At 67.8% G+C, this 455,651-nt stretch carries 408 protein-coding genes, 7 tRNA genes, 1 other RNA gene, 5 pseudogenes and 3 riboswitches (2 of these 424 cut by a window edge); of the genes and pseudogenes, 247 read left to right on the top strand and 174 right to left on the bottom strand.

Annotated elements, in window-relative coordinates:
* Positions 1 to 851, bottom strand: partial view of an energy transducer TonB gene (locus tag GDIA_RS07425; RefSeq protein WP_012222974.1) — the 5' portion only. It extends 310 nt beyond the left edge of the window; only the first 851 of its 1,161 coding nucleotides appear in the window; its start codon is at positions 849 to 851; its stop codon lies off the left edge, out of view.
* 149 nt (positions 852 to 1,000) lie between these two features.
* Between GDIA_RS07425 and GDIA_RS07420 the strand changes: the two genes are divergently transcribed.
* On the top strand, positions 1,001 to 1,693 hold the full coding sequence (locus GDIA_RS07420) for a DNA-3-methyladenine glycosylase family protein (RefSeq protein ID WP_012222976.1): 693 nt from the start codon (positions 1,001 to 1,003) through the stop codon (positions 1,691 to 1,693).
* Between the two features lie 2 nt (positions 1,694 to 1,695).
* Here GDIA_RS07420 and GDIA_RS07415 read toward each other — a convergent pair whose 3' ends face one another.
* Both GDIA_RS07415 and GDIA_RS07410 read right to left on the bottom strand, forming a co-directional pair.
* On the bottom strand, positions 1,696 to 2,487 hold the full coding sequence (locus GDIA_RS07415) for an alpha/beta fold hydrolase (RefSeq protein ID WP_012222978.1): 792 nt from the start codon (positions 2,485 to 2,487) through the stop codon (positions 1,696 to 1,698).
* A 20-nt stretch (positions 2,488 to 2,507) separates the two neighbouring features.
* Entirely contained in the window at positions 2,508 to 3,497 is a 990-nt protein-coding gene (locus GDIA_RS07410) for an NAD(P)H-quinone oxidoreductase (protein WP_043458789.1), read from the bottom strand.
* 161 nt (positions 3,498 to 3,658) lie between these two features.
* On the opposite strand from GDIA_RS07410, the gene GDIA_RS07405 reads away from it, so the two are divergent.
* Positions 3,659 to 5,545 (top strand): chloride channel protein, encoded by a 1,887-nt coding sequence (locus GDIA_RS07405; RefSeq protein WP_012553805.1) that lies wholly within the window; start codon positions 3,659 to 3,661, stop codon positions 5,543 to 5,545.
* 74 nt (positions 5,546 to 5,619) lie between these two features.
* On the opposite strand, the gene glnA is transcribed toward GDIA_RS07405, so the two are convergent.
* Both glnA and GDIA_RS07395 read right to left on the bottom strand, forming a co-directional pair.
* Positions 5,620 to 7,080, bottom strand: coding sequence for a type I glutamate--ammonia ligase (gene glnA / locus GDIA_RS07400; protein ID WP_012222986.1), 1,461 nt, complete (start codon positions 7,078 to 7,080; stop codon positions 5,620 to 5,622).
* A 176-nt stretch (positions 7,081 to 7,256) separates the two neighbouring features.
* Complete coding sequence (locus GDIA_RS07395) at positions 7,257 to 7,595, bottom strand: P-II family nitrogen regulator (RefSeq protein WP_012553804.1); 339 nt, start codon at positions 7,593 to 7,595, stop codon at positions 7,257 to 7,259.
* Between the two features lie 253 nt (positions 7,596 to 7,848).
* Between GDIA_RS07395 and GDIA_RS07390 the strand changes: the two genes are divergently transcribed.
* Together GDIA_RS07390 and GDIA_RS07385 are read left to right on the top strand one after the other, a co-directional pair.
* Positions 7,849 to 9,015 carry an aminotransferase gene (locus GDIA_RS07390; protein WP_012553803.1) on the top strand — a complete coding sequence of 389 codons (1,167 nt, stop codon included), beginning with the start codon at positions 7,849 to 7,851 and terminating at the stop codon, positions 9,013 to 9,015.
* Positions 9,016 to 9,099: 84 nt separating this feature from the next.
* Positions 9,100 to 9,175 (top strand) — tRNA-His (locus GDIA_RS07385).
* A gap of 25 nt (positions 9,176 to 9,200) precedes the next feature.
* Here GDIA_RS07385 and GDIA_RS07380 read toward each other — a convergent pair.
* Together GDIA_RS07380 and GDIA_RS07375 are read right to left on the bottom strand one after the other, a co-directional pair.
* The gene (locus GDIA_RS07380; RefSeq protein ID WP_012553802.1) at positions 9,201 to 10,067 is read right to left on the bottom strand and encodes an SDR family oxidoreductase; all 867 of its coding nucleotides are present in this window, start codon (positions 10,065 to 10,067) and stop codon (positions 9,201 to 9,203) included.
* Positions 10,064 to 11,419, bottom strand: coding sequence for an aq_1923 C-terminal domain (locus GDIA_RS07375; RefSeq protein ID WP_012553801.1), 1,356 nt, complete (start codon positions 11,417 to 11,419; stop codon positions 10,064 to 10,066). The genes GDIA_RS07380 and GDIA_RS07375 overlap by 4 nt, the downstream gene beginning before the upstream one ends.
* A gap of 211 nt (positions 11,420 to 11,630) precedes the next feature.
* On the opposite strand from GDIA_RS07375, the gene rplM reads away from it, so the two are divergent.
* The 3 genes from rplM to GDIA_RS07360 all read left to right on the top strand — a co-directional run bounded on the left by rplM (position 11,631) and on the right by GDIA_RS07360 (position 14,017).
* Positions 11,631 to 12,113 carry a 50S ribosomal protein L13 gene (rplM, locus tag GDIA_RS07370; RefSeq protein ID WP_012222999.1) on the top strand — a complete coding sequence of 161 codons (483 nt, stop codon included), beginning with the start codon at positions 11,631 to 11,633 and terminating at the stop codon, positions 12,111 to 12,113.
* 5 nt (positions 12,114 to 12,118) lie between these two features.
* Complete coding sequence (gene rpsI, locus GDIA_RS07365) at positions 12,119 to 12,619, top strand: 30S ribosomal protein S9 (RefSeq protein WP_012223001.1); 501 nt, start codon at positions 12,119 to 12,121, stop codon at positions 12,617 to 12,619.
* A 246-nt stretch (positions 12,620 to 12,865) separates the two neighbouring features.
* Positions 12,866 to 14,017 carry a multidrug effflux MFS transporter gene (locus GDIA_RS07360; protein WP_157864161.1) on the top strand — a complete coding sequence of 384 codons (1,152 nt, stop codon included), beginning with the start codon at positions 12,866 to 12,868 and terminating at the stop codon, positions 14,015 to 14,017.
* Positions 14,018 to 14,044: 27 nt separating this feature from the next.
* Here the strand turns inward: GDIA_RS07360 and GDIA_RS18470 are convergent, their stop codons facing one another.
* The 5 genes from GDIA_RS18470 to GDIA_RS07340 form a co-directional block, all read right to left on the bottom strand.
* A complete protein-coding gene (locus GDIA_RS18470) occupies positions 14,045 to 14,167 on the bottom strand; it encodes a DUF2474 domain-containing protein (RefSeq protein WP_012223004.1) in 123 nt (40 codons plus the stop codon).
* Complete coding sequence (gene cydB, locus GDIA_RS07355; protein ID WP_012223005.1) at positions 14,167 to 15,174, bottom strand: cytochrome d ubiquinol oxidase subunit II; 1,008 nt, start codon at positions 15,172 to 15,174, stop codon at positions 14,167 to 14,169. Before cydB ends, GDIA_RS18470 begins: the two co-directional genes overlap by 1 nt.
* A gap of 13 nt (positions 15,175 to 15,187) precedes the next feature.
* A complete protein-coding gene (locus GDIA_RS07350; protein ID WP_012553799.1) occupies positions 15,188 to 16,588 on the bottom strand; it encodes a cytochrome ubiquinol oxidase subunit I in 1,401 nt (466 codons plus the stop codon).
* A gap of 137 nt (positions 16,589 to 16,725) precedes the next feature.
* Positions 16,726 to 17,877: a heparan-alpha-glucosaminide N-acetyltransferase domain-containing protein gene (locus GDIA_RS07345; protein WP_012553798.1), complete on the bottom strand. Its 1,152-nt coding sequence runs from the start codon at positions 17,875 to 17,877 to the stop codon at positions 16,726 to 16,728.
* Entirely contained in the window at positions 17,874 to 18,452 is a 579-nt protein-coding gene (locus GDIA_RS07340) for a TetR family transcriptional regulator (protein WP_012553797.1), read from the bottom strand. The genes GDIA_RS07345 and GDIA_RS07340 overlap by 4 nt, the downstream gene beginning before the upstream one ends.
* A 276-nt stretch (positions 18,453 to 18,728) precedes the next feature.
* Between GDIA_RS07340 and GDIA_RS07335 the strand changes: the two genes are divergently transcribed.
* The 10 genes from GDIA_RS07335 (at position 18,729) to treY (ending at position 36,754) form a co-directional block, all read left to right on the top strand.
* Positions 18,729 to 21,185, top strand: a complete 2,457-nt coding sequence (locus tag GDIA_RS07335; RefSeq protein ID WP_012553796.1) for a membrane-bound PQQ-dependent dehydrogenase, glucose/quinate/shikimate family — start codon at positions 18,729 to 18,731, stop codon at positions 21,183 to 21,185.
* A gap of 107 nt (positions 21,186 to 21,292) precedes the next feature.
* Entirely contained in the window at positions 21,293 to 22,147 is an 855-nt protein-coding gene (locus tag GDIA_RS07330; RefSeq protein WP_231854196.1) for a transporter, read from the top strand.
* A gap of 140 nt (positions 22,148 to 22,287) precedes the next feature.
* Entirely contained in the window at positions 22,288 to 23,238 is a 951-nt protein-coding gene (locus GDIA_RS07325) for a helix-turn-helix domain-containing protein (RefSeq protein WP_012223018.1), read from the top strand.
* Positions 23,239 to 23,323: 85 nt separating this feature from the next.
* Positions 23,324 to 23,686, top strand: coding sequence for a DUF4112 domain-containing protein (locus tag GDIA_RS07320; RefSeq protein WP_390614178.1), 363 nt, complete (start codon positions 23,324 to 23,326; stop codon positions 23,684 to 23,686).
* 350 nt (positions 23,687 to 24,036) lie between these two features.
* A complete protein-coding gene (gene glgA, locus GDIA_RS07315) occupies positions 24,037 to 25,626 on the top strand; it encodes a glycogen synthase GlgA (protein ID WP_244455120.1) in 1,590 nt (529 codons plus the stop codon).
* A gap of 110 nt (positions 25,627 to 25,736) precedes the next feature.
* The gene (gene glgB, locus GDIA_RS07310; protein WP_012223025.1) at positions 25,737 to 27,965 is read left to right on the top strand and encodes a 1,4-alpha-glucan branching protein GlgB; all 2,229 of its coding nucleotides are present in this window, start codon (positions 25,737 to 25,739) and stop codon (positions 27,963 to 27,965) included.
* Positions 27,962 to 30,088, top strand: a complete 2,127-nt coding sequence (gene glgX, locus GDIA_RS07305; protein ID WP_012553794.1) for a glycogen debranching protein GlgX — start codon at positions 27,962 to 27,964, stop codon at positions 30,086 to 30,088. Before glgB ends, glgX begins: the two co-directional genes overlap by 4 nt.
* Positions 30,089 to 30,100: 12 nt before the next feature.
* Positions 30,101 to 31,897 carry a malto-oligosyltrehalose trehalohydrolase gene (gene treZ, locus GDIA_RS07300; protein ID WP_012223029.1) on the top strand — a complete coding sequence of 599 codons (1,797 nt, stop codon included), beginning with the start codon at positions 30,101 to 30,103 and terminating at the stop codon, positions 31,895 to 31,897.
* The gene (gene malQ, locus GDIA_RS07295; RefSeq protein WP_012223031.1) at positions 31,890 to 33,983 is read left to right on the top strand and encodes a 4-alpha-glucanotransferase; all 2,094 of its coding nucleotides are present in this window, start codon (positions 31,890 to 31,892) and stop codon (positions 33,981 to 33,983) included. The genes treZ and malQ overlap by 8 nt, the downstream gene beginning before the upstream one ends.
* 14 nt (positions 33,984 to 33,997) lie before the next feature.
* Positions 33,998 to 36,754 (top strand): malto-oligosyltrehalose synthase, encoded by a 2,757-nt coding sequence (treY, locus tag GDIA_RS07290; protein ID WP_012553793.1) that lies wholly within the window; start codon positions 33,998 to 34,000, stop codon positions 36,752 to 36,754.
* Between the two features lie 43 nt (positions 36,755 to 36,797).
* On the opposite strand, the gene GDIA_RS07285 is transcribed toward treY, so the two are convergent.
* Entirely contained in the window at positions 36,798 to 37,871 is a 1,074-nt protein-coding gene (locus GDIA_RS07285; protein WP_012553792.1) for a Rieske 2Fe-2S domain-containing protein, read from the bottom strand.
* Between the two features lie 210 nt (positions 37,872 to 38,081).
* Between GDIA_RS07285 and hutH the strand changes: the two genes are divergently transcribed.
* A complete protein-coding gene (gene hutH / locus GDIA_RS07280; RefSeq protein ID WP_012223038.1) occupies positions 38,082 to 39,629 on the top strand; it encodes a histidine ammonia-lyase in 1,548 nt (515 codons plus the stop codon).
* Positions 39,630 to 39,643: 14 nt separating this feature from the next.
* Here hutH and GDIA_RS07275 read toward each other — a convergent pair whose 3' ends face one another.
* The 3 genes from GDIA_RS07275 to GDIA_RS07265 form a co-directional block, all read right to left on the bottom strand.
* A complete protein-coding gene (locus tag GDIA_RS07275; protein ID WP_012223040.1) occupies positions 39,644 to 40,108 on the bottom strand; it encodes a YaiI/YqxD family protein in 465 nt (154 codons plus the stop codon).
* Positions 40,109 to 40,179: 71 nt separating this feature from the next.
* Complete coding sequence (locus tag GDIA_RS07270; RefSeq protein WP_012223043.1) at positions 40,180 to 42,480, bottom strand: TonB-dependent receptor; 2,301 nt, start codon at positions 42,478 to 42,480, stop codon at positions 40,180 to 40,182.
* Between the two features lie 223 nt (positions 42,481 to 42,703).
* The gene (locus tag GDIA_RS07265; RefSeq protein ID WP_012223044.1) at positions 42,704 to 45,211 is read right to left on the bottom strand and encodes a TonB-dependent receptor; all 2,508 of its coding nucleotides are present in this window, start codon (positions 45,209 to 45,211) and stop codon (positions 42,704 to 42,706) included.
* A gap of 241 nt (positions 45,212 to 45,452) precedes the next feature.
* Between GDIA_RS07265 and GDIA_RS07260 the strand changes: the two genes are divergently transcribed.
* The gene (locus GDIA_RS07260) at positions 45,453 to 46,532 is read left to right on the top strand and encodes a hypothetical protein (protein ID WP_012223045.1); all 1,080 of its coding nucleotides are present in this window, start codon (positions 45,453 to 45,455) and stop codon (positions 46,530 to 46,532) included.
* Between the two features lie 3 nt (positions 46,533 to 46,535).
* On the opposite strand, the gene GDIA_RS07255 is transcribed toward GDIA_RS07260, so the two are convergent.
* Positions 46,536 to 47,507 carry an SDR family NAD(P)-dependent oxidoreductase gene (locus GDIA_RS07255; protein WP_012223046.1) on the bottom strand — a complete coding sequence of 324 codons (972 nt, stop codon included), beginning with the start codon at positions 47,505 to 47,507 and terminating at the stop codon, positions 46,536 to 46,538.
* 135 nt (positions 47,508 to 47,642) lie between these two features.
* Between GDIA_RS07255 and GDIA_RS07250 the strand changes: the two genes are divergently transcribed.
* The 6 genes from GDIA_RS07250 (at position 47,643) to GDIA_RS07225 (ending at position 53,956) form a co-directional block, all read left to right on the top strand.
* Positions 47,643 to 48,242: a TetR/AcrR family transcriptional regulator gene (locus GDIA_RS07250; RefSeq protein ID WP_012553790.1), complete on the top strand. Its 600-nt coding sequence runs from the start codon at positions 47,643 to 47,645 to the stop codon at positions 48,240 to 48,242.
* Between the two features lie 285 nt (positions 48,243 to 48,527).
* Positions 48,528 to 50,177, top strand: coding sequence for an OprO/OprP family phosphate-selective porin (locus GDIA_RS07245; protein ID WP_244455119.1), 1,650 nt, complete (start codon positions 48,528 to 48,530; stop codon positions 50,175 to 50,177).
* A 38-nt stretch (positions 50,178 to 50,215) separates the two neighbouring features.
* Entirely contained in the window at positions 50,216 to 51,247 is a 1,032-nt protein-coding gene (locus tag GDIA_RS07240; protein WP_012223049.1) for a sulfate ABC transporter substrate-binding protein, read from the top strand.
* An 11-nt stretch (positions 51,248 to 51,258) separates the two neighbouring features.
* Positions 51,259 to 52,104 carry a sulfate ABC transporter permease subunit CysT gene (gene cysT, locus GDIA_RS07235; protein ID WP_012553788.1) on the top strand — a complete coding sequence of 282 codons (846 nt, stop codon included), beginning with the start codon at positions 51,259 to 51,261 and terminating at the stop codon, positions 52,102 to 52,104.
* Positions 52,104 to 52,919, top strand: a complete 816-nt coding sequence (locus GDIA_RS07230) for a sulfate ABC transporter permease (protein ID WP_012553787.1) — start codon at positions 52,104 to 52,106, stop codon at positions 52,917 to 52,919. The genes cysT and GDIA_RS07230 overlap by 1 nt, the downstream gene beginning before the upstream one ends.
* A complete protein-coding gene (locus GDIA_RS07225) occupies positions 52,916 to 53,956 on the top strand; it encodes a sulfate/molybdate ABC transporter ATP-binding protein (protein WP_012553786.1) in 1,041 nt (346 codons plus the stop codon). Before GDIA_RS07230 ends, GDIA_RS07225 begins: the two co-directional genes overlap by 4 nt.
* A gap of 130 nt (positions 53,957 to 54,086) precedes the next feature.
* On the opposite strand, the gene GDIA_RS07220 is transcribed toward GDIA_RS07225, so the two are convergent.
* From GDIA_RS07220 to GDIA_RS19110, 3 genes are all read right to left on the bottom strand, one after another.
* Positions 54,087 to 54,515 carry a hypothetical protein gene (locus tag GDIA_RS07220; RefSeq protein ID WP_157864159.1) on the bottom strand — a complete coding sequence of 143 codons (429 nt, stop codon included), beginning with the start codon at positions 54,513 to 54,515 and terminating at the stop codon, positions 54,087 to 54,089.
* Positions 54,516 to 54,740: 225 nt separating this feature from the next.
* Positions 54,741 to 56,183, bottom strand: coding sequence for a TolC family outer membrane protein (locus tag GDIA_RS07215; RefSeq protein WP_457851912.1), 1,443 nt, complete (start codon positions 56,181 to 56,183; stop codon positions 54,741 to 54,743).
* Positions 56,184 to 56,693: 510 nt separating this feature from the next.
* Complete coding sequence (locus tag GDIA_RS19110) at positions 56,694 to 57,407, bottom strand: hypothetical protein (RefSeq protein WP_012553783.1); 714 nt, start codon at positions 57,405 to 57,407, stop codon at positions 56,694 to 56,696.
* A 216-nt stretch (positions 57,408 to 57,623) separates the two neighbouring features.
* Here GDIA_RS19110 and GDIA_RS07210 point away from each other — a divergent pair, with 216 nt between their 5' ends.
* The 8 genes from GDIA_RS07210 to GDIA_RS07170 all read left to right on the top strand — a co-directional run bounded on the left by GDIA_RS07210 (position 57,624) and on the right by GDIA_RS07170 (position 71,500).
* Positions 57,624 to 58,697: a calcium-binding protein gene (locus GDIA_RS07210; RefSeq protein ID WP_012553782.1), complete on the top strand. Its 1,074-nt coding sequence runs from the start codon at positions 57,624 to 57,626 to the stop codon at positions 58,695 to 58,697.
* A gap of 429 nt (positions 58,698 to 59,126) precedes the next feature.
* Positions 59,127 to 60,196 (top strand): IS630 family transposase gene (locus GDIA_RS18465; RefSeq protein WP_012553781.1). Its coding sequence is split into 2 segments (ribosomal slippage): positions 59,127 to 59,613 and positions 59,613 to 60,196, totalling 1,071 coding nucleotides; the frame shifts between segments, so codons are not numbered across the junction.
* A gap of 35 nt (positions 60,197 to 60,231) precedes the next feature.
* Entirely contained in the window at positions 60,232 to 62,544 is a 2,313-nt protein-coding gene (locus GDIA_RS07195; protein WP_012553780.1) for a peptidase domain-containing ABC transporter, read from the top strand.
* Positions 62,545 to 62,552: 8 nt separating this feature from the next.
* Complete coding sequence (locus GDIA_RS07190; RefSeq protein ID WP_049763004.1) at positions 62,553 to 64,013, top strand: HlyD family type I secretion periplasmic adaptor subunit; 1,461 nt, start codon at positions 62,553 to 62,555, stop codon at positions 64,011 to 64,013.
* Between the two features lie 36 nt (positions 64,014 to 64,049).
* Complete coding sequence (locus GDIA_RS07185; RefSeq protein ID WP_157864157.1) at positions 64,050 to 65,612, top strand: tetratricopeptide repeat protein; 1,563 nt, start codon at positions 64,050 to 64,052, stop codon at positions 65,610 to 65,612.
* 163 nt (positions 65,613 to 65,775) lie between these two features.
* Positions 65,776 to 68,913, top strand: a complete 3,138-nt coding sequence (locus tag GDIA_RS07180) for an efflux RND transporter permease subunit (RefSeq protein WP_043458780.1) — start codon at positions 65,776 to 65,778, stop codon at positions 68,911 to 68,913.
* The gene (locus GDIA_RS07175; protein ID WP_012223067.1) at positions 68,910 to 70,091 is read left to right on the top strand and encodes an efflux RND transporter periplasmic adaptor subunit; all 1,182 of its coding nucleotides are present in this window, start codon (positions 68,910 to 68,912) and stop codon (positions 70,089 to 70,091) included. Before GDIA_RS07180 ends, GDIA_RS07175 begins: the two co-directional genes overlap by 4 nt.
* Positions 70,091 to 71,500, top strand: coding sequence for an efflux transporter outer membrane subunit (locus GDIA_RS07170; RefSeq protein WP_012553776.1), 1,410 nt, complete (start codon positions 70,091 to 70,093; stop codon positions 71,498 to 71,500). The genes GDIA_RS07175 and GDIA_RS07170 overlap by 1 nt, the downstream gene beginning before the upstream one ends.
* A gap of 39 nt (positions 71,501 to 71,539) precedes the next feature.
* On the opposite strand, the gene GDIA_RS07165 is transcribed toward GDIA_RS07170, so the two are convergent.
* Together GDIA_RS07165 and GDIA_RS07160 are read right to left on the bottom strand one after the other, a co-directional pair.
* Positions 71,540 to 72,328, bottom strand: coding sequence for a VOC family protein (locus GDIA_RS07165; protein ID WP_012553775.1), 789 nt, complete (start codon positions 72,326 to 72,328; stop codon positions 71,540 to 71,542).
* A 48-nt stretch (positions 72,329 to 72,376) separates the two neighbouring features.
* Positions 72,377 to 72,958: an NnrU family protein gene (locus GDIA_RS07160; RefSeq protein WP_012223073.1), complete on the bottom strand. Its 582-nt coding sequence runs from the start codon at positions 72,956 to 72,958 to the stop codon at positions 72,377 to 72,379.
* Positions 72,959 to 73,136: 178 nt separating this feature from the next.
* Here GDIA_RS07160 and GDIA_RS07155 point away from each other — a divergent pair, with 178 nt between their 5' ends.
* From GDIA_RS07155 to GDIA_RS07120, 8 genes are all read left to right on the top strand, one after another.
* Positions 73,137 to 74,399: an outer membrane beta-barrel protein gene (locus tag GDIA_RS07155; RefSeq protein ID WP_012223075.1), complete on the top strand. Its 1,263-nt coding sequence runs from the start codon at positions 73,137 to 73,139 to the stop codon at positions 74,397 to 74,399.
* 102 nt (positions 74,400 to 74,501) lie between these two features.
* Positions 74,502 to 74,972 (top strand): phosphate-starvation-inducible PsiE family protein, encoded by a 471-nt coding sequence (locus tag GDIA_RS07150; protein WP_012223077.1) that lies wholly within the window; start codon positions 74,502 to 74,504, stop codon positions 74,970 to 74,972.
* A 161-nt stretch (positions 74,973 to 75,133) separates the two neighbouring features.
* Positions 75,134 to 76,036, top strand: coding sequence for an NUDIX hydrolase (locus GDIA_RS07145; RefSeq protein ID WP_012223079.1), 903 nt, complete (start codon positions 75,134 to 75,136; stop codon positions 76,034 to 76,036).
* A 192-nt stretch (positions 76,037 to 76,228) separates the two neighbouring features.
* Entirely contained in the window at positions 76,229 to 77,215 is a 987-nt protein-coding gene (gene nadA, locus GDIA_RS07140; RefSeq protein WP_012223080.1) for a quinolinate synthase NadA, read from the top strand.
* Entirely contained in the window at positions 77,212 to 78,768 is a 1,557-nt protein-coding gene (locus tag GDIA_RS07135) for an L-aspartate oxidase (RefSeq protein ID WP_012553774.1), read from the top strand. Before nadA ends, GDIA_RS07135 begins: the two co-directional genes overlap by 4 nt.
* Positions 78,765 to 79,619, top strand: coding sequence for a carboxylating nicotinate-nucleotide diphosphorylase (gene nadC, locus GDIA_RS07130; RefSeq protein ID WP_012223084.1), 855 nt, complete (start codon positions 78,765 to 78,767; stop codon positions 79,617 to 79,619). Before GDIA_RS07135 ends, nadC begins: the two co-directional genes overlap by 4 nt.
* Positions 79,620 to 79,674: 55 nt before the next feature.
* Positions 79,675 to 80,148, top strand: coding sequence for a low molecular weight protein-tyrosine-phosphatase (locus tag GDIA_RS07125; RefSeq protein ID WP_012223087.1), 474 nt, complete (start codon positions 79,675 to 79,677; stop codon positions 80,146 to 80,148).
* Positions 80,149 to 80,163: 15 nt separating this feature from the next.
* Positions 80,164 to 81,294 (top strand): PQQ-dependent sugar dehydrogenase, encoded by a 1,131-nt coding sequence (locus GDIA_RS07120; protein ID WP_012553773.1) that lies wholly within the window; start codon positions 80,164 to 80,166, stop codon positions 81,292 to 81,294.
* 35 nt (positions 81,295 to 81,329) lie between these two features.
* On the opposite strand, the gene GDIA_RS07115 is transcribed toward GDIA_RS07120, so the two are convergent.
* From GDIA_RS07115 to GDIA_RS07105, 3 genes are all read right to left on the bottom strand, one after another.
* Positions 81,330 to 81,406 (bottom strand) — tRNA-Asp (locus tag GDIA_RS07115).
* A 170-nt stretch (positions 81,407 to 81,576) separates the two neighbouring features.
* Entirely contained in the window at positions 81,577 to 82,122 is a 546-nt protein-coding gene (locus tag GDIA_RS07110; protein WP_012223091.1) for an alkylhydroperoxidase, AhpD family, read from the bottom strand.
* Between the two features lie 202 nt (positions 82,123 to 82,324).
* Entirely contained in the window at positions 82,325 to 82,867 is a 543-nt protein-coding gene (locus GDIA_RS07105; protein WP_012223093.1) for a peroxiredoxin, read from the bottom strand.
* 144 nt (positions 82,868 to 83,011) lie between these two features.
* On the opposite strand from GDIA_RS07105, the gene GDIA_RS07100 reads away from it, so the two are divergent.
* From GDIA_RS07100 to GDIA_RS07090, 3 genes are all read left to right on the top strand, one after another.
* Positions 83,012 to 83,944 (top strand): hydrogen peroxide-inducible genes activator, encoded by a 933-nt coding sequence (locus tag GDIA_RS07100; RefSeq protein ID WP_012223097.1) that lies wholly within the window; start codon positions 83,012 to 83,014, stop codon positions 83,942 to 83,944.
* A gap of 119 nt (positions 83,945 to 84,063) precedes the next feature.
* The gene (ykgO, locus tag GDIA_RS07095; RefSeq protein WP_012223099.1) at positions 84,064 to 84,189 is read left to right on the top strand and encodes a type B 50S ribosomal protein L36; all 126 of its coding nucleotides are present in this window, start codon (positions 84,064 to 84,066) and stop codon (positions 84,187 to 84,189) included.
* 95 nt (positions 84,190 to 84,284) lie between these two features.
* Positions 84,285 to 84,893 carry a tetratricopeptide repeat protein gene (locus GDIA_RS07090; protein ID WP_012553772.1) on the top strand — a complete coding sequence of 203 codons (609 nt, stop codon included), beginning with the start codon at positions 84,285 to 84,287 and terminating at the stop codon, positions 84,891 to 84,893.
* Positions 84,894 to 84,907: 14 nt separating this feature from the next.
* Here the strand turns inward: GDIA_RS07090 and GDIA_RS07085 are convergent, their stop codons facing one another.
* Positions 84,908 to 85,678 (bottom strand): class I SAM-dependent methyltransferase, encoded by a 771-nt coding sequence (locus GDIA_RS07085; protein WP_012553771.1) that lies wholly within the window; start codon positions 85,676 to 85,678, stop codon positions 84,908 to 84,910.
* A gap of 177 nt (positions 85,679 to 85,855) precedes the next feature.
* On the opposite strand from GDIA_RS07085, the gene GDIA_RS07080 reads away from it, so the two are divergent.
* The 13 genes from GDIA_RS07080 to GDIA_RS07020 all read left to right on the top strand — a co-directional run bounded on the left by GDIA_RS07080 (position 85,856) and on the right by GDIA_RS07020 (position 99,206).
* Positions 85,856 to 86,536 (top strand): RecX family transcriptional regulator, encoded by a 681-nt coding sequence (locus GDIA_RS07080; protein ID WP_012553770.1) that lies wholly within the window; start codon positions 85,856 to 85,858, stop codon positions 86,534 to 86,536.
* Positions 86,533 to 87,042, top strand: coding sequence for a CHAP domain-containing protein (locus tag GDIA_RS07075; protein ID WP_012553769.1), 510 nt, complete (start codon positions 86,533 to 86,535; stop codon positions 87,040 to 87,042). Before GDIA_RS07080 ends, GDIA_RS07075 begins: the two co-directional genes overlap by 4 nt.
* Before the next feature lie 136 nt (positions 87,043 to 87,178).
* Positions 87,179 to 87,445 (top strand): twin-arginine translocase TatA/TatE family subunit, encoded by a 267-nt coding sequence (locus GDIA_RS07070; RefSeq protein ID WP_012553768.1) that lies wholly within the window; start codon positions 87,179 to 87,181, stop codon positions 87,443 to 87,445.
* 47 nt (positions 87,446 to 87,492) lie between these two features.
* A complete protein-coding gene (locus GDIA_RS07065) occupies positions 87,493 to 88,119 on the top strand; it encodes a methylthioribulose 1-phosphate dehydratase (protein ID WP_012553767.1) in 627 nt (208 codons plus the stop codon).
* Positions 88,116 to 88,655 (top strand): 1,2-dihydroxy-3-keto-5-methylthiopentene dioxygenase, encoded by a 540-nt coding sequence (locus GDIA_RS07060; protein ID WP_012223108.1) that lies wholly within the window; start codon positions 88,116 to 88,118, stop codon positions 88,653 to 88,655. Before GDIA_RS07065 ends, GDIA_RS07060 begins: the two co-directional genes overlap by 4 nt.
* A 13-nt stretch (positions 88,656 to 88,668) precedes the next feature.
* Positions 88,669 to 89,382, top strand: coding sequence for an acireductone synthase (mtnC, locus tag GDIA_RS07055; protein ID WP_012223109.1), 714 nt, complete (start codon positions 88,669 to 88,671; stop codon positions 89,380 to 89,382).
* Complete coding sequence (locus GDIA_RS07050) at positions 89,379 to 90,326, top strand: bifunctional riboflavin kinase/FAD synthetase (protein ID WP_012223110.1); 948 nt, start codon at positions 89,379 to 89,381, stop codon at positions 90,324 to 90,326. Before mtnC ends, GDIA_RS07050 begins: the two co-directional genes overlap by 4 nt.
* A gap of 105 nt (positions 90,327 to 90,431) precedes the next feature.
* Positions 90,432 to 93,350: an isoleucine--tRNA ligase gene (gene ileS / locus GDIA_RS07045; protein ID WP_012553766.1), complete on the top strand. Its 2,919-nt coding sequence runs from the start codon at positions 90,432 to 90,434 to the stop codon at positions 93,348 to 93,350.
* Entirely contained in the window at positions 93,347 to 93,871 is a 525-nt protein-coding gene (lspA, locus tag GDIA_RS07040) for a signal peptidase II (protein WP_012553765.1), read from the top strand. Before ileS ends, lspA begins: the two co-directional genes overlap by 4 nt.
* A 44-nt stretch (positions 93,872 to 93,915) precedes the next feature.
* The gene (locus GDIA_RS07035; RefSeq protein WP_012553764.1) at positions 93,916 to 94,434 is read left to right on the top strand and encodes a DUF3035 domain-containing protein; all 519 of its coding nucleotides are present in this window, start codon (positions 93,916 to 93,918) and stop codon (positions 94,432 to 94,434) included.
* 53 nt (positions 94,435 to 94,487) lie between these two features.
* A complete protein-coding gene (mutL, locus tag GDIA_RS07030; protein WP_012553763.1) occupies positions 94,488 to 96,407 on the top strand; it encodes a DNA mismatch repair endonuclease MutL in 1,920 nt (639 codons plus the stop codon).
* A 122-nt stretch (positions 96,408 to 96,529) separates the two neighbouring features.
* A complete protein-coding gene (locus tag GDIA_RS07025) occupies positions 96,530 to 98,038 on the top strand; it encodes a complex I subunit 4 family protein (protein ID WP_012553762.1) in 1,509 nt (502 codons plus the stop codon).
* 145 nt (positions 98,039 to 98,183) lie between these two features.
* On the top strand, positions 98,184 to 99,206 hold the full coding sequence (locus GDIA_RS07020) for an MYG1 family protein (RefSeq protein WP_043459233.1): 1,023 nt from the start codon (positions 98,184 to 98,186) through the stop codon (positions 99,204 to 99,206).
* A gap of 13 nt (positions 99,207 to 99,219) precedes the next feature.
* On the opposite strand, the gene GDIA_RS07015 is transcribed toward GDIA_RS07020, so the two are convergent.
* From GDIA_RS07015 to GDIA_RS06980, 8 genes are read right to left on the bottom strand one after another with little or no spacing between them, the layout of a single operon-like run.
* Positions 99,220 to 99,834 (bottom strand): nitroreductase family protein, encoded by a 615-nt coding sequence (locus tag GDIA_RS07015; RefSeq protein WP_012553760.1) that lies wholly within the window; start codon positions 99,832 to 99,834, stop codon positions 99,220 to 99,222.
* A gap of 22 nt (positions 99,835 to 99,856) precedes the next feature.
* Positions 99,857 to 100,981: an L-dopachrome tautomerase-related protein gene (locus tag GDIA_RS07010; protein WP_012553759.1), complete on the bottom strand. Its 1,125-nt coding sequence runs from the start codon at positions 100,979 to 100,981 to the stop codon at positions 99,857 to 99,859.
* 14 nt (positions 100,982 to 100,995) lie between these two features.
* Positions 100,996 to 101,826 (bottom strand): phosphoenolpyruvate hydrolase family protein, encoded by an 831-nt coding sequence (locus GDIA_RS07005; RefSeq protein ID WP_012553758.1) that lies wholly within the window; start codon positions 101,824 to 101,826, stop codon positions 100,996 to 100,998.
* The gene (locus GDIA_RS07000; RefSeq protein ID WP_012553757.1) at positions 101,813 to 103,033 is read right to left on the bottom strand and encodes a Tm-1-like ATP-binding domain-containing protein; all 1,221 of its coding nucleotides are present in this window, start codon (positions 103,031 to 103,033) and stop codon (positions 101,813 to 101,815) included. Before GDIA_RS07000 ends, GDIA_RS07005 begins: the two co-directional genes overlap by 14 nt.
* 14 nt (positions 103,034 to 103,047) lie before the next feature.
* The gene (locus GDIA_RS06995) at positions 103,048 to 103,365 is read right to left on the bottom strand and encodes a putative quinol monooxygenase (RefSeq protein WP_012223131.1); all 318 of its coding nucleotides are present in this window, start codon (positions 103,363 to 103,365) and stop codon (positions 103,048 to 103,050) included.
* 55 nt (positions 103,366 to 103,420) lie between these two features.
* Complete coding sequence (locus GDIA_RS06990) at positions 103,421 to 104,815, bottom strand: aminotransferase-like domain-containing protein (protein WP_012223133.1); 1,395 nt, start codon at positions 104,813 to 104,815, stop codon at positions 103,421 to 103,423.
* A gap of 3 nt (positions 104,816 to 104,818) precedes the next feature.
* On the bottom strand, positions 104,819 to 105,721 hold the full coding sequence (locus tag GDIA_RS06985) for a LysR family transcriptional regulator ArgP (protein ID WP_012223135.1): 903 nt from the start codon (positions 105,719 to 105,721) through the stop codon (positions 104,819 to 104,821).
* Positions 105,722 to 105,725: 4 nt separating this feature from the next.
* Positions 105,726 to 107,180, bottom strand: a complete 1,455-nt coding sequence (locus tag GDIA_RS06980) for a tetratricopeptide repeat protein (protein ID WP_012223142.1) — start codon at positions 107,178 to 107,180, stop codon at positions 105,726 to 105,728.
* A 153-nt stretch (positions 107,181 to 107,333) separates the two neighbouring features.
* Between GDIA_RS06980 and GDIA_RS06975 the strand changes: the two genes are divergently transcribed.
* Positions 107,334 to 107,969: a LysE/ArgO family amino acid transporter gene (locus GDIA_RS06975; protein ID WP_012553756.1), complete on the top strand. Its 636-nt coding sequence runs from the start codon at positions 107,334 to 107,336 to the stop codon at positions 107,967 to 107,969.
* Positions 107,970 to 108,105: 136 nt separating this feature from the next.
* Entirely contained in the window at positions 108,106 to 111,528 is a 3,423-nt protein-coding gene (gluP, locus tag GDIA_RS19650) for a glucose/galactose MFS transporter (protein WP_012553755.1), read from the top strand.
* Positions 111,529 to 111,547: 19 nt separating this feature from the next.
* Here the strand turns inward: gluP and GDIA_RS06960 are convergent, their stop codons facing one another.
* Together GDIA_RS06960 and GDIA_RS06955 are read right to left on the bottom strand one after the other, a co-directional pair.
* Positions 111,548 to 112,693 carry a pyridoxal phosphate-dependent aminotransferase gene (locus tag GDIA_RS06960; RefSeq protein ID WP_012223151.1) on the bottom strand — a complete coding sequence of 382 codons (1,146 nt, stop codon included), beginning with the start codon at positions 112,691 to 112,693 and terminating at the stop codon, positions 111,548 to 111,550.
* Between the two features lie 85 nt (positions 112,694 to 112,778).
* On the bottom strand, positions 112,779 to 114,137 hold the full coding sequence (locus GDIA_RS06955; RefSeq protein WP_012223153.1) for a sugar porter family MFS transporter: 1,359 nt from the start codon (positions 114,135 to 114,137) through the stop codon (positions 112,779 to 112,781).
* Positions 114,138 to 114,432: 295 nt separating this feature from the next.
* Between GDIA_RS06955 and pckA the strand changes: the two genes are divergently transcribed.
* The 4 genes from pckA to thiC all read left to right on the top strand — a co-directional run bounded on the left by pckA (position 114,433) and on the right by thiC (position 119,956).
* Entirely contained in the window at positions 114,433 to 116,052 is a 1,620-nt protein-coding gene (gene pckA, locus GDIA_RS06950) for a phosphoenolpyruvate carboxykinase (ATP) (protein WP_012553754.1), read from the top strand.
* A gap of 95 nt (positions 116,053 to 116,147) precedes the next feature.
* Positions 116,148 to 116,948, top strand: a complete 801-nt coding sequence (locus GDIA_RS06945; RefSeq protein WP_012223159.1) for a sugar phosphate isomerase/epimerase family protein — start codon at positions 116,148 to 116,150, stop codon at positions 116,946 to 116,948.
* Positions 116,941 to 117,816, top strand: a complete 876-nt coding sequence (aroD, locus tag GDIA_RS06940) for a type I 3-dehydroquinate dehydratase (RefSeq protein WP_244455117.1) — start codon at positions 116,941 to 116,943, stop codon at positions 117,814 to 117,816. The genes GDIA_RS06945 and aroD overlap by 8 nt, the downstream gene beginning before the upstream one ends.
* 83 nt (positions 117,817 to 117,899) lie before the next feature.
* A riboswitch (TPP riboswitch) is annotated at positions 117,900 to 118,008 on the top strand.
* Between the two features lie 67 nt (positions 118,009 to 118,075).
* Positions 118,076 to 119,956, top strand: a complete 1,881-nt coding sequence (gene thiC / locus GDIA_RS06935; RefSeq protein ID WP_012223163.1) for a phosphomethylpyrimidine synthase ThiC — start codon at positions 118,076 to 118,078, stop codon at positions 119,954 to 119,956.
* Between the two features lie 97 nt (positions 119,957 to 120,053).
* On the opposite strand, the gene GDIA_RS06930 is transcribed toward thiC, so the two are convergent.
* Positions 120,054 to 121,529 carry an aminotransferase class V-fold PLP-dependent enzyme gene (locus GDIA_RS06930; protein ID WP_012553752.1) on the bottom strand — a complete coding sequence of 492 codons (1,476 nt, stop codon included), beginning with the start codon at positions 121,527 to 121,529 and terminating at the stop codon, positions 120,054 to 120,056.
* A 108-nt stretch (positions 121,530 to 121,637) separates the two neighbouring features.
* On the opposite strand from GDIA_RS06930, the gene GDIA_RS06925 reads away from it, so the two are divergent.
* Positions 121,638 to 122,099, top strand: coding sequence for an Lrp/AsnC family transcriptional regulator (locus GDIA_RS06925; RefSeq protein ID WP_012223167.1), 462 nt, complete (start codon positions 121,638 to 121,640; stop codon positions 122,097 to 122,099).
* A gap of 292 nt (positions 122,100 to 122,391) precedes the next feature.
* Entirely contained in the window at positions 122,392 to 123,222 is an 831-nt protein-coding gene (locus GDIA_RS06920; RefSeq protein WP_012553751.1) for an IS5-like element ISGdi3 family transposase, read from the top strand.
* On the opposite strand, the gene GDIA_RS06915 is transcribed toward GDIA_RS06920, so the two are convergent.
* Positions 123,207 to 125,417 (bottom strand): TonB-dependent receptor, encoded by a 2,211-nt coding sequence (locus tag GDIA_RS06915; protein ID WP_162013725.1) that lies wholly within the window; start codon positions 125,415 to 125,417, stop codon positions 123,207 to 123,209. The genes GDIA_RS06920 and GDIA_RS06915 overlap by 16 nt on opposite strands.
* Positions 125,418 to 125,564: 147 nt before the next feature.
* On the opposite strand from GDIA_RS06915, the gene GDIA_RS06910 reads away from it, so the two are divergent.
* Positions 125,565 to 126,041 (top strand): Lrp/AsnC family transcriptional regulator, encoded by a 477-nt coding sequence (locus tag GDIA_RS06910; protein ID WP_012223174.1) that lies wholly within the window; start codon positions 125,565 to 125,567, stop codon positions 126,039 to 126,041.
* Positions 126,042 to 126,229: 188 nt separating this feature from the next.
* Here the strand turns inward: GDIA_RS06910 and GDIA_RS06905 are convergent, their stop codons facing one another.
* The 3 genes from GDIA_RS06905 to GDIA_RS06895 form a co-directional block, all read right to left on the bottom strand.
* Complete coding sequence (locus GDIA_RS06905; RefSeq protein ID WP_012223176.1) at positions 126,230 to 126,409, bottom strand: CsbD family protein; 180 nt, start codon at positions 126,407 to 126,409, stop codon at positions 126,230 to 126,232.
* Between the two features lie 287 nt (positions 126,410 to 126,696).
* Entirely contained in the window at positions 126,697 to 127,083 is a 387-nt protein-coding gene (locus GDIA_RS19435) for a hypothetical protein (protein ID WP_012553750.1), read from the bottom strand.
* 89 nt (positions 127,084 to 127,172) lie between these two features.
* On the bottom strand, positions 127,173 to 128,375 hold the full coding sequence (locus GDIA_RS06895; RefSeq protein WP_012553749.1) for a sugar diacid recognition domain-containing protein: 1,203 nt from the start codon (positions 128,373 to 128,375) through the stop codon (positions 127,173 to 127,175).
* A 181-nt stretch (positions 128,376 to 128,556) separates the two neighbouring features.
* On the opposite strand from GDIA_RS06895, the gene GDIA_RS06890 reads away from it, so the two are divergent.
* The 5 genes from GDIA_RS06890 to GDIA_RS06865 all read left to right on the top strand — a co-directional run bounded on the left by GDIA_RS06890 (position 128,557) and on the right by GDIA_RS06865 (position 134,568).
* Positions 128,557 to 129,873 (top strand): MFS transporter, encoded by a 1,317-nt coding sequence (locus tag GDIA_RS06890; protein WP_012223182.1) that lies wholly within the window; start codon positions 128,557 to 128,559, stop codon positions 129,871 to 129,873.
* 50 nt (positions 129,874 to 129,923) lie between these two features.
* Entirely contained in the window at positions 129,924 to 131,063 is a 1,140-nt protein-coding gene (locus GDIA_RS06885; protein ID WP_012553748.1) for a glycerate kinase, read from the top strand.
* A gap of 684 nt (positions 131,064 to 131,747) precedes the next feature.
* Positions 131,748 to 132,875 carry an inositol-3-phosphate synthase gene (locus GDIA_RS06875; protein WP_012223195.1) on the top strand — a complete coding sequence of 376 codons (1,128 nt, stop codon included), beginning with the start codon at positions 131,748 to 131,750 and terminating at the stop codon, positions 132,873 to 132,875.
* Positions 132,875 to 133,591: a phosphocholine cytidylyltransferase family protein gene (locus tag GDIA_RS06870; protein WP_012223196.1), complete on the top strand. Its 717-nt coding sequence runs from the start codon at positions 132,875 to 132,877 to the stop codon at positions 133,589 to 133,591. Before GDIA_RS06875 ends, GDIA_RS06870 begins: the two co-directional genes overlap by 1 nt.
* Positions 133,592 to 133,641: 50 nt before the next feature.
* A complete protein-coding gene (locus tag GDIA_RS06865; RefSeq protein WP_244455116.1) occupies positions 133,642 to 134,568 on the top strand; it encodes a CDP-alcohol phosphatidyltransferase family protein in 927 nt (308 codons plus the stop codon).
* Positions 134,569 to 134,576: 8 nt separating this feature from the next.
* Here GDIA_RS06865 and lptG read toward each other — a convergent pair whose 3' ends face one another.
* The 3 genes from lptG to GDIA_RS06850 form a co-directional block, all read right to left on the bottom strand.
* A complete protein-coding gene (gene lptG / locus GDIA_RS06860) occupies positions 134,577 to 135,650 on the bottom strand; it encodes an LPS export ABC transporter permease LptG (RefSeq protein ID WP_012223198.1) in 1,074 nt (357 codons plus the stop codon).
* On the bottom strand, positions 135,647 to 136,738 hold the full coding sequence (gene lptF, locus GDIA_RS06855; RefSeq protein ID WP_012223199.1) for an LPS export ABC transporter permease LptF: 1,092 nt from the start codon (positions 136,736 to 136,738) through the stop codon (positions 135,647 to 135,649). The genes lptG and lptF overlap by 4 nt, the downstream gene beginning before the upstream one ends.
* 175 nt (positions 136,739 to 136,913) lie before the next feature.
* Complete coding sequence (locus GDIA_RS06850) at positions 136,914 to 138,257, bottom strand: glycosyltransferase (RefSeq protein ID WP_012553745.1); 1,344 nt, start codon at positions 138,255 to 138,257, stop codon at positions 136,914 to 136,916.
* Between the two features lie 242 nt (positions 138,258 to 138,499).
* Between GDIA_RS06850 and GDIA_RS06845 the strand changes: the two genes are divergently transcribed.
* Positions 138,500 to 140,413: a potassium transporter Kup gene (locus GDIA_RS06845; protein WP_144880159.1), complete on the top strand. Its 1,914-nt coding sequence runs from the start codon at positions 138,500 to 138,502 to the stop codon at positions 140,411 to 140,413.
* Positions 140,414 to 140,487: 74 nt separating this feature from the next.
* Here the strand turns inward: GDIA_RS06845 and GDIA_RS19645 are convergent.
* Positions 140,488 to 140,625, bottom strand: a pseudogene (locus tag GDIA_RS19645) (cupin domain-containing protein); the annotation flags it as partial.
* Between the two features lie 55 nt (positions 140,626 to 140,680).
* Positions 140,681 to 141,043, bottom strand: a complete 363-nt coding sequence (locus GDIA_RS06840; protein ID WP_012553743.1) for a host attachment protein — start codon at positions 141,041 to 141,043, stop codon at positions 140,681 to 140,683.
* Positions 141,044 to 141,246: 203 nt separating this feature from the next.
* Between GDIA_RS06840 and GDIA_RS06835 the strand changes: the two genes are divergently transcribed.
* Positions 141,247 to 141,753 (top strand): YciE/YciF ferroxidase family protein, encoded by a 507-nt coding sequence (locus tag GDIA_RS06835; protein WP_012553742.1) that lies wholly within the window; start codon positions 141,247 to 141,249, stop codon positions 141,751 to 141,753.
* A gap of 26 nt (positions 141,754 to 141,779) precedes the next feature.
* Here GDIA_RS06835 and GDIA_RS06830 read toward each other — a convergent pair whose 3' ends face one another.
* Entirely contained in the window at positions 141,780 to 142,520 is a 741-nt protein-coding gene (locus GDIA_RS06830) for a prephenate dehydrogenase/arogenate dehydrogenase family protein (RefSeq protein WP_231854203.1), read from the bottom strand.
* A gap of 196 nt (positions 142,521 to 142,716) precedes the next feature.
* Positions 142,717 to 143,157 (bottom strand): GNAT family N-acetyltransferase, encoded by a 441-nt coding sequence (locus GDIA_RS06825; RefSeq protein ID WP_012553741.1) that lies wholly within the window; start codon positions 143,155 to 143,157, stop codon positions 142,717 to 142,719.
* 217 nt (positions 143,158 to 143,374) lie between these two features.
* Here GDIA_RS06825 and GDIA_RS06820 point away from each other — a divergent pair, with 217 nt between their 5' ends.
* The gene (locus GDIA_RS06820; RefSeq protein WP_012223206.1) at positions 143,375 to 144,985 is read left to right on the top strand and encodes a porin family protein; all 1,611 of its coding nucleotides are present in this window, start codon (positions 143,375 to 143,377) and stop codon (positions 144,983 to 144,985) included.
* Positions 144,986 to 145,026: 41 nt separating this feature from the next.
* Here the strand turns inward: GDIA_RS06820 and exaC are convergent, their stop codons facing one another.
* Together exaC and GDIA_RS06810 are read right to left on the bottom strand one after the other, a co-directional pair.
* Positions 145,027 to 146,562 (bottom strand): acetaldehyde dehydrogenase ExaC, encoded by a 1,536-nt coding sequence (gene exaC, locus GDIA_RS06815; RefSeq protein WP_012223207.1) that lies wholly within the window; start codon positions 146,560 to 146,562, stop codon positions 145,027 to 145,029.
* 77 nt (positions 146,563 to 146,639) lie between these two features.
* Complete coding sequence (locus GDIA_RS06810) at positions 146,640 to 147,656, bottom strand: helix-turn-helix domain-containing protein (RefSeq protein ID WP_012223208.1); 1,017 nt, start codon at positions 147,654 to 147,656, stop codon at positions 146,640 to 146,642.
* Positions 147,657 to 147,833: 177 nt separating this feature from the next.
* On the opposite strand from GDIA_RS06810, the gene GDIA_RS19100 reads away from it, so the two are divergent.
* The 3 genes from GDIA_RS19100 to GDIA_RS06800 all read left to right on the top strand — a co-directional run bounded on the left by GDIA_RS19100 (position 147,834) and on the right by GDIA_RS06800 (position 149,698).
* Positions 147,834 to 147,986 (top strand): hypothetical protein, encoded by a 153-nt coding sequence (locus tag GDIA_RS19100; RefSeq protein ID WP_012553740.1) that lies wholly within the window; start codon positions 147,834 to 147,836, stop codon positions 147,984 to 147,986.
* A complete protein-coding gene (locus GDIA_RS06805; protein ID WP_012553739.1) occupies positions 147,983 to 148,189 on the top strand; it encodes a hypothetical protein in 207 nt (68 codons plus the stop codon). Before GDIA_RS19100 ends, GDIA_RS06805 begins: the two co-directional genes overlap by 4 nt.
* A 105-nt stretch (positions 148,190 to 148,294) precedes the next feature.
* The gene (locus GDIA_RS06800) at positions 148,295 to 149,698 is read left to right on the top strand and encodes a sugar porter family MFS transporter (RefSeq protein ID WP_012553738.1); all 1,404 of its coding nucleotides are present in this window, start codon (positions 148,295 to 148,297) and stop codon (positions 149,696 to 149,698) included.
* Positions 149,699 to 149,859: 161 nt separating this feature from the next.
* On the opposite strand, the gene GDIA_RS06795 is transcribed toward GDIA_RS06800, so the two are convergent.
* The 4 genes and pseudogenes from GDIA_RS06795 to GDIA_RS06780 all read right to left on the bottom strand — a co-directional run bounded on the left by GDIA_RS06795 (position 149,860) and on the right by GDIA_RS06780 (position 154,461).
* Positions 149,860 to 150,645, bottom strand: coding sequence for a sulfite exporter TauE/SafE family protein (locus tag GDIA_RS06795; RefSeq protein ID WP_012553737.1), 786 nt, complete (start codon positions 150,643 to 150,645; stop codon positions 149,860 to 149,862).
* Positions 150,646 to 150,925: 280 nt separating this feature from the next.
* Entirely contained in the window at positions 150,926 to 151,135 is a 210-nt protein-coding gene (locus GDIA_RS06790; RefSeq protein WP_012223213.1) for a hypothetical protein, read from the bottom strand.
* 216 nt (positions 151,136 to 151,351) lie between these two features.
* A pseudogene (locus GDIA_RS06785) lies at positions 151,352 to 153,671 on the bottom strand (efflux RND transporter permease subunit); the annotation flags it as partial.
* 274 nt (positions 153,672 to 153,945) lie between these two features.
* On the bottom strand, positions 153,946 to 154,461 hold the full coding sequence (locus tag GDIA_RS06780) for a hypothetical protein (RefSeq protein WP_012553736.1): 516 nt from the start codon (positions 154,459 to 154,461) through the stop codon (positions 153,946 to 153,948).
* Positions 154,462 to 154,564: 103 nt separating this feature from the next.
* On the opposite strand from GDIA_RS06780, the gene GDIA_RS06775 reads away from it, so the two are divergent.
* The 3 genes from GDIA_RS06775 to GDIA_RS06765 are packed head-to-tail and all read left to right on the top strand — an operon-like array spanning position 154,565 to position 156,264.
* On the top strand, positions 154,565 to 154,906 hold the full coding sequence (locus tag GDIA_RS06775; protein WP_012553735.1) for a cupredoxin domain-containing protein: 342 nt from the start codon (positions 154,565 to 154,567) through the stop codon (positions 154,904 to 154,906).
* Between the two features lies 1 nt (position 154,907).
* Complete coding sequence (locus GDIA_RS06770; RefSeq protein WP_012553734.1) at positions 154,908 to 155,723, top strand: FTR1 family iron permease; 816 nt, start codon at positions 154,908 to 154,910, stop codon at positions 155,721 to 155,723.
* 19 nt (positions 155,724 to 155,742) lie between these two features.
* The gene (locus tag GDIA_RS06765; protein ID WP_012553733.1) at positions 155,743 to 156,264 is read left to right on the top strand and encodes an iron transporter; all 522 of its coding nucleotides are present in this window, start codon (positions 155,743 to 155,745) and stop codon (positions 156,262 to 156,264) included.
* 12 nt (positions 156,265 to 156,276) lie between these two features.
* Here GDIA_RS06765 and GDIA_RS06760 read toward each other — a convergent pair whose 3' ends face one another.
* Positions 156,277 to 156,849, bottom strand: coding sequence for a hypothetical protein (locus tag GDIA_RS06760; RefSeq protein ID WP_012223219.1), 573 nt, complete (start codon positions 156,847 to 156,849; stop codon positions 156,277 to 156,279).
* 64 nt (positions 156,850 to 156,913) lie between these two features.
* Positions 156,914 to 157,387: a manganese-binding transcriptional regulator MntR gene (gene mntR, locus GDIA_RS06755; RefSeq protein WP_220792329.1), complete on the bottom strand. Its 474-nt coding sequence runs from the start codon at positions 157,385 to 157,387 to the stop codon at positions 156,914 to 156,916.
* 272 nt (positions 157,388 to 157,659) lie between these two features.
* On the opposite strand from mntR, the gene GDIA_RS06750 reads away from it, so the two are divergent.
* The 3 genes from GDIA_RS06750 to bluB are packed head-to-tail and all read left to right on the top strand — an operon-like array spanning position 157,660 to position 160,602.
* The gene (locus GDIA_RS06750) at positions 157,660 to 158,961 is read left to right on the top strand and encodes an Nramp family divalent metal transporter (RefSeq protein WP_012223221.1); all 1,302 of its coding nucleotides are present in this window, start codon (positions 157,660 to 157,662) and stop codon (positions 158,959 to 158,961) included.
* 4 nt (positions 158,962 to 158,965) lie between these two features.
* A complete protein-coding gene (gene cbiB, locus GDIA_RS06745) occupies positions 158,966 to 159,952 on the top strand; it encodes an adenosylcobinamide-phosphate synthase CbiB (protein ID WP_012553730.1) in 987 nt (328 codons plus the stop codon).
* Complete coding sequence (gene bluB, locus GDIA_RS06740) at positions 159,952 to 160,602, top strand: 5,6-dimethylbenzimidazole synthase (protein WP_012553729.1); 651 nt, start codon at positions 159,952 to 159,954, stop codon at positions 160,600 to 160,602. The genes cbiB and bluB overlap by 1 nt, the downstream gene beginning before the upstream one ends.
* A gap of 1 nt (position 160,603) precedes the next feature.
* Here the strand turns inward: bluB and GDIA_RS06735 are convergent, their stop codons facing one another.
* On the bottom strand, positions 160,604 to 160,834 hold the full coding sequence (locus GDIA_RS06735) for a tautomerase family protein (RefSeq protein WP_012553728.1): 231 nt from the start codon (positions 160,832 to 160,834) through the stop codon (positions 160,604 to 160,606).
* Positions 160,835 to 161,067: 233 nt separating this feature from the next.
* Between GDIA_RS06735 and GDIA_RS06730 the strand changes: the two genes are divergently transcribed.
* Positions 161,068 to 162,957 (top strand): N-acyl-D-amino-acid deacylase family protein, encoded by a 1,890-nt coding sequence (locus tag GDIA_RS06730; protein WP_012553727.1) that lies wholly within the window; start codon positions 161,068 to 161,070, stop codon positions 162,955 to 162,957.
* Positions 162,958 to 162,963: 6 nt separating this feature from the next.
* Here the strand turns inward: GDIA_RS06730 and GDIA_RS06725 are convergent, their stop codons facing one another.
* Positions 162,964 to 163,857 carry a LysR family transcriptional regulator gene (locus tag GDIA_RS06725; protein WP_012553726.1) on the bottom strand — a complete coding sequence of 298 codons (894 nt, stop codon included), beginning with the start codon at positions 163,855 to 163,857 and terminating at the stop codon, positions 162,964 to 162,966.
* 113 nt (positions 163,858 to 163,970) lie between these two features.
* Between GDIA_RS06725 and GDIA_RS06720 the strand changes: the two genes are divergently transcribed.
* The 3 genes from GDIA_RS06720 to GDIA_RS06710 all read left to right on the top strand — a co-directional run bounded on the left by GDIA_RS06720 (position 163,971) and on the right by GDIA_RS06710 (position 166,325).
* The gene (locus GDIA_RS06720; RefSeq protein WP_012553725.1) at positions 163,971 to 165,011 is read left to right on the top strand and encodes a YeiH family protein; all 1,041 of its coding nucleotides are present in this window, start codon (positions 163,971 to 163,973) and stop codon (positions 165,009 to 165,011) included.
* Between the two features lie 68 nt (positions 165,012 to 165,079).
* Positions 165,080 to 165,949 carry a peptidylprolyl isomerase gene (locus tag GDIA_RS06715; protein ID WP_244455115.1) on the top strand — a complete coding sequence of 290 codons (870 nt, stop codon included), beginning with the start codon at positions 165,080 to 165,082 and terminating at the stop codon, positions 165,947 to 165,949.
* 49 nt (positions 165,950 to 165,998) lie between these two features.
* Complete coding sequence (locus tag GDIA_RS06710) at positions 165,999 to 166,325, top strand: zinc ribbon domain-containing protein YjdM (RefSeq protein ID WP_012223229.1); 327 nt, start codon at positions 165,999 to 166,001, stop codon at positions 166,323 to 166,325.
* Here the strand turns inward: GDIA_RS06710 and GDIA_RS06705 are convergent.
* From GDIA_RS06705 to GDIA_RS06685, 5 genes are all read right to left on the bottom strand, one after another.
* Positions 166,297 to 166,905: a histidine phosphatase family protein gene (locus tag GDIA_RS06705; protein WP_012553723.1), complete on the bottom strand. Its 609-nt coding sequence runs from the start codon at positions 166,903 to 166,905 to the stop codon at positions 166,297 to 166,299. The genes GDIA_RS06710 and GDIA_RS06705 overlap by 29 nt on opposite strands.
* A complete protein-coding gene (locus tag GDIA_RS06700) occupies positions 166,905 to 167,663 on the bottom strand; it encodes an ABC transporter ATP-binding protein (protein ID WP_012553722.1) in 759 nt (252 codons plus the stop codon). The genes GDIA_RS06705 and GDIA_RS06700 overlap by 1 nt, the downstream gene beginning before the upstream one ends.
* Positions 167,660 to 168,589, bottom strand: a complete 930-nt coding sequence (locus tag GDIA_RS06695) for a FecCD family ABC transporter permease (RefSeq protein WP_407635501.1) — start codon at positions 168,587 to 168,589, stop codon at positions 167,660 to 167,662. The genes GDIA_RS06700 and GDIA_RS06695 overlap by 4 nt, the downstream gene beginning before the upstream one ends.
* Before the next feature lie 74 nt (positions 168,590 to 168,663).
* Positions 168,664 to 169,500 (bottom strand): ABC transporter substrate-binding protein, encoded by an 837-nt coding sequence (locus GDIA_RS06690; RefSeq protein WP_012553721.1) that lies wholly within the window; start codon positions 169,498 to 169,500, stop codon positions 168,664 to 168,666.
* Between the two features lies 1 nt (position 169,501).
* Positions 169,502 to 171,646, bottom strand: a complete 2,145-nt coding sequence (locus tag GDIA_RS06685; RefSeq protein WP_012553720.1) for a TonB-dependent receptor plug domain-containing protein — start codon at positions 171,644 to 171,646, stop codon at positions 169,502 to 169,504.
* A 120-nt stretch (positions 171,647 to 171,766) separates the two neighbouring features.
* Positions 171,767 to 171,984, bottom strand: a riboswitch (cobalamin riboswitch).
* 168 nt (positions 171,985 to 172,152) lie between these two features.
* Here GDIA_RS06685 and GDIA_RS06680 point away from each other — a divergent pair.
* The 8 genes from GDIA_RS06680 (at position 172,153) to GDIA_RS06645 (ending at position 182,717) form a co-directional block, all read left to right on the top strand.
* Positions 172,153 to 172,980, top strand: coding sequence for a UDP-2,3-diacylglucosamine diphosphatase (locus tag GDIA_RS06680; RefSeq protein WP_012223236.1), 828 nt, complete (start codon positions 172,153 to 172,155; stop codon positions 172,978 to 172,980).
* Positions 172,981 to 173,040: 60 nt separating this feature from the next.
* A complete protein-coding gene (locus tag GDIA_RS06675; RefSeq protein ID WP_012223238.1) occupies positions 173,041 to 174,072 on the top strand; it encodes a glycosyltransferase family 4 protein in 1,032 nt (343 codons plus the stop codon).
* 104 nt (positions 174,073 to 174,176) lie between these two features.
* A complete protein-coding gene (locus GDIA_RS06670) occupies positions 174,177 to 174,881 on the top strand; it encodes a response regulator transcription factor (protein ID WP_012553719.1) in 705 nt (234 codons plus the stop codon).
* Positions 174,881 to 176,323, top strand: a complete 1,443-nt coding sequence (locus GDIA_RS06665) for a sensor histidine kinase (protein WP_012553718.1) — start codon at positions 174,881 to 174,883, stop codon at positions 176,321 to 176,323. Before GDIA_RS06670 ends, GDIA_RS06665 begins: the two co-directional genes overlap by 1 nt.
* Positions 176,323 to 177,189 carry an SDR family NAD(P)-dependent oxidoreductase gene (locus tag GDIA_RS06660; RefSeq protein WP_012223248.1) on the top strand — a complete coding sequence of 289 codons (867 nt, stop codon included), beginning with the start codon at positions 176,323 to 176,325 and terminating at the stop codon, positions 177,187 to 177,189. Before GDIA_RS06665 ends, GDIA_RS06660 begins: the two co-directional genes overlap by 1 nt.
* 69 nt (positions 177,190 to 177,258) lie before the next feature.
* Positions 177,259 to 178,056, top strand: a complete 798-nt coding sequence (locus GDIA_RS06655) for an ImuA family protein (protein WP_012553717.1) — start codon at positions 177,259 to 177,261, stop codon at positions 178,054 to 178,056.
* Positions 177,953 to 179,437, top strand: a complete 1,485-nt coding sequence (locus tag GDIA_RS06650; protein WP_012223252.1) for a DUF6504 family protein — start codon at positions 177,953 to 177,955, stop codon at positions 179,435 to 179,437. The genes GDIA_RS06655 and GDIA_RS06650 overlap by 104 nt, the downstream gene beginning before the upstream one ends.
* A 70-nt stretch (positions 179,438 to 179,507) precedes the next feature.
* Positions 179,508 to 182,717, top strand: coding sequence for an error-prone DNA polymerase (locus GDIA_RS06645; RefSeq protein WP_012223254.1), 3,210 nt, complete (start codon positions 179,508 to 179,510; stop codon positions 182,715 to 182,717).
* 8 nt (positions 182,718 to 182,725) lie between these two features.
* Here GDIA_RS06645 and GDIA_RS06640 read toward each other — a convergent pair whose 3' ends face one another.
* Together GDIA_RS06640 and GDIA_RS06635 are read right to left on the bottom strand one after the other, a co-directional pair.
* Entirely contained in the window at positions 182,726 to 183,553 is an 828-nt protein-coding gene (locus tag GDIA_RS06640; protein ID WP_012223256.1) for an enoyl-CoA hydratase, read from the bottom strand.
* Complete coding sequence (locus GDIA_RS06635; protein ID WP_012553714.1) at positions 183,550 to 184,821, bottom strand: CaiB/BaiF CoA transferase family protein; 1,272 nt, start codon at positions 184,819 to 184,821, stop codon at positions 183,550 to 183,552. The genes GDIA_RS06640 and GDIA_RS06635 overlap by 4 nt, the downstream gene beginning before the upstream one ends.
* Positions 184,822 to 185,054: 233 nt before the next feature.
* Here GDIA_RS06635 and GDIA_RS06630 point away from each other — a divergent pair, with 233 nt between their 5' ends.
* From GDIA_RS06630 to GDIA_RS06620, 3 genes are read left to right on the top strand one after another with little or no spacing between them, the layout of a single operon-like run.
* Positions 185,055 to 186,398, top strand: a complete 1,344-nt coding sequence (locus GDIA_RS06630; RefSeq protein WP_144880163.1) for an MFS transporter — start codon at positions 185,055 to 185,057, stop codon at positions 186,396 to 186,398.
* A 54-nt stretch (positions 186,399 to 186,452) separates the two neighbouring features.
* Positions 186,453 to 187,136 (top strand): GntR family transcriptional regulator, encoded by a 684-nt coding sequence (locus tag GDIA_RS06625; RefSeq protein ID WP_012223262.1) that lies wholly within the window; start codon positions 186,453 to 186,455, stop codon positions 187,134 to 187,136.
* Complete coding sequence (locus GDIA_RS06620) at positions 187,126 to 187,659, top strand: gamma carbonic anhydrase family protein (RefSeq protein WP_012553712.1); 534 nt, start codon at positions 187,126 to 187,128, stop codon at positions 187,657 to 187,659. The genes GDIA_RS06625 and GDIA_RS06620 overlap by 11 nt, the downstream gene beginning before the upstream one ends.
* 6 nt (positions 187,660 to 187,665) lie before the next feature.
* Here GDIA_RS06620 and GDIA_RS06615 read toward each other — a convergent pair whose 3' ends face one another.
* On the bottom strand, positions 187,666 to 188,925 hold the full coding sequence (locus GDIA_RS06615) for an MFS transporter (RefSeq protein ID WP_012223266.1): 1,260 nt from the start codon (positions 188,923 to 188,925) through the stop codon (positions 187,666 to 187,668).
* 154 nt (positions 188,926 to 189,079) lie between these two features.
* Positions 189,080 to 189,154: transfer RNA gene (locus tag GDIA_RS06610), tRNA-Thr, on the bottom strand.
* A gap of 124 nt (positions 189,155 to 189,278) precedes the next feature.
* On the opposite strand from GDIA_RS06610, the gene GDIA_RS06605 reads away from it, so the two are divergent.
* Genes GDIA_RS06605 through GDIA_RS06595 form a run of 3 tightly spaced genes read left to right on the top strand, consistent with a single transcriptional unit; the run spans position 189,279 to position 193,054 of the window.
* On the top strand, positions 189,279 to 190,715 hold the full coding sequence (locus tag GDIA_RS06605) for a paraquat-inducible protein A (RefSeq protein ID WP_173363365.1): 1,437 nt from the start codon (positions 189,279 to 189,281) through the stop codon (positions 190,713 to 190,715).
* The gene (locus GDIA_RS06600) at positions 190,712 to 192,397 is read left to right on the top strand and encodes a PqiB family protein (RefSeq protein WP_012223268.1); all 1,686 of its coding nucleotides are present in this window, start codon (positions 190,712 to 190,714) and stop codon (positions 192,395 to 192,397) included. Before GDIA_RS06605 ends, GDIA_RS06600 begins: the two co-directional genes overlap by 4 nt.
* Before the next feature lie 3 nt (positions 192,398 to 192,400).
* Positions 192,401 to 193,054 (top strand): PqiC family protein, encoded by a 654-nt coding sequence (locus GDIA_RS06595; protein ID WP_012553711.1) that lies wholly within the window; start codon positions 192,401 to 192,403, stop codon positions 193,052 to 193,054.
* A 99-nt stretch (positions 193,055 to 193,153) separates the two neighbouring features.
* Here the strand turns inward: GDIA_RS06595 and nusG are convergent, their stop codons facing one another.
* The 3 genes from nusG to GDIA_RS06580 form a co-directional block, all read right to left on the bottom strand.
* Complete coding sequence (nusG, locus tag GDIA_RS06590) at positions 193,154 to 193,684, bottom strand: transcription termination/antitermination protein NusG (RefSeq protein ID WP_012223275.1); 531 nt, start codon at positions 193,682 to 193,684, stop codon at positions 193,154 to 193,156.
* A 10-nt stretch (positions 193,685 to 193,694) separates the two neighbouring features.
* Positions 193,695 to 193,889: a preprotein translocase subunit SecE gene (gene secE, locus GDIA_RS06585; RefSeq protein ID WP_041249264.1), complete on the bottom strand. Its 195-nt coding sequence runs from the start codon at positions 193,887 to 193,889 to the stop codon at positions 193,695 to 193,697.
* A 126-nt stretch (positions 193,890 to 194,015) separates the two neighbouring features.
* Positions 194,016 to 194,092: transfer RNA gene (locus GDIA_RS06580), tRNA-Trp, on the bottom strand.
* A gap of 225 nt (positions 194,093 to 194,317) precedes the next feature.
* On the opposite strand from GDIA_RS06580, the gene GDIA_RS06575 reads away from it, so the two are divergent.
* Positions 194,318 to 194,391 (top strand) — tRNA-Gly (locus GDIA_RS06575).
* 138 nt (positions 194,392 to 194,529) lie between these two features.
* Positions 194,530 to 196,056, top strand: coding sequence for an MFS transporter (locus GDIA_RS06570; protein WP_012553709.1), 1,527 nt, complete (start codon positions 194,530 to 194,532; stop codon positions 196,054 to 196,056).
* On the opposite strand, the gene GDIA_RS06565 is transcribed toward GDIA_RS06570, so the two are convergent.
* Positions 196,023 to 196,808, bottom strand: coding sequence for an SDR family oxidoreductase (locus GDIA_RS06565; protein WP_012223281.1), 786 nt, complete (start codon positions 196,806 to 196,808; stop codon positions 196,023 to 196,025). The two genes, GDIA_RS06570 and GDIA_RS06565, sit on opposite strands and share 34 nt — an antisense overlap.
* A gap of 235 nt (positions 196,809 to 197,043) precedes the next feature.
* On the opposite strand from GDIA_RS06565, the gene GDIA_RS06560 reads away from it, so the two are divergent.
* The 6 genes from GDIA_RS06560 (at position 197,044) to atpC (ending at position 203,351) form a co-directional block, all read left to right on the top strand.
* Complete coding sequence (locus tag GDIA_RS06560) at positions 197,044 to 198,123, top strand: LacI family DNA-binding transcriptional regulator (protein ID WP_012553708.1); 1,080 nt, start codon at positions 197,044 to 197,046, stop codon at positions 198,121 to 198,123.
* Between the two features lie 224 nt (positions 198,124 to 198,347).
* On the top strand, positions 198,348 to 198,944 hold the full coding sequence (atpH, locus tag GDIA_RS06555) for an ATP synthase F1 subunit delta (RefSeq protein ID WP_012223285.1): 597 nt from the start codon (positions 198,348 to 198,350) through the stop codon (positions 198,942 to 198,944).
* Positions 198,944 to 200,482: a F0F1 ATP synthase subunit alpha gene (gene atpA, locus GDIA_RS06550; RefSeq protein ID WP_012553707.1), complete on the top strand. Its 1,539-nt coding sequence runs from the start codon at positions 198,944 to 198,946 to the stop codon at positions 200,480 to 200,482. Before atpH ends, atpA begins: the two co-directional genes overlap by 1 nt.
* A gap of 16 nt (positions 200,483 to 200,498) precedes the next feature.
* Positions 200,499 to 201,380: a F0F1 ATP synthase subunit gamma gene (locus GDIA_RS06545; RefSeq protein WP_012223289.1), complete on the top strand. Its 882-nt coding sequence runs from the start codon at positions 200,499 to 200,501 to the stop codon at positions 201,378 to 201,380.
* A gap of 35 nt (positions 201,381 to 201,415) precedes the next feature.
* Positions 201,416 to 202,897, top strand: coding sequence for a F0F1 ATP synthase subunit beta (atpD, locus tag GDIA_RS06540; RefSeq protein WP_012223291.1), 1,482 nt, complete (start codon positions 201,416 to 201,418; stop codon positions 202,895 to 202,897).
* A 31-nt stretch (positions 202,898 to 202,928) separates the two neighbouring features.
* Entirely contained in the window at positions 202,929 to 203,351 is a 423-nt protein-coding gene (gene atpC, locus GDIA_RS06535; RefSeq protein WP_012553706.1) for an ATP synthase F1 subunit epsilon, read from the top strand.
* Between the two features lie 86 nt (positions 203,352 to 203,437).
* Here the strand turns inward: atpC and queF are convergent, their stop codons facing one another.
* Entirely contained in the window at positions 203,438 to 203,917 is a 480-nt protein-coding gene (gene queF / locus GDIA_RS06530) for a preQ(1) synthase (RefSeq protein ID WP_012223295.1), read from the bottom strand.
* A gap of 106 nt (positions 203,918 to 204,023) precedes the next feature.
* On the opposite strand from queF, the gene rnd reads away from it, so the two are divergent.
* Both rnd and GDIA_RS06520 read left to right on the top strand, forming a co-directional pair.
* Positions 204,024 to 205,205, top strand: coding sequence for a ribonuclease D (gene rnd / locus GDIA_RS06525; RefSeq protein WP_012223297.1), 1,182 nt, complete (start codon positions 204,024 to 204,026; stop codon positions 205,203 to 205,205).
* 136 nt (positions 205,206 to 205,341) lie between these two features.
* Positions 205,342 to 206,040 (top strand): GcrA family cell cycle regulator, encoded by a 699-nt coding sequence (locus tag GDIA_RS06520; protein ID WP_012223302.1) that lies wholly within the window; start codon positions 205,342 to 205,344, stop codon positions 206,038 to 206,040.
* Positions 206,041 to 206,175: 135 nt separating this feature from the next.
* On the opposite strand, the gene GDIA_RS06515 is transcribed toward GDIA_RS06520, so the two are convergent.
* On the bottom strand, positions 206,176 to 206,835 hold the full coding sequence (locus GDIA_RS06515) for a bactofilin family protein (RefSeq protein WP_244455113.1): 660 nt from the start codon (positions 206,833 to 206,835) through the stop codon (positions 206,176 to 206,178).
* A gap of 258 nt (positions 206,836 to 207,093) precedes the next feature.
* Here GDIA_RS06515 and GDIA_RS06510 point away from each other — a divergent pair, with 258 nt between their 5' ends.
* From GDIA_RS06510 to GDIA_RS06500, 3 genes are all read left to right on the top strand, one after another.
* Complete coding sequence (locus GDIA_RS06510) at positions 207,094 to 208,110, top strand: adenosine kinase (RefSeq protein WP_012223305.1); 1,017 nt, start codon at positions 207,094 to 207,096, stop codon at positions 208,108 to 208,110.
* Between the two features lie 207 nt (positions 208,111 to 208,317).
* A complete protein-coding gene (typA, locus tag GDIA_RS06505) occupies positions 208,318 to 210,141 on the top strand; it encodes a translational GTPase TypA (protein ID WP_012223307.1) in 1,824 nt (607 codons plus the stop codon).
* 325 nt (positions 210,142 to 210,466) lie between these two features.
* The gene (locus GDIA_RS06500; protein WP_012553704.1) at positions 210,467 to 210,709 is read left to right on the top strand and encodes a hypothetical protein; all 243 of its coding nucleotides are present in this window, start codon (positions 210,467 to 210,469) and stop codon (positions 210,707 to 210,709) included.
* Between the two features lie 102 nt (positions 210,710 to 210,811).
* On the opposite strand, the gene GDIA_RS06495 is transcribed toward GDIA_RS06500, so the two are convergent.
* From GDIA_RS06495 to GDIA_RS06470, 6 genes are all read right to left on the bottom strand, one after another.
* Positions 210,812 to 212,077, bottom strand: coding sequence for an outer membrane beta-barrel protein (locus GDIA_RS06495; RefSeq protein WP_012553703.1), 1,266 nt, complete (start codon positions 212,075 to 212,077; stop codon positions 210,812 to 210,814).
* A gap of 219 nt (positions 212,078 to 212,296) precedes the next feature.
* On the bottom strand, positions 212,297 to 213,619 hold the full coding sequence (locus GDIA_RS06490) for an ammonium transporter (protein WP_173363395.1): 1,323 nt from the start codon (positions 213,617 to 213,619) through the stop codon (positions 212,297 to 212,299).
* Between the two features lie 53 nt (positions 213,620 to 213,672).
* Positions 213,673 to 214,011: a P-II family nitrogen regulator gene (locus GDIA_RS06485; RefSeq protein ID WP_012223313.1), complete on the bottom strand. Its 339-nt coding sequence runs from the start codon at positions 214,009 to 214,011 to the stop codon at positions 213,673 to 213,675.
* A 401-nt stretch (positions 214,012 to 214,412) separates the two neighbouring features.
* Positions 214,413 to 215,669, bottom strand: coding sequence for a D-amino acid dehydrogenase (locus GDIA_RS06480; RefSeq protein WP_012223324.1), 1,257 nt, complete (start codon positions 215,667 to 215,669; stop codon positions 214,413 to 214,415).
* The gene (gene alr, locus GDIA_RS06475) at positions 215,666 to 216,829 is read right to left on the bottom strand and encodes an alanine racemase (protein WP_012553702.1); all 1,164 of its coding nucleotides are present in this window, start codon (positions 216,827 to 216,829) and stop codon (positions 215,666 to 215,668) included. Before alr ends, GDIA_RS06480 begins: the two co-directional genes overlap by 4 nt.
* 133 nt (positions 216,830 to 216,962) lie before the next feature.
* A complete protein-coding gene (locus GDIA_RS06470) occupies positions 216,963 to 217,988 on the bottom strand; it encodes an NAD(P)/FAD-dependent oxidoreductase (RefSeq protein ID WP_012553701.1) in 1,026 nt (341 codons plus the stop codon).
* A gap of 134 nt (positions 217,989 to 218,122) precedes the next feature.
* Here GDIA_RS06470 and tsaE point away from each other — a divergent pair, with 134 nt between their 5' ends.
* The 5 genes from tsaE (at position 218,123) to trxA (ending at position 226,331) form a co-directional block, all read left to right on the top strand.
* Complete coding sequence (gene tsaE, locus GDIA_RS06465) at positions 218,123 to 218,572, top strand: tRNA (adenosine(37)-N6)-threonylcarbamoyltransferase complex ATPase subunit type 1 TsaE (protein WP_183115996.1); 450 nt, start codon at positions 218,123 to 218,125, stop codon at positions 218,570 to 218,572.
* Positions 218,569 to 219,339, top strand: a complete 771-nt coding sequence (locus tag GDIA_RS06460; RefSeq protein ID WP_043458764.1) for a nucleotidyltransferase family protein — start codon at positions 218,569 to 218,571, stop codon at positions 219,337 to 219,339. The genes tsaE and GDIA_RS06460 overlap by 4 nt, the downstream gene beginning before the upstream one ends.
* The gene (gene addB / locus GDIA_RS06455) at positions 219,336 to 222,380 is read left to right on the top strand and encodes a double-strand break repair protein AddB (RefSeq protein WP_012553698.1); all 3,045 of its coding nucleotides are present in this window, start codon (positions 219,336 to 219,338) and stop codon (positions 222,378 to 222,380) included. Before GDIA_RS06460 ends, addB begins: the two co-directional genes overlap by 4 nt.
* Complete coding sequence (gene addA, locus GDIA_RS06450; RefSeq protein WP_012553697.1) at positions 222,377 to 225,934, top strand: double-strand break repair helicase AddA; 3,558 nt, start codon at positions 222,377 to 222,379, stop codon at positions 225,932 to 225,934. The genes addB and addA overlap by 4 nt, the downstream gene beginning before the upstream one ends.
* Before the next feature lie 70 nt (positions 225,935 to 226,004).
* Positions 226,005 to 226,331: a thioredoxin TrxA gene (trxA, locus tag GDIA_RS06445; protein WP_012223335.1), complete on the top strand. Its 327-nt coding sequence runs from the start codon at positions 226,005 to 226,007 to the stop codon at positions 226,329 to 226,331.
* Between the two features lie 123 nt (positions 226,332 to 226,454).
* On the opposite strand, the gene hpnK is transcribed toward trxA, so the two are convergent.
* The 5 genes from hpnK to dxs all read right to left on the bottom strand — a co-directional run bounded on the left by hpnK (position 226,455) and on the right by dxs (position 232,929).
* Entirely contained in the window at positions 226,455 to 227,294 is an 840-nt protein-coding gene (gene hpnK / locus GDIA_RS06440; RefSeq protein WP_012553696.1) for a hopanoid biosynthesis-associated protein HpnK, read from the bottom strand.
* Positions 227,295 to 227,348: 54 nt separating this feature from the next.
* On the bottom strand, positions 227,349 to 228,773 hold the full coding sequence (gene hpnJ, locus GDIA_RS06435; protein ID WP_012553695.1) for a hopanoid biosynthesis associated radical SAM protein HpnJ: 1,425 nt from the start codon (positions 228,771 to 228,773) through the stop codon (positions 227,349 to 227,351).
* Positions 228,774 to 228,850: 77 nt separating this feature from the next.
* Positions 228,851 to 230,029, bottom strand: a complete 1,179-nt coding sequence (hpnI, locus tag GDIA_RS06430; protein ID WP_012553694.1) for a bacteriohopanetetrol glucosamine biosynthesis glycosyltransferase HpnI — start codon at positions 230,027 to 230,029, stop codon at positions 228,851 to 228,853.
* Between the two features lie 111 nt (positions 230,030 to 230,140).
* Positions 230,141 to 230,818 (bottom strand): ABC transporter substrate-binding protein, encoded by a 678-nt coding sequence (locus GDIA_RS06425; RefSeq protein ID WP_012223344.1) that lies wholly within the window; start codon positions 230,816 to 230,818, stop codon positions 230,141 to 230,143.
* On the bottom strand, positions 230,815 to 232,929 hold the full coding sequence (gene dxs, locus GDIA_RS06420) for a 1-deoxy-D-xylulose-5-phosphate synthase (protein ID WP_012553693.1): 2,115 nt from the start codon (positions 232,927 to 232,929) through the stop codon (positions 230,815 to 230,817). The genes GDIA_RS06425 and dxs overlap by 4 nt, the downstream gene beginning before the upstream one ends.
* A 407-nt stretch (positions 232,930 to 233,336) precedes the next feature.
* On the opposite strand from dxs, the gene hpnH reads away from it, so the two are divergent.
* Positions 233,337 to 234,515, top strand: a complete 1,179-nt coding sequence (gene hpnH / locus GDIA_RS06410; protein WP_012223346.1) for an adenosyl-hopene transferase HpnH — start codon at positions 233,337 to 233,339, stop codon at positions 234,513 to 234,515.
* Positions 234,516 to 234,636: 121 nt separating this feature from the next.
* A complete protein-coding gene (locus tag GDIA_RS06405) occupies positions 234,637 to 235,923 on the top strand; it encodes a hemolysin family protein (RefSeq protein ID WP_012223349.1) in 1,287 nt (428 codons plus the stop codon).
* 36 nt (positions 235,924 to 235,959) lie between these two features.
* Here the strand turns inward: GDIA_RS06405 and GDIA_RS06400 are convergent, their stop codons facing one another.
* Positions 235,960 to 237,966 carry a lytic transglycosylase domain-containing protein gene (locus GDIA_RS06400; protein WP_012553692.1) on the bottom strand — a complete coding sequence of 669 codons (2,007 nt, stop codon included), beginning with the start codon at positions 237,964 to 237,966 and terminating at the stop codon, positions 235,960 to 235,962.
* Positions 237,967 to 238,179: 213 nt separating this feature from the next.
* Positions 238,180 to 239,004, bottom strand: a complete 825-nt coding sequence (locus GDIA_RS06395) for a uracil-DNA glycosylase (protein ID WP_012553691.1) — start codon at positions 239,002 to 239,004, stop codon at positions 238,180 to 238,182.
* Between the two features lie 103 nt (positions 239,005 to 239,107).
* Between GDIA_RS06395 and GDIA_RS06390 the strand changes: the two genes are divergently transcribed.
* From GDIA_RS06390 to GDIA_RS06380, 3 genes are read left to right on the top strand one after another with little or no spacing between them, the layout of a single operon-like run.
* The gene (locus GDIA_RS06390) at positions 239,108 to 240,946 is read left to right on the top strand and encodes a tetratricopeptide repeat protein (RefSeq protein ID WP_012553690.1); all 1,839 of its coding nucleotides are present in this window, start codon (positions 239,108 to 239,110) and stop codon (positions 240,944 to 240,946) included.
* Entirely contained in the window at positions 240,939 to 241,856 is a 918-nt protein-coding gene (locus tag GDIA_RS06385; protein WP_012553689.1) for a 4-(cytidine 5'-diphospho)-2-C-methyl-D-erythritol kinase, read from the top strand. The genes GDIA_RS06390 and GDIA_RS06385 overlap by 8 nt, the downstream gene beginning before the upstream one ends.
* A gap of 33 nt (positions 241,857 to 241,889) precedes the next feature.
* The gene (locus GDIA_RS06380) at positions 241,890 to 242,276 is read left to right on the top strand and encodes a hypothetical protein (protein ID WP_012553688.1); all 387 of its coding nucleotides are present in this window, start codon (positions 241,890 to 241,892) and stop codon (positions 242,274 to 242,276) included.
* A 6-nt stretch (positions 242,277 to 242,282) separates the two neighbouring features.
* Here the strand turns inward: GDIA_RS06380 and GDIA_RS06375 are convergent, their stop codons facing one another.
* From GDIA_RS06375 to GDIA_RS06360, 4 genes are all read right to left on the bottom strand, one after another.
* Complete coding sequence (locus tag GDIA_RS06375) at positions 242,283 to 243,269, bottom strand: SDR family oxidoreductase (RefSeq protein WP_012553687.1); 987 nt, start codon at positions 243,267 to 243,269, stop codon at positions 242,283 to 242,285.
* 82 nt (positions 243,270 to 243,351) lie between these two features.
* Positions 243,352 to 243,930 (bottom strand): YqaA family protein, encoded by a 579-nt coding sequence (locus GDIA_RS06370; RefSeq protein WP_012223361.1) that lies wholly within the window; start codon positions 243,928 to 243,930, stop codon positions 243,352 to 243,354.
* Between the two features lie 132 nt (positions 243,931 to 244,062).
* Entirely contained in the window at positions 244,063 to 245,457 is a 1,395-nt protein-coding gene (locus GDIA_RS06365; RefSeq protein WP_012223362.1) for an ATP-binding protein, read from the bottom strand.
* A gap of 97 nt (positions 245,458 to 245,554) precedes the next feature.
* Entirely contained in the window at positions 245,555 to 246,274 is a 720-nt protein-coding gene (locus GDIA_RS06360) for a response regulator (protein WP_012223363.1), read from the bottom strand.
* Between the two features lie 147 nt (positions 246,275 to 246,421).
* On the opposite strand from GDIA_RS06360, the gene GDIA_RS06355 reads away from it, so the two are divergent.
* Together GDIA_RS06355 and GDIA_RS06350 are read left to right on the top strand one after the other, a co-directional pair.
* Positions 246,422 to 247,204, top strand: a complete 783-nt coding sequence (locus tag GDIA_RS06355) for a PRC-barrel domain-containing protein (RefSeq protein WP_012553686.1) — start codon at positions 246,422 to 246,424, stop codon at positions 247,202 to 247,204.
* Positions 247,205 to 247,274: 70 nt separating this feature from the next.
* Positions 247,275 to 248,600, top strand: coding sequence for an MFS transporter (locus GDIA_RS06350; RefSeq protein WP_144880403.1), 1,326 nt, complete (start codon positions 247,275 to 247,277; stop codon positions 248,598 to 248,600).
* On the opposite strand, the gene GDIA_RS06345 is transcribed toward GDIA_RS06350, so the two are convergent.
* Positions 248,542 to 249,579 (bottom strand): cysteine synthase A, encoded by a 1,038-nt coding sequence (locus GDIA_RS06345; protein WP_012223369.1) that lies wholly within the window; start codon positions 249,577 to 249,579, stop codon positions 248,542 to 248,544. The genes GDIA_RS06350 and GDIA_RS06345 overlap by 59 nt on opposite strands.
* 85 nt (positions 249,580 to 249,664) lie before the next feature.
* Here GDIA_RS06345 and GDIA_RS06340 point away from each other — a divergent pair, with 85 nt between their 5' ends.
* Complete coding sequence (locus tag GDIA_RS06340; RefSeq protein ID WP_012553684.1) at positions 249,665 to 250,072, top strand: rhodanese-like domain-containing protein; 408 nt, start codon at positions 249,665 to 249,667, stop codon at positions 250,070 to 250,072.
* Between the two features lie 187 nt (positions 250,073 to 250,259).
* Here the strand turns inward: GDIA_RS06340 and GDIA_RS06335 are convergent, their stop codons facing one another.
* On the bottom strand, positions 250,260 to 251,153 hold the full coding sequence (locus GDIA_RS06335; RefSeq protein ID WP_012553683.1) for a DUF2272 domain-containing protein: 894 nt from the start codon (positions 251,151 to 251,153) through the stop codon (positions 250,260 to 250,262).
* Positions 251,154 to 251,545: 392 nt separating this feature from the next.
* Between GDIA_RS06335 and GDIA_RS06330 the strand changes: the two genes are divergently transcribed.
* Positions 251,546 to 252,529 (top strand): aldo/keto reductase, encoded by a 984-nt coding sequence (locus tag GDIA_RS06330; RefSeq protein WP_012553682.1) that lies wholly within the window; start codon positions 251,546 to 251,548, stop codon positions 252,527 to 252,529.
* A gap of 45 nt (positions 252,530 to 252,574) precedes the next feature.
* On the opposite strand, the gene GDIA_RS06325 is transcribed toward GDIA_RS06330, so the two are convergent.
* The 3 genes from GDIA_RS06325 to GDIA_RS06315 are packed head-to-tail and all read right to left on the bottom strand — an operon-like array spanning position 252,575 to position 255,332.
* Positions 252,575 to 253,162: a LutC/YkgG family protein gene (locus GDIA_RS06325; RefSeq protein WP_012223394.1), complete on the bottom strand. Its 588-nt coding sequence runs from the start codon at positions 253,160 to 253,162 to the stop codon at positions 252,575 to 252,577.
* Positions 253,159 to 254,574 carry a lactate utilization protein B gene (locus GDIA_RS06320; RefSeq protein WP_043458759.1) on the bottom strand — a complete coding sequence of 472 codons (1,416 nt, stop codon included), beginning with the start codon at positions 254,572 to 254,574 and terminating at the stop codon, positions 253,159 to 253,161. The genes GDIA_RS06325 and GDIA_RS06320 overlap by 4 nt, the downstream gene beginning before the upstream one ends.
* A gap of 14 nt (positions 254,575 to 254,588) precedes the next feature.
* Positions 254,589 to 255,332 (bottom strand): (Fe-S)-binding protein, encoded by a 744-nt coding sequence (locus GDIA_RS06315; protein ID WP_012223404.1) that lies wholly within the window; start codon positions 255,330 to 255,332, stop codon positions 254,589 to 254,591.
* Between the two features lie 197 nt (positions 255,333 to 255,529).
* On the opposite strand from GDIA_RS06315, the gene GDIA_RS06310 reads away from it, so the two are divergent.
* From GDIA_RS06310 to glcF, 3 genes are read left to right on the top strand one after another with little or no spacing between them, the layout of a single operon-like run.
* Positions 255,530 to 257,023 carry an FAD-linked oxidase C-terminal domain-containing protein gene (locus tag GDIA_RS06310; protein ID WP_012553680.1) on the top strand — a complete coding sequence of 498 codons (1,494 nt, stop codon included), beginning with the start codon at positions 255,530 to 255,532 and terminating at the stop codon, positions 257,021 to 257,023.
* Positions 257,023 to 258,243: an FAD-binding protein gene (locus GDIA_RS06305; RefSeq protein WP_012223406.1), complete on the top strand. Its 1,221-nt coding sequence runs from the start codon at positions 257,023 to 257,025 to the stop codon at positions 258,241 to 258,243. The genes GDIA_RS06310 and GDIA_RS06305 overlap by 1 nt, the downstream gene beginning before the upstream one ends.
* Positions 258,237 to 259,550 carry a glycolate oxidase subunit GlcF gene (gene glcF, locus GDIA_RS06300; protein ID WP_012223407.1) on the top strand — a complete coding sequence of 438 codons (1,314 nt, stop codon included), beginning with the start codon at positions 258,237 to 258,239 and terminating at the stop codon, positions 259,548 to 259,550. The genes GDIA_RS06305 and glcF overlap by 7 nt, the downstream gene beginning before the upstream one ends.
* A 14-nt stretch (positions 259,551 to 259,564) precedes the next feature.
* Here glcF and GDIA_RS06295 read toward each other — a convergent pair whose 3' ends face one another.
* Positions 259,565 to 259,951: a hypothetical protein gene (locus GDIA_RS06295; protein ID WP_012553679.1), complete on the bottom strand. Its 387-nt coding sequence runs from the start codon at positions 259,949 to 259,951 to the stop codon at positions 259,565 to 259,567.
* Between the two features lie 281 nt (positions 259,952 to 260,232).
* Here GDIA_RS06295 and GDIA_RS06290 point away from each other — a divergent pair, with 281 nt between their 5' ends.
* From GDIA_RS06290 to GDIA_RS06280, 3 genes are read left to right on the top strand one after another with little or no spacing between them, the layout of a single operon-like run.
* On the top strand, positions 260,233 to 261,156 hold the full coding sequence (locus GDIA_RS06290; protein ID WP_012223410.1) for a DnaJ C-terminal domain-containing protein: 924 nt from the start codon (positions 260,233 to 260,235) through the stop codon (positions 261,154 to 261,156).
* Complete coding sequence (locus tag GDIA_RS06285) at positions 261,153 to 261,482, top strand: chaperone modulator CbpM (protein ID WP_012223412.1); 330 nt, start codon at positions 261,153 to 261,155, stop codon at positions 261,480 to 261,482. Before GDIA_RS06290 ends, GDIA_RS06285 begins: the two co-directional genes overlap by 4 nt.
* Positions 261,483 to 261,494: 12 nt before the next feature.
* Positions 261,495 to 262,886 (top strand): cryptochrome/photolyase family protein, encoded by a 1,392-nt coding sequence (locus GDIA_RS06280; protein ID WP_012553678.1) that lies wholly within the window; start codon positions 261,495 to 261,497, stop codon positions 262,884 to 262,886.
* A gap of 9 nt (positions 262,887 to 262,895) precedes the next feature.
* Here GDIA_RS06280 and GDIA_RS18450 read toward each other — a convergent pair.
* The 6 genes and pseudogenes from GDIA_RS18450 to GDIA_RS06235 form a co-directional block, all read right to left on the bottom strand.
* A protein-coding gene (locus GDIA_RS18450; protein WP_012553677.1) for an IS630-like element ISGdi5 family transposase occupies positions 262,896 to 263,965 on the bottom strand; the annotation gives its coding sequence in 2 pieces (ribosomal slippage) (positions 262,896 to 263,479 and positions 263,479 to 263,965; 1,071 coding nt in all).
* A 287-nt stretch (positions 263,966 to 264,252) separates the two neighbouring features.
* Positions 264,253 to 264,774, bottom strand: a complete 522-nt coding sequence (locus tag GDIA_RS06265) for a hypothetical protein (protein WP_244455112.1) — start codon at positions 264,772 to 264,774, stop codon at positions 264,253 to 264,255.
* A 742-nt stretch (positions 264,775 to 265,516) separates the two neighbouring features.
* A pseudogene (locus GDIA_RS06255) lies at positions 265,517 to 266,527 on the bottom strand (IS701-like element ISGdi12 family transposase); the annotation flags it as partial.
* 24 nt (positions 266,528 to 266,551) lie between these two features.
* Positions 266,552 to 267,669 (bottom strand): IS3-like element ISGdi11 family transposase gene (locus GDIA_RS06250; protein ID WP_157864127.1). Its coding sequence is split into 2 segments (ribosomal slippage): positions 266,552 to 267,417 and positions 267,417 to 267,669, totalling 1,119 coding nucleotides; the frame shifts between segments, so codons are not numbered across the junction.
* A 59-nt stretch (positions 267,670 to 267,728) separates the two neighbouring features.
* Positions 267,729 to 267,971 (bottom strand): annotated as a pseudogene (locus tag GDIA_RS06240) (IS701 family transposase); the annotation flags it as partial.
* A 23-nt stretch (positions 267,972 to 267,994) separates the two neighbouring features.
* The gene (locus GDIA_RS06235; RefSeq protein ID WP_457851914.1) at positions 267,995 to 270,772 is read right to left on the bottom strand and encodes a hypothetical protein; all 2,778 of its coding nucleotides are present in this window, start codon (positions 270,770 to 270,772) and stop codon (positions 267,995 to 267,997) included.
* Between the two features lie 500 nt (positions 270,773 to 271,272).
* On the opposite strand from GDIA_RS06235, the gene GDIA_RS06230 reads away from it, so the two are divergent.
* Entirely contained in the window at positions 271,273 to 272,124 is an 852-nt protein-coding gene (locus GDIA_RS06230) for a phosphotransferase (RefSeq protein ID WP_012223424.1), read from the top strand.
* Positions 272,125 to 272,337: 213 nt separating this feature from the next.
* A complete protein-coding gene (locus GDIA_RS19815; protein ID WP_012553675.1) occupies positions 272,338 to 272,508 on the top strand; it encodes a NepR family anti-sigma factor in 171 nt (56 codons plus the stop codon).
* Positions 272,509 to 272,543: 35 nt separating this feature from the next.
* Here the strand turns inward: GDIA_RS19815 and GDIA_RS06225 are convergent, their stop codons facing one another.
* From GDIA_RS06225 to GDIA_RS19090, 5 genes are all read right to left on the bottom strand, one after another.
* Positions 272,544 to 272,924 carry a hypothetical protein gene (locus GDIA_RS06225; RefSeq protein ID WP_012553674.1) on the bottom strand — a complete coding sequence of 127 codons (381 nt, stop codon included), beginning with the start codon at positions 272,922 to 272,924 and terminating at the stop codon, positions 272,544 to 272,546.
* A 40-nt stretch (positions 272,925 to 272,964) separates the two neighbouring features.
* On the bottom strand, positions 272,965 to 273,996 hold the full coding sequence (locus GDIA_RS06220; RefSeq protein ID WP_043459219.1) for an HlyD family secretion protein: 1,032 nt from the start codon (positions 273,994 to 273,996) through the stop codon (positions 272,965 to 272,967).
* Positions 273,997 to 274,007: 11 nt separating this feature from the next.
* Positions 274,008 to 274,202, bottom strand: a complete 195-nt coding sequence (locus GDIA_RS06215; protein ID WP_012553672.1) for a DUF1656 domain-containing protein — start codon at positions 274,200 to 274,202, stop codon at positions 274,008 to 274,010.
* 1 nt (position 274,203) lies between these two features.
* Positions 274,204 to 276,276 (bottom strand): FUSC family protein, encoded by a 2,073-nt coding sequence (locus GDIA_RS06210; RefSeq protein ID WP_012223464.1) that lies wholly within the window; start codon positions 276,274 to 276,276, stop codon positions 274,204 to 274,206.
* A 244-nt stretch (positions 276,277 to 276,520) separates the two neighbouring features.
* The gene (locus GDIA_RS19090) at positions 276,521 to 276,709 is read right to left on the bottom strand and encodes a hypothetical protein (protein WP_157864153.1); all 189 of its coding nucleotides are present in this window, start codon (positions 276,707 to 276,709) and stop codon (positions 276,521 to 276,523) included.
* A 151-nt stretch (positions 276,710 to 276,860) separates the two neighbouring features.
* On the opposite strand from GDIA_RS19090, the gene GDIA_RS06205 reads away from it, so the two are divergent.
* The 5 genes from GDIA_RS06205 to GDIA_RS06185 all read left to right on the top strand — a co-directional run bounded on the left by GDIA_RS06205 (position 276,861) and on the right by GDIA_RS06185 (position 283,673).
* Entirely contained in the window at positions 276,861 to 278,012 is a 1,152-nt protein-coding gene (locus GDIA_RS06205) for a metallophosphoesterase family protein (RefSeq protein ID WP_012553671.1), read from the top strand.
* A complete protein-coding gene (locus GDIA_RS06200) occupies positions 278,009 to 280,675 on the top strand; it encodes an AAA family ATPase (protein ID WP_012553670.1) in 2,667 nt (888 codons plus the stop codon). Before GDIA_RS06205 ends, GDIA_RS06200 begins: the two co-directional genes overlap by 4 nt.
* A gap of 274 nt (positions 280,676 to 280,949) precedes the next feature.
* Positions 280,950 to 282,488, top strand: a complete 1,539-nt coding sequence (locus GDIA_RS06195) for a carbohydrate porin (protein WP_012553669.1) — start codon at positions 280,950 to 280,952, stop codon at positions 282,486 to 282,488.
* A 43-nt stretch (positions 282,489 to 282,531) separates the two neighbouring features.
* The gene (gene moaB, locus GDIA_RS06190; RefSeq protein WP_043459215.1) at positions 282,532 to 283,080 is read left to right on the top strand and encodes a molybdenum cofactor biosynthesis protein B; all 549 of its coding nucleotides are present in this window, start codon (positions 282,532 to 282,534) and stop codon (positions 283,078 to 283,080) included.
* Between the two features lie 11 nt (positions 283,081 to 283,091).
* Positions 283,092 to 283,673 carry a DJ-1/PfpI family protein gene (locus tag GDIA_RS06185; RefSeq protein ID WP_012553667.1) on the top strand — a complete coding sequence of 194 codons (582 nt, stop codon included), beginning with the start codon at positions 283,092 to 283,094 and terminating at the stop codon, positions 283,671 to 283,673.
* Between the two features lie 69 nt (positions 283,674 to 283,742).
* Here GDIA_RS06185 and GDIA_RS06180 read toward each other — a convergent pair whose 3' ends face one another.
* The 3 genes from GDIA_RS06180 to ahpC all read right to left on the bottom strand — a co-directional run bounded on the left by GDIA_RS06180 (position 283,743) and on the right by ahpC (position 287,506).
* Positions 283,743 to 285,206: a catalase gene (locus tag GDIA_RS06180; RefSeq protein WP_012553666.1), complete on the bottom strand. Its 1,464-nt coding sequence runs from the start codon at positions 285,204 to 285,206 to the stop codon at positions 283,743 to 283,745.
* Positions 285,207 to 285,319: 113 nt separating this feature from the next.
* On the bottom strand, positions 285,320 to 286,873 hold the full coding sequence (gene ahpF, locus GDIA_RS06175; RefSeq protein ID WP_012553665.1) for an alkyl hydroperoxide reductase subunit F: 1,554 nt from the start codon (positions 286,871 to 286,873) through the stop codon (positions 285,320 to 285,322).
* A 69-nt stretch (positions 286,874 to 286,942) separates the two neighbouring features.
* A complete protein-coding gene (gene ahpC, locus GDIA_RS06170; protein ID WP_012553664.1) occupies positions 286,943 to 287,506 on the bottom strand; it encodes an alkyl hydroperoxide reductase subunit C in 564 nt (187 codons plus the stop codon).
* A 129-nt stretch (positions 287,507 to 287,635) separates the two neighbouring features.
* Here ahpC and GDIA_RS06165 point away from each other — a divergent pair, with 129 nt between their 5' ends.
* The 3 genes from GDIA_RS06165 to GDIA_RS06160 all read left to right on the top strand — a co-directional run bounded on the left by GDIA_RS06165 (position 287,636) and on the right by GDIA_RS06160 (position 289,655).
* Positions 287,636 to 288,583 (top strand): hydrogen peroxide-inducible genes activator, encoded by a 948-nt coding sequence (locus tag GDIA_RS06165; RefSeq protein ID WP_012223482.1) that lies wholly within the window; start codon positions 287,636 to 287,638, stop codon positions 288,581 to 288,583.
* Between the two features lie 163 nt (positions 288,584 to 288,746).
* A complete protein-coding gene (locus tag GDIA_RS19085) occupies positions 288,747 to 288,923 on the top strand; it encodes a hypothetical protein (RefSeq protein ID WP_012553663.1) in 177 nt (58 codons plus the stop codon).
* A 102-nt stretch (positions 288,924 to 289,025) separates the two neighbouring features.
* On the top strand, positions 289,026 to 289,655 hold the full coding sequence (locus tag GDIA_RS06160) for a POTRA domain-containing protein (protein WP_012553662.1): 630 nt from the start codon (positions 289,026 to 289,028) through the stop codon (positions 289,653 to 289,655).
* 51 nt (positions 289,656 to 289,706) lie between these two features.
* Here GDIA_RS06160 and folE read toward each other — a convergent pair whose 3' ends face one another.
* From folE to metZ, 3 genes are read right to left on the bottom strand one after another with little or no spacing between them, the layout of a single operon-like run.
* On the bottom strand, positions 289,707 to 290,324 hold the full coding sequence (folE, locus tag GDIA_RS06155) for a GTP cyclohydrolase I FolE (RefSeq protein WP_012223489.1): 618 nt from the start codon (positions 290,322 to 290,324) through the stop codon (positions 289,707 to 289,709).
* A 37-nt stretch (positions 290,325 to 290,361) separates the two neighbouring features.
* A complete protein-coding gene (gene apaG / locus GDIA_RS06150; RefSeq protein WP_012553661.1) occupies positions 290,362 to 290,838 on the bottom strand; it encodes a Co2+/Mg2+ efflux facilitator ApaG/CorD in 477 nt (158 codons plus the stop codon).
* 18 nt (positions 290,839 to 290,856) lie between these two features.
* Positions 290,857 to 292,059 (bottom strand): O-succinylhomoserine sulfhydrylase, encoded by a 1,203-nt coding sequence (gene metZ / locus GDIA_RS06145; RefSeq protein WP_012553660.1) that lies wholly within the window; start codon positions 292,057 to 292,059, stop codon positions 290,857 to 290,859.
* A gap of 123 nt (positions 292,060 to 292,182) precedes the next feature.
* Positions 292,183 to 292,263: riboswitch (SAM riboswitch) on the bottom strand.
* Between the two features lie 133 nt (positions 292,264 to 292,396).
* On the opposite strand from metZ, the gene GDIA_RS06140 reads away from it, so the two are divergent.
* Positions 292,397 to 292,470 (top strand) — tRNA-Gly (locus tag GDIA_RS06140).
* A 32-nt stretch (positions 292,471 to 292,502) separates the two neighbouring features.
* On the opposite strand, the gene GDIA_RS06135 is transcribed toward GDIA_RS06140, so the two are convergent.
* The gene (locus tag GDIA_RS06135; RefSeq protein ID WP_012553659.1) at positions 292,503 to 293,075 is read right to left on the bottom strand and encodes a hypothetical protein; all 573 of its coding nucleotides are present in this window, start codon (positions 293,073 to 293,075) and stop codon (positions 292,503 to 292,505) included.
* 80 nt (positions 293,076 to 293,155) lie between these two features.
* Here GDIA_RS06135 and GDIA_RS06130 point away from each other — a divergent pair, with 80 nt between their 5' ends.
* From GDIA_RS06130 to GDIA_RS06120, 3 genes are read left to right on the top strand one after another with little or no spacing between them, the layout of a single operon-like run.
* Positions 293,156 to 293,362, top strand: coding sequence for a DUF1653 domain-containing protein (locus GDIA_RS06130; RefSeq protein WP_012223498.1), 207 nt, complete (start codon positions 293,156 to 293,158; stop codon positions 293,360 to 293,362).
* Positions 293,363 to 293,410: 48 nt separating this feature from the next.
* Complete coding sequence (locus GDIA_RS06125; RefSeq protein ID WP_012553658.1) at positions 293,411 to 295,006, top strand: adenosine deaminase family protein; 1,596 nt, start codon at positions 293,411 to 293,413, stop codon at positions 295,004 to 295,006.
* Entirely contained in the window at positions 295,003 to 296,067 is a 1,065-nt protein-coding gene (locus GDIA_RS06120) for a purine nucleoside permease (RefSeq protein ID WP_012553657.1), read from the top strand. Before GDIA_RS06125 ends, GDIA_RS06120 begins: the two co-directional genes overlap by 4 nt.
* Positions 296,068 to 296,086: 19 nt before the next feature.
* Here GDIA_RS06120 and GDIA_RS06115 read toward each other — a convergent pair whose 3' ends face one another.
* From GDIA_RS06115 to GDIA_RS06065, 11 genes are all read right to left on the bottom strand, one after another.
* Positions 296,087 to 296,695 (bottom strand): PqiC family protein, encoded by a 609-nt coding sequence (locus GDIA_RS06115; protein ID WP_012223504.1) that lies wholly within the window; start codon positions 296,693 to 296,695, stop codon positions 296,087 to 296,089.
* Positions 296,692 to 297,660 carry an MlaD family protein gene (locus GDIA_RS06110; protein ID WP_012223514.1) on the bottom strand — a complete coding sequence of 323 codons (969 nt, stop codon included), beginning with the start codon at positions 297,658 to 297,660 and terminating at the stop codon, positions 296,692 to 296,694. Before GDIA_RS06110 ends, GDIA_RS06115 begins: the two co-directional genes overlap by 4 nt.
* A 3-nt stretch (positions 297,661 to 297,663) precedes the next feature.
* The gene (locus GDIA_RS06105; RefSeq protein ID WP_012553656.1) at positions 297,664 to 298,458 is read right to left on the bottom strand and encodes an ABC transporter ATP-binding protein; all 795 of its coding nucleotides are present in this window, start codon (positions 298,456 to 298,458) and stop codon (positions 297,664 to 297,666) included.
* Between the two features lie 3 nt (positions 298,459 to 298,461).
* The gene (locus GDIA_RS06100) at positions 298,462 to 299,613 is read right to left on the bottom strand and encodes an MlaE family ABC transporter permease (RefSeq protein ID WP_012553655.1); all 1,152 of its coding nucleotides are present in this window, start codon (positions 299,611 to 299,613) and stop codon (positions 298,462 to 298,464) included.
* 91 nt (positions 299,614 to 299,704) lie between these two features.
* The gene (locus GDIA_RS06095; protein WP_012553654.1) at positions 299,705 to 300,769 is read right to left on the bottom strand and encodes a hypothetical protein; all 1,065 of its coding nucleotides are present in this window, start codon (positions 300,767 to 300,769) and stop codon (positions 299,705 to 299,707) included.
* On the bottom strand, positions 300,744 to 302,120 hold the full coding sequence (locus GDIA_RS06090) for an MBOAT family O-acyltransferase (protein ID WP_012223522.1): 1,377 nt from the start codon (positions 302,118 to 302,120) through the stop codon (positions 300,744 to 300,746). The genes GDIA_RS06095 and GDIA_RS06090 overlap by 26 nt, the downstream gene beginning before the upstream one ends.
* A complete protein-coding gene (locus GDIA_RS06085; protein WP_012553653.1) occupies positions 302,120 to 302,857 on the bottom strand; it encodes a 2OG-Fe dioxygenase family protein in 738 nt (245 codons plus the stop codon). The genes GDIA_RS06090 and GDIA_RS06085 overlap by 1 nt, the downstream gene beginning before the upstream one ends.
* Positions 302,854 to 305,370, bottom strand: a complete 2,517-nt coding sequence (locus GDIA_RS06080) for a mechanosensitive ion channel domain-containing protein (RefSeq protein WP_012553652.1) — start codon at positions 305,368 to 305,370, stop codon at positions 302,854 to 302,856. The genes GDIA_RS06085 and GDIA_RS06080 overlap by 4 nt, the downstream gene beginning before the upstream one ends.
* Before the next feature lie 116 nt (positions 305,371 to 305,486).
* Positions 305,487 to 306,095, bottom strand: a complete 609-nt coding sequence (locus tag GDIA_RS06075; protein ID WP_012223539.1) for an RDD family protein — start codon at positions 306,093 to 306,095, stop codon at positions 305,487 to 305,489.
* Between the two features lie 34 nt (positions 306,096 to 306,129).
* Positions 306,130 to 307,362: a bifunctional glutamate N-acetyltransferase/amino-acid acetyltransferase ArgJ gene (argJ, locus tag GDIA_RS06070; protein WP_012553651.1), complete on the bottom strand. Its 1,233-nt coding sequence runs from the start codon at positions 307,360 to 307,362 to the stop codon at positions 306,130 to 306,132.
* A gap of 95 nt (positions 307,363 to 307,457) precedes the next feature.
* Entirely contained in the window at positions 307,458 to 308,384 is a 927-nt protein-coding gene (locus GDIA_RS06065; protein ID WP_012553650.1) for a peptidylprolyl isomerase, read from the bottom strand.
* A gap of 203 nt (positions 308,385 to 308,587) precedes the next feature.
* On the opposite strand from GDIA_RS06065, the gene secA reads away from it, so the two are divergent.
* The 17 genes from secA to thiD all read left to right on the top strand — a co-directional run bounded on the left by secA (position 308,588) and on the right by thiD (position 326,952).
* Entirely contained in the window at positions 308,588 to 311,338 is a 2,751-nt protein-coding gene (gene secA / locus GDIA_RS06060) for a preprotein translocase subunit SecA (protein WP_012553649.1), read from the top strand.
* 62 nt (positions 311,339 to 311,400) lie between these two features.
* Positions 311,401 to 312,150, top strand: a complete 750-nt coding sequence (locus tag GDIA_RS06055) for a YebC/PmpR family DNA-binding transcriptional regulator (RefSeq protein WP_012553648.1) — start codon at positions 311,401 to 311,403, stop codon at positions 312,148 to 312,150.
* A 26-nt stretch (positions 312,151 to 312,176) separates the two neighbouring features.
* Positions 312,177 to 312,683: a crossover junction endodeoxyribonuclease RuvC gene (ruvC, locus tag GDIA_RS06050; RefSeq protein ID WP_012223549.1), complete on the top strand. Its 507-nt coding sequence runs from the start codon at positions 312,177 to 312,179 to the stop codon at positions 312,681 to 312,683.
* The gene (gene ruvA, locus GDIA_RS06045; RefSeq protein ID WP_012223551.1) at positions 312,680 to 313,282 is read left to right on the top strand and encodes a Holliday junction branch migration protein RuvA; all 603 of its coding nucleotides are present in this window, start codon (positions 312,680 to 312,682) and stop codon (positions 313,280 to 313,282) included. Before ruvC ends, ruvA begins: the two co-directional genes overlap by 4 nt.
* Positions 313,279 to 314,325, top strand: a complete 1,047-nt coding sequence (gene ruvB, locus GDIA_RS06040; RefSeq protein WP_012553647.1) for a Holliday junction branch migration DNA helicase RuvB — start codon at positions 313,279 to 313,281, stop codon at positions 314,323 to 314,325. Before ruvA ends, ruvB begins: the two co-directional genes overlap by 4 nt.
* On the top strand, positions 314,322 to 314,726 hold the full coding sequence (locus GDIA_RS06035) for a YbgC/FadM family acyl-CoA thioesterase (RefSeq protein ID WP_012223555.1): 405 nt from the start codon (positions 314,322 to 314,324) through the stop codon (positions 314,724 to 314,726). The genes ruvB and GDIA_RS06035 overlap by 4 nt, the downstream gene beginning before the upstream one ends.
* 170 nt (positions 314,727 to 314,896) lie before the next feature.
* Positions 314,897 to 315,613, top strand: coding sequence for a protein TolQ (gene tolQ, locus GDIA_RS06030; RefSeq protein WP_012223557.1), 717 nt, complete (start codon positions 314,897 to 314,899; stop codon positions 315,611 to 315,613).
* 3 nt (positions 315,614 to 315,616) lie between these two features.
* Positions 315,617 to 316,060: a protein TolR gene (tolR, locus tag GDIA_RS06025; RefSeq protein ID WP_012223559.1), complete on the top strand. Its 444-nt coding sequence runs from the start codon at positions 315,617 to 315,619 to the stop codon at positions 316,058 to 316,060.
* Positions 316,061 to 316,102: 42 nt separating this feature from the next.
* Positions 316,103 to 317,095, top strand: coding sequence for a cell envelope integrity protein TolA (locus GDIA_RS06020; RefSeq protein WP_012223561.1), 993 nt, complete (start codon positions 316,103 to 316,105; stop codon positions 317,093 to 317,095).
* A gap of 54 nt (positions 317,096 to 317,149) precedes the next feature.
* On the top strand, positions 317,150 to 318,538 hold the full coding sequence (tolB, locus tag GDIA_RS06015) for a Tol-Pal system beta propeller repeat protein TolB (RefSeq protein ID WP_012553646.1): 1,389 nt from the start codon (positions 317,150 to 317,152) through the stop codon (positions 318,536 to 318,538).
* A 245-nt stretch (positions 318,539 to 318,783) separates the two neighbouring features.
* Positions 318,784 to 319,260 carry a peptidoglycan-associated lipoprotein Pal gene (gene pal / locus GDIA_RS06010; protein ID WP_012223565.1) on the top strand — a complete coding sequence of 159 codons (477 nt, stop codon included), beginning with the start codon at positions 318,784 to 318,786 and terminating at the stop codon, positions 319,258 to 319,260.
* A gap of 138 nt (positions 319,261 to 319,398) precedes the next feature.
* Positions 319,399 to 320,259 carry a tetratricopeptide repeat protein gene (locus GDIA_RS06005; RefSeq protein ID WP_012223566.1) on the top strand — a complete coding sequence of 287 codons (861 nt, stop codon included), beginning with the start codon at positions 319,399 to 319,401 and terminating at the stop codon, positions 320,257 to 320,259.
* On the top strand, positions 320,243 to 321,559 hold the full coding sequence (tilS, locus tag GDIA_RS06000) for a tRNA lysidine(34) synthetase TilS (protein WP_012553645.1): 1,317 nt from the start codon (positions 320,243 to 320,245) through the stop codon (positions 321,557 to 321,559). Before GDIA_RS06005 ends, tilS begins: the two co-directional genes overlap by 17 nt.
* 118 nt (positions 321,560 to 321,677) lie before the next feature.
* On the top strand, positions 321,678 to 323,609 hold the full coding sequence (gene ftsH / locus GDIA_RS05995; RefSeq protein WP_012553644.1) for an ATP-dependent zinc metalloprotease FtsH: 1,932 nt from the start codon (positions 321,678 to 321,680) through the stop codon (positions 323,607 to 323,609).
* An 83-nt stretch (positions 323,610 to 323,692) separates the two neighbouring features.
* Positions 323,693 to 324,766 carry a dihydropteroate synthase gene (gene folP / locus GDIA_RS05990; RefSeq protein ID WP_012553643.1) on the top strand — a complete coding sequence of 358 codons (1,074 nt, stop codon included), beginning with the start codon at positions 323,693 to 323,695 and terminating at the stop codon, positions 324,764 to 324,766.
* 6 nt (positions 324,767 to 324,772) lie between these two features.
* Positions 324,773 to 326,131, top strand: a complete 1,359-nt coding sequence (gene glmM, locus GDIA_RS05985; RefSeq protein ID WP_012223570.1) for a phosphoglucosamine mutase — start codon at positions 324,773 to 324,775, stop codon at positions 326,129 to 326,131.
* Positions 326,132 to 326,142: 11 nt separating this feature from the next.
* A complete protein-coding gene (gene thiD / locus GDIA_RS05980; protein WP_012223572.1) occupies positions 326,143 to 326,952 on the top strand; it encodes a bifunctional hydroxymethylpyrimidine kinase/phosphomethylpyrimidine kinase in 810 nt (269 codons plus the stop codon).
* Here the strand turns inward: thiD and GDIA_RS05975 are convergent, their stop codons facing one another.
* Positions 326,953 to 327,291 carry a hypothetical protein gene (locus GDIA_RS05975; RefSeq protein WP_012553642.1) on the bottom strand — a complete coding sequence of 113 codons (339 nt, stop codon included), beginning with the start codon at positions 327,289 to 327,291 and terminating at the stop codon, positions 326,953 to 326,955.
* Between the two features lie 535 nt (positions 327,292 to 327,826).
* Here GDIA_RS05975 and GDIA_RS05970 point away from each other — a divergent pair.
* Positions 327,827 to 328,561 carry a response regulator transcription factor gene (locus tag GDIA_RS05970; protein WP_012553641.1) on the top strand — a complete coding sequence of 245 codons (735 nt, stop codon included), beginning with the start codon at positions 327,827 to 327,829 and terminating at the stop codon, positions 328,559 to 328,561.
* Positions 328,562 to 328,897: 336 nt separating this feature from the next.
* Complete coding sequence (amaB, locus tag GDIA_RS05965; protein ID WP_012223578.1) at positions 328,898 to 330,424, top strand: L-piperidine-6-carboxylate dehydrogenase; 1,527 nt, start codon at positions 328,898 to 328,900, stop codon at positions 330,422 to 330,424.
* On the opposite strand, the gene GDIA_RS05960 is transcribed toward amaB, so the two are convergent.
* Genes GDIA_RS05960 through GDIA_RS05945 form a run of 4 tightly spaced genes read right to left on the bottom strand, consistent with a single transcriptional unit; the run spans position 330,421 to position 333,316 of the window.
* Positions 330,421 to 330,672, bottom strand: a complete 252-nt coding sequence (locus tag GDIA_RS05960; protein WP_012223580.1) for a hypothetical protein — start codon at positions 330,670 to 330,672, stop codon at positions 330,421 to 330,423. The genes amaB and GDIA_RS05960 overlap by 4 nt on opposite strands.
* 40 nt (positions 330,673 to 330,712) lie before the next feature.
* Positions 330,713 to 332,035, bottom strand: a complete 1,323-nt coding sequence (locus GDIA_RS05955; protein ID WP_012223582.1) for an Hsp70 family protein — start codon at positions 332,033 to 332,035, stop codon at positions 330,713 to 330,715.
* Positions 332,036 to 332,056: 21 nt separating this feature from the next.
* Entirely contained in the window at positions 332,057 to 332,734 is a 678-nt protein-coding gene (alkB, locus tag GDIA_RS05950; protein WP_012223584.1) for a DNA oxidative demethylase AlkB, read from the bottom strand.
* Between the two features lie 27 nt (positions 332,735 to 332,761).
* Positions 332,762 to 333,316 carry a GNAT family N-acetyltransferase gene (locus tag GDIA_RS05945; protein ID WP_012553640.1) on the bottom strand — a complete coding sequence of 185 codons (555 nt, stop codon included), beginning with the start codon at positions 333,314 to 333,316 and terminating at the stop codon, positions 332,762 to 332,764.
* A gap of 165 nt (positions 333,317 to 333,481) precedes the next feature.
* Between GDIA_RS05945 and GDIA_RS05940 the strand changes: the two genes are divergently transcribed.
* Both GDIA_RS05940 and GDIA_RS05935 read left to right on the top strand, forming a co-directional pair.
* On the top strand, positions 333,482 to 334,303 hold the full coding sequence (locus tag GDIA_RS05940) for a hypothetical protein (protein WP_012553639.1): 822 nt from the start codon (positions 333,482 to 333,484) through the stop codon (positions 334,301 to 334,303).
* Positions 334,300 to 334,806, top strand: coding sequence for a GNAT family N-acetyltransferase (locus GDIA_RS05935; protein ID WP_012223591.1), 507 nt, complete (start codon positions 334,300 to 334,302; stop codon positions 334,804 to 334,806). The genes GDIA_RS05940 and GDIA_RS05935 overlap by 4 nt, the downstream gene beginning before the upstream one ends.
* 75 nt (positions 334,807 to 334,881) lie before the next feature.
* Here GDIA_RS05935 and GDIA_RS05930 read toward each other — a convergent pair whose 3' ends face one another.
* A complete protein-coding gene (locus GDIA_RS05930) occupies positions 334,882 to 337,155 on the bottom strand; it encodes a S9 family peptidase (protein ID WP_012553638.1) in 2,274 nt (757 codons plus the stop codon).
* A gap of 169 nt (positions 337,156 to 337,324) precedes the next feature.
* On the opposite strand from GDIA_RS05930, the gene GDIA_RS05925 reads away from it, so the two are divergent.
* Positions 337,325 to 338,212, top strand: a complete 888-nt coding sequence (locus GDIA_RS05925; protein ID WP_012223599.1) for a DMT family transporter — start codon at positions 337,325 to 337,327, stop codon at positions 338,210 to 338,212.
* On the opposite strand, the gene GDIA_RS05920 is transcribed toward GDIA_RS05925, so the two are convergent.
* Complete coding sequence (locus GDIA_RS05920) at positions 338,188 to 339,138, bottom strand: alpha/beta hydrolase family protein (RefSeq protein WP_012553637.1); 951 nt, start codon at positions 339,136 to 339,138, stop codon at positions 338,188 to 338,190. The two genes, GDIA_RS05925 and GDIA_RS05920, sit on opposite strands and share 25 nt — an antisense overlap.
* Positions 339,139 to 339,235: 97 nt before the next feature.
* On the bottom strand, positions 339,236 to 339,781 hold the full coding sequence (locus tag GDIA_RS05915) for a Dps family protein (RefSeq protein ID WP_012223601.1): 546 nt from the start codon (positions 339,779 to 339,781) through the stop codon (positions 339,236 to 339,238).
* A 232-nt stretch (positions 339,782 to 340,013) separates the two neighbouring features.
* Here GDIA_RS05915 and GDIA_RS05910 point away from each other — a divergent pair, with 232 nt between their 5' ends.
* Entirely contained in the window at positions 340,014 to 340,493 is a 480-nt protein-coding gene (locus tag GDIA_RS05910) for a GNAT family N-acetyltransferase (RefSeq protein WP_012223602.1), read from the top strand.
* A 136-nt stretch (positions 340,494 to 340,629) separates the two neighbouring features.
* Entirely contained in the window at positions 340,630 to 342,135 is a 1,506-nt protein-coding gene (locus tag GDIA_RS05905; protein ID WP_012223603.1) for a peptide MFS transporter, read from the top strand.
* On the opposite strand, the gene GDIA_RS05900 is transcribed toward GDIA_RS05905, so the two are convergent.
* Positions 342,132 to 342,887 (bottom strand): hypothetical protein, encoded by a 756-nt coding sequence (locus GDIA_RS05900; protein ID WP_012223604.1) that lies wholly within the window; start codon positions 342,885 to 342,887, stop codon positions 342,132 to 342,134. The genes GDIA_RS05905 and GDIA_RS05900 overlap by 4 nt on opposite strands.
* A gap of 168 nt (positions 342,888 to 343,055) precedes the next feature.
* On the opposite strand from GDIA_RS05900, the gene GDIA_RS05895 reads away from it, so the two are divergent.
* From GDIA_RS05895 to GDIA_RS05885, 3 genes are all read left to right on the top strand, one after another.
* On the top strand, positions 343,056 to 344,099 hold the full coding sequence (locus tag GDIA_RS05895) for an alpha/beta hydrolase (RefSeq protein WP_012553636.1): 1,044 nt from the start codon (positions 343,056 to 343,058) through the stop codon (positions 344,097 to 344,099).
* A gap of 287 nt (positions 344,100 to 344,386) precedes the next feature.
* A complete protein-coding gene (gene dinB / locus GDIA_RS05890; protein WP_049762873.1) occupies positions 344,387 to 345,514 on the top strand; it encodes a DNA polymerase IV in 1,128 nt (375 codons plus the stop codon).
* Positions 345,515 to 345,646: 132 nt separating this feature from the next.
* Complete coding sequence (locus GDIA_RS05885; protein ID WP_012553635.1) at positions 345,647 to 347,743, top strand: putative bifunctional diguanylate cyclase/phosphodiesterase; 2,097 nt, start codon at positions 345,647 to 345,649, stop codon at positions 347,741 to 347,743.
* Between the two features lie 69 nt (positions 347,744 to 347,812).
* Here GDIA_RS05885 and galE read toward each other — a convergent pair whose 3' ends face one another.
* The 4 genes from galE to GDIA_RS05865 form a co-directional block, all read right to left on the bottom strand.
* Complete coding sequence (gene galE / locus GDIA_RS05880) at positions 347,813 to 348,868, bottom strand: UDP-glucose 4-epimerase GalE (protein ID WP_012223612.1); 1,056 nt, start codon at positions 348,866 to 348,868, stop codon at positions 347,813 to 347,815.
* Between the two features lie 61 nt (positions 348,869 to 348,929).
* Positions 348,930 to 350,393 carry a mannose-1-phosphate guanylyltransferase/mannose-6-phosphate isomerase gene (locus tag GDIA_RS05875; RefSeq protein ID WP_012553634.1) on the bottom strand — a complete coding sequence of 488 codons (1,464 nt, stop codon included), beginning with the start codon at positions 350,391 to 350,393 and terminating at the stop codon, positions 348,930 to 348,932.
* 733 nt (positions 350,394 to 351,126) lie between these two features.
* Positions 351,127 to 351,540: a hypothetical protein gene (locus GDIA_RS05870; RefSeq protein WP_012553633.1), complete on the bottom strand. Its 414-nt coding sequence runs from the start codon at positions 351,538 to 351,540 to the stop codon at positions 351,127 to 351,129.
* A gap of 199 nt (positions 351,541 to 351,739) precedes the next feature.
* Positions 351,740 to 352,030, bottom strand: a complete 291-nt coding sequence (locus GDIA_RS05865) for a hypothetical protein (protein WP_012553632.1) — start codon at positions 352,028 to 352,030, stop codon at positions 351,740 to 351,742.
* A 330-nt stretch (positions 352,031 to 352,360) separates the two neighbouring features.
* Between GDIA_RS05865 and GDIA_RS05860 the strand changes: the two genes are divergently transcribed.
* Positions 352,361 to 353,299 carry a lysophospholipid acyltransferase family protein gene (locus tag GDIA_RS05860; protein WP_012553631.1) on the top strand — a complete coding sequence of 313 codons (939 nt, stop codon included), beginning with the start codon at positions 352,361 to 352,363 and terminating at the stop codon, positions 353,297 to 353,299.
* Here GDIA_RS05860 and GDIA_RS05855 read toward each other — a convergent pair.
* Positions 353,292 to 353,525, bottom strand: a complete 234-nt coding sequence (locus GDIA_RS05855; RefSeq protein WP_012223621.1) for a hypothetical protein — start codon at positions 353,523 to 353,525, stop codon at positions 353,292 to 353,294. The two genes, GDIA_RS05860 and GDIA_RS05855, sit on opposite strands and share 8 nt — an antisense overlap.
* A gap of 160 nt (positions 353,526 to 353,685) precedes the next feature.
* Here GDIA_RS05855 and GDIA_RS05850 point away from each other — a divergent pair, with 160 nt between their 5' ends.
* The 4 genes from GDIA_RS05850 to GDIA_RS05840 all read left to right on the top strand — a co-directional run bounded on the left by GDIA_RS05850 (position 353,686) and on the right by GDIA_RS05840 (position 355,200).
* Positions 353,686 to 354,024 carry a hypothetical protein gene (locus GDIA_RS05850; RefSeq protein ID WP_012553630.1) on the top strand — a complete coding sequence of 113 codons (339 nt, stop codon included), beginning with the start codon at positions 353,686 to 353,688 and terminating at the stop codon, positions 354,022 to 354,024.
* A 220-nt stretch (positions 354,025 to 354,244) separates the two neighbouring features.
* Positions 354,245 to 354,418: a hypothetical protein gene (locus GDIA_RS19080; protein WP_012553629.1), complete on the top strand. Its 174-nt coding sequence runs from the start codon at positions 354,245 to 354,247 to the stop codon at positions 354,416 to 354,418.
* 119 nt (positions 354,419 to 354,537) lie between these two features.
* On the top strand, positions 354,538 to 354,672 hold the full coding sequence (locus tag GDIA_RS19780; RefSeq protein ID WP_012223624.1) for a hypothetical protein: 135 nt from the start codon (positions 354,538 to 354,540) through the stop codon (positions 354,670 to 354,672).
* Between the two features lie 105 nt (positions 354,673 to 354,777).
* On the top strand, positions 354,778 to 355,200 hold the full coding sequence (locus tag GDIA_RS05840; RefSeq protein WP_012553628.1) for a CHRD domain-containing protein: 423 nt from the start codon (positions 354,778 to 354,780) through the stop codon (positions 355,198 to 355,200).
* Positions 355,201 to 355,238: 38 nt separating this feature from the next.
* Here GDIA_RS05840 and GDIA_RS19075 read toward each other — a convergent pair whose 3' ends face one another.
* From GDIA_RS19075 to cobT, 3 genes are all read right to left on the bottom strand, one after another.
* On the bottom strand, positions 355,239 to 355,406 hold the full coding sequence (locus GDIA_RS19075) for a hypothetical protein (protein WP_157864149.1): 168 nt from the start codon (positions 355,404 to 355,406) through the stop codon (positions 355,239 to 355,241).
* Positions 355,407 to 355,526: 120 nt separating this feature from the next.
* Entirely contained in the window at positions 355,527 to 356,279 is a 753-nt protein-coding gene (locus GDIA_RS05835) for an adenosylcobinamide-GDP ribazoletransferase (protein WP_012223626.1), read from the bottom strand.
* Positions 356,276 to 357,328, bottom strand: coding sequence for a nicotinate-nucleotide--dimethylbenzimidazole phosphoribosyltransferase (cobT, locus tag GDIA_RS05830; RefSeq protein ID WP_012553626.1), 1,053 nt, complete (start codon positions 357,326 to 357,328; stop codon positions 356,276 to 356,278). Before cobT ends, GDIA_RS05835 begins: the two co-directional genes overlap by 4 nt.
* A 69-nt stretch (positions 357,329 to 357,397) precedes the next feature.
* Here cobT and cobU point away from each other — a divergent pair, with 69 nt between their 5' ends.
* Entirely contained in the window at positions 357,398 to 357,943 is a 546-nt protein-coding gene (cobU, locus tag GDIA_RS05825; RefSeq protein WP_049762872.1) for a bifunctional adenosylcobinamide kinase/adenosylcobinamide-phosphate guanylyltransferase, read from the top strand.
* Between the two features lie 30 nt (positions 357,944 to 357,973).
* Here the strand turns inward: cobU and GDIA_RS05820 are convergent, their stop codons facing one another.
* Positions 357,974 to 358,900, bottom strand: coding sequence for a LysR family transcriptional regulator (locus tag GDIA_RS05820; RefSeq protein WP_012223629.1), 927 nt, complete (start codon positions 358,898 to 358,900; stop codon positions 357,974 to 357,976).
* A gap of 104 nt (positions 358,901 to 359,004) precedes the next feature.
* On the opposite strand from GDIA_RS05820, the gene GDIA_RS05815 reads away from it, so the two are divergent.
* The 13 genes from GDIA_RS05815 (at position 359,005) to GDIA_RS05755 (ending at position 374,748) form a co-directional block, all read left to right on the top strand.
* Positions 359,005 to 359,706, top strand: a complete 702-nt coding sequence (locus GDIA_RS05815) for a pirin family protein (protein ID WP_012223630.1) — start codon at positions 359,005 to 359,007, stop codon at positions 359,704 to 359,706.
* 501 nt (positions 359,707 to 360,207) lie between these two features.
* Positions 360,208 to 361,188 (top strand): hypothetical protein, encoded by a 981-nt coding sequence (locus GDIA_RS05810; protein WP_012223633.1) that lies wholly within the window; start codon positions 360,208 to 360,210, stop codon positions 361,186 to 361,188.
* Positions 361,189 to 361,387: 199 nt separating this feature from the next.
* On the top strand, positions 361,388 to 362,836 hold the full coding sequence (gene fumC / locus GDIA_RS05805) for a class II fumarate hydratase (RefSeq protein WP_012223634.1): 1,449 nt from the start codon (positions 361,388 to 361,390) through the stop codon (positions 362,834 to 362,836).
* 563 nt (positions 362,837 to 363,399) lie between these two features.
* The gene (locus tag GDIA_RS05800) at positions 363,400 to 364,053 is read left to right on the top strand and encodes a gluconate 2-dehydrogenase subunit 3 family protein (RefSeq protein ID WP_012223636.1); all 654 of its coding nucleotides are present in this window, start codon (positions 363,400 to 363,402) and stop codon (positions 364,051 to 364,053) included.
* 1 nt (position 364,054) lies between these two features.
* Positions 364,055 to 365,839 carry a GMC family oxidoreductase gene (locus GDIA_RS05795; RefSeq protein WP_012223637.1) on the top strand — a complete coding sequence of 595 codons (1,785 nt, stop codon included), beginning with the start codon at positions 364,055 to 364,057 and terminating at the stop codon, positions 365,837 to 365,839.
* Positions 365,839 to 367,185, top strand: coding sequence for a cytochrome c (locus GDIA_RS05790; protein ID WP_012553624.1), 1,347 nt, complete (start codon positions 365,839 to 365,841; stop codon positions 367,183 to 367,185). The genes GDIA_RS05795 and GDIA_RS05790 overlap by 1 nt, the downstream gene beginning before the upstream one ends.
* 71 nt (positions 367,186 to 367,256) lie before the next feature.
* Positions 367,257 to 367,757 carry a GlcG/HbpS family heme-binding protein gene (locus tag GDIA_RS05785; RefSeq protein ID WP_012223639.1) on the top strand — a complete coding sequence of 167 codons (501 nt, stop codon included), beginning with the start codon at positions 367,257 to 367,259 and terminating at the stop codon, positions 367,755 to 367,757.
* A gap of 88 nt (positions 367,758 to 367,845) precedes the next feature.
* Complete coding sequence (locus GDIA_RS05780; protein WP_012553623.1) at positions 367,846 to 368,502, top strand: sugar dehydrogenase complex small subunit; 657 nt, start codon at positions 367,846 to 367,848, stop codon at positions 368,500 to 368,502.
* A gap of 3 nt (positions 368,503 to 368,505) precedes the next feature.
* Complete coding sequence (locus GDIA_RS05775; RefSeq protein WP_012223641.1) at positions 368,506 to 370,164, top strand: GMC family oxidoreductase; 1,659 nt, start codon at positions 368,506 to 368,508, stop codon at positions 370,162 to 370,164.
* On the top strand, positions 370,161 to 371,561 hold the full coding sequence (locus tag GDIA_RS05770) for a c-type cytochrome (RefSeq protein WP_012223642.1): 1,401 nt from the start codon (positions 370,161 to 370,163) through the stop codon (positions 371,559 to 371,561). Before GDIA_RS05775 ends, GDIA_RS05770 begins: the two co-directional genes overlap by 4 nt.
* A 36-nt stretch (positions 371,562 to 371,597) precedes the next feature.
* The gene (locus GDIA_RS05765; RefSeq protein WP_012223643.1) at positions 371,598 to 372,827 is read left to right on the top strand and encodes an L-dopachrome tautomerase-related protein; all 1,230 of its coding nucleotides are present in this window, start codon (positions 371,598 to 371,600) and stop codon (positions 372,825 to 372,827) included.
* Positions 372,827 to 373,897, top strand: a complete 1,071-nt coding sequence (locus GDIA_RS05760) for a quinone-dependent dihydroorotate dehydrogenase (protein ID WP_173363396.1) — start codon at positions 372,827 to 372,829, stop codon at positions 373,895 to 373,897. The genes GDIA_RS05765 and GDIA_RS05760 overlap by 1 nt, the downstream gene beginning before the upstream one ends.
* On the top strand, positions 373,894 to 374,748 hold the full coding sequence (locus tag GDIA_RS05755) for a TIGR01459 family HAD-type hydrolase (RefSeq protein WP_012553622.1): 855 nt from the start codon (positions 373,894 to 373,896) through the stop codon (positions 374,746 to 374,748). Before GDIA_RS05760 ends, GDIA_RS05755 begins: the two co-directional genes overlap by 4 nt.
* A gap of 42 nt (positions 374,749 to 374,790) precedes the next feature.
* Here the strand turns inward: GDIA_RS05755 and GDIA_RS05750 are convergent, their stop codons facing one another.
* A complete protein-coding gene (locus GDIA_RS05750; RefSeq protein WP_012553621.1) occupies positions 374,791 to 375,426 on the bottom strand; it encodes an MlaC/ttg2D family ABC transporter substrate-binding protein in 636 nt (211 codons plus the stop codon).
* A 15-nt stretch (positions 375,427 to 375,441) separates the two neighbouring features.
* On the bottom strand, positions 375,442 to 376,263 hold the full coding sequence (locus GDIA_RS05745; protein WP_012553620.1) for an MlaA family lipoprotein: 822 nt from the start codon (positions 376,261 to 376,263) through the stop codon (positions 375,442 to 375,444).
* A gap of 275 nt (positions 376,264 to 376,538) precedes the next feature.
* On the opposite strand from GDIA_RS05745, the gene GDIA_RS05740 reads away from it, so the two are divergent.
* Entirely contained in the window at positions 376,539 to 377,747 is a 1,209-nt protein-coding gene (locus GDIA_RS05740; protein ID WP_012223648.1) for an aldose epimerase family protein, read from the top strand.
* Between the two features lie 16 nt (positions 377,748 to 377,763).
* Positions 377,764 to 378,639, top strand: a complete 876-nt coding sequence (locus GDIA_RS05735) for an MOSC domain-containing protein (RefSeq protein ID WP_012223649.1) — start codon at positions 377,764 to 377,766, stop codon at positions 378,637 to 378,639.
* A 4-nt stretch (positions 378,640 to 378,643) separates the two neighbouring features.
* Here the strand turns inward: GDIA_RS05735 and thyX are convergent, their stop codons facing one another.
* The gene (gene thyX / locus GDIA_RS05730) at positions 378,644 to 379,594 is read right to left on the bottom strand and encodes an FAD-dependent thymidylate synthase (RefSeq protein WP_012223650.1); all 951 of its coding nucleotides are present in this window, start codon (positions 379,592 to 379,594) and stop codon (positions 378,644 to 378,646) included.
* A gap of 110 nt (positions 379,595 to 379,704) precedes the next feature.
* On the opposite strand from thyX, the gene ssrA reads away from it, so the two are divergent.
* From ssrA to GDIA_RS05710, 5 genes are all read left to right on the top strand, one after another.
* Positions 379,705 to 380,043: a transfer-messenger RNA gene (gene ssrA, locus GDIA_RS18445) on the top strand.
* A gap of 358 nt (positions 380,044 to 380,401) precedes the next feature.
* Complete coding sequence (locus GDIA_RS05725) at positions 380,402 to 380,947, top strand: SspB family protein (RefSeq protein ID WP_012553619.1); 546 nt, start codon at positions 380,402 to 380,404, stop codon at positions 380,945 to 380,947.
* 100 nt (positions 380,948 to 381,047) lie between these two features.
* A complete protein-coding gene (locus GDIA_RS05720) occupies positions 381,048 to 382,712 on the top strand; it encodes a fumarate hydratase (protein ID WP_012553618.1) in 1,665 nt (554 codons plus the stop codon).
* Between the two features lie 50 nt (positions 382,713 to 382,762).
* Positions 382,763 to 383,155, top strand: a complete 393-nt coding sequence (locus GDIA_RS05715; protein ID WP_012223653.1) for a VOC family protein — start codon at positions 382,763 to 382,765, stop codon at positions 383,153 to 383,155.
* Positions 383,156 to 383,158: 3 nt separating this feature from the next.
* Positions 383,159 to 384,061 carry an MIP/aquaporin family protein gene (locus tag GDIA_RS05710; protein WP_012223654.1) on the top strand — a complete coding sequence of 301 codons (903 nt, stop codon included), beginning with the start codon at positions 383,159 to 383,161 and terminating at the stop codon, positions 384,059 to 384,061.
* A gap of 28 nt (positions 384,062 to 384,089) precedes the next feature.
* On the opposite strand, the gene GDIA_RS05705 is transcribed toward GDIA_RS05710, so the two are convergent.
* From GDIA_RS05705 to GDIA_RS05695, 3 genes are all read right to left on the bottom strand, one after another.
* Positions 384,090 to 385,142, bottom strand: coding sequence for a GGDEF domain-containing protein (locus GDIA_RS05705; RefSeq protein WP_012223655.1), 1,053 nt, complete (start codon positions 385,140 to 385,142; stop codon positions 384,090 to 384,092).
* A 109-nt stretch (positions 385,143 to 385,251) separates the two neighbouring features.
* Positions 385,252 to 385,743: a kinase inhibitor gene (locus GDIA_RS05700; RefSeq protein WP_012223656.1), complete on the bottom strand. Its 492-nt coding sequence runs from the start codon at positions 385,741 to 385,743 to the stop codon at positions 385,252 to 385,254.
* A gap of 30 nt (positions 385,744 to 385,773) precedes the next feature.
* On the bottom strand, positions 385,774 to 385,995 hold the full coding sequence (locus GDIA_RS05695; RefSeq protein WP_012223661.1) for a hypothetical protein: 222 nt from the start codon (positions 385,993 to 385,995) through the stop codon (positions 385,774 to 385,776).
* A 154-nt stretch (positions 385,996 to 386,149) separates the two neighbouring features.
* Between GDIA_RS05695 and queA the strand changes: the two genes are divergently transcribed.
* From queA to GDIA_RS05670, 5 genes are all read left to right on the top strand, one after another.
* Positions 386,150 to 387,217 (top strand): tRNA preQ1(34) S-adenosylmethionine ribosyltransferase-isomerase QueA, encoded by a 1,068-nt coding sequence (gene queA / locus GDIA_RS05690; RefSeq protein WP_012553617.1) that lies wholly within the window; start codon positions 386,150 to 386,152, stop codon positions 387,215 to 387,217.
* Entirely contained in the window at positions 387,214 to 388,377 is a 1,164-nt protein-coding gene (gene tgt / locus GDIA_RS05685) for a tRNA guanosine(34) transglycosylase Tgt (protein WP_012553616.1), read from the top strand. Before queA ends, tgt begins: the two co-directional genes overlap by 4 nt.
* A complete protein-coding gene (gene queG / locus GDIA_RS05680; protein ID WP_012553615.1) occupies positions 388,377 to 389,450 on the top strand; it encodes a tRNA epoxyqueuosine(34) reductase QueG in 1,074 nt (357 codons plus the stop codon). The genes tgt and queG overlap by 1 nt, the downstream gene beginning before the upstream one ends.
* Positions 389,447 to 389,695 (top strand): ribbon-helix-helix domain-containing protein, encoded by a 249-nt coding sequence (locus tag GDIA_RS05675; RefSeq protein WP_012223668.1) that lies wholly within the window; start codon positions 389,447 to 389,449, stop codon positions 389,693 to 389,695. The genes queG and GDIA_RS05675 overlap by 4 nt, the downstream gene beginning before the upstream one ends.
* Before the next feature lie 84 nt (positions 389,696 to 389,779).
* Entirely contained in the window at positions 389,780 to 390,607 is an 828-nt protein-coding gene (locus GDIA_RS05670; RefSeq protein WP_012553614.1) for a TerB family tellurite resistance protein, read from the top strand.
* 21 nt (positions 390,608 to 390,628) lie between these two features.
* Here GDIA_RS05670 and GDIA_RS05665 read toward each other — a convergent pair whose 3' ends face one another.
* Positions 390,629 to 391,735 (bottom strand): Mrp/NBP35 family ATP-binding protein, encoded by a 1,107-nt coding sequence (locus GDIA_RS05665; RefSeq protein WP_012553613.1) that lies wholly within the window; start codon positions 391,733 to 391,735, stop codon positions 390,629 to 390,631.
* Positions 391,736 to 392,002: 267 nt separating this feature from the next.
* On the opposite strand from GDIA_RS05665, the gene GDIA_RS05660 reads away from it, so the two are divergent.
* The 5 genes from GDIA_RS05660 to GDIA_RS05640 all read left to right on the top strand — a co-directional run bounded on the left by GDIA_RS05660 (position 392,003) and on the right by GDIA_RS05640 (position 398,187).
* A complete protein-coding gene (locus GDIA_RS05660) occupies positions 392,003 to 393,208 on the top strand; it encodes an OpgC family protein (protein ID WP_012553612.1) in 1,206 nt (401 codons plus the stop codon).
* Positions 393,208 to 393,873 carry an SGNH/GDSL hydrolase family protein gene (locus GDIA_RS05655; protein ID WP_012553611.1) on the top strand — a complete coding sequence of 222 codons (666 nt, stop codon included), beginning with the start codon at positions 393,208 to 393,210 and terminating at the stop codon, positions 393,871 to 393,873. The genes GDIA_RS05660 and GDIA_RS05655 overlap by 1 nt, the downstream gene beginning before the upstream one ends.
* 114 nt (positions 393,874 to 393,987) lie before the next feature.
* Positions 393,988 to 395,595 carry a DegQ family serine endoprotease gene (locus GDIA_RS05650; RefSeq protein WP_012223674.1) on the top strand — a complete coding sequence of 536 codons (1,608 nt, stop codon included), beginning with the start codon at positions 393,988 to 393,990 and terminating at the stop codon, positions 395,593 to 395,595.
* 1 nt (position 395,596) lies between these two features.
* On the top strand, positions 395,597 to 396,727 hold the full coding sequence (locus GDIA_RS05645) for an FUSC family protein (RefSeq protein WP_012223677.1): 1,131 nt from the start codon (positions 395,597 to 395,599) through the stop codon (positions 396,725 to 396,727).
* A complete protein-coding gene (locus tag GDIA_RS05640; protein ID WP_043458740.1) occupies positions 396,724 to 398,187 on the top strand; it encodes a mannitol dehydrogenase family protein in 1,464 nt (487 codons plus the stop codon). Before GDIA_RS05645 ends, GDIA_RS05640 begins: the two co-directional genes overlap by 4 nt.
* A gap of 65 nt (positions 398,188 to 398,252) precedes the next feature.
* Here GDIA_RS05640 and GDIA_RS05635 read toward each other — a convergent pair whose 3' ends face one another.
* Complete coding sequence (locus GDIA_RS05635; protein ID WP_244455111.1) at positions 398,253 to 398,726, bottom strand: GNAT family N-acetyltransferase; 474 nt, start codon at positions 398,724 to 398,726, stop codon at positions 398,253 to 398,255.
* 117 nt (positions 398,727 to 398,843) lie between these two features.
* Here GDIA_RS05635 and GDIA_RS05630 point away from each other — a divergent pair, with 117 nt between their 5' ends.
* The 3 genes from GDIA_RS05630 (at position 398,844) to mdoH (ending at position 403,119) form a co-directional block, all read left to right on the top strand.
* Positions 398,844 to 399,221, top strand: coding sequence for a winged helix-turn-helix domain-containing protein (locus GDIA_RS05630; protein ID WP_012553608.1), 378 nt, complete (start codon positions 398,844 to 398,846; stop codon positions 399,219 to 399,221).
* Positions 399,222 to 399,406: 185 nt separating this feature from the next.
* The gene (locus tag GDIA_RS05625; RefSeq protein ID WP_012553607.1) at positions 399,407 to 400,966 is read left to right on the top strand and encodes an OpgD/OpgG family glucan biosynthesis protein; all 1,560 of its coding nucleotides are present in this window, start codon (positions 399,407 to 399,409) and stop codon (positions 400,964 to 400,966) included.
* Positions 400,954 to 403,119, top strand: a complete 2,166-nt coding sequence (gene mdoH, locus GDIA_RS05620; protein ID WP_012553606.1) for a glucans biosynthesis glucosyltransferase MdoH — start codon at positions 400,954 to 400,956, stop codon at positions 403,117 to 403,119. The genes GDIA_RS05625 and mdoH overlap by 13 nt, the downstream gene beginning before the upstream one ends.
* Before the next feature lie 59 nt (positions 403,120 to 403,178).
* On the opposite strand, the gene GDIA_RS05615 is transcribed toward mdoH, so the two are convergent.
* A complete protein-coding gene (locus GDIA_RS05615) occupies positions 403,179 to 403,592 on the bottom strand; it encodes a hypothetical protein (protein WP_049762871.1) in 414 nt (137 codons plus the stop codon).
* Between the two features lie 226 nt (positions 403,593 to 403,818).
* Here GDIA_RS05615 and GDIA_RS05610 point away from each other — a divergent pair, with 226 nt between their 5' ends.
* Positions 403,819 to 404,448 carry a PadR family transcriptional regulator gene (locus GDIA_RS05610; protein ID WP_012553604.1) on the top strand — a complete coding sequence of 210 codons (630 nt, stop codon included), beginning with the start codon at positions 403,819 to 403,821 and terminating at the stop codon, positions 404,446 to 404,448.
* 28 nt (positions 404,449 to 404,476) lie between these two features.
* Positions 404,477 to 405,292, top strand: a complete 816-nt coding sequence (locus GDIA_RS05605; RefSeq protein WP_012553603.1) for a siderophore-interacting protein — start codon at positions 404,477 to 404,479, stop codon at positions 405,290 to 405,292.
* Here GDIA_RS05605 and GDIA_RS05600 read toward each other — a convergent pair.
* Positions 405,289 to 405,735: an Ivy family c-type lysozyme inhibitor gene (locus GDIA_RS05600; RefSeq protein WP_012553602.1), complete on the bottom strand. Its 447-nt coding sequence runs from the start codon at positions 405,733 to 405,735 to the stop codon at positions 405,289 to 405,291. The two genes, GDIA_RS05605 and GDIA_RS05600, sit on opposite strands and share 4 nt — an antisense overlap.
* A gap of 186 nt (positions 405,736 to 405,921) precedes the next feature.
* Between GDIA_RS05600 and GDIA_RS05595 the strand changes: the two genes are divergently transcribed.
* Entirely contained in the window at positions 405,922 to 406,200 is a 279-nt protein-coding gene (locus tag GDIA_RS05595; protein ID WP_012553601.1) for a hypothetical protein, read from the top strand.
* A 30-nt stretch (positions 406,201 to 406,230) separates the two neighbouring features.
* On the opposite strand, the gene GDIA_RS05590 is transcribed toward GDIA_RS05595, so the two are convergent.
* Together GDIA_RS05590 and GDIA_RS05585 are read right to left on the bottom strand one after the other, a co-directional pair.
* Positions 406,231 to 406,698 carry a YbaK/EbsC family protein gene (locus GDIA_RS05590; protein ID WP_012223701.1) on the bottom strand — a complete coding sequence of 156 codons (468 nt, stop codon included), beginning with the start codon at positions 406,696 to 406,698 and terminating at the stop codon, positions 406,231 to 406,233.
* A gap of 112 nt (positions 406,699 to 406,810) precedes the next feature.
* On the bottom strand, positions 406,811 to 408,019 hold the full coding sequence (locus GDIA_RS05585) for a cation:proton antiporter (protein ID WP_012223703.1): 1,209 nt from the start codon (positions 408,017 to 408,019) through the stop codon (positions 406,811 to 406,813).
* Between the two features lie 138 nt (positions 408,020 to 408,157).
* On the opposite strand from GDIA_RS05585, the gene GDIA_RS05580 reads away from it, so the two are divergent.
* Positions 408,158 to 408,877: an SDR family NAD(P)-dependent oxidoreductase gene (locus GDIA_RS05580; RefSeq protein WP_012553600.1), complete on the top strand. Its 720-nt coding sequence runs from the start codon at positions 408,158 to 408,160 to the stop codon at positions 408,875 to 408,877.
* 121 nt (positions 408,878 to 408,998) lie between these two features.
* Positions 408,999 to 409,379, top strand: coding sequence for a hypothetical protein (locus GDIA_RS05575; RefSeq protein ID WP_012223707.1), 381 nt, complete (start codon positions 408,999 to 409,001; stop codon positions 409,377 to 409,379).
* A 63-nt stretch (positions 409,380 to 409,442) separates the two neighbouring features.
* Here the strand turns inward: GDIA_RS05575 and GDIA_RS05570 are convergent, their stop codons facing one another.
* A complete protein-coding gene (locus GDIA_RS05570; RefSeq protein WP_012553599.1) occupies positions 409,443 to 411,233 on the bottom strand; it encodes a DEAD/DEAH box helicase in 1,791 nt (596 codons plus the stop codon).
* 170 nt (positions 411,234 to 411,403) lie between these two features.
* Complete coding sequence (locus tag GDIA_RS05565; RefSeq protein WP_041249670.1) at positions 411,404 to 412,390, bottom strand: zinc-dependent alcohol dehydrogenase family protein; 987 nt, start codon at positions 412,388 to 412,390, stop codon at positions 411,404 to 411,406.
* A gap of 303 nt (positions 412,391 to 412,693) precedes the next feature.
* Between GDIA_RS05565 and GDIA_RS05560 the strand changes: the two genes are divergently transcribed.
* A complete protein-coding gene (locus GDIA_RS05560; RefSeq protein ID WP_012553597.1) occupies positions 412,694 to 413,908 on the top strand; it encodes an NADP-dependent isocitrate dehydrogenase in 1,215 nt (404 codons plus the stop codon).
* Positions 413,909 to 414,005: 97 nt separating this feature from the next.
* Here the strand turns inward: GDIA_RS05560 and GDIA_RS05555 are convergent, their stop codons facing one another.
* The 5 genes from GDIA_RS05555 to GDIA_RS05535 form a co-directional block, all read right to left on the bottom strand.
* Positions 414,006 to 414,470 (bottom strand): nuclear transport factor 2 family protein, encoded by a 465-nt coding sequence (locus GDIA_RS05555; protein WP_012553596.1) that lies wholly within the window; start codon positions 414,468 to 414,470, stop codon positions 414,006 to 414,008.
* 52 nt (positions 414,471 to 414,522) lie between these two features.
* Entirely contained in the window at positions 414,523 to 415,953 is a 1,431-nt protein-coding gene (locus tag GDIA_RS05550; RefSeq protein ID WP_012553595.1) for a carbohydrate porin, read from the bottom strand.
* Positions 415,954 to 416,384: 431 nt separating this feature from the next.
* Entirely contained in the window at positions 416,385 to 417,563 is a 1,179-nt protein-coding gene (locus GDIA_RS05545) for a GNAT family N-acetyltransferase (protein ID WP_012553594.1), read from the bottom strand.
* Between the two features lie 16 nt (positions 417,564 to 417,579).
* Complete coding sequence (locus GDIA_RS05540) at positions 417,580 to 418,047, bottom strand: RidA family protein (protein WP_012223727.1); 468 nt, start codon at positions 418,045 to 418,047, stop codon at positions 417,580 to 417,582.
* A 54-nt stretch (positions 418,048 to 418,101) separates the two neighbouring features.
* The gene (locus GDIA_RS05535) at positions 418,102 to 419,733 is read right to left on the bottom strand and encodes a TSCPD domain-containing protein (RefSeq protein ID WP_012553593.1); all 1,632 of its coding nucleotides are present in this window, start codon (positions 419,731 to 419,733) and stop codon (positions 418,102 to 418,104) included.
* A gap of 180 nt (positions 419,734 to 419,913) precedes the next feature.
* Between GDIA_RS05535 and GDIA_RS05530 the strand changes: the two genes are divergently transcribed.
* The 7 genes from GDIA_RS05530 (at position 419,914) to GDIA_RS05500 (ending at position 424,827) form a co-directional block, all read left to right on the top strand.
* Entirely contained in the window at positions 419,914 to 420,282 is a 369-nt protein-coding gene (locus tag GDIA_RS05530) for an NADH-ubiquinone oxidoreductase subunit NDUFA12 family protein (RefSeq protein ID WP_012223738.1), read from the top strand.
* 58 nt (positions 420,283 to 420,340) lie between these two features.
* Positions 420,341 to 420,931, top strand: a complete 591-nt coding sequence (mlaD, locus tag GDIA_RS05525) for an outer membrane lipid asymmetry maintenance protein MlaD (protein ID WP_012223745.1) — start codon at positions 420,341 to 420,343, stop codon at positions 420,929 to 420,931.
* The gene (locus tag GDIA_RS05520; RefSeq protein ID WP_012223747.1) at positions 420,928 to 421,182 is read left to right on the top strand and encodes a hypothetical protein; all 255 of its coding nucleotides are present in this window, start codon (positions 420,928 to 420,930) and stop codon (positions 421,180 to 421,182) included. The genes mlaD and GDIA_RS05520 overlap by 4 nt, the downstream gene beginning before the upstream one ends.
* The gene (locus GDIA_RS05515) at positions 421,179 to 422,102 is read left to right on the top strand and encodes a DUF2155 domain-containing protein (protein WP_012553592.1); all 924 of its coding nucleotides are present in this window, start codon (positions 421,179 to 421,181) and stop codon (positions 422,100 to 422,102) included. The genes GDIA_RS05520 and GDIA_RS05515 overlap by 4 nt, the downstream gene beginning before the upstream one ends.
* A 78-nt stretch (positions 422,103 to 422,180) precedes the next feature.
* Positions 422,181 to 422,939 (top strand): trehalose-phosphatase, encoded by a 759-nt coding sequence (gene otsB / locus GDIA_RS05510; RefSeq protein WP_012553591.1) that lies wholly within the window; start codon positions 422,181 to 422,183, stop codon positions 422,937 to 422,939.
* The gene (locus GDIA_RS05505; RefSeq protein ID WP_012223754.1) at positions 422,927 to 424,276 is read left to right on the top strand and encodes an alpha,alpha-trehalose-phosphate synthase (UDP-forming); all 1,350 of its coding nucleotides are present in this window, start codon (positions 422,927 to 422,929) and stop codon (positions 424,274 to 424,276) included. Before otsB ends, GDIA_RS05505 begins: the two co-directional genes overlap by 13 nt.
* Before the next feature lie 65 nt (positions 424,277 to 424,341).
* Entirely contained in the window at positions 424,342 to 424,827 is a 486-nt protein-coding gene (locus GDIA_RS05500; RefSeq protein WP_012553590.1) for a disulfide bond formation protein B, read from the top strand.
* Here the strand turns inward: GDIA_RS05500 and GDIA_RS05495 are convergent.
* Positions 424,781 to 424,957, bottom strand: a complete 177-nt coding sequence (locus GDIA_RS05495; RefSeq protein WP_012223756.1) for a DUF1328 domain-containing protein — start codon at positions 424,955 to 424,957, stop codon at positions 424,781 to 424,783. The genes GDIA_RS05500 and GDIA_RS05495 overlap by 47 nt on opposite strands.
* A gap of 118 nt (positions 424,958 to 425,075) precedes the next feature.
* Here GDIA_RS05495 and GDIA_RS05490 point away from each other — a divergent pair, with 118 nt between their 5' ends.
* Positions 425,076 to 427,184, top strand: a complete 2,109-nt coding sequence (locus tag GDIA_RS05490) for an NAD(+) synthase (RefSeq protein WP_144880102.1) — start codon at positions 425,076 to 425,078, stop codon at positions 427,182 to 427,184.
* Positions 427,185 to 427,202: 18 nt separating this feature from the next.
* Here the strand turns inward: GDIA_RS05490 and GDIA_RS05485 are convergent, their stop codons facing one another.
* Positions 427,203 to 430,064, bottom strand: a complete 2,862-nt coding sequence (locus tag GDIA_RS05485; RefSeq protein ID WP_012553588.1) for a glycosyltransferase — start codon at positions 430,062 to 430,064, stop codon at positions 427,203 to 427,205.
* Positions 430,065 to 430,175: 111 nt separating this feature from the next.
* Between GDIA_RS05485 and GDIA_RS05480 the strand changes: the two genes are divergently transcribed.
* The 3 genes from GDIA_RS05480 to GDIA_RS05470 all read left to right on the top strand — a co-directional run bounded on the left by GDIA_RS05480 (position 430,176) and on the right by GDIA_RS05470 (position 434,888).
* The gene (locus tag GDIA_RS05480; RefSeq protein WP_012553587.1) at positions 430,176 to 431,525 is read left to right on the top strand and encodes a beta strand repeat-containing protein; all 1,350 of its coding nucleotides are present in this window, start codon (positions 430,176 to 430,178) and stop codon (positions 431,523 to 431,525) included.
* An 8-nt stretch (positions 431,526 to 431,533) separates the two neighbouring features.
* Positions 431,534 to 434,308, top strand: a complete 2,775-nt coding sequence (locus GDIA_RS05475; protein ID WP_012553586.1) for a glycosyltransferase — start codon at positions 431,534 to 431,536, stop codon at positions 434,306 to 434,308.
* 310 nt (positions 434,309 to 434,618) lie between these two features.
* Positions 434,619 to 434,888, top strand: a complete 270-nt coding sequence (locus GDIA_RS05470; RefSeq protein WP_012223764.1) for an HU family DNA-binding protein — start codon at positions 434,619 to 434,621, stop codon at positions 434,886 to 434,888.
* Positions 434,889 to 435,121: 233 nt separating this feature from the next.
* On the opposite strand, the gene GDIA_RS05465 is transcribed toward GDIA_RS05470, so the two are convergent.
* The 5 genes from GDIA_RS05465 to GDIA_RS05445 all read right to left on the bottom strand — a co-directional run bounded on the left by GDIA_RS05465 (position 435,122) and on the right by GDIA_RS05445 (position 437,881).
* Positions 435,122 to 435,196 (bottom strand) — tRNA-Gln (locus GDIA_RS05465).
* A gap of 84 nt (positions 435,197 to 435,280) precedes the next feature.
* On the bottom strand, positions 435,281 to 435,931 hold the full coding sequence (locus GDIA_RS05460) for a TetR family transcriptional regulator (protein ID WP_012553585.1): 651 nt from the start codon (positions 435,929 to 435,931) through the stop codon (positions 435,281 to 435,283).
* Between the two features lie 102 nt (positions 435,932 to 436,033).
* Entirely contained in the window at positions 436,034 to 436,855 is an 822-nt protein-coding gene (gene proC / locus GDIA_RS05455; protein WP_012553584.1) for a pyrroline-5-carboxylate reductase, read from the bottom strand.
* Complete coding sequence (locus tag GDIA_RS05450; protein ID WP_012553583.1) at positions 436,852 to 437,355, bottom strand: type III secretion system chaperone family protein; 504 nt, start codon at positions 437,353 to 437,355, stop codon at positions 436,852 to 436,854. Before GDIA_RS05450 ends, proC begins: the two co-directional genes overlap by 4 nt.
* Before the next feature lie 202 nt (positions 437,356 to 437,557).
* A complete protein-coding gene (locus GDIA_RS05445) occupies positions 437,558 to 437,881 on the bottom strand; it encodes an accessory factor UbiK family protein (protein ID WP_012223772.1) in 324 nt (107 codons plus the stop codon).
* Between the two features lie 166 nt (positions 437,882 to 438,047).
* On the opposite strand from GDIA_RS05445, the gene rfaD reads away from it, so the two are divergent.
* The 14 genes and pseudogenes from rfaD to GDIA_RS05375 all read left to right on the top strand — a co-directional run bounded on the left by rfaD (position 438,048) and on the right by GDIA_RS05375 (position 450,183).
* A complete protein-coding gene (gene rfaD, locus GDIA_RS05440) occupies positions 438,048 to 439,025 on the top strand; it encodes an ADP-glyceromanno-heptose 6-epimerase (protein WP_012553582.1) in 978 nt (325 codons plus the stop codon).
* Between the two features lie 54 nt (positions 439,026 to 439,079).
* Positions 439,080 to 439,922 (top strand): prolipoprotein diacylglyceryl transferase, encoded by an 843-nt coding sequence (lgt, locus tag GDIA_RS05435; RefSeq protein ID WP_012553581.1) that lies wholly within the window; start codon positions 439,080 to 439,082, stop codon positions 439,920 to 439,922.
* 32 nt (positions 439,923 to 439,954) lie between these two features.
* A complete protein-coding gene (locus tag GDIA_RS05430) occupies positions 439,955 to 440,938 on the top strand; it encodes a class I SAM-dependent methyltransferase (protein WP_186440559.1) in 984 nt (327 codons plus the stop codon).
* 74 nt (positions 440,939 to 441,012) lie between these two features.
* On the top strand, positions 441,013 to 441,771 hold the full coding sequence (gene pgeF, locus GDIA_RS05425) for a peptidoglycan editing factor PgeF (protein WP_390614190.1): 759 nt from the start codon (positions 441,013 to 441,015) through the stop codon (positions 441,769 to 441,771).
* Positions 441,768 to 442,724 (top strand): hypothetical protein, encoded by a 957-nt coding sequence (locus GDIA_RS05420; protein WP_012223783.1) that lies wholly within the window; start codon positions 441,768 to 441,770, stop codon positions 442,722 to 442,724. Before pgeF ends, GDIA_RS05420 begins: the two co-directional genes overlap by 4 nt.
* Positions 442,725 to 442,851: 127 nt before the next feature.
* Positions 442,852 to 443,832, top strand: a complete 981-nt coding sequence (locus GDIA_RS05415; protein WP_012223784.1) for a ribose-phosphate pyrophosphokinase — start codon at positions 442,852 to 442,854, stop codon at positions 443,830 to 443,832.
* Positions 443,833 to 443,915: 83 nt separating this feature from the next.
* Positions 443,916 to 444,515 carry a histidine phosphatase family protein gene (locus GDIA_RS05410; protein WP_012223785.1) on the top strand — a complete coding sequence of 200 codons (600 nt, stop codon included), beginning with the start codon at positions 443,916 to 443,918 and terminating at the stop codon, positions 444,513 to 444,515.
* 132 nt (positions 444,516 to 444,647) lie between these two features.
* Positions 444,648 to 445,268 carry a 50S ribosomal protein L25/general stress protein Ctc gene (locus GDIA_RS05405; protein WP_012223786.1) on the top strand — a complete coding sequence of 207 codons (621 nt, stop codon included), beginning with the start codon at positions 444,648 to 444,650 and terminating at the stop codon, positions 445,266 to 445,268.
* Between the two features lie 15 nt (positions 445,269 to 445,283).
* Positions 445,284 to 445,862, top strand: a complete 579-nt coding sequence (gene pth, locus GDIA_RS05400) for an aminoacyl-tRNA hydrolase (RefSeq protein WP_012553578.1) — start codon at positions 445,284 to 445,286, stop codon at positions 445,860 to 445,862.
* Entirely contained in the window at positions 445,862 to 446,956 is a 1,095-nt protein-coding gene (ychF, locus tag GDIA_RS05395; protein WP_012223788.1) for a redox-regulated ATPase YchF, read from the top strand. Before pth ends, ychF begins: the two co-directional genes overlap by 1 nt.
* Positions 446,957 to 447,254: 298 nt before the next feature.
* Positions 447,255 to 448,484, top strand: a complete 1,230-nt coding sequence (locus GDIA_RS05390) for a glutamate-5-semialdehyde dehydrogenase (RefSeq protein WP_390614191.1) — start codon at positions 447,255 to 447,257, stop codon at positions 448,482 to 448,484.
* Positions 448,485 to 448,486: 2 nt separating this feature from the next.
* Positions 448,487 to 449,077, top strand: a pseudogene (locus GDIA_RS05385) (nicotinate-nucleotide adenylyltransferase); the annotation flags it as partial.
* Positions 449,078 to 449,242: 165 nt separating this feature from the next.
* Positions 449,243 to 449,689, top strand: a complete 447-nt coding sequence (rsfS, locus tag GDIA_RS05380) for a ribosome silencing factor (protein ID WP_012223803.1) — start codon at positions 449,243 to 449,245, stop codon at positions 449,687 to 449,689.
* Between the two features lie 35 nt (positions 449,690 to 449,724).
* Positions 449,725 to 450,183, top strand: a complete 459-nt coding sequence (locus GDIA_RS05375; protein ID WP_012553575.1) for a 23S rRNA (pseudouridine(1915)-N(3))-methyltransferase RlmH — start codon at positions 449,725 to 449,727, stop codon at positions 450,181 to 450,183.
* Between the two features lie 64 nt (positions 450,184 to 450,247).
* Here GDIA_RS05375 and GDIA_RS05370 read toward each other — a convergent pair whose 3' ends face one another.
* The 4 genes from GDIA_RS05370 to GDIA_RS05355 all read right to left on the bottom strand — a co-directional run bounded on the left by GDIA_RS05370 (position 450,248) and on the right by GDIA_RS05355 (position 453,431).
* Positions 450,248 to 450,964 carry a CHAP domain-containing protein gene (locus tag GDIA_RS05370; RefSeq protein WP_012223805.1) on the bottom strand — a complete coding sequence of 239 codons (717 nt, stop codon included), beginning with the start codon at positions 450,962 to 450,964 and terminating at the stop codon, positions 450,248 to 450,250.
* A 319-nt stretch (positions 450,965 to 451,283) separates the two neighbouring features.
* The gene (locus GDIA_RS05365) at positions 451,284 to 451,634 is read right to left on the bottom strand and encodes a RidA family protein (protein ID WP_012223807.1); all 351 of its coding nucleotides are present in this window, start codon (positions 451,632 to 451,634) and stop codon (positions 451,284 to 451,286) included.
* A gap of 70 nt (positions 451,635 to 451,704) precedes the next feature.
* On the bottom strand, positions 451,705 to 452,361 hold the full coding sequence (locus GDIA_RS05360; RefSeq protein ID WP_012553574.1) for a nucleotidyltransferase family protein: 657 nt from the start codon (positions 452,359 to 452,361) through the stop codon (positions 451,705 to 451,707).
* The gene (locus GDIA_RS05355) at positions 452,358 to 453,431 is read right to left on the bottom strand and encodes an XdhC family protein (RefSeq protein WP_012223808.1); all 1,074 of its coding nucleotides are present in this window, start codon (positions 453,429 to 453,431) and stop codon (positions 452,358 to 452,360) included. The genes GDIA_RS05360 and GDIA_RS05355 overlap by 4 nt, the downstream gene beginning before the upstream one ends.
* A gap of 145 nt (positions 453,432 to 453,576) precedes the next feature.
* Between GDIA_RS05355 and GDIA_RS05350 the strand changes: the two genes are divergently transcribed.
* Both GDIA_RS05350 and GDIA_RS05345 read left to right on the top strand, forming a co-directional pair.
* The gene (locus GDIA_RS05350; protein WP_012553572.1) at positions 453,577 to 454,257 is read left to right on the top strand and encodes an MBL fold metallo-hydrolase; all 681 of its coding nucleotides are present in this window, start codon (positions 453,577 to 453,579) and stop codon (positions 454,255 to 454,257) included.
* A 35-nt stretch (positions 454,258 to 454,292) separates the two neighbouring features.
* Entirely contained in the window at positions 454,293 to 454,808 is a 516-nt protein-coding gene (locus GDIA_RS05345) for a DUF192 domain-containing protein (RefSeq protein ID WP_012553571.1), read from the top strand.
* A 4-nt stretch (positions 454,809 to 454,812) separates the two neighbouring features.
* Here the strand turns inward: GDIA_RS05345 and GDIA_RS05340 are convergent, their stop codons facing one another.
* Positions 454,813 to 455,651, bottom strand: partial view of a patatin-like phospholipase family protein gene (locus GDIA_RS05340; protein WP_012223811.1) — the 3' portion only. 298 nt of this gene lie beyond the right edge of the window; only the last 839 of its 1,137 coding nucleotides appear in the window; the start codon falls outside the window, past its right edge; its stop codon occupies positions 454,813 to 454,815.

Genomic DNA, 455,651 nt, shown 5'->3' with positions numbered 1-455,651 from the left:
GTCGAATAGGGGGTGTTGAGCTGCCCGTTGCGGACCAGCGGGCCGACCGACAGGTCGATCGGGCTGCCGGACCCGCCGGCCCGCCCGCGCCGCTGGCGCGTCGGACCGGGTGAGGGGGCAAAGGACAGGTCCATCGGCGTATCGAAGGGGGACGGCGCATGGGTGGGCGCGCGCGGGCGCGCGGGCCGGGTGTGATGCGGCGTCGGGTGCGGCGCGGGCTGGGCAGCCTGGCCGGGACTCTGCTGCGCCGGATTGGGGGGCGAGGTCGATGGCTGGTCGGGCAGCGTCTGGTCCGACGGCGTGCGCGGCAGCGGCGGCGCGGCGGGCGTCTGCGGCGACGGCACGGTCGGCGACGGCGACGAATCGCTGGTCTGCGGCTGCTCGGGCTGCGGGGTGTCGGGCGTGGGCTTGTTGGGCTGCGCCCCGGACCCGCCGGCCTGGTCGGGTGAATTGCGCCCCTGCAGCCCGCTGGACGCGGGGGGGGCGAACATCATTTCGACCGACGGATTTTCGGGCGCCGACTGGGTGCCGGCATGATGCCGCGCCGCCTGCAGGATGATGGCCAGCAGGATCAGGTGCAGCGCCGCCGACAGGCCCAGGACGGTGGTGACGCCCGGTTCTTCCAACGTGTCGGGGCGAATCATCGGCGCGCCGGCACGGCGCAGGGGGCGATAGTCGTGGGGGCGGGCTACCGGAACGGGGCGCAGGCCCTCGCGCCCGTCAGGGCGGCCCGCGGACGCCTCGGGGGCGGCCGGACGCCCCGGGCCACGCCCTGCTCCCTTGCCGCGCGGGATCAGGACGGGCTCCTCGGCCTGGCGGTGGCGGGAGGAAGGACTGAGTGTCACCGTCATGAAAAGCCGGGATTCTCCGCGTGGTCGCCTGCGGCGCGTTCCATTGCGATCGGGACCCTACCCTGTGGCGATCCCGTTGTCATGTTGCCACCCTGTCATGTTGCCACCGACAGGATTGTGTTGCCACAAGAACTCTGTTGCCATGGGGCATGTCATCCGTCGTTCCGGTCTCCGAACCGATCTCCGCCGTGTCCCCCGAACTGGACCGCGCCATTCGTGCCCACCTGTCCGCCGCCGATCCCGATCTGGCGGCCCTGGTGGCCCGGATCGGGCCGTGCGGCCTGCGCATGCATGCGGCGCGCGAGCCGTACGAGGCGCTGGTGGACGCCATCGCGCATCAGCAGCTTCATGGGCGGGCGGCGCAGGCCATTCTGGGGCGGATGGTGGCGCTGGCCGGCGGCGTGTTCCCCGATCCGGCGGCGTTGCTGGCGTTGCCGGTCGAAGCCCTGCGCGGCTGCGGGTTCTCGGGGTCCAAGATCGTGGCGATGCATGGCGTCGCCAAGGCGCGGCTGGACGGGCTGGTGCCCTCGCGCCGCCAGGCGGAATCGCTGTCAGACGCCGAACTGATCGCCCGCCTGGTCAGCCTGCGCGGCATCGGGCGCTGGACGGTCGAAATGCTGTTGATCTTCTCGCTGGGCCGGCTGGACATCATGCCGGTGGACGATTTCGGCGTGCGCGAGGGGTGGCGATTGCTGAAGGGGCTGGACGCCCAGCCCCGACCGAAGCAACTGGCTGCTATTGCGGCGGACTGGAGCCCCTATCGGTCGGCGGCGGCGTGGTATCTGTGGCGCGCGGCGGATGCGGTGAAGCCGCCGGACCGCGCCAACCCCATGACCGCGTAGCGTCAATATTGTTCGGTGAAGGCTTCCAGCAGCGCGGCGAAGCGGGTCGGGTTTTCGACATGCAGCCAGTGGCCGGCCTCTTCGATCCGTTCCAGCCAGTAATTGGGAAACAGCCGGCGCATCACCCCGAAATGTTCCCGACGGATATAGGGTGAATTGCCGCCGGCCAGGAACAGGGTCGGTCCGGGATAGGTATAGCCCTCGGGGATGTAGGGCCAGCTTTCGATGTTGGTCATCGACGACACGATGTCGCGCAGCCCGATGATCCAGCCCGGATTCTCGCCCAGCCGGATATTCTGCAGCATCAGCGCCCGCACGTCGGCATTGGGGATTTCGGGGCGCAGCAGGGCGTCGGCCTCGGCCAGGTTCAGGTAGGGCGGGAACTTCACCCGCAGCATCTGCTCGCCCAGCGAGAACTGGCCGTGCCCGGTACGGGCCGGCGGAATATCGGCCACCAGCAGGCTGTGGACCATGCCCGGCCGGGTCAGGGCCAGCGTCATCGCGACCTTGCCCCCCATCGAATGGCCCACCAGGGTCGCGGGCAGCGCCGCGTGGTGGGCCAGCGTATCCAGCAGGTCGTCGGCCATGGTGTTGTAGTCCATCGGGCCGTGCGGGCTGTCGCCGTGGTTGCGCAGGTCGATGGCCAGCGTCCGCCGCGTCCGGGCCAGCCGCCGCTGGAAGAAGCCCAGGTTGCGCGCGCGCCCGAACAGGCCGTGCAGCAGGACGATGGGCGGCCGCGCGGACTCGCCCCCCGACTGGTCCTCGGGCCCGCGCGCGATGACGTTCAGCAGCACGATGGCATGGTCCTTCCCTTTTATGCCGGCACCAGGCTCAGGACGATCTTGCCCGAATGGGCACCCGATTCCATGAGCTTATGGGCTTCGGCGACGCGCGCAAAGGGGAAGGTGGCGTGAATCACCGGCGCGATCGTCCCGTCCGCCAGCCCGGGCCAGATCGTCCGGCGCAGCCCGTCCGCGACCTGCGCCTTGTATGCCGTGTCACGGGGGCGCAGCGTCGTGCCCGTCACCGTCAGGCGGCGGGTCATGATGCGGGCCACGCCCACATCCTGCGCCTTCGCCCCACCCTGCAGCGCGATGATGACCAGGCGCCCGTCCGGGGCCAGGCAGCGCAGGTTGCGGTCCAGATACGGGCCGCCGATCACGTCCAGTACCACGTCCACGCCCCGCCCGCCGGTCAGGGTGCCGATTCGCGCGACGAAATCCTCGCTGCGGTAGTCGATCGCGGCCTCGGCGCCCAGCCGCACGCACAGCGCGGCCTTTTCGGCAGACCCCACCGTGACGTACGGAATCGCCCCCAGCGCCCGGGTGGTCTGGATCGCGGCGGTGCCGATGCCGCCGCTGCCGCCATGGATCAGCACGGACTCGCCGGCGGCCAGGTGCGCGGTCATGGCCAGGTTCGACCAGGCGGTAAAGAACGTCTCCGGCAGGGCGGCGGCGCGAATGGCGTCATACCCTTCGGGCCAGGGCAGGCATTGTCCGGCCGGCACTGCGCAATATTCGGCATACCCGCCGCCATTGGTCAGGGCGCAGACGCGCGTGCCGGTCGCGGGCCAGGACCCGTCGGGGCGGCCCGCGACGACCTCGCCCGCGATTTCCAGCCCCAGGATCGGGCTGGCGCCGGGGGGCGGCGGATACAGGCCCTGGCGCTGCATGATGTCGGGCCGGTTCACGCCGGCGGCCATGACCCGGACCAGGACCTCGCCCGGGCCGGGCAGGGGCAGGGGCAGGTCCGCCAGTTCCATGGCATCGGGCGGCCCGGGATCACGGACGACGACCGCGCGCATGTGGTGGGGCAGGCCAGGGCATAGCGAGGGAGCGGACACGAGACGACTCTCCGGCAGCAGGAATGGTCAGCAGGAATGGTGCTGCGACGGTTATGGCGTAATTTGAGTTGATCGGACCGGTGCATGACTTCAAATAGTCGGCACGGGTGTCCCGCCGCCGCATGGGCGCCGCGCGAAAGTGGCTTGTCGTGTCGTCTTCCACCCTCGGCCTGTTGACTCATCTGTTCCGTCATCGCGGGGCATCCCTGTCGGAAGGGGGGCCGGCGAAGGGGCTTGCGCGGGACGACCGGGTCTCGCAGGTGCCGCGCGTCCTGCGTGCGCTGGTGCGGGCGGACGAGATCTGGCTGGTCGTGCTGGCGGCCTGCGTGGGCACCGGGGCCGGCCTGCTGGTCAGCGCCATGACCCATGCCACGCTGCTGGCGCATCGGGTGCTGTTCGCCGTCGGCGGGGATGGCCGCATTTCGGGCCTGCCGTCCATCGCGCCCCTCCGCGCCATCCTGGTGCCCAGCCTGGGCGGGCTGGTGCTGGGGCTGCTGGGTGTGCTGATCGCGCGCTATGCCCCCGGCCGTCCGGTCGACCCGATCGAGGCGAACGCGCTGCATGGCGGCCGCATGTCCACGCTGGACAGCGCCATCGTCGCCCTTCAGACGGTCCTGTCGAATTCGGTCGGCGCCTCGGTGGGGCTGGAGGCCGGGTTTACGCAGATCGGTGCCGCTACCGGCTCGCGACTGGGGCGCATGTTCCGGGTCCGGCGCGAGGATCTGCGCCTGCTGGTCGGATGTGGTGCCGCCGGCGCCATCGGCGCGGCGTTCAACGCGCCGCTGGCCGGGGCGTTCTATGCCTTCGAACTGGTGATCGGCACCTATTCGCTGGCCAACCTTGCGCCGGTCGCGGCGGCGTCGATCTGCGCCATCGGGGTGACGCACCTGCTGCACAGCGCGGCCCCCGGCGTGACCGTGGACCTGCCGGCGGGGCTGCGGATGGACGATTACCTGCCGATCGCGACCCTGGGAATCGTGGCCGCCCTGCTGGGGGTGGCGCTGATGTATTGCGTGACCCTGGCCGAAACCCTGTTTCGCCGCTCCGGCCTGCCGGCCTGGATGTGTCCGGCCGTGGGCGGGACGATCGTCGGCACGATGGCGCTGGTTTCGCCCTCGGTGCTGTCGTCGGGCCACTGGGCGATGCGCGTCGCGCTGGAACAGGGCCACCCGACCGGATGGATCCTGGTCCTGCTGGCGCTGAAGGCGGTGGCCTCGTCGGTCTCGATCGGGTCGGGGTTCCGGGGCGGCCTGTTCTTCGCATCGCTGTATCTGGGCGTCCTGACCGGGGCGGCGTTCGGTGGTGGTCTGGCGCTGGTCTCGGCCAATCCGCTTTCAGCGGAACTCTGCGCCCTGGTGGGCATGAGCGCCATGGCCGTGGCGGTGGTCGGCGGGCCCATGACGATGGTGTTCCTGGCGCTGGAAATGACGGGCAGCCTGCCGCTGACCGTCGCGGTGCTGGTGGCGTCGGTGATTTCCGGCCTGACCGTGCGCCGGACCTTCGGCTACTCCTTCGCCACCTGGCGGTTCCACCTGCGCGGGGAATCCATCCGTTCGGCGGTCGATGTCGGCTGGATTCGCACGCTGACGGTCGGGCGGATGATGCGCCGTGACGTGAAGGCGATGTGCCAGACGACGACGGTCCAGGAGGCCCGGCATGCCTATCCGCTGGGCGCGGCGCAACGCTTCGTCCTGGTCGACGGCGCGGGCCGCTATGTCGGATTGGTGCAGGTGCCCGACCTGTATGCCGAAACGGCGCGTGCGACCGAGGACCTGACCCGCTTCGCCCAGTATCGCGACGTGATGCTGATGCCGCAGATGAACCTGCGCGACGCGATCGCCCGTTTCGAACAGGCGGAAAGCGACGCGCTGGTGGTGGTCGATGGCATGGAATCCCGCATGGTGCTGGGACTGCTGACCGAACAGCACGCCCTGCGCCGCTATAGCGAGGAACTGGACCGTACTCGCCGCGAACTGGCGGGTGAGGGTCGTCTCCACGCCCGCGTCTGAGGGCGTGCCGAACGAAAAAGGGGCGCCGGACCCAATCGGTCCGGCGCCCCCTTTTTTCGTCAATCCCGCCGGGATCAGACGGAGTAGTACATCTCGAACTCGGCCGGGTGCGGGGTGTGTTCGAACTTGAACACTTCCTGCCACTTGATGTCGATATAGCTCTCGATCTGGTCCTTGGTGAACACGCCGCCGGCCAGCAGGAACTCATGATCGGCCGTCAGGGCCTCCAGCGCCTCGCGCAGCGATCCGCAGACGGTCGGGATCTGCTTCAGCTCGTCGGGCGGCAGGTCGTACAGATCCTTGTCCATGGCATCGCCCGGATGGATCTTGTTCTTGATGCCGTCCAGGCCGGCCATCAGCATGGCCGCGAACGCCAGGTAGGGGTTGGCGGTCGGGTCGGGGAAGCGGACCTCGACGCGCTTGGCCTTCGGGCTGGTCGCATACGGGATGCGGCAGGACGCCGAGCGGTTGCGCGCCGAATAGGCCAGCAGCACCGGCGCCTCGAAGCCCGGGATCAGGCGCTTGTAGGAATTGGTCGACGGGTTGGTGAAGGCGTTCAGCGCCTTGGCGTGCTTGATGATGCCGCCGATGTAATACAGCGCCTGGTCCGACAGGTCGGCATAGCCGTTGCCGGCGAAGACCGGCTTGCCGCTCTTCCAGATCGACTGGTGGACGTGCATGCCCGATCCGTTGTCGCCATAGATCGGCTTCGGCATGAACGTCGCGGACTTGCCGTAGGAATGGGCGACGTTGTGCACGCAGTATTTGTAGATCTGCATGAAGTCGGCGGACTTCACCAGCGTCGCGAACTTGGTGCCCAGCTCGTGCTGCGACTGCGCGACCTCGTGGTGATGCTTTTCGATCGGCAGGCCCATCTCGCCCATCGTGGACAGCATCTCGGCGCGCAGGTCGTTTTCGCTGTCGACCGGCGGGACGGGGAAATAGCCGCCCTTCACCGTCGGGCGATGGCCCATGTTGCCCTCGGGATAGTCCTTCAGCGAGGCGCCGGGCCCCTCGATGCTGTCAAGCTGGTAGATGCCGAAATTCGGGCCCGTGCCGAACTTGACGCTGTCGAAGACGAAGAATTCGGCTTCCGGACCGAAAAACGCCGTGTCGCCCAGGCCGGTGGACTTCAGGTAGGCCTCGGCCAGCTTGGCGGTGGCGCGGGGGTCGCGATTGTAGAACTGCCCGGTCGAGGGCTCGATGATGTCGCAGATCAGGATCAACTGCGGCTTGGCCGAGAACGGGTCCATGACCGCCGTCGTCGGGTCGGGCAGCAGCACCATGTCGCTCTCGTTGATGGCCTTCCAGCCGACGATGGACGATCCGTCGAACATGAAGCCGTCGCGGAACGTGTCCTGCTCGATCGTCGAGATATGCTGCGTGGTGTGGTGCCACTTGCCGCGCGGGTCCGTGAAGCGCAGGTCCACCAGTTCCACGGAATGTTCCTGGATCAGGCTGAATACCTTGGCAACAGCCTCCGCCGATGGGGACGGAGTCGTGGTCGGAGCTGAACTCGGGGCTTTTTTCGCCATTGCTGATTACCTGCCTTAACTTGGGATGCCGAACGACACGGCGGTGAAACGGTTACGAGACTGGGGCGCCGTTGTCGATAGGACATACGGCCCCCGGGACCAGCCATCGGGAGCATGCCGGTGTCCACGGGGGCACCGGTCTCCGTCGGCCGGGAAGGGGATGGTGGCGCGGCGGGTCAGATGGCCTCCTCGCCGTGCTCTCCGGTGCGGATGCGGATGACGTCTTCCACCGGCAGGATGAAGATCTTGCCGTCACCGATGCGCCCGGTGCGCGCGGCGGCCATGATCGTCTCGACGGCGCGGTCCACCAGGTTGTCGGCGCAGACGATCTCCAGCTTCACCTTCGGCAGGAAATCGACGATGTATTCGGCGCCACGATACAGTTCGGTGTGGCCTTTCTGGCGGCCGAATCCCTTGGCCTCGGTCACCGAGATGCCCATCAGGCCGATCTCGTGAAGGGCGTCCTTCACCTCGTCCAGCTTGAAGGGCTTGATGATGGCCTCGATCTTTTTCATGCCGCGTCGTCATGTCCCCGGGCAGCCCCGAAATCCCGGGGCAGCGATGTGCACACGCCCGGGCCGCCCGCCCGATCCCGTGGGCGCCGCGGGCCGCCCGTACCTGACACCGTTGCACGGGTTGCGCTTTCGGGCAATCGGATCGGATTGCAAAAGGCCGGCATTTTACGCACATCTGCGCATGGCCGGCGGATTGCAGCACGGATCGCAGCAGGGAAGGGCCCACAGGACGGGGTCCGAAGGAAGGATGTTCATGAAATCGCTGAACAGCATGCTGTCCGGCCTGCCGACGACGATCTTCACCGTCATGTCGGCGCTGGCGGCGCGGCATGACGCCATCAATCTGGGCCAGGGCTTCCCGGACACCGAAGGACCGGCCGATCTGATCGAAGCCGCGGCGGCGGCCCTGCGCGACGGCCGCAACCAGTATCCGCCCCTGACCGGGGTCCCGGAACTGCGGACGGCGGTCGCGCGGTCGAACGCGCGATTCTATGGCCTGTCGGTCGATCCGGCGACCGAGGTGATCGTGACCTCCGGCGCGACCGAGGCCCTGGCGGCCTCGCTGATGGCGATGGTCGATCCGGGGGATGAGGTCGTGGTGCTGGAACCGCTCTATGACACCTACCTGCCGGTGATCCGCGCGCTGGGTGCCGTGGCGCGGCCGGTGCGCCTGACACCGCCGGACTGGTCCCTGCCGCGTGCCGAACTGGCGGCGGCTTTCGGGCCCAGGACCAAGGCAATCATGCTCAATTCCCCGATGAACCCGACGGGCAAGGTCTTCGGCCCGGACGAACTGGCCTTCATCGCCGACCTGGTGGCGCGCCACCAGGTCTATGCGATCTGTGACGAGGTGTACGAGCACCTGACATTCGGCGGTGCGCGCCATATCCCGCTGATGACCCTGCCGGGCATGCGCCCGCGTTGCGTGCGCATCGGCAGCGCGGGCAAGAGCTTCTCGCTGACCGGATGGAAGGTCGGCTATGTCACCGCGCCGGCCGCCATCGCCGCGACCGTCGCCAAGGCGCACCAGCTTCTGACCTTCACCACGCCGCCGAACCTGCAGCGCGCGGTCGCGGTGGGGCTGGACAAGGATACGGATTATTTCACCACCCTTGCCGCCGACATGCAGGCCAAGCGCGACTTGTTGTCCGACGGGCTGCGCGCCGCCGGCTTCGACGTGCTGCCGTGCGACGGCAGCTATTTCATCGTGGCGGATATCCGCTCGACCGGTTTCGCGGGGGACGACGTGGCGTTCTGCCGTGCCCTGACCGAACGGTGCCGGGTCACGGCGATTCCGGTCTCGGCCTTCTATGGTACCGACAACGCACCGGACCATCTGGTGCGATTCGCCTTCTGCAAGAAGGACCCGATCCTGGCCGAAGCCGTGGCCCGGATTCGGGCCGGCGTGCGCGATTTGTAGGAACGCCGGGCAAGGCCGGGCTCTTTTTCACCCTGTGGGTGATTGACGTGCCGGACGAGCTTCTCTAAATCACAGCCCGCTGTGGCGGACGTAGCTCAGCTGGTAGAGCGCCGGTTTGTGGTACCGGTGGTCGCGGGTTCGAGCCCCGTCGTTCGCCCCAGCGGATTTCCCGACAAGGTGGAAATTCACTTCGGGAAGAGGCGCGACAGGCCCTCTTCCAGAGGGATCGGCACGATCCCCAGTTCCCGTTCCATATCCCCGATATCGAAGGCCTTGTCTTCCAGCAGGCGCCGGATTTCGGCCGGCCCGACCGACGGCAGGCCGGGAATCCATCGTGCGATCGCGGCCGCCGCCATCATTGCCCCCGCCGGCACCGCCAGCACCGGGCGTGGGCGCAGTCTTGCGTGCCGCGCGACGGTCGCCGCGAAATCCCGATAGGTCAGCCGCGTCGCGCCCGCGATCACCAGGGCATGGGGGCCGTGCCACGGGCGGCGAAGCGCCGCGACCAGGCTGCTGGTGACGTCGTCCTGATGGACCGGCTGTACCAGCGTCCGTCCGCCGCCCGGCAAGGGCGTGACCGGCAGGCGGCGCAGCAGCGCCGCCAGGCGCTGGACGTTGTTTTCGCCCTGCGCGCCATAGATCATGGTGGGATGCAGGATCACCCCATCGCGGCCTGACCGCAGCAGCGCGGCCTCGCCCGCCAGCACCCCGTTGCCGTGATCGTCGGGCCAGCGGGTGAATTTGCGCGTGCTGCCCAGGCAGACCAGCGTGGCACCTGGGGGCATGGCCGCCAGCAGGGCCGGCACATGCCGCGCATGGGCGGTGCTGACCACCCGCGTGGCATCGGCCAGCGCCGCGCGCAACGTACCGGCCGGGCCGGTCAGGTCCGCGACCCGGGATGATCCGTCCAGCCCGGTGGCCTGCCAGCGCGCCGCGTCGCGCACCACCGGCACGACCGGAATATCCAACCGCGACAGGGCGCGGCACAACGCCGCCCCCGACCGCCCGGATGCCCCCACGACATGCACGGCATCCGTGGGGCGGGACGTCATGGCGTGCTGATGGACAGGCCCAGCAGGCCGGCGGTGGACGGGTCGCCGGCCATCGACAGGGCCACGCCCAGCATCAACAGGTTCAGCGGTTGCGGCGGCCGCAGCGTCAGCCGCAGCGGACGGTCCGGCGCGTCCAGGAACCGCCCCAGCGCCTGCATCGATATATCGGGCGACGCCGCCAGGGCGGAAATGACCTGCTGGCGATAGGCATCGGGCGGGACCTGCCGCGCGTGGGCCAGGCCATCCAGCACATGGCCGGCCAGGGACCGGTCGTGCCAGTCGATCGTGGCCGACACGATGCGCGCCGTCTCCGCCAGGCTCATGGGATCGTCGACCGGGATCTGGTCCAGGTCGGCCAGGACGGTCATGCGGCCCATCGCAGGGGCGTCGATGTCCAGCGGATGCAGGCTCATCAATCCGTTCTGCCGCTGGACGGTGGCGACGGCATGGATCGTGCCGCTGAAATGGTCATAGCCGATCAGGCGCAGCGGCGACTGGTCCTGCGGCGGGGGTGGCCAGGCCTCCAGGTCCGTCAGCGTGGTGTCCAGATCGTCCTGCGCCGTGCGGGATTCGTGCTCGACGACCAGGTGCCCGATCCGCATCAGCGGGGTCGACGCGTCGATCTGGATGGCCGAGACGTCGAAATGACGGTGGCCGGATTCATGGATCATGTGCCCGGACTGCAGCAGGCTGGCGATCTGCCCGGCAAAATCCGGCCCGTCGATGCGCAGGTGGCCGATGGTGATATGCCGCCCCGGTGTCAGGTTGATTTGCATGGCCAGGGAGTCGAGGTCGAGATGCGATGTCCGGCCCAGGCCGTACTGGCGCACCGCCGCCCGCGCCACCGTCAGGTCGGTCTGGCTGCCCGGCACCGCGACATGCAGGCCTTCCAGCCGCCCGGAATCCAGCACCAGGGAATCCAGCCGCGGCGGCGCCGGCGCCGCGGATTCAGGATCGGCCAGGGTGGGCCCGGTATTGGGCAGCACCAGCCCTTCCAGCACCAGCAGCCCGATCGACGCCGTGGCGCCCGGTTCCATGACCTGCACGTCATGCAGGGTGACGCGCCCGATGCGTTGGCCGCCGACCGCGTTGCCGGTGACGCCCCCCACCAGCGCGTCGGACGCGGTGACGGTCAGGAACGCGTTGCGATAGCTGACGGCGGTCAGGCGCGCCCCCCGCGCCAGGACCCGCGGCGTGGCGGTGGCATAGGTGAAGCTGGCCCCCGGGCCGATCGCGGCGCGCAGGTCGGCGATGGCCGATTCCATCCGGCTCTGGGCGAAATGCCGCAGGCCCAGTCCCCCCACGATCACGATGATCAGCAGCAGCAGAAGGGCGGAGAGAAGTTTTTTCACGTGCGGGTCATCCGTCAATGGCCTGTGCGACAGCTACATCATTCGGGTCCCGTCCGGCAACGTCCCGCCCCGGACGCTGTGGTATCAGGATACCGTCTCCTAGTTTCCCGAAAAATCGGCGCAAAAACCCGATTTGATCTTGACGGGCGGGCCGGGGACGATGATAACGCGCCACCCGTTACCGCTCCTATTACAGACGGAACACAGACAGATGAAGACCACCCTTTCGCTGAAGCCCGCGGAGGTGACACGGGACTGGATCCTGATCGATGCCGAAGGGCTCGTTCTCGGCCGTCTCGCCGCCATCGTCGCCCAGCGCCTGCGCGGCAAGCACAAGCCGCAATTCACCCCGCATGTCGATTGCGGCGACAACATCGTCGTGATCAATGCCGAGAAGGTGCGCCTGACCGGCAACAAGGTCGGGCAGAAGCTGTTCCATTATCATACCGGCTATCCGGGCGGTATCAAGGAACGCACGATCACCCAGCGGCTGGAGGGCAAGAACCCCGGCCACGTGGTGACCAAGGCGGTCGAGAGGATGATCACCCGCGGCCCGCTGCAGCGCGCGCAGATGAAGCACCTGTATGTCTATGCCGGCGCCGAGCATCCGCATGCCGGCCAGCAGCCCAAGACGCTGGACGTCGCGGCGCTGAACCGCAAGAACACCGTCAACTCCCAGAAGATCGGGGCCTGAGCATCATGTCGGAAACCCAAGAGCGCACAGGCACGCTGGCCGATCTGAAGGACGTGGTCGCGTCCGGCCAGATCGCCGCTGGACAGGAAGCTCCGGTCTACGAGCCCAAGCGCGACGCGCAGGGCCGTTCCTACGCCACCGGCCGCCGCAAGGACGCCGTGGCCCGCGTCTGGATCAAGCCGGGCAAGGGCGACATCACCGTGAACGGCCGTTCGGTCGGGACCTATTTCGCGCGTCCCGTCCTGCGCATGCTGATCACCCAGCCCTTCCTGGTGGCTGACCGCTACAACCAGTTCGACGTGTATTGCACGGTGACGGGTGGTGGTCTGTCGGGCCAGGCCGGTGCGGTCCGTCACGGCATCAGCCGTGCCCTGACGCATTACGAGCCCACGCTGCGCGGCATCCTGAAGGCCGCCGGCTTCCTGACCCGCGATCCCCGCGTTGTCGAACGCAAGAAGTACGGCCGCGCCAAGGCCCGCCGTTCCTTCCAGTTCAGCAAGCGCTGATCGCACCACGCGGCCGGAAAAACGGGCCGGGACGATCGTCCCCCGCATTGCGGGGGGATGGTCGCCCGGCCCTTTTTCTTGGGCGGTCCGGTCCTGCCCGCGGGGCGGCACCTCGCCGGAAAATGAAAATCCCACAGGGATTTATGGGCGGATAGCCCCTGTGTTATCCGCGATGATCGTCCTACCATGGCCCGGCCCGCAGATGGCCGGGGCCGGGGAATGATGATCAAGACTTCGCCTTTTGCGATGACGGCCGTCCTTGCCATCCTGACGGCGGTCGGCCCGATTTCGACCGATATGTATCTTCCCGCCTTCGGGGCCATGACTCACGCCCTGGGCGGCGCGCATGGCGATGCCGAAATGACGCTGGCGGCCTGGTTCCTCGGCCTGTCGGTGGGGCAGGTCACCCATGGCGCGATCGCCGACCATTACGGGCGGCGCGGGCCGCTGCTGGGCGGCACCCTGCTTTATACCATCGCCTCGGTCGGCTGCGCGGTGGCGGGTTCGATGTGGGCATTTTCGCTCTGGCGGTTCGTCGCGGCGTTCGGGGCGGCCGCCAGCCTCGTGATCCCGCGCGCCGTCATCCGCGATGTGGTGGGGGGCGACGGCGACGCGGCGCGGATGCTGGGCCGGATGGTGCTGGTGATGAGCATCGTGCCGATGCTGGCACCGACCCTGGGCGGCGTGATTGCCGAGGACTGGCAGTGGCGCGGTATCTTCTGGATAGCGGCGGCATACGGCGCCTGCTGCGTGGCCATGGTCTACTGGCTGCTGCCCGATACGCTGACCACCGAACTGCATATGCGCTTTCGGCTGGAACAAGCGGTCACGGGCTATGTCCTGATCCTGCATGACCGCGTGTTCCGCCTGCACGCGCTGGAGGGCGGGTGCGCCACCTTCACCCTGTTCGCATTCCTGGGCGGTGCGCCACGGGTTTTCGTGGCGGGGTACGGGCTTTCGCCCGTGCAGTTCGGCGGCATCTTCATCCTGAACGCGGCGGGCTATGCCGTCGGCACCAACATCAACGGGCGGCTGGTGCCGCGGCTGGGCGCCCCCCGCGTGCTCAGCGGCGCGGCCGTGGCGCTGGCGGTGGCGTGCGGCGGCATGTTCGCGGCGGCCCTGCTGCATGTCGGGGGCGGGATCCTGCAGGTCGGCGGGATCACCCTGTGCATGGCCATCCTGGGCTTCCTGCTGCCGGGCGCGGCCCTGGGGTCGGTCCTGCCGAACGGGGCCAGGGCGGCGACGGCCTCGGCGCTGTATGGAACCGTGGTGTTCTTCATCGGCTCGTTCAGCACGATGCTGGTGGGCTGGCTGGGCACGCGCGGGCCCGCGTCGATGACGGGGCTGATGCTGCTGGGCGCCCTGATGGCCCTGGCCTGCGACTGGCGGCGGCGATAGGCGAGCGGCGATAGGGGACCCGGTGCCCTATCCCGCCATGCCGGCCGCCGCCATCAGCAGGTGCATCAGCATGGCGAACACGCCCAGGGCCAGCACGCTGGCGGTCCAGATAACGGCCATCCAGCCCAGGCGGCGCGTCCAGGGCGGCATCAATGGTACCCTTCGCTGGATGTGACCTTGCCGCGAAACACGTGATAGGCCCACGCGGTATAGGTCAGGATGACCGGGATGATGAACAGCGTGCCGACCAGGGCGAAGCCCATGCTTTCCGGCGGACTGGCGACGGCGCGGAAGGAAATGCCGGGCGGGATGATGTTCGGCCACAGGCTGATCGCCAGCCCGCTATACCCCAGGAACAGCATGATCAGCGTCAGGAAGAACGGCGCGGCATGCGGTGCGCCGCGCAACTGGTGCAGCAGCAGCGCGCTCGCCCCCAGGATCAGGACCGGCACCGGGGCGAAATAATACAGGTTGGGCCGCGAAAACCAGCGGGTGGCGATCGCGGGGTGCGTCAGCGGCGTCCACAGGCTGACGATGGCGATCGCCACCAGCAGCAGCGGCGTCACCCACCGGGCGCAGACGATCATCCGCGCCTGCAGGCTCCCCGCCGTCTTCATCGTCAGCCAGGTCGCGCCCAGCAGGGCATAGGCCACAACCAACCCCAGCCCGGTGAACACGCTGAACGGCGACAGCCAGTCCAGCGCCCCGCCCAGATAGGACGGTCCGCTGACCTGGAACCCGTCGATGAACGCCCCCAGCGACACCCCCTGGAAAAAGGTCGCGACGTACGACCCGCCGGCGAAGACGTAGTCCCAGAACGGCCGGTGCGCCTCGTCCGCCTTGAAGCGGAACTCGAACGCCACGCCCCGGCAGATCAGCCCCGCCAGCATCAGGACCAGCGGCAGGTACAGCGCGCTCAGCAGCAGCGAATAGGCCAGCGGGAAGGCCCCGTACATCGCGGCGGCGCCCAGGACCAGCCAGGTCTCGTTCCCGTCCCAGACCGGGGCCACGGTATTGACCATCAGGTCGCGCTCGGCCCGGTCCGGCACGAAGGGAGAGAGGATGCCGATCCCCAGGTCGAACCCGTCCATGATGACGTACATCATCAGCCCGAACCCGATGATGACGACCCAGATCAGCGGAAGATCGATACCCATGTCTGGTATTCCTTCAGGACAGCATGTCTGGGGCGGCGGAGAGCGGGCGGGCCGGCCGCTTGTCGGGCCGGTCGCCATCGGCGGGGGATACGCCTTGCGTGTCGGGGCCGTGGGCCGCCAGCTTCAGCAGGTAGCCGATGCCGGTACCGAATACCCCGCAATACAGGACGACGAAGATCAGCAGGCTGACGCTCAACGTCGCCGCCGAATGGTTCGACACCGCGTCGCGCGTGCGCATCACGCCATAGACCACCCAGGGCTGGCGCCCGATCTCGGTCGTCATCCACCCCGCCAGGATCGCGGCCAGCCCGGTCGGCCCCATCGCGACCGTGGCCGTCAGGAACGGCCGGTTGGCGAACAGGCGCCCGCGCGCGCGCAGGGCCAGCCCGACCAGCGCCAGCAGCAGCATCAGCGTGCCCAGCCCCACCATGACCCGGAAGGTCCAGAAGATGATGGTGGAATTCGGACGGTCCTCGGCCGGGAATTCCTTCAGGCCCGGAATCTGCCCGTTCCAGCTATGGGTCAGGATCAGGCTGCCCGCATGCGGGATTTCGACGGCGTAGCGCGTGGTCTCGGCGGCCATGTCCGGCACCCCGAACAGGATCAGCGGCACGTCCGCCCCCGGCGCGTTCTGCCAGTGGCCCTCGATCGCCGCGATCTTGGCCGGCTGGTGTTCCAGCGTGTTGCGGCCGTGCAGGTCGCCGACCAGGATCTGGATCGGGGTGACGACCAGCAGCATCCACATCGCCATCGACATCATGGTGCGGATGGCGGGCGAGTCGCGCCCCTTCAGCAGGTGCCACGCCGCCACCGCGCCGACGAACAGCGCCGTCGCCAGGAAGGCCGCGATGCCCATATGGACCAGCCGGTAGGGAAAGGACGGGTTGAAGATGATCTGCAGCCAGTCGACGGGCACGACGCGCCCGTCCGCGATCCGGTAGCCCTGCGGCGTCTGCATCCAGCTGTTCGACGCCAGGATCCATGTCGCGGACACCAGCGTGCCGAGCGCCACCATCACCGTGGCGAAGAAATGCAGCCCGCGTCCGACCTTGTCCCAGCCGAACAGCATGACCCCCAGGAATCCGGCTTCCAGGAAGAAGGCGGTCAGGACCTCGTAGGTCAGAAGCGGCCCGGTCACGCCCCCGGCGAAGGTGGAGAAATAGCTCCAGTTCGTGCCGAATTCGTAGGACATCACCAGGCCCGAGACGACGCCCATGGCGAAATTCACGGCAAACAGCTTGGACCAGAAATGATACAGGTCCTTGAACACCGGCGCCCCGCGCGCCAGCCACAGTCCCTCCAGCACCGCCAGGTAGCTGGCCAGCCCGATGGTGATGGCCGGGAAGAGGATGTGGAAGGATACGGTAAAGCCGAACTGGAGACGCGCAAGCAGCAAGGGGTCGAGGGCGTGCATGAATCCGCTCCTGTGATGGGGGGCCATCAGCAGCCCTGGCGGGGGCGGGCCTGCAACCAGAACAGCCGGACCCTTTCATGGGTTCCATCGCCCCTGCCATGCGCGCACGGGACCCTCCGATTCCCTTGCCCGTGGGGTCACACCAGATGCATCCAGGACGAAGGCGGCCGGCCTCGCCGCATCCGCGCGAACCCCGTGCATAACCGGTGGAGCGGCCAGAGGCCGGCAAGCCAGACCAGCACCCCGACGGCGTAATGCGTGCCCATCGGAAAAAACACCGAACCGATCACGGCGAACAGCCACAGGTGGGCCAGGTAGAAGACCAGCGGCGCGCGGCCGAACCCGACGCACAGCCGCCCGAACCATCCGTCCGCGTGGCGCCACAGGGCCCGGAACAGGCACAGGTTTCCCCCCAGCATCGCCAGGATGAACACGGGAGACGGCGGATATTTCACAAGGTTGAAGAATTCCCGCCATGATCCGTCGCGCGGCGGGCGCAGATTGCCGGCCGTCCCGTGCCAGCGCAGCACCAGCGCCGCGACGAGGCATCCGATCCCGATCCACAGCGCCGCGCGTAGCGTCCCGGCCCGCCACTGCGTCAGGCATTGTGCGAAGACATGCCCGAACAGCGCCACGCCCAGCCAGGGCAGCAGCGGATATTCGACGTACAGGCCGCCCGTCTGCCCCGCGACCAGCCCCAGCCGCGCCAGTCTTCCCACCGACTGCATGCCATCGTCCGGCAGGAACAGGGACGGCGACAGCACGCACAGCGCCGCGACCCCCAGCGTCGCCACCCGCCATCGCAGCAGCGGCTGCGCCACCGCCAGCACCATCATGGACAATCCCAGCGTGGTCAGCACCGTGACCGGCAGGTGGATCGCCGGTCCCGCCCCGGGCCAGCCGCCGAGATGCGTGCCGGTATGATCGCCATGGATGCCGACCAGCCAGGCCGGAACCTCCACAAGCGCGCTCAGCAGCATCAGGATCGCGCCGCGCAGCGCGACCTGCGCGCCCAGCCGCGTCCGGGACCATTCGGTCCTGCGGCTGGCCAGCAGGGCCACCCCGCCGCCCATCCAGAAGAAGAAGCCCGGCGCGCACAGATCCGACAGGACGCGGAATCCCAACTGGACCAGGTCGGCCGGGCCGGTGCCGTACCGTGTCCACAACCCGGCCCAGAACTCGGTCGAATGACGACGAACGACCAGCGCATTCACATGGTCGGACGCCATGATCATCATGATCGCGCCCCGCGCCGCGTCGATCCCGGCAATGCGTCCCGACCGGGTCATGGCGCATCCCCCGCCAGCGGCAGGAGATCGAGAAACGCATCGACCACGCCCGTCAGGCGCTCGACGTCGTCCGTCGCGGCCAGTTCCAGCGTCGCGCCGCGAAACATGGCGACCGTCATGCCGGCCAGCAGCCGCGCCCGCTCGGGCGCTTCGCCCGCGTTGCGGAAGCGTGCCTGTATCGTATCCAGCCAGAATTGCGCCGTGCGCCGCGTATAATCGCCGAACCGTTCGGGATCGCGCGTCGCGATCGCATACATTTCGTAGAACAGCCGCAATGTCGCGCGCCGCTGCGGCGCGGCGAGGTGCCGCCAGAGCGCCCGGAAGATCAGGCGCGGGTCCCCCTGCGCCGGCAGCCGTGCCGTGATTTCGGCGGTGGCGGCCTCGCGCATCGTGTCGAAGACGGTGCAGAGCACCTGCTCGCGCGATCCGAAATGATACAGGATCGTCCGATGGCTGGTCCCGATGGCCGCCGCCAGCGGGCGCAGCGAGAACGTCGTCACGCCGTGGTCCTGGACATAGGTGATGATGTTTTCAAGCAGGCGCGGACGCAGGTCCGGGTCGACAGGGCGGGCCATCGCGATTCCTGGAGTATTAATGATCCGATCGGTTCATTAATGCGGCGGGTCCGGCGTCGCTGTCCAGACGTTTCGTCCGGGTACCAATCGGCCGCCACCTGTCTCATTTCCGAGACAGGTGGCTCGTCCCGAAACACAGCTTTGTGAGGTCGTTTCGATGGCGTATGGCGCGCGGCGCGGGGGTCATGCTGATCACGCATGCTGGCCGCAGGAAGCCGTGAAGTGCCGAGACTCACACGCTGCGCGGTCCATGGAACATGTGGAGAAACACGCGGCATGCGAGACAGTCTGACGAGGGCGGGGTCGATCATAACCTCCGTCCTGCTGGCCTTGACCGGGCTCTTTCTATTCTTGGGCGGAGCGGAACTTCTGTTCCTGGGCGGCTCCTGGTTCTATGCCCTGGCGGGTGCCGTCATGCTGGGCATCGCGGCCGGCGCTATCCGGGCCCCGAAACTGGCCATCCGCCTCTATGCGGGGCTGCTGCTGGTCGCGACGGCCTGGTCGCTGTTCGAGGTCGGGTTCAATATCTGGGGGCTGGAAGTGCGCCTGATGACCCTGGTCGGCATCGGGGCATGGATGCTGCTGCCGTGGGTGTGGCGCACCAGCCCAAGCTGGCTGGCCGACAAGCGCGATATGCTCGGCGCGCTCGCCGTCGCCTGCCTGGCGCTGGTGATCAGTTGCTTCACCTCCTATTCCATCGACGGCACGCTTCCCGCCGACCGCATGGCCGCTCAGGGCCAGCCGGACCCGGCGTCGGACGGCGTGGCCGACGCGGACTGGACGGCCTATGGCCGCACCGTCGGCGGTGACCGCTATTCACCCCTGGGGCAGATCACCCGGACCAATATCAGCCACCTGCAGCGCGCCTGGATGACGCGCACGGGCGACGTCCAGCAGGACGGCGAGGGCACGGTCGCGGGCCCGGACCAGGGGCACGAATTCAACCTGGAACTGACGCCGATCAAGGTTGGAAACACGCTGTACCTGTGCACCCCGCATAGCTGGGTGATGGCGCTGGACGCCGCGACCGGCAAGGTCAAGTGGAAGTTCGACCCGCACCCGGCCACCGCCGACCTGGCGAAGAACGTCTATCTGGCCTGCCGTGGCGTCAGCTATTATCGGATTCCCGATGACATCCAGACCAGTTGCCGCACGCGCATCTATTCGCCGGTCGCCGACGTGCGCATGGTCGCGCTGGATGCCGAAACGGGCAAGCCGTGCGAGGATTTCGGCGATCATGGCTTCATTTCCATGCGCGATTACCTGGGCCATGTGCCGCATGGCTTCCATTTCATCACCTCGCCCCCGATGGTCGCCAAGAACCGCCTGATCACCGGCGGCTGGATCTTCGACAACCAGGCCAATTTCGAGCCCTCGGGCGCCATCCGCGCCTTTGACGCCACCACCGGTGCCATCGCCTGGGCCTGGGACGCCGGCCACACGCCGGAAACCTGGACGCCCGGCCCGAACGACGTGCTGACGCGCGACACCCCGAATGCCTGGGGCGTCTATACGGCCGACCTCAACCTGGGGCTGGTCTACATCCCCACGGGCAACTCGCCGCCCGACAACTGGGGCGGTTCGCGCCGTCCGTTCGACGACGCCACGTCGTCGGCGACCATCGCGCTGGACATCGTGACGGGTGAACGCCGCTGGACCTACCAGACCGTGCATCACGACCTGTGGGACATGGACATTCCCTCCGGCCCGTCCATGGTCGACCTGCCCGGGCAGAACGGCGAGAGCGTCCCGGCACTGGTGCAGAGCACGAAGCGCGGTGAATTCTTCGTCCTCGACCGCCGCACCGGCCAGCCGGTTCCGGGCTATCCGGTGGACGAGCGCCCCGTTCCCACGGCCGGCCACGCACCGGACGACCGTGTCTCTCCGACACAGCCGTACCCCGCCGCCATGCCCAGCCTGACGCCCGCCAACCTGAAGGAGAGCGACATGTGGGGCGCGACGCTGCTGGACCAGATGCTCTGCCGGATCGAGTATCGCCAGTCGGCCTATGAAGGCCAGTTCACGCCGCCCCATGTGGGCAAGACGACCATCGTCTATCCGGCGTTCTACGGCGTCGTCGACTGGCAGGGCATCACGATCGACCCCCAGCGGAAGATCCTGCTGGCCAATGCCAGCTACCTGCCGTTCCGCATCAGGCTGGAAAAGCGCCAGACGCTGGAAGCCCCGGGGACCCTGCCGAAATGGAATGGCCAGGGCGAGGAACCCGCGGCCAAGGGCGACGCCCTGTCCGTGTCGCCGGATTACGGCACGCCCTATATCGCCTATACCAACCCGTGGCTGAACCCGCTGCAGATTCCCTGCAAGGGCCCGGTCTGGGGCACGCTGACCGCGATCGACCTGGTGACGAAGAAGATCGTCTGGCAGCACCCGGTCGGCACGACGCGCGATACGGGCCCGTTCCGGACCCACAACAACCTGCCCCTGCCGACCGGCATGTATAATATCGGCGGCAATATCGTGACCAAGGGCGGCGTGGTGTTCATGGGCGCCACGGCGGACGACTACCTGCGCGCCTTCGACCTGGCGACCGGCCAGGTCATCTGGCGCGACCGCCTGCCGGCGGGGGGCCAGGCCACCCCCATGTCCTACGAGGTCGGCGGCAAGCAGTACGTCCTGATGGCCGCCGGCGGCCATGGCGGGCTGGGAACGCGCAGCGGCGACTACATCATCGCCTACACGCTCGACGGCACGCAGGGCGCGACGGTCCAGTAAACGCAAGACCATCCTTGCGCGGGCATCCGGTCCAGGCCGGATGCCCATTTCCTTCACGAAAGCGCCCCCCTATGTATCTGACAGAAAGGTCGGGATGGCCGCGCACCATGCGTCGCCTCGCGACGGCCGGCATCATGCTGCTCGGCACGACGAAGGCCCATGCCTCGGACATCACCCTTGGCATCATCGGACCGCACGAATACGACCTGCCCGTCGATTTCCAGCCGTTCAACGTGCTGGTGCAGTACGGTGACGGCAACGCCGCGGGAAGCACCTATAACAGCCTCGGCCAGCGCCGGGCCGAGGGGGGCAGCCATACCTGGTCCGGCCTGACGAAATACGTCCATTTCCGCAGTTTCGAGGCGATCCCGCATGTCGGCTTCGCGTTCGAACTGATCCAGGGCGAAAGCTACACGCTGGCGAACGGCACCAGTTCCGGCGGGCTCGGCCCCACCATCGTCGGCCCCGCCGCCTGGTTCAAGCCGAACGCCCACAGCACGTTCGGCTTCCAGACCTTCATGCAGACGCCCCTGGGCACCAGGACCGCGACATCGCCCGAATACTGGTCGAATATCTCAAGCTTCATATTCGATTATGAATGGAAGCATTTCAGCTTCGACGGCGACGCCGGGACGGTCACCGGATCGACCAGGCATGTAAAGGGCCAGCACAGCTACGACCCCGGTGTCGTCTTCTACACCAACCTGCGCTTCAGTTGGAAAGCCACGAAGCTGATCGAACCGTTCTTCGCGTTCGACTGGCAGAACGTGACGGGGACCTACGACCACACCGCCGGCAGGGACCTCGATGATTCGAACAGCCGCGAAGTGGCCATGGGCCCGGGGCTGATGTTCAACATCTCGCAGCACCTGTCCTTCACGACGCGCTACCAGCACTCGGTCGAGGGCCGCAATACCCCGGAAAGCAACGCCTATTACGTCAAGTTCGTTTATCTCTGGTAAGCGCGTTAGAAAATATGACAAAAGACGGACCCCGCGCACGGCGGCAGGATTGATGCTGTATGGGTGACAGGCCTCTCCGGGCCGGCAGGGGGGCGGGGAAGCGGAACGCCGGTGAAACGACGCGCGAACGGTGATGGGACATGAGGTCGGCTTGCGGCAAGGATTCCGGTGCCCATCTGTCCTGCCGTCCCCCCGCGGGGGCCGGCACCGGCGAGGTCGCGAAATCCTGGCAACGGTGCGCGGGATCGTATCAGCTTGACCCGGCCCAGGGATGGCGGGCGGAAATCCTCTCCGGCGCGGAGTTCCGCCATATCAGCGGCCGTTCCGCGACCCTGCTGAAGATGGCGGTCCCCGAGATGCGCCGGCTGTTCACCCTGGTGCAGGGGCTGAACCTGATGGTGCTCCTGGCCGATTCCGATGCCACGATCCTGGCGCGCAGCGTCGATGAAACGCACCTGCTCACCTGCCGGCGGCTGCAGTTGCGCGAGGGCGCGATGTGGGACGAGCGCGTGGCGGGAACCAACGGCATCGGCACGTCCGTCCGGGACGGCTGCCCCATCTTCCTGGGCGAGGGCGAGCACTGGCGTTTCTGCTTCTCGCTCCTGGCCAGCTATGCCGCGCCGATTTTCGATTCACAGGGGCGCGTCGCGGGGGCGATCAACCTCGCGGCCCTCAGCGGAGATTCGACACGCCCTGTGGCGTCCCTGGTGCTGGAAACGCTGCTGCAATCGGCACGCCGGATCGAGGAACGGCTGTTCCGGGAACGCTATGTGGGCCAGCGGGTGCTGACCCTCGGTCCTGACGAAGGGTGTTCGGCGCCGCTGGTCTCCATCAATGATGACGGGCAGATCACCGGTGCGACCCATGCCGCGCGCAGTCTTGCGGGCTGGACCGACGACATGATCCAGAAACATCCCAACCTTCTGACCAAGCTGGAATCCAGCAGCGAGATCAGCTTCCAGAAGGCCGAGGAGCATGTCCTCCGCTCCGCCCTGGCAATGTCGCTGGGCAATGCCAGCGCGGCGGCGCGCAGCCTGGGAATCAGCCGCGCCACGCTGTATCGCAAATTGAAATCCCTCGGCCTGACATAGGGGCCGCCCCGTTGAACCGGGCACCGTCCGGACCATATGCATTGCCATGTATGCAGGACCTTTCCTCGGAGATATCCTTCCGCCCGTGACCGACGAGGTCATGCGTCGCCTGCGGCGCATCCGGCGTCTGGCGTGGCTGCTCGATGCCGCCGTGCGCGTGCCGGGCACGCGCTTTCGCCTTGGCGCGGCCTCGCTGGTCGGACTGTTCCCCGCTGCGGGCAGCCTGGTGCTGGGGATGGTTTCGCTGTCCATCGTCTGGCAGGCGTGGCGGATGGGCGTGCCGCGGGTGCTGCTGATGCGCATGATTGTGAACGTGGCGCTGGAAACCCTGGTGGATACCGTGCCGCTGGCCGGGGATGCGTTCGATACGGTGTTCAAGGCCAACATGCGCAACGTGGCGCTGGTCGAACGCTATCTGAACGTCGGTCCCGGACCGTGGCGGGAATAAGCCGCACGATCTGCGTCCTGGCGCGATAGCCCGCATGCCGCACTGGCGCATCGGGGCGGGCGCGGTGCGGAATTCTTGTTCCGAAGTGGAAACCAATGGCGCTGCCGCGCAACACGGCGCCAAAGGCGGGAATTCGAAATATTGATGGAACGAACGGGGTTGTTTCGTTGCCATCACTTTCATGTGAGTCCTGTGCCGCCGGCCGGTCCGCGTCGTTAGAGCCCTACAGTGGCTGAATCCGGCAAAGGTTCGCGCCCCGTTGCTCTCCCCGATCATGAAGGCCAGGAAGAATGGATCGTCACCATCAGGCGCCTCCCGGTTTGATCCGGGTGCTTTCCGTCGCTTCGGAAATGTTTCCGTTCGTCAAGACGGGGGGGCTTGGTGATGTGGTCGGATCGTTGCCTGTCGCGCTGCGCGCCGAGGGCATCGCCGTGACGACGCTGCTGCCCGGCTACCCTGCGGTGCTGGACGCGCTGGAAGGCCCGGTCCGGGTGGCGGAACTCACGCCCCTGCCGGGGGTCACGGTGTCGGTGCTGGAGGGCCATGCCGCCGGGCATCATCTGCTGGTCATCGACTGTCCGACCCTGTTCCGGCGCAAGGGCAATCCATACCTTGCCCCCGAGGGGGTGGACTGGCCCGACAACGGCGTGCGGTTTGCAACCTTGTCGCGCGTGGCGGCCACGATCGCGCAGGGCCAGGTCGCGGCCTTCTGTCCGGACCTGGTGCTGGCCCATGACTGGCAGTCGGGGCTGACGGCGGCCTATCTGCATTATGACGGCCTGCCCGCCGCGCCGGTGGTGCATACCATCCACAACCTCGCCTTCCAGGGACGCTTTCCCGCCAGGGACCTGGAACAGTTCGGCCTGCCGCCGCATGCGTTTGCGATGGAGGGCGTGGAATATCATGGCGATATCGGCTTCCTGAAGGCCGGCCTGTATTTCGCGACCTGGATCACCACCGTCTCGCCGACCTATGCCCGGGAAATCCAGAGCCCCGAATGGGGCATGGGGCTGGAGGGACTGCTGCGGACGCGGTCGGACCGGCTGATCGGAATCCTGAACGGGATCGACACGACCGACTGGAACCCGGCGACCGATCCCGCCGTGCTGTTTCCCTACCAGGTGGGCGACATACGCGGCCGCCACCCCAACAAGCGCGCCTTCCAGGCCGAATTCGGCCTGCGCCAGGACCCGGACGTGTTCCTGCTGGGCCTGGTCAGCCGCATGACGGGGCAGAAGGGGGTGGATATCCTGGCCGAGGTGGTGCCGCGCGTCCTTGACGACCGGACGCAGATCGTCGTCGTCGGCAGCGGCGACGCGGCCATGGAACAGGCTTTCGCCCGGCTGTCGCGCCGTTTCCCGGACCGTATGGCGTGCCATATCGGGTATAGCGAGCCGCTGGGCCACCGCATCCAGGCCTCGGCCGACAGCCTGCTGATCCCGTCGCGCTTCGAACCGTGCGGCCTGACGCAGCTCTGCGCGGTCCGCTATGGCTGCGTCCCCATCGCGGCGCGGGTCGGCGGCCTGGCCGACACCATCATCGACGCCAACACGGCGGCCATGACCAGCGACGTCGCGACCGGCCTGCTGTTCGGGCCGACCGATGCCGACACCCTGGTGGGTGCGATCCGGCGCGGCGCCATGCTGTTCCGCCATCCGCCCTACTGGGCCAGCCTGCAGCGCAACGGTGCGCGGTACGATGTCTCCTGGGGGCACAAGGCGCATGAATACGCGCAATTGTTCCGCCGCGTGCTGGGCCGCAATGACGCCACGCTGGCCGATCCGGACCAGGATTTCGTCAGTCCGCGGCGGCGCACGCTGGGTCACCGACCCCGCATGCAGGGTCCCACGGGCGCGCCCGGACGGGCAGGGCGGCTGCCCGCCCCCATCGCCCGCCGCGCGCGCGTCCGTGCCAACGATCTGCTTGCCCGCCCGCACTGACGGCGCGGGGCGGCGGGTCCTGTCCGTCCCGCCCGCCTGACTGACGCCGTGTCGTTCCCGCCTGCCGTCTCCCTGTGCCGTCCCATGCCTGCCCGCCGGAATCCCGTCATATGAATGCTGCCCGGAACGACTGTACCTACACCCTTCCATCGGGGACCGAAGACCTGCTTGCCGGAACCTGTCCCGATCCGTTCTCCATCCTGGGGCGGCACCCGCATGGCCGCGTGGACATCGTCCGCGCCTTCTGCCCCGACGCGCGGGGGGTGCGGCTGGTGGTGCAGCGCCCGCGCTCGGGCCCGGCCGAACGCCCCATGCGCCTGGTCGACGACCGGGGCCTGTATGTCGGCACCGTCCCCGCCGGGGCGCGCTACCGGCTGAAGATCGGCTGGGCCGACGGGTGGGAGGAGATCGACGATCCGTATTCCTTCGGGCTGCTGCTGGGCGACCTGGACCTGCATCTGTTCACCCAGGGCCTGCATCGCGACCTGGATCGCGTGATGGGCGCGCAGGCCATGACCGTGGACGGCGTGGCCGGGGTGCGTTTCGCGGTCTGGGCGCCCAATGCCTTCCGCGTCTCGGTGATCGGCGACTTCAATGTATGGGACGGCCGCCGCCATCCGATGCGCCTGCGCCATGCCGCCGGGATCTGGGAACTGTTCATTCCCGGCATCGGCCCCGGCGAGCGCTACAAGTATGAAATCCTGGATGCCGAACGCCGCCTGCTGCCGCCCAAGGCCGACCCGATGGCGCTGGCGGCGGAACAGCCGCCCGCCACGGCCTCGGTCGTGGCCGATCCCACGCCGTTCGAATGGACCGACGCCGCCTGGATGGAAAACCGCCAGGACCGCCAGGGCATCACCGCCCCGCTGTCGATCTACGAAGTCCATGCCGCGTCATGGCGCCGTCCGGAGGGCGACCCGCAGGGCATCATGCACTGGGACCGGCTGGAGCGGGAACTGATCCCCTACGTGGTGGAAATGGGGTTCAGCCATATCGAGCTGATGCCCATCATGGAACATCCCTTCGACGGGTCCTGGGGGTACCAGACGCTGGGGCTGTACGCGCCCTCGGCGCGCTTCGGCTCGCCCCGGCAGTTCGCCTCGTTCGTGAATGCCTGCCACAATGCGGGGCTGGGGGTGATCCTGGACTGGGTGCCGGCGCATTTTCCCTCCGACGCGCATGGCCTGGCCCTGTTCGATGGGTCTTTCCTGTACGAGCACCAGGATCGGCGTGAAGGATTCCATCCCGACTGGAACACGCTGATCTACAATTTCGGCCGGCACGAAATCCGCGGTTTCCTGATCGGCAGCGCCCTGATGTGGCTGCGGCGCTATCATATCGACGGGCTGCGGGTCGATGCCGTGGCCTCGATGCTCTATCGCGACTACAGCCGGCGCGAGGGGGAATGGATCTCGAACATCCATGGCGGGCGCGAAAACCTGGAAGCGATCGCGTTCCTTCGCGGCCTGAACACCACGATCGCGGAACTCTGCCCCTCGGCGGTCATGATGGCGGAGGAATCGACGGCCTGGCCCGGCGTCAGCCAGCCGGTCGTCGATGGCGGGCTGGGCTTTTCCTACAAATGGAACATGGGCTGGATGCACGACACGCTGGCCTACATGTCGCGCGACCCGATCTGGCGGCGCTATCACCATTCCGAAATCATGTTCGGCCTGCACTACGCTTTTTCGGAACGATTCGTGCTGCCCCTGTCGCATGACGAGGTCGTGCACGGCAAGGGCTCGCTGATCGCGCGCATGCCCGGTGACGAATGGCGCAAGCATGCCGGTCTGCGCGCCTATTTCGCCTTCATGTGGGCCCATCCGGGCAAGAAGCTGCTGTTCATGGGCGGCGAACTGGCCCAGCCGCACGAATGGCATGCCGATGGCGAACTGGCCTGGTACGGTCTGGCGCAGCCGCTGGTCCAGGGGGTGCAGACCCTGGTCCGCGACGTCAACCGGCTGTATGCCGCCTATCCCGCCCTGCATCGTGCCGACTGCACGCCCGACGGCTTCGCCTGGGTGATCGGCGACGACAGCGACAACGCCGTCTTCGCCTGGCTGCGCATGGCACCGGGCGTCGCCCCGGTGCTGGTGGTGTGCAACATGACGCCGATACCCCGCCCGCTATATCGCGTCGGCGTGCCGTGCGGCGGATACTGGCGCGAACTGCTGAATACCGATGCCGGAGAGTACGCGGGTTCGGGCATGGGCAACGGCGGCGGCGCGCAGGCCCTGCCCGAGCCGTCGCATGGCTACGACCAGTCCTGCGTGCTGGTCCTGCCGCCCCTGGCGGTGCTGTACCTCTCGCCCGAATCCTTTGGCGGGGGCTGGGCATGATGCGCTTCCCCACCCGGCTGATGCCGGGGGCGGACACGCCGCTGGGTGCGAGCTGGGACGGGCTGGGCGTCAATTTCGCGGTCTTCTCCGCCAACGCGCTGCGGATCGACCTGTGCATCTTCGATCCCTCGGGCCGGCGGGAAATCGCGCGGTTCGAACTGCCCGAACGCACCGATGAAGTCTGGCACGGCTACCTGCCCGACGCGCGGCCCGGACTGTTGTACGGCTATCGCGCCTATGGTCCGTACGAACCGCTGCGCGGTCATCGCTTCAATCCGCACAAGCTGCTGGTCGATCCCTATGCCCGCGCGCTGCACGGGCAACTGAGCTGGTCGGATTCGCTGTTCGGCTACCGCATCAGCTCGCCGCGCGGCGACCTGTCGATCGACCGGCGCGACAGTGCCCCCGCCATGCCGAAAAGCGTCGTGACCAACGACGCCTTCAACTGGGGCGACGACCGGCTGCCGCGCGTGCCGTGGGACCGCACCGTGATCATGGAAGCCCACCTGCGCGGGCTGTCGATGCGCCGCAGCGAACTGACCCCGGTCGAACGCGGTACCTTCCGCGCCCTGGCCGACCCGCAACTGATCGACCATCTGCTGCGCCTGGGCATCACCACGCTGGAACTGATGCCCGTCCACGCCTTCGTCAAGGACCGGTTCCTGCTGGAGAGGGGCCTGACGAACTACTGGGGCTACAATACGCTGGCCTTCTTCGCGCCCCATGCCGGCTACCTGGCCGAAGGCTCGCCGCACGAGGTCCGCACCGCCATCCGCCGCCTGCACGCGGCGGGGATCGAAGTGGTGCTGGACGTCGTCTACAATCATACGTGCGAAGGCAACGAACTGGGTCCCACCCTGTGCTATCGCGGCCTGGACAACGCCGTCTATTACCGTCTGGTGCCCGAGGACGAGCGGCACCTGATCAACGATACCGGCTGCGGCAACACGCTGAACCTGTCCCATCCCAGGGTCTTGCAGATGGTCATGGATTCGCTGCGGCACTGGGCGGTCGATTTCCATGTCGACGGCTTCCGCTTCGACCTGTGTTCCACCCTGGGGCGCGAAAGCTATGGCTTCGACCAGGCCTGCGGCTTCTTCGACGTGCTGCGCCAGGACCCGGTCCTGTCGAAGCTGAAACTGATCGCCGAACCCTGGGACCCGGGGCCGGGCGGCTATCAGCTGGGCAACCATCCGCCGGGTTTCGCCGAATGGAACGACCGGTTCCGCGACACGGTGCGGCGGTTCTGGCGCGGTGATTCGCTGCAGCGCGGCGACATGGCGGCGCGACTCAGCGGCTCGGGCGATATCTTCGACCGGCGCGGGCGGCGGCCCTGGGCCTCGCTGAATTTCGTGACGTCGCATGACGGCTTCACCCTGACGGACGTCGTCAGCTATGCCGAACGCCATAACGAGGCGAACGGCGAAGGCGGACAGGACGGCCATTCCGATAATTACAGCTCCGGCTGGGGGGTCGAGGGCCCGACCGACGATGCCGGCATCCTCGCCGTGCGCGACCGGGTGCGGCGCGCCATGCTGGCCACGCTGTTCCTGTCGCAGGGCACGCCGATGCTGCTGGCCGGCGACGAATTCGGCCAGACGCAGGACGGCAACAACAATGCCTACTGCCAGGACAACGCGACCGCCTGGCTGGACTGGTCCCTGGCCGACAGCCAGGCCGGACGCTCGCTGGTCGCGTACGTGGCGCGGCTGGCCGCCCTGCGCCGGGCCTATCCCTCGGTGCGCTGGCGCACCTACCTGTATGGCCGTCGCGAAAGCCAGCCCGGCCTGACCGACCTCGCCTGGTACGGCCCCGACGGCGTGCCGATGACGCAGGACGCCTGGAACGACGACCATGGCCGCGTCCTGGGCGTGCTGCGGTCCTGCGCCGATACCTGGAACGGCACCGACACCACCTATCTGCTGATGAACCCGGGGGGCGAGGACGCGGACTGCACCCTGCCGCCGGTCGCGGGCAGCTGGGCCCTGCTGCTGGACAGTGCCAATCCCTCGGCCACGACCGGCCCGGGACAGCCCGGCGGGGGGGCGGAAGCCGCGATGCACTGGACGGTTCCCGCCCATAGCGTCGTCCTGCTGGCCTTCACCCCGCGATCGGACAGATGAAGGGACCCGCCCATGCGCACGACCCACGCCTTTGCCTGCACGTTCGGCGCCACGATGATCACGCCGCACCAGACGCGTTTCCGCCTGTGGGCGCCATCGTGCGACACGGTCGACCTGGAAATCGAGGGTGCGGCGCCGATCGCCATGACTCGCCAGCCCGATGGCGCGTTTGAAATCGTCGCTCCGTGCGGCGCGGGCGCGCGCTACCGCTATCGCGTGCGGCCCGACCTCGCGGTGGCCGATCCCGCCTCGCGCGCGCAGCCGGATGACGTGTTCGGCCCCAGCATGGTAGTCGATCCCCGCGCCTATGCCTGGACGGTCAACGACTGGTGCGGCATGCCGTGGGAACGGACGGTCATCTACGAAATCCATGTCGGCATCGCCGGCGGGTTCCAGGGCGTGCGCGCCCGGCTGTCGCAACTGGCGGCGCTCGGCATCACCGCCGTCCAGTTGATGCCGCTGTCGGAATTTCCCGGCGGGCGGAACTGGGGGTATGACGGCGTGCTGCCCTACGCCCCGGAATCGTCCTACGGCACGCCGGAGGACCTGAAGGCGCTGATCGACCACGCCCATGGGCTGGGGATGATGGTCTTCCTCGATGTGGTCTATAATCATTTCGGACCGGACGGTAATTTCCTGTCGGCCTACGCGGCCCCGTTCTTCCGGTCCGACCGGCCCACGCCCTGGGGCGAGGCCATCGATTTCCGCCAGCCGGCGGTGCGCACCTACTTCACCGAAAATGCCTTGTACTGGCTGATGGAATACCGGTTCGACGGTCTGCGTCTGGACGCGGTGCACGCCATTGCCGACCGTGACTGGCTGGTCGAGCTGGCGGCGCGGGTCCGTGCCCGCACCGAAGCCGGGCGGCACGTCCATCTGATCCTGGAAAACGAAAACAACGATGCCGGCCTGCTGCAGTCGGGCTTCGACGCGCAATGGAACGATGACGGCCATAACGCGCTGCATGTTCTGCTGACCGGTGAGGATGAAGGATATTACAGGAATTTTTCCGACGACCCGACCGCCCATCTGGCACGGGTTCTCGGCCAGGGCTTCGCGTTCCAGGGCGAGGTGTTTCCCACGCTCAAGCGGCCGCGCGGCATGCCGTCGGGCAGCCTGCCGCCCAGCGCCTTCATCCTGTTCCTGCAGAATCACGACCAGATCGGCAATCGCGCGCTGGGCGACCGGCTGACGGTCCTGGCCGATCCGCGTGCCCTGCGCGCGGCCTATGGCCTGCTGCTGCTGTCGCCGCAGATTCCGCTGCTGTTCATGGGCGAGGAATGGGGGTCGCGCCGGCCGTTCCTGTTCTTCACCAGCCATTCGCCCCATCTGGGGCAGATCGTGCGCGATGGCCGCCGCCGCGAATTCGCCGCCTTCGCCCATTTCAGCGATCCCGCGCGGCGGGAACAGATTCCCGATCCCAACCAGCCCGAAACCTTCGCCGCCTCGGTCCCGAACGCGCGCGAGGCCGCCGGACCCGCCGGACGCGGCTGGCAGGACCTGTTCGCGACCCTGCTGCGGCTGCGGCGGCACCATGTCGTACCGCGCCTGCGCGGCGCGCGGGGGCTGGGCGCGCAGCCGATCGGCCCCGCCGCCGTGGCGGCGCGCTGGCGCATGGGCGACGGCGCGGTGCTGGCGATCGCGCTCAATCTGGGCGAGGGCGTGGTGCCCCTGCCGGACTGGGTCGCCGGCACCGTGCTGTTCGACGGTTCGCCCGCCGATGGTTCGCCCGCCACGCCGGCGCCGCCCCAGCGCGATCTCGACCCGTACAGCGTGACCGTCCGCCTTCTTGAGGTCGCCCATGGATGACCGATCGCTTCGTACCCGGGCGCGCCGGGCGGGGCTGGCGACATCGTGGCGGGATACCGGCGGCACGCTGCACCGCGTCGGCGTCGACAGCCTGCGCAGCCTGCTGCGCGTGCTGGAGGGCGGTCCCGCCATCCGGGCCGGCCTGCCGCCGATGGTGGTGGGCCAGGCCGGCATCCGGACGCCCCTGACGCTGGCGTCCCGGGCGGACCATCCGTCCTTCCACCTGGAGTGCGAGGACGGGACGATCGTCACCGGCCGCGCCACCCGCGCGCGGGACGGCCACCTGACGCTGCCGCCTGTCCACCAGGTCGGCTACCATGTGCTGGATATCGGGGGCGTGCGCGCCGTGCTCGCCATCGCGCCGTCCTGCTGCCACACGGTGGCCGAGGCGATGCAGGACGGGCGGGCATGGGGCCTGGCGGCGCAGATCTACGGCCTGCACGCGCCGCATGACGGCGGGATCGGCCATTTCGGCGCATTGGCCGACCTGGCGACGCAGGCGGCCGCGGTCGGTGCCGATGCGCTGGCGATCAGCCCGGTCCACGCCATGTTCGCTGCCCGGCCCACGCAATACAGCCCCTATTCGCCGTCCAGCCGGCTGTTCCTGAACGTGCTGCTGGCGGACATGCGCTGCTGGTTCCGGGCCCACGAAATCGGGCAGGTCCAGCGCCGGCTGCGCATTGCCCCCTCGGCGCTGCTGGCGCTGGAAAACGCGCCGCTGATCGACTGGCCCCATGCGGCGGCGTTGCGGATGCAGATGCTGCGCGGCCTGTATGACGATTGCATCCGTGCCGCGCCGCCGGCGGAAATGATGGCCTTCGTCGCCGCCCAGGGGCGCGCGCTGCACTGCCATGCGGTGTTCGAGGCGCTGCATGCCCATCAGCTTGGCCGTGGGCCGCGCGGCGGCAACTGGCGCATGTGGCCCACCGCGATCCGCAATCCCGACAGTCCCGAGGTCGCCCGCTTCGCCGACGAACGCCAGAACGAGGTCGGATTCCACCTTTTCCTGCAATGGCTGGCGGCGCGCAGCCTGGACCGCGCGGACAAGGCCGCGGGCAAGGCCGGGATGAAGATCGGCCTGATCGCCGACCTGGCGATCGGGACCGACCCCGCCGGCAGCCAGTGCTGGACGAACCAGGACGATTTCCTGATCGGCGCTTCGGTGGGCGCCCCGCCGGACCCGCTGGGCCCGCTGGGGCAGAACTGGGGCCTGACCACCTTTTCCCCCGCCGGGCTGCACGCGCACGGTTATCGCGCCTTCATCGACACGCTGCGCGCCGCCATGGCGCGCCAGGGTGGCGCGGACGCACGCGGCGCGGATGCGCAGCGCGGCGGCGGAGTGCGGATCGACCACGTGATGGGCCTGGAGCGGCTGTGGATCATCCCGGATGGTGCCTCGGCCACGGATGGCGCGTACCTGTCCTTTCCGCGCCAGGACCTGATGCGTCTGGTGGCGCTGGAATCGCGCCGGCACGGTTCGGTGGTGATCGGCGAGGATCTGGGCACCGTCTCGCCGGGGTTTCGCGGCCAGGCGGCGCGGCGCGCGATCATGGGCATGAACGTGCTGTGGTTCGAACGCGGGCCGGACGGCGCGTTCCTGCCGCCGGACAAGTGGGGGCGCAACGCCGTGGCCATGACGACGACCCACGACCTGCCCACCGTGGCCGGCTGGTGGCAGGGCAGGGATATCGGCTGGCGCAAGACCCTGCGGCAATTGCCGAAGGGCACGAAGGCCGAGGACGCGCTGGCGGCGCGCGACCATGACCGTGCCGCCCTGTGGGACGCGCTGCGTGCTCCACAAGGCGCCCCGTCCGACGCGCCGGTGCCCCCGCCGACCCCGGACGGCGCGGCCCTGGTGGCCGACGCGGCGGTGGGCTTCGTCGGCGCCACGGCGTCCCCCCTGGCGATCCTGCCGCTGGAAGACGTGCTGGGCCTGCCCGAGCAGCCCAACCTGCCGGGTACGATCTCGGGCCACCCCAACTGGCAGCGCCGCTATCCCGCCGGGCGGGACCTGCTGGCCCAGCCGGATGCCGCCCGCCGGCTGGCCCTGCTGCGCGACGCCCGGCGTACACCCTCCACCCCATGACGACGGATCCTGCCATGTTGGGCCCGCGCGCGACCGTCCGCCTGCAGTTCCATGCCGGTTTCACCCTGGATGACGCGGCGGCGCGGGTCGATTATTTCGCCGACCTGGGCATCAGCCATATCTACGCCTCGCCGCTTCTGGCTGCCCGGCCGGGGTCCACCCATGGCTATGACACGCTCGATTTCGGCCGGGTGAATCCCGAACTCGGCGGGTACGACGCGCTGGTCCGCCTGGTGGCGCGGCTGCGCGCGCGCGGCATGGGGCTGATCCTGGACATCGTGCCCAACCACATGGCGGTGGGCGGCAGCGGCAATGCGTGGTGGGAGGATGTGCTGGCCTGGGGCCGCGCCAGCCGGCACGCGCACATGTTCGACATCGACTGGACCCCGCCGGACGAGACGCTGCGCGACCGCGTGCTGGTGCCCTTCCTGGCCGCGCCGTACGGTGACTGCCTGGCCAAGGGCGAACTGGTCCTGCGCCATGACGCGCAGGACGGGCGCTTCGCCTGCTGGCATTACGAGCACTGCTTCCCGATCTGTCCCAGCCACTACCCCGACCTGTTCGATGCGGACGACGTGCCGCCCCCGGTCGCCGGCGTGCTGGACATGCTGCGCGGCGCCCCGCCCGATGCCGCGGCGGCCTGGCTGCACGTCCTGGCGGACTGGGCGCGCACGCCCGAAGGCGCCACCGCCATCGACCGCGCGCTGGCGCGCTTCGTCCCCGCTACCGGGGCGGGACGCGCCCGGCTGCACGCCCTGCTGGACCGGCAGCATTATCGACTGGCGTGGTGGCGCACGGCGGGCGACATCATCAACTGGCGCCGGTTCTTCGACATCACCGGCCTGGCGGGCGTATGCGTCGAACATCCCGATGTGTTCGACGCGGTGCATGGCACGGTCATCGCGCTGTATGCGCAGGGGCTGATCGACGGCATGCGTGTCGATCATATCGACGGGCTGGCCCGCCCCGGTGCCTATTGCGCGCGGCTGCGTCACGCCCTGGCGGCGGTGGAGGCCCAGCGGCCGGCCGGTCTGCCGCCAGGACCCGCGCTCTACGTGGAAAAGATCCTGGCCGCCGGCGAAACCCTGCCCGCCGGCTGGGGCGTGGACGGCACCACGGGCTATGACTTCCTGGAACAGGTGGACCTGCTGCTGCACGACCAGCGGGGCGAGGGCGCGCTGGACGACCTGTGGGTCTGGGGCGCGGGGGGGGCGACCTCGTTCGATGCCGAACAGCGGGCGGCGCGCGGCATGATCCTGGACCACGCGCTGGGTGCCGACCTGGCGCGGCTGGTCCATGTGCTGGCCGGGCTGGCTCGGCGCGACCCGGCGGCATGCGATTTCACGCCCGCCGCGCTGGCGCGGGTCCTGCGGCGCATCCTGGCGGAATTTCCCGTCTATCGTTCCTATGCCGCCGACGGGCCGCCCCCGGCCGGCACGGGCAATCGCGTCCTGCACGATTCCTGCCGGGCGGCGCGGGCGGGGCTGGCGCCGTCGCAGATGCCGGTGCTGGCGTGGCTGGAACGGCAGTTCGGCGCCGCCGGCCGGCCGGCGGCGGGCGAGGCGATCACGTGTTTCGAACACCTGACCGCCCCCCTGGCCGCCAAGGCGGTCGAGGACACGTCCTTCTATCGCTATGGCCGCCTGCTCTCGCGCAATGATGTCGGCACCCATCCGGGCCACTTCGCGGGAACCGTCGCCGCCTTCCACGCCGCCAACACCGTGCGGCGGCGGGACTGGCCCCGGGCGATGCTGGCGACGGCCACCCACGACCACAAGCGCGGCGAGGATGCCCGCGCCCGCCTGGCCGTCCTGTCGGAATGCGGGCGGGAATGGGCGCGCATCGCGACGGGATGGAGCGCCCATAACGCCCCCCTGCGCGCTTCCATATCGGGGGCCGGCGCGCCCGACCGGGCGGACGAACTGATCCTGTACCAGGCGCTGATCGGCGCCTGGCCGATGACCGATGCGCCGCCGCACGGCAAGGAAGCGGCCGATTTCCGCGACCGCATGGCCGCCTGGCAGCTCAAGGCCCTGCGCGAGGCCAAGCGCCACACAAGCTGGACCGACCCCGACACGGCGTATGAGGATGCGTGCCGTACCTTCCTCGACGCCATCCTGTCCCCCGATCCGTCGAACGCCTTCCTGCCGATGCTGGACGGGTTCATCGGCCGGATCGCGCCCGCAGGGGCGTTGAACGGGCTGGCCCAGACGGCCCTGCGCCTGACCGGCCCCGGCATGCCCGACCTGTATCAGGGGTGCGAGTTCTGGGATCTCAGCCTGGTCGACCCCGACAATCGCCGCCCGGTCGATTTCGATGCCCGCACCCGGGCGCTGGCAGCGGTGACGGCGGGCGAGGCGGATTGCGCGTCGCTTGCCCCGCTCTGGCGCGACGGCCGCGTGAAACAGGCCCTGATCGGCGCGGTGCTGCGTTTCAGGGCCAGCGACCCCGCCCTGTTCATCGAGGGCGCCTATCGGCCCGTCCGGGTGACCGGCGGCCGCCGGCGGAATCTGGTCGCCTTCGCCCGGACGCTGGATCACCGGGCGATGCTGGTCCTCGTCCCCCGGCTGACCCTGGGCCTGACGCCCAGTCCGGCCGACCTGTCCTGTCCGCCGGGTACCTGGCGCGGCACGGCGCTGGACTGGGGCGACGCCCCTTCCGGCCCGTGGCGCTCGCTGCTGCGCCCGGGCCGGACCTTCGACACCGCCGCCGTGCGCGAACTGGCCACGCTGGCCGGCGGGATGCCGCTGGATGTCCTGGTGACCGAATGAGGCGGTTTTCCCTGTTCCGCGTTTTCTGCAGAACAGGGAGAACTCATTTCACCGTCTGGTCGCCGCAGCGGGCCAGCAGGGCGCGCAGATGGTTGACCACCGGAAACACCTCCACGTTCCAGTCGCCGCCCTGGGCGTCCCAGGCCTGCTGCTCCATCTCGACGATCTCGCGGTCTTCCTCGAAGATCCGGTTGGTGAATCCGCCCAGCACCGGCCAGATCACGTCGATCAGGAACGGAATCTTGGGCCGCAGCACGGACAGCAGGCCGAAGGCCCGGCTTTCGCGCTGGTCGGCGCTCTGCGGCACGTAGGCCGCCCACAGCGACATGATCATGTCGCCGTCCTTGTCGACGATGGTCAGCGTCTGGTACGGATATTCCGTCCGGATCGTGACCACTTCCTCGACCGGCTGTTCGCGGCCCTCCAGGTCGCGATGGCGGCCGAAGATCAGCGCCTCGGCCAGCGGCTGGTGGGTCCCCGTGCGGGCGAAGCTGTAGCGCGCCTCGACGAAATCCTCGCCCCGGTCCTGGCCCAGCAGCCGCGAGCGGATCTGCCCCATCTGGCGGCGATGCAGGAACTGATGGTTCATGTCCATCAGGTTCTCATGCATGAACGTGTAATGGCATTTCACGCGCGGACCGAACTGCCGCGTCTTGAAGGCCGGATTGGCCACCTGCGCCAACTTCGGAAACGGCACGGAATCCGCCAGCGCGGGGTCGCCGGGGAAGATGAAGATCAGCCCGCCTTCCTCGCGGCAGGGATAGGTGCGCACGCCGTTCGGCAGCTTGCCCTTGCCCAGATACGGCACGTCGATGCAGCGGCCGGACCGGCCGTACGCCCAGCCATGATAGCAGCACTGGACCGCCTGGCCCTTGACCACGCCCTTGCTCAGCGGCACCTGGCGGTGCGCGCAGCGGTCTTCCAGCGCGAAGACGCCGCCTTCCACCGGGCGGACCAGGGCGATCGGCTGGCCGGCATAGCGCGTGCCGATGGTCTTGCCGACCTTCAGTTCGCGCGACCAGGCCACCGGGTACCAGAAATCGGGATTGCAATCGATGGTCCGCAGATCCCGCGTCCCGGCCGATACCTGTTTCCCATACGCCACGTCCTGGTCCATCGTCCCGCCCTGTTTCTGTTTCTGACTATGCGGCATTGTCTCGCGCCGTCCGCCCGCTGTCCTGCCCGCGTTGCGAAACCGAGCGTTGCAGTATGCGAAAGCATGGCGCCCGTGGCGCAGTGGCCCATTGCATCCCTTGCCAGGGGATTTGACAAGAGCGGATCGCTGTCGCTATCGACCAATGTCTATACAAGTACAGGCAAGCCCCCCGTGATGACCGACTCCCTGATCCTGACCCCGGGTACGCTCTCCCTCGCGGATCTGCGGCGGCTCGCGTTCTCCGCGCCGTCAGTCACGCTGGCGGCGGGGGTGCGTGACACCCTGGCGCAGGCCGCGCGCTCGGTCGACCGGATCGTGGCCGACGGCAGGCCGGTCTATGGCGTCAATACCGGTTTCGGCAAGCTGGCGCGGACGCGCATCGCCGACGCCAACCTGCGCGACCTGCAACGCAACCTGGTTCTCAGCCACGCCGCCGGGATCGGCGCGCCGATGGACGACCGCACGGTGCGGCTGATCCTGCTGCTGAAGGCCAACGGCCTGGCGCGCGGCCATTCCGGCGTGCGGCCCGAAATCGTGGACCTGCTGCTGGAGATGGGCAATCGCGGCGTGCTGCCCGTCATTCCGCAGAAGGGATCGGTGGGCGCGTCCGGCGACCTGGCGCCGCTGGCGCACATGACGGCGGTACTGATCGGCGCGGGGCAGGCCAGGGTGGACGGGCGCGTCCTGCCGGGCGACCAGGCCCTGCGCGCGGTGGGCCTGGCGCCGGTGGAACTGGGGCCCAAGGAAGGGCTGGCCCTGCTGAACGGTACCCAGGCCTCGACCGCGCTGGCGCTGGTCGCCCTGTTCGACGCCGAACGCGTGTTCCAGGCGGCGCTGGTGACGGGTGCGCTGACCCTGGACGCCGCCCGCGGCACCGACGCGCCGTTCGACCCGCGCCTGCACGCCCTGCGCGGGCAGAAGGGACAGATCGAATGCGCCGCCCTCTATCGCGCGCTGATGGCGGACTCGGCCATTCGCGCCTCGCACCGCGAGGATGACGAACGCGTCCAGGACCCGTACTGCCTGCGCTGCCAGCCGCAGGTCATGGGGGCCTGCCTGGACAGCCTGCGCCATGCGGCCTCGGTCCTGCTGATCGAAGCGAACGCCGTGTCCGACAACCCGATCCATTTCGCGGAAACCGACGAAATGCTGTCGGGCGGCAACTTCCATGCCGAACCGGTGGCCATCGCCGCCGACCTGATGGCCATTGCGGTGTCGGAAGTCGGGGCCATCGCGGAACGGCGCCTGGCGCTGCTGGTCGATGCGCAGATGAGCGGCCTGCCCCCCTTCCTGGTCCGGGACAGCGGCGTCAATTCCGGGTTCATGATCGCGCAGGTCACGGCGGCGGCGCTGGCGTCGGAAAACAAGACCCTGGCCCATCCGGCCAGCATCGACAGCCTGCCGACCTCGGCGAACCAGGAGGACCATGTCAGCATGGCCACCTTCGCCGCGCGGCGCGTGGGCGACATCGTGGCCAATGTCCGCGACATCGTCGCCATCGAATATCTGGCGGCCGTGCAGGGGCTCGATTTCCTGGCCCCGCTGCAGACGTCCCGCCCGCTGGCCGGCGCGGCGGCGGCCCTGCGCGCGCGGGTGCCGTTCTATGACCGCGACCGGATCTTCACCCCGGATATCGAGGCCGCGCGGGACCTGATCGCCGATGGCGTGCCGACATTGCTGCCCGGGATTGCCGACGTGCTGCCCCGGCTCGAAGTGTAAGGGTCGTGTAGACCTTACCTGGCCTGTGCCGCCCGCTTCCGCCCCCGCACCACGGCCGTGTCCAGCGCCGAGAGAAATGTCGAGCGATCCGCGCGGGTAAAGCCGCGCCCGCCTTGCGTGATCGCCCCGGTCGCGCGCAGGTCCTCCATCAGGTTGCGCATGGCCAGCGCCATGCCGATCGCGTCCTCGTCCAGGATGCGCCCGCGCGGGTCCAGCACGCAGGCGCCGCGCGCCACGCAGCGCGCCGCCAGCGGAATATCGGCGGATATGACGATGTCGTGCGCGTTCACCTGTTCGGCGATCCAGTCATCGGCCACATCCATCCCTTGCGTCACCACGATCCGCTCGATCAGGGGGGAAGATGGGATGGCGATCATCCGGTTCGACACCACGAACGTCTGTAATCCGTGACGCTGCGCCACGCGATAGGTCTCGTCGCGAACAGGGCAGGCGTCCGCGTCAATGAAAATCCGGATCATGCCCCAGTCCTATGCCGGGGCGTGCGCTGTTGGCAAGGCGACGCGCCACGCTGCCCGGCAGGGACAGGGGGTCAGAACCGCTGCGAAATCCCGGTCAGGATCGTGCGGCGCAACCCGTATTGCGGCGCGCCCACGCCGATTCCGGTTCCATCGCGCAGTTCGTACGTCCGGTCGAACAGGTTGATGACGTCCAGCCGCAGTTGCGTGCGTTTCAGGAACGGCACGTGGAACAGGTCCTGGAACGACTGGACCAGCGACAGGTTGAACGTCACGTATTGCGGCAGCTTGACCCCGTTGGGCACGTCGCCGTCGGCGCGCAGGCCGCTGCCATAGACCATGGTGGCGGACAGCCTGGTCGGGTGGCCGGTGCGGTGGAAGAAGCTGTACGACGCCCCTGCCGACGCCGTCCAGCGCTGGTCATGGTCCAGGTAGATCCAGCGATGCTGGATATAGGCCAGGTCGTCGGGCGAGAAATTGAACTGCGCGCTGGTGATGTCCTTTCCGATCGCCCGCGACCACGCCATGTTGCCGTACAGCGACAGCGGCCCGCGATCGTATGACGTGGCCAGTTCATAGCCGTTCACCTGTCCGCGCCGGTAATTGAAGCCCGACAGGATGATCGGCGCGCCGAACTGGCCCTCGTCGATCAGGTTGTGCGCCAGCTTGTAATAGGCATCGAACGAGACCTGCCACCCCGGCAGCAGGCGCTGCGTGATGCCGGCATCGAAATAATGGTCGCTTTCGGCCTTGACCGTGCTGCTCTGCGGACTTGCCGCCTGCGCGCTGGTGCCGTTGAAGGCGGCGACCGACGCGCCGCTGACCACTTCGAAGGGCGGCGGCGTGAAATAGCGCGAATATCCGGCATGCAGCGTGGTTCCGCGCCACGGTGTCCAGACCAGGTTCAGTCGCGGGCTCAGTTGCTGCTGGTGGGTGTATTCGTCCACCCCGTCCATCCGCAGCCCGTAATTCACCGTCAGGTTGCGCAGCGGCTTCCATTCGTCCTGGATATACAGGCCCCAGATGGTCCCCGTCAGCCCGCTGCCCTGATGGATCGATTCCGGCGTCGTGCCGAACACGGCATTGCCTGCCGCATCGGTGCCGGTCTGCGGAAAGACCAGAGAATCCGTCTGCGACACGTTCCGTTCGACGAACACCTGGTAGCCGAAGCGCACGGTATGCCGGGGCGCCACCCGCCAGGTCACGTCGCTTTGCGTCCCTGACGAGAACACCGACCGCGACGCCTGCTGCGCGATGCCGTTATAGACCAGGTCCCCCAGCATGTCGGGCGAATAATCCAGGCTGCTGTAGCGCAGGAAAGCCGAACTTTGCAGGCTGAACCGTCCGATTTCCTTCTGCAGCGACAGGATGGCGAAATCCGTGATCTCGCGCTGGCGTTCGTCCAGGCTGGCGCTGTCGACGCTGCCGGCCAGTTGCTGTGCCAGTGCGCTGCCGGCGAAGGACGGCTGCTGAAACTGCGTCTGCTGACCGGGATTGTTCGGAAGCTGGTATTCCGCGTTCGATACCCCGGCAATCAGGCTGATGCGCGTATCGTCGTCGGCGGTATAGCGCAGGTGCCCCAGGAAATGGTACTGGTTCGTCAGGTCGTGCAGCGCGTTGAAGCTGGAGGTGGTGTTCTCGATCCCCACCCGGTCATGCACGAAATCCCCGGTGGCGAAATAATCCCATTTTCCGCTATGTCCGCCATATTGCAGGGACGGAAAGAAATAGTCCCGCGCGCCGCCATAGATCGAGGCCTCGCCCCCCGGATCGGTGGTGCCGTTCTTGGTCGTGATGTCGATCACCGCCGCCTGCAGGAACCCGTATTCGCTGGGCAGCGCGCCGGTCGTCATGGTCATGGAATCGGCGAAGCGCGTCATCAGCGTCTGGCCGAACACGGTCAGCCCTTCGGGCAATTGCACGCCGTCCAGCCGGAACTGGACCTCGTTATGGTCGCCGCGCACATGGATCTGGCCGTAACTGTCCTGCGCCACGCCGGGGGCCTGCAGCAGCACGCTGTTCAGCGGCGCGTTGTCGCCGCCCGGCACGGTCTCGATGGCGTTGCGGCTGAAGCTGTAGACCGTGGCCCCGGTCGAAGGCTGCAATGCGGCCCGTGCCCGGTCCAGCCGTGCGGTGACGGTGATCGATTCGGGCGCCGAGGCGGAGGGCTGGCCCGGTGCCGCACGGGTGGTCACCGTCGTTGCGGCCGGCCGTGCCTGCGTCTGCCCGGGTGCGGTGTGCCGGGCGTCGGCCGGCCCGGTTCCTGCCGGGGCCGGCGCATCCGGCGTTCCGGCCCAGGCCGGCAATGTCACGGATGCCATCCCTGACGACAGCAGGCTCAACAGGGCAAAACGGGTGCTGCGGGGAAGGGGCATGGGGGCAATCGGTCCAGAGCAGGAGGAAACGGCGGGCAGGGGCCAGGCGGCCCCGTCCGTCTCCCTTAAACCGTATGATATAACGTTTCAATATGCTCCGTCGCAGTTTGGGCGGGATTTCCCCCGCTGTTGCGTCATGACAACAGGATGGCACGAAAAAGGGCGCCTTCCCGAGGGAAGGCGCCCCTGACAGGCCCGGGCCCGCTTTCCGTATCGTGCCTGCTCAGAACTCCGTGTTGACGTTGCCGAAGAACTCGCGGACCGCGCCGCGCTCCATCGACTGGTAATCCCCGGTCACGGGGAAGCCGTTTTCGCCCATCATCGCGATATATTTGGAATTGAAGAGGTTGTAGACGTTGAAGTCGAGCGTGACGTTCTTGAAGACGCTGTAGTCGCCGAACCGGTAGCGCGCGCCGCTGTTGGCCAGCCAGTAGGGCGCCACATGCGTGTCGTTCATGACCGAGAACGGACGGCTGGAATAGTAGTTCGCGTCGAAATGCACCGTGAACCGATGCCACGTATAGCTTACGTTCGTCTTGTACATGAAGGACGGATAGGCATCCATCTTCTTGCCGTAGAGGTCGCAATTGCCCTCGGTCGGGCAGGCGTTCACATGCGCGCCGTAGGTGAAGTGGTTGTAGCTGAAGCTGTTATAGATCGACAGGCCCGGATAGGGCGTGATGGTCGCCGTGGCGTCCGCGCCCCACATGCCGGCCTTCTGCGTATCGATGACCGACGATGTGGGATTGTTGAGGTCCCCGACCGAGGCGGAGATCAGGCGGTGGTAATCGTCCGAGCGATAGCCGTCCAGCGAGATCACGGCCAGCCGGGACGAATAGCGATAGCCCAGCAGATAGGTGAAGTCCTTTTCCGGCCGCAGGGTCTTCTGCAATTGCTGGAACACCTGCTGCGAGGTCTGCGCCGGGGTGGAACCGTCCGTGGGCGTCGGAACCGACACGGCCCAGGGCGAGGCGACGCCGCTGGCACCGCCGGTGCCCGCGATGCTGTAGGGACGCATGTTCTCGGCCATGTCGAAATAGATCTCGTTATGGGGCAGGAAGCGCCAGTCGAGATTGACATGCGGCAGGAACGCCGCCGACGACGTCATGCTGCCGTTCGGCAGCGGCCCGTAATTGAACGCCTCGTTGTTGTAGTTCGCCCCGCCCGATGTCGTCTGGAGCATGGACTTGAAGCCGTAATTGATCGCAACGGTACGAAGCGGCCGCCACGTATCCATGAAATGATACTGGAACGTGTTGGTGTTCCACTGGAAGCCGTAATTCTGCATGAAGGCCGGCCCGTAGGTGGTGTAGGGGCCCACGGTCTTCAGCGGCGCGCCCTGGCCCAGCAGCGGCTCGTTATACCAGAACTGCGAGTACGCCTGGTTGTTGTTCTCGAACCAGACGCCGCTATGGATCGTGTGATCGGCGATGTGGTACTCCAGCGCCGTCTGGAAGCCGTAGCGTTCCTGCCTGGGCTGCCACACCTGTTCCGACAGCGGCGCGCCGGTGGCGGACGGCTGGTAGGGATCGCCGTACGTGTCGTATTCGGTGTCGCTGTGGCCATAGATCGTCGATGTCCAGCGCAGGCGGTCGGTCACCGCCACGTCGAAGTTCAGGCCGCCGACATAATTGACCGTATGCTGACCGGCATCATAGAAGGCGACCCCCGCCTGCTCGTTGGTGTTGATCCAGCCCGCCGGCAACTGGGCCTTGCCCCGGACGCCAGGCGGCGTCGCGCAGGACGGCGTGGTGCCGTCGCAATAATTGACCCAGTTCGCGGCGGCATAGGCGGCGGCATAATTGGGGTAGAAGGATTCGGTGCGCCAGCCCAGCGTGTTCAGGATATCGAGCGATTTATCGGCATAGCCCCAGACCTCGGCATCGGACCAGTTGAAGAAGGCGGACATGCGGCTGTTCGGGCCCAGCGGCTGCACCAGCTTGGCATCGACCTGCTGCATGAAGGCCGGGCTGGGCGAATCATATTTTTCTTCATAGTTGCGGGCGTAGGAGACGAAGAATTTCGTGCCGGTCGGATTGAGCTGGCCGCTGTCGATGCGGACATAGGTGTGCTTCATGGCGTAGGAGCCGAAGCCCTGGCTGACCTTGCCGCCGAACTTGTCCTTCGGGTCACCCGTGAAGAACTGCATCGTGCCGCCGAGGTTGGTGTTCGACGGGATATCCACCGCCCCCGCGCCCTGCGAGACGTTGGTGCGTTCGATGTCGTCGGAAATGGCGGTATTGGCGATGTTGACGCCATTGAGGTTGCCGTAGGTCTGGTCGTTCAGTGGAATGCCGTCCAGCGACATGCCGAGCTGATCCATGAAATAGCCGCGCATATAGACATTGGCGCCCCAGGTATCGAGGCCGAGCGCGTCCGTGGAACTGAAGCTGACGCCCGGGACCTGGGTCAGCGACTTCAGAATGTTCGTTCCCGCGACCTGCTGCTCGATCATCGCCCTGGTTACGAGGTTTTCGGCATTGTGCGGAATGTTGCGGCGCGCGGTGACGGCGACGGATTCCTCCTGCGGCGCCGGGGTGGCGGCGGCCTTGCGCGCGCCCGGCTTCGACGCACCGGGTTTCGCCGTGCCGGATTTCGGTGTGCCGGATTGCGGCGTTCCGGAGGCGGCCTTGCGTGCCTGCGTGTCCTGCGGCGCGTCGGCCCGGGCGATATTGGCGAGGGCCGTCGAAGCCAGAATCGCGCACAGGGTCCAGGACATTTTTTGCCGCATAAAGCTATTCCGTTTAATTTCCGATACGTAATAAAGTTACGGAATCGGAACTGGTGCGGCAACCCGATGGCTGTCCGGGTTGCCTGCGGCGTAACAAAATTTATTGCGATGATGCAAGAGTGTCACACAGGCCGCCAGCCTGTGTGACGCGGACATTACGGAAAATAAGGTAAAATCATATTGGCGCGAGCGCGCGGCGGCCCTATGCGTGGGCCTGCCCCCGAACAATCGCCTGTGGTCAATGAACAGATTTTTCCGTGCCTTCCTTCCGCTGCCCTTATTATTCTGCCTGGCGGGATGCTATGAAATCGGGCCGACCCGGCTGGATCGCGACCAGAGCGACTATTCCCGGGCCCTGACCAGTTCAGGCAAGCAGCAGACCCTGCTGAACGTGGTGCGCCTGCGCTATGCCGACACGCCGGGCTTCCTCGACACCACGCAGCTGATCTCGGGCTATCAGCTCCAGCGCAACATATCGGCCGGGATCGGGACCTATTCCCTGGCCAGCCGCCCCTATGGCGGCGTGGGCGCCCAGTTGCAGGAAAGCCCGACCTTCACCTTCCAGCCCGTTACCGGCGACGCGTATGCCCAGAGCGTCCTGCGCCCGCTGCCGCCCGGCAACCTGCTGCCGCTGGCCATGGGCGGCCTGCCGATCGACGTGCTGTTCCGCCTTGCGGTGCAGTCGATCAACCTGATCAGCAATGCGGGCGCGCTCGGCGGCGATGTCGGGCGCGGTTCGCCCGCCTTCTTCGACCTGATCTACGACCTGCGCCAGTTGCAGCTGGCCGGCCTGCTGGGCATCCAGCTTGAACGCGACCCGGCCGCCACGGGCAAGGAGGACCCGGCGGACGATCGCGTCTTCCTGTCGATCGCCTCGACGGACGATCCCGCCCTGTCGCCCGTGGTCCATGACGTGCGCCGCCTGCTGGGCATGGCGCAGAATGACGAGCGCGTGCAGGTCGTCTATGGCGGCGGCCGGCCCCGCAAGGGCCAGATCCGGCTGCTGACGCGGACGATACTCGGCGTCCTGGGCCAGATCGCCTATCAGATCGAGGTGCCCGAGGAAGACGTGGCCTCGGGCCGCACCCGCCCCACGATCCGGCTGATCGGACGGGAAACCCGGCCCATCGTCGTGGTTCACGTCACCCCCGACTGCCCGGAAGCCGTCTTTGCCCGCACCAGCTACAACCACAAATATTACTGGATCGCCGACGACGACTTCGACAGCAAGCTGGCCTTCACCATGCTGCAGATTCTGCTGGAGCTGTCGAAGACCAGCAAGGGCCCCAGCACGATCGTGACGATCCCCGCCAACGGATAGCGGTCAGAACGTTTCGCCGACCATGTCCTCGCTCTTCGCCCACAGCGCCCTGGCATGCTCGGGGTCCAGGGCGTAGGGGCGCACGCCCTCGCTCATGACGCTGATCTTGCGGTCCGCCACGACCTCGCTCACGTGGCAGTTCTCGCAATACCGCCCGCCGACCTCTGCGGCCGGGGCGACGATTCCGGCCCAGACCGAGGTCGCGGCCCCTTGCGGGATCGTCTTCCATGCGAAGGGGGGCCTGCCCTCGGCGGCCAGGTCGGCGTTGATGCCGTCGATCATCGCCTGAAGATGCGCGGGGTCCATGTAGCGGGCGAGTTCCGTCCGGATTCCGCCGGGATGCACCGCCGTGGCCCGCACGCCGCGATCCTTGTGCCGGCGGTCGAATTCCACCGCGAACAGGATATTCGCGGTCTTGGACCGGCCGTAGGCGACGAAGGGATCGTACGGCGTATGGTCGAAATTCGGATCGTCGAGGTCGACATCCGCGAAGCGATGGCCCGAGGACGCCAGGCTGACCAGCCGCGATCCCGGCCGCATCAGCGCGGCAATCCGGTTGACCAGCACGAAATGGCCCAGATGGTTGGTCCCGAACTGGGTTTCGAACCCATCCGCCGTGTGGCCGAAGGGGGAGGCCATCACGCCCGCATTGGCGACGACCAGGTCGAAGGGCTTGCCGGTCGCGTGCAGGGCGTTGGCGCAGGCGCGCACGCTGGCCAGCGCGGCCAGGTCCAGTTCGATCAGGTCCAGCCCGCCGCCATGGGCGGCGGCGGCGCGGACATGCGCCGTCGCGCGCTCGGCCTTGGCCAGGTCGCGCGCCGCGCCGACGACGTGCGCGCCATGGGCGGCAAGGGCGCGGGCGGTTTCCACACCCAGTCCGGCGGACACGCCGGTCACAAGCACGCGCTTGCCGCGCAGATCGACACCCGCCAGCACATCGTCGGTGGTCGACGTGGCATTGAAGGATTCAGCCATGATTCTGTCCTTTGTGAAACGCCCGGCCTGCATTGCCGAGGGAAAGGCGGTGCGGCATATAAAAGGAGAATGCCTCCGTTTAAATACGGAGGGTCCCTCCGTTTATCAAGGGGCGCTCAGAGGGGAATATGCGACGTGCCGGATTCCACAGCAGCGAAGCCGCGCAAGCCCCGTGCGGATGCGCAACGCAATCGCGACCGGCTGCTTCAGGTGGCGAAGGCGGCGTTTGCCGAAATCGGGCCCGCCGTCAGTCTCGATGAAATTGCGCGCCGGGCCGGCGTCGGGATCGGTACCCTCTACCGTCATTTTCCCACCCGCGACGCCCTGGTCGAGGGGGTCTATCGCAACGAAACCCGGCGTCTGGTCGAAGCGGCGGCGAATCTGGACAAAACCCACGCGCCGGTCGATGCGTTGCGGGCCTGGATGCTGATGTTCGTCGATTACATCGCCACCAAGCAGGTGATGGCTTCGGCGCTCAATGCGCTGATCGCCGGCCCGTCGGACCTGTATGCCGCGTCGGGCCCGCAGATGATCGCGACCATGACGCGGCTGGCGGACCGGGCCGTCGCCAGTGGGGAAATCCGCCTGGATTTCGACCCCGTCGACCTGCTGCGCGCGCTGGCCGGCGTGGCCAATGTCGCGCCCACGGCCAATTGGCAGGACAGCGCCCGGATTCTGGTCGATGTCCTGATCGCCGGGTTGCGCGCGCCACGGGCGGCGGACGAAGGTCTGTAGGACGGGGCGTCGGTCGGATCGTCGATCCGGCCCGATTCTACTTAACGGAATAGTAAATTACATGTTGCAATTGTGCAACTTGTTGGTGGAATATGTCATCCACGTGACAGTGCGAGATTTCCGGCCCCAAACTCACTTGACCAGATTGTTAATTAAAGCAAACACTCACGACCAATGGTTATTTCTCCATAAAACAACCATGCGGATTGGTTATTTTTCGGCAAGCGCCGGGGGTCGGAGACGTCGGGAATTATGAGCGCTTACTCCAGGATTCGGTTTCTCCTCATGTTCGGCACGGCCCTGTCGGCGGGCGTGCCGTCATGGGCCATGGCCGCGTCGCAGGACGACGAGGTCGCGGCCATGCGCCGCGAGATGCGGCAGATGCTGGGGGAAATCCGCCAGTTGCAGGCGCGCGTGGCGCGGGACGAAAGCGGGGCGAAGGCCGCCAGGCATGGCGCCCCGGCAGGGCGCGTCCGGGTGGCGCGCGCCGCCCCCCCGCCCTGGACCGGGCCGGAGCCCGTGATCGGCACGCCCCCGGCCGTGCCGGACCGCACCCTGCTGACGTTCGGATCCTCCAGCGGGCCGCGGTCCGACGCCGGCAGCCGCCTGATCACGCCGGAAGGTCCTCCGTCCTCGTGGTCGGATTTCAGGGCGGCGACGGCCAGGGACGAAACCATGCATATCGGCGGCATGGCCATCGGCTTTCCGGAGGGGCGGCCGACCATCGCGTCGGATGACGGGGCCTATGCCTTCTCGCTGGGCCTGACGGCGCAGGAGGATATCGGCGGCTTCGTCGGCACGGCCCCCAAGCGGGGCGAGGGCAAGGGCAATTTCAACCCGCTGACCGAGAATGCACGCCGCATCCGCCTGTATTTCTCCTGGCGCTACAAGGACTGGGTCGCCAACGTCACCCCCGAATTCGGCAATGCGACGGCCGACGGATCGGTCAGCCTGTTCGAAGCGAACCTGAACTATACCGGGCTGCGCCATACGATCCTGACCGTCGGCTATTTCCAGCCGCGCATGGAAGAGGAAAGCGCGGAACGCGCCTCGTCGTTCGAATTCATGGAACGTCCCACGATCGTGGACCTGGTCCGCAATCTGGCGGGCGGTGTCGCCCGCTTCAGCGTCGGGGGCGAGCACGCCGAAAAGCGCTGGCTGGCGGCGGCCTATTTCACCGGACAGAAATACGGCGACCGTTCCAAGGACACCACGATCACCGACAGCCAGACCGGCGCGGTGGCGCGCATCGCCGGCCGTCCCTATGTCAGCAAGGATATCGACGTCCATGTCGGTGCCGGCGCGACCAGCGCCTTCAAGGTCAACCAGAGCTCGACCGGCCGCAACTATACCTTCAGCGACAATGTGGAAATGCCGCTGGGCGAGACATCGCTGCTGACATCGGGCGCGCTGACCAACGTCGCCCAGATCTGGGCCGCGGGCCCGCAGGTCGGGTTCCGGTGGCGGAACTTCCTGCTGAAGAGCGAATATTACCATATTGGCGTCGAGCGCGGCCGCGCCGCCGCCGGCGCGGCGCCCCTGCCGTCGCTGGGCTTCGACGGCTGGTACGTCGCGGCCAACTACACGCTGTTCGGCAAGGGGCGCGCCTATAACGCCAAGACCGCCGCCTTCACCACGCCCGGGGTGATCTACGATTTCGATCCGCTGCACGACCAGTGGGGCGCGATGGAAGTCAGCGGCCGCTGGAGCGTGACGGACCTGGGCGATGTCCCCGACCAGGGCGGCAAGGGCATCAACGGCAACCAGCAGACGGTCTGGGAAGGGGGGGTGAACTGGTACCCGACCCGGCACGTGAAACTTATGCTGGACTATGATCATTTCATCGTCAGCCGGTCGAAAGGCGTCTCCGGCGGCGTCAACCTCCTGGGCCGCAGCGGCAATGCCGTGATGGGCCGGGTCCAGGCCTCGTTCTGATCCTTCCGGTTCCCCGGATACGGCTTTCAAGGACAGTCATGACGAACGTTTTCCCCTCTTCCTCGCGCCGGGCGTTTCTTGCCGGCGCGGCCGCCGGTGCGGCGTCCCTCGCGGTGGGGCCGTGCCCGGCCCGGGCCGCCACTCCCCGGCTGCTCAACGTGTCCTACGATCCGACGCGCGAACTCTATGCCGATGTCAGCCGCGCCTTCGCCGCGTCCTGGGCGGGCGCGCATGGCGGCGAGCGCGTCGTGGTGACCAGTTCGCATGGCGGTTCGGGCGCCCAGGCGCGTTCGGTGCTGGAGGGCGCGCCCGCCGACGTCGTGACGCTGGGCCTGGCCTACGACATCGACATCCTGGCGCAGAACGGGCTGCTGGCCGCCGACTGGCAGCAGCGCCTGCCGCACAATTCCACACCTTATACCAGCACCATCGTCTTCCTGGTGCGCAAGGGGAACCCCAAGGGCATCCATGACTGGCCCGACCTGATCCGCGACGGCGTGCAGGTCATCACCCCCAATCCCAAGACCTCCGGCGGCGCGCGCTGGAACTACCTGGCCGCCTGGGGCTGGGCCCTGCGGCAGCCCGGCGGGTCCGAGGCGTCGGCACGGGCGTACCTCAAGGCCCTGTTCGGCCATGTGCCGGTGCTGGATACCGGCGCGCGCGGGGCGACCAACAGCTTCGTGCAGCGCGGGCTGGGCGACGTGCTGATCGCGTGGGAGGACGAGGCCCTGCTGGCCTCGCGCGACCTGGGGCCGGACAAGTTCGACATCGTCGTTCCCCCCCTTACCATCCTGGCCGAACCGCCCGTCGCGGTGGTGGACCGCAACGTGCAGGCGCACGGCACGGCAGCGGTGGCCGAGGCCTATCTGCGGTTCCTGTTCACGCCGGAAGGCCAGCGGATCGGGGTGAAGCATTATTTCCGGCCCGTCGATCCCGCGATCATCGCCGAAAGCGCGTCGGTCTTCCCGAAGACCACGGTTTTCGACGTCGCCAGCCTGGGCGGATGGACCCGCGTGCAGAAGACGCATTTCGCCGACGGCGGCGTGTTCGACCAGATCTACAGCCGGTAACGGGTTCCGTCATGGCGCTTCGCCTGCGGCGGCGCGATGCGCTGCCGGGTTTTTCGGTCTCGGTCGGCTTCACGCTGGTCTGGATCGGGCTGATCGTGGCGCTGCCCCTGGTGGCGCTGGTGCTGCGTCCCTGGCAGGACGGCACGGGCGCCGTGCTGCGGGCGCTGCATGATCCGCGCATGTACGCCGCCCTGCGCGTCAGCTTCGGCTGCGCGGCGCTGGCCGCGTTGCTCGACGTGCCGATGGGGCTGCTCCTGGCATGGGCGCTGGTCCGGGGGCGGGTGCCCGGGCGGCGGGCGATCGACGCGCTGATCGACCTGCCCTTCGCCCTGCCCACCGCCGTGACGGGCATCACGCTGGCCACGCTGTACGGACCCAACGGCTGGCTGGGGGCCCCCCTGGCCCGGGCGGGCATCCATATCGCCTTTACCCCGGCCGGCATCGTCACCGCCCTGGTCTTCGTCGGCCTGCCCTTCGTCGTCCGCGCGGTCGAACCCGTCCTGCGGGCCCTGCCGCCCGAGATGGAGGAAGCCTCGATGCTGCTGGGCGCCAGTCCGCTCCAGACGGTCCGGCACGTGCTGCTGCCGCCCCTGCTGCCGCCGGTCATCGGCGGCTTCAGCCTGGCCTTCGCCCGCTGCATCGGGGAATACGGCTCGGTCATCTTCATTGCCGGCAACCAGCCCTTCCGCAGCGAGATCGCGCCGCTGCTGATCGTGGTGCGCCTGCAGGAGTTCGACTACAGCGGCGCCACCGCCATCGCGCTGATCCTGCTGGTCAGCGCGCTGCTGTGCCAGACCGGCGTGTCCCGCCTGCGGCGGCGGGCCTCGCGCGGGCTCGTCGCGCCGGATGCCGCCTGATGCCCGGCCGGTCCTCCCGCACGGGCGTCCTGCTGGTGGTCGCGGTGTACGCCGTGGTCCTGCTGGTGCTGGTCCTTCCGCTGGTGCTGGTCGTCGCCCAGGCGCTGGCCTCCGGCTTCGCCCCGGCGTGGCAGAGCCTGCTGGACCCTGATGCCGTCGCCGCCATCCGCCTGACGCTGGTGGTGACGCTGGCCTCCACCGCCATCAACAGCGTGGGCGGCGTGATGGCGGCATGGGCGCTGACGAAATACCGCTTTCCCGGCCGTGGGGTCCTGCTGGTCCTGATCGAACTGCCGATCAGCGTCTCGCCGGTGATCGCGGGCCTGGTCTGGCTGCTGCTGTTCGGCCGGGGCGGGTGGTGGGGCGCGATGCTGGCCCGGCATAACATCCAGGTCGCCTTCGCCACGCCGGGCATTATCCTGGCCACGCTGTTCGTCACCTTTCCCTACGTCGCCCGGACCCTGATGCCGCTGATGGAACAGCAGGGCCGCGATGCCGAGGAAGCGGCCTTCCTGCTGGGGGCCGGGTTCTGGCAGACGCTGTGGCGCGTCACGATCCCGGGTGCGCGCTGGGCCCTGCTGTCGGGCATCCTGCTGACCACCGCGCGCGGCATCGGCGAATTCGGGGCGGTCTCGGTCGTGTCGGGCCACATTCCCGGCCTGACCGAAACCATGCCCCTGCATATCGAGACGCTCTATAACGGCTATCAGACGGTCGCCGCCTTCGCCATGGCGGCGCTGCTGGCCCTGATCGCGATGACGACCGTCCTGCTGCGGTCGTTCTTCGAGCATGATTTCAAGAAAGCATCTTCATGAGCGTGCAGCTCGAGTCCCTGACCCAATACGCCCCCGGCACTTCGCGCAAGCTTCTGGACGACATTTCGCTGACAGTGGAAGACGGTGCCTTCATCGCCCTGGTCGGCCCGTCCGGCGCGGGCAAGACCACCCTGCTGCGCGCGATCGCGGGCCTGGGCGGCCGGCAGGAGGGTTCGCTGCATGTCGATGGCCTGCCGCTGGCGGGACGGTCCATGCGCGACCGCCGGATCGGGTTCGTGTTCCAGAACTACGCGCTGTTCCGTCACATGACCGTGGCGCGCAACATCGCCTTCGGCCTGGACGTCCTGCCCCGGCGGGATCGGCCGGACCGCGCGTCGATCGCGGCACGGGTGACGGAACTGCTGGACCTGATCCAGTTGCCGACGCTGGGCGGTGCCTATCCGGACCAGCTGTCCGGCGGCCAGCGCCAGCGCGTGGCCCTGGCGCGGGCGCTGGCGACCAGGCCGGGCCTGCTGCTGCTGGACGAGCCCTTCGGCGCGCTCGACCCCATCGTGCGCCGCCAGATCCGGCGCTGGCTGCGCGACCAGTTGGGCCTGACCACCATCCTGGTCACCCATGATCACGAGGAAGCATTGGACGTGGCGGACCGCCTGGTCGTGATGCAGGACGGCCGGATCGTGCAGGACGCGGATGCCGAAACGCTGGATACCGCGCCCGCGACCCCCTTCGTGATGGAATTCTTGGGCGAAGCCCTGGCATTTCCCGGCCGGATCGCGCAGGGGCTGTTTCACCCGGACGATGCGAACGTCCTGCCCCTGTCCACCACGGCGCAGGACGGCCCCGCGTCGGCCCTGGTCCGCCCGCACGAGGTGCGTCTGGTCGAGGGCAGGGGGACCGCCGCCGCCACCCCGCTGAAGGGCCGCCAGCACGGTCTCCGCCGGTTTCACGTCGCGCTGGGACAGCGCGACGTCGAAATCCTGGCCCCCCCGGAGCAGGCGGATGCCGCCGGGCCCGTCGCCCTCGATATCGCGCGGGCCCGCATCTTTCGCGACGGGGTATGTCTGGGGTTCGAATGAAGATGGTTTCTTCTTTGGTCCTACGAAAAAGAAGCAAGAAGACTTTATTCATCGGATCAGAGGGCCACATGGTGGCGGCGCCAGGAACGTGCGTCGCACGAGAAGGCGGATGACTATGTTCCATGCTCGTTCATTGTCGGGCTCCGCCCTTTATAATTCTAACCTCACCGTTGGCTGAAATCACAGTGCTGCCGCCATCGCTGCTAGGAATTATCATCGTATCACCGTCTGGCGCGACGCGATTGTTCCTATCGGGCGTTTTCGTCTTCGGGATCGGGGTATCGGCAATCTGTACGCCGTTTCTGATCGCGGCCTCTTCCCCCAGACCGAGGCTTTCCCCAGGCAACAACTCCGCCTGCGCGTCCCTCTCGTCACCTGCGAAATCCTTCCCGTCAGCAGCGGACAGCTTGTCAAGCGCGTCAGGCCAGATATTGCCGGGTTCAGGCGTAAGGGGCTTGATCGCGACGGAATCTCCGCGCACGCGCCGCAGATTTTCCGCGTCGCCGGGCGGGTGGTTCGGATTGGCACCGGGAAAACTGAAGCTGTCGGAGGCAAACATACCGATTCCCGAACATGCCGAAAGCGTCATCAACCCCAGCAAGGGGAGGACCGCCCGGGGCATTCGATATCGGTCCTGCCTTCCTGACCGCGTGTCATCGCTCATCACCGTCAGCACGCCGGCGTCACCGGAAACTGTTTACGAACGACAGAACGAACATAATGGTCGTCGAAGATCCTGCATAATGATGAAAAACAGTGGATAGGCGGATTTCGCGCGAGCACGTCAGCGTCCGGGTTGGCTACGCGCGAAATCATTCATGCTCCACAGACGGTCCTTGACCGCCCGGTAATAAGCTTTCTCATCGTAGAGTGGGACGCTCAGGTTCAGATCCACCGCGGTCAATCGCCCGATGGCCGCCGCCACGTCGTAGGATGCAGTGACCAGGGCGCCTAAATCCTGAATCAGCGTCACTTCAGATTGCAGCAGGGCCTCTTGCTGTTGCAAAACCTCCAGCGTTGTACTCACGCCTTCCAACGCCTGACGCCGGACCCCATCACGTGCGGCCGTACTGGCTGTGATGGCCAAGCGATCACTGACAACGGAGGCTCGTGCGGACAGGAGCTGGTGCCACGCCGTGGACGCCAACTGAGTCGCTTCTCGGCGTTGGGCATCGACGGCTTGCTGTCCAGCCTGCGCCTGCTGCCGGGCCTGACGGATCGCGGCGTATTCCGATCCGCCTTGATAGAGAGGAACCTGCATCGTCAATGCGGCATATTTGTTTTCAGTAAACTGGCCGCCGAGGCCCTGATTGACTCCACGTTGATAGGCCACCTCCGCCGTCAATGTGGGCATAAGAGCCGAAATCGCGACATCAACGGCGTCCTTCTGCGCCGACTGGGTGAATAGCGCATTGATGACGTCCGGATGGTTCTGCGCGGCCAATGCCCCCGCCTCCTCGTCCGACATCGTCGGGAGGGCCAGCGGCTGTGGCGGCAGCAGATCAGCGGGCGCGGTTACGCCTACGACCTGAAGATAGGCTGCGCGGGCCGCATCCAGTGTTCCCTCGGCCCGCTCGCGCTGTGACGTAGCGGCAGCCAGCGCCGCCTGGGCCTGGTCTACGTCGGTGCGGGTGATCTCGCCATCGCGAAAGCGCGTTTTCGTCGCCCGAAGCTGATCGGCCAGCACGCGCTCATTGCCTTGATTGATCCTGAGCAATTGCGTGTCATCGACAACGCCGATATAGGCTTTGACGACCGCCTGGAAGACTTTCTGCTCGACCGAGATCAGGTTGGCTCGTTCCGCCATCACCTTGTTGACGGCTTGATGGGTGGAGGCGGTAGTCTTTCCGCCGGAATAGACCGGCTGTTGAATATCGACACCAGCCCTATAACCTGGAGTCGAATAGATCCGGGAATATCCGAGATAATCGCCTGTGCCGCGATAGTTGCTTCGCCCGTCGTAATAGGTCACGCCGGCCTGTCCTGAAATCTGGGGCCGCCAGCCCGCCAGGGCCGTAGGCACACCCTCGTCCTGCGCGCGGAGCATCGCACGCTCCTGCCGCAGGGTGGGATTCGTCAAGTAGGCGATGGCCAGAGAATCGAACAGGGAGTGCGGGACAAAGCTGGTCAGACGACTCTGATCGTCCCGAGTGCGCGCATCGCCCATGTTTATCAGTATCACGACGGCAATTGCAGCAAGCGTCACGCGAACAACAGCAGTATTCATCAGTTTAATGAAAACCCCGCTGCAGTCTGTCCACGCACGGACATTTGAGTAACGTCCGCTTTTTTCGAAGCGTATTCCATACAAGAGTAAGTTCGAAGCATTCTCTGGGCAAAAGCTAGGGATTGGGATTGGTATCGACCTATTCAACTGCAGATCGGGCCCATGCGTGTCTCAGATATCGGGGAAACTGACATACGGGTACGGGGTGGTATCTCCAGTCTGTATATTAACTTGGCACAAAGCAGCCTCCCAGCTAAGCCGCCGTCACCAGCGATCAGACAATTGCCGAACGTGACGCAAGCGCCATTAAAAGCGACAATCGACCCATTTTATCCGGTTCGCGTGGCGATGGGGGCCGACATTACAGGCTAACGGAGTCACAATTAAGCTAAAGCTGAACTCTTACTTAATCTCAACCCTTTGGTCACCGGTGGCCTTCGGATATGGTGGTGGCAACTTGGGCTATCGGGTCGCGGACGGGAGCCGCGTCCATGTAATAGGCGCCCTCATTTAGGTATTTTTGGAACTCTCATTGTTTCCAGATTTGTGTTTTTGGTCCGAGATCTGGAATAACTGATCAAGCAGGCTGCTTTGGCCGGTCCGTTTCGTCGAAACCGGATCGGCAGACGTGGTCGAAGCGACGGTGCTGCCGGAGTCTCCAGTTCCATACCCTGATGAGCCGGCCCCATTGTCGCTATAGGGGGTGGCCGACTGTGAATAGGTGGCAAACTCGATCGTTCCATCGGGTTCTTCCGCCCATGAGATCGGGCCCTGCGAACCGCCAGATGTCGCGACGAATTGTGCGAGCAAGGCCGCCGTCTCCGTGTCCGATTCTCCATTGGCCGTTTTTCCTGCGGCCGTATAAAGAGCAGATAAAGATATTGTAGAGACGTCCACCTGACTCTGAATGTCGATGAATGAAGCGCCTGCCTCCTCACTCGCAGGCATTCCGTTAATCGTCGTCCCTAGAGGGACGCTGCTCGCGCTAATTCCACTATCCGCAGGCAGCACCACTCTGACCCCATCGCTGTTGTATTCTTTGGTCGAAGTAGCAAGGCTGACGGACAGCGCAGATCCATTGCCCGAAGTATCTGTTACGGTCGTATCCGAGGCTGCCTCCGCTGTCGGTTTTCCCCCATAACCGCCCAAATAAAACGACTCCTGGATTTCGGCCCAAGCATCGTACGCTTGATTTTCCGATGACGTTGCCGGTATTACTCCCATGTCCCGCCTCCCAAGGCCAAATTTTCTAATAGGGAAAACCATAAGCGGAAGTCCCAAGGGATTGCAATTAAATTCAGAACGGCGTTTCTATGCGCAAAACGAATGAAACGTATCTATATTTTTATTTTTCACTGCCTTGCGCATCTTCGAAACATCTGAAAGTTTAAACTTGGCTTTTTTGGCGTAATTGTTCGTTGCTAAAGGGGGTTAAGGATCATGGTGACGGCAGTCTATAATGAAACGTCAGATTTTTCGACGTCAGATACGGACATCCAGCTGACGGGAGATATTGGCCTGACGCAGGTCGATGCAAATGGATATAACGGCCTAATAACCCTTACAGAGAACCAATACACTCCTGGGTCCGGTGACGTTGATCTCGGTGGCTATAGATATTGGATGGGATCGCTCTGGCTCGGCGGCATTACGACTCCCAGCAGTACGCAGGAAGTGGCTATTTACATAACGACGGATTACACCGACGTCGGCCTTTTCGAGTATAGCCCCGGGGCTGGAAGCGCAGCCAACGTAATTTACTTTGGTGGAGTCAGCGATAGTCTGAGCATGTCGGACTACGCTTCGGCTGGCCAGACCATGGATCTTTCGGGAACGACATTCGAACAGTGGAATAGTTCGACAGGCGTGTGGGACAACGAAAATGTCCACGTCAATATTCACGGTTCGGACGGAAATGATATATTTACCGGATCAAACCAAATAAACTACTTGTATGAAGGAACCGGGAACGACATCTTTTACCAAAGCGCAGGCGATGACATAATTACAACAGAGGGTGGCAACGATATCTATTATGCCAGCGACGCCTTGTCTGACTACGAAGGGGGCTATGAGGATACCAACGGAAACTCCTATATGAACGATGGGTCCAACTGGCTTCTCCAGGACACAGCAAATGGAAAATTCATCGAGTTGACAGATGTATCTTCCGTGAACATAGGAGGCGTCACCTATTCATCTTCAGTAGAGAATTCAGCACCGGCGTGGACCAACGACGACACGACTTCCTCTGCTGCCTCGACGGATGCCAGCAGCGCCCTGGCATCCATTGCGAATGGAGCAGGGCTGCATGCTTCGATGCTTGCTGACTCGGCTGTCATCGCCCTCAACAATGCCAGCGGATCAACGTCGGCCGCCACTACAAGCCCCGGTCCGTCGAGCGATTTGTCATATTCCGGCGGCAGTCTCGCGACGATGCTCGGAACGCACGATACTGTCGCAGCAGGCGTCTTGACCGATGATAAATCCGCTAACACAGTCGTGGCATCGTAACCAGTTGATTGCGCGGTCCTGTCCCCTGCGAAGACAGGACCGTTTTGTACAAGTAGATCAACGTTCTCTTCTGTATAGGCCAGGAGCATAAGTGTTTCTTGTCCCCAGCGCGGTCGGGGAGACGCTCCTGGGTCAGCCAGCTTTTGAGCCCTTGTTGCCGTGACGGTAGGATAGGACGTAATCAGGCTCCATACAGCATGGGTGTTCCGGAACATCCCCACTGTATCTGAAGGGGCGGTGTCCCCTCTACCCGGGATCGTCTTTATAGACCAGTACTGTATCTCGCGGCTCGTTCAATGTGCGGCTATGCTAACCGAGACGGCGCCATCGCTGACCCGTGCATTATACCAAAGGACGCAGCCCCTGACTCGTGTGTGAAGTGACGAACGGTGTGGGTTCTGATTCTCTTGCTGGGGGAGGATCTGGCTGATGACGAGGGCGGTGAAGCTACGGGATGATTATTCGGCCTCTGACCTGAGGAGACTTGCGACCAGAAGCCGGCAGGCGAATGCCGCGCGCCGGCTTCTGGCCCTGGCGGCGATCCGTGACGGGGCCAGCCGGACGGACGCGGCCCGCGTAGGCGGCATGGACCGCCAGACGTTGCGGGACTGGGTGCATCGCTTCAATACCGAGGGACCCGATGGCCTGCGCGACCATCAGCACACGGGGCCGGCCTGCCGTCTGAGTGTCGCACAGCAGACCGAATTGAAGGCCCTGGTCGAGGCGGGCCCGGATCGGCAGCGCGATGGCGTGGTGCGCTGGCGCCGGGTCGATCTGCAACGCGTGATCGAAGAGCGCTTCGGCGTCGTCTATCACGAGCGTCATGTGTCCACTTTGCTGAAACGGCTTGGTTTTTCCTATATCACCGCCCGGCCGCGCCATCCGGGTCAGGACGCTGCCGTCATGGAAGCGTTCAAAAAAACTTCCCCCGCATCCTGAGCGCTCATACCGGCCATCTGCCGAAGGGAAAACCGGTCGAGATCTGGTTCCAGGACGAAGCCCGCATCGGCCAGAAGAACGGCATCGTCCGACAATGGGCCCGGCGCGGCACGCGGCCACGCCAGCCGGCCGACCAGCGCTACGACAATGCCTGGCTGTTCGGAGCGATCTGCCCTGCGCGCGGCAAGGCCGCCGGCCTGGCGCTACCGTTCATCGGCACCGCCAGCATGCAATTGCATATCGAGGAAATCTCGCGCTGCGTCGCCCGCGGCGCCCACGCCGTCGTGCTGCTCGATCGCGCAGGATGGCATACCACCGACAAGCTGAAGCTGCCCCGCAATGTCAGCCTGATCTTCCTCCCGTCCCGAGCCCCCGAACTGAACCCGGTCGAGAATATCTGGCAGTTCCTCCGCGCCAACTGGCTGTCCAACACCGTCTTCGACGGCATCGATCACATCATCGACGCCGCCTGCTGCGCCTGGAACAATCTCACTGCCCTGCCGGAAACCATCCGATCCATCGGACTCAGAAAATGGGCACACACAGGTCAATGCCTATAACCGTTGGTATTAGTGAACATTGTAGAGGACGATCTGTGGATTTAGCCGATGATGTGCTTGCTGCTGCCGACCAGGACCAGGACCATGATTTGGGTGGGGTAACCGGCGACAATAACAAAGGTACATATGCAAGCCAGAGAGAACAGGAAACGCCTGCCCTAATCAGGCTGCGAGCGGTAATCGCCGCCGGCCGTTTCCACGGACTACAACTCGATGTGCTTGATTTCATGGCGGAGCCGGGTGAACAATCGCCCTCGTCCGCCACGTTGGTCCGATGGCTGAATGAACAGGGGGCAGTGGCCAAAGGAATGCGGGTCGAATGGCGTCATCTCGTCCGGATGCGTAACTCCCCGCCGATTGTACTGATGTTCCGGGATGGCTCCGCCGCGCTGATGGTGAATGCGGAGACCGAGCGCGGCGTTATCTGGCTGCGCGACCCGATGGCGCATGAAGCGGAGCCGCCAGTTCCCATAGACGAAATGCGGCTGTCGGAGATCTGGAATGGCGATATCATCCTGATCAAACGCCGGCAGGATCAGAGCGAGATGGATGCGCCGATCAACATGGCCTGGCTGGCCAGGATGGTGCTACGCGAGAAGAAATCGCTGCGCGATATTACCTTCTCCTCCCTGACCTTGAGCGTCCTGCAGATTTTCCCGCCACTGGCGGTCATGCAGGTCATCGACCGCGTGGTGAACAACCACTCGATGACGACACTTGTCTCCATCGCGGCCATCGTTCTGATGCTTTCGTTTTACGAGATCCTGCTGTCCTTCGGGCGACGCGAACTGACGCTCATTCTGACGACACGGATCGATGCCAGAATATCGCTCCATCTATTCAATCGCCTCCTGGCGTTACCTCTCGAATATTTTGAACAGCAGCAGGCCGGCAACATTATCGGCCGGGTGATGGCGATCTACAAGGTCCGGGACTTCATGACCGGACGGCTTATGTCGACGTTCCTCGATATGTTTACGCTAGTGGTCATTCTGCCCTTCCTCTTCTATCTCAGTTCGACCCTGGCATGGATGACAGTGGCGACCGCCGGGATGATCGGCCTGGTCATCGCCGTGTTCATGCGGCCCGTCGGTCGTATCTATGGCAGGCTCGTCAAGGCTGAGGCAGAACGATCCTCGGTCATTTACGAAACCGTAGCCGGAATCCGGACGGTCAAGACCCTGGCGCTCGAACCAGCCCGCAAGCAGGAATGGGATCGTCGCACCGCCGACGTCGTCCGATGGAAGCTCTCCGTCGGACGCATCGCGAACTGGCCGACCACAGTGACCATGCCGCTGGAGATGTTCATCAATCGTGGCATCATCCTTGTGGGAGCCTATCTTGCGCTGACCAATGCCAGCACTGTCGGCGTCGGTGCGTTGGTCGCCTTCATGATGCTCGGGGGACGCGTCGCGGCGCCGTTGGTGGGCGTGGCGCGGCTGCTCGACGATCTGAACGAAGTGACGACCTCGCTTGCCGAAGCGGGTTCCGTGCTCAACCAGTCCACCGAGACGAAGGCGCTCACCGAAGGCATGCGCCCACCCATCAAGGGGGCGCTGTCGTTCACCGACGTGAACTTTACCTATCCCGGCTCCACGACAAAGGCTCTGAACGACGTCAGTTTCGCGCTTCCAGCCGGGACGATGCTCGGTCTGGTCGGTCGTTCCGGTTCCGGGAAGTCGACCATTACCCGCCTGCTGCAAGGCGTCAGCCGCTCCTACGAAGGCTATCTGAAGCTGGACGGGGTCGATCTGCGCGAAATCAACCTGACCCATCTTCGCCGCTCCCTTGGCGTGGTGCTTCAGGATAATTTCCTGTTTCGAGGTACGATACGCGACAATATCGCTGCCGGCCGGCCGGGGCTGACCATTGACGACGTCGTGCGGGCGGCACGGCTCGCGGGCGCCGAGGAGTTCATCGAGCGCCTTCCCGCCGGCTACGAGACCTGGATCGAGGAAGGATCGACCAACATCTCAGGCGGCCAACGTCAACGCCTCGCGATCGCCCGCGCTCTGATTTCGGATCCGAAATTGATGATCCTCGACGAGGCGACTTCCGCGCTCGATCCCGAGAGCGAAGCCCTCGTCAGCGCCAATATCGAGCGCATGGGCAAGGGACGCACGATGATCATCGTCTCTCACCGTCTTTCATCGCTGGTGAATTGCGACCAGATTCTGGTCATGGAACACGGGCGGGTCGCGGATATCGGATCACACGAAGCATTGCTGGAGCGCTGTACGATCTATCGTACGCTTTGGATGCAGCAGAATAGGCACACGGAACGTCGCGCCGGCGCTCGCCGCGCGAGCGAGACCGAATTCGCGCCAGTGGTTGCTGAGGGAGGCTGATCGTGAACATCCAGGAGATCGCGCCGCCCGCTGTCGGCAAAAAGGACGAGATCGAGAAGACGAAGGATTTTCTGCCCCGGGCCGCTGATCCGTTTTCCTTCGCCGACCTGCCGCCAGCGCTGATCGAGTTTCATTCACCGACCACCGCGCTCGTCAATATGCCGCCGACGCCAGCGGCACAATACATCTCCTGGCTGATCGGGGCCCTGACCGCGAGCAGCATTGTGTTCATGGCGGTATTTCCTCTGAACCGGGTGGTGTCCACCACCGGCAAGATCATATCCACCCAGCAGCCCCTCGTCGTGCAGCCCTTCGAAACGTCGATCATTCATAGTATCGACGTGCATGAAGGCGACCTCGTTCATAAGGGGCAGGTGCTGGTGCGACTCGATCCTACTGTCAATGACGCCGATATCGAGGACCTGCGATCGCAGACCCAGAGCTACGGCGCCGAGGTCGCGCGTCTCTCCGCCGAAGCGCAAGGTCGGGACTACAAACCGGATCGAGACAATCCTGCCTCGACACAACAGGCGGAGACATTTCTGCGCCGAAAAGCGGAGTTCGACGCAAAAATCGCCAACTATCAGGAACAGATCGCGTCCCAGACCGCCGATCTCCAGGGGGACCTGGCCAATGCCGATATGTATGCGGCGCGCGTCAAGGTCGCAAACGACGTTCGTGCGATGCGGGCACGCTTGCAGGCCGACCAGGTTGGAAGCCGCCTCTCCACGCTAAGCGCTCAAAACGACCTGATGGAGGTAACGCGATCCGAAATCCTGGCGCAGCACGACGGCGCGTCCGTCCGAAGCAAGCTGCAGGCGCTGGTCGCCGAGCGGCAAGGCTATATCGAAACGTGGAAAGCCGACATCTATCACGACCTGAGCGATGCCCAGCACAAGCTTTCCACGGCTGACAGCGACTATCAGAAGGCGAAGCTCCGCAAGAGCATGACCGTCCTGAAGGCCCAGAACGACGCCATCGTCTTGACGATTGCTAAACTGTCGACCGGATCCGTCCTCACCACCGGCTCGGAACTGATGACTCTTGTTCCAATCGATAGCGGGCTCGAAGTCGAAACCCATCTGAGCGGCAAGGACGCAGGCTTTGTACAACCCGGCAATAAGGCGCTCCTCAAATTCGCGACTTTTCCATACTCGCAATATGGCGGCGCCGAGGCGACCGTACGCGAGATCAGTGCCGACACGTTCGATGGGCAGACTGGACAAGGACCATCATCAAGCGCCGAAAGGGCGGCTGCTCAGAGTAATGACCCTGCCGACGCCGCCCAATCCTATTACCGCGTGCGCCTGCGCATCGAGCGTTACACGCTGCATGGTGTCCCGTCGTTTTTCCACCCACGTCCGGGCATGCCCGTCACCGCCGATATTCAAGTGGGCAAGCGTACCATTATGCGATTCCTTCTGAATAGTATAATGCCACTTATTACCGATGGTATGAGGGAACCGTAAAACGGACTTATTCTTTCAGGAAAATTCTAAGTGAGGATGTCAGTCGTGGTTTCTTTTCGAAACATTTTCGACAGAAACACGTACTTGCCGGGAAACCGATTGTACGGAAAAGGAAAGCGCTACCTGGCATCGGATCAAATTGCGGATTGGGTAAAAGCCGCGAAGTGCTTCTTAGGAGCTGCGAACAGAGGCAGACCGGAAGCCCAGTATCAGCTTGGACTCTGCTATCTCGAAGGCAAAGGCGTGCCGCGCAACCGAGCACAGGCTTTATGCAGGCTGACTGCAGCGGCCGATGCCGGAATTGCCGAGGCTATGGCCAAGCTTTCCTTTCTGTATCTCGAAGGGCTTCCCGACTTCGAGGATGCTTCGCATGTTGCTCGACTGGTTAAAGATGAGCGGCATGGCAGAAACAATGTTGACACTGACAAGGCTCTTTATTGGGCAAATAAGGCGATCGCGGGCGGCGTGGCAGAAGGGCACGTCTGCCTTGGTTATATCTATTCGTTAGAGAGGTCAGCCTATAAGGATATCGATATGGCCATAAAGCATTATAGGGCTGCGATGGAGGCGGGAAGCCGCAAGGCAGGACTTGGTCTTGGACAAACGCTCCTACGGTTTCGGAGTGCGGGCCTTCCTGCTCTCAAGGAGGCGGAGAAGGCGCTTCTTTTTGCCATGGAGGAGAAAAGTCCCGTTGCCGCATATCTTCTGGGTGGATTGTACGAAGTCGGATCCGGAGTGGAAAAAGACCTGTCCAGAAGCCGGGAATTGTACCGGCAGGCCGCCGAAGGCGGCGTGATCAAGGCCATGATGCGCCTGAGTACTTTTCTGCTCGACGGCCATGGTGGTCCCCCCAATCGAACAGCAGGGGAAACCTGGTTGAGACGCGCAGCACTCAAGGGAGACTGGAGCGCCTGCCGTCTTCTGGGCGAAATGTATGCCGCCAGACACCATGCATATGAAATGAGGCGATGGTATGAAATAGGAGCCGGACATGGCGATCCGGTTTCGATCTTCAGGCTGGGAGAGGCCATCGAGCGTCTTCAGGAGCCGGGCGGAACGTCCATCGAGGCCGTAGAGTGTTATCTCCTGGCTCTGCAACATGGATATGAACCGGCCGTGCGCAAGCTTGCCGCGAGCGTACGGAATCCGGGCGAATTCCAGGCTCGCGTCCTCGCGAAGCTCAACGCCCTATGCGCCCAGGATATTCCGTTGGCGTATCTTGCCCTGGCGCTGTGCATAAGATCCTTGAAGGGGGGTGACATGGTCATGGCCAGAGAACTGTTCATCAAGGCTTCTAAGGGGGGAATCGTGACGGCTCACGTCGCTGCGGGCCAAATGATCATGAACGGTCTTGGAGGCAAGGCGGACGCCGGCCTCGCTCGGGAGTTTTTTTTCAAAGGCGCAAAGGCCGGTCACATCGGCGCCATGTATGCACTCGGGAGTTTTCATCACAAGCGAGGCGCAATCGGGTCGAATATGGCACAGGCCGCGCTCTGGTATCGCCGAGCGGCATCTGGTGGCCATAAGCATGCGCGGCGCATACTTAGCCGGTCATCGCCTTGTGGCACGGAGGAGGCGCCGTTACGGGAGCTTACATGATCCTGGCATACGGTTGGGGAATGCGTAAAAATTTTTTCTTTTAAAAAGAACGAAGACCGCCTCCTACGCCACCGGCCGCCGGAACTCTCGGTGGCCACGGACTCTTATGGTCTCTCGAACCACGGACCGACATGCCCCTGGCGATATCGGGAAGACCAACAAGATGTGGATCGTCAGGATCGCGCTCAGCCGGCCCTACACGTTCATCGTCCTGGCTTTGCTGCTGGCCATCCTCGGGCCGCTGACGATCGCCACCATGGCGACCGATATCTTCCCCGCCATCCGCATTCCCGTCATCGGCGTCATCTGGACCTATAACGGCCTGCCGCCCCAGGAAATGAGCGGCCGGATCACCGCGGGGTTCGAGCGCGCGTCGCTGGTCGCGGTCAACGATATCGACCATATCGAATCCCAGTCGATCACCGGCATGGCCGTCGTGAAGCTGTTCTTCCACGAGGGCGCCAACGTCGACCTGTCCATGAGCCAGGTGACGGCGGTGGCGCAGGCCTGGCTGCGGCAATTGCCGCCCGGCACCACGCCGCCCTTCATCCTGTCCTACAACGCGTCCAGCGTGCCGATCATCCAACTGGCGCTGTCCAGCCAGACGATTACCGAACAGGGGCTGTTCGACCTGGCCAACAATTTCGTCCGGACGCAGCTTGCGGGCGTGGCGGGCGCGTCCATTCCCTTTCCCTATGGCGGGCGGCAGCGGCAGATCCAGATCGACCTCGACCAGTCCCGCATGCGCGAACGGCATGTCTCGGCGCAGGACATCGTCGCGACCATCAACGCCCAGAACCTGATCATCCCCGCCGGGACCGAGAAGGTCGGCGAATTCGAGTACAACGTGCGGCTGAACGGCAGCCCCGTCCTGGCGCAGGACATGAACGACCTGCCGATCCGCATCGTCAACGGTACCATCATCTATCTGCATGATGTCGCCCATGCGCGCGACGGGTCGGCGCCGCAGACCAACATCGTCCGCGTCGACGGCCGCCGGGCCACCCTGATGACGATCCAGAAGACCGGTGACGCCTCGACGCTGGATATCATCAGCCAGATCAAGGGACGGCTGCCGCTGATCCGTGCCAGTTCGCCGCCGGCGCTTCGCGTCGCGCCGATCGGCGACCAGTCGGTCTTCGTCAAGGCCGCGATCAGCGGCGTGGTGCGCGAGGGCGCGATCGCGGCGGCGCTGACGGGATTGATGATCCTGCTGTTCCTGGGAAGCTGGCGCAGCACGATCATCATCACGATCTCGATCCCGCTGTCGATCCTGTGTTCGATCATCGCGCTGTTCTTCCTGGGGCAGACGATCAACATCATGACCCTGGGCGGCCTGGCGCTGGCGGTCGGCATCCTGGTCGACGACGCCACCGTGGCCATCGAGAACATCAACGCCCACCTGGAAGCCGGCGAGGAGGTGGAGCCCGCGATCCTGGCCGGCGCACAGGAAATCGCCGTGCCCGCCTTCGTCGCGACGCTGTGCATCTGCATCGTGTTCACGCCGATGTTCTTCCTGGGCGGCGTCGCGCGCTATCTGTTCGTGCCCCTGGCCGAGGCGATCTGCTTCGCCATGTTCGCGTCCTACCTGCTGTCGCGCACCCTGGTGCCGACCCTGGCCAAATACTGGCTCAAGCCGCACCCGGTCCAGGGAAAGGGGGCGCACGACGGGGACGCGCCGCCGCGCAATCCGCTGCGGCGGTGGCAGCAGGGATTCGAACGCGGCTTCCAGGGCGTGCGGGACCGCTATCGCCGGACCTTGGAAAGCACCATCGCCCGCCGGTCGGTGTTCGTTCCTCTTTTTCTCGGCTTCATGCTGGTCTCGCTGCTGCTGTTCCTGTGGCTGGGCAGCAATTTCTTCCCCTCGGTCGACAGCGGACAGATCAAGCTTCATGTCCGCGCCCACGCCGGATTGCGGGTCGAGGAAACGGCGCGCCTGTGCGACCAGGTGGAAGATGCCGTCCGTACCGTCATTCCCCCCGCCGAGATCGGCAGCGTGGTGGACAATATCGGCCTGCCGGTCAGCGGCATCAATCTGACCTACAGCACTTCGGCCCCCACCACCGCCGCCGATGCCGATATCCTGATCACCCTGTCCGCCACCCACCGCCCGACGGCGGAGTATGTGCGGCGGCTGCGGGGCAGCCTGGCCGCCGCGTTTCCCGGCGTCACGTTTGCGTTCCTGCCGACGGATATCGTGACCCAGATCCTGAATTTCGGCGCGCCGGCGCCGATCGACGTTCAGGTCGCGGGCTTCGACCTGACGGCCAACAACCGGTACGCGCAGCGCCTGCTGGCGCGCATCCGCCACGTGCCGGGCATTGCCGACCCTCATATCCAGCAGGCGTACGACTATCCCGAATTCGATGTCCGCGTCGATCGCAGCCGGGCGGCGGAACTGGGCCTGACGCAACGCGACGTGGCCAACGACCTGCTGGTGTCGCTGACCGGAACGTTCCAGACCAACCCGACATTCTGGCTCGATACCAAAAACGGCGTATCCTACCCGCTGGTTGCCCAGACGCCGCAGCCCCAGCTCGATTCCCTCGACACCCTGCGCGACATCCCGATCGGGGGCACCGGCGGCGCGGGCAACCAGATCCTCGGCGCCGTCGCGACGGTCCTGCGCGGGGTGGGGCCGTCGGTCGAAACCCATTACAACGTGGCGCCCACGGTCGATCTCTACGCCACGACCCAGGATCGCGACCTGGGCGCGGTGGCGACGGATATCCGCCGGATCGTCGCCGACATGCACAAGGACCTGCCGCGCGGATCGCGGATCACGGTGCGGGGACAGGCGGAAACGATGAATACGGCCTTCACCGCGCTGTATGCCGGCCTGGGTTTCGCGACGCTGCTGGTCTATCTGCTGATCGTCGTCAATTTCCAGTCCTGGACCGACGCGTTCATCATCGTGACCGGCACGCCGGTCAGCGTGCCGGCCCTGACCGGCGCGATCATGAGCATCGGGGTGGCGACGGCCAACAGCATCCTGGTGGTCAGCTTCGCCCGCGACCACATGGACCGCGAGGGCTCGGACGCGCACACCGCCGCGGTCGAGGCCGGATATACGCGGTTTCGTCCCGTCCTGATGACTGCCCTGGCCATGATGATCGGCATGGTCCCGATGGCGCTCGGCCTGGGCGAGGGGGGCGAGCAGAACGCGCCGCTGGGGCGGGCCGTGATCGGCGGATTGTGCTTCGCGACGACCGCGACGCTCGTGTTCGTGCCGGCGGTGTTCTCGATGATCCATGGCCGGGGTGCGCGCCCGCCCGCGCCGGAAAACGGGGCCGCGTCGTGACCGAGGGGCCAAAGGCGGGGCGTGGCCGCGCCGGGCTGCTGCTGGCCGGTCTTCTTCTGGTCGCGATCGGCGTTGCCGGCTGGGGGATCTGGTCGCGGGTCCATGCCGGACGCAGGCTGGCGCGGGCGACCGATGACGCCGCCGTCGCGACGGTGGCCGTGGTCCCGGCCCAGGCCGGCCCGGATGTCGAGGAGATCGTGCTGCCCGGCAGCGTCAGCGCCGCGTACGACACGCCGATCTATGCGCGGACCAGCGGATATATCCAGCGCTGGTATACCGATATCGGAACGCGGGTGAAAGCGGGCGATCTGCTGGCGACGATCGAATCCCCGGAAATCGACCAGCAGCTTCGCCAGGCGCGCGCCGACCTGATGACCGCGCGCGCCAACAACATGGTGGCGCAGGCGACGGCCCGGCGGGTGCATGCCCTGCTGCCGACACGTTCGGTCTCCGCGCAGCAGAACGATCAGGCCGCCAGCGACGCCGCCGCCCGCGCCGCCACCGTGGCCTCGAACGAGGCCAACGTGCAGCGGCTGGAACAATTGGTGGGGTTCGAAAAAGTCGTGGCACCCTACGACGGTATCGTCACGGCGCGCGAGACCGACAATGGCAGCCTGATCACCGCCGGCAGCGGCAGCGGCGCGGAACTGTTCCGCGTTACCGATACGAGCTGGCTGCGGGTCTATGTCCAGGTTCCGCAGACCTATGCGCCGGATATCCGGATCGGCCTTCCGGTCGAACTCCGCTTTCCGGAATATCCGGGGCGCGCCTTCCCGGCCACGCTGACCCGCACGGCGGGCGCGTTGCAGCCGGACGCCCGGACCCTGCTGGTGCAGCTTCGCGCCGACAACGCCCAGGGCGCGCTGCTGCCCGGCGGCTATACCGAGGTCCATTTCAAGCTGCGCCGCGCGGATCGGGGCGTGCGGATTCCCGCCAACGCCCTGCTGTTCCGGGCCGAAGGGCTGCGGGTCGCCACCCTGTCGCCGGACGGACGGGCCAGCCTGCACGCGATCACGCAGGGACGCGATTTCGGGACGACGGTCGAAATCCTGACCGGCATCGCCCCCGGGGACCGGGTCATCCTCAACCCGCCATCCTCGCTGGCGGATGGCGAGCGCGTGCATGTCGCATCCCCGGCCCCTGCCCAGGCGGCAGCCAGGCCGGACCGGCATCCGTGATGTCATGCCACAGCCGCGCGTGGCGTGTCCTGATGCTGCTGGCGGCCATGGTACCGGCTGCCTGCGACCTGGCGCCGCGCTATGCGCCGCCCGTGGCGCCGGTCCCGGCATCGTTCAAGGAACGGGACGGATGGGCCCTGGCGGTGCCGGGGGACGATGTGCCGAAGGGGCCATGGTGGCGGATCTTCCACGATCCTGTTCTCGATGCGCTGGAAGACCGGGTCACGATCGCGAACCAGGACCTGCGGGTCGCCGTCGCGCAATATGACGAAGCCCGCGCCGACGCCCGCACGGCCCAGGCCGGCTATTACCCCACGCTGGATTTCACCGGTTCCGCGTCGCGATCGGGCCTGTCGCGCGAAACCGCGAACGTGTTCAACAAGTCGACCTTCAACAGCTACAGCCTGGGCCTGGACCTGCAATACGAGGTCGACGTCTGGGGCCGCGTCCGCAATACCGCGAAGGCCGGCCGGGCACGGGCGCAGGCCAGCGCCGGGGACCTCGCCACGGTCGATCTCAGCCTTCATGCCGAACTCGCGACCGATTACTTCACGCTGCGCGGCTACGACGCCATGCAGGCGGTCCTGGACCAGACGGTCGGCAATTACCGGCATGCGCTGGCCCTGACCCAGGCGCAGTTCGATGTCGGCTACGCGGCGCAGCCCGATGTATCCGCCGCCACCGCGCAGCTCGACGGGCTGCTGACCCAGGCCGCCGACAACCGGTTGCGGCGGGCCATGCTGGAACATGCTATCGCCATCCTGACCGGCCAGCCGCCGGCGACATTCGCCGTCGCGGCGCGTTCGCTCGATTCCGCCCCGCCCCCGATCGCCCCCGGCCTGCCGGTGGCGCTGCTGCAGCGCCGGCCGGACATCGCGGCGGCGGAACGGCGCGTCGCGGCGGCCAACGCCGATATCGGCGTGGCGCGGGCGGCGTATTTTCCCGCTTTCAACATCAACGCCATGATGGGCGTGCAGGCCGCCATGCCCAACCACCTTCTGGTAGCGCCGGCCCAGGCCTGGTCCTTCGGCCCGGAAGCGCTGCTGAACGTGTTCGACGGCGGCCGGCGCGCCGCCCTGAACGCGCATGCCCGCGCGGTTTATGACGAGGAGGTCGCGCGCTATCGGCAGACGGTCCTCGATGCCTGCCGCGATGTCGAGGACAGCCTCGTCTCCCTGCGTCGTCTGGCCGAGGAATCCGCCACGCAGCAGCAGGCCGTCATCGCGGCGCAGGACGCGACGCATCGCGCGGGCGAACTCAATACCGGCGGGCTCGCCAGCTACTACAACGTCATCCTCGCACGGAATATCGAACTGTCCGACCGGCTGTCCGAGGTCGATATCCGCGTGCGCCGGATGACGGCGTCGGTGGCGCTGATCAAGGCACTGGGCGGGGGATGGGGCGGATAAAGCAGATCGTGATGAGGTGGGATCACCTCATCACGCGCTCTAAGGTTTGGGGGCCACCATCGCGAAGATCGCCTCTTGCGGGTCCCGGCACTGGGCGATCCAGCGCTCGCCGGGCACGTGGTGCGGGCCGTTGATCAGCGTGCCGCCGGCCTCGTGGACGCGTGCGATGGCGGGCCCGATTTCTTCCGTATTGAAATAATACAGCCAGAACGGGGCCGGAACCGAATCGGCCTTCTTCATCATGCCGCCGACCGGCGGTCCGCCGGTCGCGAAAAGCTGATAGATCCCCATCGGGCCCATATCCATCGTTTCGGCCTTCGTCCATCCGAACAATCCGGCATAGAAGCCGAAGGCGGCCTCGCGGTCGATGGCATGCAGTTCGTGCCAGCCCACATGGCCCGGCGTGCCCTCCTGCACGGGGGGCATCGGGTCTTCGCCCGTTGCCTGGAACAGCGCAAAGATCGCCCCCTGCGGATCGGCGACGACGGCAAACCGGCCCACGCCCGGAATGTCCTGGGGGGCGCGGTGGATGGCGCCGCCGGCCTGCGTGACGCGTGCCGCGACGGCATCGACATCGCCAACCGCGACGTAGCCGATCCAGCCTGTCCGCACCGCGTCGTCCCGTGCGGCCCGCGCCACCTCCAGCAGGCCGCCGACCGGCCTGTCACCGGCACTGAGCATCGTATAGTGCCAGTCCGGCAAACCGGAATCCCTGGCGCTCCATCCGATGACGGAGCGATAGAACGCCGTGGCGGCGTCGGCGTCGGTGGTGACCAGTTCATACCAGACGAACCGGTCCACGGAAGGCAACATGGTGGAGGTGGACATGGTGGTTCCCCCTGCTGGGAATGATCGTGGTGTCGCTCCCGCCTTTCATCAAGCACCCAGGGCGGGAACACCGATCAGGATGCGGTGCAGCCACGCCGCCATGCCGATCCAGGCGATGGCGCCGATGGCCACCGCCGCCACGTCGCCCCGCGCCGTTCCGGCCGGATAGAGTGTTCCGGCCGCCCGGTCGCGACGGCGGGACATCGCGAAATCCAGCGCGGCCCACAGCAGGAACGGCCCGAACAGCACCAGGTCATGCACCATGCCGGTCGCCAGCAGATGGCCGAACGCCCAGGCCTTGACCCCCGCCAGCATCGGATGGCCCAGACGGGCCTTGAGGTGATTGCCCGGCACATAGGCCGCCGCGACCAGCACGAAGGCCACCAGCATGAACAGCGCGTTGGCATGGCGCAGCCACGCCGGGGGGCTGTACAGCAGGTACGGCTGCATTCGCGCCCCGCCGAATCCCGTCACGATCAGCACCAGGCCGATGGCCGAGACCAGCGAGAACACGCCCTTCCAGCCCCCTTCGCCCAGCGCGGCGATCTGCCGCGCCCGCCAGGCCGGCGCGACCATATGCACCGAATGCATGCCCAGAAAGACGACCAGACCGCAGATCAGCAGCAGCATGACGCGACGCCCCTTCGATGCCGTGGCCGCAACGGGTGGGACAGGGACCGGTTTCCGCAGGACGATCCACCATCGCGGCTTCACGATCCGGTGGGCGTGTTGCGGCAGGGGGGCGGTGTCTCTATCCGGTAGGGGGCATCCGGGTGCCCGGCAGGAAGCGTTCTTTTGCGAGTAAACAATGTTTCGATCGAATTGCCCCCGTCCCATCCGCCGCGGCGGCCTGACGGGGGCAGGGCTTCTGGCGGTGACGGCCCTGGTGTGCGGGCCCTGCCTCCCCTCCGTCGCCCGGGCGGCCGGCGGCACGGGCTGGGTCGACGGGATCACGGTCGACGGGCAGATCGAAGGCGGGATCAACGCCAATCCCGCCCGGCCGGCGAACGGCAATAATTTCGGGGAGTTCTTCGGCGACCATGCCAACCAGGCGCAACTGGACCAGGTGACGATCACGGTCAGCCGCCCGGTGGACCAGGCGTCCAGCGATTATCAGGTCGGCTTCGTCGTGCGCGGAATGTATGGCGCCGATACGCGGTATTACAACATCGCCGGAATATCGGACCGCACGATCGCCGGGCGGTACCAGATCATGCCGGCGCAGGCGCATGTCGATCTGCACCTGCCCTGGGTGACGCGGCATGGGCTGGACATGCAGGCCGGCATCCTGGCATCGCCCATGGGGGTGGAATCCCTCGATCCGGCCACCCGGCCGTTCTATACCCTGGCTTATACGACGCAATATTCGACACCGTTCGAACATGTCGGCGCGATGTTCCAGTGGCATGCGACCGACAGGCTGGATGCGCTGTTCGGCGTCGATACCGGCAACCAGACCAGCTTTGGCGGGGGCGACGACAACAACGCGGCGGCCGGCTATTTCGGCGTGGCGGGCAACGGCTTCCTGGGCGGAAACCTGTCCTTCGTCTATCTGGGCCGCGTCGGGCCCGAAAACGCGGTGCGCGCGCTGGGCCCGCGCGCCAACAGCGCGCAACGGTTCTGGAACGATCTGAATGCCACCTACAAGATCGACGATCGCCTGTCGCTGACGGGGGAATTCAACGTCCTGCATGACGAGGGGCTGCGCGCCGATACGGTCAGCTTCGTCAGTTTCCTCAGCTATCAGGTCACCCCCGGCCTGACCTTCAACTACCGTGGCGAGATCTATCGCGACAATACCGGCCTGCTCGTCACCAGTTTCCTGGGAAACAACGCCTATATGCAGGCCCTGCTGGGAGAGCCCGCGGCCACGCAATCGGCGCCGCCCACCACGTATGGCGCGCTGACGCTGGGTGTCACGTGGCATCCTGCCCTGGGTCATCATGTCAAGCTGTTCGAGATCCGGCCCGAAATCCGGTTCGACCGGTCGCTGAACGGAACAAGACCTTTCAACGATCTGCGCAATGTCGGGATGTTCACGTTCGGGGCGGATGCCGTGCTTGGATTCTAGAGTCCTGTCCGGTTCCAAGACGAATCAGGTCTTTTTGCTTCTTCTTCCGAAGAAAAGGAAGATATCTTTCCGTCCAGACCCCCATCGGACGAGAGGAAATTTATGATCAAGACCATACCAGGGTTCATGAGGATCGCGAAAATATTCGATCTGTTCGAAGAAATTGCGATGCTCGTCCTGACCCTGTCGATCATCATCGTGGCCTCCGTCGGATTGTTCCATGTCGTGGTCGCCGTCGGCGCCATGGTCCTTACGACCGGACTGGCGCCGACCGATCCGGCGATGCTGCAGGCGATATTCGGCCTGTTCTTCACGGTGCTGATCGCGCTGGAATTCAAGCATTCCATTCTTGTCATGCCGGATGTGCAGCCGCACAGCATGGTCCGCATGCGCTCCGTCCTGCTGATCGGCATGATGGCGACCGTGCGGAAATTCATCGTCCTCGACCTCAGCGGGGTGAACGTCATGGAAATGCTCGCCCTGTCCGCGTCGGTACTGGCCCTGGGCCTCGTCTACTGGTTCGTGCGGACGCCCGCGTCGGTGGCCGGTTCGGCGGAAACCGGCGTTTCCTGATCGGCCCGCGTGGCCGGCGCCTGCGGGCCGTCATGGTTTCACGTGCAACACCGGACCGCGTGGCCAGAAGATCCTTTCCCGCATGCGCCGGTCGATGATATGGCCAATCGGCCGGCGCGCGCCGGTTTCAGCGCCCCGGTTGCAGCTCAAGGAAACGCATCATGCCCTCGGAATTGATCGCGGTGCTGATCGCGGTCAGCGAGGACCGGCCCATGGTCCTGACGCTGGATTCCGGCCGTCTGCTGCCCTCGGGCCCGCTGGAGGCCGGCCATCGTTCCCTGCAGACGGGCCTGCGGCTGTGGGTCGAACGGCAGACCGGGCACGCGCTGGGCCATGTGGAACAGCTTTATACCTTCGCCGACGCTCCGGACGGCACGTCGGCCGGCGATGCGCCGGATGACCGGACGGTCCTGATTTCCTACCTGGCGCTGACCCGCATCCATCGTGGCGAACATGGCTGGCGCAACTGGTACGCCTATTTTCCCTGGGAAGACCAGACCGCGCCCAGCGGCCGCGACCTGGTGGTGCGCATCGCCGAACGGCTGAACGACTGGGCGCGGCAGGCGCCCCCCCTGCAACGCGAGGTCCGGCGGCAGCGCATCGCCCTGACCTTCGGGCTGGACGGCCTGGGCTGGGACGACGAACTGGTACTGCAACGCTACGAATTGCTGTGGGAAGCGGGCCTGGTGCCGGAATCCGGCCGCGCTGGCGCCGGCGCCGCGATGCTGCCCGGCGTGCCCATGGCGCGAGGCAACCGCCGCATCCTGGCCACCGCCATGGCGCGGCTGCGGGCCAAGATCCGCTATCGGCCGGTCATCTTCGAGCTGATGCCCGACAGCTTCACCCTGTTGCACCTGCAGCGCACGGTCGAGGCCGTCGCCGGACAGTCGATGCACAAGCAGAATTTCCGTCGCCTGATCACCCAGCAGGACCTGGTCGAGGAGACCGCCGATTTCGCCCCCGAGACGCGGGGCCGCCCCGCGCGCCTGTTCCGTTTCCGGCGCGAGGTCATCGGCGCCCGGCGCATTGCCGGGTCGAAGCTGCCGCTGACGCGGCCATTCTAACGATTCCGCCCTCGGTCACGATTTGTTTGTTCCTGACCAACCCAATGGAATACCCGATTTTTCTTCGTGATGCCGTGGTGCATGGCACGCAATTCGCTTGACGGCGCGCGCGCATTGGCGGAACAAGACCGGCGAGTTCATGTACCCAATTTATACTCACAGTGAGTATAAATTGGGCCGAAGGAGCCGAACATGTCCGAGACTCTCGTCGCCCCGTCCAAGCTCGACGCGCTTTATGACCGCGTCGCCCGCGTCGTCCCGCGCATGGAATGGGATCTGTTCGCCGACGACATCGCGGCCATCCTGGACCTGAAGCGCCGGCGCGGGGCGGTGATCCTGGCCCATAACTACCAGACGCCGGAAATCTTCCATTGCATCGCCGACATTCGGGGCGACAGCCTGGCCCTGGCGCGTGACGCCCAGGGGCTGGATGCTGAGGTCATCGTCATGGCCGGCGTGCATTTCATGGCCGAAACCGCGAAGCTGATGAATCCGGAAAAGACGGTGCTGATCCCGTCGCTGCACGCCGGGTGCTCGCTGGCGGATTCGATCACGGCCGAGGACGTGCGCGCGCTGCGCCGCGCCCATCCGGGCGTGCCGGTCGTCACCTACGTGAACAGCTCGGCCGAAGTGAAGGCCGAAAGCGATATCTGCTGCACCTCGGCCAATGCGCGCCGCATCGTCGAAAGCCTGGGCGTGCCGCGCGTCATCATGATCCCCGACGAATTCCTGGCCCAGAACATCCAGCGGGAAACCGGGGTCGAGATGATCACCTGGGCCGGCCATTGCGAGGTCCATGAACGCTTCACGCCGGAGGAAATCCGCACCTGGCGCGCCGACAATCCCGATGTCGCGGTGCTGGCGCATCCGGAATGCCCGCCTTCGGTCGTCGCCGAGGCCGATTTTTCCGGCTCCACGGCGGCGATGTCCGATTTCGTGGCGCGCGGCACGCACCGCAAGGTGATGCTGGTGACCGAATGTTCCATGAGCGACAACCTGGCGGCGTCCCATCCCACCGTCGAATTCGTGCGCCCGTGCAATCTCTGCCCGCACATGAAGCGCATCACCCTGCCGGCGATCCGCCGGGCCCTGGAAACCATGACGCACGAGGTGACGATTCCCCCGCATCTGGTGGCGGGCGGGCGTCGCGCCGTGGAACGGATGCTCGCCGCGTCATGACCGGTCCGGGCCTCACCGACGCCGGTTCCTGGGCCGGCCAGCCGGTCATCGCCGGGGCGGGGCTGGCCGGGCTGGCGACGGCGCTGCTGATGGACCGTCCCTGCGTGGTGCTGTCGCCCGCGCCGCTGGCGACGGACGCCGCCAGCGCGCTGGCCCAGGGCGGAATCGCCGCCGCGATCGGCCCGGACGACACGCCCGCCCTGCATGCGCGCGACACGCTGGAGGCCGGTGTCGGCCTGTGCGACCCCGTAGTGGTGGACGCCATCACCCGCGCCGGCCCTGGCGCCATCGCCGCGTTGCGCGACCTGGGCGTGGCGTTCGATACCGGCCCTGACGGCAGGCTGGACCTGCACCTGGAAGCGGCCCATTCCCGCCCGCGCATCGCCCACGCCCATGGTGACGGCACGGGGGCGGAAATCATGCGCGCCCTGGTCGCGCGCACCCGTGCCACCCCGCGCATCACGGTGCTGGACGGCGCGGCCCTGCGCCGCGTGATCGTGCGCGACGGACGGGTCGCGGGGGTGCGGATCGCGCGGGCCGGGCAGGAGCTGATCCTGCCGACATCGGTCTGCGTCATCGCCACCGGTGGCGTCGGCGCGCTGTTTCCCACCACTACCAGCCCGCCCGGCGGGCTGGGGTCCGGCCTGGCCTGCGCCGCCCGCGCGGGCGCGGTGCTGCGCGACCTGGAATTCGTGCAGTTCCATCCCACCGCGCTGGCGGTCGGGTCGGACGCGGCCCCCCGCGTACTGATCAGTGAGGCCGTGCGGGGGGCGGGCGCGATCCTGGTCGATGAAAGCGGCGCGCGTTTCACCGACGAACTGGCGCCGCGCGACATTGTGGCCCGCGCGATCCAGGCGCATCTGTCGGCCGGCCACCGCGTCCTGCTGGATGCCCGGGCCGCCACGCAGGGCCACTTCGCCCGGCATTTCCCCGCCATCGCGCGGGCCTGTGTCCAACACGGCATCGACCCCGACCGGCAGCCGATTCCGGTGCGTCCGGCGGTGCACTACCATATGGGCGGGATCGAGACCGACCTGCGCGGCCGCAGCACCGTCCCCGGCCTGTGGGCGTGCGGCGAGGCCGCGTCGACCGGCCTACATGGGGCCAACCGGCTGGCCAGTAACTCGCTGCTGGAAGCCTTCGTCTGCGGCGGCTTCGTCGCCCGCGACCTGGACGCCACATCCCTGCCGGTGCCGGACGGGCTGCCGGACGACACGCCCGTCCCCGGCGGCGGGGCCGACGACCTGGCGGATATCCGCGCCTGCATCGGCCGCGCCGCCGGCATCCTGCGTGACGCGGACGGCCTGACCCGCGCCATCCGCGCGCTGGCCCCGCATGTCATGGATGACGACCACGCCCTGGTCGGCGCGCTGCTGTGCGTGTCCGCGCTCGGCCGGCGGGAAAGCCGGGGCGGCCATTACCGGTCCGACTATCCGGACACGGCGCCCCAGGCGGTGCATACCCGCCTGACGATGCGCCAGGGCCTGGCCGCGCTCGCATCGCTCGCGCCTGCCGCGGCCTCTCTTTCTGACAATGGAATCCTCGTGCCATGACCCCCTTGCCCGATCTCATGCTCGAACCGCTGGTGCGTGCCGGATTGCTGGAGGACCTGGGGTGCGGCGGGGATATCACGACCGATGCGCTGGCGGCGCCGGGGCAGGTGCTGCACACCGCCCTGGTCGCGCGCCAGCCCGGCGTGGTGGCGGGCCTGTCGCTGGCCCGGCTGGCCTTTACCCTGCTGGATTCGTCGGTCCGTTTCACGGTGGACCGGCCGGACGGCAGCCCTGTCGCCCCGGGTGACCGCATCGCGCGCGTCAGCGGTCCGGCGGCGGCGATCCTGGGGGGCGAACGGGTGGCGCTGAACTTCCTGTCGCATCTCTGCGGCATCGCCACCGCCACGGCCGGGATCGTGCAGGCCATATCCGGCACGCGCGCGCGCGTCTGCTGCACGCGCAAGACCCTGCCGGGCCTGCGCGCGATCCAGAAATATGCGGTGCGGGCCGGCGGCGGCGCCAATCACCGCTTCCGCCTGGATGACGCGATCCTGATCAAGGACAACCATATCGCCCTGGCCGGCGGCGACGTCGCGCGCGCCCTGGCCGCCGCCCGCGCCCGCGCCGGCCACCTGGTCAGCATCGAACTGGAGGTCGATACGCTGGACCAGTTGGCCCAGGCCCTGGGGGCCGGCGGGGCGGATGTGTTCCTGCTGGACAACATGACCCTTCCCCAGCTTCGCGAGGCGGTGGCGATGGTGGACGGCCGCGCCCTGACCGATGCATCGGGCGGCATCACCCCCGACACCGCCGCCGATATCGCCCGGACCGGTGTCGATATCCTGTCGGTCGGCTGGCTGACGCATACGGTGCGCGCGCTGGATATCGGGCTGGATTACGAGGAAGGGTAACCGGATCAAAGTTTTTTGGTTCTTTTTTTCAAAAAGGAACCGCTAGAGTCGTGCCATGTCCCGCCGTCCCGCCATCCTGTTCGTCTGCACCGGGAATATCTGCCGCTCCCCCCTGGCCGAGGCCGCGTTTCGCGCCGCCGCCACCCGATGCGGGCTGGATGCCGTCGTCGATTCGGCGGGGACCGGCGACTGGCATACCGGCGAGCCGCCGGATCGCCGCGCGCAGGAGGTGGCCCGCCGCAACGGGATCGATATCGCGGGCTATCGCGCGCGCATGGTCACGGCGGAGGATTTCCGAGTCTTCACCCATATCGTCGCCCTGGACCACACCCACCTGAAGGTCCTGCGCGCGCGCCGGCCGAGCGATGGAATCGCGGAGCTTTCGCTGCTGCTGGATCATGTGGCAGGGCGTGTCGGCCAGTCGGTGGCCGATCCCTATTACGGACAGGCGCGGGATTTCCACACCACCTGGGCGGACGTCCAGGCGGGGACCGAGGCCCTGGTGGCGAGGCTCATCCGCTCCCGTTAGGAGGATACGCCGCACATGCCGTTCCGCCGGACCATGTCGATGCTTGTCCTTCTCGGGGCGATGCTGGCCGCCGCCGGGACACGGGCCGCGCCGCCGGTCGCGCGGCTGCGCCTGCCGCCGGGATTCCATGTCTCGGTCTATACCGACCAGGTTCCTTCGGCGCGGGAGATGGCGATCGGCGCCCGGGGCACGCTGTTCGTGGGCTCGATGACGGCGGGCGCGGTCTATGCCGTGACCGATGACGGGCCGGGACGGGGCCGCCGGGTGCGGGTCGTGGCGCGCGGGCTGACCATGCCGGTGGGCGTGGCCTTCCGGGATGGCGACCTGTACATCTCCGACGTGCGCGACATCGTGGTCCTGCGCGGGATCGAGGACCGGCTGGACCACCCGCCCGCGCCGCAGGTCGCCGTGCCGGACCTGCCCTGGCGGGTGGGCGACCATGGCTGGAAATTCATCGCTTTCGGCCCGGACAGCAAGCTGTATGTGCCGATCGGCGCGCCGTGCAATATCTGCGACGTCGGGCACCGGTTCGGCCGGCTGATGCGCATGAATCCCGACGGCACGGGGCGCGAGGACGTGGCCTACGGCCTGCGCAACAGCGTGGGCTTCACGTGGCAGCCGGGCCAACCGGGGCAGCCGGGGGCCGGCACGCTGTGGTTCACCGATAACGGACGCGACCTGATGGGCGACGACGTGCCCAGCGACGAGCTGAACCGGGTGGACCATGCCGGCCAGTCCTTCGGCTATCCCTATTGTCATCAGGGCGACGTGCCGGACCCCGTCTTCGGGCGGGGCCATCCGTGTTCCGACTTCACGCCGCCGGTGCTCAAGCTGGGCGCGCATGTCGCGGCCCTGGGCCTGCGCTTCTATACCGGCAGCCAGTTTCCCGCGGCGTGGCGCGGCGCCCTGCTGATCGCCGAACACGGGTCGTGGAATCGCAGCCGGCTGGCGGGTTATCGCGTCATGGCGGTGCGCTTCGGCCCGGATGGGGGTATCGCGTCCTATGTGCCGCTGATCGACGGGTTCCAGCAGGATGAAACCCCGTGGGGCCGCCCCGCCGACGTGCAGCCCCTGCCGGACGGCAGCGTGCTGGTCAGCGACGACCTGGCCGGCGCGATCTATCGCGTGACCTATGGCAGGGACTGAAGCGACCGGACCGAAATATCGGGGAGGGGAAGGGATGGCGCGAGTGACGGGGCTCGAACCCGCGACCTCCGGCGTGACAGGCCGGCGCTCTAACCAACTGAGCTACACCCGCATCGGCTCGGGGTCTGGGACCCCGCATCCGTTCGTGGAGGGCGAATTAACAAAGGCTGGCGATTCTGGCAACCGCATTCCGCACGAAAAATGACGGTGCGATGAAATAGGTCCCGGAAAAGGCCCCTGGGAACGTCCCCGGCAGGCGGGTTCCGCCCGCCGGGGCACGGGTCAGCCTGCCGCCGGGTGATCGCCCAGCGCAGCGGCCCCGTCCAGGGTCGCCGCCACCGCATGGACCGTCGCCGCGACGCGCACCGCGGTCTGGACCTGTTCGGCCGACAGGCCGCCCTCGCGCACCACTTTTTCGTGGCTCTCGACGCACATGCCGCAGCCGTTGATGGCCGACACCGCCAGGGACCACAGCTCGAAATCCAGCTTCTCGACGCCCGGGCGGCCGATGACGTTCATGCGCAGCCGCGCCGGCATGTGGGCGTAGTCGCCCTCGACCATGTGGACGAAGCGGTAATAGATATTATTCAGCCCCATGATCGCGGCGGCGGCCTTGGCGGCAGTCAGCGCCTGCGGCGACAGGACGGATTCGTATTCGGCCACGATGGCGCGCGTGACGTCGGCATTGCGTGACGCGATGGCCGAGGCGACGAACGTCCCGGCCAGCTGCTGCGGCGACAGGGTGATGTCGTTGGCCAGCGAACTGAGGTTGAGCTTCAGATCCTTCGCGTAGTCCGGAAGGCGCTCCTTGAGCGTTTCGATCGACATGGTGGATACCTGCTGGGACGGAGCGGATCGCGACCGGCCAGCGGGCGCGCCGCGCGTCGGCTCCATGAAGGGAATGGGGAAATATGCGGGCCGCATCGGCCGGTTCCCCCCCGGCGTCATCGGGGCGTCATCGGGGCGTCCTCGGCCGGCGGGGAAGGAGTGGTCCGGCCGCCGGGGCCGGACCGTGATGACCGGGGACCGATCAGACCTTCAGGAAGTCGTCGCCCTGCTTCCAGTTGCACGGGCACAGCTCGTCGCTCTGCAGCGCGTCCAGGATGCGCAGGATTTCCTGCGGGTTGCGGCCGACCGACAGGTCGTTGACGCTGACATGGCGGATGATGCCCTCGGGGTCGACCAGGAAGGTGGCGCGATAGGCCACGCCGGCTTCCGGCGACAGCACGCCGCAGGCCTCGGACAGCTCGCGCTTGATGTCGGCCAGCATCGGAATCTGCAGACCCTTCAGGTCGTCATGATGCAGGCGCCAGTTCAGGTGCACGAACTCGCTGTCGATGGACACGCCATAGACGACGGTGTCGCGGTCCTTGAACTCGCCGGCCATCTTGCCGAAGGCCACGATCTCGGTCGGGCAGACGAAGGTGAAGTCCTTCGGCCAGAAGAAGACGAGCTTCCACTTGCCGGCATCGCTCTTGTCCGAGATCTGGACGAAATTGCCCTTCAGCCCTTCCGGGCCACCGGGGACGGAGGTCAGATTGAATTCCGGAAACTTGTTGCCGACTGTCAGCATCGGTTTACTCCCTCATAGTGACGACGTGTCGTGGTCCCTGGCGCGGCGCCCTGAACAGGCGGTCCGGCCTCGGACTGTATTTTATGGCGTTGAAGCCTATATCATGCCAATGAATAATTTATATCCGGACAATCGAAAGAATCGATGACACCTCTGCCTTCGGCACAACAATTGCGGTACCTGATCACGCTGGCGGAACTGCGTCATTTCGGCCGTGCGGCGCTGGCCTGTTCGGTCACGCAATCGACGCTGTCGGCCGGAATCCTGGCCCTGGAGCGGCAGTTGGACGTCCAGTTGCTGGACCGCAACGTCGGCAAGCGCGTGGTCTTCACCCCCATCGGCGACGAAGTCGCCGCCCGGGCGCGATTCGCCCTGGAGACGCTGCAGGCGGTGCAGGACGTGGCCGATGCCTCGCGCGCGCCCATGACCGGGCTGCTGCGGATCGGGGTCATTCCCACCATCGGCCCCTTCATCATGCCCGGGCTGGTGTCGCGCCTGCGCCGGCAATTCCCCCAGATCCGCCTGTCGGTGAACGAGGACCTGACCGGCAACGTGATGGACAAGCTGGCGCTGGGCCGGCTGGACCTGGTGCTGCTGGCCATGCCCTGCCCGTGCGAAGGCACGGAAACCCTGCCCCTGTGGCGGGACGAATTCATGCTGCTGCTGCCGGCCGACCATGCGCTGGCCGCCCTCGACTCGATTCCCGTCGAACGGATCGCGGGCGAACGCATGGTGCTGCTGGAAGACGGCCACTGCCTGCGCGAACAGACGCTGTCGCTATGCCGGCAGGAACGGGGCTGGAGCACCCCGGACGGGGACGAGGAATTCGTCGTGACCTCGCTCTATACCCTGGTGGACATGGTGGCGGAGGGGCTGGGAATCGCCCTTCTGCCGCGTCTGGCGGTGGAATCGGGAATCCTGCGCGACCTGCCGCTCGTCGTCCGGCCGGTGACGGGCTGCCAGGCCTGGCGCACGATCGGGCTGGCCTGGCGCCCGCGCTCGCCCCGCGCGGCCGACTTCCGCCAGCTTGGCCTGCATATCCGCCCGCCTGCCGTTACCGCCCCCGCCATGGTGTGAAAAAACACATCCATGGGCGGAAAGTCAGGCATGGGGCGGGGGTGTGCGGTTGACTCCGTGCCGTGGGACCGGTATTCGGCCCGTCTTTGCGGTTTCCTGCCGCCAGTGAGGGTCGGGTCATGAAGATCAGAAACAGCCTGAAGTCGGCCAAGGTTCGTGACAAGGACTGCCGTGTGGTCCGTCGTCATGGCAAGGTCTATGTCATCAACAAGAAGAACCCGCGCATGAAGGCCCGCCAGGGCTGATTGTCCGGGCGGCCTTGGCCGTACGGTTCATCTTGTGTGATTCGCGCACCCGCGTTCGGGTCCGGCTGTCCGGTCCCGGATGCGGGTGTTTGCGCATGGGTGCCCTGATCGCGGCGCTATGGCTGGCTGTCGCGGCACCCGCGCGGGCGGCCCCTCCACCCACCGTGCCGTCCCCTCCGGCCGCGCCGCCTTCCTCCGCTCTCTCCGCCCGGCATGGTTCCAGCGCGGACGAACTGGCGCTGCTGACGGCGGAACTGGCGCGGGCCACGTCCCGCGGTACGGCCGCCGCGCTGGAAGTCGGTTTGGAACAGGCCCGGCTGCGCCCCCTGTCGCCCACCACCCGCCTGCTGCTGCGCCGTGCCCAGGGGCACCTGGCCGCCGGCAAGCCGGTCGATGCGGTCGAGGACCTGGACGATGCGCTGGTGCTTCAGCCGGATGCGGCCATCCTGTGGCGGGACCGCGCCCAGGCCCGGCTTGCGGCGCGCGACCTGGACGGCGCGGTGACCGACCTGGGCGTGGCGCTGCAGCATGACGACCATGACGCGGTCGCATGGCAGGTCCTCTCGACGGTCGAGGAACAGCGCGGCGACTGGCAGGCCGCCTACCGCGCCTGGCAGCACGTGATGGTCCTGGACCCGATGACCGAGGGCGGCCGCGCCCACGGCGAAAAGCTGCACCTGCGCGCCTACGGCCAGCCCACGTAAGGCGCGCGGACGCTTCAGGTCACCGTGAAGCTGGTGGTGTCCAGCAGGAAGCTGCCGTCATCCTCGAGTGCGAATCGCGCGGCGACGATTTCGGGTGCCGCGCGCTGAAGGGACCGGATCGCGTCGATTCGTTCGGTCGGCGTCCGGGCCCGGGCGACCCAGCTTGCGAATTCCATCCGCAGCCGGCGCGGCGTTACGCCCTGCAATGCGAATCCGGCGCGGCCGAAGGCGGCGGTCCATTCGGCGACGCTGTAATCGCGTGCGTGCGACACGTCGCGCAGCAGTTCCAGCGTCTGCAGCCAACTGTCGCACAGCGGGTCGGCCGGGGCCGTGACATCCACGACAATCGCAAGGCCATCGGGTTTCAGCACCCGGCGTGCCTCCCGCAGGCCGGCGTCGATGTCCCGCCAGTGATGGGCGGTGAAGCGGCACAGCACCGCGTCGAACGCGGCGTCGGTGAAGGGCAGGCTTTCGGCCGCTGCCCGCTGCGTGACGATATTGTCCAGGCCGCGTTCGATCGCGGTCCGGGCGACCGCGTCCAGCATGTCCGGCGTCACGTCGCAGGCCACGACCTGCCCGACATGGGGCGCCGCCCGATAGCTGACATGTCCGCCGCCGCAGCCCAGGTCCAGCACGCGCGCCAGCCCCCTGCCTGCCACGGCGCGTTCGATCTCATCCAGGTCCGCGCCGCCGGCATGAACCGTGCTCGACACGTAATCCGCCGCGCGCACGCCGTACTGCCGCGCGGTGAAGGCCCGGTATGCGGCGTCGTGTTCTTCAGTCATCGCTTGCTCTCCTCGCAGGCGCAGATTGCAATCGGGACCCGGCCCGATGATATCCCGAAGATACAGGGCCGTCCGTTGAAGCAGAGAGACGCTTGAACGGGACATCAAGCCGATCTTGCGCGCTCTGTACCGCGCAGGGGCTTCGCGATTTCGGATCGCGTGTGCCATGATCCTGTCATGACGAAACGTGTCGCCCGGGACATGACCACCCGCGGGCGCCGGGCGGATGCGCCGGTGCCCGATCGCGCCGCCCTGCGCGCGGTGGCGCTGGCGCATCTGGCGCGCTTCGGCACCACACGGGCCGGGCTGGCGCAGGTCCTGGATCGCTTCCTGCAACGCTGGGCCCGCCGTGCGGCCCAGGCCGGCACCCTGCCCGAGGAGATCGAGACCCAGATCACCCCCGTCCGCGCCCAGATCGACCAGGTGGTGCGCGACATGGCCGATCTGGGCGCGGTGGACGATGCCGCCTTCGCCGGCGCCCGCGCCCGGTCGCTGACCCGCGCGGGCCGGTCGCGCCGCGCGGTGCAGGCGCATCTGGCCGTAAGGGGGGTGGAAGAGGACACGCTCGGCTCCGTCCTGGACGAAACCCTGGGCGCGCGCGGCGGGCAGGGGCAGGATACCGAACTGGCGGCGGCGCTGGTGTTCGCGCGGCGCCGCCGCGCCGGCCCGTTCGCCCCCCCGTCCGATGCGGCGGAGGGGGAAGCGAACGGGGGGGCGGAGGACGACCGGGTCACCCGCCGCCGCCGGGTGCTGGAGGCCATGGCCCGCGCGGGCTTCGGCCGCGCCGTGGCCGAAGCGGCCCTGGACATGGACCCCGAGGAGGCCGAGGAGCGGGTCATCCGGATGAAATCGGCATGACGGGGCGTCCGGCGAGGCTTCCGATAAGGCTTCCCTTGCGCGCCCGCTGGCTGGCGCTGTGCTGCATGCTGCCGCTGGCGGATTGCGGCGGCGGCGCGGGCTGGAACGGCAGGGTGCAGTGCGCGCCCTATGCGCGGTCGGTCACCGGGCTGCGGCTCAGCGGGCCGGCGGCGGGGTGGTGGCGGCAATCGGCGGGCTATTATGCCCATTCCCGGGTGCCCGAACCCGGCGAGGTCCTGGTCTTCCGCTCGACCGGCCGGCTGCCGGACGGCCATGTCTCGGTGGTCCGCCAGGTGCGCGGCACGCGGGCGATCCTGGTCGACCAGGCGAACTGGGTGCCCGGACGGATCGAACACGATATTCCGATCGTCGATGTGTCCCGCGCCAACGACTGGTCGGCGGTCAGGGTCTGGTGGCAACCGGTCCACAGCATGGGCAGGACAATCTATCCGACCTATGGTTTCATTTCCCGCGACCTGCCGTTACGCCCGTCCCCCGATGCCTGACGATGGGGGCGAAGCGAGAAAACGGCGCTTGCATGACGAACGCCGTGGTTCCATGTGATGGGGACGGATCGGGCCGACCGGCACCGGCCCCGGGTGAAAGCAGCTTCGCGTCGCGGCGCGGAATCGAGGATGTGTTATGGGTAGCTTGAGCATCTGGCACTGGCTGATCGTCCTGGCGGTCGTGCTGGTCCTGTTTGGCGGCGGCGGAAAGATCAGCACGCTGATGGGCGACGTCGCGCGCGGGGTCAAATCGTTCAAGAAGAACATGGCCGATGACGAAACCATGGAAGGCAGCGCGGGCCCCGGCGGCCACATCGCCCCGCCCGGCCCCGCCGCCGGCACCGTGCAGCGTGATGCCAGCTTCTCGGGCACGGGGCGCCCGTCCGGCTCCTCCACGCCGTGAGGGCGGGCCCTGACGGGCCAGCGACCCCGGATCGACCCAGGATCGACATGGACACGATGATTTCGACCGACCCGTGGGCCGGCGCGGTGCAGGATATTATCGCGGCCGGCCGGCGGATGGACCGGTTCGGCTGGGTGCCGGCCACGGCCGGCAATATCAGCCGCCGCCTGCCGGACGGGCGGATCGCCATCACCCGATCGGGCGGCCACAAGGGCCACCTGACCGCGGACGGGGTGATCGAGGTCACGGCGGACGGGCGCGCGGTGCGCGTCGGCGACCGGCCCAGCGCCGAAACCCTGCTGCATTGCCAGGTCTATGAGGCGTCACCCGATGTGGGGGCCGTGCTGCACGGCCATTCCGTCGCCTCGACCGTGCTGTCGATGATGGAACAGGGCGATGCCATCCTGCTGTCGGGCTACGAGGTGCTGAAGGTGTTCGAGGGCCAGCAGACCCACGACACGACCGTGCGCCTGCCCGTCTTCGACAACGACCAGGACATCGCCCGCCTGTCCGGCGTCGTGGCGCCGTATCTGGGCCGGATGCCGGCGGGCTACGTCATTCGCGGCCACGGCGTGTATGTCTGGGGCGGGACGATGGACGTTGCCCTCGCCCGGCTCGAGGGCCTGGAATTCCTGCTGGCCTGCGAACTGGAAAGAAGGAAGGTCGCACGATGAGCCACCTGACCGTCTATCGCGACGACGACCCGGACGACATCGTCCTGCGGACCGACGACGCGGCCGTCATCGCCGACGCGTTGCGCGGCATCGGTGCGCGCTTCGAACGCTGGGACAGCCCCGTGGTGCCCCCGCTCGACGCCACGCCCGACGCGGTGCTGAACACCTACCGCCCCTATCTGGACGAGCTGATGGGTGAGACCGGGGCAGGGTCCGCCGACGTGGTGCGCATCAACGCCGCCACCCCCAACCTGACGGCCCTGCGCGACAAGTTCCTCTCCGAACATACGCATAGCGAGGACGAGGTCCGGTTCTTCGTCCATGGCAGCGGCAATTTCGTGCTGCATGTCGACGGCCGGGTCTATGACGTGTGCTGCACGGCCGGCGACCTGATCTCGGTCCCCCGGGGGACGCCCCACTGGTTCGATGCCGGGCTGTCTCCCGACGTGGTGGCGCTGCGCGTGTTCACCGACACGACCGGCTGGATCGCGGATTATACGGGCGACGACATCGCCCGGCGCTTTCCCGTTAGCTGAGGGGCTGGCGGATATGGTGGTGACGGCGTCCACGGACGCAATCGACTCGGTCCTGCTGGATATCGAAGGTACGACGATTCCCGTCGCCTTCGTGCACCAGGTGCTGTTTCCCTACGCCCGCGCGGCGATGCCCGGCCTGCTGGCCCAACGGGCGGACGATCCGGCGGTGCGCGCGGCCGTGGCCGATATCGCGGCGCTGGCCCCCGGCGTGCCCCCGCTGGACCAGTTGAACGCCTGGATGGACCGGGACGAGAAGATCGGGCCGCTCAAGGCCCTGCAGGGCCTGGCTTGGGAAGAGGGGTATCGCACCGGCGCCCTGCGCGCGACGCTCTACCCGGACGTGGTGCCGGCACTGCGGCGCTGGCGGGCAGCGGGGCTGCGGCTCGCGGTCTATTCCTCGGGCTCCGAGGCCGCGCAGCGCCTGATCTACGGCCACACCACCGACGGCGACGTCGCCGGACTGTTTAGTGGTTTTTATGACCTGCGCATCGGTGGCAAGCGCGCGGCCGGCAGCTATCGCGCCATCCTGGCTGAAACCGGCTGGGCCGCCGGGCGCACGCTGTTCCTGTCCGACATCACGGCCGAACTGGATGCGGCGGAGGAAGCCGGCCTGCGCACCTGCCAGCTCGTCCGGCCGGAAGACGGCACCGTGGCTGGCGACCGCCATCCCGTCGCCACGACGCTGGACGACGTGGCACGCCGCTTCGCCCTGCCGGTTGCCGCATGAGGGCGCACCTGCATACCGGCTGGCGCCATATCCCGGCCGAGGCGCGGGGCATGGCGGCGGCGCTGGGCAATTTCGACGGCGTGCATCTGGGCCATGCCCATCTGGTCCATCTGCTGCATGCGGCCCGGCCCGACCTGGGTCTGGCGGTGGTGACGTTCGAACCCCACCCGCGCGAACTGTTCCGCCCGCAGGACCCGCCCTTTCGCCTGACCCTGCCCGAGGAACGGCTGGCGGCGCTGTCCGCCCTGGGCGTGCGCCATGTGTTCCAGATCCCGTTCGACGCCGCCTTCAGCGCCATGAGCGCGGAACGCTTCGTGACCGACGTGCTGCACGAGGGGCTGGGCCTGCGCCATCTGGGCTGCGGCGCCGATTTCGTCTTCGGCCACCGGCGCGGCGGCAACGTCACCTTCCTGGCCGACCGGGCGGAGGAACTGGGCATCGGGCTGACCGCCGTTCCGCCTCTGACCGATGCCAGCGGTCCCTATTCCTCGACCCGCATCCGCCGTCTGCTGCAGGACGGCTATCCCGAACGCGCGGCCGAGGAACTGGGCCGCGCGTGGTCGATCCGCGGCGTGGTGCAGCACGGCGACAAGCGGGGGCGCCTGCTGGGCTTCCCCACCGCCAACGTGCCGCTGGGCCGGCACCTGGAACCGGCGCGGGGCGTGTATGCCGTGACCGTGCGCCTGGCTGACGGCCGCGCCTGGCCCGGCGTCGCCAATATCGGCCGCCGTCCGACCATCGATGACGGGCAGGAAAGCCGGCTGGAGGTCCATCTGCTGGATTTCGACGGCGACCTGTACGGCCAGACCCTGTCGGTGGGGCTGCACACCCTGCTGCGCGAGGAACGGCGCTTCGCCGGGCTGGACGCCCTGAAGGCCCAGATCGCCGAGGACGCCGCGACCGCGCGCGCGTACCTGGACACGCTTTCCCGCACCGGGACCTGAGGCTCCGAGGGCTGGCGGCTTGACCGGGGGGTGTCGGCCTCCGCATAAGGTTGGGCTTTCGCGGCTTCGCCGCTTCACGCTGTCAGCAGTCAGAAATTCAGGGTCATGACCGAGTCGAAGCCACAGGATCTCTATCGGGACACGGTATTCCTGCCGAAAACCAGCTTCCCCATGCGGGGCAGCCTGCCGAAGCGGGAGCCGGAGATTCTGGCGCACTGGGCCCGGACCGGCCTGGACGAGCGGCTGCACGCCCAGGCCGAAGGCCGCCCGTCCTTCATGCTGCATGACGGGCCGCCCTATGCGAACGGCAACCTGCATATCGGCCACGCGCTGAACAAGATCCTGAAGGACGTGATCAACCGCGCCCACCGCATGGCGGGCTTCGCGGTGCATTACCGCCCGGGCTGGGACTGCCACGGCCTGCCGATCGAATGGAAGATCGAGGAAGAATACCGCAAGACCGGGCGCGACAAGGATTCCGTGCCCGTCCTGCAGTTCCGCGCCGAATGCCGGGCCTATGCCCAGAAATGGCTGGACGTGCAGGCCGCCGAATTCCGCCGCCTGGGCGTCCAGGCGGAATGGGACCATCGCTACGCCACGATGGATTTTTCCTCGGAAGCCACGATCGTCGAGGAAATCGGCCGTTTCCTGCTGAACGGGCTGCTGTATCGCGGCCTGCGCCCGGTAATGTGGAGCCCGGTCGAGAAGACCGCCCTGGCCGAGGCCGAAATCGAATATCGCGACCATGAATCGACGACGATCCATGTCGCCTTTCCCTTTATCCACGACCCGACCCCGGGCCGCGCGCTGCAGGATGTCTCGGCCGTCATCTGGACGACCACGCCCTGGACCATCCCGGGCAACCGCGCCATCGCCTTCGGGCCGGAGATCACCTACGCGGTGCTGCGCGTCGACGGCGTGACCGACGAGGCCCCGCTGGAACCCGGCGCCCGCCTGCTGGTGGCCGAATCCCTGATCGCGCCGTTCTGCGCCGCCGCCGGGATCACCGAGCATTACGTGCTCTACACCCTGCCGGGCGAGGCCCTGGCCGACGCGGTCTGCGCCCATCCGCTGCGGGGCGAGGGCTATGATTTCGAGGTCCCGCTGCTGGGCGGCGACTTCGTCACCACCGATGCCGGCACCGGCCTGGTCCACATGGCCCCCGCCCATGGCGAGGACGATTTCGCCCTGACCGTCGCCAACGGGATCGAGGTCCCGGAAATCGTGCTGGATGACGGGCGCTATGCCGACTGGGTGCCGCTGTTCGCCGGCACGCATGTCTTCAAGGCCGCCGACCCGGTCTGTGCCGCGCTGTCGGCCGCGATGGAGCGCGCCAACCAGGACGGCACGGCGCCCGCCGGGCTGGTCGCGCGGTCCACGCTGGTCCATTCCTACCCGCATTCTTGGCGGTCGCGCGCCCCGGTGATCTATCGCGCGACGCCGCAATGGTTCATCCGCATGGATGGTGACGGGCACCTGCGCGCCCGCGCGCTGCGGGCGCTGGAGGACGTGACCTTCGTCCCCGCGCAGGCCCGCAACCGCCTGACCTCGATGGTCGCGGGCCGGCCGGACTGGTGCATCAGCCGCCAGCGCGCCTGGGGCGTGCCGATCGCGGTCTTCGTGGAAAAGCGTACCGGCGAGGTCCTGCGCGACCCGGCGGTGATGCAGCGCATCGTGGACGCCTTCCGCACCGAGGGCGCGGATGTCTGGTACAGCGCCCCCGCCGCCCGCTTCCTGGGCGAGGACCGCAACCCGGACGATTACGAACAGGTCTTCGACATCGTCGATGTCTGGTTCGAAAGCGGTTCGACCCACGCCTTCGTGCTGGGCCGCGACGGGCTGCCTTTCCCGGCGGACCTGTACCTGGAAGGATCGGACCAGCATCGCGGCTGGTTCCAGTCCTCGCTGCTGGAAAGCGTCGGCACGCGTGGGGTGGCGCCTTATCGCGCCCTGGTGACGAACGGCTTCGTGCTGGACGAGCAGGGGCGCAAGATGTCCAAGTCGCTGGGCAATGTCGTCGCCCCGCAGGACGTCAACGATTCACTGGGCGCCGACATCCTGCGCCTGTGGGTGATGAATTCCGACACCAACGACGATCTGCGGATCGGCGGCGAGATCCTGAAGCAGCAGGGCGAACTCTATCGCCGCCTGCGCAACACGCTGCGCTGGCTGCTGGGCGCGCTGGACGGCTTCACCGAGGCCGAACGCGTCCCCTACGAGCAGATGCCCGAACTGGAACAGTGGGTGCTGCACCGCCTGACCGAACTGGGCGGGCAGGTCGCCCACGCGGTGCGCAGCCACGAATGGGTCGGGCTTTATGGCGCGATCCACGGCTTCTGCGCGTCCGACCTGTCGGCGTTCTATTTCGACGTGCGCAAGGACGCGATCTATTGCGACGGTGCCGACAGCCTGCGCCGCCGCGCCGCGCGCACGGTGCTGGACCATCTGCATCGCTGCCTGTGCGCCTGGATGGCCCCGGTGCTGGTCTTCACGGCGGAAGAAGCCTGGACCGCCCGCTTCGGCGAGGCCGACAGCGTGCATCTGCAGGCCTTCCCGACCCTGCCCGAGGAATGGATCCGCCCCGACCTGGCCGACCGCTGGACCACGCTGCGCGCGGTGCGCCGCGTGGTGACGACGGAAATCGAGGCCGCGCGCCGCGACGGTGTCGTCGGCTCGTCCCTCCAGGCCGCGCTGGACCTGCCCCTGTCGGCGGAAGAGGCCGCGCGCTTCGCGGATATCGACTGGTGCGAACTGGCCATCGTGTCCCAGGCCTCGGTGACGGTGGAACCGGGCGCCGCGTCGATCTACCTGGCCGGCACGGACGGCGCCGAAGGCGCGGACAGCGGGGCGGGCGGCGGCGTGGGCATCCATGGCGCCCCGGTCATCTCGGCCGCCAGCGGCCATAAATGCGCCCGCTGCTGGAAGGTGCTGGACGAGGTCGGGACCCATGCGGCCCACCCCGAACTGTGCCTGCGCTGCGTCGAGGTCGTCGAATCCCGGCCCGACCGCGGGCCGGTCGCATGAGCGAGGCCGTCCTGCCCGCCATCCCGGGTCCGGCCCGGCTGTGCCGTGCCCTGGGTGCCGCCCTGTTCGTCGCGGTGCTGCTGCTGGACCAGGGCAGCAAATACTGGATCCTGCACGGGTTCGACCTGCCGGACCGGGGGTCGGTTCCGCTGCTGCCGGGCCTGAACTTCACCATGGTCTGGAACCGCGCCATCACCTTTGGAATGCTGGGCGGCATGGCCGGAATCGGCCGTGTGGTGTTTTCGGTCGTCTCGCTGCTGATCGTGCTGCTGCTGGGGGTGTGGGTGACGCGCACCACGCGCCCCTGGGTGGCCGGCGCGCTGGGCGCGATCATGGGCGGCGCGGTGGGCAACGTCATCGACCGGATGCACTATGGCGCGGTCGTCGATTTCATCCATGCCCATGCCTATGGCTGGTCCTGGCCGGTCTTCAACCTGGCCGACGCGGCCATCGATTGCGGCGTCGCGGTCCTGCTGTTCGACAGCCTGACCGACCGGCGTTCCCGCGCGCCCGGGGCCTGAGCGAACTCTTGCCCGAAACGTGCGGGAGCGGTATGAGGCGAAGCATGGCGCCCATGCTCTCCCGTCTCGTTCCGTTCACGCTCCTGCTGTCGGGCGGACTCCTCCTTTCCGGCTGCACGGGGGCGGACGTCAACCGGGCCTTCGGCCTGGAACGCGACCTGCCGGACGAATATACGGTGACGACGCGCGCGCCGCTGTCCATGCCGCCGACCCAGGAACTGGCGCCCCCGCACAGCGACGCCGCGCGCCCGCAGGACGAAAGCCCGCGGCTGCAGGCGCTGGAAACCCTGTCGCCCAACGTCGCGCTGCAAAGCGCCGACGGCGCCCCCAGCTCGGGCCAGGCCGCCCTGGTGGACGAGGCCGACGACGCCTCCACCGCATCCGACAAGGGCGAACTGGGCAAGGCCGGGCAGGGCTTCATCGACCAGTTGATGTTCTGGAACGGCGGCGGGGCGGGCAACGTGGTGGACGGCCAGGCCGAAAACCGTCGCCTGCGCCGGAATGCTGCCCTGGGCAACAGCCCGACGCAGGGCGCGACCCCCACGGTCCAGGGCAAGTCCTGATCCCTCTCCCGCGATCGGTTCTTCGGCGCGGTCGCGTTCTGCTCTAGCCTGACATGATGCGCGACTCGTCCAGCCCGCCCGCCCGTCCGGTCATCCGGCGCCTGTCGGAACAGGTCGTCAACCGCATCGCCGCCGGCGAGGTCATCGAACGGCCGGCCGCGGCGTTGAAGGAACTGGTCGAAAACGCCATCGATTCCGGGGCCCGGCGCATCGCCGTCCTGCTGGAGCGCGGCGGTATCGAGCGGATCGAGGTCGTCGATGACGGCTGCGGCATGACGCCGGACGACCTGCTGCTGGCGGTCGAGCGGCATTGCACCTCCAAATTGCGCGACGAGACGCTGGTGCGGATCGAAACGCTGGGCTTCCGGGGCGAGGCCCTGCCATCGATCGGCGCCGCCGCGCGGCTGACCGTCACGTCCCGCCCCCATGGGGCCGACAGCGCGTGGCGCGTGTCGGTGGAAGGCGGGCTGGTGGGCGCGCCCGCCCCCTGCGCCGGCCCCCCGGGCACCCGCGTGACGGTCGAGGACCTGTTCTTCGCCACCCCGGCCCGGCGCAAATTCCTCAAGAGCCCCCGGGTCGAGGCCGGCCATGCCGACATTACGGTGCGCCGCCTGGCCCTGTCGGTGCCGGACGTGGCGTTCCGCCTGCAACTGGACGACCGGGTGGTGTTCGACCTGCCGGCCCAGGACCTGGAATCCCGCGTCGCCGCAATTCTCGAATCCGAGGGCGCGGACGGCATGCTGCCGGTCGAAGGCCGGCGCGGCGACCTGGTGCTGGACGGCTTCGCCTGCGGCCCCTCGGTACACCGGGCCACGGCGTCGGGGCAGATCCTGCTGGTCAACGGCCGGCCGGTGGTCGACCCGGTGCTGCGCACGGCGGTGCGCGTGGCCTACCGGCATGTGATCGAACACGGCCGGCACGCGGTGGTCGCCCTGTCGCTGACCATCCCGCCCGACCTGGTTGACGTGAACGTCCATCCGGCGAAGACCGAACTGCGCTTCGCCGACCCCGCCGCCGTGCGTGGGCTGGTCATCGGCGCGCTGGGCCGTGCGCTGGGCAGCGGGGCCGGTGTCGCGGGGGTGCGGCCCGGCCTGCTGCAATCGCGGCCCGCCACGGCGTCGCGGATCTGGTATCCGTCCGCCGACGCGCCATCGGCCGGCCTGGCGCCGGCCGCGGCGCCCGCGCCCGCGATCTTCTCGGCCCCGGGCCGCGACTCGCTGGCCGGCACGCGCCTGGATTTGGGCGCCCCGGCCGCGCGGGTGCTGGACGACCCGCCCGCCGCCCCGCCGCCCGATGCCGGTGCGGCGGGCGGGGCAGGGGCCGGCGGCCCGGACGCCGCGCCCCCGGACGCTGCCATTCTGGCCGATGCGGCCGATTATCCGCTGGGGGCGTCGGTGGCGCAGGTCATGGGGACCTATATCGTCGCGGTGTCCGGCGACGGATCGCTGGTGCTGGTGGACCAGCACGCGGCGCACGAACGGCTGACCCATGAACGGCTGCGGGCGCGCTATCTGGACGGCACCCTGCGCGCCCAGCGCCTGCTGCTGCCGGAAGTCGTCACCCTGCCGCGCGGCCAGGCCGACCTGCTGCTGTCCTTCGCCGGCACGCTGGCGGCGCTGGGGGTGGAAATCGAACCGTTCGGCGGCGGCGCGGTACTGGTGCGCGCCCTGCCGGCCCTGCTGGGCACGGACGACCCCGCCGGCCTGCTGCGCGACATGGCCGACGAACTGGCCGAGGACGACCTGGCCGACCCGGGCGACACCGGCGCCCTGGACGGCAGGCTGGATGCCGTCATCGCCCGCATGGCCTGCCACGGCAGCGTCCGCGCCGGCCGCAGCCTGACCCGCGCGGAAATGGACGCGCTGCTGCGCGACATGGAACGGACCCCCCGCGCCGGCACCTGCTCGCACGGGCGGCCCACCTGGCTGAAGCTGAGCCGCACGGACCTGGAAAAACTCTTCGGCCGCAAATAGTCCCATGCAGCCAATGCAAGGGAAATCGTACGTCCTCGGCAGAACGTGAGCGGCGTGTGGGCTGGTCTCGCCGTCCGAACGGGGATAGGCTTCCGCCATCTTTCACGGACGATGAGACCGACGTGCATCCGATCCTGCTCCCCCTCGTCACGTACCTGCCCCTCGGCGGTGCGCTTGCCATCCTCCTGATGCGCGGCACGTCCGAGGCTGTCGAGGGCGCGTCGCGCTGGGTGGCGCTGTGGACCAGCCTGATCGTCTTCGGCCTGTCGGTGGTGATGTGGGGCGAATTCGATCCGTCCCTGCCGGGCTTCCAGTTCGTCCAGCAGGTCGGCTGGGCCTCGTCCTTCGGCATTTCGTACCATGCGGGCGTGGACGGGATCAGCCTGCTGTTCGTCCTGCTGTCCACCTTCCTGACCCCGCTGGCGGTCATTGGCGGGTGGAAGCTGGTGACGACCCGGGTGCGCGACTACATGCTGGCGGTGCTGCTGCTGGAAACCACGCTGGTCGGCCTGTTCTCGGCGCTGGACCTGGTGCTGTTCTACGTCTTCTACGAGGCGACGCTGATTCCGGGCAGCCTGATGATCGGCGTATGGGGCGGCCCGAAGCGCGTCTGGGCGTCGATCCAGTTCTTCCTGTTCACCTTCGGCGGCTCGCTGTTCATGCTGCTGGCGCTGCTGACGATGTGGAACATGACCGGCACGACCGATATTCCCACGCTGATGCAGGCAACGTTCCCGCGCGCCATGCAGTGCTGGCTGCTGCTGGGCTTCGTCCTGGCCTTCGGGGTGAAGCTGCCGCTGTTCCCGCTGCATGCCTGGCTGCCCGATGCCTATACCGAGGCCCCGACCCCGACCTCGGCCCTGCTGTCGGGCGTGCTGTCCAAGGCCGGCGCCTACGGGCTGCTGCGGTTCGGCGTCCTGATGTTCCCCGAGGCGGCTCGGCTGTTCGCCCCCTATATTCTGACGCTGGGCGTCATCGCGGTGATCTATGCCGCGATCATCGCCATGGCCCAGACCGACATGAAGCGGGTGATCGCCTATTCCTCGTTCTCGCACATGGGGGTGATCGCGGTCGGCCTGTTCACCCTGACACCCGAAGGGATCGACGGCGCGATCTTCACCATGCTGTCCCACGGCGTGATCATCACCGCGCTGTTCTTCTGCGTCGCCGCTGTCTCGTGGCGGGCGGAAACGCGGTCGATCGACGCGTTTTCCGGCGTGGCGCACAAGATGCCGGTGCTGGCGACGCTGGCGATGCTGTTCGTCATGGCCAATATCGGCCTGCCGGGCACCGGGTCCTTCGTCGGCGAACTGCTGGTGATGGTCGGCGCGATCCACGTCTCGTTCTGGGTGGCCTTCCTGGCCGGCAGCACCATGATTCTGGGCGCGGTCTACATGCTGGTGCTGTATCGCCGGGTCATGTTCGGCGCCGCCGGGCACGGGGTGGTGGCCATGCTGCGCGACCTGACCGGGCCGGAACTGGCGGTGCTGGTGCCCTGTGCCCTGGTCACGCTGTGGATGGGCATCCACCCGACCAGCTTCCTGCGGGTCTTCGACCCGGCGGTGGTCCATGCCGTCGCGGCGCCGGCCCAGGCCTCTGCCGCCGCGCCGATCCACCTCGCCGCACGCTGAACCGTCCCAATCCTGATCGCTCCGAAACGGGCAGGCACGCCGTGCCTGCCCGTTTTGCTGTGGCGAAGCCTATTGTCCGGCCGCCGCCCGTGCGGCATGACGGGGCCGACCAGAAATCAACCCATGTTTGTCAGCAGGCCCGATGATGTCCGAGCATACCCCCATTGGTCTCGATAACGGGACCGCACCCATTCGGGCGCTGACCCATTCGGGGAATTTCCACGCCGACGAGACGCTGGGATATGTCATCCTCCACTACGCGCTTGCGCCGCAGGGGGACCTGCGCGCCCGCGTGCTGGAGGCACAGCCCGGCGATCGGCTGATCTTCGCGCGCACGCGCGCGCCCGAGCGCATTCAGGCGTCCGACATCGTGTTCGACGTCGGCGGCCTGTACGCACCCGCCAAGGGGCGATACGACCATCACATGAAGGACAAGCCGTTGCGCGAGGACGGCACGCCTTACAGCGCGGCCGGGTTGCTGTGGAAGGATTACGGCGTCGCGGCGATTCGCAACATTCTCGAAACGCCCCTGGACGATTCCACCGTTGCCGCCATCTGGCAGGCCATCGACAAGTCGCTGATCCTGCCGATCGACCAGGACGACAATGGGGTCGCGAAGATGGGAAAGCTGTCCCTGGCGGATATCGTGTCGGCCTGCGGACCGGCCTGGGATACCGCCGAACTGTACGGGCCGGAGGAAGCCAGGGCGCGAGAGGCCAGGGGCTTTGCAAACGCCGCGGTCGCCGTGGCGTCGCATCTGGTCAATGTGGTCGATCGTGCGCGGGCCAGCCTGAAGGCCACGGACCGGGTGCTGACGGCCTATGACACGGCGGAGGACAAGCGCATTCTGGTCATGGAAACCGGAATGCCGACCGAAAAGGTGATTTTCGAGCACGATCTTCCGGTCGTCTACGTGGTCTCCCCGACCGGTACCGGCCAGTGGAACGTGAAGGCCGTCCCCCCGGTCCGGGGTGATTTCGGGCAGCGGGTGCCGCTGCCCGAAGCGTGGCGCGGCCTGGAGCGGGAGGCGCTGGCCGGCATCTCCGGCGTTCCCGATGCCGTGTTCGCCCACCCGGCGCGCTTCATCTGTGGTGCGGGAAGCCGGGACGGCGCGATCAGGATGGCGCGCCTGGCGCTGGAGATCGGCGCCGCCCCGCTTCCCGCGTGACCGGATCGTCCGGTTACGCCCCGAACGTGTTTTCGAAAATAATCTCGTCGGCCGGCAGGATGCCGCCCGTGGGATAGGGCTCGGACGCGGGCTTTCCCACGGCCACGAACATGACGATCTCGTGGTCCGCCGGCAGCTTGATCAGCTTGCCGACGGCCGCGAAATCGAAACCGTCCATCGGGCAGGTGGCGTAGCCCATGCTTTCGGCCAGCAGCATGATCGCACCTGCCGCCATGCCGCAGGACCGCATGCCCTCGTCACGCTGGACGTCTTCGCGTCCGCGATAATACTGGTCGATCGCCCCCACCATGAAATCGCGTACGGATGAATCCGCATTTTCCCAGTAGCGTGCGGGGTATTTTTCCCAGGCCTTGATATCGGCGCACAGGACCAGCAGGACCGACGCATCGGTCACCTGCGGCTGGTCCCACGCGACCTTGCGGATATCCTGGCGCAGTTTCGGATCGCTGACGGCCACGAAACGCCAGTTCTGGATGTTGAAGGCTGTCGGCATCCGGCGGGCGAGGCCGAGAATGGCATCAAGATCGCCGGCGGGCATGCGGTGGCCGGCATCGAAATTCTTGGTGGCCCGGCGTTTGAGAATGGCGCTGGCAACATCAAGGGTCATTACGGGGTTCTCCTTTGTTCCGTCAGTCATCATGGGCGGGGGGCAGGTGGGCGTCGAGCGTGAAGATGCTGACCGGCAGCCTGACACGCGACACGCCGTCGCGCTGGAACGTGGCGGTGCGATCAAGCTGGACCGCCGGTATCCATAGCGTTCCCTTGCGGTCGATCCACATCGCATCCGCCCAGACCAGGCGCGGATCGGCGATGAAAACCGACCCCTGGCCCTGCGGCGTGATCTTCAGGATGCGCAGCCGGTCCACATCGGACACATACAGGTTGCCATCCCCGTCGATGGCCGTGCCGCCGGTCGTCGGCGTATTATAAAATGGCGTGACGCGGGCATTGAGCTGCGCATCCGTCAGGCCGGGATTCTCCAGGTCCGCCATAGGGATTTTCGACATCGGACCGGAACTGGGCTGAAAATACAGGGTGCCGCCATCGGGCGAAACCTCCAGCTGGTCCGCGTGGACGCGGGCTTCCCGGTTGCCGGTCATCATCACGCGGCCTTCGGCCCGCATCGGGCGTTCGTCCGTCGTGCTGGCCTGGTGCGACAGGACGCGGCGCTGGCGGCCGGTGCGCAGGTCGACCAGGATCAGCGCCGGGTCCCCGGCGTCGGTCAGGATCAGCGTGTCGCCATGGAACCGCAGATCGTCCACATAGCTGTGTGGCGTCGTGCCCTGCCGCAGGGTGATCACATGGACCGGCCGGCCCGTCGCGATGTCGAACGCGACAAGCTTGGCCGGCGCGCCGTCGGGCGGATTGGGCTTCCCCCCGACATTCGCTTCGCCGGAATCCACGATCCACAGCAATCCGTCCGGCCCCATGCGCAGCGCGTTGACGCGCACGAAGCTGTGCGCCGCGTCATGGGAATGGGTCCAGTCGTTCCACGCGGCATCGGGGAACGGACGCACGGACCCATCCGGCATCTTCTCGGCCACCGTCGGGCCGTCGCCGCCGCCGCCCCAATAGGGAAAGGACAGGAACACGCGCCCGGTGTCGGAAAGCGTGACCGCATTCATGATCCGCCCGGACGCATAGGCCGTCCGCAGGGCCGAACCCGGATAGGATGCGGCCCGCGCACCCGGTGCCATCAGGGCCAGGGCGGCCCCCGCCAGGGCAGGGAGGAAAACGCGAAGTGAGACAGGCATGTCTGGCTCCTCTTCTAGCGCGTCATGGCCTTGAATGTCCGGGTCTGTTCGACCAGTGCCGTTTCGGCGGGCAGGCGTTCCATGCTGGATGCACCGTAGAAGCCGTGGCAGTCCGGGCAGGCGTCCAGCACCTTCTGCGCATCGGCCGGCATCGCGATCGGGCCGCCATGACACAGCACGATCACGTCGTCGCGCACGGTTTTCGCGGCGTCCGTGATCTCGTTGATCAGCTTTATGGAATCCTCGAGCGTGAAGGCCGTCTCGGCCCCGATGCTGCCGCCCGTCGTCAGCCCCATATGGGCGACCAGGATATCGGCCCCGGCCCCGGCCATGTCCTTCGCCTGCGCCACGTCGAAGACATAGGGCGTCGTCAGCATGTCCTTCCTGCGCGCGCGGGCGACGACATCGACCTCCAGGCTGTAGCTCATGCCGGTTTCTTCCAGGTTCTTGCGGAAGTTTCCGTCGATCAGGCCGACCGTGGGAAAATTCTGGATACCCGAAAACCCGACGCGGCTTATGTCGTCCAGGAACACGTCGAAATCCACGAACGGATCGGTGCCGTTTACCCCGGCCAGGACCGGCGTGTTCGGGACGACGGGCAGGACCTCGCGTGCCATGTCCATGACGATCTGGTTGGCGTTGCCATAGGCCAGGACGCCGGCCAGCGATCCGCGCCCGGCCATGCGGTAACGGCCGGAATTGTAGATGACGATCAGGTCGATGCCGCCGGCCGCCTCGCACTTGGCGGACAGGCCGGTCCCCGCGCCGCCGCCGATGATCGGCTTGCGGTCGTCGATCATCCTGTGCAGGCGGGCAAGGATGGTGCTGCGTTCAATGCGGGGCATAGGGATGACTCTCCTCGAAAAGGGTGCGGAATTCCGTGACCATGGCCTGGGCGAAGGCCGGGTCGTTCAGGGCAAGCGGCAGGCTGATGAAACGCCGCCGATCGGTCTGTTCCAGCGTGGACGCCAGCGCGTCGCGGAAGGCCGCGTCCGCCGCCGGATCGTGAAAGGGCTGACCAGGACGATCGAGCTGGGAAAAGCCCTTTTCCGGATAATAGAAGCGCACGGGCCCGTGGCAGCGGTTGAGGCGCGCGCCGATCAGGCGTCCCATCTGCCCGCATTCCTCGGCCGTCGTGCGCATCAGCGTGATGAACGGATTATGCTGCACGAAAACCCGGTCGCGATACCGGTCCGGCACCGTATCCCGGGCGCCGAAATTGACCATGTCCAGCCCGCCGCAGCTTCCGACATAGGGCACACCGGTCGCGGCGACGGCATCCAGGCGCCCGGCCTCGCAGGGGAAGATGCCGCCCGCGACGAAATCGCAGAACTCGGTGGTGGTGATGTCGAGCACGCCGCCGATCATGCCCTGGCGCACAAGCCGTTCCATCGACCGCCCGCCGGTTCCGGTGGCGTGGAAGACAAGACATTCGAAATCCCCTGTCAGGATATGCATCGCCTCCGTAACGCAGGGTGTGGTGACGCCGAACATGGTGATGCCCACCGCCGGACGCGTGCCGGCATCATGCGGCGCGGGGTGCAGCACCATGCCCGCCATGGCGTTGGCGGCGTTGGCCAGGATGGTGCGCGAAATACGGTTCAGCCCCTGAAGGTCGACGACCGAATAGACCATGGACAGATCGGATTCGCCCACATAGGGCGCCACGTTTCCCGATGCGACGGTGGAAACCAGGATCTTGGGCAGGCCGATCGGCAGGTCCTGCAGGGCCGGCGCGACAAGGGCCGTGCCGCCGGAGCCGCCGATCGCGATCACGCCGGCCAGGTCGGCGCGGCCCGGCAGGAAACGCCGCAGCGCCTCGGACATCGCCGCGATGGCGCGCCCGCGCTCGCCGCAGAAGACCGCGGCAGCGCCATCGGGGTGGCAGGCCGCCACCTGTCGCGCGGTGATGTCGGCGGCGCACGGGTCCTCGCGGGTGCCGACATCCACGATATGGCTGCCGACGCCCCGTCCGGTCAGGACCGATCGCAGATAGTCCAGTTCCGCGAACTTGGTATCCGCCGTTCCCAGAAGATAGACGGACGGGATCATGATCTCCCCCATTCTCAGGCCAGGGCCGGCACGTCCTGCAGCAGGGTGACGCTCAGCGGGCCGGCCTTGCCCTGGTCGAACATCGCCTTCATCGCCAGGAAATGGGGCTGCCTTTCATGGTCCTCGATCGCGGCAAGGCTTTTCCATTGTTCCACGAAGACCAGATGCAGCGGATCATGGATGTCCCGGCGGCAGGTATAGGACAGATTGGCGGCTTCCTGCCGTGACGCCCTGATGCAGGCGGCGATCGCAGCCAGGACCTCCTCCGCGTGCTCGTCCTGGATATGGAACGTCGCGACGATCGTCACGGGGCCTTGCGGATCATCGGGCATGGCGGGTCTCCGACCGTGTGTGCGAACGGCGCAACCCTAACCGCGGGGGACACTTTCAGGATATCGCTATAGTGTCACGTGACACTTTTGCCTGTGACAGGTCACAGGCCTGCCGGACGCGCCGCAGGGCTTCGGGAAGGGTACGAAACGTGACGCTTCCCAGGGCAAGCCGGACGCCCGTCCCGCCGCCTGCCGTGCGTGCGGCCGCATCGCCGCTGCTGAACGTATGCGGGCCGGGCAGGGAAACGCCCAGCATCCGCGCGCGCCCGACCATCTCTTCCGCCTGGGCGGCCGGCATCGGCAGCCAGGCATGAAAGGCGTGATAGGTGGGGGCGGCCATCCACTCCCCCAGGATGGAAACCGCCAGGTCCTGACGGCGAATCGCCTCGGCGTGCAGGGATGTGCGGACGCTCTCGGCCGTGCCGTCCTGCATCCATTGCGCCATCATCGCGTAGGACAGGGGGGCGATCATCAGCGAGGACGCCAGAAGCGCGGGCAGGCACGCCCCGGCGTGGCGGGGCGGGGGAATCAGCACGCCGATACGCAGTCCCGGACTGAGGATCTTCGACAGGCTGCTGACGTGAAAGGTCCGCTCCGGCGCCAGGTCAAGCAGCGACGGCCGCGCGGGATCGCGCTCGCGGACATACACGCCGTCCTCGATCACCAGCGCATCCGCCCGCCGGCAGAGGCGCGCGATGTCCTGCCGCCGCGCCGTCTCCATGGTCGCGGATGTCGGATTCTGCATGGTGGGCGTCAGGTAGACGACGGCGCGCTGGTGCCGCCGGCGGGTCAGCACGGCCTCGAGCGACGCGGGAAGCATGCCCTGGGCGTCCATGGCCACGGATTCGATCTCCAGGCCGGCCTGGCGCATCACGCCCAGCATGCCGGGATAGGTCTGCGCCTCGGTCACGGCATAGCCGACATGGGGCCGCGCGACGGTCAGGGCCACGTTCAGTGCCTGCTGCGCCCCGCTGGTCAGCAGCAGCCGTTCGGGCTCGGCCTCGGTTCCCAGCGCCGCCAGCCAGCGCGCCATGATGCGGCGGTGTTCCAGATGCCCGGCGACGGGCGGATAGATGTTGAACAATCTGGGGTCGATGGTGCGGGCCAGCCGGTTGAGCGTGCGGGCCAGCGCCCTGTCGCTGAACATGGGCGGCGGCATGTTGGTCGCCAGGTCGATCTGGTCGCTGGCCTGGTCCGGGCGCGCGGCGACGAAGGTGCCCCGGCCATGGACGCTCCGGACCAGTCCGCGCCGTTCCAGGATGGCATAGGCCCGCGTGACCGACCCGACGCCGATTCCCAGCCGCCAGGCCAGGTCGCGATGCGCCGGCAGCCGGTCATCGACCTTCAGGCTGCCCGACAGGATATCGCCGCCAAGCGCCTCGGCCAGTCGTTCGGCCGGTGATTGCGCGCCCTCGGCCAGGTGGGGCGTCCAGGGCGAATGGTGGCGCATCGTCTACCCGTCCAGCAGGCCGCGCGCCGCCGCCGCGACCACGTCGCGGGTCAGCGCGTCCAGCAGCCGCGTGCCGATGCGCGCATGCTGCCAGTAGAGCGGCACGTCCAGGTATCGTCCCGCCGCCAGGCCGACCAGGCGGCCGGCGGCCAGGTGCTCCGCCACCATCGGAAGCGGGTTCACGCACCAGCCCAGGCCGGCCAGCGCCGCATCGACGAACCCGTGGGCCGAGGGAATCCAGTGGGTCGGCGCGTCCGGGGCGGTTCCCAGCGCCGCGCGGGCCCATCGTTCGTGCAGGTGGTCCCGGCGATCGAACCGCAGGACCGGGGCGCGGGCCAGCGCCGCCGCATCCACGCCGCCCGCGAACCACGCCGCCATGAAGGACGGGGACGCCGCCGCCGCGTAGCGCAGGGCACCCAGCGGCACCGTCCGGCATCCCTGGACGGGGGTGCGGTCGGTAGTGACGGCGGCCAGGACATCGCCCGATCGCAGCCGTTCGGCGGTATGGTCCTCGCCCGCGATGACCAGGTCGACCAGCCGGTCGCCCCGGCCGGCGAAGGACGCGACGGCGGGGATGAACCAGGTGGCCAGGCTGTCGGCATTGACCGCGACGCGGATGGTCGGCGGCCCGGCCTCGGCCCCCTGGCCCGCCAGGGCCGGCAGCGCGGATGCCATCTCGCCTTCCAGCAGGCGCACCCGGTCCACATGCGCGCACAGGCGCGCGCCGATCGCGGTCGGGGTGCAGGGCTGGCCCCGTACGATCAGGATCGCGCCCAGCCGGTCCTCCAGCGCCCGCACGCGCTGCGACACGGCGGACGGCGTCACCCCCAGCGCGCTGGCCGCGCGCTCGAAACTGCCCTCGCGCGCGACCGAGGCCACGGCCGACAGCGCGGCATAGTCCAGCATGGATCTAGATCCTCCCGATCGCGGACGGGGCGGCATGACGCGCCTCGGCCAGCGCATGCAGCGCGGCGGTGATGTCCCGCACCGGCCCGGACCAGTCGCCGGGCTGGCTCTGGCGGAAGACGTGCAGGCTGTCGTACCAGGGGGAATCCGTCCGGCCGGACAGCCAGCGCCAGCACTGGTCGAAGCGGGACAGCATCCAGGCGGGCTTGCCCAATCCGGCGGCGAGATGGACCGTGGACGTATCGACGGCGATCACCAGGTCCAGGTTGGCGACCAGGGCGGCCGTGTCGCTGAACTCATGAAGCAGGCCGGTATGGTCGATCAGGACCATGCCGGGCGGCGGCGTGCGCGCCTGGTCGGCCCGGTTCCCGATCTGCAGGCTGTAGAACACGAAATCGGCCGATACGGCGGCAAACGGTGCGAAGGTCGCAAGGTCCGTCGAACGGCGTTTGTCGATCTGCTCGTATTCCCGCACCCCGCGATGCGGGGCACCCGCCCAGACCAGCCCGATCCGCACCGGGCGGGTCGGTCCGGCCGGGGCGGGACCCTCCGCGCCAAGCCGTGCCGCCCAGTGCCGCACCTTGCGCGGGTCGGCGCGCAGGAAGCCCGACGCGGCGGGAATGTCGGCCATTGCGATACCCAGCGCATGGGGCAGGCTCAGCACCGAACAGTGCAGGTCGTGACGCGGCGCGGGTTCGTCGTGGGGGACGAAGGTCAGGCCGGGAAATGAATCCCGCAGCAGCGACAGCAGTTCCCTGCGCACGCCGGTCACGACCCGGCCGCCCCGGCGGGCGGCGAGCGGGATGAAACGGGAAAACTGGATCATGTCCCCGAAGCCGCCTTCGGTATGGATCAGCAGGGTTTTTCCGTCGAACGGCTCGCCCTGCCATTGCGGCGTGGCCGGGCGGTGCGCGCGCATGTCCAGCGTGGTCCAGCGCCATTCATATTCCCTGAAGCCTTCGGGGTATTTCCCCTGTGCCAGAAGGGATATGGCATAGTTGCTGTGGCGCCTCGCATCGTCCGGCAGCAGCCGGATCGCTTCGCGGTGAAAGATCTGGGCCATGTCGTGGCGGCCCAGCCTGTCCAGTGCGACGCCCAAATTGCTGAAGGCGACCGGCAGGACCGGCTTGCGCTCCAGGCCGCTTTGCAGGACGGCGACCGCGTTCTGATATTGCTGCATGTAGATCAGGGCACAGCCGAGATTTCCCCACCCTTCGGGCAGGTCCGGTGCCAGCCGGATCGCATGGATGAGAATGTCGTGGGCCCTCTGGTACTGGCCCAGCGAGCAGAGCAGGCTGCCGTAATTGATCAGCAGGCGCGCATCGTCGGGACGTTTCGCCAGGTCGCGCAGATAGGCCTGTTCCGATTCCTCCAATCGTCCCGCCTGCTGCAGGACGTCGCCTTCTTCCCCGGACGCGCACAATGACAGGGGCAGGATGGACGGCCTGTTCCGATGCATGACGTCGCCCCCGCCGGTGATGAACCCAGGGGCGGGAGCCTACGCGGCGGCCGTCGTGTTTTGAAGGGTCCTCCGGTTTTTAATTTAGATCTCCTTAATCGGGGATAGAAACTTAAGCTGGTCTGTGCTCCCTCCGCCCGGCATGGAAGCGCCATGTTTTTCGCTTCCAGCTTTGCCAGCGGCTTCGGCCTGGCCGCCGCCCTGATCGTCGCCGTCGGTGCCCAGAATATCTTCGTCCTGCGCCAGGGGCTGCGCCAACGGCACGTCGCGCCCGTGGTGGCGTTCTGCGCCCTGTCCGACCTGCTGCTGGTCTCGGCCGGGGTGGCGGGCATCGGCATGCTGCTGCACACGCTGCCGGGGCTGGTCCGGCAACTGACCTGGGGGATGTCCCTGGGCGGCGCGGTGTTCCTGTCCTGGTACGGGATCAGCGCGGCGCGTCGCGCGCTGGCACCCGGCGCGCTGGTGACCGGCGGCGCGGAAGGGCCGGATACGCTGGCCGGGACGATGGGCCGGGCGGCGGCGTTCACCTACCTCAACCCGCATGTCTATCTGGATACGGTGCTGCTGATGGGGGCGGTCGGCGGGGCCCTGCCCGGCGGGGCGCGGCCGCTGTTCGTCGCCGGGGCCGCCACGGCCAGCGCGCTGTGGTTCGTGGTGCTGGGCTACGGCGCGCGGCTGCTGGGGCCGGTCTTCGCCCGTCCCGCCGCCTGGCGGGTGCTGGACAGCATGGTGGCGGCGGTGATGATGGTCATGGCCGTCGTGCTCGCCGCCCGCAGCGTCGGTCCGTAAACGCGCGCTGGTGGCGATCCGGCGCGCGTTTCCGGACCTACACCGGTGCTGATGGCGGAAGGCATCTGGGCCATTCGGCGGGGCGTGCTATCGTCATCGTGACGTCCCATCTTTCGCCGCCGGAAGGAACAGCCTCTTGACGACCCCGTCCGTGACCAGTCCGGCCGGCGCCCATGGCTGGCGCCCGATCGTCATCATGGCGATCCTGTTCTTCAGCATCGGCTTCGTCACCTGGCTCAATGGGCCGCTGATCACCTTCGTGCAGCTTGCCTTCAACCTCAGCGATGTCGCGGCGTTCCTGGTTCCGGCCTGTTTCTACCTGGCCTATTTCGTGTTTCCCATTCCCGCCACCCTGCTGGCGCGCCGCACCGGGCTGAAAGCCGGCATGGCGGTCTCGCTGATGGTGATGGCGGGCGGGACGGCGCTGTTCGGCGAATGCGTGACCGCGCGCTGGTATCCCGGCGCGCTGGCCGGGCTGGGGGTCATCGGCGCCGGCCTGTCGCTGCTGCAGGTGACGATCAACCCCTATGTCAGCCTGCTGGGCCCGCATGCCCGCGCGGCGCAGCGCATCGCCATCATGGGCACGGCGAACAAGTGCGCGGGCATCGTCGCCCCGCTGGTGTTCGCCGGGCTGGTCATGCGCGATATCGGCGGCATCGCGGCGCAGGTCCGCGCCGCGCCGTCGGCGGCGGCGCGTGACGCCGTCCTCGCCCGTTTCACCCATGCGGTGCATGCGCCCTATCTGGCCATGGCGGTGCTGCTGCTGGGGTTGGCGGTATGGATCCTGCGCGCGCGCCTGCCATCCATCGCCATCGGCCGGGAGGACACGGCCGACGCGGCCGGCCATGCGGAGGGGCCGGCGCGGGGCGGCGTTCCCCTGCTGTGCCTGGGCGTGTTCAGCACGTTCCTCTATGTCGGGGTAGAGGTCATGGCCGGCGACGCGATCGGGATGTACGGGCGCGGATTCGGCCTGTCGCTGGACGTCACCAAATATTTCACCGCCCTGACCCTGGCGGCGATGATGGCGGGCTACCTGGCGGGCATGGCCGTGGTGCCGCGCCTGGTCTCGCAACTGCAGTACATGGGTCTGTCCTGCGGGCTGGGGCTGGTGCTGTGCGGGGCGGCGTGGGTCAGCAGCGGGCTGGTCTCGGTCCTGTGCGTGGCGCTGCTCGGCTTTGCCAACGCCATGATCATGCCGGCGCTGTTTCCGGTGGTCATGCGCATGATGGACCGGCATGCCGACCGCGCGGCGGCGCTTCTGGTGATGGCGTTCTCGGGCGGGGCGGTGCTGCCGCAGGTCTTCGTGCATCTGGCGCAGACCCGCGGGGCGCACGCCGCCTTCGTGCTGGTCGCGGCCCCGTCCTATCTGGTGATCCTGGCCTATGTCGGCCTGATGCGGCGGCGGACGGCGATTGCCGGTCCGGGGGCCGGTGGCGGCATGGCGGGCGGCGTGGCGGCCGCGGCGCTGGGCGCGGTGCTGGCCGTGGCGCTGCCGGCGGGGCAGGCGCGGGCGGCGGCCCCGGCGCTGATGCCGCTGCCCGCCTCGGCGCATTATTCCGGCCAGACCCTGTCCCTGGCCAACGGCCTGGCCGTGCAGTGGGACCATGCGCCGACACCCCTGCTGCGCCGCGCGGCCGATCGGCTGAGGGCACGCCTGGACCGGCTGGCCGGCCGGGTGCTGCCGGCCGACGACCACGCGGCGGGGGCCGCGATGCTGCGGGTCCGCTACGGGGCCGATCCGTCCTTCCTCGCCCTGGGCGAGAAGGAGCAGTACCACCTGGCCGTCCGTCCGGACGGCATCACGCTGGACGCCGCCGGTCCCGCCGGGGTGCTGGACGGGTTCGCCACCCTGGCGCAACTGGCGGCGCAGGGGCCGCAGGGCCCGGTGCTGATGCAGGCCGATATCGACGACCGGCCGCGCTTTCCCTGGCGCGGCATCATGATCGACGTCTCGCGCCACTTCATGCGCATCGAGACCCTGCATCGGCAGATCGACGCGATGGAACAGGTGAAGCTGAACGTGCTGCACCTGCATCTGGGCGATTCCCAGGGATTTCGGGTCGAAAGCCGGCTGTTCCCAGGCCTGCAGCGGCAGGGGTCGCATGGCCAGTTCTATACCCAGGCCCAGATCCGCGACCTGGTCGCCTACGCCGCCGATCGCGGCGTGCGCATCATGCCGGAATTCGACACGCCCGGCCACGCGCTGGCCATCCTGCTGGCCTATCCCGCGCTGGCGGCCCAGCCGGTCGATCCGGCCATGGCGGACCCCGACGACGCGGCGCTGAACCCGACGCTGGATGCCACGCTGCACTTCGTCACGCAGCTATACGGCGAAATGGGGCGCCTGTTCCCGGATCGCTATTTCCATGCCGGCGGCGATGAGGTGCAGGCCGAACAATGGACCCGCAATCCGAAGATTACGGCGTTCATGAAGGCCCACGGCTTCGCGGACACCGCGTCGCTGCAGGCGGCCTTTACCGCGCGGGTGCAATCCGTGCTGGCCCGCCAGGGCAAGATCATGGTGGGCTGGGACGAGGTCAGCGCGGCCCCGATTCCCAAAAGCGTGGTGGTCGAGGCCTGGCGGTCGTCCAAATTCATCGGCACCGCCACCCGGGCGGGCCACCCGGTCGTGGTCTCGGCCGGCTATTATCTCGACCTGCTGAACCCGGCGGAGCAGCATTACCGGGTCGATCCGCTGGACGTGCAGGCCAGCGGCCTGACCCGCGCGCAGGCCGATATCAAGCGCGTGACGATGGGCCCCCTGGTGGACGCCTTCACGCTCGACCCCGCCCTGCCGCCGCTGGACGCCGCGCAGAAGAAGCTGGTGCTGGGCGGCGAGGCCCCGCTGTGGAGCGAACTGGTCACGGACGAAACGCTGGATGCGCGCCTGTGGCCGCGCGCCGCCGCCATAGCCGAGCGGTTCTGGTCGCAGCCGCAGACCCGCGATGTCGATGACATGGACCGTCGCCTGGCGGAGGTGGCGAACCGCCTGGAGGTGACCGGCCTGCAGGCGCGGGCGAACGCCTATCGGATGCAGGCCCGCATGGCGCCCGCCGATCCCGGGGCGGTCGCCTGCCTGATGGGTGCCGTGATGCCGGTGCGCAATTACGCCCTGAACAGCTTCGTCCGGCGCAGCGGCCAGGTGCGGTTCGACGAACTGGCGGAAATCGCATCCCCCGACCCCATCGCCGCGATGCGGTTCAACGCGCTGGCCGCGCGCTTCGCCGCCGGGGATCGCGGCGTGGCGGAGGCGTTGCGGGCGCAACTCGGCGCGTGGGCCGCGTGCGGGGATCGCTTCGCCACGGTCGCGCAGGGCGTGGGCGCGCTGGAACAGGGCCTGCCGGTGGCGCGGGACATCGCGGCCCTGGCCCGCATCGGGCTGGCCGCCCTGTCCGGCCCCCTGGACGACGCGCAGCGGCGCGATGCCGTGGCACGGATCGCAGCCGACCAGGCGGTGGTCGAGTCGTTTGCCGGCGTGGTGCGGACCCACGGCGTGAAACCGCCGCCCGCCGGGCTGCTGGTGGCGATCCTGCCCGGGATCAGGTCCCTGATGGGGTAGCAGCGGCCCCTGGTCTGCCCTATCGCGCGGCGTCGCGCGCGCGGGCGAACCAGGGCGTCATGCGTCGCAATGCCTCCTCCAGCCGGTCGGTCGAGACCGCGAAGCTGAAGCGCATGAAACGGTGGCCCTCCATCGGGTCGAAATCCAGCCCCGGTGCGGTCGCCACCCCGGTTTCGGCCAGCAGCCGGGCGCAGAAGGCCAGGCTGTCGTCGGTCAGGTGCCCGATATCGGCGTAGATATAGAACGCCCCGTCCGGCGGCGCGATCCGCGACAGCCCCAGCGCGGGCAGATGCTCCAGCATCAGGTCGCGATTGTGGCGGTACATGCGGACATGGCCCTCCAGCTCCTCGCGGCAGTCGAAGGCGACCAGCCCGGCATGCTGGCTGAGCGAGGGCGGGGTCAGGAACATGTTGCCCACCCGCGTCTGCGCAGCCTCGACCAGCGCGGGGGGCACCACCAGCCAGCCCAGCCGCCAGCCCGCCATGCTGAAATATTTCGAGAAGCTGTTGACCACCAGCGCGTCGGGGTCGTCCTGCAGGACCGAGCGCACCGGTCCGATATAGCTCAGCCCGTGATAGATCTCGTCCGAGATGATCCGGATGCCGCGCGCGCGGCACAGCGCGACGATGGCCTGCATTTCCTCGGTGGAAAGGATCGTGCCGGTCGGGTTGGCGGGGCTGGCCAGGATCACGCCGTCGGGCGGCGGGTCCAGCGCCGCGATGGCGGCGGCCGAGAGCTGGAACCGTTCGGCCGGGCCGCAGGCGATTTCCACCGGTTCCAGATACAGCGCGCGCAGCGTGTTGCGATAGGCGACATAGCCCGGGCGGGCCAGCGCGATCCGCGCGCCGGGCGCGAAGCAGCAATTCAGTGCCAGGACGAAGGCCGGCGACGCCCCGCAGGTCAGCCAGATCTGTTCCGGCTCGACGCTGACGTCGTAGCTGTCCCGATAATGCCGGGCGATGCGCGCCTTCAGCGGCGTGCTCTCCCAATATCCCATGCCGTCGCTGTCCAGGATGCGATGGGCCTCGGCGATCGCGGCCTTCGGCGCGCCGGTCGAGGGCTGGCCGAATTCCATGTGCACGATGCTGCGCCCCTCGGCCGCCATGCGATGCGCAAGCGTGCTCAGGCCGACGGCATGGAACGGGTCGATCCGGGGTACGGTCATGTCGGGACAGTCCAGATGATGGCGAAGGGGCGTGCATCCGGGATAATCGCGGCCGGCCCCGCCGACAAGGTTTGCCCCCGGAACCCTATCGGACGAACGTGCCGTCGCGCAGGCTGGCCTCGATTTCCTCCAGGGACCGTCCGCGTGTTTCGGGGACGTAGCGCAGGACGAACAGGAAGGCCAGGGCGTTGACCACCCCGAACAGCATGAAGGTCCCCCCGGCGCCGAAGGCCTGGACCATCGACAGGGTGGTCAGAGAAATCAGCAGGTCCGCCCCCCAGTGCGACGCGGCGACCAGGCTCATGCCCTTGCCCCGGACCGACAGCGGATAGATCTCGGCCCCCACGATCCAGATCGTGACCGACAGGCTGCCGACATTCAGGATGGCATAGGCCAGCAGGGACGCGACCATCGCCCAGGCCTGCAGCCCGGTGGGCTGCCCGGCATGGAACAGGCTCGCCAGGATGAACAGCGCCACGCTGGCCCCGGGCAGCATCCACAGCATCAGGGTGCGCCGGCCGATCGCCTCGACGGCCCAACTGCCGAACAGGGTCGCCACGATCATCGCGACCCCCACGGCGACCGAGGTCAGCAGGGCCGATCCCTCGCCGAACCCCGCGCCCGAGAAGATGGTGGGCGCATAATAGAGCACGGCGTTGATGCCGCTCAACTGGCACAGCAGGCCGATGCCGATCGACGCCACCAGCGCCGGCCGCACCCATGGCTTGGCCAGTTCGGACCACGGGGCCTGCCTGTCATGGGCGTCGATGATATCCTGCAATTCGCGCTCGGCCACATGATGGTTGCCGCGCACCCGGCGCAGCACGACCCGGGCCCCCTCGAAATCGCCGCGCATCGCCAGCCAGCGCGGGCTGTTGGGCAGGAACGCCATGCCCAGCAGCAGGATGACGGCCGGAATGGCGCCCAGGCCGAACATGACCCGCCAACTGTCGTGGCGCAGCAGGTAGCCCACGATGAACGAGACGAGGACCCCCGACACCACCGCAAGCTGGAACATCCCCACCAGGCGGCCGCGCCGCCGCGCCGGCGCCAGTTCCGAGATATAGAGCGGCACGATCTGCGATGCCGCCCCCACCGCCAGGCCCAACACGAAGCGCGCCAGCGTCAGCATCCACACGCTGCCGGCCAGCGAGGCCATGGCGGTGCCGATGATGAACACCGTCGCGGCCAGCATCACCGTGCGCCGCCGTCCGCCCCGGTCGGACAGCGGCGCCGCCCCCAGGCACCCCAGCAGCGCCCCCGCGATGATGGCGGACGTGACGATCTGCTGCCCGCCGATACCCAGATGGAACTGCGGCGCGATCTGTAACAACGCGGCGGAAATAATGCCGGTGTCGTATCCGAACAATAACCCGCCGGCAGCCGAGATTCCGGCAATGACGTCGATGATGAGGTTGGCTTCCGGCCGTTCTTTTTCATTCATTAGCTTATCGTATAAAAGATATGGATGAAAATCAAACGCTAAAGGACTGTGTCAGGATCGCATCGCAGGTGATGAACAATTTTGTGATGACATCATGAATGTTTCGGGTGGAACCTTTTGCACGGCCCGTCGGGCGCTTAACGCCATGCAAACGATACGGAAAATCGACGCCACTGGCCGATATAGGCATGTCGGAAACCGTTAGAATACATAAGGAATTTGCGACAATAGCCGTGGGGTGACGGACAGGGCGCTGCTATGCTGCGGGTCACGCCATATTCAGGAAGCGGAAAGAATGAAGAACAAGAACGGTTTCCGGCCTGCGGGTTCCGACAGCGTCCTGGCGGGAACCGGCCTGCGTCATGCCGGCCCGGTCCATGCCAACCTCCATGCCCCCGAACTGACCGAATGCGCGATCCGCCGGGGCGAGGGCAGCCTGTCCGCCGGCGGGGCGCTGATGGTACGGACGGGGGTGCATACCGGCCGGTCGGCGCAGGACAAATTCATCGTCGACGAACCGGCGACGCGCGCCGGCATCTGGTGGGGCGACATCAACATGCCCCTGCCGGTCGCCGCGTTCCAGCGCGTCTGCGACCATGCGCGCGGATACCTGGAAGGGCAGGAACTGTTCACCCAGGACCTGTATGCCGGCGCCGACCCGGCCCATCGCATCCGCATCCGGCTGGTCACGACCTCGGCATGGCACGCCCTGTTCGCGCGCAACATGTTCATCCGCCCCCCGGCGGCCGACCTGCCGGGATTCCAGCCGGATTACGTGATCCTGCACGCGCCCGAACTGGACCTGGACCCGGCGGTGCACGGGGTGCGCAGCAGCACGGGCGTCATCCTGTCGCTGGAACAGCGCCTGATCGTGATCGCCGGCACCGGGTACGCGGGCGAGATCAAGAAATCGATCTTCACGGTCATGAACTGGCTGCTGCCGGACCAGGACGTGATGCCGATGCATTGTTCGGCCAATATCGGGCCGGATGGCGACGTGGCGCTGTTCTTCGGCCTGTCGGGCACCGGCAAGACCACGCTGTCGTCCGATGCGTCGCGGCACCTGATCGGCGATGACGAACATGGCTGGTCGGGCCGGGGCGTCTTCAATATCGAAGGGGGCTGCTACGCCAAGGTGATCGGGTTGCGGCAGGCGGCCGAACCGGAAATCTGGGACGCATCGCGGCACTTCGGCGCGGTGCTGGAAAACGTGGTGGCCGACGCGCACGGCGTGCCGGATTTCGCGGACGGCAGCCTGACGGAAAACACGCGGGCCTGCTACCCGATCGATTTCGTCGCCAATGCCAGCGCGGACGGGCAGGGCGGGCTGCCGCGCCATGTGGTGATGCTGACGGCCGACGCGTTCGGCGTGCTGCCGCCGATCGCGCGGCTGACGCCGGCGCAGGCGGTCTATCATTTCCTGTCGGGCTACACAGCACGGATCGCCGGCACCGAAAAGGGGCTGGGGAAGGAGCCGCAGGCGACGTTCAGCGCCTGCTTCGGCGCGCCGTTCCTACCCCGCCCGCCGGAACTGTACGGCGACCGGCTGGCGGCCTGCCTGGCGCGCGTGCCGGTCACGTGCTGGCTGGTCAATACCGGCTGGACCGGCGGCCCGTACGGCGTGGGGGACCGGATCTCGCTCGCGCATACACGGGCCCTGGTCAACGCGGCGCTGGACGGGCGGCTGGACGACGCCCCCTTCCAGGTCGAGCCGCATTTCGGCCTGTCCATTCCCGCCCGGGTGCCCGGCATCCCCGCCGCGCTGCTGGACCCGGCGGCGGCCTGGGCCGATCCGGACGCCTACCGCCATGCCGCGTCGGACCTCGCGGCGCGGTTCGAACGGAATTTCGCGGCGTTCCACGCGCGCTGCACGCCCGACATCCAGGCCGCGGCGATCCGTCCCGTCCGGCCATAGCAAAAAACAACCAGCACCCGGCGGCGGCGTTCGGTGTCAGTGCAGGCTGCCCCGGTGCCGCCCCCGGCAGTCCTCTGAGTACCGCAGGAGGCTGCATGACCCACGACCTGATTCTGGCGCATCTGACGACCCTGTCGCTGGCGCCCCCCGACATGATCCGTGTCGCGTCCCGGACCGGCTATCGCGGCGTGGGCCTGCGCCTGGCCTCCGTGACGGAGGGCGGAACGGCCTATCCGCTGATGGACGATCCGGCGATGCTGCAGGCGACGCGCCGGGCGGCGGCGGAGACGGGCATCGCGGTCCACGACATCGAATGCGTATGCCTGACGCCGGACCTGGACGTCGCGGACGTGGAACCGCTGCTGGCGGCCGGGGCGGAACTGGGCGCGCGCTACGTGATCGCCATGCCCTGCGACCGCGATCGCGGCCGGATGGCCGACCGCTTCGCCGCCCTGTGCGCCCTGGCCCGCCCGCGCGGGCTGGGCGTGGTGCTGGGATTCGCCCCGGGGGCGGCGGTGTCCACGCTGGAGGCGGCGCTGGACCTGGTGGTCATGGCGGGGGCGCCCAATGGCGGCGTGCTGGTCGATACGCTGCATGTCGCGCACAGTGGCGGCACGCTGGCCGCCCTGTCGGCGCTGCCGCGCCGGCTGGTGCCGTTCGTGCACCTGTCCGACGGCCTGCAGGCGGGAAACGGGTCCGAACGCCTGCCCCCCGGGGAGGGGGCGCTGGACCTGGCCGGCATCCTGACCCGTCTTCCGCCCGGCACCCCCGTCGCGATCGCGGTCCCGATGGAGCGCATGACCCGCGAACAGGGGCCCGAGGCCGTGGCCCTGCATGTCCGCCGTGCCACCACGCACCTGCTGGACCAGTTGGCGGGGAGCACGGTCCATGCGTAGCGCGAAGGACCACGCCCCGGACGAACCGGAACCCTTGGCGCCGGGGCCGAAACTGCGCGCCGTGCCCGTGCGGGGCGTGACGCTGGGCGTCGGCCGCGCGGCGGTGATCGTGCCGATCGTCGCCGCCGGGGCGGACGAGGTCCGGGCCGCCGCCCGCCGCCTGGCCGGCCACGACGCGGTGGACCTGGTCGAGGCCCGGGCCGATCACTGGCATGACGCGCGCCCGGGGCATGACGGTCACGGCGCGCGCGTCACCGCCCTGTGCCGCGACCTGCGGGCGATCCTGGACCGTCGCGGGCTGATCGTGACCTTTCGCACCGGGGCGGAGGGCGGCGCGACCCCGATCGATGACGAGGCCTATGTCGCCTTCTACGACCACGTGCTGGAGGCCGACCTGCTGCCGGACCTGATCGACGTCGAATTCAATCGCGGCCGGGACGTCGTGCGGCGCATCGTCGCGGCGGCGCGGGCCGCGGGCGTGCGCGTCATCCTGTCGTCCCATGACTTCGCCGGCACCGGTCCGTCCCATCGCCTGGTGGAGCGCATGCGCAGGATGCAGGAGTGCGACGTGGATGTCCTGAAGCTCGCGGTCATGCCGCATGACGCGGGGGACGTGCTCAGCCTGCTGGCCGCCACGTATGAAATGCGCACACGCTGGGCCGACCGGCCGCTGATCACCATGGCGATGGGCGGAAGCGGCGTCGTCTCGCGCCTGGCGGGTGAAATCTTCGGCTCGGCCGCGACCTTCGGCATGCTGGACCATCCCTCGGCACCGGGGCAGATCGATGCCCGCGACCTGCGGCATTGTGTCGAAATCGTCCATCACGCCGTCGCCCCCGGCCTGCGGACAGCCGGGACGGGCCGCTGACGGTGCGCGACAATGTGACACGCGCCGGTGCCAGGGGTGGGCCGTTTCTCTTGACCCGCCGCGTTCCCCCCGCTCTAAGATCGTCGCGTTCTCCGGGGAGCCGCGTCAGAATGGCTGAGAGAGGGGCTAGCCCCTGACCCGTCGAACCTGATCCGGGTCATGCCGGCGAAGGGATGGGAATTGAGCGCGATGCCGCGATGCGTCGCCAGGATGACATTTCGCGCCGGCGCGGCCCCTCCAAAAGCAACGAGGACGCGCTATGAACATCCAGAGCCCCCCGCCTGCCTCTCCGCGTCAGCCCGCGCATGCGCCCGCCACGGGTGACGTGACCGTCGGCCCCCGCGTGGGTGGCCACAAGGTCTATCAGCCCGGTACGCTCTACCCCGACCTGCGCGTGCCGTTCCGCCAGGTGGACCTGCACCCCACGGCCAACGAAGCGCCGGTGACGCTGTACGATCCCTCCGGCCCCTATACCGACCCGCAGGCCGATATCGACATCGCGCGCGGGCTGGACAGTGTGCGTGACGCGTGGATCGTCCGCCGTGGGGACACCGAGACCGTGGCCCAGCCCCGCATTGTCCGGCCCGAGGACAATGGCGGCGCCACCGGATCGATGCTGGCCCCCGCGTTCGACAACGGCCGGCGGGTGGTTCGCCGTGGACGGGCCGGCCGGCCGGTGACGCAGCTGGAATACGCCCGCGCCGGCATCGTGACCGAGGAAATGGAATATGTCGCGATCCGCGAAAACCTGCGCCGCGCGCAGGCCGACAAGCCGCTGCGCGACGGCGAGGATTTCGGTGCCAGCATCCCGGATTTCGTGACGCCGGAATTCGTCCGCGACGAAATCGCCCGGGGGCGCGCCGTCCTGCCGTCCAACATCAACCACCCGGAACTGGAGCCGATGATCATCGGCCGCAACTTCCTGGTGAAGATCAACGCCAACATCGGCAACTCCGCCGTGCTGGGACATGTGGCCGACGAAGTCGACAAGATGGTCTGGGCCACGCGCTGGGGCGCGGATACGGTGATGGACCTGTCCACCGGGCGCAATATCCACAATATCCGCGACTGGATCGTCCGCAACAGCCCCGTGCCCATCGGCACCGTTCCGATCTACCAGGCGCTGGAGAAGGTCGGCGGCGTGGCCGAGGACCTGACATGGGAACTGTTCCGCGACACGCTGATCGAACAGGCCGAACAGGGGGTGGATTACTTCACCATCCATGCCGGCGTGCGCCTGCCCTTCATCCCGCTGACCGCTCAGCGCGTGACCGGCATCGTCTCGCGCGGCGGCTCGATCATGGCCAAATGGTGCCTGGCGCACCATCGCGAGAGCTTCCTGTACGAGAATTTCGCCGAAATCTGCGAAATCATGCGCGCCTATGACGTGTCGTTCAGCCTGGGCGACGGGCTGCGCCCCGGTTCCATCGCCGATGCGAACGACGCGGCGCAGTTCGCCGAACTGCGCACGCTGGGCGAACTGACCCGCATTGCCTGGGACCATGGCTGCCAGGTGATCATCGAAGGCCCGGGCCACGTGCCGATGCACAAGATCAAGGCCAACATGGACGAGCAACTGGCCCATTGCGGCGAGGCGCCGTTCTACACGCTCGGTCCGTTGACCACCGATATCGCGCCCGGATACGACCACATCACCAGCGCGATCGGCGCCGCGATGATCGGCTGGTTCGGAACCGCCATGCTCTGCTACGTCACGCCCAAGGAACATCTGGGCCTGCCGGACCGCAACGACGTCAAGACCGGGGTGATCACCTACAAGCTCGCGGCGCATGCCGCGGACCTGGCCAAGGGCCATCCCGCCGCCCGCCTGCATGACGACGCGGTGTCGCGCGCCCGTTTCGAATTCCGGTGGGAGGACCAATTCAATCTCGGCCTCGATCCGGAAACCGCGCGCTGCTTCCATGACGAAACCCTGCCGAAGGAAGCCCACAAGACGGCGCATTTCTGTTCGATGTGCGGGCCGAAATTCTGCTCCATGAAGATCAGCCAGGATATCCGCGACGCGGCCCGTGCCCAGAATGACGGCCTGTCCACGGCCGACATCAAGGCCGGCCTGGAGGAGATGAGCGAACGGTTCCGTGCCGGTGGCGGGGCCATCGACATCGCGGTGGCCGACTGACCAAAGGCGGGCCAGGGCTCAGCCCTTGGCCCGCCGCAGGGGCTGACCCCTTGGAAAAATCGATTGGGGGGGGCAGGGCATCGGGCCCTGCCTGCCTTCATGCCGCGCGGAATCGGGCGGTGGCCGGATCGACCGTGTAATGGTCGGCGGTCGGATAGGGCGCGCGGGCCAGTTCGTCCACCGCCGCGATGATGCGCCCGGCCTTTTCATCATCCATCAGCACGCTGAAATTCAGCCGCGTCCAGCCGGGCTTGCTGATTTCGTCCCCCTCCAGGATCGCGGCGCGCAGCGCCTGCGAGGCGTCCCGGTCGATGCCCAGCAACCGGTGGGCGTACGGTCCGGCGCAGGCGCATCCCCCACGGGCCTGGATGCCGTAGCGGTCGGACAGCATGCGGGTGAACAATTGCTGGTGGATCATTCCGCCCCGCCGGGCGTCGCGGACCTGGAACGAGAAGATCGGCAGGCAGGATGCCGCGCGTGGATGCTTCCCGGACAGGCCCAGAATCGCGATATTGGGATTACGGTCCCATACCGCCCTGGCCATGCGGTACAGCGCGGCGTGGCGCGCATCCATGCGCGCCTGTCCGATCGCCGCCTTGACCAGGAACGCCAGCCCCGCGCGAATGTCGCCCACCACATTGGGCGTGCCCGCTTCCTCGCGGCTGGCGATGCTTTCGGCGTAATCGTGACCCCAGGGCGAGACGAACCGCACCGTGCCCCCGCCAGTGAAGACCGGGCGGTGGTGCGTCACCGCCGCGTCGCGCACGATCATGATCCCCGACGCGCCCGGACCGCCGATGAATTTGTGCGGCGAGATCACGACGGCATCCTTTTCGCACGCCGTGCCCCCCTTCATGTCGCCCCCCTTCATGTCGATCGGCAGGTACGGGCCGCCGCCGGCATAATCCCATACCGCGCGGGCGCCGTGCGCCTTCAGCAGCGCCGTGACGGCGTCGGTGTCGGTGACGATGCCCGTCACGTTGGACGCCGCCGAGAAGGCCCCCACCTTCAACCGGCCGGGACCGGCGGCCTGCAGCGCCGCCGCCAGATGCGCCAGGTCGGGGCCGCCGCCCTCCGCCTCGTCGATGGCGACGATCTCGGCACCGCTCTCGCGCCAGGGCAGGATGTTGGAATGATGCTCGTACGGGCCGATGAACACCACCGGGGCCTCGCCTGCCCGGGCGGCATCGGCCACGCCCAGCAGGTGAACCAGGCGATTCAGCCCCGCCGTCGCGCCCGACCCGGTAAAGATCGTGGAAAATCCCGCCCCCGCACGGCATGATTGCGCGATCGCCTCGCGCGCCGCCCGCCGCATCCGGCTGACATGCCGGCCGCAGAACGATGCCTCGGTATGGCTGTTGGCGTAATAGGGCAGGACCCGGTTCATCACGAAATCCTCGACCTGCCGCAACGCCCGGCCGGACGCCACATAATCGGCATAGACCAGCGGATGGACGCCGAACGGTCCGGGCACGGGCGCGCCCTCGCCGATCAGCCCGGCGCGCAATCCGGACAGGTCGTCCACCCGCAAGGATGCGATGAAATCCGCAAAAGGGGGCTGGTCGTCCTGCATCGCACTGTTCGCCTCAAGAGGGTTCGCGATGAAAATAGACGGCACGGCGGGAAAAAACTTCCCCTTTTCCTGCATTGAAACGGCCGAAATCGGGTCATATGATCGGTTATGGTGGAAAATCTGGATCATTTTGATCGTGCCCTGCTGCGGGCCCTGCAACAGGATGCCGCGCTGTCGCAACGCGAACTGGCCGATATCGTGGGCCTGTCGCAGAACGCATGCTGGCGCCGGCTGCATGCCCTGCGCGAACGCGGACTGATCCAGCGCCAGACGGTGCGGCTGGACCCGGTGGCGCTGGGGCTGGGGCTGACCGTCTTCGTCATGGTGCGCACGCGCCATCATTCGCGGGACTGGCTGGACCGGTTCCGCGACGCGGTGACGGCCGTGCCGAACGTGATCGATTTCTACCGGATCGCGGGCGATTACGATTACATGCTCAAGATCGTCACGACGGACATGAACGCCTTCGACGAGATCTATCGCGGCCTGATCGCCCGGGTCGAACTGGACACGGTCACATCCTACATGGCCATGGAGGCGATCTGCGACCGCCGGGACCTGCCCTTGTAAGCGTGGCTGGACAGGGACGCGGGCGGGGTGCGTGATGGGTCGAACCTCACCGCGCACCCCTTCCTGTTCTAGAACCGTGCGTGCAGCGTACCGAAGAACTGGCGTGGCGCGCCGGCAAAGAGTTGCTGCGTGTCACCGGACAGTGAGAACCCGCCGATGCCGCCGATATATTCCTGGTTGAACAGGTTGTAGACGCCGAAATTGAATTCAAGCTGACTGTCTGACTTAAAATGAGTTGAGTGATTTCAGCGGGTTATGATTCATGGGTTTGCGACGACCTGATGAGATCAAGATGGCCTGGACTGAAATCACCCGCGCGCAGTATCGCCGGGACGACCTTGAGTATGCAAGTGACCTGCGCGATGCGGAATGGGCGCTGATTGCGCCGTTGATGCCCGAGAGGAAACGTCTGGGGAGACCGCGCCGCACCGATTTGCGCCGCGTCATGGAAGCGATCCTCTATATCGTCACGACCGGCTGCCAATGGCGGCAACTGCCCCGGCACTTTCCTGCCTTCACGACCGTGCAAGGCTATTTCTATCGGTGGATACGCGAGGGACGGTGGGAGGCCATGAACCATATTCTCGTGATCCTGTCGCGTGAACAAGATGGACGGGACGCCACGCCTTCGGTGGGCATTATCGACAGCCAGTCGGTGAAAACCGCAGAAAATAGCGGCCCGCGCGGCTATGACGCGGGCAAGAAGATCAAGGGACGCAAGCGGCATATCGCCACCGACACGCTGGGTCATGTCGTGGCGGCTGTCGTGCATCCCGCCGACGTTCAGGATCGTGACGGCGCGCCGCTGGTAGCGACCAGGATACGCTCATTGTTCCCCTGGCTTCGCCATCTGATCGGCGACGGGGGATATGCCGGAGAGAAGTTGCGTGGTGCGCTGGCTGAACTCGGCCGATGGACGATCGAGATCGTCAAACGCAGCGATCGGGCCCAAGGCTTCGTCGTCCTGCCCAAACGCTGGATCGTGGAGCGTAGCTTTGCATGGCTCGGTCGCTGCCGCCGCCTCACGAGGGATGTCGAGGCAACAATCTCCTCATCCCACGCGTGGCTGATGATCGCTCATATCCGCAGAGTTCTACGGAAAATCAATCAAACCGCTTTCTGATTCAGGCTCTGAGAGAGATGGGGAATGGTTTTGAAGATATACGTCGCCGACAGCGATGCCAGCCAATACCCGTTCACGGCGGCGTCGTTCATGTACGAGATGTATCGCTTTCCCATATAGTTGACGTTGAAGTTGACCTTCGCGTTGCCATACCTGTACGAGACGTTGGCCTTGTACATCCATTGCGGATAGCCGGCCTCCTGCTTGCCGCTGATGGGATAATTTACCCCGCCGCTGGATACATCCTGCCCATAGGTGGATTTGTTGTAGCTGGCGCTGTTGAAGATCTCGAGGCCCGGCAGCGGGCGCACCGTCACGCCGGCATCGGCACCCCAGATCGCCATGTTCCCCACGTTGATATAGGTATTGTGGGCGTTCACCAGGCTGCCGGTGGTGATGGTGGCCAGCCGGTTCCTGTAATCGATATGATACAGATTGACGAGGCCCGTGACGAAGCGGGAATTATATCGATAGCCGACCTCGTAATTGAAGGTGGTCTCGGGCTTCAGGTTCTGGGGCATCTCATTGACCCCCCATGCATTCCCGCTCTGCCATGTATTATAGGTGAATGCGCGCATGTTCTCCGCGAAGTCGAAAAACAGTTCGTTCCGGGGCAGGAAATTCCAGTTGATGCTGACATGCGGCAGGAAGGCGCTGGCGGTGGTCAGGCTGCCACTGGGCAGGGTGTCCTGGCCCGTATAGACGGGATTGTTATAGGATGCGCCGCCCGACGTCGTCGTCAGCATGGATTTGAAGCCCGCGTGCACCCGCAGCGTCTTCAAGATACGGTAGGAATCTTCCAGGTAATATTGAAAACTGTTGGTATTGAAGGTCATGGCGTATGCGGTGGCGAACGGATCGTTGTACGGTCCGGTGGCGCTTCGGGGCGTACCCTCCCCCAGGAGCGGCTGGTTGTAGTACCGTTGCGCCCAGCTATATCCGTTGTTTTCGTACCAGACGCCGGTTTCAAGCGAATGATTGGCGATCTGGTACTGCACCGCGCCAATCCCGCCCACGCGCGTCATCGATGTGTGCCCGACCTGCTGGATCATGGGCGCGCCCGAGGGCGACGACACATAGGGGTTGGTCCATTCGTAGTCCCCCGCCGATTGCTGGTCGTACAGCACCGTCTTCAGATGCAGGCGGGACGTCAGATCGATCGTGGACGTGATGCCGGAAAGATAATTCCGCTGGTCCTGGCCACCATCGTAATAGGAGACGTCCATGGCATCTCCGACCTTGGCATAGCCTGCGGGATAGATCCCCTCGGCAGCCTGATACGCGGCTTTGTAGTTCGGATAGAAATAATCCACGTTCCGGCCGAGCTTCTGGATGATTTCCAGGCTCAAATCGCTGTAATTATACTGGTCGAATTCGGAATAATTGAAGAATCCGGACAGTTTTCCGTAACGCCCGAGCGGCTGTACGATCTTGAAATTCGCCTGCTGTTCGAACTGGTCCCCGGCGCCTTTCCATTTCCCGGCATCGGTGCGCGCGTACGACGCATAGAACTTCGTCCCGCTGGAATTGAGCTTGCCGCTCTGGGCGCTGACGTACGTGCGATAGGTCTGGTTGCTGCCGAACGTCTGTGAAATGTCTCCACCAGCCTTGTCGCGCGGATCGAGTGAATAATATTGCAGCGCGCCACCCAGGTTGGTGACGGACATGACATCGAGCGCACCGCCACCCTGCGACATGTCGACGCGACCGATATTGTTCTGGATGATCGCCTGATTGATATCGAGGCCGTTGGAATTGATGAACTGGGCATCGCCCAGCGGGATACCGTCCAGGGTGATGCCCAACTGGCTTTGGGAATAGCCGCGAATATAAAATGTGTTCGCCCATGTATCCAGGCCGAACGGGTCGTCCGAGGCAAAATTGACACCCGGTGTCGTGGCCGACAGAATCTGCAGGGGACTGGTCCCCGCCACGAACTTGTCCATCGTCGCACGGGTAACGCTCTGCTCCATCCCATGCGATGTCTCACGTGTTCCCACGACAGCCACCGCTTCATCCTGGCTGGTGATGGCGCTGCCCGCTTTGCGCGTCCCCTGCGCATGTAACGGCCGCGATTTGGCCTGTTTGTTCGTCCTGGGGGGCGACGGGCTATTGTCCGCCCAAGCATAGGATGCGGAAACCGCCAACATACTTATTGAGGTCGCGGCGAGGCAGGGCAAGAGGACGATGCGCATCGATTCCCGATCCATTATCAAAAAATTGTGATGACAGATCATAACGAAATCGGTATGAAAGGTGCGTTCATTTTAAAATCGATTTTATATCGATCTTTGCAGGTGGAACCGAAAAATTGCGCTTTTCCTCACCTTCCGAAGGATAGCATGGCGGTATCAATCACCCCGACCCTGGACGCTATCGACAGGAACATCATCCGGATCCTGGCCGAAGATGGACGGTTGCCCATTTCCGATCTCGCCCAGGCGGTGAATATCAGTGCGGCGACATGCTTCCGCCGAGTCCAGCGCCTGGTGGACCGCGGGGTCATCCTGAAATTCAGCGCGATCCTCAATCAGCCCATGATCAATCGCGGCGCCCTTGTCCTCGTCGGGGTCTGCCTGGACGGCTTGAACAACATCAATCTTGATACGTTCGAAACCGCCGTAAAGAAAATCGGCATGGTGACGGATTGTTATCTCGTGTCCGGAGAATTCGACTATTTTCTAAAAATAAGAGCGGAAGATATTTATCAATTTAACGCAATGCACAGTGAATATCTCATGTCTCTTCCCGGCATACGCCGCACACGAACATTCATCTGCCTCAAGGAGGTGCTGGATAATCATAACCCCCCATTGTAGGGGACGTGTCTGGAAATGCGCACCGGCAGCGCTCCGACGCGCGTTTGCTTCGCATCGCTGCGCATGCCAATCGACGAATACACAACCGCGCCGCCAGATAACCGTCGTGCCGCACCGGGGTCGATCCCATAGGCCCCGGTGCGGCTGATCGCGCTGCTCCGAACACGATCCGGCGAAGCGGTGAAGCGTCAGAACTTGTTGATGGTACCCTTGACCGCGCCCTTGGCCCGTTCGGCGTCGCCCTTCATTTTCTGCGCGGTGCCCTTGGCTTCCAGGTCGGTATTCTTCGTGGCCTTGCCGACACTGCGCTTGATCTCGCCGACCATCGCGTCGGCATGTCCTTTGATCTTGTCTTTAAACTCGCCCATATTTCCTACTCCGTCATCATGCCCCACCGGCCGGGGGCCGACATGTCATTCAACGCTGGCCGTGCAGGGGGGTTGCGGTGGCCGGGCCGGGCCAGCCGGGCGGGGACCGTCACGGAATGACGAGGCCGGGTACGCGCGGGGCGTGCTGATCGACCTGCAGGGTGCGAAAAGATAACGGAAATTTCGATAATTATGGGAAATATGGGACCGGGTGTGGGGCAGCGGGCAAGCGGGGCACGCATACCCCGTTCCGTCAGGTATTCGAAAAAATCCTGTTCCCGTCGCGATCAGGACTGCGGGTCGCCGATGGTCGCGTTGCCGGGATTGACGTCGGCGCCCGGGCGATGGCTGCCATGGGTACCCTGTTGCCCTTGATGGCTGCTGCTGGAACATGGGCTGGAGGATTCGTCGCCGCCCATTCGGCCCATGCCACCCCCACCCATTCCGCGACCCATGCCGCCGCCGCCCATGCCGCCCCCCATTCCTCCACCCATACCGCCGCCCATGCCTCCGCCGAATCCCCCCATGCCGCCGCCCATGCCGCCAAACCGGTGATGGCCGCCCATGCCGTTGCCCGCATGGCAGTTCGAATCGGTGCCGTCATCGCCGCATGCCGCCAGAAGGGGGGCGCTGGCGATCAGCAGGCAGCACAGCAGGGTCCGGGAATGGGTCATGGTCAGGTCCGTAAAGCGATGAACAGATCGGTCGATGATGTGGCCCCGGGGCGGGGAGGGAAAGAAACCGTATGTAACCGAATATGATCTCACGTGACCACGGGGGCGGGATCGGGATCCGCGGGCCGGTCCGGGACCGCGTCCGGGGTCAGGTGCAGGGCCAGGTACAGCGCGACGATATCCGCACTGCGCGTCAGGTCGACGCCGCAGAGCCGTTCGATTTGCCGCAGCCGGTAATCCAGGCTGTTGCGGTGCAGGCCCAGGGCGGCGGCGGTCGCACGCTGCTGCATGCCATGGTCCAGCCAGGTCCGCAGCGTGCGCAGCAGCGGGGCATGCCGCGCCGCATCGGTCAGGGGGCGCAGCGGGGCGCGCAGTTCCTGCGTCCGCCAGTCCCGCAGCGGGTCGTCCAGCAGCACCGGCAGGCGCATGTCTTCATAGAACAGCGCGCGCCGCGCCGGGTGCAGCCGCCGTCCGGCCGCCAGCGTCGCGCGCGCCACCTGGTAGGAGCGTGCCATGCCTCCCGGCCCTTCGACAGGGCGCCCCAGCGCCAGCCGCAGGTCCAGGCCCGTGGCCGTTTGCGCGCGGGCCAGCAGCCGCTGCGCCCGCTCGCGCAGGCGGTCCGGGTCCCATGTCCCGCGGGCGGTCAGCGCCGGCGTCAGGACCGCGATTTCGGTCAGCGACAGCGGGGCGACCAGGTTGCCCTGGTCCGGCGCGCCCAGCAGGGTGCCGAGCCGGTGCATGTCCCCCACCAGGGCGATGCCGTCCTGTGTCCGAGGCAGGATCTCGACGATCGCGGCCACGCGGGCCGGCCGCAGGTCGATGCCCAGCCGCGCCGCCGACGCCGCCAGCGCGGGGATGGGGGCTTCGTCGCGGATCAGGCTCAGGACCAGTTCTTCCCGCAGGCGGGTCTCGCGGGACAGGGTGCGGCTCTGCTGTGCCTGCTCCAGCATGGTCTCCGCCGCCATGCGGACCAGTTCCGCATAGGGGCGGATGGTCCCCGGCACACCCGTCAGCCCGACGCAGCCGACGACCGCTCCGCCCAGCCGCAGCGGCAGGTTGACGCCGGGCCGCGCGTCGCCGTCCGGCGGCGCGGCCCGGGGTTCGATCTCGACCGCCTCCTGCCGGGCCATGACCCGCAACGCGCCGTCATGCACCTGCCCCAGCCGTGCCGGATCGCCGCTGGCGATGATGACGCCGTGGGAATCCATCACGTTGATGTTGCAGGCAATGACGGTCATCGACCGGTCTACGATCGCCTGTGCCAGGGCCGGATCGATCGCCACGCTCGGCATGGTCTCGTGCGCTCCGTCATCCGCCCGGAATTTCGGGCTCCGTCATGGGTATTTTTAGTGCAGATGCACAAAGACGGCCAGATCATTCGGCCGTAGCATCAGCGAAACCCTCCAGACGCAGGTGCGTGTGGAGGAGGAAAAAAAGAACAAGGGGCTGTCTCAAAAGCCTCGGGGATGAACGATGCACGGAAACGCCCCCCTCTCGCCGCCGGCGGATGACCATCGGTTGGATGCGACCTTCCGCAAGGTCACGCTCGGCCTGGTGCCCTATATTTTCGCCTGTTACCTGTTCAATTATCTCGACCGGGTGAATGTCGGCTTCGCCAAGCTCGACATGCTCGATTCCCTGCACATGACCGAACGCGCCTATGGTCTGGCGGCGGGGATCTTCTTCCTGGGCTATATCGCCTGCGGCGTACCCAGCAACCTGATGCTGCAGCGCGTCGGCGCCCGGCGCTGGCTGGCGCTGATCATGATCGTCTGGGGCGCCCTGTCCGCCGCGCAGATGTTCGTTCGCGGTCCGGCCAGCTTCTATGCGCTGCGCCTGGCCACCGGGGCCGCGGAGTCCGGCTTCTTTCCCGGTCTCGTCCTGTATCTGACCCGCTGGTTTCCCTCGGCACGGCACGGGCGGGTGCTGACCCTGTTCATGGCCGCGATTCCACTTTCGGGCGTCATCGGCGGCCCGCTCTCGGGCTGGATGCTGGGGCACTTCGCCGCGTCCCCTGGCGGGATCGCCGCCTGGCAGTGGCTGTTCCTGCTGCAGGGGCTGCCGACCGTGCTGCTCGGGATCGGCATGATGTTCCTGCTCAGCGATACGATCGGCCAGGTGCGATGGCTGACGGCGGCGGAACGCGCGGCGGTGCAGGATGCGCTGGATCGCGACCGGCTGGACCAGCCGCCCCGCCTGGCCGACAGTTTCGGCGCCGTGCTGCGCAATCCGGCGATCTGGATGCTGGGGTTGCTGTATTTCTGTACCCAGGCCGGGGTGTACGCGATCAATTTCTGGCTGCCCAGCATCATCCGCACCAGCGGCGTCCACGATCCGGCGGCGATCGGCTGGCTCAGCGCGATTCCCTATCTGGCGGCCACCATCTTCATGATCCTGATGGGCCGGTCGGCCGATCGCCGGCGCGAACGGCGCTGGCACCTTGCCATTCCGCTGCTGATGGCGGCGGCCGGGCTGGCGGTGGCCGCCCGCTTCCCGGACGACACCCCGGTGGCCCTGGCGGCGCTGACCGTCGCCACGGCCGGCGCGCTGACCGGCTTGCCGATGTTCTGGCCGCTTTGCGGCGGTTATCTCAGTCCCGCGGCGGCGGCGGGCGGTCTCGCCCTCATCAACTCGATGGGGCAGATGGCGGGATTCGTCAGCCCCTATCTGGTCGGCTGGGTCAAGGACATGACCCACCGCACTGACGGCGCGCTGTACCTGCTGGCGGGCCTCGCCATCCTCGGCGTGACACTGGTGCTGCGTATGTCGCCAGCCCGCGTAAACCGCTGATATCTCGCGCTGATGTTGGGCCATCCAGAAACAGCCGAGGGGAACCGGCCATGAAGATCGTCATCGTCTGCGACTCGTTCAAGGAAAGCCTGTCGGCCCTGCAGGTGGCCGATGCGATCGAGGATGGTTTTCGCGACATCTATCCGCGCGCGACCTATGTGAAGCTGCCGGCCGCCGACGGGGGTGAAGGCACGGCGGAATCGCTGGTGATCGCGACCGGCGGGCGCATGCAGGCGCGGATCGTGACCGGGCCGCTGGGCACGCCGGTCGAAGCCGCGTTCGGCATCCTGGGCGACGGGCGCACGGCGATCGTGGAAATGGCGGCGGCGGCCGGGCTGATGCTGGTGCCGCGCGACCGGCGCGACCCGCTGGCCGCCACGACCTGCGGGGTGGGGGAACTGATCCTGGCGGCGCTGGACAGCGGTTGCCGGCACATCATCCTGGGCCTGGGCGGCAGCGCCACCAATGACGGGGGGGCGGGCATGGCGCAGGCCCTGGGTGTGTCGCTGCGCGACGATGCGGGGGCGGATCTGCCGTTCGGGGGCGGGGCGCTGGCCCGTCTGGCACGGATCGACCTCTCGGGCCTGGACCCGCGCCTGGCCGGTTGCCGGGTGGAGGTGGCATGTGACGTGGACAATCCGCTGACCGGTCCGCTGGGCGCCTCGGCCATTTTCGGTCCGCAGAAGGGGGCGACGCCCGACATGGTCCGACGCCTGGACGACAATCTGGCCCTGTATGCCCGGGCCATCGCCGCGGCGACCGGGAACCGTGTCGACACGGTTCCCGGGGCGGGTGCGGCCGGGGGCATGGGGGCGGCGGCGCTGGCCTTCCTGGGGGGCGTGCTGCGGCCCGGGGTGGATATCGTGATGGACGCGCTGGGCCTGGACGCGATCGTCGCCGATGCCGACCTGGTGATCACCGGCGAGGGGCGGATCGACGGTCAGACCGTGCACGGCAAGGCGCCGATCGGTGTCGCACGCATCGCCCGCCGGCACGGACGACCGGTGATCGGCATTGCCGGTGCGCTGGGGGCGGATGCCGCAGCCGTGCACGTGCACGGGATCGACGCGGTCTTCAGTGTCGTCAACCGGCCCTGCACGCTGGAGGAAGCCCTGGCCGAGGCCGCGACCAATGTCCGCGCCACGTCCCGCAATATCGCCGCCGCCACCGCGTTGCTGCGCCCGCGCTGACCCCACGAACCCGTGACCGGCCCGGAGCGGATTCCGGAAATCGGGCAAATCCGCCGGACGGGCGTTCATTATGTATTACCATCTATTACGCATGGAATCGAAATGAATTGGGTCACCGGGCAGCCGAGTGGCGGGTGCGGCCTCTTTATTGATTATATTTTACTCGATCACGACAGGCTGCCCACCCGGCCGCAGGGTCTTTCAGGTAGGGATCGGTGCCTTACTTTCCTATAAGAGCCAGTTTTTAATGTGTTTTCTCTATGGCGGGAGGGCCGCCGCCGAGCCGGCCGCATGGCATCCGCCATGGAAAGATGAATCGAAATTAACTCCACGCGCGCCCGGCCGTGGAACATAAAACCACGGTTTCATGGGCATGTGGCGCGCGCTGGCGGCTCCGGCATGTAGCAGCAGGCGGAGGACCTTGATCTTGCCCTGCATTTCCCGGATGCTGCCGCCCAGCATTACAGGAGGCTCCGTTTTCGTTTCGACGGTCCGGCCGGGGATCATGATCCCGGCTTGCCCGGAACGTGTCATTGGGAGTAGTGCTGCGCGACAAACCGGACGATGCGTTTGTCGCCGTGGCACCGGCGCCGGACCTGTTCAGACGACATTGCCATTCTCCTCGTGCGGCGGCCAACGGGTGGCGGGCACGGGCCCTTTTCTGCATGGTACACGGGATAGATTATGAAGACTAAAGGCGGTATCCGCATCGCGATCGCGGGCGTCGGCAATTGTGCCAGCGCCCTGATCCAGGGCATTCATTACTACACTCCCGCGCGCTGCCGCGAGGAAGTGGTCGGTCTGATGCATGAGTCCGTAGGCGGCTACCGCCCCAGCGACATCCAGGTCGTGGCGGCGTTCGACATCGATGCGCGCAAGGTCGGCACCGATGTCAGCCGGGCCATCTTCGCGCTGCCCAACTGCGTGAAGACGTTCGAGCAGGACATTCCCGAAAGCGGCGTGACCGTGAGCATGGGCGCCGTGCTGGACGGCCTGTCCGAACATATGGCTTCGTACGAGCCGCATCGCACCTTCGTGCTGGCCGACGCCGCCCAGCCGACGAAGGCCGAAGTGGTCGAGGAACTGCGCCGCAGCGGCGCGCAGATCCTGCTGAACTACCTGCCGGTGGGCTCCGAGCAGGCCGCGCGCTTCTATGCCGAATGCGCGCTGGAGGCCGGGGTTGGCTTCATCAACAACATTCCCGTCTTCATCGCCAGTGACCCGGACTTCGCCGCACGCTTTGCCGCGCGCGGCCTGCCGATTATCGGTGACGACATCAAGTCGCAGCTGGGCGCCACCATCGTCCATCGCGTGCTGACCGACCTGTTCGCCAAGCGCGGCGTGAAGCTGCTGCGCACCTACCAGCTGAACACGGGCGGCAACACCGACTTCCTGAACATGAAGAACCAGGAACGCCTGGTCTCGAAGAAGACGTCGAAGACCGAGGCCGTCCAGGCCGTCGCCAAGACGCGGATGGAAAACGAGCACATCCATGTCGGCCCCAGCGACTACGTGCCGTGGCAGAACGACAACAAGGTCTGCTTCGTCCGTATGGAAGGCCAGATCTTCGGCAACGTGCCGATGGAGCTGGAACTGCGCCTGTCGGTCCAGGATTCGCCCAATTCGGCCGGTGTCGCCATCGACATGGTCCGCTGCTGCAAGCTGGCGCTCGATCATGGCATCGGCGGCGTGCTGGCCGGCCCCAGCGCCTATTTCTGCAAGCATCCGCCGGTCCAGTACACGGATGACGAAGCGCACGAGATGGTCGAGGCCTTCATCGAAGCCTATGCGCCGGAAGCCGTCATCGCCTGATGAAATGCCTGATCGTCGCCGCGGGGCAGGGCAGTCGTCTTCGTGACAAGGGGCCACTCAAGCCCCTGGTCCCCATCCGGGGGCGCCCCCTGATCGCCGAGGTCATCGACCGCGCCCGCCGCGGCGGGGTCGATGAATTCGTCGTCATCAACGGCTATCGCGGCGACGAATTGCGCCAGGCCCTGGACGGCATGGCGGAATGCGAGGGCGTGCGCGTCACCCACGTCCATAATGCGGCGTGGGACCGCGCCAACGGAATTTCCGTGCTCAGCGCGAAGCCGTTCCTCGACGGCCCGTTCCTGCTGACGATGTGCGACCATGTGCTGGACCCCGGCATCAACCGCCTGATGGTGTCGCTGCCCGCGCGGCCCGACACCGTGACGCTGGGCGTCGATTTCGATGTCGAGCGCATGCTCAACGACCCCGACGACGTGACCCGCGTGCGGTGCCGCGATGGACGGATCGAGCATATCGGGAAATCGATCGCGGATTTCAACGCGTTCGACACCGGCATCTTCCTGTGCACGCCGATCATGTTCGACGCCCTGGAAAGCAGCCAGGCCGAGGGCGAGGACAGCATCTCGGGCGCGATGAACACGCTGGCCCGCTGGCACAAGGCGCATGTCTGCGATATCGGTGAACGCCTGTGGATCGATGTCGACGATCCCGTCGCCTATGACAAGGCAGAACGCCTGATGGCGCAGGGGTTGCTCTGACCCCCGGCCATGCGCAGGGCAAGGGCGTGATGGAACAGGGACCGGCAATCGTGGACCACCCAGATCCCGTCCGGCGGACGTCGGAAATCGAGGAACTGACCAACCTGCACGTCATCCACCCGATCTCGGCGTGGCTGACGCAGCGTTTCGCCCGTCTGGGCGTGGCCCCCAACGCCGTGTCGCTCGGCGGCATGCTGGCAGGTATCATGGCCGGCGTCGCCTATCATCGCGACCATGATCGGCGCTGCGCGGTGGCGGGATTCGTGCTGATGGTCGTCTGGCACGTCATGGACGGCGCGGACGGACAACTGGCGCGCCTGACGGGCAAGCAGTCCCATACCGGCAAGATCCTGGACGGCATCTGCGACTACGTGACGTTCATCGCCGTCTATACCGGCCTGGCGCTGGCCCTGGCCCGCGACCATGGTGGCTGGGTCTGGCCCGTGATCCTGCTGGCGGGCTTCTGTCACGCGGTGCAGTCCGCCGCCTATGAACGGCAGCGGCAGGATTATAATTTCCGGGGCTGGGGGCGCGGCGGCTCCCCCCTCGCCCGGTCGGTGGCACGATCCGGCCAGCGGGCGGGCGACCTGCTGTTCGGCCTGTACAACCGGATCGAGGCGATGACCGCCGGGGGCGACAGCCGGCTGGACCGGCGCCTGTCCGCCATGATGGCGGCCCACCCCGACCATGTGGATGCGATCCGCCAGCACTATCGTCAGGCCGCCGCCCCCCTGCTGCGCCGCTGGTCGATCCTGTCGGCCAACTATCGCACCATCGGCATCTTCCTGTGCGTCTTCCTCGGCGTGCCCATGGCCTATTTCTATTTTGAAATCATCGGCCTGACGCTGGTCCTGCTGCTGCTTCTGGCGCGGCAGCGCGCGTGCGACCGGGCGATCCTGGCGGAACTGGACAGCATGGCCTGCCCGTCCGACGCTTATCGTGGCGAGCTTTCGCTCGTGGCCGACACCGTTTCGTAGGTCGCCGGCTATTCCCGCGTATGGATGAATACATACGCGGCCGACATCATCAGCAGCACCGACGGCGTCAGCGCCGTCAGCGCCGGGTTCAAATCGAACAGCAGGCCCAGGCGGCTGGTGATTTCCTGCCCCAGGGAAAACACGATGGCGATCGCGACCCCGATCGCCATGCGATAGCCGACATTCTGTGATCGCGGCGGCCCGAACACGAACGGCGCCGCGCAGGCGATCAGCGCGATCATCGCGAACGGCATGCTGATGCGCGCCCACAATTCCTGTTCGTACCGCATCGCGGGCAGATGATGCCGCTTCAGGTCCTGGATATAGCGATACAGCGCAATGGGCGGCACGCTTTCCGGCGGCAGGCTCAGGAACCGGATCTGCCGCGATGACAGGAAGGCATGCCAGGCCATGCTGTCCAGCTGGCTTGTATGGAACTGGTCGGCGACGATGTCCTTGCGCGTCACGTCCCGCAGCGTCCACACGTCGTCGGCGCCGATCTGCGCCCGTGCCGCGTGCAGATAGCTGGTCATGCTGCCGTCGGCGGCGAAGCGGTAGATATCGATGTCGTCGGCCTGGGTCTCGCTGGGGAAGCGGCGGACGCTCAGATATTGCTGGTCGCCATGGGCCCAGAACGCCTGGTCCTGGTCATCCTTCTGGGTGGCCGATGCCAGTGCCGCGGCGCGGCCCTCCTGCGCCATCTGCCGGGTCCCGGGGACGACGAACTGGGCCAGCAGGAACAGCACCATGACGATCGGAACCACCAGGCGCAGCACGGCGCTGATGATCCGGGCCTCGGACAGGCCGATCCCCTGCAGGGCCGTCAGTTCGGAATGCTTCGCCAGTCCCCCCAGCCCCAGCAGGCAGGCCAGCAGCATGGCGATGGGCGTAACCTGCATGAACCGCGCCGGCCCCAGCAGGGCGGTATAGGCGGCGGCATCGGCCAGCCGGTAATGCCCCTGCCCGACGAAGGCCAGCTGATCGACGAATTCCAGCAGGCTGAACAGGGCGGTCAGCCCCAGCGCCACCAGCAGGAAGGCGCGCAGCGTGACCATCTGGATATATCGGTCGAAGCGTTTCATGCCGCGCGGGCCTGCCGCCCCAACAGGGCGGGAATCTGGTCGCGCAGCATGAAGCCGGTCAGCACCGCCAGCAGTGCCGGCGCCCACCAGATCCCGGGCATCGCGGCCACCATGCCGTGCTGCACCCACGTCCGCGCCGAGGTATAGAGCAGGTAGTAGACGAAGAAGATCAGGATGGCGGCGCCCAGCTTGCCATAGCGGTTCTGGCGGGGGCGCCCCCGCGCCAGCGGCACGGCCAGCATGGCCAGCAGCATGGTCGTGATGGGGGTGGACAGGCGCCACTGGAATTCCGCCACGTCCGCCGGCGCGTGCGAGGCCGCCAATTGCAGGCTGGGCGCGGCGATGGAGCTGTATCCCAGCGGTTCGGTGCTGTGGCGGTTCGGGTCCTGGGTGATCTCGCGCACGGTCAGCACCTTGTCGCTGACCCCCGGCTGGCGCCCGATATCGTAGACATGGGCGTTCTTCAGCCGGACATAGACGTCGGATTGCTTGCCCTCGTCCGTCATCGGATAGCCCAGTTCCGCGTGGATGATCTGGGTCGTCTTCGCGCGGCGGACCTGGACGAAGATGTCGCGTGCCGGCGTGCCGGGTCCCTCGCGTTCCGTCAGGAAGATCACGCGGGCGCCGTTCTGCACCACGTAGAACGTGCCGGCCTGCATCGCATCGACATCCAGGCTCAACTGGGCGGATTTGGACAGGTTGTGCAACTGGTGATAGGCCCACGGCCGCACGAACAGCGACAGCAGCCCCACCACGATCGCGACCCCGGCCGCCAGGGTCATGACATGGCGCAGGATCATCCCCGGCGTCACGCGCAGCGCATGCAGCGCCGTGATTTCGGAATTGCCGTACAGCGCGCCCAGCGCCAGGACGATCGACAGGTACAGCGACACCGGCACCAGGACTTCCAGGCCGATCAGCAGCTTCAGCGTCACCAGGGCCAGGATCGTATTGGTGGACAGCAGCCCGTTCACGGCCTCGGACAGGAAGTCGGCGGCGCTGTAGCTGGCGAACAGCGCCATGCAGACCCCGAGCATCGCGGCCAGCGGCTTGCCGATTTCACGAAGCAGATAATTCCGAATGATCAAGCGCGATACTGTCCATCATGGGACGTGCGGTCCGACGAAATGCGCACGGGGGCAGGACGTCCCTTGTGGTCCGAAGGGTGCGGGGATCGCCGCGCATCGACCCGTCCCGGACGTGCCGTCATCATATTCATCGCTACCCCCACCGTCAAACGCCGCGCACGCCCGGCCACCGGCTTCAGGGCGGGGCGGGGTCGCCCTGGATCGTGTCGGGCGGCAGGACGGGCGACCCGGTGCGCAGCAGGTGCACCAGCCACCGCCAGGATTGCCGCCGCCAGGCCCGACGCTGCGCGCCGTCCCAGACACCGGCGGGGGTGGATGGCGCCGTCATGCGTTCCGCGATGGCGGCGATGATGCGGTTTGCCCGCGCATCCCATGTCAGGGCCTGGCTTTCGGCCAGCGCGGTCGCGGCCAGGCGCGTGGACAGGGCGGGGTCGTCCATCAGCCGGCGCAGGGCATCGGCCAGGGCCGGCGGAGAATCCGGCTGGCAGAGCCAGGCATTTTGGTCGTGGCGCAGGACCTCGCGCACATCCGGGGTGTTGCCGGCCAGGATCGGACGGCCCGACGCCATGTAGAAGAACAGCTTCAGCGGCAGCACGGTCGATCCATAGCGTGCCAGCGGCTGCAGCGATGGCGGGATCAGCAGCACGTCGGCGGCGAACACGTACTGGCTCAGGACCTCCGGCGGCTGGAACGGCACGATGCGCACGTTGGGCAGGTCGCGGGCCATGTCCTCGATCGGCCCCTCGCCGTATGAACCGACCAGGATGAACAGCAGGTCGGGCAGCATGCGGGCGGCCTCGATCACCACCGGCAGGCCCTTCTTGTGGTTGACGCGGCCGGTATAGACCACGGTCCTGGCATCGGCCGGGATGTCCAGCGCCCGCCGGGCGGCGTCGGCCGCCATGGGCGTGCGCAGCCGTCCGGGTTCGAAGCCGTTGCGGATGCAGTGCAGTTTTTCGGCGGGAATGCCCAGGTCCAGATATTTCTGCCGCGTATAATCGGAATGGCAGATATTGATGACGAACCGTTCATGGCACATCAGCCGGTGCAGCCAGCGGCGCAGGGGCGGAATCTGGTCGGGCCAGGGGCGGTAATGGTCGAAGACCACGCGCTGGCGGAACAGGATGGACACCCACGCGATCCACAGGTTGCGCGTATAGACGAAACTCGCCTGACGGAACGCGCGGCGCCAGACGATCGTCAGCCCGCAGGCCAGGTGCCGCAACCCGGCCGGCGCCGGCGGCGCCCACGCCCGTATCACCGACAGGTCCGTCGCCTGCCGGCCCATGCCCTGCTGCCCTGTGGCCTGCTGCCCCATGGCCTGCTGCAATGCGGCGCAGGCCGCGCGGTCGCGCATCGGCACGTGCAGCCATGCCCGCGCGACCAGCGGCGCCAGGTAGCGCGCGGTGGTGACGAAGACTTCGGCGTCGGCCTCGGTGCTGGGCAGCGGATTTTCGAACGCGAACAGGATCTTCATCCCGGCACCGGGCCCGGAACCGGCCGGGCCGGCCTGTGTCATGCTCGAAATCCGCGTGGTGTCTGGGCGGGGGGTCCTCATGCGGGGCATATGACCGGGAACGTCCATCCGTGTCCAGAAGCGGGGTCCGGAAGCGGGGCCATAAACGGTGGATGGCCCGATAAGGCCTCATTCATTCCTGGCGCACTAAAATCCTGCCATAAAATGAAGAGATTGATCGCTTCGAAACATGAAACGAGGATGCCCCATTGCCCGGTGACCGGAAAAGCCAGGACAAACAAGGTTTGACGACCACCACCCTGATGGCGCTGGGGATCGTCTTCGGCGACATCGGCACCAGTCCGCTCTACGCCATGCAGACCGTCCTTCAGGACGAGGGCCAGACGATCACGCCCCCGGAGATCATGGGGGTCCTCTCGCTCGTCCTCTGGACGATCCTGCTTGTCGTCGCCTTCAAATACGCCCTGCTGGTCATGCGGGCCGACAATAATGGCGAGGGCGGCGTCCTGGCGCTCACCGCCGTGGTGACCGGCGCCCGGCAGGCCGACGACGCCCGGCGCATTCCCGCCTATCGGCGCCTGTTTTCCTCATCGCTGCAAAGGGGACTGCTCGCCGCCGGCCTCTTCGGGGGCGCGCTGCTGTTCGGGGACAGCATCCTGACCCCCTCGATTTCGGTACTCAGCGCCATGGAGGGCATGCAGGTCGCCGATCCGGCCCTGCGGCATGTGGTGCTGCCCTGTGCGCTGGGGGTGCTGGTCGCCCTGTTCGTGGCGCAGCGCGCGGGCACCTCGCTGATCGGCAACCTGTTCGGGCCGGTCATGCTCGTCTGGTTCGTCACCATCGGGGTGCTGGGCCTGATCGCCTGCCTGCGGCACCCCGGCGTCCTTGCCGCGATCGACCCGGCCTATGCCATCGATTTCCTGCACCGGAACGGCCGGCACAGCCTGCTGCTGCTGGGCGGCGTCTTCCTGACCGTGACGGGGGCGGAAGCGCTTTACGCCGACATGGGCAGTGTCGGGCGCGGATCGGTCCGGCTGGCCTGGTTCGCCATCGTTCTGCCGGCCCTGGTGCTGTGCTACGCCGGTCAGGCGTCGGCGCTTATGGATGCCCACACGCTTCCGGCCAATCCGTTCTACGCCATCGTGCCGAAAGCGGGCGGCACGGTCGCGATCTGGGCGATCGTCGCGCTGGCCACGTGCGCCACCATCATTGCCAGCCAGGCCGTCATCACCGGGGTATTTTCCATTACCCGGCAGGCCGTGCAGCTCGGGTGGTTTCCCGGCATGCGCATCCTGCAGACATCCGCGAAGGAATACGGCCAGATCTACGTTCCGACGCTGAACTGGATCATTATGGTCCTGACGGTGGCGCTGACGGCCTTTTTCGGAAGTTCAAGCCGGCTGGCCGGCGCGTACGGCATGGCGGTGTCCGCGACCATGCTGCTGACGACCCTGCTGTTCGGCGCTTACCTCAAACGCCGGCGGCACTGGCCGGTCGTCGCGGTCGTGACCCTGGTCGCGTGCTTCCTGGTGGTCGACGTGGCGTTTCTTTCGGCAAACCTGCTGAAGCTGACGCAAGGGGGGTACCTTCCCCTGCTGGCGGGCATCACCGTCTATGGCATCATGAGCATCTGGCGCCGGGGCCAGGAGGCGCTGCATGATGCCGGAAACACGGCGGCGGTGACGCCGGATGCCCTTCGCGCCCAGTTGGCCAAGGCGAATATTCCCCGCACCCCGGGCAACCTCGTCTTCCTGTCGTCCCTCGATAAACCGATTCCGCCCAATATCGCCCTGCATGTACGCCAATTCGGCGCCCTGCCCGAACGCGTCATGACACTCAGCGTGATATTCGACCGCACGACGCCGCGCGTTCCGATCAGTGAGCGCATCGACCACCGGATCTTCGAGGACATGCTGGTGCATGTCACCGTGCGCTACGGCTTCATGGAAGCGCCCGCGCTTCTGCCCGCGCTCCAGCTTGCCGCCGAAGATGGGGCACCGATCTCGCCCGATGAAGCCATCTTTATCGCGGAACATGACGAGGTGGCGCGCAATGCGAACAGCGCGACCTATTCGCTGCTGCGGCGGTGGGAGAGACCGGTCTTCGCCTTCCTGTATCGCAACGCGAATCGCGCCGTGGACAGTTTCGAACTGCCCCCCGAGCGGCTGGTGCAGATCGGTCGCAGGATCGCGCTTTGAGGATTCTTCTTTTCTGAAAAAATCAGGAACGGATTACCGGTATCGCGAGCCTGGATCGCGGTATGATCGGACGTCTACCTGAAGCGGCAGGGACGATCGACGGTGGGCGGTTCGTCCAGCTGGATGACCATCAGCGTGACCGGGTCGTCGCCGACATCGCCGGCATTGTGGCCGACATGCCCGTTTCTGTCGGGGCGGGAACGCCGGTCCTCGTGGTCGGGCCAGGATGGCCCGGCGGCAGTATTGACGCGGAAAAGGGCGTGCTTGTCAGGTCTTTGCGGGCCAGCCGGTGGCGGGGATGTCGAAATGTTCGATCAGCGCATGGTCGGGCAGGTGCGCCAGGTCCCTGGGCACGTCCGCCAGCAGCCGGTCCAGCGCGTCCTTGTCCAGCCGGGCGCGGATGTCGTGCAGAAGGTGCGCCGGCGCGGCCAGCACGTAGCGGCCCGGCACCGTCCCTTCGCCGACCTGGTTCAGTCGGCTTGCGATCGTCGCGGCGAATCGCGCGGCGGCGTCGGCCTCCGTGCCCGCCTCCAGCGTCTCGACCGTGTGCATGCCGTGGCTGTCGTGATGCAGGATACGGGCGGTCCTTGCATCCGCGACGATATAATGGACCGGATCGGTATAGGTCATGATCGCATGCTCCTTGCTCTGGCGACAGGACATGTTAGCGGCTCCGGCGGGCGCCGATATCACGTGTTTGTAACACGACCTTTAAAATCACCCGGGCCGGGCCGACCTCGCGATCCTGGCACATGCCGTGCCAGGACGCCCGACTCCGTCCGCCGGACATGCGCGCGCGGATGGTGTCGGAATCGGAACTGGAGGACACGCCAATGGGTCTCTTCACTCGCGACATCCAGACCATGCAGGATCTGTTCGTCCATCAACTGAAGGATGTGCTGTACGCCGAAAAGCGCATCGTGAAGGCCATGCCGGCCCTGATCGACAAGGCGACTTCGCCCGAACTGAAGAACGGGCTGCAGATGCACCTGGAACAGACCCGCAACCACGTCACGCGCCTGGAGAACGTCTTCAGGATGCAGGACATCGAACCCAGTACCGTCAAATGTCCCGCGATCGACGGGATCATCGACGAGGCCGAGGAAATTTCGGGCGAAGTCGCGGACAAGGGCGTGCTCGACGCCGCCATCGCCGCCTCGAGCCAGGCCGTGGAGCATTACGAGATCACCCGCTACGGCACCCTGATCGCCTGGGCCAAGGAACTGGGCCGGGCCGATTGCGCGTCGATCCTGGGCGAGACGTTGCAGGAGGAACGCCAGGCCGACCAGGCCCTGACCCAACTGGCCGAACAGCGGCTGAACCACGCCGCCGCGGCCTGACGGGTCCGGACCGCCGGTCCGTCGCCCTACGGGGCCGGGCCGGCGGCGGCGCATTCGTCCTCGACTTGGCGCGCGATCGCGAAGAACCGGTCGCGTACCGCGCTGGAATAGGGGTTCAGGTGCGCGATGGCGTGGTACACCTCCGGCGCATCGTGCCGGACCATGCCGGCGGCGGCACGCAGATGCTCGAAACTGCGTGTGGTGATCCGCGCGGGCAGGGGCTCCATCCCGACCAGGACCCGCGCCAGCAGATGCGTCAGGCCCTGCGCCGTCGCGGCGTCGCGGTCATGGGCGTCCGGCGTGGTCAGGATGACGCGCAGCCCCAGCGTACGGCGCAGGAAGGCGACCAGCCGGCCGGCCCGCGTGCCGCGCAGCGGGCAGACCGCGATGCGATGCCCCGCGATGCCGTCCCGTGCGCTCTGCGGGCCGAACAGCGGATGGGTGGCGACGATCCGCACGTGATCGGGCAATTCCTGGCACATGATCCGCGCCGGCACGACCTTGACCGATCCCACATCGACGACCAACGCATGACGGACCAGGTACGGCCGGATCGCGCGGACCGTTTCCTCCAGCGCCGTGACCGGAACGGCCAGGATGACGATCGGGCAGGACGCGGCCTGGGCCAGCGATCCGGCTTCGACCCCGGCCATCGGGATGTCGGTCCCCCGGGGCAGGGCGGGGTCGTATACCCGGATGCGGCAATGGGCGCGCAGGTGGGCCGCGATCAGCCGTCCGAAGGCGCCGAAGCCGACCAGGCCGGTCACGGGTTGGGTAGATAGGAACCATCTGTCTGACATGACTGGGCTTTCGAAAAGCCGCGTCGTCACGAATGGTCCAGACCGTTCAACCGCTGACGACGCAGCGGTTGAACCATGATTCATCCCCCGCCGCTATGAATGCGGCGCGTAATACAGTCCGGACAGGAAGGGCATCGTGGTCATGCGCGGCAGCTAACGCCATTCATCGCGGCCGGTCAATTCCCCCCGGCAGCGCGCCGCCGACCGTGACATACTCCAGGCCGCTCCTGACGAAGGGCGCGCCGTGCGGCTCCAGCCCGAAACGGCGATAGAAGTCCACCGCCGTCAGGCGCGCGTCCAGCGTGACCGTCGCATAGCCCGCCTGCCGCAGCTCCGCGAACGCGACGCGCAGCAGCCTGCTGCCGAGTCCCCGCCTCTGGACGTCCGGCATGATCGCGCATTTGCGCAGCCGCACGGTTTGGGAGGCGAGGGGGAAGAACGACCCGCACCCCGCCAGCCGTCCCGCCAGGAACGCCCCGTAATGCAGGGCGTCGGCATCCCCGGGCACGATGCAGGCCTGCCGTGGCAGGTCCGGCCACAGGACCGCCTGCCGGATGGGCAGGCAATCGGCCAGCGCGATGCGCGCGATGCGGATGTCCGGCATGGTGCGGTCCCGTTCAGGAGCGGACAGGATGGTCCGTCGGACCCGGTAAACCGCCATTCCATGTCGATCAAGAAATATAGCGCCCTCTTCCCGGGTCGAAATCGCAGGCACAGCACTCCAGAACGTGACCGGGATATGTCCTGTTGAAGGCATGGTGCCGGTTCACGGCACACAGGCGAACGGGTACAAAACAATAGAAAATAATGGAGTGTGTCAGATGTCGCCAAGACATTGGGCGCTTGTGGGACTGGCGGCCGTCATGACCGGCGGCGGCGTGACTGTGCTGTGCCCCGCCGACGCCAGGGCTGACGATTACAGCGATCTTCTCGATATCCTGCGCGCCAAGGGGGCGCTGACCCAGGGCGAATATTCGACCTTGCTGGTCAGGCATCTTCACCGCACGGCCGCCCCTGTCCGCCCGGCCCGGCACGCGGCCGCCGCGCATCATGACCGGCCCGTGCCCGTTGCCACGGCCGATGACGCCGGCGATGCCGGCGGCCGGATGGCGCCGATGGTCGCAGCGGCCCGCCAGGCGGCGGACAGCGCCGCCGCCAGTGCCCGTTCCGCGCAGGAGGCCATGCTGGCGGCGCAAAGCGAGATCGACAGCCCCAGTGTCGTGAGGATCGCCAACTACGTTCCCGGCAAGGGGCTGACCTTCCATGCCGGACCGGTCGATATCAATTTCTCGGGCTTCATCAACGGTTTCTACAGCTACAACAGCCCGTCCGGCGGCCGCCCGGTGGCTGGTGGCCTCTCAACCGGCGGCAGCGGGTTCGATTCGTCCTCGGTCCGCAACGGCCTGCTGCCGGCGGGCTTCATCGTCAAGCTGACGACGACGCAGTCGGGGATCGATCTCGGCGCGGTGCTGGGGATGTATCCGGGCATCGACAATGCCAATCCGGGCGCATTCAACGCCAATTCGGGCGGCAGCCCGGTCGGGTTGGGGACGCCGGGCATCGATCTGCGTCAGGTCTATATCACGGCCGGCACGAAGTCCGCCGGCACGGTGAAGATCGGCCGCGACCTGGCGCTGTTCGGGTCCGACGCAATCCTGGACGACGCGACGCTGCTCAGCGTCGGCAGCGTCGGCAGCAATGCCAGCCCGGGCAATACCTCGCTGGGCCGCATCGGCGTGGGCTATGTCTATGCGGACTGGATTCCCCAGATTTCCTATGCCTCGCCCGTCATCCACGGGGTCCAGGGGTCGGTGGGCATCTTCCAGCCGCTGGACGAATACAATTATGCGGGCGACAATCTGTCGGCGTCGTCCATCCAGCACAGTTCGCCGATGGTGCAGGGCAAGGTCACGTACGATTTCAAGTCCGGCGACCTCAGCGGCCGGATCTGGGCCGGTTTCCTGGTCCAGCACCAGCAGGACCTGACCGGGGCCAACATTCCCACTGATGCCAGGCGCGGCGCGATGGCGGAAGCCGGCGAAATCGGGGCCAAGCTGACCTATGGCCGCGCGCAGGGCGTGGCCTATTACTATCGCGGCAGCGGGCTGGGGACGACCGGCCTGTTCTTCGACGGCGTGGCCGCCAACGGCCGCAAGCGTGACTCCGAAGGCTATTACGTCCAGGGGTCCTATGCCTTCACCAAGCATTTCAAGCTGGTCGGCAGCTACGGTGTCAGCAACCTCTATCAGGCGCCGGGCGAGGATTCGTCGCTGCTGGTCCGGCGCAATGAATCGGAAGTCGGGGCCGGCTACTACACCCTGACGGACTGGCTGACGCTGGTGGCCGAATACGCCCACACCCAGGCGGACGCCCACGGTCCGGATTCGGCCCGCGACAATACCGTTTCGGCGGGCGCGATCCTGTTCTTCTGATCCCGGCGGCACCGGCATGCCGGTGCCGCCAGCGGGTGTGGTCAGAAGAAACCCAGCTTCTGCGGCTTGTAGCTGACCAGCAGGTTCTTGGTCTGCTGGTAGTGGTCCAGCATCATGCGGTGGTTTTCCCGCCCGATTCCGGATTGCTTGTATCCGCCGAAGGCCGCGTGCGCCGGATAGGCGTGATAGCAGTTGGTCCAGACGCGCCCGGCCTTGATGGCGCGTCCCATGCGATAGGCCCGGGTGATGTCGCGGGTCCACACCCCGGCCCCCAGGCCGTACAGCGTGTCATTGGCCAGCGCCACGGCCTCGGCGTCGTCGCGGAAGGTGGTGACCGAGACGACGGGGCCGAAGATTTCCTCCTGGAAGATCCGCATCCGGTTGTCGCCCCTGAACACGGTGGGCTGGATATAGCACCCGTTCGACAGGCTGCCGCCCAGTTCGGCCCGCGCGCCGCCGATCAGCAGTTCCGCCCCTTCCTGCCGTCCGATGTCGATATAGTTCAGGATCTTGCTGACCTGCTCGGTCGAGGCCTGCGCGCCGACCATCGTCGCCATGTCCAGCGGATTGCCCTGTTTGATCGCCGCCACCCGGCGCAGCGCGCGTTCCATGAACCGGTCATAGACCGATTCATGGATCAGCGCCCGTGACGGGCAGGTGCAGACCTCGCCCTGGTTGAAGGCGAACAGGACGAAGCCCTCGATCGCCTTGTCCAGGAAATCGTCGTCCTCGGCCGCGACGTCGGAAAAGAAGATGTTGGGCGACTTGCCGCCCAGTTCCAGCGTCGCGGGGATCAGGTTGTCGGCCGCCGCGTGGGCGATCGTCCTGCCGGTCGGCGTGGACCCGGTGAAGGCGATCTTGGCGATCCGGTTGCTGGAGGCCAGCGCCGTGCCGGCTTCCCTGCCGAAACCGTTGACGATGTTCAGCACGCCGGGCGGCAGGATGTCCGCGATCAGGTCGGCCAGCACCATGATCGAGGCCGGGGTCTGCTCGGCCGGTTTCATGACCACGCAGTTTCCCGCCGCAAGCGCCGGGGCCAGTTTCCAGCTTGCCATCAGCAGCGGGAAATTCCACGGAATGATCTGGCCGACCACGCCCAGCGGTTCGTGGAAATGATAGGCGACGGTGTCGTGGTCGATTTCCGACAATGCCCCTTCCTGCGCGCGGATGCAGGCGGCGAAATAGCGGAAATGGTCGACGCACAGCGGAATGTCCGCGTTCAGCGTCTCGCGCAGCGGCTTGCCGTTGTCCCAGCTTTCGGCGCGCGCCAGGGTGTCGAGGTTGGCCTCGATCCGATCCGCGATCCGGTTCAGCAGCAGGGCGCGCTGGGCGGGGCTGGTCTCGCCCCAGGCTTCCCGGGCCGCATGGGCCGCGTCCAGCGCCTGTTCGACATCCGCCGCCCCGGACCGGGCGACCCGGCACAGGATGCGCCCGTCGACCGGCGAAGGGTCGTCGAAATACGTCCCCTCGCGCGGCGGGACCCACCGGCCGCCGATGAAATTGTCATATTGCGCCTTGAACGGTAGCGACTGCTCGATCCGGCGGCTTTCCAGCGGGGGGCTCTCGAGAGAATCCATGGTCGTTTTCCTTCTTGGTCGCCGTGGCGGGGCCGCCGCGGACAACGTGCGAAGGATGGCGTCCGGAACGGGGTTTGTCAGCGGGCCGGGGACGTCGCGGCGTCCGACCTGTCGCATGGGCGCGACAGGTCGCGGGGGGCATTGCGTTTCAGGCGCCGATGCAGCGTCGCCCGGCTGATTCCCAGGTCGCGCGCCGCCGCCGAGACATTGCCGCCGCAGCGTTTCAGCACCCGCTGCAAGGCCGCATGGGCGGCGCGATCGGGCGTTTCGTGCCCGGTATCCGACAGCAGGTCGGGTAGCGTGACCGGCCGGCCGGTGCCCAGGCCGAACAGGGCGCGGGCGGCCTTGTTGGTGCCGATGACGACTTCGTTTTCATCCAGCGCCAGCAGGGCCTGGGCCTCGTCGCCCAGCGACACGATGCGACAGCCGGCGAAGGCCGCGCCGAACAGGCGCGTCTCGATCCGGCGGGCCGCGTCTTCGACCACGAGGGACAGGAAGGGCAGGATCGTCGCGTCGCAATCGGTGCGGACGGACGACACGTCGATGCCTCCCACGGGGCGCCCCAGATGGTCGTGGATCGGCGCCGTGGTGCAGCTCAGCCCCGCATTGCGGGTGTAGAAATGCTGGTCGCGATGAATGGTCAGGACCCGGTCCTCGACCAGGCTGGTGCCGATGCCGTTGGTGCCCTCGTGCGCTTCGTCCCAGACGGCGCCGGGCCCCAGTCCCCAGGCGCTGAAAACGCCTTCATACGCCGGGTCGCACCGCCGTTCCAGCGCGACGCCCCGCGCATCGCACAACAGCACGCAATATCCTCCGCGCCGCACGGCCAGCGCCAGGCGGTCCAGCACCGGCTGCGCCGCCTGGAGCATCAGCCCGTTGCGGTCCCGCACCTGGCGGAACGCGCTGTCGTCCAGGCAATGCGGCGGCGCGCCGTGATCGGGGTCCAGCCCATGGTGGCGCAGGGATCGCGACCAGGACGCCGCCAGCGCGGACCGTCCGGAGGCGGAGCCGTCCCTCAGCACGTCATGGACATGATCCGCATGATGGCGGCTCGCCGGATCGTCGTTATGGCCGAGTGATCCTGATCGCGTCACTCTTGTGCCCTCTCAGGCATGTTTGCGTGCAGGGACGCTAGTCACACGCCACCGCCCGGGCAATCGTCCGCTGTTCACAAAAGCGCGGGACATCGCCGCACGTCCATGCGAACGGGGGCGGGAGGAACCATATTCCATTCCGTCGATTGATTCCCCACTCCCGTGCGGAGGACTGCGATGTCCAAGATCGTGTGGACCTGCCTCGGTCCCCGGCGCCCGATGCCCACGCCCACGCCGGGCCCGTTCAATCCGGACGATCCGATCCCGGGCGACGTGCCGGACGACGATCCGTACGAACCCGACGATGATGACGAGGGACCGGTGCTATGAACCGCATGCCGTTCGGCGTCCCGACGCCCGATCCGGACGAAACGCCCCCGCATGACGGGCAGCCGCCGGTTCCCGACCAGCCGCCGCGGGGTGTCGATCCGCACCGGCCGGCCGGTCCGCCGGGACCGCCCCACCCGCACGAACCGCCTCTGGAGCGCGATCCCTATTCCGATCGCGAGGTCCGGCCCGAACAGGGGGGATGACCGGCCGGCCCCATCCTTGATGCAGCCCGTCCTTGATGCAGATCGTATGCATCCGGCGCGTACCGGGGTAGCCTGCCCGGAGGATGAATCGGTTAGGGGCAGGGCGTGTCACAGGTCGCGACGATTTCAGTACAGCCTCTCGCACCCGCGCGTGTCGCGTTTCTCGCCACCCTTCTCGCCGCCGCCGCCGGACTGCCCGTCGGGCTGGATACCGGCCTGATCGCCGAGGCGCTGGGTGATATCGGGCAGGCGTTCCATGCGTCCTACCGGGTGCAGGAATGGATCGTCTCGGTGCTGATGATCGGTGCCGCCGCCGGGTCGCTGGGGGCGGGCGCGGTTTCCTATCGTTTCGGACGGCGGCGGACGCTGCTGCTGGCGATGCTGCTGGTGGGGGCAGGGGCGTATCTGTGCCTCAGCGCCTCCGGCGTGGGGCAGATCATCGCCGGGCGGCTGCTGATCGGCGTCGCGGTGGGGACCTGCGCCTTTACCGCGCCCCTCTACATTGCCGAACTGGCGACGGGCGACATGCGCGGGCGCATGGTCTCGATCTTCTCGATGCTGCAGTCGATCGGCATCCTGGCCGGCTACCTGGTCGGCGGCCTGTGTTCGGCGGGCGGGCACTGGCGCTGGATGGTGGCCTTTCCCCTGCTGCCGGCGGCGCTGCTGTTCGCCGCCTATTTCCTGCTGCCCGAAAGCCCGGCCTGGCTCGCGGCCCGGGGGCGGGCCGATGCGGCGCGCCGGGTGCTGCTGCGCGTGCGCGACGACCCGGCCCGGGTGGATGCGGAACTGGCGGCCATGGCCGCCGAACGGACGCGGGACAGGGTCGGGGGCTTCGCCCTGCTGCGCCGCCAGCCGAATTTCCGCCGTTCGGTCGCGTTGGGAATCGGGTTGCAGATGTTCCAGCAACTGGGCGGCATCAACGTGGTCATGTACTACGCGCCCCGAATCCTGGAAGGCGCGCATGCCGACCCGGCGATGGCCGTCTGGGCGACCGTTCTGGTCGGCGGGGTCAACGCGCTGGTGGGCCTGCTGGCGGTGTTCGCGGTCTCGCGCTGGGGGCGGCGGCCGCTGCTGGTCGTCAGTTGCGCGCTGATGGCGGGTGCGATGCTGGCCGCCGCCGCGATCGTGGCCACCGACCCGCCCGGTGCGGGCGTGCCGGTCGGGTTGATCGCGGCCCTGCTGATCTTCGTCGCGGGGTTCGGGCTGGGTGCCGGACCGCTGGTCTGGACGTTATGTTCGGAAATCCAGCCGCTGGAGGGGCGGGAATTCGGGGTGGCGACCTCCACGCTGGCCAGTTGGTGCGGCGACTGGGTGGTCAGCAACACCTTCCTCAGCATCGTCGCGGTCGTGGGCCTGCCCCGTGCCTTCATCGGCTATGGGGTGGTGAACGTCCTGTTCATCCTGTTCACCCTTCGCTTCGTCCCCGAGACGAAGGGCGTACCGATGGAAGCGATCGAAGCGCACCTGATGGCCGGCGAACCCCTGCGCCGCATCGGCTGTCCGACATAAGAAGCAGAAGCTGTTTCAAAAGCCCTGATGCTGAGCGAGAGCAGCCCAAAGGGCTGCGCCCGGCGTGTGTTTTCGAGCACCGAAGCGGAGTGGCCTTATGGGCCATGAGCATCGGAGCGCAGGAAACGCGCGTCGGATCGCCAGCAGCAGGGATTTTTTTGTCAGATCAGGCGGGCGCCGACGATGGTCAGAATGGTGGCCAGGACGGCGCGCTGGATGCTTTCGCGGATATAGCCGACGAACAGGCTGCCCAGGACGATGCCCGGGATCGACCCCATCAGCAGCGACACCAGCATGGCCGGATTGACCGATCCCAGCAGCCAGTGCCCCAGTCCCGCCACCAGCGTCAGCGGCACCGCATGCGCGATGTCCGCCGCCACGATCTGCGCGGTGGACAGGCGGGGATAGAGCACCAGCAGCGCCGTCACGCCGATCGCCCCCGCGCCGACCGAGGACAGCGAGACCAGCAACCCCAGGACGGCACCGACCAGCACCGTCAGGATATGGGTCTGCCGGTCGGTCAGGGCTTCGGAAAAGGCGCCCAGCCGCTGCAGGATCCGGGCGCGGAACAGGATGCACGGGGCCGTCAGCAGCAGCGCGACGCCCAGGCTGCGGGTAATGAGCTGCGTGGTGACCGATGACGGGGCGCCCAGCACATGCAGGATCACCAGCGCGATGGCCGAGGCCGGGATGCTGCCGCTGGACAGGCGCCGCACGACCTTCCAGTCCACCCCGCCCGAAAAGCCATGGACGCCGGTGCCGACGGCCTTGGTAATGGCGGCGTAGAGCAGATCGGTCCCGACCGCGGTCTGGGGATGGATTCCGAACAGCAGGATCAGCAGCGGCGTCATCAGCGATCCGCCGCCCACGCCCGTGACGCCGACCAGAAAGCCCACGCCCAGCCCGGACAGGGAATAAAGCGGCTGAAACGTGTCACTTAACATCATCGCGGATTCCCAGACTCTCAAACGCGTTATTATACGATATCATCTCCGGCATATAAATTGAAATCATCAGAATAAGTGGTATTTCTCAATTGCCGATCACCAGGGGTGATATAAATATCGTCCACGGATCGCGACGGGCGTGAAGCACGGCACGCATGATTCGTGCCAGACCGGTACGCATCACCGGCACGCATCGCGTGCCCGGCGGGCAGCGGCGCGGGCCGGCCATCCACATGTGCCGTCGCCCGGTATTTCGTCGAATACGGTTTAAAACAACCTGTTACAGGCGTCGGATCACCATGATGATGCCGACCAGCAGGGCCCACAGAACCAGCGATATCACACCACCGATACACACGCCCCGAATGACGCGCTCGGCTGGAACCGGGCCCGTGAAGGGAAAGAGTCGCGCGCGTATCGCCTGGGGGGGAACGGCGTCGTTCGTCTGTGCGTCCGGCCGGGACACGGTGGCCGGGGGATGATCAGTCACGTCTCAACTCCGTTTCGGATCGGGCCGTTGGACGCTGCCCCGAATAGGTCCCCTGGTATTCTATCGCATACACAATAGATATCAATACAGACCCGTATTGGGATGGCCGGGCGGCATGGTCCCGCGCCATGCCGTCACGCGGCGGGCCATCTGTTCCAGGGTCAGGTAGACGATGGGGGTCGTGAACAGGGTCAGGGCCTGGCAGACCGCCAGCCCCCCGATGATGGCCATCAGCGAGAATTGCTGCCCGAATACCCACAGGGCCACCAGGGCGCCGACCCCCGCCGAGGGCAGGGTGGACAGGATGGTCAGGGGGTGCAGGTAGCTTTGGTACAGGATTCCCAGGACCATGTAGACCGCGGCCAGCGCGGCCACGATCAGCAGGGTCTCGCTGCTGGCGGAATTCTGCAGTTGCGCGGCATTGCCGCTGAAGGCGCCATGGATGCTCGGGGGCATCTTCAGGCGCCGGACCTGGGCGTCGACGACCTGGAGGGCCCGTCCCAGCGGCACGCCGGTCGGCAGGTTGAACGAAATCGTGGCCGCGACAGCCTGTCCCTCATGATTGACGGCCAGCGCGATGTTCCCCGGCGTGGTCTGGCTGACCACCTGCAGCGGGACCATGGTTTCGGCGCCCGTCGAGACCGCCGAACCGTTCGATGCCGAATGGCCGCCCGCAAGCGTGTTGGCGATCTGGTTTGTGAAGGACGCGGCACTCTGCGCCGCGGCCGTGGTGGCCGTGGTGGCCGTCGCCAGCGGCACGCGGATGGTGTTCGCCTGGGTGCCCCCCTGCGCCGTGCCGCCCGCGACACTGACCCACACCTGGCGGAGCGAGGCTGGGTCCTGCCAGAAACGGGGCGCGGCCTCCATCACCACGCGATACTGGTTCAAATGATTGTAGATGATCGAGGCCGGGCGCTGGCCGTAGGCATCATACAATGTGTTGGCGATCAATTGCGGCGTCAGTTGCGTGCGGGCCCCCGTGTCGCGGTCGATCGCGACATCCAGCGCCAGGTCGCCCAGCAGCACGTCGGACGACACGTCCGCCAGTTCCGGCTGCGCGGACAGGGCGGTGACCAGCTTCTGCGTCCAGTCGTACAGCGCGGCCGTGTCGTTGCCCTGCAAGGTATATTGATACGCCAGCGTTGCTGGGCCGCGCGCCGACGCGGATCGCGCTGCGCAGCAGCGCGTAGAACCGTGCCCCGGTCATGAAATGCGACCGGCGGTTGAGATTCCCGATGGTGGTCGAAGGCGGATGGCCGCGCTTCGACTTGTCGGTCAGGACGATGAACAGGTTCCCCTGGTTCGACGACCCGCGCCGCGCAGCCTCGAAGGGGGGGATGCCCTTCTCCACGTGGCGGGTGACGTTTTCCAGCACCACGATGGCATCATCGACAACGAAGCCGGTGGAAATCGTCAGGGCCATCAGCGACATGTTGTCCAGCGAATAGCCCAGCAGGCTGATCACCCCCAGCGTGCCCAGGAACAGCAGCACCGTCAGCACCACCAGCATCACCGACAGGACCAGCGTCATGCGCGTGTCGGCCAGCGACGCGCGGATGGTCATCGACCGGTCCATGAAGGTCTGCATCCGGATCGCCGCCGGCAGGGCGGCCTCCAGTTGCGGCATCTCGGCATGGATCTGGTCCAGGGCCTGCACGATATTGCCGCCGGCCTGCATGAAGACCTGCACCACGATGGCCGGCTTGCGGTTGTAATATCCCGCATTGCGCACGTCCTCGACCCCGTCCACCACCTGCGCCACGTCGGTCAGGCGCACGGCGCGGCCGTTGCGATAGGCGATGACCAGGTCACGATAGGCCTGGGCGTCGCGGGCCTGGTCGTTGGTCTCCAGCGTCAGGCGCTGCCCGTCCTGGTCGATGAAGCCCTTGGGCGTATGGGCGTTGGCCGAGGCGAGGGCGGCGCGGATGTCCTCGAACCCGATCCCGAACTTGTACAGCGCCTGCGGATCGATCTCGACCCGCACGGCGGGCAGCGCGCTGCCGCTGAGCTGCACCAGCCCCACGCCCCGGACCTGCGACAGGCGCGGCAGGATCAGGCTCGACGCCTGGTCGTAGACCTGCGGCAGCGGCATGGTATCGGATGTCAGCGCCAGCAGCAGGGCAGGCGGGTCGTTCGGGTTTGCCTTGGAATATTGCGGATTCTGCCGCAGCGTCGTCGGCAGGTCGGCGCGCGCGGCCTGGATCGCGGCCTCGACATCGCGGGCCGCGCCGTTGACGTCGCGCGACAGCGCGAACTGCAGGGTCAGCCGGACCTGGCCTGTGCTGGATTGCGACGTCATTTCCTCCAGGCCCGCGATTTCGCCCAGATGGCGTTCCAGCGGTGCGGCGATCGAACTGGCCATCTGTTCGGGCGAGCCGCCGGGTTCCTGCGCCTGGACCTGGATCACCGGAAAATCGATGTTCGGCAGGTCGGCGACCGGCAGGGTCAGATAGCCGACGACGCCGCACAGGACGCAGGCCAGCGTCAGCAGCGTCGTCGCCACCGGCCGGCGGATAAAGAGGCCCGTCACCGACATGTGCGGTTTCCCTGCCCCGGGAAGGCCATCCGGCGCCGGGGGGCCGGACGCGGGTACTGCACCGTCATGTTGCCCATGGCCGCATGGTCCGCAAGGGCGCCACGTCCGTCCAGGGAGAGCGGCCTAAAATATTCCCAACACGAATGCGCGGCGGGGGATGTCATGCGGGCGCACGCCCGCTTGATCCGGAACCGTCATGACCGTAGGGCGGCGGCGTGATGACCCTTTGGCGATGCTATCTTCTGCTGTGCGTGCTGGGCGCGGTCCTGCCGCTTTACCGCAGGAAGACCTTGGGCACGCCCTCGCTGTTCAGGCACGACAGGACGATCACCCCGGTCCACAGCAGCAGGGACGCCACCGCCACGACCCGCGAGCGCGGCAGCCCGGCCGGCCGCCCCCCCATCGACGGCTGGTAGATCCGGCGATGGACCAGGGCCACCAGCCCCAGCGCCAGCGCGATCAGCAGCAATTTGGGCGACAGGTAGCCGCGGCTGCCGATGCGGACCGGGTCGTAGAAGAACAGCGCCACCCCACTGACCATCGCCACGCCGAACATCCAGTGGACCCATGGCATGATCAGCCGGGATACCGCGCCCAGCGTGGCCTGTCCGTTGCGGCGGAACAGGGCGAAGTCGAAGATCATCTCTATGCCGAAGAAGCCGGACATGCTCAGGATGTGGACGATCCGGACCAGATAATGCACCGGCTGCATCCAGTAATGGTACATCCGGCTGTCGAGTGCCGTCAGCACGGAGTAGGGCAGGCGCATGAAGGCAAAGGGATGATACATCGGTGTCTTCCGAATGGACGAATCTGTTCCGCATAGCATGTTGAGTTGACAATGCGAACCAGTCGCGTTAGCCGCAGATCATATTTTCCCGATGGATCCGCCCATGCGTGCCGTGCCGTCCCTGATCCTGCCGCTGTGCCTGTTCGTATGCCTGGCCCGGCCGGCGGCGGCGCAGGACCCGTACCGCCTGGTCCTGAAGGACCATCATTTCACGCCGGACCATCTGGACGTTCCCGCCGGCCAGCGATTCCTGATCACCCTGTCCAACCAGGACGACACGGTGGACGAATTCGAAAGCTACGACATGAAGTTCGAGAAGATCGTCGTCCAGGGCGGCACGATCACGGTTCATGCCGGCCCGCTGCATCCCGGGACCTACAAGTTCTTCGACGACTACCACCCGGACAGTGCCGTGGGTACCGTCACGGCGCAAGAGGGACACTGACATGCTGGGCAGTCTGCTGATCGTCTTTCGCGAGGTGATGGAAGCCGGGCTGATCGTCGGCATCGTGCTGGCCGCCACGCGCGGGATCGCCGGACGCGGGCTGTGGGTGGCGGGCGGCATCGGGGCGGGCGTGCTGGGGGCGGCCGTCGTCGCCGCGTTCGCCGGGGCGCTGTCGCAGTCGCTGTCCGGCAACGGGCAGGATGTGTTCTCGGCGTCGATCCTCTGCCTGGCGGTGCTGATGCTGGGCTGGCACATCGTGTGGATGGCGCGGCACGGGCGCGAAATGGCGCGCGACATGCAGGCGGTCGGCGCGGCGGTGGCCAGCGGCACGCGCTCGCTGCCGGCGCTGGCGGTCGTCGTGGCCGTGGCGGTCCTGCGCGAGGGGGTGGAGGTCGTGCTGTTCCTGTACGGGATCGCGGTTTCCACCGGGGCGGGCCTGGTGCCGATGCTGACCGGCGGCCTGCTGGGCGTGGCCGGCGGCTGCGCCCTGTCCTGGGCGCTGTATCGGGGGCTGGTGGTGATTCCGCTGCGGCACCTGTTCAGCGTCACCGGCTGGCTGGTGTCGATTCTGGCCGCCGGCATGGCCAGCCAGGCCGCCGCCCTGCTGGCGAATGACGACCTGATTCCGGCCATGGGCTACGATATCTGGGATTCGTCATGGCTGCTGTCCGACGGCAGCATGGCGGGGCGTGCCGCCAAGGCGCTGATGGGCTACTCGGATCGTCCGACCGGCGTGCAGATCGTGGCATGGCTGGTGACTTTGCTGGTACTGGTCGTGGCGGGGCACAGGATGCGCCGCCAGCCTGCCCGTGCGTGACCGTTCAGGAATGGAAAAGATGACTGCCAGATTTCTTGCCGCTTCCGCCCTTGCCGTCACGTTGCTGGGGGTGGCCGCGCCCGCCCTGGCGCGGGAATATCCGATCGGCGGCCCGGTCTATGCCCATGACATGGAAATCGCCGCCAATTACCTGGTGGGGATCGAGGTCGCGCCGATGATGGCGGGCATGCCCACCGGGCCCGATTCCATTCACCTGGAAACCGACATCCACGCGACGGCCGACAATGTCTGGGGCTTCCCCGACGGGGGCTGGGTGCCGTACCTGACCGTCACCTACACGCTGACGCGGGCCGGCAGCCCTTGGAAGCAAACGGGCACGCTGCACGCCATGACCGCCAAGGACGGCCCGCATTATGCCGACAACGTCCGCATGGACGGCCCCGGCACCTATACGGTCGTCTTCCGCTACGGCTCGCCGGAGGCGAACGGCTTCATGCACCACGTGGATCAGGAAACCGGCACCCCGGGATTCTGGGCCCCGTTCGCCGAATCCTTTACCTTCGCCTACCCCCAGAAATAGGACCCGGCTGCCCTAGCCGGGGGTGGCGCCCCGGGCGGGGCCCGAGAGATGCAGCGTGATGCGCATCGCCTCGGCGGCCAGGCGGGCGCCGCGGGTCGTGGTGGCCAGGTCGATATCGACCAGGTTGTTGTTTTCCAGCAGCTTGCCGCCGCGTCCCAGGCCCATCGTCGCTTCGCCCTGCACGGCCCAGTAGGTGCCCTCGAAATCCCGCAGCCGCGTCAGGTTGCGCACGGTTCCGTGGCCCTCGATGTGCGAGAAGCCCACCCCGACCAAGCCGCCGCCCTTCAGGGTGAAATCATAGGTCTGGCCACCATAGACCAGGCGTCCCGTCCCCCAGGCATAACCCGCGCCGACATCGATCTCCTTCATCGAGAACGTGATCTGCCCGGTGGCGGCTGCCGCGGCCGCCTCGTTCGGGGTCATGCGCGCGGGCGCCGTGGCCATGGCGGGAATCGCGCCCGGAACGGTGGTGGACGGCGGCGCGGCCCGGGCCGGCGCATCAGCCGCGAGAACGCCCCAGATCGCGGCAACGGGGGCCACGGCAAGGGCCCCCAGCGTCAATCTGGCGGACAGGATCTGCTTCACTTCATCCTCCTTGACGCATGCCTGGCTGGCCCGTCGTCCCTACTCAAGCCCGGCGCGACGGATTTTACAACGTGCCAGTTGGCGGCGTGGGGTCCCGTGATGCGGTACGGTGCAGGAATCCGGCCAGTCCGGCATCGATGGCGCGCTGGAAAGCCGCCAGGGTTTCGGCGCCGACATAATGTTCCATGCCCTCGGCATCGATGCGCGCGGTGTCGGCACTGATCCCCAGCGCGCGCAGGAACGCCTCGACCACGCGGTGGCGGGCGCGGCTGTCCTCGGCCATCTTCTGCCCGGACTCGGTCAGGAAGATGCCGCGATAGGGACGGCGCGTCACCAGCCCGTCGCCGGTCAGCCGGCGCAGCATCTTGGCGACGGTCGGCTGCGACACCCCCAGCCGGCAGGCGATATCGACCTGCCTCGCCTCACGCCCCTCGGCCAGCAGGTCGTCGATCAGTTCGACATAATCCTCGACCAGCGCCGTGCGCCGTGCCTCGCGCGCCTGGCGGAAGCCTTCGGACTGGATGTCGGGATCAGGCATGGGCGCGACCGGCCTGCGCGCCGCGCGTGCGTTCTTCACCTGCCGGAACTCCCCATCTGCTCGTCATCGCGCCCGCAGGCGCCGGACCTGCTTCAGCAGGACATCTATACCGCAACCGCACCGGCCTCAATTCCGGTCCGGGGCGACGGGCGGGCACGCAAACCGACGTGAGCATATACCAAATGGCCTGCGCCACATCATATAGCTTATTGCATATTCTCATCCTCCGCCCCTACGCTGGACGGGCTTCCTCCCCCTTGGTGTGCCGCCCGATGCCCGATCCATTCGCCAGCCTGGCCGAAGCCCATGCCTCGGTCCACGTTCCGCCCGGCGCCACCGGCTGGCGGCGGCTGATGGCCTTCGCCGGGCCGGGATACATGGTATCGGTCGGCTATATGGACCCGGGCAACTGGGCCACGGACCTGGCGGGCGGGTCGGCGTTCGGATACCGGCTGCTGTCGGTCATCATGCTGTCGAACCTGATGGCCATCCTGCTGCAGGCCCTGTCGGCCCGGCTGGGGATCGCCACCGGGCGGGACCTGGCGCAGGCGTGCCGCGACCGGTTCCCGATGCCGGTCACCATCGCGCTCTGGCTGGCGTGCGAGGCCGCGATCATCGCCTGCGACCTGGCGGAGGTCATCGGCACCGCGATCGCGCTGCAATTGCTGTTCGGCCTCCCGCTGCTGCCGGGCGCCATCCTCACCGGCCTGGACGCCGCCCTGGTGCTGATGCTGATGAACCGCGGATTCCGCGTGCTGGAGGCCTTCGTGATCGGCCTGCTGGTCATCATCGCCGCGTGCTTCCTGGTCCAGATCCTCGCGGCGGCCCCGCCCGTGGCGGCGGTCCTGCGTGGCCTGGTTCCGACGCCCGCCCTGCTGACCGACCCGGCCATGCTGTATGTCGCCATCGGCATCATCGGGGCGACGGTCATGCCGCATAACCTGTACCTCCATTCCTCGATCGTGCAGACGCGGGCCTATGACCGGTCCGAGGCCGGGCGCCGCGACGCGATCCGCTGGGCCACCTGGGACAGCACGCTGGCGCTGATGATGGCGCTTTTCATCAATGCCGCGATCCTGATCGTCGCCAGTGCCGCCTTCCATGGCAGCGGGCATCGCGACGTGGCCGATATCGGGCAGGCCTATCGCCTGATCTCGCCGCTGCTGGGGCTGGGCGTGGCCTCGACGCTGTTCGCCGTGGCGCTGCTGGCGGCGGGGATGAATTCGACCGTCACCGGCACCCTGGCCGGCCAGATCGTGATGGAGGGATTCCTGCATGTGCGCCTGCCGCACTGGGCGCGGCGGCTGCTGACCCGGGGACTGGCCATCGTGCCGGTGGTGGTGGTCACGGCGCTGTACGGCGCGGCGGGCACGAACCGGCTGCTGGTGTTCAGCCAGGTGGTGCTGTCGATGCAATTGCCCTTCGCCGTCATTCCGCTGGTCTGGTTCGTCGCCGATCGGCGGATGATGGGCTCCTTCGCCATCTCGCGCGGGTTCGCGGCCCTGTCATGGCTGGTCGCCCTGGTCATCCTGGCGCTGAACGGCAAGCTGCTGTGGGACATGGCGACGGGCTGATCCGATGCCGGATGCTTCCTTGTCCGCGACGCTCAGCGTGGCCGCGCTGGCGGCGGTGATCGAATGGCGCGTCGGCTATCCCGCCCCGGTCTTCGCATGGATCGGCCACCCGGTGATGTGGATCGGCGCGCTGATCGGCCGGCTGGACCGCCTGGGCAATCGGCCCGGCTGGTCGTCGCCCGGCCGCCGGGCGGCGGGGTTCGCGGCCCTGGCGATCGTGGTCGCGGTGCCGGTCGGCCTGGCCTGTGGGGCGGTATGGCTGATGGACCGCGTGCTGCCGCGCGGCCTTGCGATCCTGCTGCAGGCGGTGGCCGCCGGCACCCTGGTCGCCCAGCGCTCGCTGCACGACCATGTGGCCGACGTGGGCACGGGGTTGCGCGGGGGCGGGCTGGCGGGTGGCCGGGCGGCGGTGGGACGCATCGTGGGGCGCGACACGGCGGGGCTGGACCGCGCGGGCATCGTGCGGGCCGCGATCGAAAGCCTGGCGGAAAATTTCTCGGACGGCGTGGTGGCGCCGCTGCTCTGGACGGCGCTGCTGGGCCTGCCGGGCGCGGTCTTCTACAAGGCCGTCAATACCGCCGACAGCATGATCGGGCACCTGACGCCCCGCCACGCCGCCTTCGGCTTCGCCGCCGCGCGGCTGGACGACGGGATCAACCTGCCGGCTTCGCGCCTGTCGGCGCTGTGGATTTTCCTGGCGGCGCCGCGCGCGCGGCGGGGGGCCGTCTGGCGGGCCCTTCGGGACGACGCGCGGCACCATCGCTCGCCCAATGCCGGCTGGCCCGAAGCCGCGATGGCCGGCGCGCTGGGGCTGCGCCTGGCCGGTCCGCGCCTCTATGGCGGCGTGCGGGTGCAGGATGCCTGGATGGGCGACGGCACGCCGGATGCGGATATCGGCCATCTGGACCGTGCGCTGGTCCTCTATCGCCGGGCCTGCCGGATCGAATGGATCGTCATCGTGGCCCTGGCGGTGTACATAACGGTCCTGTGATGACCGAACCCGATCCCCGCCCCGCGTTTCCCGACGATTTCCGCGCCCAGCTCGACCGCCTGTTCGTCTGGCGGCGCGACGTGCGGCATTTCCGGACCGACCCGGTGGACCCTGCCGTGCTGGACGGCCTGCTGGCCACCGCCTGCCTGGCGCCCTCGGTGGGGCTGAGCGAACCCTGGCGCTTCATGCGGGTCGATTCCCCCGCGCGCCGGGCGGCGGTCCGGGCGGAATTCGCGCGCTGCAACGCCGACGCGCTGGCGGCGCGCACCGAGGAAGATGCCGCCCGCTACGCCACGCTGAAACTGGCCGGGCTGGATCGCGCCCCGCACCATGTCGCGGTCTTCTGCGACGCCGACCCGGCGCAGGGCAGGGGCCTGGGCCGGCTGACGATGCCCCAGACCACGGTCTGGTCCGCCGTCATGGCCGTCCATACGTTCTGGCTGGCCGCCACGGCGGCGGGCCTGGGGGTGGGGTGGGTGTCGATCCTCGACCCGCAGCAGATCGCCCGCATCCTGGATGCCGATCCGCGCTGGACGTTCCTGGCCTATCTCTGCGTCGGCTACGCGCAGGACCCGTCGGACAGTCCCGAACTGGAGCGGCGGGGCTGGGAACGGCGCGACCCCGCGCGGCGGGCCTGGATCGTCCGGTAAATCAAAGCGGATCGTACCCGGGGCGCTTGTACAGCGTGCCCGGGCCGCCGAGGATATCGGGCTTGTAGACCGCCTCGACCCAGTCCTCCGGCGCGATTTCCTCGATGGAGACCGAAACCGCGCGCTCCGCACAGGGCGCGCTGGCCATGACGGCCTGGGCGACGGCTTCCGCGATCGTTTCCTTCTGATGTTCCGACTTTCCCGGCTGAAGCTTGATGATCACATGCGGCATCGGCCTGTTCCTCTCTCTTTTCGTTTGCATCCAAGGTATCGAGTTCGCGGATATCGTAATATCCGGTCGCCGGAATCCTTCGCGCGATCCTATTGAAACGTCGACGGTATCATTGATTCTGGAACTTGACTGGTCCCGGGTTGTTATAATCAGGCAGGCAGGGCGACAGAGCAGCGATCACATCTGCGATATGCTCGTTATTTTTTATCCGTCGTCCGCTCTCGGAGACAAATATGGCGGATATCGTTTATCGTAATGGCATTCTTTTCGATGGATCCGGAGGTGCTCCCCTGATTTCCGACGTGGCCGTAACCGGTGACAGGATCACCGCGATCGGGCCAGGCCTGGCGACGGACGAAGGGACGACCGAGATTGACTGTCGGGGTCTATGGCTGATGCCGGGGCTGCTCGACATCCACACGCATCTCGACCTGGAGGTCGAACTGTCCCCCGAACTCCCCGAAGTGGTGCGCCATGGTACCACGACGGTCGTGATGGGCAACTGCTCCATCGGGGTGATATACGGCCATCAGCGGCGCGACGGCGAGGACCCGATCGTGGATTGCTTCGCGCGCGTCGAGAACATGCCGAAAACCGTTCTGGGCCGGGTTGCGGATACCTGCACATGGACAGATTCGGCGGGTTATCTCGATCATCTGGAAAGCCTTCCGCTCGGCCCCAATGTGGTGCCGTTGATCCCGCATTCCATGCTTCGGATCGAAGTCATGGGACTGAACCAGTCCGTGGGCCGTCGGCCCACCCGGCAGGAACTTTCCCGCATGGAGCGGCTGCTGGACCTGGGAATGTCCCAGGGCTATGCGGGATTTTCGACCGACGCGCTGCCGTTCCATTTCCTTGCCAACGCGCCGAACAAGAAGAAAAAGATCCCGACGCAATATGCCGGGTTCAAGGAATTGTCCCGGCTTACGTCGGTCGTGCGCCGCTATGGCCGGGTCTGGCAGGCGACACCGTCCAAGGACAATATCCCGGCTGTCGTGCGCAGTTTCCTGCTGACCAGCGGGCGTCTTTACGGCCGGCCGCTCAAGACGACCGTGCTGGCGGCGCTTGACCTGCGGACCAACCGGTCGGCCGTGTCGCTCTGCCTGCTCCTGTCCGCGATCCTGAATTCCAGGCTTCTGGGCGGGGTATTCCGTTTTCAGGCCCTGTCGTCGTCCTTCCGGATCTGGAGTGACGGCGCCATCAACCCGATCGCGGACGAGATTCCGGAATTGAGGGCCCTCAACGAGCTGGAACTCGCCGACCGCCAGGGCCGTGCCCGTATCCTGAACGATCCCGCCTGGATCGAAGCGTTCCGGAAGATGTGGGTGAAGGGAAAAAAGGGCTGGTCGCTGGCCCGGCTGATGCGGCGGCTCCGTCTGGAGGACGTCGTCCTGACCCGGCGGCTGGAAGACATGGTCGTGGCCGAATGCCCGCTTCCCCACTGGGCCGGCGAAACCTTGGCGGCCCCCTGTCGCAGGCTTCGAACCGCCCAGGCATCCAAGGGTCGACGGGGGCCGGCCAATGACGCCGAGGCGGCATTCTTCGCGGGATTTCCAGATCCGATCCAGGATGACGCGGACTTCCTTCTGCATCTTCTGCGGGAATGGGATACGGATTTGCGGTGGGAAACGACCATCGCCAATCGCGATGAAGCGACGGTCAGGAAACTCCTGTTCCACGACCAGACGCTGCCCGGTTTCAACGACAGCGGCGCGCACCTGGCCAATATCGCGTTCTATGACGGCAACCTGCGGACGCTGAAAATGGCGCAGCGGGAGGGGTTGCAGCGGGTTTCCCTGGCCGTCCATCGGCTGACCGGGCTTCCGGCGGAATTCTTCGGGATCAAGGCGGGGCGGGTGCGTGTGGGCGCACAGGCGGATCTCTGCGTCGTCGATCCCGTGGCGCTCCAAAAATGGAATCCGGAAAGCACCTATCACTTCATCGACCGTCGGCAGTTCGGATGCAGGCAGGTCGTCAATCGCCCGCAGGGTGTGGTGCGGAACGTGATGATCGCCGGCAGGATGGCCTGGGCGGATGACCGATATGCGCCCGAGTTCGGCCAGCATGCGTACGGGCGCGTCGTAAGGGCGAAGGACCATGCGCGGGAGTGCGATCCCGTGTGACTCGACCTACCGGGTTCGGCGTTCCGGCGGCTCCTGGCCGATAAGCTTCAGCAGGGCCTCGGCGGCCGGGCTGCGATAGCGCTCCTTATGTCGCAACCCGTAGAACGACCGCGCGCCCAGCGCCTGCGGCACGGCGTGCACCGTGCCGGCCTGTAATGCCGGGACCACGACCAGCGAGGACAGGGCCCCGATCCCGGCCCCCGCTTCGATCGCCGTCCGCACGCTTTCGTTGGAGGGCAGGACAAGGCTGATGGTCAGATCTTCGGGTTCGATCCCGAGGTGACGGAGGTGCTGCTCCAGCGTCGAGCGCGTACCCGATCCGGGCTCCCGCATCACCCAGCGGGCGGCCCGTAGCCATGCCCGGTCGACCGTCCGGGGCAGGCACGGATCGGCCTGGATGATGGTCAGGCGATCTTCCCCCAGCGGCCATTGCGCCAGTGCGGGGTCGTCGACGATCGCCTCGACGATGCCCAGTTCGACCTCTCCGTCCCTGACCCTGGCGGCTGCGTCTTCGGTATTGCTGATCGCCAGGTCGATCGTAATCCCTGGATATTGCTTGCGAAACGATACCAGAATGGGGGGCAGCCAATACGCGGCGATGGTCTGGCTGGCCACGACACGCAATGTGCCGCGCTTCAGGCCGCTGAAATCGTCCAGCACGTTTTCGGCCGCCACGGCCCGGGCCAGGACAGCACGGGCCTCGGGCAGGAACAGCCGGCCGGCGTCCGTCAGGCGAATGCCCCGGCCGACACGGTGGAAGAGCTTCACGCCATGCCGTTCTTCCAGCGTCGCGATGGCGGCCGATACGGCGGACTGGGTCACGTTCAGGGCGCGGCTGGCGGCGGTGACGTGTTCCCGTTCCGCGACGGCGATAAAGAGGCGGAGTTGTTCCAGGGTCATGCCCGCCGGATATCACAACCAATCACGATTTCCGATCGGAATCAGAAAAATTATGAGTTGGAGTGATGAGATGGCTGCCTCCTAGTCTTCGTGGCGAAGGAAAGGGCGGTGACATGATGCTTTATTCCGGCGTGTCCTGGCGGCGGCGAGCCAGCCGTTTTCTGGCGTGCCGCATGCCGGGCGTCCTGCTCTGCCTCGCGATATCGGGCCTTGCCTCCCTGCTCGCATGGGCCGAGGGAAGCCTGTTGGGAAAAGCGTGGCTGGAACCCCTGAATCTCGCCCTTCTTGTCGGCGTGTGCATCCGGACCGTTTACGAGCCGGGTCGTTTATGGGTTCCGGGCATTCGTTACTGTTCCAGGACCCTTCTCAATATCGCCATAGCTTGCTTGGGTGCGTCCTTCAGCATTGGTGCCGTGCTTTCCGCCGGTCCATGGCTTCTGGCGGGTGTCGCGGGGATCGTGGCGTTCAGCCTGGCCTTTACCTGCTGCGTCGGGCGGGTAGCGGGGCTGCCGGTTTCCCAGACCCTTCTGGTCGCCTGCGGCAATTCCATCTGCGGCAATTCCGCGATCATGGCGGCGGCCCCCGTGATCCATGCCCGGGACGAAGACGTTGGCGCAACCATCGCATTCACGGCGGCCGGCGGCCTTGTGATTGTCCTGGGGCTGCCGCTTCTGGCGCCGGTCCTGAACGTCAGCGATGCCGCGCGCGGCGCCCTCGCGGGCCTGACGGTGTATGCCGTGCCGCAGGTGATCGCGGCCTCCTCGCCCTTCGGCCTGGCGGCCGTCCATATGGGCACCCTCGTCAAACTGATGCGGGTGCTCATGCTCGGTCCCGTCTGCGTCGTTCTGTCGTGGCTCTCCTCCGGGTTCGACGGCGGGCCCCGGCGAAGAACACGGCTGGTCCCCTGGTACATTACCGGCTTCCTGATCATGATGGCCGGCCGATCCTTCGATATGATTCCGCATGGGATCGTCGCCCCCCTCAATGTCGCCGCCACGGTGCTGACCATTCTCGCCATGGCGGCCCTGGGTCTCAGTATCGATCTTCGTTCGGTCATGCGGGCGGGTCAGCCGTTGATCCTGACCGTGGCGCTGTCCCTGTGCGGTCTGGTCGGCGCCAGCGTGATACTGGTCCGGGTCATGCCCGGGGGATGACCGGAGGGGTCTCTTTGCGACGGTTTCCGGCTTGCCGTGCCCCAGTCGCGGCAGGCATGATCGCCGTCATGCGTCGTCTTCTGCCGATCCTCGCCCTGCTGCTGCCGAATGTGGCGATCGCGGCGCCCAGCCCTTCCGAGATCGTGGCCCATGCGCCGGGCACGGCCTGGGCCGACGTGCCGGCGGACCGGCTTCTGGTGATGACGCTGGGCGATGGCGCGCAAATTGTGATCGAACTCGCGCCGCAGTTCGCGCCGGTCCATACCGGCAATATCGTGCATCTGGCGCGCGCGCATGTGTGGGATGGCGGGGCCGTCATCCGCGTGCAGGACGATTACGTCGTGCAATGGGCCCCGCGCGACGAAAAGGCGAAACCGCCCGTGGACTTTGTCGCGCATCCGCCGGCGGAATACGATCGCAACCGCCAGGGAATTGCCATTCGCCCACTCGGTTTTTCCGATCCGTATGCACCGGCCACCGGGTTCGCCGCAGGATGGCCGGTGGGGACGGACGGGAACCGTGTCTGGCTTGCGCACTGCTATGGCATGATCGGTGTGGCGCGCGACATGCCGCCCGATACCGGCGATGGGCAGGAACTGTATGCGGTCAACGGCGAGGCACCGCGCCAGCTTGATCGCAATCTGGCCGTCGTGGGCCGCGTCCTGACGGGCATGGAACATCTGGGCGCATTGCCGCGCGGGACGGCGGCCTTGGGATTTTATGCCGACAAGGCGCAGGATATTGCAATTCGCAGCATCTCGCTTGCCGTTGACCTGCCCCGCGCGCAGCAGCCGCGTCTTCAGGTGATGCGCACCGACGATGCGGCTTTTTCGGCCTATCTGGATGCCCGCGCCAACCGCACGGACCCATTCTTCGTCCAACCGGCGCATGGCGTCACCCTCTGCAATGTTCCGGTGCCGACGCGCCGGAAACCCTGACAGATGCGGGGGGATTGTATGCCGGACGTCGGGGGGGTAAGTCCCGTGCATGAGCATCCCTACGCCCGCCTGCCCGCAATGCACCCTGGACGAGACGCATGTCGAGGGGGCGAACCATGTCTGCGACACCTGCGGGTATGAATGGCCTGTCGACATCGCCGACGCTGCCCCCGCCGCAGAGGTGATACGCGATGCCAACGGCGTGGTCCTTGCCGATGGCGACACGGTGGTGATGATCAAGGACCTCAAGGTAAAGGGTTCCTCCACGACGCTGAAAGTCGGGACCAAGATCAAGAATATCCGCCTGCGGGACGGCGACCACGCGGTCGAGGCCGGCGGCTACATGCTCAAGGCCGAGTTCCTGCGGAAGGCGTGAACGCGCGCGGGTCCAGGGAAAACAGGCGGGCGCTGCCTTGCGGCGGCGCGGGCGCCAGAAGATGCGGCGTTCGCCCGGCCGCCAGCGCGTAGAGCAGCCGCAGCGGCCCGCCATGGGTCAGGACGCAGGCGGCCTGTCCCGCATCGCGCAGGTCGGTCCAGAATGCCGTGACCCGGCGGCGCAGCGCGCCGCCGCTTTCGCCGCCGGGCGGCGCGAAGCCTTCGGGGTCGGCGGCCCATTGATCCAGTGCCGCGCGGTCGAGGGCCGCCCAGGGCGTGCCCTCCCAGGCGCCGAAATCCAGCTCCGCCAGGCGCGGATCGATCCGCAGCGTCTGCCCGGTCGCCCGGGCCAGCCGCTCGGCGACCAGCCGGCATCGCGTGGCGGGCGCGCTGTGGATCATGCGGATCGCGGCACCCCGGGCCAGCACGGCCAGGCCGTTGGCCCGCGCTTCCCATCCCGGCAGCAACCCGACATCCAGCCGGCCGTAGCACAGGCCGGCCGCGACCTGGACCGGGGGGTGGCGCACCAGCAGGACGGAAGCGGCAGCCGTCACGGTCGCGATGCCTGATTCCGTGGGCATCAGCGGCACAATGCCCACGGGATCACGGCATTTTCGATCCGCTTGACCGTCACGCCATAGACGGACCCCATGATGGTATCCTGCAGGACCTGTTCGGGCAGGCCATGCCGGACGACACGGCCCTGGTGCATCAGCACCAGTTCATCACAGAACCGGGCCGCCAGGGCCAGGTCGTGCAACACGACGACGATCCCCTTGCCCTGGGCCGCCAGAACGCGAAACAACTGCATCATCGACAGGGCATGGGCGGGATCGAGGGCGGCGATGGGTTCGTCCGCCAGGATGACCGGCGTGCTGGTGGCCAGCGCGCGGGCCAGGTTCATCCGCGCCCGTTCGCCGCCCGACAGGTGGCTGGCCGGACGATTCTGCAGTTCCAGCATGTCGGTCGCGGCCAGCGCGTCCTCCACGACCGGATGGCCGGCCGCCCGTTCGCCCGCCTGTCCGTGCGGCAGGCGTCCCAGGGCCACCAGCGCCCGTACCGGCATGGGGGGCGGTTTCTGCCCGTCCTGCGGGATGAAGGCCACCTGCCGGGCGCGCATCTCCGCCCCGATCCGGCCGATATCGCGATCCTGCAGCCGGACATGACCGCAATCGGGCGTCAGCAGCCCCGCCAGCATGCGCAGGGCGGTACTTTTTCCCGCGCCGTTGGGGCCGATCAGGCCCATGACGCGCCCGGCCTCCAATGTCAGGGATGCCGCATCGACGACCTTGCGACCGCCGCGCGTCAACGAGATATCCTGTGCCTGCATCAGGATCATGACGCCGTCCTCTTCAGCATGATGACCCGGGCGAAGAAAACCGGCGCGCCGACCAGCGCCGTCAGCACGCCCAGTTGCAGTTCCGGTCCCACCGTCACCAGGCGCACCACCATATCCGCCAGCAGAAGCAGGCAGCTTCCCCCCAGCAGGGACGGCAGCAGCAGGCGCGACGGCTGGTAGCCCGTCAGGGACCGCAGGAGATGCGGCACGACCAGGCCGACAAACCCGATGGCCCCCGAAACGGCGACGCAGGACCCGACCGCCAGTGCGCATCCCAGCACGATCCGCGTCTGGACGCCCCGCAGCCCGAACAGCCGGAAGCCGAGGCTTTCCGCCACATCCTCGCCCAGCGTCAGCGCATCCAGCGCGCGTCCGGCCGACAGCATCAGCAGGGTGCCGCAGATCGCGCCCGGCAGGCTGATCCAGACATGCGTGAACGTCCGGTCCGTCAGCGATCCCATGACCCAGTGCATGATTTCGAACGAGGCATAGGGGCTGGGCACCAGATTCAGCGTCAGGGCCGTCAGGGCGGCGGCAAAGCTGCTGAGCGCCGCACCGGCCAGCAGCAGGACCAGCGCGCCGCTGCGCCCGACCAGCCCCATCAATATCGCGGTGGCGCACAGCGCGCCGGCCAGTCCGCCCAGCGGAAGGATGGCCACGGAGACCTGCATCAATCCCGTATAAAAGACGATGACGGCCCCCAGCGCCGCCCCGCCCGACACGCCAAGGATGCCCGGATCGGCCAGCGGGTTGCGCAGGTAGCCCTGCAGCACGGCGCCGGACAATCCCAGGACGCCCCCCACCACGACGGCCAGCAGGGTGCGGGGCAGGCGCAACTGGCCGACGATGATCGCGCCCGCCGTATGCCGGCCCGCCGCCATGTCCCTCAGCGCGGTGAGGAAGGACAGCCGCGTCTCGCCCCACATCAGCGAGGCGCAGGACAGGCCCACCACCGCCACGGCCAGCAGGACGTTGAGCCAGAGGATCTTCCGGGCGGACGTCACGGCGATGGTCCAAGGTCCTGGCGCGCGGCACGCAGCATGGCGATACTGTCCAATGTCTGTGGCAGGCCACACAGCCACAGGCGCGCGGGCAGGTCCAGATGGTGACGTCCCGCGAAAGCCTGCTGCAAGGCCGGATGGTCCAGCAGGGCCTGCGCCAGCGAATGGCCCTGGCCGGAACGATCCAGAATCAGCAGGTCGGGCGGATGGGCGATCAGCACTTCCATGGGCAGGCGGGGCGATGGCGCCAGGTCCATGGTGGTCGCATAGTTCCGAAAACCGGCATGGGCCAGCACGTCGTCCGGCAGCGATCCGCCGTGCATGACAAAGCCGTTCGCGGCATAAATGGCGGCGGTGGGATCATCGGGCCGGCGGTCCGCCGAAAGGGACGCAAGGCGGACGACGAAGGCATCGGCAAGCGCCCGCCCGCGCTCCGGCGCCCCGACCGCATTCGCCACCGTCATGATCTGGGCGGGAATATCCGCCAGCGCCTTGACGGGGGGAAAGGCAATGACCCGGGCCCCTTCCTCCCGCGCCGCCTGCATGGCGACCGCCGCCGTATAGACGCCCCCCAGCACCACGTCGGGGCGGGCCGAGACGATATTTTCCGCCGTCGGCCGCATGACGGGGGCATGGCGGGCCTGTTCGCACAGAACGGAACTCCAGCAGTCCCGCGCAATCGGGCTCAGCCCGACGATCTGCTCCGGTTCGGCCAGCATCAGGACAAGCTGGTCCGTGCAGAGGTTCAGGGACGCCACCCGGGGCAACGGCCGGCCCTGGCCCGCGCTGGTCCATGCCAGCAAACCCGCCACCATGCCCCAGAGCGCCCGTTTCATGTCAGTAATTCAGCGTAAAGCCGCCATAGCCCGCGCGCCCGGGCTGCAGGTAGCCGATCGGGTCCTCATATTGCCTGTTCAGCAGGTTGTCCGCGCGCGCATAGACCGAGACATATCTGTTGATCTTGTAATTGGCGGCGATATCGATCGTAAAATAGCCATGCCCCTTGGCGCATACGCTGCATGATTCGCTGCCGATGACCGGCAGGTCGCGCCAGGCGCTGGTGTACAGGATGTTTCCCGAAAAGGTCAGGTCCTGGATGGGCGTCCATGTCGTGTTGAAGTTGAATTTATGCTGGGGACGGCGCTGCAGTTCCGTATCGTCCGTCTCGTTGCGCGCATGGGTCCAGGTGTAGCTCAGGTTGAACTGCAGGTCGCGGCGTGCCTTCCAGTTCAGGAAGGCCTCCACGCCGTACATGCGCGCCCGGTCCACGTTGGCGTACGAATAGTTGTAGTTATAGGAGGAATCAATGGACAGGGTCGACTGGATCAGGTTCCGGACCCGGTTGTCATACCAGGTCGCGCCGAAATTCAGGCTATCATGCAGCAGCTTCTGCTCGACCCCGGCGTCATAGCCGATCAGTTGTTCGGCCTTCAGGTTCGGATTGCCCTTTTCGGAATACCCGTACCCGCCCTGGTTGGCGAAGAGCTGGTACAGGGACGGTCCATGAAATCCGGAACCGGCGCTGGCCTTGATGATGGTGCCGGTGCCCGGAACATGGATGGCGGGCGCCACGCGCCAGGTCACATGGTTGCCGTATCGTGAATTCGCATCATACCGGATATTGGCGGCGCCATACAGGATGTGGTTCCAGTTTCCCTGGTACTGCCCGTATCCGGCGGTCGTGTCCATGCCGGCGGACGTGTCATATCCGGGACCAGAAATGCCGCCGGCCTGGCTGGTATTGAATGTCTCGTGGAAATGTTCGGCGCCGACCATGAACTGACCGTACTGCCGGAAATTGAACGTGCCGTGCCAGTCGATCTTCAACCGGTCGGAACGGTAGTAATCGGGATCGGGGTTGATCGGGCTGCCATAGCTCGTTCCCGTCTCCGTCCAGCGATTGCGGTTGGTCATGTATCCCAGGCCGATCACCTGGTCGAACAGCCCGTTGAACGAGACATGATGCGCCGTACCCCGCACGATCGCCTCGTTCGTGTTGTTTTGTTCGCGCACGCCGGAATATCCGAAATACTCGTTTTGCAGGTCATAGAGGGAATAGCTGTGGTTGTTTCCCTGTATCAGGCGGGTCGTCAGGCCCAGGTCGAAATTGCGGGCAACATCATACCCCAGGCGGATATTGGCGCTGCGGTTGTCGTTGCGATTGCCTTCGTGGCGCTGCCGCCAGTCGGCGTTGTAGGCGCGCTCGATATAAGACGGGATGTTGTTGAATCCGTCCATTCGGTAATGGGAAAATTCAACGTTGTAATGGAAGCGCCCCTTGCTGCCGCGCGCGCCGAAGACCTGGTTGAAGGTGCCGTATCCGCCGCCTTCGATCCGGACGAAGGGCTTGAAGCGGCCTTCCCCCTGCGCCGTGGTGATATCGATCACGCCTGCCATGGCATCCGCGCCATACAGGCCGCTTTGCGGGCCGCGCAGGATCTCGATCCGTCCCATGCCGTCCGTCATGAACTGGGCGGCGTCGAACATACCCTGGGCGGAACTGCCGTCATTGACGTCCATGCCGTCCAGACGGACCTTGACCTCGTTCGCGTTGTTGCCGCGCATGAAAATGGATGTCGTCCCCCCGGGGCCACCCGTCTGCACGACGTTCAGGCCCGGCTGGCGCTCCAGGATATCGGCCAGTCCCCGGCGCTGCTGGGTCTGGATCTGCTGTTCGGTCACGATCGTCATGCTGGTGCCGATATCGTCGACCGAGGTCGGCCGGCGCGCGGCACTGACACTGATCAGTTCGGGCAGTTCGGCGGTCTGCGTGGAAACGGCGGGGCTGGATGTCCGGGCCGGGACGTTCGATGACGTGGTCGCGGGCTTCGACTTGCCGGCCTGGTCGCCGCCCTGGACAACATGTGGCTTCGATCGCTTGGCCGGGGCAGCTTGCTTCGCGGGCTCGTCAGCCTGCGCCACGCAGGTTCCCATCGCCACGAACGTGCTCGAAGCGATCAACAGATTACGGAAAACACTCATCAGGTCCAGGTCTCGCGGTCACATCATCGTTGCCACGAGAGCGTACTGTCATAAGGCCGCCCGTCTGTGCGACGGACGATGACACCACACCGTCAGGACACCCCGCCCGACAGTTCCCGGTCGCAACCAATGCAGACGGCAGGTCTCCTGGCTTGCGGCATCACGTCCTGCATAACCTTCCCGGGATGAGTGTTCCCAGTGGTCCGGACCATGATATCCGGCGACGCACAGACATACCGCTTACAGTTGCGGGGACAGCCGAAGCATTGGACCGTAATCCGCACTTCGTTCCCTTTTAATCCTTCTGACAAGAAGGAACCGTCGAAATACTTCTAATCGTACCAGATCTTCTTGTCAAGTCCGACACGATTTTTCAGTGTTCCGCGGGTGGGCATGCTATTGGCGGCAGGTGATGTCCCGCGTCGGGATTTCACGAAAGATACATAAAAGAAACGGGGGGATGCGGCTAGAAGGGGCCCGTCTCTCATCAGGGTGTGCTGTTCGCGATGAACGTGATTCTGAACGACCGACCCGCCTCCGCCAGCTATCGGGCCGTCTTCCTTTCGGACGTTCATCTGGGCACGCGCGACTGCCGCGCGGACCTGCTGGCGGAATTCCTGCGCAACGTGACATGCCAGCGTCTCTATCTGGTCGGTGACATCATCGACGGATGGAAGCTCAAGCGGTCCTGGTTCTGGAACGCCCATCACGACGACGTCGTGAACCTGATCCTGCGCATGGGCCGCACGGGGACCGAGATTTTCTATATCCCGGGCAATCATGACGAAATTTTCCGCCGCCTGCTGCCTCACAGGCTGGAAGTCGCGGGCATCAGGCTGTGCGGGCAGGTCGAGCACGTGACCGCTTCGGGCAAGAGGTTCCTCGTCCTGCATGGGGATGAATTCGACAGCGTGGTCCGCTATGCCCCGTTCCTGGCGATGCTGGGCGACCGGGCCTATACCGTGGCGCTGGTCGTCAATCGCTGGTTCAACCAGGTGCGCCGCCGCCTGGGCCTGCCCTATCGGTCGCTGTCGCAATGGCTGAAGCGGCAGGTGAAGGGCGCCTTGATGGCCATCGACCGGTTCGAGACCGCCGTGGCGGACGAGGCCCGGCGGCGCGGGGTGGACGGCGTGATCTGCGGCCACATCCATCATGCCGTCATCAAGGATCTGGACGGGATACTCTACATGAATGACGGCGACTGGGTCGAAAGCTGCAGCGCCCTGGTGGAACATCATGACGGCAGCATGGAATTGCTGGACATGACCGATGTCCGCCGCCGGACCGGGGCGCCGTCGCGCCTGGCCTCGTTCCTGTTCCCGGCCGGTGCCTGAATGACGGCGCAGCTTGCGGTTCTCGACACGGCACCGCGCGTCACGGTGGCTCCGCGTGCCTTGCGCATCCTGATCGTCAGCGATGCCTGGTATCCCCAGGTCAACGGCGTGGTCCGCACCATCTCGCGCCTCAGCGACGAATTGCGGGCGATGGGCCAGATCGTTCGGGTCGTCGGTCCACACCTGTTCCGCACCGTGCCGTGCCCGACCTATCCGGAAATCCGGCTGAGCATCCTGCCCGGGCGGGAGATGTCCCGGCTGATCGCGGAATTCCGGCCCGACGCGATCCATATCGTGACCGAGGGCCCGCTGGGCCTGGCCGCCCGCCGCTGGGCGATCCGTAACGGGCGATGCTTCACGACCTCGTTCCATACGCGCTTTCCGGAATATATCCGCGCGCGCACCGGTCTTTCGACACGTCTGCCCTACCGCTTCCTGCGCTGGTTCCATGCGGCGGCGGCACTGACACTGGTGCCGACCCCCAGCATGCTGGGGGAATTGAACGATCGCGGCTTCCGGCACCTGGAATGCTGGACGCGCGGTGTCGATGCCGACCGGTTCCGCCCCGGCACGACCGGGCATGACTGGCAGGCGCTCCACGGCGTGCCGGGGCCCTATCTGCTCTCGGTCGGGCGGGTGGCGGTCGAGAAGAATTTGACGGCCTTCCTCGATCTCGACCTGCCGGGGACCAGGATCGTGGTGGGGGACGGGCCGGACCGCGCCGAACTGGCTGCGCGCTACCCCGGCGTCGTGTTCACCGGTTACCTGGACGGTGCCGACCTGGCGGCGGCCTATGCCGCCAGCGACGTGTTCGTGTTTCCCAGCCTGACCGACACGTTCGGGCTGGTGATCCTGGAAGCCCTGTCCTGCGGCCTGCCGGTCGCGGCGTTCGACGTGACGGGCCCGCGCGACATCCTGCCGCCCGGGGTCTCGGCGGTTGGGGCGATCGGCCCGGACCTGCGGACCAATATCCTGGCCGCGCTGAAGGGCGACCGCGCGGCCTGTCGCGCCCATGCGGCACGCTTCAGTTGGGATTCCTGCGCGCGCATGTTCCTGGACGCCATCGTCCGGGCGCAGCGGGTCGATGGTTAGGATCGTCGTCCGCAAGCACCTGATCCGGCCTATCTTAAAAAATCCCAATCTACCGTGGACGCCCTTTACGAGGGGGAGGGCGGCTTTATCCTCGGCGGGGCCCCATGACCCATGTTCCTTCCCCTGTCCGGTTGCTCCTGGTCGAAGACGATCCTCATACGGCCGCCTATGTTCGCGATGGCCTGGCGCGGGACGGGATCGGCGTGACGTGGGTCGCCAACGGTACCGACGGGCTGTCGGCGGCCCTGGGCCGGCACTGGGACGTCATCGTGCTGGACCGGATGCTGCCGGGCCTGGATGGCATGGCGATTCTGAAGCGCGTGCGCGAGGTCGGAATTCGCATCCCCGTCCTGTTCCTGACCACGATGGACGGGGTCAACAGCCGCGTCGGCGGCCTGCGGGGCGGGGCGGACGATTACCTGGTCAAGCCGTTCGCGGTGCGCGAACTGGCGGCCCGGGTTGCGGTCCTGCTGCGCCGGATGGGCCTGGCGCGGGACGCCACCGTCCTGCGGGCGGCGGGCATCACGCTGGACCTGCTGACGCGCGAGGTCACGCGTCATGGGGAAAAGCTGTTCCTGCAGCCGCAGGAGGTCAGGATCCTGGAATATTTCATGCGCAATCCAGGGACGATCCTGTCGCGGCGGATGCTGCTGCACGCCTGGAACGTGGATTTTCCGGTGCACACGAATCTCGTCGAAACCCATCTCAGCCGCCTGCGCGACAAGCTGGGGCCGGATGGGCGGCAGGTGATCCAGACCATTCGTGGCGCCGGCTACGTCATGGGCGGCGTGGCGGGCGCGGAATCGTGATGATGTCCCCGGCCGGCAGGGGCCGGTTCCGCACCTTGCGGCGGCTCACGTCCAGCCTGTCCTTCCGGATCGTCATCCTGTTCGCGGGGTTCCTGATGCTGTCGGGCATCCTGGTGATCCTGCTGTCGGGATGGCGGAGCCAGCGTTCGCTGGAAGGCCAGATCCGCCGTGCCGCCACGACGGAACAGGCGGAAGCCCTGTCGGCGGCCGGCACGCGGGACCTGGAGCATCTTCTGCCGGTCGTGCGGGACCTGGTGCGCCATGAACCGGATTTCTTCTATCTGCTGCAGGATGGTTCGGGCCACGTCATGGCGGGCAACATGCTGAATCTGCGCCCCGTGCCCGGCAGTCGCTGGCTGTCGCGGGCGCATCGGCGGCCCTTCGGCGAGGCGAACGGCCTGGTGTACGGCCAGGGCCTGGTCCTGGTCGATGGCGGTTATTTCTTCGTGGGGATCGATGCATCGCCCCTGCGCCGGCTGCGGCATGAATTCCGGATCGTCGTGGGCTGGAGTCTCGTGGGGTTCGCCGTGCTGGGCGTGGGGGGCGGCCTGATCCTCAGCGCCATCATCCTGGGCCGGATCGAGACGATCGGCGCGATCGCGCGGCGGATCATGAACGGCGATCTCTCGCAGCGGATTCCCCATCAGGGGGCGAATGACGAATTCGATGACCTGGCCCACGCCCTCAACGCGATGCTGGAGCGCAACGAACGGCTGATCGCCAGCCTGCAGCAGGTCTCGAACGACATCGCGCACGACATGCGCCGCCCGCTCTCGCGCCTGCGACAGCGGCTGGAAGCGGCATCGGTCGCCGACCACACGCCCGATGCGTTCCGCGCCACCATCGAGGACGCGGTCGAGGACCTGGATTCGGCGCTGGAAATCTTCTCGTCGCTGCTGCGGCTGTCGCAGATCGAGGCCGCGATTTCGACCGGCACCGTCATGCCCGTCGCCGTGGGCGGTCTGGTCAGGGAGGTCGTGGACCTTTTTCGTCCGGTGGCCGAGGACCGGGGACAGGCCCTGGCCGTCCGCTCCCTCGATTCCGGTCCGGTTTCCGGGACCGTCATGGGCGATCCGGTCCTGCTGATGCAGATGCTGTCGAACCTGGTGGAAAACGCGATCAACCACACGCCGCATGGCAGCCACATCACCGTCGGGGCCACGCTGTCGGGCGACCGGATCATGCTGGTGGTGGCCGATGACGGGGCCGGCATTCCGCCCGACAGCCGCGAACGGGTCTTCCACCGTTTCGTCCGGCTGGACGACAGCCGGTCGGTGCCCGGCAGCGGGCTGGGCCTCAGCCTGGTGCGGGCGATCGTGCGGCTGCATGGCGGCACGATCGCCCTGTCGGACAACCGGCCCGGTTTGCGTTGCACCGTCATCCTGCCGCATATCGCCTCGATTGACCCAACCGACGGGCCGACTCGCCTGGGGGACAGATAGTGACCGATACTGCCGAGATCCTGGCTTCTCCCGCGCCCGCCGTTGCCGATGGGGGGCGGCCCCTGGCGGTCGTGACCGGCGGGACGGGCGGGATCGGGCGGCGGGTGGTGGAATTGCTGGCCGGGGCCGGTTACCGGGTGACGGTCCTGTCGCGCCAGGGTGCGATGGCCGGCGCGATGGCCGGCGCGGGGTTCGCGGACGACATGCCCGTTACGCTGCGGGCCTGCGATCTGGGACGGGCCGAATCGATCGCGGCGGCATCCTCGGCCATCCTGGCGCAGGATGGGCCGGTCAGCCTGCTGGTCCATTGCGCCGGGGTGATCCATCCCGGGGACAGCGCCGCGCAGGGCGCGGACGAACTGGCCGCGCAGGTCGCGGTCAACCTGACGGGGCCGATCGACCTGACGGCGCGCCTGCTGGGGCGGATGCAGCGCGGCGGGCATGTCGTCTTCGTCAATTCCATGGCCGGCGCGCTGCCGCTGGCGGGCTGCGGGGCCTATACGGCCGCGAAATTCGGCCTGCGTGGCTATGCGATGTGTCTGGCGCGGGAGGTCCGGAAACAGGGAATCCGTGTCTCGTCCGTCTTTCCCGCTGCCGTGGATACGCCGATGCTGCGCCGGGAAATGGCCGAGGGAGGATCGGTCCTGAATTTCGTCAGCGCCCCGGCCGACCCGGACCACGTCGCACGCCGCATCGTGCGGATCTGCCGCCATCCCCGGCGGGAAACCTTCCTGCCGGCCATGGACGGGCTGTTCGCCAATCTCTGCCTGCTGCTGCCCCGGCTGCTGGACCTGGCCCTGCCGGTCCTGACCCTGGCCGGCCGGCTGGGCTACCGGCGTTTCGTCCGGCGCGGCGGCGGCAGGTAGGCGCGGGCGGCGAATTCCGCTTTCCCACGGGCAATTTGTTCACTATATGTTCTTCTCTTGGAGGGGAGAATGACCGGAACGGAGCGCACTGACCTGCTGGCCCGCCTGCGTGCGCAGATCGCGCGGATCGAGCACGGCCGGGGGGAGGGTGCATCCCTGTCGGCGTTCTGGCCCCTGGGGGTGCCGCAGGTCGACCGGCATCTGGGGGGCGGCCTGCCGCGCGGCACGGTGCACGAGGTGACGGGACGTGGCGGCGATACTGCCCTGGCGGCGCTGCCGGCGCGGTTCGTGGCGCATATTCTGGGGCTGGCGCCGGGGCCCGTGGCCTGGATCGGGGGCGGGTTCGACCTGTATGGGCCCGGCCTGGTCCGGGCGGGTGTCGATCCCGGCCGCCTGCTGTGCATCGCGGCCGAGGCCGGGGATCGCCTGGCGGTGTGCGAGGACGCGCTCCACAGCCGGGGCGTCGTCGCGGTGGTGGCGGAACTGGACGGGGCATTGTCGCTGACGGCATCGCGGCGGCTGCAACTGGCGGCGGAAGCCGCCGGCGTGACGGGATTCCTGATCCGGCGATCCAGCCGGCCGGACGATCCCGCCCTGCTGCAGCCGACGGCCTGCGCGACCCGCTGGCGCATCGGCCCCCTGCCGTCGGGCGCCGTGCTGGCGGCGTATCCCACGGTGCCGGGCGTGGGCGTCGCGCACTGGTCGGTGGACCTGCTGCGCCATCGGGGCGGCCGCCCCGCATCATGGATCATGGAGGTCGGGGATGCGCCGCATCGTCTCGCTCTGGCTGCCGTTCCTGCCGGTCGAACGGCTGCGGCGGCAACACGGGGTGCCGCCGGACCAGCCGCTGGTCACGCGGTCGCATGACGGGCGGCGACAGGTGATCGCGGCGGCCGACGCGGCGGCACGCGCCCGGGGCGTAACGCCCGGCCAGCCCCTGGCCCAGGCCCAGGCGCTGGTTCCCGGCCTGCTGGTCATGCCGGCGGCCCCCGAACAGGACGCGGCCGCCCTGGCGGGGCTGGTCCGGTGGTGTCTGTGGATGGCGCCGCTGACCGCGCCGGACGGGGCGGATGGGATCTGGATCGACGCGACGGGCTGTGCCCATCTGCATGGCGGCGAATCCGCGATGCTGGCCCGGCTGCTGGACGGCCTGGGGCGGCGCGGCCTGTCCGGCCGGGCCGCGATCGCCGATACGCCGGGGGCGGCGCACGCGCTGGCCCGGCATGGAAGGGCGCGGCTGGCCGTCGTGCCGCCGGGTGGCCATCAGGCGGCGCTGGACCCCCTGCCGGTCGAGGCCCTGCGGATCGCGCCGCGTACCGCCGACATGCTGCATCGGCTGGGGTTGGGCCGCATCGGTGCGCTGCGCGCGGCCCCGCGCGCGCCGCTGGCCCGCCGTTTCGGCCCCCGGTTGCTGGCGCGGCTGGACCAGGCATCGGGCCAAGTGGCGGAACCGATCCGCCCGGTCCTGGCGCCCGATGCCATGCAGGCCCGGCGCGGCTTCGTGGAGCCGCTCTCCACCCCCGAATCCTTTCGCGTCGTGATCGACGTGCTGCTGGCCGATCTCTGCGCCACCTTGCGGGGGCGGGGGATGGGCGCGCGGCGGCTGGACCTGATCTGCGAACGGGTGGACGGCACGGCCTGCGCGGTGCGCGTCGGCACGGCGCGGGCGGTTCACGATCCGGCGCATCTCGGCCGGCTGCTGGTGGAGCGGATCGGGGACGTGGACCCTGGATTCGGGGTCGAGGCGATGCATCTGCTGGTCTCCGCCGCCGAACGGATGATGCCGGCCCAAAGGGGCACGGGGGAATCCGGCGACGCCGAACGAGAGGAGGCGCTGTCGGCCCTGGCCGACCGGCTGGCCAACCGGCTGGGCCCCGGGCGGGTCTTTCGCCTGGATGCGGTGGCGACCCACATACCCGAACGCGGCCAGCGCCGCATGCCGGCGGCGGGTCGCCCTGCCGCCCCCTGGCATGTCCCCTGGCCGCGCCCGATCCGCCTGTTGGCCGCCCCCGAACCGGTCCGGGTGATCGCGCTGCTGCCCGACCATCCGCCGCGCGCCTTCACCTGGCGCGGCCGGACCCATGCCGTGGCGCGGACCGATGGGCCGGAGCGGGTTCGGGGGGAATGGTGGCACCGTGCCCAGGATGATCCGGTGCGCGACTACTGGATCGTCGAGGACGATGGCGGCCGCCGCTTCTGGCTGTTTCGGACTGCCGTGCCCTGCTGGTTTTTGCATGGATTATTTTAAGAGTTGTTCTTTTTTGAAAAAAAGAACCAAAAAACTTTTATTAATTTTATAGTTATGTGCCGGGATCGTCATGAATCTCATAACAGATAAAAGTCTTTTTGCTTATTTTTCTTCAGAAAAAGAAGAATCCTTGCCAAGTTATGCCGAACTGCAGGCCGTCACGAATTATTCCTTCCTGCGCGGCGCCAGCCACCCGGATGAACTGTTCGCCCGGGCGCGGGCACTGGGCCATGCGGCGCTGGGGATCGTCGATCATGACGGCGTCGCCGGCATCGTGCAGTCCTGGAAGGCGGCGGAAAAACACGGGGTGCGGCTGGTGGTCGGGTGCCGGCTGGTCCTGCGGGACGGGCCGCCTTTGCTGGCCTATCCGACCGACCGTGCTGCCTGGGGGCGCCTGTGCCGGCTGCTGACCGCATCGAAGCGCAAGGCCGCTGACGGCACGGCCCCGGGGCTGCGCCGCGCGGATCTGCACAGGGCGACCGACGGGCTGATCCTGATCCTGCTGCCGGACGATCCGGACGCGGCCCTGGCGCGGGACCTGGACTGGCTGCGCGCGCTGTGCGGCGACCGGGGCTATCTGGCGCTGACCCTGCGCCGCCGGCCAGGCGATGCCGTGCGGCTGCATCGCCTGGCAGAGATGGCGCGAGCGGCCGGCGTGGCCGATGTGGTGACGGGCGACGTGCTGTATCACGAACCGGCCCGGGCGATGCTGCAGGACGTCCTGACCTGCATCCGCACCGGCTGCACGATCGACGAACTGGGGCAGGGGCGCGAGGCTTATGCCGATCGGCACCTGAAATCCCCGGCCGAGATGGCGGTGCTGTATGCAGCACATCCCGCCGCCCTGGCGCGGACGCGGGAGATCGCGGCACGCTGCACCTTCTCGCCGGCCGACCTGCGCTACCAGTATCCCGAGGAAAGCGACGATCCGTCCGAGACCCCGCAGGACCGCCTGGAACGGCTGGCCCGCGCCGCCCTGCGCGACCGCTATCCCGCCGGGGCGCCTGATCCGGTGCGGCGGCAGGTGGAGTACGAACTCGGCCTGATCCGCGACCTGCATTATGCGCCCTATTTCCTGACGGTGCATACCATCGTCCGTCAGGCGCGGTCGCAGGGTATCCTGTGCCAGGGGCGGGGGTCGGCGGCGAATTCCGCCGTCTGTTTCGTGCTGGGCATCACGGAGATCGATCCGGCCTCGTCGAACCTGCTGTTCGAACGCTTCGTATCGGCCGAACGCCAGGAACCGCCCGATATCGACGTCGATTTCGAAAGCGAGCGGCGCGAGGAGGTCATTCAGTGGATCTATCGTCGCTATGGCCGGGACCGCGCCGCCCTGTGCGCCACCACCATGCGCTATCGCGCGCGCGGGGCGTTGCGCGACGTGGGCAAGGTGCTGGGCCTGCCGGCCGACGTCACGGGCCTGCTGTCCACCCATCTGGGCGCCCTGTCGTTCGACGAGGACGCGTTTCATGAACGGGCGCGGGAACTGGGGTTGAACCTGCGCAACCGGCGTCTGCTGCTGACGCTGCAACTGGCGGGGGAACTGATCGGCTTTCCCCGGCAGTTGGGCACCCATCCGGGCGGCTTCGTGCTGACCCGCGACCGGCTGGACGACCTGGTGCCGATCCAGCCGGCGGCGATGGACGACCGGCAGATCATCGTCTGGGACAAGGACGATATCGACACGCTGCGCTTCATGAAGGTCGACGTGCTGGGGCTGGGCATGCTGGGCTGCATGCGCCGCGCGTTCGACATGCTGGAAGACCATTACGGAAAACGGCTGACCCTGTCGGGCATCCCGCCAGGTGACGCGGACACCTACGCCATGATCAGCCGCGCCGACACGATCGGCACGTTCCAGATCGAAAGCCGCGCGCAGATGGCGATGCTGCCGCGCATGAAGCCCCGGGAATTCTATGATCTGGTGATCCAGGTCGCGATCGTCCGCCCCGGCCCGATCCAGGGCGACATGGTGCATCCCTACCTGCAACGGCGCGCCGACCGGTCGCTGGTGGACTATCCGTCGCCGGAACTGAGGGATATCCTGCACAAGACGCTGGGCGTCCCGCTTTTTCAGGAACAGGCGATGCAGATCGCCATCCGCTGCGCCGGCTTCACGCCGGGCGAGGCCGATGCGCTGCGCCGCGCCATGGGCACGTTTCGCGGCCATGGCACCGTCACCTATTTCCGCGACCGTCTGATCGACGGCATGATGGCACGGCATTATCCGCGCGATTTCGCCGAACGGATCTTTCGCCAGCTTGAAGGATTCGGATCGTACGGCTTTCCCGAAAGCCACGCGGCGTCCTTCGCGCTGATCGCCTATGCCTCGTCCTGGATGAAATGCCATTACCCGGACGTGTTCTGCGCCGCCCTGCTGAACAGCCAGCCAATGGGATTCTACCGCCCGGCCCAGATCGTGCGCGATGCGCGCAATCACGGCGTGACGGTCCACCCGGTCTGCGTGAATGCGTCGCGCTGGGACTGCACGCTGGAACGCGCACCAGGGCGAAGTACGGCCGTCCGGCTGGGGCTGCGGATGGTCAAGGGCCTGTCCAACACGGATGCGGCCCGCCTGGTGGCCAGCCGCATGCCCCCCTATGACGGGATCGAGGATGTCTGGCGCCGGTCCGGCCTGGGCCCCGACGCGCTGGAATGCCTGGCCCAGGCCGACGCCTTCCACGCGCTGGGGCGGGACCGCCGGGCGGCGCTGTGGGATATCAAGGGACTGGCGGAGTCTCCGCTGCCGCTGTTCGCGGCCGCCGACCGGGGGCTCAACCGGCCATTGCCCGAATGCGTCGAACCGTCCGTCCCGCTGACGGCGATGACCGAGGGGCAGGAGGTGGTCGAGGATTACCACGCCACCGGCCTGACCCTGCGCCGCCATCCGGTGGCGTTCCTGCGGGACGGGCTGCGCGATCGCGGCATGATCGCGTGCGCCGACCTGCGCGCCCTGCGTGACGGGCGGCGGGTGGTGGTGCCCGGACTGGTCCTGATGCGGCAGCGGCCGGGCACGGCGCAGGGCGTGCTGTTCATGACGATCGAGGATGAAACCGGCATGGCCAACCTGGTCCTGTGGAAGGACCGGATTGCCGCCCAGCGGCGGATCGTCCTGTCGGCCAGCCTGCTGGCCTGCCACGGCCGCCTGCAGCGCGAGGGCGAGGTCATCCACGTCATCACCGAGCACCTGGAAGACCTGACCCCCCTGCTGTCGGAAATCGGCCGCGCGGACCTGCGGGCGGGAATGGTACCGGTTATTCCCGCCCGGGATTTCCGTTAGGATTCTTCTCAGCGCCCCTCCCATCGCGGGGGCGTGCCGGTTCCGAACGCCGCGACCCCGCGATGGAAGTCGGCGCTGCCGTAGCAGCGGCTGATGAGGTCGGAGATATCCGGCGCCGCGCCGCCTTCCAGCCGGCGTACCGTTTCCCGTGTGACGTCGATGGTGATGGGGGCATGGTCGCAAATCCGGCGGCAGATCCTGCTGACGGCACCGTCCAGTTCCCCGGGCGCGGTGACGGCACACAGATAGCCCGTCGGCGCCAGGTCCTCGGCGGTCGGCATTTCGGCCAGCAGCAGCATCCGCTTGACCCAGGCCACGCCCAGCCCCCGTTCCAGCCGCGCGACATTCGCCGCCGACAGGCAGTTGCCCAACGTGCGCGCGATGGGCACCCCGAACCGGGCCCCCGCCGCCGCGATGCGGAAATCGCAGGCATTGGCGATCGCCAGTCCACCGCCCACGGCATAGCCCTCGACGACCGCCAGGGTGGGCACGCCGATCCGATCCAATGCCGTGATGCAGGAATCGATCTTCCGTTCGTACGCCACGCCGTCCTCGCCCGTGCGGAAGGCGTGGAACTGCGCGATGTCGGTGCCGGCCACGAAGGCCTTGCCCCCCGCGCCGCGCAGGACAGCGATCCGGACCGAGGGCGTATCGCCGATCCGCGCGATCGCGTCCGCCAGATCGGCATACATCGCCCACGTCATCGCATTGCGCGCCGCCGGCCGGTCGAAGGTGATGTGGGCCACGTCCTGGTCGATCGCCAGCCGAACCCGGCCGGCGGCGGCGCGCTCGTCTGTCGCGCCGTGACCGGCGTGCCCGTCTCTCGCGCCGGTCACGGCGCGAAGGCCCCCTCGGCCGCCAGGGTCGCGATGGCGTCATCCGACAGGCCGCGTTCGGCCAGGACCTCGTGCGTGTGCTGGCCCAGCAGCGGCGGGGGGCGGCGCACGGCCTGCGGCGTGCCGCGCAGCTTCACGGGAAAGCCGATATTGGGGATCGTGCCTTCGACCGGATGGGGAATGTCGATGCGCATCTCGCGGAACATGCCATGCTCGCTCTCGAACGCTTCGGGATAGGTATTCATGCGGCCGGCCGGAATGCCCCTGGCCAGCAGGGTCGCGACCCAGTCTTCGGCGGTGCGGGTCGCGAAACTCTTCTCCAGTTCCTCGATCAGCGCCACGCGATGGGCCAGCCGGTCGGAAATCGTGGCGAAGCGCGGATCGTCCAGAAGGTCCTTCCGGTCCAGTTCGGTGCAGAGCTGGACCCATAATTTCTGGTTCGTCGCCCCCATCACGAAATATCCGTCGGCGGCGCGGACAGCCTGGTACGGCGCGCTCATGCGGTTGGCGGTGCCCAGCGGTTCGGGGATCGTGCCCTTGCCCCAGTATTCCGAGATATCCCATATCGAGAAGGCCAGCGCCGAATCGAACAGCGACGCATCGATGAACTGGCCGCGCCCCGTCTTCTCGCACCCGATATAGGCGGCCAGGATCGCATAGGTCGCGAACAGCGCGCAGCCGATATCGGCCACCGGCACGCCGGCCTTCACCGGCGGCCCGCCGGGATGGCCGGTCACGCTCATCACCCCCGACATCGCCTGCGCCATCAGGTCGAAACCCGGGCGCTGGGCCCAGGGGCCGGTCTGGCCGAAGCCCGAGATGCTGGCATAGACCAGGCGCGGATTGATCCGCGACAGGGTTTCGTAATCGATCCCCAGCTTGCGCATCACGCCCGGCCGGTAATTCTCGACGACGATATCGGCGGTTTTCACCATTTCCAGGAAAACGGCGCGGCCGGACTCGTTCTTCAGGTTCAGGGCCACGCTGCGCTTGTTCCTGTTCATGTTCAGGAATCCCATGCTGTCGTCGCCCTTCATGCGAAACCCCATGGCGCTGCGCGTCTGGTCGCCCGTCCCCGGCGGTTCGATCTTGACGACGTCGGCCCCCAGGTCGCCCAGCAGCATGGTGCAGACCGGTCCGGCCATGACCTGGGTCACGTCCAGGACACGGATGCCCGCCAGCGGCAGCGGACGGCCCGCGCCGGGCGCGGCCTGCGCGGTGTCGTCATCATGGGGGGACGGGGCGTCAGCCTGGAGCATACTGTCCATCGTGGGGAATCTCCCTGTTCCTTCCCGTCTTCGTGAGTGGACGGGTGTTGGTATTTTGCATTCATAATACCATTCGACGGGGCATCACAAGCATCCACAGGGGGGCGCGACGACCGTACTCCGTTCTGTGACCGGCCGGGGGGGGCCGGTCCGGGGGATGCAATGCCACCGTCATGCTGCCGATCTGCCCAGCGACGGCAGGTTCAAGAAAAAGAACAAGAATGGGGCCGACCATGTCCATGGGCACGAATGCGACGCTTGTCGCGTATCTCCGTCGTACCGTCACGACCGTTCCGGGCCGGATCTTCGGGCTGATCTGCGCGATGTATTTCATTACCTATGTCGACCGGGTGAATATCTCGACCCTGGCGCCGATGATGGCGCGGGACCTGCATCTGTCGAACATCCAGCTGGGGCTGGCCCTGTCGGCCTTCGGCTATCCCTATGCGCTGCTCCAGATCCTGGGGGGCTGCGTCGCCGACCGGCTGGGCGCGCGCCGGACCCTGGTCGTGTGCGGCGTCATCTGGGGCGTGGCGACGGTCGCCACCGGCCTGGTCGGGGGATTGTTCTCGCTGCTGGCGATCCGCCTGCTGCTGGGTATCGGCGAGGGCGCGACCTTTCCCGCCGCCACGCGCGCCGTCACCGCCTGGGTGCCGTCGGCCCATCGCGGCTATGCCCAGGGGATGATGCATTCCTCGTCGCGGCTGGCGAACGCCATCACGCCGCCGCTGACGGTGATGATCGCGCTATGGCTGGGCTGGCGCGGCGCGTTCATGGCACTGGGCTGCGTCAGTCTGGCCTGGACCGTGGCCTGGGCGCTGGCGTTCCGCGACCGGCCGGCCGAGCACCCCGCCATCACCCCGGCCGACCTGGCCGACCTGCCGGTGATCGACCAGGGGAGCGGGGCGGGGCTGCGCGACCTGCCGTGGGGCGAACTGGTCCGCGGGATGATGCCGGCGACCCTGATCTATTTCTGCTACAACTGGACATTGTGGCTGTACATCACGTGGCTTCCCAGTTTCTTCGTGCAGGCGTACGGGCTGGACCTGGAACATACGGCGCTGTTCTCGTTCGGCGTGTTCGCCGCGGGCGTGGCCGGCGATACGTGCGGCGGCCTGTTCACCGATTATCTGTATCGCCGCCACGGCAACCTGCCGCAGGCGCGGCGCCAGGTCATCATCACCAGCATGATCGGTTCGATGATCTGCCTGATGCCGGCCCTGTTCGTGCATGACCTGGCGGTCGTCGGCCTGGCGCTGGCGTCCGCCTTCTTCTTCCTGGAACTGACGGTCGGGCCGATCTGGGCGATCCCGATGGACATGGCGCCCCGTTATGCCGGCACCAGCAGCGGCATCATGAATACCGGCTCGGCCGTGGCCGGCATCCTGTCGCCCTTCGCCTTCGGCCTGATCATCCAGGTGTCGCACAGCTACAGCCTGCCGTTCTATGGCCCGGTGGTCCTGTTGCTGGCCGGGGCCGGGCTGGCCTTCCATTTCCTGCCGTCCGGCGCGCGGGCGGACGGGCCGGGGGCGCCCACGCTGCCGATTCACACTGTCCGCAACGCGCATGGACGCTAACATGCGGCCCGCCGCAAGGGCCTGCCGCCTACCCACCCCGAGAGTATATTCGTCATGACGTCGCCGACCCGTATCCCGCGCCTGAACCTGCACGATACGGTCACGACCGCATTGCGCGGCATGATCCTGGATGGCGTGCTGGTGCCGGGTGAAAAAATCGCCGAACGCGGCCTGTGCGACCGGTTCGGCATTTCCCGCACGCCGCTACGCGAGGCGCTGAAGGTGCTGGCGGCCGAGGGGCTGGTCGAATTGCTGCCGCGCCGCGGCGCCATCGTCGCCCAGATCACGGAATCCGATATCCGCGATCTCTTCCCCATCATGGGCGCGTTGGAAGGGCTGGCCGGCACGTTGGCCTGCGCGCGGGTGACGCCGCGCGACATCCAGCATCTGCGTACCCTGCATGAACAGATGATCGACAGTTACGAACGGCGTGACGAACATCGCTACCTGCGCCAGAACCGGCGCATCCATGAAGCGATTTTCGCCATGGCCGCCAATCCCGCACTGTCGGAACTCTATCAGCAGGTTCTGACCCGCATTCATTCCTGCCGCTTCATCCTGAAGAAATGCGACAGCGACTGGGCGGTGGCGGTGGCGGAGCATGCCGCGATCATGGATGCGCTGGCACGGCGCGACGGGGCGCTGCTGTCGCGCCTGATGCAGGATCACATCACGGGGACCAGCGCGCGGATCGCGCTGGCCGCGCTGGGCGGGGATGAAAAACAGGATGCTGTATGATTTCGATGGCCGCGCGCCCGACCTGTCGCCCGAAGCGGGCTACGTGGCGCCGAACGCGACTCTGATCGGCGCCGTTACGGTGGCGGCCGCCGCCAGCATCTGGTTCGGCGCCGTGCTGCGCGGCGATGGCGAGGCGATCGTCGTGGGACCGGGCAGCAACGTGCAGGACAATTCCGTCCTGCATACCGACCCGGGTTTCCCGCTGCTGATCGGCACGGATGTGACGGTGGGTCACATGGTCGTCCTGCATGGCTGCCGGATCGGCGACGGGTCGCTGATCGGCATGGGATCGGTCATCATGAACGGGGCGCGGATCGGGCGGGACTGCCTGGTGGCCGCGGGCACGCTGATCCCTGAGGGCAAGGACTTTCCCGACGGATCGGTCATTCGCGGCCAGCCTGGCCGGATCGTGGGCACGATCACGCCCGAGCATGCCGAGATGATGAAGCGGGCCAGCCTGTCCTATCGCGTACGCGCGCGGACCTATCGCACCGGCCTGCGTGCGGCGGGCCAGGCAGGGTGACGGGCGTCAGCCGGTCCCTTCGTCCATAAGGACGCGCATCCGTCCGTTCTCGCTCCGGATACGCAGCCGGGCGTACCGCAGCAGATAGGCAACGCCCACCAGCGCCGCGCCCAGGCCGCCGGCGGCCCCCACGCCCAGCGCCCAACGCGGGCCGAACCGGTCGGCCACCCAGCCGACGATCGGGGCGCCGATGGGCGTGCTGCCCAGGGCGATGGCCAGCTGGATCGCGATCACGCGCCCGCGCATGTGCGGCGCGGTCGATAACTGGACCAGCGCGTTGGTCGATGTGGTGAAGGTCTGCGCCGCCAGCCCGACCAGGATCAGGACCAGCCCGAACGGGATGGGGCCGGGCATGATCGCGGCCAGCGCGCACGCGGTGCCGAACAGCGCGGCGCCCCCCAGCAGCAATGTCACCTGCGGCTTCGCCCGTCGCGCGGCCAGCAGCGCGCCGGTGACCGACCCCAGCGCCATGGCCGACGACAGCGTGCCGTACTGCCCCGCTCCGCCATGAAAGACGCTGACCGACATGGTGGAGATGAAGATGGGGAAATTCAGCCCGAACGTGCCGATCAGGAACAGCATCAGCAGCACCGCCCGCAGGTCGGGCCGCCCGTGGACATAGCGAAATCCATCGGTCAGCCCGCCCGGTTTCCCCGTCCCCCGGTCGCGGCGGTGCAGCGCGCCCACCCGCAGCGCCGCCAGCGCGCCCAGTACGGCGACGAACGACGCGGCATTGATCAGGAAGACCCAGCCCGAGCCCACCAGGGCGATCAGCACCCCGGCCATCGCCGGCCCGATCATCCGCGCGGCGTTGAACGAAGTGGAATTCAGCGCCACGGCATTGGCCAGGTCGGCCTCGCCGACCAGTTCGGCGACGAAGGTCTGGCGCGCCGGAGAATCGAACGCGGTGACGCAGCCCAGCGCCAGGGCGAAGCCATAGACCTGCCACAGCCGCACCAGCCCGCATATGGTCAGGCCGCCCAGGACCAGGGCCAGCACCCCCATCGCCGCCTGGGTCGCGATCAGCAGCCGGCGGCGGTCCAGGCGATCGGCCGCATAGCCGCTGAGCGGCAGCAGCAGCGCCAGCGGCCCGAACTGAAGCGCCATGACGATCCCGACCGCCGTCGCGTTGTGGTGGGTCAGTTCGGTCAGGACCAGCCAGTCCTGCGCGGTCCGCTGCATCCAGGTGCCCACGTTGGACACCAGCGCGCCGGCGGCCCAGACCCGGTAATTGTAAATGCTGAGTGATCGGAACAGGGCAGGCATCAGGTCCTCCGCACGCCCCCGATCACCGGGCGCGGGTCCGGTCATGGACGCGGGACCGCTGTCCCATGGATGTCCGCCGGGACGTCAGACCGGGGGCACGACCCGGCGGCGATGACCGGCATGCCATCATAACACATTGAATTGTCGGAAAGAATGGTGCCGACACTCGGAATTGAACCGAGGACCTACTGATTACGAATCAGTTGCTCTACCCCTGAGCTATGTCGGCATGCCTGCGGAGGCCTATATCCGACCCGCGTCATGGCTGCAATATGCTGAATGACTATCTCTGGCCCGAATTTGATTTATATTGCCTGCCAATGAGCGAGACGATCTCTGGCCGGACCTCACGCATGATCCGTCGGGCCCGCTGGCCGCGTCGGGCGGCGGACCTGCGCCATGTCCGCACGATCAGCGGGCTGGTCGAATGTCGTGGGTGCGGCCTTTTCCAGTGCATGCCAAGCCTGCAGGCCGGGCAACTGGCCGAGTGCGCGCGGTGCGGGCAGACGCTGGAATGGCGGCGGCGTACGTCGCCCCTGCAGACCCCGCTGGCCTTCTGCATCAGTTCCTGCGCCCTGTACCTGGCGGCGCTGCTGTCCTCGCTGATGACCCTGAACGTCTATGGGCGCGAGCGCACGGTCAGCCTGGTCACCGGGCCGATGGAACTGCTGCACGAGGGATGGGGCGAGGCCGGGGTGCTGGTCGGGCTGGTGACGATCGCGGCGCCGGCCGTGGTCATCGGGATGATGTTCGCCATCCTGTATGCCGCCAGCCGCCGGCAGATGCCCGACTGGGCGCCGCACCTGCTGATCTGGTACGAAAAGCTGCGGCCCTGGTCGATGATCGAGGTCTATGTCCTGGGCATCTTCGTCGCCTATACCAAGCTGACCGACCTGGCCCATGTCGATGTCGGACCGGCCGTCTACCTGATCTCCGCCCTGATGCTGACCATGGCGGCCAGCGATTCGACCCTGGATACCGAACGGATCTGGCGGCACCGGCGCGTCGATTCCGTCACGCGGATGGAGAACGGACGGCGGGTCGAGGTCGATCATTGCCGCATCGAAGACATTCCCATGCCGCCCGCCGATCACCTGGTGGCCTGTCCGGCCTGCGGGCTGGTGGGGGAACTCAGCCTGCCGGTCAGCAACCTGTGCTGCGTCGGCGTGTGCCCGCGCTGCGACCATCGGGTCTGGCGCCGGTCGCCCGAAACACTGGCGCGGACGACGGCCTTCCTGATCTCGGCCATCACCTTCTATTTCCCGGCCAATCTCTACCCGGTCATGACCTTCTTCAAGATTGGCGGCGGGGGTGGCCATACCATCATCGAGGGCGCGATCGAACTGTGGCAGGACGGCATGATCCCGCTGTCGCTGCTGGTGTTCTTCGCCAGCATCGTGGTGCCGATGCTCAAGATTATCAGCCTGAGCTGGATGGTGGGGTGTACCTGGCGCGGCACGTCCTTCGCCCTGGTCCAGCGTACCCGTCTGTTTCGTATCGTCGATATCATCGGCCGCTGGTCAATGATTGACGTATTCATGGTATCGATCCTGGTGGCGGTGGTCCGGTTCAATTCCCTGGCCAACGTCACCGCGAATGCCGGAATGGTGTCCTTCGCCGCCGTGGTCGTCCTGACCCTGTTCGCGGCCTGGAGCTTCGACCCCAGGGTCATGTGGGATGCCGCCGGATTGAATGGACCGTCCCCCGACGACGTGGGACCGGCCGCCGTCAGCGCGGCCCGTCCGCGGCATGCGGCGGGACCTGACAGCATGGAGCCAAGGCAGGCGTGACAGACGACCCCCAAGATTGTCCCGGTGGCCGGTCTTCCGCCCCGCCCGAGGCTTCGGCACGGAAATACCGCTTTTCGATCGTCTGGCTGGTGCCCATCGTGGCGCTGGGCATCGCCGGCTATCTGGGCTGGCGCGGCTTCATGGGCCGCGGGCCGGAAATCACCATCACCTTCGATACCGCCGACGGACTGACCAGCGGCCAGACCCAGGTCAAGAACAAGGCGGTGCCGCTGGGCACGGTCCAGGACGTGGCGCTGACCCCCGACATGCGCCATGTCGAGGTGCGCGTGCGCATGAGCGCCAAGTCCGACCCCATGCTGACCGACCACGCCCGGTTCTGGGTGGTGCGGCCGCGCCTGAACGGCGCCAGCGTCACGGGGCTGGAGACGCTGATGACCGGCGCCTATATCGCGATGGACCCGGGAACGCCCGGCGGCAAGGCCACGACGCGGTTCAACGGGCTGGAATCCCCGCCGGGCCTGAGGTCCGACCAGCCGGGCAACACTTACACGCTCATCAGCCCGTCCCTGGGCTCGATCGGGCAGGGCGCGCCGGTCTTCTTCCGCGATATCGATGTGGGCGAGGTGCTGGGATACACCATGCCGCCGGGCGGCGTGGGACCGATCCTGATCCAGGTCTTCATCCGCGCGCCCTATGACAGCTACCTGCGGACCGATACGCGCTTCTGGAACGTGTCGGGCGTGCAGGTCGGCTTCGGGGCCGGCGGCCTGAAGGTCAAGCTGCAATCGATCCAGGCCCTGTTCTCGGGCGGCGTCGCGTTCGGCCTGGCGCCGCAGCGGGTCGACCAGCCGGTGCCCTCGGCGCCCCGGAATTCGGTCTTCCGTCTCTATGAAAGCCAGGAAGCGGCGGACAATGCCGGCTATCGCGAACGGCTGTCCCTGGCGACCTACCTGACCAATTCGGTGTCCGGCCTGGCGGTCGGGGCGCAGGTCACGATGTTCGGCATCCAGGTCGGCACCGTGACCAGCGTGAAGCTGGACCTGGACCAGAAGGCCGGGACGGCCCGGGTGCGGGTGGGCATGGAAATCCAGCCCGAACGGATTCTGCCGACCGACCAGATCCATCACGACACGATGGCCGCCACCGTGCAGGCGCTGGTCGATAACGGGCTGCGGGCCTCGGTCGATACGGCCAGCCTGCTGACCGGCGAATCGGTGATCGGCCTGAATTTCGTCAAGAACGCGACCCCGGCCATGGTGCAGGCCGAGGGCACGACCCTGATCATCCCCAACAAGGCGGGCGGGATCAGCGGCATCATGGATTCGCTGTCCACTGTCGCGGACAAGATCGCCGCGATGCCGCTGACCCAGGTCGGCGTGAACCTGAACAACCTGCTGGCGCATTCCGACGCACGGATCAACAGCCCCGAGGTGCGCCAGGCGATCGTGGCGCTGCGCGATTCGCTGCACAGCATCCAGGGCCTGGCCGGCGATGCGCGCAGCGGAATGCATCCGCTGTTCCAGCGCCTGCCGCAGATGAGCAAGCAGTTGGACGGCACGCTGAAGAACGCGAACGTGCTGATGGCCAGCTATGGCGGCGACACGGACTTCCATCGGGACCTGCAGCAGATGGTGGTGCAGTTGAACGAGGCGGCGCGGTCGCTGCGCTTCCTGACCGATTTCCTCAATCGCCATCCTTCGGCGCTGATTACGGGACGCTAGTTGATGAGCCTGCCAGGACACGCACCCAAGCCTGCTGCCTCGCGCCGGGGACTCCTCCGGGGCGGGCTGGGCCTGTTGACGGTGGCGGCCGCCGGGCCGCTGGGCGCCTGTTCGTCGGACCCCGCGTTCTATGCGCTCGCCCCATGGCCCGGCGCGGCGCAGGGCGGCGCCCCGATGGTGATCGAGGTCCGGACCCCCAACGTGGCCGTATCGCTGGATCGTGACCGGATCGTGCGGAGCGATGGCGATTACCGCGTGCGCCTGGCCGACGGCGCGGCGTGGAGCGAATCGCTGCCTGGCATGATCGCCCATGTCCTGACCGCCGATCTGCAGCAGCGCCTGCCCGGCAGCACGGTCTTCGCCCAGAACGATGCCGTGGCGGCGCCGGCGCAGGCCGCCGTCGAACTGACGGTGACGCGCTTTGCCCGTGACGCCGCCGGTCAGGCGGTGCTGGGCGGCAGCCTGGCGGTCCATCGGGTCGGTACAGGCGGTGCGGGAGAGGGTGGGGCGGCATCCAGCGTGCTGGCGCTCGCCCTGTCGCCACAGGGATCGGATACGGGCAGCCTGGTGGCGGCGCTCAGTACCCTGCTGGGTCAGGTGGCCGACCAGGCGGCGGCGCAGTTGCGCGTGCTGGGGCCCGTGCCCCCGCCGGCCTGACGACATGGCCGGGCACTGCCCGGCCCCCTTTGAACGTTCACCACGAAAAAGGGCGCCTTGCGGCGCCCTGCTTCGTTTCCAATCCCGATTCGCGGTGGATCAGAGCTTCTCGACCTGGCTGTATTCCAGGTCCACCGGCGTCGAGCGACCGAAGATCGAGACGCTGACCTTGAGGCGCGCCTTGTCCTCGTCCACTTCCTCGATCGTGCCGTTGAACGAGGTGAACGGCCCATCGGACACGCGGACCTGCTCGCCGATCTCGAAGGTGATGGAGGGGCGGGGGCGTTCCACGCCTTCCTGCGCCTGCTTCATGATCCGGTCGGCCTCGGCGCCGGAAATCGGCGAGGGACGGGTCTTGCTGCCCAGGAAGCCGGTCACCTTCGGCGTATCCTTGACCAGATGCCAGGCCTCGTCGGTCAGCTCCATGTTGACCAGGACGTAGCCGGGGAAGAACTTCCGCTCGGCGCTGACCTTCTGGCCGCGCCGGACCTCGACCACTTCCTCGGAAGGAACCAGCACGTCACCAAAATGGTCGGACAGGCCCTTCTGCGCGGCCTGCTCCTTGATGTGCTGGGCGATCTTCTTTTCGAAGCCTGAATAGACGTGAACGACGTACCAACGTTTTGCCATGGTCCGGCCCTCAGCCTCCAAGCCCAAAGAGTTCCCGTACGCCCAGGCCGATGATCTGGTCGACGACAAAGAAAAACACCGACGTCATGGCGGCCATGGCCAGAACCGCGCCCGTCGTCACCAGCGTGGCGCGACGCGTGGGCCATGTGACCTTGCCCGCTTCGGCGCGGACGTCTTGCACAAATTTCGCGGGACTGACCGACACGAAACACCCTTCTTGTAACACCACGCCACCGTCCATCCGGAAAGGGCGGACGGGGCCGAAAATCACCTCAACTGCATGTCGGGGCGCCACCTTTGCCCGGACGGAACAGATCCGACCGGGGCGGTCTGGCAGGGGTGGAGGGTCTCGAACCCGCAACCTCCGGTTTTGGAGACCGGCGCTCTAGCCAATTGAGCTACACCCCTGCATGCCGCCTTCGGCGCCGACCAAGAAATAGCGGAAAGCTGGTTTCTTGGCCACCCGTGCGAACCCGGCGCAGGCAGCGGAAAAAAGTATGACCGGGCGGCAAAGTCAAGGGGGGCCGATGCAATTCCCTGCCGCGACGGGCCGGAACCCGCGAACCGGCATGACGACACCGGCAGGCGGGACTTGCCGCGCGGCCGGGTTCGGCGTTATGAACGTCGCCATGGGCGGGCGTAGCATAGTGGTAATGCAGTAGCCTTCCAAGCTTCTGAGGAGGGTTCGATTCCCTTCGCCCGCTCCATCTCCCCGCTGCTTTTTTCCAGAAAATCGATTCGATCCGGCTCCGGACCGGCGTGATCGCATCCGCGTGACCGGGCTGCTCGTGACTGGACTGTTCGTGACTGGGCGGCCGACGGCGGGATTCCTATTGTCGCGGGGCATGACCGACCTGTCCCCCCATCCCGCTCTGCGTTCCGATCTTCGTCCGGGCCTGGTGCTGGCCACCTGTTGCCTCAGCCTGCTGCTGGTGATGATGGACGTGACCATCGTCAATGTCGCGCTGCCGTCGATTCGCGCGGCGCTGGGCGGGCGGTTTTCGACCCTGCAATGGGTGGTGGACGCCTACACGCTGGTCGTGGCCACCCTGCTGGTCCTGGCGGGGTCGACGGCCGACCGGATCGGCCGGCGCCGCGTCTTCGTCACGGGAATCGCGATCTTCTGCCTGGGGTCGGCGCTGTGCGGCCTGGCGCCCAGCGCGCGGGCCCTGGTGATGGCGCGCGCGTTCCAGGGGCTGGGCGGCGCGATGCTGAATCCCGTGGCGCTGTCGATCATCGCCAATGTCTTCGTCACCCCCGTGGCCCGGGCGCGGGCGATCGGCATGTGGGGCGGCATGTCGGGGCTGGCACTGGCGCTGGGGCCGCTGGCGGGCGGCGTGCTGACCACGCTGGCCGGCTGGCGGGCCGTGTTCTGGGTCAACCTGCCGATCGGACTGGTGGCGATGGTCCTCAGCCTGCGCTTCATTCCCGAATCGCGGGCGGCGCGGGTACGGCCGATCGACGTGCCGGCGCAGGTGCTGATCGCCCTGGTCCTGGCGGCGACGACCGCGGCACTGATCGAAGCCCGCAACTACGGCTGGGGCGCCCCGGCCATCCAGGCGACGCTCGCCCTCGCGGCGATGGGGATGGTGGCGCTGGTCGTGGTGGAACGCCGGCGGGCGCAGCCGCTGCTGGATCTGCGCTTCTTCCGTGCCCTGCCGTTCACCGGGGCGATCCTGATCGCGATCTGCGCCTTCGCGATCTTCAGTTCCTTCCTGTTCCTGAACACGCTGTACCTGCAGGACGTGCGCGGCCTGTCCGCCCTGCGGGCCGGGCTGTACACGCTGCCTTTCGCCATGGGGGTGATGGCCTGCGCGCCGCTGTCGGGCCGCATCGTGGGGGCGCACGGCGCGCGGTTGCCGCTGCTGCTGTCGGCGCTGGGGCTGGGGGGCGGGGCGATATTGCTGACCGGTCTGACGGCGACCACACCGCCCGCGGTGCTGCTGGCCGCCTACGGCCTGTGCGGCTGTGGATTCGGCCTGTGCAACGCGCCGATCACCAATGCGGCGGTTTCGGGCATGCCGCGCGACCAGGCGGGGCTGGCGGCGGCCCTGGCCTCGACCAGCCGGCAGATCGGCGCCCTGCTGGGGATCGCGGCATCGGGGGCGATGACGGCATCGGTCATGTCCGCCCCGGTCCAGCCGGCGCCGCTGTCATCAGCGGGCGCCGTCGTCGCGTACATGGCACTGCTGCCGGCGGCCAGCCATCGGGTCTGGTGGACCATCGTCGTCCTGGCCTGCGGCATCGCCGGCCTGGGCGTGGTGTCGACGGGCGCGCGCGCCCGGCGCAGCGCGCAGACGGTCCGCGCGCTGTTCGATGACGGGCCGCAGGCGTCCGGTTACAGGACGGACAGCACCCCGCCATCGACATAAAGCGTCTGGCCGTTGACGAAGGACGACGCGTCGGACGCCAGGAAGACCGCCGCGCCCTGCAGTTCCTCCACCCGGCCCCAGCGCCCGGCCGGCGTGCGCTTCTGCAGCCAGGCATTGAAGTCCGGGTCTTCGACCAGCGCGCGGTTCAGCGGCGTCTCGAAATAGCCGGGGCCGATGGCGTTGATCTGCAGCCCGTGCCGGGCCCAGTCGGCGCACATGCCCTTGGTCAGGTTCTTCACCGCGCCCTTGCTGGCGGTGTAGGGGGCGATTCCCGGCCGGGCCAGTTCGCACTGCACGCTGCCGATATTGATGATCTTGCCCTTGCCGCGCGGGATCATGTGCCGGGCCACCGCCGTGCCGACGAAGAAGACGCTGTCCAGGTTCGTGCGCATCAGCTCCGACCAGTCCTCGGGCGAAAACGTGTCCAGCGGCGCGCGGCGCTGAATGCCGGCATTGTTGACCAGGATGCGGATCGGGCCGTCGGCCTCCTCGATCCGCCGCACCCCGTCCTCGACCGCCGCGCGGTCGGTCACGTCGAACGCACGGGCCAGGATCGTGCGCGTCGCGCCGTCAGGCGCCGTGTCGCGCAGATGCGTGGCGGCGGCCTCCAGCCGGGCGGCGTCACGCCCGTTCAGGATCACATGAGCCCCCGCGTCGGCCAGACCGGCAGCGATTGCCAGGCCGATTCCGCCGCTGGAGCCGGTGACGAGCGCCAGGCGTCCGGTCAGGTCGAAGAGGGGGTTGGAAGGCATGATGGACGATTCCCGTTTCTGTTCTTGAGATTAAGCGGCCAACGGGACAGGAACATGGCGGCATTGTCCATATTTCCGGCGCCGCTTTGGCCGGCGCGGGACTATAAGTTTCCGTGAACGACGGGCCCGGGGCGAGCGGGAAGGGTGTGAAACGGGCATGACAGGCAGGCGGACGACAGGAACAGGCCCGACGGCTGGGCCGGAGGTGCCGGGGCAGGAAGGGCCAGGGCAGGGGATGCCGGAACACGCGATATCCGAGGCACGGCCGCGTGCCGCCCGGCCCACCATCATGGATGTCTCGGCGCGGGCGGGGGTGTCGCGCATGACGGTCTCCCGCGCCTTGCGGACGCCGGACCTGGTCCGCGAGGACACGCGGCGGGCCATCGAACGCGCCATTGCCGACCTGGGCTATGTGCCCGACCGGGCGGCCGAGGCCCTGTCGACCCGCCGCAGCGGTTTCGTCGGGCTGGTGGTGCCGACCCTGACCAACACCAATTTCGCCGATGCGGCGCGGGGGCTGACGGACATCATCCGCCGCGACGGGTACGAATTGCTGATTGGGTATACCGATTATGACGAAAACGCAATGCTGCGCCACGTGCGCGACATGCTGGGCCGCCGGGCGGAGGCCCTGATCCTGCCGGCCGGTCCGCGCGGGCCGGCGTTACGGGGCATGCTGGCGTCGGAAACCATTCCCATCGTACAGATGGCGGGCCTGGCCGGCCGGCCGGTCCATCGCATGGTCGGCTATTCGAACCGCGAGGCCGGGCGCATGGCCGCGCACCACCTGATCGCGCTGGGCCATACGCGCATCGGTGCCCTGGGGGCGGAGGGTGACGGCCTGTCCTGCGATCATCGCGGCGGCGAGCGGCTGGCGGGCTTCGCCGAGGCCCTGCGTGAGGCCGGACTGTCCGACGCGCTTGTGCTGCGCATGGGCAATCCGCCGATTTCCTTTACCCATGGCGCGCAGGCCATGGGGCATCTGCTGGACCGGGAACCGGACGTGCAGGCGGTGTTCGCGGTGTCCGACCTGGTGGGGGTCGGCGCGCTGATGGAATGCCACCGAAGGGGCGTGCGCGTTCCGCAGGATATATCGCTGATCGGGTTCGGCGGGTTCGAGGTCGGCCGCCAGATGGTGCCCGCCCTGACCACGGTCGCGGTCGATTTCCGCGCGATGGGCGAACGGACGGGGCGCATGGTGCTGGACCTGCTGGCCGGCCGCCCCGGGGTGCCCCGCATCGTCGATCTGGGCGTGGCGCTGGTCGAACGCGAAACGACGGCCTTCCGTCCGTCCGCGCTGTCCATCACCGCCTGAAGGACCGCGGGCCGAACAGGCGCCCGCGCGCCCGCTGCAATGGCGGTGCCAACGGCGGAGCGGAAGGCGTTGCCAGGCGCGCGGGACCGCGTCATTGTCCCATCAGGCTTGTTGCGTGGGGCGGGGCGGCATGCTAGACGCCCCGCCAACGATGGACAGGACATGAAACGGCGGACAGGACCGATTCCGGGGCCGCCGCACGTCATAATGTTCAGGATCTTGGGATGGAAAGGCCGACCGTGGTTTCGGGTGGAACGACAACAATATCGATCGCCTCCGTCGCCAATGGCCTTCCGGGTCGTTACGCAACGGCACTCTATGAACTGGCCGCCGACCGGTGGCTGCTGAACGAGGTCCTGCCCCAGGCCGAGGCCCTGCGCGGCCTGATCGACGGCAACGCCGATTTCCGGGCCCTTCTGAGCGACCGCACCCTCGACATCAAGGACATCACCCGCGCGCTGCTGGCGGTGCTCGATGCCCAGGGGTTCGGCGCAACCATCCGCCATTTCGTGGGCGTCATCGCCCGCAACCGCCGCCTGTCCCAGCTGCCGGCCATCCTCGACGCGCTGCGGGCGATCGCCGCCGCCAAGCGCGGGGAAGAGGTGGCTGAAGTTGTCTCGGCCCAGCCCCTGACGGACTTGCAGCGCGTCCAGCTTCAAAGCCGCCTCGCCGAGGCCGGCTATTCCAGGGTCAACATTCAGGAGCGTGTCGATGCGGCGCTGCTGGGCGGCCTGGTCGTGCGCGTCGGCGCGCGCCTGTACGACACCAGCCTCCGGTCCCGCCTGACCCGCCTGCACCACGCCATGAAGGGAGCCGCGTGATGGAAATCCGCCCCGCCGAGATTTCGGATATCCTCAAGCAGCAGATCGCCACGTTCGACACGCCGGTTGATATTGCCGAGACGGGCACGATCCTGTCGGTCGGCGACGGCATCGCCCGCGTCTACGGCCTGCAGAACGTGCAGGCCGGCGAAATGGTCGAATTCCCGGGATCGGGCCAGCGCGGCATGGCGCTGAACCTGGAAAACGACAATGTCGGCGTCGTGATCTTCGGCGATGACGCCGACATGCGCGAAGGCGACACCGTCTCGCGCACCGGCGCGGTGGTCGAGGTCCCGACCGGCAAGGCCCTGCTGGGCCGCGTGGTCGACGGCCTGGGCAACCCGATCGACGGCAAGGGACCGCTGGTCGGCGACGTCGTCATGAAGCGCGCCGACGTCAAGGCGCCCGGCATCATGCCGCGCCAGTCGGTCGGCGAGCCGATGCAGACCGGAATCAAGGCGATCGACGCCCTGGTGCCCATCGGACGCGGCCAGCGCGAACTGATCATCGGCGACCGCCAGACCGGCAAGACGGCCATCCTGATCGACACCATCGTCGCGCAGAAGTCGGTCAACGCCCTGGGCGACGACAAGAAGTCGCTGTACTGCATCTATGTCGCCATCGGCCAGAAGCGCTCGACGGTGGCCCAGCTGGTCCGCACGCTGGAGGAAACCGGCGCGATGGAATATTCCATCGTCGTCGCCGCCACCGCGTCCGACCCGGCGCCGATGCAGTACCTGGCCCCGTACGCCGCCTGCGCCATGGGCGAATATTTCCGCGACAACGGCATGCATGCCCTGATCGTGTATGACGACCTGTCCAAGCAGGCCGTGGCCTATCGCCAGATGTCGCTGCTGCTGCGCCGCCCGCCGGGCCGCGAGGCCTATCCGGGCGATGTGTTTTACCTGCATTCCCGCCTGCTGGAACGCGCGGCGAAGATGTCGGATGAATACGGCGCGGGTTCGCTGACGGCGCTGCCGGTCATCGAAACCCAGGCCGGCGACGTTTCGGCCTATATCCCGACCAACGTGATCTCGATCACCGACGGCCAGGTGTTCCTGGAAACCGACCTGTTCTATCGCGGCATCCGCCCGGCGGTGAATGTCGGCGGTTCGGTGTCGCGCGTCGGCTCGGCCGCGCAGATCAAGGCGATGAAGCAGGTCGCCGGCAAGATCAAGCTGGAACTGGCGCAGTACCGCGAAATGGCGGCGTTCTCGCAGTTCGCGTCCGACCTCGATCCCGCCACGCAGAAGCAGCTTGCGCGCGGCGCGCGGCTGGTCGAACTGCTGAAGCAGCCCGAAACCTCGCCCCTCGCGGTCGAGGAGCAGGTGTGCGTCCTGTTCGCGGGCACTCGCGGCTTCATTGACGCGGTGCCGGTGGACAAGGTGAGCAGCTACGAGCGCCAGCTGCTGGCCGAACTGCACACCGGCGGCAAGGAAATCCTGGAATCGATCCGCACTGAGCGGCAGATCACCAAGGATAATGACACGCGCCTGACCGACTTCCTGACGAGCTTCGGCCGTCAGTTCGCGGGCTGAAGGCGGACAGGCACCCATGGCATCCCTCAAGGACCTTCGCGCGCGGATCGGCAGCGTCAAATCGACGAGGAAGATCACCAGCGCCATGAAGATGGTGGCGGCGGCCAAGCTGCGCCGGGCCCAGGGCCGGGCAGAGGCCGCACGCCCCTATGCGGCGGCGATGCGCAGGATGCTCGCGGAACTGGGCGCCAGCGTCCGCAATGAAGCCGGCCTGCCGCAGCTTCTGGCCGGGACGGGGAAGGACAAGGTCCATCTCCTGATCCCAATGACCAGCGACCGTGGACTGGCCGGCGCATTCAACGCCAACATCAACCGCACGACGCGCGACCTGATCCGCCGCCTGCAGGCCGAGGGCAAGACGATTCGCCTGCTGCCCACCGGCCGCAAGGGGTACGAATTCCTGATGCGGGAATTCTCCGACCTGATCGTGGATCATGTCCACGGGTCGGGCGGCAAGGAGGTTCCGTTCTCGGCGGCGGCCGAACTGGGCGAACGGCTGACCGCTATGCTGGAAAAGGGCGAATTCGACGTCTGCACGGTGGTCTATAACCGCTTCAACAACGTCATGTCGCAGACGCCGACCGAGATGCAGCTGATTCCGCTGGCCGTGCCGGCGAACGACACGGTTGCCTCGGGCGAGCGTGCCAGCTACGAATTCGAACCGGGCGAGGAGCAGTTGCTGTCCAGCCTGTTGCCGCGCAATCTGCAGGTCCAGCTTTACGCGACCATGCTGGAAAGCGCCGCGGGCGAACAGGGCGCGCGCATGACGGCCATGGACAACGCGACGCGCAACGCGGGCAAGGCCATCGACCGGCTGACCCTGACCTACAACCGTACCCGCCAGACCAACATCACCAACGAACTGATCGAGATCATTTCGGGCGCCCAGGCCGTCTGAATTTGATCCGGTCCCCTCGTCGCAGGAGCTGACCCATGTCGGAAACCACACAGAACGAGGCTCCTGTCGCAGCGCAGGGCGCCTCGCAGCACAGCAACATCGTCGGGCGCGTGACGCAGGTGCGCGGCGCCGTCGTCGACGTGCAGTTCGAGGGCACGCTGCCGCACATCCTCGATGCACTGCACGTGACCTTCAACGGCCAGACCGTGGTGCTGGAAGTCGCCCAGGAAATCGGCGAGCATGAAGTACGCTGCATCGCCATGGACACGACCGACGGCCTGATGCGCGGGACCGAAGTCGTGGCGACCGGCGGCCAGATCACGGTTCCCGTCGGCCCCGGCACGCTGGGCCGCATCCTGAACGTGATCGGCGAGCCGATCGACGAGCGCGGCCCGGTGAAGTCCGACAAGCGCTATCCGATCCATCGCAAGGCCCCGTCCTTCGACGAGCAGGCCGCCGCGACCGAGATCCTGGTCACGGGCATCAAGGTCGTCGACCTGCTGTGCCCGTACCTGAAGGGCGGCAAGGTCGGCCTGTTCGGCGGCGCCGGCGTGGGCAAGACCGTCATCATCCAGGAACTGATCAACAACATCGCCAAGGCCCATGGCGGCGTGTCGGTGTTCGCGGGCGTCGGCGAGCGCACGCGCGAAGGCAACGACCTGTATTACGAAATGCAGGATGCCGGCGTGATCAAGCTGGGCGAGGACACGACCGAGGGCTCGAAGGTGGCGCTGGTCTACGGCCAGATGAACGAGCCGCCGGGCGCGCGTGCGCGCATCGCGCTGTCGGGCCTGTCCCTGGCCGAGTATTTCCGTGACGAGGAAGGCCAGGACGTCCTGTTCTTCGTCGATAACATCTTCCGCTTCACGCAGGCGGGCGCCGAGGTCTCGGCCCTGCTGGGCCGTATCCCCTCCGCCGTGGGCTACCAGCCGACGCTGGCGACCGAAATGGGCGCGCTGCAGGAGCGTATCACCTCGACGAAGAAGGGATCGATCACCTCGGTGCAGGCCGTCTACGTTCCGGCCGACGATCTGACCGACCCGGCGCCGGCCGCGACCTTCGCCCATCTGGACGCGACGACGGTGCTGAACCGCTCGATCGCGGAAATGGGCATCTACCCCGCCGTCGATCCGCTGGATTCCACCTCGCGCTCGCTGGACCCCAAGATCGTGGGCGAGGAGCATTACCAGGTGGCCCGCGACGTGCAGCGTATCCTGCAGACCTACAAGTCGCTGCAGGACATCATCGCGATCCTGGGCATGGACGAACTGTCCGAGGACGACAAGCAGGTGGTGGCGCGTGCCCGCCGCATCCAGCGCTTCCTGTCGCAGCCCTTCCACGTGGCCGAAGTCTTCACCGGCGCGCCGGGCAAGCTGGTGTCGCTGGAAGACACGGTGCGTTCGTTCAAGGCGATCGTGGCCGGCGAATACGACCATCTGCCGGAAGGCGCGTTCTACATGGTCGGATCGATCGAGGAAGCGGTGGCCAAGGCCGAGAAGATGAAGGAAACGGCCTGACCGGCCCGATCCCGCGCAAGGAAGTCAGTTGATGCCGATTAAGGTCGAGATCGTCAGCCCCGAGAAGGTCCTCTTCTCGCGCGCGGTCGACATGGCGCTGATCCCGGGCCTGGAGGGCGATATCGCCGCCATGCCCGACCATGCGCCGATGATGCTGCTGCTGCGCGGTGGTGTCGTCGAACTGCATCAGGACGGGGCGGTGACGGACCGGTTCTTCGTGGCCGGCGGCTTCGCCGACATGACGGAGACAAGCTGCACCATCCTGGCCGACCAGGCGACCGCGCTGTCCGACCTGTCGGTCGAGGCGGCCCAGGCCCGTCTGGCGGAACTGGAAGCCTCGTACGACAAGGCCGACAAGATGAACGTGCCGGTGCTGGACCTGCTGATGGCCAAGATGCAGTCGGCCCGCGCGGAAATCGAAGCGGCGGGCGGCCCAGCGGTCCAGGGCGCGTAACCGCCCCCGTTTGACGCAAGACGATGGCAGCACCCTTCGGGGTGCTGTTTTCGTTTGGGGTTCGTAGAGGCCGCTTCAAAAATCCTTCAGCCCCGCCCGCGATATCCCGGCACGTCCTGCGCCGGAATCCACACGCCCTCGGGTGCCGGCCCGGTCTGCCAGAACACGTCGATCGGCATGCCGCCGCGCGGGTACCAGTACGCCCCGATCCGCAGCCAGACCGGTGACAGCAGATCGACCAGCGTGGTCGCGATCTGGATCGAGCACGCTTCGTGGAAGGCGCCATGGTTGCGGAAGCTGGTCAGGAACAGCTTCAGCGACTTGCTCTCGACGATCCACTGGTCGGGGATGTAGTCGATGACCAGATGCGCGAAATCCGGCTGCCCCGTCACCGGACACAGCGAGGTGAATTCCGGGGCGGTGAACCGGACCACGTAGCGACGTCCGGGATGCGGCGCGGGCACGCGCTCCAGCGTCGCGTCTTCCGGGCGGGCGGGTTGGATCGTGGCCTGGCCCAGCTGGGTCAGGGTCTGGCTGCCATCGTCCGGGCGGGTGGGTGCGCTCACGTCTCGTATCCTTGCGCTTGGGGGTAGGGGGGTGATGTCAGAGCGGGACCGCCGCCGTCAAGCGCCGGGTCTTCGCACCGACCGTGGCCCATGATAACAGGACGGAATGGCGCGCACATCCAAAGCGGGTTTTCCCGATCCGGTCCTGATTACCACCACTGAAGACCTGACGGGGGTCGTCGAACGCCTGCGGCGCGAGCCGTTCGTTTCGATCGATACCGAATTTGTCCGCGAACGGACCTACTGGCCCGAACTGTGCCTGGTACAACTGGCCGGCCAGGACGAGGTCGTGGTGGTGGACACGCTGGCCCCGGGCATCGACCTGGCCCCGCTGGGGGTCCTGCTGGACGACCCGGAGGTCGTCAAGGTCTTCCACGCGGCGCGGCAGGATTTGGAAATCTTCCTGTACCTCTTTGGTCATTTGCCGGCCGCCCTGTTCGATACCCAGGTCGCGGCGATGGTCGCGGGGTTCGGCGACCAGGTGGGGTACGACAATCTGGTCGCCTCGCTGACCGGCGCGCATATCGACAAGGCGCACCGGTTTTCCGACTGGTCGGCGCGCCCCCTGTCCGAGGCGCAGATCGCCTACGCCGCCGCCGACGTCACGCATCTGCGGACGGTCTATCAATTGCTGCTCGAACGGCTGGAGCGCGAGGGCCGGCTGGACTGGGTGGCGTCCGACCTGGCCGTCCTGTCCGATCCCGCGACCTTCCGCCCCGATCCCGAAACCCTGTGGGAGCGGATGCGGCCCCGGACCTCGAACCGGCGCATGTTGGGCGTGCTGCGGGCCATTACCGCGTGGCGCGAGCGCGAGGCCCAGCGGGTGAACGTTCCGCGCCAGCGGCTGCTGAAGGATGAAAGCCTGCTGGAAATCGCGGCCACCGCCCCGGCGGATGTCGATGCCCTGGCCCGCATTCGCGGCGTGTCGCGCGGCTTCGCCGAAGGCAAGAGCGGCACCGGCATCCTCGAAGCCGTGGCGGCCGCCCGGGCGCTGCCCGACGGCGCCCTGCCGCGCCAGCAGAAGGGCAAGGAGGGGCCCCGCCCGTCGCCGGCGCTGGTCGCCCTGCTGAAGGTCCTGCTGGCTGCCTGCTGCGAGGAACATGACGTGGCGCCGCGGCTGGTCGCCTCGTCCGAGGACCTGGACCGCCTGGCGCTGGAGCCCGAGCCCGACCTGCCGCTGCTGCAGGGATGGCGCCGCACGGTGTTCGGTGACGAAGCCCTGGCCCTGAAGGACGGCCGGATGCTGCTGGGGGTCGATGGCACCCGCGTCAAGCGCATTCCCGCCTGACAGGTCGCGCACCTGTTTTACAGGGGTTGCGAACAGGTTATGCCCAGCCTTGTCCACAAGATTTTGTGGTGGAATGGTTGAGTCGACCACAAGATAGGCTTAATTTCCGCCTATTCTTCGTAAGGAGAGATGGGGCATGGCAATGGAATGGACCGAGGAGACGATCGCGCGTCTTCGCGAGCTTTGGCAGCAGGGGCTGTCGACGGCCGAGATCGGGCGTCAGCTTGCGGTGACGAAAAACGCGGTCGTGGGCAAGGCGCATCGTCTTGGCCTTCAGTCGCGTCCGTCCCCGATCCGCAGGCCCCCGGCACCCGCCCGGGCGATGGAACAGAAGGCGACGACCCCGACACCAGTGCCCGCAGTGGCGCCCGTTGTCGCGTCATCCCCTGCCGCTCCGACCCCCGTCGCCTCTCCGGCCATGGCGTCGGACAGCGTGACGCCCGTCGCAGCGGCGGAGCCCCGTCCGGCGACCGTGGCGCCGGCCGTCGTCGCCGAAATCCGTCCCGCGCCGCAGGGTTCCGCGCCCCCGGCTGCCGTGGCTCCGTCCTCTCCGCAGCCGGTTTCTCCGGCGCCGGCGCCGGCGACCGAAAGCAAGGCCGAAAGCACGGTGGAAGCCCGCGCGGCCACCCGGCCGGAACCGCGTGCCCCGCTGCGTGCCGTTACGGCTCCGGCCCCGCGCCGCAGCGGCCTGACCTGCTGCTGGCCGCTGGGCGACCCGGGTACGCCGGGCTTTCACTTCTGCGGCGGCACGCCGGTACCCGGCAAGCCGTACTGCGCCGAACACGCGCAGCTTGCCTATGTCAAGCTGCGCGACCGGCGGGACAACGTCGCCTGACGGCTTCGCACGCTGGAACAGGATCAAAAAAACCGTTGTGGATCGCAGGGTCCACAACGGTTTTTTTATTTTGGAAATACCGTCGTTACTGCTGCGACGTCCGCGTCGCAGCAGTCTGGCGAATGAGATCGTCCGTCAGATCGGTTCGGGCACTTCGGGCGCGACCGGGGTTTCCGGGGCCGGGACCTCGGCGGCGGCCGACGCCGGCGTGGTGATCATCTCAAGCTGGCCGGTGACCTGCCCGCCATCCTCGACCTGCAGCCGGCGGCATTTCGCCTTGCCCAGCAGGCGGCCGGTGGACCGGATGGTCAGGCTGCCGCGCACGGTCAGGGTGCCGTCGATGGTGCCGGCCAGATCCGCGTCCTCGACCTCGACCTCGCCACGGAACATGCCGCCATGGGCGACCTGCAGTTCATGGGCGTGGATCATCGTGGATTCGACCGTGCCCTCCACAACCAGGCGCTCGGCATCCTGGATGGTACCCTGCACGCTGATCCCGTGCCCCACGACCAGCGTCCGGCGTTCGGCACTGTCCTTGCGCGGCGACGCGGCCATGCCGGTGCGCGGCGGCGGAACGGCGCCGGGGCCGGGCGGCGGAGCGGGCGGGAACGGGGCACGGGCCATGGGGGCATTCTCCTTGGGCGGAACGGCAGGGGCGGACGGTGCGCCGGGACCGGATGCGGCGGCGGAACGGGGGGACGAAACACCGGCAGGCGGCGGCGGGAAGCTCGTCTGCGGACTGGCGGGACGGCCCGGGGGGGCTGCTTCGTCTTCTGGTTTGCGTCGTTTGAACAAAAGATACCCCGCTGAGTGTCGTGGGTGGGGCCGGGCGGGGGCCCGGCCGGTCGGAGGATTTTTTCGAAAAACGGTGTGGGCAACGATTACACGCCCTGATTGGGCCCGAACAAGCCTGAAGCGTCAAGCTTACGGACAAGAAATGTGTGCCATTGCGACCGTGCCGCTCCGATGTTAGCGAAAGGGCGCGTTTGATTGATGATCTTGGTTATTTAATGGCACGGCGTCGGAAAATCCGGTCCGCGCGGGAGGAATGGAATGTCTGTGACGAACGGCGACGCCGCAAAGGATTGTCGCTTCGACCTGCTGGGGATCGGCAACGCGATCATCGACGTCCTGGCACCGGTCGATCCGGCCTTCCTGACCGAGCATGACATGATTTCCGGCAGCATGATGCTGATCGACGCCGAGCGTGCCGAAGCCCTGTACAACAAGATCCATCGCGAACGCGAAATGGGCGGCGGGTCGGCTGCCAACACCTGCGTCGTGGCATCCAACATGGGCGCGCGGGTCGCCTATCTGGGCAAGGTCGCGGACGACGCCCCGGGCCGGACCTTCGCGGCCGACCTGCAGGATTCCGGCATCTTCTTTCCGTCCTCGTTCCTGACCGGCCGCATCGCGCAGGAACAGCCGACGGCGCGCTGCCTGGTACTGGTCACGCCGGACGGCCAGCGGACCATGAATACCTATCTGGGGGCCTGCGTCTCGTTCGGGCCCCAGGACGTCGTGGAGGAGGTCGTCGCCAGCGCCTGCGTGACGTATCTGGAAGGGTACCTGTTCGATCCCCCGCACGCGCAGGACGCATTCCGCCATGCCGCGTCGCTGGCCCACGGGGCAGGGCGGCAGGTGGCGCTGTCGCTGTCCGACCCGTTCTGCGTCGCCCGCCATCGCGATGCGTTCCGCGAGCTGGTGCGGGGCCATATCGACATCCTGTTCGCGAACGAGGAGGAAATCTGTTCGCTGTACCAGACCGAGGATTTCACGACGGCGATGGAGCACGCCGCCGCCGACACGCATTTCGCCGTCGTGACCCGCTCCGGCCAGGGCAGCGCCATCATCCGGGAGGGCGAGCGGATCGACGTCCCCCCCGTGGCGACGCAGGTGGTCGATACCACGGGCGCGGGTGACGCCTATGCCGCCGGCTTCCTGGCGGGCTGGACCTCGGGCCGCACGCTTGAGGAATGCGGCCGGCTGGGCAGCGTCGCGGCGTCCGAGATCATCTCGCATTACGGCGCGCGTCCGCTGGTCAACCTGCGCCAGGACATGGAACTGTAGCCTCCGGAAGGCTGCGGGGCGCGCGTCTGATACCTGCCCTGTGCGTGGCCGGGGCGCCGGCCGCGAAGTTTCGCGTGCAATCCGCGTGCGTCCCCTCTATCAACCCCGGGAATACGGAATCATCTGCGGGTCGGCCGTGGCGCAAGGTGCGCGGGCCGGCCGGCACGCCCGTCGGGTGCCCGCGAAGGAAGTCAGGTCACACACGTTATGGATATTCGCAATATCGCCATCATCGCCCACGTCGACCATGGCAAGACCACGCTGGTTGACCAGTTGCTGAAGCAGTCGGGCTCGTTCCGCGAAAACCAGCACGTCGCCGAGCGTGCGATGGACAGCAACGACCTGGAACGCGAACGCGGCATCACGATCCTGGCCAAGTGCACGTCGGTGGTGTGGAAGGACACCCGCATCAACATCATCGATACGCCGGGCCACGCCGATTTCGGCGGCGAGGTCGAGCGGATCCTCAGCATGGTGGACGGCGCCGTGGTGCTGGTGGACGCGGCCGAGGGCGCGCTGCCGCAGACCAAGTTCGTGGTCGGCAAGGCGCTGGCCCGCGGCCTGAAGCCGATCGTGGTGGTGAACAAGATCGATCGCGGCGACGCCCGCCCCGACGAAGTGCACAACGAGATCTTCGACCTGTTCGCCGCCCTGGGCGCGAACGACGAGCAGCTCGATTTCCCGATGCTCTTCGCCTCGGGCCGCCAGGGCTGGGCGGATGAGGAACTGGAGGGCGCGCGCAAGGACCTGGCCCCGATGTTCGACCTGATCGTGCGGCACGTTCCGCCGCCGCAGGTGGATAAGGACGCGCCCTTCGCCATGGTCGCCACCATCCTGGAAAACGACAACTTCCTTGGCCGCGTGCTGACCGGCCGCGTCGAGCAGGGACGCGCCAAGGTCAACATGCCGGTGCGCGTGCTGCGTCCCGACGGCTCGGTGGTCGAAACCGGACGCCTGACCAAGCTGCTGTCCTTCCGCGGACTGGAGCGCGTGCCGGTGGAGGAAGCCGAGGCCGGTGACATCGTCGCGGTCGCGGGCCTGTCCGAGGCGACCATTCCCGAAACCATCGCCTCGCCCGAAATCACCGAGCCGCTGGCCTCGACCCCCGTCGATCCGCCGACCCTGTCGATGACCTTCCGCCTGAATGACGGCCCGCTGGGCGGCCGCGAGGGCAAGAAGGTGACGTCGCGCCAGATCCGCGACCGCCTGTTCAAGGAAACCGAGGGCAACATCGCCATCCGCGTGACCGACAGCCCCGAAAGCGAGGCGTTCGAGGTCGCGGGCCGTGGCGAACTGCAGCTTGGCGTGCTGATCGAGCAGATGCGCCGCGAGGGTTTCGAACTGACCATCGGCCGCCCCCGGGTGCTGTTTCGCACCAACGAGGAGACCGGCGAGCGCGAAGAGCCGTTCGAAGAGGTCCTGATCGACGTCGACGAGCCCTATTCGGGCGTGGTGGTCGAGAAGATGGCGCAGCGCAAGGGCCTGATGCAGGACATGCAGCCGTCGGGCGGCGGCAAGGTGCGCCTGACCTTCCTGATCCCGTCGCGCGGCCTGATCGGCTATCACGGCGAATTCCTGACCGACACGCGCGGCACGGGCATCATGAACCGGCTGTTCGCCGGCTACCAGCCCTGGGCCGGCGCGATCGAGGGGCGTCGCAACGGGTCTCTGATCTCGTCGGAAGACGGGGCGACGACGCAGTACTCGCTGTTCTCGTTGCAGGAGCGCGGGACCCTGTTCGTCGATGCGGGCGAAAAGGTCTATGTCGGCATGATCATCGGCGAGCATTCGCGTGAGAACGACCTGGAAGTGAATCCGGTCCGCGAAAAGAAGCTGACGAACATCCGCGCCGCCGGCAAGGACGACGCGCTGCTGCTGACCCCGCCCCGGAAGATGAGCCTGGAACAGGCGATCGCCTATATCGAGGACGACGAACTGGTCGAGGTCACGCCCAGCGCGGTGCGAATCCGCAAGCGCTACCTGGACCCGCATGAGCGCAAGAAGCGCGACCGCCAGGGCGCCTCGGCCTGACCGCGTCCCGCTTTAACCGGGCGTTTTCAAGGTGTTTCCACGTGGTCGGGTGATCCGCCCGGCCACGTGCCGGCCACGGGCCCGGACATATTTCGGAAGTGATATAATTCGTAATGTTTTTATAATTGCGAATCCGTGGCCCTGACGGCACAACCCTATCCTGGGGTTTTTCTTGATAAATTTTAATGCGAGACGGACGCGGTGCGGCGTGCTAGCAACGGCGGGCACGGACCGTGTGCGGCGCTGTACTTTTGCCCGACTTGGGAAAGCCTCTCCGATTACTGGTCTGGGCCTTGGGATGACGTCCTGATTCTGGAGAGATTCAATGATCGTTTCGACTCGTCGGTTCTTGGCCGCCGTTGCTACCGTTGCCCTGATGGGCGCCGCTGTCCCGGCGATGGCGCAGGAAACCCCGGCGGCTCCGGCAGCGCCCGCCGCCCCGGCCGCGCCCGAGGCTGCTCCGGCCGCGCCGGCCACCCCGGCTGCTCCGGCGACTTCCAGCGAAGCGCCGAAGAAGCACTCGCATCACGGCTCGCACCACAAGAAGGCCACCGCGCCTTCCAAGTGATCGGCTGATCGCACGGCGGCGGGGCTTCGGCCCTGCCGGCACGAAAGAGCGGGGACGGTTTGCCGTCCCCGCTTTTTTTGTCACCGCCGCATGCCGGGACGATCAGAAACCCAGCACGGCGTCGCCGCCGAACGTGAACACGCCCGTGTTCCGTCCGTCGTTGAAGGGCGTCGTGCCGTTCAGCGACCGGTCGAAGCGGATTTCGGGCCGGATCTCGAACACCCGGATATGGTGGCCCAGATCCGGCTTGTAGGTGACGCCCAGCGTCAGTTCGCCATAGGTGGTCGGCGGGGCGGATTCCGCGGGGGCGGGAATGCCGGCGACGGCCTGCATATAGGCCCGGTTGGTCAGGAAGCTGGCGACGAACAGGCCGGTATTGTCGCGATAGATTTCGCCGCGATAATTGAAGGTCAGGGTCGGCGTGATCTTGTAGCTGAGGAAGCTGACGAAGCTGGTCGTATCCGCCCGCAGCCCGTCATCGTGCAGGTAGTTGAATTCGCCGGTGACCGACAGCTTGTCCGTGATGGCATAGGTCGCGTTGATATCGTTCCAGAATCGATTCAGGTGATTGGCGGGCGAGCCCAGGACCTTCACCGAATCTTCGGGTCCGACACGGCTGAGTTCGATGATGGTCAGTTTGCCGTGTGCCAGGTTGTTCAGGTTGAAGCCGAAATAGCCGGCCGGTGCGTCATTGTTGTCGCTGCGGCCGAACGTCGTCTGGTTGCCGGTATCGATGCCGAAGGTGACGTCGAGCATATCGATCACGTGCCATTTGAACATCGCGCCGACATGCTGGAACGGCACCGAATATTCCGACGTATAGGCCAGAGAATAGAAGGGCCGCGTTGTCGGGTCCAGGGTTTCGACCCCCATGGGGGCCTGCAGGATGCCCGCCTGCATGTTCAGCCCCCCCTTCGTCAGCCATGGCAGGTGGGTATCGACGTGGGCCTGGGCGGGAATGAGCTGATAGCGGTCCGACGTCATGTGGTCGGAAATGCCCAGCAGGTGGTAATAGCGTGCGTCCGAGCCGTAGAGCGCTTCGAGCGTGAAGCCGATCTGGTATTCGGCCTTCGTCGGGTCGATGGCCCTGGCAAGGGTCAGCGCCACCTGGTTGAGCTGCACCTGATTGGCGTGGTCCCCCAGGAAGTTGCCGAAATTGATGCCGTTGTCGGGCCGGGCGGGATTGGCGTCGATGCCGCCCTCGATCTGCCCGGTCAGGGTTATGCCCTGCAGCCAGGCATCGAAATCGGATGAGGGGCCGGATTTCTGGAAGATGGTCACCTGGGCGCGCGCGGCAACGGGTTTCAGGGCCACGGCCACGCCGACGGAACACACGATAATCGTAAGGACATGAGATATCAGCTTCATGGAATCTTCCCATTCCGTACAATAGGCGCCCATTGTCCGAATGCGAAATAATCGTCGACCGACCGAGCGCGTATGTCGGATATATATGAGGATAAAATAATTTATATTGTTTGTTTGTGCCCGAGAAAATCTCGTGCGTTATTATGTATTGCTTAAATATTACTGTATTTTTCTGATATTAACGGGTGGCGCATGACGCGCCGCCCGTTTCCGGAACGATCAGCTTATCTTTTCGCCATGGAGGGACATGTCGAGACCCTGCTGTTCCTGTTCGGTGGTGACGCGCAGGCCGATGGCGAGGTCGACGATCTTCAGCAGGATGAAGGTCACGACGCCGCACCAGACGATGGTGACGCCCACGGCCTTGGCCTGGGTGACGAACTGCGCGAACGACCCCACGACCCCGGCGGGGTTGGCGTCGGTGGCCGAAAGCGGGCCATAGGCCAGCACACCGGTCAGCAGCGCGCCCAGGATGCCGCCGATGCCATGCACGCCGAAGGCGTCCAGGCTGTCGTCATAGCCCAGCATGTGCTTCAGCGACGTCGCCGCGAAATAGCACACGGCGCCCGTGATCAGGCCGATGACCAGCGCCCCGCCCGGCAGCACGAAGCCGGCGGCGGGCGTGATCGCGACCAGGCCCGCCACCGCGCCGGAAATGATGCCCAGCACCGTCGGCTTGCCGGTGCGGGCCCATTCGGCCAGCATCCAGGACAGGCCGGCGGCGGCGGTCGCGATCTGCGTCGTCGCCATCGCCATGCCGGCGCGGCCGTTGGAGCCCACGGCCGACCCGGCATTGAAGCCGAACCAGCCGACCCATAGTAGCGACGCGCCGATGACGGCATAGGTCAGGTTGAAGGGCGACATATCGTCCTGGCCGTAGCCCTGCCGCTTGCCCAGCACCAGCGCCGTGACCAGGCCTGCGATGCCGGCATTGATGTGCACCACGGTGCCGCCGGCGAAATCGACGGCGCCGAACCCCGCGACCCAGCCCAGCGGGCTCCAGACCCAGTGGGCGATCGGCGCATAGACCAGCAGCGACCACAGGATGGTGAAGACGCACAGCGCGCTGAACTTCATGCGCTCGGCAAACGAGCCGGCGATCAGCGCCGGGGTGATGATCGCGAACGTCATCTGGAACATCATGAAGACGCTCTCGGGGATTGTCATCACCGTGGCGTTGGCCGACCCCAGCCCCAGCGTGAAGCCGACATCGGACCCCTTGGAAATCTGCGCGCCGATGCCGTTCAGCATGAAGCGGGACAGATCGCCGATATAGGGCGACCCGGTGCCGAACGTCAGGCTGTAGCCCGCGACCATCCACAGGACGGTGATGATGCAGCAGATGGCGAAGGACTGCATCAGCGTGGCCAGCACGTTCTTCTTGCGGACCATGCCGCCATAGAACAGGGCCAGGCCCGGCACGGTCATCATCAGCACCAGCGCGGTGCTGGTCAGCATCCAGGCGGTATCGCCGGTGTTGATCGGGGGAGGAGGGGCCGGATCGGCGGCGGATGCGATCGACGGGGCGGCCAGCAGGGCCATCGCGGCGGCCGGGGCCGCCAGCGTCAATCGTCTGAAGCAGGAATTTGACCCGTTCACAAGGCAATCTCCCCGGTTTCATTCGTACGGATACGAATGGCCTGTTGCAGTTCAAGAACAAACATCTTGCCGTCCCCGATCGTGCCGGTATGGGCGGCGGCACGAATGGTATCGAGCGCCTGATCCAGCATCGAATCGGCCACCGCGACTTCGATTTTCACTTTTGCCACGAACTGGATCTGATATTCCGCGCCGCGATAGATCTCCGTCTGTCCCTTCTGGCGGCCATATCCTTTGACTTCGGTAACGGTCAGTCCCTGGATGCCGATGGTGCCCAGGGCTTCGCGGACATCGTCGAGTTTGAATGGCTTGATAATGGCTATAATGAATTTCATGTCTTCCTCGCAGGCGAATATGTCTCCAGGAAAGCTGCGATGCTTGCATTCGCCAAAACGTTTCGAAGCAAGACCGTTCTGAAGCCGCTACCGGATTTCCATGTCGTCAAAAAACCGTCGTGCAACAAAAAAGTGATGGGATGACGACAACCATGTCGTCATCAGGCGTTTCGGAAAATCCGAATGATGGACGCCGGTCCATCAAACGCATCCGGAAACGCTGGTTGCATCGATTGTGAAATAAAAAAGGCATGGTGTGGGGCCGCGATCCGATTTAGGGCGCGTACCGCATGAAAACCTGCCCGGCCGGAACACATACAGTAATGAAAGCCGTTTGACTTGGGCGATACAGCCCCCTGCCTTGGGGCGGGCAGGGGGCGACCGGCGCGGATCGCGATCCTTCAGGAAGCGTAGCGGTCGATCGACAGGTCCAGGTGTGGAATGTTCGGCCGCCGGCCGGCGATCAGGTCGGCCAGCATGTGTCCGGACCCGCAGGCCATGGTCCAGCCCAGGGTGCCGTGGCCCGTATTCAGCCACAGATTGCGGAAACGTCCCGACGGGCCGACCACCGGGGTGCCGTCCGGCGTATTGGGGCGCAAGCCGGTCCAGTAGGTGGCGCGGCCCAGGTCGCCGCCGCCGAACAGGTCCGAAAAGGAGAGTTCCAGCGTTTCGCGCCGGTCGGGGCTCAGCCGCAGATCGTATCCCGTCAGTTCCGCGGTGCCGCCGATGCGGATACGGTCGCCCAGCCGGGTCATGGCGACCTTGTACGTCTCGTCATTCACGGTCGAGACGGGGGCCCGATCCGGGTCGGTCAGGGGCACGGTCAGGGAATAGCCCTTGACCGGATAGACCGGCAACCGGATTCCCATCGGCCGCAGCAGCAGCGGCGAATAGCTGCCCAGCGCCACGACGTATGCATCGCCCGTCATCCGGCCGGTGGACGTGCGGACGCCCAGGATCTCGGACGCGCTGGCATCCAGCCCCTCGATGCCCGTCTCGTAGTGGAAGGTGACGCCCAGTTCTTCGGCCTTCTGCGCCAGGCGCTGGGTGAACATATGCGCGTCGCCCGATTCATCGCCCGGCAGGAACAGCCCCCCCTTCAGCAGATGCTGCGCGTGGGCCAGGCCGGGTTCGCGCCTGACGATGGCCGCCACGTCCAGCAGTTCGTGCGGTACCTCGCTTTCGGCCAGCAGGCGCATGTCCTCATGCGCGTGCTCCAGCTGCGCGTCGGTGCGGAAAAGCTGGATCAGGCCGCGCTGGCGGTCGTCATAGGTGATGCCGGTTTCCTCGCGCAGCGCCGTCAGGCAGTCGCGGCTGTATTCCGCGATCCGCAGCATCCGCGCCTTGTTGACGTCGTAGGCGTGCTCGGTGCAGTTCGTCAGCAATTGCGTCATCCAGCGGAACATCGCGAAATCGATGCGCGCGCGGATGACCAGCGGGCTGTGCTTCTGCAGCATCCAGCCCAGCGCCTTGCGCGGCAGGCCGGGCATGGCCCAGGGCGTGGAATAGCCGGGTGAGACCTGGCCGGCATTGGCGAAGGAGGTTTCCATCGCCGCCGCGGGCTGCCGGTCGACCACTTCGACCTCATGGCCCAGTTTCGCCAGATACCAGGCCGAGGTGACACCGATGACCCCGGCCCCCAGAACGATGACCTTCACCCGTTGCATCCTTTCCGCGACCGGTCGTCGCGATAGAGACGATGATACCGTGCGCCCAGCCCCGTCAGCAGTTCGTAGCCGATGGTTCCGGCGGCAGCGGCGGCGGAATCGATGGAATGATGCGGACCGATCAGGTCCAGCGCCGTGCCGGCGTCCAGGGGGGCGTCGCCGATGTCGGTCACGTCCACCGCCAGGCAATCCATGGAAATCCGGCCGATGATCGGCAGCTTCGCCGCCGGCCGTTCGGGCAGGACCGCATGGCCGTGGCCGCCCGCGGCGCGGGGAAATCCGTCGCCGTACCCCACCGCCAGCGTCGCGATCCGGCTGGGCCGGTCGGCGATGAAGGCTGCGCCGTATCCGACTGCCGTCCCGGGGCCGATCCAGCGCGTCTGCACGATGCGCGCCTGCAGGCGGACCACCGGCTGCATCGGATTCGGCCAGCCCGGCGTGGGATTGATGCCGTACAGCGCGGCGCCCGGGCGCACCATGTCGAAATGCCAGTCGCTGCCCATGAACAGGCCGGACGACGCGGCCAGGCTGGCGGGCGCCGCCGGCAGCCTGGCCCGCAGGCGCAGGAAGGCCGCGCGCTGCGCGTGGTTGGAGGGGTGGGCGGGTTCGTCGGCGCAGGCCAGGTGGCTCATGACCAGCAGCGGCGTGATCCCGGCCAGGGAACCGTCCCGCGCCGCCAGGGCATCCACATCCGCGTCCGACAGGCCGAAGCGTGACATGCCGCTATCGACCTGCAGCGCGGCAGGCAGGTCCCTGCCGGCCTGCCGGGCCAGGTCGCGCCAGCGCGCGATCTGTTCCAGGCTGTTCAGCACCGGCACCAGTCCGTGTTCGTGCAACGCGGCTTCGGTGCCCGGCATGGCGCCGTTCAGGACGAAAATCGTGGCATCCGTGCCCAGCAGGGGCCGGATGGCAGCCCCCTCGGCCAGGTGCGCGACAAAGAAGGTACGGCACCCGGCTTCCGCCAGGACGGGCACGATGCGGGCCGCGCCGAGCCCGTACGCATCGGCCTTGACCGCCGCGCCGCATATCGTGCGGGGACCGACCCGGTCGCGCAGGATGCGGTAATTGGCGGCGACCGCGTCCAGATCGATCGTCAGGATGCCCCCCGCCCAGGCCGAAAGGGCGGCGGGCATCGGGTCCGCGGTCAGCATGGCGGGCAGGACCGCCGGTACGGCATCGTCTGGCGCGGGCTGGAACGCATCGCGGACTCCGGATGGGGGTCAGCGATGATATAACAAATTCACCCGACAGCAACAGTGTGGCGTAACAGAGACAGGAACGATGCTAGATCCGATCGGGTACGCCCTTGCTGGTGGAATATTCGAAATGCAGCGCCGTGTCGGGGCGCACGATCGGGTGGATGGCATGGGCCGCCATCGCGCCCTCGCTGAAGCCTTGCAGGATCAGCTTCAGCTTGCCGGGATAGGCCGCGACGTCGCCGACCGCGAACACCCCGGGCAGGGTGGTTTCGCAGCTCGAAGGCACGACGGGGATCGTGCTGCGGATCGAATCCATCCCCCAGTGCGCGATGGGGCCCAGGTCGGTGGACAGGCCGAAGAACGGCAGCAGGCGGTCGGCGGGCAGGATGCGGGTGTCGCCGTCCAGCGTCGCGACCTCGACCCCTTCCAGCGCGCCGTCCGTGCCGCGCAGGCCATGAAGCTGATAGGGCACGATCTTCTCGATCCGGCCGGCGGCCACGGCCTCGTCCAGCTGGCGCAGGCTTTCGGGGGCGGCGCGAAAGCGGTCGCGGCGATGGACCAGCCAGATCTTCTCGGCCTCGTCCTTCAGCGCCAGGGCCCAGTCTATGGCGGAATCGCCACCGCCCGCGATCACGATGCGCGTGCCCGCGAAATCCGCGCGGCGGCGGACGTAATACTGCACCGCCCCCGTGGCCTCGAACCCGTCCAGCCCGGCCAGCGGCGGCCGGTTGGGCCCGAAGGCGCCGGCCCCGGCGGCGATGATGACGGCGCGGGCGTGAATCGTCTCGCCCCGGTCGGTGCCTAGCGTGAAGGCGCCGCGATGGCCGCTCAGCCGCTCCACCCGCCGGCCCAGCAGGCGCGGTACGTCGAACGGCGCGATCTGCTGTTCCAGTCCCTCGATCAGCGCGGCGCCGGCGATCGCGGGATGGCCCGGGATGTCATAGATCGGCTTTTCCGGATACAGCGCGGCGCATTGCCCCCCCACGCAGTCCAGCGCGTCGATCAGCAGGCTGTCCAGCTTCAGCATGCCGCATTCGAACGCGGCGAACAGGCCGGCGGGGCCGGCGCCGATGATGGCGACATCCGTCGTCAGGGTAGGGGCGTCCGTCATGGGTCCAGATCCGTCTTTCCACGCTGCTGCGATGAATGGCATGGGTTGTGCGGCCTCGCCGGGCGGAGTGCAAGTCGCCGTCCGCGCGGAACGAGGTCTTGTGCGCCCGCCGGGCCGGCGGGCACAATGCGGGCATGGAAGCCCAATCCGTCATGCTGCCCACCCAGGAAGCGACCGAGGACCTGGCGCGGCGCATCGCGTCCGCCGCGACACCGGGCGACGCGATCCTGCTGTCCGGCGTGCTGGGTGCGGGCAAGAGCGTGTTTTCCCGCGCCTTCCTGCGCGCCGCCTGCGCGGATCCGGACATGGAGGTACCCAGCCCTTCCTACACGCTGGTCCAAGTTTACGACGCCCCACGGGGCCCGATCGCGCATTTCGACCTGTGGCGCCTGTCCGGGCCCGACGCCGTGCACGAACTGGGCTGGGACGATGCGTGCGAGGGGATCGTGCTGGTCGAATGGCCCGACCGGCTGGGCGCGCTGGCGCCCGCCGACGCCCTGCGGATCGACCTGGAGGTGCTGGAGGACGGCGCGCGCCGCGCGCGCCTCACGGGCTGGGCCGACCGGCCGGTGCCGGCGCCATGAGCGTTCCGATGCCGGCCCGGGCCATGGTGTTCGCCGCCGGGCTGGGCGGGCGGATGCGCCCGCTGACCGACCGGACGGCCAAGCCGCTGCTGACGGTGGACGGGCGCAGCGTCCTGGACCATGTGCTGGACCGGCTGGAGGCGGCCGGCGTGGCCGAGGCGGTGGTGAATGCCTGCTGGCAGGCCGACCGGGTAGCGGAGTCCATGCAGGCGCGCGCCGGAACCGGGCAGGGGCCCCGCGTCACCCTCCGGCGCGAGGATGCGCTGATGGAAACCGGCGGCAGCGCCGGCGCGGCCCTGCGCGACGGCGCGCTGGGGGACGGTCCGTTCTTCCTGCTGAACGGCGATTCGATCTGGCTGAACGGACCGGTTCCCGCCCTGCGCCGGCTGGCGGATGCGTTCGATCCCGCGCGCATGGATGCGCTGTTGCTGCTGGCACGGACCAGCCTGGCGGTGGGCGAGGTCGGGCGGGGCGATTTCGTGCTGGAGTCCGGCGGCCTGTTGCATCGTCCGGCATCGGGGGCGGTGACGCCCTATGTCTTCACCGGCGTGCAGATCGCCGGCCCGGCGCTGTTCGCCACGGCCCCGTCCGGAGCGTTCAGCCTGAACCTGCTGTGGGACGCGGTGATCGCGCGCGGACGGCTGTACGGCATCGTGCATGATTCCGTCTGGTGCCACCTGTCGCGGCCCGAGGACCTGCCTGCCGCGACGCGCGCCCTGCGGATGGCGCGCGATCCCGACGGAACGGACCAGGACGTCGTCGTATGAGCGATGTCGTCACCATCCCGCCGCATGTGCCTTTCCTGGACGCGGTCGCGACCCGGTGGATGGCCGAAATCGCGGACGATCCGCAGCGCAGCGGCGACGGGCTGATCCTGCTGCCCAGCCGCCGCGCCGCCCGCGCCCTGACCGAGGCCTTCCTGCGCCATGCCGATGGCCGGCCCATGCTGCTGCCGCGCATCGCCCCCATCGGCAGCCTGGACGAATCCGCCCTGGCCCTGTCGGGGCAGGAGGCGCTGGACCTGCCGCCCGCCGTCGAGCCGCTGCGCCGGCTGGCGACGCTGACGCGCCTGATCCTGCAGGCCGGCGATGCCTTCGGCGATGTCCGCACCATCGACCAGGCTTGGCCGCTGGCCCAGGCCCTGGCGGAGTTGATGGACGATGCCGAATGGGCGGAATGCGATCTGGCGGAGCGCCTGCCGGCGGCGGCCGAGGGCGATTTCGCCGAACATTGGCACCTGACCCTGCGTTTCCTGTCGATCGTGACCGGGATCTGGCCCGCCTGGCTGGCCGAAGAGGGGGTCATGAATCCCGCCGCCCGGCAGGTCGCCCTGCTGCACGCCCAGGCCCGGCGGTGGCACGCCTCCCCCCTGCCGGGCGGCGAGCGGCTGTGGGCCGTGGGCTTCACCGACGCCATGCCGTCGGTCCTCGCCGTGCTGGACGCGGTGCTGGCCATGCCGGGCGGGCGGCTGGTGCTGCCCGGGGTCGATCTCTCGCTGGACGAGGCCTCATGGACGGCCCTGCCGGACGGCCACCCGCAGGCCGGCATCGCCCGGCTGCTGGCGGGCGTGGGCCGGAACCGCGCCGATCTGGCGCAATGGGGCGATCCGCCCCATGACGCGGGTTCCGGTGACGCGGGTATGGCATGCCCGGTGGACCGGGGCGCGGTGCTGGCCCGTGCCCTGCTGCCGGCGGCCGCATTGGGCGAATGGCTGCGGGACACCACGCCGGTCGCGATGGACGGATTGTCGGTCCTGCGCGCCGCCGACCAGCAGGAGGAAGCGGCGGCCATCGCGCTGCTGCTGCGCCAGGCGATCGCGGAACCGGGGCATCGCGCCGCCCTGGTGACGCCCGACCGGGGCCTGGCCGGCCGGGTCGCGGTGGAACTGGCACGCTGGGGCGTGGTGGCGGACGACAGCGCCGGCGAGCCGCTGGGGGCCACCCCGCCCGCGATCTTCCTGCGCCTGGTGGTGCAGGCCGCGACCGGCGGATTGTCGCCCGTCGCCCTGCTGTCGCTGCTGAAACATCCGCTGGCGGCCTGCGGCCTGTCGCCCGGGGCCTGCCGTGCCTCGGCCCGCCTGCTGGAACGCGCGCTGCTGCGCGGACCGGCGCCCCGGCCCGGAATCGACGGGCTGCGCGATCGCCTGGCCGTGGCGCGCGACGACGCGCATGGCGCACTGGCCGACCGGCCCGACGCGCCCGAGGACCTGGCCGGGTTCGTCGACCGGGTGGAACGATGCCTGGCGCCGCTGCTGACCCTGGTCGCGGCGCCGGCCCCGGGGCCGGTCGCCGACCTGCTGGCCGGCCTGGTCGAAGCCGCCGAGGCACTGGCCACCACCGACGACCGGGCCGGGGCGGACCGCCTGTGGGCGGGCGAGGACGGCAACGTGCTGGGCCAGCACCTGGCCGCGCTGATCGCGTTCTGCGACGTGCTGCCGGCGCAGGGGGCGACGATCCTGGATGGCCTGCTGGCGGCCTCGATGGCTGGCCAGACCGTGCGTTCGCGGCGCGGCCTGCGCGGACGGGACGCCACGGCGCTGCATCCGCGCATCTTCATCTGGGGCCTGATGGAAGCCCGGCTGCAGGCTGTCGAGACGATGGTGCTGGGTGCGCTGGTCGAAACCGTATGGCCCCCCGCGACCGATCCCGGCCCGTGGATGAGCCGTCCGATGCGTGCCCGCGTGGGTCTGCCCTCGCCGGAACGCGCGATCGGGCAGGCGGCGCATGATTTCGTCGCCTGCGCCTGCGCCGCCCCGCGGGTCGTGCTGTCGGTCCCCGGCCGGCGCGACGGCGCGCCCACCGTGCCCGCGCGCTGGCTGGTGCGGCTGGATGCCTTGCTGGCGGGACGGGACCAGGCGCTGGCCGCGCACCCGGCCCTGTCCTGGCTGTCGCGGCTGGACCGGCCGGTGGATGCGCCCCGCCCGGTCGCCCCGCCACGGCCCCGCCCGCCCCTGGCCGCCCGGCCGCGCGCCCTGACCATCACCGAGATCGAAACCTGGATGCGCGACCCCTATGCCATCCATGCGCGCCATATCCTGGGCCTGCGCCGGCTGAAGGAGATCGAGGAACCGGCGGACGCCGCCGACTACGGCACGATCGTCCATGCGGCGCTGGACCGCTGGTTCCGCCAGCCGGCCGAGAGGCGATCGGCGGCGGGCGAGGCCGGGTTGCGCGCGACCTTCGCCGAGGAACTGGCGGCCGCCCGCCTGCGTCCGGCGCTGGCCGCCTGGTGGGCGCCGCGCCTGGCGCGGATCGCGGCCTGGGTGGTCCAGGCCGAGGCCGCCCGTGCCTCGGGCCAGGCCGGTGCCGTCGTGACCCGGACCGAACGGTCGGGAACGGTGGAACTGTCCGGCCTGCCCGGCGGCCCGTTCGTCCTGCGCGGCCGCGCGGACCGGATCGACCGCAACGGGGACGGGGGCCTGACCCTGATCGACTACAAGACCGGCACCCTGCCGCGCCGCAAGAGCGTCTTCGCCGGCTGGTCCTCGCAACTGGTGCTGGAGGCCGCGATGGCCGAACGCGGCGCCTTCGGGGCCGAACTGGTCGGGCGGGCGCGGGAACTGCTCTACTGGCGGCTGACAGGCGGCCCGGAAGCCGGCGAGGACCTGCCGGTGGCGACCGGCCAGGAACTGGACGACCTGATCGCCGCGTCCTGGGACAATCTGCGCGGGCTGATCGCGATGTATGACGATCCCGCCCAGCCCTACCTGTCCCATCCGCGCCCGGAGGAAGGGCCGCGCTTCGCCGATTACGCCCGCCTGGCCCGGGTCGCGGAATGGAGTGCCGCGCGCGACGAGGCCGGATCATGAACCCGCTGGATGCGATCGGCCTGGCCAACGCCAGGCAGGGCGAGGCCTCGGACCCGGGGGCGTCGGTCTTCGTCTCGGCCTCGGCGGGCAGCGGCAAGACCAAGCTGCTGATCGACCGGCTGCTGCGGCTGATGCTGCCGCGCCCCGCGCCCGACGCGAGGGGGGACGGGGCGGGGGACCTGCTTGCGGGGGCGGACCCGGCGCGCATCCAGTGCCTGACCTTCACCAAGGCGGCGGCGGCGGAAATGGCGATCCGCCTGCAGAAGCGGCTGGGGAGTTGGGTAACGCTGCCCGACGCGTCCCTGGACCGGGAACTGGCCTTCCTGTCGGTCCCGCCGTGCGAGGCGACACGCCGCGCGGCACGCGAATTGTTCGCCCGCGTGCTGGACCTGCCGGGCGGAATGCGGATCGGCACCATCCATGCCTTCTGCCAGTCCCTGTTGCGGCGCTTTCCGGTCGAGGCCGCGATCAGCCCGCATTTCACCCTGGTCGAGGACACGGATGCCCGCATCGCCATGGGCGAATCCGTCGAAGCCGTGGTCGGCGGCGGCGGGCCGGCGGTCGCGATCCTGGCCAGCCAGATCGGTGCCGGGGATTTCGCCGCCCTGATCGGCGGATTGCAGGCCCGGCTGCGGCAGTTGCAGCCGGTCATCACGGCGCTGGAGCAGGACCGCGCCGCGATCGAGGCCGCGCTGATGCGCGTGCTGGGCACGCGCGGCCGCGATGCGGACGCGGTGCGCCGCGCCGCCTGCGCCGTCCCGGACGAGGAGCGGCTGCGCGGGATGCTGCGTATCGTGGCCGAACAGGCCTCGACCGCCGTTCGCGCCAAGGCCGTCGCGATGCTGGACTGGATGGCCCTGGCGCCGGACGCCCGCGCCGCGCAATGGGACGCGTGGCGCGCGGCCCTGGTGAAGCAGGACGGCGAACCGCGCCGCCGGGGCGGCCTGAACGCGAAATTCGACGAAACGCAGCCGCAGATCGGCGACGCCCTGCTGGCCGAGGCCGAGCGGATCATCGCGGTGGACGAGGAATGCCGGGCCATCGCCATCCTGCGCGTCAGCCAGGCCCTGCTGGATGTCGCGGTGCCGGTGCTGCATCGCTATGGCGAGCGCAAGCGCGGGCGCGGCCTGGTCGATTACGACGACCTGATCGAACGGACCCTGGACCTGCTGAAGGACCCGGGCGCGGCCTGGGTGCTGTACAAGCTCGATGGTGGCATCGACCACCTGCTGCTGGACGAGGTGCAGGACACCTCGCCCGACCAGTGGGCGATCGCGGGCGGCCTGACCTCGGAATTCTTCGCCGGGGCGGGCGCGCATGATGACGGCGCCCCGCCGCGCACCCTGTTCGCGGTCGGCGACTACAAGCAGTCCATCTATTCCTTCCAGGGGGCCGATCCCGCCGCCTTCCGCCATTGGCGCCAGCGCTTCCGCCGCCAGGTCGAGGATGCGGGCAGGATGTGGAAGGAACCGGCGCTGACCGTGTCCTTCCGCTCCACCGCGCCGGTGCTGCGCCTGGTGGACAGCGTCTTTTCCCTGCCCGACGCCGCGCGCGGACTGGTCGAGCCGGGCGGGGGCGTGCCCGGCCATCTCTCCGCCCGGCCGGGGCAGGGCGGGCGGGTCGAACTCTGGCCGCTGACCCCGATCGACGAGGCCGGCGAGGACGCCAACCCGTGGGCGGCCCCGCGCGAGAATGAAGGGCAATCCACCGCCGCCCAGCGCCTGGCCGATTCCCTGGCCGCCTGGATCGTGGCGGAATTGCGCCGCCCGCCCGAACCCGGGCAGGCCCCGCTGACGCCGGGCGACGTGCTGGTGCTGGTGCCCCGGCGCTCCAATTTCGTGCGGGCCCTGATCCGCGCGCTGAAGACGCAGGACGTTCCGGTGGCGACGCTGGTGCGCACCGGCCTGGTGGACCAGGTGGCGGTGCAGGACCTGATGGCGCTGTGCGACGCGCTGCTGCTGCCGCAGGACGACCTGACGCTGGCCTGCGTGCTGACCTCGCCACTGGGCGGGGTGTCGGATGACGGGGTGATGGACCTGGCGGTCGGACGCGGCGACCGGCCGCTCTGGGCCGTGCTGCGCGACCGCCATGCCGAACGGCCGGACTGGCGCGCGGCCTGGACGATGCTGGATGCGCTGTTCCGCCGCGTCGATTACGCCTCGCCCTACGGATTGCTGTCCGAGGCGCTGGGGCCGCTGGGCGGCCGCGCCCGCCTGCTGGCCCGCCTGGGTCCCGAGGCCGCCGAGCCGGTGGACGAACTGCTCTCCGCGGCCCTGCGCTACGAATCGCTGCATCCGGCCTCGCTGCAGGGGTTCCTGCACTGGCTGCGCGCGTCGCAGGAAACCGTGAAGCGCGAACCCGACGCGGCGGCCGACATGGTGCGGGTCATGACCGCCCATGGCGCCAAGGGATTGCAGGCCCGGCTGGTGATCCTGCCCGACACGGTGGGCACGGCGAAGTTCGACGGCGGCCTGGTCTGGGCACGGGACCAGCCCAGCGGCCTGGACCTGCCGCTGTGGGTGCCGCGCGCCGAAATGGGCATCGGCGTGACCCGCGCGCTGCAGCAGACCATCCGCGCCGCCGCGATCGAGGAATATAACCGTCTGCTCTATGTCGCCCTGACCCGGGCCAGCGACCGGCTGGTGGTCTGCGGCTGGCAGCAGAAGCGCATGGTGACGGACGAAAGCTGGTACATGCTCTGCCGTCGCGGCTTCGAACAGGCCGGCGCCGAGGAACGCCCCTTCGACCTGGGGTGGGAAGGCACTCGCCTGGTGCTGGAGGAAGCCCCCGCGCGCCTGTCCGGCGCCCCCGCCGCGCCCCGATCCCGGCCCGAGCCCCCCGCCGTGGCGCTACCCGCCTGGATGGGCCGCGCGCCGGACTGGATCGCCACCCCGCCCTCCGCCGAGGCGAAGCTGCTGCGCCCGCTGGTGCCCAGCCGCCCCGACGATGCCCCGCTGGGCCCGCAGCCCGCCGTGCGCTCCCCCCTGGCCATCGCACGCGCCCGCCGCCCCGCCGCGCGCGAACAGGCCCTGCGAAAGGGTCAACTGGTGCATGCGCTGCTGCAATACCTGCCCGACCGGCCGGCGGCCGATCGCGCCCGGGTCGCGCGCGACTGGCTGTCGCGTACCGGGCATGGCCTGGACGCCGCCGAACAGGCACGCATCGCCGCCCAGGTGCTGGCGGTGATGGACGATCCGGCCATGGCGCCGCTGTTCGGACCCGGCAGCCGCGCGGAGCAGCCCCTGGCCGGCATCGCCGGCGGTGCGGTGATCGTCGGCCAGGTCGACCGCATGATGGTGCGGCCCGGCGACGTGCTGCTGTGCGATTTCAAGACCAACCGCCAGCCGCCGGACGACGCGGCATCGGTGCCCGTGCTGTACCTGCGCCAGATGGCGTCCTACCGCGCGCTGCTTGGTGCCCTCTATCCCGATCGCCCTGTTCGGTGCACCCTTGTGTGGACCGAGGACGTCCGGATCATGCCCTTGCCCGATTCGCTTCTGGCACAGCATGCTCCGGGTCAGGCCTCAGGCGGGCAGACGCCCGAAGGACCATAATCTTGATAACCGGGCCGTCCGGCGCCATGTCCGGACGGAAGCCGCCATCGGAAACCCGAGGAGTGATGTGATGAGCGAAAACACCGTGGCCGTCAGCGACGCCACTTTCGAAAGCGATGTCCTGAAGGCCGAAGGGCCCGTTCTGGTGGATTTCTGGGCCGAATGGTGCGGCCCCTGCAAGATGATCGCCCCGGCGCTGGACGAGATCGGCGCCGAGTTCAAGGGCAAGCTGACGGTGGCCAAGGTCAATATCGACGACAATCCCGGCACGCCGAACAAATACGCCGTGCGCGGCATCCCGACCCTGATCCTGTTCAAGAACGGCCAGCCGGCGGCCACCAAGGTCGGGGCGCTGCCCAAGAGCCAGCTCAAGGAGTGGGTCAAGAGCAGCCTGTAAGGAGGCTTGGGGCTCCGCCCCCAAACCCCACCAAAGGGCAGTCGCCCTTTGGAAACCCGATTGTTATCAAATGATTGGGGTGCAGGGCCTCAGGCCCTGCCGGGTCCGGGCAGAGCCCGGCTTTCAGGCCGACCAGCTTGTCGGTATGGCGTGGCAATGCGACAGGCCGGCCCGAAAGCCCGGGCTGCACAGCGTCGCCAGTTCGGCGGCGTGCTCGTAGGTCGGCATCAGCCGTTCCAGCAGCGCGTTCTTCGCGGTGGCCGGGTGGAAATAGATTTCCGACAATCCCTCGGGCAGGTGCGCCGCCAGGGCGGCGATCCGCTCGGTGGTCATATGGCCGCTCCAGGCGATACCGAAGCACCAGTCATTGGTGCGCAGCCCGGCCCGGTTCGCCTGATGGCGCAGCAGGCCGGTCCAGCGGCGCAGGGCGGCGGCGCCCATCGAATCGCTGTACGTGCCGGCGGCGATCAGCGGTTCGGGCGGTTCCAGCGGCACCCGTACCGCCGTCAGTCCATGGCGCAGCCCGCTGCGGATCAGGTACTGCCCCACGGTGGGGTGCAGGTGCATGTGCTTGTGCGCGTTGGCATGGTCCAGCTTCAGTCCCGTGCGGGCGAAGGCGGCGAACTGCGCCTCGATCTCGGCGGCCAACTGGCGGCGCACATCGGGGCGGAAGAAATAATTGACGCCCAGTTCCAACTGGTTGGACGGAAACTGCCCGGCGGAATCGACCAGCAGCGGAATCTCGGCGGGCGGCAGTATGGCCGGCCCTTCGATCACCACCAGGTGCAGCCCGACATGCAGCCCCGGCAGGCGCCGTGCCCGCGCCACCGCGTCCGCCACCGCCGGTCCCGCCACCATCAGGCTGGCGGTGGACAGCAGCCCGTCGCGATGGGCGATTTCGATGGCTTCGTTGACCTCTTCCGACAGACCGAAATCGTCGGCGGATACGATCACACGCTTCATGGATAGGTGTCGCCGGGGGAAAGTCCGCCGGGGCCTGGGCCCCGGCGGGTGGGCTCAGGCCGCGCGGCGGTCGCGCAGGAACTGGAAGAATTCCACGCCCTCGCGCAGGCGGCGCTTCATCATCTGCGGGCTGCGCACCATCTCGCCGACGATCGAGGCGATCTTCGGCGCGCGGAAATAGAATTTCCGGTAGAATTCCTCGACGCCGTTGAAGATTTCGCTGTGCGACAGATGCGGGTAGTGCAGGGGGGCCATCTGCACGCCGTTCTCGTCGATCAGTTCCGCGTTGCTTTCGTCCAGCCAGCCGTTTTCGGTCGCCTGCTTGTGCAGGAACGTGCCGGGATAGGGCGCGGCCAGCGAGACCTGCAGCGTGTGGGGATTGATCTCGGTGGCGAACCTGATCGTCTCCTGGATCGTCTCCTTGGTCTCGCCGGGCAGGCCCAGGATGAAGGTGCCGTGGATCTTGATTCCCAGTTCGTGGCAGTTCTTCGTGAACTCGCGCGCGACCTCGACCCGCATGCCCTTCTTGATGTTGTGCAGGATCTGCTGGTTGCCGCTCTCATACCCCACCAGCAGCAGGCGCAGCCCGTTTTCCTTCAGGACTTCCAGCGTCTTGCGCGGCACGTTGGCCTTGGCGTTGCACGACCAGGTGACGCCCATCTTGCCCAGTTCCTTCGCGATCGCTTCCGCGCGCGGCAGGTCGTCGGTGAAGGTGTCGTCGTCGAAGAAGAATTCCTTGACCTGCGGGAAATACTGCTTCGCCAGCCGGATTTCGGCAGCCACGTGTTCCGGGCTGCGGGTGCGGTAGCGATGGCCACCCACGGTCTGCGGCCACAGGCAGAACGTGCAATGCGACTTGCAGCCACGGCCGGTATAGATCGAGATGTACGGGTGCATCAGGTACCCGATGAAGTAATCCTCGATCTTCAGGTCCCGCTTGTAGACCTCGGTCACGAAGGGCAGGCTGTCCATGTTCTCGATCATGGCGCGGTCGCGGTTGTGGACGATCGTGCCGTCCTCGTTGCGCCACGAAATGCCGTCGACCTCGGCAAACGGGCGGCCTTCGGCGATTTCCTTGATCGTGAAGTCGAATTCGTTGCGGGCGACGAAATCCACCGGCGCGGCCTTCAGCAGGCTTTCCTCGGCCTGGACGGCGACCTTGGCGCCGACCATGCCGATCTTCAGCGCCGGGTTGGCGTCCTTGAGCATCTGCGCGACCCGCACGTCCGATGCGAAGGACGGGGTCGAGGTATGCATGATGACCAGGTCGCGGTTGCGCACGTCCTCCAGGATCGGCTCCATCCCCATCCGGGCCGGCGGCGCGTCGATCAGGCGGCTGCCTTCGACCATGGCGGCGGGCTGCGCCAGCCAGGTCGGGTACCAGAACGACCGGATTTCCCGCTTGGCCTGGTAGCGCGACCCGGCGCCGCCATCGAAACCGTCGAAGGAAGGGGGTTGCAGGAATAATGTTCTCATCATGATACGCAAATCCTCGGGCGGGGGGACATCGGTCCGGCGCCGCCATTCTTGGTCTGTCTTATGTCGTGTGGGGTGCGTCAGTCGCCCGGCACGACAGGATGGGATGGAGGCGTCATAACCGAATGTGGCGCGATATGCATCGTCTGTCCACGCCACGCGACACGCGTGCCGCTGACGCTGCCGACCATGATCGCGGCGGAAAGCCAGTCGCGTAGCGGCAGCAGCAGAAGCGGGACCAGGCTGCGCTGCGCCAGCAGCCGGTCCATCAGGAAGGCGCTGGCCGCCCGCACCGCCCAGACGGTCAGGAAGACCGCCCAGGTCCAGCGCGCATGCGGTTGCAGCAGGACGGCAGCCGCCGCCCAGAACAGCGGAAGCTGGATGGCGGACGCGGCATAGCCCGCCGGCTCCAGCGTCTTGACCGTCCGGCCCCAGCGCAGTTCGTGAAGCATGACGTCGTTGAAGGTCGGCTCGCCCACCGTGGTCCAGGTCATGCAGGGGGCGATGGCGATGTGCAGCCCGTGCTCGCGCACCAGGCGGCCCAGCATGGCGTCGTCGGCGATATGCGGTGCCAGCGCCGCCAGGCCGCCCACCGCATCCAGCGTCTCGCGCCGCAGGGCCATGGTGGCGCCCAGGCAGTCCTGCCGCCCCAGATAGCGCGACAGCATGACCCCGGGCAGGAAATTGTGGTTGATCTGGCATGCCGCCAGCAGGCGCGGCAGGCTGCGCGTCGCCGGCAGGCCGGCATACAGCGTGGTGGCCAGGCCCACGCCCGGCCGCGCCAGCGCATGGACGACATGCCGCAGGTAATCCGGCGCCACGTGGATGTCGGAGTCCGAGATGACCAGCACGTCGTGCCGGGCCCGGGGCAGCATGTTGATCAGGTTGCCGATCTTGCGGTTGACGCCATGGACGGCGGGATCGACCACCAGGGCGATGTCCAGGCCGGGATGGCGTTCCCGCAGGCGCCTGACGATCGCGATCGCCGGATCGCCGGCATCCTGCACGCCGAAGACGATCTGCATGCAGGGATAATCCTGGGTGCAGAAACTCTCCAGCGCCTCCTCCAGCAGCGGCTCGTCGCCATGCAGCGGCTTCAGGATCGTGACCGGCGGCAGCGTGCTGTCCGGGGGAATATGGCGTTCGCGCCAGCGGAATCGCGCGACCAGTGCGGTCCCCAGCGTCGCCTGCACGCATCCGGCCGCCGCGACAAGGGCGGCAAGACCGGCGGGTGAGGCAAGGGCGTGCAAGGCGAACATCATCTTTCCGGCAGCGGGGGCACAGACAAGGTGACCAGCGATTGGGCGCCCAGGAATCGGGCGCGCACGGCCACCGGGTGGATCACAGGTACAGGTGGGCTCCGCGGGTCATCAACCCTCGGAGAACGCCTTGACCTTCCTCTGTAGCAGGGAGATCAGGTTCTGCACATTCCCGGATGCGAGCGTCGAACTGAAATCGGACCGCTGCGCCGCGACCTGGCTGATATGGGCTTCCAGCAGGACGTCCACGATGCGCCAGCCCTGCGGGCCCGACCGCATGACATAGTCGATCTCGGTGGGGTCCGAATCGTCGGCCGCGCCGATATGGGTGGTCACGATCTGGTCGCTGCCGACCGGCGACGGGCGCGGGGTGGGGTCGATGGTGAACCGTGCGTTGCCCCCCGGCTTGAAGCTGGAAATGTACCGCGCGACGGTGAACTGGCGGAACACGCCCAGCAATTGCTGCTTGTCCGCGTCGGCCAGGCCGGCATAGCGCAGGCCCACCGATGCGCGCAGCACCGTCTCCAGGTCATAGACCTTGTCCACGACCGGACCCAGAAGCTGCGCCCGCTGGTCGAAGCTGCCGCTGTGGGGGGCCTGGATCTGGCCCAGCGCGGCATAGAGCGCGCTGACCGGGGCCGTCACCGCGGCGGCCGGGGCCGGGGCGGCCTCGGCGGACTGGGCGTGCGCCGCGACGGGGCTGAAGAGGGGCGCGGCGATGGTCGCCGCCGCCAGGCCGGCACAGAAGGCCAGCGGGAGGGAATGGGTCAGGACTCGCATAACCTTCATGATCTCTGTCCGATTGTCGCCTTTAGCAAGGGTTGCGGCATGGTCTTTTCGATCCCCAGGGCCTGCATGGCGCATGCGGCGATGGCTGGGGCGTCCAGGCCGGCCTGGTGGTATTGGGCGTCCTGGGTGTTGTGGTCGATGAAGCGGTCCGGCAGGGTCATGGGCCGGAAGCGGATGGTGTCCAGCAGCCCGGTGCGGGCCAGGTGGTGCATGACATAGGCGCCGAAACCGCCCTCGGCGCCGTCCTCGATGGTCAGCAGCACGGCGTGGTTGCGGGCCAGGTTCTCGATCAGCGCGGTATCCAGCGGCTTGGCGAAGCGGGCGTCGGCGACGGTGGGGGCCAGCCCCTGGGCGGCCAGCATGTCGGCGGCCTTCAGCACCTCGGCCAGGCGGGTGCCCAGCGACAGGATGGCGATACCGCCGGTCTCGCGCCCCGACTGGCGGCCCATCTCGCGGATGATGCGGCCGCGGCCGATCTCCAGGATCTCGCCGGCCTCGGGCAGCGCCAGGCCCAGCCCGTTGCCGCGCGGGTAGCGCAGGGCGATCGGCCCGGCATCGAAGGCGCAGGCGGTCGCCGTCATGTGCAGCAGTTCCAGCTCGTCGCTGGGGGCCATGATGGTCATGCCCGGCAGGCAGCCCAGATAGTTGATGTCGAACGCCCCGGCATGGGTGGCGCCGTCGGCGCCGACCAGCCCGGCGCGGTCGATGGCGAAGCGCACCGGCAGGTTCTGCAGCACCACGTCATGCATCACCTGGTCGTAGGCGCGCTGCAGGAAGGTGGAATAGATGGCGCAGAACGGCCGCAGCCCTTCGGTCGCCATGCCGGCGGCGAACGTCACCGCATGCTGTTCGGCGATGCCGACATCGAAGAAGCGGTCGGGGCAGGCGCGGGCGAAGGCGTCCAGCCCGGTGCCCGAGGGCATGGCGGCGGTGACGGCGACGAGGGTGTCGTCCTGCTTCGCCCGGCGCACCAGCTCGCGGCTGAACACCGAGGTATAGCTGGGCGGTCCCGGCGGGGCCTTCTTCTGCTCGCCGGTCACCACGTTGAACTTGGCCACCGCGTGGTACTTGTCACCCGCCGATTCGGCCGGGCGGTAGCCGCGTCCCTTCTCGGTGAGGATGTGCAGCAGGATCGGGCCCTTGTCGTCGGCGTCGCGCAGGTTGCGCAGGATCGGCACCAGCTGGTTCAGGTCGTGGCCGTCGACCGGGCCGACGTAGTAGAAGCCCAGCTCCTCGAACAGGGTGCCGCCGGTGATCATGCCGCGGGCATATTCATCGGCCTTCTTGGCGGTGCGCTCCAGCCGCTCGGGCAGGCGGCGGGCCACCTTGCCGGCCAGGTCGCGCAGGCCGAGGAACTGGCGCGAGGACATCAGCCGCGACAGGTAGTTGGACATGGCGCCGACCGGGGGCGCGATCGACATCTCGTTGTCGTTCAGCACCACGATCAGCCGCCCGGCGCCGGGGCCGGCGACCGAGGCGTTGTTCATCGCCTCGTAGGCCATGCCGGCGGAAATCGAGCCGTCACCGATGACGGCGACGACGTTGCGCTCGCGATAGGCGGGGTCGTGCTCGGCGCGCAGGTGGTGCGCCACCGCCATGCCCAGCCCGGCGGAGATCGAGGTCGAGGAATGGGCGGCGCCGAACGGGTCGTATTCGCTCTCGCACCGGCGGGTGAAGCCCGACAGGCCGCCGGGCTGGCGCAGGGTGCGGATGCGCTCGCGCCGTCCGGTCAGGATCTTGTGCGGATAGGCCTGGTGGCCGACATCCCAGATCACCCGGTCGGCCGGGGTGTCGAACACCGCGTGCAGCGCCACCGTCAGCTCCACCACGCCCAGCGACGCGCCCAGGTGCCCGCCGGTGGTGGATACCGCGTCCACCGTCTCGGCCCGCAATTCCTCGGCCAGCTGCTTCAGCTGCTCCACCGACAGGTTCCGCAGGTCCTCGGGATACGCCACCCGGTCCAGCAGCGGAAAGCGGCCACGCGTCGGAACCGAGCCCCCCGGCTGTGCGTCATGCCGCCCATCCCGCTGCCGGCCATCCGTCTTTCGTTCGGCGGGGACCGCCGCGATTGCCGACAGGCCGGTGGGCTGTGTGGGATTCGGCTGATCCATGACGATTACGTCCATATATGTTTGCCGGGATATCGTCCGGGGACGGGCGACTCCTGGTCCAGTCTGCTTCGACGTCTCCGAGCCGGATGCTCGTAACGCCCCTCGGCCTGTTCCAGTTCGGGTTCTACTCCCGGGGCGGAAGCAAAGACAGCCTCTCGCTGTCAGGTGTGGTTATTAAGGCACAGTGCATGCGGTAGGACATGCGATGGGAATTGAGTATAACACCCGACTTGTCCTATACCCCCGGGAACGGGATCGCGTGGCGTAGCATGTCCGCAACCGCGATATGTCTTTCGCGCACAGCTTGGACGGCCCCGGGGTTGTTATCCTTCGTACGAACGTGTCCATAATAAGGTCACATGATTTGAAGAGGGCCGGCATATCGCCGGCGCAGGAGCAGAGGTTTCATGGCCGTTCCTATTATGCAGGCTGTCAGGGTGGGTGCTTACGTCGTGAAGCAGCACGTGACCGGCCGGAAACGTTACCCGCTTGTCCTGATGCTCGAACCGCTGTTCAGGTGCAACCTGGCCTGCGCGGGGTGCGGCAAGATCGATTACCCGGCGCAGATCCTGAACCAGCGCATGAGCGTGCAGGAATGCCTGGACGCGGATACCGAGGCCGGTGCCCCCGTCATCGCGATCGCGGGTGGCGAGCCCTTGCTGCACAAGGAAATGCCGGACATCGTCCGGGGCCTGATCGCGCGCAAGAAATACGTCTATCTCTGCACCAATGCCCTTCTGCTCGAAAAGAAGATGGACGATTACGAGCCGTCGCCCTTCTTCTCGTGGGACGTGCATCTGGATGGCGACCAGGCGATGCATGATGCCTCGGTCTGCCAGGACGGCGTGTACGAACGCGCCGTGGCCGCGATCAAGAAGGCCAAGGCCCGCGGCTTCCGCCTGTCGATCAACTGCACGGTGTTCGACGGGACCGACCCCAAGCGCCTGGCCGCCTTCTTCGACGAAGTCATGGCCATGGGCGTGGACGGCATCATGACCGCCCCGGGTTATGCCTACGAGCGCGCGCCGGACCAGGCCCACTTCCTGAATCGCCAGAAGACGAAGCAGCTTTTCCGCGACGTCTTCCGCCTGGGCAAGGGCAAGAAGTGGCGCTTCACGCAGTCGCCGCTGTTCCTGAACTTCCTTGCGGGGAATGAGGAATATCATTGCACCCCGTGGGGCAAGCCGCTGCGCAACGTCTTCGGCTGGCAGCGTCCGTGCTACCTGCTGGGCGAAGGCTACGCCAAGACGTTCCAGGAACTGATGGACGACACCAAGTGGGATGATTACGGCACCGGCAATTACGAAAAATGCGCCGACTGCATGGTCCATTCCGGGTATGAATCCACCGCCGTGATGGACGCCGTGCGCCGCCCCTGGCACATCGCCAAGGTCGCCCTGTTCGGGCCCGAGACCGAAAAGCCGATGGTTCCTGAAATCTCGCTGGCCAACCAGCGTCCGGCCGAATACGTCTACACCCAGCATGTCGATGCCCGCATGGCCGAACTGGCCGCGGCGAAGAAGCCGGCCAAGCCGCCGCGCGTCACCGTCGTGGACGCGCCGGCCGTCGAGACCGCCGCCGACTGAGCGGTGCGCGACGGACGCGATCTGAAGTGGCGGGGCTTGTCCCCGCCATTTTCATATTCATCGCGTCTTTTTTGCCACAGTTCGGATTGCTTCCGCCGATTGGTATAAGATCGCTTCCATCATGATCGCGCCGCTTGTCGTCATTTTTCTCCTCGTTCTCATCAATGGCATCTTCGCCATGGGGGAACTGGCCCTGATCTCGGCGCGCCGCACGCGCCTGATGATCATGCACCGCAGCGGGGTGAAGGGCGCCGAGCGGGCCCTGCGCCTGGCCGAGGACCCGCAGAGCTTCCTGCCCACGGTGCAGGTCGGCATCACCCTGGTCTCGATCCTGGAAGGTACGTTCGGCGGCACGCAGATCGAAGGGTACCTGACGCCCTGGCTGGCGCGGTTTCCGGCCTTGCGTCCGTTCGCCGCCGAACTGTCGATGACGGTCGTGGTGGTGGCGATCACCTCGCTGATGCTGGTGCTGGGCGAACTGGTGCCCAAGCAGCTTGCGCTGCGCCATCCCGAAATCGTCGCGGCGCGGCTGTCGCTGCCGTTGGAAGGCCTGGCCCGCGTCACGCGCCCGGCCGTCTGGCTGCTGGGGCGGTCCTCGAACCTGGTGCTGCGCCTGATGGGCGTGGGCGCCATGACCCGCGAAGCCCTGACCGAGGAAGAACTGAAGGCCTATATCGCCGAAGGCGCGCAGTCCGGCGTGCTGGAGCAGGAGGAGCGCGACATGATCGAGCGCCTGCTGCGCCTGGCGGACCGGCCGGTCCGTGCCATCATGACGCCGCGCAACGAGCTGTTCTGGATCGAACGCCACGCCAGCCGTGAGGAACTGCGCCGTACCCTGCGCAACACCGTCTATACCCGCATCGTGGTCTGCGACGGCGGGGTCGACAATCCGGTGGGCGTCATCCTGGCGAAGGACATGCTGGACCGCCTGCTGGACGGGCGGCCGGTCACGATCGAATCGGGGCTGCGCAAGCCCGTGGTGGTCCCCGACACGATCTCGGCCTTCGACATGGTCGAACGGATGCGCACCGTGCCCCTGGGCATCGCGCTGGTGCTGGACGAATACGGGTCGTTCGAAGGGATCGTGACCGCCTCGGACCTGTTCGAGGCCATCGTGGGCGAACACCACGAACCGGGCAGCACCCCCAAGAAGCGCATGGCGCAGGACGACGTGCTGATCCTGGACGGCTTCATGCCCGCCGACGAGGTCAAGGACCGCCTGGGCCTGTCCGACCTGCCGGACGAAGGCAGCTACCACACGCTGGGCGGCCTGATCCTGGCGCTGCTGCGCCGCGTGCCGGCGACGGGGGACAAGGTCGTGTTTTCCGGCTGGCTGTTCGAGGTCCTGGAGACCGACCAGCGGCGGGTTGTGAAGGTCCGGGCCAGCCGTCAGGCGCTGGCGGACTGAACCGCCCGGGTCCAGGCCGCCCTTCCGGGCCGACCTTCAGTGTATGGTGTGGAAGTGGCGGCCGGCCAGGTCCTGCTCGGCGGCGAAGGCGGGCCATTCGTTGCGCGCCAGGGTTTCCAGCGACGGCGTGGGCAGGCCCATCTGGTCGGCATAGATCCACAGATAGGTCAGGGCGCGATGGACGTAATCCCGCGTCTCGGCGCTGGGCAGGCTTTCGATGAACAGCAGCGGGTCGTCACCGCAATCGTTCAGGGCTTCCTGTCGGGAAATCGCCCCCGGCCCGGCATTGTAGCTGGCCAGCAGCCGCACCAGGTCGCCGCCGGACGGGTGACGGCCGCCGGCATGCTGTTCGCTCAGGTGCGCCAGGTAAAGGACGTAGAGCTGCCCGATATCCAGGTTCGTCGCCGCATTGTGCAGCAGCGCCGGGGCCGCTTCGAAACGCCGGGTCCTGCCGGTCACGAAGCTGGCGGTCGTCGGCATGATCTGCATCAGCCCATGCGCGCCGGACCCGGAAATCGCCCCGCTGTCGAAATTCGATTCCAGGCGCGTCAGGGCATAGACCAGCGCCGGATCGACCCTGAACCCATGGCTGGGCGCCAGGCGCGGCGTCGGAAAGCGGGAGGGCACGGCCGGCTGGGGCGCGCCCTGTGATGCCAGCAGCGACGACAATTGCGCCGACAGGCCCGTCAGCCCGGCGGCATCGGCCACAAGCTGGATCGAGCGGCACAGGGCGGCATCGCCCTGCACCTCGGGCCACAGGCGGCGCAGGGCGGCTTCCGCCCGGGCCGTCTCGCCGACCTGCAACAGGGCGAAGGCCCGCCGCCCGGCCGGTTTCGCGGCCACGGCGTCCACGTCGATTTCGCCCATGACCGGCGCGCCGGCATGCAGCATCGTCCGGTCTTCCGCCGGCATGGCGGACGGCGCGGCGGGTTCGCCGGAAAGGGGCTCACCGGGAAGGGACGTGTCCGCGGCGTGCTGGCCCTTCGCCGGGCGCAGGCCCAGCAACTGGGCCGCCAGCAGGCCGTAGAACGTGTGCGGGGCGGCGGCGGCGCGATGCAGCCAGGGATGATAGGCCGCCAGGTCGCCGGTATTGCGGTGCGCCCGGGCCGCCCAGAAGGCGGCGCCGGCCCGGATGCCGGCCGCCGTCAGCTCGGCGCGCGACGCGCCTTCGAACAGCGGTTCGGCAATGTCGGGCCGTCCCCGGCGCCAGGCCGCCAGGCCGGCGACATAGCCGGCCAGGCCGATCCGGCCGCCGGACTGGATGAAGGCATCCTGCCCCGTCCGCAGCGCCAGGGCGGTTTCGCCCGCGCTGAACAGCGTCATCGCGACCTCGGCGCGCAACTGCGCGGCATACAGGTCGCCGATGCCCGGCGTGATCTTGATCAGGTGCAGCGCGCTGCGCGCGCCCTTCACCCCCTGCTCGGCCCGGTCGCGCACCGTCCGGTCCAGCAGCGGGTTGCGGGCGAAGGCCCGGCCGGCGGGATCGTCCTCTTCCGGCGGGCGCATGGCCGCCGCTCCGGTGCCGGCCGCCAGCGCCATCTGCGCGGGCAGCGGCGGCAGGCTGGCGCCGCGCGGCGACAGGCCGGCCAGCAGCGTGTGGATGGCGGGGGCGTCGGCCAGGGTGGAAAAGGTGCGCAGCCACAGCCGCAACTGCCCCGGCGCGGGATGATAGGCGGGATTCAGGTAGCGGTCGGCCAGGATGTCGCCCAGCAGAGTGTCGTCGCGCAATTGCGCGGTCTCCCGGATGGCGTCGTCGAACGCCCCCGCGCGCTGCAGGCTGAAGATCCGGCGTACCTGGGCGACGACGTCCGGGCTCAGCGGCTGGGCCAGTCCGACCGCTCCGCCACCAGGCGGCGCGATCCGCGGCATGGCCAGGGCCGTTTCCTCGTTCCGCTCGCCCGGGCCGGACGGATGTCCGTCCGTGTTCCGGGCGTTCGCGGTCTGGACACGCAGCGGCGTGAACGTCGCTCCTGCCAGAAGGGCGGCACCGGCCAGAAAGGCCCGGACCGCGATCTGTGGGGGTGTGTGTGTTGTCCCTCGCATGGCCGAGGGGCGTCTAAGGGGTTATTCCCCGGAAGGCAAGCCTTTTGCGTGCGGGGCAATCAGTATGGCATCAGAACAGATGGCCAAACCGCAGTAAAAACGGCGGTTTAGGCAGGGATGTCGAGAGCGAATAATTCGTATGTTGCGACGCAATAAACACAGTTTTCGCCACAATCCGGACAGAATTCAAACCGCGTTTTCCTGCTTACTGTTTCACTCTGTATCCTGGTCCTGATCCAGCGTCGTGCGCAGCAGCACGATATCCTTCCAGGCGTCGCGCCGGGCCGCCGGACTGGCGCCCAACTGCGATGGATGGCGCATCGGCAGGATGGGTATCGCCCGGCCCAGGCCGGGGATCGCGACGTCGCGCCAGCGGCCGCGCAGGCGCGCGATTCCCCCCTGCTCGCCGGTCAGCAGGCGAGCGGGCGTGTTGCCCATCAGGATGATCCGGCGGGGGTTCGCCAGCACGATCAGCCGATGCAGGAACGGCGCGCAGATCTGCAGCTCGGCGGCAGAGGGGGGGCGCTCGCCGGGCGGTCGCCAGGGGATGACCGGCGCCAGCAGCATGTCGGTCCGGGCCAGGCCGATGCTGGTCAGCATCCGGTCCAGGATCTGCCCGGCCGGCCCGGCGAAGGCGGTGCCGCTCCGGTCCTCGGCCGCGTCCGGCGGCTCGCCGATCAGCAGCAGGCGGGCCCCCGCGGGGCCTTCCGGCACCACGGTATGGGTGGCGGTGTCGCGCAGGGCGCAGCCCCCGAATGCCGCCAGCGCGGCGTGGAGGGCCGGCAGGTTCTCGGCCGCCGCCGCGGCGTCCCGGGCCTGGCGAATCGCGCGTTCGACCAGGGTCAGCCCGTCATCCGGCTCCACGGCCGCGCGGCCGGCAGGGCGCGCCGGGGGGCTGGGGGCGTCGTCGCGCGCGGGGGGGATGCCGGCGCGGGCCGGGGGGGGCGGCCGCGCGGCCAGGTGGTCCGTCGGACTGTCGTCGAACGCGACATCCGCCCCCCATTCGGCGTAAAGTTGCAGCAGCGCGAGTGCGTCCATCATCCGGTCCGGGCGGCCTCTTGCATGCGGGTGGTCGCCGGGCGGCCACGCGCCATCCGACAGGGTTTGGCAGTTTACCCGACGCGGGGTAGGGTCCGCCATCATGCAGCGTTTTCACCTCGTATGCACGGCCGCGTTGGCCATCGTAGCACCGCTGGCGGCCGTGCCCGCCGGCGCGTGGGCGGCGGCCCCCGCTCCGTCCATGCAGCCCCCTGCCGTGACGGTGGCGGCGGCGCCGTGGCCGGACGGGTTGTCGGGGTCCATGCTGGTGGCCACCGTCGCGGCGCTGGAAGGCGACGACGCCGTCGCGGCGTCGGCCTTCCGCCAGGCCTATGGGCTCGACCCCTCCCGGCCCGTCCTGCTGCGGCAGGCGTTCCTGTACAGCGCGCTGGCGGGCGACGATGCGGCGGCCGGCCTGGCGGCGCGCCTGCCGGGGCAGTTGATGGCCGAACTGGTCATGGGCAATGACGCGGTCCGGGTCGGACGCTGGTCGGACGCGAAGGCGCATTACGACCGGGTGCAGCAGGATGCGATGCTGGCGGCGATCCGCCCGTTGCTGGATGCCTGGACCCTTCTGGGCGCCGGCCAGCCCGACCGGGCGCTGGCGATCATCGACCCCTGGACCGCCGACCGGGTGCTGGGCCGCTATTATGCCGTCCATGCGGCGCTGATCGCCGATCTCGCGGGACAGCATGACCGGGCCGACCGGTATTATCGTCTGGCCCTGGACGCATCGCCGGGCCGCGACCTGTTTTCCACCTGGGCCCTGGGGCACTGGCTGATCGCCCAGGGCCATCGCGCCCAGGCCACGCGGCTGCTCGACAGCCTGGTGGCCGGCGGGGCCGGCCTGTCGCTGGCGCGTGACGGCGTGCTGGCCGCGATGGACCGCCCACCGGTCACGTCACCGCGCCAGGGTATCGCGCAGGCCTATGCGTTCCTCTCCGCCCTGATCGGGCAGGAGGCCGAGCGCATACCCGACCCGACCGGACGGCTGGCCCATGATGCCGGCGTGCGCGACATGCGCATGCTGCTGCTGCGATTCGCCCTGGCGCTGGACCCGGGTTTCGGCCAGGCGCGGCTGCTGCTGTCCGCGCTGCAGTATGACGGCGGCCAGGCGGCGGCGGCCCGCGATACTATCGTGGCGCAGGCGCGTGATGGTGGCGTGGCGCAGGCGTTTCCCCACGACCCGCTGGCGACGGTCATGCAGGTGCAGGTCGCGCGCCTGGACGCCGCGACGGGCCGGGGGGACGATGCGATCCGCATCCTGACCGACCTGGCCCGCGCGCAGCCTGCGCAGGCGCAGATCTGGCAGACGCTGGGCGACATCCAGTCCGGGCGCGAGGACTGGGCCGGGGCCGCCGTGTCCTTCAGCCGGGCGATCACGGCCACGGGCCGGCTGTCGGGCGACGACTGGGAAATCCTGTTCGGCCGTGCCGTCGCCTATGACCGGCTGGCCCGCTGGCCGCAGGCCCAGGCCGACCTGGAACACGCGCTGGCCCTCGCCCCCAACGAGGCGCTGCTTCTGAACTATCTGGGCTATTCCTGGGTCGAGCATGACCGGAACCTGCCGCAGGCCGAAGCCCTGCTGCGGCACGCCGTCGCGGTCGAGCCGCAGAACGCGGCGATTCGCGACAGCCTGGGCTGGGCGCTGGTGCGTCAGGGCCGCATCGCCGAAGGGCTGGCCCTGCTGGAACGCGCGGCGGAACAGACGCCGGAGGACCCGGCCGTCAATTACCATCTGGGCGTGGCCTACTGGAAAGCCGGCCGCCCGCGTGAGGCCGTCAATCAATGGCATGTCGCGCAGGCCCTGCCCGCCGCCGATCCGTCGGACGTGCAAAAGATCACTGCCGCCCTTGCGGATGCCGCCCGATCGGGCCACGAAGACCCGCCGCCCGACCAGGACGGGGCGGCCCGGAAGAAGGACCCATCCGACCGTGACTGATCCGACAGGGACTGGAACGCTGCACGAATCCGCCCATGCGAAAATCAATCTCTACCTGCATGTAACGGGGCGCCGGCCGGACGGATATCACCTGCTGGACAGCCTGGCGGTCTTCGCCGGGGCGGCGGACCGCCTGACCCTGCATCCCGGTGCGGCGGGCCAGGGGGAAGCGGTGGTGCTGGACATTGCCGGCGCGTTCGGCGCCGGGCTGGTGGCCGATACCGACAGCAACCTGGTGCTGCAGGCGGCGCGCAGGCTGCGGGCGGAAATGGGGGTCACCGATCGGCTGGCCCCCATGCGGATCGTGCTGGAAAAATCACTGCCCGTCGCATCGGGAATCGGCGGCGGGTCGGCGGACGCGGCGGCGGCGCTGCGCCTGCTGTTGCGGGCCTGGCCGGGCGAGGCACCGCCCCGCGCGCGGCTGATGGCGCTGGCGGTCGAACTGGGGGCCGATGTCCCGGTCTGCATCGACCAGCGCCCGGCCCGGATGGGCGGCGTGGGCGAAAGACTGGCCCCCGCGCCGGCGCTGCCGAACTGCGGCATGATGCTGGTGAATTGCGGCGAGGCCGTGCCGACCCCCGCCGTGTTCCGCGCGCGGGCGCCGGTCTTCACCCCGGCGGCCAGCCTGCCGTCCGCGTGGCCGGATGTCGGGGCGATGGTGCGCGACCTGGCGGTGCTGACCAACGACCTGCAGGATGCGGCCTGCGAACTCTGCCCGACCATCCGCACGGTCCTGCAGGTGCTGGACGCCGCGCCGGGCTGCCGGCTGGCAAGGATGAGCGGCTCGGGCGCCACCTGCTTCGCCCTGTTCGACAGCCCGCAGGCGGCACGCGACGCGATGACGGCGGTCGAACGCCCCGGATGGTGGGTATGGGCCGGCGGCTTGCATGGAATGCCGGCGGAAACCTGATAGACTGTCCCCCTCCGTTGGGGGGAGGATGGTATGAGCGCGCGCATGCAGGTCAGTCTGTCCGACGACGGCCGGACCGCGAGCCTGGCCTTTCTGGAAGCAAGCGGGCAGGAGGGTGAAATCACCCTCTCGCTGGATCAACTGACCCAGTTGATCGCCAGTCTGGGTGCCGTCCGCCGCGCGATGGTCGAAAACACGCCCCCGCCGCCGATCGAGGGCGTGCCGGTCGTGCCGGTCTTTCGCACCAACTGGGCGATACAGCCTGAAGCATTGACCGAGGGCTCGCTGATCGCCTTCCAGCATCCGGCCTATGGCCCGATCGGCCTGGCCCTGGCCCCGGACGATGCGCGGCGCGTCGTCCAGGCGCTGACACGGCACCAGGCCATGATCCACCCCAGCGGACGGACCCGGCCCAGCTAAGCCGGATCAGTCCCTGCGGCGCAGCAGGGACAGGGCGGCCCCGGCCCCCGCAACCAGGGCCGCGCCGATGGCGGCGGTGCGGATCGTGGTCGTGATCAGCGGCGGCATGGTCTTGCGCGCGATCAGGTCGAAACGGCCGTGCGCGGCGTAGGCCCCGGCCACCGGGGCGAACAGGCTGTCCGGCGCGTCGCTCTCGGCCGGATTCTTTTCCAGTTGCGCGGCATAGGACCGGACCGACTGCCGGCGGTCCACCAGCGTCGGGGCCAGCAACCCGGCCAGGCGCCGTCCCAGGCCCGACAGGCCGACCCACACGTCACGATGGCGGCCGAAGGCGGCATGGCTGATCGCCTCGGCGGCGATTTCGGGTTCGTAGACCGGGCCGGCCGGCCGCAGCCGCTTGCCGGTACGGTTGCGCGTCCAGGCAAAGCGCGGGGTATTGATGGCCGGCAGATGGACCAGGGACAGGTGAATCCGATCCCCGTCATGCAGGATTTCCGGCCGCAGGCTTTCGGTAAAGGCGCGGATCGCCGCCCGCGCGCCGCTTTCGACGGCCCGCAGCGGGCGCGGCAGGCCCAGCGCGTCCAGGTTGACGATCGTGCCGTATCCGCGCCGCCGCATCCGCGCCAGCGCCGCACGCGTGCCGAAGACGGTGCCCAGGTAGGTCACTTCCGTCGCGCGACGGATTTCGTCGGGCGACAGGGCGACGAACTGGCCGCTGACCCCGGCGCCGGCGCAATTGACCCACAGGGTGATGGGGCCCAACTGGTCCTCGATCGCGTCGGCGGCGTGTTCCAGTGCGTCGGCCTCGGCCACGTCGGCCACCAGGACGGCGGTGCGGACATGCAGCCCGGCCAGTTCGGCCGCCGCATCCTCCAGCCGCGCCCGGTCCCGGCCGATCAGGGCGATGTCGCATCCCGCGCGGGCAAGGGTCCGCGCGGTGGCGCGGCCGATACCGGCCCCTGCTCCGGTGATGACGGCAACCTGGTGTGGCATGGCGAAGGCTCCGGACCTGATACGTACTTTCCGATGCCGTGTTTGCTCCGGGACGCACCGCGCCGCAAGTCGCCGAGTCGGATCAGAGGTATTTCAGCGCCACGAATCCCCCCACCAGCACCACCCCGAACGCCGATGCGACCAGGGTCAGCCGGCGCTCGATGAAATTCTGGATCGGCGGCCCGTAGATGCGCAGCAGGGCGGCCAGCAGGAAGAAGCGCGCCCCCCGCGTCACCAGGCTGGCCACCACGAACGGCGTCAGCGGAAAATGGGCGGCCCCGCTGGCGATGGTGACGATCTTGAAGGGAATCGGTGTCAGGCCCTTGAACAGGATGATCCACACGCCCCAGTGGCGGAACTGGTCCTGCATGGCGGCCAGCCTGGCCTCGGCATGATAGAAATGCACGATCGGCATGGCGACGTGCTGCAGCAGGAAGGCGCCGATGAACCACCCCAGGATGCCGCCGCAGACGCTGGCCACGGTGCATAGCGCCGCCAGCGCCCAGGCGCGGTCGCGGTGCGCCAGCACCATGGGAATCAGCAGGATGTCGGGCGGCAGGGGAAAGACGCTGGCCTCGGCGAAGGCCACCACCGCCAGCCAGAGCGGCGCGTGGCGGCTGGCCGCCAGGAACAGGGCACGGGCATAGAATCGGTCGAGCATGTCGGTCCGCCATGTCGGGTGTCGGGTGGGGCGCAAAGGGTCGCGCCCCGCTAACGGCGGGAGGAAGGTCCGCGTTGCACCGATTGCATCCAGCAATGCCATTCGCCGCGCCGCGCCGCAAGGAAGACGTGATCAGCAGACCAGCGTGACGGTCGCCCTCAGTCCGTGTGGGGTGCGGTTGCCCAGGCGGATATCCCCGCCCAGCCCCCAGATGATGTTCCGGGCGATCGCCAGGCCCAGCCCGGTTCCCCCCGTTTCGCGGTTGCGGCTGGTCTCGGCCCGGACGAAGGGTTCGAACATTCTCTCCAGGTCCTCGGGCGGCAGTCCCGGCCCGTCATCCTCGATCAGGATGGTCGTCAGCATCTCGCCCGCGGCGCCGGGGTAGGGCGGTTGCAGCGTGATGCGCACGCCGCCGCCGTAGTTCACCGCATTCTGTACCAGGTTGTTCAGCGCCCGCTTCAGCGCGACCGGACGGGCATGGATCGTCACCGCCGGGGGGTCATCGGCGAATCCGATGGCCTCGGCGATGTCGGGGTGGGTCTCGGCGGCCTCGTCCAGGATGGTCTGCAGCAGCGCGGTCAGGTCCAGCGATCCCATCGGCTCGCGCCGCGACGTGTCCCGGCCGAAGGACAGGGTGGCCGCGACCATGGATTCCAGTTCGTCCAGGTCCATCAGGAACTTGGCGCGCAATTCGTCGTCGTCGATGAATTCCGACCGCAGTTTCAGCCGTGTGATCGGCGTGCGCAGATCGTGCCCGATCGCCGTCAGCAGCAGGGTCCGGTCGGTCAGGAACCGGCGGATGCGGCTGGCCATGACATTGAACGCCCGCCCGGCCCGCGCGATTTCCAGCGGCCCGTCCTCGGGCAGCGGCGGGGCGTTGACGTCGCGCCCCAATGCCTCGGCGGCGGCGGCCAGGGTGCCCACCGGCCGGATCACCCGCCGCACGCCCCAGACGATCAGGATACTGCCGGCCACGGTCATCAGCGCGAAGGCGGTGGGAAAGGTCGGCGAACGGAACGGGTTGGGCGCGGGCACCACATAATGGATCGTCAGCCACCGCGTCTCGTCCGGCAGCAGGAAGGCCACGGCGCGCTGCGGCGAGGGACGCGCCGCGCCGAACAGCATCTGCCGCGGCCGCAGATGCGGCGGCAGGGGCGGCATGTTGTCGTGCGGCCGGCCGAAATTCATCCGCTCCATCCGCATGTCCATGCGGTCCATCGGCGGGGGGCCGTCCACGGCCTGTTCGACCATGTCGGGCTCGGGGCCGGGGGTCAGCGTGGCATGGAAGGTCGGGGGCAGGTGCAGCGATTCCAGTTCCGCCTCGCGGTCCTCGGACGGCGTCTCGACGATCGAGCGGTAGATCATGCCGACCCGGTTCTGGCTTTCCTGCTGGATCATGCGGCGATCGAAATCGATCCGGTCCAGCGCGTGGATGGTCAGGCCGATCGATTCGATGATCCCCAGGCCCACGATCAGCAGCAGGCTGGTGCGGGCGGCCAGCGACCGGGGGCGCAGCCAGCCGGCCATCCGGCGGATCGGCCCGGCCGCCGCGTCGCCATCGGAAGAGGACGAGGACGCGGGGGCGGGGGCGTTCAGAATCGTGTCCGCGGCACCGCGCGCCGGATCAATGCCGTTCGACATCGGACGCCAGGACATAGCCGCCGCCGCGCACCGTCTTGATCAACTGGGCGTTGCGCCCGTTATCTTCCAGCTTGCGGCGCAGCCGGCTGATGGCGACGTCGATCGCGCGGTCGAACGGCCCCGCCTGCCGTCCGCGCAGCAGGTCGAACAGCATGTCGCGGGTCAGCACGCGGTTGGCCCGGTCCAGCAGCGCCATCAGCAGGTCGTATTCCCCGCCCGTCAGCGGGACCTCGGTCCCTTCCGGGTTCAGCAGCCGGCGCCGTGCCTGTTCCAGCGTCCATCCCGAAAAATGCAGGCTGCGCGGCTCGCCCACCACCCGGGTTTCCGGTGCCTCGCTGCTGCGGCGCAGCACGGCGCGGATGCGCGCCAGCAATTCGCGCGGGTTGAACGGCTTGGGCACGTAATCGTCGGCGCCCAGTTCCAGCCCGATGATCCGGTCGGTTTCCTCGCCCATCGCCGTCAGCATGATGATCGGCACGTTGGCCTGCCCGCGCAGCCAGCGCGCCAGCTCCAGCCCGCTTTCGCCCGGCAGCATCAGGTCCAGCACCACGATCTGGTAATGGCCGGCCAGCCAGGCCTTGCGGGTTTCGCGCCCGTCGCGCGCGGTGGTCACGCGGAACTGGTTGCGTTCCAGGAAACGGGCGAGAAGGTCGCGGATTTCACGGTCGTCATCGACAATCAGGATGTGCGGCAAGGGCTCCATTTCATCACTCTATCTCCAAACAAGGCGGCCGGCATCCGGTGTTTCATTCGGTTGCAATCCGCCGGGGCGACCCGGTCGCGTGAAAAAACATCCATCGGGGCGTCGAAGCCTGTGACAGGACGGCGCGGTTCGTGCCACAGGATGGCCATGGAACATCGCCCCCTGTCCCCGGCCGCGCATCCGTCCGGCCGTTCCGTACGCCTGGCGGCCGCGTGCGGCGCCCTGCTGGGCGTCCTGACCCTGCTGCCCGTGCCGACCCGCGCGGCGGATGCGGCCGGCCCAGGGACGGAAAGTCCGGGAACGGAAAGCCCGAGGACGGACGGTGCCGAAAGCCAGGGCGTGGACAGCCCGGCGCAGGACATGCCGACGGGCGACGACGCCGAACTGGCCGCCCCCCCGATCCTGCCTCTCGCTTCCGCGCCCGCCGTGCGGCACGACGCCGCCCCGACCACGCTGGCCAGCCGCCGGCTGGGCAGCCTGATCGATCGTGACGTCGTCGCGCCCGACGGCAGCCATGTCGGCCAGGTGATCGACGTGCTGCTGGACCAGGACGGCCGCCCCGCCGCCGCGGTGGTGGATGTCGGCGGCTTCCTGGGGGTGGGCAACCGGCGGATCGCCATCGCCTGGGACCAGTTCATCATGGGCGGCATGACGGAAAAGAGTCCGGTCAAGCTGCGAATCGGCGCGGCCGACGTCCGCTCGGCCCCCGCCTATGACGCGGCGTCGATGAACGTGACGGTCGTCCATGGGCCGCCTCCGCCCCCGCCGGCGCCGCCGGCCGCGCCCCCCGCCGAAATCGACCCGCCCCCCGTTTCGGTCGAGGTCCAGCCCGCGCCGCCGCCGGCCGTGCTGCCCGATTCCTCCAGCCGTGGCGACGCGCCGGCCAATCCGCGTCCTCCTTCCGCCCGGGCGGGGCAGATGGTGCGATGAAGCCTGCCTGCCACCCCCTGAAGCCTCGAGGTCCGGATTGCCGTTTCCGTCAATCCGGGGGCGGGCCTGCGTGAAGGCTCTGCCCACAAACAGCCAGCGCGGGCTGGACTGGCTGAATTTCTTCGTCGGAAATCTCCAGGCTTCTTTCGGCTCGTTCATCGCGGTGTACCTGACCGGCGCCCATTGGACGCAGGGACAGATCGGCGTGGCGCTCAGCATCGGGTCGGTCACGGCTATGGTCAGCCAGGTCCCGGCCGGGATGCTGGTCGACCGGCTGCGCGACAAGCACCGGGTGGCGGTGCTGTCGATCCTGTGCGTGATCTTCTCGTGCCTGCTGCTGGCGCTCTTTCCGCAGCAGCTTCCCGTCGCGATCGCGGAAATCCTGCACGGCCTGGCCAGTTGCACGCTGACGCCGGCCATCGGCGCGATCACGCTGTCGGTGGTGGCGTCGCGGATCCTGCGCACGGCCGAAAGCGGCAAGGGGCTGCTGGGGGAACGGTTCGGCCGCAATGCCAGCTTCGCCGCCGTGGGCAACGCCATCGGTTCCGGCCTGATGGGGGCGGTGGGGTACTGGGTGTCGCCCCAGGCCACGTTCTTCCTCGGGGCCGCGCTGGCGGTGCCGGGGCTGGTGGCGCTGGCGGCGATCGAACGCTCCGACCCGCCGGCGTCGGTCAACACCGCCGCCCTGGCCGAGGGCGAGCGCGCCCCGCGCACCAAGGGGCGGATATGGGAATTGCTGCGGGACCGGCGCCTGTTCTCGTTCGCGATCTGCGTCGCGTTCTTCCATCTGTCCAATGCCGGAATCCTGGCGCTGGCGGCCGGCCAGGTCACGAAGGACGCGGGCAATATCGCGGAAATCGTGATCGCGGCCTGCATCCTGCTGCCGCAACTGGTCGGCGCGGCGCTGTCGCCGCATATCGGCCGGCTGGCGGAAACGGTCGGGCGCCGGCCGGTCATGCTGGTGACGTTCGCGGCCCTGCCGCTGCGCGCGGCGCTGCTGGCGACGACCACCAATCCCTATCTGATCGTCGCGATCCAGCTCCTGGACGGGGTCAGCTCGTCCTCGTTCGGGGTGATGATGCCGCTGGTCGCCGCCGACCTGACGCGGATCAGCGGCCGGTTCAATCTGTGCATGGGCATCCTGGGCCTGGCCATGGGCGCGGGCGCCAGCTTTTCGACCACCCTGGCCGGAACGGTGGCCGACCGGTCGGCGCCGCTGGCCTTCCTGCTGCTGGCGGCTGCGGGGCTGCTGTGCGTGGTGCTGGTGTGGCTGCTGATGGGCGATACCAGCCGCCCGAACGGGGTCTCGCGGAGCCCGTTCGGGCGTACTCCGCCGGCTACCGATCCAGCCAGGCGGGAACCGGCAGGTTCCGTTCCCGCAGGAAGGCCGGATTGAACAGCTTGGACTGGTAGCGGCCGCCGCCGTCCGACAGGATGGTGACGATGCGGTGGCCCGGACCCATCTGCCGCGCCACCCGGATCGCCGCCGCGATGTTGATCCCCGAGGACCCGCCGACCGACACGCCCTCGTGGATCAGCAGGTCGTAGATCAGCTCCAGCGCCTCGGGGTCGGGAATCCGCACGGCGTCGTCGATGGCGATTCCGTCCAGGTTGGCCGTGACCCGCGACTGGCCGATTCCCTCGGTGATCGAACTGCCGCTGACGCCCAGGTCGCCGGACTTGACCCATCCGTACAGGCCCGATCCCTCGGGGTCGGCCAGGACGATCCGGGGCCGCGCGGCCCCGGCGGCCCGGGCGGAATCCTCCAGCCCCAGCGCCACGCCGGCCAGCGTGCCGCCGGTCCCGCAGGAACAGGTGAAGGCGTCGATCCGCCCGTCGGTCTGCGTCCAGATCTCGGGCCCGGTGGTGGCGCGATGGCCCTCGCGGTTGGCCAGGTTGTCGAACTGGTTGGCCCACACGCCCCCGGTTTCCTCGGCCAGCCGGCGCGAGACATGGACGTAGTTGCCCGGATCGCGAAAGGGCTTGGCCGGCACCAGGCGCAGGTCGGCGCCGATCATGCGCAGGAAATCGATCTTCTCCTGGCTCTGCGTCTCGGGCATGACGATGACCGAGCGATAGCCGCGCGCGTTCGCGACCAGCGTCAGGCCGATGCCGGTATTGCCCGCCGTGCCCTCCACCACCATGCCGCCCGGCTTCAGCACGCCGCGCCGTTCGGCATCGTCGATGATCGCAAGCGCCGCGCGGTCCTTGACCGACCCGCCGGGATTCATGAATTCGGCCTTGGCCAGGATGTCGCATCCCGTCAGTTCCGATGCGCGGCGCAGGCGGATCAGAGGCGTATGGCCGATCGCGGCGGTCATGTCCGGGGATGACGTGGTCCAGCCGACGGCGGACGGATTTGCACTTTCGGCCATAAGGCAGCACCCTCTCTGCAACGTGCGTGGCGGTCAGCCGCCGCCCGTGTCGCGCACAATGTGCATTCTTGCGATAGGACACAAGATGATCGACGACGTAACGCCGGGCGAAAGCTGGACGGCCCTGAACACGCGGCCCCAGGCACAACTGGTCGATGTCCGCACCGACGCGGAATGGATGTTCGTGGGCCTGCCCGACCTGGCGGGCACGGGCAAGCAGGTGCTGCCGATCTCGTGGCAGGCGCTTACCGGCCAGCCGAATCCCCGTTTCGTGGAACAGCTCAAGGCCGCCGGCCTGACGCCCGAGAGCGAGATCCATTTCATCTGCCGGTCGGGCGCGCGCAGCCATTCGGCCGCCATGGCGGCCCGGATGGCGGGCTTCACACACGTCTTCAACGTCGCCGGCGGCTTCGAGGGCCCGCCCGATTCCCACGGCCATCGCGGTACCGTCGCCGGATGGAAAGCCGAAGGTCTCCCCTGGCGCCAAAGTTGATCCGTAAACACGCCCTGGTGGCGATCCGACGCGCGTTTCCTGCGCGCCGGTGCTCACGGCCCGTATGGCCGCTCCGCTCCGGTGCTCGGAAACGCACGCCGGGCGCGGCCCGCTGGGCCGCTCTCGCTCACCAGCCCGCGTTTCCGGACCAACTTTTGGGGTCCATGATGAGAGACTGAACGGTCGGCTATCCGTGGTCGGGGGGTTCGCTGTCGGCGTCGTACAGGACCTGCAGCACGACGCACCAGGGATAGCGCGGGTCGTAGCTGTGGCCGGTGGCGTCCGCCAGCTTGCCGTCGGGCCCGACCGGGACATGGGTCAGCGTGACCGCGTCGTCGACATTCCCGCCGATGATGCTGATCTGGCGGCCGAAGGGCGGTCCGTTCTGGCCGGTCGCGACCACGAAGCCGCAATGGGCCGGAAAACCGTACTGGGTCGGCAGGTCGGCGAAGCGCACCGTCTTGCTGGCCCCCCGCCCGACGCAGATCAGGTCGCCCAGTGCCGGGGCATAGACGGCCGGGTCCTGGGCCCGCACCCCGCTTTCGGTCCCCGCGGCGGCCGCGTTGATATAGGTCGAATGATTGGGGGAATAGGCGAAGCGGTCGTTCGCCCCGGCCACCCGCATGACGTAGGAGATAAAGGCCGCCGACCAGGCGTAAAACCCGTCATGGACGAAATCGGTAATCTGGCCGTCCGCGGCGTGCTTGCCGGTCCAGCCCACCTCGGTTTCGCCCGGGTCCTGGCCGATCCACCAATATTCGCCCACCCGCTGCCACAGGCCGGGGGTCCGCTCGGGCTTGACGCTGGCGGTCTGGGGTTCGGGGCGCTGCTCCGGGTCGTCGTCATCCACCGGCTGGCCGAACAGGCGCCATTCCCGCGTCGCGATCGCCACCACGTCCTGGCGGGTGAAGGGCTCGAAATTGCGCGTGGCGAAATCGGGAACGTGGTCGTCCACCGCCAGCGGTCCCTGGCCGGTGCGGTACTGCGCCGTCGGCGTGCGCGCGGGATGCTTGGATGGATACTGGCCGGAACAGGCCGCCAGCAGTGCAATGGGTGCCAGCGTGACGATCTTGCGCGGCATTGTCTCTCCATTCGGCCCATGCCGGACGACCGGAAGCGGGCGGTCCGGCCCCTTATACCGTAGGACGTGGGGCCCGGCGGGGGAAGAGGCGCATGCCCCGCATCCCGCCCGGGCGGGATAAGCGGGCCTCACGGAACTGGCATGAAAGTAAATCCGTTTTTTATTGTGCGTGGCTGTATTCGGAGGACGATAGGCCTTGGCGGGATATCCGGTACCCGTCACTTGCATACGAGGGAAAACTTGGCCGGGGTGGCGACATCCCGGCCCTTTTTCGCGTAATCTCTCCGTTCCGCCCGGCCTATGGTGGCCGCGGCATATCCTGCCCCCCGCCGATTGGGGGTATGAGCCAAGGCGCTTGCGTCGCCGGCGGCAGGACAGGAAGGACAAAGACCATGTCGATGGAAACCCTTGCCATTGAAGGCATTCCCTTTCCCGTATCGCGAATCGCGCTGGGAACCTGGGCGATCGGCGGCTGGATGTGGGGTGGCCCCGACGACCGGAAGGCCATTGCCACGATTCACGAGGCCCTGGATCTGGGCATCACCCTGATCGACACCGCCCCGGTCTACGGTTTCGGCCATTCCGAGGAGGTCGTGGGCCAGGCCCTGGCCGGCCGCCGCGACAAGGTGGCCATCGCGACCAAGGTCGGGCTGGACTGGAAGGACGGCAAGCCGTTCCGCAACGCCACGCCCGCCCGTATCCGCACGGAAATCGAGGATTCGCTGCGCCGCCTGCGCACCGACCGGATCGATTTGTACCAGGTGCACTGGCCCGATCCCTCGGTGCCGATCGACGAGACGGCGCGGGAACTGGAACGGCTGCATCGCGAAGGCAAGGTGCTGGCGCTGGGCGTCAGCAATTTTTCCGTGGCGCAGATGGAGCAGTTCCGCGCGGTGGCCCCCCTCGCGGCCGTCCAGCCCCCCTATAACGTGTTCGAGCGCGAGATCGAATCCGACATCCTGCCCTGGTCGGTCCGTCACGGGCTGGCCGTCCTGGCCTATGGTCCGCTCTGCCGGGGCCTGCTCTCGGGCCGGATGACGGCGGACACCGTCTTCGGCGTCGACGACCTGCGCAGCGCCGATCCCAAATTCCACGCTCCGCGCTTCGCCCAGTATCTGGCCGCCGTGACCGCGCTGCAGGATTTCGCGCGCCAGCGCTTCAATCGTTCGGTCCTGGCGCTGGCGATCCGCTGGGTGCTGGACCAGGGGCCGACTATCGCGCTGTGGGGCGCGCGCAAGCCCGAGCAGATTGCCGGTATCGACCAGGCCATCGGCTGGACGCTGTCGGCGGACGACAAGGCGGAAATCGACCGGATCCTCGCCCGGCACATCACCGATCCGGTCGGCCCGGAATTCATGGCGCCTCCGGGCGGCTGAAGGCGAAAGACCCGATCGTCCCGGGCCGGGGCGGCCCGGGGCGCGTCACGCCGGCATGAAGCAGACCGACAGCGTGCGCACGCCCTGGGCCCCCCGGATGAGCACGCCCTGGATGTCCGCGGTGGCCGACGGGCCGGACATCAGGACGCCATAGCGCGCGGTATGGAATTCCGGCCGGCGATAGGCCGTGTGCATGTTGGCCGTGATCTGCGCCGGGTCCAGCAGGACCACCAGGTTCTGCGCCAGATGGGCCAGGGCGTTCAGCCGCAATTGCGCCTCGCCCAGGAAGATCGAGCCGGTTTCGGCAATGCCGAAGGCCGCGCGGACGATGGCGACATCCACCGGTTCGGCGGCCTGCGGCGTCGGCAGGTCCTCGATCCGCACCGTGCCGCTGATGCCGTCCACCACCGAACAGATCATCGTCGCATGGGGAAAGCGGCGGGCGACCGCGTCCTCGACCCGCTCGGCGGGGGCGCGGTCCAGCACGGCGCCGCCCATCTGGCACAGGCTGGTGCAGAAGCGGGCGATCCCGGCATCCTCGTCGCCCAGCAGGGCGGGCGGGGGCAGGGGATGCGCCGCCGGGTCGGGCCGGTTGCGGCGCAGCGCCGCCAGGATGGTGTCGCGCGCGCTCATGTCGCCTCTTTCGCGTCGGTCCCCGCATCGGGCTTGCGGGGCCGGTTCCGGCGATACCAGCTATGGAATGTCTGCGGGGCGGGATGCGGCAGTTCGCGATGCCGGCCCCAGGGATTCAGCCAATTGTACAATGCCGCGCGGGGCAGCGTGTTCAGCGCGGCCCCGCCCCCCGCCATCGCGGCGCGGTAGAGCTTCGGCTGGCCCATCAGGCGCCCGGCCATGTGCATGAGCTCGCGTTTGACGAAAGGCATCTGGTGGTGCTCGACCAGCACCTGCCGCCATTTGTATAACTGGTCGTGAATGTCGATCCGGACCGGACAGACGTTGGTGCAACTGCCGTTCATGGTCGAGGCGAAGGGCAGGGTGCTGTATTTGCGCTCGTTGAAGGTCGGATCGATGATGGCGCCGATGGGGCCGGAATAGACCGCGCCATAGGACAGCCCCCCCGACCGGCGATAGACCGGGCAGGTGTTCATGCACGCGCCGCAGCGGATGCATTTCAGCGAGGTCCAGAAATCCGCCATGCCCAGCCGGGCCGACCGGCCGTTATCGACCAGGATCACGTGCATCTCGCCCCCGTCCTGCGGGCCGCGGAAATGGGTGGTGTATTGCGTGATGGGCGAACCCAGGGCGCTGCGCGACAGCAGGCGGACGAACACGCCCAGGTCGGCCATGCGGGGCACCAGGCGCTCGATCCCGATGGTGGCGATATGCACGCCCGGCACGGTGGCGCACAAATCGGCATTGCCCTCGTTGGTGCAGACGACGAAGCTGCCGGTTTCCGCCACCACGAAATTGGCCCCGGTCATGCCCGCGTCGGCGTGCAGGATGACCGGGCGCGCCGCGATGCGCTGGGCCTCGGCCAACTGGTGGGGGTCGTCGGCGGCGGGGTCGGTGCCGTAATGGCGGGCGAAAATCCGCGCCACGTCGCCCGTCAGCTTGTGCACCGACGGCACGACGATGTGACTGGGCATCTGGTCGTCCAGTTGCTGGATCCGTTCGCCCAGGTCCGTCTCGGTGACCGTGACGCCCCGCGCCGCCAGGTACGGGCGCAGGTCGCATTCCTCGGTCACCATCGACTTGCTCTTGATCAGCGTCTTCGCGCCGCGTGCCTCCAGGATTTCGGCCACGATGCGATTATGCTCGGCCCCGTCGGCGGCCCAGTGGACGCGGATGCCGTTGCGCGTGGCATTATCCTCGAACTGCTGCAGGTAATCCGCCAGGTTCGCCAGCGTGTGTTCCTTGATTTGCGACGCCAGGGTGCGCAGCTCCTGCCATTCCGGCAGCAGGTGCATCTGCGCGTCGCGCTTCTGCCGCATGTCCCACAGCCGCGCGTCGTGAAACGCCAGATGCGCCTCGTCGGCCAGGAAGGACGCGGCCGCCCCGGCATGGTCGACGCGCTTCTCCTTCATGCGCCCTGTCCCTTTCATGACCGGGCTCCATTGAGGATTTCGGCAATGTGAATGAAGCGCATGTCCACCCCGGCCCGCTCGGCGCATCCCTGCTGGTGCATCATGCAGGATGAATCGGCCGAAACGATATACTCCGCCCCGGCGTCGTGATGGTCGCGCACCTTGTCCAGCCCCATGCGGGCGGATACCGCTTCCTCGGCGACCGAAAAGGTGCCGCCGAATCCGCAGCATTCGTCGGGCCGGCGGGGTGTGGCGAAGCGGATGCCCCGCACGCCGGACAGCAGCGTCAGCGGCTTGGAAAACGGCGGCTCGCCCAGTTCCGACATACTGGCGGTCCGCAGCGCGCGCAGCGAACTGCACCCGTTATGCAGCCCGACGGTATGGGGAAATTCGGCCCAGGGAAAATCCCGCACCTGCAGCACGTCGTGCAGGAATTCCACCAGTTCGTAGGTATGGGCACGGACATGGCGCACGGCGTCGGTCTGGGCAATGGCGTCGAAATGCGCGCGAACGTGATGCGTGCAACTGCCCGACGGCATGACGATGGCGTCAAACGGCGCGAACAGGCGCACGAACAGGGCCTCGGCCGCCGCGGCATCGGACGTGCAGCCGGCATTGGTCATCGGCTGCCCGCAACAGGTCTGCTCCAGCGGATAGGACACGTCCTGGCCCAGCCGCTCCAGCAGTTCCAGCGTCGCGATCCCGACCGAGGGATAGAAGGCGTCGATATAACAGGGAACGAACAGGCCGATTTTCATCCGTGTGGTTCCCTCGGACGCGCGCCTGCCTGGGCGCATCGGCCAGGCCGGGCTTGCGCCGCCGCGACCGCTGGACCGTGTCCGGTCTTCTGTTTCACCGACGGGCACGTTATTACATAAGCCAGCGGCGACTCAAGCCATGGGACAATGGCGGTGCCTCCCTGCCGGGGGTGGGGTGTCGCGGGGGGAACAGACCAATGCGCATGCCCGATCCCGATCCGGCGATCATCGCCCGTCGCGCGGAACTGGCCGGGCAACTGCGCCGGATCGTGGGCCCCGAATGGGTGCTGGATGACGAGGCCGAGCGCCGCCCCTATCGCTGCGACGGGATCACCGCGTACCAGGCGACGCCGCTGCTGGTCGTGCTGCCGGGCAGCACGCGGGAAATCCAGGACGTGCTGCGGTTCTGCCTGGCCGAGGGCGTGAAGATCGTGCCGCGCGGATCGGGTACCTCGCTGTCCGGGGGCGCGCTGCCGCTGGAAGACGGCATCCTGCTGGTGACGTCGCGCCTGTGCGCGGTCCTGTCGGTCGATGCCGTAAACCGCGTGGCCCGCGTGCAGCCGGGGGTGGCGAACGTCCGGATTTCCGATTCCGTGCGCCATCTCGGCCTGTGCTACATGCCCGACCCGTCCAGCCAGATGATTTCGACCATCGGCGGCAATGTCGCGGAAAATTCCGGCGGCGTGCACTGCCTGAAATATGGCGTGACCGCCAACCACATCGTGGGACTGGAAGCCGTGCTGGTCTCGGGCGAGATCGTACGCCTGGGGGGCGCCTTCCAGGGCGCCGCGGATGGCGAACTGGACCTGATCGGCCTGCTGACGGGGTCCGAGGGCCTGCTGGCGGTCATCACCGAAATTTCGGTGCGGCTGGTGCCGGTGCCCGAGACCGCGCGCGTGGTGTCGATGGAATTCGCCCATGTCGAGGATGCCTGCCGCTGCGTGGGCGCCATCATCGGCGCCGGCATCATTCCCGCCGGGCTGGAATTCATGGACCGCAAGGTGGTGAACGCGGTGTCCGCCCTGCTGCGCGAAACCTGTGATCCCCGCACCGACGCCCTGCTGCTGTGCGAACTCGACGGAACGGCGGCCGAGGTCGATGCCCTGATCGAGACCGTGGCCGACCTGGCGCGACGCGGTGGCGCCATCGCCGTGCGCGTCAGCAGCACCGACGAGGAACGGGAACGGATCTGGCGCAGCCGCAAACTGGCATTTTCCGCAATCGGCAAGCTGTGCAAGGATTATTACTGTACCGACGGCACCATCCCCCGCAACCGGTTGCCGGACATCCTGGCGCGTATGGCGATCCTGTCGCGCACCTACGGGCTCGACTACGCCAACTGCTTCCATGCCGGTGACGGCAACCTGCACCCGATCATCATGTACGACGCCGCCCGCCCCGGCGACCTGGAGAAGGCCGAGGCCTTCGGCGCCGACGTGCTGCGCGCCTGCGTGGACATGGGCGGGGTGCTGAGCGGCGAGCACGGGGTGGGCGTCGAAAAGCGCGACCTGATGACCCATCAGTTCGCCCCCGCCGACCTGCGGCAGCAGCAGGTTCTGAAATGCGCCTTCGATCCCGGCGAACTTCTCAATCCCGGCAAGGTGTTTCCCACCCCCTGCCGCTGCGCCGAATTCGGGCGGATGCATGTACGGGGGGGCGCGCTGCGCTTCCCCCATATACCGAGGTTTTGATGAGCATCCTGGCCGACCCCATCGTCTACCGCCCCACCCGGGCCCCCGACGTTGCCGAAATGGTGCGGGCCGCCTGCTCCAAGGGGCAGGCGCTGGCGATCGCGGGCAACGGCACGCGGCACGGTCTGGGCAACCCTGTTGCCGCTGCCGTGCGGCTGGAAGTGGGCGGACTGCGTACGGTGCATTTCTATGAACCCGACGATCTGGTCATCCGCGTCGATGCCGGACTGCCCCTGGCCGAACTCACGGCGATCCTGGCCGAACACCGCCAGTACCTGCCCTTCGAGCCGCCAGTCCATGCCGTGCTGTACGGCACCGATCCGGCACGGGCGACGATCGGCGGCGCGATCGGCACCGGCCTGTCGGGTCCCCGCCGGTTCCAGGCCGGGGCCGCGCGCGATTTCGTCCTGGGGGTCGAAGGGGTGAACGGCCAGGGTGACTCCTTCTCCGCAGGCGGCCGGACGATGAAGAACGTCACCGGATATGATCTGCCGAAACTGGTGACCGGCGCGTTCGGAACCCTGGCGGTGCTGACCAGCGTGACCCTGAAGGTGCTGCCCGCCCCGCCCGAGGAACGGACGCTGCTTCTGCCCTCGGCGGGACTGGCCGGCGATATCGCGCGCATGGCCACGGTCCTGGCGCAGCCGCTGGCCGTGACCGGCGCGGCCGTCGTGCCGGACGGCGACGGCAGGGTCATCGCCCTGCGGGTCGAAGGCAGCCGGCCCGCCGTGACCGACCACATGGGCCGCCTGGCCGATCCGGTATCCGGCCTGCCCCCCGGACGGATGCTGGAGGGACCGGCCAGCACCGCCTTCTGGACCGGGGTGCGGGAACTGGTACCCCTGGCGGCAGGGCCCGACGACTGGCTGTGGCGCATCCATCTGCCCGCGACGGCGGCGGCCGGCCTGGCCGACCGGCTGCGGGGCGAGGGACTGGTCGCCAGCCTGATGCTGGATTGGGGCGGCGCGCTGTTGTTCTGCGCGATGAAGCCCGGCCGGGAAGACAGCGTGACCCGGCTGCGCGCCCTGGCGGCGGCAGTGGCCGGACGGGCGATCCTGATCCGCGCGCCGGACGCCGTTCGCGCTGCCCATGGCGCGTTCCCCGCGCCCGATCCGGCGGTGCGCGCGCTGTCCGAACGGACGCGCCGCGTCTTCGATCCGGCCGGAATCCTCAATCCCGGCCGCATGACCCCGCCGGCGCAGGAGGACGCGGCATGCTGAATACCATCTCCCCGGCCGCACGCCGGGATTCCGATATCGCGCTGGCCGCCGACATCATCGATGCCTGCGTCCATTGCGGCATCTGCCTGTCGCATTGTCCGACCTATCAGGTGCGGCACGAGGAAAATGACAGCCCGCGCGGGCGGATTTTCCTGATGAAGGACATGTATGAAAAAGGCGGCGCCCCGGACGCGCGCACCGTCCTGCATCTGGACCGCTGCCTGACCTGCCTGGCATGCGAGGCGATCTGCCCGTCCGGCGTCGAATATTCCAAACTGATCGGCCCCGGCCGCGCCTATGTCGCGTCCCATTTCCGCCGTCCGCCAGTCCAGGCGGCGATCCGCCGCATGCTGGTCCTGCTGCTGGCGCGGCCCCGCCTGTTCCGCACGGCGCTGGAGGCCGGGCGGCTGGGGCGCCCGCTGCGTGCCCTGCTGTCAGGCCCAGTGCGCGCGATGCTCGACAAGGTGCCGGCCGCGCCGCTGCCGCCGCCCAGCCCCGTCGACCGGCCGCAGGTCTTCCCGGCCCAGGGACCGCGCCGCATGAGGGTCGCGTTGCTGAACGGCTGCGTGCAGACCGTCCTGGACACCGCGATCAACGAGGCGACGATCCGCCTGCTCCGCCGCCATGGGGTCGAGGTGGTGGTGGCGCGCGGCGCGGGGTGCTGCGGCGCGCTGGCCGAGCATATGGGCGACGAGGCCCCGGCCCTGAAGCGGGCGCGGGCGAACATCGCCGCCTGGCTGCGCGAGGCCGACGGGCCGCACGGCCTGGACGCGGTCGTCATCAACGCCTCGGGCTGCGGCAATTCGGTCAAGGCCTACGGCCATGCCCTGCGGAACGATCCGGCCTGGGCGCCGCGCGCGGCGCGTATCAGCGCCATGACGCTGGATATCAGCGAAATCATGGACCGGATCGGCCTGATGAAGCCGGTCGTCGCGCCCGGGCTGCGGGTGGTCTATCACGCCGCCTGTTCGCTGCAGCACGCGCAGCGCGTCACGCGGCAGCCGAAATCCCTGCTGCAGGCCGCCGGCTTCACGGTGCTGGACGTGCCCGAAGGGTATCTGTGCTGCGGGTCGGCCGGGACCTACAACATGTTGCAGCCGGGCATCGCCGAGGAGTTGAAGCGGCGCAAGGTCGCGGCCATCCGTTCGGTCGACGGGCAGGTCGCGGCCAGCGGCAATATCGGCTGCATCACGCACCTGGCCGCCGATGCCGGCCTGCCCTTCGTCCACACGGTGCAGCTCCTGGACTGGGCCACGGGCGGGCCCCGCCCGGATGGACTTCCGGAGACCGCTTCAAACAGCCTCTGAGCGGAACCGACCGATCATTCCGACGACGGCTGATCGCCGATCTTCGTATTGTTGATGCGGTCCCAGGCCCCCCGGCTGGCCATGCAGGCGGCGTAGGTATATTTCAGGCGTTGAAACTGGTTGCCGCCGCCCCCGCCAGTGCCGCTGCTCTGCATGGTGCTGCCGTTGATCGAGGCATCCACCGATGCCTGGGTCTGGCAGTAGGAATCGGCGCTTTTATATTCCGGCGAATCCCGGTCGATCACCGCCTGATAGCCCGAAACCGAGCCATAGATCGTGTGTTCCTGGTGGCCGTGATGCCGGGCCTGCGCCGGACCGGCACCCATCAGGGCCAGGCCGGCCGCCAGCAGGACGGGCAGCGCCAGGTGGCGCGGACGCGGCGCCTCGATACGGACGACCATGATCGTGTTCCCCACAGCCTCGAAACTGCGGTCTTGTACTCCGAAGTGCCCGCCGGGTGAAGGCCTGCGCCTTGTGGGACGGGGCGCGGTTCAGGCATGATGGCGGCATTGTCCGTCCGGTGGGTGGCCACGGGATGGGCGTTTGCGTGATGGCTGCTCTGCATGGTGCCGGCCCGCATTGACCGTCCGGCGGGCACTCCCCATTATTTTCAGAGAAACAGGCGCTTCCATGGGGCGCCGAAGCCCGATTTCGCACCCAGGCAGGGAGAAGACGCACCGTCGTGAGCACCGATCCATACGAAATCCTGGGCGTGTCGCGCACGGCCAGCCAGGACGATATTCGCAAGGCCTATCGCAAGCTGGCCAAGGCCTGGCACCCCGACCTGAATCCGGGCGACAAGGCGGCGGAGGAAAAGTTCAAGGCGATCGGCACGGCGCATGCGCTGCTGTCCGACGCGGAACAGCGCGCGCGCTTCGACCGGGGCGAGATCGATGCCGCCGGCCAGGAACGCGGCTGGGCGCCCGGCGGGGGCGGTTATCGCGACCATGCCGAGGGCGCGCAGGGGTTTCGCTATTCCGCCGGCGGCGGCGGTTTTTCGGAAGACGATCTGGGCGACATCTTCGGGTCGATGTTCGGCCAGCAGCGCGGCTACCGCCGCCGCCCCCAGGGGCCGGCGCGGGGCGAGGACCGCAATTTCTCCCTGACCGTCAGCTTCGCCGATGCGGTCAATGGCGGCACGTCGCGCATTACCCTGCCGGGCGGCGGCACGCTGGACGTCAAGATCCCTCCGGGCATCGAGGACGGTCAGGTCCTGCGCCTGCGGGGCAAAGGGGGCGAGGGCCATCAGGGCGGCCCGGCGGGCGATGCGCTGATCACGATCAGCATCGCGCCCAGCCCGGATTACACGCGTGACGGCAACGATATCCGCATGACGCTGCCGGTGGGGCTGAAGGTCGCGGTGCTGGGCGGCTCGGTCACGGTCCCGACCCCGGGCGGCCCGGTCTCGATGAACATTCCCGCCCATTCCGACACCGGCCGCCTGATGCGCCTGCGCGGGCGCGGGGTAAAGGCCCATGGGAAGCGCGAGGCGGGCAATCTGTACGTCACGCTGAAGGTCGTGATCGGCCCGACCGACGCGGCGCTGGAAGACTTCCTGAAATCCTGGACCCCGCCGGAGGCGCCTGCCGGGGGAAGCACGACATGATCACGATCGAAACTCTGTGCCTGCGCGTCGGTAACGTGACGGTCGCGGACGTCGAACACTGGATCGACGTCGCCTGGCTGCGGCCGGAGGGCGAGCCCGGGCACTACGTCTTCCACGACATCGACGTCGCCCGCGCCCGCCTGATCGTGGAACTGACCACCGATCTGGGCATCGGTAACGACGGCATGCCCCTGGTCCTGTCCCTGCTGGACCAGCTTTACGACGCCCGCCGCCAGATGATGCGCCTGCGCGCCGCCCTCGAACGCCCCCAGGCCGACGACGTACGCGCCCGCGTGCGCGCCCTGCTGGGCGACCTGCCCAAGTGACATCCGGGTAGGATGGTGAACCTGGCGCCTGCCCCGACCATCGTCTGGTTTCGCGAGGATTTCCGCATCGCGGACAACATGGCGTTGCTCGAGGCGGAAAAACGGGGCCAGCCGACTCTCTGTATCGTCATTCTCGATGATGCCCATCTGCCCGGTGCCGCGGCGCGGTGGTGGCTGCACGGCGCGATCCGCTCGCTGGACGAAACCCTGCGCGGGATGGGGGGCGCCCTTCATGTCTTTCGCGGCGCGGCCCGGGCGGTTCTGGCGGAAATCGTCCGGAAGACGGGCGCGGGCGCCGTATTCTGGAATCGCCGCTACGATCCGGCGGGACGCGAGGCCGATACCGCCATCAAGGCGGATCTCAGGGCGCGGGGCCTCACGGTCCGCAGTTTCCCCGGTGCCCTTCTACATGAACCATGGAGCGTCTGTACGCGCTCGGGTGCCCCATACAAGATCTTTACCGCCTTCTGGCGCGCCGCCTGTGCGCTTCCGGCGCCCTTTCCGCCCCATCCCGCGCCGGAAAGACTCGTCTTCGCCCCTCCCCCCCCGATGCCGGACAGCCTGATCACGCGGCACGAGCAGGATGGATTGCTGCCGCGCCACCCGGACTGGGCGGGCGGACTGCGCGACATGTGGTCGCCGGGTGAGGAGGAAGCGGGCGACCAGCTTTCCGATTTTCTCCGGCATGACGGGGCCGGCTACGCTACCGCCCGCGATTTCCCCGGGGATGAGGCGACCTCCCGGCTGTCTCCCTTTCTGCGATTTGGCCATGTCAGCCCGGCACAGGTGTGGCACGCGGCCACGCGGAAGGCCTGTCCGGACAAGTTCCTGATGGAACTCGGCTGGCGGGATTTCGCGTGGTCGCTCCTGTTCTTCAACCCGGATCTCGCGACCCGGAATCTGCGGCCGGAGTTCGACGCCATGCCCTGGCGTCACGATCCCGGGGGCCTTGCGGCGTGGCAGCGGGGCCAGACGGGATATCCCCTGGTCGATGCCGGAATGCGGGAACTCTGGCACACCGGGTGGATGCATAACCGCGTCCGCATGGTAGCGGCGTCATTTTTGGTCAAGCACCTGCTGATCGACTGGCGGGAAGGCGAGCGCTGGTTTGCCGACACGCTGGTCGACCATGATCCGGCCAGCAACCCGATGAACTGGCAGTGGAACGCCGGCACAGGCGTGGATGCCGCGCCCTATTTCCGCGTCATGAACCCCATTCTGCAGTCCCGGAAATTCGATCCCCACGGCGTCTATATCCGCCGCTGGGTGCCCGAGCTTGCGCATCTGTCCGACGACGCCATCCACGCCCCATGGGAATCAGGCGCAACCCATCCCTATCCCGCGCCCATCGTGGATCATCGCGCAGCGCGAGAACGGGCCCTGGCGGCCTGGAAGATGATCTGATACCAACGGTTATAGACACAGACCTGTGTGAGCCCACTTTCTGAGCCCGATGGATCGGATGGTGTCAGGCAGGGCGGCAAGCTTGTTCCAGGCGGAACAGGCGGCGTCGATGATATGATCGATGCCGTCGAAGACGGTGTTGGACAGCCAGTTGGCGCGCAGGAACTGCCAGACATTTTCGACCGGGTTCAGTTCGGGCGCGCGGGACGGCAGGAAGATCAGGCTGATATTGCGGGGCAGCTTCAGCTTGTCGGTGGTATGCCATCCTGCGCGATCGAGCAGCACGACGGCGTGGGCACCGCGGACGACGCAGCGCGAGATTTCCTCGATGTGCAGTTGCATGCTGGCGGTGCCGATGAACGGGAGCGCCAGGCCGGCGGCTTTGCCACGCGCCGGACAGATCGCGCCGAACAGCCAGGCATTCTCGTAGCGCTGATCAGCCGGCTGGCGTGGCCGCGTGCCACGCCGGGCCCATTGTCGGACGATGCCGTTCTTCTGGCCGATCCGGGCCTCGTCCTGGAACCAGATCTCGATCGGCTTGCCCTTGGGCAGATGGCCGGTATGGGCATTCAGGATGCGGGGGAAGTTTTTTTGAATGCCTCCATGACGCCAGCGTCCTGACCCGGGTGACGTGGCCGGGCGCTGACATAGGAAAAACCAAGCCGTTTCAGTAGAGTGGACACATGACGCTCATGATAGACGACGCCGAAGCGCTCTTCGATCACGCGTTGCAGATCGACCCGGCGCCAGCGCACCACGCCATCACGCTGCCGATCCGGCCCCGCCTCGACCAGGGCCTTCAATTCGGCCTGCTGTGCCCCGCTCAGGCGGCAGGCCGGCCCTGCGTGCAGATGATCGCGCAGGCCATCCGGCCCTTCAGCATTGAAGCGGTGAACCCAGTCCCGCAGCGTCTGGCGGTCCATGCCGCCTACGCGGGCCGCATCGGTGCGGCTGGCCCCGTCACGGATCGCCGCCAGGGCCAGAAGCCGGCGCGCAGCGTTCGCCTGCCGGCTGCGCGCCGCAAGTCGCCTCAGATCAGAGGCCGAATAGTCATCCCGTAGCTTCACCGCTCTCGTCATCTGCCAGATCCTCCCAAAATCAAGAGAATCAGAGCCGGCGCCGTTCGTCACTTCACACACGAGTCAGTGGCTACGGCCTTTGGTATGACGCAATTGCGTCCCTACCTGTGGCTCGGACGCGTGCTGCGTGGAGCGTTCGGGAAGTCCCTTTATGGCGGGTTTGGCGGGAGTGCTGACCGTCCGCTTCGGAACGCCTGGTAGGTGTTTCAGGTCGTACGTTCGACGACGGGTGACGGACGCTATGCGCCATGAACTGAACGCGTGGAGCCTTGGAGCGGCTACGATGGTCAGACAATGATGTGGTCACTCCGCAAGTGACCGTAGTCCCGAAGTGCGCGGATAAGCCTGATTACGTCCAACAACTCGTCGAGGGTCGCGTGCTGCTTGACGAATCTAATAAGATCTCGCTTGCCCTGCTCTGTGAAGTCTCGATGGGTTCGATCTAAGATGGTGGTCCGATGGCGAACTGCGGTAGGGAATTCGTCCTCGAAGAGATCTAGAAAGGTAGGCTGTATTAGATCCTCCATCTCCCAATCCAGGTCTTTGTACGGTTCGTTATCGCGTTCGAAGCGCTGCTGGACGATCCGATGATCAGCGCCGCCCTTCAGAGACATCTCCGGGCGAAGCAGGAAGACTTCAGAGCACTTCTTGATGGTCGCATCGTATGAGGATATGGCCGCGAACGCTCTCCTCCCCGCTCTGTCGTTGTCATAGAGTCCCAAGAAGCGATACCTCAACTTTCCGCTTTTGTCCGGATCTGCCGCGGCTACTTGACGAAGGGTTGGAAGCCGTCGGTTTATTCCGTCCACCCCCCCCTTCATTTCCAAGGCCCGCGGCTATTACCGCAAGGTCAGGTCCGAGTAGTTTCACGCCGGTCACCTTACAAAAGAGGCTTGCAGCATGTGTGATTAGAGAGACGTCGTGTGTTCCCTCGACCAGTATATTCACCTTCGCGAGAGTCCAACCTAGTCGCGCAGCAAAGCTCTCCATCAATCCTGACATGGCCTAACGCGCCAAAGCTGTCAGGGGGCGGAGGAAGGGACCATTGTGGGCAAACGACACGTAGCCCCGGATCTGGGTGCTGGGCCTGATCTGCTTCAATCCGAACTCGGGGGCTCGGAAGGGCACGCTGAGGTTCCGCATCTCCTGGATATTCGCGAAGCCGCGGCCCTCTCCTCCAGCCGTTACACGTGCGGTTACCTGAAGCCGATTGTCCGCGTTCACATCCAGTAACCATCGAAGTCGGTCCGGCACCTGCACGAAGAACTCGCCCGTGCGCCACAGCGGTCGCAGTTGTTTGAAGAGATGCTCCGCGTCCTCGTACCGGCCGCGTTGGTGTAGGAGGACGGCCAGTTCGAGGCGCTGTTGAGGGCTGACCGGATATCCCCCGGAAAGGAGCGCCTCCAGGAGCGAGAGCTGAGCTTCGAACGCCCTAGCACTACAGTTGCGTTTTTGCCCTGAGGCGCGAGAGGTATGCTGCGGCCTGATGAGCACGTCGAAAGAACGACCATCGGAGGATATGCTCGATGGAGGCGCGGCTTCGGGTAATTTTCACGGCGAGGCGGCGGATTTCCTGGATTGACCAGCGGATGAGCGGCCGCGTTTGTGCAACTGGCTTTTTTTGAGCGCCATGGCGTTGGCCTGGGACCGCACAGCGGCCATCATGGCGTAAGCCAGCATGACCAACGAGACGTGACGGTGCCAGCCATGCCAGGAACGGGTTTCATTATGGTCGAGTCCGAATTCGTTCTTGGCGGTCTCGAACCCTTCCTCGATTCGCCAGCGCGTGCCCTCGACACGCACCAAGATCTCAAGCGGTGTTCCCTGAGGGCACCAGGTCGTGAAATATGCCAGATCGCCATCGGAGGGATTACGCCGGACCAGCAGCCCACGGGTCCATATCCCGGTTGAGATACCTGAATATTCGGAGGCCTCGAGATCGGCCATCGGGCAATACAGCCAGTCATACAGTCGTTCGCCCTTGGTGCCGCGTCCGGCGGAACAGCGGACCCAGGTCTCGTCCGGCAGGGTCTTGATGATTTCGCGCGCCTCGCCGGACCAGTGGATGTCCGGACGCCAGGAATGGAACCAGTGATTGGCGTTGACGCCAAGGACGAAGCCTTTGCCTGCGCGGCGCAAAGCCATTTCCAGTTCACCGACGCCATAGACGCTGTCGCCAGCCACCCACCGGAACGGCACATCGGCCGCAAGCGCCCGGCCGATCATCGCGGTGGCCAGGGACGGTTTGCTGGCAAACGTGACATCGCCCGGCACATGGGCCGCCGCCAACCGCTCAGGCTTTTCAGTCCAGGCTTTCGGCAGATACAAAGCCCGGTCGAGAAAAGCATGCCCCTTGTCAGAGACATAGGCTGCGAACACGCCAATCTGGCAATTCGTGATCTTGCCGGCAGACCCGGTATATTGCCGTCCCACTCCGCATGATGCAGAGCCCTTCTTGAGGAAACCAGTCTCGTCGACCACCAGTACCGCGTCGGCATCCCCCAGATGCTCGACAACATGATCGCGCACGACGTCCCGCAATGCATCGGCGTCCCAATGCCCGCTGACCCTGCCCCGAACGTGCCCTCAGTTTTGAGTTAGGGTCTGTGTATTGTTGTATGCCTTGGTGGCGTGTTGAGCGAAAGCCTCTGGCGTCATGCCATTGAGGCTGGTGTGAGGCCTGACGGCGTTGTAGTCGGCCCGCCAGTCCTCGATGACCGTCCGAGCGTGGGCGATGTTACGGAACAGATGCTCATTGAGGCATTCGTCGCGGAACCGGCCGTTGAAGCTCTCGACGAACCCGTTCTGCTGCGGCTTGCCCGGTGCGATATAGTGCCACAGCACCGATCGCTTCTGCTGCCAGGCCAGGATCGCGTTCGATGTCATCTCGGTGCCATTGTCGCTAACGATCATCAGCGGCCAGCCGCGATGCTCGCCGATCCGGTCGAGTTCACGACCGAGGCGTTCGCCTGATAACGAGGTGTCCGCCACCAGCGCCAGACATTCGCGCGTGTAGTCGTCGACCACCGTCAGCACCCGGAAGCGCCGTCCGTTGTTCAATGCATCCGAGACGAAATCCAGGCTCCAGCGCTGGTTCGGCCCGTCGGGCAGCATCATCGGCGAGCGCGTGCCCAGCGCCCGTTTCCGGCCGCCACGCTTGCGGACCGACAGCCCCTCTTCGCGATACAGCCGGAACAGCTTCTTGTGGTTCATCGTCATTCCTTCCCGGCCGAGCAGGATATGCAGTCGCCGGTAGCCAAATCGCCGTCGCTCCCCAGCCAGTTCGCGCAGCCGCCCGCGCGCTGCGGCATCATCCGGGCGGCGTGACGCATAGCGCCAGGTCTTCGGGTCCATGCCGATCAGCCGGCAGGCCCGTCGCTGCGAATACTCTTTCTCCCGGATCGCCCAGGTCACGGCTTCCCGCCGCAAACCGGGCGTCACGAGTTTTTTGCCAGTAGTTCCTTCAGCGTCGAGACGTCCATCACGCTCTCCGCCAGAAGCCGCTTCAGCTTCGCGTTCTCTTCTTCAAGAGCCTTGAGGCGCCGCGCTTCCGACACCTCCATCCCGCCGTATTTCGACCGCCAGGTGTAGAAGGTCGCGTCACTGATCCCGTGCTTGCGGCACAGATCCGCAGCCGTAGCGCCCGCCTGATGCTCTTTCAGGACCCCGATAATCTGGTCCTGCGTAAATCGCGCTTTCTTCATCGTCTGTCTCCAGTGGACAGACCTTACTTCAATGCGAGGGCATTTCAGGGGGCAAGGTCACCGCGTCCAAGCAGGGCCTGCTGTCGCCATGGCCCCGGATCGCCCGCAGCTTCAGCCCGCATCCAGCCGGTCTTGCGCGGCTCGTTGCCCAGTAGTGTTTCCAGAAACCGGCCTGCCGATGCCGCCACCCGCTCCTGGCCGAATACCGGGCGCATTCGCTCCTTGGCGTCCCGCAGCGCCTCCAGCGTCAGAGCCAGAACATCCTCGACCGAAGCTGCGCTATTCATCTCGTTCAGAATCATGGTTACCCATAGATTCAGAACTCTCAGAAAAACGCAACTGTAGTGCTAGGCCTGTCAAGGCATGTGAGAGCGTAAAGCATCCGCACGGCTTGCAGGTTCGACTGCACGTCCGGATTCGAGAGTATCCGCGCGGCCTCCAATCGATTCTCGACAGGAAAGTCACCAAGGCCCACTCCGGCCAGATCGGGTACATCGTGGGTAAGCGCGTCGAGCGCCGCGACGAGCAGGGCGATCTCGGGGTTATCGGAATTCCGGTGCCTTCCCCCCGTGACGAGGAGATTCTCGATAGCGACCTCGGCCAGACGGCTCAACTCGTAGCGTCGCTGTGCCGAGCGATCACGCTCCATTTCCAAGTAGATTAGGTTCAGCACCTCAATGGCGTTTCCCGCCGCCTTCAGCGGATTGGCCTTGGCCTCCCCAAGCAGACTTCGCGCGTAAGTTTCCACGACGAAAGGACTATCGGGATTGAGCTGGAAAGCTCGGCGCGTCGCGTCCCGCGCCAGTCCTCGCAGGCGTTCGAGTTCGTCGGTCGCCGCGCCAGTCGCGGCGGCCTCGTCGTGAAGGTCCTGATATGCCCGCGCCAGCGAGTTGTAGAGGTTGAGGTCAGACTCCTCGCCCTCGGCTCGGGGAATCATGTCGAGAGCGAACCGGATATCTTCGACCGCCCGCCGCAGCAGGTCCAACCGCTCGCTCTCGGGCAGGCCGAAGAGCTCCTTGTCTTTCGCGATGCGTCGCCGTGAGATCGCGGAGTGGTGCCGCAGGGCGCGGCTCGTCTGCCACAGCAGCTTTGGCATTTCGTCCAAGGCGGCCAGGGCCTCGCGCCAATAGGGCACGAATGTGCCGTGGCCGTGATCAGGATCGATCTTGAAGATGTTGACGGCGAAGTCCTCCGCGATCTCCCGGTTGGATGCGTTCCCCAAGGCGGGATTGGCCGAGAGTCGCCGAAGTGCGAGGAAGCGGAGATGCTCGGTGTTCGAAGCCTCGCCGAAGCCGAATTCCTCCCGCGCGGAGCGATCATAGTAGATCGCATTCAGCAGATATCGGCCTAAGATATCGTGTGCGAGTGCCCAATACCTGTCTCCCTCGAGTCGCAATCTGATCAGGCCCATCGCGCCGATCATGGTTCTCAGGTCCTCGAGTTTTTGAGTCACTGGCCAGTCGACGGTTGCGGGGAGCATGGTCTCCGGTAGCGGACGTCTCTCGGTGCTGATCGCGGCGATATCCACGAGCGTCGAGCGCAGTTGCGGATCGACGACGGAGCTCTGGAACTGCCTGAACAGCCAAGACTGTACGGTCTCGCTCATGTCGATCTGCCGTTGGAGCCAGAAGGACAGCGCCACCCAGAAGGAGGAGATGCCGCTTTCCGCGTGTACGGCCGAGGCTTGGAAGAATCCCTGCCACTCCTCGCGCCTTCTGACAGGTCCGTGGGGCGCAAGATACTGATTGAGATGCTGGCCGAACTCCACCGCGCCGGCTCGTGGCATTTCGTGCGTAAGCTGGTCAATCTCCTTAAAGCGAGAGCTACTCATGAACTCCATGCTCGCGTAGGGGCCTGTGACCACAAGTACGCATGCTGCGCGGCCGCTCTGTTCGAGTCCCCGTAGGAAGCTCCGCAGCTCGCTGTCGCGTCCCTCCCAATGGTCTCGATCGAACACGATGAGCCACGGAGCTTCGTAGAGACGACCGTCGTCCGGCTCCCCGCGGCTCTGCTTCTCGGCGTCAATCGTTCGCGTCATGAAGTTGACGATCTCGAGCGAGGTTGGCTTGAATGGAGCCCCCTTGGCGAAGAGGGTGGGATAACCCTCGGCAGCGGCCCTCCATGCCAGCATCCGCGCATGGGTCGTTCCGCCCGCGCCAGGCTCGGTGCGGATGACCGCGACCGTGTTGGCCTCGGAGCCGCTGCGATCTAAGCGCCGCAATATATGACGCAGCTCAGGCCACGCCACGTCGTCCCGCGGCCAAGGAAGGCCTGCCGCGTAGGGCTGCCATGACGCGCTCGGATCGCGGAAGAACCCCTCGACGGTCTCCGCCGTCAGATCCTCGGGCGCGAGGGGCCGGAGATCCTGATCCTGGATGAGTTCGTAGCGCCCAAGCACCGGATGCTGGGCGTCGTCCACCTGGGTTATATCAACCGACGTCGTGTCGCCCCGCGCGCTCCGCACGCGAAGGAGAACCCGTTCCCCAGTATGGGCTTGCGCATACCGGGTGGAAAGGTCGTGGGCGAAGCTAGCGATGTCCTTCTCGACGATTGCGATCGAGCCGCCGGCGGCGCGAGCTCGTCGCCATCCATCGGCCTCGGCATGAAGGGTCGCGTAGTCTCCGACAATGGTTGTGAGCGGCCGAAAGCCCTCTTCCCACAAGGTACGGAGATCCGGCGGGACGCCGGTCGCCTTGGACGAAAGCACCAGCAGCTCACGCGGATCCGTGCGCGCCAACTCATTAAGAATACTCAATCTCGAGAGCTGCGAGACGAGGGTACCCGACCCGCCGCCGCTGTTGAGCTTGTAGATCGGCAAGCTCCGCGGAGGCAGCACGATATCCGCGGGGTTGCCGTCGATGATGATGGGATATCCGCGGCGAAGAACCCTGAAATCAGTCGGGTCTTCCTGCGCAAGGATCGCGGTCTCAAGCGCAGGGTCTCCTCCCTCGAGAAGCACGGCTCGCCACGGCAATCGGATGACGTCGGCCAAGGCGACCGGGTCCGCGGCCCTAACGACGTCCTTGCCAACCCAGAGCGCGATGTCTCTAGCGTCCAAACGGGACAGGATGGAATCAGAAACCGATACCTGTCTAATTGTCATGTTTTCCATCGGCCCGGTCCCAATAAATAGCCTGCCCCTGTTGGGGGGCAGGATTTGAAATTAATACATTCGGCCTCATTAGGCCGTGTTTGGATTGGGCGAGCGCAAGACCCCCATGGCAAACGCGCTCCCCCAAGGTAAGATGGGGCTGCTACCTCTTACTTATATTCAAGATGACGGGTGTCGCCAAATGGAGAACTGAGCGGCTCCAGGACTGACGGAGTTTATTTCTCGCACGCGATGAACCACGTCCGCTTCGAAGAAGCGTGAGGCTGCACTACGGCGTCCGACAAGAGGCGAGAGCGGTAATATGTAGCGTTCCAGCAGATGCCGGCTTTTGCATGCCGATGTCCAAAAGTTGCCCGTGCGCTCCCGGCCAGGATTGCTCGTTTCTTCTGGCGGGACTTCATGCACGAATATATTGGGTTGATTCGTACCTGTTGCCTTGGAAGAAACGACCTGGATAAGCGGTTGTTCAGCATATCGGCATCGGAGAGATCATGATCGTCGGACAAGCGCATCGCGAGGCGATCAGGCGGATTTCAGGATGGACACCGGAATCGTTCCGGGTCGTGCGCGGAGGTTATACGCCGGCTGCGCGGTATCTTGTACGAAACGGGAAACAACAAGCTTTCGTCAAGATTGCCACGACACTCCACACGGCCAATCTGTTGCGTCGCGAAATCGTGGCCTACAGGTCTTTGCCGGAAGGGACCCGGCCGCGCCTGTTGGGATACGATGCCGAGAGCGTCAATCCCATACTGGTTATCGAAGATCTGAGCGAGGCGATCTGGCCGCCTCCCTGGACCGACGACAGGGTTTCGGCCGCGCTAGCCGCAATTGAAGACCTTCACGGCATGCGTGCTGAATTGCCGACGTTCGACGCGGTCCATGGCGTGGACGTCCGAGGGTGGACCTGTGTCCAGGCTGATCCCACGCCATTCCTGGCATTGGGACTCGCCTCGGCAGATTGGTTGGCGAGGGCGCTGCCTGCTTTGATCGAGGCTGAAAATGCATGCCCGACAGCCGGTCTCAGTCCGACGCACTGGGATTTGCGTAGTGACAATATGTGTTTCTTGTCCGGGACCGTGAAACTTGTCGATTGGGCAGAGGCCTGCCTGTCCAATCCGAAGCTGGATATGGGATTCTGGTTGCCCAGCCTTGCGCATGAAGGCGGCCCGCCTCCTGAAGCAATCCTGCCGGACGCGCCCGAGGTCGCTGCGTGGGTATCAGGATACTTTGCGGCCCGCGCGGGCCTGGCGAATATCCCCGACGCTCCGTTCGTTCGCCGGGTACAGCGCGAGCAGCTTATGACGGCATTGCCCTGGGTCAAACGAGCACTTCGCCTTTAAGCGGCTGTTTCAAAAGCCCTGATGCTGTGCGAAAGCGGCCCGAAAGGTCGCGCCCCGCGTCATTCGTGGCACCGAGGCGCATGGCAGCAATGTTGCGCCATATCGTCGCTGCCTTGAACTGAAGTCGAGGGAGGACGTTGACGTCCGATTGCGGGTCCATGACCGGATCGACTGGCTTCTCCGGACCGCCCCGCGTGCGGGAGACACCGTTCAATGAACAGGCCTGTACCAGACATGTCCGGACCGGCTGACGGCGATCATGCCTTTACCCTGTGGCTCGGACGCAGGCTGCATGGAATGTACGGGGATGTGGCCCGTGAACCGATACCGGATAGCCTGCTGCAAATTGTCCGAAATATCGAGGATAAGGATACATCGGACTAGGCTGCGTGTCGTCGAATGACTCCGTCGCGGGCGTCCTAGTCGTCCCGGCTCAGGGGCAGGTCCAGCATTTGCCCCGGCTTGTTGCCCTTGATCGTCAGGTCGGCGCTGTTTTCCGATACCATGCGAAACGTTACCAGCGGATCGCGGTCGATCGATTGCAGCGTCGTGTGGTCGTGACGGGTCAGGGTGAACTGGTGCCGCGTGATGGCATGCAGTTCGTCGGGCAGCGTGATCTGGATCTGGTGGTGGCTGTCGGGGGCGGCGATGACGACGGGCGAGATGCCCATCGCGGCCCAGCGGCCGGTGAACGGGTCGGCGGCAGCGGCGGCGCGCGCGTCCGTGGGTGTGCCCAGGCACGCGCCCGTGGCGGACAGGGCCATCAGCACGGCGGCGCGGGTTGCGAGACGGCGGGTCATGGCGTTTCTCCGGTCTGGTCTTTTTATGGAATGAGCCATGTTAGCGGTCCTGTCCGTCCTCCGACACCCCGTTCGACAGGGACGTGGGTGACGGAACAGGCGTGGCGGGGGAAGCCGCCACCGCATTGGGCGGCCGGACGCGGTGCAGCGACTGGCGCAACTGGGCGACCAGCGCGCGCAGCGTCACGCGGGGCTGTCGTCCCTCGGGGGTGACGATCGAAACGCTCGCGGTCATGCCCGCCGCCAGCGTGATTCCGGCGGGCAGGGCGTCGATATGCACCCGCACCGGAATGCGCTGCGCCAGCCGTACCCAGGTATAGACCGGGTTGACCAAGGGCAGGCCCTGGGTCGATCGTTGCGCGTTGGCCGAGGATATGCCGCGCGTGATGGTCTCGACATGGCCCCAGAGCGGGGTCGCGTAGCCCATCAGGTCGATCCGCACCAGCGCGCCGGGATAGATCCCCCGCATCCGGGTTTCCTCGAAATACCCGTCCACCCAATAGGATTCCGCGTCGATCACCTCGATATCCGATACGCCGGCGGTGGCGAAATCGCCCACTCGCATCGTCAGGTTGGTGACGTAGCCGTTGACGGTGCTGCGGACCTGCGTGCGGTCCAGGTTCATCCGCGCCTGCGACAGGGCGGCCAGCGCGTCGGCATATTGGGCCTTGGCCTGTTCCGCCACGGCTTCGAACTGCTGCTTTTCCTCGGCCGAGGCCGAGGCCGAGGACAGTTGCTGCCGGCGCTGGTGCTGCGCCAGGCGCAGCGTCAGGTCCGCCTGGCGTTCATTGACGCGCGCCGTCGCCGATGCCACCGCGATGCGGAAATCGAACGGGTCGATGGAGTACAGCACATCGCCGCGATGGACATACTGGTTGTCGGTGACACGGACATCCACGATCTGCCCCGATACGCGCGGCGCGATGTTGGCGACCTGCACGCGCACCTGCCCGTTCCGGGTCCAGGGCGCGGCCGTGTAGTAATCCCACAGCCCCAGCACCACCACTGTCGCAATGGCCAGGATAGCCAGCGTGGTTGCGATCCGCATGACGTGACGGGCGCGTTCGAACACCATCCGACCTTTCACAACAGGAAAACATAGAATCCGGCCAGGCAGATCAGGATTCCGAATTCGGCCAGCGGCACGTTCCAGACCCGTTTCTGCACGAAGGTGGTGCCCAGAAGCGGGCGCAGCACCAGCAGGGTCAGCACCGCCAGCCCCGCATCGATGACGAACGAGGATACCTGCACGCCCGCGATATCGACCGTCGGCCCCATCTCAGCCCCTCCACGCCGCGGGGATGATGCCGTAATGGCGCAGCAGCCGCACGTTGCGCTCCAGCAGCCGCGCCGCGCCGAACAGGCCCGATACGGCGCCGATCACGATCTCGCGCTCGACCGGGGGCAGGTCGCGGGACGCGGCCAGCAGCACCGTCGCATGGTGCATGATGCGCCGCGCGCTTTCGGGGACATTGCGCACCCGCAGCAGGTCCAGGCCCTGGCGGGCCAGGTCCGATACCGGTGGAATCATCATGGCCCGCGTCAGGTGCCGCCGGGCCCGCGCCAGCGCGCCGATCAGGTCGCCCATCGACACGATGCGGCCGAACACCCCGGCGGCGACCCGGTGCGGCGGCAGATGGCCCGTCCAGGTGCGGGCCTGGATCAGCCGGTCATATTGCCGGCTGATCAGCATCGGGCCGGCGATGTCCCCCCGGCCGGTGAACTGCCGCCGCAGCGACAGCGCCACCGTCATCGCGACCCGGAAGCGCCGCCGCCGCGCCGAAGGCGGCAGCAGCACCAGCGAGAAGAACAGGATCACCGCCGACAGCGTGTAGAAGACATTGCGGTCGATGAACTGCATCGGGTCGTAGTTCTGGATGTTGTCCAGCCCCAGCACGATGAAGAAGAACACCCCGAAATTCAGCCCGATCGCCGCATGGCGCGGATGGATCAGCAGCAGGCATGTCGCGAACACCACCGGCGCGATCATCAGCGCCAGGAAGCCCATGTCGGACCCGTAGGGCAGGATGCGGTAATCCAGCACCAGCGCGCACAGCGTGGACAGCGGCACGCCGATCAGCGCCCCGAACCCGAAGGCGCGGGTGTCGAATGTCGTGATCGACAGGGTCAGGATGGTGGCGACCTGTACCAGCGTCATCGTCGAACCCGGCAGACCGGACAGGATGCAGATCGCGGCGGCGGCGGAAAATCCCACGATCACGCGCACGCCGTTCAGCATGGCCAGCACCGGGTCCTGATGCCGGGCGAGGCGCACGTTCCGGGCCACGCGCGGTGCCGCGCGGCCGTCCTCCAGCGTGCGGATGCCGTCCTCGACCCATCGTCCGTAGGACAGCAGCGCCATCGCGCGCTCGATCAGATAGGCCTCGGCCGGGGTCGGTGGCGCGTCGCCGTCCTCGACGCGCAGCAGCGCATCCAGCGCGCCCCGCGCGTCGTCCGCGCCGGTGAAGGGCGTCCCGTCGCCGAAGCGCTGCCGCACCCGCGACAGGATCGCCGGGCGGACATCGTTCTCGCGCAGGACGCCGCCGATGGCGCGGCTGCACGATATCATGTCCAGCATCGCGACCATGGCAGACCGCGCGCCGGTCATGCGCAGCGCGCTGTCGGCCAGTTCCGTCCGCGCGAATGAAACCTGGCTGGTCAGCGCCATGATCGTCCCTGCCAGCGCAACACAGCTTCCGTCGTCGGGAATACCCCGCCCGGCCACGGCGTCGCGGGCGATCCGCCGGACATCGACCGCCGCCCGGCGCAGCCGGTCCGCCAGGGCGCGCCATGCGGAGGGCGAGCCCGTCACGTCATTGACCACCGCGACCGATACGATGCCGATCATGATGGCCGACACACGGAAGATCGCGACCGAGAACACCGCTTCAGGCCGGTCGATGCACCCGATTCCGATGATGGCGACGGTATAGCCGGCCAGCAGCGCGCCATAGGCCCGGAAGTCGCGCGCCAGCGTGCCGGCGACCACGCACAGCCCCAGCCACAGCGCGGCCCCCCCCAGCACCATGAACCGGTCCTGCCCGAAGGCCGCGATCAGCCCGATCGCGACGGCAGCGCCGACCAGGGTACCCACGATGCGATACAGCGCCTTGGACAGGATCTGGCCGCGCAGGGGCTGGGACAGGATCATCACCGTGACGCCCGCGCTGGCCGGCGAGTCGATTTGCATCCAGAACGCCACGGTCAGGGCCAGCACGGCCGATGCCCAGGTGCGCAGGCAGAAGGCGATGCTGCCGGGGGGAAACCATCCCGCCAGTATGGGAGGCAGCCAGACCCGGCGCGCGATGCCGGCCCGCATGCCCGCCCCGCCGCTTGCGGCGTCCTGCCCCATACGTCCTTGCCCCTATCCGCCGTGCCGCCTGACCCTATCTGCGGGCCGGAGCGAAGTATGGCGGCCGGCTGCCCATCCTATGTGTCACGATGGCGACAAACCATGTCACGGCGGCCGCGCCCAGCCCGGGATACGGGCTGGTCGAGGGAATAAAGGCAGTGTTTCAATCAGTTGTCTGGGAATCCGTCCCCCGCGATCCCGGTCCGATGGCTGAAATGCGCCATGGTCATGGCCGCTCCACGATTCAACGGGCGACGCGCCCAGCGTCCGAGCGGCGGTGGGTCTGCAGATGCCGGCGGTGCCGGGTATGAATGGCCCGCACGGCCTCGGACATGGCCGGATGCAGGCGGGTGCGACGGGCAGGGCGGTTGGGGCTGGACGTCGTCACAGGGGGCGGGGTGGTGTGGGAGGAACTGCGAACCGGAACCATCATCGGAGTGTCTTGAACCCTGTCTTCGCCGCGCGGCCGGACTGCCGAGCTGGCCATACGCAGTCTTGCCCGGCCTCATGTCCGAAATACGGCAGGGAAAAGGTCGTCCGGTGGTTCCTCTGGCCCCTGGCGCCGGTTCGGGCGATAAGATGCCATGCGCCTGATTCACACGTCCGACTGGCAGATCGGCAAGGTCTTCCGCTTTGCCGATGACGATGTCCTGCCGGTGCTGCAGCACGAACGGCTGGAAGCGATCAGCCGGATCGGCCGCCTGGCCCGCGCCCAGGGGGCCGATGCGGTGGTGGTGGCGGGCGACATCTATGACTATACGCGCCCGGCGGAACGCACCCTGCGCCAGCCGATCGAACGGATGCGGCAATTCCCCGACCTGCGCTGGCACCTGATCCCAGGCAACCACGATTTCCACGAACCGGACGGGCTGTGGGACCGTCTGCTGCGCACCGGCCTGCCGGACACCATCCTGCCCCATCTGTCCGACGGCCCGGCGCCGCTGGACGCGGCCGGCACGGCCTGGGTCATTCCGGCCGGGCTGGGCCATCGTCACGTCATCGGCGACCCCACGGCGGGGATGGACCGGGCGGCCACGCCCGAAGGCACCATGCGGGTGGGGCTGGCGCACGGGTCGGTCCGTACGTTCGGCGAGGACGCGCCGGACCATAACGTGATCGCCATCGACCGCGCGCGGCAGGCGGGCCTGTCCTACCTGGCGCTGGGCGACTGGCACGGCGCGCTGCGGATCGATTCCCGGACCTGGTATTCCGGCACGCCGGAAGTCGACGGGTTCGACGTCGGGGGCGCCGGCGGCGGGCAGGCGCTGCTGGTCACGCTGGACGGCCCCCGGGCCGAACCGGTCGTCGAAGCCCATGAAGTCGGGCGCTTTCGCTGGTGGCGCGAACAGGCGGTGCTGACCGATGCCGCCGGCATCGAGGCGCTGGATGCCCGGCTGCGCGCCATCGACCGCGACGACCCCAGCCGCGTCCTGGTCCGCCTGGCGGTCAGCGGGGCGCTGAACCTGGCCGACCTCGAATGCTACCAGGCGCGGATCGTGGACGGGCTGGGCTCGGCCTTGCGGCTGCTGCGCATCGACGGCGCCCCCGGCCTGGCCCCGTCGCCCGACGATCTGGACGGATTCGGCCTGGCCGGCGCGGTGCGGGCGGCGGCGGACGCCCTGGTCCGCCAGACGCATGAAGGCCCCGAGGATGGCCGCGATATCGCCGCCGCGGCGCTGCAACGACTCTACCTGCTGGCCCGCGCGGGCGATCCGCAGTCGGGAGGTGTGGCATGATCCTGCACGGGCTGGAGGTCGAACAGGTCCGGCGCTTCGCCGACCCGGTGCGTCTGGTGGGGCTGGGGCCGGGGCTCAACCTGCTGGGTGCGCCGAACGAATCCGGCAAATCGACCCTGCTGGCCGCGTTGCGCGCCGTCTTCCTGTTGCAGCACGGCTCCAAGAGCCGGCCGATTGCCGACCTGCAACCCTATGGCGGCAAGGGCGCGCCCCGGATCGCGGCCGACTTCACCGTGGACGGCACGGCATGGCGGCTGGAAAAGCGCTTCCTGCACCGGCCTTTCGCCCAGTTGACCGGTGACGGCGCGACCTTCCAGGGCGATGCGGCGGAGGCCCGCCTGCATGCCCTGATCGGCGTCGAGTCCGGCAAGCGCGGGACCGAGGCGCTGGGCCTGATGAATGCCCTGTGGGTCGGGCAGGGCCACAGCCTGGCCCAGCCCGATTTTTCCGACCCTGCGCGGACGACCCTGCGCGCCTGCCTGGAATCCGACCTCGGCGCCATGACCGGCGGCGAGGCCGCCGAACGCATCCTGGCGCGGGTGCTGGCCGACCTGTCGGTGCTGCTGGATGGGCGCGGCAATCCCAAGGGACGCTATCGCGCGGCGATCGAGGGCGAGCAGGCGGCATCCGACGAACTGGTCCGCCTGCAGACCCGCCGGCAGGTGCTGGAGGACGATCTGCAGGCCATGGCCGACCTGCGCCGCCGCCTGGCGCACGAAGACGATTCCGACCGGCGTGAGAAGGAGCGCGAGCATCTGGCCGAGGCCCGGCGGCAACGCGACCGGCTGCGCGACCACGATGCCCGGCACCGGGCCGCGCGCGCCGCACTGGATCACGCGACGGCGCGGCTGGCCGCCGTGCGGCAGGACGTGGCCCGCCGTGCCGAATGGCGGCAGGCGCTGGATGCCCAGTCGGCGCGCAGGGCGGACCTGGCCGAGGCGCTGGCGGCGGCGCGGGCGGCCCATGACGCGGCCCAGACCGCCCAGGCCGCGCGCATGCGGGCGGTTCAGGATGCCGACGCACACCGCCTGTCGGCCCGGCGCGTCCTGGACCGGGCCACGCGGCGGGTGGAGCGGACGCGACTGGAACAGGAACGGCGCGATGCGGCGGCGTCGCTCGACCGGCTGGAACAGGCGGCGCAGGCGGTGACGCGGGCGGCGGCCCGCCTGTCCGCCTGCACGGTGGACGAGGCCCGGATGACCGCGATCCGCCAGGCCGACCGCGCCGTCCAGGCCGCCCGTGCCGCCAGCCAGGCGCAGGCGACGATGCTGGATGTGGTGCTGGAGGGCGCGGGCGCCGGACGGCTGAAACTGGACGGCCGCGTGCTGGACTCCGGCCGCATTCAGGTGACGGACACCGCCCGGTTGCACATCGCGGATATCGGCATCGTATCCATCGAACCCGCCAGCCATGATCGCGAGCGGCTGCGCGCCGACGCGGCACGGGCCGACTACGCCCTGCGCCAGGCGCTGGACGCCGCGGGCTGCGTCGATCCCGACGCGGCCGAGGCGGCCCTGGCCGAACGCCGCCAGGCCGACCTGGCCTTCCAGGCGGCACAGACGGCGCTGGCCGGCCTGCTGGTGGCCGCCGACCGGTCGCCCGCCGCGGCCATGACCGAGGGCCGCCGCCGCCTGGCCGAAGTGGATGCGCGGATCGCCCGGCACGCCGATGAGGACGGGAACCCGGCCGCCGGAGGCGATCCGGCCCAGGCGCTGGAGCAGGCCAGGGACGCCATGCAGGCGGCCGAGGACCGCTACGCCGCCGCCAGTCAGGCCCTGTTCGCGCCCGACGAAACCCTGCGCCAGGCTGCCGCCGAACTGGGCCGCCTGGAAGGCGACCACCGCCTGGCGCAGGATGCGACCTCGCGGCTGACGCACGACGTGGCGGCGGCCCGTGCCGCCGAGCCGGACGACGCGCTATCCGCCCGCCTGACGGCGGAAGACGCTGCGATGCGCGAGGCCGGGCAGGCGCTGCACCGGATCGAGGAAACCCGGCCCGACGGCACGGAGGCCCTGGCCGACGCCGCGATCCAGCGCCTGGAGCGCGCGATCCAGGACGGAAGCGCCCGCCTGACGGCGCTGAAACAGGACATGGCGGCGCGCGAGGCCCGGATCCGTGCGGCCGAGGGCGACGGCCTGGACGAACGGATCGCCGCCCAGGACAGATTGCGGGACTCCCACGCCGCCGAGCGCGCGGCCTGCGCGCGCGAGGTTGCGATCCTGCACTGCCTGCGCGACGCGGTGGCGGGCGCGGCCCGGGCGGCGACGGAACGCTATCTGGCCCCGCTCAGCCGGGCGATCCAGCCGGCGCTGGCCGCGCTCTTTCCCCGGGCGGTGGCGACGGTGGACCCGGATTTCCGCGTCTCCGGCCTGACCCGGCGCGTCGGCGAGCCGTTTGAAAACCTCTCGGACGGCACGCGCGAGCAGATCGCGGTGCTGGTGCGGCTGGGTTTGGCGGAATTGCTGCACGCGCGCGGGCGTCCGGCCATGCTGGTGCTGGATGACGCGCTGACCTGGTCCGATACCGGCCGGCTGGACCGTATGTTCGATATCCTGGCCGACGCGGCCACCCGCGTGCAGGTCCTGATCCTGACCTGCCGGACCGAACTGTTTACCGGCCTGGGGGCGCGTGCCCTGACGATTGAGTCCGCGACGCCATCGTAAAATCACGATTGTGTTATAATCGAGGCGACCCAGGTTCGGGATGGGGCGAGGAATCCGCCTTATTTGATTGTTTTATATGCAGATATATCGGAACTCCATCACGCTCTCGGGACGTTGTGGTATATCGGTCATGCGAATGTTATACGGGGCGAACCCAGGACGACGACAGAATAGAGCGTCGCCCAAAACAATAAAGGTGCCTGCAGGCGCCTGACGTGATGATGTCCCTCCGGCATGCCCTTGGCCGATGTCGGACGCAGGTAGATGGAACCCGATGATTCGTACTGTGTTCGGGGCGGCGGTCGTGCTGTCCATATCCGGCCTGATGCTATCCGACGGGTCCGCTCGCGCGCAGTCCACCCGGTCCGACGTCGCGGCGACCACGCGGCCGGTCGTGGTGGGCGGCTATGCGAACCGGGTCCCGGCGCGGATCGTCCCCCCTCCCGCCTCGAAGCAGGCCGTCCCGGCATCCACCGCCTCGAAACAGGCCGCGGCGGCGCACGTCTATGTGCCCCCGTCCTCGCTGGCGGGCTATTTCCCGCCCAGCTACGAGGAATGGATTCGCGGCAGCACCATGACGGGCGACTGGGGGGGGCTGCGTACCCATCTGGAAGATCGCGGCGTGCATATCCAGGGGCATTTCCTGGAAGACGCGTCCGGCAATCCGGTGGGCGGAAAATATGCCGGTGTCCGCTATGCGCATGAATTCGGGCTGGGCGCCGACATCAATTTCGCCAGGCTGATCCATCATGACATCGGCGTCCTGCATATTCTGCTGACCGAACGCGCGGGCCTCAGCCTGGCGGCGGGCCCGCTGGGCGGCGCGGTGGATTCCGTGCAGCAGATCTTCGGCTCGGGCGAGACCGTGCGCATCACGCGCCTGTCGCTGGAAAAGCAGTTCAATCGCTACGTCTCGATGGAAGCCGGCTGGATCAACACCGAAAACGATTTCGGGCAGTCCACCATGCATTGGGGCATGTCGATCTACTGCCAGTTCCAGACCAACGCGATCTGCGGCATGCCGCAGGGGCTGGCGATGAATGGCGGCTATGGCTGGTATCCCACGGCCCATCCGGGCGCGTGGCTGAAGCTCTATCCGGCCGGCAACGACCATTATCTGGTGTCGGCGGGTATCTATAACGTCGATAACACCATCTCGAACACCCATAACGGCTTCAAGCTGGGACTGGACGATACGACGGGCGTCTACCTGCCGTTCCAACTCGGCTGGCATCACGGCAACGACTACACCGGCGACATGGACGGCAATATCCGCATCGGCGGATACTGGGACACGTCCGAGGTCCCGATCGTCACCTCCAAGGCCGGGGCCTATCAGCCGGCGAGCGTCGAGTTGATCGACCTGCCGACCACCCAGATCCGCGGCCGCTTCGGCGGCTGGTTCGAAGGCGACCAGATGATCCAGCGCGACAGTTCCGGCAGCGGCCGGGGCACGGTCATTTTCGGATCGTTCATCTGGGGCGATCCGCGCACCGCGCTGTCGCCGTATTTCGCGACCTGGGGCATCATCCGCAAGGGAACGCTGCCCAACCGTCCGAACGATACGATCAGCTTCGGCGGCAAGATCGCGGTGCTGAATCCGAAGATGGCGCAATATGCGGGCATGCTGCAGCAGGAAGGCCAGAAGGCGATCCGTCCCTCGAACGAACCGGCCATCGAACTGAACTATGGCTGGCGGCCGACCCCGTGGGCCACGTTGCGCCCCGGCCTGCAATATGTCTGGCACCCGGGCGGCACCAATCGCTACGCCAACGCCTTCATCATAGACATGGAAACCGGATTAACCTTCTAAGAGTGTGTTGACGGCGGTACCGGTGGGGGGGAACATGGACGCCATGTCCAGACTTGATCCTGCCCGACCGTTCCTGCCGGTCCGCATCGCGGTGCTGACGGTTTCCGATACGCGCGTCTTGGAAACCGACACCTCCGGCACCCTGCTGGCGCAGCGCATCGCCGCCGCCGGCCATCACCTGGCCGACCGCGCCATCGAACCGGACGATGCCGACCGCATCGCGGCCCGTCTGGCGGGCTGGATCGCCGATCCCGCGATCGACGCGGTCATTTCCACCGGCGGCACCGGCGTCACGGGCCGCGACGTGACGCCCGAAGCCTTCGAACGGGTGCTGGAAAAGCGGATCGAGGGCTTCGGTGAACTGTTCCGCATGCTGTCGTACCAGAAGATCGGGACCTCGACGATCCAGTCGCGCGCCCTGGCCGGGGTCGCCAACGGCACGTATCTGTTCGCGCTGCCGGGGTCGTCCGGCGCGGTGAAGGACGGGTGGGACGATATCCTGGTCTGGCAGTTGGACAGCCGTCACCGCCCCTGCAATTTCGTGGAACTGATGCCCCGCCTGCGGGAGCATCTGGAACCCGCTCACGATTGAGAGGTCATGCGATGACTGGCAAGAAGCTGCTGCTGCTGGCAGGCGATTATGTCGAAGATTACGAAATCATGGTGCCGTACCAGGCCCTGACCATGCTGGGCTTCACGGTCGATGCGGTCTGCCCGGGCAAGCGGGCGGGCGACTATGTCCTGACCGCCATCCATGATTTCGAAGGTGCCCAGACCTACAGCGAAAAGCCCGGCCACCGCTTTACCCTGACGGCGGATTTCGACCAGGTGAACGCGGCGGACTATGCGGGGCTGGTGGTCCCGGGCGGCCGCGCCCCGGAATATCTGCGCCTGGACCCGCAGGTCATCGCCCTGGTCCGCGCCTTCTCCGACCGGCCGGTCGCCGCCATCTGCCATGGCGGCCAGTTGCTCGCCGCTGCCCGGGTCATCGGCGGGCGCACCGTATCGGCCTATCCCGCCTGCCGGCCCGAAATCGAACTGGCCGGCGGCGTCTATGCCGACATCGCGATCGATGACGCGGTGACCGACGGATTGCTGGTCACCGCGCCGGCGTGGCCGGCCCATCCGCGCTGGCTGGCCCAGTTCGTTACGCTGCTGGGCGTCACCATCAAAATCCCGGGATAGGCCGGATAGGAAAGACGGATCGTGACGAGGTGATTCCACCGCGTCACGTTCGGTCACGGCCGGGGCGCGCTATCGTTGTCTCTCGGCGCGCACGCCCTGCTCGATTCGCAGGCCCGTCGCCTCGTCGATATTTTTCCAGTATTCGAATACGCGGGACAGGACGGGTTCCTCGACACCGGCCAGGACGTGGCCGACGACGTTCTGGACCAGGCGGTCCCGCGCCTCGTCATCCATGACCCTGGAGACGAGCACCTTCGCCTGGCTGAAATCGTCGTCGTCGCGCCGCTGCGCATAGGCCGCGCGCAGGAACCCGCCGTCGGCGGCCCATACGGCATCGTCCGGAAAGCGTTGCGCGTCCGCGACGGGGCCCCCCTTGGAATTGGGCGCATAGACCGGATCGCTGGCTTCGCGGATCCGCATGGCGCCCCCCTTGGCATAGCTGTGCACCGGGCATCGCGGCGCGTTGACGGGAATCTGCTTGTAGTTGACGCCCAGGCGCGCCCGATGCGCGTCGGCGTAGGCGAAGGACCGGCCGAGGAGCATCTTGTCGGGCGACAGGCCGGTGCCGGGCACGAAATTATTCGGCTCGAAGGCGACCTGCTCGATCTGCGCGTGGAAATCGGTCGGATTCCGGTCGAGAACCAGCCTGCCCACGTCGATCAGCGGATACTCGCCTTGCGGCCATACCTTCGTCAGGTCGAAGGGATTGATGTGATAGTCGCGCGCCGCCTCGTACGGCATGATCTGCATCTTCAGGGTCCAGCCTGGATGGTCTCCGCGCTGGATCGCCGCGTACAGGTCGCGCCGGTGATAGTCGGCGTCGGCGCCGGCCAGGCGGTTCGCCTGCTCCTGCGTCAGGCATTTTATGCCCTGGTCGGTCTTGAAATGATATTTGACCCAGAAGCGTTCGCCCGCGGCGTTGACCCACATGTAAGCATGGCTGGAAAAGCCGTCCATGTGACGCCAACTGGCCGGAATGCCCCGGTCGCCCATCAGCCAGGCGACCTGATGCGCCGTTTCGGGATTGAGCGTCCAGAAATCCCACTGCATGTCGTTGTCGCGCAGGCCGTTATCGGCGCGGCGCTTCTGCGAGTGGATGAAATGCTGGAATTTCATCGGATCGCGGACGAAGAAGACCGGGGTATTGTTCCCGACCATGTCGAAATTGCCCTCTTGCGTGTAGAATTTCAGGGCAAAGCCGCGCGGGTCCCTCCAGGTGTCGGGGCTGCCGGCCTCGCCGGCGACGGTGGAGAAACGCGCGACGATTTCGGTCCTGACGCCCTTTTGCAGGAACGCGGCCTTCGTGTACGGGCTGACGTCGTGCGTCACCTCGAAATATCCGAAGGCGCCGCTTCCCTTGGCGTGAGGCTGGCGATCGGGGATCATTTCCCGGTTGAACGCCGCCATCTGCTCGATCAGATAGTGGTCATGCAGCAGGATCGGACCGTCAGGGCCGACCGTCAGCGAATAGACGTCGCTGGAGACCGGTATACCGGAATCGTCGGTGGTTGATCTGGAACTGTGCTCGGTCATTGCGATGTCTCCGATTTTCATGCCCGCGCAAATCGTCGGGACATGTTCAAAAGCGTCCGCCCGCTTATTGTATACAGACCTGGCGGACGGCACAATCTCGGCTGAACCCGATATCAGCCGGGCAGGCGGATCAGGTGGTCGAACGCGGCCAGCGCGGCCTTGGCCCCGTCCCCGATCGCGATGACGATCTGCTTGTACGGCGTCGTCGTCGCATCGCCCGCCGCGAAGATGCCGGGAACCGACGTCGCGCCGCGGCCATCGACGATGATTTCGCCGAACGCCGTACGCTCGACCGTGCCGCGAAGCCAATCGGTATTGGGCAGCAGCCCGATCTGGACGAACACGCCGTCGACGTCCAGATGCCGCGCGGCTTCGCCGTCCTGAACGGTCAGGCCCGTCATCTTCGTGCCGTTGCCTTCGACCTTCGTGATCACGGCATTCGTCATCACGGTGACGTTGGGCAGGCTGCGAAGCTTGTCCTGCAGGACCCTGTCCGCCCGCAGCGCCGGATCGCGCTCCAGCAGCGTCACGTGGGAACTGATCCCGGCAAGATCGATCGCGGCTTCGACGCCGCTATTGCCCCCTCCGGCGACCGCGACCGGCTTTCCCTTGAAGAAGGGGCCGTCACAATGCGGGCAGTAGGCTACCCCCCGGGTGCGATACTCCTCTTCGCCGGGAACGTTGAGCGGCCTCCAGCGTGCTCCGGTTGCAAGGATGATCGTGCGCGCCCGCAGGCTCGCCCCGCTTTCCAGCACGACGTGATGAAGGGCGCCGGGCTGTGCTGCGGCATGCAGTTCCCGCACCCGTTGCGCGGAAATGACCTCCACGTCGTACTGGCGCACATGCGCCTCCAGCGCGGCGGCCAGCTTCGGCCCCTCCGTTTCCCTGGCCGAGATGAAATTCTCGATGCCGGCGGTGTCCATCACCTGGCCGCCGAACCGCTCGGCGACCAGGCCGGTGCGCAGCCCCTTGCGTGCGGCATAGACCGCCGCCGCCGACCCGGCCGGCCCTGCGCCCACGACCAGGATGTCGAACGGAGCAAGATCCTTCAGCCGTTCCGCGGCCCGCTTCGGCGCGTCGGCATCCAGTTTCGCCAGGATCTCCGCGACGCCCATGCGGCCGGACCCGAAGGGCTGTCCGTTCAGGAACACCTGGGGGACGGACATGATGTTCTTTTCTTCGACCTCACGCTGGTACAGCGCGCCGTCGATCGTGACGTTGCTGATGTTCGGGTTCAGCACGCTCATGGCATTGAGCGCCTGTACGACGTCCGGGCAGTTCTGGCAGGAGAGCGAAACATAGGTTTCGAACCGATACGTGCCGCTCAGTGACCCGACCTGGGCCGTGATGTCGTCCGGCAACTTCGGCGCATGACCGCCGACCTGCAGCAACGCCAGGACCAGCGAGGTAAATTCATGTCCCATGGGAATGGCGGCGAACGTCACGCCGCCCGCCGCGTCCTCGCGCCGGATCGCGAAGGACGGGCGCCGCGAGGCCGCGCCGTTCGTCGAGACGCGAATCTTGCCGGACAGTGCTGCGATCTCGTGCAGCAATGCCGCCATGTCCCGGGCCGGAGCGCTGTCGTCGAGCGAGGCTTCGAGCACGATCGGATGTGCAAGATTGGCGAAATGGTCCTTGAGTTGCGACTTGATCGTATCCTGCAGCATCGCGAGGACTCCGTGTTCCAGTGGGGTGGGGCGGCGGCCCGGCCATGTGGGCCGGGCCTGCGGCTGGGGTCAGATCTTGCCGATCAGGTCCAGGGACGGGGTCAGGGTCGCGCCGTCTTCCTTCCACTTGGCGGGGCAGACTTCGCCGGGATGGGCGGCGATGTATTGGGCGGCCTTGATCTTGTCGATCAGGCTTTCGGCCGTCCGGCCGACGCCCTCGGCGGTGATTTCCATATATTGCACCCGGCCCTGCGGATCGATCAGGAAGGTGCCGCGGTTCGCCACGCCGGCGTCCTCGACCAGCACGCCGAAATTGCGGGAGATCGCGCCCGTGGGGTCGGCCAGCATGACGTAGCGGATCTTGCCGATCGCCGGCGACGTGTCATGCCAGGCCTTGTGCGTGAAATGCTTGTCGGTGGATACGGCGTAGATCTCGACGCCCAGATCCTGGAAAGTGGCGTAATGATCGGCCATATCTTCCAGTTCTGTCGGGCAGACGAAGGTGAAATCCGCCGGATAGAAGAAAAAGACGGCCCATTTTCCCCTCACATCCTGGTCCGATACCTTGACGAATTTGCCGTTATGGAAGGCATCGGTGCTGAATGACTTCAGTTCGGAGTTTATCGTCGTCATAAGTTCTGTCCTTCTGTGCGTTGATGACAGAACGGGTGTCCGACAAATTTCCCTCGGGCGGAAATCGTTTGTCCCGATGGGAATTATAGGTAAAACCATTTTATGGGATTGGATTGAGCGATCGTACTTATGGAAAAGACCTACACTCCCCTGTCTGGCCTGTCGCTGCGCGACATCGAATATGCCGTGGCCGTCGATGATCTGCGAAACTTCTCCCGCGCCGCCGAACGATGTGGCGTCAGCCAGGCGGGGCTGTCCGAGCAGATCCGCAAGCTGGAAAATCTCCTGGGCGTCGTCTTGTTCGAACGTACGCGACGGCATGTGAAGCCGACACCGGAAGGTATACGGCTCCTGGAACGGGCAAGGGATGTCGTGACCGCCGCCCGGATGATGCTGGAGGCGGCGCACATGCAGTCCGGGCCGCTGAACGGAATCCTGCGCATCGGCGTGATCGCGACGCTGGGGCCCTACTACATTCCCAGCATGCTGCCGCTGCTGCGCAAGAGCTATCCTGATCTCAGGCTGCAGGTGACGGACGGCCTGACCGGACCACTCCTGGCGAAGTTGCAGCAGGACGAGCTCGACCTCGTATTCGCGGCGCTGCCGGTTTCGGAAAAATCGTTCATGGATTGCGCCCTTTTCGAGGAACCGTTCGTCGCCGCCGTTCCGTCCGGCCATCCGCTTTCCCGCAAGCGGTCGCTGGCGACGCGTGACCTGGACGGGCCCGAACTCCTGCTGCTCGAAGACGGTCACTGTCTGCGCGACCAGGCGCTTGCGCTGTGCGGCCTGCCGACGCAGGCGCGCGCGCGGCAGCGGCTTGCGACCAGCCTGGAAATGCTCTGGCACATGATCGGTGCCGGTGAGGGCCATTCCCTGATCCCCCATCTGGCGCTGCGCAATCGCGGCGAATGGCGCGGCCTCATCGCCGTCAGGCCCCTGGCGGATGCCAGCCGGACGATCGGCGCCGTCTGGCGCAAATCGGACCCGCGCGGGCCGGCCTTTGCCGAGCTTGGCGATTTCCTGCGCCGGCACGTTCCCGAAGGGTGCCGCCCGTGCCAGGACGGGCCGGAAGCATAGGTCGCGACGTGCCGCGTCCCTGACGATATTTTATCGATTCCATTGTGGAAAAGGAGGCCTGTTATCGGGTGTTCCTATCACGGCATTCGATACTATCTGTTTCCCGGCCGTCTCGGAAATCCGTATCCCGTTTCAGGTGCCTCATCAGGAAAGGATACGAAACATGATGAAATCCACAAAGACTTCCGCGACCGCGATCGCCGTCGCGATCTCGTCCGCCCTGGCACTGTCCGCCTGTGCGGGCTCCGGCCTGCCGCAGTCCGACGGGCACGGTCCGGCCGGATATGATGCCGGCCTTGCCGGCAACGTCGCCACGATCCCCGACCGGGCGCTCTTCTAGAACCGGGCCGCGGCCATCATTGGCATTGCCCGGAAGGTGTGCATCATGGGGGCAGGGGGTCGGCGCGCACGCCGCCGGCCCGTGTCATGGGAGAATTCCATTTTGCGCACCATCCGTCATATCATGGCCCGCTCGGCGCTGGCCGTTGCCCTGGCCACCGGCTTCGCCTCGGTGCCCGCCCTGCACGACGTGGCGTTCGCCGCCGCGCCGGGGCCCAATGACCCGCTGAAGCTGAAATCGGTGGTCGTGACCGGCAACAAGCAGGTCTCGACGGAGGACATCCTGGCCGCCGTTCCCTTCCATGTGGGGGACACCGTCACCCGCAACCAGATCGCAGCCGCCATGCAGGACGTCATGGCCGTCTACCAGAAGAAGAATGTCGGCCTGAAACTGGGCGGCAGGACGAAATTCGCGGGCAAGGCGGTCTATGTCCAGTGGGTCATCGAGGAACAGGCCCCGGGAACCGAAACCGAAACCCATGTCGGCCTGGTCGTCGACAAGATCGTCTTCGAGGGCAACAAGAAGGTTTCCACCGCCGACCTGACGGCGGCGACGGCCCTGCGTCCGGGTTCGGCGATCACCCAGGCCACGATGGCCGCCGATCAGGAAGCCGTCCAGAAGCTGTACCAGAAGCGTGATATCAGCGCGTCGGTCCAGGTCGTGCCGGCCCAGAAGCCGGGCGACAGCCACGTGACCCTGACCTATCAGATCAACGAAAAGGCGGGCGACTGACCCGAAGGTCCCCGCCACCGGCGGGGACCACCCACCCGGTCGAACGGGCGGTTATATATGGGTGGTGGCGGCCGAAGGCCGGTTCAGCATCGCCATCAGTTCGCGCCGCGTATCCGAATTGGTGCGGAATACCCCCAGCATGCGGCTGGTCACCATCGATACGCCGGGCCGATGCACCCCGCGCGTGGTCATGCATTGGTGCCCGGCCTCCAGGATCACCGCGACGCCATGCGGTTGCAGCACATCGTTGATCGTATTGGCGATCTGCGCCGTCAGGCGTTCCTGGATCTGCAGCCGGCGGGAAAAGGCCTCGACCACCCGCGCCAGTTTCGAAATCCCCACCACCCGCTTGCCGGGCAGGTAGGCGACATGCGCGACGCCGATGATCGGCACCATGTGGTGCTCGCAATGGCTTTCGAAACGGATGTCGCGCAGCAGCACGATCTCGTCGTAGTCATCGACTTCCGAGAAGGTGCGCGACAGGATTTCGGACGGGTCCTCGGCATAGCCCTGGAAGAATTCCTCGTACGACCGCACTACGCGGCCCGGCGTATCGAGCAGCCCTTCGCGGGCGGGATCTTCGCCCGCCCAGCGTAGCAGGGTGCGGATCGCGTCTTCCGCCTCCTCGCGAGAGGGACGGGGCAGGGGAACCGTGTCGGTGGGGGTCATGAGCCTGTCTTGCTGGGGGCGTGCCGGAGCGGCGCCCTTAATGAATGATGGCGGGGTGGTACGGGCAATCCAGGCTGAACGGCGGAATCCGCACGTCGAACTGCTGGTGCGCCTGCGGGCGGATCATGTGGAACTGCCCGCGCATGAAGCCGGTGGGCGTCTGCAACGCCGCGCCGGATGTGTATTCGAAGGCCTGGCCGGGCTCCAGCACCGGCTGTTCGCCGACCACGCCGTCACCATGGACATGTTCCACCCGGCCGGTGGCGTCGGTGATTTCCCATGTCCGGCGCAGCAACTGGACCGTGTCGCTGCCGTGGTTCTCGATCCGGATGCGATAGGCCCAGGTGAAGCGGTGTTCCTCCGGCTGGGACTGGTCGTCCAGCCAGAAGGCCCGGACGACCACGCGGATCGCGCCGGTCGTCGCCTCGTAGCACGGGGCGCCGTCCATGGCCTCGGCCAGGGCGGCGTCCGGGTCGGGGTCCAGTCCGGGGGGCGGCGGTCTGTCTTGGGCCATGGCGCGTTCCTGCCTGCGTCAGCGTGACCGAAGGGCGGCCAGCCCGCGATCCAGATCATCCTTCAGATCGGCGCTGTCTTCCAGACCCACCGAAAAGCGGATCACGCCGTCGGTGATGCCCAGTCGCGCCCGTTCCTCGGCGCCGATCTTCATGTGCGTGGTGGTGGCCGGGTGCGTCACCATCGATCGCGCATCACCCAGATTGTTGGAAATCGCGATCAGCCGCAACGCGTTCATGAAGGCGAACGCGCGCGCCTTGCCGCCCGCGACCTCGAAGGCGACCAGGGTGGAGGCGCCGCTCATCTGCGCCTGCGCCAGCGCGTATTGCGGATGGTCGGGCCGGCCGGGATAGAACACCCGCGTCACCCCCTCGGCGCCGGCCAGGTGATCGGCGACGGCGGCGGCATTGTCGGTCATTGCCCGGACGCGCAGGGCCAGCGTCTCCAGCCCCTTCAGCATCACCCAGGCATTGAACGGCGACAGGGCGTTGCCGGTATTGCGGGTGAAGGGCTGCAGGGTATCGGTGATCCAGTCCTTGCGGCCCAGCACCGCGCCGCCCAGGACACGCCCCTGGCCGTCGATATGCTTGGTGCAGGAATACACGACGACATCCGCCCCCAGTTCCAGCGGCTTCTGCAGCAGTGGGGTCGCGAAGACGTTGTCGACCACCACCAGGGCTCCGGCCTGGTGCGCCAGGTCGGAAATGGCGCGGATGTCCAGGATGTCCAGCATCGGGTTCGACGGGCTTTCCAGCAGGACCGCCGCCGTGGGCCGCGCCAGGGCCTCCGCCCACGCGTCCATGTCGCCCCCGTCCACGAACACCGTTTCCACCCCGTAGCGCGGCAGCAGGTTGGCGACGATCCAGTGGCACGACCCGAACAGCGCGCGCGACGCCACCACCCGGTCCCCGGCCTTGACGTGCGACAGCAGCGCGGACGACACCGCCCCCATGCCCGTCGAGGTCGCGATGCAGGCCTCGGCCCCTTCCAGGTCCGCCAGGCGCTTCTCCAGCGCCTCGACGGTGGGGTTGCCGAACCGGCTGTACTGATAATGCGTCACGTCGCCGGTGAAGGTCGCCTCGGCCTGTTCGGCATTGTCGTAGACGAAGCCCGATGTCAGGAACATCGCCTCGCTCGTCTCGCCGAACGGGGTGCGCTCGACGCCGGAATGCAGCAGGCGGGTCGCGGGGCGGTAGGCTCGGTCGGTCGAATCGTTGCTCATCATGAGCTCCCGGAACAGAATCGTCAGAAAGGCCGGGCCTCGGGGCATCCGGTGTCGAACCGATCCGGCGGCCCCGCGTCCCGACGCGAAAATCCGACCGTGGAAACCGTGACGCCCGCGGATTCTGGCGGAAGTCAGGCCTCTTTAGCGCGTCTGTTTAACCTCGTCGCAAGCCGGCCGATCCAAATCACGAGGGCCCGCCGAACCCCAGGCCCGCCGGACGACAGGGTTATCGCGGATCGGGGCGCCGCTCGTCAACCATCGCCGCCCCGCGCGGCCGACGGCGGCGGAACGGATTGCATCGTCCGGCTCGCTGGGCTATAGGGGCCGCAGCGCCGCGGGTGTAGTTCAATGGTAGAACGGCAGCTTCCCAAGCTGCATACGAGGGTTCGATTCCCTTCACCCGCTCCACGCACTCCCCCGTCTTTCCTGTGTCGGCCCCGTTACTGCGGCGGCGGTGCCTTGTGGTGCTGGGCCTGGTAGTGTTCGATCGACTGGCGCAGATCGTCGGCGGGCGGGGCGGGCATGGTGTCGCGATAGGTCGTGCCGTTCCACACCCAGCGATCGGTCCCGTTGATGATCAGGTCGTGCATCCCGCCATGCGTGCGGCGCGACAGCGAAACCGGGCCGCTGACCGAATCCAGGACCTTGATCCAGTCCTGCTTGTCCTTGCGCAGATAGACCGACGTCGAACAGCCCGCCGATCCGCACAGGTCGGCCGACTGCAACTGCACGAACAGCGCGCTGTCCCCCGCCCGGGTCGACAGGGGGGCCGACCCGACCAGCACCACGGGCGTATTCCCGCGCCGGGCCGCCGCCGCCAGGTCGCCCGCGTTCAGCAGCCGCGCCGCCCGGTCCAGCACGCTGTCCGGCTGTTGCGTCAGCGTGACGGGGCCGCCCATCGTGGCGGGATGTGACGGGTGACGTGGCGCGGCGCCCCGCGCGGGGCCGAGCGCCAGCATCGGCATGATGACCGGCAGGAGAAGGGGCAGGATATGACGAGGCGGGCGGTTCATGCGATGAGGTTCCGTCGGTTCGCGTGGGCGCTGGCTCGGGGTCCCGGAGCCGAATCCAGGTGGGACAAGGGTAGTAACGCATGAACGAGACCGAAAGGACACGACCGGGCCTGTATCGGCATTACAAGGGCGGCCTGTACACGCTGATCTGCGTCGGCCGGCATTCGGAAACCGAGGAATGGCTGGTGACCTATCGCAGCGAGGCCCGTGGCGATTACTGGGTGCGGCCCCTGGCCATGTGGGTCGAGGACGTCGATGGCGTTCCCCGCTTCAGCCCGCTGTCCTGACATGTAGCGGCTGTTGCGTTTTGGAATCGGTCACCGCACCATCGCCGCATGGTCCGACTCGTTCCCGTCTGCGCCCTGGCCGCCGGCCTGGCTGTTTCACTGATCACGCCCGGGGTGGCCGCGTCCCGGGCCGCGCCGGCCCCGCCCGACGCCGTCTCGGCTGCCTTCGATCGCATCCGTACCGATCCGGCGCGGCTGGACGACGTGCTGCGCGCCATGCCGAAGGGCGCCGACCTGCACAACCATCTGGCGGGCGCGGTCTATGCCGAAAGCATGCTGGACTGGGCGGCGCAGGACGGGCTGTGCGTCTCGCCCGCGCTGGGGCGCATCCTGCCGGGCAATTGCGGCCCCGCGCCGGTCTCGGGCCGGGTCCGCGCCGCCGACCTGGCCGCCCGTCCCGACGACCGGGCCGACATGATCGACGCGCTGTCGATGCGCGATTTCGTGCCGACCGCGACCGACCGGTCCGGGCATGACCATTTCTTCGCGACCTTCGACCGGTTCATGCCGGTACAGATGACCCATGGCGGCGACATGCTGGCCGAAGCCGTGACGCACGCGGCGGGCGATCACGTCCTGTACCTGGAACTGATGGTGTCGCCGCAGCTCGGCCCGGTCGCGGGACTGGGCACACACCTTCCCTTGCAGGGCGACGGGTTCGCCGACGTCGATCGCGCCATCGCCCCGGCGCTGCCCGCCCTGGTCGTGGCGGCACGGCAGGAGGTCGATGCGATGGAGGCGCGCATGCATGCCGTCCTGCAGTGCGGCACGGACCAGGCCCGCCCCGGCTGCTCGGTCGTCGTGCGCTATCTGTACCAGACCATCCGCACCATGCCCCCGGCCATGGTCTTTCCGCAGCTTGATTTCGGCTATGCGCTGGTCAAGGCCGATCCCCGCTTCGTCGGCGTGAACATCGTGGCGCCGGAAGACAACGCCATCGCCATGCGCGACTACGGGCTGCATATGCGCATGTTCGGCTGGCTGGCCCGGCGCGATCCGCAGGTGAAGCTGTCGCTGCATGCCGGGGAACTGGCGCCCGGCCTGGTCCCGCCCGAGGGGCTGCGCACCCATATCCGACAGGCGGTGGAAATCGCCGGCGCCCGCCGGATCGGCCACGGGGTGGACATCCTGCATGAAGACGATTCCGATGGGCTGATGGCCGAAATGGCGCGTCGCCGCGTGATGGTGGAAATCAACCTGACCAGCAACGACGTCATTCTCGGCGTGGCCGGCGCGGCCCATCCCTTCCGCGCCTATCGCGCCGCCGGGGTGCCGGTCGCGCTGTCCACGGATGACGAGGGCGTGTCGCGCATCGACCTGACCCGGGAATATGACCGCGCGGCGACGACCTATGCGCTCGACTACGCCGCGCTGCGCGACCTGTCGCGCAGCGGGCTGGAATATGCCTTCGTCCCGGGGGACAGCCTGTGGCGGCAGACCGCGCCCTACCGCATGGTGGCGGCCTGCGCCGCGGTGCCGCCCGGCCCCGCACCCGCCGCGGGTGCCTGCCACGACGTGCTGGCCGGCAGCGAGAAGGCACGGCTGCAATGGACGCTGGAGGCCCGGCTGCATGACTTCGAGGCCGGGATGATCCGCGATGCCGGCGCGGGCGCCGCACCCCGCCGCCAGAAAGGAAACGGATGATCATGATCGGCCGACCCACATGGATGGTCTCCTGCCTTGCCCTGCTGCTGGGCATGGCCGGGGCGGGCACGGCCCAGGCGGCACGAATTCCGGTGCGCGTCGTCGTCGTCACCACGTTCGAGGTCGGCAACGATACCGGCGACGTCCCCGGCGAATTCCAGACCTGGGTGGAGAAGCTGCCCCTGCCGCAGGTCCTGCCCGCACCAGGCACCTGGCACGGGGTGATGCGCTACAATCCCGACCTTCAGGTACTGGGCATCGCCAGCGGCGAGGGGCCGGAACATATGGCCTCTTCCATCACGGCGCTGGTCCTCGACCCGCGTTTCGACCTGCGCCATGCGTATTTCGTACTGGCCGGCATTGCCGGGATCGACCCGAATTTCGGTTCGGCCGGATCGGCCGTCTGGGCCCCGCGCGTGATCAATGGCGGGCTGGCGCACATGGTCGATGCCCGTGAAATCCCCGCCGGCTGGCCGGACGGCTTCACCCCGGTGCAGGGCAGCGTCCCGGACGAACAGCCGGTGCCGCCGCTCCATTCCCTGTCGGGCGACATGGCCTACACGCTCAATCCGGCGCTGGTCCGCTGGGCGTATGACCTGACACGCGCGGTGCCGCTGGCCGACACGCCGGCCCTGCGGGCGATCCGCGCCCGCTATGCCGGCTATCCCCAGGCGCAGAAGCCACCCACCGTCCTGCTGGGTGATACCGTGTCCAGCGAGACCTTCTGGGTCGGCGCGCGGATGAATCGCTGGGCGGAACGGTGGGTGACATACTGGACCAAGGGGCAGGGCACGTTCGCCACCACGGCCGAGGAGGATGTCGGCTTCATGCAGGCCCTGACGCTGCAGGCCCAGGCCGGGCGCGTGGACCCGGACCGCGTACTGATCCTGCGCACCGCCAGCAATTACGACATGCCCCCGCCCGGCCAGACGGCTGCTGCCCTGCTGAAGTCCGAGGCGACCGAGGGCGGGTATTCCGGTTATCTGCCCTCGGTCGCCGCTGCCTATCAGGTCGGCAGCGTGGTGGTGCGGGAACTGGCGCTGCGGCCGCCGGGGCCGTAACGTACCATCCCGCCCCGGCTTACCGTGGCCACCCGGCCACGATCCTTTCCGCCAATTGTTCCAGCACCGCCTGGGTCAGGCGGGCGGTGTCCCCGTCCGTCGCGGCCGCGCCGGCCTGGGTGAAGGCCGCGCGGCTGTGCAGGATCGGCAGGTTGGCGTCATGCGGGATGATCGACCAGTCGGCTTCCAATGACGCGGTGCCGTCCCGCGTGACATCCAGCCGGCTGATATTCACCGCCAGCCGCCACGTCGCGGGCAGGCTCTGCGGCTGGTCGGTCACGAACAGATCCGTGCGGCCCCGCGCCAGTTGCGCGGTGATCAGGTCGGTGGCGCCCAGCGACAGCCGGCTGGCCCAGCGGCCGGTGGCGCTGCGTTCGATCTGGTTGCCCGCGCGCACGACGATATCCTGCCCGTCCAGATAGTCGGGCAGGGTGACGCGCGCGACCTCGACGACCGGCGTGGCGGGCGTGACGATGCCGGTCGGAACCGCCCCGGTCGCGATCGCCGGCGCCCCCAGCGTGTAGAACCGCACGGGCGGGGACGCACAGCCCGCCAGGAAGGCGGGAACCACGAGGAATGCAAGCCGGGGCAGGGCAAGCCGGGCCATCCGGCGATTGCGGCGGGTCATGGGCGGCGTCCCATCAGCAGAAGTTGTGGATTGCGCTCGACATCGCTGGCAAAGCCGCGCAGCGCGGCGGCGGCGGCCGAAAGGTCGCGCAGGGTCGAATCGATGTTGGCGCGGTCGGCCGAACGCGGCGACGTCATGTCGCGCAGCCCGGCCAGGCTCTGGCGTGCCTGGATCACCGTGTCGTTGGCATTGCCCAGCAGCACATGCAGGTCGGCCCCCCGCGCGTCCAGTTGCCGGGTGCCGGTGGTGGCCAGCGTGTCGATGCTGCCCAGCGTGGTGTCCAGCCGCCGCTGCAGGTCGTCGATGGCGCGGGTCGCGGTGTCGACGGCGGCCCGCGAATGGTCGGACGTCTCCCTCACGCTGTCCACCAGCGGCGGCAGGTCGCCATCCAGGCGTTCGGCCAGTTGGCGGATGCTCTGCAGCGCGGCCTGGGCGTTGTCCGCCAGGTCCTTCAGCGGAAGCTGGCTCAGGGTTTCCTGCACCTTCTGGATGGCCGATTGCCGGGTCGGGATTTCCGTTCGGGTCGCGATGTCCGGGTGCAGCACGGCGGGCGAGGCCGGGTCGAAATCCAGGTCGATCTCGGCCTGTCCGGTGACGAAGCTCTGCAGGTTCAGCGACGCGCGCAGGCCGTGATCGATCAGGTCCCGCAGGGTCAGGGCGGTGCGGCGATGGTCCTCGCCGGTCAGGGTCACCCGGCCCGGCTGCACCTCGATCGTCACGGGGATGTAGGCGCCATGGGTCCTGGCGTCATATGTGATCGAAATCCCGTCCACGGCACCGACCCGCACCCCGCGAAAGGTGACCGGCGCGCCGATGCTCAGGCCCGATGTGGACCCCTGGAAGACCACGACGGCCTGCTTGGTGCTGGAAAAGATGTTGAAATTGCCGAAGAACACCAGCGCCGCCATTCCCAGCGCGACGCCGCCGATGACGAATGCGCCAACGGCTGTTTCCTTGTTTGCCATGGGTCAGTCGGTCCTTCCGGACTGGGTTTCGGTACGTTCGCGGTGCATGAAGGCGTGGACCTGCGGGTCATCGCAGTGATCGCGCAGCCAGGACGGGGCCCCGTGCGCGATCGGTGTCCTGGTCTGCGCATCGAGGAAGATGCCGTCATCGGCAATGGTGAACAGGCTGGGCAATTCATGGCTGACGATGACGATCGTCGCCCCCAGCCCGTCGCGCAGGTTCATGATCAGATCGTCCAGCCGCGCCGATGTGATCGGGTCCAGCCCCGCCGAAGGCTCGTCGAAGAACAGGATGTCCGGGTCCAGCGCCATCGCCCGCGCCAGTCCGGCGCGCTTCTTCATCCCGCCGCTGATTTCCGACGGATACTGGTCGATGGCATGCAGAATGCCGACCAGGCCCAGCTTCAGTTCCACCTGGCGGCGGACCGTGACCGGGTCCATGTGCGTCAGCATCTGCATCGGCAGCGCGACATTCTCGCCCACCGTCAGCGAACTCCACAAGGCCGCGCTCTGGAACAGCACGCCGAACCGGCGGCTGACCGCCAGGCGATGGGTGTCGTCGGCCGCCCAGTAATCCTCGCCGCCGACCAGGTAGCGGCCCGCGGTCGGGCGCAGCAGCCCGATCATGCTTTTCAGGATGGTACTCTTGCCGCAGCCCGACCCGCCCATCACGGCGAAGATGCTGCCGCGCCGTACGTTGAAGGTGACGTTCTGCTGTACGACCTTGGGCCCGAACGCCAGCGTGACCCCGTCCAGCGCCATCAGGGTTTCGGGCTGTGCCGCGTGGGAATCGGTCATGCGTCAGATCCCCAGGGTCGTGGCGATGACGGCGAAGATCGCATCCAGCGTGATGACGCCGACGATCCCCACCACCACGGCCCGCGTCGCCGCCACGCCGACATCGGCGGCGCTGCGCCCCGACCGTAACCCGATCCGGCAACTGGTCAGCCCGATCAGAATGGCGAAGAAGATGCTCTTGATGAAGCCGAACTCGAACTGGTTCAGTCCGACGGCATTGATCGTCTGGTGGAAATAGCCCGCCCCGGTGACGGCCAGCATGCTGATCGCCACCGTGAAACCGCCCAGCATGCCGATCAGGCAGCCATACAGGTACAGAAACGGCATGGTGGCCACCAGCCCCAGGATCGAGGGCAGGATCAGGTAGCTGGAAACCGGGATGCCGAAGACCGTCAGGGCGTCGATTTCCTCGTTGCCCTGCATGGTCGCGATGCGCGCGGCGTAGGCCCCGCCGGTGCGCCCCGCCATGATGATCGCGGTCATGACCGCCGACATCTCGCGCACCATGGCGATGCCGACCAGGCTGGCGACATAGATGTCGGCGGCGAACTTGCGCAACTGCACCGCGCCGACGAAGGCCAGGATGGCGCCCACCAGGAAGTTCACGACACTGACGATCAGCAGCGCCGACGGCCCGGCATCGCGGATGTTCGACATCAGGTCGATCGACCGCATCCGCCCGCGTCCGGTCACGGCCTCCAGGCCGCCGCGTGCCGTCTCCACGCCCAGTTCGGTCACGGTGCCGATCTCGGTCAGGCTCTCGATCGTGAATGCGCCCAGCGCGGTGACGGGGGCGAAGGTGCGGGGCCGGGGCGTCGGCGGTGGCGGTGGTGCTTCCGGCAGCAGGTCCAGCAGCTTGCGCGCGGAATCGGGCAGCGTGTCGGTGCGCAGGTCCAGATGGGCCTGGGTCGCCCGCTGCTTCAGATCCCACAGGAAGGCGATCAGCCCGGTATCCCACCGTCCCAGCGCATCGCTGCGGAAGGTCAGCGGCCGGCCGGGCGCGGCCTGGCGCAACCCGTCGGGCGGGAACGTGGGAATGGGCCCCCCCGGACCTTGCCCTCCCTGGGCAAGCCAGTTCCCCGACAGGACGATCACGGTAGCACCGTCGCCGGTTTGCAGGGACCATTCCGGCTGGCCGTGATCAGTGCTGCTCACCGCCTCTCCAATCGCTTCGATCCTCCATCCTCCTTATCAGATGACGGCGGAGGGACAAGGGGCTGGCAGTATGGCCGGATTTGCGCCCCGTTCAGTGCAGCGGCACCAGGACCCGACCGTGTTCCGGCGGGATGGCGCGCCCCGAATGGATGGCGGCCAGATCGTCCATCACCAGACGGGCGACGGACTGCCGGTAATGGATCGAATCCCAGAAATTGTCGCGCGTTCCGGTGACCGGGCCGGGAATATCGAAATCGACCACCATGGTGCGCGGCGCGGCCCGGGCGATCGCGGTGACGGCGGCACGGCAGGCGGCGCGGGTCGCGGCGACGGTGCTGCCCGGGGCGCCCTGTCTTTCCTTGTCCGTGGGGGGAAACCACAGGATCGTGGTGGTGCCGGCCGGGATGGCGGCGACCAGGCCGGCCAGCATCGGCATCGACACCGGCGGGGCCGCGGGCCCGCGTGCCATGCTGGTATCGAAGATCTCCTTGCGGAACTGCGCCGCGACCCACCTTGGATCGTAGCGGCTGTCGGGTGGCAGGAAGGTGGTATAACCGTCCGTGCCGAAGCGCTGGCGCTTGCGCCCGGTAAGCCACATGAACTGGTTCGCGGCTTCCTGCACCGCGTACAGGCTCATGATGTCCGCGTATCCCCGCCAGGGCGATCCGACATACATCCAGTCCGGCGCGGGCCGGTTGCCGGTGGACAGGTTCCGCGGCGCGGCGAAGCACCAGGCGGCATCGATGTCGATCAGCACGAAGCGGGGCGCCGCATGATGGCGCAGGAACAGGCGCAGCAGGCGATCCTGCTCCCAGGGCGAGGCGCTGCTCATCGCCAGGTTGGCGAAGCGTGCGTCGAACGGCGCATCCATGATGGCGGGTTGCAGCAGGCGGCCGGTCGATGTCCCGACCATGGCGGAATCGAACCGCGCGCTGACGGCCAGGGCCGGCATGGTGTAGCGCGCATTGATGGAAATCGGGACCCGGTGCCAGCGCGGTGACAGCGGCAGCATGTCCCACGGATCGACGATGGCGACGAACAGGTACACCGCCGCCCCCACGCCCGCCGCGGTCGCGGCGAAGAGGACGGCGAAGCGGCGCCAGGCCGCCGGCCCCGCGCCGGATTTCGGGTCAGAACTGGAAATAGATGAAGGCATCGGGTATCCGCCCCCCGATCAGCAGCAGCAGAAGCACGAACGCGACCCCGGCGGGCACGGCGAGCAATGGCGTGGGGCGCAGCATCCGCAATGCCGCGTCCTGCGAGGACGGGCCGACCAGCGCGACCAGGATCGCGATCCAGAAGACCGGTGCCTCGTGCATCCAGGCGCGTCCCACCCCGTTCAGGCCTGCCATCGCGCGCAGCATCCGCGCCGCGGTCGGGAAATCCGGCGCGCGGAACACGACCCATCCGACGATGACGGTCAGCATCGTCACCGCCCATCCCGCCACGCCGGGCAGGCGCAACCCCAGGCGCGTCCAGACATGGTTGACCGACAGGGCCGCCCCGTGCAGCGCGCCCCAGGCGACGAACGTCCAGCCGGCCCCGTGCCACAGCCCGCCCAGCGTCATGGTCGCGACCAGGTTGGCGATCTGCCGCCCCGACCCGTGCCGGTTGCCGCCCAGCGGAATATAGAGGTAGTCACGCAGGAACCGGGACAGCGTCATGTGCCAGCGGCGCCAGAACGCGCGGATGCTGGCGGCGCGATAGGGGACGTCGAAATTGAACGGCAGCCGCAGCCCGAACAGCAGCGCCATGCCGATCGCCATGTCCGAATAGCCCGAGAAATCGAAGAAGATCTCCAGCGTATAGGACAGGGCGGCGATCCAGCCCTGCGCCATGTTCAGGGGCATGCCCTGGGCGGCCTGGTCGAACAGCGGGTTGCAGATCCCGCCCAGCGTGTCCGCCAGTTCCACCTTCTTCGCCAGGCCCAGCAGCAGCAGGATGGCGCCGCGCGACAGGTTTTCCCACAGGTCGGGACCGTGGGGATCGCGCTCGAACTGGGGCACGATCTCGCTATGGCGGACGATGGGGCCGGCGATCAGTTGCGGGAAGAAGGTCACGAATTCCAGGAAATCCAGCATGCTGCGAACCGGGCGGCCGCCGCGCAGCAGGTCGGCGTGATAGGCGATCTTCTGGAAGGTGAAGAACGATATGCCCAGCGGCAGCATGATCGCCCAGGCCTGGTGATGCCAGCCCGCGACCCGCGCCACGCTGTCGGCCAGGAAATTCGCGTATTTGAAAAAGCCCAGCACCAGCAGGTTCAGCACGATTCCCGTGATCGGCCACAGGCGCCGGCCGCTTGCCGCCCATGCGCGGCCCAGGCCCCAGTTGACCAGCGTCAGGGCCACCAGCGCCGGCACGAACCGCCAGTTCCAGAACCCGTAGAACAGCAGCGACGCCCCCACCAGAACCGACTGGCGGGCGATGCGATGGCGGGCGCACAGGTGGAACAGCACCAGCGTCGCCGGCAGGAAACCGAGCAGGAAGCCCTGGCTGCTGAACAGCATTACTGGTGGCGTATGGTCACGACCAGGACGTCGCGATAGGCCGGCCGCGCCGGGTCGATCGGACGTACGGGCGTGACGCCGTGATAGACGCGGTTATCGTCCACCAGGGCGGCATCCAGCGGTTCGGCCAGCATGAAATGCCCCAGCGGGCGCCGGTGCAGGTCGTGGATCGAGGTCTCGCCGCTGGCCACGTTCTCGCGCCGGACCATCAGCACGAAGACCCAGTCCACCCCGTCGCGATGCAGCCCCTCGGGCGTGGGTTCGCCCGGTTCGTCGGCGCGGGCCTCGATGCGGAACTGATGGATCTCGACATGCCAGGCGTCGGGCCGGCCGGCCGGGGGCGTCAGGTCCGTGACCACCCGGTGCAGCAGCCGCAGCACGGCCATCAGCGCGGGATGGGCGCCCACGGCGGTTTCGACGGGGCGGAACCAGCGTTCGATGCCGCCATTCAGTTCGTTGTAGTCGCGGCTCTGGTAATGGGGCTGGTGCTTCTTGCGTTCGACGCCCTGGCCGGACATCGCGTAGGTGGCGTGCCGCCGCCGGCGGTAGCGGCCGCCGTCGGCCATGTAGCGGTCCAGGCCCAGCCGGTTCCAGCTTTCGGCGAACCCCGCCCAGTCCGCCAGGCCGTACGGCTCCAGCATCGCCCGGGTCGTGGCCGCGCGCAGGAAGGCGAAGCCGTCGGTCCGCAGGGGTTCCTCAAGGCCGGTCAGGCCGGCCGGTGTGTGATCGTCGGTCATTGCGATGTGTCCGGATGAGGAACGCCCCCCGGGACGCGCGGCGGAGCGTCGGTCGGGGGCTGGGTATTGCTGTTCGCCGCCGCCGGGGGCGTCACCATCTGGATGCGCAACGGCGCTCCGCCGGTGTTGCCCAGCAGGGAAATGGCGGTGGGGCTGGGGAATTTCACCCCTTCCGCGACCATGCGCAGCCCCAGGCGCCGATAATATTCGCGCGACACCTTCCATTTGTTGCCCGCCGTGGTGCGGAACGATCCCACCAGCTTCGCCCCGTCGCCGTCCGCCTTCTCCACGCCCAGGAAGGCGAAATCGGTCAGGATCATGGGTGCGAACTGCGGGTCCGCCCGCATGCCGGCCACCACGTCGGCCAGGATGGCGGCGACCCGGTCGGGGTCCTCGCTCAGATCCAGCATGAAGGTCACGACGACGACGTTATAGTCGCGCGACGTGTTGGCGATCGAGGTCACGGACGAGAACGGAATGATATGCACGTCGCCCGACGTGGTGCGCAGGCGCAGCGTGCGGATCGACAGATGCTCGACCGTGCCCGAAATGCCGCCCGCCGTGACCCAGTCGCCGACCTGCATGGCGTTTTCCACCAGCATGAAGAATCCGGTGATGAAATCCTTCACCAGGCTTTGCGACCCGAAGGCGATGGCGGCGCCCATGATACCCGCGCCGGTCAGCAGCGGCGCCACGTTCAGGCCGATCTGCGACAGGGTCGTGACCGCGACGATGATGATGATGACGCTGAGCAGCACGGTGCGGATGATCGGCAGCACCGTGCGCAGCCGGATGGCGCGGGATGCCTGCTCGGTGGTCTCGTAGCGGGCGATCTGGTTCTGCAACGCGGCATTCGCGATTTCCCACACCGCGATCGCGATGGTGAAGGCGATGATGATCGACACCAGCGCCGTCATGATCTGCGTGCCCAGCGCGCCGTACAGGAAGAAGGCGACCGCCGGGATGCCCCATGCCTGCAGCAGGATGACCAGGGTGGCGAAGACCAGCAGGATCGACAGCCCGCGCCGCGCATAGGGATAATAATAGTCCGCCCGCGCCTGCAGCCCGGGATAGCGGGCCTCGAACTCGTCGCTGACATGAAAGACCCTGTTCTGCAGGCCGAACGCCAGGAGCGACAGCACGCGCGACAGCAGGATGACGACGATGGTCAGGATCGTGGTGCGCCAGATCCACGTGTATCCGCCGCGCACATGCATCGCCCAGACCAGCCACAGCGCCAGGTCGAACACCATCGCCGGCAGCCACCAGAAATGCGCCAGATGGCCGACGAAGCTCCAGAACGAGCGGCCCCGGAAGCGGGCCGGCGGCTGCATGGCCATGGCGACGGGCTTGCGGATGCGCCAGATGAACACCGCGATCATCACGTGCTCGGCCAGCACGATGGCACGGATCAGGGCCTCGGTCCCGCGCGGGGCCAGGTGGAACAGCGCGCCCAGCGACGACAGGCAGACGACGATGGACGGCACGGCCACCAGCACGTTCCACCAGCGCGTCACGATCCGCGCCGTCCGGTCCGATGCCCCACACAGCCGGATGGTCGGCGATTTCGGCACCATGATCATCTCGACCACCAGATACATCGCCCGCGCCGCGACATAGGCGTTGGTCAGGGTCAGCGTGACCAGTTCCGTGACCTCGCCGTCGCCGACGAACGCCGCCCCGGCGTAGCCGATCCCCAGGAACAGGGCCACGGGCAGCAGCTTGGTCAGCAGATGCAGCAGCGAATACGGAATGCGGCGGATGATGCGCAGCGTTTCGACCTGCTTGCGGACGTCCTGCCGGCGGGTGTCCTGGACCGCCTGCTCGGCCTCCGTCTCCGGGGCCGGCATGGCGGCTTCCGCCGTTTCCTGCTCCGCGCTGCGATTCAGTTGCCGCTCGGCTTCGACGGCGCGGGCGGTCACGGCGCTCAGCGGCCGGCGCAGCGCGATGGCCAGGCCCCGCTCGGCCGCCAGCGCCAGGATGAAGATCAGCCCGGCGCGTCCGAACGCGTCGAACAGGGTCTGGCGCGATTGCGGGCTGGACAGTTCGGAATGGATCCAGTGCCCGACGAAGACCAGGTCGGAAAACAGGCCGATGAATTCACGCGCCTGGTGCAGCGTCACGTCGCGCACGCCCGCCAGTTCGGACATGACGTCGCTGCCCAGGCTGTTGGGCTCCAGCGCCACGTCCGCATTGCCCGCGGCCGGCGCGGGGGCGGCGGCTGGCGCCGAAGCCCGGGCCGGAACCGGGGCTGCCTGGGGCAGGCCCCTGGCGATGGCCGTCAGGGTGCGGGTGAACTCCTCGCGCTTGTGCGGATCGTTCAGTACCCCCAGGACCTGCTGCGCCTGATCGGCGGTCATGGGGGCCTGGGCGGAGTATTGGGTGGCCGGCGCGGCGTCGGCCGCCTGGGCCGGCCGGATCGCGGGCGTTGCCCCGGCCAGCAGCGCCAGGACCAGAATCGCCACATAGGATAGGCCCCGCCGCGGATCGCGACGGACGGAAAAAACCGGCATGCCTGTTCGATACCTCCTGCTGCTCCGCACGGCCCACGGCGGACGGCGAAGCGTGACGATACCCCGGGGACGGTCCCGGGGACACCCCGGGTCATGCGCGCGGGGGAAAACGGCCTTCAGGCGGGCGGCGCGAAGCTGACCAGGGCCTCCTCCTGCCGGCGGATGACGCAGGTGCCGGCCAGCAGGTCGTGCAGCGCCTGCTTGCGCCGGGTCCACAGCACCATCAGGTATCCCAGCCCCATCAGCATGAAGGACAGGAAATGGCCGAAGAACCGGGCCGCCGCACGCCCGATGCCGATCCGTCGGCCCATCAGGTCGGTCACGCGCATATGGCAGGCCCGCTTGCCCGGTGTGGCCTGCAGCGGCGAGGATTCGAACAGGATGTAGTACAGCGCCGGCAGCACGAACTGCGCGATCTCGTAGAATCCGTGCCCATGCCAATGCCATACCGGCTGGATCGTGGTGTAGGAGTAGGCATAGTCGGCCGGCACGTAACTGGCCTGCACGATGTCGGAAATCTGGTATTTGCCCGTCCCTGGCCCGCTGTTCATCAGCGTGACCGACAGGCTGGGCGCAAACAGCAGCCGGGTGACCCAGCCCAGCATGGTCAGGATGAACGCATCGATCCACCAGGCCAGGACCCGGAACCAGAACCCCGCATAGACCCAGACGAAATGTGGCCGAAGGCTGCCGAACGGGTTGGTGCCAGGCGGCAGGTCGGACATGGGTCGGTCTCCGTGCGATGCGCGCGATGGCGTCCTAGCTGCGATAGGAACCGTTGATGTCGATATAGCCGTGGGTCAGGTCGCAGCTCCAGGCCGTGCCGGCGCCGTTCGCCAGGCCCAGGTCGATGTCGATGTCGATCTCCTGCCCCTTCATGTGGGCCACGACCGGGGTCTCGTCATAACCCGCCACCACGGTGCCGTTGCGGGCGATCCACACGCCGCCGATCCCGATCGACAGCGTGTCGCGATTCGCGGGCTCGCCGCTCTTGCCCACCGCCATGACGATGCGGCCCCAGTTCGCGTCCTGGCCGGCGATCGCGGTCTTGACCAGCGGCGAATTGGCCACGGCCATCGATACGCGCTGCGCCGATTCGTCACTGGCGGCCCCGGTGACCTGGATACGGATCAGTTTGGTCGCGCCCTCGCCGTCGCGCACCACCAGCAGCGCCAGTTCCAGCAGCAGGCTGTCCAGCGCCTCGGCGAATGCCGACAGCGCCGGGTCGGATTCGGACTGGACGGGCGCATTGCCGGCCTGCCCGGTCGCGAACAGCAGCACCATGTCCGAGGTCGAGGTATCGGAATCGACCGTCGTGCGGTTGAAGCTGCGCGCCGTGCCCGCCGACAGCAGCGGTTGCAGGACCGACGGCGGCAGGGCCGCGTCGGTGGCGATGAAGCACAGCATGGTCGCCATGTCGGGCGCCACCATGCCGCTGCCCTTGGCGATGCCCTGGATACGGACCGGCGTGTCGCCGATCGTCGTTTCACGCACCGCCGCCTTGGGGAAGGTATCGGTGGTCATGATGCCGTGCGCGGCATCCGCCCAGCCGGTTTCGGACAGGGTGGCGTACAGGCCGGGCAGGGCGGTGGAAATCTTCTTGTAGGGCAGGATCTCGCCGATCACGCCGGTCGAGGCCAGGAAGACATGACTGGCCGGGCAGCCGACCAGGCGGGCGGCATCGGCCGCGTTGGCCTGCGTCGCCTCGAACCCGGCACGGCCGGTGAACACGTTGGCATTGCCCGCATTGACCACCAGCGCGCGCGCCAGGCCCTCCGGCAGGGCCGCGCGGCACCAGTCCACGGGCGCGCCGGGGCATTTGCTGCGGGTGAACACGCCGGCGACCGTGGTGCCGGGCGCGAATTCGGCCATGACCAGGTCGGTCCGTCCCGTATAGCGGATGCCGGCCGCCGCCGCGCCGAAGCGCACGCCGGCCAGGGCCGGCAGGTCAGGCATCGTACGGGCCAGGGGGGATACGGGAAGGGTTGCCATCGGTTCGGCCTTCTTGCTTCCGCATGATCGGGAAACCGGCCCGCCCCCTGGATGGGGACCAGGCCGGGGTCGGGGGGCGCGCCGGGCGCCCGCCCTTATTTGGCCGCGGCTGCGGGGGCCGGGGCCGGCGTGGCGGGAACCGGCTTGCCGCTGGGGTCGTAGCGGACGACCTTCACACCGGCCACGGCCTTTTCGACCGCATCGCGAACGCCCTGCTGGATCAGCTTCTGGCGGATCTCGTCACGCACCGCGTCCAGTTTGGGCACGTCGGCGGTCCGGGTGTCCAGCACTTCGATGACGTGCCAGCCATATTGGGTGTGGACCGGCGTCTGGCTGAACGTGTGGGGCTTCATCGCGAACGCGGCGTCCGAGAACGCGGGCAGCATGTCGCCCTTCTTGAACCAGCCCAGGTCGCCGCCATTCTGCTTGGCCGACGCCTTGTCGGTCGACAGCTTGGTGGCCAGGGCCCCGAAATCGGCGCCGGCCTTCAGCTGCTTGATCACGTCCTTCGCCTCGGCCTCGGTCGCGACCAGGATGTGGCGGGCGTGGATTTCGGCCTCGGGCTTCTTGTTGGCGTAATGCTGCGTGTAATAGGCCTGCACGGCGGCATCGGTCAGCGTCGGCGTGACCTGCTGCGACAGATAGGCGTTCTGCAGCGCGTTCATCGCGGCGGCATGCATCTGCTGCTGCACGTCGGGCTGCTTGTCCAGGCCCGCATGCGTGGCGGCCGCCTGGATCGCCTTCTGGTCGATCAGCTGGTTCAGCAGCATCGGGAAGATCATGTTCGGCGGAAGCTGGCGCAGTTGCGCGGGCATGTTCGCCGCGGCCTGCCGCACGTCGGCCAGGTGGATATCCTCGCCATTCACGCTGGCGACGAGAGGATTCGGATTGGCCGGCGCGGCCGGTGCCGCGGCGGGGGCGGCGGACGCCGCGGGTGCTGCGGCATGGGCTTGAGTGACGGAAAGCGCAGGGACGAGCAGGGCCGCCGCCAGAAAGGAGGCTGCCGGGCTGGAAGGCCGCATATGTTGAATACCCTAGATTATAAAGCGTCCGACGCATCATGGCCGAGCCCGTCCGCTCCTGCAAGACAGCCTCATCGGGCCGGCTTCGGTTGACCGGTGACGGCGCGGGTCCTATCTCAGATGCCGCGCGAGAATGCCATTCCTACAGTTCCAGCCCGTCCGGGGGTCCGGCGGGGGGAGCCGCGCCATTCCGGAAGGTCTACATGTTCGCCAGTCTTGCCCGTGCCCTGTTTGGAACCGCCAACGATCGCTCGCTCAAGGCCTTTCAGCGCCGCGTGCCCGAGATCAACGCGCTGGAGCCGCAGGTCCGGGCGCTGGACGACGCGGCACTCGCGGCGAAAACGTTGGAATTCCGCCAGCGCGTCGCCGCCGGCACGACGCTGGACGCCCTGCTGCCCGAAGCGTTCGCCGTGGCGCGGGAGGCCGCCCGGCGCGTTCTGGGCATGCGCCATTTCGACGTGCAGCTGATCGGCGGCATGGTCCTGCATGCCGGCCGCATCGCCGAGATGCGCACCGGCGAGGGCAAGACCCTGGTCGCGACGCTGGCGGTCTATCTCAGCGCCCTGTCCGGCCGCGGCGTCCACGTGGTCACGGTCAACGACTACCTGGCCCGCCGCGATGCCGAGGAAATGGGCAAGCTCTACGCCTTCCTGGGCCTGACCACCGGGGTGATCGTGCCCAACATGCCCGACGACGAGCGGCGGGCGGCCTACCAGGCGGACATCACCTACGGCACCAACAACGAATTCGGCTTCGATTATCTGCGCGATAACATGAAGTACCGGATCGAGGACATGGTGCAGCGGCCCTTCCACCACGCCATCGTGGACGAGGTCGATTCGATCCTGATCGACGAGGCCCGGACGCCGCTGATCATCTCCGGCCCGGCCGAGGACAGTTCCGACCTGTACCGTTCGGTCGATACGGTCATCCACGAACTGGTCAAGACGCCCGAGGCGTTCGAGAAGGACGAGAAATTCCGCTCGGTGATCCTGACCGACGCGGGCGCCGAGCAGGTCGAGGCCATGCTGCGCGAGGCCGGCGTGCTGATCGAGGGCGGGCTGTACGATATCCACAACATCGCGGTGATCCACCACGTCCAGCAGTCGCTGCGCGCCCACACGCTGTTCGCGCGGGACGTGGATTACATCGTGCGCGGCGGCAAGGTCGTCATCATCGACGAATTCACCGGCCGCATGATGGACGGGCGCCGCTATTCCGACGGCCTGCACCAGGCGCTGGAAGCCAAGGAGCATGTCGAGATCCAGCAGGAAAACCAGACGCTGGCCTCGATCACCTTCCAGAATTATTTCCGCCTCTATCCCAAGCTGTCGGGCATGACCGGCACCGCGATGACCGAGGCCGACGAGTTCGCCGAGATCTACAAGCTGGACGTGGTCGAAATCCCGACCAACCTGCCGGTGGCACGCAAGGACGACGATGACGAGGTCTACCTGACGGCGCGCGAGAAATACGAGGCCGTCAGCACGCTGATCGAGGACATCGCCAAGACCCCGCAGCCGGTCCTGGTCGGCACGACCTCGATCGAGAAGAGCGAATATCTGTCGGAACTGCTGACCAAGCGGGGCATCCGCCACAATGTCCTGAACGCCCGCTTCCACGAGATGGAGGCCACGATCGTGGCCCAGGCCGGCGCGCCGGGCGCGATCACCATCGCCACCAACATGGCCGGGCGCGGCACCGACATCAAGCTGGGCGGCAATGTGGAAATGCGCATCCGCCAGGAACTGGCGGAAATCGAGGACCCCGAGGAACATGCGCGGCGCGAGGCCGAAATCCGCGCCCAGGTCGCCGAATACCATGACATCGTCACCAAGGCCGGCGGCCTGTACGTCATCGGCACCGAACGGCATGAAAGCCGCCGCATCGACAACCAGTTGCGCGGCCGCGCCGGGCGCCAGGGCGACCCGGGCAGTTCGCGCTTCTTCATCTCGCTCGAAGACGACCTGATGCGCATCTTCGGGACCGAGCGCATGGGCGGAATGCTGCAGCGCCTGGGCCTGAAGGAGGGCGAGGCGATCGTCCATCCCTGGATCAACAAGGCCCTGGAGCGCGCGCAGAAGAAGGTCGAGGCCCGCAACTTCGACATGCGCAAGAACACGCTGAAATATGACGACGTCATGAACGACCAGCGCAAGGAGGTCTATGCCCAGCGCCGGGAATACATGGCGGCGGACGACCTGGCGGCGACGGTCCAGGACATGCGGACGGACATCATCCACGACATGGTCGCCCGCCGCATCCCCGAACGCTCGTTCGCCGAGCAATGGCAGAGCGCGGAGCTGGCCGAGGACGCACGCGGTATCCTGGGGCTGGACCTTCCCATTGCCGACTGGGCGCGCGAGGACGGGGTGGACGGCCACGCGGTGACCGAACGCCTGGAACAGGCCGCCCTGCAGGCCCAGGCCGCCAAGGCGGCCAATTTCGGCCCGTCGGTCATGCGCTACATCGAAAAGCAGGTGCTGCTGACCACCTTCGATTCGGTGTGGAAGGAACATCTGCTGGCGCTGGACCAGATGCGCCAGGGCATCGGCCTGCGCGCCTACGGCCAGAAGGACCCGCTGAACGAATTCAAGCACGAGGCCTTCCAGCTTTTCACCGCGATGCTGGACGCCCTGCGCCTGCGCGTGACCTCGACCATGTCGCGGGTCGAGGTCGCGCCCCCGGTGCTGGACAATCCCTTTGCCGGCGTGGCCGAACTGCATGCCGACCCTCATGTCCCCGGCCTTGCCTCCGAACCCGCGCCCGGCCTGATGACGCAGCCGGTCGGGTCCTATGGCGCCGCGACGGCCGACATCGCCGTCGCGACCCCGATCGGCGCGTCGGCGATCATGCCCGACGACCCGTCAAGCTGGGGCGAAACGCCGCGCAATGCGCTGTGCCCCTGCGGGTCGGGCAAGAAATACAAGCACTGTCACGGGCGGATGGGTTGATCGGGAGGCCCGTTTTCTCCCGAAAAAAGAAGATTTTGCATACACTTCAGTAGAGACGAGCCATGGCGGGTCATTCCCAGTTCAAGAACATCATGCACCGCAAGGGCGCGCAGGACGCGCGCCGCGCCCGGCAGTTCGCCAAGGTGATTCGCGAAATCACCGTCGCCGCGCGGTCCGGCATGCCCGACCCGGCATCCAATCCCCGCCTGCGCGCCGCCATTTCCGCGGCCCGCGAAGTCAACATGCCCAAGGACACGGTCGAGCGCGCGATCAAGAAGGCGACCGGCGCCGGCGGCGGTGACGATTATGCCGAGGTCCGGTACGAGGGCTACGGCCCGGCCGGCGTCGCCGTGATCGTCGAAGCCCTGACCGACAACCGCAACCGCACGGCCTCGGATGTCCGCGCCGCGTTCTCGAAGCATGGCGGGTCGCTGGGCGAGACCAATTCGGTGTCCTTCATGTTCACCCGCCTGGGCGTCATCACCTATCCGGCCGCGGTCGCCACCGAGGACGAGATGCTGGAAGCGGCGATCGAAGCCGGCGCCGAAAACGTCGAAAGCACGGACGAGGGGCACGAGGTCACATGCCCCGTGGAATCGTTCTTCGCCGTGCGCGACGCGCTGGAAACCCGCTTCGGCGAACCGTCCAGCGCGAAGTTCGACTGGCGCCCCGGCACCGTCGTGACCCTGGACGAGGACAAGGCGCGCGGCGTGCTGAAGCTGATCGACGTGCTGGACGAACATGACGACGTCCAGGCGGTCTACGCCAATTTCGACCTGCCCGACGACGTGGCCGAGAGGCTGTCCGCCTGACGCCCGCCACGGGGCCGAATGGACGGATGGTCCGGCTGCTGGGCATCGATCCGGGCCTGCGCTTCACCGGCTGGGGGCTGGTCGATGTGGACGGCAACCGGCTGTGCCATGTCGCGGACGGCGTGATCGCCACGGACGGTGACGCGCCCGTGCCGGAGCGGCTGCGCTGCCTGCACGATTCCCTGCTGGACCTCGTGCGCCGGTACGGCCCGCGCGAGGCCGCGGTGGAGGAGACGTACGTCAACCGCAACGGGGCCTCGACGCTGAAGCTCGGCTATGCGCGCGGGGTGGCGCTGCTGGTGCCGGCGCTGGCCGGAATCGCGGTTTCGGAATACGGTGCCATGGCGGTGAAGCGGGCGGTGGTCGGCACCGGCGCCGCCAGCAAGGATCAGGTGGAAATGATGGTGCGCCGTCTGCTGCCCGGGGCGACGATCCGCCGGGCGGACGCGTCCGATGCGCTGGCGGTGGCGATCTGCCATGCCCATCACCGGGCCAGCGCCCTGCGGGTGTCGGCCGGGACCCGTATGGCATGATCGCGCACCTGACCGGGCTGGTGGGGCAGATGGAATCCGACCGCTGCGTGGTCGATGTCGGCGGCGTCGGCTATCTGGTCCATGCCTCCACCCGCACGCTCTCGGCGCTGCCCCGTCCGCCCGATGTGACCCGCGTCCTGGTCGAGACCGTGGTGCGCGAGGATGCCTTCCTGCTCTACGGCTTTGCGGAAGCCGCGGAGCGCGACTGGTTCCGCCTGCTGACGACGGTCCAGGGGGTGGGGGCGAAGGTCGCGCTGGCCATTCTCTCCGCCCTGTCGCCGGGCGACCTGGCCGGGGTGATCGCGGCGGCGGACAAGGCCAGCCTGACCCGGGTGTCGGGTGTCGGCGCGCGGCTGGCCGAGCGCATCCTGACCGAACTGCGCGACAAGGCCGGGCGCATGCCCGCCGGGCCGGGCGTGACGATCGCGGCCCCCCCGGCCTCGGGCGGGGTGGAAGCCGATGCCCTGCTGGCGCTGGCGGGCCTGGGCTTCCGCCGGGCCGAGGCCCAGCCGGTGGTGGGGCGCATCCTGGCGCGCCTGGACGGCAAGGCGGACCTGGATGTCGTGATCCGCGAAAGCCTGCGGGAACTTGCCCGATGACCGAAATCCCCCTCCGCGAGGTCGATCCCGCCCGCAATGCGGAAGATGCTGCCGAAGCCGGGCTGCGGCCGCAGACCCTGGACGATTTCACGGGCCAGAAGGCCAGCCGCGAGAACCTGGCCATCTTCATCGCCGCCGCCCGCCAGCGGGGCGAGGCGATGGACCACGTGCTGCTGCACGGCCCGCCGGGGCTGGGCAAGACCACGCTGGCGCAGATCGTGGCGCGGGAACTGGGGGTCGGCTTTCGCGCGACCTCGGGCCCCGTGATCCAGCGCGCGGGCGACCTGGCGGCCATCCTGACCAACCTGCAGCCCCGTGACGTGCTGTTCATCGACGAAATCCACCGCCTGCAGCCGGCGATCGAGGAAGTACTGTATCCGGCGATGGAGGATTTCCAGCTCGACCTGATCATCGGCGAGGGGCCGGCGGCGCGCTCGGTACGCATCGACCTCTCGCCCTTCACCCTGGTGGCCGCGACCACGCGGGCCGGGCTGCTGGCCACCCCGCTGCGCGACCGGTTCGGCATTCCGCTGCGGCTGGTGTTCTACACCCCCGACGAACTGCGCCAGATCGTCTCGCGCGGGGCGCGGAAGCTGGAATTCGACCTGACGCCGGAAGGGGCCGAGGAAATCGCCCGCCGGTCGCGCGGCACGCCGCGCATCGCCGGGCGCCTGCTGCGGCGGGTGCGCGACTTCGCCTCGGTCACCCGTGGCGGCCCGGTGGACCGCGCGATGGCCGACGCCGCCCTGTCGCGGCTGGAAGTCGATTCGCTGGGGCTGGACGGGATGGACCGGCGCTATCTGCGCCGCATCGCCGAACATCATCACGGCGGCCCGGTGGGGGTGGAAACCCTGGCCGCCGCCCTGGCCGAGGCGCGAGACACGCTGGAAGACGTGGTCGAACCCTACCTGATCCAGGAGGGGCTGGTCCTGCGTACCAGCCGGGGACGCATGCTGGGCGAGCGGGGCTGGCGGCATCTGGGGCTTGCCCCCCCGCCACGGCAGACGGGCCAGGGCGACCTGCTGCAGGGGGACGACGGGTGAGGCACAACATTCCTTTCCGCATTTATTACGAAGATACGGACGCCGGCGGCGTGGTCTATCACGCCCGGTATCTCGGCCTGGCCGAGCGCGCGCGGACCGAGGCGATTCGCGGCCTGGGCCAGCCGGTGTCCGCGCTGCTGGACGATTTCGGCCTCGCCTTCGTGGTGCGCAACGCCAGCATCGACTACCGCTCTCCGCTGCGGCTGGATGACGTCGTGACGGTGACCACGCGCCTGACCGAACTGGGCTCGGCCAGTTGCCGGCTGGAACAGACCTTCCTGCTGGGGCAGACGCTGTGCGCGGCGCTGGATGTCCGCCTGGCCTGCGTGCGCGCGGCCGATGGCCGGGCCGCCCGATTTCCGCCTTTATGGCGTGATCTTCTGACTGGACTCGTGGATTGAAGGCCGGTCGGTAATTTCTTGTTTCGATGGGTGTGTCCTGCGGCTGGGGTGCTTCTGCTTTCCCGCGGAAGCCTATAAGGAACGCACTGGAGTGCAGTGTCAGACTGCCCCCGACTCGGCGGTCGGGATCGCGATCGCGCGGCGACGGGCAGAAGGTGCAGGAGGCGTTTTTGGACCAAGCGGTTAACGCGGCTAACCTGGGCGCGGCAGCGTCGGGTCTGTCGCTGTGGAGTTTGTTTCTCCATGCGGCGATCGTCGTCAAGCTGGTGATGATCGGGCTGGTATTCAGCAGCGTGGTGGTGTGGGGCATCATTTTCGACAAGATCGTCACCCTGCGGCGCGTCAACCGGCAGGCCGGCGTCTTCGAGGACAAGTTCTGGTCGGGCGGCAGCCTGGACGACCTGTATGAGACCGACGGGGCGAAGCCCGTTCACCCGCTGGCGGCGGTCTTCGGCGCCGCCATGGGCGAATGGCGCCGCTCGTCGCGGATCTCGGGCGTGGACCTGGCGCGCGGCGGCGTGCAGGAACGCGTCGATCGCGCCATGAACATCACGATCACGCGGGAGATGGAGCGCCTGGGCCGCTGGATGATCTTCCTGGCCACGATCGGCCCGGTCGCGCCGTTCATCGGCCTGTTCGGCACGGTGTGGGGCATCATGCACGCCTTCGGGGCCATCGCCGCGATGCACAACACCAACCTCGCCGTGGTCGCCCCCGGCATTTCCGAGGCCCTGTTCGCCACCGCCATCGGCCTTGTGACCGCCATCCCGGCGGTGATCGCCTATAACGTCATCAACAACAGCCTGTCTCTGTTCGAGGACCGCATGGCGGCGTTCGGGACCGAATTCGCCGCCATCCTCTCTCGCCAGTCCGAGGAAAGGGGCTGAATCATGGGCGTTTCGCTCGGTGGAGGGGGTGGGCGCCGCGGGCGCCGGCGTCCCATGTCGGACATCAACGTCACCCCCCTGGTGGACGTCATGCTGGTGCTGCTCATCATCTTCATGGTGACGGCGCCGATGATGACCAGCGGCGTGAATGTCGACCTGCCGAAAACCGACGCGGCGCCGGTCAATGCCGACACCAAGCCGATCACCGTGTCCATCCGCTCGGACGGCGCGCTGTACCTGGGTGACAACCCGGTCTCGTCCGACCAACTCGTGGACCAGTTGCGCGCGGCGGCGCAGAACGACCCCGCGCACCGGATCTTCGTCCGTGGCGATTCCCACATCGATTACGGCCGCGTGATGGAAGTGATGGGCCGGATCACGGCGGGCGGCTTCACCCACGTCGCCCTCCTGGCCCAGCAGCCGCCGTCCGGCGGCGGCGCGCCCTGATCGCGCCCCCCTTGATCGTCATCGGCTAGGAGCATCCTCGTCGTGGTTCAGCCGCGCCGTTCCGAACGTATCCTGATGCGGCGATCGATCGTCGTATCGGGGGCCGCGCATATGGCGCTGCTTCTGGCAGTGCTGCTGGGGCTGCCCATTCCGGTGCCCACCGAACCGCCGCCCCCGCCGACGATCGAGATGGAATTCACCAGTTCGGACAGCGGCGGCACCCCGCACAAGGCCGAAAAGCCGGCCCCCAAGCCCGCGCCCGCGCCGGCCCCCGTGCCGCAGGAGGCCCCCCCGGCCCCGACGCCGCCGGTCCAGGCGCCGACCGAGGAACCGCCGCCGCCGCCCCCTCCGCCGCCGCCCATGCCGCCGCCGCCGGAAACCCCGCCGGTCGAACTTCCGGACACGCAGGTGCCGCCGAAGGTCGAGGAACCGTCGCCCGACGCCGTCCAGGCGCCGCCGACCCCGCCGGCGCCGCCGGTGCCCTCGCGCGCGGCCTCGCCGCCGACGCCGCAGCCCGAACCCAACGCGCTGCCCAAGATGCAGCAATTCTCGCACGTCACCCAGCCGAACGAGACGAAGAAGGCGGTGCCTGACACGCACTCGCTGCTGGCGACGCTGGATGCGTTCCGCGCGGACCAGAAGCAGACCCATCCGCCCAAGGCGCGCGCCAACCCGCTGCAGGGCGGCGCACCCAACGGCGGCGGCGCACCGGACGGTGACATCACCAGCGCGCTGAACGCGGCCGACCAGCGCGCGATCGGAAATGCCGTGCGCCGCTGCTATACCGAAGATACGGCGGCGCGGGATTACGCCACCTTCGTCGCCCATCTGGTGGTGACGGTGGATGCCACGGGCATGGCCCGCATCGTCCAGTTCGCGCCGGAAACCCAGGCGCGCATGGACGCCGATTCGTCCTATCGCGCGCTGGCGGAACGGGCCCGCGCGGCGGTGCTCAGCCCCACCTGCGCGCAATTGCCGCTGCCCAAGGCGATGCTGGGGCAAACGCGGCAGCTCAAATTCGTTTTCCGCCCATGAAGCAGCACAACCTGCCGCAGCCCATGCACGGGCGGTGCGTTCGAGGAGAAGACCATGCGTCCCTGTGACCTTCCGCCGACTTCCCCCTGGATTTCCGATACCGATGCATCGCTGCTGGCGACCCATCTCGGCCGCCGCATGCTGCTGGGAACGGGCGGCGGCATCGCGGCCGGCATCCTGGCCGCGCCGCTGTCGGCCGTCGCGCAGGGCGCGCCCGCGGCGGGCCCGGGTGCCGCCGAAATCACGGTGGACCAGGCCCGCACGGCGCCGATTCCCATCGTCATTCCGGCGCTGGGCGGCGACGCGGGCGCGCTGGTCAGCAGCGTGATCTCGGGCGACCTGGGGAATTGCGGCCTGTTCGCCCCGATCAGCGGGTCGCTGCCCGTGGGGGTGCCGGATTTCGGAACGTACAAGTCGCTGGGCGCCCGCGCGCTGGTCAGCGGTTCCGCGACGACCGGCGGCGGCGGCCTGCGCGTGGAATTCCGCCTGTGGGACGTGCTGACCGGCCAGCAGATCCAGGGCACGGCCTATACGGCGGGCGCCGGCGACGCGCGCAAGATCGCGCACATCATCGCCGACGTGATCTATGAACGGCTGCTGGGCGAAAAGGGCTATTTCAACACCCGCATCGCCTATATCGCCCGGTCCGGTCCGCGCGCGCACCAGACGACGCGGCTGGCGATCATGGACCAGGACGGCGCCAACAGCCATTACCTGTCGGGGGGGCAGTGGCTGACCCTGACCCCGCGCTTCAGCCCGACCAGCGACCAACTGGCGTTCATGTCCTATGCCAACAACCGCCCGCGCGTTTACATGCTCAACCTGGCGACGGGCCGGCAGCAGTTGCTGGGCGATTTCGAAGGGATCTCGTTCGCGCCGCGTTTCGCGCCGGACGGGCGGGCGGTCATCCTGTCGGCCACGCGCGGCGCGGGGTCGGACATCTATAGCGTGGACCTGGTCACACGGGCCAAGCGGCAGATCACCAGTTCCGGCGCCATCGATACCAGCCCGTGCTACAGCCCGGACGGCTCGCAGATCGTCTTCAACTCGGACCGGGGCGGTTCGCCGCAGCTTTATATCATGAGCGCGGGCGGCGGCGACGCGCGGCGTATTTCGTACGGCAACGGCGTGTACGGCTCGCCGGTCTGGTCACCGCGCGGGGATTTGATCGCCTTCACCCGGATCGCCAACGGCAGCTTCTCGCTGGGCGTGATGGCCCCCGACGGCACGGGCGAGCGGATCATGACCCAGGGCTTCACCGTCGAAAGCCCCACCTTCTGCCCGAACGGACGGGTGATCGCCTTCTGCCGCCAGACGGCGGCGGGGGCCGGCGGGGCAGGGTTTTCCTCGGGCATCAGCACCGTCGATATCACCGGCTTCCACGAACGCGCGATTCCGGCCGGCGGCGCGTCCGACCCGGCCTGGTCGCCGCTGAACGGTTAAGATTTAAAGACCGGGGAAGCGCGTTACTGTGCTTTTCCGGTCAATACTGAAACAAGATATCGGACATGTGTTCCGGGCATCTTGACGCTTCGTCGCGTCTGGCGCTAACCGGCAAGTGGTCTCCAGTGTTCGCAACGTTCTGCCTCTGGGTTGTTGGCGGAACAAAACGAGTGTCGGGACCGGACCTTTACCCGGCAACTTAATCATATGGTTCCACGCGGGAACCGATCTCAGGATCTAAAATAATGAGACTGAAGCTTCTTGGTGCGCTTGGCATGGCCGTTCTTCTGGCGGCGTGCTCGGGTGAGAACGAAAAGGGCGCCACGACCGGAACCGGCGCCGCCGCGCAGAGCACCGGCGTCACCCCGGGCAGCGAAGCCGACCTGGTCGCCAATGTCGGCGACCGCGTGTTCTTCGAGCTGAACAAGAACAACCTGTCCAGCGACGCCCAGGCGACGCTCGACCGTCAGGCCGCCTGGCTTGCCAAGTATCCGCAGGTCACGATCCAGGTCGCGGGCAACTGCGATGACCGTGGCACCGAAGAATACAACATCGCCCTGGGCGAGCGTCGCGCCAACGCGGCGCGTGACTACCTGGTCGCCAAGGGCGTGGCTGCTTCGCGCATCACCACGATCTCCTACGGCAAGGATCGTCCGACGGCGACGGGTGACGACGAGCAGTCGTGGGCCCAGAACCGCAACGCGATCACCTCGGTCCGCTGATCGTATCGATCGGATCGTCGTCCGATCGGTCGGAACCGGCCAGGCGCCCGTCGCCTGGCCGGTTTTGTTTTGTCTGGTCCGTGGTACATAACAGGGCCTGTCTTGTGACCTTGCCCGTGACTTGGGGGAAATCCGTTCATGCGGTCCGCTGCATTCCGCCACCTTCCGCCGTTCCTAGGCGTGATGGCCGCCCTGACCATCCTGTCGCCGCTGCCCGTCCGCGCCCAGGACGGAATGACCAGCCGCGAAGGCATCGCGCTGCAGAACCAGATCATGGATCTGCGCCAGCAACTATCGCAGTTGCAGTCGGCCCCCGGGGCCGGGGGCGGAATGCTGCCGCCGGCCGGGCCGGACAGCGTGCCGCAGAACGTGATGCCGCCGGCCAATGGCGACCTGACGGCGCAATTGCTGAACAGGGTGATGACGCTGGAACAGCAGGTGCGCGACATGCGGGGCCAGCTCGACCAGTTGACCAACCAGGTCCAGCAGCAGAACGCGGCCCTGTCCAAGCAGATCGAGGACATGAATTTCGCGGCGCAGAACGGTCACCCCGCCCCGGCCGGCGCCCCGCCCGCCGCCGCTCCGGCCGCACCCGCGCCCGAAGCACCGGCCAGGCAAACGCCCGAGGCCCTGCTGCAGCAGGGCAACGCCGCCCTGCTGCACGGCGATTACGCGGCAGCCCAGGCGGCGGCCCAGAAGGTCCTGGCCGGCCCGCGCGGCCCGCGCCAGGTGGACGCGCAGTTCCTGCTGGCGCAATCCCTGGCCGGGCAGAAGCAATATCGCCAGTCCGCCGTCGCCTATTACGACACCTATAACCGCGCGCCGCATTCGGGCCGCGCGCCGGATGCCCTGCTGGGGGTCACGGCCACGCTGCTCGCCCTGGGCGACAAGGCTTCGGCCTGTCAGGCGCTGGCGAAGCTGAAGGCGGAATTCCCCACCCCCGCCCCCCGCGTCCGCAGCGCGCAGGCCATCTACCGCACCCGTGCCGGATGCCACTGATATCAGGCTGACCGGGGACCCCGCCGGGGGCCCGACCCGCTCGGGCGTACTGGATGACGCCCGTTTCGCCGCCATCATGGCGGGGCTTGGTCCCTGGCTGCCCGATGGGCCGGACATGCCCCCGGTGGGGGTGGCGGTATCGGGCGGCGCCGACAGTCTATGCCTGGCCTACCTGGCCGCGCGCTGGCGCCGCGCGGTCCGTGCCCTGATCGTCGATCACGGCCTGCGTCCCGCCGCGGCGGCCGAGGCCGCGCTGACCCGGCGGCGGCTGCATGCCCTGGGCATTCCCGCCGACATCCTGGTTCTCGACGGCCTGCGGCCCGGGCCCGGCCTGGCCGACCGGGCCCGTCGCGCACGCTATGCGGCGCTGGCCCGGGCCTGCCGGCGGGCGGGCATCGTCGACCTGCTGCTGGGCCATCATGCCGGCGACCAGGCGGAAACGATCGCCATCCGCCGCCGCGCCGCCAGCGGGCCGGACGGTCTGGCCGGCATGGCCTCCGTCAGCTTCACCGCCGATCTGCGTCTGGTGCGTCCCCTGCTGGGTGTCGATCGCGACCGCCTGCGCGCGACGCTGCGCCGCGCCGGCCTGGCATGGGTCGAAGACCCGTCGAATGCCGATCCGCGCGCCGAACGGGCCCGGGTGCGCGCGGCGCTGGACGACGACCCGGCGGCACGCGGGCCGCTCCGCGCGGCGGCGTCGCGGGCCGGCGCGGCGCGCATGGACCGTGATGCCAGGCAGGCCGCGCTGCTGGCCCGGAACGTGACGATGGCGGAAGGGGGCTGGGTGGCGCTGGCCGACGATCCGACCTGCCCCAGGGCGCTGGCGTTCCTGATGCGGGCGGTGTCGGGGTCGGACTACCTGCCCCCTTCGCGGGCGGTCGCGGCCCTGTGCGCCGCCCCGCGGCCGGCGACGCTGGGGGGCACCTGCCTGATGGCGGCGGGGCCGGCCCTGAAGCGCGCCGGCCATCGATGGCTGCTGCTGCGCGAGGAAGCGGCGATGCAGCCCCCGGTCGTCGCCCGGCCGGACTGCGTGTGGGACGGGCGCTTCGTCCTGTCGGCGCCGGCGGGCACGAACCTGGACGGTGTGACGCTGGGCGCGGCCGGCCCGTCCGGGGCCTGGGCGCCCCCCGGCTGGCGAACGCAATGGCCCGCGCGCGCGTTGCGCACCCTGCCGGCGCTGCATCGCGCGGGGCGGGTGGTGGCGGTTCCGACCATGGGGATCTGCCACGCGGCGGACCTGGCGGGGGTGGCCCTGATGCTGACCCCGGGGGCGGTAGCGGCCGAGACCGCCCGCTTTTGACAAGAAAGAGGGGCCATGGGGGTGTGAATGTCCCCCGAACCGCCTATGTATGGGTGAACATTAGGTTGAAAAGGCGTTTGGCCGCTGGTTGGCGCCAGCGTATGGAACAATGGGCAAGATGAACAATTTTGGCCGGAACCTGGCTCTCTGGGTTATCATCATCGTGCTGCTGCTGTTGCTGTTCAACGTCTTCCAGCCTGGAAGCGTGCAGCATGCGTCGCAGCAACTGGCATATTCCGACTTCATCGGGGATGTGAATGGCGGGCGCGTGCGCTCGGTCATCGTGCAGGATCACAATATCTCCGGCACGCTGACGGACGGCACGTCGTTCGAGACCTACACTCCCCAGGACCCGACCCTGATCCCGCGCCTGACCGAAAAGGGCGTCGAGGTGGTCGCGAAGCCGCTGGACAGCGATTCCAATCCGTTCCTGCGTTATCTGATCAACTACGCCCCGATCCTGCTGATGTTCGGCGCCTGGATTTTCATCATGCGGCAGATGCAGGCCGGCGGCGGCCGGGCGATGGGTTTCGGCAAGTCCCGCGCCCGCATGCTGACGGAAAAGCAGGGCCGCGTGACGTTCGATGACGTGGCCGGCATTGACGAAGCCAAGAGCGAACTGCAGGAAATCGTGGACTTCCTGCGTGACCCGCAGAAATTCACCCGCCTGGGCGGCAAGATCCCCAAGGGCGTGCTGCTGGTCGGCCCGCCGGGCACCGGCAAGACCCTGCTGGCCCGCGCCATCGCGGGCGAGGCGAACGTGCCCTTCTTCACCATCTCCGGCTCGGACTTCGTCGAGATGTTCGTCGGCGTCGGCGCGTCCCGCGTCCGCGACATGTTCGAACAGGGCAAGAAGGCCGCCCCCTGCATCATCTTCATCGATGAAATCGACGCCGTGGGCCGCCATCGCGGCGCCGGCCTGGGCGGCGGCAACGACGAGCGCGAGCAGACCCTGAACCAGATGCTGGTCGAAATGGACGGTTTCGAGAGCAATGAGGGCGTGATCCTGATTGCCGCGACCAACCGTCCCGATGTGCTGGACCCGGCCCTGCTGCGCCCCGGCCGTTTCGACCGCCAGGTGGTGGTGCCCAACCCCGACGTGGTGGGACGCGAGAAGATCCTGCGCGTGCACATGCGCAAGGTCCCGCTGGCCTCCGACGTCGATCCCAAGGTGATCGCGCGCGGCACGCCGGGCTTTTCGGGTGCCGACCTTGCCAACCTGGTGAACGAGGCCGCGCTGATGGCCGCCCGGCTGGGCAAGCGCACGGTCGCGATGCTGGAATTCGAGAACGCCAAGGACAAGGTCCTGATGGGTGCCGAGCGCCGCTCGCTGGTCATGAGCGACGACGAAAAGCGGATGACCGCCTATCACGAGGGCGGGCACGCGCTGGTCGCGATCCTGACCCCCGGCGCCGATCCGGTGCACAAGGCCACGATCATTCCGCGCGGCCGCGCGCTGGGCCTGGTCATGAGCCTGCCGGAGGGCGACCGCTATTCCAAGAGCCGGGCGAAATGCCTGGGCGAGCTGACGCTGGCCATGGGCGGCCGCGCGGCCGAGGAGATCATCTTCGGCGCCGACAACGTGTCCAACGGCGCGTCGGGCGACATCAAGATGGCGACCGACCTGGCCCGCCGCATGGTTTCCGAATGGGGCATGAGCGACAAGCTGGGCATGATCGCCTATGGCGATAACGGGCAGGAAGTCTTCCTGGGCCACAGCGTGACCCAGAACAAGAACGTGTCCGAGGAAACGGTCCGCGAGATCGATGACGAGATCAAGATCCTGATCGACAGCGCCTATGCCCGGGCCCGGACGCTGCTGATCGAGCATGTCGACGAACTGCATCGCCTGGCCCAGGCCCTGCTGGAGTACGAAACCCTGTCGGGCGAGGAAATCCGCCAGGTCCTGCGCGGCGAGCCGATCGAGCGGGTGGTGGTGGACGACCCGATGCCGGAAAATCGCCGCGCCTCGGTTCCGCCCACGCCGCCGGCCGCGCCGCTGCCCTCGCCGGGCGGCGGGGGGCTGGATCCGGCGCCGCAGCCGGGCTAAGGCGCCGTCTATTCGAATAAACACGACAGGCGGGGGTATCCCCCGCCTGTTTTCCGTTGGGCGCAGGGAAACGGGAAGGCTGGATGGATTGTCTTCGGTTGATCGAACCCGTGGGGCTGGTCCTGGGGCGGCAGGCGCATGTGGCCGTGGCGGCGGGACTGGCCCACTGGCTGGCCGGTGGGCCGGCGGCCTTTACCCTGGCTCGGCTGATCGACGGGGACGATGTCCGCCTGGTCCGCGCGGGCGATATTCCGCCCGGCTGGCTGCCGGTCCTGGCCCGTGTGACGGCGCCGCTGCCGTCGGCGGACCTGCCGGACGGGCCGCGGGTGATGGGCATCCTGAACGTGACGCCGGACAGCTTCAGCGACGGTGGCCGCCATATGGGACCGGACGCCGCATTGCGTGCCGCGGCGGCCATGGTGGAAGCCGGTGCCGCGCTGCTGGATATCGGCGGCGAGAGCACGCGGCCCGACGCCGCCGTGGTGACGCCGGACGAGGAATGGGCCCGCATCGCTCCGGTGCTGGCGGACCTGCACGGCCGGACCGGGGCCGTACTGTCGGTCGACACCCGCAACGCCCGTACCATGGCCTCCGCGCTGGGGCTGGGGGCGACGCTGATCAACGATGTCTCGGCGCTGGCGCATGACCCGGATGCGCTGGGGGTGGTGGCGGATGCCGGGTGCCCCGTGGTGCTGATGCATATGCGCGGCACGCCGCAGACGATGTCGCGCCTTGCGACCTATGGCGACGTGGGCGCCGACGTGACGCGCGAACTCGCCGCGCGAATCGACGCGGCCGTGGCCGCCGGTGTCGCGCGCCATCGCATCCTCGTCGATCCCGGCATCGGCTTCGCCAAGACCACGGCGCAGAATGCCGCATTGCTGGGCCGGTTGCCGATCCTGGCGAACCTGGGGTGCCGTATCGTGCTGGGAACGTCGCGCAAGCGCACGCTGGGGGAACTGGCCGGGGTGCAGGTGGCCGCCGACCGCGATCCGGGGACCGTGGCCAGCACCCTGCCGGGCCTGGAACTCGGCAACACGATCCTGCGTGTACATAACGTGCCGGCCATGGTTCAGGCCCTGCGGGTCTGGCAGGGCGTGTGGACCTGCGATAAGCCGGCATCAGGGCCCGCCATGGCAGGGCAGAACCAGGGATAGCCGGGAATGAGCAAGACCAGACATCTATTCGGCACCGACGGCATCCGCGGCCTCGCCAACCAGGACCCGATGACGGTGGAAATCGCGCAGAAGCTGGGGCAGGCCGCCGGCCTGCGCTTCACGCGGGGCGTGCACCGCCATCGCGTGCTGCTGGGCAAGGACACGCGCCTGTCGGGCTACATGATCGAATGCGCGCTGGTGTCGGGCTTCCTGTCCGCCGGCATGGACGTGACGCTGGTCGGGCCGATGCCCACGCCCGCGATCGCCATGCTGACGCGGTCGCTGCGCGCCGACCTGGGCGTCATGATCTCGGCCTCGCACAACCCGTTCGGCGATAACGGGATCAAGCTGTTCGGTCCCGACGGATTCAAGCTGTCGGACGAGACCGAGGCCGAAATCGAGGAGTTGATGCGCTCCGACCTGGCCGGCCGGCTGGCGGCGCCGGACCGGATCGGCCGGGCCTCGCGCCTGAATGACGCCGCCGGGCGGTATATCGAGAATGCCAAGGCCTCGTTCCCGCGCGGGCGGCGGCTGGACGGCCTGCGCATCGTCATCGACTGCGCCAATGGCGCGGCCTATCGCGTCGCGCCCACCGCGCTGTGGGAACTGGGGGCCGAGGTCATCCGCATCGGGTGCGAGCCCGACGGCATCAACATCAACGAACAATGCGGCTCGACCAAGCCGGAATCCCTGTGCGAGGCAGTGGTCGCGCACGGCGCCCATATCGGCATCGCCCTGGACGGCGACGCCGACCGCGTGCTGATCGCGGACGAGAAGGGGCGGCTGATCGACGGCGACCAGATCCTGGCCCTGATCGCCCGGTCCTGGGGCCGGCAGGGGCGGCTGAACTCGGCACAGATCGTGGCGACGGTGATGTCGAACATGGGCCTGGCGCGGTGCCTGGAGGGGCTGGGCCTGGAACTGGTGCGCACCGCGGTAGGCGACCGGTACGTGGTCGAGCGGATGCGCGAACTGGGCGCCAACCTGGGGGGCGAGCAGTCGGGCCATATGGTGCTGTCCGATTTCGCCACGACCGGCGACGGGCTGGTGGCGGCGCTGCAGGTCCTGGCCGTGCTGGTCGAGGAAGGCCGCCCGGCCAGCGAGGTCTGCCGCATGTTCACCCCGTTCCCGCAGATGCTGCGCAATGTCCGCTTCACGGGCAAGAGCCCGCTTCACGCCCCTTCGGTGCAGGACGCCCGCCGCCGGGCGGAAGCCGAACTGGGCACGGCCGGCCGGCTGCTGCTGCGCGAAAGCGGCACGGAACCCCTGGTCCGGGTCATGGCCGAGGCCGAGGACCCGGCGCTGGTGGAACGAATCGTCGCCGAAATGTGTGAGGCGATCGATTCGGCCCAGGTCGTGGCCTAGGGACGGGGGCCATGAAGGGGCGCATCCTCGTCATCGCGGGCAGCGATTCCGGCGGCGGCGCGGGAATCCAGGCGGATATCAAGACCATCACGGCGCTGGGCGGGTTTGCCATGACGGCGCTGTCCGCCCTGACCGTGCAGAACACGCTGGGGGTGACGGGCGTGCTGCCGGTCCCGCCCGATTTCGTGGCGCAGCAGATGTGCAGCGTGCTGGACGACCTGGGCGCCGATGCGTTCAAGAGCGGGATGCTGGACCGGGCAGAGGTCATCCTGGCCGTCGCGGACATCATTCGTGTCCATCCCGGCATCCCCTATGTCCTCGATCCCGTCATGGTGGCCAAGGGCGGCTCGCGCCTGTTGCAGGATAACGCGGTGGAGACGCTCAGGCGGGATCTCCTGCCTCTGGCCACCCTGCTGACCCCCAACCTGCCGGAGGCCGAAGTCCTGGTCGGACGTCCGATTCGCACGGTGGACGACATGCGGCGGGCGGCCGAGGACCTGCGCCGGGCCGGGGCCGGGGCGGTCCTGGTCAAGGGCGGGCACCTGGATGGCGACGTGCTGACCGACGTGCTGGCCACCGACGCGGGGATCGAGCTGTTTTCGGATACGCGGCTGCATACCCGCCACACCCATGGGACAGGCTGCACGCTGGCCAGCGCGATCGCCACCGGCCTGGCGCAGGGCCTGACGCTGCGTGATGCCGTGATCCGGGCCCGGCGCTACCTGCGCGCCGCCATCGCGGCCGCGCCGGGCTATGGCGCGGGCGCCGGACCCCTGAACCATGCGGTCACGATCGGCCCCGACTGGACCCCCGCCGCCTGATCACGCTTCGTCCCGTCGACCGGATGGACGGCCGGGCTGCGCCCAGTCGGCGGCGTCGGCCATGCGCACGATGACGGGAACCAGGCGCGAGACGTGATTCGGCCGAAGCACGCCCAGGCCGCGCAACCCCTGCACCGTCCGCGCGGCCGCCCAGGCACAGCCCAACGCCAGGTCACGTGCCAGGCGGCTGCGGACCGGCACCGGCCGGGTTGCAAGGGACGTTGCAAGGGGCTCCGGCGGCGGAACGGCGGTGGCGCCATGCGGCGCGTGGCGCAGGACGCTGCCGCGGCACCACGCCCGCAGCGGAACCGGCGAGGGGGCATTGCGCGGCCCGGTCATGCGTCGTCGCCGCGCCGCGCCATGGCGCGGACATCAAAACAGATACAAAAAGCCATGAAAAAGGCCTCCTGCCGCTCAAGCGGTTGCTCGAACCCGGGAGGCCGGTTGCCGGTCAGCCGACCAGGGTCAGCAAACAGGCAGAACGGTCAGACCCGGATAGGGACGATGCCCGCAGACAGACCCGGCGACCGAAAGAGATCGGTCACGGCGTCCCCGCCAGGCGATTCTAGATCGGGGTTTCATGATCGTTTCTTGTTCGGGGTGTCGCCGCGCGTCCAGCGTCCGCGCGGCGATCGGTTGCGGTGGGTATAGCCGGTTTCGGGGCCGGTTCAAGGAAAAACACGCCCCGACTCGGAAACGGAACGCATGCCTTTCCGCTGCCCGTCGTGCTGAACGGCGGAGTGATATAACATATGCGTGATCAGATGGATAACGCGGCTGTATTAATGCCTAACCTGTCCCGGGAAGATTGTGTCATACAATTTATACACCTATAGGTAGCAATGTTGGTTTAACAAAACTCATGGTGGCATATATGCGTGTTTTGCTCGTCGAGAATGATGGTGGCACGGCTCATGGCACCTCCAGCGCCCTGCGCGCGATCGGCTATGCCCTGGATCATGTTGCGACGGGACATGAGGCGGTCGAAATGCTCCGGCGCTATGATTACGATCTTGCCCTGCTGGAAATGGTTCTGCCGGATATCGATGGGTACGAGGTCCTGCGTGCCACCCGGGCGGCACGCCGGGAAACGCCGATCGTCGCCCTGTCCAGCCTGGGCGGTCCGCAGGCGAAGGTCCGGGCCTTTTCGGCCGGTGCCGACGATTACATCACCAAACCTTACGACGCGCCGGAACTCGCGGCCCGAATCCAGGCGGTGGTCCGCCGGTCCAAGGGATATTGCCAGCCGATCCTGCATGCCGGACCGTTGCGGCTGTCGCTGGACAGCCGCGAGGTGACGGTGAACGGGCGGCCCGTCCACCTGACCGGCAAGGAATACCTGGTCCTGGAACTGCTGCTGCTGCGCAAGGGAACGGTCCTGACCAAATACGCCTTCCTCGACCATCTCTATGGCGGCATGGACGAGCCGGAGATGAAGATCATCGACGTCTTCATCTGCAAGGTGCGCAAGAAACTGCAGCAGGCGGGGGCAGGGTCGCTGATCGCCACGGTCTGGGGCCAGGGCTACATGCTTCGGGGGGACGGGGGCGTGGCCCCCATGACGGTACCCAGGCCGGTCGTCGGCTCGGCGGCGCTTTCGGTCGCCTGACATCCCAGGGCGGGGCTATGGGCAAAAAAAATGCAGGGTCCGAAGACCCTGCAAGGTATCGTGATGGTTCGATTTGCGATGCCCCCATCGCCCTTTTCGTATGGCATGGTCGAGGGACCAAAAACATGATTTGAATCAAAAGTTCATGAAAAGAACGACAGGTTTGGTAAAAGACTCGGCCTGGCGCCTGTCGGGCGGCCCGAATCCCGGGGTTTTGCCTCGCCCGGCAGATCGTCTACGAAGAATATGGTGCATCGCTATGCAGCGGCCGGGCGGCCGCATGCCGCTGCCGATGGTCCCTGGTTTGCCTTCGCCACCCTGCCGACTGGATATCCGATGATCGACCTTTCCGTCGAAGCCCGTTCGCTGCTCGCCACGCTGGGGGTCGCGGACGACGCCCTGACGGGCGACCTGCCTGTGCGTTCACCCGTCAATGGGCAGGAAATCGCGCGTGTTGCCACCGCCACGCGGCAGATGGCGTGCGACGGGATCGCCTCGGCCCACGCGGCCTTCCAGGCGTGGCGGCTGGTGCCGGCGCCGCGCCGGGGCGAACTGGTGCGGCTGCTGGGCGAGGAATTGCGTGCCGGCAAGTCGGCCCTGGGCCGCCTGGTGTCGATCGAGGCCGGGAAGTCCCCGTCCGAGGGACTGGGCGAAGTGCAGGAAATGATCGATATCTGCGACTTCGCCGTCGGCCTGTCCCGCCAGTTGCACGGCCTGACGATCGCGACCGAACGTCCGGACCACCGGATGATGGAAACCTGGCATCCGCTGGGTGTTACCGGCGTGATCTCCGCCTTCAATTTCCCCGTCGCAGTCTGGTCCTGGAACGCCGCGCTGGCGCTGGTATGCGGGAACCCGGTGGTGTGGAAGCCGTCCGAGAAGACGCCGCTGACCGCCCTGGCCTGCCAGGCGCTTTTCCACCGTGCCGCCGCCCGCTTCGCGGCGTCGGGCACGGCGGTCCCCGACGGCCTGTCGGTCCTGCTGACCGGTGGACGCGCGGTGGGTGAAATCCTGGTCGATCATCCGGATGTGAAGCTGGTATCGGCGACCGGGTCCACGGATATGGGCCGCGCGGTCGGCCAGCGCCTGGCTGCCCGCTTCGCGCGGGCCATCCTGGAACTGGGCGGCAACAACGCCGCCATCGTTACGCCGTCGGCGGATCTGGAACTGGCCCTGCGCGGCGTCGCCTTCGCCGCGATGGGCACGGCGGGCCAGCGCTGCACGACGTTGCGTCGCCTGTTCGTGCATGACGCCATCTATGACGGGTTCGTCGCGCGGCTGAAATCGGCCTATGCGACCGTGACGGTCGGCAGCCCCCTGGAAGAGGGCAATCTGGTCGGCCCCCTGATCGATGCCGCGGCGATGGACCGCATGCAGCGTGCGCTGGAATCGGCGCGTGCGTTGGGTGGCGTGGTCACGGGCGGCCACAGGGAAGGCGCGGCCGACTGGCCCGATGCGTATTATGTCCGTCCCGCCCTGGTGGAAATGCCCGAACAGGCCGGCCCGGTGCTGGACGAGACCTTCGCGCCGATCCTGTATGTGATGAAATACTCCGATTTCGACCGCGCCGTCGCGTTGCAGAACGCGGTTCCGCAGGGCCTGTCCTCGGCCGTGTTCACCACCGACCTTCGCCAGGCCGAACGGTTCCTGTCGGCCGCCGGGTCCGATTGCGGCATTGCCAACGTCAATATCGGCACATCCGGGGCCGAGATCGGCGGGGCGTTCGGCGGCGAGAAGGAAACCGGCGGCGGCCGCGAATCGGGATCGGACGCCTGGAAAGGCTATATGCGCCGCGCCACCAACACGATCAATTACGGTACGACCCTGCCGCTGGCGCAGGGCGTATCGTTCGATATCGGTTAGCGTCGGGCGCGCAGGGCGGCGGCCAGCCGGTCGGCCCGGCGGTCGGCGTTGCGCGCGTTGATGACGGCAAAGGCGTGGGCGACGCCGATGCCCCACAGCAGCAACGCCGGCAGCAGGCCGAAGATCAGCCCGACCACCAGGCTGAACAGCGAGACGCACCAGATCACGCCGTTCAGCAGCGCCTGGATCGGACGACCGGCCAGCAGCAGTGCGAGCGGGGAGCAGAACAGGCCGATCAGATAGAGCATGGGCAGGGTTCCTTGTTGCCGAACGGGACCAGTCTGAAGCCTATCCGCCCATCAGGGCCAGCCCTTCGGCCACCGACACGAACTCTCCGCCTCGATCGACCCGCTCGGCGCCGAAACGTGTGACGAACAGGTTCCGTACCGCCGGGACGAACGACGTGCCGCCCGTCAGGAACACCCGGTCGATCCCCGCCTCGGTCAGTCCCGCGCGGGTCAGGGCGGTGGTGACCGCCGCGTCGAACTGCGCCAGGTCCGGGGCGATCCAGTCCTCGAATTCCGTCCGGGTGATCCGGCGTTCGATCCGGATGTCCTTGTGGTGAAAGCGCAGGGTTGTGCTGTCGGCCTGGGACAGGTCGGTCTTCGCGGCGCCGATGGCGCGATACAGGGCCTGGCCCTGCTGGTCCGCGATCAGGGTCGCCAGCGCGTCCAGCCGCTGGGGGGCGGAGGCGGTGCGGGCCACGTCCGCGATCGCGCGTAGCGTCTGCGGCGTACGCATCAGCGACAGCCGGTGCCATCGCGCCAGGCTGGCATACCATTCGATGGGAACGGGCAGCGGCGCGCCGCCCATGACGCGATAGGTGCTGTCACGTCCCAGCGCGGGCGAGACCACATTGTCGATGATCCGGTAGTCGAACTGATCGCCCGCGATGCCCACGCCGGCATGGCCCAACGGCTGCGCGTGTCCCCGTCCTGTGCCGCCTTGGGCCGGGTCGAAGCGCAGGATGGAAAAATCGCTGGTGCCGCCGCCGAAATCGCCGACCAGGATGGTCGCCGGCCCATCCAGCCGCTGGGCGAAGCGCCAGCCGGCGGCCTCGGGCTCCAGCGCCACGGCGATGTCGCCGAATCCCGCATCGTGGAAACTGTCGCGCAGACGCTGCTCGCCGAACGAATCGTCGGGCATGTCGCCCGCGAACCGCACCGGGCGGCCGACCGTGGCGGTCACGCCGGCCGGATCGATTCCGGCTTCGCGCATCAGCCCGGTCAGGAAACGACCGATCAGGTTTTCCAGCGTCAGCCGCCGCCCCAGCAGCCGCGTTTCGCGGAACGAGGTCTGCGCCAGGTACGATTTCATCGACATGATCAGCCGGCTTTCGGCCGGGTCATCCAGATAGGCGTCGATGGCGGCGGCGCCGATCGCTTCATGCACCGCCAGCCGCCCGCGCTCTTCCTCCTGCCACAGGCACAGCAGTGTGCGGCAGGTTTCGGCCTCGGGGTGGCCAGGCGGGGCGAAGCGCGCGGTGTGGGTGCGGCCATCCGGCGTTGCGATGACCACGACACTGTTGGTGGTGCCGAAATCGATGCCGATGCGGGTCGGGGTGGTCGGGGACATCGCGCGTGAATAGGCGCGGGCGGCCACGCTGTCCATCGCCCGCCGCCATCTGCCGATCTACATCGCCCGCCGGAAGGTCAGGTTCAGCCGTGCCCGGCCCGTCAGCGGATGCATGCCCTCCGTCAGCGGATGAATGCCGTGATGGACCAGTCGCGCGGGGCCGCCCCAGACCACGACATCGCCATGTTCCAGCGGCACGCGCCGCACCCGGTCCGATCGTGCCGGCCCGCCCCACAGGAAGATGGCCGGCAGGCCCAGCGAGACCGAGACGATCGGCTGGCTGAAATCGTGCTCGTCACGGTCCTGATGCAGGGTCAGCCGCGTTCCGGGCTCGTAGCGGTTGATCAGGCAGGCATCGGGGTGGAATTCCGAAAACCCGGCCCGGGACGCGGCCCGTGCCGCCAGGTCGGCGAACAGGGCGGGCAGCGCGGGCCACGGATGGCCCGATAGCGGGTCCATCGGGTCGTAGCGGTATCCCTTCGTGTCCGATACCCATCCGGCGGTGCCGCAATTGGTCATGGCGACCGACATCGTCCGGCCGCTGGGCGTGGACATGCGGCGAAACGGCGCCGTGCGCGCGACCATGTCCACCATGGCGATCAGGTCGGGCGCGATGGCGCGGGCGAATCCCGCCAGCACCATGGCGCCGGGCCCCAGGACGCGGTCCCGCCCGCCCGTGTCCAACTCCAGGCTGGGGTGGGTGTCCGCGTCCGGCGGTCTGGATGGATGCGGCATGGTGGGAAGACCGTATGGGGGGGGCAGTCAGGACCGCGCCTGTGGCGGCGAGCGGTCCCCGGGGCCCAGTTCGCGTTGCAGCAGGACGACGTCCAGCCATCGTCCGTGTTTGTATCCCACCGATTGCAGCGTTCCGACCGTACGAAATCCCAGCCGCTCGTGCAGCCGGATCGACGCGATATTCGCGCTGTCGCCGACCAGGGCGATCATCTGCCGGAATCCCCTTGCCACGCAGGCGGCCAGCAGGGCGTCCAGCAGCATCGACCCCACCCCGCGTCCCGCCGCGTCGTGCGCCAGGTAGACCGAATTTTCCACCGTGTCGCGATAGGCGGCGCGGAGATGATAAAGGCCGGCATAGGCATAGCCGATGACCGCCCCGCCTTCCTCGGCGACCAGATAGGGAAAATCCCCCGCACGCAGCGCCGCCATGCGCCGCGCCATGTCCTCGGCCGACGGGGGCTCGGTCTCGAACGACGCCGTGCCGTGCAGGACATGGTGGGCATAGATCGCGGCGATGCCGGGTACATCCTCCGCCCGCGCGGAACGGATCGTAACGGTGGGCGGCGGGGGGGCTGGGGGCATGGCGTGCAATCCGGCTCGTCGGGTCATGGGCGATGCGCCTATGTTTGTTCCCGCCGCCAGGAAGGCAAGAAGGAATGATGCCCCACGGGCCCGATCCTTCCGGTCCCGTGACAATAGCGGAGATGCGGTCTACACCGAAGCCTCTGCCACCGTATGGACCGGATCATGACCGAGACCCCTGTTTTCCCGCGTGATCAGGCGGTCCCCCGGTTCGTGGCCGAGACGGTCCTGTTCGTCTTTCTGGCGCATGCCCTGGCATTTTTCCTGCATGAATACAGCCACGCCGTCACCGCGTGGCTTCTGGGCTTCAAGGCCGATCCGCTGGCACTGCATTATGGGCACGCCGATATCGTGAATATCCTGCTGCAGCGGGAGATCGACGAAAATGTCGCGTACGGCCCGATCTACGCGGCCCATCGCGACGGTGCGGCGGCGTTGATCGCCCTGTCGGGGATGGCGCTGGGGAACGGGGCTCTCTATGTGCTGTGCTTCTGGTGCATCCGGCGCGTCCGTCCCCGGGACATGAACCGTCCGGCGGTGCGTTTCCTGTTCTGGCTGGCCCTGATGGGGGCAGCCAATCTATGGAGCTATGCGCCCATCCGTACCATCACCACGCATGGCGACATGGCCGAAATGGCGCGCGGGCTGCATATGTCACCCTGGCTGTTGCTGCCGCTCGTCACCCTGCCGTCGATTCTGGCGATGTACAGCTTCTTCTTTCGGCTGGTGGTACCCAACTGGGCGTGGCTGTTCGCGGGCGGACCGGCGCGGCCGGTCTTTGCCGCCGCCATGACGGGTCTTCTCTATTTCGGCTTCTTCGGCGCGGCGGGATTGTTCGGTTCGTACGGCGACGTCTGTGCCCTTCTGTCCATCGTCAGCCTGTTTGTCCTGTTCCCCCTCTCCGTCGTCTTCTGTCTTCTCGCGACCGGTATGGGGGTGATCGGCTTCGGGCAGGGCCACGGGCAGGATGGCGGGGCGCCGGTATGACGGACGTGTTCGTGCGCCGGGTCATGCGGGCGGATGCCCCCGACCTGATCCGCGCCAATATCGACAATCGCGATTACCATGCGCCCTGGGTGAATCCCTTCATCGATCAGGGTGGATTCGATTCCTGGTTCGCCGGTCTGGTGACCGGTCCGGATGTCGGCCTGCTGGCGCGGCACGATTTCACGGGTGAAATCGTGGGCGTGTTCAGGTTCAGCCAGATCGTGATGGGCGCCTTTTGCAGTGCTTATCTGGGATATTACGGCATGCGCGCCCATGCCCGTACCGGCCGGATGGCCCGCGCGCTGCGCCTGGTGCTGGAATATGGTTTTGACGAGCTGGGCCTGCATCGTGTCGAGGCCAATATCCAGCCCGGGAACATGGCCTCGATCGCCCTTGTCCGGCGGGCGGGATTTCGCAGGGAGGGATTTTCTCCCCGCTACCTGAAGATCGATGGCGCGTGGCGCGATCACGAACGCTGGGCCTGTCTGGCCGACGACCGGTAGGACAGGTCCCGTTTCATTCCGTTCTGCCCCGCGTCCGCCGGCAGGGCGGGCGCGGGGCAGGGGGAGGAGGGCGGCCTACCGGATGGCCGCCGTGGTCTCGGGTTTCAGCGTGGCGGCCAGGAAGGCCTCGCGGGCCAGGGCCACCTGCGTGCGCAGCGCCGGATCGGTCAGCATGTGGGTGCCGGGCAGCAGCAGCAGATTGTACGGCCGGCCGGCGGTGATGAAGGCCTGTGTCATCTTCATCGTGTTTTCGAAATACACGTTGTCGTCCGTCAGGCCGTGCATGATCAGCAGCGGCCGCGACAGCGCGGCGGCATAGGTCAGGACGTTGCTGGCCCGGTAGCCGTCCGGGTCGGCCTGGGGCGTGCCCAGGTATCGTTCGGTGTAGGCCGTGTCATAATCGGCGAAATCGGCCGGGGGCGCGCCCGCGACGCCGCTCTTGAAGATATCGGGGCGGCGAATGGTCGCCATCGCGGTGAAATAGCCGCCGAACGACCAGCCATGCACGCCGATCCGCGTCATGTCCATTTCGGAAAAGCGCCGTCCCAGGGCGGTCAGTCCGTCGACCTGGTCCTGCAGCGGCAGGTCGATCAGGTTGTTCCTGGTCGCCCGTTCCCAGTCATGGTCGCGCCCCGGCGTGCCCCGTCCGTCCAGGCTGACGACGATGAAACCATGGTTGGCCATGCACTGGTTTTCCAGATACAGGCGCGGCGCGTCCAGCACCTGCTTGTATCCGGGGCCGGCATAGACCGACAGCACGACCGGATAGCGCCGGCCGGGCGTGAAGTCGGCGGGGCGGACGATCATCGCGTCCATGTCCCGCGCGCCGGCCCTCGTGTATTCGATATGCGGCGCCAGGGTCGGGGTTTCCGCCACGGCGGGAACCGTGGCCAGCACGTGCCCGTCCCGGTCGCGCACGACGGTGGCGGCGCTGCCGTCCGCGCCCGTGACGCTGTCGACGAAGCGCGCATGTCCGCCTTCGGCGAAGGCGGTGGCATGCAGCCCGGGTTCGGTCCCCAGCTTCACGGGCGTGCCGCCATGCAGGTCCAGGCGGTAGATTGCTGTCCGGATACGGTCCGGATTGGCGGTGACCGTCACGGTGCCGGCATCGGCATCGACATCGTCCAGCGAGACGAACGGCAGGTCCGGCGGCGTGACGGCATGATCCAGCGTGCCGTCGGCGCGGCGCAGTTCCAGGCGCCACCTGCCGTCGCGCTCCGCGGCCCATAGGAACCCGCTGCCGTCCGGCAGCCAGCGCGGCAGCGCGTGGCCGCGTCCCTCGCCGGCCGGGGTGATGTTGATCCAGGCCGGGTCATGTTCGTCCAGCAATGTCGTGGTGAGTCCGGTGGCCGGGTCCACGCGCAGCACCTTTTCCTGGGTCTGGGCGCGGTTCAGCACGACCAGCGACAGCGGGCCGCGCCCCTTCGGCCAGACGACCCGCGCCAGGTACGGAAAGGCAGCATTGTCCCACGTCACCCAGCGCGTCGGGCCGCCGGTGCGGGCGACCAGGCCCAGGCGGATGCGCGCGTTCGCGGTGCCGGCGCGCGGATAGCGGAATTCGACCGGCGCGATGGACGGATGCTGGGGGTCGGCGATGTAATGCTTCTCGACGCCCGATGTGTCGGCTTCCTCGTACAGCAGGGACTGCCCGTCGGGCGACCACCACAGCCCGTCGGGGCGGCTCAGTTCCTCGGCGGCGGCGAATTCGGCCAGCCCGTGGGTCAGCGTATCGGTTCCACCATGGGTCAGGCGCACCGTGTCGCCGCTGCCGGGTGCCACGACATAGACGTCATTGTCCCGCACCGCCGCGACATGGGCGCCGTCCGGCGACAGGCGGGGGGCGATCCACCCGCGACCCGGCACGTCGGATACACGCCCCGTCGCGACCGCGACCTGCATCAGCCGGTCGCCCTGGCTGACCAGGGCGACCCGCCCGTCATCGGACAGTGCGAATTCGGTAATGCCGGTCAGCGACATCCGGGCGCGTTCGCGCCGGGCCTTTTCCTCGACCGACAGGGTTTCGGGGCCGGCGGCGGGGCGGGCCAGTTCGGTTTCGCTGCGGTCCGCCACGTCGAACCGCCACAGATGCAGCATGGTATCGCGCGGCCCGCTGCGCAGGAACAGCACCGACCGGCCGTCCGGCGTCGGCTGGGCATGGCGCGGCAACCCCAGCGTGAAATTCCGCGTGGCCGCCAGGTCCGCATAGCACTGGCCGCCGGGGGCGGAGGCGGCCTCCGGTGCCGCCTGGGCCGTGGTCGCCAGCAGCAATCCGGGCAGGCACAGGGCCAGACGCCGAAGGGTCCGCCCGGCGCGGCCGCCGCGAAGAAGAGAGGTCATGACGTGGTCCATCTGTCGTTCCGGTTGGATGGACGATGAATCCCCCACGCCCGTCGCGCAAGGCGCCGGATGAAACGAATCCGTACCGAACCCCTCGCGCCAGGCGTGCAGGTCCGATATGACGCTATGCGATCGGGGTGACATCCCCAGACCGTCGATCGGGAACGGACAAGACAGAGCAATGACCAAGACCGTCGCGCGGTTCATTCCCCTGATCGTCGCCATTGCCATCCTGTCCTGGGCCAGCGCCTATCCGGTCGTGCGGATCGCCCTGCGCGACCTGCCGCCGATCCCGTTGGCCGCGGCGCGCTATGCCGGGGCGGCGGTGCTCGCCATGGCGTGGCTGGCATGGAAGCGTCCCCCATTGCCCGCCGCACGCGACGTGCCGCGCATCCTGGCCTGCGGCGTGATCGGCATCGCGGTCTATAACGTGCTGTTCAATACCGGCGAGGTCACGGTGTCGGCCGGTGCGTCCAGCCTGCTGATCAGTGCCGCCCCGCTGATCGCGGCCCTGATCGCGGTGGTGACGATGGGCGAACGGCTGTCCCTCTGGGGGTGGACGGGTTCGTTGCTCAGCTTCGCGGGCGTGGTGCTGATTGCCGAGGGGCAGATCGGTGGCGTGTCCTTCGGTTCGGGGGCCACCCTGGTGTTTGGGGCCGCGTTCTGCGGCGCGCTGTATACGACGCTGCAGAAGCGTCTGGTGCTGCGCTACGGCGCGTTGCCCAGCATCAGCTACATCCTGATGGCCGGCGCCCTGTGCCTTTCCCCCTGGCTGCCGCAGGCCCTGACCGTCCTGCCGCACGCGCCCGTCCGCTGCTGGGCGGCGGTGCTGGAACTGGCGGTCTTCCCGGCGGCCATAGGCTATGCGGCCTGGGCCTTCGTCGTCGGCCATATGGGGGCGGCGCGCGGTGCCGCGCTGTTGTATCTGTTACCGCCCGCGACCCTGGTGCTGGCCTTCGTGCTGACCGGCGAAATCCCGAGCCTGCGTACCCTGGCGGGCGGCGCGATCGTCATGGCGGGTGTGGTGGTGACCAATACCTATGGTCATCCACGCCGGCTGGCGCGATAGGGCATTGCCGCATCGGCTTCCATCGTCCGGTGCAGGAAGGTGCCGATGTCATGGCTCAGCACGCCCTGGTACGCCGCGCGGTCGAAGCCCGGCGGGTCCTGCGACGGCGGAAAGTTCGGATGGACCATGTTGGCCGGGAACGGACTGAGGAACGCGAAATGCCCCGCCCCCGCCACGCATCGATAATCCACCTGCGTGGGGTCGGGCACGCCGTCCAGCACGATGCCGGCCTGCGATGGCGGTGTGATCGTGTCATGTTCGGCGCTGCGCATCAGGATGGGGCCGCGCACGGAAGACAGGGCGCCGGGGGCGCGAAACCACAGGGTGGCCGGGGCCAGCAGCACCAGGGCCCGGACCCGATGGTCGTGCTCCACCGCGATGCGATGGGGTGGGCCGCCGGACGGTCCGTCCTGTCGGGTCCAGGGCTGGCCGCCCGCCGCGGCCAGGACGGAATATCCGCCCATCGAATGGCCGATCAGGGCCACGCGGCCGGGTCGCAGGCCTGGGCCGACCAGCGGGTCGGCAAAGGCGGCGGCGATGCTCAGGCAGACATGGCGCGGGCGATTTTCAAGGTTTTTGATCGTGCGGGCCAGCGCATTGTCGTTCAGGCTGTTGCCGGGGTGCCGGGGCATCGCGACGACGAAGCCCATGCCCGCCAGCGCCATCGCCAGGTCGCGATAGACCCAGGGCGACCCGCCATTGCCGTGGGACAGCACCACCAGCGTGCGGTCCCGCCCCGCCACGCCCCCGTCGGTCGCCACGTCCAGACTGTAGGGACCGAAGGAACGGGCGTGCGGCGTATCCCCGGTCGGATAGAGAATAGCCAGTTCGATCACCGCGTCCTGCACGGCGTCGCGCACCGCCAGGCCGCGATATCCGACCGCGCTTCGTGGCTGCATCGTCCCGACATCCTGATACCGCTCCATGCCGATCTTTCCTCCCGCTTCGGATGACCCTCGGCCTGGATACCAAAAAAGGCAGTGATGACACTGCCTTTCCTGATGATCGGATATGGGCGGCGCGTCAGCTATTGCTGCCGAAGGCCGGTCGGGTGGATTCGAACAGGAACCAGGTGCGGCGCTCGGTCTCGTCGATCCAGTTTTCCAGCAGGCTGGCCGTCGCGACATCGTTGCCTTCGTCGCATACGGCATGGACGGCGCGCATGCGGGCCGTCAGGGCCAGGTTGTCCTCGCGCAGTTCGGACAGCATGTCCTCGGGCGTGACATAGATCGCATCGTTGTCCGACACCTTGGTCAGCCGGCTGATTTCCCCCACCGAGTGCAGGGTCGTGCCGCCGATCTTCCGCGCTCGTTCGGCCAGCGGGTCCGTCATGGCGAAGATCTGGCTGCTCTGCTCGTCCAGCAGAAGGTGATAATCGCGGAAATGCCGCCCGCTCATGTGCCAGTGGAAGTTCTTCGTCTTGATATAGAGGGCGAAGACATCCGCCAGGACCGCCTTCAGGCCGGCCGAGATCTTGTGGACGGCGTCGTGCTTCAGGTCCGTCGGTGTTCCCAGATAGGTATGGGCGTGGGCTGTACCGGCTTCGGAAGGTGTCGTCTTGTTTGTCATTACGATCTCCCTGGAACGTATGGTGCCATGCTGAGGTGGACGTCCCGGATGCCCATTACAAGGCGTGGGCGGCAGGCGCATGGGGGATATGCATCAGGGGGCGGTCCGTGTCCCCGGGTCGCGGCATCAGGGCGGTATCCAGGGGACGCCGTGCCGGGCTTCGGCGCCGGGATCATCCGGTCTATGGTGCCGCACCGTTTCCGTTAACCGACACCCAGGCGGGGCCCGCACCATGACGATGACCACGATCAGGATCGCCGAAAGCAGCCAGGACAGGGACGCCTGCTTCCTGATCCGCAAGACCGTCTTCGTCGATGAGCAGCAGGTTCCGCTCGACATGGAGTATGACGAGCATGACGAAACGGCGCTGCACCTCCTGGTCCTGGAGGGGACGCGGCCGGTGGGGACCGCGCGCGTCCTGTTCGGGCCGGATGGAAAGACGGCCAGGAGCGGTCGCGTCGCCATCGATGCGGCCCGGCGCGGGCAGGGGCTGGGCCGGCGCCTGATGATCGCGATCGAGGATGCGTCCGCCTGCCGTGCTGTCGAACGATTCGTCCTGGACGCCCAGGCCGGGGCGCTGCCCTTTTACGAATCCCTGGGATATGTGGCGCAGGGCCCGGAATTCATCGAGGCCGGGATCGTGCACCGTACCATGGGCAAGCAGCGCCAAGGCGACACGTCGCTCGCGATTGAAACCCCCGCCGTGGCATGAAATGACCGGAATCGTTTCGACCTGTTGTATGCCGGTGGCATCAAATGTCAGTTGCCGGTCTGTCCCGGCATTGTCGCGCGCCTGTCCTCTCTGTTAGGGCTCTCGCCTTCCGCGTTGCCATGTCCTTGGGAATTTCATGAATTTCTCCCCCTCCGCCGGTGCCGCCCAGCCGTCCCGCGCGTCGTCCTTCGCGGTCGTGGTCGCCATCGAATTATGGGAACGGTTCGGCTATTACGGCATGCAGGCCGTGCTGCTGCTGTTCATGGTGCAGCATATGGGCCTGGGCGACACGCAGGCCAACCTGCTGATGGGCGCCTTCGCGGCCATGACCTATGCGCTGCCGGTGGTCGGCGGCTGGCTGGGCGATCGGGTGCTGGGGTCGCGCCGGGCGATGCTGCTGGGGGCCGTGGGCATGATGTGCGGCTACGCCACCCTGGCGCTGGCGACGGTGCAGGTGCAGTTCATGACGGTCGCGATGGGAATCATCGCGGTATCCAACGGCTTTTTCAAACCCAATGCCGCCAACCTGGTCCGCCGTATCTATGACGACGACGATGCCGCGCTCGATTCCGCCTTCACGCTTTACTACATGGCGGTCAATGTCGGTTCGACGGCCTCGACGCTGCTGACGCCGTGGCTGCAGAACCGGTTCGGTCCGGCGGTGGCGTTCGCCGCGTGTTCCGCCGGCCTGTTCGTGGGGCTGTGCATGTACGTGGTCCGGCGGCGGCGGCTGGCACGGATCGGCTCGGTGCCCGATTTCGCGCCGCTTCCGCCCCGGCACGCCGGGATGGTCCTGCTGGGGATCGGCGGGGTGATCGGCGCGCTGGACCTGGTGCTGGCGCGGCCCACGCTGGCACGGGACTGCGTCTGGCTGGCGGCGCTGCTTGTCCTGCTGTCCTGGGCCGTGATCTATCGCCGGGCCGCGGCGGCCCAGCGGCCGGGGCTGCGCATGGCCTACATGCTGTCGATCCAGGGCATGCTCTATTTCATCTTCTACCAGCAGACGGTGACCTCGCTGACCCTGTTCGCGCTGCGCGCCGTCCGAGGGCAGGTCGGGGTGGGTGGAGTGACGCTGTTCAGCATGTCGGCCGGTCAGTTCCAGGCCCTGAATCCGATCTGGATCATGCTGGCCAGCCCCGCGCTGGCCTTTGCCTATCGGCGCCTGGCGCGGGCGGGGCGAGACCTGTCGATCGCACAGAAATTCATGATCGGGTTCAGCCTGGTCTCGCTGTCCTTCGTGGTCTGGTGGCTGGGGGCGCTTTCGGGCGGCACGGGGCGGGTCTCGCCCTGGATCATGATCTGGGCGTACGGCTTCCTGTCGGTGGGGGAATTGCTGATCGGCGGGCTGGGACTGGCGGTCATCGCACGCTATGTCCCGCCCGCCATGGGGGCATTCATGATGGGGTCGTACCTTCTGGCGATGGGGGTTGCGATGTATCTCGGCAGCATGATCGCCAATCTGGCCGCCATCGACCATGGGGCGGGTGCTGCGGTCGTGCCGGTCGGGGCAGGGGCCTATGCCGGCCTGTTCCTCGACCTGGCGGTCGGTGCTGCGGGGATCGTGGCGGTGGTCGCCCTGCTGCTGCCGCTCGCCCGCCGGTGGGACCGCCAGCATATGGCGGCGAAGCCGGAAGCCCTCTAATCGCCGTTTCGCGTCAGTTCGCCGTGGATATTCATCGGAATGACCGCGGTCAGCGTGCCGAGCGGACGGTCGCTGCGGAAGACCGTGTCGCGCGGGTAATCCTGCGGCCGAAACGTGAAGGCGTAGGGTACGGCCCCGCGATTGACGACCAGCGGGCGCACCGCGCCGTTCGAGACCGCATCCAGGCGCGCGCCGGCCGCGACTTCGACCGTCAACTTGTGCGCGTCCGGCATCAGGAAGGCGAAGACCACGCCGACCACGTCCTCGATGCATCCATCCAGTTCGCGCAGCCAGGTGCGGGCCTGGACATCGGTAAACCGGTCGGTCTGGCCGTGCGTCACCGTGATGACGAAGCGCAGCCCCACCGTCTGCCCGTGTGCCAGGGGCGCATAGACGGGCGGGTTTTCAGCCCATAGCGCATCGGTCAGCGGCAGATGCATCTCGGCTCCCGTCGCGCCGAACAGCGCGACCGGGCCGGAGGCACGGCGCAGATAGGGGGGCGCCGACTGGATCGGCCGGTCGCCGGGCAGCACGCGCGCAATCAGATGCAGCGTCAGGTCCGCCCGGTCGGCCGCCGGAAACGCGTTGAAGGTGCGAAACACCTTGGCCAGGTCGCGATAATCCGCGACCTGGACCGGCCGGACTCCATCGACCGCGATCGCTTCCGGCGCCGCGCGGGCTGCCCCTGGCACCCCCCAGCAGGGTACGCACAGGATGATCGCGGGAAGCAGGGACCGGACAACGGACGTCATGGCCTGCGACGCTAGGCGCGTCCCAGGGAGGGGTCAAGTCGGCGGAACCGGCCGGAGGAAGCATGCCGGACGGAAATCGACACCACCCTGTCGGCGGTGTTTGATGGAATGTCCGCCGGCATGGCAGGGCATGGCAGGGCATGGCAGGGCTTGGCCGGGGGAAGAAGCATGACGGGATGGCGGGCCAGGCTGGCGGCGGCGCTGGTGGTATTGGCGGTACTGGTCCTGGCGGGGCCGCGGGTTCGTCCGTGGACAGGGGCGGTACCGTTGCCTTCGGTGCCGCGCGACCCGGCGGCGCTCGATGCCTGGATCGCGGCCGGGGAGAAGGCGGCGGGCCCGTTGCGGCCCGACACCCGGGCCCGGGTGGTCTGGGCCGATCCGGCCCATCCGGCGCGCACCGCCTGCGCCATCGTCTACCTGCACGGCTTTACCGCCAGCCAGGGCGAGGGCGCGCCCCTGCATACCGGCCTGGCGCGCCTGTTCGGCTGCAACCTCTATCTGGCGCGCCTGCCGGGGCACGGGTTGCGGGCGCCGGACGCGATGCGGGGCCTGACGGCCGCGCGGCTGATGCAGGGAGCGGCCACCGCGCTGGCTATCGGCGGGGCCATAGGCGACCGGGTGGTGGTGGCCGGCAGTTCCACGGGGGGCACGCTGGCGCTGGCGTTGGCGGCCCGGTACCCGCGCCGGGTCGCGGGCCTGGTCCTGTGGTCGCCCCTGGTGCGCGAACGGGGCGACAGGCTGGACCCGCTGTTCCGGCCCTGGGGGACGGACCTGATGTGGCTGGTGCATAATCACGGCCATGACGTGACGCGCGGGGCTGCCCAGGGGCCGATCTGGACCGGCGACGTGCATGTCGACGGGTATGTCGCGCTGGCGGAACTGACACGGGGCCAGATGACCGGCGACACGTTCCGCCGCGTCGTGGCGCCGGTCTTCCTCGGCTATTACGATCGCGACCCCGCGCATCAGGACCCCACGGTCTCGGTCCCGGCGATGCTGGACATGTTCGATCGGCTGGGAACGTCCCCGGCCCTGCGGCGGCGGGTGGATTTTCCCGACGCGGGCAGCCATGTCATCGCGTCCCCCCTGCGTTCGCATGACGCGGCCGCCGTGTGCCGCGCCACGCGCGACGATCTGCATGACGTCCTGGGCCTGCCCTACGCGCGCGGGGTCGATCCCGCGCTGTGCGATGCGATCCATGCCCGGACCTGACCTGCCATGCCCGGCCCGGGCTAGCCAGCCGGGACAAGGCGGGTAGAATGGTGGGCGATCCGGCCTGTCCACATGCCGGATGTTGTTGCAAGGAATAAAGATTATGGCCAATTGTCCCGCAAAATGCTCCGTGAAGTCCCCGTGTGTGAAGGGGATGCTGGCGCTGGGCCTGGTGGCGGCAGTGATCTTCTTCTTCAAGAAGAAGTCCTGCTGCAAGGCCGGCGCCTGATCGTATCGCCCCGGGGTCATGCTCCGGGGCGGACCTTTTCGTGTGCGGGCAGCAGGGCATGTCGCCACAGGATACCGATCCCGACCCCGCTTCCTTACGCCGCATCATCCATGTCGACATGGATGCCTTCTATGCCTCCGTCGAACAACGCGATGATCCCGCCCTGCGCGGCCGGCCGCTGGCCGTCGGCGGCAGCAGGCAGCGCGGCGTCGTCGCCGCGGCCAGTTACGAGGCCCGGCGCTATGGCGTACGCTCCGCCATGCCGTCGGTCACGGCGCGGCGCAAATGTCCCGACCTGATCTTCGTTCCGCCGCGCTTCGACGTCTATCGGGCGGTTTCGGCGCAGATCCATGCCATCTTCGCGCGCTATACAGGGCTGATTCAGCCGCTGTCGCTGGATGAAGCCTATCTGGACGTGACCGATCCATTGATCGACCGTCCCTCCGCCACCGCGATCGCGCAGGATATCCGGGCGGCGATCCGCGCCGAAACGGGCCTGACCGCGTCGGCCGGGGTGTCGTACAACAAATTCCTGGCCAAGCTGGCCTCGGACTATCGCAAGCCTGACGGGCTGTATGTGATTACACCCCGCATGGGCCCGCGTTTCGTCGAATCCCTGCCGGTCGAGGCGTTTCACGGGATCGGCCCGGCAACGGCCGCGCGCATGCGCGCGATGGGCATCCGCACCGGCCTGGACCTGCGCGCCCACGACATGGACAGCCTGGCCCGGCATTTCGGCAAGGCGGCCGCCTTTTATTACGGCATCGCCCGGGGACGGGACGACCGGCCGGTCGAAGCCGACCGCCGCCGAAAATCCGTGGGCACGGAACGCACCTTCGAACATGACATCCATGACTGGGCCGAGGCCCTGTCGGCGCTGGACGGCATGGTCGACCGGGTCTGGGGCGAGTGCCGCAAGCGGGGGCTGGTCGCGCGCACGGTGACGGTGAAGGTCAAATATGCCGATTTCCAGCAGACCGGCCGCGCCCGCTCGCTGCCCCAGCCGCTGGCCGCGCACGCCGTCTTTCGCCAGGTCGCATGCGACCTGCTGCGGCCGTTCTTTCCGCCAGAACGGGGCATCCGCCTGCTGGGGGTGACGCTGTCGAATCTCGACCTCACCGGCGGTGCCAGCCCGCAACTGGCCCTGGCCCTGGATGATCCCGGGAGTGTTCAGGCCGGGCCGTGACCGGAATCGGGCCGGAATGCATCCAAAACGAATATCGTGCGTTTGTGGTGCGTTCGTATCATCGTCGTGCCCACTGACAGAGTCGCGTCCGGCCGGCCGTTCCGGTCCTGCACCCCATCCGCCGAGGCCCGAATGCGACTTGTCGTCGTCGTTGATGACGGTTCCGCCACCCGGACGATCCTCGCGCGGATGGCCATGACGCTCGGCGCGGACATCCAGGTCGAAGCCTTCGCTTCCCCGATCGAGGCGCTGGACTGGTTTGGGGACACGAATATCCCCGATCTGGTCATTGCCGATTGCAGAATGCCGATGATGGACGGGGCGGCTTTCACCGCGCGCATCCGCGCCCTGGGCTGGGGCGGCGATGTGCCGGTGATGGTCGTGACGGCCCAGGAAGACCGCGAGGGTCGTATCAGCGCGCTGGCGGCCGGGGCCACCGATTTCCTGTCCAGCCCCGTCGATCACACGGAATTCCTGACCCGGGCCCGCAACCTGCTGCAACTGGGCTGGCACCAGAAGCGCGCCCGCTCGCCCGTGCAACTGGAGCAGGAACTGGAAAACAGCCGGGCCGCGCAGGCCGAAATCCTGCGCGGCAGCCGCGACCGCCTGCTGCAGGTCATCGACACGGTGCCCGCCCTGGTCAGCGCCACGGACGCCGAGGGGAATTACATCTTCGTCAACAGATTCCATGCCCGGGTGATGGGGGCAGGGCAGGGGCGTAACGATGCGGCATCGCAGCTCCGCGACAGGCAGGTGCTGGAAACCGGCCTGCCCACCGCGCGGTACGAGGAAAGCATTGCCGACCGGTACGGCATGGAACGTATCCTGCTGACGTCCAAGATCCCGTTTTATGACGACGCCAGCGGTATGCGGTACGTCCTGACCACGTCGCTCGATATCACCGACCGGAAGAAGGCCGAGCGGGAACTGCATCATCTGGCCTATTATGACCAGTTGACGGGTCTGCCCAGTCGCTCGAAGCTCGAGACCGAGATGCAGGTGCTGCTGCGGCAGCGCGGGGCGGACGGCCCCCCTTTCGCGTTTGTGCTGATGGACCTCGACCGGTTCAAGGGCATCAACGACACGCAGGGCCATACGATCGGCGACCTGTTGCTGCGCAAGGTCGCGCTCCGGCTGCGGACGGCGCTGCCCCGGGCCGGAATCATCGCGCGCCTGGGCGGGGACGAATTCGCCATCGTGCATGACGTCATCGACGCGGCGGACGCGGCGCACATGGCGGAGCGGATCGTGGGGATCTTCGCCCGTCCCTTCACCCTGGGCGACCGGGTCACGAGCGTCGGCGCCAGTGCGGGGGTGACGCTGTTCCCTGCCCGCGGCGCGACGTTCGAGACGCTGCTCAAGCGCGCGGATCTGGCGATGTACCGTGCCAAGAACGAGGGACGCTGCCGCTACGCCTTTTTCGACGAGGAAATGGAACAGGCCTTCGCGGCCACGACCGAACTGGAGCAGGCATTGCGCCGCGCGGTGGAGAACGAGGAATTCGTCCTGCATTATCAACCCCAGATCGATCTGGCCTCCGGCACCTTATGCGGGGTCGAGGCCCTGATCCGCTGGGTGCAGCCGGGGGGCGACCTGGTCCATCCGGGCTGCTTCCTGCCGCTGGCCGAGGAAACCGGGCTGATCGCGCCCATGACGGTGTGGTCCCTGCGCGAGGCCTGCCGCCAGGCGGCGCGATGGCAGAGCGACGGCATTCATATCCGTGTCGCGGTCAACCTGTCGGGCGTCCTGTTTCGCCAGCATGACGTCCATCGACTGGTGGTGGACGCCACGACGGAAGCCGGCCTGGACCCGTCCTTCCTTGAACTGGAACTGACCGAAACCGCGGTGATCGAAAACCCCGAATCCGCCGGGCGGCAGCTTGCCGCCCTGCAGCAGATGGGCGTGTCGGTCGCGATAGACGATTTTGGAACCGGCTATGCCTCGCTGGTCTATCTGACCAGGCTTCCGATCCACCGCCTCAAGATCGATCGCGTCTTCATCCAGGACCTCGGTTCGTCACCGGGCAGCCGGGCCATTGTCAAGGCGATCATCGCGCTGGGCAAGAACCTGGGAATCCGCGTCATCGCCGAGGGGATCGAGCGCCAGGACCAGCTCCGCTGGCTGGAAGAGCAGGACTGCCAAGAGGCCCAGGGCTTCTATTTCGGCTATCCTGTTCCACCGGCGAAACTTCAGGACCTGGTGGATAGCGGGACCCTGATGGTGCCTTAGTCGGCCTCTTAGAGTGCATGATTGGGTAAACCCAATCATGCACTCTAGATTTTTGTTTTCAGCGCATCTTCACGTGATTAGGCGATTCCGCCTACTCAGGATCTGCTCTAGCAGGCTCTCGGCGGCGACCAGGCTGCGATAGCCGTCCGGGTGGGCCAGGCGCCAGCGATAGGCCGTCTCGACGATGTCATCCAGTCTGGCGAAGCGGGGGGTCCAGGACGTTTCCGCGCGCAGCCGCTCGGCTCCGGCGACCAGGCGCGCGGGGTCGCCGGGACGGCGCGGGGCCAGGCGCCACGGGACGGTGCGCCCGGTCACGCGTTCCACGCTGCGGATGACCTCCATGTTGGAATGACCGACCCCGTTTCCGACATTATAGACGACGCTGCGGTCATGGATGACGTCCAGGGCCGCCAGATGCGCCTGCGCCAGGTCGGTGACGTGGATGTAATCGCGGATGCAGGTACCGTCCGGCGTCGGATAATCGTCGCCGAACAATTGCAGTTCCCCCCGTCGTCCCAGAGCGGCATCGATGACCAGGGGGATCAGGTGCGTTTCGGGCCGGTGGTCCTCGCCGATCCGTCCGGTGGGATCGGCACCGGCCGCGTTGAAATAGCGCAGGCAGGCACTGCGCAATCCGTGAATGCGGTCGGCCCACACCAGCGCGCGTTCCACCATGTGCTTGCTCTCGCCGTAGGGCGAGCCGGGAATGATGGGTGTCCGCTCGGTGATCAGGGCGTCCTCGGTCTGTCCGAACAGGGCGGCGGTCGATGAGAAGACGAACCGCTTGACGCCATGGCGGACACAGGCATCGATCAGCGAAAATCCCAGTCCGGCATTGGCCTCCATGTACAGGAACGGCTGCTGCATGCTCTCGCCGACCAGGGACAGCGCGGCGAAATGCAGCACGCCGTCCCACGGGCCGTCCGCCAGCACCCTGTCCACCAGCGGCCGGTCCGCCAGGTCTCCCGGGACGAAGCGCACGCCATCGGGGACGGACTCCCGATGTCCGGTCCGTAGATTGTCGAATATGACGACATCATGCCCCGCATCGCACAGCGCGGCCACGACATGGCTGCCGACATAGCCCGCGCCGCCCGTGACCAGAAAGCGTGATCGTGTCGTCATGATCCTCTCCCGGAGGCTGCCGACCTCCGAAATCCGCCGATCGAATTTCGGAGATGAGGCATCAGCTGCGGTTGTAGTTATCCTCGAACCGGATGATATCGTCCTCGCCCAGATAGGATCCGGTCTGGATCTCGATCAGCACCAGCGGAATCTTGCCGGGATTTTCCATCCGGTGGGTGCATTCCTGCGGCAGGTAGATGCTCTCGTTCTCATGGACGGTAATCAGTTCCGCATTGCGGGTCACCAGCGCCACGCCGCTGACGACGATCCAGTGTTCGGCGCGATGGTAGTGCTTCTGCAGCGACAGTTTTTCGCCCGGCATCACGACGATGCGCTTGACCTGGAAGCGCTGGTCCTGGATCAGGCTTTCATAGAAACCCCAGGGACGATAGCAGCGGTTATGCGCCTTGGCCTCCTGGCGTCCCGCGGCCTGCAGGCGGGTGACGATCTTCTTGACGTCCTGCGCCTTGCTCTGCTGCGTCACCAGCACCGCGTCGCGGGTCGCGACCACGATCACGTCGTCGACGCCGACGACGGCGGTCAGGATCTCGTCCGACCGGACATAGCTGCCATGGACCGATTCCAGAAAAACCTGGCCTTCGGCGACATTGCCGCTGTCATCCTTCCTGCTGATGTCCCACAGCGCGTCCCAGCTGCCGATATCGGTCCATCCGAAATCGCCGGCGATCACCGCCGCCTGGTCGGTATGTTCCATGACGGCATAATCGAACGAGATATCGGGCGTGGACAGGAAGGATTGCGGGTCCAGGCGCTGGAACACCAGGTCGCTGGTGCGGCGTTCGACGGCCTGGCGTACGGGGTTCAGTACGGCCGGGGCGTAGGTCTCCATTTCCTTCAGCAGGGTACGGGCGGTGAAGACGAACATGCCCGAATTCCACATATACTTGCCCGACGCGATCAGCTCGGCCGCCGTCGCGGCATCCGGCTTTTCGATGAAGCAGGCGACCGCGTTGGCCTCGGGCAGCTTGGCAAGCGGCTTGCCGGCCTCGATGTAGCCGTATCCGGTCTCGGGCCGCGTGGGGTGCATGCCGAAGACGACGATATGGCCGCGCTGCGCCGCCGCCGCCGCCGCGGGCATCAGGTGCTCCAGTGTTTCCGGGCGCGTGATGACGGCATCGGCGGCCATGATCCACAGCACCGCATCCGGGTTCGTCTCGGCGGCCAGCAGGGCGGCGGCGGCGATGGCCGGGGCGGAATTGCGTCCGGCGGGTTCCAGCACGATCCGCGCATTCTCGATACCGGCCTCGCGCAGTTGCTCGGCGATCAGGAATCGATGTTCGTTGTTGCAGATGACGATCGGCGCGTCGAACATTTCCCCGCAGCCGCGCAGCGCCGTTTCCTGCAGCATCGTCTTCTCGCTGACCAGGGACCAGAGCTGTTTGGGATAGCTGGCCCGCGAGAGCGGCCAAAGCCGGCTGCCGGTTCCGCCGGACAGGATGACGGGAACGATACGGGTCGTGTTGGCAGCCTTGGTGCCGATCACCGGGAAGGTGGTGTCAGACATGTCACGGTCCTCTCTGGTCCATGGGTTATGCGGAGCGATGCATCAGTATGCATGGGAAACAATGCGATTACGCGACGAAACGCCGATAGTCGCCCGGACCCATGCGGATAGGGTGATTTCGTCACCGGGACAGTCTCGTACGGAATGACCGACATTTCGAAGAATTCGTAATGAACGAGAATGCAGCATCCTGGCGCCCGGCGGTGTATCCGCTATTTCAGCCTTCCTATAGGGTCGAGCCATACCATGAAATCGAAAATCGTCACAATCAGGAATGTATGCGAGCTATTTAATAATATCAGGATCTTGGTTGTCAGTCCGTGCCCGCCTCCAAGGCTTTCGGGCTCAGGCGCATTATTGTGCCCATGAAACGTGACGAAAATGTGCGCGAGCGGACGCGACACCAGACCAGGCGAACCCATGGCCCAGCTTCGGGCATGATCGCGTGCCGGGTGGGCCGACGCATCCGCTCCCGTCGTCGCGATCTTTCAGGGTGGCAACGTCATGCGGGATGGTCCGGTTCCGGACAGGCGTGCATACGCCGCGCGCCATGTGCAGACACGTATCGCCGCGGGAGGAAATCGCTTGGAAAACAGGAGATCACGAAACGGCAGATGGCGTCCGCACCAATGCGGTAGCCGCCGGCGCCGCTTCTCAATGTGGTTCCCCGGAGCCGCGATGCGGGAGCGGAACACGCATCGGATCACCGGCATCAAGGCTCGGAAACGGACTCTTATCGCCGGGTGGGGTCCTCGCCCTGGCAGCCGGCATGTCCGAACCGGTTGAAACGCTTCTGCGTGCTGTGCCGCCGCACGGCCAGCGGCAGTTCGGTCGTCAGGGCCGCAAGCGTGTCCTGATCCGTCATCGCCGTCTCGCGCGCGATTTCGGCCACCAGGTCCGGGGGCAGAAGCAACTGTACCGTCAGCATGTCGGTGGGGAACGGGCTGGGGGTCTGGCTCCAGTTCCGCACCACGTCATAGAGTCCGGTATCCGCCGCCCGGCGGAGCAGGTGCCCGTATCCGCGCTGCGGTGCGGTTTCCGAAAGGAAGGTGTCCAGCCAGGACGCGCATTCGGTCCGATCGAGCCACGGCCCGATATCGGCCGGATTTCCGGAAGAGGCGCCGAGGCGGGAATGCGACATCGTCATGGAAGTTCTCCCTTTTTCCAACCGGGTTGCACTCTGGCGGTCATGTCGCGCATGCCTTGCCCTTATGGACCATGCCATCCGTTCATGGCGATTGCGGCTTTGCACCGTCTTGCCGGGCGTCATGTCGCCTGGCGACACAGTCGCTATATGGGGCTTCCGCCTGCGTCATGCACAGGCCACGCCACCACGAACGGAGACGTCACGCCGGGGGCGGACGTCGATCGGGGGGCGTATCATGCGCCCTGCCCGTGACAGGTTCCCAGGCGGGGCTTTGCGACAGGTCGGCCTGCCGTCCCGCGCTTCGCTCCCTCCCGTTTACTCGGCGTCGGCCGACGTCGATCCGCCGGTGGAGGGGGGGGTCGCTGGCCGGAAAGCTCTCGTCCAGTCCCTCGTCCAGCTTGGCCTCCGTTTCGGCGCGGCCCGGTTTTTTCTTTTCGTCCTGGGGTTTGTCCGTGCGGGGGGCGGCGCCCGCCATGGCCGTTCTCGACATGATGACCTCCAATGTTGGCTCATGCGACAACGGCTGAACGTGAGTCGCGGCCGGATGTTTCCCACCCTATCGGCTATGTGATACGTGGGCGGGGCGCCGGGCAGCGTGTCCGTGTCCCAGGGTCCCGTGTCCCAGGGTTCCGCGGGGCGTCGATTGACTGGGCCCCGATTGATGATGCATGACCGTCGGCGGCCGGCCCCGGTTTGGGCCGCCACGTTATCCGGGCTATGATCGGTACATGATTTCTGTTCCTTTCCGCGTTTCGCGCCTCATGCCCCCCTGTCCGGGGTGTCGGGCATGACCGGGCGCCGGGCCGGGCGCCGTCGGGCCATGGTGCTGCCCGATGACGGGCCGGCTGACGGTCCCGATGTGGGGTTCGCTCCTCGCGGCCGGTTCCCGGCACGGCTGCGCGCGACGGCGCGTCTGGTCGCGATCGCGGTATGGGTGCCCCTGTCGGTCGGTTTCGAAGCCCTGCTGCTGCTGGTGCCCGGCACTGCGAAGATCCGCTGGACCCGTGTGATCTGGGGCATGCTCTGCCGGCTGCTGTCGCTGGACATCAGGGTGATCGGCACCCGGGCCGGCACGGTGGGCGGCGCCCGCGCGCGGGCGCGGGGCGAACGCCCGGTGATCTATGTCTCCAACCATGCATCATGGCTGGACGTGCCCGTGCTGGGAACCGTCCTGCCGTCCGTATTCGTGGCCAAGGGCGATATCGGCAACTGGCCGATCATGGGAACCGTGTCGCGCATCGGGCGCACGATCTTCGTCAGCCGCCAGCGCAGCACGACGGGGCGCGAGCGGGACGAGATGGTCGGACGCCTGATCAACGGCGACAACCTGGTCCTGTTTCCGGAAGGAACCTCATCCGACGGTGCGCGGGTCCTGCCGTTCATGTCGGCGTTCTTCGCGATCGCCAAGATGCCGGCCCTGCGCAAGGGGGCCGACACCCAGCCCCCGATGCTGACCTACGCGCCGGGGATGGCACCGCTGATCCAGCCGGTCTCGCTGGTCTATGACCGGCTGGACGGGCTGAACGTGAACCGCCACCGCCGGGCGGTGTTCTCCTGGTATGGCGACATGGACCTGGCGCCGCACGTGTGGCAACTGGCGCAGTGGCGTTCGATGCGCGCCACCGTGATGCTGCATCCGGCCCTGGACCCCGACGATTTTCCCAGCCGCAAGGCCCTGGCCCAGGCGGCCTGGAACGCGGTCGCCGAGGGTGCTGCCCTGTTGCGGCGCAACGCGGACGCCGAGACGCCCGTTAAGTAGGTCCGCGGCCATGGCGGCGGGCGCGCGGATGCTCGGGCCATTCCATCAGGACATTTTCCACGGCCAGCGGGTCGGTGCGTTCGGCCTCGGCGAACAATTCGTCCGCGTGGGCCTGCTGGCCCTCTTCCTCGGCCCGTAGGGCAGCCTCGGCCAGGCGTCGCGCCTGTTCGTGCTTGTCCGGCCCGGTGTTGGCCGGTGCGTCGTCGTCTTCGATGAAGCGGGGCATGGGTCGTTCTCCTTGTCCGACAAATAATGTGTGGCGCGGCGCGGCGGTTTTTACCCCCATGGCGGCAAAGCAGGCATGCCGCCCGGGTTCGCCGCGAACCGGTCCCCGGCTCAACCGTTCTTCCGTCATGCGAACCATGCCTGGAAGGACGCGCGATTCAATGCATCACACCCTCACCAAACCGGCGGCGGGCCTTGCGCTGCTGATGATGCTGGCTGCCTGCGGCCAGGCCGGGGCGCCCACCACCGCCGATATCCAGCAGGTGATCCGCAGCGCGATGCAGACGGAGAACCAAAAGGCGTCCGGCATGACGCTCGGCCTGTTCAGCGGCCCGTATGATCCGGCGGATCTGGTGATTTCCCATGCGGACTGCACGGCGCAGGACAATGGCGTCTATCGCTGTGCGGTGACCGCCGTGACGAAAAACGGCACGAATACGGCGCAACTTTCCTTCAAGAAGGTCGATGGGCGCTGGACCCTCGTGCAGAATGTCGGTTGAGGGCGATCGGTCCCTGAAACGGGGCAGGCAGGATCGGGTCGGTGCTACCGTGGGATAACCAGACGGAATTTATTGTAATTCTGGAACTTCGCACCTGTTTTGGTGTTGCTGTGACAGGAGAAAGTCGTGATGGCAGATCTTCATCGCCCGGGTGGATATCATCGAGGCGCATGGCGTATCGCCTGCGTGATTGGGGCGGCGGTGGCGCTGGGTGGCTGCTATGACCACCGCGATCATTATCGCGACCATTATGGTCGCGGTGACCATCAGGATCGCGGCCCATACGTCCATGGCGGCGGGGGTGGCAATGGCTGGTAAAGGGTCCTCGGCGACGGGATGCGTGTCTTATAATGTTAACGCGCATCCGGGCACGATCGGGATTATGAAGGCGTAACGACCCGTGTCGGGATACGATACGGCGATGCTGCAGAAAAGTCCGGCTCTCGCCATGATTCGAGCACAGGCGATGGCCATTTCTGACGCTGTTGTGTGGTTTTCAGCAGGAGAACGGCAATGGTCTATCTGGGAATGATGAGCCTGGTTTCCGGGCTGCTCATTGCATGCGGCATCCAGGTTGCGCGATTTGTCGACACCCGGATCGATCCCGACCTGTCGGCGCTGAACCGTTCGGCCGGTCTGGACATCTGAATTTCGGCAGGCAAAGCTTTTCAGGCCGCGCAGGCGCGAAGCGGCAGGAAAACGACGTGCCGATGCTTGCGCTGCCATAGCGAGTTCTGCGGGAGATCCCAATACATGATCCGTTCTTACCTGTTCGCCGGCCTGACGCTGGCCGCGCCTGTCCTGGCCGTGGCGCCGGCCGAGGCGCGGACGCAGCACGTGACCGGCCAGTTCACCCCGGCCGCCGGCGTGACGGAAACCCCGAGCGGCAGCGTCACCGCCACGCTGGACGACAAGAAAAACCTTGTGACCTACCATATCACCTGGAAGGGACTCAGCGGCCCGGTCATGGCCGCCCATTTCCACGGTCCCGCCGATCCGGGGCAGGATGCCGGGGTGCTGGCGCCGATCAGCGGCCCGTATACCAGCCCGTTGCGCGGCGCCGTCATCCTGACGCCCGAGCAGGTGACGGCGCTGCGGGCCGGCCGCGTCTACGTCAATCTGCACACCGCCGCCCATCCGGATGGCGAGGCCCGGGCCCAGTTGCAGGTTCGCTGATTGCAGGGCGTCCCCCGGCGATGGCCGGGGGACCCTATTCACTGGCCCAGGGGAATCGTCGGTGACAGCAGGATGCTCAGCGCAATCGCGACCAGCATCAACAGGATGACGGCAACCCCGCCCAGTGTCTGTTTTGTGGTGTCCGACAGTTTGTGGCCGGCCGGATAGCCGGCCATGCGTTTACCGAACATGATATCGATCTCCATCCGGGGCCGGATTCACGCCCCGACAGGCCGCATGTGGGGGCGTGGCGCCCGGGCGCAAGCGGTCGTCCGGCGGAGCGCGACGATGTGATGGTGCCAAGGTGATGTGTCCGGGTGATGGCGTCAGGCGGCCGTCAGTACGCTCAGTACGCTGCATTCGATGATCAGGGCGGTGGCGCCCAGGATGTCGCCGGTCTGTCCGCCGACCTGGCGCCGGGCCATCCGGCCCATCAATATTGCCGCCGCGCAGGCGGCCAGGCAGACGCTGCCCGTCTGGAACTGCGTCAGCGTCAGCCGCGCGGCGATCACGGGCGTCAGCAGGCTGGCGACCAGAACGGGCGGCGGAATGCGCGTCATCGTGGCGGCCATTCCATCCTGGCGGGCCGGGGGCAGCACCGCCACCAGGCCGGCCATCGCGGCCCGGCCCAGGCCCCCGGCCACCGCCATGGCCGCGACGGGGTGCGGCAGGTCCGCCGCCGCCGTCGCCCGGATCAGCAGCGCCAGGCCCAGCGCCATGACCCCGTAACTGCCCACGCGGCTGTCGCGCATGATCGCCAGCTTGCGCGCGGCGTCCCGGCCGCCGCCGAACCCGTCGGCCATGTCGGCCAGCCCGTCCTCGTGCAGTCCCCCGGTCAGCAGGATCTGCGCCGCGACGGCCCATCCCGCCGCCGGCAGGCGGCCGATGCCGGCCTCAGCCAGCACGGTCAGGACGGTGCCCCCCAAGGCCCCGATCGCCAGCCCCGCCAGGGGCCATGTCCAGGCCGACCGCGCCAGGTCGACGCCCGTGCTGCCCCGCGCCAGCCAGGACACCGGCAGCCGGGTCAGCAGGCCCAGGCCCGTGGCGAGGTCCGCGCGGACTCGGGTAAGCCAGGTCATGTTTCCCCGCTGACTTTCTTCTCGCTGACTTCGGCCTCGGCGAATGTCGCCATGCCGCCATGACAGGCTGCCGCCGCGCGCAGCAGCGGCACGGCCAGCGCCGCGCCCGATGCCTCGCCCAGGCGCAGGCCCAGATCCAGCAACGGTTCCAGCCCCAGATGCCGGGCCAGGACGCCATGAGCGGCCTCGGCCGACCGGTGCGACAGGACGGTATGGGCCAGCCCGTCCGGGTTCAGCCGCAGCAGGGGCGCCGCCGCCGCCGTGCAGATGAACCCGTCCAGCACGACCGGCACGCGCTTCTGCCGCGCCGCCAGGACCGCGCCCAGGATGGCCGCCATTTCGTACCCGCCCAGGCACCGCGCCAGTGCCAGCGGGTCGCCGGCGTGGCCGGCGTGACGGGCCAGCGCGGCGTCGATCGTCCGGGCCTTGCGCGCCACGCCGTCCGCGTCCGATCCCGCGCCCGGTCCGGCCCAGTCCGCGCCGCTGCCGCCGTACAGGGATGCCGCCAGCGCGGCGGCGGCGGTGGTGTTGCCGATCCCCATCTCGCCCAGGCACAGCAGGTCGGTTTCCGCTTCGACCGCGTCATGGCCGGTGGCGACCGCCGCCAGGAATGCGTCCTGGTCCATGGCCGGGGCGACGGTGAAATCCGCGGTCGGGGCCAGGTCCATCATGGGCACCACCGTCAGCCCGGCCCCGGCGACGCGCGCGATCTGGTTGATCGCCGCCCCACCCGCCGCGAAATTGGCGACCATCTGCGCGGTGACGCTGGCGGGCCATGGCGACACGCCCCGCGCGACGACCCCGTGGTTGCCGGCGAAGACGACCACCCGCACCCGGTCCAGCGCCGGTCTCTCCCGGCCCTGCCATGCCCCCAGCCACGCCGCCAGTTCTTCCAGGCGTCCCAGGCTGCCGGGCGGCTTCGTCAGCGTGGCCTCGCGTGCGGCGATGGCGTACCGTGCCGCCTCGTCCGGCGGCGGCAGGTCCGCGCAGGCCGCGCGCAGGGCATCCGGCGTGGGAAAGGGCAGGGAGGTGCGGCGCGGGGCTGGCATGGCGCTTTTTGTGTGGCGTTATGCGCCGCGATGCAAGACAGCGTGGTGGGGGACAACGGGGGGCGCGCGATGGAACCGGCGGGATGCGGGGCGGACAGACACGACGGAGCGGACTGGACCCTGGTTCTGGGCGGCGTCCGGTCGGGCAAGAGCCGCCATGCCGAGGCCCTGGTCACGGCGTGCCCGGGACCCTGGACCTATATCGCGACCGGCCGGGCCTGGGATGACGAGATGCGCCGGCGGATCGCCCATCACCGGGCCGCGCGCATCCCCGGCTGGCACACGGTCGAGGAACCGCTGGACCTTTCCGCCGCCCTGGACTGGGCCGGCGGGATGCCGGTCCTGGTGGATTGCCTGACGCTGTGGCTGACCAACCTGATCCTGGACGACCGCGATGTCGCGGCCGCGACGGAAGGGCTGCTGCAGGCCCTGTGGCGACGTCCGGCGCCGACCGTCCTGGTGGGGAACGAGGTGGGGCTGGGCATCGTGCCCGAAACGCCGCTCGGCCGCCGCTTCCGTGACGAGGCCGGGTGGCTGCACCAGGCGATCGCCCGCGATGCGCGGCGAGTCATGTTCGTGGTCGCGGGCCTGCCCCTGACGGTAAAGGACGGATAAGAGGCAGGACTTTTGAAACAGCCTCCGGTGCTACGCCGCGCGGGCCGACCGGGCCCAGGGCGCGGTCGCGAAACGGCTTGCCAGATACTCCAGAAGTACCGATACCCGCGCCGGACGCGTCTGTCCCGGCGGGGTCACCAGATGGATCGCCACCGGCGTCACCTGCCATTCGGGCAGGACATTCACCAGCCGGCCGGCGGCCAGGTCATCCCAGATCATGAATTCCGGCAACAGCGCGATGCCCAGGCCGGCCAGCAGGAAGGGGCGAAACGCCTCGGCATTGTTGGCATGCAGCCGGCCGGGCTGCACGATCGTATACTCGCCGGCCTGGGCGTGATGCAGCCGGATCTGCCCCGGCGTCGCGACGTTGGTGTAGACGAAGCCCGGAATCTGTTCCAGGTCGCGCGGGTGGGTGGGTTGTCCCACCCGTGCCAGCAGCCCGGGCGACGCCACCATCAGCAGTCGCACCGTGCACAGCCGCCGCGCCCGCAGCGAGGAATCCGACAGCGACGCGATCCGCACGGCCAGGTCGTAGCCGCCGCCGACCAGGTCGACGATCTGGTCGCTGAATCCTATCGTGATGTCGATGTCCGGATAGGACGCCATGAAATCCGGCAGGACGGGTGCCAGATGCGCGATCCCGAAGGTCATCGGCGCGGTCATGCGAATCAGGCCGCGCGGATGCACCGTCTGCTCGCGGGCCTCGGCCTCGGCCATTTCTCCATCGGTCAGGATGCGCGTGGCGCGCTCCAGCGCGCCACGCCCGGTTTCGGTCAGCGAGAACTGCCGTGACGTGCGATGCAGCAGGGGCGACCCCAGCCGGTGTTCCAGCCGGCTGATCGCCTTGGACACGGTGGGTTTCGAGATCTGTAGCTCTTCGGCCGTCCGCGCGAAGGACCCGGTTTCCACCACCTTGGCGAAGATGGCCCAGGCTTCCAGGTCGGGGAGTCGCGTCATGTCGTTTCCAGAACCTATGTGTTTCCACCATTTCCATTTTTTACGATGCCCGTTGCGCCTATCTTCTGTCCAGACACAACCCGCCAGGGACAGGAGAAATTCCCATGATCGATATCCGTCCGTTTGCCAGTCTCGGTGCCGCCAACCACGGTTGGCTGGATGCGCGGCATCATTTCTCGTTCGCCGATTATCACGATCCGGCGCGGATGGGCTGGGGTGCCCTGCGCGTCTGGAATGACGACGCCATCGCGCCGGGCACCGGTTTTCCGTCGCATCCGCACCGGGATATGGAAATCATCACCTATGTCCGCGAGGGGGCGATCACCCACCGCGACAGCCTGGGCAATCATGGCCGGACCGAGGCCGGCGACGTGCAGGTCATGTCCGCCGGTACCGGCATCGTCCATAGCGAATTCAATCTGGAAGAGCGGACGACGCGCCTTTTCCAGATCTGGATCCTGCCCACGGCGCGGGGACACGCGCCGTCATGGGGCGCGCGTCCCTTCCCCAGGGGCGAACGTGCGGGGCGGTTCGTCGTCCTGGCCTCGGGCTATGACGACGATGCGGGGGCGTTGCGCATTCACAGTGACGCGCGGGTCGTCGCGGCCACCCTGCGCAAGGGACAGAGCGTCGACTATCCGCTGGGCGCCGAACGCGTGGCCTATCTGGTGCCGGCCAGCGGCGCGGTCGAGGTCGAAGGAAAGCGGGTGGCGGCGCGCGACGGGGCGGCGATTTCGGAAACCGAGACCGTGCGTGTGACCGCGCTGGAGGATTCCGAACTGGTCCTGGTCGACAGCGCAGCCTGAAGCGCGGGGTAGCGGGGGGCGGGTCGCGAAATCGGACCGGAATATGGTCGGTTTTCCGGTCCCGCCGACGGTGGCCGGAGTCCCGCCGGCCTCGTGAACCGGCGGGCGGCGCCCGCGCGCTCCGTTTTTCATCGGTGCGGCGGGCGCCCGCGCGACATGGGGGAAGGGTGGGCGGCGGCCTGGGACGATTTTGTCAGAATCGTTATATAATATAGGAAAAATAAAATACGACTGCTCTTTCCTTCCAAGAGGGGGTGCGATCTGTGTTTCGTCCTGCAAGAAAAAAATGCAATCCGTCATGGCTTTGACTTGACATGTGCCCGTGCAGGGTCGAGATGATGCCGAAGAACGAGGTATTTCATTGACCTCAGTTCGGGCGGGTATCCGGCATGGTGGGAACGAAACGGCTTTTCGGGATTTCCGTTCGGACCATGGGCCCATGGCGCTGGCGCGCTACCGCCCGGACGATGGCCATCAGGACAAGCGGAAGGTTGTATTTATATGAGCGAAGAAACGAAGCCGGCCACGCGCGGGCGGCGCAAGGCATCCGACAAGAAGGCGGAAACGCCGGTGACGACCGCCCCGGCCATCGCGACGGAGGCCCCGGTCGTGGCCGAGACGCCCGCGAAGGCGAAGGGCGGCCGCAAGAAGGCCAAGGAAGCCGAAGCGAAGGTTGAAATCGCGCCGGCTGCCGAGCCGGCGCCGGTCGCGGCAAAGCCCGCGCGCCGTTCGCGCACGGCGAAGGCCGTGGCCGCCGAACCCGTTGCGGCGCCCGTCGTCGCGGCGGCGCCCGCGCGGCGTCGCGGGACCGCACGTGCTGCGATCAAAACCGGCGCGGTGGCCGAGGAAGCGGTGACGTCCGCCCGCAAGCCCGCCAAGGCGGCCCCGGCGCGCAAGGTCGCGGCGCGGGTGGCCCCTGCCGGACGCAAGGCGGCTGCCACGCGGACCACGGCGCGTGCGGCCGTCGCCAAGGGCCCGGCCCGCATCGCCCGCAAGGCGGCCCCGGTGATCGAGGCGCCGAAGAAGGGTGCGAAGGCCACGGCGCCCGCGGCCAAGGCCGTTGCCGTGAAGCCCGCCAAGGCGACCCGGGCGCCGGCCGCAAAGGCCGCGAAGGCGCCTGTGAAGGCTCCGGCGAAAGCCCCCGTCAAAGCCCCCGTGAAAGCGGCCAAGGCGCCGTCCCCCAAGGCTCCGGCCAAGGCCGTGACGAAGACGTCCGCCAAGCCTGCCGCGAAGGCGGCCCCCAAGGCCAAGGCGGCGGTAAAGGCACCCGCCAAGGCCGTGAAGGCGCCGGAGCCCAAGGCGCCCAAGGGCAAGAAGCAGGCGGCGGCCAAGGCTGCCCCGGCATCCGCGCCCCGTGGCGCGACGCGTCGGGCCGCGAAGGGAACCCGTACGGCGGTCGATGCGTGGCGTGAAGCGCGCGAGGCCCGCAAGCAGGTGCGCCTGGCCCGTCTGGCAGCGGCGAAGGCGGCTCGTTCGGCCTGATCCCGAACGCTTGTCGATTTGAAAGGGCGGCCCGTCTGTGACGGGCCGCCTTTTTTGTTCCTGCTGGAAAAAAGAACCGAAAAACGTCTGATTCGTTGAGGATTGCGGTGGTGGGACATGTAACGTCCCTTGGTGAATAAAGGCCTTTTTCCTTCTGTTTCGGAAGACAAAGGCAAAGACGACCCGGGAGGACCACACGATGCCGGAAACCCGACTGCAATCCGACCTGCCCATAGGCCTGACCGCGCAGGGCGAACGGCGCGAGCACGACGCGCTGGGTGACATCCAGGTTCCGGCCGATCGGTACTGGGGTGCACAGACCCAGCGCAGCCTGGTGCATTTTTCGATCGGCACCGACCGGATGCCGCTGGAACTATGCCGTGCCTATGGTCTGGTAAAGAAGGCGGCGGCCCTGGTGAACCTGGCCGACGGGCGGCTGCCGGACTGGAAGGCGGCTGCCATCATCCAGGCGGCGGAAGAAGTCGTGGACGGGAAACTGGACGATCATTTCCCGCTTTTCGTCTGGCAGACCGGTTCGGGCACCCAGACCAACATGAACGTCAACGAGGTCATCGCCAACCGCGCCATCCAGCTTCTGGGCGGCCGTCCGGGCAGCCAGGACCCGATACATCCCAATGACGACGTCAATATGGGGCAATCCAGCAACGACACGTTTCCCACCGCCATGCATGTCGCGACGGTGCGGATGGTGGATGCGCGCCTGCTGCCGGAACTGCAGGCACTGGCCGATGTGATCGAAACGCGTGCGCGCCAGTGGCATGACGTGGTGAAGATCGGCCGGACGCACCTCCAGGATGCGGTGCCGCTGACCGTGGGCCAGGAATGGTCGGGATGGGCGCATCAGATACGCGATGCGATGCGGACGATCGGGATGGCGCGGGAAGGGGCGCTGGAACTGGCGGCGGGCGGAACGGCGGTGGGAACCGGCCTGAACGCCCCCGCCGGGTTCGGCCGGGCGATCGCGGCACGTCTGGCTGAATTGACCGGGGCGCCGTTCGTGACCGCGCCGAACAAGTTCGCGGCCCTGGCGGGGCTGGACGCGATGGTGCGCGTCTCGGCCGCGATACGGGGGGCCGCCGTGGTGATGATGAAGATCGCCAACGACATGCGCTGGCTGGGTTCGGGGCCGCGATGCGGCCTGGCGGAACTGCACCTGCCCGCGAACGAGCCCGGATCGTCGATCATGCCCGGCAAGGTCAACCCGACCCAGTGCGAGGCCATGGTCATGATCTGCACCCAGATCATGGGCAACGACACGGCGGTTGCCTTCGCCGGCAGCCAGGGCCAGTTCGAATTGAACGTCATGCGGCCGGTGGTGATCGCGAACGTACTGCACGCGGTGCGGATCATGGCCGACGGATGCCGGTCGTTCCGGACTTTCTCGGTCGAGGGCACGACCCTGAACGCCGAACGCATCCGTCGCTATGTCGAAGGGTCGGTGATGCTGGTGACGGCGCTTACCCCCGCGATCGGCTATGACCGGGCATCCGCCATCGCCCATGACGCCATGGAGCATGACATCTCGCTCCGGGAGGCGGCATTGCGGTCCGGCGTGGTGGACGCGGCGACGTTCGACCGCCTGGTCCGGCCGATCGAGATGGTGGGCGACGGAGTGGCCGGCGCCTGAGAGTATCCGTCGTAACCGGGCGGCTTCTGGCCTCCATGTGCGATTACGCCCAAGGATAAAAGGGCGTCAGACGTGCCTGGAACGGGAATATATTGATAATGTTGTATTAAACTTGCCCCGGACGTTTAAAATACAATTTAAATCTACTCTACAGGCCGTAAGGAAGACTGTCGCGGAACTGCGACAGATCTTCATAACAATTGCGTGATAATCGGCGGGGAACCGTCCTGCTTCGCGCGGGCCGGGCGGCGGGTGATCCGTCACGGCGGCGGCCGGGGAAGATCGGGATTATGATGATGGATTATGAAGTTTCGCCGGAACCGGGCGGGGATGGATTCCCGTGTGGACAGGCGTGAAACGTGCGGGTTCCGGTTTGCACGGCGCCGGATCGGCACGGACGGGCGGGGTTGCCAGCGGTGCGAGTTCTGATCTAGGTCAAGTGGATAAGCGGACATAACCGCAGTTCAAAACAAGAATAGATCGTTTTTTGCCCCCCCCGGTGTTCCCCGGAGCTTCGTGATGTCATGACACTTCCCTCGTCCGATCCGTCCCGCAGGACGTTCATGCAGGGTCTGGCCGGTGCTGCGGCACTGGGTTCGGCCACGCTTCCCGCACGTGCCGCCCGTTCGACCGAACGGTCGTCCTATACGCCCGGATTTTTTTCGCAACCGGAATGGGCATTCCTGCATGCGGCCTGTGACCGCCTGATCCCCGAGGACGCGGTCGGTCCCGGGGCGATCGCCCTGGGGGTGCCGGAATTCATCGACCGCCAGATGGAAACACCGTATGCCTACGGAAAGCTGTGGTACATGCAGGCACCGTTCGTGTCCGGACCGGACAATCTGGGGTACCAGCTTCCCTTCACCCCCCGCGACATCTACCGCAAGGGCATCGCCGGGGCCGAAGCGTTCGTGAAGGCGAAATACGGTCAGTCGTTCCATGCGCTGGATGCCGCGACGCGCGATGTCATCCTGCAGGGGTTCGAGACAGGCGACGTGCGGTTCGGTGACCTGCCGGCCAGCGTCTTCTTCGCGCAGCTTCTGAACAATACCATGGAAGGGGCGTTCTCCGACCCCATTCACGGTGGAAACAAGGGGCTGGGCGGCTGGACGACGATCGGCTTCCCCGGTGCCCGCGCCGATTTCATGGACTGGGTCGACCAGTACGGGAAGGAATATCCGCTCGGCACCGTCTCGATTTCCGGCGAGACGGCCTGACATGGCGAATATCACGATGAAATCCGTCGATGCGGTGGTGGTCGGCGGTGGTTGGGCCGGGTCGATCATGGCCAAGGAACTGACCGAGGCCGGACTGAATGTCGTCATGCTGGAACGCGGCGCCGACCGCAGCACGGCCAGCGACGGCGCCTATCCCGGTTCGATCGACGAACTGCAGGGCAATTTCCGTCACAAGATCTTCCAGGATCTCTCCCGCAGCTCGGTGACGATCCGCAACAATTCCAGCCAGACCGCACTGCCTTATCGTCAGATGGCCGCGTTCCTGCCGGGCGAGGGGGTCGGGGGCGCCGGCCTGCACTGGTCGGGCGTGCATTTCCGCATGCCGCCGGACGACCTGATCCTGCGCAGCAAGGTCAAGGAAAAATACGGCGAGAAATTCATCCCCGAAGGCATGAACCTTCAGGATTACGGCGTCACCTATGACGAACTGGAACCGTTCTTCGACAAGGCCGAGAAAGTCTTCGGCACGTCGGGCGAGGCCTATACCGTCAACGGGCAGGTCGTCGGCAAGGGGAATGTCTTCGCGCCGTCGCGTTCCGACCATTTCCCGCTGCCGGCGCTGAAGGACGTGTATGGCGCCAGCCTGTTCCGCCGCGCGGCAGCGGAAGTCGGGTTCCATCCTTATGCGATGCCGGCGGCGAATGCCTCGGCGCAATATACCAATTCGTACGGCGTGCAGATGGGGCCGTGCAATTTCTGCGGATATTGCAGCGGCTATGCCTGCTACATGTATTCGAAGGCCTCGCCGAACGTGAATATCCTGCCGGTGCTGCGCACCGATCCGAAATTCCAGTTGCGCGACCGCGCGCACGTCCTGCGTGTCGAGCTCGACAGTACCAAAAAGCAGGCGACGGGCGTCACCTACCTGGACAGCAATGGCGATACGGTGTTCCAGCCCGCCGACCTGGTCGTCGTCGCGGCGTTCCAGTTCCACAACGTGCATCTGATGCTGCTGTCGGGGATCGGCAAGCCCTACGACCCGGTGGCGAACGAGGGCGTGGTGGGGCGCAATTTCGTCTACCAGAACGTCACCACCACCACGGCGTGGCTCGACAAATCGGTTTATACCAAACAGTTTATCGGAACCGGCGGCGGCGGCGTCGCCTTCGACGATTTCAACAGCGAGAATTTCGACCACGGGCCGCTGGGCTTCGTCGGCGGGTCGCCCGTGTGGGTGAACCAGGCCGGCATCAAGGCCATCGCCGCCGCCAAAAGTGGCGGTCCGCCGGGCACGCCACGTTGGGGGTCGGCGTGGAAGAAGGCCATGGTCGATACCTACCGGCATTCGGTCCGCATGGATGCGCACGGGTCCAACATGGCCTATCGCGACGTGTATCTGGACCTGGACCCGACATGGAAGGACGCGTACGGCCTGCCCCTGCTGCGCATGACCTTCGACTGGAAGGACAATGACATCCGCATGAACCGGTACGTCGTCGGCCAGATTGCCAAGGTGACCCGGGCGATGGGCGCGCGCGACGTGCATTTCGGCCAGCGGCAGCCGGACGAGCATTTCGACACGCGCTATTACCAGACGACGCACCTGGCCGGTGGCGCCGTCATGGGCGCCGACCCGAAGACCAGCGCGCTGAACCGCTATCTGCAAAGCTGGGACGTGTCCAACGTGTTCGTCATCGGCGCCAACGCCTTCCCGCAGGGAACGGGCTACAACCCCACGGGCATGGTGGCGGCCCTGGCCTACTGGTCGGCGTATCATATCCGCACGACCTACCTGAAGAACCCCGGCCCGCTGGTGCAGATCTGATGGGGTATCGTAAGCGGGCCGGCCTGGCGGCCCTGTTCGGCGGCCTGGCGGCGTTGGCGTTCCCGGTTGCCGCCACCCCCGCCCGGGCCCAGGTCCAGGCCGGTACCGAGGCGGCGCTGGTCGCGCAGGGCGCATATATGGCGCGCGCCTCGGACTGCGTGGCGTGCCATACGGCACCGGGCGGCAAGCCGTTCGCGGGTGGCCTGCCCTTCGCGCTGGCAATGGGCACGCTCTACGCCCCCAACATCACGCCCGACGCGGGGCACGGCATCGGTGCGTATACCGAGGCCGAATTCGCCCGCGCGGTGCGCGAAGGCGTGCGCCGCGACGGGGCGATGCTGTATCCGGCCATGCCCTATCCCTCGTACGCGCGGATGTCGGATGCCGACATCCATGCGCTGTACGTCTATTTCATGCATGGCGTGGCGCCGGTCGCCCAGCCGAACCGGCCCGGCACCATCCCCTGGCCGATGTCCATGCGCTGGCCCCTGATCTTCTGGCGCGCGCTGTTCGCGCCCTCGGTCAGGGACGCGCAGGCCAGTTCCGGCCGGGCCTTTTCCGATCCGGTGGTGGCGCGTGGCGCCTACCTGGTCGAAGGGCCCGGGCATTGCGGCGCCTGTCACACCCAGCGCGCCGTGACGATGCAGGAAGTCGCCCTGACGGCCCAGGACGGCACGCGCTTCCTGGGCGGCGGCGGGGCCATCGACGGCTGGGTTCCGACCAGCCTGCGCGGCGAGAACCGCACCGGGTTGGGCCGCTGGTCGGAAGACGACATCGTCGCTTTCCTCAGGACCGGCCGCATCCAGGCGGGATCGGCCTTCGGCGGCATGTCGGACGCGGTCGGACACGGCACGCAGCATCTGACCGATGCCGACCTGCATGCTATTGCGCGCTTCCTCAAGACGCTGCCGCCCGACGACACGACGCAGGCGCCATGGGTCTATGACGCGGCGCTGGCGAACGCGCTGCATGCGGGCGACGTATCGGCCCCGGGGGCCCGGACCTACGTCGATCGCTGCGCCGCCTGCCATCGCACCGATGGGCACGGCTATCCGACCGTGTTCCCGCCGCTGGCGGGCAACCCGGTGGTGATGGGCCATGCGCCGGACTCGCTGATCCATATCGTGCTGACGGGCGATACGCTGCGCGCCACGCATGCCGCGCCGTCTTCCTTCGTGATGCCGGGTTTCGCCGACCGCCTGTCGGACCGGAAAGTGGCCGATGTCGTCAGCTTCATTCGCAAGGCGTGGGGCAACGACGCGGCGCCTGTGACGGAAGCGGACGTGGCCCGCGTGCGCAAGGCGCTGCCGCGTGGGGACGTGGTCACCGGCCTGCCGCTGAACTGATCGAGCCTGCGAACGGTCCGGCATCAGGGCGGACCGTTCGTTCTTCAGGATGTCGCGATCGAAAGTGCGTGATGAAAAGAAAGCTTTTTTTAATATCGTTCCTGGCCGGCATCTTTACGGTCCTGCCGATGAGCCGCCTCGTTGCTGCCCCGTCCAGCGCCCCCGATGTAGCGCCCACCCTTGACCAGGCGCGGGCCATGGCCCGTGCCGCCGAACGCCGCGCGGTGGAAAACCATACCAGCGTCGCGGTGACGATCGTCGATGCGGGCGGTTTCCCGATCCTGGTCGAACGGATGGAGGGTAGCCAGTTGGCCAGCCTGGCGCTGGCGGAACGCAAGGCGCGCAGCGCGGTGCTCTACAAACGCCCTTCCGCGTCGTTCGAGCAGGCGCTGGCGGGCGGCAGGATGGCGGTGCTGGCGCTGCCGGACGCCATGCCGGCGGCCGGCGGCATTCCGATCATCGAAGATGGACGGGTGATCGGCGCGATCGGCGTCAGCGGCGGGTCCAACCCGCAGGACGAACAGGCGGCCGAGGCCGGCATGGCCGTCTGGACCGGGCACGACGCCGGCTGAACGCCGGATTGGAATATCCCAAGGCGCGAACGGCAGGGTTCGCGTGCAGGGGCGTGGGATGACGCGCCCGTGTTGGAGTGAAGAGACAATGAGCGATCCCTTACCGACGGGGGCGAAGACGATCGACGCCGCGCCGGGCGTCAGCCGGCGGGCGCTGATGGCGGCGGGGGCCGTGGCCGGTGCCTCCGCCCTGGCGCCCGGGGCATTGGTTCCCGGCCGTGCCGTCGCCCTGACGCTGAGCCCGGACGAGGCGCGGTTCCTGGCGGTGTCCCGGGCGGTGACCGGACGGCAGGACCTGAATCCCCTGATCGGGACCCGGCTTTTCGCGGCAATGGTCCGGACCTTTCCGAATTACGGCGCACGGATCGCCGCCCTGTCGCGCCTGGCCGTCGCCGGGGGCAAGCCCGAGGAAATCCTGGCCCGCGCCGAGGAGGCGAACCAGCGCCAGACGATGCTGGACCTGGTCGCGGCCTGGTACACCGGTTCGGTGCAGGACAGGACCAACGCGCCCATGGTCGCCTACCGGGACGCGCTGATGTACCGCCCCACGGACGATGCGCTGCCGGTGCCGACCTACTGCTTCGGCACACCGGGCTGGTGGACGGAAGTGCCGCCCGCGCTGGGCGTGGCGGTCCTGTCGCCCGTTCCGGTACCCGCGCCGGCCCCGCCGCCGGTCGGCGTCGAAGCCAAACCCCCGGCGCAATCCAGGATTCTTCCGACCAAGCCCCCGGCAAAGGAGCATTGATCCGTGGCGCACCCCGTCTTTTCCAGTTCCGGTGACGTGACGGCCGATGTCGTGATCGTGGGCTCCGGCGTCGTCGGGGCGATGATCGCCCACCAGATGGCCGCCGCCGGGCATTCGGTCCTGGTGCTGGAGGCCGGCCTGCGGCTGAAGCGATCGGACATCGTCGAGAACTGGCGGAACATGTCGTTCCACAACCGGGTCCAATCCGATTTCCAGGGCCTGTATCCCCAGGCGCCGCTGGCCCCGGCCCCGCTCTATTTCCCGGCCAACGACTATGTCGGGCTCAGCGGCCCGGACGGGTCGGCGTTCCAGCAGGGATATCTGCGCACCGTCGGCGGCACCACGTGGCACTGGGCGGCGTCGTGCTGGCGCCACCTGCCGGTCGACTTCCAGATGAAGACCCGGTACGGCGTGGGTCGCGACTGGGCGATTTCCTACGACGACCTGGAACCCTATTACTGCCGCGCGGAAGAGGCGATGGGCGTTTCCGGCCCGCACGACCCGGACCTGCAGTCCCCGCGCGAACGCAGTCGCCCCTATCCGCGCGACATGATTCCGTTCGGCTATGCCGATCGCCGCGTCGCCGAACTGGTCAACCCGCACGGGTTCCATCTGGTACCGATCCCGCAGGGACGCAGCATCCAGCCGTTCGAGGATCGTCCGTCATGCTGCGGCAACAATAACTGCCAGCCGATCTGCCCCATCGGGGCGATGTATAACGGCATCCAGCACGTGGTGAAGGCGGAAGATGCCGGCGCGGTCGTGCTGGACCAGGCCGTCGCCTACCGGATCGACACCGACGAGGCGAACCGTATCACCGCCATTCACTGGTACGATGCGGAGCGGACGTCGCACAAGGCATCGGGGCGCATGTTCGTCCTGGCCTGCAACGGCATCGAAACGCCGCGCCTGCTGCTGCTGGCGGCCAATGCGCGCAACCCCAAAGGCATCGCCAATTCGTCCGACCAGGTCGGGCGCAACATGATGGACCATTCGGGCGTGCATGCGACGTTCCTGGCGAACGAGCCGCTCTGGTTCGGCCGCGGCCCGGCGCAGAGCAGTTGCATCGTCGGCCCGCGTGATGGCGGCTTCCGCAGCACCTATTCCGCCAACAAGATGATCCTGAACAATATCAGCCGCGTCGCGCCCGCCACGCAGCAGGCCCTGGCCCTGGGCCTGGTCGGCCAGGCGCTGGACGACGAAATCCGTCGCCGGGCGGCGCGCGGCGTGGACCTGTCGGTCAGCCTGGAGCCCTTGCCCGATCCGAACAACCGCCTGACCCTGAGCCGCACCCGGCGCGACCCGCTGGGACTGGCGTGCCCGGACATCCATTACGATGTCGGCGAGTATGTGCGCAAAGGCGCCGTGGCCGCCGCCGACCAGATTCGGCAGGTGGCCGCCCTGCTGGGCGGCAGCGAATTGCGGATCACCACCTCGTTCAATGCCAACAACCACATCATGGGTGGCGCGATCATGGGCCGCGACCCGAAGGATTCGGTGGTGGACGGTGACTGCCGTGCCCATGACCATCCGAATCTGTGGCTGCCGGGCGGCGGCGCGATGCCGTCGGCCAGCGTCGTCAACACGACGCTGAGCATGGTGGCGCTGGGCCTCAAGGCCGCCGACGCCATGCGGGCCGACCTCCAGGGGGGACGGGCATGATCGGCAGGACGGCGCGCGCCGCCGCCCTGGTCCTCGTATCGTTCGGCGGTACCGCGCTGGCGCAGGACGGGGGCGATTCCGGGGCCGGCCTGGTGGCGCGCGGCCGCTATCTGGCCACCGCCGCCGATTGTGTGGCCTGTCATACCGCCCCGAATGGCGGCCGGCCGTTCGCGGGGGGATACGGCATCGCTTCCCCGCTGGGCACGATCTATTCCTCGAACATCACCCCGTCCCGGCACGGGGGCATCGGCGGATATTCCGAGGCCCAGTTCGCCGCCGCGGTGCGTGACGGCGTCCGGGCCGACGGGGCGCACCTGTATCCGGCCATGCCGTATACGTCCTATGCCAGGATGACGGACGCCGACATCCACGCGCTGTACGCCTATTTCACCCAGGCGGTACAGCCGGTCGACGCGGTGGCGCCGCAGACGAAGCTGCCGTTCCCGTTCAACGTGCGCCTGTCCCTGTGGGGCTGGAACATGCTGTATCTGGACCGGACGCGCTTCACCCCCGATCCCGCCAGATCCGCCGAAGTCAATCGCGGTGCCTACCTGGCGGTCGCGCTGGCGCATTGCGATACCTGCCATACGCCGCGCAACGTGACGATGGCGGAAATCGGCGACAGGAACCTGGGCGGTGCCGCCCTGGGCTCATGGGTCGCGCCGAACATCACCCCCGACCCCGTCAGCGGTATCGGCACCTGGAGCGCCGACGAACTGTACCGCTACCTCAAGACCGGCGACGTGCCGGGCAAGGCGCAGGCCGCCGGTCCGATGGCCGAGGCGATCGAGCACAGTTTCCAGTATCTCGACGACGCGGACCTGAAGGCGATCGTCGCCTATGTGCGCCAGGTCCCGGCCATTCGGGATACGGCCGACCGCAAGGCGCGCGACGCGTACGGCGCGGCGTCGGACAGTGACGCCCTGGTCCGTGGCGCGGCGCCGGACACGCTGGCGCATGGCGCGCGCCTGTTTGCCGGCGACTGCGCAGCCTGCCATCGCCCGACCGGCCAGGGCAGCCAGGACGGATATTACCCGCAACTGTTCCACAACACCGCGACCGGCGCCCGCACGCCGGACAATCTGATTGCCGCGATCCTGCAGGGCGTGGACCGGACGGTGGCCGGCCGGCATGTCTACATGCCCGGCTTCTCGCACGGGTCGTATGTCGATGAACTGTCGGATCAGGATGTCGCCGATGTCAGCAATTATGTGCTGGCGCAGTTCGGCGATCCGTCGGTCCATGTCTCGGCGGCCGACGTGGCGCGGTCCCGCGCCGGCGGGGCCAGGCCGCTGCTGGCGCGGGTTGACTCATATATCGTTCCCGCCATGGTGGCTGCCCTGGCGGTCGTGCTGGCCCTGATCTGGCTGCTGGTGGCCCGCCGCCGCCCTGCCTGAAAGCAGACTTGCCTGAAAGCATACGGGGGAAACGCCATGAAACGTCGATCCGTCCTGGGTCATGCCGTGCTGGGCGGCGCCATGATGGGCAGCGGCGCGCTGGCCCTGGCCGGTCGTGCGGCGCGGGCCGCGCCGCCCGCCAGTTTCGCCACCAATACCGATCACGGCTTCAATTCGGCCGGATCGTTCGAGATCGTGGCCGAATTCGCCGATCCCGGTCCCTCGGGGATCGCCATCACCCCTGACGGGCGCATGTTCGTCGGTTTCCCCCGCCATGCCGTCAACCACACCGGCGCCACGCTGGCGGAACTGAAGGGCGGGGCGCTGGTGCCCTATCCCGACGCCGCGACCAGCCTGCCGTCCGCCCGTGCGCCGTCCGCCCGGCTGATGTCGGTGCATGGCATGACCACCGACACGCGCGGCCGGCTGTGGCTGATCGATGACGGCAAGCTGGCCGGCCAGCCCCTGCGGCCCGGCGCGGCGAAAGTGGTGGGGATCGACCCGGCGACCAACCGCATCGTCGCCAGCATCGTGCTGACCGCGCCGACCCTGCTGTCCGACAGCCACATGAACGATTTGCGGGTGGATCTGACGCATGGGGCGCAGGGAACGGCCTATGTGACCGATTCGTCGTTCGGGACCCATCCGGCCCTGGTGGTGGTCGATCTCGCCACCGGCCGCCAGCGCCGCGTCCTGGCCACCCATCCCTCGACGCAGGCCGAGCGGGGCTTCATGACGGTGGTCGAGGGGCGGCCGCTGGTGTTCGATCCGCATCATCCCACGTTCGTCTCCGGCGGGGTGGACGGCATCACGCTCAGCCCGGACAGCGCGACATTATATTATTCCCCGCTGACCAGCCGACGGCTCTACAGCCTGCCGACCGCGCTGCTCTCGGATTTTTCGAAGACCGACGCCGACCTGGCGGCCGCCGTCGCCGATCTGGGCGAAAAGGGCGTGGCCGACGGCCTGGCCACCGATCCGCAGGGCCGGATCTATACGACCAATTTCGAGCATGACGCGATCTTCCGCCGCAATCCGGACGGCACGTTCGATACGGTGGTGCGCGACCCGCGCGTGCTGTCGCCGGACGGGATCTTCGTCCATGACGGCTATGTCTATTGCACGCTCGGGCAATGGAACCGCCTGGCCAGCTTCAATGGCGGGCACGACCTGCGCGTGCCCCCCTATTTCCTGATCCGCTGCCCGACCGACGTCGCGGCGCCTCTTTCCTCGATCGGAGATGTACGGCAGAAAATCCAGCCATGATGGATATCATGTCGAACATGCTGATGCCGCTGGTGCGGCGGCTGGACCCCGAGGACGCGCATCGCCTCGGCCTGAACGCGCTCCTGCTCGGCCTGGGGGGCGGCAGCGGGTCGGGCCAGGACGATCCGGCGCTGGCGGTGCGGGCGCTGGGCCTGCGCTTTCCCAATCCGATCGGCATCGCCGCCGGGTTCGACAAGAACGCGCTGGTGGTCCGGCCGCTGGCCCGGATCGGTTTCGGCTTTGTCGAAGCCGGAACCGTGACCCCCCGGCCGCAGCCCGGCAACCCGCGCCCGCGCCTGTTCCGCCTGGACGAAGACCGCGCGATCATCAACCGCATGGGCTTCAACAACCAGGGGATCGACCGCTTCGCGGTGCGGCTGGCCCGACTGCATCGGGTCTCGCCCGCCGGCCGGCATGCTGGGGCGCGGGTGCCGGTCGGGGCCAATCTGGGCATCAACAAGTTCGGCGCGGACCCCGAGCGCGATTATCCCCGCCTGGTCGGGCGGGTGAAGCACTATGCCGATTACGTGGTGCTGAACCTGTCGTCGCCCAACACGCCGGGCCTGCGCGACCTGCAGGAGGCCTCGCGCCTGGGCGCGCTGCTGCAGGCGATCGGCGAGGCCCATCCCGACCGGCCGCCGCTGCTGGTCAAGCTGTCGCCCGACCTGGCACGCGACGATATCGGCCCGATCGTCGAGGCCGCGATCGCGGGCGGGGCGCAGGGGCTGATCGTGACCAATACCACCATCTCGCGCCCCGCCGGGCTGCGCAGCCCCCATGCGGGCGAGGCCGGCGGCCTGTCGGGCCGTCCGTTGCGCCCGCTGGCGGCCGATATCTTCCGCGCGGTCGCGCAGGTCGCCGCCGGCCGTCTGGCACTGGTGGCCTGCGGCGGGATCGAAACCGGGGCCGACATCGTGGACCGGGTGCGCGCCGGGGCCGACCTGGTGCAGCTCTACAGCGCGTTTGCCTATGAAGGCCCGGGGATCGTGCGCCGGCTGAAGCGCGAGACCGTGCGGGTCCTCAACGCCGAAGGGTTCGAAACCCTGGCGGATGCGAAGGGAACCGCATGATGGACAGCCTGGACGGCTTCGCCCCGCTGGCCGGGCGGTATGACGGGTTCATCGTCGATCTGTGGGGCGTCGTGCATGACGGCGTCAGCCCGTATCCCGGCGCAGCCGATTGCCTGGCGCGCCTGCGCGACCTGGGGCGGCGGGTGATCCTGCTGTCCAACGCGCCGCGCCGGGTCGATGTGGTGCGCGAGGGCCTGCGCGCCATGGGGGTGGCGGACGACCTGTATGACGGGGTGATGACCAGCGGCGAATATACGCGCGGCCTGCTGTCCGCGCGGACCGACCCGTGGTTCGCCGGTCTGGGGCGGCGCATGCTGCATCTTGGCGCGCCCAAGGATTACAACCTGTTCGAGGGGCTGGACCTGGAGCGGGTGGACAGCCCCGCCGACGCCGACTTCATCCTCAATACCGGCCCGGATCAGGACCGGGGCGAGAACGATCCCGCGCCCTACCTGCCCATCCTGGCCGAATGCGCCGCGCGCGGCCTGAAGATGGTCTGCGCCAATCCGGACATGGAGGTCATTCGCGGCGGCCAGCGCCTGATCTGTGCCGGGCTGCTGGCCAGCCTGTATGCGCAGAAAGGATGTGCCGTCCGCTGGATCGGCAAGCCCTATCCCGAAATCTACGCCCCGGTGCTGGAGATGCTGGGCCTGCCGCGCGGGCGGGTGCTGGCGGTGGGCGACGCGCTGGGCACCGACATGCGCGGGGCGAAGGGGGCCGGGGTGGACGGGTGCTGGGTCCTGGGCGGCATCCATCAGGAAATGATCGGTGACGACATGGCCCTCGCCCGGGCCGAAGCCACGTCGGCAGGGCTGGCACCCGTCGCCACCGTCCCCACCTTTCGCTGGTAGGGCAGGAGCCGCCCGAAAGCGGCTCGATCACAACGGATACTCTCAGGGGCTGGCGTGGGCCGCCACCTGATGGTCCAGCGCGTGCAGCAGTGCGTCCACGCTGCCGTTATGCCGCGCGATGAACGAGGCATAATCCTGCCGCTGCGTCAGGCGCAGGCTGGTGCCTTCGCCCACCACATCCACCACCTTGGGCTGGCCGCTGCTGCTGCTGACGATCCACTGGGTGTTGGCGGCCGGCTGTTCGGGGCGGTTGATGACGGTATCCACCGCCTGGTCGGCGCCGACCATCGAGGTGCCGTTGATGGTGAAGGTCACGCCGCGATAATCGCCGATCTTGTCGGTGATGGCGTTCAGCAGGACCTGATGGAACAGGGCCAGGTAGCGGGACTGCTGTTCGGGCGTGGCGACGCGCCAGTAGCGGCCCAGGCAGTACCGGCCGATCGCATCCATGTCCACATGCGCCTGCAGCAGCGGCAGGATGGCCACCTTCTTTTCGGACAGCGAGCGGTTGGAATTGACGATCGCGATCAACCGGAGGCCGAAATCGTTGACGAAGGCGCGGGCGCTGGCGGCCGACGCATCGGCGGCGCGCGCCGGCCCGGCGACGGGAAGGGCGGCGGCCACTCCGGTCCACGCAACGAGACCCAGCGCATGACGACGGGTAAGGGCTGTCTTCATCTCTGCGTCTCCTTCTTAATTGTACCAGTCGGGCACGGTGGCCCGGCGGTCGTGGCTGATGGTGTCGGCCAGGGCCTTGCGCTGCTGCTGATAGGCGCTGCGGATGGTGGCGTAGGGGTCCAGCGCGTCCTTCTGCAACTGGTCCAGCGCGTCCAGATGGTCGGCCCTGGCGTTGATCATGCCCATGATGTTGTAGGCCCAGTTGAACGTCAGCAGGCCGTAGCCGCTGGGCACATAGTTCCACGGCGACAGGCCGACATCGATGCCGTAGCCGATCCCGTCGCGGAACGAGGACGGGCCCATCATCGGCAGGAACAGATAGGGGCCCGACGGCACGCCCCATGTCGCCAGCGTCAGCCCCGCATCGTCGTCGTGATGGGGGTAGCCGGCATATTTCGCGACATCGATCAGCCCGCCGATGCCGGCGACCATGTTGATGCACCACCGCACGAAGGCATCACCCGCGCGGCGGGGCTTGCCGGCGCCGACATCGGTGAAGAACACCACGGGCTCGTTCATCGTCTGGGACATGTTGCCCATCGACTGCCGCACGCGATAGGGCACGGCCCAGACATACGCCTGTGCGACCGGACGCAGGGAGTATTTGTCCAGCTTCATGGTGATGTCGTAGAACTTGCGGTTCATCGACTCATACGGATCGTTGGCCTCGCGATATTCGGCCAGTTCGTCCGGGTCCTTGGGCGGCGGGGCCGCGCAGCCCGCCAGCGTGGCCAGCACCAGGCCGGATACTCCCAGGCCGGCGATCAGGCGGGCGACCAGGCGCGGACGGCGGGCAGAGGCGGATGACCGGGACGGTGAAAAGATCGATCCTGTCATTGCGCGCATACTCGTATCCGTTTCCCTGGTCTGCCGTTCCCGAAAGGCCAACGCATCGGGACGCCAATGGATGTCGCGGACTGCCCGTGCGTCTTCCGCAAGGGTTCTCTCTAGCATGCGTTGCGGCTTGTGCAATCCGCCGCATGACCGATCGGTCATGCGTTATCGCGACCTGGCGCCCCCCGTCCGGGCCCGCAACGGGGATTCGGGCGCTTGCCTCCGACGAGAACTCTGGTCCACTGTGGCGCAAAATCCACAATGCCAAGAGGAACAGAATGCTCAGAATCTCCCCGACCCGTCTTGCCACGTCGCTGCTGGCGGCCACGGCCCTGGTGTCCGCTACCCTGGCATCCGCCACGCCCGTCCGGGCGGCCGATGCCCCGGTCGCGCTGGCCCGGGCCGGCTTCGGCACGATGGCGGACGGCAAGCCGGTCGAGATTCTGACCCTGCGCAACGCCCATGGTGTCTCGGTGCGCTTCATCACCTATGGTGGCATCATCACCGCGATCGACACGCCCGACCGGACCGGCCACACCGACGATATCGTCCTCGGCTTTCCCGACCTGCAGGGCTATACGGTGGACAGCGCCCAGGGCGGCCTGTTCTTCGGCGCCATGATCGGCCGCTACGCCAACCGGATCGCGCGCGGCACCTTCACCCTGGACGGCGCGACGTATCACGTTCCCGTGACGGCGCCGCCGAATGCGCTGCATGGCGGCACCAGGGGCTTCGACAAGCATCTGTGGACCGTCGACGGCACCGCCACGGACGCCCATTCGGCCAGCGCCACGCTGTCGCTGACCAGCCCGGATGGGGACCAGGGCTTCCCCGGCACGCTGAAGGTCAGCGTGACCTACACGCTGGACGACCAGGACCGGCTGACGCTGCATTATCGCGCGACGACCGACAAGCCGACGGTGCTGAACCTGACCAACCACAGCTACTTCAACCTGGGCGGCGAGGGATCGGGCTCGATCGAGGATGAAATCCTGCAGATCAACGCCGATCACTTCACCCCCACCGACCCGACGGCGATTCCCACCGGGGACATTGCGCCGGTGGCCGGCACGCCGCTGGATTTCCGCAAGCCGATGCGGATCGGCGTGCATCTGCGCGATTCCTATCCGCAACTGATGTTCGCGCGCGGCTACGACCATAACTGGGTCGTCAACGGCCCGGCCGGCGCCGCACCCCGTCCGGCCGCCCATATCGTGGACCCCCGGACCGGCCGCACGATGGACGTCCTGACGTCGCAGCCCGGCCTGCAGGTCTATACGTCGAACTCGCTGGATGGGGCCTATGCCGGGGTGTCGCATCGCGCCTACCGCCAGACCGACGCGATCGCGTTCGAGGCCGAGCATTATCCCGATTCGCCCAACCATCCGTCCTTCCCCACCACCACGCTGCGCCCGGGCGAGACGTTCGATTACACGACGATCTTCCATTTCGGCGTGCAGCCGGCCGCACCCCGTCACGGACAGTGATGGATCAGGGGCGCTGATGGAGGGGGGCGCCGATCCCTCCGGGGTGCGCGTCGCGTCCCTGCACGTCTATTCCGTCAAGTCGCTGGGCGGGGTGACGGTGCCGGACGGCTGGCTGGGTCCCTGCGGGCTGGAGGACGACCGGCGCTGGCTGGTCACCGACCCCGACGGCGGTTTCCTGACCCAGCGGCAGGTCGCGCGCATGGCGCTGGTCGCGGTGACGCGGCGGCCGGGCGGCCTGGTCCTGTCGTTGCCCAGGGAAGGCACGGGGCAGGGTACGGGGCAGGGCGGGCTGGACGTCGCGATTCCCCCGGCGGATGGCCGCCGGGTAACGGTTCGGGTCTGGCGTGACAGCGTGCCGGCCGTCGATGCCGGCGACGGGGCGGCGGCGTGGCTGACCGCCGCATTGGGGCGTCCGTGCCGGCTGGCCTATCTGCATGATACCGGGGCGCGGCCGGCCGATCCGGCCTATGCCCCCGCGGGGTCCACGGTCGGGTTCGCGGACGGCTTCGCCGTGCTGGTGGCGACCGGCGCATCGCTGGCCGCCCTGAATGCCGAACTGCCCGCCCCGGTGCCCATGGACCGTTTCCGGCCCAACCTGGTGCTGGCCGGCGTGCCCGCCTGGGCCGAAGATACATGGCGCCTGATCGCGGTGGGGCCGGCGCTGCTGCGCATCGTCAAGCCGTGCTCGCGCTGCGTCATCACCACCATCGACCAGGCGACGGCCTCGGTGCCCGACCCGCGCGAACCGCTGCGCACGCTGGGCCGGCTGCGGCGGGCGAAGGGCGGGGTGATGTTCGGCCAGAACGCCGCCGTCGTGCGGCCCGGCCGCATCGCCGTGGGCGATGCGGTCACGGTGCTGGAACGCGGCCCGTCGAACCTGCTGCCGGAATAGCCCGTCAGGGACGGAGACGGGGGCCGATTTCCGGCAGCATGGCCACCAGTTCGCTCACCTCGCGCTTCGACAGGCCGCTGGCCTGAAGGTCGACCTCCTGCCCCGCCAGGACCGCGCGCAGCGCGCGCAGCGCTGGGCCGGACAGCAGGGCGGCTTCCTGCATGTAGTCGCGGAAGGCCTCGAAGGTGTGCGGCACCCAGCGTTCTACCAGGCCCAGGATCGCGTCGGCATAGGCACGGATCTCGTACTGGGCGTGCGCGTCCGCCCGCAGGCGCAGGAAATGCAGCAGGTTCCACAGATTGATCTGCCAGTAGAACTGCGTCATCACGTTCACCGGCAGGGTCATGCGCGCCAGTTCGCGCGCCACCACCGGGCGGTCGGGGTCGATCACGTTCCCGGCCTCGTCCTGGTTCAGCATTTCCAGATAATGGTCGTAGCACCGCCCCGCGTCCTCGCGCAGCAGGTCCAGCACGTGCTGCGCGGCCTCGGGGGGCAGGGTCTCGCCGCGCCCCTGCTTGTTGCTGGCGGACTGGCGGGCGATGTCCTCGGGGCGGGGGAAGTAGAATTCCTTCTCCAGCACCGAATAGCGCGCGGAATATTCGTTGATGCTGGCGGTGCGGTGGCGGAACCATTGCCGGGTCACGAAGATGGGCGCGCGGACATGGAACTTGGCCACCGCCAGCTCGAACGGGCTGGTATGCCGGTTGCGCATCAGGTAGCGGATCAGCCCCCGGTCGTCGGACGTGCTGCGCGTGCCCTTGCCGTAGGAGACACGGGCCCCCTGCACGATGGCGGCGTCCCCGCCCATGTAATCGACCAGGCGCACGAATCCGGTCTCCAGCACCGGGACGGGCGCGTACAGCGCCTCCTCGGCCGCCGGCACGACCGTGCGGCGCGTCTCGGCCCAGGCGGCGCGGGCGGCGTCGATTTCCGATTTCTGGTCCGTTGAAAACATCGCTGCGTCCCCGCCTCTGTCGCTGTGCCGATCGGTGTATGCCAAGCGGCGCGCATAACACGAAACGGCGGGGGCCGCGACCGCCGCGACGACCGCCGGGCCGGCGCGGGGTGCTTGCCAAAAGCGGCCGCTGACCCTATATCCCGTGATGCCGGAGGGGCTTGCTCCTTGGCTATGGCGATAAACGGCACGTGGAATAAGTGTAGTGGACCCGGGGGCAGTACCCGGCGTCTCCACCAGACACTCCCCGCGACGCCCCTTCGGGGCAGGGGAGCATGGGGACGAAACAGGCTCGACACGCATGGTAAAGACCTGCCTTTTGCCCGGCATTGTACCGCCGTTATCGGGCTAACTCACAAGTGCCAACGATAACTCTGAGGTGCTCGCTGTCGCTGCATAAGTGACAAGCGCGGTTCGGGAGGGCACCGGGCAACAGAAGCCCTCCCACTCCGCGGCGGTTTCAAAAGCCCCGCTGCTGGCGATCCGACGCGCGTTTCCTGCGCTCCGATGCTCACGGCCGACAAGGCCGCTCCGCTTCGGTGCTCGAAAACACACGCCGGGCGCGGCCCTTAGGGCCGCTCTCGCTCGGCAGACCGGCTTTCAAGCCAGCCTGAGAAGAGTGATCGTCCCCGGCGCCCGAAGCTGGTAGCATGCCCGCTTCGTGAAGCTGGTCTGCTGGCACGCCTCTTGTTCGCCGGCACGGTTTGACGCATGGCTGGTGCTGTGGCACGGCGTGGCGCGATCCAGCAAGGCCACCAGGGTCCGGCTGCCCGACCGAGGGCGACCGGACGGTACGGAGAGACCCGCATGTCCGACGATAACGACGAGGAAATCGGCTTCGACGCCGCGATTCCCGACAGCCTCCTTCCCTATGATTCGTGGATCGAGGACGCGTATCGCACGGTCATGCTGCGCGCCCTGGAACTGGTCGGGCGCGAGGGCCTGCCCGAGGGGCATCATTTCTACATCACCTATCTGACCAACTGGCCCGGGGTGGAACTGCCCGCCCGGCTGCGCGCCCAGTACCTGCACGAGATCACCATCGTGCTGCAGCATCAGTTCTGGGACCTGAAGGTGGACGAGGCCTCGCGGACCGTATCGGTCGGCCTGTCCTTCGGTGGCGTCGGATCGACCCTGGTCATCCCCATCGACGCCATCACCGCCTTCGCCGACCCGCATATCCGGCTCGCGCTGCGCTTCACCCCGCCCGAGCTTGCCTCCGAGGACGAGGAGCCGGACGGTGCCGAGGCGCCCGACGCGGCCCCGGCGGATACGGAAGCCCGGGCCGAAGAGTCGTCGTCACAAGTGGTCAGCCTTGCCGCCTTTCGGAAGAAGGGACCCAGCCAGGGCTGAACCGCCTACCATCCGGGGGCCCGGATGCGGCCGGGCACCCCGTGAACCGCCCCCACCCGGAAGCAATCCGGGGGAGACAGGCACAGGGAGAACGTCCGAAGTGAATGCGTCATCCACCCCCCCCAAACCACCCCTCAAGCCGTTCGTCTACGGCCCGCTCTTTCCGGGCCATGACGACGATACGCCCTGGAAGAAGCTGGAGATCGAGGGCGTGCACACCACCGTGTGCGACGGCCGCACCGTTCTGCATGTCAGGCCCGAGGCACTGAGCGAACTGGCCGCCCGGGCCTTCCACGACATCGCCCACCTGCTGCGTCCGGGGCACCTGGCGCAGCTGGCCAAGATCCTGAAGGACCCCGAGGCCTCGGACAATGACCGGTTCGTGGCGCTGGACCTGCTGAAGAACGCCTGCATCGCGGCGGGCGGCGTGCTGCCGATGTGCCAGGATACCGGCACCGCCATCGTCTACGGCAAGAAGGGCCAGCGCGTCTGGGTCGACGGGAACGAGGAGGAAGCGTTCTCGCGCGGGGTGTACGACACCTATACCCGCACCAGCCTGCGCTATTCGCAGATGGCGCCGCTGTCGATGTTCGAGGAAGTGAACACCGGCACCAACCTGCCGGTGCAGTTCCATATCTCGGCATCGCCCGGCGATTATCATTCCGAACAGATGGACCTGATGTTCGTCGCCAAGGGCGGCGGGTCGGCCAACAAGACCTTCCTGTTTCAGGAAACCCGCGCCCTGCTGTCCAGCAAGGAAGACCTGCTGAAATGGCTGGCCGTCAAGGTGCGCACGCTGGGCACCTCGGCCTGCCCGCCCTATCACCTGGCCGTGGTGATCGGCGGCATGTCGGCCGAACAGACCCTGGAAACGGTGAAGCTGGCCTCGACGCACTGGCTGGACACCCTGCCCACGCAGGGAAGCCCGCTGGGCCATGCCTTCCGCGACCTGGAGATGGAGCAGGAGGTCCTGAAGCTGACCCAGTCCCTGGGAATCGGCGCGCAGTTCGGCGGCAAGTATTTCTGCCATGACGTGCGCGTGGTGCGCCTGCCGCGCCACGGGGCGTCGCTGCCGGTGGGGATCGGCGTGTCCTGCTCGGCCGACCGGCAGATCAAGGCGCGCGTCACCGCCGACGGGTTCTTCCTGGAACAGCTCGAAACCGACCCCGCGCGCTTCCTGCCCGAGACGACGGACGAGCATCTGGGCGGCGAGGTGGTGCAGGTGGACCTGAACCAGCCGATGACCGAAATCCGCGCGCAATTGTCGCGTTATCCGGTCCGTACGCGCCTGTCGCTGACCGGCACCGTGGTCGTGGCGCGCGACATCGCCCACGCCAAGTTCCGCGAGCGGCTGGAACGCGGCGAGGGGCTGCCGCAATACCTGAAGGACCATCCCGTCTATTATGCCGGCCCGGCCAAGACGCCCGACGGGCTGCCGACCGGCTCGTTCGGTCCCACCACGGCCGGTCGCATGGACAGCTATGTCGCCATGCTGCAGGAAGCCGGCGGGTCGTTCGTCATGCTGGCCAAGGGCAACCGGTCCAAGGCGGTGCGCGACGCCTGCCATGAATATGGCGGCTTCTATCTCGGCTCGGTCGGCGGGCCCGCGGCCCGGCTGGCCAAGGACTGCATCCGCAAGGTCGAGGTCCTGGAATATCCGGAACTGGGCATGGAAGCGGTGTGGAAGATCGAGGTGGAGAATTTCCCCGCCTTCATCGTCATCGACGATAAGGGTAATGATTTCTACGAAGGCCTGACGGGCTGAGGCGGGGCGATTCGCCCCGTCACCCCTGGGCCAAGGGAGACCTCCGTTCCATGCGCTTTACCGTCGATCGGCTGGACCATGTCGTCATCACCGTCCGCGACCTGGAGGTCTCGGCGTCCTGGTACCAGCGGGTGTTGGGCATGGAGCGCGAGGAATATGGCCGCAACAACCGTACGGCGCTGAAGTTCGGCGGCCAGAAGATCAACCTCCGTCCCCATGGGGCGGAGGGCTGGTCCACCGCGACCGATGCGCTGCCCGGCACCAACGACCTGTGCTTCATCACCGCCGTGGCCAGCGACGACGTAGTGGAACATCTGCAGGGATGCGGCGTGACGGTGACCGAGGGCCCGGTCGCCCGGCTGGGCGCGCTGGGCCCCGTGACCTCGGTCTATTGCGAGGACCCGGACGGCAATCTGGTCGAGATCGCCTCCTACCAGGGATAGCGCATGCCCGATGTCAGTCCGATCGCGCCGGCGGTTGACGACCCGACGCGGTATCCTCACCCCAACGACCGTCCGCTGGCGGGCGAACCCCATCCCGACCGGCTGGTGCATCCGCGGCTCTATGCCTGCGAATGCGCGGGCACCGTGCTGCTGATGGTGTTCGGCGTGGCCACCAACGTGCTGCTGGGGGCGGCCGGCAGCCCGCTGGGGCGGGTGCTGGCGGATTATCCGGCCCTGCAGGTCGCGCTGCAGGGGCTGTTCTTCGGCATGGGCGGGTCAATCGCGGCGCTGTCGCCGTTCGGCCGGGTCAGCGGCGGGCATGTCAGCCCGTCGGTCTCGCTGGCCTTCACGCTGGTCGGGCGGCTGGCCTGGCGGGACATGCTGGGCTATATGGCGGCGCAGATGGTGGGCGCGGTGCTGGGCACCGGGCTGGTGGCGCTGGGCGGCCTGGCCTGGCCGCGCTTCGGGGCGTGGTCGCACGCCACCCATTTCGCCGCGACCGTGCCCTACGACCTGGTGCCGCTGTGGTGGGCCTTCACCGGCGAGGCCTGTGCCACCGCCCTGCTGATCACCGCGCTGCTCTATACCGGCGGCCACGCCAGCCTGCGCTGGGCCACGCCGCTGCTGGCCGGGCCGCTGTTCTTCATGCTGAACCCGTTCGAGGCCTGGCTGTCGGGTGACAGCACCAACCTGGCGCGCAGCCTGGGCCCGGCGCTGTTTTCCGACCAGTGGCGGGGGTTCTGGATCTATGGCGTGGCCCCGTTCGCAGGCGTCGCCGCGACCGTGCTGATGATCCGCCTGCAGGTCTTTGGCGAGGTCCACCTGCACGAAGCGCGGCTGGCGCATTTCGGCCACCACGGCCGGGCGCCGTTTTTGCTGCCCTGGCGGAGGCGGCGTTCGTCTTAGGACGCGGGTGCGGGTCAAGGCCGCGCTGTCAGGGGCGGGGAAGGTCCCTGTAGAACGATATTCCGCTGATGCGTTTTTTCTTGATTTCGTACATGGCCTGATCGGCTTTTTTCATCAGGATGTTCTGGGTGTCGCCGTCGGAAGGGAAAAGGGAGATGCCGATGCTGCAGCCGACTGTCAGGGGCATGCTTTCAATCTCGCTCGGCTGGCAGAGCAGGTCGCGCAGTTCCTGGGCGCAGGTCTGAAGACCTTCCATATTGTCATAGGGGCATAGCGCGACGAATTCGTCGCCGCCCAGCCTGGCGATGAAGATGTCGCGGTGGCGGAAATGGTTTCCCAGATTTTTTCCCATGGTACGGAGGACTTCATCACCGCAGAGATGGCCGTACTGATCGTTGATATCCTTGAAATTGTTCAGATCGACGATCAGGCATCCGATGGTCCGGTTCCGGTGTTTCGCGTTCTTCAGGATGTCGGGAAACTGCTCGTCGAGACAGTTCCGGTTCGCCAGGCCAGTCAACCTGTCGGTGGTGGCCATGCTTTTCAGGTGGGACAGGACCTTTTTGGTTCCATAATAATCAAGAAAATACCCCAGAATGCTGGACCACAGCAAAACAAAAGACAATCCAAGCAAGACAACTCCAAGGATGTCGGTTGCGTTGTGAACATTCCTTGTCGGGCATCCATGAAGTGAGTGAATGGAGTTCTTGTTGATGATGTGGCTTAAAACGATCCCGAGGCCGAATACGAAACCGGCGATGTAGTTCGAATACGGAAATCTGCGATCTATTACTTTCAAGGAGAGGAAAACGCCCGCCATCACGATGGCGAAGGAAGCAAGGCAATGCACGATCGATACGGACATGTTTTCCGACCCGACGGTACGAAGCATGGCCGTGAAATGGATGGTCCAGAGGGTCGTTCCAAAGGGAATTGGCAACAACGCCTTCAATATTTTCCGGTGCCTTGTTTCCCCATTGTTCTGACGCAGAGCGCATGCCACCCCAAAGGACAGAAAAGATGCCAGGAGTGCCAGGACTTCGAGAACTATAAAGTCGGTCTGCGAAAAGACATGTTCCATGCGTCAGTTATTTCTTGCTCGACTTGAGGGCTCCGTTGTTTAGGATACGGAGCCAGCATGCAGCCATGCCACCAGTGGCTGTCCAAGAAGGTCGGGGTCGTATCCCGGCTTACGCGTCCTTGCCGAATACCGCCGTCAGGCTGGCCGACCCCAGGGAATGGCTATGGAGGAAGAAGCCCACCATCGCCCCGGATGCGTCGGACGGCACGCTGAGCGATTCGGTGTCCAGCGCATGCACGGTGAAGATGTAGCGATGGGCGGGGCCGGGCGGGGGCGCGGCGCCGCCATAGCTGTTGCCGCCGAAATCGGTGCGGGTCATGAACGCGCCCGCCGGCAGGTCGGCATCGCCCGACCCGGCCCCGGCGGGCAGGCTGGTGACGGTGGCGGGAATATTGACCACCACCCAGTGCCACCAGCCCGATCCGGTCGGGGCGTCGGGATCATACAGCGTGATGGCGAAGCTGCGCGTGCCCTCGGGCGCGCCGCTCCAGGCCAGGGGCGGCGACACGTTGCCGCCGCGATAGCCCATGCCGTCGAAGACCTGCGCATCCGGCAGGCGGCCGCCCTCGGTGAAGGCGCGGCTGGTCAATGTGAATGTCATGGGGTCGTGTCCATCCTGTTTTCAGGCTTTCTACCAGTTCTTGCTGACCAGCCAGAACTCCTCGGACGTCAGGGTCACGACGCCGCCGCCGGCGGGGGATTCGGCGGCTGCCTCGGACAGGGCGGCGATGCGCTGGACCATCAGCGTCTTGCGCATGTGGGCCTCGGACGTTTCGGGATTGGCCTCCAGCACGCTCAGCGCGACCTTGCAGGCCCGGGCGACGCGTGCGGCGTCGAGTGCGGCATAGGACATCTGTTTCGCTCCGTTCCATGATCGGGGCCACGGGGCCCTTATCGGGTTTGCTCCATTTTGACGGGTGGCGCGGCACCTGTCCAACGGGGCCTGTCCGGCGGGGCCGCGTGAGATGCTGGCCACGCGGCCCGGGATTCCGTAAACGGGGCATCCGATGACCGACCTTGCCTCCGATTTCGATTTCGACCTGCCGCCCGCGCTGATCGCCGAGCATCCGGCGCGGCCGCGCGATTCCGCGCGGCTGCTGGACATTCCGGCCGCCGGCCCGTTCCATGACCGCATCGTGCGCGACCTGCCGTCGCTGCTGCGGCCCGGCGACCTGCTGGTGGCCAACGATACGGCGGTCATCCCGGCGCAACTGGACGCCCGCCGGGGCGAGGCACGGATCGGCATCACGCTGGACCGCATCCTGCCGGACGGGACATGGCATGCGCTGGCCCGCAACGCCCGCAGGCTGCGGGCCGGCGACGTGCTGACCTTTCCGGGCACGCCCAATACCGCCGCCGTCATCTCGCGCGATGACGAGGGCGGGGTGGTCCTGCGCTTCGATACCGAGGGTGCGGCCTTCGACGCCTTCCTGCAGGCGGCGGGCGTCCTGGCGCTGCCGCCCTATATCGCACGGCCCTTCGGCCCGACCGAACAGGACCGCGTCGATTACGCCACCATCTTCTCGGCCCATCGCGGCGCGGTGGCGGCCCCTACGGCGGGGCTGCATTTCACGCCGGACCTGCTGGCGGCGCTGGACGCGGCGGGGGTGGGGCGGTGTACCCTCACCCTGCATGTCGGGGCCGGGACGTTCCTGCCCGTGCGGGGGGACAGCATCGCCGCCCACCGCATGCATGCCGAACGCGGCGTGATCACGGCCGAGACCGCCGATGCGATCAACGCGGCGCGCCGGGCGGGCGGGCGCATCGTCGCGGTCGGCACGACGTCGCTGCGCCTGCTGGAAAGCGCCGCCGATCCGGACGGCACGATCCGCCCCTTCGACGGCGACACCGCGATCTTCATCCGCCCGGGCTACCGCTTCCGGGCGGTGGACGTGCTGATGACCAATTTCCATCTGCCGCGCTCGACCCTGTTCATGCTGGTCTGCGCGTTTGCCGGATATGACAGGATGCGTGACGCCTACGCCCATGCCGTCGCCGACGGCTACCGGTTCTATTCCTACGGCGATGCCTGCCTGCTGCATCGCGCGCCCGCCGCCGGGGAGCAGGGACTATGAGCACCGCATTCCGCTGGGTGGAACAGGCCCGGATGGGCCGGGCGCGGGCGGGGCACCTGCATACCGCCCACGGCGTGGTCCCCACCCCCACCTTCATGCCCGTCGGCACCGTCGGCACCGTCAAGGCGATGACGATGGATTCCGTGCGCTCCACGGGGGCGGGCATCGTGCTGGGCAACACCTATCACCTGATGCTGCGTCCGGGGGCGGAGAAGGTCCGCGCCCTGGGCGGCCTGCACCGCTTCATGGACTGGCCGGGGCCGATCCTGACCGATTCCGGCGGATTCCAGGTCATGTCGCTGGGCGCGCTGCGCAAGCTGGACCAGGACGGGGTGACGTTCAATTCGCACATCGACGGGTCCAAGCACCGGCTGACGCCCGAACGATCGACCGACATCCAGCATGCGCTGGATGCCACCATCACCATGTGCTTCGACGAATGCCCGGCCCTGCCGGCCCCGCCCGAGACGATCGCGCAGTCCATGCGGCTGTCCATGCGCTGGGCCGCCCGCTGCCGCGAAGCCTTCGTGCCGCGCGCGGGCTATGCCCAGTACGGCATCATCCAGGGCGGGACCGAACCCGAATTGCGGGCCGAGAGCGTGCGCGCCCTGACCGGGATCGGCTTCGAAGGCTACGCCATCGGCGGCCTGGCGGTGGGCGAGGGGCAGGACCTGATGTTCGCGACGCTGGACGCGACCGTGCCGCTGATCCCGCACGACAGCCCGCGCTACCTGATGGGCGTCGGCACGCCGGACGACCTGCTGGGGGCGGTCGAACGCGGGGTGGACATGTTCGACTGCGTCATGCCCACCCGGGCGGGCCGCACCGCCCGCGCCTATACCGAACGCGGCACGCTGAACCTGCGCAACGCCCGCCATGCCGACGATACCCGTCCGCTTTCGCCCCATTGCGACTGTCTGGCCTGCACGCGGCACAGCCGGGCCTATCTGCACCACCTGTTCCGTGCGAACGAAATCCTGGGTCCGATGCTGCTGACCTGGCACAATCTGGCCTATTACCAGCGGCTGATGCGCGGCATGCGCGGCGCGATCGTCGCGGGCACGCTGGGTGCCCACGCCGCCGGATTGCGCGCCGAATGGGCCATGGAAGACTGGACGCCCGATGAGATGCCGCCTCCCGACCTTCCCCCGGTCCCGTGATGGAGGGCGGCCTGCCGCCCGGAAGAGCCGCCATCCTGCGCGATGCGATTCGCGACAGGGCCCTGGCGCTGGGGTTCGACGCGGTGGGCTTCTGCGAGGCCGCGCTGGGGGACGAGGCCCGGGCGCGGCTGGCCGATTTCCTGGCGGCCGGGCATCACGGGTCCATGGGCTGGCTGGCCGAGCGGTCGGCGCAGCGCGGCGACCCGCGCGCCCTGTGGCCCGAGGCGCGCAGCGTGATCGCGCTGGGGCTGTCCTACGCGCCCGGCACGGACGCGCTGGCCACCGTGGGCCGGGCGGATCGGGGCAATATCTCGGTCTATGCGCGCAATCGCGACTATCACGATGTGGTCAAGGGCATGCTGAAGCATGTGGCGCAGTTCGTAGTGGCCGAGGGCGCGCGCGCGGGCGCCGCGACCGGGGTCAAGGTTTTCGTCGATACCGCCCCGGTGCTGGAAAAGCCGCTGGCCGAACGGGCGGGCCTGGGCTGGCAGGGCAAGCACACCAACCTGGTGTCCCGCCGTCACGGAAGCTGGCTGCTTCTGGGTGAAATCTATACGACCCTGGCCCTGCCGCGCACCGACCCGTCGGGCGGGGGGTGCGGCACTTGCCGCCGCTGCCTGGACGCATGCCCGACCAACGCGTTCCCCGAACCCTACCGGATGGATGCGCGGCGGTGCATTTCCTACCTGACGATCGAAAATCCCGGCCCGATTCCGCTGGAATTCCGGGCGGCGATGGGCAACCGGATCTATGGTTGCGACGATTGCCTGGCCGTATGCCCGTGGAACCGCTTCGCCACCGCGTCGCGGCAGATGAAGCTGCAGGCCCGCGACGACCTGACGGCGCCTCGGCTGGCGGCGCTGGCCCGGCTGGACGATGCGGCGTTTCGTGCCCTGTTCTCCGGTTCGCCGGTCAAGCGGATCGGCCGCGACCGCTTCGTGCGTAATGTGCTGGTCGCCATCGGCAATTCGGGGCTGGCGGCCCTGCGCCCGGTGGCGCAGGATCTGTGCGGCGATCCCGACCCGGTGGTGGCCGAGGCCGCGCGTTGGGCCGTGGAACGGTTGCCGTCATGACGGGCGACCGGATCCTGGTCAAGCGTAGCCTGGTCCTGTCCGGCCATCGCACCAGCGTGGCGCTGGAGCCCGAATTCTGGTCGGCTCTGGAGGAGATGGCCCGGGCGCGCGGCCTTGGCGTCGCCGCCCTGATCGGCGGAATCGACGCCACCCGCGATCCGGCGCGGCCGCTGGCATCCGCGTTGCGCGTGGCTGCGTTGCAGGAGGCGCGGGGACGCGGGACGGAAGGCGGCGATTTGGGGTGAGCGCCTGGCGGGTGCTATAAAATGGAAAAGTGAAGCCGTGTGCGCCGCTCGCGGCCATCTGGTTTGGAGATCAGGGCGGGAAGAATGGCGATCTGGGGCAAACTGTTCGGGGGCGTGGCGGGGTTCGCGGTGGGCGGGCCCCTGGGGGCCGTCGTGGGTGCGGCCCTGGGGCATGCGGCCGATAACGGGTCGATCCTGGAAACGCCGGTCGGCGGCTGGACGGACCGCTGGGGCCCGCGCATGAACGCCGATCCGAACGGGGCCGCGACCTTCGTGGCTGCCAAGCTGGCCGCGGTGATGGGCAAGCGCGACCAGCTGTACGGGTTGGTGATGGTGGTGCTGTCCGCCAAGGTCGCCAAATGCGACGGACCGGTGAATCGCGCCGAGATCGACGCCTTCAAGCGCCGTTTCCAGGTCCCGCAGGAAAACGCGAAGGATGTCGGCCGCCTGTTCGACCAGGCGCGGCAGCGGGTGGACGATTTCGAATCCTTCGCGGGCGAGCTGGGGCGCGCCTTCCACGACCGCCCCGACATGCTGGAGGAAGGCCTGGCCGCCCTGTTCCTCATCGCCCGCGCGGACCTGCCGGCGGGCGAGACGCTGCACCCGAAGGAGGTGAAGTTCCTGCGCCGGGTGCATCAGGCCTTCGGGCTCAGCCCGGGGGCATGGGACCGTGCCGAATCCGGCGGCGCGCGCCCCGGCGTGAACGAGGTCGATGCCTATGCCGTCCTCGGCCTGGCGCGCAGCGCCTCCGATGTCGAGGTCCGCGCGGCCTGGCGCGAACTGGTGCGCGAACATCACCCCGATGCGATGGCCGCGCGCGGCGCCAGCGCGGCGGCGCTGGCAGCGGCGGCCGAACGGATCGCGCGGATCAACGCCGCCTGGGACCGGATCAAGCGCGACCGCAAGTTGTAGGGGTGCCGGGCAGCGGCCCGCTTATGTCCTTCGCCGTATTGTGGCCGCGATCGTGCCCGCCAATGCACGATAGGCCTGGCCAGCCGGGCTGTCGGGCGCGCCGATGACGATGGGGGCGCCGGAATCGGCGCTGGCGCGGATATCGGCCAGCAGCGGGATTTCGCCCAGGAAGGGCACGCCCATGGCGGCGGCTTCGGCCCGGGCACCGCCATGGCCGAACAGGTCGGTCCGGTGGCCGCAATTCGGGCAGCAGAAGTACGACATGTTTTCCACCATGCCCAGCACGGGCACGTTCATCTTCTCGAACATCGTGATACCGCGCCTGGCGTCCAGCAGGGCGATGTCCTGTGGCGTGGACACCACGATCGCCCCCGCCAGCGCGATCTTCTGCGCCAGCGTCAGTTGCGCGTCCCCCGTGCCCGGCGGCATGTCCACCACCAGCACGTCCAGCACGCCCCAGTCGACGTCGCCCAGCAACTGGCCCAGCGCGCCCATGACCATCGGCCCGCGCCAGATCATCGCCTGCCGCTCATCCACCAGCAGCCCGATGGACATCGCGCGGATGCCCCAGGCGTCCAGCGGCGTCATCCGTCCCTCATGCACCACGGGGGGCTGGTGCAGGCCCATCATGCGCGGCAGGGACGGACCGTGGACGTCGGCGTCCAGCAGCCCGACCCGCAGGCCCTCCATCCCCAGCCCGACCGCCAGGTTGACGGCGGTGGTCGATTTGCCCACCCCCCCCTTGCCGGACGCCACGGCGATGACCGTCTTGACGCCGGGCAGCAGCTTGCCTTGCGCGGCCTGTCCAGGTGCCCCCCCCAGGTTGAGCGGCCGGTGCCCGCCGCCGGCGGCGCCCGGGGAAGGGGCGGCGGCCGGCGCGGCGCGGTGCGCGGTCAGGATCACGCTGGCGGCGGTGACGCCCGGCAGGGTGCGCAGGGCACGCTCGGCCTGCGGCAGCAGCGGCTCGATGCGCCCGGCGCCCGCGCGGTCGGTCGCCAGGGCAACGTGCAGCGTGCCGTCGCGCAGCGTCGTCGCGTCCAGCGCCGCATGGTCCAGGATCGCCGTTCCGGCCGTGTCGCGCACCTGGCGCAGCATGGTTTCGATTTCTGCGCGCGTGGGGTCCGTCATGGGGGTCTATCCTTCCTCGCGGCCATGGCCACCGGGGGTATCGTGATGACGGGACATAGGCGAAAAATTCCCCATCGCAAATCAGGCTGGGGCAAATCAGGTTGGGGCGGGTAACGGCGTGTACGCCCATGTAAGGAATCGCAACGAGGGCTGGAGTCGGGACCCGTTCTACTCCATCTGTGGGCATATGCCTTGCGGGGGACCGTCCGGGATCATCCCGGAACGGCATGCCACGCGAACGATCGACTTCAGGGGGGCCGGCCGATCATGACCTCATCCGCGTCCCGCCCGCAGGGGGCTGCCCGGCCGCATGCCCGTTCATCCTGGGGGCGGCGCGACCATCGCATCGACGCGCTGCGCGGCGTGGCCCTGCTGATGATGTTCGTCGATCACATTCCGCAGAACGTCCTGAACCGCTTCACGTTGCGCAATGTCGGCTTCGCCGACGCCGCGGAAATCTTCGTGCTGCTGGCGGGCTATGCCTCGTGGCTGGCCTATGGGCGCAATTTCGCCCGTGTGGGCCTGCGCGCCGGGCTGGGCCGGGTGATGCGGCGCTGCGCGCGGCTGTATGTCTTCCAGGCCATCATGGTGGTGGTGACGACGGCCACCATCCGCTACTGGCGGGGGTTCTGGCCGGTGCCGGTGGATTTCCTGGAACCCGAACTGGCGCATGGGCTCAGTTCGTTCTGGCGGGTCATGTTCCTCGACGCGCTGCCCAGCAACCTCAACATCCTGCCGCTCTACATCGTGCTGCTGGGCTGCTTTCCGCTGATCTACCTGCTGATGCGGGCCAGCCTGCTGCTGACCCTGGCGGTCAGCGGCGGATTGTGGCTGCTGACCAACCTGGACCCGGCGATCAATTTCCCCAACTGGCTGGACCCCGACGGCTGGTATTTCGACCCGCTGGCCTGGCAGTTCCTGTTCACGCTGGGGGCCTGCGCGTCGGTCCTGGCGGCGCGGCATGACGGCAGCTTGCCGCGCCTGGGCTGGCTGCGCGTCGCATGCGGGGCCTATCTGGCGGTGTCGGCGCTGGAGGCCTTTCCGTGGTCGCAATGGGGGCTGCCGGACCTGCGGCCCTTCGTCGTCGCGGCCCCGGACAAGAGCGTGCTGGCGCCCCTGCGCCTGCTGGACGTGATGGCGATCTTCTATCTGGTGCAGTCCTCGCACGCGACGCGGCACATGGCCGAGGGCCGGATCGGGCGCGTGATGGCGCTGTTCGGTCGCCATTCGCTGGAAGTCTTCGCCACCGGCACGGTCATCGACCTGTACGCGCGGCTGGTCTTCACCACGTTCGGCGCGGGATGGTGGCTGCAGATCGCGGTGAATGTGATCGGATTCACGATCCTGTGGGCGCTGGCGACGGTTCTCGACCGCCAGCGCATCAGGCAGAAGGAACGGATGGCGGGCGCCTCGGCGGCGAAAGACCACGATGCGCCGTCATCTTCCGTTCCAGGCCTGAAGAGAGCGCATTGATGACCGATACCCCTCCTTCGCCGATCCTGCCCCGCCTGACCGACCGGCTGCGGCGCGGGCAGGGCGTCCGCGTCACCCTGTTCGGGTCCTCGACCACCGAGGGGATCGGGGCCAGCAGCCCGGAACACGGTTTCGCCCCGGTGTTCGAACGCGCGCTGGCGCCGTTCGTCCCCGGTGGGCTGACCGTGATCAATCGCGGCATCGGCGGCAACGGCGCCCAGGAAATGCACGATCGCCTGCCGGCGGTGCTGGCCGACGGGGCGGACCTGGTGATGTGGCAGACCGGCAGCAACGATCCGTGGCAGGGCGTGAAGCTGGACGACTATGCCGCCATGACGCGGCGCGACCTGCTGGCCACACGCGCCACGGGTGCCGACCTGGCGCTGATCGATCCGCAATATTGCCGGATGCTGGAGGAATGCGCGGCCTTTCCGCCCTTCGTCCCGGCCGTCCACGCCATCGGCGCGGAACTGAACATCCCGGTCTTCGGCCGCTACGCCCGCATGAAGTCCTGGTGTGCCGAACTGGGCCTGTCGCGCGAGGACTTGTCGCCCGACGGGCTGCATATGGGCGACATGGGCTATCGTCTGCTCGGGCAGGCCGTGGCGGCGTGGCTGGTGGAACTGACGGGCGCGCCGGCGGGGGCGTTCGTGCACGGCGGCTGACGGCCCTGTCCACGGTCCGGGCATATTTATCACACTGATCGCTTCAAGCCGGGGCGATCCGTGTCTAGGATGCAGCCTCCGCGACGTCCTCGTTTTCTGGAAGCTGCCTGCCCGATGCCCCTGACCGTTCCGGTTTTCTTCCGTCCCTGTGCCGCCGTCGGGCTGGCGGCGGCCCTGTCCCTGATCGCGGGGGGGGGCCTCCGGGCCGAACCGGCGGTGGTGCCGCATCCGGTCGCCCCAGCCGCGCCCGCCGCCCCTGCGGTCCCGCCCGTTACCGTGCCGCCGGTCCACCTGCCCGCGCCGGGGCGCGGCGCGCCCGACAGCTTCGCGGACCTCGCGGCGCGGCTGCTGCCCGCCGTGGTCAACGTCTCGACCACCGAGACGGTCAAGCCCGGGGACCAGGACGGCGATTCCGACGGTGATGGTGGGGGCGAGGATACGCCCCAGGTCCCCAATTTCCCCGAGGGATCGCCGTTCGAGAAATTCTTCCACGATTTCATGAACCGGCAGACCGGGCCCGAGGCCGCGCCGCGCAAGATGCAGGCGCTGGGGTCGGGCTTCATCATCGACCCGTCGGGGATCGTCGTCACCAACAACCACGTCGTCCGCCACGCGGACCAGATCACGGTGACGCTGCAGGACAATACGGTGCTCAAGGCGCATTTGCTGGGCCATGACGACCGGACCGACCTCGCGGTGCTGAAGGTCGATGCGCCCCATCCGCTGCCCGCCGTGCCCTTCGGCGACAGCGACCATGCGCGTGTGGGCGACTGGGTGCTGGCGATCGGCAATCCGTTCGGCCTGTCGGGCACGGTGACGGCCGGCATCATCTCGTCCCGCGGCCGCAATATCGAACAGGGTCCGTACGACGATTTCATCCAGACCGACGCCCCGATCAACAAGGGCAATTCCGGCGGTCCGCTGTTCGACATGCAGGGGCAGGTGATCGGCATCAACACTGCGATCTATTCGCCCTCCGGCGGGTCGATCGGCATCGGCTTCTCCATTCCCTCGGCCGAGGCGCGGGGCATCATCGACCAGCTCCGCCGCACCGGCAAGGTGTCGCGTGGCTGGATCGGCGTGCGGATCCAGGACGTGACCCAGGACATCGCCGACGGGCTGGGCCTTAAGGTCGCGCGCGGCGCCCTGATCGCGGGGATCGAGCCCAAGGGCCCGGCGGCGGCGGCGAAGCTGCAGACCGGCGACGTGATCCAGACCCTGGACGGCAAGGAGATCGACGGCCGCGCCCTGCCGCGCCTGATGGCCGACGAATCCCCCGGCCGGGTGGTCAGCCTGGGGGTGTGGCGCCATGGTCATGTCCTGACTGTTCCCGTCACGGTCGGCGCCCTGCCCGAGGAAGCGGCCGAGGCCCCGGCGCCCAAGCCCGCCGCCACGGCCCAGGGCAACGTTCAGTTGCAGGGCATGGGCTTCACCGTGGGGGCGATCGACGACGTCGCCCGGCAGAAATACAGCCTGGCCGAGGGGCAGAAGGGCGTGGTCGTCACCGCGGTGGCCGCCGACGGCCCGGCCGCCGATCGCGGCCTGCGCCCCGGCGACGTGATCACCGAGGTCCAGCAGTCCGAGGTCGCGTCCCCCGCCGACCTGCGCCGCCTGGTCGAGGCGGCGCGCGCGCAGCATCGGCGTTCGGTCCTGTTCCTGGTGCAGAACGGCGACGGGCTGCGCTGGGTGCCGCTCCCGCTGGTCGGAGGGGACGGGAAATAGCGTGACGGCGCGGGACCCCGGGACAACCGGACCGGCCGGAACCGGCGTCGCCGCCGGCCGCTGGGCCGCGATCCGGCGGGCGCTGGAACCGCGTGGCGCCGAAATCCGCCAGGCGGTGCGCCTGCTGGTCTCGGTCCTGCTGTCCGACGTCCTGGCCCGGGCGGTGCATCTGGACGAACCGGTCTGGTCGGTCATCACGTCGGTGATCGTGACGCAGAGCCGGATTACCCAGACCCTGACCACGGGGCGCGACCAGATCATGGGCACGCTGCTGGGCGCGGGGGCCGGGATCTGCGCGATCGTGCTGCTGCAGATGACGCCGCTGCCCGGCTGGCTGATCTTCTGGCTGGCCCTGACGCCGCTGGCGATCCTGGCGGCGGCGCGGCCCAACATGCGGTTCGCGGCGGTGACGCTGATGATCGTCCTGCTGTTTCCCTCGCAGGGCGATCCGTTCCTGCGACCGCTGGACCGCGTCGCCTCGATCCTGATCGGGGTGGTCACCTCGCTGGCCGTCGCGTTCCTCGTGCTGCATGACGAGGCACGGCGCGACGTGCTACGCTCGGCGGGTCAGTTGGTCGCGGATATCGCGGACCTGCTGGACCACGCGCTGCGCGGCGCGCTGGATCATGACGCGATCGAGGCCGCCGACGAGGCCTGTCGCACGCATATCCAGGAGATCTACGGCGCGGTGGCCGAGGCCCAGGTCGAGGGGCTGGGTTTCCTGCGCGGCCGGCAGGACCCGCTGCTGGACGCGTTGCCGGCGCTGCTGCGGCGGCTGCGCGGCAGCGCGGTCTTTGCCGCCCGTGCCGCGACCGAGGGCGGCGAAACCCTGGCCACCGGCAGCGTTCTGGATGCGGAGCGGCAGGCGCTGGCCCGTGTCCTGGCGCAATTGTCCCGCCGCTGCGCGCGCGAGGCCAGGGGCCGCCGCCGTCATGGCCACCCGGATAACGGCGACGCGGAGGCGGTACTGGCCGTGCTGCGTGAACCGGGCCCGGACTGGAGCCCGGTGATGCAGTTCACCCTGGGGCTGCTGCATGCCGACCTTCAGCGCGCCGTCCGCGCGCTGTGGTCCGGCAATGTCGCACCCCACCCTGTTGAGATAACGACCGAGAAGGAGAATGAGGCGACATGATGAACCGGACAATTCTGGAGACTCTGCCGGCCGGCGTTTCCGCACCGGGTTATGACCCGTCCGCGATCGGCACGGGGATCGTGCATTTCGGCGTCGGCAATTTCTTCCGCGCGCATGAGGCATTCTATGTCGATCGCTGCCTGGCCCTGCCGGGGCAGCAGGATTGGGGCATTGCCGGCGTGGGCCTGACGGGGGGCGCCCGGTCGCAGGAGAAGGCCGAGACCTTCACCGCGCAGGACTGCCTCTATTCCCTGACCGAGGCGGCACCGGACGGCACGCGCACGGTGCGGGTGATCGGCGCGCTGCGGTCCTACCTGCTGGCGCCCGCCGACCCGCAGGCGGTGCTGGACCTGCTGGCCGACCCCGCCACCCGCATCGTGACCATGACGATCACCGAGGGCGGGTACAATATCGACGAGACGACCGGCGCCTTCCGCCTGGACACGCCGGCCGTGCGGTCGGACCTGTCGGGCGAGGCCCCGCCCACCACCATCTTCGGCTTCGTCGTCGAGGCCCTCGCCCGCCGCAGGGCAGCTGGCGCAGGCCCGTTCACCGTGATGTCGTGCGACAACCTGCGCCATAACGGTGACGTCGCCCGCACCGCCTTCCTGGGCTATGCGCAGGCCCGCGACCCCGACCTGGCGGCCTGGATCGCGGAAAACGTTACCTTCCCCAACGCCATGGTCGATCGCATCACGCCCACCGTCGATGCCGCCATCGCGGCCAGGCTGAACGCGGCCAGCGGCCTGGACGACGCGCTGCCGCTGGTGGCCGAGGATTTCACCCAGTGGGTGGTCGAGGATAAATTCTGCGCCGGCCGGCCCGCGCTGGAGAAGGCGGGCGTGCAGTTCGTCGACGACGTGACGGGATACGAGCAGGTGAAAGTGCGGATGCTGAACGCGTCGCACGCCCTGCTGGCGTTCTCCGGCCTGCTGCTGGGTTATCGGCTGATCGACGAAACCCTGCGCGACCCGGACCTGGAGCGTTTCGTGAACGCGTATCTGGAGCAGGACGTGATTCCGCGCCTCAGCACCCCGCCGGGCCTGGATGCGCAGGAATACCGGCGCAGCGTGCTCAGCCGTTTCTCCAACCCGGCGATGGCCGACCAGTTGCTGCGCATCGGCGGCGACGGGTCGTCCAAGATCCAGGTCTTCTGGACCGAGACGGTGCGGCGCGTGCTGGCCGATGGCGGGGACCTGTCCAGGATCGCCTTCGGCATTGCCGCCTATCTGGAAATGCTGCGCGGGGTGGACGAAAACGGGGCATCCTACACGCCCTTCGAACCGACCCTGGACGCGGCGCAGATCGCGCTGGCCAGCGCGGACGACCTGACGGCGGCGCTGGCCCTGCCGTCCTTCGACGGCTGGCGCGACGTCCAGACCCCGGCGCTGACCGATGCCATCGTGGCCGCGCGGCGGGCGATTCGCGACCAGGGCGTACGGGCAGCGCTGCCCCGCTAGGAAGGTCTCTTGATCGGGGTGCAGGGCATCATGCCCTGCCGGGTCCGGGCAGGGCCCGGCCTGTGTCACACTCCACGCGCCATCAACTGCGCGCGAGGATCGTAACTGCGCAGGACGGTCGCGGCGTCCGGCTGGTCCAACGGGGTGAAGCCCGCCCGCCGCCAGTAGGCGGCGGCCTGGCCGGTCGCGATCAATGCGATGCGCCCCAACCCCGCCTGCGCCGCCCGCGTGCCGATCAGCGCTAGCGCGGCGGCGGCGGCCCCCTGGCCCCGGGCCGGGGGCAGCAGGGCGATATCGTGCAGGTACCAGCAATCGGGCACCGCCGGCAGCGCGCCCAGCGCCGAATCCAGCGCCGGCGGACCATCCACCCGCCAGGGATGGCTCAGCACATACCCCACAAGCCCCTCCGCCCCCGGCAGGACCAGGCAGCCAGCCGGGCAGAGCGCCAGCCGCTCGGCGAACACCGCTTCACCTTCCGGGTAGTCGGGATGGATGCGCGCGGCGAGGTCCATGACCGCGGGCAGGTCGTCCGCGCACATGGCGCGCCATAGGGATCGTGGATCGGAGTCGGCGGGGAACTCGGGCGGCATAAACGCTCTCGACAGGCGGGCAGGGTGTCCAGCATAGCATGCAGCACATCAGGGGACGGGAATGCGATGGCGGATGTGCGTCTGACGGTGCGGATCGATGCGCGGGACCAGCCGATGCTGGGCCACGGCAAGATCCGCCTGCTGGAAACGATCGGCGAGACCGGATCGATTTCGGCCGCCGCGCGGGCCATGGGCATGTCCTATCGCCGGGCGTGGCTGCTGGTCGAGGCGCTGAACGGCGCTTTCGCCGCACCGGTGGTCGAGGCCCGCCCGGGCGGCGGCGGCGGGGCCGCGCTCTCGGCGGCGGGTGCCGAAGTCCTGCGCCTGTATCGCGATATCGAACGCCTGGCGCAGGCGGCCGCCGCCCCGGCGCTGGAGGCGCTGGAGGCACGGCTGGCTCCGCCCCAGGGTAAGCACCAACGCGATCCCCTGGACGGGACGTAAACCGGCCAAGTCCCGGACAACGCCGTAAAAAAGCCACAACTATCCGCCAGTCTGGCAATCTTGGGCGGATTGTTCGCCCGCGCCGGACGGCCTACGATCAGGACAGGACGGCACAACCTGCGGGCGAAGACGCCGGCGGGAAACCATACGAACGGGCCGCATGGCGCGGCGTCCGGGGAGCAAGGATGTTAAGACGCGATCTCGTGAAAGCCGGTGCCGGCATGTCCCTGCTGTCGCTCCTGGGGGGGACCGCCCTGGGGGGCGTCGGCCGTGCCCGCGCGGCGGATGCACCGGCCGGTTCGGCACCTTCGCCCACCGGGGCCTTCGAAGCCGGGACGGTGCGGCAGATCGCGGAACATTTGTCCCGCCATCCCTATCGCGCGCCGGACCAGAGCCTGCCGGCCGCGATCGACGCCCTGAATTTCGACCAGTACCGGGCGATCGCCTATCGACCCGAACAGGCATTGTGGCATGGCCAGAATCTGGCCTTCGACGTGGAATTCTTTCCGCGCGGCTTCCTCTACCGCCCCCGGATCGAGATCTACGAGGTCGCGGACGGCAAGGCGGCGCCGGTACCCTACAATCCCGACCTGTTCAGCTATGGCGACCCGAAATTGCGGGTGACGGACGATCTGGGCTTCGCGGGGCTGCGGCTGCGCTATGCCATCAACACGCCCGGAGTGATGGAGGAATGCTGCGTCTTCCTGGGCGCGTCCTATTTCCGCGCGGTGGCCAAGGGGCAGAATTACGGCCTGTCGGCCCGTGGCTTCGCGGACGGGACGGGCAATCCGAAGGGCGAGGAATTCGCGCTGTTCCGGGCGTTCTGGCTGGAAAAGCCGCAGCCGGGCATCGATTCGGTGGTGGTGCATGCACTGCTGGATAGTCCCTCGGTCGCGGGCGCCTTCAGTTTCACCATCCGGCCCGGGGACATGACCGTCTTCGACGTGCAGTCCTATCTGTATCCCCGTGGCGCGATCGCCGAGCCGGGCATCGCGCCGCTGACGGGCATGTTCTATTTCGACGCCAACGATCGCAACCATGTCGATGACTGGCGCCCCGCCGCCCATGACAGCGAGGCCCTGTCGATCTGGACCGGCGGCGGGCAGCAATTGTGGCGGCCGCTGCGCAACCCGCAGGACCTGCAATTCTCGGCCTTCGCCGACGACTCGGTGCGTGGGTTCGGCCTGATGCAGCGCAAGCGCGCCTTCGCCGATTTCGAGGACCTGGCCCTGAATTACGAGAAGCGCCCGTCCCTGTGGATCGAGCCGATCGGCGACTGGGGCGCGGGTGCGGTCGATCTGGTGGAAATCCCGACGCCGAACGAGGTCAACGACAATATCGTGTCGTTCTGGCGGCCGAAGGGCGGGCTGGCCGGGGGGCGGGAATATGCCTTCACCTATCGCATGTACTGGGGATGGGACACGCCGTGGCCGACCCGGCTGGCCCGCGTGGCCGCCACCCGCGTCGGCGCGGTGACGGACGACCGGAATGCGCGCTTCTTCGAAATCGATTTCAGCGGCGCGCCGTTCGCCAACCTGCCGCCGGATGCGAAGTTCCATCTGGTGCCCAGCAGTTCGGTGGGCACCATCCGCAACGTGGTGGTGGAACCGAATCCGAACATCCATGGCTGGCGCACGACCTTCGAATTCGCGCCCGGCGATGCGAAGATCGCGGAACTGACCTGCGCGCTGGCCGATGATTCCGGACCGGTTTCGGAACAATGGACCTATCGATGGACACCCTAGACCCAGGCGCGCGGCAGAAGCGGGCGGGACAGGCGGACGCGTCCGGCGCGTTCCGCGCCCTGCCGGACGAATCCCCGATGCGGATGGACGTGCAGTCCCTGTCGGCATGGCCCGATACCCATGGCCGTCCGCGTACGCCGGTCACCGAACCGCCGATGATCGCCCTGCGGCGGCTGGCCGTGATCGGCTCGGCGTGCCTGCTGACGGGTTATGGCGCGTATGAAATGAACCGCGTGTTGAACTCGATGGGCCTGTCGGTGCTGGGCGCGGTGCTGCTGGTGCTGTTCGTCCTGCTGTTCCAGTGGATCGCCCTGGCCTTCACGTCGGCGGTGGGCGGGTTCATCTCGCTGCTGCGGCATGGCGGGCTGGGGCTGGGGATCGCGCGGGACGGGCCGTTGCCGGCACTGTCCACGCGCACCGCCCTGTTGCTGCCGACCTATAACGAAAGCCCGGGCCGGGTGATGGCCGGGCTGCGCGCGATGTATGACAGCCTGGCCGCCACGGGCCGGCTGGACGATTTCGATTTCTTCATCCTGTCCGACACCACCAACCCCGACATCTGGGTCGAGGAGGAAGCCGCCTTCCTGGCGCTGCGCGCCGCGACGGGCGGGCAGGGGCGGATCTTCTATCGCCGCCGCCCGGTCAATACCGAGCGCAAGGCCGGCAACATCGCCGAATGGGTGCGCCGCTTCGGCGGGGCCTATCCGCAGATGGTCACGCTGGATGCCGACAGCCTGATGGCGGGCGAGACGGTGGTGCGCATCGTCGCCGCGATGGAGCGCCATCCCGGCGTGGCCCTGATCCAGACCCTGCCGGAAATCGTCAACGGCACCACGCTGTTCGCGCGCATGCAGCAGTTCGCGGGGCGGGTCTACGGCCCGTTGATCGCGCATGGCATCGCCTGGTGGCATGGGGCGGAGGGCAATTACTGGGGGCACAACGCCGTCATCCGCACCCGTGCCTTCGCCGAGCAGGCGGGCCTGCCGCATCTGCCGGGACGCAAGCCGTTCGGGGGCCATATCCTCAGCCACGATTTCGTCGAGGCCGCGCTGATGCGGCGTGGCGGCTGGGCGATCCACATGGTGCCGGGCCTGGCGGGGTCGTACGAGGAAAGTCCCCCGTCGCTGACCGACATCGCCATTCGCGACCGGCGCTGGTGCCAGGGCAACCTGCAGCACGCCAAGGTGGTGCCCACGCGCGGCCTGCACTGGATCAGCCGGCTGCACATGATGATGGGAATCGGCTCCTACATCACGTCGCCGATGTGGCTGGTGTTCCTGCTGGCGGGCATCCTGATTTCGCTGCAGACCCGGTTCGAGAAGCCGGAATATTTCGGCGATACCAAGTCGCTCTATCCCAACTGGCCGCATGTCGATCCCGAACAGGCGAAATACGTGTTCATCGGCACGATGGCGATCCTGCTGGCGCCCAAGCTGATGGCCTATGTCGCCCTGCTGTTCGACCGCGCCGCCTGCCGGGGCTGCGGCGGGGCGCTGCGGGCGGCGCTGTCGGTGCTGGTGGAAACGCTGGTCGGCGGACTGGTCGCGCCGGTGGCGATGCTGATCCAGACCTCGGGCGTGATCTCGATCCTGCTGGGGCAGGATTCGGGCTGGAACGCGCAACGGCGCGATGACGGGGGCGTGCCGTTCGGCGACATCGTGCGCGCCTACTGGCGGTACATGCTGTTCGGCCTGGTCCTGGGCGGCAGCGCGTGGAGCGTCTCGATCCCGCTGTTCCTGTGGATGACCCCGGTGCTGCTGGGGCTGGTCTTCGCCATTCCGCTGGCGGCCGTCACCGGTAGCCGGGGCGCGGGCCAGGCCTTGCGGCGGGCCGGCCTGCTGCTGATCCCCGAGGAAACGGCGCCGCCGGATATCCTGCTGCGCGCCGCCGCCGCCCGTGCCGCCCTGCCGCCGCCGCGCGCGGCCGACGCCATCGCGCTGCTTCTGGACGATCCCGCGCTGATGGCGGCGCACCGCGCGATGCTGCCCCCGCCGCGCCGGGCGGGCGACCCCATCAATGCCGACCTGCTGGTGGGCCTGCTGAAACTGGAGGAAAGCCCGGACCGGACTGTCGCGGTCGCCGCGCTGAACCGTGCGGAGAAAGCGGCGGTTCTGGCCACCGCCGATGGGCTGGACCGCCTGACCGTCCTCTAGGTTTCTGTCTTCAGAGCATCTTTACCTGACCAGGTGATCCCGCCTCGTCACGGTCTGCCCTAATCCTGGTCGGCCTTCGGGTCGGCCTCGCTCTGGTCCAGTGCCGCGCAGGCCTTGGCCAGCTTGGGGTCGGCCCCGGCCTTGTCGCATATCGACGTCGTATCGGCGCGGCAGGACTGGACCGCCGTTTCAAGATCGGTTTCCAGCACGTCGCGCGCGACGTCCAGGTCCGGGTCCTTCGAGCGGTCTTCTTCGGCCGAGATCGTATCCTGCGTCTTGTGCACTTCCGCCAGCGCGTCCAGGCAGTCCCGGCTGACCCCGTTGGGATTGGATTGCAGGACGGCGACCTGTCGCTGGACCTGGGCGGCGGGTCCGTGGGCCGGGGCATCCTGCGCCATCGCGGACGCGGCGACCGAGACAAGGCCGCATGACAGAAACAGGGCGGGCAGGCGGCCGGCAAGGATGGTCGTCACGGTAAGCGTCTCTCCGGGCATTTCACTGGCGCGAAGGCCCGGGGTCCGATTCGGGCAGGTCGACGACGATCCCGGACAATCCCCGGGGTGCGCCGGGCCGGTCGGGCGGCGGCGCCGCGGGATCGGCCGGACTATGGCAGGAAGTGCCGGGGGGCGAAAGGGCATGGCGGCCCAGCGCCGCAAAATAGGTCTTGCATCATGTCTTACGATATACATATCGTAAGACATGTTTAGAGATCATCATCCCACTCACCGTCTTCATCATATCCTCCATGCCATCGGTCGCCGCCACGGGCGCCACGGGTTCGGCCGTGGCTTCGGCGGCGGCTTCGGCCGGGGGTTCGGGGGCGGCGACTTCCCGGCCGGCCGCAAGTTCAGTTCGGAGGAACTCCAACTGGTCCTGCTCAGCCTGCTCGCGGACCGTCCGGCGCACGGATACGAACTGATCCGCCTGCTGGAAGAAAAATCGGGCGGGTTCTACGCGCCCAGCCCCGGCATGGTCTATCCGGCCCTGACCTACCTGGAGGAAATCGGCCATGCGACCGTCACGCCGGAGGGCAATCGCAAGCTCTACACCCTGACCGACGAGGGCCGCGCCTACCTGGAGGCCAATCGGGGCCACGCGGACGCCATCCTCGACATGCTGGCCCGCATCGGCGGCCGGATGGCCGAAGTCCGTGATGCCTTCGCGGGTGTCGATGCCCCCGATCCGCAGGCGGCGGACGACCTGCACCGGGCGCGTCACGCCATCAAGCAGGCGCTGATGCGCAAGCGCGGCTGCGCGCCGGACGAAGCACGCCGCATCGCGCGTATCCTCGACCGTGCGGCGGCCGAGATCCTCGGCAGCTCGGACTGACCGTCCCGCCCTTTTCCGGAGTACCGCGATGAACGCATTATCTTCTCCGGCGCCGCGCGCCCGTCCGCCGGTGCGGCTGCGCATGATGCAGGTCGTCCGCGTGGAAGATCTGTCGCCGCGCATGCGGCGCGTCGTCTTCACCGGTCCCGACCTGGCGGACTTCAGGACCGCCGCCGCCGACGATCACGTCAAGCTGTTCTTTCCCGCGCCGGGGCAGGATCGGCCCGTCCTGCCGGCCATCGGCCCCGATGGACGGCCTGTTCGCGATCCCGCGGTCCCCGTCATCGCCCGGGACTATACGCCCCGGCGGTTCGATCCCGCGTGCGGCGAACTGAGCATCGAGTTCGTGCTGCACGGTGATGGCCCCGCCACAAGCTGGGCCGCGCAGGCCGCGCCCGGACAATGGCTGGGGGTCGGCGGCCCGCGCGGTTCGTTCGTGATATCCGGCGATCATGCCGGTTATCTCCTGATCGGGGACGAAACCGCGCTGCCGGCGATCGCGCGGCGCCTGGAAGAACTGCCCGCCGGCACCACGGTGACGGCGCTGATCGAAGTCGAGGACGCAGCCGAGGAACGCCGCCTGTCGAGCGCCGCCGACGCGCGGGTCCTGTGGCTGCCCCGCGCCGGCGCACCGGCCGGGCGATCCCCGGTGCTGCTTGACGCTCTGCGCCGCCTCGCCCTGGACACGCGGACCCTGCATGTGTGGATCGGAGCGGAAATCGAGACCGTCCGGGCGCTGCGGACCTACCTGATCGAAGAAGAAGCGATACCGCGCGACCGGATCCGTGCCGCCGGATACTGGCGCCTGGGCACGTCCAACGGCGGCGAACGTATTCGGGATTAGCGGCTTTCGGGGTTGCCGGCGGCATAGGCCCGCAGCAGCAGGGCCTGCATCTTTTCATCCGGCGCGCCCAGCCAGCTTTGCAGGAAGGGGTGGCTTTCGTCGGTGCGGGTGTGCAGCAGGCCCCATGCGGCGCGGCCTCCGGGGGCGAAGACGATGTCGAGCTGGTTGTTGCCGCAATCATGCGGCTGGCACAGATGGCCCACGATGTAGGTCTGGCCGTCCATCGTGACCTGGCTGCTGGGGGCCGAGGTCGCACGGCCGCGCCGGATCCAGTCCGGGAAGCGCTGCATGGCGACATAGGCCTGGCGATACGGGGCTTCCAGCAGCAGGTCGGCGGTCTGGGGCTGGCCGGCGGCATGGGCGCGCGCCATCGTCAGGCAGGCCAGGGCGGCGATCAGGACGCAGGCCGGGAGACGGCGGATGGATCCGGGGACGAAGGGCATCACGTGGGGAAGGTTCCTTGCGGCATGGAGGCCGGTCCGCTGGCGCGGCCGGCTGCGTCGGAACGTCGCGGGTATCGCACAGTTCCGGGAGAAGTGTCGTGGTCCCGGACCATGGCCCCGCGCCATGGTCTGGCGGCGGCGGTCTGCTATAAGGGGCCATCCCCAGGTCAGGAATGATTGCCCTCCATGCTGCTTCGCTCGCTCCCCCCGCCCGGCACGCCCCGGCTGCCGAACCCGAGGAAGCTCAAGATCGGGGTGCTGGTCGTGCTGGCGCTGACCTACGCCGGCCTGTTCGTCGTGCTGTCCCGCCATCCCAAGCCGCCGCCCGGGCCGCATTATACCGCCATTCCGGTGGCGGTGGTGAAGACGGCACCCCCGGCCCCGCCAGCCCCGCCGCCGCCCGCGCCGCACCTGGCCGACCCGGTGCCGGTGACGATCCCGCCGCCGCGACTGGCGATTCACTGACGTCACCGACGCTACTGGCGGCCCGGCGCGTCATTCCGGTCTCTGGCAGATGTCCACCCACGTGGCGCCGGTCAGGGTGGCCAGGCGATCGGGCGGCAGGCGCACCGAACTGTTGATCGCCCCGGCGGCCGGGATCACGTCGTCGAACGCGCGCAGCGAGATGTCGCAATAGACCGGCAGCGGCGATTTCAGCCCGAAAGGGCAGACCCCGCCCACCGGGTGGCCGGTCAGGTCCTCGACTTCGGCGCGGTCCAGCATGCGCGGCTTGTGGCCGAAGACGGCCTTGGTCTTGCGGTTGTCCAGCCGTGCGGTGCCTGCCGCGACCACCAGCACCACCTGCTCGCCCAGCCGAAGCGAAATCGTCTTGGCGATCTGGTCGGGTATGGTGCCGTGCGCTGTGGCGGCCTCGGCGACCGTGGCGGTGGACCCGGCCAGTTCGATGACGTCCAGGTCGGGCGCGTGCTCGGCCAGGAATGCCCGGACGGAAGCGAGGCTCATCGGGCGGGGGCGGGATGAAGGGACATGGGGCGCTGGATTCCTCCGACGGGGTCAGACGTATCATGGCCCAGGCCCCGGCCCGGCGTCGAGACGCCGGCGTCGGGGGGGATGGTCATTCCCGCGACGTGCCGCCGTTGAACAGGCGGAACATCGGCCCGGTCAGCACGGTGGAGATCACCGCCAGCAGCATCAGCGAGGCATAGGCGAAGTTCGAGACCATGCCGCGCTGGTGCAGGATGGTCGCCGCGACGATTTCCATCAGGCCCTTGCATTGCAGCAGCGCGCCCGCCGCCAGCGCGCGGCGTCCGCGCAGGCCGGGCGCGGGTGGATAGGCCAGCACCGCGCCCAGCTTGCTGGCGATCGAGACCACGACCAGCAGCAGTGAGGCCAGGACCGACGGGAAGGTCAGGGCACGGCCGTCGATATGCATGCCGCTATGCCCGAAGAACAGCGGGGCCAGCCAGATCAGCGCCAGGGTGCCCGCCTGTTCGACCGGCAGGCGGCGGACCCAGCGCGGCGGCATCAGCGCGCCGGCGGCATAGGCACCGATCAGTTCGTGCAGGCCAAGCTGCATGCTGGCCCACGATCCCGCCGCCAGCCAGAGCGGCAGCACGGCCCAGATCAGCCACAGGGGCGGATTCCGCACCCGGCGCGTGGTCCAGCCGCTGATGGCCACCATCACGCCCAGGATCAGGGCCGCCAGGAACTGCGTCCGATGCCACCCATGCAGGGCGCCCGCCCCGTCGGCCGCGAACTGCAGCACGGCCAGGCCCGTCCACAGCGCCATGTCGTCGACCACCGCCAGGCGCAGGGCCAACTGCCCCACCGCGCGTTCCGCCGGGGCCAGTTCGCGCACGATGCCGATCAGCACCGGCAGCGCGCTGACGGCGATGCACAGCCCGATGGCCATGGCCCCGATCCAGCCATGGCCGTCGGGCGGCTGCCAGTCCGGCAGCGGCATCAGCACCGTATGCACCAGCAGCGTGCCGATCCCGAACGGCAGGGCCAGCGCGACCAGCGCGCTGGTCAGCAGCCGCCGCAGCGATGTCGCGGGGACGGGGGCGACGGACGGGTCTTCCCCGGGGTGCTGCCACATTTCCAGCCCGGCGGTGAAGGCCAGGATCAGCACGGCGACCCAGCCGACCATGTCGCCGGTGGCCGAGGGAACGCCCAGCCGCCCGACCGGCCATCGCGTCACCGCCAGAAGGATACCCACCACGATCGGCAGGACGGCGATGGGAATCCGCCGTCCCAGCAGGCGCCATGTCAGCCATGGCACCGCCACGAACAATGCGAAATCCGCAATCACGCCCAATACCATGCGTTACCCTTCTGTTTCGATGCCGTTCGCTTCAATATATGCATAATGCGTATATATGAGATATGGCCAGAAGACAAAATCGCCACGTCCCCCGATTGTATGATCGCGGAGGGATGGAGATGAAGGGACAGGGATCACATGGTGCAGCGTGTGGCCGTCGTGACGGGTGGCAGCCAGGGGACGGGGGCGGCCATCGCCGCCCGCCTGCTGGCGGATGGATTCGACGTCGCCCTTACCTTCACCGGCGACGGTGACGCGGCGCAGCGGATGGCCGACGGGATTGCGGTGACGTGCCGCCGGGTTCTGGCGCTGCGGGCGGACAGTGGGCAGGTGACGGACAATTCCGCCATGGTCGCGCGGGTCATGGCCGAATTCGGCCGGATCGATGTGCTGGTCTGTGCCGCCGGGTTCCAGGTGCCCGACGGGTTGCCGGCGGCCGGGCTTGCGGCCTTCCTGCTGGATGTGGCGGTGCGCGGCACGATGCTGGAGGCCATCGCGGCGGCGGACCACATGGGACGGGACGGCCGGATGATCTTCGTCGCCCCCGCGTCGGATGTGCCGTCCGGCGTGACAGGCGGGCCGGCGGTGGACGCGGCGTCGCTTCACGGTCCGGCCGAGGCGGCGCTGACACGGTTTGCCCAGGGCCTGGCCCGCGACCTGGGGCCGCATGGCATTACCGTCAACGTGGTGCGGCCTGGTCCGGTCGGCGGCGTGACGCAGTCGGGGATGGTGCCGCCTTATTACGAAGCGGGTGACGATCTGGTTGATTTCGTGGCGTTTCTGGCAAGCGGGCCGGCGGGCTTCATCAGCGGCGCGACGGTGGTGGCCGAACGAAGCAAGACGGATGCCGCCGCATGACGGGCGACCCATGCGGCAGGCCCGGCCCTGCCATACCGTGGACCTAATTTCGCCATGGCGGCATGCTCTGCTGAACTATCGACCAAACATGAAAGCCGTATCAATAATGTTCCGAAATCCCATGTCTGCCCTCCGCCTGCCGGCCCTGGCCCTGCCGGCCTTGACCGTGGTGGTCCTTTCGGTTGCCGCTTCGTCCGCCCGCGCCGGGTCGGCCGATGCGGCCTGCGGGTCGGCCTCCAGGCCGGGCTGGGATGTGGCCGGGCGCCTGTCGCAACGCGAGCACTGCATGAACGGCCAGGCCCAGGCCTATCGCGACCAGGCGGTCCAGGGGGCGACGCAGGACGTGCGGCAGCGCGTCCAGGCGGGGCGTGATGCGGTCGATTCCGCGCGCGCCCTGCCGGGCCAGCAACTGGACCGGCTGCGCGCCGCCGGCACGGCGGAACAGAACCGGCTGAGCCAGCAGGCCGGGGCAAGCGTCGCGGGCGCCCTGGGCGGACTATAGGCCCGGTCGCCGCGATTTATTGGATTTTGGCGGGTCCAGGACAGAGCCCTGGACCTGTTTGCGCTACGACGCGCGCGACGGCGCCCGCTTGCGTGACGAGGGCGCGCCGCGCGTGGCGCCCGCCGGTGCACGACCGGCACGCGGTCCGTGCGGATAGCCGGCCTTGCCCGCGGGCTTGCGCGGGGCATAGCCGCGTTCGCCACTTACGCCACGGGGGCCGCCCGCCGGGGCCTTGGCCGCGCTGATCCGCACCTCGTCGGAATCGGTCGCGGCGACGCAGGCGGTGAAGCGCTCGGCCGATTCCGTCGCGATTTCGAATAGCGTGTGGTCGTCGGCGATGCGGATCGCGCCGATATCGTTCTTGCGCACCCCGCCCAGACGGCAGATCAGCGGCACCAGCCATTTCGGGTCGGCCTTGTCCTGGCGGCCGACGCTCATGGAAAACCACGCACCCGGTCCGCCACGCGGCGCATGGTCCTCGCGGGGGCCCTGTTCCTTGCGGCGGGCATAATCGCCCTCGCGCGGGGCACGGGGTGCCTCGACGCGCAGCGGGCGGATATCCTCGGGGTCCGGCAGGCGGGCGCGGTACATCTGCAGCAGGGCGGCGGCCAGCTGCTCGGCGCTGCGGTTTTCGGCCAGGCGGGCGACCAGGTCTTCGTCGCCCGGGGCCGCGCCCTCGGTCAGGATCGGGTCGGTCAGCAGGCGCTCGGCGTCCTGGGCGCGGATCGCCTCGGCGGTCGGCACGGCGGTCCATTCGGCCGAGACCTTCGCCATCGTCAGCAGCCGCTCGGCGCGCCGGCGCATCGAAACCGGCACGATCAGGGCGCATACGCCCTTGCGCCCGGCGCGGCCGGTACGGCCCGAACGATGCAGCAGGGTGGCGCTGTCGGTCGGCAGGCTGGCATGCACCACCAGGCTGAGCGCGGGAATGTCGATGCCGCGCGCTGCGACGTCGGTGGCGACGCAGACCCGCGCCTGCCCGGTGCGCAGGCTTTCGATCGCGCGGGTACGCTCGCTCTGCCCCAGTTCGCCCGACAGCGCGACCGACGAAAAGCCGCGTTCCAGCAGCGCGCCCTGCATGTGGCGCACCAGTTCGCGCGTGGCGCAGAACACCATGGCGGTCGGGCTGTCGGTGAAGCGCAGGATGTTGACGACGGCCGGAATGATCTCACGCGGGTCGGCCATCACGGCGCGATAGGTGATGTCGGCGTGCTGCCGGGCGCCGGACAGCGTGTCGATCCGCAGCGCGTCGCGCTGGTAGCGGCGGGCCAGGGTGGCGATGTCCTTGGCGATGGTGGCCGAAAACAGCAGCGTCCGCCGCGTGTCGGGCATCGCATCGAGCAATTGCTGCAATTCGTCGCGGAAGCCCAGGTCCAGCATTTCGTCGGCTTCGTCCAGCACCACGACACGCAGTTCGGACAGGACCAGGCGTCCGCGCGACTGGTGGTCGCACAGCCGCCCGGGGGTGCCGACGACGATATGCGCGCCGATTTCCAGGGCCCGGGCTTCGCGCCGCGCATCCATGCCGCCGATGCACGACACGATGCGCGCGCCGGCCGGGGCGTACAGCCAGGACAGTTCGCGCTGGACCTGCATGGCCAGTTCGCGGGTGGGGGCGATGATGACGGCCAGCGGGGCGCCGGCCGGGCCGAACCGTTCGGCCCCGCCCAGCAGCGTGTCGGCCATCGCCAGGCCGAACGCCACCGTCTTGCCCGATCCGGTCTGCGCCGACACCAGCAGGTCCCTTCCGTCCGCCGCGACATCCAGCACGGCTTTCTGGACGGGGGTCGGCTCTTCATAGCCGCGCGCGTCTAGCGCGCGCCGAAGGGCGGGATGGGTCTCGGGAAACGGCATGGGTCAGGTCAATCCGGACAATAGGGGCGCGTCACGGCCCCAGGGCGGGTCGGGCATATGCGCAATGCGGGAAAGGGCGCTCCATAAAGAACCCCCGCCGAAAAGGCCAGCGATAAAGCGGAATGGCCGGTAAAATGCCTCAATCCGCGCCCTTTGCCCGCCCGCGCCGCTCAGGGCACCAGCACCGCCGCGCCCTCGAACCGTCCGGCCCGCAGGTCGGCCAGCGCGCGGTTGGCATCGCGCAGGTCATAGCGCGTCGTCTTGGTGCGGACGCCGATCCTGGGCGCCAGCGAGAGGAAATCGATACCGTCCTGCCGTGTCAGGTTGGCGACCGAAACCAGTTGCCGTTCCTCCCAAAACAAATCGTAGGGGAAGCTGGGGATGTCGCTCATGTGGATACCGGCACAGACCACGCGGCCGCCCTTGCGCACCGCGCGCAGGGCCGCCGGAACCAGCGCGCCCACGGGGGCGAAGATGATGGCGGCGTCCAGCTTCTCCGGCGGCGCCTCGTCCGATCCGCCGGCCCAGGTCGCGCCCAGCGACCGGGCGAAATCCTGCGTCGGGCGGTCGCCCGGGCGGGTGAAGCCATAGACGGTGCGGCCCTGCCACAGCGCCACCTGGGCGATGATGTGCGCGGCGGCGCCGAAGCCGTACAGCCCCACCGTCTTCGCGTCCTCGCCCGCCATCACCAGCGACCGCCAGCCGATCAGCCCCGCGCACAGCAGGGGGGCCAGGTCCACGTCGCTGCCTTCCTCGCCCAGCGGAAACGCATAGCGGGCATCGGCGATGGCGGCGGTGGCATAGCCGCCGTCGCGGGTGTAGCCGGTGAAAAGCGGATGGTCGCACAGGTTTTCATGCCCGCTGTGGCAGTAGCGGCAGATGCCGCAGGTATGGCCCAGCCACGGCACGCCGACCCGCTGGCCGATCTTCAGGTCCTGCACACCCTCGCCCAGCGCCTCGATCCGGCCCACGATCTCGTGCCCCGGAATGACCGGATGGCCGGGAAAGGGCAGGTCGCCATCCACCACGTGCAGGTCGGTGCGGCACACGCCGCAGGCCCCGACGCGCACCCGGATCTCGCCGGGGCCGGGCAGGCGGTCGGGCAGTTCCACCCATTCCAGGTCGGTATGCGGGGCATTCAATCGCATCGCGTGCATCATCGCGGGGTCTCCGGCGCGGTGGGCAGGATCGGCGCAGGAACTGCACCATATCGGCACACCCCGTACCATGATCTGGATCACTCCGGCCCCGCCATAACCGGATCGTGACCGGGTCCGCCCGGCAGGCAGTATGCGCGTTGCGGGGACGCCGTTAAGAATTTAGCCGGAAACGCGCATGCGTTTCCGGACAGGCCCATCGCCGCGTCGTCCCCTGCCGACGGGCCGTGGATCTGTCCCATCCCTCGGACCTAATAAGCGTCCGGCCACAGGCCGGCGAGATAACACAAGAGGAAGAGCCGTATGGCCAAGATCAAGGTCAAGGAGCCGGTCGTCGAACTGGACGGCGACGAGATGACGCGGATCATCTGGAGCTTCATCAAGCAGAAGCTGATCCTTCCCTACCTCGATATCGACCTGAAATATTACGATCTGGGGATCGAACATCGCGACGCCACCGACGACCGGGTCACGGTCGAGGCGGCCGAGGCGATCAAGAAGTACCGCGTCGGCGTCAAGTGCGCGACGATCACCCCCGACGAGGCCCGGGTGACGGAATTCGGGCTGAAGAAGATGTGGCGGTCGCCCAATGGCACGATCCGCAACATCCTGGACGGCACCATCTTCCGCGAGCCGATCGTCTGTTCCAACGTGCCCCGCCTGGTGCCGCACTGGACCCAGCCGATCGTCATCGGCCGCCATGCCTATGGTGACATCTATCGCGCGGCGGAAACCCGGATTCCGGGGCCGGGCAAGGTCAGCCTGACCTACACCCCCGTCGACGGCGGCGCGCCGATCGAACTGGAGGTGCATGATTTCAAGGGCCCGGGCGTGGCGCTGGGCATGCACAACACCTTGGCCTCGATCGAAGGCTTCGCCCGCGCGTCGCTGACTTATGGCCGCGACCGTAAGCTGCCGGTCTATCTGTCGACCAAGAACACGATCCTGAAAGCCTATGACGGCATGTTCAAGGACGTGTTCCAGAAGGTCTTCGAGACCGAGTTCAAGGTCGATTTCGACCGGCTGGGCCTGACCTACGAACACCGGTTGATCGACGACATGGTGGCGTCCGCCCTGAAATGGAGCGGCGGTTATGTCTGGGCGTGCAAGAACTATGACGGCGACGTGGAAAGCGACATCGTGGCCCAGGGCTTCGGCAGCCTGGGACTGATGACCTCGGTGCTGCTGAACCCGACCGGCGATGTGGTGGAATCCGAGGCCGCGCATGGCACCGTGACCCGCCATTACCGCGAACACCAGAAGGGCCGGCCGACCAGCACGAACCCGATCGCGTCGATCTTCGCCTGGACGCGCGGCCTGGCCTATCGCGGACGGTTCGACAACACTCCGGACGTAACGCATTTCGCCGAAACGCTGGAACGCGTCTGCGTGGAAACGGTCGAAGCCGGCCAGATGACCAAGGACCTGGCCCTGCTGATCGGGCCCGAGGCCAAATGGCTGACGACCGAGGACTTCCTGGCGGCGCTGGATACCAACCTCCGCAAGGCCATCTCCTGACACGTCTGCCCGGAAACGCGCGCCGGTAGCGATCCGGCGCGCGTTTCCTCTGCCCCGATGCTATCGGCCCGGACGGTCGGGATTCTGTCCGCTGCCGCTACAGGCCCAGGTCCGACAGACCCGGATGATCGTCCGGGCGACGGCCCTGCGGCCAGTGGAACAGGCGATCGGCGGCGGCGATGGCCAGGTCGTTGATCGAGGCGAGGCGCCGGCGCATCAGTCCGGCCTCGTCGAACTCCCAGTTTTCGTTGCCGTAGGACCGGAACCACTGGCCGGCGGCGTCATGCCATTCATAGGCGAAGCGCACGGCAATGCGGTTTTCGCGAAAAGCCCAGACTTCCTTGATCAGACGATAGTCCTGTTCACCTGCCCATTTGCCGGCCAGGAAGGCGATGATCTCCGCTCGTCCCCGAATGAACGTCGACCGGTTGCGCCACACGCTGTCCGGCGTATAGGCCAGCGCGACCTTTTCGGGATCACGGCCGTTCCAGGCGTCCTCCGCAAGGCGGGTCTTGAGCGCGGCAGTTTCGGCATCGAAAGGCGGCAGCGGCGGGCGGGACATGGCGGGCTCCAGACCGGATGGTTGCGAAAAGGCAGGCGGGGGGGGGCGACCGTCAGAGCGTCGCGTGGATCTTCAGGCCGATCGCGTCGATCGCGGGTTTGTTGCGCTGCAGGTTGGGCCGCATGATCCGCTGGTAGTCCGGCTGGATCGAGAGCCCCTCGCAGACGTGGATGTTGTAGGTGGCTTCCAGCACGCTGATATGGCTTTGCGGATAGGTGGCATTGGCCGGCAGCTTGCGCCCCGCTGCGTAATCGAGCCATTGCGTATCGACAAGGTCCGGACTGGCCGTGGCCCGCGAGACCTCGATGCCGAACGTGTCGTCGGGGCGCGCGCGCCAGAAGCCCCGGTCCACGATCCCGAAATAATATTGATAGAGGTACGGGCTGCTTTCCGGCGTGTTACGCACCAGGCCGGCCATGACATAGAATCCGTTGAGCGGGCCATGGCCGTTGCGGATCAGCATCTGGTCGCCTTCGATCCAGAGCTGCGTCTTGCCGGTGTCCATCCGCGCGGCCCTGCGCGTCAGCGCCAGGGGGGCGCCGTTAACATCGTAGTAATTGTCGGCGTAGTTCGAGGAATCGTAGGCGACGCCGACCTTGTAGTGACCGACAAGCTGGTTCCTGCCGAAGGACGGGATCAGGCCGACCTCGACCGGAACGTAGACGCCGGTATAGAGATTCGTGTTGAAGTTGAATCCGGTGCGGTCATACCGATTGGTATTGAGGTCCGGATTGACGCCGTACAGTCCGGCCTGCGCGTAGACCCCGTGCATGGGCCAGTAGCGTACGCGCGTCCCCCAGGTCGAACCCGGATAGGTGCCGAAACCCGCGGCGCCGCGGGTCAGGGATTTGGGGTTTCCGCACATGGATTTGTTCATGAACGTGCAGAACAGGGGGGACGCGGAAAAGTCGATATTGACCGGCAGCTTGCCGATCGCGATCTGCACGCGGTCGTGGAACAGGTTCTGCGTGCCATAGACATAGACCATGTGAACGGCCGTATTGCCGCCGCCGCCATAGATCTCCTGGAATCCGTTGAGTGACCTGTCACCGAAATCGGCGGCCATGTTATGGCCCGCCCGATTGACGATGGCCGCATGGGTCACAAAGCCGCGCCAGCCCACCAGTTTGTCCCAATCCAGGTCCAACTGTACGCCGATCTGGTGTGCATAGCCTGCGTCCCCGGCATTGCCGGCATCGAGCGCCAGTGCGCTTTCGCTGGTATAGTCGATGACCAGGCCGATTCCCTTGCGGTTGAGGTTCTGGACGGCGTTGCCCCAGGCTGAAACCATGTGTTCAACCGGCGGGGTGAACGGGGTGTTCGCGTACGATGTGGGGGTATCGAGCGAGAAGGACGGGGCGGTTTCCGCGACCGGACCACGATATTGCGCGCGGGCGGGATGGCAGGAAAGGACGGCTACGGCCGCCATGATCCAGATGCGCCAGGCAAGGCTGGGGCGCGTGCGCGAAAAAGTGATACGCATTCTGTTCCAGGATGGATGGGATGGAACGCAGAACCGGCAAGGCAGGCGCTTCGCGGGCCTGGAGAACCATCAGGTGACGTGGGGGGCGGTCGGAAGTCAGGAACAATAAGGAATCGTCTTCCTCGTTTTCCGGGAAGCACGCCCCGGCCGGGAAGAAAACGCGAGATCGTTTCTGTGGGTTATGACGATTTTATGTTTGATGTTTTTATGGTGTTGTCATGATCCGTGGTCGCTGGGTCGCGATCCGAAACCAGACCGTATATCGCCGGGGCGACGAGCACGTAATAAACAATTTGCGATGACGGGTCAGGTCGCGCGGTTGCGCGGTGCGGTCCCCGGGGACGTGCCCCCGCGGTTATACAGCATGCTTACTGGGGGAAACGCCGTCTGGAGGACGCCCGTCTTCGGGACGGCCCGCCAGTCCCACCGTTCTACTCATCGCCCGCCGTGCGGTAGGGCGACAGCGTGTCCAGTTCGGCGATTTCCTGCAGCGTCGCGGCGCGTTCCTCGGCCACGAAATCGGCGACGGCGGCGCGCAGACCGGGATGGGCGATCCAGTGCGCCGAATAGGTGGCGCAGGGGCGGTAGCCGCGCTGGATCTTGTGGTGGCCCTGCGCCCCGGCCTCGACACGCTCCAGTCCGTGGGCGATGGCGAAATCGATGGCGCGATAATAGCACAGTTCGAAATGCAGGAACGGATAGTCGCCGTCGCATCCCCAGTTGCGGCCATATAGCGTGCTCGCCCCCATCAGGTTCAGCGCGCCCGCGACCGGCCGGCCGTCGCGTTCGGCCAGCATCAGCACCACCCGGTCGCCCAGGCGTTCCGACAGCAGGGGGAAGAACGCCCGCGTCAGATAGGCGCTGCCCCATTTGCGATCGACGGTCGAGGTATAGAACCGATAGAAATGCGCCCACAGGTCGGGCGTGATTTCGGCGCCCCGGACGGTGCGGAAGGTCAGGCCGCACTGGTTGGCGTCCCGGCGTTCGCGCTTCAGAACCTTGCGCTTGCGCGACGACAGCGCGGCCAGGAAATCGTCGAAACTGCCATAGCCGCGATTGTCCCAGTGGAACTGCACCCCCAGCCGTTGCAGCCACCCCGCCTCGCCGAACTGCTCGTATTCCTCCTGCGTGCAGAAGGTAGCATGCACCGAGGACAGGCCGAGTTCCCCGCACGCCTGGCGCAGCGCGCCGATCAGCGCCAGCCGCAGGGCGGGGGCATGGTCCGTCCCGTCGGGCAGCGCATCGGGGCGGACCAGCAGGCGTGGCCCCGGCACGGGCGAGAACGGCACCGCGACCTGCAATTTCGGATAATAGTCGCCCCCCGCCTGTTCCAGGGCGCGGGCCCAGGACTGGTCGAAGACATATTCGCCGTAGGAATGCGATTTGGCGTACATCGGCGCCACGGCCAGCACGCGGTCCGCGCCGTCGCGGATGGCGGCATGCTGCGGCAGCCAGCCGGTGCGCGGACCGGCCGATCCGCTATCTTCCAGCGCCGAGAGGAAGGCGTGGCTGACGAAGGGATTGTCCGCCCCGGCGCATGCATCCCACTCCGCCGCCGGAATGTCGGCGATGGCGCGATGCAGGCTCAGGCTCAGTTTCGGGGCGGTCACGTTCGTGCGCCCCGGATCAGGCGATCTCGAACAGGCCCTCGACCTCGACGGCGGCGTCCAGCGGCAGGGACGGCACGCCGATGGTCGAGCGGGCATGCCGCCCGGCATCGCCGAAGATCGCGACCGCCAGGTCCGACGCGCCGTTCATGACCGTGGCGTGCTGGGTAAAGCCGGGCACGCAGGATACGAACCCGCCCAGCCGTACCACGCGCCGCACCCGCGACAGGTCGCCCACCGCGGCGCGGACCTGCGCGATCACGTTGATCATGCAGTGGCGCGCGGCATCGACCCCGACCTCGGTCGCGACATCGGCGCCCAGCTTGCCGGTGGCGAACAGCTTGCCGTCGACCAGCGGCAACTGGCCGGAGACGACCAGCAGCGATCCGCTGACGACGGTGCCGACATAGGTTGCGACGGGGACGGGTGGCGTGGGCAGGACGATGCCGTGCCGGTCCAGGCGGGCTTCGGGTGTGCTGTCCGTCATGGGAGACTCCTGTTCAAATGGTCGCGGGCGTTTGTCCGGCCGCAGGGCGGCCGATCAGCCCACCAGCCGCAACCGGCCGCCGCGCCGCCCCCCCGAAGCGCGGCCATCGGGTGCGGCGGGAAAATCCAGCGGCAGCATCGGCGACGGGGCATCGGCGATGTCGTCCTGATGCGGCGCGTCGGGCAGTCTGTGGCCCAGATAGGCATCCGACAAGGCCCGGAACGCATAATCCAGCAGAGAGGTGGCATAGGATGCAACCGAATCCCCCTCCACCGTGCCGGCGGGGCCGAAACGCGTATAGGCGAACGCATCCACATAGGCGTCCAGCGGCGCGCCGTATTGCAGGCCGATGCTGACCGCCTGGCCCAGCGCGTCCATCAGGCCGCGCGCCATCGGGCCCTCGCGCGCCGGGGTGATCGCGACCTCGCCCAGCGTGCCGTCCTCGTATTCGCCGGTGCGCAGGAACAGCCGGTGGCCGCCGACACTGGCCTTCTGCGTGAAGCCGCCATGGCGTGCCGGCAGGTTGCGCCGTGCCCCGCGTTCCAGCGCCAGGCGCGCGCGCAGCGGCACGGCCGTGGCGTCGGGCCGGGCGGGCATGCGGTCGACGAACCCGGCCACGGCGCGATGCATGGCCTGATGGGCCTGGGTGTCGGGCAGCCGCAGCACGGTCTCGCCCGCCAGGGCGGCGGCGAAGGCGGATTCGGGCGTCAGGCCGCGCCAGGCCAGCCGTGCCAGGGTGCTGGCGGCCAGGCGCCCGTCCGGCCGCAGGGGCGAGAAGATCGGGGCCAGCCCGCAGGCCTCGACCCCCAGCAGGGCGTCGATCGGGCCGGGGGCGGAAAATCCGGTCTCGATGCGGGGCAGGATGGTGTCGGTTTCCACCGCGGCATCGCGCCAGACGGCCCGGGCGGCCTCCGCCAGGCCCGGCACGACGCTGCGCGCGGGCGGCAGCAGCAGGGAATCGACCCCGCCGCCGGCATGCGCGACCGACGTCGCCAGCGACGCCAGGCTGCACGCCACGTCACGTGCCGTCTCGCTGTCATAATCCAGGCCCAGCGCGGCCAGGCAGGCATCGAGGTTGGTCAGCAGCAGGTTGCCCGCGACCAGGGGCGGCTGGGGCAGGTCCGACTGGCGCGGATCGGGACCGGCCCCGGTTTTCGTCCCCGCCCTGGCCCCCGCCGTGCGGGCCTTGGCCTTGCCGCCGGTCGGAGGCGCCGGAGGCGGAAGGTCGAGGAACGGCAGTTCACCGTTGCGCAGCGCGGCCTTGCGCTCGGCGGCGTCGCGCAGCACCAGGCACATCAGGCGCAGCGCGGCCACGAAATCGTCGGCCAGGAAGCCGGACCCGGGCTGCACGAACCCCGCCAGGTTGACGATGAAGCCGGGGCGCCGGTCATGCTGGCCGGTCCACAGCGACTCCGTCGGGGCGGCCTGGCGCATCATCAGCAGGCATGACAGCGACCGCGCCTGGGCGGCAAGGGGACCGACCGCCAGGTCGTCCACCCAGCGCGCGGCCTCGGCCGCCAGGCGGACCGTGCCGCGCCCCGGCGCCATCCGCGCCAGCGCAGCCGCGGCCTCGTCGTCCCAATCGACGGGCAGGGTGACGGCGCGGAGGGCGTCGTCCGGGTCCGCGGCGGCCTGCGTGGTACGCATGCGTACGCCGTTCCAATGGCTTCGGGCTGTCATGACCATCAGTCTAGGCTCGCTTCGTGACGGGGCGAAAGCCGGATATGGTAGGTCCATACCTATACAGACCACTGTATATTGTGGATATGGGGGATAACTCGCGGGTTCCGCGATCCCGGACATGTGAGGATGCGCGCCGTCGGCGCGGGATGGACCCGGAGCGGAAAACGAGGCTAGTCTGCGGCCATGGCAAATCTCGGCACCCGGATCTACACCAAATTCAAGGGCCGTCTGGTCGGCAAGGACGCCGACGGTCGCTGCTATTACGAGGCGCGGACCGCGAATCGCACCGGCGGCGGCGTGACCCGGCACGAACGCTGGGTCATCTACCATAAGGGCGAGGACGCGTCGGCCGTGCCGGCGGAATGGTGGGGGTGGCTGCATCACCAGGATGCGGCCCCGCTGCCGGAAAGCGCCCGCCAGCCCTGGCAGGTGCCTTTCCAGCCCAACCGCACCGGCACCCCCGAGGCCTACCGCCCCCCCGGCAGCGATTATCGTGGCGGCCGGCGTGCCGAATCGACCAGCGATTATGAGGCGTGGTTTCCCGAAGGGTGAATCGGCGGACGTAACCTGTTAAGGTCTGCCCGCCGTAGTATTAGGGAAACGATGTCATATGGTCAGTGCGGTTCCAGTCAAAGGGGGCCGGAGTTCGGTCGAACTCGCCGCGGGATGCGCGGTGCTTGCCGTGCTGGGCGGGTTGCTCGCCCTTGCGGTGGTCGACAAGGGGCACCGGCATGAGGACGGGTATCGTCTCAATGCCGCCTTCGCCCATATCGACGGGTTGTCCGTGGGCTCCGACGTTCGGCTGGCGGGCGTGACCGTCGGGCAGGTGGTCGCCGAACGGGTCGATCCGTCCAGCTTCAAGGCCCAGGTGACGTTCACGGTCCGCCCCGATATTCACCTGCCGACCGACAGCGCCGCCATCATCACCAGCGACAGCCTGCTGGGCGGGAAGTACATCGCCCTGTCGCCGGGCGGGAACGACGCCACGCTGCACCCGGGGGCGGCGATCGCCGAGACGCAGGGATCGATCAGCCTGGAACAATTGCTCAGCCGCTTCATCTTCTCGGTGACCGATTCCATGACGCGGAACAATCAGCAGAAGGCGAATGCCCAGGGTACCGGTACCCAGGGTGCGCCCCAGGCAACCGGTCCGGGCAGTGCGCCGGCGGGGGGGCATGGCGGCGGGGACGATCTGCCATGAACGCCACGGATGTGAATGACGAGGTGCAAAAGGACGGGGCCCTGCCCGCGCCGCCCGCGATCTGGCGCCAGTCCGACGGCAGCCCGGTTTCCTGTCAGGACAAGATCCGGGTCCTGGCCGAAAATTACGCCGAACTGTGCGACGTCATGCGCGATGCGTTCGAAGACGCGGTGCTGATCGGCGTCGATGAGGACGAAATGCGGCGGATCATTTCGGGAATCGTAGCCGCCTTGCGAAGCCCAAGATCTTGAGACTGATTCTGTCCCTGGCCGTCCTGTCGGCGGTCCCGGTGGGGATCGCGGCGCGGGCGGCGGAAATGGTGCCTCCGCCGCTGGTTTATCCCGCCGATACCTGGCAGGGCCGCTCGGTCGCCACCGTCCGGGTGCTGGACGGGTTGGATTCCCACGTCCAGTCGCTGACGATTCCGGTCGGGCAGGACGTGACGTACCGGGCGCTGACCATCCATGTCGGCGCCTGCCGCGACCGGCCGGCGACGCTGGTGCCCGATTCGGCCGGATGGCTGACGATCCGCGACACGCGGCAGGACGGGCGGGGCTTCGACGGCTGGATGCTGGCGGGCGAGCCGTTCCTGGGTGTGTTCCAGGACCCGGTCTATACCGTGCAAATCGTCAGCTGCACCGGGGATATCGTGGCCCCTATTCCCCCGCCCCTGACCGTGGCCGCCACGGCGGCGGGGCAGGGGGCGCAGGCGGCCCCCGGAGTACAGGTGCAGGGCGCGCAGACGCAGGGCGTGCAGATCCAGAGCACCCAGGTCCAGGGTGCCCAGGCCGGTAATCCGCCGGGCGCCCCGACGCCCCAGGGTCCAGGTGCGGCCCCGGCTCCCGCTCCCGCCTCTCCGCCCCAGATGTCCGGCGCCCCGTTGTCCCTTTCGCCCCCACCCGACGAGCAGGCGCCTGCCTCCGGGGCGCCGCCGGTCGTGGCCGGAACCGGATTGCCCGTTCCGACTGTTGCGCCATCGGCCATTGCGGGCCAGCATGGGGCATTGCCGCCCCCGGTGCCGTATGGGGCGGCCGGGGGTGGGGGCGGGCCGCTTCCGCTGGGGCCGCCGGCGCTTCCGCCCCCGGTCCCGCCGACTTCCGCCGCGCCTCCGCCCGGCGCTTCCTCGGCGACGTCCCAGCCGGGACAGCCCCAATCCCTGCTTCCGCCCTGATGGCGGAGGCAGCAACCTCGGTCCGCGCGGCCGGTTCGGGATGAATGCCGTCCCATCTACGCAAGGAGTGAGACGCCCATGACCCCGACGGACTATGCCGGCCCGGCCGGCCGTTTCATGCCCCCCCCGCACGAAGCCGCCCTGCTGCTGGATTTCGACGGCACGCTGGTCGATATCGCGCCCACGCCCGACTCGGTGGTGGTTCCGCCTGACCTGCTGGACGTGCTGCGGCAGCTGCGGGCAAAATGCGGCGATGCGCTGGCGGTGATTTCGGGCCGGGCCGTGGACCAGATCGATCGTTTCCTGGGTGACGTGCCTTTCGCCGTCGCGGGTGAACACGGGATCGCGGTACGGCATCGGCCGGACGGACCGATCGTGCGCGCCGACCTGCCGCATGTGCCCTCGACCTGGCTGCAGGCGGCGGAAACCCTGGCCGCGGCGCATCCGGGCGTACGGATCGAAACCAAGGTCGCGGGGTTCGTCCTGCATTATCGCGCGGCGCCCGAAACGGCCGACCTGCTGCGCGAGGCAGCAGAATCCTGGGTCGCACCCAGCAATGGGGCGTTCCATATCCAGGCCGCCAAGATGGCATGGGAAATCCGTCCCCACGGCGTGGACAAGGGCCATGCGGTCGCGGAACTGATGCAGTCGCCGCCCTTTGCCGGCCGGCATCCGATCTTCATCGGTGACGACGTGACGGACGAGGACGGCATTCGCCAGGCCGCCGCGCTGGGCGGCGTGGGGTTCCGCATCCCCAGGGATTTCCCCGATCCCGCCGCCTTCCGGGCCTGGCTGGCGACTCTGGCGAAAGGGGGGAACGATTCATGGGGCGTCTGATCATCGTATCGAACCGGGTTCCATCCCCGCGCGAACGCACGCAGCCCGCCGGTGGGCTGACGGTCGGGCTGAAGGATGCGCTGCGCGGCGGTTCGTCGCTATGGTTCGGCTGGTCGGGCAACCAGGCCGAGACCGACGCCGACCCCCAGCCCAGCTTCGACACGGTCGAGGGCGTGACCTATGCCACCATCGACCTGACCGCCCGCCAGCACGAGGGATTCTACCAGAATTTCTCGAACGGCATCCTCTGGCCGCTGTTTCACTACCGCGTCGGGCTGATGAACTATTCCCGCCGCGACTGGCAGACCTATCTGGAGGTCAACGCCCTGTTCGCGCGCTGCCTGGTGCCGCTGCTGCGCCCCGACGACGTGATCTGGGTCCATGATTATCACCTGTTCCCGCTGGGCCAGGCGCTGCGCGATCTGGGGGTGACGACGCGCATCGGCTTCTTCCTGCATATCCCCGTCCCGCCCTGGAGCCTGGTGCGGTCCATGCCCGGCGCGGAACTGCTGCTGGAGGACATGCAGGCCTATGACCTGATCGGCGTGCAGACTGACGAGGATGCCGACAACCTGAACCAGGCCTTCCGCCTGAACGGCCTGGAGGAACGGGCCCGGGCCTTTCCCATCGGGATCGATCCGTATGAATTCCGCGCCCAGGCCGAGGCCAGCGTCCTGCGTGACGAGGCCGGGCGCCTGCGGACCAGCCTGCGGGGGGCCGCGCTGATCCTGGGGGTGGACCGGCTGGATTACTCCAAGGGCCTGCCCGAGCGGTTCCGGGGGTACGAAGCGCTGATGGCGCGCTATCCCGAACATCGGGGCAAGGTGACCTTCCTGCAGGTCGCCCCGGTCTCGCGCGGCGATGTCGAGGAATATCGCCTGCTGCGCCGGCAACTGGACGAGCTGACCGGGCGGATCAACGGCGCTTATGCCGAATTCGACTGGACGCCCATCCGCTATATCACGCGGCCGATCGCGCGTGACATCCTGGCCGGGTTCTATCGCATGGCCGATGTCGCGCTGATCACGCCGCTGCGCGACGGGATGAACCTGGTGGCCAAGGAATATGTCGCGGCGCAGAACGCGGCGGCACCGGGCGTGCTGGTGTTGTCGCACTTCGCCGGGGCGGCGCCGGAAATGGACGAGGCCGTTCTGGTCAACCCCTATGACGCCGACGAAATCGCCGACGCGCTGCATCAGGCGCTGACCATGAGCCTGGACGAACGCCGCCAGCGCTGGACCAAGCTGGATGAGGACGTGCGCCGGACCACGGCCGGATTCTGGGCCCGCGACTTCCTTCGCGCACTGGACGAGGCCCCGCCGGTCTGTCCCGTGTGATGGCATTGAGGACGGGACGCAGGATCTTCCGGGGCGGCACAGGGCGGCCGGGCGCAGGGCCCGGCATGGGCACGGCCCTGGTTCTGGCTGCCGCCGGCGCGATCGCGCTGGGTATCGCGGCATGGGCCGAGCACGGGCTGGGGATGGTGCCGTGCGGGTTGTGCCTGTGGGAGCGCTGGCCGTACCGGGTTCTGCTGGGGCTGGGAGTGATCGCGGCCCTGGTGCGCGGCCGGCTGCGGCAGGCCGTGCTGTGGCTGGGCGTGCCCGTGCTGCTGGCGGCGATCGGCCTGTCGCTGGTCCATGTCGGGGTGGAGCAGGGCTGGTGGCCCAGCCCGCTGCCGGAATGCCAGGCGCCGGTCTTTCATGGCGGCACGTTCGCCGAACGGCTGGCCGCCATGCCCCTGCGCCCGGCCAAGCCCTGCGACGCGCCGGCCTACCTGGCCGGCGCGCTGCCGCTGTCCATGGCGGCGCTGGACGGGCTGTACGCGGGGGTGGTGTTGGTGGTCACAATGTTCTGCCTCGCCCTCGGCCGAAGAACAGGCCGACGATGAACAGGACAAGAAAGATGAAGAACAGGATCTTGCCGATATAGGCGAAGTTCGACGCGATGCCGCCGAAGCCAAGTGCCGCCGACAGCAATGCGAGAACGAGGAAGATCAGCGTCCAGCGTAACAGGTCCATGGAGATATCCTCCTCCGGGTCATGTGTATGGACCGTCCGGTCCATGGGGGTTTCAATGCGTGGCGCACCCTATGGTTGCGTCGGCGGGTTGCCGGGGCAGGGCGCCGGGTCGCCTGCCATGGATGTCAAACGAGCGTGGTCGGGTGATCCGCTCCAGCCGGGTGATCGTATCGTGGCGGATTTTCGCTCCCTCTATCGTCATGGTTTCGCGCGGGTCGCCGGTTGCACCCTGCCGGTGGCACTGGCCGATCCGGCGACCAACGTCGCGCGGATGGCCGACATGGTCCGGGCCTGCCATGCGGACGGCGTGGCGCTGGCGGTGTTTCCCGAACTGGGCGTGTCGGGCTACACGATCGAGGACCTGCGCCAGCAGGACGTGCTGCTGGACGGGGTAGGCGCCGCCCTGGCCGCCCTGGCCGCCGCGACGGCGGACCTTGTGCCGGTTGTCGTGGCGGGCGCGCCGCTGCGCCATGGCGACGCGCTGTACAACTGCGCCGTCATCCTGCATCGCGGCACGGTGCTGGGCGTGGTGCCCAAGAGCTACCTGCCCAACTATCGCGAATTCTACGAGGCCCGGCAGTTCGCGCCCGGCGCCGGCCTGCGCGGCCAGACGATCCATGTCGCGGGCCAGACCGCGCCCTTCGGCACCGACCTGCTGTTCGAGGCCGAGGACGTGCCCGGCCTGGTGATCGCGATCGAGATCTGCGAGGATCTGTGGGTTCCCGCGCCGCCCAGCACCGATGCGGCGCTGGCGGGGGCCACGGTGATCGCCAACCCGTCGGCCAGCGACATCACGGTGGGCAAGGCGGATACGCGGGACCTGCTCTGTCGCTCGCAATCCGCGCGCGCGCTCTGCGCCTATGTCTACGCCGCGGCGGGCGAGGGGGAATCGACCACCGACCTGGCATGGGACGGCCAGGTCTCGGTCTACGAGAACGGCGCGCTGCTGGCCGAGACGGTGCGTTTTCCCCAGGGTCCGAACCGGGCGACAGCCGATATCGACCTGGACCTGCTGCGGCAGGAGCGCGCCCGCATGGGCAGCTTCGCCGACAACCGCGCCGCCCGGGGCCTTCACGCGACAGGGGGCGATACGGGATGGCGGCGCGTCGGCTTCGCCCTGGCGCCCCCGCCGGGGGATCTGGGGTTGATGCGGCGGATCGAACGATTCCCCTTCGTCCCCGCCGACCCCGCGCGGCTGGAGCAGGATTGCTATGAAGCGTGGACCATCCAGGTTTCGGCGCTGAAGCAGCGACTGCAGGCCACGGGGACGCGCCGGATGGTGATCGGCGTCTCCGGCGGGCTGGATTCCACCCAGGCGCTGCTGGTGGCCGTCCGCGCGGCGGACGAACTGGGCCTGGGTCGTGACGCGGTGCTGGCCTATACCATGCCGGGATTCGGCACCAGCGCGGGCACGCAGTCCAATGCCATGGCGCTGATGCAGGCGCTGGGCGTGACGGCGGCGGAACTGGATATCCGGCCGACCGCGCGGATGATGCTGGAACAGATGGGTCATCCCTTCGCCAGCGGCGTGCCGCAATACGACGTCACGTTCGAGAACGTGCAGGCGGGATTGCGGACCGACTTCCTGTTCCGCCTGGCCAACCAGCATGGCGGCATCGTGATCGGCACCGGCGACCTGTCGGAACTGGCGCTGGGCTGGTGTACCTATGGCGTGGGCGACCAGATGTCGCATTACAACGTCAATGCCGGGCTGCCGAAGACGCTGATCCAGCATCTGATCCGCTGGGTCATTTCGGCGCGGCGGGTGGATGATGACGCGGCCGGCGTGCTGGCGTCCATCCTGGACACCGAGATTTCGCCCGAACTGGTGCCGGCGGGCGAGGACCAGGCGCTGCAGAGCACGGAGGAACGGATCGGTCCCTACGCGCTGCAGGATTTCACGCTGTTCTATGTCCTGCGCCACGGCTTCCGGCCCTCCCGCATCGCCTTCATGGCCGAAATCGCGTGGAAGGACGCCGGAATCGGGGCCTGGCCGCCCGGTTTTCCGGCCGACCGACGGGTGGAATACGACCTGCCGACCATCCGGCACTGGCTGTCGGTGTTCCTGACGCGCTTTTTCGGGTTCAGCCAGTTCAAGCGCTCGGCGATGCCGAATGGGCCCAAGGTGGTGGCCGGCGGTGCCCTCTCGCCGCGTGGCGACTGGCGCGCGCCCTCCGACGGCAATGCCAGGCTATGGCTGGAAGAGTTGGAAAGAAACGTCCCCTGATCCCGCCCGTCGGCCTGCTCATGAACGCGCACGTGTCTCGGGGGCCGTCAGGCGAATCCAGGGATGGCGGTCTCGCAGCAGCGTGACTACCGCGTCCTTGTGGTGCGGCCGTTCGGTCAGCGTGTCGGTCATGGCCGTGTCATGCACGCGGTATTCGGCCAGGATTTCGGGCACCTGGGTACCGGCGATGCCCAGTTCTGCCAGGGTGCACCACAGGTCGTAATCCTCCCACCCCATGGCGTCGCGCCGCACGTAATAGCCGCCGGCGGCGGCCCAAGCCCATTTGGCCACCAGCGCCATGGCGTCGATGGTATTGCCGCCGACCAGTCGCCCGGGATGGAACGGGGTATCGCCCATCACGCTGGCCTCGCGCCCGAACTGGCGGATCAGGGGATAGGCATAGCCCGCTCTTTCCGCCGCGATGGCGGCCAGCAAGCGGGCGCAGGCATCGGGCAGCAGGCGGTTGTCGGCGTCCAGTTGCAGGACATAGGGGGTTTCGGCCGCCGCCATGCCGATATTGCGCGCGCCGCCCAGCCCGGCATTGCGCCGGGCGCGCAGGATCAGCAGCCGGTTGAACCGTGCGCCATGCCGGGCCGCCCAGCCCGTCAGCAGCGACGGAGTATCGTCGGTCGAGGCATCATCGACCACGATCAGGTCCAGCGGGTCGAGCGTCTGGCGGCGGACGGAGTCCAGGGCCTCGATGACGTGGCCGGCATAATTATACGCGGTCACGACGACCGTGACGGCGGCGTCCTGCAGATGGTCCTGGGTGAACAGGACCGTGCTGTCGGGGATCCGGGGAATGGCGCGGACGCGGAAGGCGCCGCGTGCCAGGGCGGTGGCGCCGGCCCGTGCCGCTGCCCGCGCATCGCCCAGCCCGGCGATGGCCGGCCCCAGCAGGGCGGCCTGTCGCTGGGGGCCGTATTCCCACAGCACCGTGTGCAGCGCGTCGCGCGCCATGCGGCGGCGCAGGGCGGGGTCGTCCACCAGACGCAGCAGCGCGCTTTCCCATTCCGCCGCACCGTCCGCCAGCAGGCCGGTCACGCCCGGCCGGATGGCGGCGCGAAACGGCGCGGTGGGCGAGGCGACGGTACAGACGCCGGCCAGCGCGGCCTCGAAGAATTTCAGTTCGCTCTTGGCCTCGCAGAACGGATTGCCGTCCTCCAACGGGGCAATCGAGATGTCCAGCCGCGCCAGTTCGTCCGGCAGCGCGTCCAGCGTCACCATGTCGCGCCATTCGATCTGCGCCGACCGCGCGTGCAGGTCGGGAAATTCCTCGATCAGCAGCAGGGGGCGCCCTCCGCCGGGTTCGCGGAACAGGACCAGGCGCACCTGCGCCCGTCGGTCCATGACCCGCAGCAGGCCGGGCAGGGCACGGGCGAAGTCGCGCTGGTGGGTGCGCGATCCGGTGGCATAGCCTATCCGCACGACGTCATCCGCCGCGTCGGGCGCGGCCAGCGCCCGCCGGCGGACGGCGTGGCGTGCACGCTGCAGCGTCGCGTTATCGAAGGTGTTCGGCAGCACCAGCGTCAGCTTCAGGAAGGGGCGCATCCAGTCGGCCAGCGTATCGGTGGTGGCCAGGCCGAGGTCGCACTGGCGCATGGTGCGCTGCATGTCGGCATACATCCGTTCGATCCGCGCCACGGGGGCCGGACTGACGCGGATTCCGTCGATCAGGTCGGTGCGCGCCAGGGCGGGTTCGAACACGATGTCATCGGCATCGAAGGCCAGCACGGCGCCGCGCGCCCGGGCCAGGCCCAGCAAGGTGTCGACATGGCCGCTATATTCCACGCGCCACAGCACGACCATGTCGGCCCATGCGATGTCGTCCGGCCCGACCGCCGCGCAGTCCCTGCACCGGGTCGCGTATCCGGCGGCGGCGCAGGCGGCGGCGTTGCGCGTGACGCGGTAGGTCGTGCCGGGGGTGCCCGGTTCGCCGGATACGAACAGGACCGTGCGGATCGTGCGGTCGGCGCTTGCAGGGGCAGGGGTAGCAGGCCCCCGGATCAGCCTGCGGGCAAGGCGACGCCACCGGGATGGTCCCTTCGGCGGCGGTGCGGCCGGCGTGACGGGGACGGGCGGCGCGGCCGGGGGGGACGACCCCTGCCGGTTCGCATCCTGCCCGGCGGCATCCTGATGGTTCAGGGCCAGCCGCATCTCCATGGCATCCAGCCGCAGATGACTGAGCGCCTGCCGGGTCCGGTCCAGTTCCGCCTGCGTGTCGGCCAGGGCGCGGCGGGCGGCCCAATGCGCGCCGATCGCGGCGAAGCGGGCGGCCAGGTTGGCTGCCGTGCCGTCGTCGGAACGATTCAGCATCGCGCACAGGCTGGCCACGGAGCCCCCGCGACACGCGCCCCCTACCAGCACGCCCAGTCCGCGCCCCAGATTCAGGGTCGCCATGGAAAGGTCGTCCCAGCCGCCGCTATCCAGGCCGTGCAGCACGACAATGCCCCCCTGGCCCAGCAGCTGGAGCATCTGGTCGGGCGTCGGTGCCAGGGCGGCATCCGGCGTGCTGGCCGGCGGAAGATCCAGCCATAGCAGGTCGAATCCGGCAGGCGGCGGCTGGAACGGCAGGGCGCGGATGTCCGCCGGCAGGCGCATCCGGTGCGCCACGTCCGCCATCAGGGCCGCGATCGCCTTCCGGGCCGGCATCAGGCCGATGCGGCGGGGCCGGGCCAGCGTGACGATCCAGCCCAGGAACGGCAGCACCGCGTTGATGGCGGGATCGGGGTCCAGTTCGGGCGGCACCAGGAAATAGGGATCGAGCGCGTCGCGGCCCATCAGGCGAAGCCCTTCGGGCAGCGGGCAGGGCGAAAGCCGTTCGTCAGCGTCCATCGGGATGTCGGTCGTCCATTCTGCCAGGAGGAGGTCACGCGTCATTTTGTGATCCTGGCAGCGGGGATATTAATATTTTGGGAAGATCTCCCCGCTTTCATGGCGCTGTCGTTCCGGCCGGACGGGCAGCCGGGCAGCGGGTGAGGAGCACAGCACGTGGCTATTGTAACCGTAATGGGTGCGTCGGGTGCCAGCGTCAACGTGACGGTCGATGGCGGTGACACGCTGGCCCTGGCCAACGCCTATGCCAGGACATTGCAGGACACCGCCGCGGGCAAGAGCTTCGCGACCCTGCAAAGCGGGATCAATATAGCCGGCGGCGGAAATGCGGCGGCCGTGATCACGGTCGGTGGCGCCTATGCCCTGGAAGGGGCGTACGTGAACATCGTGGCCGGCGCCCTGTCGCAGGGAATGTCGGGCAATATCCTGACGTCGCATGTGGATATCAGCACGCTTGGCGTCACGACGCCGGTCGATGTCATCGCGGGCACGACGGGGGGGACCACATTCCTGGGCGGCGACGCGGGCGGCAGTTTCCTGGCGACGGCGGGCGACAATGTCGTGATCGGCACCGACGGTGACTTCACCATCGATACCGCGGCCGGCAATGACCTGATCGACACCGGCAGCGGCAACGATACCGTGAATGCCGGATCGGGCGACAACCAGATCTATCTGGGCAGCGGGTCGAATTCGGTGGCGTCGATGGGGCAGGATACCATTGTCGGCGACACCGGCACGCAGGCGGTGACCATCTATGGCGGCAATTCGCTGATCGTGCTGGGCGACGCTGCCGCGATCACCGACCAGGCGGCCGGAAGCACCATTTCCGTGGGCGGCGGCAGCACCGTGTCGGGCGGAACGCAGGACCTGGTCAATTTCACCGGCGCGACCGGCACGATCTCCGGCGCGGTGGCGGATACGATTTCGGCGGCCGGCGACCTGCAGGTCCGCATGGGCGTGGGCAACAGCATCAGCGTGACGGGCAGCCTGACCTTCCTGAACGGCACGGGCATGACCACCGTGACGGCGGCGCAGGCCACGATCTTCGGCGGCGCGGACCTGGACATGACGGTCAATGCATCCGGCCGGACCCTGTTCGTCGCCAACACGGGCAACGAAACGCTGGACGGGGCGGCATCCAGCATGCCCCTGCATGCCTTCGCCGATGGAGGGGACGCGACCTTCATCGGCGGGGCCGGCAACGATACGCTGGTCGGCGGCACGGGCAGCGCCACGATGACCGGCGGCGCGGGCGACAACCTGTTCGCCTTCACCAAGGGACCCAGCAGCGGCGGTGACAACGTGATCACCGATTTCGGCAGTTCGGCGGGCAATCTCGCCGCACTGTACCAATATGGTTACCAAAACGGCAACGGCCTGCAGGCCGTGCTGGATTCCGCGACCGTGGCGGGCGGCAACAGCACCATCCAGTTGAGTGACAGCACGAAGATCACCTTCATGGGGGTCACCGACCTGAAGGCCAGCGACTTCACCCTGAGCTGACCGGGCGGATGAACCGGATCGCGCCCCGGCCCCGATCGGCGCCGGACGACAGGGACCTGGACCGCGCCGGCGCACGGTTGCAGGCCGCGCGCGCCACCGGCCTGCAGGCGGAATGCGACCAGTTGCGCCGGGCGCTGGCGCTGCAGGATCGCGCGCTGTCGGGTCGGGTGCTGCGGATCGTCCGTGCCATCCGGGCGGCGATGCGGGGGCGCGACCCGTTCGGGCGTCCGCTGGGCGTCGCCGCCGCCGCGCTGTGGCGAAAGACGCGGCGGGACGGCGTCGTGTCCGCCGCCCGCCTTGTGGCGCGCGTGTTGTCGCCGCCTCCGGACGGCGGGGCGGATGGACCGGTGTCCAGCCACGATGCGTATGCCATGGCTGCCGGGCCGGCGGACTGGACGCCGCAGATCCTGATCATCGCGGAACTCAGCCTGGCCCAATGTGCGAAATATCGTGTGTGGCAAAGGGTCGAACAGGTGCGGCACCTGGGATGGACCTGCCGCGTGGTGGACTGGCGCGACACCGGCGAGGCGCTGACCGCGCTGCAATTCTGCACGCGCGTCGTCTTCTACCGGGTTCCGGCCTTTGCCTCGGTCAGGATGCTGCTGGCCGAAACACGACGTCTGTCGGTGCCGTCATGGTGGGAAGTCGATGACCTGATCTTCGATCGGACGCTGTATTTTCAGAACAACAACCTGGCGGCGTTGCCCGAGGCCGAACGTGCCGGGCTTCTGTCCGGGGTCAGGCTGTTCCGGACCTGCATGCTGTCCTGCGATCGCGGCATCGCCTCGACCCCGGTGCTGGCGCGGGCGATGCGCGAGGCCGGCCTGCCGGCGGCGTCGGTCATCGAAAATGCGCTGGACGAGGAAACGCTGGCTGCCGCGGCTCTGGCCCGCGCCCGGGCAGCGGCGGGGCACGGGGCGGCTGACGGGACGGTGGTCATCGTCTACGGGTCCGGTACCCGCACCCATGACGCCGATTTTCGCGTGGCGGTGCCGGGCCTGGTCGCGGCGATGGCGGCGGACGCGCGGCTGCGTCTGTGGATCGTGGGCGAACTGCAGGTGCCCCGCGCCCTGCAGGCGCTGGGCACACGGGTGGTCGTCCTGCCCCTCCGTCCCTATGCGGAGTACCTGGCGCTGATGGCGCGCGCGGATATCGTCATCGCCCCGCTGGAAGACAGCGTCTTCAATGATGCCAAGAGCAACATCAAATATCTGGAAGCCGCCAGTCTGGGCCTGCCGTCGGTCTGTTCGCCCCGCCGGGCGTTCGCGGACGTGATCGTGGATGGAACGACCGGCTATCTGGCCGCCACGGATGCCGACTGGACGCGGGCCCTGCTGCTGCTGTCGGGCGATGCGACGCTGCGCCGTCAGGTCGGGCGGCGGGCCCTGGCCGACATCCTGGACCGCTATGCCCTGGCCCATATGGCCGAACGGCAGGTGGCGGCGGTGTTCGGCCGTCCGGCCGTGCCGGCCCTGAATCCGGCTATGAAACCAGCCATGAAACCGGTCGGGGGCGCGGTCACGGGCAGGCGGCTGCGGGTGCTGTGCGTGAATGTCTATTACCCGCCGCGCGCCTTCGGCGGAGCCACGCATGTGGCGGTGGAAATGGCCCAGCGGCTGCAGGCCGGCGGCCAGGCCGACATCGCGGTGCTGACCACGCGCCCGGCGGAACCGGGGCGCCCGGCCTCGGCCCTGCGCTACCGGCACCGTGGGGTGCCGGTGGTCGCGCTGGACGTGCCGGCGGAGCATGACGGACTCGCGATGTTCCACAACCCCGCGGCGGCTGCGATCTTTGCCGATTATGTCGCGGCTTTTCGCCCGGACGTGGTGCATGTCCATGCTCCGCAGGGGCTGGGGGTCGGGCTGCTGGATGTCTGCCGGCACCAGGGGATTCCCTATGTGCTGACATTGCATGATGCGTGGTGGCTGTGCGACCGGCAGTTCATGGTGCGCGAGGACGGCCAGTTCTGCGGGCAGGAACGGATCGATCCGCGCACCTGCCAGCGGTGCCGCCCGCAGGCCCGCTACCTGGCCGACCGGGCGGTGCTGGCGGGGGCCGGCCTGCGCGATGCGGCGCTGCTGCTCAGCCCCAGTGCCGCGCATCGCCGGCTGCACATCGCCAACGGCGTCGATCCGGCGCGGATCGTGGTGCATCGCAACGGATTTCGCTGGCCGAAGCGCCCGCGCACGCCTGTGGCTCCCGGCGGCCGTGCCCTGCGGTTCGGCTATGTCGGGGGCAGCGACGCGGTCAAGGGGTATCCGGTGATCCGCGCGGCGTTCGAGGGGCTGGCGCGTGCCGACTGGGTCCTGCGCCTGGTGGACAACAAGACGGCGCTTGGCCTGCGATCCATCGAAGTCGGCGACTGGCGGGTACAGGGCAAGCTGGAGGTTCTTCCGGCCTATGACGGCGAGACGGTCGATGCGTTCTTCGATTCCATCGACGTTCTGCTGTTTCCCTCGCGCTGGCCGGAAAGTTACGGCCTGACGGTGCGCGAGGCCCTGGCCCGCGACGTCTGGGTCGTCGCATCCGCGCCCGGCGGCCAGGCGGAGGATATCGTACCCGGGGTGAACGGCACATTGATCGGCCTGTCGGCGCCGGCATCCGATCTGGCGGCGGCGGTGACGGACCTGCTGGACCGCCCGGATCGCCTGGCCGGTTATGTCAATCCGTGCAAGGACCGGCTGGCGACATGGGACGGGCAGGCGCGCGAACTGCTCGATCTGCTGCGCGCGGCATCGGGATGGGTGCAGGCGGGCGACGATCCCGCCACCGCGTGTGGCTGAGCGGCCGCAAGAGACGTCGCCGCTGACCCCTTCCGGCACCGCGCCATGCGCCCACGCCCCCACCATTCCGGCAATGGTGCGCGTCCGTTACAATTATCCACGGCTTGCCCAGTTTCCCCTGAAATCGGTGGTTTTCGGGAAGAGATGACGCTTTTGCAGTCCGCGTCAGCAACATTATCCATGCCTGGAAGAATTTTCTGGCGTAAGATTTAACCGCGCGCTAAAAGCCGCGACCGCTGAGGCACGATGTCGTGACGGACCGGCCCGCCACGATTTTTTTCCCATGTCCGGACAGGAGTGAACAGAGCCCATGAGCAAAGCCTTCATCGCCGCGGTTATCCAGGATTCGATCGATTGCACCGGTGTTGCCGCCAACCAGGCCGCCTCTGACCTGATCGCCGCCATCGTCCGCGAAATGAAGAAGGAAGGCGGCTTTACCCTGCCGTCGTTCGGGACGTTCACGGTCAAGAAGACCAAGGCCCGCAAGGCGCTCAACCCCCGCACCGGCGAGCCGGTGAAGGTCAAGGCCGGCAAGACGGTGCGCTTCAAGGCCAGCCCGAACCTGAAGAAGGCGGTCTGACGTCATTCCACCCGCGGCCCGTCACCTGGCCGCGGGTGCTGCCCGCAGGGGCGGGTCGAAAAACGCAGTCCGTATCGGAAGGACTCCTCGCCGGGGCGTCCGTGCGCTCTTTTGCCTGGACTGTGCCGTGCGGGACGGATTTGCGAAATCTCGTGGCGCAACCGTGTGGCATGGCAATCCGTGCTGACAGTACGGTGTATGTCGGCACGGCGTTCCGACTAACCGGGAAACCATGGCTGGGGCGGGAGGGATCGAACCTCCGAATGGCGGAATCAAAATCCGCTGCCTTACCGCTTGGCTACGCCCCATCACGTCGAATCGCCTCGGTTCCGTCCTTCTAATGTCTTCGACGGGGTGGCGTAAAGGGGGCATCTGCCCCCGAATGCTCCGCCTCAGAACGGTTCCGGCTCGGCGTCCCGCGTCAGGTCGACCGACAGGTCGATATCGCCTTCGTCCGGCGGCAGGGACGGTGCGGCCGATCCACGCCGTTCCAGCAGGTCGCCCAGCCGGGCCGCGCGGTCCAGGGCCTGGTCCAGCGCGGCCATGGTGCGGGACAGGTCCTCGCTGTCGTCGTTGTCCCAGGCCCGCAGGGCATAGGTCCAGACGCCGACCAGTCCCTGGACCCGCAGCGTGCCGGCAATGCCCGACACGTCCAGCCCGGCCGCGCCGGCCATCCAGCGCATGCTTTCCACCGTGGCCGCGCCCAGGACCAGCGCCGTCGCGGGGTCGAAGGGCAGGGCGCGCATCACCGCGCGCACGCCGGCCCGATATTGCTGCAGCACATCGAAACGGCGCATCAGCAGGTCGAACAGCTTTTCGCGTACCGTACCGGTGCTGCCGTCATCGACCAGGGCCGATTCGTCCGCCAGCCGTCCCAGCTTCAGCAGGATGGCGGCCTTCAGCGGAAAGCGCCGGCGCGCGTCGTCCAGCGGAATGCCCGCGTCACGCGCGGCATCGACCACGGTCAGGCGCCCCCATCCGTACAGGGCGGCGCGATCCATGGCGGCGCGGAGCAGGGCATCGTCGAACTGGTCGTTGTCCATGGGTTTTCTGACGTGTCTTCTGGTCTGTGGCGTCGTCCGGCCGATCCGGACATGCTTGGTCCGTATTGCGGTTAAATTACGTCGGGACGGTGTGCAAGTTCGTCAGGACGCGAGTTCGTGCGCGCGCAGGGTGGCGGCGCGGATGGCGGCGTCCATCGCGGCGGGCCATGCCTCGGGCTCCATCAGGACCGCCAGGGCCTGCTGGGTGGTGCCGCCCGGGCTGGTCACGCGGCGGCGCAGTTCGGCGGCATCCACGCCCGACTGTTCCATCAGCGCGCCGGCACCCGACACCGTGCGCCGGGCGATCCGCCGGGCCAGGTCGGGCGGCAGGCCCTGGGCGACGGCCGCCTGTTCCATCAGTTCGGCCAGCAGGAAGACATAGGCCGGGCCGCTGCCGGATACCGCGGTCACGGCATCCATCTGTTCCTCATGCTCGACCCAGGCGGTATCGCCGACCGCCGACAGCACCCGCCCGCACAGCGCGCGTTCGGCCTCGGTCGCGGCGGGGGGGGCATAGCAGACCGTCATGCCCTGGCCGATGGCGGCCGGCGTGTTGGGCATGGCGCGAATGACGACGGCGCCGGGCGCCCCGGCATCGGCCAGGGATGCCGCCAGGCCGCCGACCGTCTTGCCGGCCATGACCGACAGGACCGGCGCGCGGCGGGCGAACCGCGCGATGTCCGGGATCACGGCAGCCGCCTTCTGCGGCTTGGTGGCCAGGACGATCAGCGCCGGGGTGAAATCATCCGGCAGGTCTGCCGCCTGCCGGACGATTCGATGCGGGGCCGGACCGTCGGCGCGATGCCGGTCGAGGATGACCGACGGGGCCAGCCCGTCGGCCAGCCAGCCGGCCAGCATCGCGCTGCCCATCTGCCCGCACCCCATCAGCAGCAGGGGCGGAATAGGCCCGGCCGGCTGGGTCATGCCTCGCCCGCGCAGTCCAGCATGGCGGCTTCCAGCGCCTCGGCCGGCGTCTTGCCGCCCCACAGGACGAACTGGAACGCGGGATAGAACCGCTCGCACTCCGTGATGGCGATGTCGATCATGTCCTCCAGGCTTTCCATCGACGCGCCGGGGGCGCCGCGCAGCAGCACCGCGTGGCGGAACAGCGGCATGCCGCTTTCCAGGTCCATGCCGAAATGGCCGATCCACAGCCGTTCGTTCGCCAGGGCCACCAGTTCGAACAGCGCCCGGCGCTGCTGGGGCGGGACCTTCAGGTCGAACGTGCAGGTGAAATGCATCGCGCTGACTTCGCGCGACCAGGAGAAATACAGGCCGTAATCGCACCATTTCCCCGGGGCCTCGGCGGCCATTTCGGAATCGTTTCGGCGTTCGAACGCCCATTCATATCCGCCGACGATCTGCTCCATGAGATCGAGCGGGTTCGAGTCCTGGGAGGGAGAGGAGAGCGTGAGGGCAGGCATGTGGGACTCCCCTAAGCCGTGGAGGGAGGGGGCCGGCGTCGCGCGCCGGACCCCGAACGTCTGCGAGGCGGACCGTTCGCCGTTCCCGCCACGGGTGGGAACGCGGCCACGCCCCAACCCTATGGGCGGTGCGGGCATGCTGGCAAGGGCCGCGCGCATGCCACGGCCGCCTGGCGTGGATTTTCGCGCGTTTCGCGGCGTGTCAGAACGGGCCGGCGGCGTCGTCCGGGCGCCCGTACTGCGCCGCGTCCTCCGGCGCCACGCCGGCACGGGCCTCCAGCGCCGCGATTCGCGCCTCCAGGGCGGACAGGCGGACGTCGGCGTCCTCCTGCGCCGTGCGGGCACGGCTGGCCAGTTCGCGCACGACCTCGAAATCCTCGCGCCGGACCAGGTTCAGCGTCGACAGGACCTCGTCCACCCGGGCGCGCACGATGGCGCCGACCTCCTCGCGCACACCGGCCAGGGCGGAAAACGCGCCGCCGGCGACACCGGCGAGATCATCGAAAAAGCGTGGCCTGTCGGACATGGCGGGTCCTCCTGTTCGGGGGCGGGTTCTGGTACCGGGGCCGCCGTAGCATGGCGGGCCGACCGGGTCGATGCACAGCATATAGACAGTCCCGCCCCCGAAGACCATGCGCCTGCGCATTTCGGGGGCGGGACAGGGGGCGCGATCTGCTCTATAGAACGGGCTCATGATCATCATCACCGGCGGGGCCGGCTTCATCGGATCGTGCCTGCAGGCGGCGCTTCAGGCGCGGGGCGAGCAGACGGTCGTCGTCGACTGGCTGGGCAGCCAGGGCAAGTGGCGCAACATCGCGCGCCACCCGCCCGACCACCTGCTGACGCCCGAGGCACTGGACGATTTCCTGGCCGGCCGGCCCGCCGTGTCCGCCATCCTGCATATGGGCGCGATCAGCGAGACGACGGCCTGTGACGGCGACCTGGCCTGGCGCACCAATGTCGACCTGTCGGCGCGGCTGTGGGCGTGGTGCGCGCGGCATGGCGTGCGCTTCATCTACGCGTCCTCGGCCGCGACCTATGGCGCGGCCGGGGACGAATCGTTTTCCGACGATCCCGCGGGGCTGGAGGCATTGCGGCCGCTGAACCTGTACGGCTGGTCGAAGCATGTGTTCGACCGGCAGGTCGTGGCCGGCCTGGCCCGCGGCGCGTCGTCGCCGCCGCAATGGGCGGGACTGAAATTCTTCAACGTCTATGGCCCGAACGAATATCACAAGGGCCCGATGGTCTCGGTCGTGAAGGTCAAGTACGACGAGGTCCGCCGGGGCCAGCCGGCGCGGCTGTTCCGCTCGGACGTTCCCGGCCTGGCCGATGGGGCGCAGGCGCGGGATTTCATCTGGGTCGGCGACGTGGTGGACGTGACGCTGTGGCTGCTGGACAGCCCGCATGTCAGCGGCCTGTTCAATTGCGGCACCGGGGTCGCGCGCAGCTACCTGGACCTGGCCCATGCGGTCTGCGACGCCGCCGGCCGGCCGCGCCAGGTCGAATTCGTCGACATGCCTGACGCGCTGCGCGGCCATTACCAGTCCTATACCCGCGCCGACATGACGCGGCTGCGCCAGGCGGGATATGCCCGGCCCTTCACGTCGCTGGAAGACGGCATCCGTCGCTACGTCCAGGATTACCTGGCCACCGACGACGCCTACCTGTAACGCGCGCCCCGGTCATGCCGCCCCGGTCATGTCATTGAAGCAGAAAGACGCCGCATGCTGCCTGTCCTGATTTTTCCGCAATTCGATCCGGTCATGGTGCATGTCGGCCCGCTGGTGATCCGCTGGTACGCCATGGCCTATATTACGGCGCTGCTGGTGGGCTGGCGGCTGGTGCGCCATCTGGTCAGGCTGGCGCCCCGCGCCGCGACGGACGTGCAGGTCGATGATTTCCTGACCTGGGCGACGCTGGGCGTCGTGCTGGGCGGGCGGCTGGGCTATATCCTGTTCTACCAGCCCGCGGTCTATCTGGCGCACCCGCTGGCGGCGCTTCAGGTCTGGCATGGCGGCATGTCGTTCCATGGGGGCGCCCTGGGCGTGATCGTGGCGCTGGCCCTGTTTACCTGGCGCAACGGGCTCAGTTTCCTGGGCTTTTCCGACCGGGTGACGGTGGTGGTGCCGATGGGGCTGGGGCTGGGGCGAATCGCCAATTTCATCAATGGCGAATTGTGGGGGCGCCCGGCACCGGCCAGCCTGCCCTGGGCGATGGTCTTCCCCCAGGCCGGACCGGAACCCCGCCATCCGTCGGAATTGTACGAGGCGCTGCTGGAGGGCCTGGTACTGTTCTCCGTCATGTGGATCGTGGCGCGGCGCCCCGCGATCCGCGAGCGGCCGGGATTCCTGGCCGGCCTGTTCCTGTTCGGCTATGCCGTGGCGCGCAGCATCTGCGAATGCTTCCGGGAACCGGACGCCTTCATCGGCTTCCTGCCGTTCGGGACCACGATGGGGCAGATCCTGTGCATTCCCATGGCGATCGCCGGCGCCGGGCTGATGGCGCAGGCCATGATGCGGCCCGCCCGCCCGGTGCTGATGCCCGCCCTGCCGGCGGACAGCCCGTGACCGCCGCCGCGCCGGAACGGCTGGACCGCTTCATGGCGCGGGCCAATGCGGCCTATTACGCGGGGCGCGACCCGTTTGCCGATTTTATCACGGCGCCCGAAATTTCGCAGATGTTCGGCGAAATCCTTGGCGCCTGGGTCGCCGTGACCTGGCAGGGCATGGGCCGTCCCGTCCCCTTCGCCCTGGTCGAGGCCGGGCCGGGCCGCGGCACGCTGATGGCCGACATGATGCGGCTGCTGGCGCGGGTGGCCCCCGACTGCCATGACGCGGCGCGGGTGCATCTGGTCGAACTCTCGCCACGCCTGCGCGACGTGCAGCAGGCGGCGCTGGCGGGTCGGACGGCGCATCCGGTGACGTGGCACGACCGGATCGAGGACGTGCCCGAAGGGGCCGTGATCCTGCTGGCCAACGAATTTCTCGACGCCCTGGCCATCCGCCAGTTCGTGCGGACGGCGGATGGCTGGGCGGAACGCTTCGTGCAGGGACCGGCCTTCGTCACGCAGCCGGCGTCCGACCTGCCGCCGGGCCCGTTCGACCGGCCCGTGCCCTGTGGCGAGATCCTGGAATGTTGCCCGGACGCGCTGGCGGTGGCGCGGCATGTGGCCGCCCGGCTGTGCCGGGCGCCGGGCACGGCGCTGTTCGTCGATTACGGCTATGACGGCGCCGTGTGGGGTGACACGCTGCAGGCCCTGCGCGACGGCCAGCCGGCCTGGCCGCTGGCCGACCCCGGACTGGCGGACCTGACGGCCCATGTCGATTTCGCGGCTTTCGCCGCCGCCGTGCGGGACGGCGGCGCGGTCTGCCACGGCAGCGTGACGCAGGGCGCACTGCTGGGCGCGCTGGGCCTGTTCGCCCGGGCCGAGCAACTGGCCCGCAACCGCGCGCCGGGGGAAGCCTACGCCATTCGCGACGCGGCGCAGCGGCTGGCGGCGCCGGACCGGATGGGACGCCTGTTCAAGGCGCTGGCCATCACCTCGCCCGGCCTGCCGGTACCGCCCGGCTTCGCGCTACCATAAGGGAGGGACCGATGAACCATGAGGGGACGCCGGACGATGGAACGATCCCGCCGGATGCGATCCTGCGCCACGACATGCTCAGGCATGTCCGGCATGGGTTCTTCACCCGTGCGGGCGGGGTATCGCAGGGACCGTATGCCAGCCTGAACTGTTCGACGCGCTCGGGTGACGATCCGGCGGCCTTGGCGGAAAATCGGCGCCGGGTCGCGCACGCCATGGGGGTGGCGCCGGATGGCCTGCTGGGCGTCACCCAGGTGCATGGTGACGCGGTCGCGACGGTGACGGTGCCATGGGCGGTGGGCGAGCGGCCCCGCGCCGACGCCATGGTGACGGACCGGCCGGGCCTGGCGCTGGGGGTGATCACCGCCGATTGCGGGCCGGTCCTGTTTGCCGCGGCCGATGGCGGGGTGGTGGGGGCGGCCCATGCCGGCTGGCGCGGCGCCGTGGGCGGCATCCTGGAGGCGACGCTGGCGGCCATGGCGGCCCTGGGGGCGGCCCCCGCCCTGGTGCGGGCCGTGGTCGGCCCCTGCATCGGCCAGGCGAGCTACGAGGTCGGGGCCGACATGCGCGCGCAGGTGCTGGCGGCCGATGCCGGTGCCGCGCCCTTCTTCGCCCCGGGCCGCCGTCCGGGCCATGACCAGTTCGATCTGGCGGGCTATTGCGTGGCGCGGCTGCGGCGGGCGGGAATCGGCCAGGTGACGGCGCTGGGCGTGGATACGCTGGACGACGCGGCGCGATTCTTCAGCCATCGGCGCCGCACCCTGGCAGGGGGTGGGCCGATCGGGCACCAGATTTCGGTCATCGGCCGGGCTGGTGCTACAAGCAGCCCATGATTCGCGTCTTCCTTGTCCGCCGCGCGGCCGGCCTGATCGGCGCCGCCGGCCTGCTTGCCCTGTCCGGGTGCCTGGACGTACCGCATCCGTTCCGCGATCCGGGGCGGCTCGGCCGGTCGCTGGCCGCCAATGCGCCGCCCGCGCGCCTGGCGGTGCCGACGCCGCCGGCCGCCCTGCTGGGCGACGCGGCGGCACGGGAATGGAGCCACGACGTCGCCGCCGCCCTGCTGGACCAGTCGGTGCCGGCGATGGCGCAGCCGATCCGCGCCGGGGACTGGTGGCTGCGGCTGGGGGCGGTCACGCGCGGCGGGCAGGTCATTCCGACCTACAGCGTCATGACGCCCTCCGGCGCGGTGCGCAGCACGGACGAGGGCGCGGGCGTTTCCGCCGCCGCCTGGGCGGCCGGCGATCCGGCAACGCTGCGGCTGGCGGCCCGGCAGGCCGCGCCGGGCATCGCCGCGTCGCTGACCGGAATCCAGGCCGACCAGATGGATCACGATCCGCGCAGCCTGAAGCACCGCGCGGCGCGGATCTGGTTTGCCGGCGTGCGCGGCGCGCCGGGCGACGGCGACGTGGCGCTGGCCCGCGCCTTCGCCGCGGCCCTGCGCGATGCGTCGGACGCGGTCCAGAACACGTCCCATGACGCGGATTTCACCGTGTCCTGCGTGGTGACCGTCAGCGACGGGCCGGCCGGCACCACCGGCCATCCGCAACAGCACCTGCAACTGGTGTGGCGGGTGGTGGATTCGGCGGGCAAGGAGGCCGGCGCGGCGACGCAACTGCACGATATCGACGCCCACACGCTGGACGGGCATTGGGGCGACGTGGCGGTGGCCGCGGCGCAGGAGGCGGCGGGTGGCGTCCGCCAGGTCGTGTCGCGCTATTCCGGCCGCGACAACGTGCCGCTTCCCCCGCCCGGCGGGGCGCCTGTTGTGGCGAATTCGCAACGTTGAAGGGGTTGATGACGTTGGCGGTATAGCCGGCATGCGCGACCGTTGCGGGAGACGGATGACACGGCCCGGCGCGATTGCTAGAACCCGCGCGCCAGCATACGAGACCGCCGCCCAGGAGCGTCGCCATATGAAGATCGTCGCCTGTAACAGCAACCTGCCTCTTGCCGAAAAGGTTGCGTCCGAGCTGCGGATGCCCCTGTGCAACGTATCGGTCCGGCGCTTCGCGGACATGGAGGTCTTCGTCGAGATCCACGAGAACGTCCGGGGCGAGGACGTGTTCGTGATCCAGAGCACCTGCGCGCCGACCAACGACAACCTGATGGAACTGCTGATCATGCTGGACGCGTTGCGTCGCGGGTCGGCACGGCGCGTCACGGCGGTGATGCCCTATTTCGGCTACGCGCGGCAGGATCGCAAATCCGGCCCCCGCACCCCCATCAGCGCCAAGCTGGTGGCCAACCTGCTGGTCGAAGCCGGCGCGAACCGGGTGCTGACGATGGACCTGCACGCGATGCAGATCCAGGGCTTCTTCGACATCCCGGTCGACAACCTGTATGCGGCGCCCCTGTTCACCCGCGACATCAAGGGGCGTATCGATCACGGAACGCTGCCCTATCTCGCGCCGCCGATGTCCATTCCCGGCGGGTTCCAGAACCTGATGATCGTCTCGCCCGACGTCGGCGGCGTGGTGCGCGCCCGGCAACTGGCGCAGCGCCTGAACGTGGACCTGGCGATCATCGACAAGCGACGCGAGCGCGCGGGCGTGTCCGAGGTCATGAACGTCATCGGCGACGTGCGTGGCCGCTACTGCATCATGATCGACGATATCGTCGATAGCGGCGGGTCGCTGTGCAACGCCGCCGCAGCCCTGGTCAAGGAAGGGGCGGTGGCGGTCGAGGCCTATGTGACCCACGGCGTCCTGACCGGCGGCGCGGTGCAGCGCATCGCGCAGTCGCCCATCGGCATGCTGACTCTGACCGACAGCATCGCCGCGACCGAGGCGGTGGCGCAGGCCACGAACATCCGCCAGATCAGCACCGCCAACCTGCTCTCGCGCGCCATGCGCGCCGTGTCGGACGAAAGCTCGGTCTCCTCCCTCTTCGATTAGGCCGTTCGGTCCCGCCAGCCTCCGATTGACCTGGTGCGGAGATGCACCTATCGGGGAAAGCGAATCGAGAGGAGCCGTCCGACATGACCAAGCTGATCGCCCGCCCGTACTGGTATCTGCGTCATGGTGAGACGGACTGGAACGCCGAGGGCCTGTCGCAGGGCCGGTCGGACATTCCGCTGAACGCGCGCGGCATCGCCCAGGCCGAGGCAGCGGGCGCGCTGCTGTCACAGGACGAGGGACGCTACGTTCCGGTGGCCCGTATCGTGTCCTCGCCGCTGGTCCGCGCCCTGCGCACGGCGCAGATCGTGTCCGCCGCCATGGCCGGCCCCGGCGGCACGCCGCTGCCGATCGCGACCGATGACGGATTGCAGGAAGTCTGTTTCGGCGAGCAGGAAGGCCAGCCGATGGGCAATTGGTACGATGCCTGGATTGCCGGCGAGTACACGCCGAAGGGGGCCGAGCCCTTCGTCGAACTGCGTGCCCGTGCCGTCGCGGCCGTCAACCGGGCCCTGGACGGCGAGGGCACGGTTCTGATCGTCTGCCACGGCGCGATGTTCCGCGCCCTGCGGTCGGCCATGGACCTGCCGCCCAATGTCCGCCTGCCCAATGCCGAACCGCTGTGGGTGACGCCTCCCTCGGGCGCCGACGCGGCTGCGTGGAGCCTCGCCACCCTCGATTGAGTGGGACGGGACGGGCGATCCGCACCTGAAGAATTTTCGGCGAAAATTTGCGTCGGCGGGGGTTTTCCGTTAAACGCGCGCCACGCGCAGGCACCCCTGGAGGCCTGCGCGATTGGTTTTCAGGAGCATACAGTGACCCAATTCACGAAACTCGAGGCTTCATCGCGCGCGAAGGCTGGTAAGGGGGCAGCGCGTGCGACGAGGCGTGACGGCCAGGTCCCGGCCGTCATCTATGGCGCGAAGCAGGAACCGACCCTGGTCGCGCTCGACCCCCGCCTGGTGGTGCGCGAGATGCAGCGCGGCGGCTGGCGTTCGCGCGTGTACGACGTCACCGTCGATGGTGCGTCCTCCCCCGCCCTGATGCGCGAGATCCAGCTGCATCCGGTCAGCGACAAGCCGATCCATGTCGATTTCCAGCGCCTGGCCGCCGGCGAGCGCGTGCATGTCGAAGTGCGGATCGTCTTCACCGGTGAAGACAAGTCCCCCGGCATCAAGCGTGGCGGCGTGCTGAACATCGTCCGTCACACGGTGGAAGTCAGCGCCGATCCGGCGAACATCCCCGAATCGTTCACCGTCGACCTGTCGCAGCTCGACATCCACGACAACGTGCGCTGGGACGACCTGCAGGGCACGGGCAGCGTGACGCCGACGCTGCAGATCCCGAACTTCGTGATCGCGACCGTCGCCGCGCCCAGCGCGGACGAAACGCCCGAGCCCGCCGCTGCCCCCGCCGCGGCTCCCGCGAAGAAGTAAGTCCGGGGAGACGGCATGCTGCTCTGGACCGGGCTCGGAAATCCTGAGCCGGGGATGAGCCGGCACCGGCATAATGTCGGTTTCATGGCCGTCGACCGGATCGCGACCCGCCATGGCTTTGCGCCATGGCGGAAACGCTTCCGGGGCGAGGTGGCGGAGGGCCGGGTGGGCACGCACAAGGTGCTGCTGCTCAAACCCCTGACCTATATGAACCTTTCCGGTGAGAGCGTTCAGCAGGCCGCCGCCTTCTATAAAATTCCCGTGGAGTCCATCACCGCGTTTCATGACGAACTGGACCTGGCGCCGGGCCGGGTGCGGGTGAAGCGGGGCGGCGGGGCCGCTGGCCATAACGGCCTGCGCTCGATGGACAAGATGCTGGGCAGCCAGGATTACTGGCGTGTCCGCATCGGCATCGGCCATCCCGGCGTGCGCGAGCGCGTGACGGGCCATGTGCTGGGCGATTTCGCGAAAAGCGACCAGGACTGGCTGGAGCGCATGCTCGACGCCATGTCCGACACGGCGCCGGTCCTGGCGGACGGGCAGCCCGAACTGTTCATGACGAAGATGGCCTTGCTGGCCGGGGAGAAGGGCTGATGGGGTTCAATTGCGGCATCGTGGGCCTGCCGAATGTCGGCAAGTCCACTCTGTTCAACGCCCTGACCGAAACCGCGTCGGCCCAGGCCGCGAACTATCCGTTCTGCACGATCGAACCGAATGTCGGCCGCGTGGCGGTGCCCGACCCGCGACTGCAGGCCCTGGCCGCCATCGGCAAGTCGCAGAAGATCCTGCCGACCAGCCTGGAATTCGTCGATATCGCGGGCCTGGTGCGCGGCGCCTCGCGCGGCGAGGGACTGGGCAACCAGTTCCTGGCGAATATCCGCGAGGTCGATGCGATCATCCACGTCCTGCGCTGTTTCGAGGATGACGACATCACCCATGTCGAAGGCGGGATCGATCCGATCCGCGACGCCGAGATCATCGAGACCGAACTGATGCTGGCGGACCTGGATTCGCTGGAAAAGCGCATCGTCGCCCTGCAGAAGAAGGCCAAGGGCAACGACCGCGACGCCGCCGCCCAGGTCGCGCTGATGGAACCGCTGATCGCGGTCCTGCGCGAGGGCCGGCCCGCCCGCCAGGCCATTCCCGCCGGGCAGGAAGAGGCCGTGCGCCGCCTGCAGCTGATGACCAGCAAGCCGGTCCTGTATGTCTGCAATGTCGAGGAAGCCTCGGCCGCCACCGGCAATGAATGGTCCGAACGCGTCCGGGCCCGGGCCGAGGCCGAGGGCGCGGTCGCCGTCGTGGTCTCCGCCGCGATCGAGGCCGAGGTCAGCCAGCTCGGCCCCGAGGACCGCAAGGAATTCCTCGACGGGCTGGGCCTGTCCGACAGCGGCCTGGACCGGGTGATCGCCGCGGGCTACCGCCTGCTGGGCCTGCGGACCTATTTCACCGTGGGGCCCAAGGAAACCCGTGCCTGGACGATCACCGCCGGCACCCGCGCGCCCCAGGCCGCCGCCGTGATCCATAATGATTTCGAACGCGGCTTCATCGCCTGCGAAACCGTCGCCTATGACGACTACATTCGCTACCAGGGCGAAGCGGGCGCCAAGGAAGCCGGCAAGCTGCGGATCGAAGGCCGCGACTATGTCGTGCAGGATGGCGACGTCCTCCTCTTCCGCTTCAACGTCTGAAAAAGGGGCTGGAGACGCGCCCTGTCGGCGATCCGACGCGCGTTTCCTGCGCTCCGGTGCTCACGGCCATCAAGGCCGCTCTGCTCCGGCGCTCGGAAACACACGACGGCCGTGCCGCTTCGCGGCTCTCTCGCTCAACAGGCCACGTCTCCAGCCCATTTTTGTGGTTTTGGGGTGACTTGCATCCTGTTCCGACAGAACCGACAATAATCCGGCAGCGCATCCGCGCAGGGGCAGGGAGTCGATCATGAATGCAGTCACGCCGGTCGTGGACCAGACGGACCAATGGGTTCCGGCCATGCCGCGCCTGGCCGCCCAGGCTCGTGCCGCTGCCCGTGCCCTGGCGCGCAGTTCCACCGCCACGCGCGACGCGGCGCTGCGTCATGCCGCACAGGCGCTGCGCGACCGGCAGGGCGAGATCCTGGCCGCGAATGCGCGCGACCTTGACGCCTCGACCGCCACCGCGTCCTTCCGCGACCGCCTGACCCTGACCCCCGCGCGGGTCGAGGCAATGGCCAGGGGGCTGGAGGACATCGCGGCGCTGCCCGATCCGGTCGGGCGTGTGCTGGCGGATTGGACCCGGCCCAACGGATTGCGGATTCGCCGGGTCGCCACTCCCGTCGGCGTCATCGGCATGATTTACGAAAGCCGGCCGAATGTCGGCGCGGACGCGGCCGGCCTGTGCATCAAGTCGGGCAACGCGGTGATCCTGCGCGGCGGGTCGGAAAGCCTGCACAGCGCGCGCGCCATCCATGGGGCCATGGCGGCCGGCCTGCGCGCCGCCGGTCTGCCGGAGGACGCGGTGCAGATCGCCCCCGATTCCGACCGCCGCCATGTCGCGGACATGCTGACTGCATCGGGCCTGATCGACCTGATCATCCCGCGCGGGGGCAAGTCGCTGGTCGAACGGGTCCAGCGCGAGGCCCGGGTGCCGGTCCTGTCCCATGCCGAAGGGCTGTGCCACACCTATGTCCACGCAGCGGCCGACCCGGCCATGGCCCGGGGCCTGGTCGTCAACGCCAAGATGCGCCGCACCGGCATCTGCGGCGCGACCGAGACCCTGCTGATCGACGCGGCCGTGGCGCCTACCCTGCTGCCTGCGATCGTGGCCGACCTGGCCGCGCGCGGCTGTACCTTCCACGCCGATGCCCGCGCCCGCGCCATCCTGCCCGACCTGCCCCCGGCGACCGAGGCCGATTTCGCGACCGAATGGCTGGATGCGGTATTGTCGATCGCCGTGGTGGACGGCGTCGAGGACGCCCTGGCTCATATTGCCCGCTATGGCAGCGCGCATACCGAGGCGATCGTGACCGAGGATGCGGAGGCCGCGGCACAGTTCCTGAACGGCACCGACAGCGCGGTGGTGATGTGGAACGCCTCGACCCAGTTCTGTGACGGGGGCGAATTCGGGTTCGGGGCCGAGATCGGCATCGCCACCGGTCGTTTCCACGCCCGTGGGCCGGTGGGGCTGGAGCAGTTGACGACCTTCCGGTACGAGGTCGTCGGGACGGGCCAGCAACGGCCCTGAGCATGTCGTCCATTCCGGCCTGGGGGGACGGGCGGCGAACCCGGATCGGCCTGCTGGGCGGATCGTTCAATCCGGTCCATGACGGCCACCTGCAACTCGCGCGGCGGGCGCTCCGGCAGTTGCGGCTGGATCAGGTCTGGCTGATGGTCTCGCCGGGCAATCCGCTGAAGCCCGTCCAGGGCATGGCGCCGTTCGATGTCCGGCTGGCCAGCGTGGCGGCCCGGGTCGACGGGCGGCGCCTCGTCGCCACCGATATCGAGCGACGGCTGGGCACCCGCTATACGGTCGATACGCTGGGCCTGCTGCGACTGCGTTTTCCCCATGCCGCCTTCGTGTGGCTGATGGGGGCGGACGGCCTGGCGGACCTGGCGCGCTGGCGGGACTGGCGGCGCATCGTTTCGCTGGTACCGTTCGCGGTCCTGCCGCGGCCGACCTACAATCCGGGGGCCTTGCGGGGCGAGGCGGCGGTGGCGCTGGCGCGCTGGCGGCGCCCGGCGCGCCAGGCCCCGATCCTGGCCGATTGCGCGCCCTGTGCTTGGGCCTTTCTTCCGGCCCCCCAGATCGGTATATCAGCAACGGAATTGCGTGCCTCGGCGTTGGAGGCAGCGATCGCGCCACCCGACGCACAAGCACACCACGCATCAGGAGTTACAGTCATCGCCAGGAAGCCTCCGGCCGATACGGGGACCACTCGTCGCACGGCAACTAAGAAGACACCCGGTACGTCCGGCAGAACGACCACCGGCAGCGTCAGCACGGTGGCCGGAACGACAAAGGCGCCCGGCACCCCGCGCAAGAAGGCCGCTGTCGCCGGTCCCGGCAAGGCAGTAAACCGCGAACCGGCGGAAATCAGCCTGCTGGAAAAATATCTGGCCATCATCACCGAGAGTATCGCCGACGATAAGGGCGAGGATATCGTGGTGCTGGACCTGACCGGCCGCGCCGCCTTTGCCGACCGGATGGTGGTCGCGACCGGCCTGGCCGATCGCCAGATCTCGGCGATGGCGACCCATATCGAGCGCAAGCTGGGGGAAGCCGGGCTGAAGCGCGTGCTGATCGAAGGCGCGAACGGCTCGGACTGGGTGCTGATCGACGCCGGCGACATCGTCATCCACCTGTTCAAGCCCGAGGCCCGGGCCCTGTATGGGTTGGAGCGGATGTGGGGCGCCGATCTGGATGTTCCGCCGGCCGAGGCTGAAGTCTGAGGATTGCTTTTTTTTCCTGAAAAAGAGCGAAGACGATGCGGCTGATCGCCGTCGGCCGCATGAAGGACCGGGTGGAGCGCGATCTGTTCCAGCGCTACGCCGAACGGCTGAGCCCGCGCCTGGATCTGGTCGAGGTGGCCGAGGGCAGGGGCGCACCCGCCGAGATCAAGCGGCGGGAAGGGCAGGCCCTGCTGTCGGCCCTGCCCGACCGGGCCTTCGCCGTGGCGTTGGACGAGGGCGGCCGTGCCCACGATAGCCTGGCCTTCGCGCGGGTCCTGGAACGCTGGCTGGGCCTGTCCCGCCCGGTCTGCTTCCTGGTCGGCGGTGCCGAGGGATTGGATGGCCCCGTCCTGGCGCGCGCCGACGACACCCTGTCGCTGGGCCCGATGACCTGGCCGCACATGCTGATCCGGGGATTATTGGCTGAACAGCTCTACCGGGCGCGTGCGATAGCCTCGGGGCATCCCTATCATCGCGCGGGACGGCCGGCCTAAAGGCGTCACCCGTGATCCACCAAAGGCCTGTCCCTTTGGAAAACCGGTTTTTATCAAACGGATTCTAGCGGATCGAACGGTCGGGGGCGTCGTCGCGGAACGCGTGGCCGTAGGTCACTACCGGCAGGCTGTCCGGCGCTTCGGCCACTTCGGTCGAACGCATCGGATGGCTCAGCGCGCTGTCGGTGGCGCGGACCGCCGAGCGGCCGGCGCTGGCCATCATGACGCGTCCGCTGGTGTCCGAACGCGGATAGATGAAGCCATAGGTGGGATAGATACTGCCGTAGGTGCCCTGGTGGGCCAGCGCCACGCGCACGGCGCTCCAGTCATTGTTGGGCGACACGTCGATGACCGACACGTTGCGGCTGATGCCGCGCTGTGCCCAGTGCGACTGGTCGATGGTGACGGTGCGGCTGTCGATGACGTTGGTGACGACCGCGACATGGCCCAGTGGCATGCGGCGGGTGGCGCGGAAGTTCAGGACGCTGCCCGCCTCGGGGGCCGATCCGCGGGCATAGACGCCAGCGGCATTGTACCACCAGTTGACGGCATTGCCGTGCAGCACGACATCGGAAGCAGTCTTCGCGAAGGCCACGCACTGGATGACATGGCCCGCCTCGTGACGGCGATAGGCGGCATGCTGGACATGATGGCCATGCTGCACCGGCTGGGCGACGTGATGCGCCGGGCGCCGCGCATCGGCTGCGTGGGGAAGGATCAGACCGAGGGACGCGGCCGCCATGGAAAAGAGGAACGAACGTCCCAAACCGCCTGCCCGCATCCTCGAAGACCCCACCTGCCGTGTTGCTGCGCAAACAGGGTTAGCAAGGGGGTTGCAACCCTGACAAGACGCCGCCGCAATTCTTCGCGGCACTTATAAAAAATTCGCCAAAACACCCTGATCTGGCGTCAGATTTAGGAATATATTCCTTTCGCGATCGTGCAGGTCGCGGTTTTCCAATGAAAAATACAGGTTCCCTGAAAAGGGCCGGATCAGGGGGGCGAACCGGCTGCGTTCGAATCGGAATCGGGATCCGTTGCCAAAATGCGACAGGTATGTGTTGTCGCCGGACCCCGCTCCAGGCTGTGACGTGTGCGTCCTACTTCGTGCAGATGACCATGATTTCGACCAGCATCGCCGGATTGGCCATGACCGCCTGCACGCAGGCGCGCGCCGGTGCGCCGTCCTTCGGCAGCCACGCGGACCACACGGCGTTCAGGTCGTCGCGGTCGGCAATGTCCTTCAGCCAGATCTGGGCCTGCAGCAGGCGGGTCTTGTCGGTGCCGTGCAGTTCCAGCGCCTCGTCGATCTGCTCCAGAATGTCGCGGGTCTGGGTGGTCGCGTCGCCCGTCAGGTCGCGCGCGACGAAACCCTGAGTAAACAGGAAGCCGTGATATTCCACGACCTTCGACAGGATCGCGTTCGGTTCCGTGCGGATGATCTTGCTCATGGGGCCAGTCCTTCGTCATGGCGGCCGACGGGGCCGCGCCCGCTCTTGTCCGACACCCGGGCAGGGCCGGTCAACTGGGACCAGTCAAACCGGGACCGGCCGGGCGCGTGGCGGCAAACTGGTCCAGCCGGTCCGGCGTATCGAAATCCTCATGGATCGTGGCGCCGGCCTGGACCGTCGCCACACGCTCCCCCAGGGCACGCATCAGCGCTCCGCCGCCGCGATCGCCCTTCAGCGCCATCAGGGCGGGAATCATCGTCCGATCCCACAGGACGGGGTGGCCCTGTCGTCCATCATGGACCGGGACGGTAACGGGAGCGGGGCTTTGCCGGTGTCGGGCCAGCAGGCGCGTGATCACATCGGGTCCGATCCAGGGCATGTCTCCCAGGCAGACCAGGATTCCCGATGGGTGGCGGGCTTCCGCCATCCTCAATCCGGCGCGCAGGCTGGCGGACAGGCCATCCGCATGATCGGCGGCCATGGTGACGGCCACCTCGCGGGCATAGGGCGCATGGGTATCGATGGCGGCGCGGAGGTCGTTCGCGCGATGGCCCAGCACGACAATGACGGTATCTACCGCGCTGGCACAGACCGCCTGCAGCGTGCGTGCGATCATCGGTTGCCCCATCTGGTCGGGGGCCAGCAATTTATGGCGGTCCCCCGATCGCGATGACCGGCCCGCAGCCAGGACCAGCGCCACGATTCCGGTAGCCACCCCGGTGCTCATCCCCAGCCGGAATCGCGCGCCAGCGGCGCGTCACGCCGGACAGCCACGATTTCCGCCAGGATCGACAATGCGATTTCGGGAGCGCCGACCGCGCCGATGGCCAGTCCGATCGGTCCGTGGATGCGGGCGGTCCGGTCGGTGTCGAATCCTTCGGCCCGCAGCCGCGCCATGCGCGAGGCCTGGGTCTTTCGTGACCCCAACGCGCCGATATAGAAGGCCGGGCTGTTCAGCGCGGCGTGCAGGGTCGGATCGTCCAGCTTGGGGTCATGGGTCAGGGTGACGATCGCGGTATGATCGTCGATGTTCACATTCTCCAGCGCCTCGTCGGGCCAGTCGGTCATCAGGACAATGCCGGGAAAGCGCTCGGGGGTGGCCAGTTGCGTGCGCGGGTCGATGACCGTCGTTGCGAAACCGGTCGCCATCGCCAGCGGCGCCAGGACCTGCGCGATATGCACGGCGCCGACGATCAGCAGCCGATGGGGCGGTGTCAGCAAATGCAGGAACCAGGTCGCGCCGTCCGCATCCTCGACGCGCTGGCTGCGTCCGTCGCGAAACGCCTGCTCCAGCGCCGGGCGCAGGGCGTCGGGCGGCGGGTCATTGATCGGGGTTTCCAGGCCCTGCTCCGTTCGCGTGACCAGTACATGATGCCGGTCGGACAGGCGCGTCGCCAGCAGGACCGGCTGCCGGGCCCGGCGCAGGGCGATCGCCTGTTGGGCCATGGCCAGTGTCAGCGTTCCCGCCGGTCCGACCGATTCCACCAGGATGTCCAGTTCACCCCCGCAGGCCAGGCCCACCGACCATGCCTGTTCCGACGTGATGCCGTAGGACAGGATTTCGGAGGTGTTTTCACGCATGATCGTCGCGGCGCTGTCGACGACCGACGCCTCGACACATCCTCCGCTGACCGATCCCTCGATCCGGCCCGTGTCGCTGACCGCCATCATGCTGCCGGACGGACGCGGAGAACTGCCCCAGGTTGCGATGACGGTGGCCAGGGCGGCGGGCTGCCCAGCCTCGGCCCAGGCAATGGCCAGTTCCAGCGGGTCGCGGGAAAGAGGGTGCGGTGTCATGCCGATCACTCTATCAGCGTGGATATAGTCAGGCCAGCTTGCCCGGCGCGCCGTCGGCTCGTACAGATCGCGATGGATGGGCATGCGGTCCATGCCCCAATCATGTCCTGACCGGTCGCATGCGATCGGGGTGAGGAGTCGCCTAATGTCATTGTCTCGTGATCCGGATCTGGACGGCCTGGAACTCGTGGTCGTGCCGGTCACCGCGTTCGGACAGAATTGTTCGATTCTGTGGGACCCGGGCAGCCGCCACGCGGTGGTGGTCGATCCGGGCGGCGACGTCCCCCGCCTGCTGCATGAACTGGCATCGCGCGACCTGACGGTGGATGCGATCCTGCTGACCCACGGCCATCTGGACCACGCGGGCGGGGCAGACGCGTTGCGGGCCGAACTGTCGGGGCGGCAGGGCGCGGCGGTGCCGGTCATCGGCCCCGATGCGCGCGATGCGTTCCTGTTGTCCGATATCGCCGCCCAGGCGGCGCGCTATGGGCTGGAAGGGATGCGGGACGTAACGGTCGATCGCTTCGTCACGGATAACGAGATCCTGCCCTTGCTCGGTCGCTCGTTCGAAGTGCGGCACGTGCCCGGCCATACGCCGGGGCATGTCGTGTTCTACGACCCGCGCGCCCGCTTCGCCTGCGTCGGCGACACCTTGTTCCGCGGATCGGTCGGCCGCACCGATTTTCCCTACGGGGACGGGCCGCAGCTGATCAAGGCCATCACCGATCGTCTCCTGCCGCTGGGCGACGACGTGTCGATCCTGCCCGGGCATGGCGGCCTGACCACGATCGGTGCCGAACGGCACGGCAACCCGTTCCTGATCTGATGGACCACTGCGAAGCAACAGGAGAGCACGAGACTATGTGGGATATGCGCAAGATCACTGCCGCATGCGGCCTGGGCATTCTGCTGGCCACCGCCTGCGTCGCCGGACCGGCCTGCGCCCAGGATGCGGATGACACGCCCACCCAGGCGCAGCCCGAGTTGCCGCGCCAGCCCCTGACGATCACCGGCCATGACGGCGTGAAGCATGTCTTTTCCGTGGAACTGGCCACCACCCCCCGCCAGCAGCGGGTGGGCGAGATGTTCCGTACTTCGATCCCTGCCGATCGCGGCATGATCTTCGTCTGGCCCTATCCGCAGCAGAGCGACATGTGGATGGAAAACACGCTGGTGCCGCTGGACATCGTCTTCATCGGCGAGGACGGCCGGATTTCCTCGATCACCGAAAATGCCGTGCCGCAGAGCCTGGCGCGCATCAGCAGCCACGGCCCGGCACGCGCCACCCTGGAACTGCAGGGCGGGCTGACCGCGAAGCTCGGCATCGTCGTCGGAGACAAGGTGGAAAGCAAGGCCCTGACAGCGTCGGCCGGCTGATCGTTCAGCGGTCCGGACGGTGCGCGTCGTGGACGATCACCCCCGCATCGTCCGGCGCGGGGCGTAGCCAGTCGGGGTGGGACAGGGTCATGCGGGTGTCGCGTGCGCCCGCGTCCCAGTGCTCCTCCATCGACGCCGCGGAAAATTCGAAATCCCGCGTCTGCCCCTCATACGCTTCTTCCTGGTAGATCAGTTGCAGGATGGTGATGGCCGGCAGGGCCGATAATTGCCGGCGCAGCGCCCGGTCCTCGTCCGTCCGGTCGGCTTCGGGAATACGGTCCAGCAGGGCGCGGATCTGCAGGTTCTGCCGATGCAGCGCGCGATAATGATCCGTGATCAGGCGCGTGCGGGACGAATACTGGATATCCTTGGTGCGGGCCTGCACATCGAACATGTCCCGCGGCACGGGTCCCCGGGCTGAAAACAGGTCGACCTGGAAGACCAGCATGCTGTCCCGTTCCACATGGTCCAGCAGGTGCTGCAGCGGCGTGTTCGACACCATGCCGCCATCCCAGTAATAATCCTGGCCGATCCGCACCATCGGCATCGCCGGCGGCAAGGCCGCGCTGGCCATCACATGGTCGATCGTCAGCCGCGTGCACACCGTGTCGAAATAGATGAAATTGCCGCTGCCGACATTGACCGCGCCGCAGGCCAGACGAACGCCCGAATCGTTCAGTCTTTCGAAATCGACCAGGGATTCCAGCGTGTCGCGCAGCGGCGTGCTGTCATAATAACTGGTGGCGGCATGGCTGTCCCGCCCGGCCAGCCACGGATTGGCCAGCCGAGGACGGAAGAAACCCGGTTGTCCGAAGGTGCTGGTCATGAAGGACGACCACGCAT

The organism is Gluconacetobacter diazotrophicus PA1 5, assembly GCF_000021325.1.
Classification (GTDB): Bacteria; Pseudomonadota; Alphaproteobacteria; order Acetobacterales; family Acetobacteraceae; genus Gluconacetobacter; species Gluconacetobacter diazotrophicus.
Note: the sequence above shows the minus strand (reverse complement) of the source record. Positions and strands in the feature narration are given on the sequence as shown.

Bases quoted from the DNA above. Each gene is read 5' to 3' on its own strand.
- GDIA_RS07420 (WP_012222976.1), top strand. From the start codon at position 1,001: ATGTCATCCGTCGTTCCGGTCTCCGAACCGATCTCCGCCGTGTCCCCC.
- GDIA_RS07410 (WP_043458789.1), bottom strand. From the start codon at position 3,497: ATGCGCGCGGTCGTCGTCCGTGATCCCGGGCCGCCCGATGCCATGGAA.
- GDIA_RS07405 (WP_012553805.1), top strand. From the start codon at position 3,659: ATGGGCGCCGCGCGAAAGTGGCTTGTCGTGTCGTCTTCCACCCTCGGC.
- glnA (WP_012222986.1), bottom strand. From the start codon at position 7,080: ATGGCGAAAAAAGCCCCGAGTTCAGCTCCGACCACGACTCCGTCCCCA.
- GDIA_RS07395 (WP_012553804.1), bottom strand. From the start codon at position 7,595: ATGAAAAAGATCGAGGCCATCATCAAGCCCTTCAAGCTGGACGAGGTG.
- GDIA_RS07390 (WP_012553803.1), top strand. From the start codon at position 7,849: ATGAAATCGCTGAACAGCATGCTGTCCGGCCTGCCGACGACGATCTTC.
- GDIA_RS07380 (WP_012553802.1), bottom strand. From the start codon at position 10,067: ATGACGTCCCGCCCCACGGATGCCGTGCATGTCGTGGGGGCATCCGGG.
- rplM (WP_012222999.1), top strand. From the start codon at position 11,631: ATGAAGACCACCCTTTCGCTGAAGCCCGCGGAGGTGACACGGGACTGG.
- rpsI (WP_012223001.1), top strand. From the start codon at position 12,119: ATGTCGGAAACCCAAGAGCGCACAGGCACGCTGGCCGATCTGAAGGAC.
- GDIA_RS07360 (WP_157864161.1), top strand. From the start codon at position 12,866: ATGACGGCCGTCCTTGCCATCCTGACGGCGGTCGGCCCGATTTCGACC.
- GDIA_RS18470 (WP_012223004.1), bottom strand. From the start codon at position 14,167: ATGCCGCCCTGGACGCGCCGCCTGGGCTGGATGGCCGTTATCTGGACC.
- cydB (WP_012223005.1), bottom strand. From the start codon at position 15,174: ATGGGTATCGATCTTCCGCTGATCTGGGTCGTCATCATCGGGTTCGGG.
- GDIA_RS07350 (WP_012553799.1), bottom strand. From the start codon at position 16,588: ATGCACGCCCTCGACCCCTTGCTGCTTGCGCGTCTCCAGTTCGGCTTT.
- GDIA_RS07345 (WP_012553798.1), bottom strand. From the start codon at position 17,877: ATGACCCGGTCGGGACGCATTGCCGGGATCGACGCGGCGCGGGGCGCG.
- GDIA_RS07340 (WP_012553797.1), bottom strand. From the start codon at position 18,452: ATGGCCCGCCCTGTCGACCCGGACCTGCGTCCGCGCCTGCTTGAAAAC.
- GDIA_RS07335 (WP_012553796.1), top strand. From the start codon at position 18,729: ATGCGAGACAGTCTGACGAGGGCGGGGTCGATCATAACCTCCGTCCTG.
- GDIA_RS07330 (WP_231854196.1), top strand. From the start codon at position 21,293: ATGCGTCGCCTCGCGACGGCCGGCATCATGCTGCTCGGCACGACGAAG.
- GDIA_RS07325 (WP_012223018.1), top strand. From the start codon at position 22,288: ATGAGGTCGGCTTGCGGCAAGGATTCCGGTGCCCATCTGTCCTGCCGT.
- glgA (WP_244455120.1), top strand. From the start codon at position 24,037: ATGTTTCCGTTCGTCAAGACGGGGGGGCTTGGTGATGTGGTCGGATCG.
- glgB (WP_012223025.1), top strand. From the start codon at position 25,737: ATGAATGCTGCCCGGAACGACTGTACCTACACCCTTCCATCGGGGACC.
- glgX (WP_012553794.1), top strand. From the start codon at position 27,962: ATGATGCGCTTCCCCACCCGGCTGATGCCGGGGGCGGACACGCCGCTG.
- treZ (WP_012223029.1), top strand. From the start codon at position 30,101: ATGCGCACGACCCACGCCTTTGCCTGCACGTTCGGCGCCACGATGATC.
- malQ (WP_012223031.1), top strand. From the start codon at position 31,890: ATGGATGACCGATCGCTTCGTACCCGGGCGCGCCGGGCGGGGCTGGCG.
- treY (WP_012553793.1), top strand. From the start codon at position 33,998: ATGTTGGGCCCGCGCGCGACCGTCCGCCTGCAGTTCCATGCCGGTTTC.
- GDIA_RS07285 (WP_012553792.1), bottom strand. From the start codon at position 37,871: ATGGACCAGGACGTGGCGTATGGGAAACAGGTATCGGCCGGGACGCGG.
- GDIA_RS07275 (WP_012223040.1), bottom strand. From the start codon at position 40,108: ATGATCCGGATTTTCATTGACGCGGACGCCTGCCCTGTTCGCGACGAG.
- GDIA_RS07270 (WP_012223043.1), bottom strand. From the start codon at position 42,480: ATGCCCCTTCCCCGCAGCACCCGTTTTGCCCTGTTGAGCCTGCTGTCG.
- GDIA_RS07265 (WP_012223044.1), bottom strand. From the start codon at position 45,211: ATGCGGCAAAAAATGTCCTGGACCCTGTGCGCGATTCTGGCTTCGACG.
- GDIA_RS07260 (WP_012223045.1), top strand. From the start codon at position 45,453: ATGAACAGATTTTTCCGTGCCTTCCTTCCGCTGCCCTTATTATTCTGC.
- GDIA_RS07255 (WP_012223046.1), bottom strand. From the start codon at position 47,507: ATGGCTGAATCCTTCAATGCCACGTCGACCACCGACGATGTGCTGGCG.
- GDIA_RS07245 (WP_244455119.1), top strand. From the start codon at position 48,528: ATGTTCGGCACGGCCCTGTCGGCGGGCGTGCCGTCATGGGCCATGGCC.
- GDIA_RS07240 (WP_012223049.1), top strand. From the start codon at position 50,216: ATGACGAACGTTTTCCCCTCTTCCTCGCGCCGGGCGTTTCTTGCCGGC.
- cysT (WP_012553788.1), top strand. From the start codon at position 51,259: ATGGCGCTTCGCCTGCGGCGGCGCGATGCGCTGCCGGGTTTTTCGGTC.
- GDIA_RS07230 (WP_012553787.1), top strand. From the start codon at position 52,104: ATGCCCGGCCGGTCCTCCCGCACGGGCGTCCTGCTGGTGGTCGCGGTG.
- GDIA_RS07225 (WP_012553786.1), top strand. From the start codon at position 52,916: ATGAGCGTGCAGCTCGAGTCCCTGACCCAATACGCCCCCGGCACTTCG.
- GDIA_RS07220 (WP_157864159.1), bottom strand. From the start codon at position 54,515: ATGTTTGCCTCCGACAGCTTCAGTTTTCCCGGTGCCAATCCGAACCAC.
- GDIA_RS07215 (WP_457851912.1), bottom strand. From the start codon at position 56,183: ATGAATACTGCTGTTGTTCGCGTGACGCTTGCTGCAATTGCCGTCGTG.
- GDIA_RS19110 (WP_012553783.1), bottom strand. From the start codon at position 57,407: ATGGGAGTAATACCGGCAACGTCATCGGAAAATCAAGCGTACGATGCT.
- GDIA_RS07210 (WP_012553782.1), top strand. From the start codon at position 57,624: ATGGTGACGGCAGTCTATAATGAAACGTCAGATTTTTCGACGTCAGAT.
- GDIA_RS07185 (WP_157864157.1), top strand. From the start codon at position 64,050: ATGTCAGTCGTGGTTTCTTTTCGAAACATTTTCGACAGAAACACGTAC.
- GDIA_RS07180 (WP_043458780.1), top strand. From the start codon at position 65,776: ATGTGGATCGTCAGGATCGCGCTCAGCCGGCCCTACACGTTCATCGTC.
- GDIA_RS07170 (WP_012553776.1), top strand. From the start codon at position 70,091: ATGTCATGCCACAGCCGCGCGTGGCGTGTCCTGATGCTGCTGGCGGCC.
- GDIA_RS07165 (WP_012553775.1), bottom strand. From the start codon at position 72,328: ATGTCCACCTCCACCATGTTGCCTTCCGTGGACCGGTTCGTCTGGTAT.
- GDIA_RS07160 (WP_012223073.1), bottom strand. From the start codon at position 72,958: ATGCTGCTGCTGATCTGCGGTCTGGTCGTCTTTCTGGGCATGCATTCG.
- GDIA_RS07155 (WP_012223075.1), top strand. From the start codon at position 73,137: ATGTTTCGATCGAATTGCCCCCGTCCCATCCGCCGCGGCGGCCTGACG.
- GDIA_RS07150 (WP_012223077.1), top strand. From the start codon at position 74,502: ATGATCAAGACCATACCAGGGTTCATGAGGATCGCGAAAATATTCGAT.
- GDIA_RS07145 (WP_012223079.1), top strand. From the start codon at position 75,134: ATGCCCTCGGAATTGATCGCGGTGCTGATCGCGGTCAGCGAGGACCGG.
- nadA (WP_012223080.1), top strand. From the start codon at position 76,229: ATGTCCGAGACTCTCGTCGCCCCGTCCAAGCTCGACGCGCTTTATGAC.
- GDIA_RS07135 (WP_012553774.1), top strand. From the start codon at position 77,212: ATGACCGGTCCGGGCCTCACCGACGCCGGTTCCTGGGCCGGCCAGCCG.
- nadC (WP_012223084.1), top strand. From the start codon at position 78,765: ATGACCCCCTTGCCCGATCTCATGCTCGAACCGCTGGTGCGTGCCGGA.
- GDIA_RS07125 (WP_012223087.1), top strand. From the start codon at position 79,675: ATGTCCCGCCGTCCCGCCATCCTGTTCGTCTGCACCGGGAATATCTGC.
- GDIA_RS07120 (WP_012553773.1), top strand. From the start codon at position 80,164: ATGCCGTTCCGCCGGACCATGTCGATGCTTGTCCTTCTCGGGGCGATG.
- GDIA_RS07110 (WP_012223091.1), bottom strand. From the start codon at position 82,122: ATGTCGATCGAAACGCTCAAGGAGCGCCTTCCGGACTACGCGAAGGAT.
- GDIA_RS07105 (WP_012223093.1), bottom strand. From the start codon at position 82,867: ATGCTGACAGTCGGCAACAAGTTTCCGGAATTCAATCTGACCTCCGTC.
- GDIA_RS07100 (WP_012223097.1), top strand. From the start codon at position 83,012: ATGACACCTCTGCCTTCGGCACAACAATTGCGGTACCTGATCACGCTG.
- ykgO (WP_012223099.1), top strand. From the start codon at position 84,064: ATGAAGATCAGAAACAGCCTGAAGTCGGCCAAGGTTCGTGACAAGGAC.
- GDIA_RS07090 (WP_012553772.1), top strand. From the start codon at position 84,285: ATGGGTGCCCTGATCGCGGCGCTATGGCTGGCTGTCGCGGCACCCGCG.
- GDIA_RS07085 (WP_012553771.1), bottom strand. From the start codon at position 85,678: ATGACTGAAGAACACGACGCCGCATACCGGGCCTTCACCGCGCGGCAG.
- GDIA_RS07080 (WP_012553770.1), top strand. From the start codon at position 85,856: ATGACGAAACGTGTCGCCCGGGACATGACCACCCGCGGGCGCCGGGCG.
- GDIA_RS07075 (WP_012553769.1), top strand. From the start codon at position 86,533: ATGACGGGGCGTCCGGCGAGGCTTCCGATAAGGCTTCCCTTGCGCGCC.
- GDIA_RS07070 (WP_012553768.1), top strand. From the start codon at position 87,179: ATGGGTAGCTTGAGCATCTGGCACTGGCTGATCGTCCTGGCGGTCGTG.
- GDIA_RS07065 (WP_012553767.1), top strand. From the start codon at position 87,493: ATGGACACGATGATTTCGACCGACCCGTGGGCCGGCGCGGTGCAGGAT.
- GDIA_RS07060 (WP_012223108.1), top strand. From the start codon at position 88,116: ATGAGCCACCTGACCGTCTATCGCGACGACGACCCGGACGACATCGTC.
- mtnC (WP_012223109.1), top strand. From the start codon at position 88,669: ATGGTGGTGACGGCGTCCACGGACGCAATCGACTCGGTCCTGCTGGAT.
- GDIA_RS07050 (WP_012223110.1), top strand. From the start codon at position 89,379: ATGAGGGCGCACCTGCATACCGGCTGGCGCCATATCCCGGCCGAGGCG.
- ileS (WP_012553766.1), top strand. From the start codon at position 90,432: ATGACCGAGTCGAAGCCACAGGATCTCTATCGGGACACGGTATTCCTG.
- lspA (WP_012553765.1), top strand. From the start codon at position 93,347: ATGAGCGAGGCCGTCCTGCCCGCCATCCCGGGTCCGGCCCGGCTGTGC.
- GDIA_RS07035 (WP_012553764.1), top strand. From the start codon at position 93,916: ATGGCGCCCATGCTCTCCCGTCTCGTTCCGTTCACGCTCCTGCTGTCG.
- mutL (WP_012553763.1), top strand. From the start codon at position 94,488: ATGATGCGCGACTCGTCCAGCCCGCCCGCCCGTCCGGTCATCCGGCGC.
- GDIA_RS07020 (WP_043459233.1), top strand. From the start codon at position 98,184: ATGTCCGAGCATACCCCCATTGGTCTCGATAACGGGACCGCACCCATT.
- GDIA_RS07015 (WP_012553760.1), bottom strand. From the start codon at position 99,834: ATGACCCTTGATGTTGCCAGCGCCATTCTCAAACGCCGGGCCACCAAG.
- GDIA_RS07010 (WP_012553759.1), bottom strand. From the start codon at position 100,981: ATGCCTGTCTCACTTCGCGTTTTCCTCCCTGCCCTGGCGGGGGCCGCC.
- GDIA_RS07005 (WP_012553758.1), bottom strand. From the start codon at position 101,826: ATGCCCCGCATTGAACGCAGCACCATCCTTGCCCGCCTGCACAGGATG.
- GDIA_RS07000 (WP_012553757.1), bottom strand. From the start codon at position 103,033: ATGATCCCGTCCGTCTATCTTCTGGGAACGGCGGATACCAAGTTCGCG.
- GDIA_RS06995 (WP_012223131.1), bottom strand. From the start codon at position 103,365: ATGCCCGATGATCCGCAAGGCCCCGTGACGATCGTCGCGACGTTCCAT.
- GDIA_RS06990 (WP_012223133.1), bottom strand. From the start codon at position 104,815: ATGCGCCACCATTCGCCCTGGACGCCCCACCTGGCCGAGGGCGCGCAA.
- GDIA_RS06985 (WP_012223135.1), bottom strand. From the start codon at position 105,721: ATGCTGGACTATGCCGCGCTGTCGGCCGTGGCCTCGGTCGCGCGCGAG.
- GDIA_RS06980 (WP_012223142.1), bottom strand. From the start codon at position 107,180: ATGCATCGGAACAGGCCGTCCATCCTGCCCCTGTCATTGTGCGCGTCC.
- GDIA_RS06975 (WP_012553756.1), top strand. From the start codon at position 107,334: ATGTTTTTCGCTTCCAGCTTTGCCAGCGGCTTCGGCCTGGCCGCCGCC.
- GDIA_RS06960 (WP_012223151.1), bottom strand. From the start codon at position 112,693: ATGACCGTACCCCGGATCGACCCGTTCCATGCCGTCGGCCTGAGCACG.
- GDIA_RS06955 (WP_012223153.1), bottom strand. From the start codon at position 114,137: ATGAATGAAAAAGAACGGCCGGAAGCCAACCTCATCATCGACGTCATT.
- pckA (WP_012553754.1), top strand. From the start codon at position 114,433: ATGAAGAACAAGAACGGTTTCCGGCCTGCGGGTTCCGACAGCGTCCTG.
- GDIA_RS06945 (WP_012223159.1), top strand. From the start codon at position 116,148: ATGACCCACGACCTGATTCTGGCGCATCTGACGACCCTGTCGCTGGCG.
- aroD (WP_244455117.1), top strand. From the start codon at position 116,941: ATGCGTAGCGCGAAGGACCACGCCCCGGACGAACCGGAACCCTTGGCG.
- thiC (WP_012223163.1), top strand. From the start codon at position 118,076: ATGAACATCCAGAGCCCCCCGCCTGCCTCTCCGCGTCAGCCCGCGCAT.
- GDIA_RS06930 (WP_012553752.1), bottom strand. From the start codon at position 121,529: ATGCAGGACGACCAGCCCCCTTTTGCGGATTTCATCGCATCCTTGCGG.
- GDIA_RS06925 (WP_012223167.1), top strand. From the start codon at position 121,638: ATGGTGGAAAATCTGGATCATTTTGATCGTGCCCTGCTGCGGGCCCTG.
- GDIA_RS06920 (WP_012553751.1), top strand. From the start codon at position 122,392: ATGGCCTGGACTGAAATCACCCGCGCGCAGTATCGCCGGGACGACCTT.
- GDIA_RS06915 (WP_162013725.1), bottom strand. From the start codon at position 125,417: ATGCGCATCGTCCTCTTGCCCTGCCTCGCCGCGACCTCAATAAGTATG.
- GDIA_RS06910 (WP_012223174.1), top strand. From the start codon at position 125,565: ATGGCGGTATCAATCACCCCGACCCTGGACGCTATCGACAGGAACATC.
- GDIA_RS06905 (WP_012223176.1), bottom strand. From the start codon at position 126,409: ATGGGCGAGTTTAAAGACAAGATCAAAGGACATGCCGACGCGATGGTC.
- GDIA_RS19435 (WP_012553750.1), bottom strand. From the start codon at position 127,083: ATGACCCATTCCCGGACCCTGCTGTGCTGCCTGCTGATCGCCAGCGCC.
- GDIA_RS06895 (WP_012553749.1), bottom strand. From the start codon at position 128,375: ATGCCGAGCGTGGCGATCGATCCGGCCCTGGCACAGGCGATCGTAGAC.
- GDIA_RS06890 (WP_012223182.1), top strand. From the start codon at position 128,557: ATGCACGGAAACGCCCCCCTCTCGCCGCCGGCGGATGACCATCGGTTG.
- GDIA_RS06885 (WP_012553748.1), top strand. From the start codon at position 129,924: ATGAAGATCGTCATCGTCTGCGACTCGTTCAAGGAAAGCCTGTCGGCC.
- GDIA_RS06875 (WP_012223195.1), top strand. From the start codon at position 131,748: ATGAAGACTAAAGGCGGTATCCGCATCGCGATCGCGGGCGTCGGCAAT.
- GDIA_RS06870 (WP_012223196.1), top strand. From the start codon at position 132,875: ATGAAATGCCTGATCGTCGCCGCGGGGCAGGGCAGTCGTCTTCGTGAC.
- lptG (WP_012223198.1), bottom strand. From the start codon at position 135,650: ATGAAACGCTTCGACCGATATATCCAGATGGTCACGCTGCGCGCCTTC.
- GDIA_RS06850 (WP_012553745.1), bottom strand. From the start codon at position 138,257: ATGACACAGGCCGGCCCGGCCGGTTCCGGGCCCGGTGCCGGGATGAAG.
- GDIA_RS06840 (WP_012553743.1), bottom strand. From the start codon at position 141,043: ATGACCTATACCGATCCGGTCCATTATATCGTCGCGGATGCAAGGACC.
- GDIA_RS06835 (WP_012553742.1), top strand. From the start codon at position 141,247: ATGGGTCTCTTCACTCGCGACATCCAGACCATGCAGGATCTGTTCGTC.
- GDIA_RS06825 (WP_012553741.1), bottom strand. From the start codon at position 143,157: ATGCCGGACATCCGCATCGCGCGCATCGCGCTGGCCGATTGCCTGCCC.
- GDIA_RS06820 (WP_012223206.1), top strand. From the start codon at position 143,375: ATGTCGCCAAGACATTGGGCGCTTGTGGGACTGGCGGCCGTCATGACC.
- exaC (WP_012223207.1), bottom strand. From the start codon at position 146,562: ATGGATTCTCTCGAGAGCCCCCCGCTGGAAAGCCGCCGGATCGAGCAG.
- GDIA_RS19100 (WP_012553740.1), top strand. From the start codon at position 147,834: ATGTCCAAGATCGTGTGGACCTGCCTCGGTCCCCGGCGCCCGATGCCC.
- GDIA_RS06805 (WP_012553739.1), top strand. From the start codon at position 147,983: ATGAACCGCATGCCGTTCGGCGTCCCGACGCCCGATCCGGACGAAACG.
- GDIA_RS06795 (WP_012553737.1), bottom strand. From the start codon at position 150,645: ATGATGTTAAGTGACACGTTTCAGCCGCTTTATTCCCTGTCCGGGCTG.
- GDIA_RS06780 (WP_012553736.1), bottom strand. From the start codon at position 154,461: ATGTATCATCCCTTTGCCTTCATGCGCCTGCCCTACTCCGTGCTGACG.
- GDIA_RS06775 (WP_012553735.1), top strand. From the start codon at position 154,565: ATGCGTGCCGTGCCGTCCCTGATCCTGCCGCTGTGCCTGTTCGTATGC.
- GDIA_RS06770 (WP_012553734.1), top strand. From the start codon at position 154,908: ATGCTGGGCAGTCTGCTGATCGTCTTTCGCGAGGTGATGGAAGCCGGG.
- GDIA_RS06765 (WP_012553733.1), top strand. From the start codon at position 155,743: ATGACTGCCAGATTTCTTGCCGCTTCCGCCCTTGCCGTCACGTTGCTG.
- mntR (WP_220792329.1), bottom strand. From the start codon at position 157,387: ATGCCTGATCCCGACATCCAGTCCGAAGGCTTCCGCCAGGCGCGCGAG.
- GDIA_RS06750 (WP_012223221.1), top strand. From the start codon at position 157,660: ATGCCCGATCCATTCGCCAGCCTGGCCGAAGCCCATGCCTCGGTCCAC.
- cbiB (WP_012553730.1), top strand. From the start codon at position 158,966: ATGCCGGATGCTTCCTTGTCCGCGACGCTCAGCGTGGCCGCGCTGGCG.
- bluB (WP_012553729.1), top strand. From the start codon at position 159,952: ATGACCGAACCCGATCCCCGCCCCGCGTTTCCCGACGATTTCCGCGCC.
- GDIA_RS06735 (WP_012553728.1), bottom strand. From the start codon at position 160,834: ATGCCGCATGTGATCATCAAGCTTCAGCCGGGAAAGTCGGAACATCAG.
- GDIA_RS06730 (WP_012553727.1), top strand. From the start codon at position 161,068: ATGGCGGATATCGTTTATCGTAATGGCATTCTTTTCGATGGATCCGGA.
- GDIA_RS06725 (WP_012553726.1), bottom strand. From the start codon at position 163,857: ATGACCCTGGAACAACTCCGCCTCTTTATCGCCGTCGCGGAACGGGAA.
- GDIA_RS06720 (WP_012553725.1), top strand. From the start codon at position 163,971: ATGATGCTTTATTCCGGCGTGTCCTGGCGGCGGCGAGCCAGCCGTTTT.
- GDIA_RS06715 (WP_244455115.1), top strand. From the start codon at position 165,080: ATGCGTCGTCTTCTGCCGATCCTCGCCCTGCTGCTGCCGAATGTGGCG.
- GDIA_RS06710 (WP_012223229.1), top strand. From the start codon at position 165,999: ATGAGCATCCCTACGCCCGCCTGCCCGCAATGCACCCTGGACGAGACG.
- GDIA_RS06705 (WP_012553723.1), bottom strand. From the start codon at position 166,905: ATGCCCACGGAATCAGGCATCGCGACCGTGACGGCTGCCGCTTCCGTC.
- GDIA_RS06700 (WP_012553722.1), bottom strand. From the start codon at position 167,663: ATGATCCTGATGCAGGCACAGGATATCTCGTTGACGCGCGGCGGTCGC.
- GDIA_RS06695 (WP_407635501.1), bottom strand. From the start codon at position 168,589: ATGTGGGGCGAGACGCGGCTGTCCTTCCTCACCGCGCTGAGGGACATG.
- GDIA_RS06690 (WP_012553721.1), bottom strand. From the start codon at position 169,500: ATGAAACGGGCGCTCTGGGGCATGGTGGCGGGTTTGCTGGCATGGACC.
- GDIA_RS06685 (WP_012553720.1), bottom strand. From the start codon at position 171,646: ATGAGTGTTTTCCGTAATCTGTTGATCGCTTCGAGCACGTTCGTGGCG.
- GDIA_RS06680 (WP_012223236.1), top strand. From the start codon at position 172,153: ATGAACGTGATTCTGAACGACCGACCCGCCTCCGCCAGCTATCGGGCC.
- GDIA_RS06670 (WP_012553719.1), top strand. From the start codon at position 174,177: ATGACCCATGTTCCTTCCCCTGTCCGGTTGCTCCTGGTCGAAGACGAT.
- GDIA_RS06665 (WP_012553718.1), top strand. From the start codon at position 174,881: ATGATGTCCCCGGCCGGCAGGGGCCGGTTCCGCACCTTGCGGCGGCTC.
- GDIA_RS06655 (WP_012553717.1), top strand. From the start codon at position 177,259: ATGACCGGAACGGAGCGCACTGACCTGCTGGCCCGCCTGCGTGCGCAG.
- GDIA_RS06650 (WP_012223252.1), top strand. From the start codon at position 177,953: ATGCGCCGCATCGTCTCGCTCTGGCTGCCGTTCCTGCCGGTCGAACGG.
- GDIA_RS06645 (WP_012223254.1), top strand. From the start codon at position 179,508: ATGAATCTCATAACAGATAAAAGTCTTTTTGCTTATTTTTCTTCAGAA.
- GDIA_RS06635 (WP_012553714.1), bottom strand. From the start codon at position 184,821: ATGGACAGTATGCTCCAGGCTGACGCCCCGTCCCCCCATGATGACGAC.
- GDIA_RS06630 (WP_144880163.1), top strand. From the start codon at position 185,055: ATGTCCATGGGCACGAATGCGACGCTTGTCGCGTATCTCCGTCGTACC.
- GDIA_RS06625 (WP_012223262.1), top strand. From the start codon at position 186,453: ATGACGTCGCCGACCCGTATCCCGCGCCTGAACCTGCACGATACGGTC.
- GDIA_RS06620 (WP_012553712.1), top strand. From the start codon at position 187,126: ATGCTGTATGATTTCGATGGCCGCGCGCCCGACCTGTCGCCCGAAGCG.
- GDIA_RS06615 (WP_012223266.1), bottom strand. From the start codon at position 188,925: ATGCCTGCCCTGTTCCGATCACTCAGCATTTACAATTACCGGGTCTGG.
- GDIA_RS06605 (WP_173363365.1), top strand. From the start codon at position 189,279: ATGATCCGTCGGGCCCGCTGGCCGCGTCGGGCGGCGGACCTGCGCCAT.
- GDIA_RS06595 (WP_012553711.1), top strand. From the start codon at position 192,401: ATGAGCCTGCCAGGACACGCACCCAAGCCTGCTGCCTCGCGCCGGGGA.
- nusG (WP_012223275.1), bottom strand. From the start codon at position 193,684: ATGGCAAAACGTTGGTACGTCGTTCACGTCTATTCAGGCTTCGAAAAG.
- GDIA_RS06570 (WP_012553709.1), top strand. From the start codon at position 194,530: ATGACCGACCTGTCCCCCCATCCCGCTCTGCGTTCCGATCTTCGTCCG.
- GDIA_RS06565 (WP_012223281.1), bottom strand. From the start codon at position 196,808: ATGCCTTCCAACCCCCTCTTCGACCTGACCGGACGCCTGGCGCTCGTC.
- GDIA_RS06560 (WP_012553708.1), top strand. From the start codon at position 197,044: ATGCCGGAACACGCGATATCCGAGGCACGGCCGCGTGCCGCCCGGCCC.
- atpH (WP_012223285.1), top strand. From the start codon at position 198,348: ATGGAAAGGCCGACCGTGGTTTCGGGTGGAACGACAACAATATCGATC.
- atpA (WP_012553707.1), top strand. From the start codon at position 198,944: ATGGAAATCCGCCCCGCCGAGATTTCGGATATCCTCAAGCAGCAGATC.
- GDIA_RS06545 (WP_012223289.1), top strand. From the start codon at position 200,499: ATGGCATCCCTCAAGGACCTTCGCGCGCGGATCGGCAGCGTCAAATCG.
- atpD (WP_012223291.1), top strand. From the start codon at position 201,416: ATGTCGGAAACCACACAGAACGAGGCTCCTGTCGCAGCGCAGGGCGCC.
- atpC (WP_012553706.1), top strand. From the start codon at position 202,929: ATGCCGATTAAGGTCGAGATCGTCAGCCCCGAGAAGGTCCTCTTCTCG.
- rnd (WP_012223297.1), top strand. From the start codon at position 204,024: ATGGCGCGCACATCCAAAGCGGGTTTTCCCGATCCGGTCCTGATTACC.
- GDIA_RS06520 (WP_012223302.1), top strand. From the start codon at position 205,342: ATGGCAATGGAATGGACCGAGGAGACGATCGCGCGTCTTCGCGAGCTT.
- GDIA_RS06510 (WP_012223305.1), top strand. From the start codon at position 207,094: ATGTCTGTGACGAACGGCGACGCCGCAAAGGATTGTCGCTTCGACCTG.
- typA (WP_012223307.1), top strand. From the start codon at position 208,318: ATGGATATTCGCAATATCGCCATCATCGCCCACGTCGACCATGGCAAG.
- GDIA_RS06500 (WP_012553704.1), top strand. From the start codon at position 210,467: ATGATCGTTTCGACTCGTCGGTTCTTGGCCGCCGTTGCTACCGTTGCC.
- GDIA_RS06495 (WP_012553703.1), bottom strand. From the start codon at position 212,077: ATGAAGCTGATATCTCATGTCCTTACGATTATCGTGTGTTCCGTCGGC.
- GDIA_RS06490 (WP_173363395.1), bottom strand. From the start codon at position 213,619: ATGGCCCTGCTGGCCGCCCCGTCGATCGCATCCGCCGCCGATCCGGCC.
- GDIA_RS06485 (WP_012223313.1), bottom strand. From the start codon at position 214,011: ATGAAATTCATTATAGCCATTATCAAGCCATTCAAACTCGACGATGTC.
- alr (WP_012553702.1), bottom strand. From the start codon at position 216,829: ATGCTGACCGCGGACCCGATGCCCGCCGCCCTTTCGGCCTGGGCGGGG.
- GDIA_RS06470 (WP_012553701.1), bottom strand. From the start codon at position 217,988: ATGACGGACGCCCCTACCCTGACGACGGATGTCGCCATCATCGGCGCC.
- tsaE (WP_183115996.1), top strand. From the start codon at position 218,123: ATGGAAGCCCAATCCGTCATGCTGCCCACCCAGGAAGCGACCGAGGAC.
- GDIA_RS06460 (WP_043458764.1), top strand. From the start codon at position 218,569: ATGAGCGTTCCGATGCCGGCCCGGGCCATGGTGTTCGCCGCCGGGCTG.
- addB (WP_012553698.1), top strand. From the start codon at position 219,336: ATGAGCGATGTCGTCACCATCCCGCCGCATGTGCCTTTCCTGGACGCG.
- addA (WP_012553697.1), top strand. From the start codon at position 222,377: ATGAACCCGCTGGATGCGATCGGCCTGGCCAACGCCAGGCAGGGCGAG.
- trxA (WP_012223335.1), top strand. From the start codon at position 226,005: ATGAGCGAAAACACCGTGGCCGTCAGCGACGCCACTTTCGAAAGCGAT.
- hpnK (WP_012553696.1), bottom strand. From the start codon at position 227,294: ATGAAGCGTGTGATCGTATCCGCCGACGATTTCGGTCTGTCGGAAGAG.
- hpnJ (WP_012553695.1), bottom strand. From the start codon at position 228,773: ATGATGAGAACATTATTCCTGCAACCCCCTTCCTTCGACGGTTTCGAT.
- hpnI (WP_012553694.1), bottom strand. From the start codon at position 230,029: ATGTTCGCCTTGCACGCCCTTGCCTCACCCGCCGGTCTTGCCGCCCTT.
- GDIA_RS06425 (WP_012223344.1), bottom strand. From the start codon at position 230,818: ATGAAGGTTATGCGAGTCCTGACCCATTCCCTCCCGCTGGCCTTCTGT.
- dxs (WP_012553693.1), bottom strand. From the start codon at position 232,929: ATGGATCAGCCGAATCCCACACAGCCCACCGGCCTGTCGGCAATCGCG.
- hpnH (WP_012223346.1), top strand. From the start codon at position 233,337: ATGGCCGTTCCTATTATGCAGGCTGTCAGGGTGGGTGCTTACGTCGTG.
- GDIA_RS06405 (WP_012223349.1), top strand. From the start codon at position 234,637: ATGATCGCGCCGCTTGTCGTCATTTTTCTCCTCGTTCTCATCAATGGC.
- GDIA_RS06400 (WP_012553692.1), bottom strand. From the start codon at position 237,966: ATGCGAGGGACAACACACACACCCCCACAGATCGCGGTCCGGGCCTTT.
- GDIA_RS06395 (WP_012553691.1), bottom strand. From the start codon at position 239,004: ATGGACGCACTCGCGCTGCTGCAACTTTACGCCGAATGGGGGGCGGAT.
- GDIA_RS06390 (WP_012553690.1), top strand. From the start codon at position 239,108: ATGCAGCGTTTTCACCTCGTATGCACGGCCGCGTTGGCCATCGTAGCA.
- GDIA_RS06380 (WP_012553688.1), top strand. From the start codon at position 241,890: ATGAGCGCGCGCATGCAGGTCAGTCTGTCCGACGACGGCCGGACCGCG.
- GDIA_RS06375 (WP_012553687.1), bottom strand. From the start codon at position 243,269: ATGCCACACCAGGTTGCCGTCATCACCGGAGCAGGGGCCGGTATCGGC.
- GDIA_RS06370 (WP_012223361.1), bottom strand. From the start codon at position 243,930: ATGCTCGACCGATTCTATGCCCGTGCCCTGTTCCTGGCGGCCAGCCGC.
- GDIA_RS06365 (WP_012223362.1), bottom strand. From the start codon at position 245,457: ATGGCCGGCTGGCTGCGCCCCCGGTCGCTGGCCGCCCGCACCAGCCTG.
- GDIA_RS06360 (WP_012223363.1), bottom strand. From the start codon at position 246,274: ATGGAGCCCTTGCCGCACATCCTGATTGTCGATGACGACCGTGAAATC.
- GDIA_RS06355 (WP_012553686.1), top strand. From the start codon at position 246,422: ATGGAACATCGCCCCCTGTCCCCGGCCGCGCATCCGTCCGGCCGTTCC.
- GDIA_RS06345 (WP_012223369.1), bottom strand. From the start codon at position 249,579: ATGGCCGAAAGTGCAAATCCGTCCGCCGTCGGCTGGACCACGTCATCC.
- GDIA_RS06340 (WP_012553684.1), top strand. From the start codon at position 249,665: ATGATCGACGACGTAACGCCGGGCGAAAGCTGGACGGCCCTGAACACG.
- GDIA_RS06335 (WP_012553683.1), bottom strand. From the start codon at position 251,153: ATGCCGCGCAAGATCGTCACGCTGGCACCCATTGCACTGCTGGCGGCC.
- GDIA_RS06330 (WP_012553682.1), top strand. From the start codon at position 251,546: ATGTCGATGGAAACCCTTGCCATTGAAGGCATTCCCTTTCCCGTATCG.
- GDIA_RS06325 (WP_012223394.1), bottom strand. From the start codon at position 253,162: ATGAGCGCGCGCGACACCATCCTGGCGGCGCTGCGCCGCAACCGGCCC.
- GDIA_RS06320 (WP_043458759.1), bottom strand. From the start codon at position 254,574: ATGAAGGAGAAGCGCGTCGACCATGCCGGGGCGGCCGCGTCCTTCCTG.
- GDIA_RS06315 (WP_012223404.1), bottom strand. From the start codon at position 255,332: ATGAAAATCGGCCTGTTCGTTCCCTGTTATATCGACGCCTTCTATCCC.
- GDIA_RS06310 (WP_012553680.1), top strand. From the start codon at position 255,530: ATGCGCATGCCCGATCCCGATCCGGCGATCATCGCCCGTCGCGCGGAA.
- GDIA_RS06305 (WP_012223406.1), top strand. From the start codon at position 257,023: ATGAGCATCCTGGCCGACCCCATCGTCTACCGCCCCACCCGGGCCCCC.
- glcF (WP_012223407.1), top strand. From the start codon at position 258,237: ATGCTGAATACCATCTCCCCGGCCGCACGCCGGGATTCCGATATCGCG.
- GDIA_RS06295 (WP_012553679.1), bottom strand. From the start codon at position 259,951: ATGGTCGTCCGTATCGAGGCGCCGCGTCCGCGCCACCTGGCGCTGCCC.
- GDIA_RS06285 (WP_012223412.1), top strand. From the start codon at position 261,153: ATGATCACGATCGAAACTCTGTGCCTGCGCGTCGGTAACGTGACGGTC.
- GDIA_RS06280 (WP_012553678.1), top strand. From the start codon at position 261,495: ATGGTGAACCTGGCGCCTGCCCCGACCATCGTCTGGTTTCGCGAGGAT.
- GDIA_RS06235 (WP_457851914.1), bottom strand. From the start codon at position 270,772: ATGACAATTAGACAGGTATCGGTTTCTGATTCCATCCTGTCCCGTTTG.
- GDIA_RS06230 (WP_012223424.1), top strand. From the start codon at position 271,273: ATGATCGTCGGACAAGCGCATCGCGAGGCGATCAGGCGGATTTCAGGA.
- GDIA_RS19815 (WP_012553675.1), top strand. From the start codon at position 272,338: ATGAACAGGCCTGTACCAGACATGTCCGGACCGGCTGACGGCGATCAT.
- GDIA_RS06225 (WP_012553674.1), bottom strand. From the start codon at position 272,924: ATGACCCGCCGTCTCGCAACCCGCGCCGCCGTGCTGATGGCCCTGTCC.
- GDIA_RS06215 (WP_012553672.1), bottom strand. From the start codon at position 274,202: ATGGGGCCGACGGTCGATATCGCGGGCGTGCAGGTATCCTCGTTCGTC.
- GDIA_RS06210 (WP_012223464.1), bottom strand. From the start codon at position 276,276: ATGGGGCAGGACGCCGCAAGCGGCGGGGCGGGCATGCGGGCCGGCATC.
- GDIA_RS19090 (WP_157864153.1), bottom strand. From the start codon at position 276,709: ATGATGGTTCCGGTTCGCAGTTCCTCCCACACCACCCCGCCCCCTGTG.
- GDIA_RS06205 (WP_012553671.1), top strand. From the start codon at position 276,861: ATGCGCCTGATTCACACGTCCGACTGGCAGATCGGCAAGGTCTTCCGC.
- GDIA_RS06200 (WP_012553670.1), top strand. From the start codon at position 278,009: ATGATCCTGCACGGGCTGGAGGTCGAACAGGTCCGGCGCTTCGCCGAC.
- GDIA_RS06195 (WP_012553669.1), top strand. From the start codon at position 280,950: ATGATTCGTACTGTGTTCGGGGCGGCGGTCGTGCTGTCCATATCCGGC.
- moaB (WP_043459215.1), top strand. From the start codon at position 282,532: ATGTCCAGACTTGATCCTGCCCGACCGTTCCTGCCGGTCCGCATCGCG.
- GDIA_RS06185 (WP_012553667.1), top strand. From the start codon at position 283,092: ATGACTGGCAAGAAGCTGCTGCTGCTGGCAGGCGATTATGTCGAAGAT.
- GDIA_RS06180 (WP_012553666.1), bottom strand. From the start codon at position 285,206: ATGACCGAGCACAGTTCCAGATCAACCACCGACGATTCCGGTATACCG.
- ahpF (WP_012553665.1), bottom strand. From the start codon at position 286,873: ATGCTGCAGGATACGATCAAGTCGCAACTCAAGGACCATTTCGCCAAT.
- ahpC (WP_012553664.1), bottom strand. From the start codon at position 287,506: ATGACGACGATAAACTCCGAACTGAAGTCATTCAGCACCGATGCCTTC.
- GDIA_RS06165 (WP_012223482.1), top strand. From the start codon at position 287,636: ATGGAAAAGACCTACACTCCCCTGTCTGGCCTGTCGCTGCGCGACATC.
- GDIA_RS19085 (WP_012553663.1), top strand. From the start codon at position 288,747: ATGATGAAATCCACAAAGACTTCCGCGACCGCGATCGCCGTCGCGATC.
- folE (WP_012223489.1), bottom strand. From the start codon at position 290,324: ATGACCCCCACCGACACGGTTCCCCTGCCCCGTCCCTCTCGCGAGGAG.
- apaG (WP_012553661.1), bottom strand. From the start codon at position 290,838: ATGGCCCAAGACAGACCGCCGCCCCCCGGACTGGACCCCGACCCGGAC.
- metZ (WP_012553660.1), bottom strand. From the start codon at position 292,059: ATGAGCAACGATTCGACCGACCGAGCCTACCGCCCCGCGACCCGCCTG.
- GDIA_RS06135 (WP_012553659.1), bottom strand. From the start codon at position 293,075: ATGAACCGCCCGCCTCGTCATATCCTGCCCCTTCTCCTGCCGGTCATC.
- GDIA_RS06130 (WP_012223498.1), top strand. From the start codon at position 293,156: ATGAACGAGACCGAAAGGACACGACCGGGCCTGTATCGGCATTACAAG.
- GDIA_RS06125 (WP_012553658.1), top strand. From the start codon at position 293,411: ATGGTCCGACTCGTTCCCGTCTGCGCCCTGGCCGCCGGCCTGGCTGTT.
- GDIA_RS06120 (WP_012553657.1), top strand. From the start codon at position 295,003: ATGATCATGATCGGCCGACCCACATGGATGGTCTCCTGCCTTGCCCTG.
- GDIA_RS06115 (WP_012223504.1), bottom strand. From the start codon at position 296,695: ATGACCCGCCGCAATCGCCGGATGGCCCGGCTTGCCCTGCCCCGGCTT.
- GDIA_RS06110 (WP_012223514.1), bottom strand. From the start codon at position 297,660: ATGGCAAACAAGGAAACAGCCGTTGGCGCATTCGTCATCGGCGGCGTC.
- GDIA_RS06105 (WP_012553656.1), bottom strand. From the start codon at position 298,458: ATGACCGATTCCCACGCGGCACAGCCCGAAACCCTGATGGCGCTGGAC.
- GDIA_RS06095 (WP_012553654.1), bottom strand. From the start codon at position 300,769: ATGCCTTCATCTATTTCCAGTTCTGACCCGAAATCCGGCGCGGGGCCG.
- GDIA_RS06090 (WP_012223522.1), bottom strand. From the start codon at position 302,120: ATGCTGTTCAGCAGCCAGGGCTTCCTGCTCGGTTTCCTGCCGGCGACG.
- GDIA_RS06085 (WP_012553653.1), bottom strand. From the start codon at position 302,857: ATGACCGACGATCACACACCGGCCGGCCTGACCGGCCTTGAGGAACCC.
- GDIA_RS06080 (WP_012553652.1), bottom strand. From the start codon at position 305,370: ATGCCGGTTTTTTCCGTCCGTCGCGATCCGCGGCGGGGCCTATCCTAT.
- GDIA_RS06075 (WP_012223539.1), bottom strand. From the start codon at position 306,095: ATGTCCGACCTGCCGCCTGGCACCAACCCGTTCGGCAGCCTTCGGCCA.
- argJ (WP_012553651.1), bottom strand. From the start codon at position 307,362: ATGGCAACCCTTCCCGTATCCCCCCTGGCCCGTACGATGCCTGACCTG.
- GDIA_RS06065 (WP_012553650.1), bottom strand. From the start codon at position 308,384: ATGCGGCCTTCCAGCCCGGCAGCCTCCTTTCTGGCGGCGGCCCTGCTC.
- secA (WP_012553649.1), top strand. From the start codon at position 308,588: ATGTTCGCCAGTCTTGCCCGTGCCCTGTTTGGAACCGCCAACGATCGC.
- GDIA_RS06055 (WP_012553648.1), top strand. From the start codon at position 311,401: ATGGCGGGTCATTCCCAGTTCAAGAACATCATGCACCGCAAGGGCGCG.
- ruvC (WP_012223549.1), top strand. From the start codon at position 312,177: ATGGTCCGGCTGCTGGGCATCGATCCGGGCCTGCGCTTCACCGGCTGG.
- ruvA (WP_012223551.1), top strand. From the start codon at position 312,680: ATGATCGCGCACCTGACCGGGCTGGTGGGGCAGATGGAATCCGACCGC.
- ruvB (WP_012553647.1), top strand. From the start codon at position 313,279: ATGACCGAAATCCCCCTCCGCGAGGTCGATCCCGCCCGCAATGCGGAA.
- tolR (WP_012223559.1), top strand. From the start codon at position 315,617: ATGGGCGTTTCGCTCGGTGGAGGGGGTGGGCGCCGCGGGCGCCGGCGT.
- tolB (WP_012553646.1), top strand. From the start codon at position 317,150: ATGCGTCCCTGTGACCTTCCGCCGACTTCCCCCTGGATTTCCGATACC.
- pal (WP_012223565.1), top strand. From the start codon at position 318,784: ATGAGACTGAAGCTTCTTGGTGCGCTTGGCATGGCCGTTCTTCTGGCG.
- GDIA_RS06005 (WP_012223566.1), top strand. From the start codon at position 319,399: ATGCGGTCCGCTGCATTCCGCCACCTTCCGCCGTTCCTAGGCGTGATG.
- ftsH (WP_012553644.1), top strand. From the start codon at position 321,678: ATGAACAATTTTGGCCGGAACCTGGCTCTCTGGGTTATCATCATCGTG.
- folP (WP_012553643.1), top strand. From the start codon at position 323,693: ATGGATTGTCTTCGGTTGATCGAACCCGTGGGGCTGGTCCTGGGGCGG.
- glmM (WP_012223570.1), top strand. From the start codon at position 324,773: ATGAGCAAGACCAGACATCTATTCGGCACCGACGGCATCCGCGGCCTC.
- thiD (WP_012223572.1), top strand. From the start codon at position 326,143: ATGAAGGGGCGCATCCTCGTCATCGCGGGCAGCGATTCCGGCGGCGGC.
- GDIA_RS05975 (WP_012553642.1), bottom strand. From the start codon at position 327,291: ATGACCGGGCCGCGCAATGCCCCCTCGCCGGTTCCGCTGCGGGCGTGG.
- GDIA_RS05970 (WP_012553641.1), top strand. From the start codon at position 327,827: ATGCGTGTTTTGCTCGTCGAGAATGATGGTGGCACGGCTCATGGCACC.
- amaB (WP_012223578.1), top strand. From the start codon at position 328,898: ATGATCGACCTTTCCGTCGAAGCCCGTTCGCTGCTCGCCACGCTGGGG.
- GDIA_RS05960 (WP_012223580.1), bottom strand. From the start codon at position 330,672: ATGCTCTATCTGATCGGCCTGTTCTGCTCCCCGCTCGCACTGCTGCTG.
- GDIA_RS05955 (WP_012223582.1), bottom strand. From the start codon at position 332,035: ATGGACAGCGTGGCCGCCCGCGCCTATTCACGCGCGATGTCCCCGACC.
- alkB (WP_012223584.1), bottom strand. From the start codon at position 332,734: ATGCCGCATCCATCCAGACCGCCGGACGCGGACACCCACCCCAGCCTG.
- GDIA_RS05945 (WP_012553640.1), bottom strand. From the start codon at position 333,316: ATGCCCCCAGCCCCCCCGCCGCCCACCGTTACGATCCGTTCCGCGCGG.
- GDIA_RS05940 (WP_012553639.1), top strand. From the start codon at position 333,482: ATGACCGAGACCCCTGTTTTCCCGCGTGATCAGGCGGTCCCCCGGTTC.
- GDIA_RS05935 (WP_012223591.1), top strand. From the start codon at position 334,300: ATGACGGACGTGTTCGTGCGCCGGGTCATGCGGGCGGATGCCCCCGAC.
- GDIA_RS05930 (WP_012553638.1), bottom strand. From the start codon at position 337,155: ATGGACCACGTCATGACCTCTCTTCTTCGCGGCGGCCGCGCCGGGCGG.
- GDIA_RS05925 (WP_012223599.1), top strand. From the start codon at position 337,325: ATGACCAAGACCGTCGCGCGGTTCATTCCCCTGATCGTCGCCATTGCC.
- GDIA_RS05920 (WP_012553637.1), bottom strand. From the start codon at position 339,138: ATGGAGCGGTATCAGGATGTCGGGACGATGCAGCCACGAAGCGCGGTC.
- GDIA_RS05915 (WP_012223601.1), bottom strand. From the start codon at position 339,781: ATGACAAACAAGACGACACCTTCCGAAGCCGGTACAGCCCACGCCCAT.
- GDIA_RS05910 (WP_012223602.1), top strand. From the start codon at position 340,014: ATGACGATGACCACGATCAGGATCGCCGAAAGCAGCCAGGACAGGGAC.
- GDIA_RS05905 (WP_012223603.1), top strand. From the start codon at position 340,630: ATGAATTTCTCCCCCTCCGCCGGTGCCGCCCAGCCGTCCCGCGCGTCG.
- GDIA_RS05900 (WP_012223604.1), bottom strand. From the start codon at position 342,887: ATGACGTCCGTTGTCCGGTCCCTGCTTCCCGCGATCATCCTGTGCGTA.
- GDIA_RS05895 (WP_012553636.1), top strand. From the start codon at position 343,056: ATGACGGGATGGCGGGCCAGGCTGGCGGCGGCGCTGGTGGTATTGGCG.
- dinB (WP_049762873.1), top strand. From the start codon at position 344,387: ATGTCGCCACAGGATACCGATCCCGACCCCGCTTCCTTACGCCGCATC.
- GDIA_RS05885 (WP_012553635.1), top strand. From the start codon at position 345,647: ATGCGACTTGTCGTCGTCGTTGATGACGGTTCCGCCACCCGGACGATC.
- galE (WP_012223612.1), bottom strand. From the start codon at position 348,868: ATGACGACACGATCACGCTTTCTGGTCACGGGCGGCGCGGGCTATGTC.
- GDIA_RS05875 (WP_012553634.1), bottom strand. From the start codon at position 350,393: ATGTCTGACACCACCTTCCCGGTGATCGGCACCAAGGCTGCCAACACG.
- GDIA_RS05870 (WP_012553633.1), bottom strand. From the start codon at position 351,540: ATGACGATGTCGCATTCCCGCCTCGGCGCCTCTTCCGGAAATCCGGCC.
- GDIA_RS05865 (WP_012553632.1), bottom strand. From the start codon at position 352,030: ATGTCGAGAACGGCCATGGCGGGCGCCGCCCCCCGCACGGACAAACCC.
- GDIA_RS05860 (WP_012553631.1), top strand. From the start codon at position 352,361: ATGGTGCTGCCCGATGACGGGCCGGCTGACGGTCCCGATGTGGGGTTC.
- GDIA_RS05855 (WP_012223621.1), bottom strand. From the start codon at position 353,525: ATGCCCCGCTTCATCGAAGACGACGACGCACCGGCCAACACCGGGCCG.
- GDIA_RS05850 (WP_012553630.1), top strand. From the start codon at position 353,686: ATGCATCACACCCTCACCAAACCGGCGGCGGGCCTTGCGCTGCTGATG.
- GDIA_RS19080 (WP_012553629.1), top strand. From the start codon at position 354,245: ATGACCACCGCGATCATTATCGCGACCATTATGGTCGCGGTGACCATC.
- GDIA_RS19780 (WP_012223624.1), top strand. From the start codon at position 354,538: ATGGTCTATCTGGGAATGATGAGCCTGGTTTCCGGGCTGCTCATTGCA.
- GDIA_RS05840 (WP_012553628.1), top strand. From the start codon at position 354,778: ATGATCCGTTCTTACCTGTTCGCCGGCCTGACGCTGGCCGCGCCTGTC.
- GDIA_RS19075 (WP_157864149.1), bottom strand. From the start codon at position 355,406: ATGGAGATCGATATCATGTTCGGTAAACGCATGGCCGGCTATCCGGCC.
- GDIA_RS05835 (WP_012223626.1), bottom strand. From the start codon at position 356,279: ATGACCTGGCTTACCCGAGTCCGCGCGGACCTCGCCACGGGCCTGGGC.
- cobT (WP_012553626.1), bottom strand. From the start codon at position 357,328: ATGCCAGCCCCGCGCCGCACCTCCCTGCCCTTTCCCACGCCGGATGCC.
- cobU (WP_049762872.1), top strand. From the start codon at position 357,398: ATGGAACCGGCGGGATGCGGGGCGGACAGACACGACGGAGCGGACTGG.
- GDIA_RS05820 (WP_012223629.1), bottom strand. From the start codon at position 358,900: ATGACGCGACTCCCCGACCTGGAAGCCTGGGCCATCTTCGCCAAGGTG.
- GDIA_RS05815 (WP_012223630.1), top strand. From the start codon at position 359,005: ATGATCGATATCCGTCCGTTTGCCAGTCTCGGTGCCGCCAACCACGGT.
- GDIA_RS05810 (WP_012223633.1), top strand. From the start codon at position 360,208: ATGAGCGAAGAAACGAAGCCGGCCACGCGCGGGCGGCGCAAGGCATCC.
- fumC (WP_012223634.1), top strand. From the start codon at position 361,388: ATGCCGGAAACCCGACTGCAATCCGACCTGCCCATAGGCCTGACCGCG.
- GDIA_RS05800 (WP_012223636.1), top strand. From the start codon at position 363,400: ATGCAGGGTCTGGCCGGTGCTGCGGCACTGGGTTCGGCCACGCTTCCC.
- GDIA_RS05795 (WP_012223637.1), top strand. From the start codon at position 364,055: ATGGCGAATATCACGATGAAATCCGTCGATGCGGTGGTGGTCGGCGGT.
- GDIA_RS05790 (WP_012553624.1), top strand. From the start codon at position 365,839: ATGGGGTATCGTAAGCGGGCCGGCCTGGCGGCCCTGTTCGGCGGCCTG.
- GDIA_RS05785 (WP_012223639.1), top strand. From the start codon at position 367,257: ATGAAAAGAAAGCTTTTTTTAATATCGTTCCTGGCCGGCATCTTTACG.
- GDIA_RS05780 (WP_012553623.1), top strand. From the start codon at position 367,846: ATGAGCGATCCCTTACCGACGGGGGCGAAGACGATCGACGCCGCGCCG.
- GDIA_RS05770 (WP_012223642.1), top strand. From the start codon at position 370,161: ATGATCGGCAGGACGGCGCGCGCCGCCGCCCTGGTCCTCGTATCGTTC.
- GDIA_RS05765 (WP_012223643.1), top strand. From the start codon at position 371,598: ATGAAACGTCGATCCGTCCTGGGTCATGCCGTGCTGGGCGGCGCCATG.
- GDIA_RS05760 (WP_173363396.1), top strand. From the start codon at position 372,827: ATGGATATCATGTCGAACATGCTGATGCCGCTGGTGCGGCGGCTGGAC.
- GDIA_RS05755 (WP_012553622.1), top strand. From the start codon at position 373,894: ATGATGGACAGCCTGGACGGCTTCGCCCCGCTGGCCGGGCGGTATGAC.
- GDIA_RS05750 (WP_012553621.1), bottom strand. From the start codon at position 375,426: ATGAAGACAGCCCTTACCCGTCGTCATGCGCTGGGTCTCGTTGCGTGG.
- GDIA_RS05745 (WP_012553620.1), bottom strand. From the start codon at position 376,263: ATGACAGGATCGATCTTTTCACCGTCCCGGTCATCCGCCTCTGCCCGC.
- GDIA_RS05740 (WP_012223648.1), top strand. From the start codon at position 376,539: ATGCTCAGAATCTCCCCGACCCGTCTTGCCACGTCGCTGCTGGCGGCC.
- GDIA_RS05735 (WP_012223649.1), top strand. From the start codon at position 377,764: ATGGAGGGGGGCGCCGATCCCTCCGGGGTGCGCGTCGCGTCCCTGCAC.
- thyX (WP_012223650.1), bottom strand. From the start codon at position 379,594: ATGTTTTCAACGGACCAGAAATCGGAAATCGACGCCGCCCGCGCCGCC.
- GDIA_RS05725 (WP_012553619.1), top strand. From the start codon at position 380,402: ATGTCCGACGATAACGACGAGGAAATCGGCTTCGACGCCGCGATTCCC.
- GDIA_RS05715 (WP_012223653.1), top strand. From the start codon at position 382,763: ATGCGCTTTACCGTCGATCGGCTGGACCATGTCGTCATCACCGTCCGC.
- GDIA_RS05710 (WP_012223654.1), top strand. From the start codon at position 383,159: ATGCCCGATGTCAGTCCGATCGCGCCGGCGGTTGACGACCCGACGCGG.
- GDIA_RS05705 (WP_012223655.1), bottom strand. From the start codon at position 385,142: ATGGAACATGTCTTTTCGCAGACCGACTTTATAGTTCTCGAAGTCCTG.
- GDIA_RS05700 (WP_012223656.1), bottom strand. From the start codon at position 385,743: ATGACATTCACATTGACCAGCCGCGCCTTCACCGAGGGCGGCCGCCTG.
- GDIA_RS05695 (WP_012223661.1), bottom strand. From the start codon at position 385,995: ATGTCCTATGCCGCACTCGACGCCGCACGCGTCGCCCGGGCCTGCAAG.
- queA (WP_012553617.1), top strand. From the start codon at position 386,150: ATGACCGACCTTGCCTCCGATTTCGATTTCGACCTGCCGCCCGCGCTG.
- tgt (WP_012553616.1), top strand. From the start codon at position 387,214: ATGAGCACCGCATTCCGCTGGGTGGAACAGGCCCGGATGGGCCGGGCG.
- queG (WP_012553615.1), top strand. From the start codon at position 388,377: ATGGAGGGCGGCCTGCCGCCCGGAAGAGCCGCCATCCTGCGCGATGCG.
- GDIA_RS05675 (WP_012223668.1), top strand. From the start codon at position 389,447: ATGACGGGCGACCGGATCCTGGTCAAGCGTAGCCTGGTCCTGTCCGGC.
- GDIA_RS05670 (WP_012553614.1), top strand. From the start codon at position 389,780: ATGGCGATCTGGGGCAAACTGTTCGGGGGCGTGGCGGGGTTCGCGGTG.
- GDIA_RS05665 (WP_012553613.1), bottom strand. From the start codon at position 391,735: ATGACGGACCCCACGCGCGCAGAAATCGAAACCATGCTGCGCCAGGTG.
- GDIA_RS05660 (WP_012553612.1), top strand. From the start codon at position 392,003: ATGACCTCATCCGCGTCCCGCCCGCAGGGGGCTGCCCGGCCGCATGCC.
- GDIA_RS05655 (WP_012553611.1), top strand. From the start codon at position 393,208: ATGACCGATACCCCTCCTTCGCCGATCCTGCCCCGCCTGACCGACCGG.
- GDIA_RS05650 (WP_012223674.1), top strand. From the start codon at position 393,988: ATGCCCCTGACCGTTCCGGTTTTCTTCCGTCCCTGTGCCGCCGTCGGG.
- GDIA_RS05640 (WP_043458740.1), top strand. From the start codon at position 396,724: ATGATGAACCGGACAATTCTGGAGACTCTGCCGGCCGGCGTTTCCGCA.
- GDIA_RS05635 (WP_244455111.1), bottom strand. From the start codon at position 398,726: ATGTGCGCGGACGACCTGCCCGCGGTCATGGACCTCGCCGCGCGCATC.
- GDIA_RS05630 (WP_012553608.1), top strand. From the start codon at position 398,844: ATGGCGGATGTGCGTCTGACGGTGCGGATCGATGCGCGGGACCAGCCG.
- GDIA_RS05625 (WP_012553607.1), top strand. From the start codon at position 399,407: ATGTTAAGACGCGATCTCGTGAAAGCCGGTGCCGGCATGTCCCTGCTG.
- mdoH (WP_012553606.1), top strand. From the start codon at position 400,954: ATGGACACCCTAGACCCAGGCGCGCGGCAGAAGCGGGCGGGACAGGCG.
- GDIA_RS05610 (WP_012553604.1), top strand. From the start codon at position 403,819: ATGTTTAGAGATCATCATCCCACTCACCGTCTTCATCATATCCTCCAT.
- GDIA_RS05605 (WP_012553603.1), top strand. From the start codon at position 404,477: ATGAACGCATTATCTTCTCCGGCGCCGCGCGCCCGTCCGCCGGTGCGG.
- GDIA_RS05600 (WP_012553602.1), bottom strand. From the start codon at position 405,735: ATGCCCTTCGTCCCCGGATCCATCCGCCGTCTCCCGGCCTGCGTCCTG.
- GDIA_RS05595 (WP_012553601.1), top strand. From the start codon at position 405,922: ATGCTGCTTCGCTCGCTCCCCCCGCCCGGCACGCCCCGGCTGCCGAAC.
- GDIA_RS05590 (WP_012223701.1), bottom strand. From the start codon at position 406,698: ATGAGCCTCGCTTCCGTCCGGGCATTCCTGGCCGAGCACGCGCCCGAC.
- GDIA_RS05585 (WP_012223703.1), bottom strand. From the start codon at position 408,019: ATGGTATTGGGCGTGATTGCGGATTTCGCATTGTTCGTGGCGGTGCCA.
- GDIA_RS05580 (WP_012553600.1), top strand. From the start codon at position 408,158: ATGGTGCAGCGTGTGGCCGTCGTGACGGGTGGCAGCCAGGGGACGGGG.
- GDIA_RS05575 (WP_012223707.1), top strand. From the start codon at position 408,999: ATGTCTGCCCTCCGCCTGCCGGCCCTGGCCCTGCCGGCCTTGACCGTG.
- GDIA_RS05570 (WP_012553599.1), bottom strand. From the start codon at position 411,233: ATGCCGTTTCCCGAGACCCATCCCGCCCTTCGGCGCGCGCTAGACGCG.
- GDIA_RS05565 (WP_041249670.1), bottom strand. From the start codon at position 412,390: ATGCACGCGATGCGATTGAATGCCCCGCATACCGACCTGGAATGGGTG.
- GDIA_RS05560 (WP_012553597.1), top strand. From the start codon at position 412,694: ATGGCCAAGATCAAGGTCAAGGAGCCGGTCGTCGAACTGGACGGCGAC.
- GDIA_RS05555 (WP_012553596.1), bottom strand. From the start codon at position 414,470: ATGTCCCGCCCGCCGCTGCCGCCTTTCGATGCCGAAACTGCCGCGCTC.
- GDIA_RS05550 (WP_012553595.1), bottom strand. From the start codon at position 415,953: ATGCGTATCACTTTTTCGCGCACGCGCCCCAGCCTTGCCTGGCGCATC.
- GDIA_RS05540 (WP_012223727.1), bottom strand. From the start codon at position 418,047: ATGACGGACAGCACACCCGAAGCCCGCCTGGACCGGCACGGCATCGTC.
- GDIA_RS05535 (WP_012553593.1), bottom strand. From the start codon at position 419,733: ATGGTCATGACAGCCCGAAGCCATTGGAACGGCGTACGCATGCGTACC.
- GDIA_RS05530 (WP_012223738.1), top strand. From the start codon at position 419,914: ATGGCAAATCTCGGCACCCGGATCTACACCAAATTCAAGGGCCGTCTG.
- mlaD (WP_012223745.1), top strand. From the start codon at position 420,341: ATGGTCAGTGCGGTTCCAGTCAAAGGGGGCCGGAGTTCGGTCGAACTC.
- GDIA_RS05520 (WP_012223747.1), top strand. From the start codon at position 420,928: ATGAACGCCACGGATGTGAATGACGAGGTGCAAAAGGACGGGGCCCTG.
- otsB (WP_012553591.1), top strand. From the start codon at position 422,181: ATGACCCCGACGGACTATGCCGGCCCGGCCGGCCGTTTCATGCCCCCC.
- GDIA_RS05505 (WP_012223754.1), top strand. From the start codon at position 422,927: ATGGGGCGTCTGATCATCGTATCGAACCGGGTTCCATCCCCGCGCGAA.
- GDIA_RS05500 (WP_012553590.1), top strand. From the start codon at position 424,342: ATGGGCACGGCCCTGGTTCTGGCTGCCGCCGGCGCGATCGCGCTGGGT.
- GDIA_RS05495 (WP_012223756.1), bottom strand. From the start codon at position 424,957: ATGGACCTGTTACGCTGGACGCTGATCTTCCTCGTTCTCGCATTGCTG.
- GDIA_RS05490 (WP_144880102.1), top strand. From the start codon at position 425,076: ATGGATGTCAAACGAGCGTGGTCGGGTGATCCGCTCCAGCCGGGTGAT.
- GDIA_RS05485 (WP_012553588.1), bottom strand. From the start codon at position 430,064: ATGACGCGTGACCTCCTCCTGGCAGAATGGACGACCGACATCCCGATG.
- GDIA_RS05475 (WP_012553586.1), top strand. From the start codon at position 431,534: ATGAACCGGATCGCGCCCCGGCCCCGATCGGCGCCGGACGACAGGGAC.
- GDIA_RS05470 (WP_012223764.1), top strand. From the start codon at position 434,619: ATGAGCAAAGCCTTCATCGCCGCGGTTATCCAGGATTCGATCGATTGC.
- GDIA_RS05460 (WP_012553585.1), bottom strand. From the start codon at position 435,931: ATGGACAACGACCAGTTCGACGATGCCCTGCTCCGCGCCGCCATGGAT.
- proC (WP_012553584.1), bottom strand. From the start codon at position 436,855: ATGACCCAGCCGGCCGGGCCTATTCCGCCCCTGCTGCTGATGGGGTGC.
- GDIA_RS05450 (WP_012553583.1), bottom strand. From the start codon at position 437,355: ATGCCTGCCCTCACGCTCTCCTCTCCCTCCCAGGACTCGAACCCGCTC.
- GDIA_RS05445 (WP_012223772.1), bottom strand. From the start codon at position 437,881: ATGTCCGACAGGCCACGCTTTTTCGATGATCTCGCCGGTGTCGCCGGC.
- rfaD (WP_012553582.1), top strand. From the start codon at position 438,048: ATGATCATCATCACCGGCGGGGCCGGCTTCATCGGATCGTGCCTGCAG.
- lgt (WP_012553581.1), top strand. From the start codon at position 439,080: ATGCTGCCTGTCCTGATTTTTCCGCAATTCGATCCGGTCATGGTGCAT.
- GDIA_RS05430 (WP_186440559.1), top strand. From the start codon at position 439,955: ATGGCGCGGGCCAATGCGGCCTATTACGCGGGGCGCGACCCGTTTGCC.
- pgeF (WP_390614190.1), top strand. From the start codon at position 441,013: ATGCTCAGGCATGTCCGGCATGGGTTCTTCACCCGTGCGGGCGGGGTA.
- GDIA_RS05420 (WP_012223783.1), top strand. From the start codon at position 441,768: ATGATTCGCGTCTTCCTTGTCCGCCGCGCGGCCGGCCTGATCGGCGCC.
- GDIA_RS05415 (WP_012223784.1), top strand. From the start codon at position 442,852: ATGAAGATCGTCGCCTGTAACAGCAACCTGCCTCTTGCCGAAAAGGTT.
- GDIA_RS05410 (WP_012223785.1), top strand. From the start codon at position 443,916: ATGACCAAGCTGATCGCCCGCCCGTACTGGTATCTGCGTCATGGTGAG.
- pth (WP_012553578.1), top strand. From the start codon at position 445,284: ATGCTGCTCTGGACCGGGCTCGGAAATCCTGAGCCGGGGATGAGCCGG.
- ychF (WP_012223788.1), top strand. From the start codon at position 445,862: ATGGGGTTCAATTGCGGCATCGTGGGCCTGCCGAATGTCGGCAAGTCC.
- GDIA_RS05390 (WP_390614191.1), top strand. From the start codon at position 447,255: ATGCCGCGCCTGGCCGCCCAGGCTCGTGCCGCTGCCCGTGCCCTGGCG.
- GDIA_RS05375 (WP_012553575.1), top strand. From the start codon at position 449,725: ATGCGGCTGATCGCCGTCGGCCGCATGAAGGACCGGGTGGAGCGCGAT.
- GDIA_RS05370 (WP_012223805.1), bottom strand. From the start codon at position 450,964: ATGCGGGCAGGCGGTTTGGGACGTTCGTTCCTCTTTTCCATGGCGGCC.
- GDIA_RS05365 (WP_012223807.1), bottom strand. From the start codon at position 451,634: ATGAGCAAGATCATCCGCACGGAACCGAACGCGATCCTGTCGAAGGTC.
- GDIA_RS05360 (WP_012553574.1), bottom strand. From the start codon at position 452,361: ATGAGCACCGGGGTGGCTACCGGAATCGTGGCGCTGGTCCTGGCTGCG.
- GDIA_RS05355 (WP_012223808.1), bottom strand. From the start codon at position 453,431: ATGACACCGCACCCTCTTTCCCGCGACCCGCTGGAACTGGCCATTGCC.
- GDIA_RS05350 (WP_012553572.1), top strand. From the start codon at position 453,577: ATGTCATTGTCTCGTGATCCGGATCTGGACGGCCTGGAACTCGTGGTC.
- GDIA_RS05345 (WP_012553571.1), top strand. From the start codon at position 454,293: ATGTGGGATATGCGCAAGATCACTGCCGCATGCGGCCTGGGCATTCTG.